Below are 461,373 nucleotides of genomic sequence, written 5' to 3'. Positions count from 1 at the left end.
CACGCGCGCGGTGAGCAGCGCGTCGCCGTCGGGCGGCATGGCATCGGACAAAATGCTGGTGCACGCGCCCGCGCTGCCGCGCCAGGCGACCAACAACGACGTGCTCGAACTGTTCAACCGCCTGCCCGACCTGCATGCGGTCGCGGTGGTCGAACACGACGAGCCGGTCGCGCTGATCAACCGCCGCAGCTTCATGGACCGCTACGCGCTGCCGTATCACCGCGAGCTATTCGGCAAGCGCCCTTGTCTGCTTTTCGCCAATGCATCGCCGGTGGTGATCGAAAAATCGATGACCGTCGAGCAGATGGCCAAGCTCCTCGCCAGCGACGATCAACGCTATCTCGCCGATGGCTTCGTCATCACCGACAACGGCAAATACGTCGGCCTCGGCACCGGCGAGAAGCTCGTGCGCGCGGTGACCGAGGTGCGCATCGAAGCCGCGCGCTACGCAAATCCGCTGACCTTCCTGCCGGGCAACATCCCGATCAGTTCGCACATTGCCCGCCTGCTCGGCAACGACGCCGGCTTCTACGCGTGCTACGTCGACCTGAACCACTTCAAGCCGTTCAACGACCAGTACGGCTACTGGCAAGGCGACGAAGTCCTGAAATTCGCCGCCGTCGTTCTCGCCGATGTGTGCGACCCGACCCGCGACTTCCTCGGCCACGTAGGCGGCGACGACTTCCTGATCCTGTTCCAGAGCGACGACTGGCGCGAGCGCGTGCTGCGCGCGATCCACGTGTTCAACGAAGGCGCGCAACGCTTTTACGCGCCGACCGATCGCCTCGCCGGCGGCATCCACGGTGAGGACCGGCGCGGCAATCCGACCTTCTTCGGTTTCGTGACGATGGCGATCGGCTGCGTGCACGTCGAACCCGCTGACGGCCCGTCGCTTTACAGCAGCGAAGAAATTGCATCCGTCGCGGCGCTGGCCAAGCGGCGCGCGAAGCACGAGACGAGCGGTTTCGTGCTGATCGACGCCGATGAAAGCGTGGCCCTGTTGCGTGGACAGGCCGAAGCCGCTCACGTTTCGCTGGAGTGAAGGAGCGGCGGCCAGATCACGCACCAGACGTTGTTTAGCTATTTTTACTAAACAGCATATTCCGGGCCAACTCCAACGCCTACGGGTATTTCCCGGTGTCGAGCGAGTGTTTTTCGGGCAGTTTTAGCGCGGTTTTACTATACAATCGCCCGAACCCAAACACCGTGTGGCCGCCCTTGCGCGTCCGCCTGATTCGATGGCCACAACCATCCGCGACGTCGCCCGCGCGGCCAGCGTGTCGATCGGCACCGTCTCACGCGCACTGAAAAACCAGCCCGGCCTTTCCGAGGCCACCCGCGAGCGCGTCGTCGAAGCGGCGCGCAAGCTTGGCTATGACGCCGCCCAGTTGCGCCCGCGCATCCGCCGTCTCACGTTTCTGCTACACCGTCAGCACAATAATTTCGCCGTCAGTCCGTTCTTCTCGCACGTGCTGCACGGCGTGGAAGACGCTTGCCGCGAGCGCGGCATCGTGCCGTCCGTGCTGACCGCCGGCCCCACCGAAGACGTGATCCAGCAGATGCGCCTGCATGCGCCGGACGCGGTGGCGATCGCCGGTTTCGTCGAGCCTGAAACGCTGACCACGCTGGTGGCCATGCAGCGCCCGCTCGTGCTGATCGACTTGTGGGCGCCCGGCATGCGCTCGGTAAATCTCGACAACGCCGCCGGCGCCACGCTCGCCATGCGGCATCTGTTCGAGCAGCAGCGCAAGCGCGTCGCGTTCATCGGCGGCTCGCTCGCGCACTTCAGCATCGCGCAGCGCGCGCTCGGCTACCGGCGCGCGTTCTTCGAAGCGGGCTTGCTGTTCGACCCGTCGCTGGAAGTGACGATCGACGCCGGCCTCGACCCCGACAGCGGCGCCGCGCGCGCCATGCATCAATTGCTCGACGCGCCGGGTCCGCGCCCGGACGCCGTGTTTGCCTACAACGACGCCGCCGCGCTAGCCGCGCTGCGGGCGTGCCTCGCACGCGGGCTACGCGTGCCCGAGGACATTGCCATCATCGGTTTTGACGACATTCCCGCCGCCGCCCATGCCACGCCGCCGCTGTCGACCATTTCGGTCGACAAGGAAGCGCTCGGCCGGCGCGGCGTCGAGCTGCTGCTCGAAGACGCACCCGCCGAACTGGAAGTCCGTTTGCCCGTCCATCTCATTGCCCGTGCCAGTACTTTGGTGAAAATGCCATGACGCAATCCGATCCGCTTCACCCCACTAACGGCGCCGCTGCGGCGCCGCCCGTCGAGAGCTTCCGCTCGCGCGACTTTCTGCTCTCACATGTGCAGGACACGCTGCGTTTCTACGCGCCGAACGTGTTCGATCCGAGCGGCGGCTTTTTCCATTTCTTCCGCGACGACGGTTCGGTCTACGACAAAACCACGCGGCATCTGGTGAGCAGTTGCCGCTACGTCTTCAATTACGCGATGGCGTATCGCCAGTTCGGCGACCCGCAGCATCTCGAATACGCTCGCCACGGTTTGCGGTTCCTGCGCGAAGCGCATTGGGACGCCCAGCACGAAGGCTACGACTGGGAGATCGAATGGCACGACGGCAAGAAGCGCACGCTCGACGCGACGCGCCACTGCTACGGCCTCGCGTTCGTCCTGCTCGCCTATTCGCATGCGGCGATGGCCGGCATCGAAGAAGCCAAGCCGATGATCGGCGCGACCTTCGAGCTGATGGAACACCGCTTCTGGGACGCCGCCGCGGGTCTCTACGCCGACGAAGCGTCGCCCGACTGGCGGGTCAGTTCGTACCGTGGCCAGAACGCGAACATGCACACCACCGAGGCGCTGCTCGCCGCGCACGAAGCGACCCGTCATCTCGTTTATCTGGATCGCGCCGAGCGGGTGGCGTCGAATATCACGCTGCGCCAGGCGAAGCTGTCGCAGGGTCTGGTGTGGGAGCACTTTCACGCGGACTGGTCGGTCGACTGGCACTACAACGAGGAAGACAGTTCGAACATCTTTCGCCCGTGGGGCTTCCAGCCGGGCCACCAGACGGAATGGGCGAAGCTGCTGCTGATTCTCGAGCGCTTCCGTCCGTTGCCGTGGCTGCTGCCGCGCGCCATCGAACTGTTCGACGCCGCGATGACGCACGCGTGGGACGAAGACCACGGCGGCCTCTACTACGGCTTCGGCCCCGACGGCACCGTGTGCGATCACGACAAGTATTTCTGGGTCCAGGCGGAAACCTTCGCGACGGCCGCGCTGCTCGGCAAGCGCACCGGCAACGAACGCTTCTGGGACTGGTACGACGAGATCTGGCGCTATAGCTGGGCGCATTTCGTCGATCACAAGTATGGCGCGTGGTATCGCATCCTCACGTGCGACAACCGCAAATACAGCGACGAGAAGAGTCCGGCCGGCAAGACCGACTATCACACCATGGGCGCGTGCTACGAAGTACTGGCCCACGCGCTGCCCGACGGGGCCGCCGCTGCGCCCGAATCCGCGGAGCAAACAAAATGAGCAATCAGAGCGCGAACCACGAATTTCCCCTCTTCGTCTCGGCCGGCGACATCCTCACCGATCTCGTGCGCACCGGCCCGTCACAATGGCTCTCGCGTCCTGGCGGCGCCGGCTGGAACGTGGCGCGCTGCGTCGCGCGGCTCGGTCTGTCGACCGCGTGCGCAGGGTCGTTAGGCGTCGATAACTTCTCCGATGAGTTGTGGAACGCAAGCGTCGCGGCCGGCCTCGACATGCGTTTCATGCAGCGCGTGGAGCGGCCGCCCTTGCTGGCGATCGTCCATCAGACGCATCCGCCCGCGTACTTCTTCATGGGCGAGAACAGCGCCGATCTGGCGTTCGATCCGGCACAACTGCCGGCGGGCTGGATGGGTCAGGTGAAATGGGCGCATTTCGGTTGTATCAGCCTCGTCCGGCAGCCAATCGGCAACACGCTCGCCACGCTCGCGGCCGAGTTGCGTTCGCAAGGCGTGAAGATCAGTTTCGATCCGAACTACCGCAATCTGATGGAGCACGGCTACGAACCCACGTTGCGAAAAATGGCCGCGCTCGCCGATCTGATCAAGGTGTCGGACGAGGACTTGCGCCTGATCTTCAAGACCGACGACGAAGCCGGCGCGCTTGGGCAGTTGCGCGCCATGAATCCGGCCGCCACCGTGCTCGTGACGCGCGGACCGGAGACCGCCGTGCTGATCGATGGCGCGATGGTGACGGAGGCACGGCCGCCACGCGTCGAGGTGGTCGATACGGTCGGCGCGGGCGATGCGTCGATCGGCGGCTTGCTGTTCAGCCTGATGACCGCGCCGCAGCGGGCATGGCCGGAGCATCTGGCGTTCGCGCTGGCCGCCGGCGCGGCCGCTTGCCGGCATGCCGGCGCGCACGCGCCGTCGCTCGATGAGGTGGTCGCGCTGCTGTAATTCTGTTGCCTTGTGCGGCGCGCATTGTCACCGGCATGGAGCGCCGTCGGGGCGGAGAACGGAAGCTCCATCATCGTGCTAGGATGAAAAAACCGAAACCTTTGGAAGACGGAGAGACGCCATGGACGACATCACCTACACCAAAGGCATTTACACGGCCACTGCCTCGACAAGAGAAATAGAAAAAGACACCTGGCAGGGCGTGGTCACCCTCTCGCGCGACGAAGGCGACGCAACCGCCGATCAGGAAACCACGCTCTACGAAGTCGAGGCCACCTCTTCGACGCCGGAAGAAGCGCTCGAGGAAGCCAAAGCGCTTGCTCACCGCATCCTCGGAGAAATCGAACTTTAGGCAGCAACCGGCGCGCGCTTTTCACGCTTTCGTTTGCATTCGCGCTGCGCCACCCCGAACCAACCGGCCGGAGGCGGTCATGGCTGAACAGCTCTTTCTCTACGGCGTGTATTCGATTCACGTCCGCCCGCTCGAACTCAACGGTGCCCGCTGGGATGCGGAATACGAGATCCGCCATCGCGAGAAAGCCGTCAAATCGTGGACGACGGTAGGCGGTGACAACGGCTACGGCGACGAAACCGAAGCGATCGCGGCGGCTCATCAGCAAGCCGTCGACGATATCGAACACGGCGCAGGCATTCCCAAGCCGCGAGCCTTTCCGTAAGTCCGAAGCGCGCGCACGCCGCGGCGCGCGTGCATGACTGCGTGACTGTGTGCTTGCTTCGATGCGCGGTACGAGCGCATTGAAGCCGTGTCGATATGCCTTGCCGAAACACCGTGCATGCACGGGCGAACACACGGCCGCGGCGCACTGTCGCGCCCCGCGCACCACGCCGAGAATCACCTTCCGCGGACAAGGCGGCGTGCTACGCTTTGGCCGTTTTCATCTCCACGAGTTTGCGATGGCGACTGAACCGTCAGACCGTCCTTCCGGCTTCGGCGACGCCGAAGCGCGCGCAGCGAAGCGCCGCGCACAGGGCAGCCGCGAATTCCGTCTGGACGATCGTGTGGTCATCGATCACGGCACGCCGACGCCGCTCTGGCAGGATCTCTATCACCGCGCGCTGATCGTTCGCTGGCCGGTTTTTTTCGTATCGCTCGCGGTCTTGTTCCTGCTGCTCAACACTACGTTTGCCGCGCTCTACATGCTGGGCGACGCACCGATTGCCAATCAGTTTCCCGCTGGTTTTGGCGGCGCGTTTTTCTTCAGCGTCGAGACCCTCGCCACGGTCGGATATGGCGACATGCATCCGCAAACCGTCTACGCGCACTGGATCGCCACGCTGGAAATTTTCGTCGGCATGTCCAGCATCGCGTTGGCGACGGGGCTGATCTTCGCGCGCTTCTCGCGTCCGCACGCCAAGATCATCTTTGCCCGTTACGCGGTGATCCGGCCGCTCGACGGCCGCATGACGCTCATGGTGCGCTCGGCCAACGCGCGCCAGAACGTGATCGCCGAGGCGCGCGCACGGTTGCGCATTCTGCGCACGGAAACCACGGTCGAAGGTTATACGTTGCGCAAACTCTATGACCTGACGCTGGTTCGCGATCAACACCCGGTATTCAAACTGGGCTGGACGGTGATGCATATCGTCGACGAAACCAGTCCGCTATTCGGCGAGACCGCCGAAACGCTCAATAACCGCGGCACGTTGCTGCTGCTCACACTCGAAGGCGTCGACGAATCGACCTCGCAAACCATGCAGGCGCGCCATACGTGGACGTGCGATCAGATCTACTGGCAGCACCGTTTCGTCGACATCATGACCGAGAAAGACGGCGTGAGCCATATCGACTACGCGCATTTCAATGAGGTTGTGCCGCTCGACGATGCGCCCGTCGCAACGCAGATTCGTCTATAAAAACGGCGTAAGTGTTAAGAAGAGAAAAAACAAAAAAGAGATAAGGATTTCAAAATGCTTTTGCTGGATCTCTAACTGCATACGACCTATGCTGCGCCGCTTCGTATGAAGAACTCGCAGCCATGCAGCATCTCAGCAAAACCGCACTCGCCGCCGCATCTTTCGCGCTGTACAGCCTGCCGTCGCTCGCCCAGGGCGACGCGTCGCTGATCAATGTTTTACCGGGCAGCGACACGCTGCGCGCACAACAGCAGCGCCTCGAAGCAAATGCGACCAACGGCACGCTCGGCAACGTGCTGCGCGAGGACGCGTCGCGTGAGGAAACCGCCGATCTCGCGCATTTGCCCGTACAGTCGCCATGCTTCGAGATCAGGAAAGTCCGGATGACGAACAATCCGTTTCGCGCCATCGACCGTCTGGTCGAAGCGGTCGAGGGCCAGTGCGTCGGCGCCGACGGCCTGAAGATCGTCCAGGACAGCGTCGCCAATAAGCTCATCGACTACGGCTATGTCACCACGCGCGTCACAGTGCCCGAGCAGTCGTTGACGTCGGGCACGCTGCAGCTCGATGTCGTGCCTGGCCGCATCGGCGCCATTCGCAGTGATGGCGATACGATCGGCGATGTCGCTCGTGCTTTGCCGTCGGGCCAAGGCGCTTTGTTGAACCAGCGCGCAATCGATCAGGCGCTGGAAAACATCCGGCGATTGCCGTCGCAGGCCGATGCGCGGTTCGACATCGCGCGCGGCGACCTCGACAATACGGGCGGGACGATCGCCGCAGGGCGTGATGCGCAGATAAGCGTCGGCGACAAGTTGACGAACGACAATGGCTCGATCACGTCGCGCACGACGGTGAGCGGCACGGCGGGGTCGATGTCGAATGTCGGCGGCACGATCTCGGCGCCGATCTCCGCGCAAATTCGCGTCGCCGGTGGTAACGGTGGTAACAACGGCGGTGACAACGGCGGATTCATCCCGCCGTCCAATCCGACGCAGATGACGTACGTTCCGCCTACCGGCTAGGTTCGCATGGATCCGAATACGCCTGACCTTGGCATGCACGGTTTCTATGGTCCGGACGACTACTCTATGCGCAACCCGTCATGCCCACCTAAGCGGTTTCTTTAACCAGGCTTCGCTCATACGCTGAATAGCGCATAAGCGACCGACACACGGGCGCCGGCACGCAGCAATGCGTCCCGGCGCCCGTAATGCTTGGGGCCGCTCAAGAACGCACCAACCGCACCAGGGCTTACCCGAATCCGCCCGTGGCGCGGTAGATCCATCTCAAAACTTCATTAAAACGCGCGGGTCTTCGCGCCTATTTGCGACTGCCCGGTCAAAGTAGAAAAAATTCTCTCTCATTGGCGCTAAAAAATAGAGTCTCTTTCGCTGCGTCACCTTCGTGGTCCCCACCACCGCGCGCGGATGCCAAACAATGGAGACTCACCCATGACCGCTCGCCTGCCCATCGACGGCACGCCCGCACTGGCCGATTACAAGCTTTCCGACAACCTCACCGCGACGCGCGGCCGGATCTTCCTGACCGGCACGCAGGCGCTGGTGCGTCTCGTGCTCATGCAGCGCGCCGCCGACAAGGCGCGCGGCATGAATACCGCCGGCTTCATCAGCGGCTATCGCGGCTCGCCGCTCGGCATGGTCGACCAGCAGTTGTGGAAAGCGAAAAAACTGCTCACGGCGAGTGATATTCGCTTTTTGCCCGCCATCAACGAAGAACTCGGCGGCACCGCCGTGCTCGGCACGCAGCGGGTGGAATCGGATCCGGAGCGCACCGTCGAAGGCGTGTTCGCGATGTGGTACGGCAAGGGCCCGGGCGTGGATCGCGCCGGCGACGCTCTGAAGCATGGCAACGCGTACGGCTCGTCGCCGCATGGCGGCGTGCTGGTGGTGGCGGGCGACGACCACGGCTGCGTGTCCTCATCGATGCCGCATCAGAGCGACTTCGCGATGATGGCCTGGCACATGCCGGTGGTGAATCCGTCGAACATCGCCGACATGCTCGAATTCGGTTTGTACGGCTGGGAGTTGTCGCGCTTTTCGGGCGCGTGGGTCGGCTACAAGGCGATCTCCGAGACGGTCGAATCCGGCTCGACGGTCGATCTCGACGCGCTACGCACCGACTGGACCATGCCGCAGGATTTCGAAGCGCCCGCCGGCGGCCTGCACAACCGCTGGCCCGATCTGCCGAGCCTGACGATCGAATCGCGGATGCACGCGAAGCTCGACGCGGTGCGCCACTTCGCGCGCGTGAACAGCATCGACAAATGGATCGCGCCGAGCCCGCATGCGAACGTGGGGATCGTGACTTGCGGCAAGGCGCATCTGGACCTGATGGAAACGCTGCGCCGCCTCGATCTGACGGTCGGCGATCTGGAAGCGGCCGGCGTGCGCATCTACAAGGTCGGCCTGTCGTTTCCGCTGGAGATGACGCGTATCGACGCGTTCGTTTCCGGCCTGTCCGAAGTGCTGGTGATCGAGGAAAAAGGCCCGGTCATCGAACAGCAGATCAAAGATTATCTGTACAACCGTACGCAAGGCACGCGGCCGATCGTGGTCGGCAAAAACGCTGAAGACGGCACGCTGCTGCTGTCCTCGCTCGGTGAATTGCGGCCGTCGCGCATTCTGCCGGTGTTCGCCAACTGGCTCGCGAAGCACAAGCCCGCGCTCGATCGTCGCGAACGCGTGGTCGATCTGGTCGCGCCGCAAATTCTCTCGAATGCCGCGGACAGCGTGAAGCGCACGCCGTACTTCTGCTCGGGCTGCCCGCACAACACGTCGACCAAAGTGCCGGAAGGATCAATCGCGCATGCGGGCATCGGCTGCCACTTCATGGCGTCGTGGATGGAGCGCGACACGACGGGTCTCATCCAGATGGGCGGCGAAGGCGTGGACTGGGCGTCGCATTCGATGTTCACGAAAACGCGTCACGTGTTCCAGAATCTCGGCGACGGCACCTACTTCCATTCGGGCATTCTGGCGATCCGCCAGGCCGTGGCCGCGAAAGCCACCATCACGTACAAGATTCTCTATAACGACGCCGTCGCGATGACGGGCGGCCAGCCCGTGGACGGCAGCATTTCGGTGCCGCAGATCGCGCGTCAGGTTGAAGCCGAAGGCGTGTCGCGCTTTGTCGTGGTCAGCGACGAGCCGGAGAAATACGACGGCCATCACGACCAGTTCCCGAAGGGCACAACGTTTCACCATCGCAGCGAGATGGACACCGTGCAGCGCCAATTGCGCGACACCGACGGCGTGACCGTGCTGATTTACGACCAGACCTGTGCGGCGGAAAAACGCCGGCGCCGGAAAAAAGGCGAATTTCCCGATCCGGACAAGCGCCTCTTCATCAATGAGGAAGTCTGCGAAGGCTGCGGCGATTGCGGCGTGCAATCGAATTGCCTGTCGGTCGAGCCGGTTGAAACGGCGTTGGGTCGCAAGCGCCGCATCGATCAATCGTCGTGCAACAAAGACTATTCGTGCGTGAACGGCTTCTGCCCGAGCTTCGTCACGGTGGAAGGCGGCAAGCTGAAGAAAGCCGCGGGCGCCGCGTTCGATCCGCAAGCGCTGGCCGCTCGCGTCGAAGCACTGCCGATTCCGGCGACGCATCTCGACGCCGCGCCGTACGACATTCTGGTGACGGGCGTCGGTGGCACGGGCGTCGTGACGGTGGGCGCATTGATCAGCATGGCCGCGCATCTGGAAGGCAAGAGCGCGTCGGTGCTCGACTTCATGGGCTTTGCGCAAAAGGGCGGCTCAGTGCTGTCGTTCGTGCGCTTCGCCGCGCGCGACGAGTGGCTCAATCAGGTGCGTATCGACACGCAACAGGCCGACGTGCTGCTTGCCTGCGATATGGTGGTCGGTGCAAGTGCCGATGCGCTGCAAACGGTGCGTCATGGCCGCACGCGCATCGTCGTGAACACGCACGCAATTCCGAACGCCACGTTCGTGACGAATCCGGACGCGACGCTGCATGCCGACGCGCTGCTCGACAAAATGCGTCACGCTGCCGGCCCGGAGCGCATGTCGACGTGCGATGCGCAAGCGCTCGCCACGCGATTCCTCGGCGACACTATCGGCACGAACATTCTGATGCTCGGGTATGCCTGGCAACTCGGACTCGTGCCCGTATCGTTCGCCGCGATGATGCGCGCGATCGAATTGAACAACGTCGCCGTGCCGATGAATCAGCTGGCGTTTTCGATCGGCCGCCTCGCTGCCGAAGATCCGGCCGCGCTCGAAGCGCTGTGGCAAGCGCGGCATCTCGCGAAGCAGAGCGTGCGCGTCGATACGCTCGACGAACTGATCGCGCATCGCGAAGGACGTCTGCAGACATACGGCGGCGCGAGCTACGTGAAGCGTTATCGCACGCTAGTCGATGCGGCACGTCGCGCGGAAACCTCGGTGGATGCGAAGAGCGAGCGCGTGACGCGCGCGGTGGCGACCACGTTCTACCGCTTGCTCGCGGTGAAGGACGAATACGAAGTGGCGCGTCTGCATACGGATGCCGCATTCCGTGACGCACTGGAAGCGCAATTCGAAGGCGTGGCCGGCAAGGACTTCGGCATCAAGTTCAATCTCGCGCCGCCGACGCTCACGCGTCCCGAACCCGGCAAGAATCCGACCAAGAAAACTTTCGGTCAATGGATGTGGCCGGTGCTCGGCACGCTGGCGAAATTCAGCGGCCTGCGCGGCACGATGCTGGATCCGTTCGGCCGCACGCTGGAACGCAAGATGGAACGCGAACTCGCGGGCGATTATGAAACCACGTTGCAGCGTGCGCTCGCCAGGCTCGATGCCGGCAATCTGGAAGACGTGGCGAAACTGGCCGACCTGCATGCTCGCGTGCGCGGTTATGGTCACGTGAAACTGGCGAATCTGGCGGGTGTGAAGCGTGGCGAGCGCGATCTGGCCGCACGTTTGCAGATCGAAGCGGCGACGGGTGAGTCGGTGCGCAAATCTCTGGAAGAGGTAAAGGGCGCGGGACAGTTGCGCGGGATTCCGGTGGTGGTGGCGAAGTAGGTTTTCTTCGCGCCGTAGACGCAGATAAAAGAATGCCGCTTCGAGAGCGATCTCGAAGCGGCATTTTTCTTTGCTTCGTTGTTTTAGCTATGGAGTCATGCGCTCGTCAACAGTGCGCGGACCTCTGCAACTTTGTCTGAATCGACCGGCGCGAGGCCGTTGCTGTTCACGCGCACGCCCGAGCCGAAATGCACGGCTTCAACTTGTGTTCTGCTCACGAAACCGGCAATTGCTTCGACTGTCAAACCGGCTCCGGCCAACACGGTGCAATGCGAACCGGCCGCCTGCTGGACCAACTCGCGGATCGTATCTTCCGCATTCAATACCGAAGCTTGTCCCCCCGAGGTCAACACATTCGTCACGGCGTCAAAACCTAGCAGCACATCCAATGAACGCTGCAAATCCCGCGCTTCATCGAACGCGCGATGGAAGGTAATAGCCAGTCCATCCGCTGCATCGATCGCACGTGCGAGGCCCTCGCGGTCGATCTCCCCCACTGCGTTCAGCATGCCGATCACAATGCCATTCGCGCCCGCCGCTTTCACCGCGCGCACGTCACGCAGCATCACTGCGCAGTCGTCGGCGTCGTAGATGAACGAACGGCTATGCGGGCGCACGATCACGTTCACTGGAATCTCGACCGCCGCCACCACCGCTTCGATCAGTCCGAGGCTCGGCGTCAGGCCGCCCTCGCCCATCGCGGTGACAAGTTCGAGACGGTTAGCGCCGGCTTGCGCGGCAAGGCGCGCATCGGCAACGGTCGTGGCAATGACTTCAAGGAGGACGGACATAAGCGCGGCTGAGAGTCGTTAAAACGACATGATCTCAGAACCGCTACTCATCCACCCAGTCGATATCGCCGCACAACACGCAGGTCTGCTCGCCGACACGCGTCGCCACCGAAAGCGTCACGCACGGCAACGCCTCGTTGATCGACAGATACGGCCGCGTCACATGCACGCGCTCCGGCGCGTTGATCGCATCGCGGAAATACGGACGACGCAGCCAATTCGCGCCTTGCGCATCGGCGAGCGGCAGAAAGCGCGTTTCATGCGCCGCGCGATCGGCCCGCAGCACGACGTTGCGGCCCGCCTGCTTGCCCTTCGCGTCGAGCAGGAAGCAGCGCGCGGCATGATCGAGCGCCAGAAAATTCCAGCACACTTCCTCGAGCGGTTCGCCGGCCGCGAGCCGCTCCGCCGCCCGCTCGAAAGCCCGCAAGTACGGCGCAAGCCGGCTGGCATTACGGCGCTCGCGCACGTCGGCCTGATCGCGATACCGCTCGGTGAGTTCGCTGATGCAGGTGGTCGCGTGCAACGCATCGGCCGCGCCCGGGTTCGGACGGCCGAAGAAAAAGCCCTGCACGAAGTCCGCGTTGCAGGCGAGCGCCATCTGCGCTTCATGCTCCGTTTCCACGCCTTCGACGAGCACCAGCTTGCCCGCTTCGTGCAGCAGCGCCACGAGCCCCGGCAGGATTGTCGCCATGTCGGCGCGATGCGCGGCGTGCGACAGCATGATACGGTCGAGCTTGACGATGTCGGGATTCAGTTGCCAGATCCGTTCCACGTTCGAGTGGCCCGCGCCGAAATCGTCGAGTGCGATCAGGAAGCCGCGCTCGCGGAACTGGCGCACGGCGTCGGCGAGACGCTCCAGGTCTTCGGCGCGATGCTCGAGCACTTCGAGCACGATGCGCCGCGGCGGCAGATCGAGCCGCTTCAACGTAGCCAGCAACGCGGCGGCGAGATACGGATCGGTGAGCGCGCCCGGATGCACGTTCAGAAACAACCACTCGCGCTCCGCGCCGAGCACTTTAAAATTCTCCAGATGCAGCGTCTGAGCCAGCTTGTCGACCTGCAGCACATCGCCGAGGCGCGCGGCCTCGCCGAATACGTCGAGCGGCGACACCGGCCGGTCGAGCGCGTCGTGCGCACGCAGCAGCCCTTCGTAACCGACCGCCCGCATATGCGACAGGCTGAAAATCGGCTGAAATACGCTGCTCAGCGTGAGTTCGCCATGCTGCACCGTAAAACGTTCGAGCCCCGACGTCATCTCGACACCGAAGCCATGTGGCGCGCTGGCCGTCCTTTCCTGTTGCGCAATCGTCATGCAAGTCCTCTCACGCGAGAGCCGGGCCGGTCCGAACGCGGAAGCGAACAACCTCGGCGCCGTTTCTCAAATGTGCGTCATCGATATACCTTAAGCAAGCTCCATGCGCACGCTGACGCACATTCCAATGAAATTTGTCCGAAAGATTGACCCTTGTAAGGGAGCATGCGCCGCGCGTGGGCGTGGGGCGCACCGTTAAGGTGCGCCGCGCCTTGTGGCCACGTCCTGATCTCGCTGGCAGTGCCGCATGTCGCCCTGAGCGGTACGTCACGCGTCGTCGGGCTAAACTTTGGCCTTACGCTTCGTCAGCATCGCGTGGCCGTTTCGTCGAAGATCGCCGAAGTCACACCGTTATATCCCCAGAAATAGACCGATGGACATTGTCTTTACCGTATTGATTCTTTTGCTCGCGGTCGCCGCGTCGGGCGTCCTCACCCGCATCCTGCCGATCAAGTTGCCGCTGCCGCTCGTGCAGATCGCGATCGGCGCATTGCTCGCGTGGCCGAGGCTCGGCTTGCACGTCACCTTCGATCCGGACATTTTCATGATGCTGTTCATTCCGCCGCTGCTGTTCGCGGACGGCTGGCGCATTCCGAAGCGCGAGTTCTTCATGGCGCGCCGCTCGATCCTGATGCTCGCGCTCGGCCTCGTTTTCATGACGGTGCTGGTGGTCGGCTACTTCGTGCACGCGCTGGTGCCGTCGATTTCGCTGCCCGTCGCGTTCGCACTGGCCGCTGTGTTGTCGCCGACCGATGCGGTGGCGCTCTCCGGCATCGTCGGCAAGGGCAAGATTCCGGGGCGGCTGATGCATATCCTCGAAGGCGAGGCGTTGATGAACGACGCGTCGGGACTGGTCGCGCTGAAGTTCGCGATTGCCGCGGCGCTGACGGGCGTATTTTCGTTGCGCGACGCGTCGATCAGCTTTGTGATCATCGCCGTGGGCGGCCTCGCTGTGGGTGCGGCAGTGAGCTGGCTGTTCGGCTACGTGTCGGCCCACTTTCTGAATCTCACAGAAGAAGGCGACCCGGCTCCCGGCGTCGTGATGACGCTGCTGATTCCGTTCGCCGCCTATCTGGTCGCCGAGCGTTTCGAATTGTCGGGCATTCTGGCCGCGGTCGCCGCCGGCATGATGATGAATTACACGACCATTGTCACCGCCGGGCCGGCTTCATCGCGAGTGCGAGCGAGCAGCACGTGGACGATGATCGAGTTCGTCTTTAACGGCATGGTGTTCATTCTGCTGGGGCTGCAGTTTCCGCACATTCTCGGCCGGGCCCTGCTCGACGCGCACGAGACCAGTAACGCGCAGGTCTGGCGGCTGATCGGCTACATCGCCGCGGTAGCGGGCGCCCTGTACGCGATGCGCTTCGTGTGGGTGTGGCTGCTGCGCTATTTCGCGAGCCGCAGCGCCGCGAAACAAGGCGTGGCGAATGCCGTTCCGGGTTTGCGCACCGCCGCTGTGACGACGGTGGCCGGCGTGCGCGGGGCCGTGACGCTCGCGGGCGTGTTGTCGTTGCCGGAGGTGTTGCCGGGTGGCGCCGCGTTGCCGGGCCGCGATCTCGCGATCTTCATCGCTTCCGGCGTGATTCTGGTCTCGCTGATCGTGGCGGTGGTGGGATTGCCGCTGTTGCTGAGCGGCTGGCGCCGCGGCAAGGATCCGCATGCCGCAGAGGAAGCGCTCGCCCGGATCATGGCCGCGCAAGCCGCGATTCGCGCGGTCGACGAAGTGCACGACAAGGAGTGCTCGAATCTCGACGAGTCGGCCTCGGCGTATGCCGCGGACGTCACCGCGCGGGTGATGGACCTCTATCGGCGCCGCCTCGCCACGCTCGATGAAGAACGCGAACCGCGCGAGCTGGCACGCCGTGCCGACGCGTTGGAGTTCAGGATGAAACTCGCGGCCATGAGAGCGGAGCGCAAGACGCTGCTGGAACTGCGCAGCAGTCAGGAGATCAACGACGAGACGTTGAACAAGCTGATGCGGGAAGTGGATCTGTCGGAGACTGCGCTGACGGCGCGGAGGAAGTAGCGGGCGCGCGCGCTGTGTAGTTGCGATGCCGGCGGCGGCAATGGCTTTTTCTTCGATCAAGACAACCTGCGAAGAAAAAACCTGCCCCGCCGACGAACTCACAAAGACGACTGATTCAGCGCGCGAGAAAATTCACGCCACCGGACCTTGCGCCGGCTTCCTTCTCAGGAGCGCGTAGAGAATGATCGCGCCGAACGTCGCGGTGCCGATACCGCCGAGACCGAAGCCGCCGAGCTTCAACGAGAAATCGCCGGCGCCGAGCACGAGCGTGACCGCGGCCACGATCAGATTACGGTTATCGGAGAAGTCCACCTTGTTGACGACCCAGATGCGCGCGCCGGTCACGGCGATCAGCCCGAACACGACGATCGACACGCCGCCCAGCACCGGCCCCGGAATGGTCTGGATCACCGCGCCGAACTTCGGCGAAAAACCCAGCACCAGCGCGATCAACGCGGCAATCACGAAAACCAGCGTCGAATAGATCTTGGTGACGGCCATCACGCCGATATTCTCGGCATACGTCGTGACACCCGTGCCGCCGGCAAAGCCGGAGACGATCGTCGCGAGTCCGTCGCCGAGAAATGCGCGGCCGACGTAACGGTCCAGATTCTGGCCCGTCATCGCGCTCACCGCCTTGATATGCCCAAGGTTCTCCGCCACCAGAATCACGGCGATCGGCGCGAGCAAGGTCATCGCCTGCAGGTTGAACACCGGCGCCGTGAAGTGCGGCATGCCGAACCACGCGGCGTTCGCGACGATGGCGAAATCGATCGGCTTACCCATGCCAAGACCGTTCGTGACGATCGCATAGATCACATACGCCATCAGCAGGCCGACCAGAATCAGCAGACGCTGCAGCATGCCGCGTGCGAACACCGCGACCGCGCCGACGCACAGCACGGTGACGAGCGCCATCCACGAATCGAAGTTGCTGCCGCTCACGCCGTGCACCGCGATCGGCGCCAGATTCAAACCGATCACGCAGACAATCGCGCCCGTCACCACCGGCGGCATCAGTGTCTCGATCCATTTGGTGCCGACCGCCGACACGATCAGCCCGATGATCGCGTACACCACGCCGCACGCGATGATCCCGCCCAGCGCAACCGGGATGTTCAGGTTCGGGCCGTGGCCGCCGTAGCCCGTGACCGCGATTACGAGACCGATGAACGCGAAGCTCGAACCGAGATAGCTCGGCACGCGGCCGCCTACCAGCACGAAGAACAACAGCGTGCCGATGCCCGACATGAAGATGCACAGGTTCGGATCGAAGCCCATCAGCAACGGCGCGAGCACCGTCGAGCCGAACATCGCGACGACGTGTTGCACGCCCATCGCGAACATCTGCGGCCACGCGAGACGCTCGTCGGTACCGACGATGCGGCCCTCGGCGGCCGCGGACTGGGCACGCCAGCGGGGGAAGTAGGAATCGGCCATGGCGGGGGTTCTCCTCTGTTCGGCGCTATGTATGGTGGCGCGGCGCCGGAACAAAGCGCCGCCCAGGAATTAGGCGCGAGTGTACGGAGTGCCATTGGGCCTGGCAAGCTCGGGGAAATGCGCGGCAAAACCGTGCTTGGATGCCGCGGTAGATGGCGTGGCGCCGGCCGGGTTGCTTGCGGCGCTGGAAACCGACGTGTGTTGTCGGTGCCGCCTGGCCGCGTGGCCGCATTGCTTGCAGCACCAGAGTCAAAGCTCTCTAACGATGCTGGACAGCATGTCGCATGCAGCGGCGCGCGTAACGCGCTCGCCGGCAACCCTGGCGCGATCCAGCGCGCCCATGACCATCATCGGCGCCCTTAGCCGCGCCGCGCTTCCAGAGAAAACACCGTCACAGCCGCCTGCAACTGCCTCGCCTGATCCGCCATCGACGCCGCCGCGGCCGCCGCCTGCTCAACCAGCGCCGCGTTCTGCTGGGTCACGTCGTCCATTTGCGCGACGGCGCGATTGACCTCTTCGATGCCGGTGCTTTGCTCCTGCGACGCCGACGAAATCTCGCCCATGATGTCGGTCACCCGTTTCACCGCGTGCGTGACTTCGGCCATGGTCTGTCCGGCCCGCTCGGCGAGTTCGGCACCGCTGCCCACGCGTGCCGTCGAGCTTTCGATCAGCTCCTTGATCTCCTTCGCCGACACCGCGCTGCGCTGCGCGAGCGAGCGCACTTCGCCCGCCACGACGGCGAAGCCGCGTCCTTGTTCGCCGGCACGCGCTGCTTCCACCGCCGCGTTCAGCGCGAGGATGTTGGTCTGGAACGCGATCCCTTCGATCACCGCGATGATGTCCGTCATGCGCTTCGAGCCGGCTGCCAACTCGCGCATCGTTTCGACCACGTCGCCGACGAGGTGGCTGCCGCGCGCCGCGACTTCCGACGCGCCGTGCGCCACGCCGCCCGCTTGCTGCGCGTTCTCGGCGTTCATCTTCACCGTCGATGTCAGCTCCTGCATGCTCGACGCGGTTTCCTGCAGCGCGGCGGCCTGTTCTTCAGTGCGCTGCGACAGATCGGTATTGCCCTGCGCGATTTCGCCCGACGCCATCAAAATCGATTCGCTCGACTCGCTGATGCCCGACACGATGCCGGCCAACCGTTCGCGCATGTTGCGCAACGCAAACAGCAAGCTGTGAGAGTCGCCGGTGCGCGTTTCGACTCGCACGCTCAAATCACCGCCCGCGATGCGGTTAGCGATCTGCATCGCGTAATCCGGTTCGCCGCCGAGCTGCCCGGCCAGACGACGCGCGATCACCATGGCGAGCAGCATGCCCGCGACGATCGCGCCCAGCACCAGCGCGCTCATGACGATGCGCATGTGCAGATAGCCGGTGGACGCTTCCGCTTGCGCGTCGTTGGCTTGCTGACGGCGATAGTCGATCAACGCCGTGATGCGATCGCGCAGCGCCTCGCTCGACGCAATCGCGCGGCGCACGAGTTCGTTGTTGTCGACGCCCGCCGGAATCGGCTCGAGGCCGATCTGCTGATGCACGATGCCTTCCCACACCGCCGACTTGCGCAGCACGTCGTCGAACATTTCCTGGCCCTTGCTCGTCTCGATCGTCGCGCGATACTGGTCGTAACCCGCGTGCATCTCCTTGAGCGAGCCGACAATGCTGTCCTTCAACTTTTGACGGCCGGCGTCGTCGACGGCGTAGCCGAGATTCGCGGCGGCCAGATCGGAATCGATCTTGTGACGGTTCGCCTCTTCCATCCAGTACAGGCCGTCCATGTGTTTATCGCAGATGGCGTCGGTGATGCCGTGCATCGACGACAGCGTACTCAGCGACGTCGCGCCGATCACGACGCAAAAACCAATCACCACGGCAAACGCCAGCAGCAGTTTCCTGAACACAGGCATGCGGTCGAACCACTTCATTTCACCATCCTTCACGAGTCACGACGGGACGCTCAAGCCGCCACGCCGTCGCGAACATATCGCGATCTGTCGGATACGTAGCGACGCTCCCACCTTATTTACGGCGGCCATGACAGAGACTTGATGACGGAAATGTCAGGAATAACCGGGACAGGATGTTGTAAGCAATGCTTAGCGCACGCGACCCGGGCGCGAAACGCCCTGCGGGCAGACTATCGGAGACAAGTTTCGGATTCGTCTGATGTATAGCTATAGGGGCAAGCTCTTAGACTTGTTTTGCTGCGTCGACCTCCATGAGTAGGCGCATGCGATGTTGTTGTAACTCTCCGACTTTCCGCTCACGCTTCCCCGGCGTGAGCGGTTTTTTTTGTCTGTGCGATCCGGTGCTGGCACCGCTTGCAACGGCGCTGCGAGTTGCTTGCCTTTACGCGTGCGTCGCGAAAGCGGTCTTCGCGAGTCGCAAGGTGTAATCGCGCACGTCCTGCGGCCATGCCGCGACGATCTCGTCGAAACGCGGACGGTCGTCGGCGTAAAGCGCGCGGGTCGCATCTTCATAGCGCGGCAGATTGCCGGCCAGCGCGGTCATGAAGCGATACACGGCTTCCTGCGCCGCGCGCTGACGGTCCTTGTTCTCGCCGGCCACGCGCGCCGCGTCGACCAGTTTGCGCAGCGCGACCGATGCGCCGCCCGACTGTCCATTGAGCCAATCCCAATGGCGCGGCAACAACGTGATTTCTCTCGCCACCACACCGAGCTTGGGCCGGCCACGGCCGCGTGGCGTGTCCTCTGCGGCGTCGTCGGAGGCGTTAGCGGTTTGGGCGCCGTCATCCTGGCTCGCTAACCGCGCGACGATCTCGTCGGGCGTGCCGCGCAAATCGAATTCGACCGGCCGGCTGGTGACGTCGTCGAAGACCAGAACCGGCGCCTGTTCGCCGCGCGCCAGCACTTCTCTCACCGCGAGCGCCACGTCGGGCAAAGCGCCGGAGGCGATGCGGCGATGGCCTTCGAACGCGGTGCAGGTGGGCGGATGGACGGTCATGACAAACTCCAAATGAAGAATTTGTCGAATTATATCCGGGTTAAATTCAAATGCAAGATATTACCCGGGTAAATTTACGCGACGTTCTTAGACGGAGTTGCGCGCTTCGGTGCCGGGTGTCACCGTGGCGCCGCCCAGGGGCGAAGTGTGCGTCACGGTGCGATAGCTCAGCACGCGATTGCGGCCCGTATCTTTGGCTTCGTATAGCGCGTCGTCGGCGGCGTTCAGGAGGGCGCGGCTCGTCGCGAATGCCTGGCCTCGCGTGGTGGCGATGCCGATGCTCACGGTCAGCACATGGTGCGAGCTCGCCACGTGGCGAAGCTGAAGCGCCTGAACCGCCGCGCGAATCTTCTCGGCGATGAAAGCTGCACCGGTTTCGTCGGTGTCCGGCAGCAGCACGGCGAACTCTTCGCCGCCGTAGCGCGCCGCCGTGTCACCCGGACGCCGCACGCTCTGCGCGATGCAGCGGGCCACGGCCGTGAGCGCATCGTCGCCCGCGGAATGGCCGTACAGGTCGTTGAAACCCTTGAAACTGTCGACGTCGATCAGCAGCATCGACAGCGGCCACGCGTTGCGCTGCGCGCGACGCCACTCGTCTTCCGCGTGTTCCTCGAAGGTGCGGCGATTGTTCAGGCCGGTCAGCCCGTCGGTGCGCGCCAGCACGCGCAACTCCTCTTCGGCCGCGCGGCGATGCCGCAACTGGTGCGAGAACAGGACCGCCAGCGCGATGATCGTGACGTCGAGCGCGGCGATCAGCGAGCCGATGATCCACGCGCGGTGCCGCCATTCCACGTAGATATCGCGCGTGGACAGCGCAACGTCGAGGATCAGCGGATACATGTCGATATGACGGAACGCGTACCAGCGCTCGACGCCGTCGATCGCCGCCGTCCCGAAGAAGTCCCCGCTCGGCTGCTGGGTGAAGCGCGAGTAGTTGGCGGTGCCGGTCAGATTGATACCGATGATTTTCGGATCGAACGGGCGCCGCATCAGCATCGTGCCGTCGCTCAGCATCAGTGCCATCGAACCGCCGGCGCCGAGATGCATGCCGGCGAACAGGCTGCGGAAATAGGTGAGCCGCATGGTGCCGGCCACCACCCCGCCGAAACTGCCATCCGGCCGCGTGATGCGCCGGCTCAGCGCGATGCTGACTTCCTTGCCGCTGACCTTCGGCACGAATGGATGGCTGATGTACAGACCGACGTTGGGCGAGTCCCGCTGCACCTTGAAGTAATCACGATCGGCGAGATTGACGTGGCGTGGCGGCGTGGCCTGCGAGTCGAACCTGATGTTGCCGGCTTCGTCGGTCACGAGGATCGAGCCCATGTCTTTGGCGCTCGCCGAGCCGTCGAACAACACCATCTGGCGGATGGCCGGATCCAGCTCCAGCACGCCGGGCTGTTTCAGACCGTCGATCACCGCGCGCAGCGACAGATCGTAAATCTCCAGATTGCGCGACACGTCGCGCTCGACCAGCAGCGACACGTTGAAGACCGAATCCTGGGCGCGCCGCAATGCGTCGTCGCGCATCTGTGCCAGCACCCACACGGCGATCGCAAGAATCGCACTGGCCAGCACGATACTGATCGCAATCATGACGTTCGGTCGGCGCGTCACCATGGGCTTTTCGTTCGAACATGCGCTGGCCTACGCGCGTGAAGAAGAGGGCCGCGTCCGGACCGGCGCGTACCGTGAAGCGGTAGCGTACCAGACGACGCGCTGCGGCGGGCGCCGCCGGCATGGCGAGACCGATGGGGAACGGCGACCTGTTTCAAGCGACTGTCCACCCTCGCTCTCGATGCAATGTTCTCATCACGCGCTCAAATATATTCATTTGCCGAGAGATTCCATTTTCCTCGGTCATCGCGTGCAAGCCTTCTAGAGATATACCCGGTTTTTCCTTCAGTACTCGAGTGTGCGAACCGATATCCGGTAAATGGGATACCCATTTTGTGCCCTACGCCGATGCGCTGCGCTCCTGCATCGACGAAAGACACCGAAGGGATAGACCGCGCGGGGCCGCCGCGATGTACGGCGGTCACATAGACGCTCCCATGCCCGGACCTGAGAGTCCATTGCGAACGCATCTACGTTTCGTTATTGGAGAAAAAAATCGTGACATTGAAACACCTCACCATCAAAGCAAAACTCATTGCCGGTTTCGGCATGCTGTCTCTTATCGTCGTCGCGGTTTGCGGGCTTTCCCTGAAGGCGCTCAGCGACTCAACCGATGGTTTTTCCAGCTTCGTGCACGGCATCAATGCACGCGCGGACATGGCGGTGCAGGTGCGAACCGCGGTTGACCGCCGGGCGATCGCCGCGCGCAATCTCGTGCTAGTGACCAAGCCGCAGGACCTCGAAATAGAGAAAGCCGATGTGCTGCGCGCGCACGAAGACGTGCAAACCGATTTGAAGAAACTCAACGACATGATCGCGACCGCTACCGACACGTCGGAGAAAGCGCGCAGTCTCGTCGCCGAGATCAATCGGGTGGAGGCTTCGTATGGACCCGTCGCCACCGACATCGTCAATCTCGCGCTGACCAACAAGCGCGACGAGGCGATCGTCAAGATGGACGATCAATGCCGGCCGTTGCTCGCCGCGCTGATTCGCGCGACCAACGCGTATGCCGACTACACGCATACGCGTCAGGAGCAGATGATCAACGACTACGCGGCGCACTACGAGAACCAGCGCAATCTGCTGATAGCGATCAGCCTGATCGCGGTGGCGCTCGCAATCGGCGCTTGCGTGCTGATCACGCGCGCGGTGACCGGACCGCTGCGCCAGGCGATCGACGTCGCGCGCACCGTGTCGGAAGGCGATCTGCGCACGCGCATCGTGGTCGACGGCAACGATGAAACCAGCAAGCTGCTGGGTGCCCTGCGCGAGATGAACGAACGGCTGACGACGATCGTCGGACGCGTGCGCGACAGCAGCACGAGCATCGCGGGCGCGGCGCGCGAGATCGCCGCGGGCAACATGGATCTGAGCCAGCGGACCGAGCAGCAAGCGGCCTCGCTGCAGGAGACGGCGTCGAGCATGGAGGAACTCACCTCGACGGTGAAGCAGAACGCCGACAACGCGCAGCAAGGCAGCATGCTGGCCACCAACGCATCGTCGGTCGCGCAGAAAGGCAGCGAGGTGGTCGGCCAGGTGGTGAACACGATGCACGACATCAGCGATAGCTCGACCAAGATCGCGGACATCACGGGCATCATCGAAGGTATTGCTTTTCAGACCAACATTCTCGCGCTCAACGCTGCCGTCGAGGCTGCGCGCGCCGGTGAGCAGGGCCGCGGTTTCGCGGTGGTGGCGAGCGAAGTCAGAAGCCTGGCGCAGCGCTCATCGAGCGCGGCCAAGGAGATCAAGGATCTGATTGCCACCTCGGTGGAGAAGATCCGCGACGGTTCGGCGCTTGCCGGCGAAGCGGGCAAGACGATGGCCGAAGTCACCCAGGCGGTGGCGCGGGTGACGGACATCATGTCGGAGATCGCGGCGGCATCGAGTGAGCAAAGCCGCGGCATCGAGCAGGTCAATCTCGCGATCACGCAGATGGACAATGTCACGCAACAGAATGCCGCTTTGGTCGAAGAAGCGGCGGCGGCTTCACGGTCGATGGAAGATCAGGGGCAGCAGTTGAATGAGGCAGTGGCGTTCTTTCAGATTTTGAATGGTGGTGATGTGGGGGCGTTTGTTTCGGCGGCGCCTTTGCGGAAGGAGACGGCGCGGCAGGAGCGGGTTGTTGCGCCTGTGCGGCGGGTTGCGCGGGCTACGGTTGTGCCGGGTGTTGCGTTGGGTGTCGCGCCGGGTGCCGCGTTGGCGACGGCTGCGGGCGCCGTCGGTGCGGATGATGGGTGGGATAGGTTTTGAACGTGTTTTTCTGTTTGAGCGCCGTGCCTGGGTGGGTGGCGCTTAAGCGGGACATGGTTTGGGGAGCAGAGCGGGTTAGTGCGAATAGCTCGGGACAGAAACGCGAAAACCGGCGTTAGCCGGTTTTCGCGTGACAACAAATCTTATTGGTGGAGAGGAGGAGGATCGAACTCCCGACCTTCGCATTGCGAACGCGACGCTCTCCCAGCTGAGCTACCCCCCCAACGTGCAAACAATTCTAGCACAAGCATTTTCCGTTTTGCCAAGCCCGCCAGAGCCAGCAAAACGGCAATAAGCCATCACCTGGAAGGCGCACCCGCAAGCACCCAATCCACCACTGCACGAATATCCGCATCGCTCATCGACTGATGCGCGGGCATCGGAATCATGCCCCACACGCCGGAGCCGCCGTCCTTCACCTTGCGCGACAATTTCGCCGGCGCTTGCGCATCGCCCTTGTACTTCGCGGCGATCTGCTGGAACGACGGGCCGACCAGTTTGCGATCCACTGCATGACATCCCATGCAAGCATTTGCGTTGGCGACCAGCTGACCGCGCGGCGCATCGGCGGCACGCGCAGTTGGCACAACGGCAAGCGCCAGCGCACCGAACATCAGCGCGCTGATCACCGAGGCAACACCGCGCATCATGGCGTCGTCGCCTTCGGGTTACCTGGATGCACGGCGTTCGAATTGGTGACCGGCGCGGGCGCCTGCTGTTCGAGCGGCCGCGAACTCACCGACGAATCAGGAATAGCGCCGACGGTCGGCGCGCTCGCGTCCGGTTGCGAAGCCGCCGCTGCGGGCGCCGTCCCCGCTGCGGCGGCAGCCGCCGCGGCTTCCGCCGGCTGAATGTACTGGAACACCTTCACGACCTGCACCACGCCCGGCACACGGCTCGCGACGTCGGCGCCACGATTGCCTTCGTCCATGGTGACGAGGCCCATCAGATACACCGAGCCACGCTCGGCCACCACTTTGAAGTTGTTCGCCGAAATGTTCTTCTCGGCGATCAGCGCGGTCTTCACACGCGTTTCGAGGTAGGTGTCATTGGTGCGCGACGAGAACGAGCTGGCCGGCATGATGGTCAGTTCGTTGACGATCGTGCTGACGTTGTTCAGGCCACGCACGATGGTCTCCGCGCGTTGCTTCGACACGTCCCCCGCCACTTCACCGGTCAGCAGCACGCGACGATTGAACACCGCCACGTTGACGTGCGCATTGTCGGGCAAGTTCTGGCTGATCTGCGAGAGCGCCTTCACCTGCAACTCGCGGTCCTCGGTCTGCGCGCCGAGCGTGCGCCGGTCGGTCGCGACCAGCGCGCTGCCGCCCGCCGCGCCGGCAACGGCGAGAAAGCAACCTTGCAACGTTGCGGACAGCCCCGCCGCGAACCCAACCACCAGCACGGTTCTCACCAGTGTCTTCTTGACGCGGAATACGCTCATCAACTAGCTCTCCTTCGGAATCAGTCTCAGTCTCAGTCTTCGCCCAGCAACATGGCATCGATGCCGTCGCACAGACAATGGATGGTCAGCAAATGCACTTCCTGAATACGTGCGGTGCGATCCGACGGCACGCACACATGGATATCGGTATCGCTCAATACTTCCTGCATGCGTCCGCCGCCTTTGCCGGTCAGCGCGACTACGATCATTTCGCGCTCATGCGCGGCCTCGATTGCGGCGAGCACGTTGGCGGAATTGCCGGACGTGGTGATTGCCAGCAGCACGTCGCCTGGCTGGCCGAGCGCCCATACCTGCTTCGAGAAAATCTGCTCGAACGAATAGTCGTTGGCGATGGCGGTCAACACCGAGGTGTCTGTGGTCAGCGCGACCGCCGGCAAGCCGGGCCGCTCGCGCTCGAAGCGGCCCATCAGTTCGGCGGCGAAGTGTTGCGCGTCGGCCGCCGAGCCGCCGTTGCCGCACGCGAGAATGCGATTGCCGTTGGCCAGCGCGGCGAACATCGTGTCGATCGCAGCGGCGATCGGCATCGCCAGTGTTTCGAGGGCTTCGAGTTTGACTGCCGCGCTGTCGCGGAAGTGTTGTTGAATGCGTTCGACTGACATCGAGTCTCTATCTTCTACCGCGAATGGGCCGCACTGCGCGGCCGTGTTGTGAAGTCGTATTGCGAAGTCGTGCCGCTTCGATGAACCTGGCCGGCAACACGGTGCAGGCACGCAATCCATCGCTTATTGCACTGCTTGCTGCGTTGTCGGCGTTGCCCCGTGGCGCTGCACGCGAGCGCAAGTTTATCGCACTCACGCGTGTTCTCCGCGCCTGGCGTCAGACTTCGTCGGCACGGAACGCATCGCGCAACCACACGAGCCGGCCGCCTTCGAACGCGATCACGTCGAAACGGCAAGCGGGTTGATCGCGCCACCGCGAGGCATGCGTTACCAGAAAATGCTGCGCGGCGCGTACGATACGCTGCTTCTTCTGCCAGCCGATACTCGCCGCCGCGCCGCCGTAGCGCCGCTGCGCACGCGCGCGGACTTCGACGAACACCAGCGCGCCGTCACGTTCGCGCATTACCAGATCGATCTCGCCGCCGCGGCACGACACATTGCGCGCGACGAACCGCAAACGTTGGCGCTGCAAAAATTCCTGCGCACGCAACTCGAAAGCCGCGCCGACGAGTTTGGACCCGACGAGTCCCGAAAAGTTGTGGGGCGTCGTGAAGGCGCCGCTCGGCGCCGCCGCGCTCACGGCCGGCCCGCCGCGCGGATCGCGTGACACTGCGTGGCACAATGGCGGCCTCGTTCCGTCTGTTTGTGTCTTCTGCCTCATGACTCCCCTCTCCGAACTCGCGCAAGGGCAGCAGTACCCCACTGCCGCGCTGTATGTGGTGGCCACGCCGATCGGCAACATCGCGGACGTCACGCTGCGCGCGTTGCATGTGCTAGGACTGGTGGACCGCATCGCCGCCGAAGACACCCGCAACACGGGCCAACTGCTCGCGCGTTATGGCATCTCGAAGCCGCTCGTCGCCGTGCATCAGCACAACGAACGGGCGGCGGCCCTGCGTCTGATCGAGCATCTGCAAGCGGGCGAACGCGTGGCCTACGTGTCCGATGCGGGCACGCCGGGCATCTCGGACCCCGGCGCGAAACTCGTCGACGCGGTCCGTGAAGCCGGCTTTCCCGTCATCCCGCTGCCCGGCGCGAGCGCGCTCGCGACCGCGCTGAGCGTGGCCGGCGACTGGGTCGCGACGTTCTCGTTCCTCGGCTTCCTGCCGCCGAAGGCAAAAGCCCGCGCCGCGACGCTGCAGCCGCTCGCGACCCATCCTCACGCGATGGTGTTCTACGAAGCGCCGCACCGCATCGTCGAAACGGTGCAGGCGCTGGCCGACGCATTCGGCGGCGAGCGCAAGCTGCTCATCGCACGGGAATTGACGAAGTTACATGAAGCGCTGCACTGTGGCACCCTGGCCGAAGGGCCAACGTGGCTCGCCGCCGATCCGAACCGGCAACGCGGCGAATTCGTGCTGGTGGTGGAAGGCGCGCAGCCGGAAGCCGCAGGCGAACGCGATCACGACGCTCTGCTAGGCATTCTGCTGGAGGAGTTGACGGTGAGCAGCGCGGCCAAAGTGGCGGCGGCCATCACCGGAGCGTCGCGCAACGCGCTGTACACGCGCGCGCTGGCGCTGAAGAAAGAAGACGAAGAGTAAAGCTGACAAACAAACGAAAAGGGCCGCGCAATGCGGCCCTCCGTTCTTCTGCGGACACAACCCGTGAGGCCGCCGACGCGGCGTTACGAGGAGCGCGCCCTAGCCGCGCTCGCCGCCGTCATGTCACTTCTGGGCGGTCGAATCCGAATTCGACGCCAGCATTTCATTACGCGCGTCGCGTGCTTCCTGCTGCGTCAGACCTTCGATCTCCACCCGCGCCGTACCGGCATGGCGCATGTTGAGAACAGCCGCCGCGGCCATGGACAGATCGATCACGCGGCCACGCGCATACGGACCACGGTCGTTGATACGCACGACCACCGAGCGCGACGTGGCCGGATTGGTCACGCGCACATAGGAGCCGAGCGGCAACGTACGATGCGCCGCGGTCAGCGCGTGCATGTCGTAGCGTTCGCCGTTGGCGGTACGGCGGCCATGGAAGCCACGGCCGTACCACGAAGCGCGACCGGTCTGATGAAAGTCCGAAACGCCGGAACCTTCATCGGTAAGAGGCTTTGCATCGGCCAGCGACGAGCCTTGGGCGGTCGCGTCGGAGGCCGGCGCGCTGCCGAAAGCTTGCGGTCCGAAGGAACCCGCCTGCGTCAATTTCGTGCTCTGCGGTACGCCGCTATCCGACGTGTTGCCGGCGCCCGGAGGCGTGGCGCAACCGGCCAGCACAAAAAAGGCAAAAAGAGTCCCCAGACCACGGGATAACCGAGTTTTCATAAGACGTGCAATCACATTGTCGAGCCGCATCACGCGAAAGTTGAGCGTGTTGCCTGCGACTCCGGCGGCAATGGACGACAACGCGCCGCGCAGACAAGCGCAGAACGTCAAAGCCCGGATGCGACTCACTCAGCCGCTACCGCACGGTTAATTTTCACGTCTGGCGCAACCTGTCCCCGGCAGCCTGACCAGACCCCACATGCCGCCATCGAACGTGGCAAACACGTTCTTGCGCGCGAAACTCAGCGCGCAGGAACGGCGGCGTAGGCCCCACCCAGCGTCACGGCAGTTAAGTCCGTAGCAGGCGCGCGGCGCCTGGCTGGGCAAGACGTGTGCATCGAAAGCATCGATACTTGATGGCCGCCCAAAAGTGCGACAGCCCATACTTGAGTGGCGATCCGCGTGCCCATTTTTGATGGGGACGCACCGCCTTGTGGCACGCACAGTTCCCTGTGCATGGGGTGCATTATACCCAAAACAGAATTCCGGGTTGGCAAGCGACTGAAAACCTTGATGAATTTTCACTCCTGCTGCAAGAATAAGCAGCCCGAAGCCCTCTGCGCCGCGGCTCCAGCGCCCTCGGCGAACGTGGACGAGAGGCCGGTACAATCAACGTTTTTCCAGCGGCGCCGTCATCCATGAAAGTCACCTTGATCCCCGTCACGCCGTTCCAGCAGAACAGTTCGCTGCTCGTTTGCGAGGCAACCGGGCGCGCGGCCGTCGTCGATCCGGGCGGCGACCTCGACATCATCCAGGGCGAAATCGCGCGGCAGAACGTGACGGTCGAGAAAGTTTTTCTGACGCACGGCCACATCGATCACTGCGCGGGCGCGAAGACGCTGGCCACGCACTACGGCGTGCCGATTGAAGGCCCGCATCCCGACGAAAGCTTCTGGCTGGACAAGCTGCCGGATCAAAGCACGCGCTTCGGCTTTCCGGCCGCCGAAGCGTTCGAACCGGATCGCTGGTTGCAGAATGGCGAGAGTGTGCAGTTCGGCGACGAAACGCTCGAGGTCTATCACTGCCCGGGCCATACGCCGGGCCATGTGGTGTTCTTCAGCCGCGCGCATCGGCTGGCGCTGGTGGGCGACGTGCTGTTCGCCGGCTCGATTGGGCGCACGGATTTTCCGCGCGGCAATCACGCGGATCTGGTGCGCTCGATCCGCGAAAAACTTTGGCCGCTCGGCGACGACATCACCTTCGTTCCGGGCCACGGTCCCACTTCGACGTTCGGCGCCGAACGCCGCACCAATCCGTACGTCGCCGACGGAGTCGAGGCATGAGCAGCGAAATCTACGTGAGCACCGATGTCGAAGCGGACGGTCCGATTCCCGGCCCACACTCCATGCTCAGTTTCGCCTCCGCCGCTTACACCGAAGACAAGCGGTTGATCGCCACCTTCTCGGCAAACCTCGAGTTGCTCGACGGCGCCACGGCGCATCCCGTGCAGGAAGCGTGGTGGAAGACCCAGCCCGAAGCATGGGAAGCGTGCCGCAAGGATCTGCAGACGCCGGTGGCCGCATTGACGGCGTATGTCGACTGGGTGGAAGCCTTGCCGGGCAAACCCGTGTTCGTGGCGATGCCGGCCGGCTTCGACTTCACTTATATGTTCTGGTACATGATGCGGTTCGTCGGCCGGTGTCCGTTTTCCTGGTCGGCGCTCGATATCAAGACGCTGGCCTTCGCCATGACCGGCCTGCCGTACCGCAAGAACATCAAGCCGCGTTTTCCCAAACACTGGTTCGACGAACATCCGCATACCCATGTCGCGCTGGACGACGCGATCGAACAAGGCGCGCTTTTCTGCAACATGTTGAAGGATCTGCGCGCAAGTCAGGCGATCACGTTGGCAGCGGGTAAAGATGGGGACGGCACAGGACAAAACACCACCGAGGAACCGGCAAATTAGGTAATCTCCCTCGTCGAACCCGTTTTACATTGCGTTTCGTTTTCGCGCCCTCTACCATGCGTTGATACGGCGACGCAAACGGAGGCGCAGTTGACACTCGATACGTTCTCTCAAAAAATCCTGCGCCTATTGCAGCTCGACGCACGCCGCTCGGTGCAAGAAATTTCCGACCAGGTCGGCCTGTCGAGCACGCCATGCTGGCGACGCATCAAGGACATGGAACAGTCGGGGGTCATCCAGCGCTACACGGCGCTACTGGACCGGGAAAAGCTCGGGCTGCACGTGTGCGCCCTCGCGCATATTCATCTCACGCGGCACACCGAAGGCGGCGTGGAACAGTTCGAGCGGGAAATCGCCACCTGTCCGGAAGTCACGGAGTGCTACAGCACGACCGGCGAATCGGACTACATCCTCAAAATCGTCGCGCCGGACATCAAGGCTTACGACAGCTTTCTGCACGAGCGTATCTTCAAGATTCCCGCCGTCGCGCAGGTTCGCACGAGCGTGGTGCTGCGCGAGATCAAATTCGATACGCAGCTGCCGCTTTGAGCCGTTGATGGCTCAACGACGCCACGCGCCAGCGTGCATGCTCGCGCGGCGCTGCAGGAATTAAATCAAGTAGCGCTGTGGGGTTCCGTCGCCTTCGTGCGTTCTTCAATGGCCACGCCGCCCTCTGCACCGAGCGTCTCCGGATCGGCTTGCGCGGCGGACGCCACATCCAACGCCTGTAGCAGTTCCACTCTGCGCGCGCCCAGGCGAGCCTTGAGCGCCGCCAGATCCACCTGCCCGAGCCGTTGCGTCTCGCCGTCCAGCACGCGCGACGACAACGCATCCGGCAGCACAACTTCGACATCCAGCCCCGTGCTCAGGTAGTGAATATTCACCGCCGCCGCCTTCACGCCGTGAGACGCCAACGCGGCATTCACCTCTGCAATCACCCGCTCGCGAGTTGGCAGATCGAAGGGCGGACGCGCAAGCGCATCGTTCTCGGGATCGACATGAATCAGCGCGTCGAGCACGCGGTTGTCCGTCAGAACGCGCAGACGCGCGGACTCGGCGATGTAGTGCCCTTCCGATACCGAGATCAGCGGATCGACGAGAATGTGCGCGTCGACGAGCGCGAAGTCGCCCATCTTGCGCGTGCGCATTTCGTGCACGTCGCGCACGCCGGGCGTTGAGAGCAGCAGCGCGCGCATGTCGGCGGTGGCGGCGTCGTCGAGCGCGCGGTCGGAGAGATCCTGCAACGCGTCCCAGCCGAACATCCAGCCCATGCGCGCGACCATGAAGCCGACGATCGCCGCGGCAATCGGATCGAGCAGCCGCACGCCGGCGAGGCTGCCGACAATACCGATCGCGACCACCAGCGACGACGCCGCGTCGGAGCGCGCGTGCCAGGCATTGGCGATCAACATGGCGGAACGCACGCGTTGCGCCTCCCGCAGCATGTAGCGAAACAGACTCTCTTTGGAAATCAGAACCAGCACCGCGACCGCGAGCGCGCTCATATGCACAGCAGGAATGTTCTGCAAATCGGCGAGACGCGTTCCGGCTCGCCATAGCATGCCGCAGCCCACCGCGATTAGAAGCGTGCCCAAAAATAACGACGCCACGGTTTCATAGCGACTATGCCCGTAATTGTGATCCGCGTCGGGCTTTGCGCCGCTGTGCCGATTGGCAATCAGCACGACAAAATCGGAAATCAGATCGGCGAGGGAATGGACACCGTCGGCGACCAATGCCTGCGAGTGCGCAAACACACCGATGCCGATTTGCAGCGTCATCAACACCGTATTGAGCGCAATACTGACAAAGGTACTTTTGCGCGCAATGCGATGTTTTTCGGCGAATTCGGTGGCGGCAGCGGCAGGCATCTGAGAAGTGGAATGAAAGGTCACTTCTTGCATTCTACCCGGCGCATCTCGAAACGCGCAGGAGCCGCCTAAAAAATTCCTTTTAAATCAGCCGCTTATCTAAACGAAAAGCATTCGCGTTCCAGTTGACTGGTGTTGATGCGACAAAAACCATGACATTGATCGTGGCAATAAAAAAACCGCGTCCTCGACGGCACGCGGTTCTCTTTCGCTACGGCAGACGCTATAACTGCATCTGATTGAAGCTATTCGTATGACTTAATGACCAGAAGCATTAGTTGCTGGCAAAGCAGCCTGCAAAAAGCGGGCGCAAAAGCTGCCGGCCAAATCATTACTTCTCGATCAGAAACTTCTCGCGATCCAGACCGGCGATCCAGCGCGGCGGCTTGCCGCGGCCCGACCACGTGCTGCCGCTATCCGGGTCGCGATACTTCGGTGCGACACCTGCGCGCGGACGCGCGGCTTTAGCACCCTTGGCAGCACGACCGCCACCGAGTTCAGTTAGAGAAATGCCGTAGTCGGTCATTTTCTGCTTGATTTCATTCAACACTTCAGCATATTCGCGCGACTTTGCTTCTTCGATCTGCTTTTCGAGCTTCTCGCGCTGGGCGAGTAGTTCCTTGTAGGAAGACATAGGTTCCCTTTGTGGTTTGGATAAATGACTGCCAGTCTTAAGCCAGCTTGCCCTTTGAAGGTGGATCATGCCTCGGAATTTGATGGCGAGATTAACACAAAATAGAAAGATTACAAAAGCGAGGGCGCAAAATTAATCCGAATTCGTTTCAAAAAATTTCCAGCTGGCACCGGGCTACATCACTTCCTTTCAGATAGCTGATTTCGCTTTTTGCTGAAAAACGCAGTTAGCATGAGTAATCATTGGATTAACTATCAAAAAATGAAATTTAAGATCTCGATTTGACACCAACATTTCATGCCATGAGAGCTTTAACATGAAACGTCGTAACATATTGCGACAGACCGCCTGCGCGGTTATTACGCATGAGTGGTTTCCCCGAAGAACGGCAAAAAATCTAACTCATGTAGCGCTGCATGCAATCTTCTAGCGCTGCACGCAAGGTTTCAGTATTGGTTTTGGCATCGTCGAAGGGAAAACGTCTGCGTTCGCCGTTCAGTTTCAGATCCACGCCATATCGATCGACGCCGAGCAGCTGAAACTCGCCCTTACTGCCGGACTGAGCGGGGAATTGCGCGATAACCGCGTTCTCTTCATCGAAACCGAGTGGCGGCAATGGATCGAGTTCATCGCCGGCAAGCCACCCCATTGCGCCGAAACCGCCGATATAACGCAGCCGCTCGACCCTCATCGCCCAGAAAGTGAAGTCGCCGAGTACGAGATAGCGCTCCGCGTCGGGGTGATAGCGCAAATAACGTTGCACCACCTCGGGCGTCGAGTCGACCGGTTCGAAGCTGCCGAGCAAGGTGACACGCTGGCCGCTCAGCACGTCGCCGTCGGGGGCGTCGACGGCCAGAAAACCGGCGCGCGGGTCGGCGTGCAGGTTATGGGTATGCTCGGCGAGCCGGCTCACGAGGATCGTCGGACGATGCTGCAAGTCCGGCGCGAACGGCAGCACGGACGGATAAGGGAAACCTTCCGGCTGGCGCGCGTGAGTGGCGAGCGTGCCGACAGCGGCTGTATGCAGCAGATGCAGCGGAGCGTGAGCGGGAATATTCAAGTGCGCGTTCCTCGATAGATAAGCGGCGAATCACAAACACCGGTAAGCAGACCGCACAACGCTGGCGCCTCCGAACTGAATAATCGCCAATATGCGGATTCCGCCTTCCAAGCATAAGACAGCATGCTTCGTTAGAATCGGAAATTCGCTTTCAACGCGCTTTCTCGCGCGTCACCCCTCCTCGAGATTTCCGTGTCAGACCGCTCCTCCGAATTCGCCACCCTTCCCGCCGCTCACAGCGACCTCTCCGATACCGCCCGGCAGCGGGCCCGTCTCGCCACGATGGCGGTGTTCTTCATTGCCGGCATGATGTACGCGTCGTGGGGCGTGCACGTGCCGACGGTGCGCGACCGTTTTCACCTGAACGCGGCGCTGCTCTCGTTCGCGTTGCTGGCCGTCGCCGGCGGCTCGATCGGCGCGATGGCGGCCAATGCTTCGTGGATCGCGCGGGTCGGCACGCGCCGCGCCTGTCTCGCCGGCGGCCTGGTGATGGCGGTGTGCGCGGCACTGATTTTGGTCGTGCCCGCTTACTGGATGCTGCTGGTCGTACTGGCCACCTTCGGCGCGGGCATGGCCACGCTGGATGTCGCGATGAACGCCGAAGCGAGCGCCGTCGAGAAAGCGCTCGGCAAGCCGATCATGTCGTCGTTGCACGGCATGTTCAGCGTCGGGGGGATGTTCGGTGCGGCGGTCGGCGGGGCGCTGCTGTCGCGCGGCATGGCGCCGGCGGTGCATCTCGCGCTGGCTGCCTCGGTCAGCGCGCTTGTGCTGCTCGCCGCCTGTCCTTCCGTGCTGCCGCACGTGCCGCATGCCGATCATCCCGACTCCGCCACGCCGCGCGCGAATCGCTGGCGCTCGCCAGCGTTGTGGGCGCTCGGCGCGATGGCGCTGGTCGCGCTGATCGCCGAAGGCGCGATGTACGACTGGGCCACTGTCTATATGCGCGACGTCGTACTGGCCACGCCCGCCCTCGCGAGCGCGGCCTACGCGGCGTTCTCGGGCGGCATGGCGGCCGCGCGGTTCGGCGGCGACGCCGTGCGCGCCCGCTTCGGCGCACCGCAACTGGTGATGGCAAGCGCGACGCTCGCCTGCGTCGGGATGGTCGGCGCGCTGCTGCTGCCGAATGCGGTTGCGGCGCTGATCGGCTTCACGCTGATGGGTCTTGGGCTCGCGAACATGATGCCTGTGCTGTTCGCGGCGGCGGCGAGCGTCAAAGGCATTCATCCGGCGGAAGGACTCGCGCATGTTGCCGGGTTGGCGTACTTCGGGCTGCTGCTCGGGCCGGTGATCATCGGCGCGGTGACCCAGGTGACCAGTTTGCCGATCGGGCTGTCGGTGGTGGCGGTCTGTTCCGCGTTGATCGCGCTGGTCGGTCCGAAGGTTCTGCGGCGTTTGAAGATCTGATGCGAAAGCGCCCCGCTGCTGCGTCCTTGCGTGCGGCGGCATACGAAACACACTAGCCCTGCGTTACGTTACGCATGGGCTGTGCGCTGAGGTGTTCCGCGACACATCGGTTGAATGAAGCGTGGCCGTCCGCAGATCCTATACCGCCAACACATTGATTCATATACGTTTATTTCATGCAACGGCTAGAAAAATAGAAATGGCATAGGCCTTGCAGTTAGTTCCCCCAAGTAATGACCAAACTACGGGGGAGCAGACCATGAATCGCAAATTCAAACTGACGGCGATCGCCATGTGCGTCACGTCGATGATCGTCCTGACGGGATGCGGAAGCACCTTGAACAGGCCGAGCGTAGGGAGCGGAGCGGGCGGCGGCACGCCGACTCCCACACCGACGCCTACGCCCACACCTACGCCGACGCCGACTCCCACACCAACGCCGACACCGACGCCCACGCCGACTCCAACGCCCACCAGCGCCAACCCCGTCGGCGTCGTCGTGCAAAACAGCGGCAACGTCGTCACCGCCGTCGGTCAAACCGTCTCCGCCGTCGGCAGCCAGATCGGCCTCACGCCGATTCCCGGCACGAATCCGGCAACCACCACGGCGCTCGGCAATGTCGTGTCGAATCTCGGCAACGGCGTGACCGCGGTCGGCACGGGCGTGGCGAACGGCCTGGGCCAGTTGGGCAATTCCACCGATCCGCTCGGCACGACGCTCGCCAGCAGCGGCAACCTGGTCTACAACGCAGGCCAGTCCGTCAACAGCGCCGGCCAACTCGTGACGAGTCTCGGCAGCGGACCCACCGCGCCGCTCAGTCCGTTGACCACGCCACTGGGCAGCGCGGTCTCGACGGTCGGCAACGCCGTCAGCGGCCTGGGTACGCAACTCGGCTCGCAGTTGACGAACGGCCCGATCCAGCAAGTCACGCAGACGGTCAGCACCGCGATCACGCCGATCACGAGCACGCTCGCGCAGACGACGCAAACCGTCGGCGACACGACCGGTCTCGGCGCACCGCTAAACGGCCTGCTCTCGACGGTCGGCCATGGCCTCGGCAGCGCCGGCGGCAAACTCAGCGGCGCGACCGGCAATCCGATCGGTGAGAATCTCGGCAATGTCGTCACCAAGCTCGGCGACACGGTCACGTCCGCGGGCGGCCTCCTGACGGCGGGCGGCTCCGGCAGCGGCAATCCGCTCGGCGGCATCACAGGCATTCTGAATCCGGGCGGCGGCGGCACGGGCTCGCCGCTCGCACCGTTGACCAGCATCCTCACCGCGCTGCCCGGCACCTTGAGCGGCGGCCTGACGGGCGGCAGCGGCGCCGGCGGCCCGCTCGCGCCGTTGACCAATGTGGTCAGCACCTTGACCGGCGGTCTCGGTGGAGCGGGTTCGGGCAGTCCGCTTGGGCCGCTCACCGGCGTCGTGAGCTCGGTCACGGGCGCATTGGGCGGCGCGACGGGCAGCAGTGGCAATCCGCTCGCACCGGTGACCTCGGTCGTGTCGACGCTGACCGGCGCGCTGGGCTCGGCCACGGGATCGGGTAGCAGCGGCGGAACCAGCAACCCGCTCGCACCGATCACCGGCCTGTTGACCACCGTCACCGGCACCTTGAGCGGCGCTGCAACGTCCGCCGGCGGCACGACCGGCGGCGGCTTGCTCGGCGGTCTAGGCGGCATCGCTTCAAAGAAGTGACGAACAAGAACAACGACTGCACATAACGACGCGATAAAAACAGGCGTCGAAGGGGGGCGGCGAGCCGGGCAACCGGCTCGCTGTTTTTTTATCGGCGCGTCTGGCTGCGTGAGTCGCACTCTAACGACGCAGCGCCGAAGAGCCGCGCTCGCATCATCGGCGCGTCACAGTTCGTGATACGTATCGTAGTGACGCGAGAACTCGTTACTACGCAGAAAATTGGTGAACGTCATCGTCACCGATGCGTCGAGTCCTTCCACGTAATGCCACCAGCCGATCGGCAGAAACAGCAATTCGCCGGGGGCGAGCGTGCATTCGATCAACTGCGCTTGCCGCATCGACGGGAAGCTGTCGTAGTCGATCGCCGCGCCGTCCACTTGCGAATAGCAATGCAGATGGTTCGCCATAAACGGCGTGTCCGACAGCGGCACGAGTTTGATCTGTTTGCGGCCGATCACCTGCGCCATGAAGTTGTTGGTCAGGTCGTGGTGAAACGGCGTCTTGGTTCCAGCCGGTCCCATCCAGAAGAAACCGGTGTCGAGCGATGCGGCGTCGAGATATTCATCGATTGGCGGCACGTCGGACCATAACGCCGCGAGCGCTGCGCGATTGTGCGAGGTGTTATTGGCGGTCATGTAGAAATCGTTAGTCGGCCCGCTCTGCTCGACGAGGTCGACATAGTCGGCAAAGCGCATCGTGCGCCTGAGCCTGGGCTGATTGATTTCGTAGTTCGCGTCCGATTCGCGGCCGAATTGCACTTCCACTTCGCGATCGCCGCACCGCTCGCGGAGGTAGTCCCAATTCCACAGCGAACGCGCAGGCCAGAAATCGAATGCGCCGGTGATGATCACCGGCCGGTTCTGAAAGTAGTACTGCTCAAAGAACGCGTCGCGCGATAAGCGTTCGCGTCGTTCGATTACACCGCTCGCCGCACGCATACGATTGAGCTCGCCGTACACCGACAAAATCCATTCGCGCTTACGCAAACGATTGCGCAGACGCGTTGCACCGTGAAAATAAGGACTCGCGAGCGCCGCGTCGATTTCTCGCGTGGCATCGGCCGCGTCGAAACCGTGGCCGACCAGCGCACCATGCAACGCGGGTGACGGTGCATCGAGCAGCAGATTTTCAGCGATCCAGCGGCGCCATGCGTCGTCGAACGAACGGGGCACAGAGGTCACGGCAGTCTCTCCGAACAATGGGAATCGGCAAACGGGATCCGCAAACGAAAAAGCACGCGGACCTTGCGGCGCGCGTGCCTTTTAAACCATGCAACCGAAGACAGACAACACGCTGCCTTCGATCACGCGATTTTTACATCTTCACTACGTCGAGCAGCGTCTTCTTGCCCGACTTGTAGTTGTACAGCGAGATCACGCCGTGCTGAAGGTCGCCCTTCGAGTCGAACGTGGTTTCACCGATCACACCCTTGTAATCCGTGCTCGGCATTGCTGCCAGGATCTTCGCCGGATCGGTCGAGTTGGAACGCTTCATAGCGTCGACGATGATGTACACAGCGTCATACGTGAACGGAGCGTAGATCTGGATCGGCTGACCGAAACGCTTCTGATACTTGGCGAGGAACGCCGAGCCGCCAGCCATCTTCTCGAGCGCCATACCGGCTTCCGAGCAGACGATGTTGTCGGTTGCGTCGCCAGCCAGGTCCGACAGCTTGTCGGTACACACGCCGTCGCCTGCCAGCACCTTCGCGCGCAGGCCGAGCTGCTTGGCTTGCTTGGCGAACGGGCCGCCGGTGGCGTCCATGCCGCCGTACATGATCGCGTCCGGGTTTTCGCCCTTGATCTTCGTCAGAATCGCGCGGAAGTCGACAGCCTTGTCGTTCGTCGCGTCATGCGACATCACGTTCAGGCCCAGCGATTTCGCCGTCTTTTCGAATTCGTTTGCCAGACCCTGGCCGTAAGCGGTCGAGTCGTCGACGATCGCGACGCTCTTCACTTTCAGACCCTTGGCTGCGTAGTTAGCCAGTGCCGGACCTTGTTGCGCATCGGTCGCCACGACGCGGTACGTCGTCTTGAAACCTTGTTGCGTGTAGGCCGGGTTCGTTGCCGACGGCGAGATCTGCACGATGCCTGCATCGCTATAGATCTTCGAAGCCGGAATCGACGTGCCCGAATTCAAGTGGCCAACCACTGCAACGACCTTGTCGTCGACCAGTTTCTGGGCGACTTGAGTTGCCGTGCGCGGGTCGGCTGCATCGTCTTGCGGATCGAGTTGCAGCGTGATTTTCTGGCCACCGATCGTCAGGCCCTTGGCGTTGATTTCTTCAACTGCCAGGCGCGCGCCGTTTTCGTTGTCTTTACCCAGGTGAGCGATACCGCCAGTCAGCGGTGCAACGTGACCGATCTTGACGACCGTGTCGGCTGCAGCCGAAGTTGCCAACGTCGCGAACAGCATCGCCGCAGCGCTGATCGGCAACAGCTTTTGAATCTTGATGTTCATGTAAGTCTCCAGTTTCGGTCCCAAAAACAACGTAATCGCCCTGTGCCCCCGCTTCCCCAACACGTGTCGCTCAGTCCCGTGGACGACCACGCCGGTTGCATCGTTCATGCACTTGGCCAGCACGCTCACCGGACTGTTTGTGGCAGGCGGCAAACCGTACTTGCGCGCAAGTGTAGGCCATCAAATTAATTTGTGGGGCTTTTTTGAGGAAGTGGGATGAACACTAATAGCGTTTATCCAACAGGCACCGATCCAGACTGGAGGGAGTGACTGGAAAGCACCAGCCCATGCGGGTTTCCGCTATGTGAGGCTTTCGTCTAACTGCACGGCCTAAAGCTTTTAGCGTGTTAAACCGTTAATCATCCGAATAGGCTTCGTGCTTGAAAAAGAGGCACGTCCGGACGCCGTCCGGAGCGTGTTGAATCACTGATTGAACGCAGCGATGCGCGCGGCCGCCTCGCGCCATTCGTGTTCGAGTTGGCCCATCAGTTCGGCGGCGCCGAGACCTTCGCGGCGGGCGCGGCCCAAAGGCGCGCCTTGCCCCGACCATAGCGAGAGATAGTCGCCGTTTTCCGCGCGGCTCGCGGTTTGCCGCAACTCCTGCGTCAACGCGTTTTGCACCGGATACGGCGCGATCTTCTGCGCCGCTTCGCTCAAACGCTGCATCAACGGATTGCGTATGCCGCGGGCATGGCGGCCGGTGATCGCGCGCGTGACCGACGTTGACGTGTCGGACGTGGAGCGCACGCGGGTTTTCCATATCTCCGGGATCGCGCTTTCGTGACAGGTGAGAAACGCGGTGCCCATCATCGCGGCTTGCGCGCCGAGCGCAAGCGCGGCGACGATGCCGCGTCCATCCATGATGCCGCCGGCGGCGAGCACCGGCAGCCCGGTCGCGTCGACGAGTTGCGGCACGAGCGCGAGCGTGCCGACCAGCGCATCTTCGAATGCGCCGATGAATGTGCCGCGATGCGCGCCCGCCTCCGCGCCTTGCGCGACAATCGCATCGGCGCCCGCGTCGCGCCAGGCCACACCTTCGGCGGCATGCGTCGCGGTGCCTATTACATATAGACCGTTTGCGTGAAGACGAGCGACGTCGTCGGCCGGGAGCGAGCCGAATGTGAAACTCGCCAGCGGCACGCGCAATTCGATCAGCATGTCCAGTTGCGCGCGGAAATCCGGCGCGTAGCGTGCAAGCGGAGCGCCCGGCGGCAAACCGAGATCGTGGCGCACGGGATTGATGGCTTCGAGTGCGGTACGCACGGTCGCGTCGTCGGGCGTGGCCGGTTCGAGCACGAACAGATTCACGCCGAACGGACGATCCGTCAGCGCGCGAATCGCCGCGACTTCGCTCGCGATCTTCTCGGGTGAGAGCGCCGCGCCCGCCAGAAAACCCAGACCGCCGGCATTCGATACCGCGGCCACCATTGCCGGCGTCGTCGCGCCGCCCGCCATCGGCGCCTGCACGACCGGCACACGCAACCCGAAACGCTCAGCAAACGGCGTCACAAAACTGCCTTCACTCATGATGGATTCCTTTCCCGTCAATGCGCTCGCCATGTGAGCGAGCTAACACGCTTTAATGTACCGAGGCGGCCCGCGCGGGAAAAATGAATTATCGAGAACGTTTCAATCGCCTTACGAGATTTCCGCCTCACGGGGCCGCGCTGCACGGCGTTTCTTTTGATGGCAAACTGACCGCCCCGCTTCAGGCATTCAGGCCTCTGGCCTTCACTCGGACCGACCTCGCGCGAGCCGCGCGCGAGTCAATGGAGAGCAACATGAGCACCACTTCCCGATGGATCGACATTCCCGCCGGCAACGACAGTTTCGGCGGCTACCTGGCGTTGCCCAAAGGCGGCAAGGGACCGGCCGTCATCATCATTCAGGAAATCTTCGGCGTGAACAGCCATATCCGCTCGGTCGCGGATCAGTACGCGCAAGACGGCTACGTGGCGCTCGCACCGGACGTGTTCTGGCGCGTGCAACCGCGCGTGGAATTGACGTACGACGGCGCCGATCGCGAGAAGGGCATCGAACTGATGCAGAAACTCAAGGTCGACGAAGCCGTGTCCGATATCGGCGCAGCGGCTGCGGCGCTACGCGCGATGCCGGAAGTGACCGGCAAGGTCGCGGCGATCGGCTTCTGTTTCGGCGGCCGGCTCGCGTATCTGGCCGCGGCGCAAGGCACGCTCGACGGCGCGGTCGCCTACTACGGCGGCGGCATCCAGAACCAGCTCGACGAAGCCGCGAAGATCAAGGTGCCGATGCAGTTCCACTACGGCGAACTCGACGCCCATATCCCGGTGTCGGCTGTCGGTGAGATTCAGGAACGCTTCGCCGGCCGCACGGACGCCGAATTCCACATCTATCCGAACGCCGATCACGGCTTCAACTGTTCGGACCGCGCGTCGTATAACCAGCGCGCCGCCGCATTGGCGCATGGCCGCACGCTGACGTTCCTCGGCGAACGTCTGTAAAGCGTGGCTTTTTAGTTGGCGCGGTTTTAGCGGAGCGAATTTCTGTGTGCCGCTGTTCGCGTCGACGGATCGCGCGCGCCTATTGCGCTTTTTTGTTGGCGCTTTTCATTGGCGCCAGTAACTCGCGCGCGTAACTCAGTTACTCTCTTAGAGACGGCGTGTCAGCGGCACGCCGTCTTTTCCATGTGCGGCAATCAATCCGGGCGACGAAACCTCGCGGCGCGGTTCATCGCGCGCATGGACTGCCGGCCGATTCAATACTCGATAGCGAGGGCTCATTCGTCGTGCATTCAGACTATCTCGCCCATGACGCCACCGGCCTCGCCGAACTGGTACGCAAGCGCGAAGCAAGCGCGCGCGAGTTGCTCGACATCGCGATTTCACGCACGGAAGCGGTCAATCCTGCGATCAATGCGATTGTCCTGAAGGACTACGATGCAGCCCGTCAACGCGCTTCACGCGACGACGCGAGCCGCGCGAACGGCGCAAACAATGCCGATGGCGTCAGCGCGCAAACCGCGCTCGCCGGCGTGCCGTATCTGATCAAGGATCTCGGCGCGCCGGTCGCCGGACTGCGCATGGCCATGGGCAGCCGCCACTACCGCCATTTCACTCCCACCGAAGACGCGCCCGTGGTCGCGCTGGCGAAAGCGGCCGGCCTCAACATCTTCGCCAAGACCAGCACGTCCGAACTCGGGCAGATGCCTTATACGGAGCCCGAACTGTTCGGCGCGTGCCGCAATCCGTGGAATCTCGACCATACGCCTGGCGGCTCGAGCGGCGGCGCCGCGGCGGCGGTTGCCGCGGGTATCGTGCCGCTCGCGCATGCGTCGGATGGCGGCGGCTCGATCCGCATCCCCGCGTCATGCTGCGGACTCTTCGGCCTCAAACCGTCACGCGGGCGTGTACCGCGCGCGACCGCGGCGGTAGCGGCCGGTGAACTCGGCGTCGATCACGCGGTGTCGCGCAGTGTGCGCGACAGTGCGTTGCTGCTCGATCTGCTTGGCGGCAATGTCGACCGGCCGCTCGGCGCGCCGGGCACGTTTCTGAGCGCAAGCCGCGAGCCGTGCAAGCCGCTGAATATCGCGTACGTCACCGAGCCGATGCTGGCGCCGTCGCTTTCCGCCGACGCGCGCGCCGCGCTCGACGACGCCGCGCAACTCGCCAGCTCGCTCGGCCACAACATCGAACCGGTGTCGCTCGGCATCGACTTCGCGGCGGTTCGTCATGCGTTCCTCACGCTCTGGTCCGTGACCGCGGAAGATCTGGTGCTGAACGCCGAGCGCATCAGCGGCCGCAAACCATTGCGCGCCGAGTTCGAAATTTCGACGTGGACGATGGCGCATGTGGGACGCAAACTCGGCGAACGCGGCCTGCCCGCCGCGCTCGAAGAACAGCGCCGCATCACCGAACGGCTCACCGATCTGCTGAATCGCTACGACGTGATTCTGTGCGCCACGCTCGCCGCGCCGCCGATCAAGATCGGCGAGATGCAGCCCACTTCTGCGGAGCGGATGCAGATGCGCGCCGTCACCACCATGCCGCTCGAAGCGCTGCTGAAAAAGGTGCTGGCGGAAGCCTCGAAGAAGGCATTTACGTGGGCGGGTTGCACGGAATTGTTTAACCTGAGCGGCCAGCCTGCGATGTCGGTGCCGCTCTACTGGAATGCGCGTGGGCTGCCGATCGGCGTGCAATTTGCGGCGCGCGTCGGCGGCGAAACGACGCTTCTGCGTCTGGCCGCGCAACTCGAAACGGCACGGCCGTGGTTCGACAAGCGGCCGCCGTTGATACAGGCACGCAACTAGGCGAAGACACTGACGGTGGCGAGCGGACAGTGCCGCAGAGAAGCGAGCTGACCACGCGAGCCCGCAGTCTTGCATCGAAGCCCGACGCAAACCGCGCCGCCGTTCAGGCCGGCTTGCGATGCGCGTCGAGATCCGCGTGGCGCTTGCCCGGAATGCAGGCCACCGCGACGATCGACAACGCCAGTCCGCCCATCACGTAGTAAGTCGGCGCGAGCGGCGAGCCGGTTGTGTTGATCAGCCACGTCACGACAAACGGCCCGAAGCCGCCGAACACCATCACCGCGATGTTGTAGGCGAGCGATAAACCGGTCGAGCGCACGTTCGCCGGAAACAGCTCCGCGATCAGCGCGCCGAACGGTCCGTAATAGCCGGACAGCGTGATCGACAGCAACGCCTGCACGAGAATCAGTTTCGACACGCTCGGCTCCGCCGCGAGCCATGCAAACAACGGATAGATGATCACAAGCGTAATCACCAGCGACCACAGCGACAGCCCCTTGCGCCCGATCCGGTCCGACCATGCACCGGCCAATGGCGAGAGCACCGTCAACAGCAGATTGCCGACGATCACCGCGTAAAAGGATTGCGCGTAGGGCAACTTGAGTTGATTGACCGCGAAGGTCGGCAGATAGCTGATCAGCACGTAAATCGTCACCGTGAGTGCGATCACCGAGCCGAGTCCGCAGAGCACGTCGCGGGTGTGAGTTCTGAAGACTTCGCCGAGCGTCGCGCGCCGCGCGGTTTTTTGCGCGAGCAGAAACGCTTCCGAATCCGCGAGATGCCGGCGGATATAAAAACCGATCGGCCCGATGATCAAACCCAGAATGAACGGCACGCGCCAGCCCCAGGATTTCAACGCCTCGGGCGACAGTCCGCGCGTGATCAATGCGCCCACCAGCGCGCCGAGCAGCAGCGCCGCTGCCTGACTCGCCATCTGCCAACTGCCGTAGAAGCCGCGCTTCGAAAACGGCGCAGCTTCGATCAACAACGCCGTCGAGCTGCCGAACTCCCCGCCGGCGGAAAAGCCTTGCAGCGAGCGTCCGACTACGATCATCAACGGCGCGCCGATGCCGATCGCCGAATACGGCGGTGCGATCGCCAGCAGCAGAATGCCGAGCGTCATCAGAGCGATGACGAGCGACAACGCCGCTTTGCGTCCCGCGCGATCCGCGTAGAGTCCGAGTACGATGCCGCCGATCGGCCGCATGACGAACGCAACGCCGAACGTCGCGGTGGCGAGGAGCAACGACGAATAGTCGTTGCCAGCCGGGAAGAACAACTGGGCGATCACCACCGTCAGAAAACCGAACACGGTGAAGTCGTACCACTCGAGTGCATTGCCGATCACAGCCGCGACGACGGCTCGCGTATGAAGGCTCCTTGACGCTGGTGTCATACGGATCTCCAGCCTGCCAAAAGTATCCTGTAGTGCGTCGTTTTAGTGCAATGCCGTATTAGCGCGAGCGAGAAAAACAGCGCGAGCCGTAGAAGTCGCATTGGAGTGTAAAGAGCGCACAAGCGGTTTTCAAGCAACAAAAAGACGTCTGCCACGCGGGGTGGCAGACGTCTGAATGATGGGACCTCGAATGCGCCCTGCCATGTTGCGGCGCATTTCGCGCAACATTAAGGGCGGGTGCGGCTGACGGGTAATCAGGCCTTCTTGTTATATGCGCTGCACCAACCCTTGCTCGCGACCTGCTTGCCGGCGAACATCGGGCAGCCGGCGTAGGGGTCAGTCGCCTTGCCTTGGTAGAAGCTGCAGTTGCCGCAGTCCTGGCCTGCTGCGTACTTGGCGAATTTCGCCTTGTCCACTTTCGCGGCGTCTTCTTTGTAGCCGAGTGCTTGCGCGGTCGGATCGGTTTCGGAGACTTTCGGTGCGTCGGCGAATGCCTGGCGCGACAGCGCGAAGGTGGATGCCACACCAATGCTGGTGATCAAAAACGTACGACGGGAAGGTTTCATGGGGACTCACTCCATTTATATTGAACTGATCGCCGTTCTGGTGACAGCGGTCCCCAAGGATAGCAATGAAGCCGTCGCGTGTGACGGTCCAAATGATAGAGATAACCGAACTGGTACGGCTGCGCGGCTGAATGTCGCGCGAAATGCGAATCGATCGCAGACGAGTTGAGCGCTCGCGGTGAAACGCGCGATCCGCGAACCGCGCGCGACTTGACTGCTCGCAGTGAGACCGTCGCTGCGAATCACACGCAAATCACACGCGACTCAAGCGCGTCCGCTCAACTCGCACACTCGCTGCGCGATTGCGAGCGACGCCGTCAATCCCGGCGACTCGATGCCGAACAGATTGACGAGTCCACGCACACCATGCGCAGCCGGACCTTGAATCACGAAGTCGGCAGCGGGTTCGCCGGGACCGGATAGCTTCGGACGAATCCCTGCATATGCGGGCTGCAATGCATCGTCCGGAAGCGCGGGCCAGTAGGCGCGAATCGCCGCATAAAAAGATTCCGCGCGACGCGGATCGACATCGTAATTGATCGCATCGACCCATTCGACATCGGGACCGAAACGCGCCTGGCCGCCGAGGTCGATGGTCAGATGCACGCCGAGGCCAGCCTCGTTCGGCATCGGATAAATCAGGCGGCTGAATGGCGCGCGCCCCGAGATGCTGAAGTAGTTGCCGCGCGCGAGATAAAGCGGCGGCACATGCCGCGCGTCGAGTCCGCGGATTCTGCGCGCCAACGCATTCGCCTGCAAACCAGCGCTGTTGATCACGCACGCTGCGCTGATCGTGGTCGGTGCGCCGCCGCCCACGTTGATGATGAAGCGGCCATTGCTCGCTTCGATCGCTTTGACCGGTGCGTGAAACGCACATACCGCGCCGTCGCGTTCAGCGTCGCCCTGCAACGCCAGCATGAATTGATGACTATCGACGATACCCGTCTGCGGCGAGAACACTGCTTCGACACATTCGAGCGCGGGTTCGAGCGCCTGCGCCTGGTCGCCGGTGATTCGCATGAGGTCGAGCACACCGTTGTCGCGGCCTTTGGCCATGATGCTTTCGAGCTGAGGAATCTGGTTGCGCGAAGTCGCGACCAGCAATTTGCCGCAGCGTGAATGCGGCACGTTACGCTCGACGCAGTAGTCGTAGAGCATCTCGCGGCCGCGCACGCAAAGCGCGGCTTTGAGCGAGCCGCGCGGATAGTAGATGCCCGCGTGAATCACTTCGCTGTTGCGCGAGCTGGTGCCCACGCCGATTGCTTCGGCCGCTTCCAGCACGATGACGTCGCGGCCCCGCGCCGCCAGTGCGCGCGCCACCGCGAGACCGATCACGCCGGCGCCGATCACTACACATTCGATTTGGTCCATGTCCCTTGACGCGGCCAACGTCGCCGCGCGCTACCTCGTTCACCCGATCAAGATGAAGACAGGGTGCGGCTTTCGCGCGCCTTACACCGCTCGCTGCCGAACGCACCTGTCCATTCGCCACCGCTACTCAAAATTGTACGACGCCTTACAGACACAAATGCCCGCAGTCGGTAATGACTGCGGGCATGCGGTCTTGAGCGGGTCTCATATGTAGCGGCCGGACTTAATTAGTGTACGCCGTCGGGGGTTGCGGCGCTCGCTTCTTCGTATGTGGGACGAATGCGAGGCACTGTCGGGCTGCGTCTTATTAATAGCAATTATTGCCGCGACATTCATTGTGTTTGGAGCGCAGATTTCTGCCTTTGGCCACAAAAAAGCCGCCCAAAGGCGGCTTTGCTACGAAAAAGTGGCAAAAATGCTCAAAAACCGATGGGTTTTCGCCGGTTTCCGTGGTCCAGGCGAATGTCGCCCGCTTCGACATGATTCCGCCCGTCGATCCGCGCCGCGCCGAAGCCGTTGAGAATCGCGCGGCGCATTTCACGCGGCGACGCCCGCATCAGCGCGTCGAGCGCGTCATCGCCCAGCACCTCGGGAAAGCGCAGCCCCCAGTTGTGCGCGTTGCGGATCTCGTCGTAGATCGCCTGCGCGATGCGGCGCGCGCCGTCGCGATCCGGCGGCGGGATCTCATACACGTTCATCCGGTTCAGGATCGGCTCGGGAATCGAGCGTTCGTCGTTCGCCGTCGCGATCCAGATTACATGCCCTGCGTTGATCGGAATCTCCGCAAATTCGTCGATGAAGGTCTGCGCCGTATCGTGTTCCAGCAGCGCATACAACGCGCCGAGCGGATCGTATTGTGAATCGCCCGTGGCCTTGTCGATTTCGTCGACGGCGATCACGGGGTTTGCGTAACTGCCGTTCACGAGCGCATCGAACACCTTGCCCGGCTTCGCGTTCTTCCATTGCGACGAGGCGCCCGACAGAATCCAGCCCGCCGTCAGCGAACTCATCGCTACGTATTGATACGCGGTGCCGAGCAGGCGCGCCAACTGCTTGGCGAAGTGAGTCTTGCCGATGCCGGGGTCGCCGAGCAGGAGGATCGGCATCAGTTCGAGCCGGTCTTCCGTCTCGAGACATAAGGCGACCTGCTTGCGAATGTCGTCGAGTGGCGCGGAAAAGTTGGGCAGCGCATCGATCAGATCGTCGATCGACGGCATGCGGTTCGGCTTCACGCAAAAGCGCATATTGCCGGTCTTCAGCATCTTTTCGTAGGTTGCGCGCAGTGCCTCGTTCGCGCCTTCACCGAGATCGTTCAGCGCGGTCTCGACCTGATCGAGGTCGTACACCCTGCTGAAAGACGCCACGGCGATTTCTTGTTTGACCATTGCTGTTGTCATCGCTCACCCCGTCTGGCTGGTCTTGCTGCTGCGGCTCCTTGTATGGCGCCGTTTCAAGTCCAGTGTAACGAGGACATATTCGCGTGCAAGCCAGCAGTCTCGCCACTCTGCTGCTAACAGCGGGTTGTTTTTGGTGATTCGTAGCCTTATCTGAAATGGATTGTTGCTGAACCCGGCCCCGTTTGAAGTGTCAGAAAGGCGTTGCGCCCATCAGGGGTAAGATGGCCTTCTGACCAAGCGGCCGGATCTCGTGACCGGAGAATTCTTCTATGTGGAAAACCAGTATCGTGGCTGTGTTGCTCGGCACTTCGTTGCTTGCGAATGCACAACAGAGCGCATCACAGAGCGCACCGCAAAGCACACCACAACGGCCGGCGCAGCAGGTCGTGCAATGGCAGTTGCAGGTCATGCGCGACGGCCAGCAAATCGACGCGTTCGACGGCACCACCACCGTCGGCCAGGCGCGCACGGACACGCATCATAAGATGGTGCAGCATAACGTCGGCTGCAAGGATCGGCCGGCCGGCGGTATCGATCTGGCGCGCACGCTGACCGTCTCGCCGCTGCAGGCGGATGCGAGCGGCGTCACCATGTCGATCGACGCGCAGGAAACGTTCGAGGAAGACGCCGCGCGGCAAACCGACACCGGCTGCAAGCTGCCGCCGCAACCGCGTCAGGTGAGCGCGAGCCATCCGGGTCTGAAGGTGGCGACGGGGCAATGGGCCACCTGGACCATCGTCGACAAAGACCCGAACCTGGTCTACCGCGTGCGTGCAAGTCTCGCGGACAGCGCAACCACGGCAAACTGATCGAACCGATGCAAAGCACACGCGAGCGAACACGCAAACAGCACGCGACTAACCAACGCCCCCAACCAGAACACGTGGACAACGCGGCATGCGAAACCCCGAAGAATTGATCCGCGAGAGCGTAGCGCCCAAAGATTTCGTTGCGGTGAGCTGGAACCTGCATAAAGGCCGCACACCGCTCGGCTTTCAGGCCTGGCAGGCCATGCAACGCTGGGTGCAATCGACCCACGCGGACGCCTATTTTTTACAGGAAGCGATGGCGCGGCGCATGCCGTCGCCGGTATTGGCGAGCAGTTTCGGCTCGCCGCTCGCCGATCCGTTGAGCGATGTCTGGCATTGCCAGGCCACGGAAATCGCGCGCGCGCTCGAACTCGAAATCGCGCTCGGACCGAACGTCTTCAAACCGTCGTGGCGGCATGGCAATGCGATTTTGTCGCCGCATCCGCTCGATCTCGGCGGACGCTGGGATATCTCCGCGCATCGCTTCGAAAAGCGCGGTTTGCTGGTGGCGCGCGCGACTTTCGGTGGTCACTCAGTCACGCTGCTGTGCGCGCATCTTGCGCTTACACGCTCGGCCCGCTTGCGTCAGATGAACTGGATCGCGCACTGGATCGCAAAGGAAGCGCCGGAGGGTCCGCTGGTGCTCGCCGGCGACTTCAACGACTGGCGCAACGATTCCGTGCCGCTCTTCGGCGAACATGGTTTGCAGGAAGTAGCCACGCTGCTCGGCGAGTCGGGCCGTACCTTTCCGGCTTTCTCGCCCGCACTCGCGCTCGACAAGATGTTCGTGCGCGGCATGAAGCCGATCGAGTGGATCCAGCCGACGCAGGAAACCGCGTGGCTCTCGGATCACTTGCCGTATATGGCGCGCTTGCGGGTCGAATAGACTCGAACCCGAGCGAACGCGCCGCACGTTAGTCCTTGTGCGGCGTCCATCTCACCGTCGCGGCGATCTCTTCGCCCGGCTGCAACACGCAGCCGCCCACATGCTCGCGCGGGCCTACCGCGTTGAAGCAATCCGTGGTGTTCGTCACGGGTTCCACGCACAGTTGCGGGTCGTTGGCGGGCGCGAATATCACCATGTGATCGAACGAGGCGTCGGCGGTCATCGTCAATCGACGGTGTTCGTCGGGCCACGCAATGGTCGCCTCGCGCGACCAGTTCGCGAAGTTGTTGTCGAGATCGAACGCTTCCGGCGACATGCCTTCGCGCAACGCATTCACCGCGGGGTGCGGGCCGAGATGCGTCGGCAAGACATCGGCGTCGGCGTGCCACATGGCTTTCACTTCGGCGTACACGCGGGTCTGCGCGGTGCGCGGATAGTACGGGTGATGCCCCATGCCGAACGGCATCGGCTGCGCGGCCAGGTTTTGCGCGGACAACGTGATGCGCAATGCGCCGCCGCTCAACTCGATACGCTGCTGCGCGCGATAGCGAAACGGCCAGTCGCCGGGTATGCGGGCATCCGGTTCGTGTTCGAAGTGCAGTTCAACCGAGCTTTCAGTACGCGCCCCCACTTGCCACGGATGCCGCCACGCGTTGCCATGTAGCGCGTGGGCAAAACGCGTGTCGTTGCCGGCGAGATCGATCGTGCGGCCGTCGAATTCGAAACGCGCGTCGCGAATCCGGTTGCAGTAGGGGAACAGCGGAAAGCTCGCCATGCGCAGCGGATCGCGTTCGATGAACGCCGCGGTCGAGGCCGGCCGCAACCAGTGCAACGGGCCATCGGGCGTCGTTTCATAGAAGGCCGCCAGCGCGCCGCCCACTTCGGGCGCGATCACGGCACGCAGCGCGCCGGCCGAAAGCGTGACGACCGAGGCCACGACCGCGGGATCGTCGAGCCAGAGAAGTCCGGTCGCGGACGGTCGGATCGAATTCAAGGAAACGTCGCGCATGGTCAGAAAAGGCGGTGCCTCTGGCGGATGGCGGCATGAACGCGCATTGGTGTCTCCTGTGACGTGCCGCGCACAGCACGCGGCCGGCGGATTGTCGGAATCCGCGCGACCGAGAATCGCACGACAAAGCACGATCGTCAATATTATTAGTAATAAACCTGTCGGGTGCGTGTCGTGCATCAGGCGATGCAGGCCTCCCAAATGACGGGTTACCGCGCGTTGCCGCGCGCATATTATTAGTGGTACCGTCAGGCACCAGGATGCCCCCGGCACGCCCCAGCTTTAGCGCCGCTGCAGCGGCCCGCACAATGAAAAAATCGACTCAACGCCGTCCGACCATGACCGACATCGCCAAGCTCACGGGCGTGTCGCAATCGACTGTCTCGCTGGTGCTGAACAACGCGACCGGCGCGAAGTTCTCGGAGACTACCCGCAACAAGGTGCTGAAGGCCGCGCACGATCTCGGCTACCGGCTCTCGCTGCGCGAGCCGGTGTCGTCTTCGGCCGATGAACGCAATCTGATCGTCTATCTCGCCGACGAGATTTCCACCAGTCCGCATCCGGTCGTGAACATCGACGGCGCGCGCGATGCCGCCTATGCAAGCGGCAAGATGCTGGCGGTCTATTCGACGCACGGCAACGCCGACATCGAGAAGCAGGTGTTGGACACCACGCTGTCGAATCCGCACGTGTTCGGCGTGATCTACGCGACCGTCTACACGCGCAAGGTGACGCCGCCGGCGGCGCTGTCGCAGGTGCCGACGGTGCTGCTGAACTGCTATACGGGCGAAGGCGGCTTTTCGTCGGTGGTGCCCGCCGAGGTGGCCGGCGGCCATCTGGCGACCGACTATCTGCTGCAGTCCGGACATCGGCGCATTGGCTATATCAACGGCGAACCCTGGCAGGACGCGTCGAAGGATCGCCTGAAAGGCTACCGCACCGCGCTCGCCACCGCCGATTTGCCCTTCGCCCCGGAAATGGTGCGCGACGGCGACTGGAGTTCGGGCCTCGGCTTCGAACTGACGCTGTCGCTCATGCGCGAGCCCAATCCGCCGACGGCGATTTTCTGCGCCAACGACCTCACCGCCATCGGCGCGATCGAAGCATTGAAGCAACTCGGCCTGCGCGTGCCCGAAGACGTTTCGGTGCTCGGCTACGACGACCAGGAAATCGCCCGCCACACGCATCCGCCGCTCTCGACGGTCGTGCTGCCGAACTACGAACTGGGACGCTGGGCCGTCGAGACCTTACTGCAGGAAGAACACAATCGGGCCGCCGGCGCGCCGGTCCGGCATCGCATGGTGAAGCTTGACGGTCCGCTCGTCGAACGCGGCTCGGTCAGGGTAATTACCGAGGCAAAAAAGCCAATAATTAATATTATTAGTGATTGACCGATAATAATTCTGGATGGAATAATCGGCACGTCCGGTGGGGCAGATCAACGCTGGCCGGCAGGAGAAATTAAAAGCAAATACACCTACCTCACCAGGTACTGGAGGAAGACATGGCGTCGCTCAACACGCAGTCGCGCAGACACGTGCGCAAGCAGCAGATTCGTCCGCTGGCGGGTTCGCTGCTGGCTCTGGCAATCGGTTTCGGCATCGCCACCGCGCACGCCGACGACGCGCTGCCGAAGTTGGCCAGCAAGACTCCGCTGAAGGTCGGCTTCGCGCAGACCGAAAGCAACAATCCGTGGCGTCTGGCGGAAACCAAGAGCTTCAAGGACATTGCCGCGAAGTGCGGCTGGCAGTTGGTCATGACCGACGCCAACAGTTCGAACTCCAAGCAGGTATCGGACATCCAGAACATGATCGCGCAGCACGTCGATCTGCTGGTGTTCCCGCCGCGTGAAGAAAAGCCGCTTGCACCGGTCGTGCTGCAAGCTAAAAAGGCCGGCATTCCGGTGATCCTGGTCGACCGCGACGTCGATCAATCGGTCGCCAAGGCGGGCCGCGACTACATCACCTTCATCGGCTCGGACTTCATCGATCAGGGCCATCGCGCCGCTGACTGGCTCGTCAAGGCGACGGGCGGCAAGGCGAAGATCATCGAACTCGAAGGCACCACCGGCGCGTCGGCCGCGAACGATCGCAAGAAGGGCTTCGACGAAATCATCGCGAAGAATCCGGGCATGACGATCATCGCGTCGCAAAGCGGCGACTTCGCGCGCGACAAGGGTCGCCAGGTGATGGAAACGCTGCTGCAGGCGCATCCGGACGTGACCGCCGTCTACGCGCACAACGACGAAATGGCGCTCGGCGCGATCGCCGCGATCAAGGCTGCCGGCAAGCAGCCGGGCAAGGACATCCAGCTCGTCACGATCGACGGCACCAAGGGCGGCATGGACGCGATCGCGGCCGGCGAACTCGGCGCGAGCGTGCAGTCGAGCCCGTTCTTCGGCCCGCTCGCGTGCGACGTCGCACAGCGTTACGCGAAGGGTGAAAAGATCCCGACGTGGGTCAAGGTGTCCGACAAGTTCTACGACAAGAGCAACGTGCAGCAGAACATGCAGTACGGCTATTGATCGCGAATCGCCGCTGTACGCGCAGTTTTGAAGTTTGAGCGCTGTGCCGTAGCGGAGCGTTCACCCGCTCCGGCCGCGCCCCGAAGAAGGAAGTCCCCCGCCTCGAAGCAAGTCCTGCTTGAGACATCGGGATCGGGGATTGCCTTGCAGGACGTCCCCGCCCCGAATCTGTCTCCTCGGGGGGCGGGCGACGGGAAGGGTTCGGAGCGACGCGTTCGTGGCAGCACGAACCGTCGCTTCGCTTTTATGCGGCGTAACATGGTTCGACGACACCGCCTGCATCAGAGCCCGAACGAAGGGCCACACTGGCTCGCACGTGCAGCGCATGGCGCGCACGCAGCAAATCAAGCAGCAGCATCAGGAGGACACCCGTGACGGAATCCGGCAAAGAGACGCCACACTCCCCCCTTAGCCGTTCGCCGCTGCTCGAGATGCAGGACATCGGCATCAGCTTCGGCGGCGTACCCGCGTTGCGCAGCGCCAATCTGAGCGTCGCCGCCGGCGAAGTGCATGCGCTGATCGGCCAGAACGGCGCGGGCAAGTCGACCATGATCAAGATCCTGACCGGCGCGTATCGGCGCGGTTCGGGCAGCGTGCGCTTTGAAGGACGCGAAGTCGATTTCCGCACGCCCAAGCAGGCGCGCGAAGCCGGCATCAGCACGATCTATCAGGAGATCAATCTGGTGCCGTTCCGCTCGGTGGCGGAGAACATTTTCCTTGGCCGTGAGCCGCGCCGCTTCGGCTTGATCGACTGGCGCGCGGTGCAGCAACGCGCCGCCGCGCTGCTCGAATCGTTCGGTTTGCAGATCGATGTGAAGAAGCCCGTTGGCCGCTATTCGACCGCGATCCAGCAGATGGTGGCGCTGGCGCGCGCGGTGTCGTCGGACGCGAAGATGGTCATCATGGACGAGTCCACATCATCGCTCGATGAACGCGAAGTGGAGTTGCTGTTCACTGTAGTGCGCAAGCTGCGCGACGACGGCCGCGCGGTGATTTTCGTATCGCACCGGCTCGATGAACTGTACGCGCTGTGCGACCGCGTCACCGTGATGCGCGACGGCCAGACGGTCGCGCAAAGCACGATGGCGGAAATGGACAAACTGCAACTCGTCACGACGATGCTCGGCCGCCAGCTCGCCGCCGTTGTGCAGGACGACGCCGAGGCGCGCGAAGCGAACCTCGCGCGGCGCGGCAAGCAGATGATCGCCGCCACGCAACTGAGCGCGCACCCGAAGGTGAGCGACGTCTCGCTCGAAGTTCACGCCGGAGAAGCAGTCGGCCTCGCGGGCCTGCTCGGCTCGGGCCGCACGGAAACCATGCGGCTGATGTTCGGCGCCGATCCGCTGGAGCAAGGCTCGCTGTCGATCGGTGGCGAGACAGTGACGTTGAAGTCGCCGCAGGACGCGATCTCGCGCGGTCTCGCTTATCTCACCGAAGACCGCAAGGCCGAAGGCATCGTCCCCGAACTCTCGGTGCGCGACAACCTCACGCTCGTCTGTCTGCGCACGCTGGCGAAGAACGGCGTGGTCGACGTGAAGAAGCAGCAGGCGATCGTCGATCGCTTCATTGCGTCGCTCGGCATCAAGCTGCGTTCCGCCGATCAGCCGATCCGCGAACTGTCGGGCGGCAATCAGCAGAAGGTTCTGCTGGCGCGCTGGCTGGCCGCCGAGCCTTCCCTGCTGCTGCTCGACGAACCGACGCGCGGCATCGACGTCGGCGCCAAAGCGGATGTGGCGAAGATCGTGCGCGAGTTGCGCGACGCGGGCCTCGCCGTGCTGCTGTCCGCCTCCGAACTGGAAGAGCTGACGGCCGTAGCCGATCGCGCGGTGGTGATTCGCGACGGCCGCACGGTTGCCGAACTGAACGGCGCCGACATGAGCGAGACCTCGATCATGGACGCCATCGCCTACGGCAGCGACGGCCATTCGCAACTGGCCGAAGCCGCGCAAACGGCAAACGCCGCACACATCGAAGACGCGTTGGAGGGCGACCGTCATGGCGCTTAAGTTGCACACCGAATCGCTGCATACCGAGCCGCGCGTCGGCGAAACCGCCCAGCAAACTAAGGCTGCGCCGCCTGCCACCGCGGCAACGACGGTGCGTAAATGGCGCCAGCTCGCCATGCAGCGCGAAGTGATCGTGCTGCTCGCGATGGTGCTGTTCAACCTGATCTTCACGCCGCACTTCTGGTCGCTGCAAACATTCAACGTCAACATGACGCAGGTGGTGACGATCGTGATCGTCGGCATCGGCATGACGCTGGTGGTCGCGACCGGTGGCATCGATTTGTCCGTGGGCGCGTCGATGGCGATCTCCGGCGCGCTGGCGCCGATGCTGTTTCTTAACATTGCCGGCCCCGCCGGCATCGCGCTCGCGTTCGTGCTGCCGGTGCTGGCCGCCGCGCTATGCGGCGTGTTCAACGGCTTGCTGGTGACGAGGTTATCCGTCCAGCCGATTGTCGCGACGCTGGTGCTGTTCATCGCCGGACGCGGCATCGCGCAAGTGGTCACCGACGGCAGTCTGCAAGCGTTCAACACGCCCGCCTTCCAGTGGATCGCGCTTGGCAAGGTCGCGGGCGTGCCGTTTCAGGTGCTGCTGATGCTGGCGCTGGTCGTCCTGTTCGCGTGGGTCGTGCGCAAGACGCTGTTCGGCCAGTATCTGCTGATCACCGGCGGCAACGAAAAAGCGGCCTATCTGTGCGGCGTGCCGACGGCCACCGTGAAGCTGATCGCCTACACGCTCTGTGCGGCGCTCGCGGGACTCGCAGGGCTGATCTCGATCTCCGTGAATTCGTCCTCGGATGCGAACGTGGTCGGGCTCGGCGTCGAGCTCGATGCGATCGCCGCGGTCGCCGTTGGCGGCACGGCGCTGACGGGCGGTAAGGCGTATATCGGCGGCACGCTGATCGGCGCGCTGATCATCCAGTTGCTGCGCTACACGCTGCTCGCGCACGGCATTCCCGACGCGGCGGCGCTGGTGGTGAAGGCCGGCATCATCGTCGCGGCGGTTTATGTGCAGCGGCGTTCGCGCTAAGTCTCGCTAACTCACGCGCCTCAGAGAAAACTCCGGACTCGATGCGATGAAAAAGAATCTTCCTATCCTGCTCGCGCTGGCCGCGCTCGTCGTATTCGGCCTCGTGCGCTACGAGCATTTCGGCTCGGCGTACAACATCACGTCGTTCTGGCGCTACAACTCGATGTTCGCGCTCATCTCGGTCGGCATGGCGTTCGTGATCATCACGGGCGGCATCGACCTGTCGGTGGGTACGGTGGCGGCGCTAGCGAGCGTTGTCGCCGCGCTGACCAGCGTGTACGGCGGTTGGGTCGCCGTATTGGCGGGATGCGGCGCGGGGCTCGCGGTCGGCGTGCTCAACGGACTGATCATTACGCGCCTGAAAATCCTGCCGTTTATCGTCACGCTCGCGACCAGCCTCGGCGCGCACGGCGTCGCGCTGCTGCTGGGCAAGAACGATGCGGTGTCGATTGCCGCCGAGTCGAACTTCGGCAACTTCGGCCAGGGCGATCTGTTTGGACTGCCGATTCCGGGCATCGTCGCCGTGGTGGCGGCGGTGGCCGGCTGGCTTGCGCTGCGCAGTACGCGCTTCGGTCGGCACTCGCTGGCGATCGGCGGCAGCGAGGAAGCCGCGCGACTGATGGGCCTGAACGTCGACCGCACTCTCGTGATGGCTTATGCGGTAAGCGGCCTGCTCGCCGGTATGGCGGGCGTGATCCTCGCCGCGCAGTTCGGCGCGGGACAACCTAACGAAGGTGTCGGCTGGGAGTTGTTCGCGATCTCGGCGGTCGTGCTCGGCGGAACGTTGCTCACCGGCGGTGAAGGCTCGATCGCGATGACGATTGCCGGCGTGCTGCTGCTCGGACTGGTGTTCAACCTGCTGAACTTCGAGAACGGGCTGGGGTTCATCAGCTTGTCGGCGTACTGGCAGTCGGTGATTCGCGGCGTGTTCCTGCTGCTGGTGATCGTGTTGCAGGCTCGCGTGTTGAAGCAGCGCGGGAAAAAACGGGTCGCGGCTCCGGCGTGATTGGCGCGAATTGCGCGCGGGTTGGCTGATCCATTTGAAACGGCGGTGTGACGGCTTGGAGTGCAGCGCTGTTTCGTTGCTGCACTTCCCGTGTCTGGGAGTAATTAAACCGGCACACAGCCGAATCCTTACCCCACCTAGTATTGCGGCGTACCGGACAGCCGCAAATCCGCTTTTGTGTACCAACTCGGCACGGTCAAAGCCAACCCGGCAAAAACCTCGTCTCGCACCCGTCGCGCGTCCCGCCACGATCCTTTTCCTCACCGTTTGTCACGCTTTTGCCAGTTTTATCAGCAGGGTCAATGCTGCAGCGCATGGCGGGTTTCGGTATGATCCTGAAAATGTTGCCCGCGCGGCGCGCCTACCCGGCGCATCCCGGACAACCGATGGCAGCCGCCCTGCGCGGCATTCGCCCATCGCCGCACCCCTGCTGAAGCGCGTAGCCGCACCACGCCAACGTATTTCGCGGCGCCGATCGCAAAGACAGCCGGCGCCGACGCTTCCAGGTCCGGTAACCCGCATCACCACGCTCAACCGCCGCGCCGCAGCCCCCAGGCAGCGGGCGCGGTAAAATAGCGGATTGCGCGTGATTCCCTTATGGGTTAGCGCAGCATCGCCCTTGCCGTGCCGGCCGGCTCAAAACGACTGGCCGCCCTTGTTTTCGCACTATCCAAGAAGCCATGAGCAACCTGAATTCACAAACCGTCCTGAGCGTCCATCACTGGACCGATACGCTTTTCAGCTTCACCTGCACGCGCGACCCGGGGTTCCGTTTCGAAAACGGCCAGTTCACGATGGTGGGCCTCGAAGTCGACGGCAAGCCGCTGATCCGCGCCTACAGCCTCGCGAGCGCGAACTACGAAGAGCACCTCGAATTCCTGAGCATCAAGGTGCAGGACGGCCCGCTCACGTCGCGTTTGCAGCATCTGAAAGTCGGCGACGAAGTCCTGATCGGCAAGAAGCCGGTCGGCACCCTGATGGCCGACAACCTGCTGCCGGGCAAGACGCTGTGGCTGTTGTCCACCGGCACGGGCCTCGCGCCGTTCATGTCGATCATCAAGGATCCGGACATTTATGAGCGCTACGAGCGCGTCGTGCTCACGCACACCTGCCGTTTCGTCGACGAGCTGGCGTACAAGGAATACATCACGGATCACTTGCCGGCGCACGAGCATCTGGGCGAGCTGGTTCAGGAAAAGCTGCTGTACTACCCGACTGTCACGCGCGAACCGTTCCAGAACCGCGGCCGTATCACCGAACTGATCGAAACCGAAAAGCTGTTCGCCGACCTCGGCGTGCCCGGGTTCTCGCTTGAAAACGACCGCGTCATGCTCTGCGGCAGCCCGCACATGCTGCGCGACACGCGCAAGCTGCTCGACGACGCAGGCTTCCAGGAAGGCAGCAACAACTCGCCGGGTCACTACGTGGTCGAGAAGGCCTTCGTCGGCTGAGTCACGTTCGGATCTTCGCGGCCCACTCTGCCGCGAAATCAGCAAAAGGAGCCTTCGGGCTCCTTTTTTTTGCCCAGTTACAATTTGGCGTCGCCAGACTGACATTCGGTGTCGGTATTCTTCCTACAAATCGGGCGTTGCAATTCATCAACCATTGCGTGAAATGTAGGCGCTAACCCTTGGTGCGCCTGCATTTTTTCTTTTAATGAGATATCATCGCGGCGCATCATCAGTCGAATCGACTCGCCTGCCTTGGCCCATCCGCCATGTTACTGAATGTAAATTTCGTTACGTCACACTGTAGCGATTCGTCCGTTGCGCCCTAAGTGCGACGGCCTGCACCCGGAGGCTAGAGACCCACATGCGTTCTTTCGTCTTCGCGCCGCTAATGCGCACCCGCTTCGCTGTCCACAGCGCTTCCTGACAGGGAAAGTCATGGATACGTCGACTGTCGTCCCGTTCACCGCCTCTCTTGCTTCGTCACCAGCACGTGACGGATTCGACGTGTGCGCCTCTGCCGAGCCGGTTGCGCTGACTTCGCCCGCCGATCGGGAACTGGCGCGGCTGCGCGCCCGGGTGCGCGAACTCTCGGCCGAGCTGGTTCAGGCGCAGGAAGCCGCTTGCCGGCACGTGGCGCGTGAACTGCACGACGGCGTGGGCGCCGAGCTGACGGCGACGCGTTTCGCGCTCGCCGGCGTCGAAACCTGGTTGCCCGCCGACGCGCCGCCGCAGTGCGCCGCCGCGCTCGCCGTGGCGAACCGGTCGCTCGACGCCGTGTGCGAGGCCAGCCGTCAGGCTGTCGCGGAATTGCATGCGCCGTCGCTCGAGGCCGGCATTGTCGGCGCGCTGGCCCATTGGACCGGCGACTTCGCCGCACGCACGCAATTGCGCACGAGCTTTGTGTGCGCCGCCGACGTGCGTCTCACACGCCTGCCCGCCGACGCCACGCTGGCCGTGTTCCGCGTCGCGCAGGAAGCGCTGAACAATATTGCCAAGCACGCGCGCGCCGAATCTGCCGACGTGCGGATCGAAACCAGCCGCCGTCACCTCACGCTGATCATCAGCGACGACGGCGTCGGCCTCACGCGTAACGCCCGCAGCCGCCTTGGCCATTTCGGCCTGAGCGGCATGCAGGCGCGTTGCGCGGCTTTCGACGGCACGCTGCGCGTGAGCGCCCGGCGCGCCGGTTCGGAGCGCGGCGAGAACAACGAGAACGGCAAGGCGTCGCGCGGCACCCTCGTTCGCGCGCGTTTTGCCTGGGACGCGATGCTGGCGCACGCGCCACGCGCGGCCCGGCACGCGCTGCAATCGTGAGTACGCCATCATGAGTCTGCGCATTCTGCTCGCCGACGACCACGCCGTGGTTCGCCAGGGCGTTCGCCAGTTGCTGCTCGACCGCGGCGTGGCGCGCGAAGTCACCGAAGCGCAAAGCGGCGCCGAAGCGCTCGACGCCGCTGCCCGGCACGCCTACGACGTGGTGCTTCTGGACATTTCGCTGCCCGACATGAACGGCGTCGAAGTGCTCAAACGCATGAAGCGCAAGGCGCCGCGCGCGGCCGTGCTGATGTTCTCCATGTACCGCGAGGACCAATATGCGGTGCGCGCCCTGAAGGCAGGCGCCGCCGGCTACCTGTCGAAAACCGTCGACGCCGCGCAGATGATCAGCGCGATCAAGCAGGTTGCGGCGGGCCGCAAATACGTGAGCCCGGCGATGGCCGAGGCGCTGGCCGACTACGTTTCCTTCGACGGCGAACAGTTGCCGCACGAAAAGCTCTCCGACCGCGAATATCAGACGCTGTGCATGCTCGCGTCGGGCAAGCGGCTGACGGATATCGCCGTGGCGCTCTCGCTGTCGGTGAAAACGGTCAGCGTGTACCGTACGCGGCTGCTCGAGAAAATGAAGCTGCGCAATAACGCCGAGCTGACGTTCTATGTGATGAGCAACCGGCTCATCGATCTGAATCCGGCGATGGCGGGCTGACAGCCGCTCGACGCCGCCGCGGCGCTGTGTCGGTATGTCGCTGTCTCGCCGTGTCGCTGAACGACTCGCCCTGGCCGAGGCTCCTTTTCAAGAAAGCGATTCCCGCCTGGCTGGCCACGCATCGAGCGAAAGCTTTGCGGCCATTGCTTGTCCGGCGGACGAAGGCCCCGCCCGAATCACGTCTGCCGGGGATTTTCGGCCCTGCGTATCAGTGCCAAAAAGCACGTCCCAAAATGGTGCAAGGGCATGCATCCGTTAAAATTGTGGGTTTCCCGACATTCGGCGCGCATCACGCGTGCACTACTGGAGACCCCCGCCAATGTCCCTGTTTCGCAAGAAAAGCGTCGAGCACATGATCGCCGCGAGTGCCCAGAACGCCGGCCTCAAGAAAGCGCTCGGTGCGCTCGATCTGACATTTCTCGGCGTCGGCGCCATTATCGGCACCGGTATTTTTGTGCTGACTGGCACGGGCGCCGTGCAGGCCGGTCCGGCGCTGATGATCTCGTTTCTGATCGCGGCGATTGCCTGCGGTTTTGCCGCGCTCGCCTACGCCGAATTCGCCTCGACGATCCCGGTCGCCGGGTCGATCTACACCTATTCGTATGCGACGCTCGGCGAACTGGCCGCGTGGATCATCGGCTGGGACTTGATGCTCGAGTATGGGCTGGCCACCTCGGCGGTATCGGTGGGCTGGTCGGGTTATCTGCAATCCTTGCTGTCGGGCTTCGGCGTGTCCTTGCCGGTGGCGCTGACAGCGGCGCCCGGCGCGTTGCCCGGTCATGACACGCTCTTCAACCTGCCCGCCTTCCTCGTGATGATGGCGATCACCGCGCTGTTGTCCGTCGGCGTGCGCGAGTCGGCGCGGATCAACAACATCATGGTCGCGATCAAGGTCGTCGTGGTGTTGCTGGTGATCGGCGTGGGCGTGTTTCACGTGACGCCGGCCAACTGGCATCCGTTCATGCCGAACGGCTGGAACGGCGTGTTCGGCGCGGCGGCGGTGATGTTCTTCGCGTTCATCGGATTCGATTCGGTATCGTCCGCGGCGGAAGAGGTGAAGGATCCGAAGCGCGATCTGCCGATCGGGATCATTGCGTCATTGGGCGTTTGCGCCGTGTTGTACGTGGCGGTGGCCGCCGTGGTGACCGGCATCGTGCCGTCGGCGCAGTTCGCGAATATTTCGCATCCGGTTTCGTATGCGTTGCAGGTGGCAGGTGAGAAATGGGTCGCGGGGTTTATCGACCTTGGCGCCGTGCTGGGCATGCTGACGGTGATTCTGGTGATGGCTTACGGGCAGACGCGGGTGATTTTCGCGATGTCGCGGGATGGCTTGTTGCCTGAGCGGCTGTCGCGGGTGCATCCGCGGTTTGCTACGCCGTTTTTTACTACCTGGCTTGTTGGGATTTTCTTTGGGTTGATCGGGGCGCTCGTGCCTTTGAATGTGTTGGCTGAGTTGATCAATATCGGTACGTTGGCCGCGTTTTCGATGGTGTCGATTGCGGTGCTGGTCTTGCGGAGGACGCATCCGGATTTGCCGAGGGCGTTTCGGTGTCCTGGGGTGCCGGTTGTGCCGGTTTTGGCGGTGGCCGCTTGTCTGTTTTTGATGGTTAATCTGCAGGCTGTTACGTGGGTGGCTTTTGTTGTCTGGTTGTTGGTTGGGATGGTGATTTATTTCGGCTATTCTCGGCGGCATTCCAAGTTGAGTAAGTGATTTTTCTTGAGTGTGTGGCGAGGCTTTTTTGTTGTGGGCGCTACTGTGTTGGCCTTTCCTTGAGGTCACGGCGGTGTATTAGCGTTGCCCCTGTGCGGGGCGGCACCTACTTTCTTTGCCGCGGCAAAGAAAGTAGGCAAAGAAACCCGCTTCGCACCGCTAGCTCATAAGCGGGTCCCTCGCACAGCTACGGTAGTGGCGCATCTGGAATCTGTGTCATCGCGCATTTTGCGCCGGGACAATGCGCTCATTCTTCCGGCGACGCTTCGCGCGCCGTCGCGGTATTCATCCAACCAGCGTTGACTCGTACGACAGCAGCGTTTCCCAAATTCTGGGTCCGTCTTTCGTGCCGATGCTCCTCTCAAGTCTCGGCCCGTCTCGCGCGAGTGGCAATACTAGAACCACGATCCTCTCTCGCCGCCGCATTTCCCAAGCCGTCGTTTTCGGTTGCTGCAGAGGGGGTCCCTTCAAACGCGTCCATGTCAGCGCATCGCCGAGGCGAAGCCGACGGCCCCCGCACCGCACAAACGAGTCCACTCAAGCGGACCGTTCCGGCGAGCACACCGTGCGAGGCGGGAAGCATGACGGCTGTGTCACTGACGGGGAATGTGCGAGAACACGGATTCCAGATGCACCACTGCCCCCTCCAAGCCAGGGGACCCACTTCTATGCTTGCGGTGTGAAGCCGCTTTCTTTGCCTACTTTCTTTGCGGCACGGCAGGCAAAGAAAGTAGGTGCCGCCCCGCACAGGGGCAACGCCAATAGATCACGAGCAAATCAAGGAAAGGCCAACATCAGAAACCGACAACCCCAAAAGCGCCCTGCGCAAAAAACCCCTCATAGCGCCCCAGCCCAATTTGTGCTTTACTTTTCTGCAGCCTTATAAAAACCCGAAGCCCCCCAATCGGACCCCGCGAAACAGGCAACAAAAGAAAAAGCAAAAGGTCCGGTCTCACCCCATCAAGGAGACAACTTCATGGCGATCAGCATCAGTCTGACGGTGAACGGCGCGCCAATCAGCGCGTCAATCGACCCTGGCACCCTGCTAGTCCAGTTCCTTCGCGACCAACTCCGCCTGACAGGTACGCACATCGGCTGCGACACCGCCCAATGCGGCGCATGCACAGTCCACCTGAACGGACGCGCGATCAAATCCTGCAACATCCTCGCGGTGCAAGCGGAAGGCGCGGACATCACCACCATCGAAGGGCTCGCCAAAGACGGTGCACTCCACCCCATGCAGGCGGCCTTCAAACACTGCCATGGATTGCAGTGCGGCTTCTGCACGCCCGGCATGGTGATGAGCTCGGTCTCACTGGTCCAGCGTCAACCGGATCTCACCGCCGACGACGTGCGCACCCAACTCGACGGCAATCTTTGCCGCTGTACCGGCTATCACAACATCGTCAAAGCAGTGCTCGAAGGCGCCGAAGGCATGAAGTCCGCCGACACGGCCACCGCCGCCGCGCAAGCCACCGCACCGGCCACCGCCTGAGGAGCCGACGATGAACGCACCCGACACTCACCTGATTGGCGCTTCCGTCGAACGTAAGGAAGACTATCGTTTCCTCACCGGCAACGGCCAGTACACGGACGACATCGTCCTGCCCCAGCAAACCTACGCGATATTCCTGCGCTCGCCCCACGCGCACGCGAAGATCAACAGCATCGACACCGCCGCGGCCAGACAGTCGCCCGGCGTAGTCGCGATCTTTACCGGCGCGGACATGGCGGCGGACAACGTCGGCGGCCTGCCGTGCGGCTGGCTGATCCATAGCACCGACGGCAAGCCGATGAACGAGCCGCCGCATCCAATCATCGCGCACACGAAAGTGCGTCATGTCGGCGACCAGGTCGCGCTCGTGATCGCGGATTCGATCAAGGCCGCCAAAGACGCCGCCGAATTGATCGAAGTCGATTACGACGTGCTGCCGGCCGTGGTGGACACCGCGCACGCAGCCGACGCCGGCCAGCCCGCCGTGCACGACGAAGTGCCGGACAACATCTGCTACAACTGGGGCCACGGCGACAAAGCGGCCACCGACGCCGCCTTCGCCAAAGCCGCGCACGTCACCACGCTCGACATCGTCAACAACCGCCTGATCCCGAACGCGATCGAACCGCGCGCGGTCAACGCGAGCTACTCGGTGCAGGACGACAGCTACACGCTCTACGTCGCGAATCAGAATCCGCACGTGGAGCGCCTGCTGATGGCCGCGTTCGTGCTGTCGCTGCCGGAATCGAAACTGCGCGTGATTGCGCCGGACGTCGGCGGCGGATTCGGTTCGAAGATTTTCCTGTACGCAGAAGACGTCGCGCTGACCTGGGCGTCGAAGAAAATCCGCCGTCCGGTGAAATGGACGGCCGAGCGCTCGGAAGCGTTCGTCTCGGACGCGCACGGCCGCGATCACGTGACCAAAGCCGAACTGGCCATGGACGCGGACGGCAAGTTCCTCGGCATGCGCATCCATACCACCGCCAACATGGGCGCGTATCTGTCGACGTTCGCGTCGAGCGTGCCGACCATTCTGTACGCCACCCTGCTCGCCGGCCAGTACGCCACGCCCGCGATCTACGCGGAAGTGAAAGCGGTCTTCACCAACACCGTTCCCGTCGATGCCTATCGCGGCGCGGGCCGCCCCGAAGCGACCTACGTCGTTGAGCGTCTGGTGGAAACGGCCGCGCGCGAGATGAAACTCGATCCAGCGGAGATTCGCCGCCGCAACTTCATCCGCGAGTTTCCGTACGCGACGCCGGTCGGCCTCACTTACGACACCGGCGACTACGAAACCATCCTCGCCCGTTCGCTCGAACTCGCCGATGTCAAAGGCTTCGCGGCGCGCAAGCAGGAATCCGAAAAGAACGGCAAACTGCGCGGCCTCGGCTACTCGTGCTACATCGAGGCATGCGGTCTCGCGCCGTCGAATATAGCGGGCGCGTTGGGCGCGCGGGCCGGTCTCTTCGAAGTCGGTCAGATTCGCGTGCATCCCACCGGGTCGGTCACCGTGTTCACGGGCTCGCATAGCCACGGGCAGGGACACGAGACGACCTTCGCGCAAGTGGTGGCCGACCGGCTCGGCATCGCGCTGGAGAGCGTCGAGATCGTCCACGGCGACACTGGCCGCATTCCGTTCGGCATGGAACGTACGGCTCGCGTTCAATCGCGGTCGGTGGCTCGGCGATCATGAAGGCGCTCGACAAGATCGAAACCAAGGCGAAGAAGATCGCCGCACATCTGCTCGAAGCCGCGGCGGAAGACATCGAGTTCAAGGACGGCGTGTTCCGCGTCGCGGGCACGGATCGCACCAAGGCGTTCGCCGACATCTCGCTCGCCGCCTACGTGCCGCACAACTACCCGCTCGACGTGCTCGAACCGGGCCTCGAAGAAAGCGCGTTCTACGATCCGACCAACTTCACTTATCCATCCGGCGCGTACATCTGCGAGATCGAAGTCGATCCGGAAACGGGTGTATGCCGGATCCAGCAGTTCACAGCGGTAGACGATTTCGGCAACGTGATCAATCCGATGATCGTCGAAGGACAGGTGCATGGCGGGCTCGCTCAGGGCATCGGCCAGGCGATGCTGGAGCGCTGCGTGTACGACAACGAGAGTGGCCAGTTGCTGTCGGGCTCGTACATGGATTACGCGATGCCGCATGCGTCCGATCTGCCGGACTTCACCGTCGAAACCGCGAAGGGCACGCCGTGCACGCACAATCCGCTCGGCGTAAAAGGCTGCGGCGAAGCGGGCGCGATCGGCTCGCCGCCGGCGGTGATCAACGCGATCCTCGACGCGCTCGCGCCGCTCGGCGTGACCGACCTGCAAATGCCGGCGACGCCGCATCGCGTGTGGTCCGCGATTCACGCGGCCAAGCAACCCCATTGAGATCCTGAGCGGAGCATTCGACATGTATTCATTCGAGTATCAACGCGCGACGGATCCCAAAGCGGCCGCCGCCAGCCTCACCGCCGACAGTGACGCGAAGTTTCTGGCCGGCGGTCAAAGCCTGCTGCCCACCATGCGGCTGCGTCTCGCGCAGCCGTCGCAACTGATCGACGTGACGCGCATTCCCGCGCTGAAGTCGATCACCGTCGACGCGAAAACGGTGACGATCGGCGCCGCCGTCTGTCACGCCGATGTGGCGGATCACGCTGAACTTCGGCGTGTCTTGCCGGGCCTCGCGGATCTCGCCGCGCACATCGGCGATCGCCAGGTGCGCGCGCTCGGCACCATAGGCGGCTCGCTCGCCAACAACGACCCGGCCGCGTGTTATCCGGCGGCGGCCGTGGGATTGGACGCGACCATCGTCACGGATCGACGGCGCATTGCATCGAGCGACTTCTTCGTCGGCATGTATGAAACGGCGCTGGCGCCCGACGAACTGATCGTCGCGGTGGAGTTTCCCGTGCCCGAGCGCGCGGCGTACGAGAAATTCCGCAACCCCGCTTCGCACTTTGCGCTGGTCGGCGTGTTCGTCGCGAAGTTTGCGAGCGGTGTGCGCGTGGCGGTGACGGGCGCGGCGTCGTCGGTGTTACGTGTGCCGGAGCTGGAAAGTGCGTTGTCGGCGAACTTCACGCCCGATGCCGCTCGCTCAGTGACGGTTTCGGCCGCCGATCTGAACACCGACATGCACGCGAGCGCCGACTATCGCGCGCATCTGATTCCGGTGCTGGCTGCGCGCGCGGTGACGAAGGCGAACGCTTAGCTTTTTCTTGCCGTTCGTGGCTGGTGTGCCTTGTGCCGCGGCACAGGACACACCGGCCGCATTTGCTCATGTGCGTTATGACCGCTTTGCTTCATCGGCATCGCTTCATTGCGCAGATTCGGGAACACCATGCAGCCCGCTTCAATCGACGACACCCTCGCTCAACTCGCCGCTCAAAGCTATTTCGCCAGCCGCGAGCTGGCGACCGCGCTGTATCTTGCGCTGCGCATGGAGCGGCCGTTGTTCGTCGAAGGCGAGCCGGGCGTCGGTAAGACGGAGCTCGCCAAGGCCGCGGCGGGCATGCTCGGCACGTCGATGCTGCGTTTGCAATGTTATGAAGGTCTCGATACGGCAAGCGCGCTCTACGAATGGGACTATCCGCGTCAGATCATGGCGCTGCGCCTCGCCGAAGCCGCCGGCGAACGTCCCGATAACGACACCTTGTATCGCGGCGAATTCCTGCTGAAGCGTCCGTTGCTGCAAGCGCTGATGCCGGATGAAAACCATCCCGGTGCGCGGCGCGTGTTGCTGATCGACGAGATCGACCGCGCCGATGAACCGTTCGAAGCCTTTCTGCTGGAATTGCTGTCGGACTTCCAGGTATCGATTCCTGAATACGGCACGGTTCGCGCGGAGCAGCCGCCGCTCGTCGTGATGACTTCGAACCGGACGCGTGAAGTACACGACGCGCTGAAGCGCCGTTGCCTGTATCAATGGATCGGCTATCCCGAGCGCGATCGCGAACTGGAGATCGTCGCCGCTCGCGCGCCGCAAACGTCGGCGGAATTGCAGCGGCGTGCGGTGGATTTCGTGCATCGGCTGCGCAGCATGGATCTGTTCAAGGCGCCTGGTATCGCCGAGACGATCGACTGGTGCCGCGCGTTGGAAGCGTTGTCAGTGACGGAGCTCGATCCGCAATCCGTGCACAACACGCTCGGCGTGCTGCTGAAGTATCAGGACGATCTGGCCCGCGTCGATGCCGGGCAAATCGCGCAGTGTCTTGCGGCGCCTGGATAGCCAGTATGACGAACTCCATCGACGCGAGTAACAGCGACGCCTCGGGACATAGCCCACGGCTAGACACCGGCAATAGCGACGCTTCAAGCGATCGCTCGCGCATTGGCCAGCCCGGCAAACGGGTTGTGGCGCCGCCCTCATCCGGCGAGACTACCGCCTCATCACCCGACGACACGCCCACACTCGCCCGCAACGTCGTCCACTTCGTGCGCGTGCTGCGCGGCGCCGGTTTGCCGATGTCGCCCGCGCAAGCCGTCGATGCGCTCGCCGCGCTGCATTGGATCGACCTGGGCCGCCGCGACGATGTGCGTGCCGCGCTCGCTGCGTCGCTAGTCTCCGCGCCCGACGAGCGCGATCTGTTCAACGCCGCATTCGACCTCTTCTGGCGCGATCCCGATTGGGAAGGCAAGCTGCGCGCGCTGCTTCTGCCGAAAGTCCGCGACGGGCTGCCGCCGCCCAAACGCAACAACCGTCTCGCCGACGCGCTTGCCGTGCGCGCGCCGACGTCACCGAATAGCAAAGCGCAGCAGGAAACCGAGCAACACGAATTGCACGCGCACGTCACCTTCAGCGCGGAAGAGCGCTTACGTCATCGCGATTTCGACACCCTTTCCGCCGATGAATGGCGCACCTTGCGTCATCTGATTCGCGGCCAGCGTCTGCCGCTCGCCACCGAACCGACGCGTCGTCTGAAAGCCGCTTCGCACGGCACGCATGCGGACTTGCGCGCGAGCGCCCGGCACGCGGTGCGCGCGGGCGGCGACTGGACCGTGTGGAAGTATCGCGCGGTGGTCGAACGCAAACCGCCGCTCGTGCTGCTGCTCGACATCTCCGGTTCGATGAGCAGCTATTCGCGCGCGGTGCTCTATTTCTGCCACGCGTTGCTGCAATCGCGCGAACGCTTGCAGGTGTTTCTGTTCGGCACCCGGCTCACCAACGCGACGCGCGCGCTGCGCGAGCGCGATCCCGACGTGGCGATCGCGACGCTCACCGAGCAGGTGGTCGACTGGTCGGGCGGCACGCGGATCGGCGCGGCGCTTGCCGAATTCAACCGCCGCTGGGCGCGGCGCGTGCTGACCGGACGGGCCACGGTTCTGCTCGTCACCGACGGCCTCGATCACGAAGCGATCGACGTACTCGACGCCGAGATGGCCCGCCTGCGCCGCTTCGCACACCGCATCATCTGGCTCAATCCGCTGCTGCGTTTCAGCGGCTTTTCTCCGAAAGCGCGTGGCGTGCAGGCGATCCTGCCCTATGTCGACGCGCATCGTCCGGTTCATAATCTAGACAGCCTGACGGCGTTCGGCCGCGACCTCGCGCAACTCACGCGCGCGCCGCGTCGCAGTGCCGGCGTCACGGGCACCGCAGGAGCGACATCATGGAATTGACCGAAACCCATACGCTGCCCGTTTCGCAGCAGCGCACATGGGAAGCGCTGAACGATACCGAGGTGCTGCGCGCCTGCATTCCGGGTTGCGAAAGCATCGACCCGGACGGCGAAAACGCCTATGTGGTGGCGCTGAGCGCCGCAGTCGGACCGGTCAAGGCGCGCTTCAAGGGGCGCATGCAACTCACCGACATCCAGGCGCCGAACTCGTACAGCATCGTATTCGAAGGCCAGGGCGGCGCCGCGGGCTTTGCCAAGGGTAACGCGCACGTCTCGCTCGAAGCCGACGGCGAGACCGCCACCAGGCTCAGTTACACGGCGAGCGCGCAGGTCGGCGGCAAGCTCGCGCAGATCGGCTCGCGGCTCGTCGACGGCGCGGCGCGTAAAATCGCAGGCGAATTCTTCAAACGCTTCGGCGCCCAGTTAGGCGGCGGCGATGAGGGCGCAGCGGCCCCGGATGCCGGGGAAAATGCAGCCGATGAAACGGTGCCGCACAATACAGCATCGAATGAAGCCGCGGACGGCGAGTCCGGCGGCGACGCAACGAAAAGGAAGAAATCATGGACAGCGTGGATCTCGAAGTCCTGAAGTCCAGCGCTCGCTGGCTGGAAGAAGGACATCGCGCGCTACTGGTGACGGTGGTGAAGACGTGGGGTTCGTCGCCGCGTCCCGAGGGCGCGATGCTCGCGGTGCGTGATGACGGACTCGTGGTGGGCTCGGTATCGGGCGGCTGCATCGAAGACGATCTGATCGACCGCGTGCGGCAGCGCGGTATCGAGCAAACGCGGCCGGAAGCGGTCAAGTACGGCATCACGGCGGAGGAAGCGCATCGCTTCGGCCTGCCGTGCGGCGGCACGATCCAGTTGGTGCTCGAACCGCTGACGCCGCAAAGCGGCATTGCCGAACTGTGCAACGCGGTCGAGAACGGGCGCCTCGTGGCCCGCGAAGTGAATATGACGACGGGCGCCACGCAGCTCGAAAACGCGCAAGCAACCGACGGCGTGGATTTCGACGGCGAGCGTCTGCTCACCATTCACGGTCCGCGTTACCGCATGCTCGTGATCGGCGCGGGACAGTTGTCGCGCTATCTGTGCAATATCGCGGTGGGGCTCGATTACCAGGTCACCGTGTGCGACCCGCGCGAGGAATACACCGAGGAGTGGAACATCCCCGGTACGAAGATCGTGCGCACCATGCCCGACGACACCGTGATCGAGATGAAACTCGACGAACGCTGCGCTGTGATCGCGCTGACGCACGACCCGAAGCTCGACGATCTCGCGCTGATGGAAGCGTTGAAAACGCCGGCGTTTTATGTCGGAGCGCTGGGTTCGCGAAGAAATAATCAGGCGCGGCGCGAACGTCTTAAAGAGTTCGATCTGAACGATACGGAGCTGGCCCGCTTGCACGGACCGGTCGGGATTTATATCGGCAGCCGCACGCCACCCGAAATCGCGGTGTCGATTCTCGCCGAGGTGACGGCGGCCAAGAACGGCGTCTCGCTGCCCACCTTGCTTCAGGTCGAAGGTGCGAAGGCGGCACGCGAAATCGCGGCTTCCGGCGGGGCGGCTTGCAGCGTTTGAAGATTTGTTCAATCGCAACGCGCGACATCCGCTTGACAACTTTGCGGCGCAAACCGACCCTAACTGGCGATCCCGTCAACGTTACGTTCGGATACCAGCCTGCCATGCGCCTCTCTTTCCTGGTCTGTCTTGCATCTCTCGGCTGGCTTGCCGGCATCCACGGCGCGGGCGCCAGCGTTCCCGCCAAACTGGACGATCCGTACACCAACGAAGGCGAGACGCAAACCTTCACCGTCAACGCCGACGGCTCCTTCACCAAGCTCGATTCGATGACGCTGCACGTGAATAACGAAGCCGGCGTCGCGCGGGTCGCGCAGCAATACGTCTGGTTCAACCGCAACATGGCGGACGTGCAGATCCTCGAGGCCTACACGATCACCGCCGACGGCGTGCATCACGACGTGCAGCCCGAGCAGATCCGCAATGTTCAGGAAGCACGCTCGTTCGATGCGCCGATGTTTCAGGACATCCAGGAAAAGGTGATCGTGTTCCCCGCCGTCGAACCGGGCGCGCGCGTGCATCTCACCTATCGCAAGACGCAGAAGCAGCCGATCGTGCCGGGCGAATTCAGCGACTTCACACCGCCCGATCTCGCGCCGACGCACAACTTCCGTCTGATCTACGATCTGCCCGCCGACAAGCCGCTTTATGCCGACGCGCGCGGTTTCACCGCTCTGCAACCCGTGACGCGCGACGGCCGCACGCGTTACGAATATCGCTACGACAAGGCGCATTTCAGCCGGCTGGAACGCGGCTCGGTTGCGTACGTTTCTTATGGCGACCGGCTGATGGTCTCGACCTTCCCCGACTACGCCGCGTTCGCCGCGACCTACCGCGAATCGGCGGTGGACCCGAGCGCGCACGACGCCGCCGTCACGCGTCTCGCGCAACAGCTCACCGCGCACGACCGCACGCCGCGCGACAAGGCCAAGACGCTGTACGACTGGGTGCGTCGCAACGTGCGCTATGTGGCGATCAACGTCGGACGCGGCGCGGTCGTGCCGCATAGCGCGAGCGCGGTGCTTGCGAATCGCTACGGCGATTGCAAGGATCACGTGGCGCTGTATGGCGCGCTGCTCGACGCGGCCGGCGTGCGCAACGAGCCGGCCCTGATCAGCAGCGGCACGATCTACACGCTGCCAAGCGTGCCGGGCTACGGTGTCATCAATCACATCATTACTTGGCTGCCGGATTTGCAGCAATACGTTGACTCGACCGCGTCGAATATCGAATTCGGTTTTCTGCCGTCGTCCGATATGAACCGGCCGACCGTGCTCGTCGGCGAGGGCGTGCTCTCGCGCACACCGGCAACCGCGTTCATGACGCGCAGCACCGATCTGTCGATCAAGGTCGAACCGGACGGCTCGGCGAGCTTTACGTACCGGCTGGAAGCGGCCGGCGCTTCGGCTGAACAGGCGCGCGCGATGTTGCGCACGCAGACGCCCGCGCAACGCGAGGAGTCGATTCAGGCCGAACTGCGCAGCGCCAACCTGCGTGGCACCGCGACGCTCGCCACCAATGACCTCGGCGTCGCCGACGGCCCGCTCGTCATTACGATGAAAGGCACGCTGGAAAGTCTCGTGGTGCCGGGCGCGGCGGCGTCGATTCCAGCGTTGACGAGTCTGGCGGGCGGATTCGAGGCGGATGCGCGGTACTGGCTCGGCGAGCGTCAGCGCACGCAGCCGTTCGTCTGTCACAACCTGGCGTTGCACGAACGCGCGCGCCTTGAGTTGCCCGCCAATTTTCGCGTGCTCGACATGCCGGAGGCGAAACGAACCCAGGATCGCTTCGTCGATTTCCAGTCGCAGTACACGTTCGATCCGCTCAGCAACGTCGTCACGATGACGCGAGACGGCGCCACGCATTTCGATAGCGACGTTTGTACGCCCGAAGACTTTGCGCAGATGCGTCCCGCGATCGAAGCAATTGGACGCGACGTGCGAGCGGAGGTGATCGTCAGATCGACGCTGGTGGAGTCGTCGAGCGTCGCTTCGCAGGCGCCGTGAGCGCCTGCTTCTTCAGAGCGCACGTACTTAGACGGGCCAGAGCGGCCCTTCCTGCATCGCGCCGAGCTGCTCGCGCAACTCGAGGATGCGCTCTTCCCAGTAACGCTGCGTGTTGAACCACGGAAACGCCGCGGGGAAAGCCGGATCGTCCCAGCGACGCGCGAGCCAAGCCTGATAATGAATCAGCCGCAGCGTGCGCAGCGCTTCGACCAGATAGAGTTCGCGCGGCTCGAAGTCGCAGAAGTCTTCATAACCGGCGAGCAGATCCGCTAGCGCGCGCGACGCTTCAACGCGTTCGCCCGGCAGCAACAGCCACAAATCCTGCACCGCCGGTCCCATGCGGCTGTCGTCGAAATCGACGAAGTGCGGCCCCGCGTCGGTCCACAGCACATTGCTCGGATGGCAGTCGCCGTGCATGCGCAACATGCGGATGTCGCCGGCCCGTTCGAACGCGCGCTCCACGCCTTCGAGCGCGAGGTTCACCACGGTTTCCCACGCGGTGCGCACGTCGTCCGGCACGAAACGGTGCGCGAGCAGAAAGTCGCGCGGTTCGTAGCCGAAGGTATGGATGTCGAGCGTGGGACGTTCGGTGTAGTTCTGCGTCTGGCCGACCGCATGGATTCGGCCGATGAATCGCCCGAGCCATTCGAGCGTGTCGCGCCGGTCGAGATCCGGCGCGCGGCCGCCGCGCCGCTCGAAGATGGAAAAACGGAAGCCGTCGAACGTATGCAGCGTGCGGCCGTCGAGGGCACGCGCAGCCACCACCGGAATCTCGCGCGCGGCGAGATCGGCAACGAAAGCGTGTTCTTCGAGGATGGCGGCGTCGCTCCAGCGCTCGGGACGGTAGAACTTCGCGACCACGGGTGGACCGTCTTCCACGCCCACCTGGTACACGCGATTCTCGTAGCTGTTGAGCGGGAGCATACGGCCGTCGGTGCGCACACCGACTGTGCTGAGCGCGCTGTCGAGCGCGTCGAGCACGATTTCCGGCTTGAGCCGGGCGAAAGGCACAGCGCTGTTCGCGCTGTCCTGTGGATCGAGGATGTCGTCGTTCATGCCCGCATTGTGCGCCGCGCCGCCGTCAAAGACGAGGGCGACGGCTCACAAGCGGAACGAACCGCGGGAACCACCCGCTGCTTACAACTTGCACACGGCTCGCACTCAAACTGCCTTCAATGGATCTGCGCGCTCGACGGTCGGACTTGCTCGCCCGTATCGATCAGGTCTTCAAGGAAAAAGGGTTCAGTATTCAGGTGCGGCGAAACGCCGGGCTCGCCGGCATACCACGCCACCATGGCCATGTCGCCGAGAATGCGCATGACGATCCCGCGCGCGCCTTGTGGCACCGCGATATGCACCGATCGGACAATCGAACCGATTTGCATGATGTTTCCCCGTTTCTCCCATAGCCGGCTTTATGATTTCGCGCCGGTCAATGTGATGATAAAAGCGTCGCTCCGCCGATAACGTTGCGTACGCACCCAATCTGCTGCGCGTGATACGCGTGAAAGGTTCGAGTTATTGTTCCCGTTTTGCGGGGCCAAGGAAAGCGCGAACTCAAGGCTCTTTACCCCTTGTTTCGCCCTATTCCCATTACGGCGCGCTGGACCGATGATTCGGAGCGTAACGCGTCGCAACGAGACCATCATAAACCCTGCTGGGGTGAGATATCAAAAACGTGCACCAACTAGACCATTTGCTCGATCGGACCGCCGCGCCAGCCTGCCCGTACTGCTGCGGTGCGCGTCACGTTCACCTCATCGGTCACTTGGATGGCGCCGCCTTGCGCGGGTTTGAGCGGCTCGACTAGTCATGTGGATCGTTCGTCTCGCGCTGCGGCGCCCGTATACGTTTGTCGTCCTGGCCCTGCTATTGCTGATCGTCGGACCTTTGACGATCCTGCGCACGCCTACAGACATCTTCCCCAATATCGACATTCCGGTGCTCTCGGTGATCTGGTCGTATAACGGCCTGCCCGCCGACGAGATGGAAAAGCGCATCGTGCTGAACTACGAGCGCGGGCTGTCGACGGCGGTCAACGACATCGAGCACACCGAGTCGACCTCGTTGAACGGCATCGCGGTGGTCAAGATTTTTTTCCAGCCGCACGCGAATATCGATGAAGCGCTGGCCGAAGTCACAGCGCTGTCGCAAACGCAATTGCGCTCGCTGCCGCCCGGCATCACGCCGCCGAATATCCTGCGCTACAACGCCTCGACGGTGCCGATCCTGCGGCTCGCGCTGTCGTCGGCCTCGCTCACCGAACAGGAGCTATTCGACTTCGGCAACAACTTCCTGAAGACGCAGCTCGCCACCGTGCCGGGCGCTTCGGCGCCGCTGCCATATGGCGGCAAGCAGCGCCAGATCATGGTCGATATCGATTCGCGCAAACTGCAGGAGCGCAATCTGTCGCCGATGGATGTGGTCAACGCGGTCACCGCACAAAATCTGATCCTGCCCTCGGGCACCGCGAAAATCGGCTCGACCGAGTATTCGGTGGAAATGAACGGCAGCCCGGATTCGCTGGCAGGCCTGAACAATATCCCGATCAAATCCACCGCCAACGGCACCGTTTATATCCGCGACGTCGCTCATGTTCGCGACGGTTTCCAGCCGCAGACCAATATCGTGCGCGTGAACGGCCAGCGTGCGGCGCTGCTGACCATCAACAAGAGCGGCAATACGTCCACGCTCGATATCGTCGACCGTATCAAGACCATGATGCCGACGCTGCGCAATCTCGTGCCCGCATCGCTGAATATCGACCCCGTCGCCGATCAGTCGCTGTTCGTGCGCGCTTCGGTGCAAGGCGTGCTGCGCGAGGCGCTGATCGCGGCCTGCCTGACCGGTCTGATGATCCTGCTGTTTCTCGGCAACTGGCGTGCCACGCTGATCATCGCCGTGTCGATTCCGCTGTCGATGATCACATCAATCATCGCGCTCTCCCTGCTCGGCGAAACCATCAACATCATGACGCTCGGCGGGCTTGCGCTCGCGGTCGGCATTCTGGTGGACGATGCGACCGTGGCGATCGAAAACATCAGCCATCAACTCGAACAAGGCAAGACACTCGAGCAGGCGATTCTCGACGGCGCGCATCAGATCGCGATTCCGACGCTGGTGTCGACCTTGTCCATCTGCATCGTCTTCGTACCGATGTTTCTGCTGACGGGCGTCGCGCACTATCTATTCATTCCGCTCGCCGAAGCGGTAGTGTTCGCGATGCTGGCGTCCTACTTCTTCTCGCGAACGCTCGTGCCGACGCTTGCGAAATACCTGCTGCGTCATCACCATAAGCCGGCGGATCCGCATCACGCGCCGGCGCAAACGCGCAATCCGTTCATGCGCGTGCACTACGCATTCGAAGGCGGCTTCGCGCGTTTGCGTGACCGCTATCGCGTGTTTCTCGAAGCGCGCGTCGCGCGGCCGGGGTTGTTCGTGACGCTGTTTCTGGTCTGCTGCGGCGCGTCGATGTTGCTGATGCCGTTTCTCGGTCGCGACTTTTTCCCCGCAGTCGATGCCGGCACGATCGCGCTGCATCTGCGCGCGAAAACCGGTATGCGGGTGGAGGAAACGGCGGTCGTGACGGATCGTGTCGATACGCGAATCCGCCAGTTGATACCGCCTGGCGAGCTGCATTCGATCATCGACAACATCGGCTTGCCGGTCTCGGGCATCAACCTTTCGTATAGCAACACCGGCACGATCGGCACCTCGGATGCGGACGTGCTGATCACGCTCAATCCCGATCATCATCCGAGCGCGGATTACGTGCGCACGCTGCGGCGCACGCTGACCGACGAATTCCCGGGCGTGCAGTTCGCGTTCCTACCCGCGGATATCGTCAGTCAAACGCTCAACTTCGGCATGCCGTCGCCGATCGATATTCAGATCGTCGGGCGTGACGTGGCCGGCAATCGCGTGTTCGCCGCGAAGTTGCTGAATCGGCTGCGCACGGTGCCCGGTCTCGTCGACGCGCGCATCCAGCAGCCCGCCGATTTGCCGCGCATCTTTATCGATGTGGACCGCACGCGCGCGCAGCAAGCCGGCTTCTCGCAACGCGACATCGCGAGCAATCTGCTGATCACGTTGTCCGGCAGCCAGCAAACCACGCCGACGTTCTGGCTCAATCCGCGCAACGGCGTGAGCTACAACGTGATCACCGAAGCGCCGCAATACACGATCGATTCGCTGCAATCACTCGCGAACATTCCGCTCAACGCGAACGGCCGCAGCAACATTCTCGGCTCGCTCGCCACCATGAGGCGCGAAGCGGGTAACGCGACGCTCACGCACTACAACGCGCAGACCACGATCGATATTTTCGGCACCGCCGACGGCCGTGATCTGGGCGGCGTGTCCGACGACATCCGCAAGATCATCGACGACGCCAAGGCCGATCTGCCCAAAACCTCGACCATCGAAGTGCGCGGCCAGGTGCAGACCATGAACGATTCGTTCTCGGGGCTGTTCGCGGGTCTCGTGTTCGCGATCCTGCTGGTGTATCTGCTGATCGTGGTGAATTTCCAGTCGTGGCTCGATCCGTTCATCATCATCACCGCGCTGCCGGGCGCGCTCGCGGGCATCGTGTGGATGCTGTTTCTCACGCACACCACGCTGTCGATTCCCGCGCTCACGGGCGCGATCATGTGTATCGGCATCGCCACCGCCAACTCGATTCTCGTGATCAGCTTCGCGCGCGAGCAGTTGCTCGAACACGGCGACGCGACGCGCGCGGCGATCGAAGCGGGCTTCACGCGTTTTCGTCCGGTGCTGATGACGGCGCTCGCAATGGTGATCGGCATGGTGCCGATGGCGATCGGTCTCGGCGAGGGCGGCGAGCAGAACGCGCCGCTCGGGCGCGCGGTGATCGGCGGTTTGACGATCGGCACGCTGGCGACGTTGATTTTCGTGCCGGTGGTGTTTTCGATGATCTACCGGCGACTCGCGGCACGTCGCTTGCGCGCGGCTGAGCATGTGGTGGGGAAGCCGTGATGCAGGGCATCTTCGTCATCGCGACCGCATTGGCAGGCAGCATAAGAGGCAGCCTGGACTGCCCACGCATCTCTACAGGGGAAGTTTGATGGAAGGACAACGTCCAGAGCGTTCCGGCACCACGCACGATCCGGCCAAAGCGAAACGCGCACGCTGGATCGGCATCGCGATCGCCGTGGCCGTCATCGCGCTGGCGGCGCAAGGTATCTGGTCGCGCCACGACGCGCACGCGGCGCTCGAACGCGATGCCGAGCATACGAGCCAGACGAGCGTCGAAGTCGTGCGGCCGCAGAAGTCGACGGCCGGACTCGATCTCGTGCTGCCCGGCAACGTGCAGGCTTTTCTCGATACGCCGATCTACGCGCGCACCAACGGCTACCTGAAGAAGTGGTACGCCGATATCGGCGCGCATGTGAAAAACGGCCAGTTGCTGGCGGAAATCGATACGCCCGAAGTGGACGATCAACTGCGCGCGGCCCGCGCCGATCTCGCGAACGCCAACGCCAACTACGCGCTCGCGAAAAGCACCGCCGACCGCTGGACCGACATGCTCAAAAGCAAATCGGTCTCGAAGCAGGAAACCGACGAGAAGGTCGGCGACATGCTCGCGAAGAAAGCCACGCTCGACGCCGCGCGCTTCAACGTGGCGCGGCTCGAGAAGACGCAGTCGTTCCAGAAGGTCTATGCGCCGTTCGACGGCATCGTGACGGCGCGCAATGTGGACGTCGGCGCGCTGATCGATGCGGGTAGTTCGGGTGGCCCGGCGAAGGAGTTGTTTCACGTCGCGCAGGCGGATCGGTTGCGCGTTTATGTGAATGTGCCACAGGCTTACGCGCAGCAGGTTCGCGCGCAGCAGAACGCGTTTCTCACGCTGACCGAAACGCCGTCGAAACATTATCCGGGCACGGTCGCGCGCACCGCGGGCGCCGTCGATCCGCAACAACGCACGATGCTGGTAGAGGTCGATGTCGACAACCGAAATGGCGATTTGCTGCCGGGCGCTTATGCGCAAGTGCACTTCGCGTTGGGCACGGGCGCGGCACCCTTTACGCTGCCCGGCAACGCGCTGCTGTTCCGCCCGGATGGCGTGAAAGTCGCGACCGTCGACGCGCAACGCAAGGTGAAGCTATTGCCGGTTTTGTTAGGAACAGACTTCGGCACGCGCGTGGCGATCGTGTCGGGCTTGCAAGGCGATGAGCAGGTGATCCTGAATCCGCAGGACTCGATCGTCGATGGCGCGCCTGTGCGGATCGTTCCGGCGAAAGCAGGTGCGGCGAAGGGTGCGTCGTCATGAACACGCAAGGATCCCGTCGCCGTCCTTTCGCGCCGCCGCTGCGATATGTCTCGCTGCACGCGTCCGCTGTTGCATTAGCGAGCGCATGTGCACTCACCGCATGCACGCTCGGCCCGGACTACGTGAAGCCGACCGCCACCACCGCCGCCACCTACAAAGAACTCGACGGCACCGGCTGGAAACCCGCCCAACCCGCCGACGCGCTCACACGCGGCGCGTGGTGGAGCGTCTACGCAGACCCGTCGCTCGACGCACTCGAACAACAGGTCGCGAGCGCGAACCAGAACGTGCAGGCCGCCGAAGCGCGCTTTCGCGCCGCCCGCGCCACTGTGGCGCAATATCGGTCGAGCTTCTTTCCGGTCGTCAGCGCGAATGGCGCCTATTCGCGCGCGCGGTCGTCGGAGAACGTGCTGCACAAATCGACCGCCGGTCTCACGCTGAACGACTACCTCGTGCAGGCCGACGCCTCGTGGGAACCCGACCTATGGGGCCGCGTGTCGCGCAGCGTCGAAGGCGCTAAAGCCGAAGCGCAGGCGAGCGCTGCCGATGCCCAGGCCGTGCTCCTCTCGATGCAGGCCGAACTCGCGACCGACTACTTCGAGCTGCGCGGACTCGATCAGGAGCGCCACCTGCTCGACGACACGATCGACGCCTACAAGCAAGCCCTCGATCTGACGCAGCACCGCTACACGGGCGGCATCGCCACTGACGCCGATGTCGCACAGGCGCAGACGCAACTGAAGACCACCCAGGCGCAAGCACTCGACCTCGGCGTGCAGCGCGCGCAACTCGAACACGCGATCGCGATTCTGATTGGCCAGTCGCCTTCCACGTTTTCGCTGCCGGTTGCGCCGCTCGCCGCGGTGCCGGTCGTGGCGTCGGCGGGCGTGCCGTCCGCGCTGCTTGAACGCCGGCCAGACATCGCGGCGGCGGAGCGGCAAGTCGCCGATATGAACGCGCAGATCGGCGTGGCGACGGCCGCGTTTTTTCCGAACCTCATTTTGTCAGTGACGGGCGGCCTCGAAGCAACCAACTACAGTCAATGGTTGCTGGCGCCGAGCCGGCTTTGGTCGCTTGGGCCGACGTTGGCGGGCACGCTGCTCGACTTCGGCGGACGCGCTTCCGTAAAGGAACAAGCCCGCGCGCACTACGACGAAAGCGTCGCGCAATACCGGCAGACGGTGCTGAGCGCCTTCGGCCAGGTTGAAGACAATCTCGCTGCGCTGCGCGTGCTCGAACAGGAAGCGGCCACACAGGACGATGCGGTGGCCGCCGCGCAACGAGCGCTGGCGGTCGTATCGAATCGCTACAAGAATGGCGCCATCACCTATCTCGACGTGGTGGTCGCGCAAACCACCGCGCTCACCAACGAACGTAACGCCGTGTCGATCGCGCGTCGGCGGATGGCTGCGAGCGTGGCGTTGATCAAGGCACTGGGCGGCGGCTGGGACGCATCCGCGCTGCCAACGGACGAACAGATCGTGCATCCGTCCGCACCCGCGAGCGATTCAGCCGCGCACGGGTAGCCACAGCTTTCGACGCCGCGAGAGGTCGGCGGACGCGCCGTCTGATCGCGTCGCAGTGGCGGCCCGCTGAACGCCGAGCCGACTCGTGCGGCTTTTTCAGCGTATCCTTAACTCCTTTGTTCTCTGCATCCCTGAGGAGATTTTTTCGTGACCCCGCCGCCGGATGCCCACCGGACTGCTGCTTCGGCTGCTGCTTCTTCGCTCGCTTCCTCGCCTGCCTCTCCCAACGCTTCCACCGTGCCCGACATCCCTTACCTCGAACGCGGCACACGCGCTTACTGGCGCGCCAGCATCGCGCTGCTGTTCGCCGGCTACGCGACGTTCTCGCTTCTCTATTGCGTGCAGCCCTTGCTGCCGTCGTTTTCGACGGCGTTCAACGTGACACCGGCACAAAGCAGCCTGTCGCTCTCGCTGACCACGGCCGCGCTCGCGCTTGCCGTGTTCGTCGCCGGCTTCGTTTCGGAAGGCTGGAGTCGCCACAAGCTGATGACGTTGTCGCTTACCCTTTCAGCGCTGCTCACCATCGGCGTGTCGATCGCGCCGCAATGGCATCAACTGCTCGTGCTGCGCACGCTCGAAGGTCTCGCGCTCGGCGGTGTGCCCGCTGTCGCGATGGCCTATCTCGCGGAAGAAGTGCATCCCGACGGCCTCGGCCTCGCGATGGGACTCTACGTCGGCGGCACGGCGATCGGCGGGATGGCCGGACGCGTGATCACCGGCGTGGTTGCGGATCTGTTTTCGTGGCGCGTCGCGATCGGTACGATCGGCGTGCTCGGCATTCTGTCGATGCTCGCGTTTCGCGCGCTGCTGCCGCCGTCGCGTCATTTCGTGCCGCGGCGCGGGCTCGGCTTCACGCATCACCGCACCGCCCTGCTCAAGCAATTCACACGACCCGGACTGTCTCTGCTGTTTCTGCTCGGCTTCGTGCTGATGGGCAGCTTCGTCACGCTGTACAACTACATCGGCTACCGCTTGCTCGCGCCGCCTTATCAGTTGAATCAGACGGAGATCGGGGCGATCTTCGTCGTGTATCTGACGGGCGTGGTCGCCTCACCGTGGTCGGGACGCATGGCCGATACATTCGGCCGCGCCCGCGTGCTCATCGCCAGCTTGCTGTTGATGCTGCTCGGTCTTGCGCTTACCTTGTTGCAGCCGCTGGCGGCGATCGCGGCCGGCATCGCGTGCGTGACGTTCGGCTTCTTCGCCGGACATTCGGTGGCGAGCAGTTGGGTCGGACGCCTCGCCAAGGATGCCAAAGGTCAGGCCGCCGCCCTCTATCTGCTCGCGTATTACATCGGCTCGAGCGTGGTCGGCTCGTACGGCGGTCACGTGTGGGCCGGGTTCGGATGGAACGGCGTCGCGGGGCTCGTGGGTGTGTTGCTCGTCATCGGCCTGGTTGCAGCGATGCGTTTGCGCGGGCGCGAGCAAGCTCGCGTCTGAGGCTCGTGCTTCGACCCAGTGCGCATTGAATAGCGCTTAAAAGTAAGGCCAACGTAAGCGAACGCTTAAAGTTTTTCATCGTAATTGCTGCGTCGCGACAATCGCGGCGACCCTTGCCGCGCCGGGTTCAGCGGCTTGCGAATAGGCGCTGCAGCGCCGCAAAGCGTCGCTATATCGACCTGACTTGTCTCCTATACTCAAATCGAGCGGGGGCGCTGCATGACTCCATAAATCGAGCCGCCGCCTTCGCAGGGATATATAAGGAGACGAGAATGACGACCTACTTCACGATCGGCGATTTCATCCTGGTCATTCCGATGGCGTTGGCCGGGGCCTTGTTTGTCGGTGCACTTCCTTGCAAGACGGAATTCCGGCACAACGCGTTGCGCGTGCTTGGCGCGCTGATCGGCGTGATGTTCGCCGTCGTGCTGGTCGAAGGTTTGCCGGCGCTCGTCTAGAAGAAAAAAGCCGCCCCTGGGGCGGCTTTTCTATTACTGCGGTGTGAATGGCCAAGGCGCGGGGATCAGATCGCCTGATCCGTCGACGGCTTTTCCCACAGGTTGATTCCACCTTCGGTTGCGTAGCGATCGATCTCGGCCAGTTCGTCCTTCGAGAACGCGAGATTCTTCAGCGCGCCGACGTTCTCACGCACCTGCTCCGCACGGCTTGCGCCGATCAGCACGGACGTCACGCGCGGATCGCGCAGGGCCCACGCGAGCGCCATCTGCGCCAGGCTCTGGCCGCGGCGTTGCGCGATGTCGTTGAGCTTGCGCACGTGCTCGATGTTCTGCGCGCTCAAATGCTCCTGCTTCAACGAACCGCCGCCCGGTTTGTTGACGCGCGCATCGTCCGGCACGCCGTTCAGATATTTACCGGTGAGCAGGCCCTGAGCCAGCGGCGTGAACGCGATGGCGCCCGCGCCGACCTTCTCCAGCGTATCCAGCAGCTCCTGCTCGATCCAGCGATTGAGCATGTTGTACGCGGGCTGATGAATCAGCAGCGGCACCTTGTACTCGGCGAGCAGCTTTGCCATTTCGAGCGTTTTGGTTGCCGAGTACGACGAAATCCCGATGTACAGCGCCTTGCCCTGCTGCACGGCGCTCGCCAGCGCACCCGCGGTTTCTTCGAGCGGCGTATCGGCATCGAAACGATGCGAATAGAAAATATCGACGTAGTCGAGGCCCATGCGCTGCAGGCTCTGATCGAGACTCGCGAGCACGTATTTGCGCGAGCCGCCGCCTTGACCGTACGGACCCGGCCACATGTCCCAACCGGCCTTCGACGAAATCAGCAGTTCGTCGCGATACGGCTTGAAGTCGTCCTTGAAGAGCCGGCCGAAATTGGTTTCGGCGCTGCCGTACGGCGGCCCGTAGTTGTTGGCGAGGTCGAAGTGCGTGATACCCAGGTCGAAGGCGGTGCGCAGGATGTCGCGCTGCGTGGAAATCGGCGTGGTGTCGCCGAAGTTGTGCCACAGACCGAGCGACAGCGCAGGCAGTTTGAGACCCGACTTGCCGCAGACGCGGTACTGCATATCCGAATAGCGTTCTGAAGCTGCTTCGTAAGCCATTGCTAGTGTCCTTGATGGTGAAGGCGCCCGACATGCGCGGGCATGGGCAATTGCATGCTGCGGGAGGCGTGCTGCGTTGTTTTTGTAGTGAGGGATGCAGCCAGACCGCTATGGTAGCGAATCGACGTGATGCATGCAGACACCCAGTATGCGGGATGGACGAGCGCTTGCGGCTCCCCTACACTTTGCCCGACTCAAGCTCAGGGAGAGATAGATGACGAAGGCGATTTCCATCGCGTTGATTGTCGGCGGTATCGTGCTGCTGTATTTCGGCGGGCAGGCGTTCAATTCGGTGAGCAGCGACGTCTCGCGCGTCTTTACCGGTTCGCCGACCAACAAGGCGATCATGCTGATCGTGGGCGGCGTCGTGGCTACGATCGCCGGCCTGACGGGAATGGCTTTGTCGGGACGCAAGCGCTAACGGCGTGCGCGACGCGCGGTGTGGTGCTTCGGGGTCCGCGTATTCGGACCCGAAGCGCCGCCGCGAGAAATCGAAAAACCTAGAACGCCACCTCGGGCTTCGCAGCCGAACGGGTCCCCGGCAACGGCACATTGCTCGCGCCGTGATAGGTGTACACGAGCGAAAACTTCACCTGATCGGTGATGTTCTTGCCGGCCGAATGCAGCGTATTGCAGTGGAAAAACACCACGTCGCCGGGCTTGAGTTCAGGCGACACCGCGGTGCGAATCCACTCCTGATTCTCTTCCAGATCCGAACGGAAAAATTTGGCCTGATCGAACCGGTCGGAAGTGAACGGTGCGTTGTGCGACTTCGGCACGAGCCACAGCGCGCCGTTATCCACCGTCTCGGCGCCGACCGCAAGCCACACCGACACCAGATCGTCCCGCTCGAACGACCAATACCGCACGTCGCGATGCCAGCCGGTCAAGCTGCCATACGCCGGATGCTTGGTCATCATGCAGTTATGGTGCGCGCGCGACAGACGCGGCTCCTCGCCGAAATACAGTTCCATCCAGCCGCGAATTTCCGGCGCGGTCGCCCATTGCGCGAAACTCGGATGGCGCCCATACGCATCCAGCAGCCGCCGCACAGTATGGCCGCCGGGCGCCTGCTTGGAGGTCGGCGCGCCGGGATACTGCAGATCCGCTTCGAACTCGATCGGCGCGGCGGCTTCCTGCAACTGACGCTGCGCAATCTGCTTCAACTCCTCGCAACGCTCGGGCGACACCAATCCGGGCACGACGACAAAACCCTGCTCCCGCAACGTCTGAATCTGCTCTTTCTTGGAATGAAGTGACATGGTATTCCGTTACTGTCGACAAGCTGATGCACGATTGTAAAACGGGCGCGATCGCAGGGTGTGCTGTTTCACCCGCGAGAAACGGCACCTTACGCACTACTCTCATGCGCCAGGCTCGATGTTGCGGCACTTCGAATGGGCAAGCACGCACGAAAAGCGATCGCAAAGGGCGCGACCGCGCTGCCGCAAATCGCGAACTACCCCGTAAAAACCCGTATTCGCAGGGTAAAAACCGACTTTATGACGTCACGAATCGCGTGTAACCTGCGCTGCATGTTGATCGCATCTCACGCACTCTCGCGCCGCGTACAGGCCGCCGAGGCCGACTCCGCCGTACACCGTGCACCTTTCCGTCGAATTCCAGGCTTTCGCGCCGTCCATCGCGACACCGCCATTGGCACATTTGGTGCTCTTCATGGCGCACATTCCGTCGCGCGACACGTTGCCTACTTGTGAAGCCATGCATACTCTCCTGAGCACCCGTCTTACCCGCGCCGCACTGAAAGCCGCGCGTCCCGCGCGCCGCCATGTCGTGCGCGCGTTGCGCCATCACGCTACGCGCACCCGCGCGCTGGGCGAACAATGGCGCGATACCAGAGCCGTCGACGGCATTCGCACCTGGTTCAACACGTTTTTCTCCGCCTTGCGTCTGCAAGGCAGTTCACGCCGCTTTTCGCTGCGCACGCTGCTGCGCAAACCGACGCCGCTGCGCCTCACCGCGCCGCGCGCACCCGTGGCCGCGCCGCAGAATACGAGCCGCCGTCCGCGTCGAATGTCGACGAACGGCAGCACCGGCTGGTTCGCGTTCGCATTCGCGAGCCGTTAAGGCTATTACGGACGCAGCACGCGTCTCGAACGACCGGCGCGGCGTCAACGGTCGCGTCGATGCGAGAACACACGGCGGCCGTTGAAGCCGCCGGTCGACAGTCGACTGCGCTGCAAAACGGCCGCCGCAAATGAAAACCCCCCTGCTAGCTCACGCCAGCAGGGGGGTTTTTGTTAAAGCGGACGGCTCGCGCTTATTCGGCCAGCGCGGCAACCGGTTCCGTGCCGGCGGCTTCGGCGAGCGCCAATGCCTTGTCCGTGGATTCCCACGTGAATTCCGGCTCTTCGCGGCCGAAGTGACCGTAGGCCGCGCTCTTCTCGTAGATCGGGCGCAGCAGGTCGAGCATCTGGATGATGCCCTTCGGACGCAGGTCGAAATGCTCCTGCACGAGTCGCGTGATGGTCGCATCCGACACGCGGCCCGTGCCGAACGTATTCACCATCACCGAAGTCGGCTGGGCGACGCCGATCGCGTACGACACCTGAATCAGGCAGCGCGAAGCGAGGCCCGCGGCCACGATGTTCTTCGCGACATAACGGCCGGCGTAAGCCGCCGAACGGTCGACCTTGGACGGATCCTTGCCCGAGAACGCGCCGCCGCCGTGCGGTGCGGCACCGCCGTACGTATCGACGATGATCTTGCGGCCGGTCAAACCGCAATCGCCTTGCGGACCGCCGATCACGAAACGACCCGTGGGGTTCACGAGGAACTTGATGTCGCCCTTGATGAGCTCGGCCGGCAGCGTCGGCTTGATGACTTCTTCGATCACGGCTTCGCGCAGCGTGCCCAGATCGATATCCGGCGAATGCTGCGTGGACAGCACCACGGTGTCGATCGCATGCGGCTTGCCGTCGACATAACGCACGGTGACTTGCGACTTCGCGTCCGGACGCAGCCAGGGCAGACGGCCGTCACGGCGCAGATTGGCCTGACGCTCCACCAGACGGTGCGACAGGTGGATCGGCAGCGGCATCAGCTCCGGCGTTTCTTCGCACGCGTAGCCGAACATCAGGCCCTGGTCGCCGGCGCCTTGATCGAGGTTGTTGTCGTGCGCGCGGTCCACGCCTTGCGCGATGTCCGGCGATTGCTTGTCGTACGCGACGAGCACCGCGCAGCCGCGGTAGTCGATGCCGTAGTCGGTGTTGTCGTAGCCGATGCGCTTGATCGTGTTGCGCGCGACCTGGATGTAATCGACGTTCGCGGTGGTGGTGATTTCACCTGCCAGCACGACGAGACCCGTGTTGCACAGCGTTTCCGCGGCGACACGCGAGTATTTGTCCTGAGCCAGAATGGCGTCGAGAATGGCGTCCGAAATCTGATCCGCGACTTTGTCGGGATGGCCTTCGGAGACGGATTCGGAAGTGAAGAGATAGTCGTTTGCCACGTTGCAGACTCCTGTTGTGTGGTTACGGTTGAGTTTCACGTAGCCAGCTTCGGGAGCCTTGAAGCGGCGACGCTTTAGCGGATTACCTTACCAGGCGGCGCAAATCACATGGTTTGCAGCCGCCGGCTTCGCCCCGCAAGTTGTCTATTAACTCGGCGAAGCCCTTATTATAGCGACTTCTTATGATTGTCACAGAGTGTCCAAGAGTGCGGTATTACGTCAACTTTTCCGCTTTTCTGAAGCCCGTCTTGTGCCGCGCCTCTTTTCAGGAGGCGGCATGCTGAGTCGCTATGGCGCCAAACTCGCGATCGGGCTGCTGAAACTGTTTGCACTGTTGCCTTATGGTTTCGTGGCCCGCCTCGGCGACGGACTGGGCTGGTTGCTGTATCAGATCCCGAGCCGGCGCAAACGCATCGTCCATATCAATCTGAAGCTGTGCTTCCCCGAATGGAGCGACGAGCGTCGCGAAGACGTCGCGCAGAAGCATTTCCGCCATGCCATCCGCAGCTACCTCGAGCGCAGCGTGCAGTGGTTCGGCTCGGCGAAGAAGCTCGAAAAACTGATCCAGGTCGAGAGCGAAATCGATTTGACCGACCCGAATATGCCCCCCACGCTGCTCCTCGGCCTTCATTTCGTCGGCATTGAAGCCGGTGCGATCTTCATCAACTACGTGCTCGATCGTCAATGCGGCTCGCTGTATCAGCCAATGTCGAACCCGGAACTGGAAGAAGTCGCCAAAGCGGCGCGCGGACGTTTCGGCGCGGACATGGCGAGCCGCGCCGACAGCGCGCGCATCGTGCTGCGCTGGCTGCGCGATGGCAAGCCGGTGATGCTCGGCGCCGACATGGACTACGGCGCGCGCAACTCTACCTTTGTGCCGTTCTTCGGCGTGCCGACCTGCACGCTGACCGCGGTGGGACGTCTCGCCAAGGTCGGCCACGCGCGCGTCGTGCCGTTCATCGGCGAGGTGCTGCCGAACTACAAAGGCTACCGCCTCAAGGTCTTCAAGCCGTGGGAGAACTACCCGACCGGCGACGACGACGCGGACGCCCGTCGCATGAATGCCTTCCTGGAAGAGCAGATTCCGTTGATCCCCGAGCAGTACTACTGGGTCCACAAGCGCTTCAAGACCCGGCCGCCGGGTCAGCCGAGCGTGTATTGAACGGCCACCTTCGCGGTGTGCGAAGAACGCGCCACAACACGGAAATAACGCTGCGTTCGGGTGCACCCGTGAGCGCGTCACTTACAATAGCGTGATGAAACTGAAATTCACCAAAATGCACGGCGCGGGCAACGACTTCGTCGTGCTCGACGGCTACACCCAACCGGTCAACCTGACGCCGGCGCAGGTGCGCGCGCTCGCGGACCGGCATTTCGGCGTCGGCGCCGATCAGTTGCTGCTGGTCGAGAAGCCCACGGTGGCCGGAGTGGATTTCAGGTATCGCATCTTCAATTGCGACGGCGGCGAAGTCGAGCATTGCGGCAACGGCGCGCGGTGCTTCGTCAAGTTCGTGCGCGACAGTGGCCTCACCGACCAACGCAGCGTGCGCGTGCAGGTGCAAAAGGGCACCATCACGCTGACCATGCAGGAAAACGGCGAAGTGCTGGTCGACATGGGCACGCCCGTGTTCGACCCGGAACGCGTGCCGTTCGCCACCAAAGGCCTGGAAGGCCGACGCGAAGGCGCGGACACGCTCTGGCCGCTCGACGTGAACGGCACGACGCGCTGGATTTCGGTGGTGTCGATGGGCAATCCGCACGCCGTGCAAGTAGTCGACGACGTCGAGGCGTTCCTGGTGCTGGTTGAAGGCCCGGTCATCGAACGTCATGCGCGTTTTCCGCAGCGGGTGAACGCGGGCTTCATGCAGATCGTCGGCCGTAGCGAGATCAAGCTGCGCGTGTACGAACGCGGCGCGGGTGAAACGCTGGCGTGCGGCACGGGCGCCTGCGCGGCCGTAGCGGCCGGCATCCGGCGTGGGCTGCTGGACGCACCGGTGCTCGTCCACACGCATGGCGGCAAACTGACCATCACGTGGGACGCCGCGCAAGCAGACCAGCCGCTGCTGATGGCCGGCCCTGCCGCGACGGTCTTCGAAGGCGAAATCGAACTGCCGGACTCATTGGCCGACTTATTGGCCGATTCACAGGCCGCATAAACTCATTGACCGTTGCGCCGCCCCAAGGCGTCGCCCCGTAGTCCTTTAGCCGAAACCATGAACGATCGCGAAGTCGCCGAATATCTGCTTGCCAATCCTGAATTCTTCGCCGAACACGCGGAAATGCTCGCGACGATCCGCCTCGCGAACCCGCACGGCAAAGCCGCGGTGTCGCTGCAGGAACGGCAGATGGAAATGCTGCGCGACAAGAACAAGCACCTCGAACGCCGCCTCGCCGAACTCCTGCGCTACGGCCACGAGAACGACAGCATCGCGTCGAAATTCAATCGCTGGACGATTCGCGTGATGGCCGAGCGCGATCCGTATGCGTTGCCGCGCACGATTGCCACCGGTTTGCGCGACATCTTCGACGTGCCGCAAGCCGCGCTGCGCGTGTGGGATGTCGCCGAGCCGTATGCTCAAGCCGACTTCGCGCGCCATGTCGGCGAAGAAGTGCGCATTTTCGCCAACAGCCTGACCACGCCGTATTGCGGCGCGAACACCGGCTTCGAGGCGGCACAGTGGCTCATGCCCTCCGTGACCGCGGTGAGCGACGAGGGCTCGGCCGGGCACTCGGCGTCCGAGTCGGCGCACGCGACTGAATCGATCGCGCTGCTCGCACTGCGCGATCCGGAAGGCAAGGAAGAAGCGCCGACCTTCGGCCTGCTGGTAATGGGTTCCGCCGACGCGCGCCGCTTCCACGACGGCATGGCCACTGATTTCCTGACGCAGATCGGTGCGCTGGCCAGCGCGGCGCTGAGCCGTCTGCTGCCGCGGTAAGCCGCGTCCAAGCCCGCGCCAGCCGCTCGAAAAACCACCGTGACCGCCGCCGACCCGATCGCCGCCTATCTGTCGAATCTCGAACACGAGCGGCGGCTCTCGGCGCATACGCTGCGCGGCTATGCCCACGAACTGGAAGAACTCAAGCAGTTGGCCAAAGGCCGGCCGCTCGAAAGCCTCACACCCGTGGACATTCGCGGCGCCGTTTCGCGGGCGCACGCGGGCGGCCTGACGGCGCGCTCGATCAGCCACCGGCTGTCGGCGTGGCGCGCGTTTTACCGCTGGCTCGCCGGGCGCGTCGATCTGCCGGCTAATCCGGTCGCGACCGTGCGCGCCCCGAAGCAGGCTAAACCGCTGCCCAAAGCGCTCTCCGTCGACGACGCCACGCGGCTGATGGAAAGTCCGCCCGCCGCATCGCCCGAAGGTTTGCGCGATCACGCCATGCTCGAACTGTTCTACTCGTCGGGCTTGCGGCTCGCGGAACTGGTCGGCCTCGACGCCCGTTTCGCCGATGCCGACGGCTACCGCTCGGCCGGCTGGCTCAAGCTCGATTCCGCCGAAGTCGAAGTGCTCGGCAAGGGCAACCGGCGCCGCGTCGTGCCGGTCGGCAGCAAGGCGCTGGAAGCCTTACGCGCCTGGCTCGCCGTCCGCGATCAGATGGTGAAGCACGATCCGCATCCGCTGTTTCTGTCGGCGCGCGGCAATCGCCTGTCGCCGAACGTCGTGCGTGATCGGGTGAAGCGCGCGGCGCTGGTTGCCGGCATTCCCGCCAATGTGCATCCGCACGTGCTGCGGCATTCGTTCGCCACACACGTGCTGCAGTCGAGCGGCGATCTGCGCGCCGTGCAGGAACTGCTCGGCCACGCCAGCATCACCGCGACGCAGGTCTATACGGCGCTCGATTTCCAGCATCTCGCGCACGTCTATGATCAGGCGCATCCGCGCGCCAAAAAACGCGACTGACTCCGCGGCTCGATTCGCGGCGTACGGTCTCCGCTCTCGCTTCACTCGCCGCGCGCTGTCTGTACGACGCCCGGCCCATTGCTCTCTCTGACACCCTGATGAATACCGTTACGCTCAAACCGTCGAAAGAAAAGTCGCTGCTGCGCCGCCATCCGTGGGTCTATGCCAACGCGATCGACCGGATCGACGGCAATCCCGCGCCCGGCGCCGCCGTGCTGGTGCGCGCGCACGACGGCCGTTTCCTCGCGCGCGCGGCCTACAGCCCGCATTCGCAGATCCGCGCCCGAGTGTGGAGCTTCGACGAAAGCGAGCCGATCGATCACGCGTTCTTCAAGCGCCGCGTGCAGCGCGCGCTCGCGCACCGTCAGACGATGGTCCACGACACCGGCGCGGTACGGCTGATCTTTGGCGAAGCGGACGGCCTGCCGGGCCTGATCGTCGATCACTATGTTGCCGAGGACGAAGGCCAGCGCAGCCAGTTGGTCTGCCAGTTCATGGCGGCGGGCGTGGAGGCGTGGAAGGAGGCGATCGTCGCGGCGCTGATCGGCGCGACCGGCTGCCTGAACGTCTACGAACGCTCGGACGTGTCGATTCGTCAGAAGGAAGGACTCGAGCAGATCACCGGTGTGCTGGCGGGCGAAGCGCCGTCGGAAGCGTTGATCGCGAGCGAAAACGGCGTGCGCTATCACGTCGACGTGCGCAACGGCCACAAGACTGGTTTTTACGTCGATCAGCGCGACAACCGCCTGCTCGTGCAGCAACTCGCACAGGACCGCGAGGTGCTGAACTGCTTCTGCTACACCGGCGGCTTCTCGCTGGCGGCGTTGAAAGGCGGCGCCAAACGCGTGGTGTCGATCGATTCGTCGGGCGACGCGCTGGCGATCGCCCAGCAAAACGTGGCGGCCAACGGCTTCGACGCCGAGCGCGCCACCTGGCTCGACGCCGACGCGTTCAAAACGCTGCGCCGCCTTCACGACGAAGGCGAGCGGTTCGACCTGATCGTGCTCGATCCGCCGAAATTCGCGCCGTCGCGTGAACATGTGGACCGCGCGTCGCGCGCCTACAAGGACATCAACCTGACCGGCCTGAAACTGCTGCGCCCGGGCGGCCTGCTCTTCACCTATTCGTGCTCCGGCGCGATCGACGCCGAACTGTTCCAGAAGATCGTCTCCGGCGCGGCCGCCGACGCGCGCGTGGACGCCCGCATTCTCAAGCGGCTGGGCGCAGGCGTGGATCACCCTCTGCTCACGGCATTCCCGGAAGGCGAATACCTGAAGGGCCTGCTGTTGCAAATCGCCTGATCGCCCATAATTTCAGGGATATTTCCGGCGCCGGGCGCTGGGGCGAGAGTGGCCTCGAAACCGGGTCCGCCAGCGTCGCCTTGACAGATATGTTTCAATAACCGCCTGGACAGGGCAGCGCGCCACCCGGCTGCGCGCCCGGCCCACGCATTCGACTACGCACCGTTACACGACCATACAGGCGACCCACATGATCCCAGTCACCATCCTGACCGGCTTTCTCGGCAGCGGCAAAACCACCCTGCTCAAGCGCATCCTGAATGAAAAGCACGGCATGAAGATCGCCGTGATCGAGAACGAGTTCGGCGAAGAGAACATCGACAACGAAATCCTCGTGCAGGACACCGGCGAGCAGATCATCCAGATGAGCAACGGCTGCATCTGCTGCACGATTCGCGGCGACCTGTCGCGCGTGCTGGGCGATCTGGCGGCGCAGAAACAATCCGGCAAACTGGATTTCGACCGCGTCGTGATCGAAACCACCGGCCTCGCCAATCCGGGCCCGGTTGCGCAAACGTTCTTCATGGACGACCAGATCGCCAATGAATTCCTGCTGGACGCGATCATCACCCTGGTCGACGCGAAGCACGCGAACCACCAGCTGGACGAGCACGAAGTCGTTCAGCGCCAGGTCGGTTTCGCCGACCGCCTGTTCATCACCAAGTCGGATCTGGTCGATGAAAAGCATCTGGCCGATCTGCGTCACCGTCTGCTGCACATGAACCCGCGCGCGGCGATCAAGGTGGTCAATTTCGGCGAAGCGGACATCAAGGAAATCTTCGACCTGCGCGGCTTCAACCTGAATTCGAAGCTCGAGATCGATCCGGACTTTCTCGTCGAAGACGAACATGCGCACAGCCACGCTCACGCGCATGACGAGCACGGCCATACGCACGACGATCACGCCAACTGCGATCACGACCACGGCAAGTGCGATCACGAAGGCCACGATCACGCGCATCATCACCATGCGCACCATGACGACAAGATCAAGTCGTTCGTCTACCGCAACGACCGGCCCTTCGATCCGAACAAGCTGGAAGACTTTCTCGGCGGCATTCTGCAGATTTATGGCGAGCGCCTGCTGCGCTACAAGGGCGTGCTCTATATGAAGGGCGTCGACCGCAAGGTGGTGTTCCAGGGCGTGCATCAGATGATGGGCAGCGATCTGGCCGCAAAATGGCAGCCGATCGAGAAAAAGACCAACAAGATGGTGTTTATCGGCATCGAACTGCCGCAAGACCTGATCACCGACGGTCTGGACGCCTGCCTCGCGTAAGAAGTCCGAAGCCCCGGCTTGCCCGGGGCTTGTCGTTTATTCAGACCGAAAAGCGTGCGACACGGCATGCGCCGTGCTACTGGCTAGAACGGAAATATGCGCAAAGCCCGCGCCGGCCAAATCATCTGCTGAATCCGCCTTAACGGCGGCCGAAAGCTCACTGAAAAGTCGCGCGTGTGAAAAGCGCGTGAAAACCCTGCTGTATTAAAGCGTGCACGACCATCGCTTTTTGGTCGTGCGCGCGTTATATTTTCGGGATATCGGGGTGCCGTACGGGGATTTTCACCACTTGGGGTGCTAGATTGTGATTCAGTTACAATACGTGCCCACTGGAGAATGACAACGAATTGCCCGGTCAGCGCGTATCCCGCGACGGGCCTGAAAGGCGCCGGAAAATCTTATCCGGACGATACGCCGACAATGCCGGCTGGCAGCGCCTGAAAAGGCGCGCTGTCGGCAAGCAATGCCTCAGGAGCATTTGAGAATCGGTTTCCAGAGGAGTTCGGCCCCGCATTAGCGTTGCGACGCCCGGCGTGTGGGCGCCAGGCGCTTCGGCGTCACGACAGTCCACTGTCCGTGCCCGCCTTGGCGCTCAGCGTCCTCGAGGCGCATTTGCGGGCAATACGAAAGTGCGGGCACTATGTAAGAGTTTTGCCTCACATTGAAGAAGTAAGCCAGATGACGACGAAACGACTCTTGACCGAAGCCGAAATCCTGAAGATGAGCGACAAGGATTACATGAATGAGGATCAGCTCGCCTTCTTCAAGAACAAGCTCGAACAACTGCAGGCGGATATTCTCCGCAATGCCGGCCAAACGACCGAGAACCTGCGCGAGACCGTAATCGTGCCGGACCCGGCCGACCGCGCAACGATCGAGGAAGAGCATGCGCTCGAACTGCGCACGCGCGACCGCGAGCGCAAGCTGCTGAAGAAGGTGCAGCAATCAATCGCGCGCATCGACTCGGGCGACTACGGCTGGTGCGAAGAAACCGGTGAGCCGATCGGCATCCCGCGTCTGCTCGCACGGCCCACGGCCACCCTGTCGCTCGAAGCGCAGGAGCGCCGCGAACTGCGCCAGAAGCTGTTCGGCGACTGAATGCTTGCGGCGCGGCTTCGGCTCCGCGCCCTGAAAAGCTGCTTCGTCGAGAGGCGCACGGTGAGCCGTGCGCCTTTTTGTTTTGTGTGACGCCTATCGAGGCATTGCCGTGGTGCAGGCTGTCACCCACCTTGCCTCGACACCTCCTTGTCGGTGTCACCACCGCGGTCGCTCCCGAATCCGTCTGTATTTGTCCTATGCCATTTGCCGGCTCGGGACCGGGATTCGGGCTATCCCAGCCCCGCGCCACCCGATGCCACGCGGTCGCGCACCTCGCACCAATTCACGTGTTTTTTGTCTTATGCCATTTGCCGGCTCTTGATATGACCGCGCACGCCCTAAAATAAATCGGACATGCGCTGCACGAGCGCGCGCCGGCCGGTTCGTTTGTTAGCGTCGCGCGCCGTCCGCTTTCAGGATTCATGCGGTAGCGCAGTGCGCTGCCGCGTCCTACCCGTTTTGCAAAGAGGAACGCATATGGAGCAATTTCACGGCACGACGATCGTCTCCGTGCGCCGCGGCGACAAAGTCGCGCTCGGCGGCGACGGCCAGGTGACGCTAGGCAACATCGTCATGAAAGGCGGTGCGAAGAAAGTCCGGCGCATCTATAACGGCAAGGTGCTGGTCGGCTTCGCCGGCGGCACGGCCGACGCCTTCTCGCTGCTCGACCGCTTCGAAGCGAAGCTGGAAAAACATCAGGGCAACCTCACACGCGCCGCCGTCGAACTCGCCAAAGACTGGCGCACCGACCGCATGCTGCGCCGTCTCGAAGCCATGCTGATCACCGCGGACGCCACGACCACGCTAGTCATCACCGGCAACGGCGACGTGCTCGATCCGGAAGGCGGCATCTGCGCGATCGGTTCCGGCGGCGCTTATGCGCAAGCCGCCGCGACCGCGCTCGCTCACAACACTGAACTGTCGCCCCGTGAAATCGTGGAGAAGTCGCTGGAGATTGCCGGCGACATGTGCATCTACACGAACCATAACCGCGTTATCGAGACGATCGAGTAAGGACCCACGATGAGCACCATGACCCCTGCCGAGATCGTCTCGGAACTCGACAAACACATCATCGGCCAAGGCCGCGCGAAAAAAGCGGTGGCTGTGGCGCTGCGCAACCGCTGGCGCCGTCAGCAGGTTGAAGATCCGCTGCGTCAGGAAATCACGCCGAAGAACATTCTGATGATCGGACCGACCGGCGTCGGCAAGACCGAAATCGCGCGGCGTCTGGCAAAACTGGCTGATGCGCCGTTCATCAAGATCGAAGCGACCAAGTTCACCGAAGTCGGTTACGTGGGCCGCGATGTGGACAGCATCGTGCGCGATCTGATCGAAATTTCGGTCAAGCAGACGCGCGAAACGGAAATGCGCAAAGTGCGGACCAAGGCCGAAGATCAGGCCGAAGACCGCATCCTCGACATTCTGCTGCCGAGCGCGCGGCCCGTCGGTTTCGGCGCGAGTTCGAGCGCCGCTGATACCGTCGACGAAGGTAGCACCACGCGCCAGACATTCCGCAAGCGCCTGCGCGAAGGCCTGCTCGACGACAAGGAAATCGAGCTCGATGTGGAACAGCCGCAAGTCGGCATGGACATCATGGGGCCGCCGGGCATGGAAGACATGACCGAGCAGATCCGTTCGATGTTCGCGAACATCGGCGGCGGCAAGAAAACGCGCCGCAAGCTGAAGGTGAAAGAAGCGCTGAAGGTTCTCACCGACGAAGAAGCCGGCAAGATGCTGAACGACGAAGAGGTGAAGGCCAAGGCCGTGCAGAACGTCGAGCAGAACGGCATTGTGTTTCTCGACGAGATCGACAAGATCGCCTCGCGCAACGAAGCCGGCGGCGGTGAAGTTTCGCGTCAGGGCGTGCAGCGCGATCTGTTGCCGCTGGTCGAAGGCACCACGATCAACACCAAGTACGGCATGGTGAAGACCGATCACATTCTGTTCATTGCGAGCGGCGCATTCCACCTGGCCAAGCCGAGCGATCTGATTCCGGAACTGCAAGGCCGTTTTCCGATTCGCGTCGAACTGGACTCGCTCTCGGTGAACGACTTCGAATCGATCCTGGTGTCCACGGATGCGAGCCTCGTCAAGCAATACCAGGCATTGCTCGCCACCGAGGACGTGCACCTCGAATTCGCCGACGACGGCATTCGCCGCATCGCGGAGATCGCGTACTCGGTGAACGAAAAGACCGAGAACATCGGCGCACGGCGTCTCTACACGGTGATCGAAAAGCTGCTCGAAGAAGTCTCGTTCGCGGCCGGCAATCACTCGGGACGGACGGTGCAGATCGACGTCGCTTATGTCGATCGCGCGCTGAACGAAGTGGCGGAAGACGAGGATCTGTCGCGCTACGTGCTGTGATGTCGAATCCGCGGTCTGCTCAGGCTGTTGCCGTGTTCACAGCTTGAGGCGGATCGGATGTGACGCACATAAAAACGGGCTGCCTTTTGACAAGGCAGCCCGTTTTTTTGCTTACGGCAAGCGGAGCTGAATTGAGGCTCTTACTGCTTGACCGGCCGCTTCGCCAGCTTGCGCTGCAGCGTGCGCCGATGCATGTTCAACGCGCGCGCGGTAGCCGAAATATTGCCGCCGTGCTCGGCGAGCACGCGTTGAATATGCTCCCACTCCAGACGCGCCACCGACAACGGCGTGGGATGCTCGATCGCCTCTTCTGCTTGCAACGCGCTTGCTTCACTTTGCAGCGCCGACAGAATCGTCTCGACGTTGGCAGGTTTGGCCAGGTAGTTATCGGCACCGTCCTTCACCGCCTGCACCGCGGTGGCGATGCTCGCATAGCCCGTTAGCACCAGCATGCGCGCGTCGGGCTGCAAATCGCGCAACGGCGCGACGAGCGTGAGACCGGAGTCGTTGCCGAGATGCAGATCCACCGTGATCTGGCTGAACTTCTGCTGATTCGCCAGCTTGATGGCCTCATCCGCGTTGTGCGCCTCGCTCACCGTGTAGCCGCGCCGGGTGAGCCCACGAGCGAGGATGCCGGAGAACACCTCGTCGTCGTCGATCACCAGAAAATTCATATCGCTCATGCCTGTTTCTCCGTGTTGGATGGCGCAGCGCCTTGACGGCCTTTGCCAGAAAATTTGCGTCCGGCGAGCGGCAGCTTAAGAACCGCGCGCGTGCCACGCGGCTTGATCGCGCTGACATCGGTCAGTTCGATCGATCCATTCAGACGCGCCGCCGCCGAAAAAGCCAGATAGAGGCCCACGCCGTGCCCACCTTGCGTACTCTCGACCGGCATCGCTCCGAGCGAGCCGCGCAACGTGGCCGGAATGCCCGGGCCTGCATCACATACTTCGAAGACAATCTGGTCGCCGCGCGCCGCCAGCGCGCAGGACAGCGTCACGTGATCGCGGCTTGCACGCGCGGCGTTGTCGAGCAAAATCGTGAGAATCTGACTCACGGCCACCGTATCGTCAAGACTGACATCCGCCGGCGGCACGCCAACCCGCTCGAACTTCACATGCGGATGACGCAAGCGCCACTGCTCGGCAAACGATTCGAGCCACTCGCCGACCTGCTGCCGGTTAGTGGTTGTCGACGCCCGGCTGCGCAAGCGCGCAAGCGCCGACGTACACAGTGTCATTTGCTGTTCGAGCAATTCGAGATCGGCGCTATAAGGCGCAAGTCCCTTATCGGAACGCGCTGCATCTCGCAATTCTTCGGACAACATGGCAATTGTAGACAACGGCGTACCGATTTCGTGTGCCACGGTGGCAGCCTGCACACCCAAAGCAACCGCGCGTTCGTCGTGAAGCAAGCGCTGCTGCGCGTCTCCGAGCGCTGCGTCACGTAGCCGCAATGCTCGCGACATGCGTGCAACGAACCATGCAATGAGGCCGACGCTGACCATGAAGTTCACCCACATGCCCGCGCGGTAGTAGTCGAACAGGTTCGCCGGATTGTCGAGATTCAGCGGTACGGAATCGAAACCGAGCACCGCGTAGCAGGCCACGGCGAACGCCGCGAGCCACGCCATCAGATGCCACGGCAGCACGGCCGCGGCGATGGCAAGCGAAGGCAGATAGAGCGAAACGAATGGATTGGTAGTGCCGCCGGAGAGAAACAGCAGCGCGGACAATGCGCCAAGATCGACCCAGATCTGGCCGAACAACTCCATGTTGGATTCTGGGCGCTGCTGCGAGACGCGCCACCATGTGATTGCGTTGAAGATCACTTCGAGCGCGATCACCAGCAGCATAGCGGGCAACGGCAAGTGCACGCCGATGAAGATCTGCACGAATGCGATCGTCATCAACTGGCCGATGATCGCGAGACAACGCAGCCAGAACAGATGCCCGAGATTGACGCGGCCGGTGTTGGTGATTCGGTGCATGACTTTAACTTTGATTTACCTGTTCAGACTAGTCCGACTTACCTCGTGGCTTTGCGTCGGTAACATGGAATTTTTGCGATAGCGCCTAACGGGAACGAACTTTTCTTCGGCTCCTCCATCGCGCAACCCATCCATGCTACCGACTTCCCACAGCGAGGCCGACGCCTCTTCAGCTTTCCTGACTGTTCTGCGACAAGCCGTCGCAGCCCGGCAAACCGGTACGGCGCAGGCCGAAGCCGACTGCCTCGACGCTGCGGCGCGGATCCATCCACTCGATCACGCATCGCTCAATTCGCTCATGGCCAAGCTGCTCGAAGAACACCGTTCCGGCGACGCAATCGAACTCGCCGCCATTATTGCCCAACTCGATCCGCGCAACGCTCTTGCACACTTTCGCCTCGGCTACTCGCTGCAGATGGCGAACCGGCATGCCGAAGCCATCGCACCTTATCGCCATGCACTCGCCATCGATCCGCGTTTGCCGCGCTTGCGCAACAATCTCGCCGCCGCGCTGACGTTCACCGGCGGCGACCTGAACGAACAGATCGCGCTGCTGGAAGATGCCGTCCGCGATGACCCCGATGAAGGCGACGGCTGGACCAATCTCACGCACGCTTACCGTACGAAAATGGATCTGTCGCGCGCGCTCGAAGCCGGCGCAAAGGCCGTGCAATGCGCGCCGCATAGCCCGCTGGCGCACAACAACTATGCGCTGACGCTGCGTGAGGCGCAACGCTGGGACGACGCGGTGCAAGCCGCCCAAACCGCTTGCGCGCTGGCCCCCAACGACGCCTGCATGCGCTCCAATCTCTCCATGCTGCAACTCGTGCGTGCCGATTACGAGCATGGCTGGGCATCGCATGAAGCGCGCTGGGACGGCTCTGCGGAATTGGGCGGCAACCGTCCGGTGATGCCGGCGCCGCTTTGGCGCGGCGAACCGCTCGCCGGGAAGACATTGCTCGTGTGGGGCGAGCAAGGCATGGGCGACCTGTTGCAGTTCTGCCGCTACATTCCGATGCTGGCCGAGCGCGTCCACCGCGAAGGCGGCCGGCTCGTCTGGAATTCGTTCCCGCAGATGGGCGCGCTGCTTAAGCGCAGCCTCGGCGGTCATGCGGACGAGTTTTCAGCCGGTGGCGGCGTCGAATCGCTGCCGTCGTTCGATTACGAGATTCCGTTGCTGAGCCTGCCGCTGATTTTCGACACGCACGAGGCAACGATTCCGGCGGCGCCCTATTTGCGGGCGGACCCGGCGGGCACCAAATCGTGGCAAGAGCGGCTGGCCGGGGAATCGCGGCTGAAAGTCGGGCTGACGTGGACCGGCAGCCACGGTCATCAACGCAATCCGTTCCGGCGTGTCGGCTGGGAGCGCTATGCGGCTCACTTCGCCGGCATGCGGGACGTGGCGTTCTATTCGCTGCAGCCGGGCGCCGGCGCGGACGTGACGGCGGCACGCGCGGCCGGCTTGTCGATGACTGACCACACGGCCGAATTCGCGACCTTCGACGATACAGCCGCGTTTGTCGGCGCGCTCGATCTCGTCATTACGGTTTGCACGTCTGCGGCGCATCTGAGCGGCGCAATCGGCCAGCGCACCTGGGTGCTGCTCGACGTCAACCCGCATTGGGTCTGGTTGCTCGACCGCCACGACAGCCCGTGGTATCCGAGCGCCACGCTCTACCGGCAGCCGCAATTCGGTCAGTGGGAGCCAGCGCTGGAAGCCGTCGCGCGTGACCTGCGTGCGCTTGCGGCGCAGCACCGCCGGGCGGCGTAAGCGAGCGGCGCTTGCGTAGGCAGATCGCGTTGCCGTAAGCCAATGGCGTAGTTGCCCGCCGGTGGCGCATTTTCCCCAAGCTACGCCGCTCGTCGCGGCCTCCCCAAACCAATCACACGCCGCCGGGCCTTATTTGAGCCGCCTGCGCAATCTCCGCCGCAAGACATTCAGGACACAGACAGCGCCCAGCCGGATCGAGCCGGTCCGCCGGCAGCGGCGGCATCTCGCGGCACCAGCAGTCGAATGGCTGCCCATGCATGGCGCAATCGAACGCGTTGCCGCAGCGCGGGCAGCGCGCACTGCCTCCAGAACGGGAAACGGACGGTTTCATGACGGGCCGGATAGTCTCGCTTCAGCCGGAATCAGGAAATGATGCCACGACTGGCGAACCACCGTGAGTCGTCCGTTCGGCTAGTTCACGGATGCCTCAAAAGCGCGGTACGCTTCGTCGTCCGCTGGCGTGTGCGGGCTGTGATTGCGCGGTGCGCAAAGGCCATGGCGCCCGCCACCCGTGCAACTATCGAAAACCCTGTTGTAGCGCGCCAGTCCTGTACAATTCGCCCTGTTTTAACTGTTCCGTGCCTGAGCCTGCCGCCATGTCCGAGCTTCCCGACCTTTCGCAGATCGCGCCCACCCTCAAGGCTGAAATCCTGGCCGAGGCGCTTCCCTACATTCGTCAGTATCACGGTAAGACCGTGGTCATCAAATACGGCGGCAACGCCATGACCGAAGAGCGGCTCAAGCAAGGCTTCGCGCGCGACGTGATCCTGCTCAAGCTGGTCGGCATCAATCCGGTCATCGTGCACGGCGGCGGTCCGCAAATCGACCAGGCGCTGAAGAAGATCGGCAAACAGGGCACGTTCATTCAGGGCATGCGCGTCACCGACGAAGAGACGATGGAAGTCGTCGAATGGGTGCTCGGCGGCGAAGTGCAGCAGGACATCGTCACGCTGATCAACCACTTCGGCGGCCACGCGGTCGGCCTGACGGGCAAGGACGGCGGCCTGATCCACGCACGCAAGATGCTGATGCCGGATCGCGACAATCCCGGTCAGTACGTGGATATCGGCCAGGTGGGCGAAGTCGAGGCGATCAACCCGGCGGTCGTGAAGGCGCTGCAGGACGACGCGTTCATTCCGGTGATCTCGCCGATCGGTTTCGGCGAAGACGGCCTGTCGTACAACATTAACGCGGATCTGGTCGCGGGCAAGCTGGCGGTGGTGCTGAACGCCGAAAAGCTCGTGATGATGACCAACATTCCCGGCGTAATGGACAAGGAAGGCAATCTGCTGACCGATCTGTCGGCGCGCGAAATCGACGGCCTGTTTGCCGACGGCACGATCTCCGGCGGCATGCTGCCGAAAATCTCGTCCGCGCTGGACGCAGCCAAGAGCGGCGTGCGCTCGGTGCACATCATCGACGGCCGTATCGAGCACTCGGTGCTGCTGGAAATTCTCACCGAACAGCCGTTCGGCACGATGATCCGCTCGCATTGATTCCTGCCTCAAACCCGGCACACGCGGCACGTCGGCATGGCGTGATCCGTGTGCCGTGCAGTTGCGCTGGACAGTCGTACAGCGCGCGCAACACCTTCGGCGGCTCGCAGCAACGCGCCGCCACAAAGCACCACCCTGCTACCTCTTCCTTCCTCGCCACCCGCACCGTGAACCGTTCGCGTTCACCGCGTGAGGCAACTGTTCGCGCCTGAACGGCGTCCTCCACCATGCGCACTCCCACCTCCCGAAACCGTCGTCCGCACATCGCAGGTGGCCGTCCGGTCTGGCTGTTCGATCTCGACAACACGCTGCATCACGCATCGCACGCGATCTTTCCGGCAATCAATCAGGGGATGACGCAGTACATCATCGACGCGCTGCAAGTCGACATCGACGAAGCCAACCGTCTGCGCACCGGCTACACGCAACGTTATGGCGCAACGCTGCTGGGCCTCACGCGCCACCATCCGCTCGATCCGAACGACTTCCTGAAGGTCGTGCACACCTTCCCCGATCTCGGCTCGATGATCCGCCATGAACGCGGCGTCGCGCGCCTCGTGGCTGCCCTGCCGGGCCGCAAGATCGTGCTGACCAACGCGCCCGAGGCCTATGCGCGCGCCGTGCTCGCCGAGCTGCGTATCGAGCGTCTGTTCGAACAGGTGATCGCCATCGAGCATATGCGCGATCGCCGCCGCTGGCGCGCCAAACCCGACCACGCGATGCTGCGCAAAGCCATGCGCGATGCGCACGTATCGCTGAAGGACGTGATCCTCGTCGAAGACACTCGCTCGCATCTGAAGAACTACCGGCGGCTCGGCATCCGCACGGTGTGGATCACCGGCCATCTGCCGCGCAAGCCGCACGCGGACGGCGTACCGACACGCCTGCCGGGCACCGGCCGGCCGCACTATGTCGATAGAAGCATTCGTTCGTTAAAATCGCTACGACTGAGCACCCGCTCGGTTCGATTGAAGAGACAGCAGACGGGACGACAGCCATGCAGCCGATCGACAAGCCTGACGAAGTCTTAACCGAACACGAACCGAACCCCACGCTCGCCGCCCCGCGCGCTCAGCGCCTGAAGCCGGGCGAGCGCCGCGTGCACATTCTCCAGACGCTCGCCGCGATGCTGGAGGCGCCCAAGAGCGAAAAGATCACCACCGCGGCGCTGGCCGCCCGCCTCGGCGTGTCGGAAGCCGCGCTGTACCGTCATTTCGCCAGCAAGGCGCAAATGTTCGAAGGGCTGATCGAGTTCATCGAGCAAACCATCTTCGGGCTGATCAACCAGATCGCCGACAAGGAAAGCAACGGCGTGCTGCAGGCGCGCTCGATCGCGTTGATGCTGCTCAACTTCCCCGCGAAGAACCCCGGCATGACGCGCGTGCTGACGTGCGAGGCGCTGGTCGGCGAACATGAACGGCTGACCGAGCGCGTCAATCAGATGCTGGAGCGCGTCGAGGCGTCGTTGAAGCAATGTCTGCGGCTTGCGCAAATGGAGGCGAACAGCACTGCGAGTTCCGGCGAAAACGCAGTCCCATTACCCGCCGGCTACGATCCCGCGATTCGGGCGAGTCTGCTGCTGAGCTATATCATCGGCCGCTGGCACCGCTATGCGCGCAGCGGCTTCGCGCGCCCGCCCGCCGAACACGCCGACGCGCAACTGCTCCTGATTCTTCAGTAGTCCGCGCGGCATGCGCCGCGCCGTGCTCTACGCCCGCGACGTTGCCGCACGAAAATTTCCGCTATACTTTGCGCCTGACTGCGGTACCTCGAACCATTAAGGACCGCCGTACGCAATACCCCGAACACCTGCTGGAAAACCTGAAACGCGCCGATTTGCTGACTCGATTGCGGGCGCGCGAACTGCCGGGAACGTCTCCCTGCGGTTCACTATAAATGCGGCTAAAGAGGTCGTCAGCCGCGCACACAGTCCTTCCTCCGTGCTCTCGCCGACGCCGTTTAGCCGCCCTGTTTCGATAAATGGCGGAATGAATGGAATCGATCGGTATCGTCGCTCCCCACACAATGCATTTCACCGAGCCGCTGCAGTTGCAGAACGGCAGCTCACTGGCCGGTTACGACCTGATGGTCGAGACTTACGGCACGCTCAACGCCGCGCGTAGCAACGCGGTGCTGGTGTGCCACGCGCTCAACGCGTCGCACCACGTGGCGGGCGTGTACGCCGACAATCCCAAGGACATCGGCTGGTGGGACAACATGGTCGGCCCGGGCAAACCGCTCGACACCGACAAGTTCTTCGTGATCGGCGTGAACAACCTGGGATCGTGCTTCGGCTCGACCGGGCCGATGAGTATCGACCCGGCCACCGGCAATCCGTACGGCGCGACGTTTCCCGTCGTGACGGTGGAAGACTGGGTGAACGCCCAGGCGCGCGTCGCCGATCAGTTCGGCATCACGCGCTTCGCGGCGGTGATGGGCGGCAGCCTCGGCGGCATGCAGGCGCTCGCGTGGAGCATGATGTATCCGGAGCGCGTCGGGCATTGCATCGTGGTCGCGTCCACGCCCAAGCTATCGGCGCAGAACATCGCGTTCAACGAGGTCGCGCGCTCGGCGATCCTGTCGGACCCCGACTTCCACGGCGGCAACTACTACGCGCACAACGTGAAGCCTAAGCGCGGCTTGCGCGTCGCGCGCATGATCGGCCACATCACGTATCTGTCGGACGACGACATGGCCGAGAAATTCGGCCGCTCGCTGCGCCGCGCGGAAGGCGCGCTGGACGCCTATAACTTCAACTTCGACGTCGAATTCGAAGTGGAGTCGTATCTGCGTTATCAGGGCGACAAGTTCGCCGACTACTTCGACGCGAACACCTACCTGCTGATCACGCGCGCGTTGGATTACTTCGATCCGGCCAAGGCTTTCGACGGCGATCTGACGGCCGCCGTCGCGCACACCACGGCGAAATATCTGATCGCCAGCTTCTCGACCGACTGGCGTTTCGCGCCGGCGCGCTCGCGCGAACTGGTGAAGGCGCTGCTCGACCACAAGCGCACCGTCACGTACGCGGAAATCGACGCGCCGCACGGCCACGACGCCTTCCTGCTCGACGACGCGCGCTATCACAACCTGATGCGCGCCTACTACGAACGTATTGCAAACGAGGTGAACGCATGAACCAGCGAGCACTCGATTACCTGGCGCTGCGCCCGGACTTCCGCGCGATCGCGCGCTGGGTCGAACCGCGCGCCACGGTGCTGGACCTGGGCTGCGGCGACGGGTCGCTGCTGTCGTTGCTGACCGAAGAACTGGACGTGCAGGGCTACGGTATTGAAATCAACGACGCGGGCGTGCTGGCGTCGACGCAAAACGGCGTCAACGTGATCCAGCAGAATCTGGAAGACGGCCTGCGCCTGTTCGAAGACGGCAGCTTCGATTTCGCGATTCTGTCGCAGACGCTGCAAACCATTCATCAGACGGCGGCGATCCTGCGCGAGACCGTGCGGGTCGGCAAGGAATGCATCGTGTCGTTCCCGAACTTCGGCTACTGGGCGCATCGGCTCTCGGTGCTGCAGGGTCGCATGCCGGTGTCGAAGTCGCTGCCTTATCAGTGGCACAACACGCCGAACGTGCGGGTGCTGACTATCGAGGATTTCGAGGCGCTCGCGCCGGAAGTCGGCATCGAAATTCTCGACCGCGTGGTGCTGCACGACGGTCAGGTGGTGCGCTGGGGCGTGAACTGGCGTGGTAGTCTTGCGGTCTATCGCGTCAAGAAAAGCTAACGCAAGTCATACACATGTCGAACCCGCCGCACGAGGCGCCTGCACTTACCGCTCACGAAGAACATCCCGGCTGGCGCGCGTTTCTGAATACGCGCATGCTGATCTGCGTCTTTCTCGGCTTTACGTCGGGATTGCCGCTGTTCACGCTCGTCTATCTGGTGCAGGCGTGGTTACGCTCAGAAGGCGTCAATCTGAAGGAGATCGGCCTCTTTGCGCTGATCCAGTTCCCGTACACCTGGAAATTCATCTGGGCGCCGCTGATGGACCGCTACGTCCCGCGTTTTCCGGGCTGGCGTCCGGGCAGACGGCGCGGCTGGATGCTGGTCACGCAGATTCTGGTGGCCGGCGCCATCGCCACCCTGGGATTCGTGTCGCCCAAAGATTCGATCTGGACGGTGGCGGCTTTGACCGCGCTGGTCGCGTTCTTCGGCGCGAGTCAGGACATCGTGATCGACGCCTACCGGCGCGAGCTGCTGAGCGATACGCAGCAGGGTCTCGGCAACGCGGTGCACGTGAACGCTTACAAGATCGCGGCCCTGGTGCCCGGTTCGCTTGCGTTGATCCTGTCCGATCATTTGCCCTGGACCACCGTTTTTATCGTGACGGCCGCGTTCATGCTGCCCGGCATGGTGATGACACTGCTAGTGCGCGAACCCGAAGTACACGACACGCCGCCCAAAAATCTGCGCGAAGCGATCGTGCAGCCGTTCAAGGAATTCATTCAGCGCGACGGCTGGCGTGGCGCGCTATTCGTGCTCGGTTTCATCTTTCTGTACAAGCTCGGCGACACGATGGCGACCACGCTGTCCACCTCGTTCTTTCTCGACATCGGTTTTTCGCGCACGCAGATCGGTGTGATCGCGAAGACCACCGCGTTCGGTGCGAGCCTGGCGGGCGGGATCGTCGGCGGGATCTGGCTGATGAAGATCGGCATCGGCCGCGGGCTGTGGATCTTCGGCGTCCTGCAGATGGTGTCGACGCTCGGGTTTGCGTGGCTCGCGCATCTCGGACCGGCTTCGCCCGGTCTCGTGGCGATCTACGACATCGCCGTCTGGCTGAGCGAAGGCACGACGAAGCTGCTCGCGCTGGTGGGCGTCGATTGGGCCGTGCAGCTCGAGCCGCGCTCCGTTGCGCTGGCGCTTGTCTACGGGTTGGAAACCTTTGCCACGGGGCTGACGATGGCGGCCTTCACCGCCTACATCGCCAGCACCACCGATCCGCGCTACACCGCCACCCAGTTCGCGCTCTTCACGAGCCTCGCTTCGGTGCCGCGCACGCTGGCTTCCGCGGCAAGCGGCTACGTGGTTGCGCAGATCGGCTGGTTCGACTACTTCATCGTGTGTACCGCGCTGGGGTTGCCCGGCATGTTGCTTCTGCTGCGCATCGCGCCGTGGAGGAAGCAGTCGTGAAGGCGCTTCTTTCGAAGGGCGCGGCCCGCTTGATTACGACCCGGCGTCCTGCGGTCAAAGGCAGCCGCGTGGCGCTGCACGCAGTCTGGGCGCTTGGCTGTGTGAGCCTGACGTTGGCCGCGCCATTGAACGCCTATGCGGCAGCCGTGCCGGCAGCGGCTACTAGCGCACCCGCAGCGGCACCGGCGCCGGCCGCGACGTCAGCGCCGACGGCGAAGCCCACAGCGGCGGCTGCCGCGAGCCCTGAAAGCGCGACATCGGCGGCACAAGGTGCGAACAATGCCACCAGCGCGTCGGGTGCCGGCAGCGCGCCCGCCGCTGCAACGCCGACCTCGCCGCCTTCATCGCCTTCGTCATCCCAATCGACGCAGCCGCCGCCGTCTCCGGTCACCGCCAAAACGCCCGCGGCCGCCAAAGCGCCTGCCGTCCCGTCGATGCCCGCCCCGGCGTCCACGTCGTACACCCCGAATACGCAGTTGCGTTACGGCGGCTATCTGGTGTTCCGCAATCTGATCCCATCGCCGATGCTCGAGGCGCAAGCCGCCGACGAGTTCAACCAGATCACCTACGGCGCCGAGCACTCGAACCGTCTGTACGGCGACACCGACGCGCACGTGACACGCGTGCGTTCGATCGTCGACAAGATGATTCCGTACTCGCTGAAATGGAATGAGCGGGCCAAGAACTGGAAGTGGGATGTGGCCGTGGTGCGCTCGACCGATATCCGCATGTACTGTCTGCCGGGTGGCAAGATCGTCGTGTACGGCGGACTGCTCGACCGCGCGCGTCTGAACGACAACGAACTCGGCATGCTGATCGGCCACGAGATCGCGCACGCGCTGCGCGAACATGCACGCGAGCGGCTCGGCCAACTGCAGGCGAGCCAGCTCGACTCGTCCGGCACGATTCCGCAGCTATTCGGTCTCGCCGATCTGGGCGCGGCACCGCTCGGCATCGGCTCGCGCCTGCTGGAAATGAAGTACGAAAATACCGACGAGACCGAAGCCGACGTGATCGGCAGCGATATCGCATCGCGCGCCGGCTTCGATCCGCGCGCGGCGGTCACGCTGTGGGACAAACTGGCGCAAGCCACGCGAAGTGACCGCGATCGTGGCTACATCTACGTACATCCTTACTCGGCGACGCGCCGTCAGGACATCATCAAGCGCTTGCCGGACATGCTGCCGCTGTATGCGAAGGCGATCGGCAAAACGGTGGACGCGCTGCCGGACTACGCCGGCATGGGCCGTCCGCGCCGCAAGCTGGCGCGCGATTGAGTTGCGCGGGCCTCAAGCGCCCGCTACTTCTGCGACAATGCGTTTCACAAGGCCGACTTCAGGTCCGCCCGCCCTCGCGCTCGCGACCATTGCCTGAAGGCGAGACTTCAGCCTCGCTTGCCGTGCTTACTTCTTCACCTTGTGGTCGTAATCCACCGTCAGCGGCGCATGGTCGCTGAACTTGATATCGCGGAACACGTCGGTGCGTTTCGCCTTGCTCGCGATACCCGGCGTCGCGATCTGATAATCGATCCGCCACCCGACGTTCTTCGCGTATGCCTGGCCGCGATTGCTCCACCACGTGTACTGTTCCGGCCGCTGGTCGAGCGTGCGGAACACGTCGACGTAACCCACTTCATCGAACAGCTTGGTGAGCCATGCGCGCTCTTCCGGCAGGCAACCCGAATTCTTCTGGTTGCTCTTCCAGTTCTTGATATCGATTTCCTTGTGGACGATGTTGACGTCGCCGCACACGATCACTTCACGCTCCTGTGACAGTTCCGCGAGATGCGGCATGAACTCGTCCATGAAACGGTATTTGGCCTGCTGGCGTTCGTCGCCGCTCGAACCCGAAGGCACATACACCGAAATCACCGACAGCTTGCCGAAACGCAGTTCGACATAACGCCCTTCCGGGTCGAACTCCTCGCTGCCAAACCCGATCACCACTTCGTCCGGTTCGTGACGCGTGTACACGCCCGCGCCGCTATAACCCTTCTTCACGGCGTGCTGGAAATAGCCGGTGAAATTGTGCGGGGCCATGAATTCCGGCGTCATGTCGTCCTGCGAGCATTTGATTTCCTGCACGCACAGCACGTCGGCCTTCTGTTCACCGAACCAGTCGAAAAAGCCTTTCTTCGCCGCTGAGCGGATGCCGTTCAGGTTCGCGGTAATCACACGCAACATGTCGTTCCTTTTATGTTCGATTCGTTGATGAAGCGAAAGGGCACGGTCACTCGACCTTGATGCCCTTCAGCGATTCTTTGGCGGGCGGATATTCGAGCTTCAGCGCTTCGAACGTGCGCAACAACAGCTCCGCGACCATCACGTTGCGATGCGTCTTCGAGTCGGCCGGAATCACGTACCACGGCGCGTATTCCGTCGATGTCGCCGCCAGCGCGTCCTGATACGCGGCCTGATATTGGTCCCACTGCTTGCGCGCTTCGAGATCGGCGACGTCGAATTTCCAGTGCTTGCTCGGATCGTCGATGCGCGCCTGCAGACGCGCACGTTGCTCATCCTTCGAAATGTGCAACATGCACTTGATGATGGTCGTGCCGCTATACGCCAGCAACTCTTCGAACTGGCGGACGTGGCAGCAGCGTTGCGCGAAGGCTTGCTCATCCAGAGTGCCGAGCACGGTGGGGACCAGCAGATCTTCGTAGTGACTGCGGTTGAAGATTGTCAGCTCACCGGCGGCCGGCGCCTGCGAATGCACGCGCCAGAGAAAGTCATGCGCGAGTTCGACGGGCGTCGGCGCCTTGAACGGGACGATGCGCAAACCGAGCGGATCGACTTCGTGAAACACCGCACGGATCGTACCGTCCTTGCCGCTCGTGTCCATGCCCTGCAACACCAGCAACACGCGGCGCGTTCGCTGCGCGTGCAAACACTCCTGCTGCGTGTCGAGCTTCGCGCCGATCTCCGAGAGACGCGCCTTGTCGGACTCTTTCGAACCGGTCGAAAACGGCTTGGCGGCCGGGTCGAAATCGCTCAGCGAGAATTTGCTTTTTTTCTTGCCGTCGTCGAAATACGGCACGCGGAAATCGTCGAGTTCGGGTTGCTTGGCCATCCACACACTCCGTGATCAGTTTTTTGCTTAAACGGACCCGCAAATGAAACGGGCCGTTGCCCCACTTTCGTTGCCGGCAACAGCCCGTGCTGACCTGAGCTTTAACGCTTCAGTCGTTCACGCTCAACTTAACTTCAACTCAGGACAGCTTCTTCTTCAGCAGTTCGTTTACCTGCGCCGGATTGGCCTTGCCCTTCGTCGCTTTCATGGCCTGGCCGATCAGCGCGTTGAACGCCTTTTCCTTGCCGGCGCGGAATTCTTCGACCGACTTCTGGTTCGCGGCGAGCACTTCGTCGATGATCGCTTCCAACGCGCCGGTATCCGAGATCTGCTTCAGCCCCTTCGCCTCGATGATGCGATCGGCTGCGGCTTCGTCAGTAGCGTTCTCTTCCCAGATCGCGAGGAAAATTTCCTTGGCGATCTTGTTGGAGATCGTGCCGTCGGCGATACGCTGCAACAACAACGCGAGTTGCGCGGACGACACCGGGTTCTCAGCAATGTCGAGCCCCTCGCGATTCAATTGCGACGACACTTCGCCCATCAGCCAGTTAGCGGCAACCTTGGCGTTGGCCGGACCGACTTTGCTCACCACCGCTTCGTAGTACGCGGCCATCGCTTTGCTCGACGTCAGTACGTTAGCGTCGTACGGCGTCAAACCGTATTGCGACACGAAGCGCTGTTGAATCGCCACCGGCAGCTCTGTCATCTCCGCCTTCACGCGCTCGATCCACGCCGCGTCGATCACGAGCGGCATCAGATCGGGGTCGGGGAAATACCGGTAATCGTGCGCGTCTTCCTTGCTGCGCATGGAGCGCGTTTCGCGCTTGTCCGGATCGTACAGACGCGTTTCCTGCACCACCGTGCCACCGTCTTCGATCAGTTCGATCTGACGGCGCACTTCGTACTGGATCGCTTCTTCGAGGAAGCGGAACGAGTTCAGATTCTTGATCTCGGCACGCGTGCCGAATTCCGCCTGACCGACCGGACGCACCGACACGTTCGCGTCGCAACGAAACGAGCCTTCCTGCATGTTGCCGTCGCAGATGCCGAGCCACGTGACAAGCGTGTGCAGCGTCTTCGCGTAGGCAACTGCTTCTGCCGCGCTGCGCATTTCCGGCTCGGTGACGATTTCAAGCAGCGGCGTGCCGGCACGATTCAGGTCGATGCCGGTCATGCCCGCGAAGTCTTCGTGCAGCGACTTGCCCGCGTCTTCTTCAAGGTGAGCGCGCGTGAGGTTGACGACCTTCTCGTACGCTGGGCTGCCCGCCTTTTCATTGGCCGGCACCTGAATCGTCACCTGACCGCCCTGCACGACGGGGATTTCGTACTGGCTGATCTGATAGCCCTTCGGCAGATCGGGGTAGAAATAATTCTTGCGCGCGAAGATGCTGCGCGGCGCCACCGTTGCGCCGATCGCGAGGCCGAACTGGATCGCGCGCTCCACAGCGCCGCGGTTCATCACCGGCAACGTGCCCGGCAAGGCCAGATCGACGGGGCTGGCTTGCGTGTTCGGCGCAGCGCCGAATTGCGTCGCGGTGCCCGAAAAAATCTTCGATTGAGTCGACAGTTGCGCGTGGGTCTCCAGACCGATCACGACTTCCCATTGCTTGGCCATGGTGTTCACACTCCTGCCGGTGCTTTGCGGTGCCAGTCGGTCGCGCGCTGGAACGCGTCGGCCACCTGGAGCATCCGGGCTTCATTGAAATAGTTGCCGATGATCTGCAATCCAACCGGACGTTGCGCATTCGCGCCCGCACCGAAGCCGCACGGCACGCTCATGCCCGGCAAACCGGCGAGGCTCACCGACAGCGTGTAGATGTCGGCCAGATACATCTGCACCGGATCGTCGCCCTTCGCGCCGAGGTCCCACGCCACCGACGGCGCGACCGGGCCCATGATCACGTCGCACTGCTTGAACGCTTCCTGGAAATCCTGCGCGATGATGCGGCGGATTTTCTGCGCCTGCAGGTAGTACGCGTCGTAATAGCCGTGCGACAGCACGTAGGCCCCGACCAGAATACGGCGCTTTACTTCCGGACCAAAACCTTCGGCGCGCGACTTCTTGTACATGTCCAGCAGATCGCGATACTCCGCGGCGCGATGACCGAAACGCACACCGTCGAAACGTGACAGGTTCGACGAAGCCTCCGCCGGCGCGATCACGTAGTACACCGGGATCGACAACTCCGTTTTCGGCAGCGAGACTTCGACCAGCGTGGCGCCGAGCGCTTCGTATTGTTTCAGCGCGGCGTCGATTGAAGCGCGCACGTCGTCGGCAAGACCGGCGCCGAAATACTCTTTCGGCAGGCCGATGCGCAGGCCGGCGAGCGGCTTGCCCGCGCCGTCTTCTTTCCACGATTTGCCGAGATAACGCGTGTAGTCTTCGTCGTCACGCACGAGGCTGGTCGAATCGCGCTCGTCGAAACCGGCCATGGCGTTGAGCAGCGTGGCGCAATCCGCGGCGCTTTGCGCCATCGGACCGCCCTGATCCAGCGACGAGGCGAACGCGATCATGCCGTAACGCGACACGCGACCGTACGTCGGCTTGATGCCGGTGATGCCGGAGAACGACGCCGGCTGACGAATCGAGCCGCCGGTATCCGTGCCGGTCGCAGCAGGCGCAAGGCGCGCGGCGACGGCCGCAGCCGACCCGCCCGACGAACCGCCCGGCACAGCCTTAACATCCCACGGATTCTGCACGGGACCAAAGTACGAATTCTCGTTGGATGAGCCCATTGCGAACTCGTCCATATTTGTCTTGCCTACGCACACCATGCCGGCGCTCTGCAGACGCGCGACCACGGTCGCGTCGAACGGGCTCTCGTAGTTCGACAGCATTTTTGAGCCAGCGGTGGAGCGCCAGCCCTTGGTAACGAACACGTCCTTGTGCGCGATCGGCAGGCCGACCAGCGGGCCGGCGTGGCCGGTATGGAGCAGCGCGTCCGCGGCTTTCGCCTGCGCGAGCGTCAGATCGGGATCGACCTGGATGAATGCGTTCAGGCTGTTGGCCGCGTCGATCCGCTTCAGATAGAGCTGCGCCAGTTCGACTGCGGAGCATTCCTTGGCCGTCAATGCGGCGCGCAGTTCGGTCAAACTTTTTTCATGCATTGCGTTTTATCCTGAAGAGCGCGGCAGCGTAATCACGCTGCCGTGGAGGCATTCGGTTGCCCGCCGGCAAACCGGGCCGAGGAAGCCGGAGACGACGGTGATGCGAGCGTTGAGGCGACGAGTCGATTTGCCGCAAGCCGGCACTTCGCCTCATAGCTGGCTCGCAGGCCGCGCCGGGCTCGATACGCGGGTGTTACTCGATCACCTTAGGCACGAGGTACAGGCCGTCCTGCACGGCGGGCGCCGGGCGCTGGAAAGCTTCGCGTTCGACCGTTTCGGTCACCGCGTCGTTACGCAGACGCAGCGCGACGTCTTCGATCTGCTCGATCGGATGGGCAAGCGGCGCGATGCCGTTGGTATCGACCGCCTGCATCTGCTCGACAAGGCCGAAAAAATCATTGAGCTGGACGAGCGTGTGCTCAGCGTCGGCGTCGGCCAGTTCGAGCCGCGCAAGATGCGCGATGCGTTTTACATCGGTCAGGGTCAGAGCCATGCAGTCACCGGAAAATGTGGTGGACCGCCGCAGCAAGGAAAAAACGATGCTGCGACAGCGGGTTACGACGCTGGAGGAAGACCTCGAAAAAGGGGCCAGCGGAGGCAAAAAGTGCCGTCCGTTTCCTTCAAAACATCCAAAATTATAAGGTATCATTACGCGTTCGACCCAAACCCGGACCGTCTTACCAAGGCCTTTCTGAACAATTCCCAAAGATAGTTCGGATTTTTCTGACCTGGCTTTGCATCGGCCTCCGGTAGACTCCCTCGCAGCTTCAAGTTCCTGTGGCGCCGCTTCCGCCCGGTTGAAGCTGTTATTTTTTCCGCTGCCGCCCTGCGCAACCATTGCGAGGCCCGGCCCCCAGCGAGACAGGATTTTGAATGTTCGGTTTTTTGCGCAGCTACTTTTCCAACGATCTGGCCATTGACCTCGGCACGGCCAACACGCTCATCTACATGCGTGGCAAGGGCATCGTTCTTGATGAACCGTCGGTGGTCTCGATCCGCCAGGAAGGCGGTCCCAACGGCAAGAAAACCATCCAGGCAGTCGGCAAGGAAGCCAAGCAGATGCTCGGCAAGGTGCCAGGCAACATCGAGGCAATCCGCCCCATGAAAGACGGCGTGATCGCCGACTTCACCGTCACCGAGCAGATGATCAAGCAGTTCATCAAAACTGCTCACGAATCGCGCATGTTCTCGCCGTCGCCGCGCATCATCATTTGCGTGCCGTGCGGTTCGACCCAGGTCGAGCGCCGCGCTATCAAAGAAGCCGCGCATGGTGCGGGCGCTTCGCAGGTCTACCTCATTGAAGAACCCATGGCCGCTGCTATCGGCGCCGGCTTGCCGGTGTCGGAAGCAACTGGCTCGATGGTCGTCGACATCGGCGGCGGCACGACCGAAGTCGGCGTGATCTCGCTTGGCGGCATCGTGTACAAAGGCTCGGTGCGCGTAGGCGGCGACAAGTTCGACGAAGCTATCGTCAACTACATCCGCCGTAACTACGGCATGCTGATCGGCGAGCAAACCGCCGAAGCCATCAAGAAGGAAATCGGCTCCGCCTTCCCGGGTTCCGAAGTCAAGGAAATGGAAGTGAAGGGCCGCAATCTGTCGGAAGGCATTCCGCGCAGCTTCACCATCTCCAGCAATGAAATTCTCGAAGCCCTCACCGATCCGCTGAACCAGATCGTGTCGTCGGTGAAGATCGCGCTCGAACAAACGCCGCCGGAACTGGGCGCCGACATCGCCGAGCGCGGCATGATGCTCACGGGCGGTGGCGCACTGCTGCGCGATCTTGACCGCCTGCTCGCCGAAGAAACCGGCCTGCCGGTGCTCGTCGCCGAAGACCCGTTGACCTGCGTTGTGCGCGGCTCGGGCATGGCGCTCGAACGCATGGACAAGCTGGGCAGCATCTTCTCGTACGAGTAAGCGAGCCCGTCTCCATGTCAGTAGCGCGGATCAGGCAAACGGCCCCTTGCGGGCCGGTTTGCCGTTGGCTGGGCCTACCAGCCTCCGCGCGCTGAACGCGCGTTCCTCGCGCGCCGCCGTCTCACCCAACCGCTCACGCCCCCGGCGCCGACCATGGAATACAGTCCGCCGCCCCTGTTCAAGCAAGGACCGTCCGCCCTCGCACGACTGGTATTTTTTGTCTTGCTGGCGATCGCCCTGCTGATCTCCGACGCACGCTTCAAAACGCTCGAAATCGTGCGTGGCGTGCTCGGCGCGGGTCTTTATCCGTTGCAACGCGCCGCCCTCGTGCCGCGCGACATGTTCGTGGGCGCCGCCGACCTGGCCGTGACCAGCGCCACGCTACGCAGCGAAAACGACAAACTGCGCACTAAAGATCTGCAGTTGTCGCAGCAAGCCAATACAGCCGCTGAGTTGGCGGCCGAGAACGCGCATTTGCGCGCGCTGCTGCAACTGTCGCAGCGCTCCACCACTGAATCGCTGCCCGCCGAGATCCAGTACGACACGCGCGATCCGTTTACGCAGAAGGTCGTGATCGGCCGCGGTGCGCAGCAAGGCATCCAGAACGGTTCGCCGGTCGTCAATGAAGACGGCGTGATCGGCCAGGTGACGCGCGTGTTCCCGCTGCAAGCCGAAGTGACGCTGCTCACGGACAAGGACCAGGCGGTGCCCGTGCAGATCGTGCGCACCGGCCTGCGCAGCGTGATTTACGGCACACCGAAGGGCGACACGCTGGATCTGCGCTTTGTGCCGATCAGCGCCGACATTCAAACCGGCGACGAACTCGTCACTAGCGGCCTGGACGGCGTCTATCCGCCGGGCTTGCCGGTTGCCAAGGTCGTGCGGGTCGACAAGCAGGCCGATACGGCATTTGCGCGCGTGATCTGCCTGCCGGTCGCGCCGGTGCGCGGCGCACGTCAACTGCTGGTGCTGCATTACGTGAACAATGTGCCGCCGCGTCCCGCTGAAGAACCCGACGCAGCCACGACCGCGAAGGAAGCCAAAGCGAAGAAGGGCGCCAAACCCGCGGACGGCAAAGCCGCAGCGGAGAAAGCTCCGGCAAAAGCAGGCGAAAAGCCCGCTGCCGAGAAACCCGTAGCCGCCAAGCCCACTGAAAAAGCACCGGCCAAACCGGCGGCCGCGGATAAAAAATCCGCCGCCGAAAAGAAACCGGCCGCTGACAAGAACGCGAAGCCGCCAGCCAAGCCAGGGGCCCAGCCATGAACCGTCCGCAATACATTCTGCAGCCGGTCAATCCCTACTTCATCTCGTTCAGCCTCGCCGCGGCGTTCCTGCTGAACCTGATGCCATGGGGGCGACTCGCCGGCGTGCCGGACTTCGTGGCGCTTGTGCTGCTGTTCTGGAACGTGCATCAGCCGCGCAAAGTCGGCATGGGTATCGCGTTTTCGCTCGGTTTGCTGATGGATGTGCATAACGCCAGCCTGCTCGGCGAGCACGCGCTGGCGTATACGTTGCTGTCGTACGGCGCGATTACGATCCATCGCCGCGTGCTGTGGATGTCGCTTGGCGTGCAGACCTTCGCGGTCATGCCGCTGCTGGTCGTCGCGCAACTGGTGCCGTTCGTGATCCGTCTGCTGACGGGCGCGGCGTTTCCGGGTTGGGGTTATCTGATCGACGGCTTCGTCGAAGCCGCGCTGTGGCCGGTCACCAGCATGCTGCTGCTGATGCCGCAGCGCCGCCCGGCCGATCCGGACGATACCCGGCCAATTTGATCACGCTTCGGGCCCGCCGGCCGTTCTTGCCAAACCCACTTTGCCGGCCCGCTCGACGCGCATCGCTGTTCATGCCTTCCGGTTCCGGCCGGAAAAGGCGCACACTCATGATGGCCGTCACCCGGCCTTTTGCAGAATCGCATGACCGAATTCAAGGACACTCAGCAACAGCTCTCGAAGTTCCGCCTGCGCGTCGCGGCGGCGGGCCTGTTCGTGTTCGTCTGCTTCGGGCTGATCGGCTTCCGCTTCCTGTTCCTGCAGGTCTGGCACTACAGCAAATACTCGCTGCAAGCCGATGAAAACCGCATTTCCGTCGCGCCGATCGTGCCGAACCGCGGCATCATCACCGATCGTAACGGCGTCGTGCTGGCCAAGAATTACTCGGCCTACACGCTCGAACTGACGCCATCGAAGCTGAACGACTCGCTGGAAAACGTAATCGACAACCTGGCCACCGTCGTCTCGATCGACGCGCGCGACCGCCGCCGCTTCAAGAAGCTGCAGGAAGACTCGAAGAACTTCGAGAGCCTGCCGATCCGCACCCGCCTGACCGACGACGAAGTCGCGCGTTTCACCGCGCAGCGCTTCCGTTTTCCCGGCGTGGAAGTGCGCGCGCGCCTGTTCCGCCAGTATCCGCTCGGCCCGACCGCGGCGCACGTGATCGGCTACATCGGCCGGATTTCGCAGCGCGATCAGGATCGTATCGACGACGCCAGCGACCAGAACGACAGCGATCCGGACCACTACGATCCGCGTCTGGACGCGAACAACTACAAGGGCACCGACTACATCGGCAAGATCGGCGTCGAGCAGAGTTACGAGACCGAGTTGCACGGCCAGACCGGTTTCGAGGAAGTGGAAGTGACCGCCGGCGGCCGCCCGGTGCGCACGTTGTCGCGCACGCAGGCGACGCCTGGCAACAACCTCGTGCTGTCTCTGGATATCGGGCTGCAGCAGGTCGCCGAGCAGGCCTTCGCGGGCCGTCGCGGCGCGCTGGTCGCGATCGAACCATCGACGGGCGACGTGCTCGCCTTCGTGTCCGCGCCGAGCTTCGATCCGAATTCATTCGTCGACGGCATCGACCAGCAGACCTGGGACGATCTCAACAACTCGCCCGACCACCCGCTGCTGAACCGGCCGTTGCACGGCACCTATCCGCCGGGCTCGACTTACAAGCCGTTCATGGCGCTCGCCGCGCTCACGCTGCATAAACGCACGCCAGGCTGGGGCTTCCAGGATCCGGGCTCGTACACCTTCGGCGGCCACACGTTCCGCAACGACGTGCGCTCGGGTCAAGGCTGGGTCGACATGAACCGCGCGATCGTGGTGTCGAACGACACGTATTTCTACATGCTCGCGCACGATCTCGGCGTCAACAACATCGCCAACTTCATGAAGCCGTGGGGCTTTGGCCAGATCACCGGCATCGACATTTCGGGCGAGGCGAAGGGCATTCTTCCTTCCACCGAGTGGAAGCGCAAGGCGTACCGCAAGCCCGAACAGCAACGCTGGTACGAAGGCGAAACGATCAGTCTCGGCATCGGCCAGGGCTACAACTCGTTCACCATTCTGCAACTCGCTCACGCCACGGCGACGCTCGCGAACAACGGCGTGGTGATGAAGCCGCACCTCGTGCGCGACATCGAAAATCCGATCACGAAAGACACGCGGCCGGTGGTGCGAGATCCGAGCGACAAGATTGCGGTGAAGCAGTCCGACATCGACATCATCAAGCGCGCGATGGAAGGCGTCGTGACCAACGGCACGGCGTCGAAACTGTTCATCGGTGCGCAGTACCTGGCGGCCGGCAAGACCGGGACGGCGCAGGTCTACTCGCTTCAGGGCGCGAACTACAAGGGCCACGCGATCGCCGAACATCTGCGCGACCACGCGCTCTTCATCGCGTTCGCACCGGCCGAGCAGCCGAAAATCGCGCTCGCGCTGATCGTCGAAAACGGCGGTTGGGGTGCGGAATCGGCGGGCCCGATTGCGCGCAAGGTGCTCGACTATTACCTCGTCGGCAAGAACAAGCCGGGCGCGCAGCAAGCGGCCATCGAGGCAGCGGCGTCGGCAACCGAGGATGCGTCCGCGCCGGAAGTCGGCGGCGCACCGCCGCCGCAGCAGGACGGCGCGCAGCCGGTCAAGGTCGCGGCGGGCTTCACCGCGCTGCCGATTCCCGGTGCGGCTTCGGCGGCAGCCGCGGCTTCCGCTGCGGCGGCTGCGAAGGCGGCGTCCGCGGCGGCGGCTGCTTCCGCGCCTGATGCCGCATCGGCACCGGTGCCCGCCTCGGCGTCCGCGGCCACCGCCACGAAGAATCCAGCGTCGCGTAAATCCGGCGTCCCGCACAAACCCCGACCGGCCAGCCAGCCGGCGCCGACGGCCGCCGCTCCTTCGCGCGACGACGGCATTCAGGCCACGTCGCCACGCCAGCCGGTTTCCGGCGGCATCGACGAGTAAGGAGAAAGGCATGCAATTCGACAAGCGCGCCTGGCTCGACCGCATCAAGCGGATGTTCGCGGGCTTCGATCGCCCGCTCGCACTGATCGTGTTTCTGCTGTTGTGCGTTGGCATCGTCACGCTGTATAGCGCGAGTCTGGATGTCCCCGGCCGCGTGGAAGACCAGTTGCGCAACATCATGCTCACCTTCGTGCTGATGTGGGCGCTCGCCAATGTGCCACCCACCACGCTGATGCGCTTCGCGGTTCCGCTCTATACATTCGGGATCGCGTTACTGGTCGCGGTGGCGCTATTCGGCCTCACGCGCAAAGGTGCGAAGCGTTGGATCAATGTCGGCGTGGTGATCCAGCCATCGGAAATCCTGAAGATCGCGACACCGCTGATGCTCGCGTGGTACTACCAGCGACGCGAAGGCGTGATGCGCTGGTACGACTTTCTGGTCGGTCTGGTGATTCTCGCGGTGCCGGTCGGCCTGATCGCCAAGCAGCCAGACCTCGGTACAGCCGTGCTGGTGTTCGCGGCCGGCCTCTTCGTGATTTACTTCGCGGGCCTGAGTTTCAAGCTGATCGTGCCGGTGCTGATTGCAGGCGTGATCGCGGTCGCCTCCATCGCGGCCTTCCAGGACAAAATCTGTCAGCCGGAAGTGCAATGGCCGTTAATGCACGACTACCAGAAGCACCGCATCTGCACGCTGCTCGATCCGACTTCCGATCCGCTCGGCAAGGGCTTCCATACGATCCAGGCGGTCATTGCGATTGGCTCGGGTGGTCCGCTGGGCAAAGGCTGGCTGAAGGGCACGCAGGCGCATCTGGAGTTCATCCCCGAGAAGCACACCGACTTCATTTTCGCGGTGTTCTCCGAGGAGTTCGGGCTGGCGGGCGGCATCGTGCTGCTCACGCTGTACATGCTGTTGATTGCGCGTGGGCTGTATATCGCGGCCAATGGCGCGACGCTATTTGGACGCCTGTTAGCCGGCTCATTGACCATGGCGTTCTTCACCTATGCGTTCGTGAATATCGGCATGGTGAGCGGCATCTTGCCGGTGGTCGGCGTGCCATTGCCGTTCATGAGTTACGGCGGTACTGCACTAACGACGCTGGGCGTCGCGATCGGCCTGATCATGAGCGTCGCGCGGCAGAAGCGGTTGATGCAGAGTTAGTGCGGCGGGCGTCGCCCGCGCGGCTCCGGCAACATCACAACGAAACAGGGGCGCTCTTCATGGAGCGCCCCTTTTCGTATCCAGCGTCGTTATCAAAACGCGACCGCTTTACTGCGGCTTCACTTCCTTCTGATCCCGCAACTGCGCGCTGAGTTGCTGATACTTGAGCCGCGCCGCCGGATCGCCCTGCGCCGCCGCAGCCGCGTAATAAGCGCGCGCCACGTTGAGATTCTTCTCCACGCCGTCGCCGCCGCGTTCGTAGAACGAGCCCGCCACGTATTGCGCGGTCATGTCGCCGCCCTGCGCCGCCTTCTTGTACCAGACGAACGCCTGCTTGTTGTCGCGCTCGGTGCCGCGACCATCGAGGAACTGATTGGCCAGCGCCAGCTCCGCCTGCACGTGACCTTGCTCGGCCGCCTTCAGGAACCAGCGATGCGCCTCTACCGGATCGCGCCCGACGAACTCGCCATCGTCGTACATCTTGCCGTACACGTATTGCGCGTGCGACATGTTGGCGTCGGCGGCCTTGCGCAGCCACTTCTTGCCCTCATCGATATTCGCGGGCGCGCCTTCGCCGTTGAGCAGCATCATCGCGTAGTTGAACTCGGCGAGCCGGCTGCCACGCTCGGCGGCCTTGCGGAACTCGGTCAGCGCCGCAGACAGATTGCCGGCGTTGTAGTCGGCGACCGCGGTTTGCGTCTCCGGATCATTCGACTTCGCGACGCGGCTGTCTTGCGCATAAGCCGCCACATTCGCCATCAATGCCGCTGTGACTGCCAGACGCACCACGACGCACTGCACCATCCCCTTCATGACCTTACCTCCTGCAGCGCCTGGCGAGTCGCGCGCAACATCCACATGACGTCGGCGGCCAGAGCGATGAATCGAAAACCGGCATCGCGATGCTGCTTCGCACTCGCGACGTCCATGGCAAAAATACCGGCGGCAATGCCCGCCTTGTCCGCGGCGCTGACGATGCGCGCCATCGCGGCCTGCACGTCGGCATGCTTCGAATCGCCGAGATGACCGAGGCTCGCGGCGAGATCGGCCGGCCCGACGAACAGGCAATCGACGCCCGGCGTCGCCGCGATCTTTTCCACTTCCTGCAAGCCGCGCGCCGACTCGATCTGCACGATGGTCGCGATCTGCGCGTTGGCTGTCTGCACGTAGTCGCGCCGCATGCCGTAGCCCGCGGCCCGCACCGCGCCGGCGACGCCGCGCTCCCCGTCGAGCGCGTCGGCGGTCGGATATTGCGTGAGACGCACGGCACGCGCCGCCTCGTCCGCGGACTCGATATTCGGGAACATCAGCGTGCGCGCGCCGGCATCCAGCACACGCTTGACGAGCCATGCTTCGCTCGACGGCACACGCACCACTGGCTCGCTCGGCAGATGCGCGGCGGCGATCGCGCGCAATTGCGAGGCGACGTCGCCGCTGTCGTTCGGCGAGTGCTCCATGTCGATCAGCAGCCAGTCGTAACCGGCGTGCGCGAGCGCTTCGGCGGCGGCGTCGCTGCCGAGCGAGAGCCACAGTCCGAACAGCGGATCGGTTTCTTTAAGGCGTGACTTGAGTGGATTGGTGAAGGTGCTCATCGCCGCGCTCCGTGTCGATGAAGCGACGCTTCGCGGGAACTGCGGGAAAGCTTGCTGGCCTCGTGAGCCAGATTAACGCGCGGGCCGTGGCGGCCCGGCTGCCTGCTGCGACGCAATGCGGTGACCGGCATGTCTCGCTCCGTGTGGTTATCGGAGCGATCATACCGTGACAATAACGCGAGGGTTGGCGCTGCCGCGCCGCCAACTTTAGTCGCGGACCACGTCGGCCCAGCAATTCGGCGTCTCGTACAGACGCAGCTTGTGCAGACGCAGATTCACGCCGTAGTGCGCATCGTAGACGTTCGCGAGAATGTCGAACGCGACGGCGGCAAGATTTTCGACGGTGGGAATGCGATCGAGCACGACCGTCTTGTGGCCGGCCATCGTTTCCAGGAAACCTCGCACCTGCGTGTCGCCTTCATAGACGAGAAACGCGTGGTCCCACTTGTCGACGAGATGCTCGACGGCGAGCGATTTCACGTCGGCGAAGTCCATCACCATGCCGCGATCGGGCGCGCCTTCGGTGTCGACCAGATCGCCTTGCAGCGTGATTTCAAGCACATAGCGATGGCCGTGCAGATTACGGCACTGGCTGCGGTGATCGGGAATGCGGTGACCCGCGTCGAATTCGAGTTTTCGTGTAATCGTCAGCACGGCAAATCAGGGAATGTTCAGATACTTGTGGGTCTGCATCGACAGGCGCCATTGCGGATGGCGTTTGCACCAGTCTATCGCGAGCTTGGTGTTAAGATCGCGCGACGGACCGTCCATGGGCTGGACGAGGAAATACTCGAAGTCGAGCTTCGCATACTCGGACAAACGCTGGTTGTCCTGCGGAATCACGACCTTCAGTTCGTTGCCTTTGGTCACGACGAGCGGCGCGTCGGCCTTCGGGCTCACGCAGATCCAGTCGATCGTTTCGAGCACCGGCAGCGAGCCGTTGGTTTCGATGGCGATTTCGAAGCCGGCGGCATGCAGCGCGTCGACCAACGGTTGATCGATCTGCAGCATCGGTTCGCCGCCCGTGCACACCACGAAACGCTCGCCCTCGCCTTGCGGCCATTGCGACGCGATCATCTTCACGAGATCGTCAGCCGTGCGGTACTTGCCGCCGTTCTCGCCGTCGGTGCCGACGAAATCGGTATCGCAGAAGCGGCACACCGCCTCGGCACGATCTTCTTCGCGGCCCGACCACAGATTGCAGCCGGCGAACCGGCAGAACACAGCCGGACGCCCGGCATTCGCGCCCTCGCCCTGCAACGTGTAGAAGATTTCCTTGACCGCGTAAGTCATGCTGCTTTCTGCCCTGTGTCCTGAAATTTAATGCCTGAGTTGCGCTGCTGCGCCGAGCGTCATCAGACCGGCGCCTCGGTGACCTTCTCACCCGACAGATACGCTTCGTAGCCGCGCTTGCGCAAGCGGCACGCCGGGCATTCGCCGCAACCGAAACCCCATGCATGCAATTCGGCGCGTTCGCCGACATAGCAAGTATGCGTCTCGACGCGCACCAGCTCGACCAGTTCATCTCCGCCGAGCTCGTGTGCGAGGCGCCACGTGTCGGCTTTGTCGAGCCACATTAACGGTGTCTCGAGCAGGACACGCGTGTCCATGCCGAGGTTCAGCGCGACCTGCAACGCTTTCATCGTGTCGTCGCGGCAATCGGGATAGCCCGAAAAATCCGTCTCGCACATTCCGCCCACCAGCACCTGCAAACCACGCCGATAGGCAATCGCCGCGGCGATGGTCATGAACATCAGATTGCGGCCCGGCACGAACGTGTTCGGCAAACCGTTGGCCGTGGCTTCGATCTCGATCTCGCGCGTCATGGCGGTATCGCTGATCGCGCCGAGCACCGACAGATCGATCATGTGGTCGTCGCCGAGGCGCTCGGCCCATGCCGGAAATGCGCGCGCGACGGCGTTGCGAAACCCCTCGCGGCATTCCAGTTCGACGCGGTGCCGCTGACCGTAATCGAAGCCTAATGTCTCGACCGTTTCATAACGTTCGAGCGCCCAGGCGAGACATGTGGCGGAATCCTGGCCGCCGGAAAACAGCACCAGAGCGCTACGTTTAGCGTCTTTGCGGATCACCGTGAAACTCCGTGAATGAAGAGTGCCACGTCGCGCTGCGCGAGGTGCGCCATGCAAGCAACGCGGCGCGACGCGTGCCGGCACTGCTGCCGGCCCAAAGCAGTATAGGCCGCGCCTTCCGCATGCAGAGTCGCTGGGCGCTTATAACCGCTAATCGTCGGGCGAAGGGTTTGGTGCTAATGGCGGCGTTGCCGCGCGGCACTCAGGCGACGCACTTATGTGCAAGTCCTTGAACTGGCGCGATTTTATCACGCGATGCCAAACACCGCCGAGCGCGCCCCGCACGCGTGGTGCGCGCAAGCCGAAGCAACGCTGCCCATCACGCCCCATCACATTAGACGCACAAAAAGGAAAAGCCCCAGGAATCTTGCGATTTCCTGGGGCTGAATCCTGGTGGCCTGGGACGGAATCGAACCATCGACACGCGGATTTTCAATCCGCTGCTCTACCAACTGAGCTACCGGGCCAACGAAGAACGAAATGATATCAAAGGGTCAGCGCTCCGACAAGCCCCTTCTCGAAAAATTCTGTGGAAGTGATTCCGCATGCTCAACTCCGGCTTCACTCCCGCGTTTCACTCACCTTTGTTTTTGCCGAGATCCACGCCGAGCTGCTTGAGCTTGCGGTACAAGTGCGTGCGCTCCAGCCCGGTCTTCTCGGCCACGCGCGTCATGCTGCCGTTCTCACGCGCGAGGTGATATTCGAAGTACGCGCGCTCGAACGCGTCGCGTGCATCACGCAGCGGAATATCGAACGAGATCGAGGCCGTTTGCGCAGCCAGTGCGCCGCTGCCCATGCCGTCGGTGGAGAGCATCGGCAGTGCTGCCGCCGAAGCCACCGTCGAAGCTGTCACCGGCAACACCGGCTTGGCCGCCGCGCCGCCCGGCGTTCCCGCTGCCGTGCCACGCGCGAGACCCTGTTCGACGGCCTTCAGCAGCTTCTGCAGCGCTATCGGCTTCTCGAGGAAATTGAGTGCGCCGATCTTGGTTGCTTCAACCGCCGTGTCGATGGTTGCGTGGCCGGACATCATGATCACCGGCATGGTCAGCTGCCCTTGCGCGGCCCATTCCTTGAGCAAGGTCACGCCGTCGGTGTCGGGCATCCAGATGTCGAGCAGCACCAGGTCAGGCGCCTGGCGCAAACGGAACTCGCGCGCTTCCTGCGCGTTTTCCGCGGCCTCCACGACATGCCCTTCGTCGCTCAGGATCTCCGAGAGCAATTCCCGGATGCCCATTTCATCATCTACCACCAGGATGGTTGCCATTTACGCTGCCCTTGTCTGCACTGTTGCTTTTGTCTTTCCCTGCGACGCACCGGCGTGCGCCGGACGCGGCCCTGTTCCGGGCGCCGCGCCATCGTCTGCCAGTTGAAGGAAGAGGATCGAAATCTGCGCGCCCTCAATGACATCGCCCGCTTTCATGCGATTGCGGATGTCGATGCGCGCGCCGTGTTCATCGACGATCTTCTTGACCATCGCAAGACCCAGGCCCGTACCTTTGGCCTTGGTCGTTACGTAAGGTTCGAATGCACGTGTGAGGATACGCGCGGGAAAGCCCGCTCCGTTATCCGACACCGTCAGACGCACCGCGACGCGGACTTTGCCTTCCGCGTCGGGGTCTCCGTATTCTACTGTCCTCGTCTCCAGCAACACACGCGGATGCTCGAGGTCCGCCACCGCATCCTGCGCGTTCTGCAGCAGGTTGTGAATCACCTGACGCAATTGCGTCGCGTCACCGCGAATCGCCGGCAACGCGGCAAGCTCCACCTGAATAGCGCCTTTGCCTTCTTCGATACCGTACAGGGTGAGCACTTCGCTGACCAGATCGTTCAGCTGCAGATGCGCGAGCACCGCTGGCGGCGTACGCGCGTAATCGCGGAAGTTGTCGACCATCTGCTTCATCGCGGCGACCTGATTCACGATCGTGGTCGCGCCGCGCTTCAGGACATCGGCATCGGATGGCGACAGCTTGTCGGCGAGCTTCATCTGCAGACGCTCGGCGGAGAGCTGGATCGGCGTGAGCGGATTCTTGATCTCATGCGCGAGCCGCCGCGCGACTTCACCCCACGCGATCGATCGCTGCGCGGAGATCACGTCCGAGATATCGTCGAATACGACAACGTAGCCGGAAGTCTGCATGTCTTCCGCGTCGCGGTCCGTCGCGGAGACAAGCCGCGCACCGCGCACGAGCAACGTAAGCGGCTCGGTTTCGCCCGGCACCTGCACGGAAAACTGCTGCTGCCAGTGGCCGCGATCGTCGTGACCGTCGCCGCTCGCCGCTTCGCGATCGGCAAAGGCCTTGCGCACCATGCCGCCGAATTCGCTCAGCACGCCGATCTGATCCAAAGCGGAACCCATCACCGCCTGGAACGGCTGCCGGAAAATGCGCTCAGCGCCGCGATTCGCGGTGGTCAGCCTGAACTGCCGGTCGAACACGAACACGCCCGCAGTCAGGTTCGCAAGAATGCTTTCCAGATACGCCTTCGAATGTTCGAGCGCGATGCGATTGTTTTCGACCGCCGCGCGAGCTTCGGACAACTGCCGCGTCATTGCGTTGAACGACTGCGTGAGAAAGCCCAGTTCATCGCGCGATTTGATTTCGCGCTTCGGCGTGTAGTCGCCTTCCGTGATTTCTTTCGTGCCTTGGGCCAGCAGGAACAATGGCCGCGCAAGCTGATTGCCGAGCGCAAGCGCCAGCATCATCGCGATGAAGGTGGCGAGGAACAGCGCAAGCGTCAGCGTGCCGATATACATCTTGCGCAGACCCGTGCGGCCGAGCGCCTTCTCCTGATACTCGCGATAGGCGCGCTGCACCGCGTCGGCATTACGCGCGAGCGTGGGCGAAACCGGCTGCGTGAGTTGCAGGAAGCGTTCGGTGGGCTGCAGCAGCGAGGCGTTCGAATCAGGGATGCGTTGTACCACACGCAGCCGCAACACACCCTTGCTGCCGTGCGCGTGCGGATCGCCGTCCACTTCGCCTTCGATCGCCGCATAGCCGCGGCCGCGCGCCTGTTCGACCATCAGCGGCGTGGGTAAATCGTTCGGCACGAGCGTCGCGTAGTTGCCGGAAGCCTGTGCGACCACGTGCATATCCGGCGTCGCGCCCGACATGCTGCGCGTGGGTTCGACGATCGTCGCATCCTGCACGCCGAACTGATCGCGCAGACGCAGCAGCGTGAGCGTGGTGCCGGCGGCGTCCGCGCTCGCCAACTGTTCGGACATCAAACGGCCCTTGGTCTGCAGATCGGACAGCGACGCGTCGAGCATGCCGCGCCCGAGGTTCAAACCTGACGTGAGCGCTGTTTCGACATTCACATCGAACCAGGACTCGATACTGCGCGACACGAACTGATACGACACGACGTAGATGATGCCGCCCGGCACCACGCCGACCAGCGCCATGAAGAACGCAAGTTTCGCCAGTAGCCGCGTGCCGAACTTACCCTTTCTCAGCCGCGCGATGATGATGATGACGAGCGTCGCCACCACCAGCAAAAAGATCATCGCGACCACGAGGTTGGCGGCGTAGAGCCACTGGTAATAGCGGTCGAAGAATTCGGTGTTCGCGCTGGCTGCGGCGAGCAGCACGAGCAGCAGCACGGCCGTCACGGCGACCGTCGACACCAGCACGCGCACGACGATGCTGCTGACACTGGTAGCGGAGCGCACTTTATTTAGCACGTTCGGTCACCGTGAAGGTAAAGCGCTTCCATTCGGACGCGAGATTCCAGTCGCGGTTGTTCACCGCGTCGATCTGAAACGGCTTGGGCATCAGCGCGATGTCGAGTTGCATGCGCACCGACGCGTTATACGTCTCGCCGACACGCACTTCATTGCGTTCGATCACGTGCCACGACGTGATGTGCTTGATCACCGCGAGCGCATCCTTGAGCGTGGTGAAGCCGAGTTGCAAACCGCCGGACGACACGCTCGACACACGGTACTCGCGCGTGAGCGGCTGGAACGACAGGCGGATGCTTTGCGACACGCTCACCGGCTGCTCGTCGAACCAGTACCAGCGCGGCCGGCTCAATTCGAAGTCGGTCGTGAAATATAGCGGAATGCCTTTATTGACCGCGTCTTCGAGGTTGCTGTTCAGATCGAAGTCGAAACGCGCGTCGAGATTCCAACCCGTGTTGTCGGATTGCAGCGACGCACGCTGGACCGCGATCGAATCAGCGTGCGCCACGCCCGGCGCCGCCAGCCATACGGCCAGCGCGATCCAGAGCACGGCAGCGAGCCGAAGCGGGAAGAAGCGTTTGATGGTCACCGTTTCTGAAAGCGCGCGTAGAAGAATCCGTCGTGGTCTGAGTTCGCGCCGGCGCTGTCTTCAGCGGGTTGTCCGGCAAGAGAACCGGCCGATGTGTCGGCGGGCGCGCGAGCGACTGAAGGCAGCAGTTGCCCCGGCGCGTCCAATCGTACCGCATCCTGATACTTGTTTCCAAACCACCGCGCCTGCAACTCGCCTTCTTCGGGAAAGATCGAACACGTAACGTAGAGCAACTCGCCGCCTGGTTTCACGAGCGGCCAGAGGGCGTCGAGAATGCGGCGCTGCTCGGCGACCAGCGCGGGAATGTCGGACGCGCGGCGCAGCCAGCGGATATCCGGATGACGCCGCACAATGCCCGACGCCGAACACGGCACGTCCGCCAGAATCCGGTCGAACGGCTGGTCGATGTCGTCGTGCCATTTTGCCGGCGCGCCTGCATCGCCGATCCGCACTTCCGCTTCGAGCTTGAGCCGCTGCAGATTTTCGCCGATACGGCGCGCGCGCGACGCATCGCTTTCTAGCGCGACGAGCTGCAGTTTAGCGAGTTCGAGCAGGTGGCCGGTCTTGCCACCGGGCGCCGCGCAGGCGTCGAGCACACGCATGCCGTCGCGCACGTCGAGTAGCGGCGCGGCGAGTTGCGCGCCGGCGTCCTGCACCGAGACGACGCCGTCGCTGAAGCCCGGAATGCGGTCGACCGGCATCGGCGTGGCGAGCTTGACGGCGTAGTCGCCCGCCTTGCTCGCGGCAATGTGATGGTTTTGCAGCACTTGCAGATAGGCGTCGACTGTCGAGCGACGCGCGTTCACGCGCAGCGTCAGCGGGCCTTGTGCGTTGCCGGCGGCTAGCACCGCCTGCCATGCGTCGGGCCACGCGCGCTTCACCGCATCGATCCACCATGCCGGGTAGTTCCAGCGCGCCACTTCGTCGTCTTGCGCGGCCTTCAGCAGCGCTTCGCGCTCGCGCAGGAAGCTGCGCAGCACGGCATTCACGAGGCCCTTGGCGAAGGCGAATTCACGACGCGCGCCGATCGCGCTCACGGCCTGATCGACGACCGTGAACGGTGCGTAGGCGGCGTCCGCTTCGTCGTCGACGAGCAGCGCCAGCGAGCACGCGAGCACATGACCGACGTGCGGCGGCGGCGCCTTTTTCACCAGCTTCGCGATCAGCCACTCGGCGGTCGCGAGACGCCGCATGGTGCGATAGGCGATGTCCTGCACAGCGCCACGCGCAGCGGCAGCGTTGCCCTCGGGCGCCGACACGAAGACGGATTGCAGCGCAGCCGGCAAGGCTGCGCCTAGACGCACGGCACCGACCGCCTGGCCCGCGCAGTCGAGCGCGAAGCCGAGTGACTCGGGCGCGAGATGCAGCATCGACAAACGGGATTCGCGGGGACGCGCCGAAGAGGAAGCAGTACGCGAAGAAGGCTTTGTGGTCATGAAGAAGGCTAAAGCGGGCCGCGCGGGAGCGCGCGACGCAATCAACACGCATTGTAGCGTGGCGCGCGACGCGGGCCGGCGGGCGGTCTGTGAGCGTGGTGATTGCGGATCTGCGGCGAGCGGGAAGACGTGGGATTGAAGCGCGGGTTCAGCGATTCGGTGCGAGCCTGGCGTGGCGTGGCGTGGCGCGACCTGGCGTGGCGTGCTCTGGCCTGGTGCGGTCTGGGCGTGGAGTGGCGCGGCGTGGCGCACGGCCCACGGGCAGTCTGTAAGCGTACCGATTGCACAGCCACGGCGGCCACGATAGCCGGGATCTGAAACGTAGGTTCAACGATCCGGTGCGGGCCTTCACACGCCCGTGAAGAGACTAACGTTCACGTCATCTCGCCGCACCTCCACTCGCTCACGCTCCATTGCGCTGGAATAAAAAAGGCGAGCCCGGGGACTCGCCTTTCCTCACATCGCGCAAGCTGCGCGCGGCATTATTCGAAGCGCCCCGTGCGCGCCATTTCCATCAGACGCGCGATGCGTTCCTCGGTGGCCGGGTGCGTGGAGAACAGATTCGCAATGCCGCCGCCGGACAGCGGATTCATGATCATCATCTGCGCGGTGGCCGGATGCTGCTCGGCCGTGGGGAACGGAATCCCGCTCGCGTAACGATGGATCTTGTCGAGCGCCGAAGCGAGCGCTTGCGGATCGCCGGAAATCTGCGCGCCGCCGCGATCGGCCTCGAATTCACGTGCGCGCGAAATCGCCATCTGGATCAGCGCACCGGCGATCGGCGCCAGCAGCGCGACGGCGATGCCCGCGATCGGGTTCGTGGAACGGCCGTTTTCGTCGCGGCTGCCGAAGAACATCGCGAAGTTCGCCAGCGCGGAAATGGCGCCGGCCATGGTGGCCGAAATGGTCGAGATCAGAATGTCGCGATGCTTCACGTGCGAGAGTTCGTGCGCCATAACTCCGCGCATTTCGCGCTCGGACAGCACGCGCAGAATGCCGGTGGTGGCGGCGACCGCCGCATGCTCCGGATTGCGGCCGGTGGCGAACGCGTTCGGCGCGTCTTCGTTGATCAGGTAGACGCGCGGCATGGGCAGGCCGGCGCGTGTGGAGAGTTCGCGCACCATGCGATAGAACTGCGGCGCACTGGTTTCGTCGACTTCCTGCGCGTTGTACATGCGCAGGACCATCTTGTCCGAGAACCAGTACGAAAAGAAATTCATCCCAAGGGCGATCACGAGCGCGATCGTCATGCCGCGCGACCCGCCGATCATCCCGCCGATCACGATGAAGAGGGCCGTGATCGCGGCCATCAACATCGCGGTTTTGACCCAATTGAACATGTCTGCAACTCCTTGCCCTAACGCGGGTTCATATCTGCGCCGCGTGATCGCGGCGCCCGATTGTAAGCGAAATGTTAGATATGGGCGCGTCGGGAAAATTCAATCATCTTGATGCGGTGGCGAGCTTGATACCCAAGCCGACAAAAGCACTGCCGACGCCGCGATCCAGCCACTTCTTCACCGACGGCTGGCCAGAGAAACGTCGGGTCACACTGCCCGCGATCCACGCGACAAAACTGTTCCAGACCATGCTCATCATGACGAACACCGCGCCCAGCGTGAGGAAGGCGAGCGCTTTGTGATCGCTGCCGGTCGTCACGAATTGCGGGAAGAACGACACGAAAAACAGCACCACCTTGGGGTTCAGCACGTTAGTCCAGAAGCCTTGCAGGAAAAGCTGGCGTAACGACTTGGGCGCGCCGGCCGCGCGCGCTTCGCCCGCGGCGTCATCGGGGGCAGCCGGCTTCGTGAAGAGCAAGCGCACGCCGAGATACATCAGATAAATAGCGCCGACGAACTTGATAACCGTAAATGCGGTGGCCGACGCGGCCAGCAACGCAGTCAAGCCGAACGCGCAGGCCAGCGAGTGAACGCAGCAGCCGGCGGAAATGCCGAGCGCCGACATGAGCCCCGCGCCGCGGCCCTGAGCGACGCTGCGCCCGACGATATAAGCCGTATCGGGACCGGGCGTCACGTTCAGAAGAAAGACCGCGACGACGAAAAATTCGAAATGGGTGATGCCGAACATGTGAATCCTCGAAATCCAGGCTATTGCATGGAGGATTCTAACGCGCGGCTGGCTTGTCCAGCGGGGTCTCGAACATCGGCCGAATGGGCGATGTTCAAGCCACAAGCAACGGCGTTACTTTGCTTCGGGAAGTTGAAAGCGCTGTCCCACAGCCAGCGTCGAGCCGGCCAGGAATTCGCGCACCGGCAGGCGTTTGCCGCCGGGTTTCTGCAATTGCGTGAGACGCAGCGCGCCTTCGCCGCAGGCTACGACTACGCCTTCGGGAGAGACGTCAGTGATCGTGCCGGGTGCGCCGTTGGCTTGCTCGTCAATCGGAACCGCGGCCCAAAGCTTGATCGAGGTGCCGTCTTCAAGCGTGCCGACGCCGCCGGGGAACGGATCGAACGCGCGCACCTGGCGCGCCAGCACTGCCGCCGGGCGACGCCAGTCGAGGGCGGCTTCGTGTTTGCCGATCTTTTCCGCGTAGGTGACGCCTTCCGCGGGCTGCGGCGTTGCCGACAGTTTGCCGGTGCGCTCGAGTTCGATCAGCGCCTCGACGATCAGCTCCGCGCCGTCCTGCGCGAGACGGTCGTGCAAGGTGGCCGTGGTGTCGTCGGCGGAAATCGCGGTGCGCGCTTCGGAGATCATCGCGCCGGTGTCGAGGCCGACGTCCATTTGCATCAGCGTGATGCCGGTTTCAGCGTCGCCCGCTTCGATCGCGCGATGAATCGGTGCAGCGCCGCGCCAGCGCGGCAACAACGACGCATGAATGTTGATGCAGCCGAGCGGCGGAATATCGAGCACTTCCTGCGGCAGGATCAGCCCGTAAGCGGCCACGACCATGACGTCATGCGGCGTGGCGCGCAGCTGATCGATCGCGGCAGCGGCTTCGGCCGGATATTTGCCGGCACGTCGCAGCGAAGGCGGCTGGGCGACGGCCAGTCCGTGCTCCTGCGCATAGCGCTTGACCGGGCTCGCCTGCAATTTCATTCCGCGCCCGGCGGGCCGGTCCGGCTGGGTCAACACGAGCGGCACCTGGAAACCGGCGCGGTGAATCGCGGCCAGCGCGGCCGCGGCGAACTCCGGCGTACCGGCAAAGATGACGCGCAACGAATGACTCATGAACGGGGACGGTAGGCGAGGTGAACGCGCATTACATCGCGTGGGCGAGCTTCTTCATCTTGCTCTTGATGCGCGTCTGCTTCAGCGACGACAGATACTCGACGAACACGCGGCCCATCAGGTGATCCATTTCGTGCTGGATGCACACCGCGAGCAGGCCTTCGCAGTCCATCTCGAAGGTTTCGCCCTTCTCGTTGAGCGCCCGCACGCGCACTTTCTCGGCGCGCTCGACGTTGTCGTAAATGCCCGGCACCGAGAGGCAGCCCTCTTCCGACAGCTTCTTCTCGTCGCTCGACCAGATGATTTCGGGGTTGATGAAGGCGAGCAATTCGTTGTGGTCGTCCGACACGTCGATCGTAATCACGCGTTCGTGCACGTCCACCTGGGTCGCGGCAAGGCCGACGCCCGGCGCGGCGTACATGGTTTCGGCCATGTCCTTGACGAGACGGCGAATGCGGTCGTTGACCGCTTCGACCGGCTTGGCGATCTTGTGCAGCCGTTTGTCCGGGTAATTGAGGATGTTGAGTAAAGCCATGATCTCGAGTGTGATTTTCGGGCGCCGCTGACCGGTTGAAAGCTCGCGTTGGCCTTTCGGCCAGGTTGTGAGCGCGTCGCGTTGCGCAGAGGATAGATGGTGTCGAACCGGTTCGATTCAACGCGCTCCGTGCGCTAGACGACGAGCCCGCGCGGGTGGGCGCGGCGCTGCGGTTATTTCGGATGATGAAAATTTTAGCATGGCGCCCGCCTGCCCGCTGGCCCTGTAGGAGGATCGACCGTAATGCACGTCTTGCCTGCAACCAATATTGAACTTGCCGCCTGGCTGCGGCTTGCGCTCGCACCGGGGCTGAAACCCGGAGCGCTGCGCTTATTGCTCGGCGCTTTCGGGTTGCCTGAAGCGATATTCGAGCAAGCGCCGGAGGCGCTCGCCGAGATTGCGGGCGAGGCCGCGGCACGCGCAGCGCTGGCGCCGACAGGCCCCGATTTCGACGCCCAGCTGGACGCGGTCATCGCGTGGCGCGAGCAACCCGGCAATCAGGTCGTGACGCTCGACGACCCCGCCTATCCCCCGGCGCTGCTGACCATGCCCGATCCGCCGCCGCTGCTATATATAAAGGGCCGGTTGAACCTGCTGCACACGCGAGCAGTCGCGCTCGTGGGGAGCCGCAGCGCGACGCCGCAAGGCGTCGAAGATGCGGAGCGATTCGCGCGCGAGCTGTCGGTGGCCGGTGTCACCATCGTCTCCGGCCTCGCGCTCGGTATCGACGGCGCCGCGCATCGGGGCGGACTGCAAGGCATCGGTGGAACTGTCGCCGTAATCGGTACCGGCGCGGACCTCGTGTATCCGGCCGCGCATCACGCACTCGCGCGGCAGATCGCGGTGCAGGGAGCGATTCTCTCCGAATGGCCGCTCGGCACGCCCGCGCGCGCCGCCCATTTTCCGCAGCGTAACCGTCTGATCGCCGGCCTCGTCAGCGGCGTGGTGATCGTCGAAGCGGCGATGCGCTCCGGTTCGCTGATCACAGCGCGGCTCGCTAACGAGATGGGACGCGATATCTTCGCGTTGCCGGGTTCGATTCACGCGCCGCTGTCGCGCGGGTGTCATCGAATCATCAAGCAGGGCGCGAAACTCGTGGAAACGCCGGATGAAGTGCTGGAGGAGCTGGGTTTCGCGCGGCAGGCGGCACCGCGGGCGGGTTCGGGTTCGGCGCATGCCCTCTTCTCGAAGCGTGCCGAATCGCGCAATGCGCCGACGGGAAGCGGCGCGGCAGCAGATCGGCCGAACCTCGCAGCGCTTCAGCCGAAAGAAGCAGCTCCGGCCGGTCCAGCAGGAGCACAATTGGCCGCCACACCGCCCTCCCCGCCGGCCAATCCCGAAGCACAGCGCCTCCTCGCCGCGCTCGGCTATTCGCCCACCACGCTTGAAATTCTCGCGACCCGTACCGAGATGGAGGATGCGGATCTGCAAAGCGCCTTGCTGCAACTCGAACTCGCCGGCCAGGTGACCATGCTGCCCGGCGGCCGCTTCATGCGGGCTAGCCACGGCCAACCCCGCATTGATCAGAGTTGACCACCATTCGCGATCGGCCATGCTACATTCGCGCCAAAGCACCTGACAAAAGTACGCAAGGAACCACGATGCCCGCGCTAAACCTCGACACCGACCAAGACCGGATCGCCGAGCGCGTCAACGAACCCGAAACGCTGTTCGTTGCCTGCCTGTGCGCGGAATGGTGTGGAACCTGCCGTGAGTATCGGGACGCTTTTGACAAGCTGGCCGACCGGCACCCGGAAATCTGTTTCGCATGGATCGATATCGAGACCCATGCGGACCGGTTCGAGGATCTGGATGTGGAGAATTTTCCGACCATCCTGATCGAAGACTCGGTTACGACGCGATTCTTCGGCACGGTTTTGCCGCAGGCGGCGATTGTGGAACGGATGTTGTCTGATCTGACGGCCGTGCCCGGCGTCAGCGGTGCGCCGAAACTGCGGCCCGCGCTGGCGGTCGCCTGATTCAGGCCCGGCGGCTCGCTAGCCCGGCGGCCCGGGCGTTGCGAGCGGCGTACAAGGCGTTTGCCGCGGCTTGCCCGATGCCTGAGCACGCAATTATGATTTCGCGCTTTTATGGCACTTGACACGCCGGTCTCGCGCCGTGTGCTATAAAGCGGTCGTTAATGGGTCGCAAAGGTCGCAAACGAGGGTCGCGCTAACAGAAGCGCACTCACGGCCATCAACCCTGATCTACCAACCTCACATCGAGTCATGTCCAAAGCACTGATCATCGCCGAAAAGCCTTCCGTCGCGAACGACATCGCGCGCGCTTTGGGCGGCTTTACCAAGCATGACGAATACTACGAGAGCGACGAGTACGTCCTTTCCTCGGCAGTCGGCCATCTGCTGGAAATTGCCGCGCCCGAAGACTACGAAGTCAAACGCGGCAAGTGGAGTTTCGCCAATCTGCCCGTCATTCCGCCGCACTTCGATCTCAACCCGATCGCCAAGAGCGAGTCGCGCCTGAAAGTGCTGACCAAGCTGCTCAAGCGCAAAGACGTCGACCGCCTGATCAACGCATGTGACGCGGGGCGCGAGGGCGAGCTGATTTTCCGCCTGATCGCGCAGCACGCGAAAGCCAAGCAGCCGGTGCAGCGCCTGTGGCTGCAATCCATGACGGCGGGCTCGATCCGCGACGGCTTCGCCCGTTTGCGCAGCGACGAAGAGATGCAGCCGCTCGCCGATGCGGCGCGTTGCCGCTCGGAAGCAGACTGGCTGGTCGGCATCAACGGCACGCGGGCCATGACCGCGTTCAACAGCAAGGGCGGCGGCTTCTTCCTGACCACGGTCGGGCGGGTGCAGACGCCGACGCTGTCGATCGTCGTCGAGCGCGAAGAAAAGATTCGCCGCTTCGTGCCGCGCGACTATTGGGAAGTGAAAGCGGAATTCGTCTGCTCGGCGGGCTTCTACGAAGGCCGCTGGTTCGATCCGAAATTCAAGCGCGACGAGTTCGATCCGGAAAAACGCGATTCGCGTCTGTGGGCGCTGCCCGCGGCCGAAACGATCGTCGCCGCCTGTCGCGGCCAGATCGGCACGGTGACCGAAGAATCGAAGCCGTCCACGCAACTGTCGCCGGCGCTGTTCGACCTGACCAGCTTGCAGCGCGAAGCCAACGGCCGCTTCGGCTTCTCGGCGAAGAACACCTTGGGCCTTGCCCAGGCGCTGTACGAAAAGCACAAGGTGCTGACCTATCCCCGTACCGACGCGCGCGCGCTGCCGGAAGACTATCTGGATACGGTTAAGGAAACGCTCGGCATGCTCAAGGAGAGCAACAACTATCTCCCGCATGCCAAACAGGTGCTCGACAAGGGCTGGGTGAAGCCGAACAAGCGCATCTTCGACAACTCGAAGATCAGCGATCACTTCGCAATCATCCCGACGCTGCAGGCGCCGAAGAATCTGTCGGAGCCGGAACAGAAGCTCTACGACCTCGTCGTGAAGCGCTTCCTCGCGGTGTTCTTCCCCGCCGCCGAATACAAGGTGACGACGCGGATCACGGAAGTGGTCGGCCATCACTTCAAGACCGAAGGCAAGGTGCTGGTTGAACCGGGCTGGTTGCAGGTCTATGGCCGCGAGATCAGCGGCGAAGACGCGAACCTCGTGCCGGTGCAGAAGGACGAGAAGGTCAAGACCGACAAGATCGCCGCCCAGCAACTGGTGACGAAACCGCCGGCACGCTACAACGAAGCCACCTTGCTGTCGGCCATGGAAGGCGCGGGCAAGCTCGTCGAAGACGACGAGTTGCGCGAAGCCATGGCGGCCAAGGGGCTCGGCACGCCAGCCACGCGCGCGGCGATCATCGAAGGTCTGCTGGGTGAAAAGTATCTGATCCGCGAAGGCCGCGATCTGATTCCGACCGCGAAGGCTTTCCAGCTCATGACGCTATTGCGCGGTCTGGGCGTGAAGGAACTGACGGCGCCCGAATTGACCGGCGAGTGGGAGTACAAGCTCTCGCAAATGGAACGCGGCAACCTGCCGCGCGACGCGTTCATGCAGGAAATCGCCCGCATGACGCAGACCATCGTCAAACGCGCGAAAGAGTACGATTCCGACACGATCCCGGGCGATTACGCGACGTTGCAGACGCCGTGTCCGAATTGCGGCGGTCAGGTGAAGGAAAACTACCGGCGCTTCGCGTGCTCGAAATGCGAGTTCTCGATTTCCAAGATTCCGGGCGGACGTCAGTTCGAAATTCCGGAAGTCGAAGAACTGCTGCAGAACAAGACGATTGGTCCGCTGTCGGGTTTCCGCAGCAAGATGGGCCGGCCATTCTCGGCGATCCTGAAGCTGTCGTTTGACGACGAGATCAAGAACTACAAGCTCGAATTCGACTTCGGCCAGGATGCGGGCGGCGAAGACGGCGAACCGCCTGACTTCTCCGATCAGCAGCCGGTCGGCGCCTGCCCGAAGTGCAAGGGCCGCGTGTTCGAGCACGGCATGAGCTACGTCTGCGAAAACTCGGTCGCCAATCCGAAGACTTGCGATTTCCGCTCTGGCAAGGTGATCCTGCAGCAGGAAATTGCTCGCGAACAGATGGCCAAGCTGCTCGAAGAAGGCCGCACGGATCTGCTGACGAACTTCAAGTCGTCGCGTACCGGCCGTAACTTCAAGGCGTTCCTCGTCAAGCAGAACGACGGCAAGATCGGTTTCGAGTTCGAAAAGAAGGAGCCGTCGGCGAAAACTGCCGCGAAGACCGCAGCAGCGAAGTCCGCTGCCAAGGCCGCCCCGGACGCGGAATCGGACGATGATGAAGTTTCGGTGGCCGTGAAGGCTGCGCCGGCAGCCAAAAAGGCGGCGGCGAAGAAAGCGCCGGCCACCAAGACTGCTGCGGCCAAGAAAGCACCCGCCAAGAAGGCGGTGGCGCGCAAAACCGGCTCGTAAGTCGAACTGGTGGCGGAAGGCCGGAAGAGGATTCGCTTCCGGCGTGCTTCATTTGAACTTGCCATGAAAAAAGGCGCGATCACATAAAGTGACCGCGCCTTTTTGTTTGTCCGCCGGAAAGCGCCTATCGGCGGGTTTGCCGGCTTGACCGATTCGCCACTTACAACGGCGACAAAGCCGTAGGCCGGGTGCGAGGCGTCGTCTTGGCCAACGTCTTCGGCAGCGGCGATAACTCGCTGTCCAGCAGCCGCGAGAGCGGCTCAGCGCCGTCGAACGCTTCCGGCGGCATGGGATCCGCGGAATCGAGCGCCGTCGTCGTGGCGGCCCGGCCAAGGCCGTCCTCCTTGATCCACTGCTCACCCAGCAGACTGTTCGGCGTCTGGCTGAAATGCTCGACCAGATGGTCGATGAACGTGCGAACCTTTGCCGGCAGGTGACGGCGGCTCGGATACGCAATGTTGATCTCGACTTGCGGCAGCCGGTAGTCGCCGAGCAAACGCACGAGCCTGCCGCGCGTCATGTCGCGGCCGATCAGATAGCTCGGCAGGATCGCGATGCCCATGCCGAGCAACGCAAACTGACGGAGCATCTCAGTATTGTTCGCGACGATCACGTTCGACGGACGCACGCGCACTTCGCCTTCCGGGCCGGTGAACACGCGCTCGTCGCCCCAATATTCCGAGGGCAGGCTCAGGCACGGATGCTCGAGCAGATGCTCCGGACGCGTGGGCATGCCGTGCTTCTCCAGATAAGCCGGCGTGGCGCACACCGTCATGCAACCGGTGGTGAGGCGCCGCGTGACGATACTTGCGCTGCGCATTTGCCGCGCGATCACCACGCCCACGTCGAAGCCTTCTTCGACCAGATCCACCTGACGGTCGACCAGCGTGACATCGGGAATGACTTTCGGATAGCGCTCCGCATACGTCTGAAGCACGGGCGCCAGATTATGCAACCCGAACACGACCGGTGCGACGATTCGCAACGTGCCGACGGGTTCGTGATTACGCGCGACCACCATCTGCTCGACGTCTTCCAGTTCGTCGAGAATCTGGCGCGCGCGCTCGAGATACACCTGACCTGATTCGGTCAAAGACAAGCTGCGGGTGGTGCGATTGAGCAGCCGCGTACCTAGACGGCCTTCGAGGTCCGCAACGTGACGGGTGGCAACTGCGTTGGAAATATCCATCGCGCTCGCAGCGCGGGCAAAACTGCCGAGATCCGCCACTCTGACGAAAACTCGCATCGACTGCAAATGATCCATGGGACAACTCCTGCCGTGTTACAGCTTCCTGACACAATTGGTGAAAACCAGTGAAGCGAACTTGGAATTCTCCTACGACTCGCGAAATCATGCAGAAGTTGCCCGCGAAAGCGGAAATATTGTCAATATTTGTGCGACTGTGCTCCCCAATGTGGGGCGTGACCACCAATTGTTCCTCGAAAGGAAACAATCTGCTGCAGTGCAGCTTGAACTGTCTTTTTTGTTCGAACAGACGCAATGGTCGCCCGGCGTTGCAAAAAACCAGAAACTCTCGTCGTACAGGATCGGGCGGCAATAAAAAACCGCCCGAAGGCGGTTTCCGTGCGAAGTGAAGACTCACCTGGTCAGGCGGCAAGCTTCTCTTCGAGTGAGCGTTTGGCCTCAGTCAGCGCCGGTGGTAGGCCTTGCTGCAATGTGTCAAACAGCTCGGCGTGCAGCGCCAGTTCTGCGCGCCAGGCTGCGTCGTCGACGGATATGACCTGCTCGAACTGCTCGCGACTGAAGTTCAGTCCGCTCCAGTCGATGTCCTCGTAGTGCGGCGAGACGCCGAACGCATGTTCCTCACCCTGAGCCGAGCCTTCGATGCGGCCGACCATCCAGCTCAACACCCGCATGTTCTCGCCGAAGCCCGGCCATACGAACTTGCCGTCCGCGCCCTTGCGGAACCAGTTGACGCAAAAGATTTTCGGCAGCTTCGCGTTCAATTGCTCCAGACGCTCGCCCGTTTTCAGCCAGTGACCGAAGTAGTCGCTCATGTTGTAGCCGCAGAACGGCAGCATCGCGAACGGGTCGCGGCGCACCACGCCCTGCTGGCCGGCCGCGGCGGCGGTCGTTTCGGAGCCCATGGTCGCGGCCATGTAGACGCCTTCCACCCAGTTGCGCGCTTCGGTGACGAGCGGCACGGTGGTAGAGCGGCGCCCGCCGAAGATGAACGCGTCAATCGCGACGCCCGCCGGATTTTCCCAGTCGGGATCGATGGACGGGCATTGCGAGGCCGGCGCCGTAAAGCGCGCGTTCGGGTGCGCCGCCTTGCGGCCGCTTTCCTTTGCGCTGGCCGGCGTCCAGTCCTTGCCCTGCCAGTCGATCAGGTGCGCCGGCGCATCGTCCGTCATGCCTTCCCACCAGACGTCGCCGTCGTCGGTGAGCGCGACGTTCGTGAAGATCACGTTTTCCTTCAACGTGGCCATGGCGTTGAAGTTGGTCTTCTCGCTCGTGCCCGGCGCCACGCCGAAGTAGCCGGCTTCCGGATTGATCGCGTATAGGCGGCCGTCCTTGCCCGGTTTGATCCAGGCGATATCGTCGCCGATCGTGGAGATTTTCCAGCCGTTCAGGCCTTCCGGCGGAATCAGCATCGCAAAGTTGGTCTTGCCGCACGCCGACGGAAACGCCGCCGCGACGTGATGCTTGCGTCCTTCCGGCGAGGTCACGCCGAGAATCAGCATGTGTTCAGCAAGCCAGCCTTCGTCGCGGCCCATGGTCGAGGCGATGCGCAACGCGAAACACTTTTTGCCTAGCAGCGCATTGCCGCCGTAGCCCGAGCCATAGCTCCAGATTTCGCGCGACTCAGGGAAATGGACGATGTATTTGGTTTCGTTGCACGGCCACGAGACGTCTTTCGCGCCGGCCGCGAGCGGCGCGCCGACCGAATGGACACACGGCACGAACTCGCCGTCTTCGCCGAGCACGTCGTAAACCTTGCGACCCATGCGCGTCATGATGCGCATGTTGGTGACCACGTACGGGCTGTCGCTCAGTTCGACGCCGATGTGCGCGATCGGCGAACCGAGTGGGCCCATCGAAAACGGCACCACGTACATGGTGCGGCCGCGCATGGCGCCTTCGAACAAGCCGTCGAGCGTCGAGCGCATTTCGGCCGGTGCGATCCAGTTATTGGTGGGACCCGCGTCTTCGCGGCGCTGCGAGCAGATGAAAGTGCGATCTTCGACGCGCGCCACATCGGACGGGTCGGACCATGCGAGATAAGAATTGGGGCGTTTCGCGGGATTGAGCTTCTTGAGTGTGCCTGCTTCGACCATCTGTGCACAAAGCCGGTCGTATTCCTCCTGCGAACCGTCGCACCAGACGATCCTGTCGGGCTTGGTCTTCGCGGCAACGCGCTGGACCCAGTCGAGCAGCTTTCGGTGTTTGACCCACGCGGGCGCCTCGATTGTGGGCTGTCCTTCGAATGAGGGATGGTTCATCGACTTGTCTCCGTTTTGAAAAGCAATAGAAAAACGGTACAAGCCCAGAGACGCTGCATGCGAGAGGCATTCAATTCTTCGCGCCGGGCTGCTGCCACCCGACGCACAATTGTGCAGATCGTTCCGGGCTACAAAGCCTGTTGAGCGGAGGTCCCAGCCGACGGGCTTCTGCAACCGTCTGTAAAGCGGCTTGCCTCAACACGCAACAAACTGTTAAAAACGATGTCAATCGGCCTTGCCGTGGCGCTGCCATTCTGTGCGGTAGCTACTACGGTAAGGCATTCAGCCAGACCGGCATGTGACCTAGGTCACATGGTGGGACAGTCAGCATAACACTCCGTTCCGCACCACCAAGGTGCGTCGCAAGACACATACCATGAAGATTGCCATCCTCGACGATTATCAGGACGCCGTTCGCAAGCTCGACTGCTTTCAATTGCTGGCCGACCATGAGGTCAAGGTATTCAACAACACCGTCCGCGGTCTCGGCCAGTTGGCAAGCCGTCTTTCCGAAGTCGACGCCCTCGTCCTGATTCGCGAACGCACCCGCATCAGCTCGCAACTCCTCGATAAATTGCCGCGTCTGCGCATGATCAGCCAGACCGGCAAGGTCTCGAGCCACATCGATCTGCACGCATGTACCGAGCGCGGCATTGCGGTGCTGGAAGGCACCGGTTCACCGTTCGCGCCTGCCGAGTTGACGTGGGCTCTCATCATGGCGGCCCAACGGCGGATTCCGCAATACGTAGCAAACCTTAAGCAAGGAGCCTGGCAGCAGTCGGGCCTGAAGACATCGGCACTGCCGCCGAACTTCGGTTTAGGCCAGGTATTGCGTGGCCAGACGCTGGGGATCTGGGGTTACGGCAAGATCGGCAGGCTGGTGGCCGGTTACGGCAAGGCGTTCGGCATGAACGTGCTGATCTGGGGCCGCGAGCATTCGCGCGAAGCCGCGCGAGCCGACGGTTATGGCGTGGCGGAGAGCCGCGAGGCACTGTTCGAGCAGAGCGACGTACTGTCGCTGCACTTGCGCATGCACGACGACACACGCGGCATCGTCAAACAGGAAGACCTGATGCGGATGAAGCCGACCGCGCTGCTCGTGAACACGAGCCGCGCCGAGTTGCTCGACGAAAACGCGCTGGTGAATGCGCTGTCGCACAACCGTCCAGGCATGGTCGCAATCGACGTCTACGAAAGCGAGCCGATTCTGCAGGGCTACAGCTTGCTGCGCATGGAAAACGTGATCTGCACGCCGCACATCGGCTATGTGGAACGCGAAAGCTACGAGCAGTATTTCACCGCAGCATTCAAGAACATTCTGGCTTTCGACGCAGGCGATACGAGCAGCGTGGCGAATCCGGAAGCTTTGCAGGGCGGGCGGCGGCGTTAAAAACCGCTGGGGGGTTTTTGCGGCGATAAGAGCGCCGTTTGGCTTTCGCGCTGACGACGCCGCCGCCGTCGCTCAATTCACCGCGCCGCTTCGTGCGCGCCGGCTTCCAGCAGATCGGGTATGCGTTCGAGGAAAACCTCGCCGTCGGCACGGCCGAGATTGTACGCATGGATCATCTGTGACGGACTCGTGTAATCCCAGCTCGAAATCGGCACCTTGCGCGAAGGCTGCACGTAGAGCCGTTGCTGCGCGCCGTGCGGCACGACGAACATCTGCGGCCGCGGATAGAGGCGGGTGACCATCACCAGCACGTTGCCCGGCGCCTCGGCGTCGAGCGCGCCGACCGGCACGTTATCGACCATCCCGCCGTCCAGCACCGGCCGGCCGTTGCGTCGCAAAACCGGCGTGAACGGCGGCGTACTCGACGACTGCAAAATCAGATCCGCCAAGTCCTCGACGCTCGCGCAATCCTGTGCGCGCACGAATTCCGGATGAAAGCCGAGTGTCTGACCGAGCGTCGGATGCAGCGTCTTGCGCACGTATTTTTCGATGTTGTACGCGATCAGGCCCGCCGCGACCGCGCTGCGCGCGCCGAGCCAGCGCGGCAGATGCGATACGCCGATGCGGATTTCCGGCGCATCGGCGAGCGTCGAAAACTTCTCACCGTAGATGTCGAGCAGCGCCTGACGGTAGATCCGGTAATGCGGAAACACGGACTCGCCGCGCAGCAGATTGCCCCAGTAGGCGTTTCGGGTGTTGTGGCGCAGCGCGTCTTCGTAATAGCGCATGACCCAGTCGGAATCGCGCGTGTAGAGCATGCACGCAGTGGCGGCGCCGGCCGAAATACCGGTGATGACGCGCGGCCGGATCCGCAGCTCCGGCTGGATCACATCCCAGAAACCCGCCTGCCACCAGCAGCGATTGCCGCCGCCGGCGAATACGACCTGATCGAACATCCTGGCTTTTCCTCTAATGCGGCTCTCTGGCCCGTTTTAGTCGAGCAGTGCGTAAGTGGTGGTGGCGTGAACGGCCATGTTGCCGGACTCGTCGAATAACTCGACTTCGCCGAACACCAGATTTCGGCCCATGCGCAGCACTCGGGCGGTGATCAGCACGTCGCCCTTGCGTACCGCGCGCATGAAATTGATGTTGAGCGAGACCGTGGTCATCGGCTTGAAACCGCCGAGCGCGGCCGAAATGGCGACGATCATCGCCGTGTCCGCCGCGGCCATGAACACCTGCCCGCAGATCACGCCGCCCGCATGACGCAGGCCGCCGGAAAACGGTAGGCGCAGCGTGGCGGCTTCCTCATCGACCTTGACCGGCGTCAGCGTGAGCGCACGCACCCACGGCGCGAGGATGCGGTCGAGCAACTCGATAATCTCTTTTTCATCCATGGCAATCCCCGCTCGAAAGCCGCGCGAGGCTTCGTGCGGCAAGGTGTTCCGCGACATGATACCGGGACGATGCAGGCAGCGCCTTTTTCACGACAGCGCGCCCATCGAGGAATGCCTCGGGGCCGTGGATGCAAATTTTTTTAAGAAATCTGCTAAAGGGACTTGGCAAGCCCAGAAAATTTCTGCATAATTTTGCTTCTGTTGGGGGCGTTAGCTCAGTTGGTAGAGCAGCGGACTCTTAATCCGTAGGTCGAGTGTTCGAGTCACTCACGCCCCACCAAAGATTCAAAGCAAAAAGCCCGGTCCTTGCGACCGGGCTTTTTGCGTTTCGGGCCGCGCTCACACACAGACTGCGTACAGCCAGCCACAGCAATTTCCTTCAATACACCCCACCCTTTCGCCCGATACCGTTGACCGTCGCAAATCCTGCGCACATCCGTATCGAGGCATCTGATGACCGCTTTACTCTCCATGGCCGCCTTCGCGCTGGCTAGCTCAATTTCGCCGGGCCCGGTGAATATCGTCGCACTCAGCGCCGGCGCGCAGCACGGGCTTGCCGCGAGCATGCGGCATGTCACCGGCGCGACCATCGGTTTCACCGTGCTGCTTCTGCTGATCGGCCTGAGACTGCATGAACTGCTCGCGCATTTCCCCAACCTGATCACCGTCGTCAAATGGGCGGGCGTGGCTTTCCTGTTCTATATGGCCTACAAACTCGCCACCGACGACGGTCAACTCGGCGCGGACAAACCGGCTCGCGGACCATCCTTCGCATATGGCGCAGCGATGCAATGGCTCAACCCGAAAGCCTGGCTCGCGTCGCTGGCCGGCATGGGCGCCTACGCGGCGGACGGCGACGGCAGGCTCGTCTGGCAATTCAGCGTCGTGTATTTCGTGATCTGTTATGTGTCGATCGCCAGTTGGGCCTGCGCAGGCACGTTCCTGCGCAAACACTTGCAGCGACCGCAGCGTGTGAGATTCTTCAATCGCGTGATGGCGGCTTTGCTCGCGGCGAGTGCGCTCTATCTGCTTGTGGCGTGAAGACGCCGCGCGGCCCACGCATTCAACTGCGATACTGCCCAGGCGTCGCCGCGACCAGCCGCTTGAAGATTCTCTGCAAATGCGCCTGGTCCGCAAAACCGGCGTCGAGTGCGACATCGACAATTACACGTCCGCGCCTGAGTTGCGCGCGGCTGTATTGAATACGCCGGTTGATCAGATAAGCGTGCGGCGTCATGCCATAGCGTTGCTTGAACGCACGAATCAGATGCGACGCGGACAAACCGGCCGCCTCGCAAATGTCCTCCAGCTTCAGCGACCGCGTGCAGTTTTCCGCAATGAATTCCGCCGCGCGCGTGAGTTGGCGGCTCGCGCCGTGATCCGGCAAGACCGCGGGGTTCAGTGTGTTTTGTACTTCGGAGAAAAAGGCGATGGTCGCGCTTTGCTTGTGCAGCATGTCGGCGTCACCGTCAAAAAGAATCGCATGCAGCCGGTTCAAGCCGTTGAACAATCCGGCGTCCGTCGTCATGGTCTGCGAGAACGCGCGAAACGCGTGGTTTTCGCTGAAACCCAACTCATGCTGCAGGCCCGTGAGCCATGCCACATCGACATGCATCATGCGATACGACCAGCGTTGGTCTGCCACCGGATTGCACGCATGCACGTCGTCCGGATTCATCATGACGACTGCGCCCGCGCCGATCCATTCACGCGCGTGGCGATTCAGATATTCGCTGCGGCCGCCGGTGACGGCGCCAATCGAGAAGGTTTCGTGCGAGTGTTTCGCGTAGCAGACGTCGCGACCGTCTTCAATGGAACGCACCTCGATGAACGGCAACGCATCATCGCGCCAGAAGCGCGGCGCAGAAGCGCGTTTCGCTTGAAGTGCCGCCTCCATGATCTCGCCCATTCGCGCGCTCTCCGATATTTGCGTAGGCCTCGCCGAAGCGAAGCCTACGTATCGTAGCCGTCAAACGCACCATCAACAAGCGGACTCACGAACAACCCAAACAGCGCGGCGCACGCAGACGCGCGAAAGACTACTTCGCCGACACGTCGATATTGCCGAGATATTTCGTGGCCAGCGTCTTCACCGTGCCGTCGGCCTGCACCTTCGCGATCGCCGCATTCAAGCGGTCACGCAGTGCCGTATCGCCCTTGCGAATTCCGTATGCAATGCCGCTGCCGAGAATCTTGTCGTCGCGCACCGGTTCGCCGACGAAGGCGTACCCTTCACCGCTCCGCTTCGACAGAAAGCCGGTCTGTCCGGCCGGCGCCAGCACGAGCGTCGCGTCCAGACGCCCCGCCACGAGATCGGTATAAACCTGGTTCTGGTCCTGATACGGCACGACAGTCACGCCCGCCGATTCCCAATGCGCCTTCGCGAAGGTTTCCTGAATCGACGCCTGCAACACGCCCACGCGCTTGCCCTTGAGCGAAGCCGGCGTCGGCAGCAGACCGCTGTCGCGCTTGGCGATCAACTGCGTCGGCACGCGATACACAACGGTGGTGAAATCGATCGCCTGACGGCGCGCGTCGGTCGCGTTCATCGCCGAATTGATCGCGTCGAACTTGCGGCCCTGCAGCGCGGGAATCAGCCCGTCGAACGAGGTCTCGACCCATTTGCACGTCATATGCGCGGCCACGCAAACCGCATTGCCGACGTCGATATCCAAGCCTTGCAACTCGCCGTTCGGGCCTTTCGATTCGAACGGCGGATACTGCGCTTCGAGGCCGAAACGCAGCGTGTCGGCAGCGCTTGCACTTGACGACGCCGCGAGCGACGCGAATGCACAGGCCAACGCCAGAAGAGGCTTGAGCAATTTCATAGCAGGTCCCTTTTCCTTCGATTTTGTTGTCACGCCGCCTTGCGGCGCGCTGATGCGTGCCCGCGCGACGATCATACTGCGTTCAAAAATGCAGCCGCCGCGTGGCGCCGTGTCGTCTTTCCGATCAGATTTCGCAAAGACGCCGCGCGCCTTCGATCAAGGTCGCGTCGTCTTTCGAGAAGCTCAGGCGGATCAAGCCGGAGTCCGTACCATCGGTATAAAACGCCGACAGCGGAATAGCCGCGACACGCGCATCGCGAATCAGGCGCAACACGAAATCGCTATCGCTTTCATCGGAGAAGCCGCGAAAACGCGCGAGCATGAAGAAGCTGCCTTCGCTCGGCAACAACTCGAAGCGCGAATCGCGCAATGCTTCCGTGAGCAGATCGCGCTTCTTCTGATAGAACGCGGACAAGCCGAGGTAGCTTTCGCGATTGGCCAATGCGTCGACGAACGCGTACTGCATCGGCGTATCGGCGGAAAACACCATGAACTGATGGACTTTGCGAATCTCGTCCATCAACGCAGCGGGCGCGAGGCAATAGCCGACGCGCCAGCCGGTCACGTGATACGACTTGCCGAACGACGAGACGATCACGCTGCGTTCCGCGAGTTCGGAATGGCACGCCATGCTCTGATGTTTCGCGCCGTCGAACACCACGTGTTCGTAGACCTCGTCGGCGAGAATCACGATATCGGTGTTGCGCGTAACGGCCTTCAGGCGTTCTATATCGGCCTCGCTGAACACGGTCGCGGTCGGATTGTGCGGCGTGTTGGTGATGATCATGCGAGTCTTCGGCGTGATCGCGGCGGCGACTTCGTCCCAGTTCACGCGGAAGTCGTCCAGCGACAGCTTAATCGGCACGGGCGTGGCGCCTTGCAGCCGCACGATCGGACCATAGCTGTCGAACGAGGGCTCGAAGTAGATCACTTCGTCGCCGGGATGCACCAATGCGCTGATCGTCGAATACAGTCCTTCGCTCGCGCTGGCGATCACGGTGACTTCGCTCGCCGGGTCGTAGCGCACGCCGTACAGCGCGGCAACCTTGTCGGCGAGCGCTTCGCGCAAGGCGGCGATGCCGGCCATCGGCGCGTACTGGTTATGACCGGCGCGCATGGCTTGCGCCACGCCGTCGATCAGTTTGGCGTCCGGCGCGAAATTCGGCGCGCCTTGCGACAGATTCAGCGCGTCGTGCTGAGCGGCCAGTTGGCCGATCACGGTAAAAATCGTCGTGCCTACGTCAGGCAACTTCGAGCGGGCTTGCGTGGCGCTCTGCATAAGGCTTTCTCCCTTTCTCCATCCGGCAGCGGATTCACGGAACAGCCTGCTGCGCGGCGGTCCCTTCCGGTTTGGTGATTAGGCATCAGCCAAAGAACCGTCACAATCGAAACTTTGTCATGCGCGGCATGCATTTACGTCATGGCTCACGCGAAGGCGCGCCGCCACGCGCAAAGCCGGTCTGATCGGTACTTGCGGGGAAGAAACGAGACTGCGTGGAGAACGCGGAAAACTGCTGAGGTATGAAGTAATGTGATGCGGCCGGCCACAAGCGAAGCGTTGTGACCGGCCTCGCCATCTATCAGGCGTCGTCCATCATGCGGACTTTGACTTTCTTGCCCTTCACCTTGCCGGCGCTGAGCTTGCGCAGCGCTTCACGCGCGATGCTGCGTTCCACCGCCACATAGGTCGACATTTCCGTCACGTTGATCTTGCCGATCTGCGAGCCGGCGAAACCCGCCTCGCCGGTCAGCGCGCCGAGCACATCGCCCGGACGGATCTTTTCCTTGCGGCCGCCGAGAATCTGCAGCGTTTCCATGGGCGGCAGCAGTCGCTCGTTGCTCGCCGCGGTGAGTTCGGACAGCTTGTGCCATTCGACCTCGCGCTTTTGCGCCTGTTCGAGACTGCCGACGCGGCCCATCTCGTTCATGCTGGCGAGACTCAGCGCCCAGCCTTCCTGGTCGGCGCGGCCCGTACGGCCAATGCGGTGCACGTGCACTTCCGGATCCGGCGTCACGTCGACGTTGATCACCGCTTCGAGCTGAGCGATGTCGAGACCGCGCGCGGCGACGTCGGTGGCCACCAGCACCGAGCAACTGCGATTGGCGAACTGGATCAGCACCTGATCGCGTTCGCGCTGGTCGAGTTCGCCGTGCAGCGCGAGCGCATGAAAACCCTGCGCGCGCAGCACGTCGAGCAGATCGCGGCATTGCTGCTTGGTGTTGCAGAACGCCAGCGTGCTCACCGGACGATAGTGATTCAGCAGCAGACCGACGGCGTGCAGCCGTCCGTCTTCGGTCACTTCATAGAAACGCTGACGAATCTTGGTGTTGTCATGCCGCTCGGCGAGCTTCACTTCCTTCGGATTGCGCAGGAACTGCTGGCTCAGTTTGACGATGCCTTCGGGATACGTCGCCGAAAACAGCAGCGTTTGGCGCTCTTTCGGGCATTGCTTCACGACGGTGGCGATATCGTCGAAGAAACCCATGTCGAGCATGCGGTCCGCTTCGTCGAGCACCAGCGTGTTGAGCGACTGCAGCGGCAGGCTGCCGCGCTCGAGGTGATCCATGATGCGGCCCGGCGTGCCGACCACGATGTGCGCGCCGTGTTCGAGACTCGCCGTTTGCGGACGCATCGGCGTGCCGCCGCACAGCGTCAGCACCTTGATGTTTTCTTCGGCGCGCGCGAGACGGCGGATTTCCTGCGTGACCTGATCGGCGAGTTCGCGCGTGGGGCACAGCACCATCGCCTGCACGGCGAAGTTGCGCACGTCGAGGCGCGCCAGCAGCGCCAGCGAAAACGCCGCGGTCTTGCCGCTGCCGGTTTTCGCCTGGGCGATCAGATCGTGGCCGGCGAGCGCGATCGGCAAGCTCGCGGCCTGAATCGGCGTCATCTCGACGTAGCCGAGCTGCGTCAGGTTGGCGAGCGTCGCGGGCGGCAGCGGCAGCTGGCTAAACGGCGCGCCGGCGGTGGTGGGACTGTTCATAGGGTGATGACTCGCAAAGCGGATAAGGCGGCTAGGGACAACAATTATTCGGCCATCGGGCCAGTGTCGGGACGGCCTTCCATTTGCTCGTACAGCACCGAGCCGTCGTCTCCGTCGAAGCGCTCGACGTAATTGCGCGCGCCGCACATCGGGCAACGGAACAGGAGGCCCTGCCCTTCGTTCTTGATGACGACGTCCGATTGCTCCCACCGCGCCTGGCAGGACTGGTTTCTACAGGTAAACACGTTTGATTCTCCAACTGGATTCGATTGCTTGTCCGGCGAGCCGTACGGACGGCCCGCCGTGATTAAGACGGGTGCTGCCAAAGTAGCGACGGCTAATGCTCGTCAACCCAGATGCGTATGCCGCGCACGCGGCGCGCTGACATCCATCTCGGTGAGGCCTTGCACGATGCCGCAGTCTTCCACGGCCTGTTCGCCGTGGCACTGCTCGCGCAACGTGGTCAATTGCAACTTCAGCTGCATCAGTTCGTCGATGCGCATGTCGACGTGCGCAATGTGCTCGTCGATCAAGGCATTGATGCCGCCGCAGCCGTCCGCCGGCGCGTCGGTCAGACGCAGCAGCGCACGGATTTCGTCGTGGGTCATGTCGAGCGCGCGGCAATTACGGATGAAACGCAGCCGTTCGACGTGCTTCGCCGTGTAACTGCGGTAATTGGCCTCGGTGCGCTCCGCTTCGGGCAACAAGCCCTCTTTCTCGTAGAAACGGATGGTTTCGGTCGTGCAATGGGCGATTTTCGCCAATTCGCCGATTTTCATGGACCCTCCGGATGGCGGCCTTGACCTTGTAGTGGCTTCAGGGTGTTTACTAGACCACAAATCGAACCAGGAAGCCACCATGCCTCAAGCCGACCACGCCGACGCCGACCGCCTCGAACAGGCGAAAGCCTGTGCGCACGGGCACGAAGGGGACGCGCATGCCCACGACGGCGCGACCTGCGGTCATCGCCACGACGCGCACGATCACGACCATGCCCAAGAAGGCCACAGCCACGCGCCCGCCCACAGTCATGCCGATGCGCCGTGTTGCGGAGCAGGGACAGCAACAGCGGCAACCGTAGCCGCGCCGGCCCCGCTGCCGCCATCCGAAGCCATCGGCAGCAACATGCGCACCGCCATCCGCATCATGCAGATGGATTGCCCGACCGAAGAAGCGCTGATCCGCAAGAAATTCAGCCGCATGCCACACGTGCGCAGCATGGAATTCAACCTGATGCAGCGCGTCCTGACGGTCGTCCACGCGCCCGAGGCGCTCGACTCGATCCTCGCCGCGCTGCGTTCGCTCGACTTCACACCCGAACTCGCGGACGCCGGTCCGGACGCCGCGCCCACGGCCGCACCGCACGCGCCGAGCAAGCCGTGGTGGCCGCTGGCGCTCGCCGGCGTGGCCGCGGCGGCCTCAGAGGCCGCTGGCTGGCTCGGCGCGCCGGCCTGGCTGCCTGCGGGTCTGGCGATCCTCGCCATCCTCTCCTGCGGCCTCACGACGTACAAGAAGGGCTGGCTCGCCATCCGCAACGGCAACCTGAACATCAACGCGCTGATGAGCATCGCCGTGACCGGCGCGCTGATTCTGCGCCAATGGCCGGAGGCCGCGATGGTGATGGTGCTCTTCACCATCGCGGAACTGATCGAGGCGAAGTCGCTCGACCGCGCCCGCAATGCGATCCAGGGTTTAATGCAACTCACGCCTGAACAGGCAAGCGTGCAGCAACTCGACGGCAGTTGGCGGTTAGTGGATCTCAAGGCCATTGCGATCGGCGCGGTGGTTCGCGTGAAGCCGGGCGAGCGGATCGCACTCGACGGCGAAATCGTCGCGGGCCGCTCGAGCGTGGATCAGGCGCCGATCACCGGCGAAAGTCTGCCGGTCGATAAGGCCGTGGGCGACGCGGTGTTCGCCGGCACGATCAATCAGACCGGCTCGTTCGACTATCGCGTCACCGCCGCAGCCAGCAACACGACACTCGCGCGCATCATCCACGCAGTCGAGCAAGCGCAAGGCACCAAGGCGCCGACGCAGCGTTTCGTCGACCAGTTCGCCCGCGTCTATACGCCGATCGTGTTCGCCGTCGCGCTTGCCGTGGCCGTCGTGCCGCCGCTGCTGTTCGGCGGATCGTGGCAGGCGTGGGTCTACAAGGCGCTGGTGATGCTGGTGATCGCGTGTCCGTGCGCGCTCGTGATCTCGACGCCGGTGACCATCGTCAGCGGTCTCGCCGCGGCGGCCCGCAAAGGCATTCTGATCAAAGGCGGCGCCTATCTCGAGCAAGGCCGTAAGCTGACGCGGCTCGCGCTCGATAAAACCGGCACGCTCACTCACGGCAAGCCCGTGCAGACCGAGTTCGAAATACTCGTTGAGATCGACGCCCTGCGTTGCCGCACGCTTGCGGCGAGTCTCGCGGGGCGCTCCGACCATCCTGTCTCGACGGCGATTGCGACGGCAGCCAAGGCCGATGGCCTGGCGCACATCACAGTCGGCGCCTTCGAGGCAATCGCGGGACGCGGCGTGCGTGGCGAGATAGATGGCGTGCCGTACTGGCTCGGCAATCATCGGCTGATCGAAGAACTGGGGCGCTGTTCCGCGTCGCTCGAATCGCGGCTGGATGCGCTCGAAAGTCAGGGCAAGACCGTCGTGATGCTGGTGGACGCCGAACGCGTGCTCGCGCTGTTCGCGGTCGCCGATACGGTGAAGGAGACGAGCCGCGCGGCCATCGCCGAATTGCAGCGGCTCGGCGTGAGCACCGCCATGCTCACCGGCGACAATCCGCACACGGCCGCCGCGATCGCGCAGCAGGTCGGTATCGACGAAGCGCGCGGCGATCAGTTGCCGGAAGACAAGCTGAACGCAGTCGCACGGTGGTCGGACGACGGCGCGACGGTCGGCATGGTCGGCGACGGCATCAACGACGCGCCTGCCCTGGCGCGCGCCGACATCGGCTTTGCGATGGGCGCGATGGGCACCGACACCGCGATTGAAACCGCCGACGTCGCGCTGATGGACGACGACCTGCGCAAGATCCCGTCGTTCATTCGCCTGTCGAAGGCAACGCATTCTGTGCTGGTGCAGAACATCACGCTCGCGCTGGGCATCAAGAGCGTCTTCCTCGTGCTGACCGTGATCGGTCTGGGCACGATGTGGATGGCCGTGTTCGCCGATGTGGGTGCGAGTCTGCTGGTGGTGGCGAACGGGTTGCGGCTGTTGCGCAAGTGAACGCGCGCCCGCAGGTAGCGACTGCGCGACGCGCGCCTTGAAGTCAATGCGCGAAAGTACGGTGATGCGAACCGATCGCGGCCCTCAACGTATCCGAGGGCCGCATGCCGAAGAGCTTCCGGTAATCGGTTGCGAACTGGCTCAAGTGCCAGAAGCCCCACGCCGCCGCCACATCCTGCACCGAGCGTGATTCACGCGACGCATTCGACAGATCGCGCCGCGCGCCATTCAGACGGATTGCGCGTAGATACGTGGCGGGCGCCATGCCGAGCACGTCCTGAAAGCAGTACTGCAGCGTGCGCCGGCTCACATGCAGTTGCTCGCACAACTCCGGAACGCTCACTGCCCGCTCGCGATTGACCAGCACATAGTCGCGCGCTTCGGACACAATCGATTGACGGCGTGGACGCGCCGGCATCGCGACCGACTCCGACGCTGACAACGCGCCGACGTCGAAGAGCGAAGCCAGCACCGACGCCTGCAGATTGTTGCGCGCGACCGAAGAGAGCGGTGTGCCGCGCGCCGCACCATCGTCGAGCAATTGACGCAGCGTGGCGCACAACTGCTGTTTGCGAGCCATGCCGATGGGCACGACTTGCGTGTTCGGCACATGCTCGGCCAGACCGACGCGCTCCACTTCCGCGGCGTAACGGCGCAGCACTTCGCCTTTGACCACCACGCCAAAAATCTCGTAACCCGCCGAGGTCAGCAGTTCGAATTCGATGCCGCCTGGACGAAACGCGAGCGCGTCGCCGGCAATCACCTGAGCGTCGATGCGCCCCGAACCCGCGGGGCAAGTCGGGATACCGAACCAGTACGCGTCCTTTTGCACCTCGCAGGTTTGCCGCAGCGTGTGGCTGGTCGTTTCGACGAACACCTGCATGTGATCGAGACACAGCTCCGTCAGGCCGCCGACAAAAAATCCGGCCGTCAACTGGTCGTAGGTCTGGCTCCAGCCATGAAGATTGCGCGCCTGTTCGTCGGCGTCGTGCGCGACGCAAGTCTGCACACGGAAGCTCGGCTGCGGCGTGAGCGTTGGACCGGACGGGGTGTCGCTGAGAGTGTCGATCGTCATACCGGATCTGCCCAAATGGAATATCGAGGAGGATCGAAGGCAAAAGGAAGGCAATTCCCATGCCGAACGAGTCCTATGCCGGCTCACGCCTTTGTATCGACAGAGATCAAAGCCAGTGTTCAATGGATGAACAGCGCTGCCGACTCTGCTCAGAAACGACACGCTCACCTTGCGCCGATTGAACAGCGTGACACCACGTACCGTGCGCGAGTGCCTGCTACGTGTGCACGGATCACCTGCGCGGTGCATTGGCACACTTCTGGCTCTAGCATCTCGCGGCTAAGCGATATATCGAGCCGAATATAGCCCATTCAAACATGTGAGGAGCACACAGATGAATCACGCAGAGATGCAATTTCTGACCACTGAATTTCCGTACAAGAAGCAGTATGCGAATTTTATCGGCGGCGAATGGGTGAAGCCTGTAGGCGGCGAGTACTTCGACAACGTGTCGCCGATCACCGGTGAAGCTTTCACGTCGATCCCACGTTCGCGCGAAGCCGACGTCGAACTCGCGCTCGATGCGGCACATCGCGCGAAAGCCGCCTGGGGAAAAACCTCCGCCGGCGACCGGTCGAACATTCTGATGCGCATTGCCGACCGAATGGAAGCGAACCTGCAACGTCTCGCCGTGGCCGAGACGATCGACAACGGCAAGCCGCTGCGCGAAACCATGGCCGCCGATATTCCGCTCGCCATCGACCACTTCCGCTACTTCGCCGGCGCCGTGCGCGCGCAGGAAGGTTCGATCTCCGAGATCGATCACGACACCGTCGCGTATCACTTTCATGAACCGCTCGGCGTGGTCGGCCAGATCATTCCGTGGAATTTCCCGATCCTGATGGCCGTATGGAAGCTCGCGCCCGCACTCGCTGCCGGCAACTGCGTGGTGCTCAAGCCGGCCGAGCAAACGCCCGCTTCGATTCTCGTCCTCGTTGAACTGATTCATGACCTGTTGCCCGCAGGCGTGCTGAACGTGGTGAACGGCTTCGGTCTCGAAGCCGGCAAGCCGCTCGCTTCCAGCAAGCGCATCGCCAAGATCGCGTTTACCGGCGAGACCACGACCGGCCGTCTGATCATGCAGTACGCGAGCCAGAACATCATTCCGGTGACGCTCGAACTCGGTGGCAAAAGCCCGAATATTTTCTTCGACGACGTGATGAACGCCGACGACAGCTATTTCGACAAGGCGCTCGAAGGCTTCACGATGTTCGCGCTGAATCAGGGCGAAGTGTGCACGTGTCCGTCGCGCGTATTGATCGATGAAAAGATCTACGACCGCTTCATGGAACGTGCGCTCAAGCGCGTCGCGGCGATCACGCAAGGGCATCCGCTCGACATCAGGACGATGATCGGCGCGCAGGCCTCGCAGGAACAGCTGGAAAAGATCCTCTCGTATGTCGACCTCGGCAAACAGGAAGGCGCCGAATGCCTGATCGGCGGCGAACGCAATGCGCTCGACGGTGAATTGAGCAAAGGCTATTACGTGAAGCCGACTGTGTTCCGCGGCCACAACAAGATGCGCATCTTCCAGGAAGAAATTTTCGGACCGGTCGTCTCCGTCACGACGTTCAGGACCGAAGAAGAAGCACTCGAAATCGCCAACGACACGCTCTACGGTCTCGGCGCCGGCGTATGGACGCGCGACGGCACGCGCGCGTATCGCTTCGGCCGGCAGATTCAGGCAGGCCGCGTGTGGACCAACTGCTATCACGCCTATCCGGCGCATGCGGCATTCGGTGGCTACAAGCAATCGGGCATCGGACGTGAAAACCACAAGATGATGCTCGACCACTATCAGCAGACCAAGAACCTGCTGGTCAGCTATAGCGACAAGCCGCTCGGTTTCTTCTAAGCGTCGCGTTCCTGTTCGAGCGGGCCGCATTGCGCGGCTCGCTCTTTTTTCTGCGAGGGCATGTGATGGCTGATGAGAAAGAAGTTGCCCGCGTAATCGCAACGCCGGCCGCTGTCGAGTTGATCGACAAGTTGCGCGCGGAGCATGGCGAGGTGCTGTTCCATCAATCCGGCGGATGCTGCGACGGCAGCGCGCCGATGATGTTTCCTCAAGGTGAGTTCATGGTCGGCTCGTCCGATGTCAAACTCGGCACGATTGCGGGCGTGCCGTTCTACATGAGCGAATCGCAGTTCGAATACTGGCAGCACACGCAGTTGATCATCGACGCGGTGCCGGGAAATGGCGGAATGTTTTCTCTGGAGCGGCCCAGTGGTTTACGGTTCTTGACGCGCTCCCGTCTTTTCGAGGACGAAGAGAATGCGTGGCTGGAGACGCATCCGGTGGAACGCGTCGACGCTTGATCGTTTTATGGCGTGCTTGATTTTGAATCATCGCTGACGGCGGGTGCCGCTGGTGTCTCCGCCAGCAGCGCATCGCTGTCGTCTTTCAGGCCGACGCCGGTCAGACCCAAACGCCTTGCATGCGTCAGCAGATAGTGCAGCTTGTGCGCGGCCAACGGATAGTCGAGTCCCTCTGGACGCACATTCGAAATGCAGTTGCGTTGCGCGTCGCTACAGCCTACTTTCGGCGCGTACGTCAGATAGATACCGAGGCTATCGGGCGAACTCAAACCTGGCCGCTCACCGATCAGCATCACCACCAACTTTGCATTGAGCAACTCGCCGATCTCGTCACCCAACGCGACGCGCGCCTGACGCGCGACCACGATCGGGCCGATCTTCCAGTCCGCGAGGCGCGGAACGACGGCTTGCAGCAACGGGATCGATTGCTTCGATGCGGCGAACGCCGAAAGACCATCGCCGATCACGAAGACCACTTCGGGCGAATCGTTCTGCACCGCCACCAGCGCCACGCGACTCTCTTCCGATAAACGCCGCCCAAGATCCGGACGCCGCAAATAATGCTCGCGATCCGGCGCGGCGCTATGCACGTCGAACGTCTTGAAGTTTTGCGCGCGCAATTGCTCGTGCAGCACCTCGGTATCCAGCGGATGATGCACAGCGTCGCGCGCCTGCGCGTGCGACAGGTTGAACGCGAGCAGCGGCGCGGTCGGCAAACTATTGCCCGCGCGGCCCAACGCGATGCGCGCGTTGGTGAACTGCCGCAGCGCGTTCCAGGGATTCTTTTCGAGGAAGTCGCTCATGCAATGCCCATCCAGTCGCGCGCGCCTTCCAGCAACGGTTGTTGCGTCGATGCGCTCAGCAACGCGCCGCGCGCGTCCGTGATCTGCATCGACTCGAGCCATTCTTCGAATTCCGGCGCGCGGCGCAAGCCGAGTACGTCGCGCACGTACAGCGCGTCGTGGAACGACGTGCTTTGATAATTGAGCATGACGTCGTCAGCGCCCGGAACGCCCATGATGAAGTTGATGCCCGCAACGCCCAGCAGCGTGAGCAGGTTGTCCATGTCGTCCTGATCGGCTTCCGCATGGTTCGTATAGCAGATGTCGCAACCCATCGGTACGCCGAGCAGTTTGCCGCAGAAGTGATCTTCGAGGCCGGCGCGCGTGATCTGTTTACCGTCGTACAGATATTCCGGTCCAATAAACCCGACTACCGTGTTCACCAGGAACGGATTGAACTTGCGCGCGACCGCATAAGCGCGCACTTCGCATGTCTGTTGATCCACGCCGAAATGCGCATCCGCCGACAACGCGCTGCCTTGACCGGTTTCGAAGTACATCAGATTATTGCCGACCGTACCGCGCTTTAACGAAAGCCCCGCTTCATACGCTTCCTGCAGCAGCGCGAGCGAAATGCCGAAGCCCGCGTTCGCTTTCTCCGTGCCCGCAATCGACTGAAACACCAGATCGACCGGCGCGCCTTTTTCGATTGCGGCAATCGTGTTGGTGACGTGGGTCAGCACGCACGATTGCGTCGGCACCTGGTAGCGTTGGCGGAAGTCGTCGATCATCAGCAACAGCTTGGTGATCGCGGCAAGATTGTCGCTCGCCGGGTTGATGCCGATCATCGCGTCGCCGCAGCCGTACATCAGGCCGTCGAGCATCGAGGCAGCGATGCCTTTGACGTCGTCGGTCGGGTGATTAGGTTGCAAACGCACCGACATGTGCCCCGGTAAGCCGACCGTGTTGCGAAAGCGCGTAATCACCGGACGTTTACGCGCCGCCGTGATCAGGTCCTGATTGCGCATCAGCTTGGATACCGCCGCGACCATCTCCGGCGTCAGGCCCGCGGTGATACGCGTGAGCGCGTCGGCATCCGTCGTGCTGCTCAGCAGCCAGTTGCGAAAATCGCCGACCGTGAGGTGAGAGATCTCAGCGAACGCCTGAGGCGAATGATCGTCGATCACGAGACGCGTGACTTCGTCGCTTTCGTAGGGAATCAGCGCTTCGTTAAGGAAAGTGCGTAGCGGCACCTGCGCGAGCGCCATCTTGGCCGCGACGCGTTCTTCCTCGCTCGCCGCCGCCACGCCCGCGAGCTGGTCGCCGGAACGCTGCGGGCTGGCCTTCGCCAGCAGGGTTTTCAGATCCGCAAAGCGATACGTGCGGCTGCCGATCGTCTCGGTGTAGCTCATCTTTACGACTCCATCGCCGCTGCTCGCGCAGCGGCTCGATCCGTCATTCCTCGAGCAAGGCGTCCGCCGGCGCGGCTTCGCGTTGATGGCGCGTCATCAGGAAGTAGACGTAGCCCAGCGCGAGAAAGATTGCGAACACGATCGCCACCAGAAAATTGAAGTAGATCATCGTCGCCAGACAGATGACCGCCGCCACCAGTGCGAACGCCGGAAAGACCGGAAACAGCGGCGCGCGGAACGGGCGCTCCATATTCGGTTCGGTGCGGCGCAGCTTGAACAGCGACAACATGCTGATGATATACATCACGATAGCGCCAAATACCGACATCGTCACGATGTTCGCTGTCAGCGTCTGGCCGCCGAACTGAATCAGCTCGTCGCTGTAGATCGCGGCGATGCCGACCACGCCGCCCGCAATGATCGCGCGATGCGGCGTCTTGAAGCGCGGATGCACTTTCGAGAGCCATTCCGGCAGATAGCCCGCGCGAGCCAGCGCGAAGATTTGCCGCGAATAGCCGAGGATGATGCCGTGAAACGACGCGACCAGTCCAAACAGTCCGAGCCACACCAGCATATGCATCCAGCCGCTATGTTCGCCGACGATGTATTTCATCGCCTGCGGCAGCGGATCGTTGATGTTGGACAGCTTGGTCCAGTCGCCTGCCGCGCCGGCAAACACCATCACGCCGATGGCAAGCACCACCAGCGTCAGAATGCCGGCGACATAGGCAATCGGAATCGAACGCTTCGGGTTTTTGGCTTCTTCGGCAGCCATCGCCACGCCTTCGATCGCGAGGAAAAACCAGATGGCGAATGGAATCGCCGCGAACATGCCGTGAAACGAACCCATGCTGAAGGTGTCGGCGCCGGACCAGCCGCCCTTGGTGAAGTTCGACCACTGAAAGCCGGGCGACACGACGCCCATGAACACCAGCAGTTCGAAGATCGCAAGCAGCGTCACGCACAGCTCGAACGCCGCGGCGATCTGCACGCCGACGATATTCAGCGCCATGAAGACGAGGTATGCGCCCATCGCGGCGTGTTTCGGCTCGAGACCGGGAAACTGCACGTGCAGGTACGCGCCGATCGCAAGCGCGATGGCCGGCGGCGCAAACACGAATTCCACCAGCGTCGCCGCGCCGGCCAAATAACCGCCGGTCGGTCCGAAGGCGTGACGGGCGTAGGCGAACGGACCGCCCGCATGCGGAATGGATGTGGTGAGCTCGGTGAAACTGAAAATGAACGTCGTATACATCGCGGCAATGAAAATCGCCGTGATGACGAAGCCGAGCGTGCCGGCGCTTGCCCAGCCATAGCTCCAGCCGAAATATTCGCCGGAAATGACGAGGCCGACCGCGATGCCCCACAGTTGCCACGTGCCGAGCGTCTGCTTCAACTCGTGATGCGTGACTTTGCCGACGTGCTGATTTGTGGACTCTGATTTCATCGGACGCTCCCTGATGGTGCCAGCAGCCCGACGCCGCAAGGCTTTGCGGTGCACGGACGGACAGGCTTCAGCCGATAGTAGTGAGCCATTATTCGAGGTGTTATCGAAATTCGGCAAAGTTCTGGGCGGCTCAGTGTCAGTGCGCACTTAATTGCGCATTGCGTTAACCGGGCATTCGAGTGAAGTTCGCAGGATTTGGTAAATGGGGACGTGGTAATTTTCTCCGCATCCATTCGACAATATTTGTGCTCATTTTCTATTCACCCAGCCATGAATGAATCAGGTAATCGGGCTCGCTACGAAACCCGGCTCGGCCGAGTGCTCGACCATATTTACGATCATCTCGATGAGCCGCTGGACATTCATCGTCTGGCGGAAATCGCCTGTCTGTCGCCGTATCACTGGCATCGGATTTATCAGGCGATGTATGGCGAGACGGTGGCCACCACAGTGCGACGTTTACGGCTGCATCGCGCGGCGGGTTATCTGGCGAACGGTTCCATGCCGATTGCGGAAATCGCCGAGCGCTCCGGCTACAGCAGTCTGCAATCTTTTTCCCGCACCTTTCGTGCGGCGTTCGGCGTGCCGCCGGCGCAGTATCGCAAGCAAGGCACCCATAGCCGGTTTCGTCCGGCGCTATCAGGAGACGATCAAATGACAATGCGTGAAGTGGTGATTCGTCACGTGGAGCCGATGGAGGTTTTGTCGGTCGATCACGTTGGACCGTATATGCAGATCGGCAAGGCGTTCGATGCGTTGTTCGGTTGGCTCGCGAAACATAATTTACTTGCCGGTCAGATGCGTATGGTCGGCGTTTACTACGACGATCCCGGCGTTGTTGCGGAGAGTGAGTTGCGGTCGAAGGCTGGGGTGTTGTTGCCGCATCCGGTTCAGGCATCTGTGACGGTGAGTCCGCCGGTTTCGGTGGCGCATGTGAAGGGGGGCGAGTACGCGGTGTTGCGGCACCAAGGACCCTATAGCGATATGCGTGCCGCGTATGAGTGGCTATATGGGACGTGGCTCGTGCAGTCCGGGCGGGAAGCGGCGGATGCGCCGGTGTTCGAGGAGTATTTGAATAGCCCGAAGGATACGGCGCCCGCGGATCTCATTACGGAGATCTGTTTACCGCTGGCTTGAGCGTATGCCTGCCCGGCTCTGCTCGCTTGTGCAGCGTACCGCGCGGGTGCCTCTCTGGTTTTTATAGTCTTTGTATATGTATACGTAGTAATAGTTAACAAGCCTCGCATCCTGCTGTGGATAACCTGAAACTTCGTATACGGATCAAGGCACTGCGGAATCGATAACCCTGCGGAGCGTGCGCGGACAGGAACACGGAGCCAGGGACAACTTTTGTGCGGCCTGGCGACGTCGCGTTTTTATCAAGGTTTCACCCACAACGTGTCAGGTGGCTTGTACAGGAGTTGTCCAGAGGGGGGTGTGGATAACTAGGAGGGCTTGAGGTCGCGCAATCGCATCTCGTTGGTTCTGCACGAACATGCGCTGTGTCAGTTCTGTTTGACGACGCAACCGTCAGATTGTCGCCGTCCATCTATGGCGAAAAATCGCTTCGTACGTCAACGCGTTGACAAGCTCCGCGCGACTCGCTTATCGTCGCCACGCGGGACGGCTGGTCAAGCACGCCTGGAGGCAGGCCACATCGGTTCCGGGCACTACGGGGCTACCCCGTGGATCAACACTACTCCGCAGTTCGTCGCATGAGCCTCAGTTGCGCGTCGCGCAAGTCCGCTCACGCAGCACAAGACGCGTTGACTGGCTGTCCTGCCTTCCTTTGCTATGTCCTTATCTTCGCTGCAGCACGCCACCTACGCGATTGCCGATGCCATGCTGGCCGGCCCGGCTGAGCCTGTCGGAATGGTCGAGCGGATGACGCTTGTGCTGGGCGAGAGCGCCGGATGGATGGAAGGATTGGCGCGCCATGTGGCGAAGAGATTTGCTGCGCGGTGGGATAGCGTTGGGCGCAAGGAGTTATCGACGGTCGTGGCCGGGATGCCCGGCTTCGTGTCAGCGTGGCGCAGCGAGCAGCCGCCGAGAGTGGTTCGCGTGCTGACGCGGCCGCCGTTTCAGCGTCCGCCTCCGCCGTGGTTGCACGACGTGGCGTTGCCTCAATTGCCGACGCTCGGCGATCTGGCCGCGTGGCTGGAAATCGAGCCGGACGAATTGCACTGGTTTGCCGATCGCTGGCGCGTGCCGGCACACAGCGCGGCGACGCCGCTTCATCACTATTCGTACAAGGCGATCGAAAAGCGCGATGGTCGATGTCGGATCATCGAGGTTCCCAAGCCGCGGTTGCGGGTTTTGCAACGCAAAGTGTTGTCGGGTTTGCTCGACCGTATTCCAGTTCATGATTCTGTGCACGGGTTTCGACGTGGCCGGAATATCGTGACTTTTGCCGCGCCGCATGTGGGTAAAGCGGTGGTGATGCGTTTTGATCTGACCGATTTCTTTGCGTCAGTTCATGCGGGGCGTGTTTACTCCGTTTTTTACGCTTTGGGTTACCCGCCGGCCGTTGCAAAGGCACTGACTGCTCTGTGTACCAATCGCATCCCGAGCAGCCGCTTGCTCGCGCCGGATGTGCGCGACCGGATCGATTGGCGGGAGCGGCAGCGCTATCGGAACCGGCATTTGCCGCAGGGCGCGCCGACGTCACCGGCGTTGGCAAACCTGTGCGCGTTTCGGCTCGATCTTCGGCTTGCGGGTCTGGCGCGTTCGGTCGGGGCGACTTACACGCGGTATGCGGATGACCTGGCGTTTTCCGGTGACGACAATCTTGCGCGTATAGCGGAGCGCTTAACCGTTCGCGTTGCGGCGATTGCCATTGAAGAAGGGTTTTCTGTCAATCTGAGGAAGACGCGCGTGATGCGAAGTGGTGCGCGGCAACATCTGGCCGGGGTTGTGGTCAATAGCCATGCGAATGTGGCGCGGCCGGATTTTGATGCGTTGAAGGCTGTGTTGACCAATTGCGTGCGGCATGGGCCACGCTCGCAGAATCGGGATGGTCATCAGGACTTTCGCGCGCATCTTGCGGGGCGTGTCGCGCATGTTGCGATGGTGAATGCGGTGAGAGGGGCGAAGCTGAGAGCTTTGCTCGAGCGGATCGAATGGGATGAAGAGAGCTAAGTTCGGACGAACTGATTAGAAAAATACCACTGCGCATCTATCGTTTCATGAAATGCGTGTTGTCGTTACCTGGTATAAGCAATGGTGAGTGTGACTATCATCGACCTCGGGTCGATGCGAACCGATAGGCTCCACCCGCAATGGATGTGTCCATGATTCTCAAGAAGCTTTCGCCGCTGGATGGCATATGCCCCCGAGACCCGCCGAACTCCAAGGGGATCGTCAGTTCTCGGTGGAGTTTGCTCGCGCAATTCGAAAAATGAACCGACACGGCAGGTCGAATGCGTCGAGCTCGTGATAGCGGCGAACAACGTGACCGTTTTTTACGCCGAGGCGCTGCTCGTCGCGACACCTGCCACGCGTCTAGTTGACGGAAAGAAGCCGCCGAAGCTGACCGGCGTCACCCCTGAACAGATGGCGAAGACGGAGCGGGAGATGAGCAACCTGCAGGGGCAATACAAACTTGTCGAGCAGACCTACGGACAGGATTTGCTGAACCCGGTGCTCGCAAAGGGATATCTCGCCAGACTCGTGGAGAATGACCTCGTAGCTCAATACCTGCGGCAACGTCAGCCAGACCTGCTGGCTGAGTTCGAAACGATCGTCGAGACGGCTTCGCTTGAACAGCAGCAATTCAGCGCCTAGCACAGTAAAACTCGCCGTCATCGACATCAAAAGCGGGCGAAAAAACCATGCTTGGTGTCCGTTCGCTCGATCTTCGTCCCCGCGTCGATATACACGTCGACCCGGCTATAGGGTGGCTTGATGTCTACACCGTCGCGACTCGCAAAAGGCAAACTCACTTCAATCCACGCATCCCGCGATGCAAACATGGGCGTATAGAATTTTTCAGTCTGCCCGGGTACCAGTTCACCGCGAGTAATCTGATCATTTTCGTTCAGGAAATAGACCACCCGCTTCTGCGCGGCGGCCGAGTAGTGCAGCACGATCACCGGCCGGCAGAAAAACCAGGCAGCCAGCGCGAATGCGCACAGCAAGACAATCCATTTAATTCGTCGAGAAAGCATTTGCTAGTCGGTCACTGGGAGCATTGATGCGGCCTCTTGGCCGCAGCGTCACCCGCGCCCCAAGGCATGGGCACGGCAGATATCTTGCGAAGCAGAAGGTCAGTTGCTAACTCGTTCGGCTTCGCGGAGGCATAGAGATCAATGCCGAGTTGGATCGAAATATGATCAGGCACATCGTCAGCGCTGCTCGGCCATGTGCCGTTTTGCGGATGATTCTGCATGTTCGGCCAGCGTCCGTGAGAAAAATCGCGACTAGCATCACTGGCAGCCTGCGCGAGACCGGCACCGCCAATCAGCTCACTCGTGCTGAAGCCGACCGCCACGCCGACATAGCCATAATGAATGTTCGACCAGATATCGTAAAAGTAGTCGTCCTGTCCATATTTCTGCCAGCCGCGCTTGAAATTTCCTTTTGCTTGCAGTGCATGGCGGATGATAGGTTTGTGGTCCCAGGGACAATTCGGCGCGACCCGATCCGCCCACATCTGGTATGCGGCAAGCTTTTGCCCTGCAGCCATGCCGTAAAAGTCGGGCATCCCGCCAAGCTTTGCGTACCATGGCAGGGCGCTCCACTTCGCCGTTTCCGCGGCCGGATTAAAACGATTTGCCTCCGCAATCTTCCTTCCTTCGGCCGTGAACGGATTTTTCTTCATCTCGTTCACGATGAATTCCGCTACGGCAACGGCATCGTTCGGATCGGAACAAAGCCAGACTTCCTTTGGGTCGACGTCGGCGATCGGCGTCGTCTGAAACGCAGCGACAAAACGCATTGGTTTGCCGTCGTGCCCGACAATCGTCACTCCGGATCCTCCACATAAACACGCACATATTCCCTTTCGAGAGTTTGCGCTAGCAGGTGCGTCGTGCCGTGCGCGTCGGTGACGCCATGTTCGACGGCGCCGGACTCCCGCACAATGGCGTACGCCACGTTCGCAAGGGGATTGCCACTGCCAGTTCCGCGCAGCACGTAGTGGTCGTCGTACTTGCCCGGCTGCCAGTTGCCGTCCGAGTCTTGAAAGAAGGCCGTGGGAATCGCGCCGCCCCCCGCCTCTATCCCGTGTGAGTCGTTAAGCGTTGAAAGCAGGGGACACCCCGCCGAAGTCGCATCACAGTGGACGGCCTTACGCCTTCCGCCCGGCAGCGTTGCGTTGCTGGCCCCTGCGACCACGTGGCAGCGCCTGGTGCACGACATAGCCGCGCCATCGAACGCGAGTTGCTGGCCGTGGCTGCTGAAAGTCGGATCTCCTTCCGTGACCGTCGCACCACATGCTGCGCGGTCGCCCTGGCGAATCCAGCCGCGGACTTTCATAACCCATTCACTCCTGAACAGAAGCTTTTTGGATGCGCCGCGCCCGAACTGTGTTCGGGGCCAACGGCGAGATTACCACCGAGGACGACGCTTGCATGGGCAACAAACTTATTTGGCTGTGCATGCGTTGAAGAACATTTCGACGCTACTCAGCGATAAGGGACGCTCGTCTTTCACAAAGGTGATCGAAAGCCTGGTCAGTTGCTGCGACATCACGCACGCGCCAGCGGGCACGTCATAGTTGACTTCCTGAACGCATTCGTCTTTCGGAAAGCGCTTGGATGTGCGCAGATTGTTGACTGACGGCTTGCCACCTCTGAGCTGCCCCCTCATATAGGTGAAGTCCGGCTTCTCAAATGCAAAGCCGGAAAACAGATCCTTGTTGTCGTTAAACGTGCGGATCAGCCAGTCGATCTTGTCTCCCGTCGGCCTCCCCCCTTGTTCCAGTCGGCGTCCCTCTGGCGCATTGGTGAGCAATTCGAATTTCGACTTGTCCACATATCTGGCGAACGCATTGGCGTCTGGAAAATGCGCGAAAAAATCCCGCTGCAAGGTCTGCAGATCAGCGGTTGTAATGCAACTTTCCTGAGGATGGGCGAACGCTGCGTTGCATGCGCAGAGGGCCGATAGCAGAAGTGCTGCGGCAAGCGATCTTTGTATTGCCTTAACGTGTTCCATGACCTTTGGGATCTTTGATGTGATGAAGTTTATTGAGTTCTTCGGCACTTGCTTCGGGCAACTGCACGCCTTTCCTGATTTCTTCCTGCGCGAAAGGAAGGTAGGTCAGCGGAACATAGAACCCGTGCATAGCCGATGTTGCGAAATCGGTGAAGTCAATAGTGCCGCCGAACGTGCCATGACCTCCCTGATTGCCGCCAAGCACCACCAGTTTCTTTTTCCTGGAATCGTGACCGTACACAAACATCACGTGTCCCATGTTAGCGAGCACCGCGATGCAACCGTAAACTGGCTCCTTGACCTGTGGAAAGTTGGGGTCACCGACGAATTTTCGCGCACGGTGCCGATCGTCCCGCTTCGTCACCATGCTCCGTCCGTCCTGTTTCATAACCCAGTTGACGAAAGCGGCGCACCAGGCATTGTCGCTGCCATTCAGACTCTTGATCCAGTTCTTCGGATCGACCAGGTCGTGATAGTTCATGGTCTTCGTAATCACGCTTTCGTCTGCGCCGCCCCAACGCTCCGCTTCCTTGATGGCGATGCTCATCCACGGCGCGCGCGGCTGGTCTGGCGGGACGAGAGCGGCAGGGCGACCTAGACCTTCCTGAGTGCGCGTTTGAATGGTCGGTGTACCCTCGCGCGCGGCGGGTGCTGTGACAGACGCTGCGCCGGATCCGGGTGCCGATGAAGAAGCCGCGCTAGGCGCGGCTTCCGTGGCCGGGTTCGAAGAAGCCGCTGGCGAACTGGCAAGCACTGCAGGCGCCGCGGCCGCTGAAGTTGACTGCGCTGCCGCTGCGGGCTTGGCTTCAAGTGCAGACACAGACACTTCCGTGTGCACGTCTGCGCTTTTCGAATCCGCCGCCGGTACGGGCGCCGGACCGGTTGCACCAGTAGCCTTGGAAGATACCCCACGCGCACCTCCACTGCCTGACGGACTGGCGGCATGGGGCGCGGCTGCACCAGCCGCACCACCGTAAATCATCAGCGTCTTTCCGACGATGATCAGATCGCTGTGCAGTTTGTTGTCTTCTTTCAGTTTTCCCACGCTGGTTTTGAAGCGTGTTGCGATCTTTGACAGCGTGTCGTGCGGCTCGATCCGATACTCGAACGGCGCGCGTTTGGCCGCCGTTACCTCGCCTCGCGGGACGTGCGGCGCAGTCGCCCCGTGCGCGACGAACAGGTCGCGCACTAGCAGGAACGACTTCGAGCCGTCTGGCAGGCCAATACTCGTTACTTTTTGCCACTCATCGCGCGTGTTCGCCATCAACACATCGATACTGCTACCGGTGTAGGGAATCGCCGGTAAGGCGCCCGCCGCATTAGTGGTGAGCTTGGATTCTTTGCCGTTTTGCCGAACGATGACCGACTGGTTGGGTATGGGTCGCGCACCGTCGGACAAGGAAACTCTGGCCGCTTTCACCCACTTTTCGGAGCGGGTGGCCACATTGCCATGGTAGCCCTCGAAAGTCTCGATGCTGTCCATGACCTTTTCGAGTTGTGCATCGGTCAGGGTACCGAGTCGGGTGTCGGCGGCAACACCAGTGCGCTCGGAGACCGAGCGAATGTATCGGTCTGGGTCGTTGTGGTCGCTTTGTGGCGCGAACTTTGGAATTGCTTGAGCCAGCGTTCTTTGGGCATATGAGTCGGGGTCGCGCAGCAGGCGTTTTAGTTCTGCGCGGCCCGTCGCATAGTCGGGAAATATCAGGAACTGCTTGCCGTCGCGCATGGTGGCGCGACCGATGTGTGTTGTGATGACCCGCCTGCTGGGCGGCCGCATGTTGCCCGGATTGTTGAAGCGCCACGCAGGATTACCGCCGGTGCGCAGCAAGTGTTCGCCATTGTCCGCGACGAATTCGGCCGTCTTGATATCAAGATGATACGTCGCGCTCACGAACTTTGGTGCCATGTCCTTCCCCTATTGCAGGCCGCTTGCGTTTTCGCTGAGCGCCTTTTCTACCGTGTAGCGCTTCGCCTTTGCGTAGTGAACGGCTTTCGCGAACTGAAACGAATAAGCCCAATCTCCGTCGTAGCCTGTAACCAGCTTATAGACCCGCACAGTGACGGGTGCTGGGGCAGAGGCATCTTCTGTGGTGTTTTTTTCGCCGATCAGCAGCCAGGTATTTTTTTGTTTCGTGACAAGAGTGGCGTCCTGAATGGCCTCGTCGCCCGTGCTCGATTCCGTGATGGTTAGTCTGAATTTCGAAGAGTCCTTACTATCGACTACGGGTACCTGGTACAGAGTCTTGTCACGCATACTTTCTAGATAGAACGTGTAGTTCAGGTAGGTCTGAACCGCGTTATCCGTCATTACGCCGGACATTAGCGTGAGCTTGCCTTCCGTGATGTCCCATTGGTGAACGCCGGATGTGTAGGGTCCGGCGGTGCAGATCGCCGAATACGCGCACAGCGCTAAGAGCAGCCAATTTTTCATGCGATTGATCATCTTGTTATTCCTCGAGCGACGCGATTTTCTTTAGTGCCTCTGCCGACACCAGTTCCTTGACGTCATCGGTATGAAAAAAGGCGTCTGAATCGCGGTCAAAAACGTCGAAATACTCGCGGGCAAGTTGGGTTCCTTCCAGCCGGTCGTTCTCGTGCTCGGCCTCGTCGGCGGCCGGCGCAGCCGGCGTCTCGACCTCATGGGTTTTCCAGTCGTCGCTGCCGATTTCGAGTCGTAGCGCCTTGGGCGCGTCAGTCATCACGCGAGGAAGACGGCCGTTTTCCGGCATAGTGCCTTGCGCAAGCACCTTGTGATCTTCGTCGACAATCTTGTATGTTCGTCCGGCCCATCTCGGGCTGGCGAAGAGTTCGTCAGAACCGACGGATGCGAAGCGCGTGCTGTACTGAGTGACGAGATCTCCTACCGGCAGCTGAGGCAGCGGATAGCTCCCGCTCACCGGCCCGGCAAATGACTGCTCGGCCCCTTTAATATCGATCTTGCCCGGCGCGTGAATCTCTATGTTGCCATTTTCAATCTTGATGTAGGCACCGCCTGACGAGAGCAGTATGCCTTTCGCCGATGCCGTTTCTACCTTGTCAGCGGCCGACACAAGCTTGAGCGTCTTCTGCGCAGTAATCTCGATATTCTCCTCGTGGGCGCGAATCTCCACCTTCCCTTTGCCGGCAAAGAGCTTCATGCCGGCGTTCTGTACGAACAGGCTGAGCTTTTCCGTCACGCTCATGATCAGCGATTTCCCCGTCGCGACGTGTGTACTCTGTCCACTAATCACGTTGACGTGCCGATCAGCCGAGATTTGCGCGGATGCCTGGGTGGATAGTGCGATTCCGGCAGGACTGGCGAGCACCATCACCGGCTCTTTGAACGCGTTTGCGTTGCCGGTACCACCGCCGCCGGTGCGGCCACCGGAGGCCCCGCTGGTGATACTGTCCTGCGTTGCGTCGGTTAGGCGCTTGAGGGACTCATGGCCGTCTTTCAGGCTCTCGGCCTGATGCCTCTCGCTGACTTGCGAGAGCGATTCCATTACCGTCTCCGAATTGACTAACTGGCTCTGCGCGTCGCACGCATCGAGCGGCTGGCTTGCAGCAGAGGTATTCGGATATGTCGACACATATAGTCCTCGTGCCGCACGGACAGCGCCATAGGTGTCGGCTTTCAGGTCGAAACCGCTGCCAAGATAGGCACCGCGTGTGTTGCCGCTCTGCGCGACAAGGTGACCCAGGTGCAGGTGCGAATTTGCGCTGCTGCTGTACAGATGCACGCGGTTCTGGCCAGTCGCGTCGTCCATCACCAACTGGTTATAACCGCTCCCGCCATATTCTTTTGACCGGTAGCCCGACAGCAGGCCGTTCGAATGCCATTGCGGCCTCGCCGCACCGTTGTACAGTCGGGAGACGACCACCGGCCGATCACAATCCCCGCCAATGTGATCTATCAATACTTCCTCGCCCACCCGCGGGATATGCACGCCCCCATAGCCGTTGCCCGTGTCTGCCTGGGCCGCGCGTACCCAGCAGGACGCGCGCTCGTCTCCCCCGTTCAACCTGTCCCAGATGAATTGGACCTTGATCCGGTTCAGTTCGTCGGTATAGACCTCTTCGCCCTTCGGCCCAACGACGATGGCGGACTCAAGGTGCGTCTGTGGCTTCTTGTGCTCGAGCGGGCTGCGGTACGGAACTGTTGTGCGCTGCGCCTCGATCTCCACCAGATAGAAGCCCTCACTGCCGTCCGTATGACGAACCCGCAACTCCGTACCTGCGTAACGCACCCTTGCATGCGCGAGCGTATCTTGCAGACTGTGCGGAAAAACCGGGCCTTCACTCTGGAGCGGCAGGTTGTTCTCAATCGTCCACACACAATCAATTGCGGCGAATTCCCGTTGCGCGGCGTCGTCGCGATCATGATCTGGATGTCCGCTCAGCCTGAAGCGCTTGCCCGCGTCCGCCGCGCGAACACCACCCAAACCATGAAAGCGCTTGGCGCGGGACTCCCATTCCTCCATGCGGATTCTGGAAAGATGGTCGCCGCGATCCTGGTCGCCGTAGGTATAGGCGCCGGTGTATTCGTACACCTCCGTCTGGTCCGGCAGTGAACCTTGGCCCGGCATCGTGGGTACGCTAGTACCCTTCGGATTGAACTGCGTGGAGGGATTTTTATAGTCGAACGTTCGCGTGCTCAAGACCGAGCTTTGTAACGTGCGAGTACCAGACCACTGGGTCAGCGAGTCGATCTCGCTGCCGGTACCTGCCCGATAAAAGTCAACCGTTTCACCCGGCAGGAAGGCGAATGACTGCAGCTGGTCTGTAATCACGAGTGTGTGCGACTTACCATCCGCTGCCTGTTGCCAGAAGCCATAAAGTCCTTCGGATTCCATCAGTCGGTGCACAAAATTCCAGTCGTCTTCATCTTGCCGGCAGTACGAACGGGAAGGCAAGGGCGTCGACAAACTGAACTGAAACAGCCCTTGAGCCTGCGAATGGGCGTTGAACACTTCGCTGATTATCTGGTCGGCACTCGTATCCTGCCAGATACGCTGGTCCCGACGGAACCGCAGGAAGTGCATCCACGAAGAGAAGCTGAATTGGTAAGTGGTCAGACCGCCATCAGATCCAAGCCTCCGTGCAGTGTGCACGTAACCGTTATGCGGAAGATAGGACTTGTCCGTCTGCTGAAGCCAAAGCGTGATTGGCTGCGCAATCAGACCTTTGAGTTCGAGCGAGGCCGAAGGCGAGACAGCGTCGACTGTAAATTCGAAATGGCGGCCAACGCGTGAGCGCCCGGTGACACGCTGGGGCACGAGGACATTCGAGCCTAAGGGCGTATCAAGTTTCAACAAACGGTCCTGCTGTATTAATCCGCCCGTGACAAGTTTTATCAGTTCTTGTGCGCTCATGCTGACGCCTTTGTTTTAGCTACAACTGTTTATGCTATTTTCATCGCGATTCTACATAACTGTGCGGCAAGCATGATAGCGGAATACATCAATACGCAAACGTTAACTTTCATGAGGCACCGTCAGTATTGTGGTGGCACCTTAAGGAGGTTAAATCACCGATTCGGAAATAATTGCCGAGTTATAAGGTTGATGTATATTTTTTACAACGGCGCGCACTACCGCTCGGAAAACGGGCAAAACAAAAAATGTGGGGCTCGCGCTAGCGCTGAGCACCTAGCCTGACAGACCGTGTCGCATGCTAGCCTTTCGCAAGGCAGCGCGTCATACGATAAGCACCTAAAAATAGTATTTGAAGAATGAGGGCGAGACGCTGGAAGCGTCTCGCTGGATGTTTTCTCTGTCCTCCGGATGTTCCTATTGAAATCGGCGAGGCGAGTAAAATTGTGGCTATGCACTGCCTTAGTGGACGCAAATGGATAGTTTCTGCGATGGATGTGGGGCCGCCCCAACAAGAACTATTTGAAACCCTGTCTGGGCATGCATGCATGCATGCATATCGGAGGGTATGCAAAAGACGCGAATGACAACTTGAATTAACTGCGGAATTTTACGGCGATGTTCTATAAAGTACTCGCGAGCACCGGAACATTGTTTGTTATAGAGAAGGCGGCTGATAACTTTCCTTGCGATTTCGAGAAGGATTAGGTCATAACGGTTCGGAGGTTGCTAAATGTGAGGATGTTCAAAGAGCTCTCGCATTGTTGGCCGCTATGTATTGCCGACCATGTTACCCACCCATTTTCATTGATTCTCGTCCGTGTATTCGCTCCAACTCGCCTGACACTTGATGACTGCAACGATACGGGCATGGGTGGGCCGCCACGGCAATGGCAGGCGACCGCTGCAGAGCGGTCGTTGATAGACGAATCTCATCTTGCTAATTGGGAGTCGATTACAATAAAGCGCATCCGGCCAAGGAAATATTTCCGATTTCAATAATTTAACATTTAATCGGAACGTATTTCCGGTCGCTGCCGCCTTTAACCGGCACGGATAACTACATTCGAAAGGAATGTTTACCATCCGCTATCATCAGACTTAGAATCTGCGGGCTAGAACCAATGCGTGACAAGACGGGGTGTAAAAATGGGCGCAGCTGACCTAATCGACCAAATTCGTTCGGGAATTTTCCAGAATGAGCGTTTGCTCAAACTGGATACGCCTATCGGCGCGAATGCATTGCTCGTCCAGCGAGTGGTGGGAAAGAGCCGCATAGGCCGCGATTACGCATTCACCGTCGACGTCGCGTCTACAGACGAAAACATCGAACTCAAACGGCTTATCGCGCAGCCCGTTACGCTATGGATCCAGCAAACCGACAAATCGTATCGCCCAGTGCACGGCTTCGTTCACACCGCTCGCCGGCTCGGCTCGGATGGCGGGTTGACCAGCTATCAAATCGCATTTGCATGCTGGTTGCATTTTCTGCGCTTCAGAAGTGATGCGCGCATCTGGCAGGACGTCACAGTTGATGAAATCATTACTGACGTATTCAATCAGCATCCTCAAGCCCAAGGCGCTTTTCGCTTTGCGCTGAATAAGCCGCTTCAGCCGCGGTCATTCTGCGTTCAGTACGAAGACGACTGGAATTTCGTCAATCGTTTGATGGAAGCCGAAGGCTGGTACAGCTATTTTGAACAGGCCAAAGACGGACAGTCGCACAAGTTGGTGGTGACGGACAATCTGGATTCGTTCAAACCTGCTTCACCTCAAAACGTGGCGTTCTATCGGGCGGGCACAAACAGCGAAACCGACGCGCTCGTTCAATGGTCCGGTACCCGAACGCTCCAAAGCACCTCGCTTGTCACGAGTACATTCGACTATAAATCGCCGCAATATGCGAAAGGCACCAATATCCCCACGGTCGGCAATCAAGGTTCATTGCCTTCGCAAGCGGAAGTCTATGAATATTCCGGTGCGTACACTTATCGCGAGCAGGACCGTGGCGACGCGCTTTCGAAGATCCGCATGGAGGAGTGGGAGTCGCGCGCAAAGCGTTTCTATGGCGTAGGCGCAGTGCGGCGGCTCGATGCAGGGCAGTGGTTTGAACTCGTCGATCATCCGGATCATTCAGGCGGCAACGAGCAAGAGCGGCAATTCGCCGTGCTCGCAGTGGAGTGGGTGATCGAGAACAATCTGCCGGTATCACGTGGCGGTTCCGATTTTCCGCATAGCCTTCAGAGTAAGGTCAACGCGACGCGCGCAACTTTCGGCCCAGTGCAGCCGTCCGCGCTGATTCCGAGCGGCGACGGCAGCACCGGCTTTTTCATGGCGACCATTGAGGCTCAGCGGCGCAGCATTCCGTTTCGCAGTCCGTTGGACCATCACAAACCCGTCATGCCGACGCAGACCGCAACGGTCGTCGGTCCGTCGGGTGAAGAAGTCTTTACGGACTCGTTGAATCGCGTGAAGGTCCGCATGCACTGGGACCGGGTCAATAGCGGCGACGAAAAGGCATCCTGCTGGGTGCGCGTGTCATACCCGAATGCCGGCAGCAACTGGGGCGGCGTCTTCGTGCCGCGCATCGGTCAGGAAGTCATCATCACGTACATTGACGGCGATCCTGACCGGCCGCTCATTACAGGCCGCGTCTATAACTCCGCAAGCTCGCCGCAGTGGCACACGCAGGGCCAGCTGTCCGGCTATAAGTCAAAGGAACATAAAGGCTCGGGGTATAACCAGCTAGTGCTCGACGATTCCACCGGTCAGAATCGCGCGCAGCTTTACAGCACGCAGACCGCAGCACAGTTGAATCTCGGCTACCTGGTCTCGCAAACCGACAACACGCGTGGCGCATTCCGCGGCACGGGCTTCGAACTTGCTACCGACGCCTACGGCGCGATCCGCTCCCAGAAAGGGCTCTACATCAGCACGTTTGGCCGTCCGGCTGCGAGCGGTGAGCAACTCGACGCCACCGAGGCGCGCGGTCAGTTGACTGCAGGTCAGCAGTTGTTGAGCGCAACGGCGGACACTGCGCAACAACACGGTGCAGCCGATATGCAAGCGATCGACTCGCTGAAGACGTTCACAAATGCCACCCAATCCAGCTACGGCGGAAGCGCTTCGCCTGCCTCGTCGACTTCCTCCGCGCAGGGACAGGAGACGTCGGGCGGCACTGGCCAAGCCAACGGCTTCAGCGATCCCGTGCTGTTGCTCGCTTCCCCCAAAGGCGTAGGGATCACCACGCCGGAAAGCGTCCATATTCACGCGGGCGAGAACGCGACGATATCCGCGAACACCGATATCAACGTTGCGATCGGCAAGAGCCTCGTCGCAAATGCGGTCGATAAGATCAGCCTGTTCGCATACAAGCTCGGCATGAAACTGATCGCCGCGCGCGGCAAGCTCGAGATTCAGGCGCAGACAGACGGCATCGACGTGCTTGCGAGCAAAGGCATCAAGATTTCATCCTCCACCGATGCCATCCAGTTGAGCGCGGAAAAAGAAATTCTGCTCACGTCGGGCGGCGCCTATATCCGCATCAGCGGCGGCAACATTCAGGTTCACGCGCCGAGCCAGGTGGATATCAAAGGCTCCGAACATTCGTTCACCGGCCCGACGCGCTACGACGGGCAACCGGCAGCATTGCCCAAGAGTGTGGTCAACGACCAGCAATTCATCCTGAAGGACGAGACCACCGGCAACGTGATGCCGCTCGCGCCTTACCGCATCGAAAGCGGTGATGGTCAGGTGCTGGCTCGCGGCATTACCGACGCCGAGGGCAAAACCGTGCGGGTCTTCACCGGTACTCAGGAACAGGAGTTGAAGATGTTCCATGAGGACGATCAGGCCTAGGATCGACAACAACATGACGGGTGAGTCGAGATCAAATCATGAATAATCAGAACGCAGCTGGGACGACCCATTCGAACGCGCAGGAAGGCAGTACCGCCGACGCCAAGGGTACGCAGCGGCCGCTCCTCTTTTTTTATCCGGATACAGCCGAGCTTTTCGAATGCCCGGTCGAATCCGTCGATGCCGTGGCGAAAGAGATTGCGCTGATGAGTCGGCTATCCGAGAACCTGATCGAGGCACGGCAGGCACTGGGCGTCGCGCACGCTGCTTGGCTGGAGCAACAGGCAAATGTGGCGTTGCGTCCGCAACTCGAAGCGAACCTGAAAGAAGCGATCAAGAAAGAAGAAGCCGCCACCGCGGAAGTTCACGAGCAACTCGAGGAGACGCCCGCCTTCAACAAGGACGGCGTGTGGGAGCTTTTGCCCTTGCGCAAGACAGCGGCCGGCAAAGATAAGTACAGCGGTCAGCGCTTTACGTACGTGCGGTCGTCGAAAGTGAAGAACCATTTTCGACGCTACAAGCTGGACTCCGACAAGCCCCAACTCAAATCCTTTCTCGTCAAGGACGCGACGACGGGCAACTATAAGCTGGATCACGAGAAGATCCAGGAGAAGCTCGACGAAGCGTTCAAGAAAGCGAAGCTCCACGAATGGAAGACACCGCCTTGGGGTCGCGAGTGGGCACCTGAGTTTGCAGAGGCGTTCAACAAGGCCGCCAAATTCAAATCACCGGACGATCCCAACGCAATGTGCGAGTTCTCCGGTGGCACTCAGATCCTGCGGCTGTTCGCCGGCGCTGGCGCGAGCGCCAAAGCGGAAAGCACCATCAAGTCGTTCGACGACCTGTTGCACCTGCGCGGCGAAGTCGCCGCATCGGCGAAAGCGAAGGGTGAAGTCGGCGGAGTGCTGGCTGACGGAAACATCAAAGCCACGCTTTATCTGCCGTGGAAATCCGGGCTCGAACTATGGATTCCGGCACCGACCGAGAGCCAGAGCGGCGCGATCTCGTGGAAGAGCACACCCGACACCACGCTGGGCTTCTTCAGGATCTCGCTCGCGGCAAAGGCGGAAGCTTCTTGTGGTGCGAGCCTCCTCGCGGAAGGCGGGGTCGAATTCAAACTCGGCCGCGACGGTAAGACGCAGAAGGTCAAAGGTACGCGTGCTACTCGCAATGCGGCGCAAATGCAGCAGCCCAAACTCGATGTCACAAAGGTCGAAGTCAAGGCCGACGCGGGCGGTGATCTGAAGGCCTTTGCCGGCGTCGAGGCGGAGGCCTCCGTGGAGGGAGCATTCGAATGGCGGCGCCCGCAGGAAAAGGTCAAATGGACCTCGTTCGCGTCCGTCAAGCCGGGCGTGAGCGGCCAAGCCGGCGCCGGCGCGCAGGCCGCGTTCCACATTACCTATGACGAGAAATTTCGCATTCTGATGAGGGCGGGCTTATGCGTCGGTGTTGGCTTGAAGGGCGAAGTGGAAGCCGCGGTCGACGTCGTCAACATGGCCGAGTTCGCCTGGTGGGCCAAAACCCAGATCGCCTATGCTGGCGACAAAAACCTTCAGTACTTCGCCAAGGATGCCTTCAAGACGTTCGTGGCGATGTACACGTTGGCGATTGCCAAGGGTAAGGAGATCGGCGCCTACGTCGGCAAACAGTTCGACGAAATGAGAACCGAGCTGACCGACTTTATCCGTACCCAGCCTCGGGCATTTCTCAACGCAATCAGGAACGCACACGACTCACTGCTGAATAGTCTTGCAGAGGTGAAGGGCTATATCGTTTATGCGTTAAAGTCCATCGCCGACCGATTCGACGAATGGCGGCTGGAAGCGACCGATGCGATCAGCCGTATTCTTGCCTCCGCCCAGATACGGAACGAACTGGAGAACGTCTACCAGTTCACTTCGTCGGAAATTGCGGTTAAGGGCAATGCGCAAGTTGCGCGCAATGAGATCGGACAGTTAGTCGGCACGAGCCACCTGGCGATGGTGGAAAGCCGTCTACGTGTCGACCCGGCGCCGGGTTTCGACTTCGTCTTCAACGATTCGGCCGCGTACCAGATGCAGCAAGGAACCGCGCTCGCCTGGATGGATCCAAAAACGACTGCGGGCGACGGCTCCCAGATGGCTTGAGCGGCGACATCGGTTCAATAAAGAATAGAGGAGTGGTGCTGCATGGGTTATCGGTCTCGTCTGGCTCAAGAGAAATCACGGGCGCTATTGGTTGCTGGAATATCGTTGCTGTTGTCGGGCAGCGTTTTTGCACAGAAAGTCGACGTGAACGCACCCGCTGACAAAGATCGATTGATCCGCGAGATCACGACACCGTCACCGAAGAAGGACACGTGGGAACATCTCAGCGCTGTGTTGAACTGGGGAACCGGTAAGCCGTACGACGACACCATCCGCATCTTGCAGGATTACTTCAAGTCGTTGCCGCCGCCTTCTGATGACGAACTCGCCAGATTCAAGGACAAGGTGCATCGCGAACTGGTCTTCGTCAAAGGCGGCCAGTTCCTGATGGGCGATTTCGGTCCGGAAAAGTCGCAGGAAAGACTGCCCTACTCTGCCAACGACGGCACCGCGCCCGCACACAACGTGACGCTCGACAGTTACTCGATTTTCAAGCATCGCGTGACTTACGCCGACTATGACCTTTACACACGCGCCAATGGCTTGCCGCCGATCGCGATCAGCAAACACGAAGACCTGGAGTTCCGTTTTCCCGACTACCCCGTGGCGCATATCACGTGGCAACAGTCGCGCGATTTCTGCGCATGGGTCGGTAAGCTCGTGAGTCTGCCGGTCGATTTGCCGACTGAGGCGCAATGGGAATATGCAGCACGTTCGCGCGGCGAGTTGTGGGTGATTCCCAGCGCCGCGGTGCCGGTTGTCGACGGCAAATACAACCTCGAACAGCTCGACAACATCATCGACAAAATGGAAGAGAACGGCACCAGCCCGGAGCCGCTGGTTAGCCGGCCGGTAGGCACGTATGGCGACAATCGGCTGGGCGTGTCGGACGTGTTCGGCCGCGGCAAGGAATGGACTTATGACTGGTTCGACAAGAACTACTATAGCCACGCGGCGTCGCACGACCCGCGAGGTCCAGAACGAGGCAGCCTGCGCAGCGTCCGGTATGCAACCGATAGCCGCACGCGACTCGTCATCGACCGCACAGGCTTCGCGCCCGATACCGCGAAGGCCGATCTCGGGTTTCGATGCGTGCTCAACCAGTCTTCGCCAGCAGGTCAGTGAGATGCCCTCGCACGCTCCAACCGGCCACTCATGATGAATTCAGCCGCCCCGTCGCCGCACAGCCGAAGCACGCTCGTCATTCTGACGCTCAGTCTCGGCGCGCTGCTCTTTTCGCTGTGCTGGCTCGTGTCTTCGCTGATCGCCACGCATCGCATGACGGTCGCCGAAGGAACCGTGGTGAGTTACGACCAGGGCGGTCGGAGCTGGCGTTCGTATCAACCCGTGATCGTCTTCACGACCGCACTCGGCGAGCGCGAACAAATCATGGGCCAGACGTCGTCGACACAGCCGGCCTACGATATCGGCCAAACGTTGCGCGTGTTCTACGACCCCGCGAACCCCGCACGCTCGGCGATCATCGACGACTTTGGGCAGCGCTGGTTTCCTGTCGGTGTGGTGATGTTGCTCAGCGTGGTGTTTTCAGCGATTGGCGCGGTGATGTTCGTAATCGAGCGCGGCAAGGTTAAACATGTCGCGCCTTCGTCGTACTCGCAGGGGAGGCGCAAACGCGGCCGACAGAATCTACTGATCTGCCTGATTCCGATTGTCATCGGCGCGGGATTTCTGCTGGGCGCTGCCGCTTCGGCAATGCACGAACGGCAAATCATTGGAAGCTATACGCGCACGACTGGCAAAGTCGTCGAAGTCCAGGAAGCCGAGCGGCCTTATCAGCCGCGCTCGCACATGTACTCGGCGATTGTCGCGTTCAAAACCACGACGGGGAAAGAAGTCACCTTTGCGCAGGGGTCGTCGTCATCGCATAACGATCTCGGCAGCGGTGATGAGGTCAGTGTTCTCTACGATGCGAATACGCCCGATCGCGCGATGATCGACAGCTTCTGGGAGCACTGGGGACTGCCTGCCATCCTCTTTGCCATCGGCTTGCCGTTCTTCGCCGTTGGTGTGTTCTTTGTCAGCACCGTCGACTTCAGCGATGGGCGCCACAGCAAACGGACCTAGCTTTGAACGTGATTCGACATTCGAGATTGATGGCAGGTGACTTATGACTTCGATCGCATGTGAAGGCGATAGCACGTCGCACGGCGGCAAGATCGTTTCCGCCTCGGCGACCATCGGCGTTGGCGACAGCGGACGGCGCGCCGCCCGGCTCGGTGACCTCGTCCATTGTCCGAAATGCGACGGCACGTTTCCGATTGTGACATCGCAGAATCCGGCGATGACCGTGGAAGGTGTGCCGCTCGCTTTTCATGGCGACAAGACCTCGTGCGGTGCGGTGTTGATCGCCGCGCAATCCGAAACCACCGGCAATGTACCTGCGTCGATGCAGGGCACGACAGCCGCGGCGGCGGAGTCCACAGTCGCGCCGACCTTGTGTCGCGAGTGCCTCGCTCATGCCGCAGAAACGGGCGCTTCCACTGTCGTGCGCTCATGATCCCAACGACTCTCGCTGAACGGCTGGAGCGTTTGCGTGCGGATGCGCCGGGGCTGCGTGCGTATGCGCTGGTCGATGGCCTGCAGTACGAACAGCATTTCGGCCGCAGCTTGCGGCGCCGCTGGGGCACTGTGCACACGCTTTTCGCCGGGACAGAAGATGAGCCATTGGCATCCGCTGGACCATGGCTTGTCGACATCGCGCAACCCGATGCCGACTTGGTGGCTTCACTCGATGAACTGGAAACAGCGCGGCCTGGTGTGATGTGGTTGTTCAGCACGCAGGATATCGAGTCGCTCGTGCGGACACTGCAACGCAAGCTCAACAGCAAACTGCCGAATGGCAAGATTGCGTTGCTCCGGTTCTGGGATCCGCGTGTTTTCGTGCCGCTCTTCAATGCGCTCGATACCGAAAGACGTCGCGCTTATTTCGGCGATGTGGACGAGTGGCACGGCCTCGCGGATGGCAAACGCTTTCACGTCTCTCACCATGCTTGAACTGACCGCAGAACAATGGGCCACTTTGTGCGCGAGCGACGAACGCAATTTTGTCGCGACGATTCGTGACGATATCGTGCGCGACGCCCCGCGTTACGCCGACGATCCGACCTTACTCGACCGCCTGGTACGGGCGTATGGGGACGCTAAGCGCATGGGGTTTCAGCAGGACAAGGAGCTGGTGGAGTTTCTTTATATCGAAGCGGATGTGCCAGAGTTTTATCGCAAGCCGGGGATCGCGGCCTGGCTCGCGAAGCCGGGACGACCGGTCGAGGAGCGGTTCGAGGATCTGCTGGCGGTGACGCGGCGGAAGTTGATTGATCGGGAAAGGGAGAAGCGGTGATGGCTGTATTGGCAATTCCGCTCGTCGAGGGAGCGGGCGCATTGCTTGCCGAAGCATTCCCCGCTTTGCTAGGCGGGACCGCTGCGGCGGGAATCCTGTCGCTATCCGGCGACCAGGCGCAAGACAAGAGCAAGACCCAACCGGTCGCGCGAACCATGCCGAAGACAGACGAAGCGTGCAAGAAGTGTCCACCGGATGCGGGTAACCTCGTGACGCGTAACTGGAATATGTCAGACACCTCGCGCACGTATCAGGCGCAGGTGACGGGCTTCGCGCCGAATACCGAGTGGAGTTTCAGCGGGCTCGACTTCGATGGGTTTCGTGCGTCGCTTTGTCAGCTGGAAGAGGCAAAGGCGAATTATGATCAGTTTTTTGATCCGGAGACGGGCAATCCAAAGCGATTCTTCCTGATTTCTGGTGTTGAAAAAATGCGCAACCAGGCGAGAGAACAAAACCTCGTTGCGGCGGCCAATACACCGGCGCTGTTGCATTGGTATTTTATGCAGCCGCTCAGCTATCGGTACTTCACGCGCAGTTTTCGCACCACCGCGCCGCTGGTCAACACAGAATTAAAGCCACTTTAATGAGCACGAGCACTGAACGTTGACGAACATGGCCTTTCATTTGAACATTGATGTCACCTATCGCGTAGCCGCCCCGCAATTGCCGACCATCGAGTCGGAGTACGACCGACTTTGGCAGTTTGCGAACGTCCTGACGCGAGCCGGCTTACCCGTGGACAAATGGTATCCAGCGGCGGATACGGAAAAAGCGTCGCTGCTAAACGCTGCCTTCGATGCCAATGGACCGACCAGCGCGGCGATTGCCATGGCGAAGAATTCCGCTTTATCCAATGGCACTAGCGTCAGGTCGCTCGGGGTTTGGAATGGCTTGGAGGGAGACGGTGGAGCTGCTTTTTCCGACTCGCAGGGCATTGATAGTGTGTGCTCGGTGACCTTCCAGATGAAAGGCATTGTCGGATTTCAGCAGACAACGCTCGTGGCGGACGTTGTTTCGGAAGCGGCGCGCATCTGGTCCGCGTCGAGCGTTCAGGTCGGGCCATTCAAGTATTTCTCGCAGCAGCAGGTCTTCGAAAAACGACCCGGCGCCGGTTGGATGCTTTATTTGCCGAGAGTTTTCACTGCGCAGCAAGTGCCCGAGGCTCGCGACCTGATTCCGGTCATGGATGGTAAGAAGCGGATAGGCACCCTCATCGTCAGTGTTGTCGATGAGCCTTTCTCTGCTTCAAATCCGGAACATGTGAAGATCGCCAACGCAATTGAAGAGCGATTGGTCGATCAGGACTTGCTGCCCTTGTTCACCGAACTTTAGCTCGGAGGAAATTGGCCGATACCATGAAGTTCAGTCTGAACCTTGAATTGGCATTTCGTCTGTCGGAGCCGGTGTTGCCCGCGGTCGAAACCGAATGCGCCTGGTTGTGGGAGTTCGCAAGCGTGTTGCAACGCGCGAATTTGCCGATCGACGGTTGGTATCCGCCGGCGACAAGCGTAAAAGCTTCACTCCGTAATCGTGCCTTCAATGCGTCAGGGCCGACCACGGCCGTAATTGCGATGGCCAAGGCCGAGAAGCAGGGCTGCCCGGGGGTGCGCTCGTTCGGTGCCTGGAATGGAATCGAAGGTAACGGAGGCGCGGTTTTTACGGACCATTTATCGGTGAGTGGTCTGTGCACCTTGAGCTTGCAAACCAAAGGCGTTACGGAGATGACAAGGCTTGAAGTCGTGGCGGATATCGTCAGCGAAGCGACGCGTATCTGGCCAGCACTGAGCATTGAAGTGGGCTCCTTTATATACGCCTCGGAACACAAGGTCTTTGAAAAACGACCGGGTGCCGGTTGGATGCTTTATTTGCCGCGTGTTCTCACGTCACAGCAAGTGCCGGAAGCCGCTTCCCTCATTCCTGTGATGGATGGCGAGTTGCAAAAAGGGACGATTGTGGTCAGTGTCGTCGATGAACCGTTTTCAGCGGCGAAGGAGGAGCATGTGGCAGTCGCGAATGCGATTGAACTGCGGTTGGTCGATCAGGATTTATTGCCGTTGTATGCCGAACTGTAGGTCGGACGGAGATTGAGCGGACGAGGCGAACCCTTGAGGATACCGCTGCTCACAAGCGCCTTGCGGATAACGGCTTCAGCATTGCCGCGGAAGAGGACGCCGTGCGGCAGGATGCAGGCCGCCTTCCCGCTGGCCTTCATGCTGCGGACGATGTGCAGCAGGTAGGCGTAATCGCCCTGTTTAGTGGGCGGCGCCCCCCAAGTAAAACGCTTGTAGGGATCGTCAGTGGGAGTGAGGCCCGTGCTCCAGGCCTTATCGGAAAACGGTGGGTTGGCCACTACATAGTCGTAAGTGCGCAGTTGTTCGCCATCCTTAAACTTGGGGTTGGCCAAGGTGTTGCCGCTGAGGATGTTGGCCGTGGGGAAGTCATGCAAGATCATGTTCATCCGCGCGAGGCCGGCGGTGGTCACGTCTTTCTCCTGACCTTCCAGCGTGATGTGCTTGCCGGCCTCTGCGGCCACCTTTAGCAGCAGGGAGCCGGAGCCGCAGGTGGGGTCGTAGGCAGTGGTGCTGGCCTTCGTGTTGGCGGGAGAAATACCGATGACCTTAGCGATGATGCGGCTCACTTCGGACGGCGTATAGAATTGGCCCTTGCTTTTGCCACTCTCGGTGGCGAAGTGGCGCATCAGATACTCGTACGCATCGCCCAAGATGTCATCGTGCTCGGCGCGATTCTGCGAGAAGTCCAACTCGGGCTTCTGAAAGATGCTGACCAGATTCGTGAGGCGCTCAACCATCTCGGCGCCTGTGCCTAGCTTCTCGGGATCGTTGAAATTGGGAAAGTCGCTGCGCGCGAGGCGGCTGTTGGCATCGATCAACGGCTGGATGATCTGCGTGTTGATCTTTTCGCCGATGTCGCTCTTGCCCTTAAGGGCGATCATGTCCTTAAAGCTGGCCCCCTTGGGGATGACAACCGGCGGTGCGAAGTCTTCGCTGTCGGCGTACTTGTCGCTGATGTACTTGATGAACAACATGAACAGGACATAGTCCTTGTACTGGCTGGCATCCATACCGCCGCGCAGTTCATCACAAGAGGCCCAGAGGGAGGAATAGAGATCTGACTTCTTAATTGCCATAATTTTCGAAAGTGATGTACAAGCCGCTTTTCCGTTCAGCGTCGCAATTTACAAGGTTCCTGCAAAGGTCTTCTGCGCAAACCGAAGTAACGAGACTGGCTCTGTCAAGGTTTGGCGTCGATGGGATGGCTCGCTGCTTGGCCGCATTTGTGGGTTGAGTTTGGGAGTCACGCTTACACTACCCGAGTTCATCGACGATAGGCGCTAAATTGACGAAAGGACCGGTCGTGGGTATTGATGCGCAACGCACTGCTGGCATGACGATCCGATCCTCGCGGATCACAACTATCGGACCCGGCAAGTTGGCGTTCGGCTGGAATCGCAGTACAAATGCCACAATCGACACACAGGGCTGGATGCACGCATCGACCGCCTGTGCCTTGAACTCCGCCCCATGTAGACGATGGCGTAGGGTCCGAATCTCGACATTTTCTCCCATGGCGTGCATATGCCCACTTAAGTTTGACGTGGACGCGATCGTCACTGGGTCCATGAGGTTGCTTAAGACAAGTTAGCTGCGCACCTGAAGTGCCGTGGTTACCAACCACGACGTGAATCATGAAACTCACTCGGAGCCGACTGACGTTATTAGTCATCCGTTTCATCTAGGGACCGAGAAATTGCTTCAATCAAAGTAAATTTGAGGGTTTCGGAATAGTCATCCTCGTACAAGATCGACGCAATCAGTCCACGCAACAACTCTTTGCTTACGACGTTATCCGCCACATATACCGCGGTATTTTCCATTTCACGAACAAAGCGAGTAACAACATAGTCGTATCCGTTTAGCTCCAGGAAATAAGCACCGAGACCGATAGACGAACGCTTGTTGCCGTCGTTAAATGGGTGATTTTTGTTAATGGAATACATCAAGTGCGTGAGCTTGTCCGCCATTTCCGGGTAGTACACGTCATTTTGGATATGACCCAGTACGCTTTCAAGATGCTCAACATGTTTGACGCCAGCCAAACCGCCGGATTTGACGATAATCCAACGCTGAGTATCGACCGCATGCGCAACATCAAAGTAGAGAAAGCGGATGCCTTGATGCTCGTCCATGCTCACCGGTCCTTCAGACGCTTGAACACCGCAAGGGTCGCCGGGTCGCTCAAGCGCTCCTCAAGGGACTTACTAGTTTCGCCCAAGAAGCGGTCAAAGTCCGCCTCCGGCACTGACTGGACGTAGGCCTCCAGTTTTTGGTGAAGCGCATCCCGGAAGCCCAAGTCACGGCTGGCCATCTTGGTGCGCGCATCCAAAATCAGCGGTTTAAAGAGAGGATGCCGCTCGAACTGGCTGAACAACGTCTCAGCTTCTTGCATCGTTAGCTTGCGGCCTTGATGAAGAGCAGCGGCGGCAAATTCGTGGGCGACACCGGTTTCGTAACTGGCAATCAGGTTAAGCACCTCCGCATACATCGTCTCGCGGATGTTGTCCTTGCCAGCCAAATTCAGTATCTTGCGGTACTCAGCGGCGTTTTCTTTAAAAATACTCTGATAGATGAGATTGGTAAAACGGACGTATTTCCACTTATTCTCTACAACATGTTGGTCTAACGCATCTGTGAACTGTTTGCGGTAACTCTGTTCCTGAAACGCAGCGGTTAGATACTGGTCATCACGCTGATTGATGTACTTGGTGTGGCCGCCTGTCCGCTCGGCTAACACGTCCATCACAATATCAAGCAATCTGGAGCGGATGGCCTTGGCCCGCTCGCTCTCCGTAAGGAGCATGGCCAAGTTAAGTACCGCCCGGAAGCTGAAAATTCCTAAGATTGGCGCCTTGTTACCCTCATCGGTGAGGGTAACATTGCTTAAGCCTTTGAATTCTTTGAGTTTTTTGCCCTTGATGAGTTCATAGCCATTTGCCTTAAGTTCTTCGCCATGGCTAGCGATATAACGCTCCACCGTGGCATCGCTCACCTCGAAGAGCGCCGTTACCTGCTGTTTCGTAAATACCATTTCGCCTTGGTAAGCAACACCGCCCAAATCCAAGTGCTGTTCAGCCGCTTGCAGCGCATAGCGGTTGTTTAGGATATTTTGCCGCTGGTACTGAGCGGGGGTCTGATCGCTCATTCAAGTTCTCTACGAGACTAGCAGTGTAGGGGAATCCCCGGCAGGAATGATCGCTGAGGAGTGGGATTGCGCCAATTTTAACAAGTGCCACGACGGAGGGGGCGGCATATCAAGCGTCTACTATCAAAAAACAAATCCGTCCCCCGGGCGACTCAACGCGCTTTCCGGGAGGCCATTCGCCAATAAACTGGCTAGCTCTGGAATTCGTCAAAAAATTGTGCGTCGACGACAAAGGTTCGTACGGGCTTCAATCCCAGTTCCAAATGTTCGAGCATGTCGACGAGCTTTTCCCCATCAATGAGCTCGATCGGAGGGACACCATCGCGGCCCGCCTCGCGACGCGATTCCGCCGTAAATGTGCCGGTCGTGATAATGATGCCTTTGTCGGTTCGCCCCGACATTGCACCTCGAAAATCACGAACTTGTGACGGCGACACCGACTTCGCATACCGCTTGCATTGGAACAGGACTTTAAACGAGACAAGGGGGTTAACTTGCAGTGTGCCATACCCGTCTATGCCTCCGTCGCCACTGCTTCCGGTTACGACCACTTGCACAAAGCCCGCCTCGCGAAGAAGTCGTTGAGACAACCGTTCAAATCCCGATGCGGGCAGATTCTTCAGTATCTGGAGGAGTTCGTAGCGATAGTCACCGGTGACCGCACCGGCGGGTTCTGAACCTTCGGCTGACATAGGCTCTGCGCCGCCTGCTCTCGCTCGCCGCTCTTCTCCAAAAATGCGGTTCCACTTTGTAGCTACGCCGCGTGCCTGTTCAATCGAAAGATTCGTATGACGTCCGGCGTCGGTGAGCGCCCAGACTCCGCGTTGGGATGAGTCAACGAGCCCTTCTCGCATAAGGTAAAGCCTTGCCCATCGCACTCGGTTCCGGAAACGCCCTTCCCCTGATGGCAAGACTTCATTCTGCGCATCATCTGAAAGACCGAGGTCTTGCGCAATACGCTCAACGACTTCGTCTGGGGTGCCGGACCCACCAAGTGTCCTAAGTGCGTCTAACGCAGGTCCCATGTAGCGAAATATTGCAACAATATCTTTCTTTTCTTTTGCCATCTGTGTGCGTATCCCAAAGCTCGCAGCCCCGGTTCATGGAACGATCCAAGGTCACACCGATTCGCCTCTTCGCGAATATTACTGCGTCGGCAGAACTGGGAGATCGAGCCATGAAAAAAGACCCATAAGTTTTTCAACTTAAGGGTCTTATATTTTCAGCCTATGCGTTGGTCGCAGCAGCAGCCTTCAAACATCAATATTCCCCGCCCTCAACGCATTCGACTCAATGAACGCCCTACGCGGCTCCACATCATCCCCCATGAGCGTAGTGAAGATCCCATCAGCCGCAATAGCATCCTCAATCTGCACCCTCAGCAGTCGACGCACAGTCGGATCCATCGTAGTCTCCCAAAGCTGCCCAGGGTTCATCTCACCGAGCCCCTTATAGCGCTGCTTCGAAATATTGCGCTCAGCATCAGCCAACAACCACTTCATAGCCGACTTAAAGTCAGTAACAGCCATACTCCGCTCGCCACGTTTAATGACAGCGCCAGTCCCAATCAACCCCTTAAACGTATTAGCGGTATTGATCAGCTGTTGATAGTCAGCCGTGAGCTGAAAATCCTGATCCAACACAGAAATCTTCTGATTCCCGTGATGCGTCCGCGCAACCCGCAACGAGCGCAATTCACGCACAGGGTCATACATCGTCGTAACCTTAACCTCAGGCTTCAACGGATCATCCCTTAGCTTCGCTTCCAGAGCCTTAGCCGACGCATCAGCCGCTTCCTCGCTAGACAGGTCGATAACAATCCCATCCATCACAGCCTCGAGCGCCCCAGCGTCATACAACCGGCTCAACCGGTTAACAACAGCCTGCGCCAGCAAATAAGCCCGAGCCAACTCCCCCAACGCATCGCCGGTAATAGGCGTAGCCCCTTCAGAAGCCAACAACTCCGACCCCTGCAGCGCCAGCTTCAGAATGTGAGCATTAACCTCAGCCTCATCCTTCAAATACCGCTCATCCTTCCCCGCCTTGATCTTGAACAGCGGCGGCTGCGCGATATAGATATACCCACGCTCGATCATCTCCGGCATCTGCCGATAGAAGAACGTCAACAACAGCGTCCGAATGTGCGCACCGTCCACGTCAGCATCGGTCATGATGATGATGCGGTGATAACGCAGCTTATCGAGGTTGTAGTCTTCCTTACCAATCCCGCAACCGAGAGCAGTAATCAAAGTAACAATCTGCTCCGAAGAAAGCAGCTTGTCATACCGCGCCTTCTCCACATTCAGCACCTTGCCGCGCAGCGGCAAAATCGCCTGAAACTTCCGATCCCGACCCTGCTTAGCCGACCCGCCTGCCGAGTCACCCTCGACGATATAAATCTCGGACTTCGCCGGATCCTTCTCCTGGCAATCCGCCAGCTTCCCAGGCAGACCCACGCCGTCGAGCACACCCTTGCGACGCGTCATCTCACGCGCCTTCCGAGCCGCATCCCGCGCGCGCGCCGCATCGACAATCTTGCTGCAAATAATCTTCGCGTCATTCGGCGTCTCGAGCAGAAACTCTTCGAGCGCCTTCGCGACCACATCCTCCACCGGCGCGCGCACTTCCGACGACACCAGCTTGTCCTTCGTCTGCGCGCTGAACTTCGGCTCCGGCACCTTCACCGACAACACGCACGACAACCCTTCACGCATATCGTCGCCGGAAGTCTCAACCTTCGCCTTCTTCGCGACTTCGTGATCGTTGATGTACTTGTTCAACACGCGCGTCATCGCCGCGCGCAAACCGGTCAAGTGCGTCCCGCCGTCACGCTGCGGAATGTTGTTCGTGAAGCACAGCACGTTTTCGTTGTAGCTGTCGTTCCACTGCATCGCCACTTCCACGCCCACGCCGTCTTTCTCGCCGCTGATGTGGAAAATGTTCGGGTGCAGCACGGACTTGTTCTTGTTGATGTACTCGACAAAGCCCTTCACACCGCCCACGAACGCGAAATCTTCTTCCTTGCCGGTGCGCTGGTCGGTCAGCTTGATTCGCACGCCGTTATTCAGGAACGACAGTTCGCGAATCCGCTTGGCCAGAATGTCGTAGTGATATTCGATGTTGCCGAAAATCGTCTCGTCGGCGAGGAAGTGCACTTCGGTGCCGCGGTTCTCGGTGTCGCCGGTGACCTGAATCGGCGAAACAGCCACGCCGTCGATCTCTTCGATAATGCGGTTCTGCGGCACGCCACGGTGGAATTCCATGAAGTGCTTCTTGCCGTCGCGGCGAATGGTCAAACGCAGCCACGCGGACAACGCGTTCACGCACGACACGCCCACGCCGTGCAGGCCGCCGGACACCTTGTAGCTGTTCTGGTCGAACTTGCCGCCGGCGTGCAACTCGGTCATCACGATTTCAGCGGCGCTGCGCTTCGGATCGTGCTTGTCGTCCATCTTCAGACCGGTCGGCACGCCGCGGCCGTTGTCGGTGATGGAAATGGAGTTGTCCGCGTGAATGATCACCTGGATGTCGTTGCAATGCCCCGCCAACGCTTCGTCGATGGAGTTGTCCAGCACTTCGAATACGAGGTGATGCAGACCGGTCCCGTCCGATGTATCCCCGATGTACATCCCGGGCCGCTTGCGCACCGCCTCCAGACCTTCGAGGATCTGAATCGAGGATGCGCCGTAGCTGTTGTCGGGTTGCGAATTGTTCGTTTCAGTCATGGATTTTTTCCGGTTCTGCGTTGCTGCAAGGTTGCTGCTCGGGACTTTTCAAATCACCATAAAAACGCCAAAGGGGCGCTGCGCCCCTTGGTGTGTTCTTTGGTATTGGACGCGTTAGATGCGCATCGGCATCACGACGTACTTGAATTCGTCGTTCTCAGGAATCGTGATCAACGCGCTGGAGCTGGCGTCGCCCAGGCTCACTTGCAACGTGTCGACTTTCAGGTTCGCGAGCACGTCGAGCAGATACGTGACGTTGAACCCGATATCGACGCTGTCGCCGTCGTATGCGATTTCCAGTTCTTCCTGCGCCTCTTCCTGATCGGCGTTGGTCGACATAATCTTCAACTGGCCCGGCTCGATGATGCAGCGCACGCCCTTGAATTTGTCCGAGGTCAGAATCGCGGCGCGTTGCAGCGAGCGCTGCAGTTCTTCACGGCCGATCACGAACTGATTCTTGTGCGACTTCGGAATCACGCGCTGGAAGTCGGGGAATTTGCCTTCCACCAGCTTCGACACCAGTTCGACCTGGCCGAACGTGAACTTGACCTGCGTCTGCGCGATGTCGATCTTCAGCGTGTCGTCGATGTCTTCCAGGAGACGCTGGAGTTCCAGAATCGTCTTGCGCGGGATGATCACTTCCTGACGCTGGAACGAGCCTTCGATCTTCATGGACGAGAACGCCAGACGGTGGCCGTCGGTCGCGACCGCCATCAGCTGGTCGCCGTCCACCACCAGCAGCATGCCGTTCAGGTAGTAGCGGATGTCCTGCTGGGCCATCGAAAAATGGACCATGCCCAGCAACTGGCGGAAAGTCTTCTGGGGAACCACGAGGTTCGCGCCGTAGTCTTTAGCTTGCGCGACCGTCGGGAATTCGTCCGCGGCGAGCGTTTGCAGCGCAAAGCGGCTCTTGCCGGATTGCACGGTCAGACGCTTGTCGTTCAGCGTGAGCGTGACCTGCCCGTCGGGCATGGCGCGCAGAATGTCGAGGAGCTTTCTCGCTGCCACCGTGGTCGCCACCGAATCGCCGCCCACGCCGAAATCGGCACGCGTGGTGATCTGCAACTCGAGGTCGGTCGACAGGAACGACACGTCAGGGCCGTTCTTGGTAATCAGCAAATTGGCGAGGATCGGCAACGTATGGCGGCGTTCGACGATGCCGCTCACAGTTTGCAGCGGCCTGAGGAGGTTATCGCGTTCGGTCTTGACCAGTTGCATAGAGTTCCTTCGTTGATATAACGGCCTGCGCGCCTTGCCAGGACAGCGTTCCCGCGCGCAGCCGTGGCTCCCCGCCGGCGCCACGCAGCGCCTGTCACGGCGTGAAATCCGCCCGCGGCCGCCGGGCGGTTAAACCTGTATTGTGCCTGAAAACGGAAGCGCCTCACTAAAATGGGGGCGAGTTTGGAAATAAACAGGTCGTTTTTTCCAGACAGACCGCTCAGCCCTTCAGCGTCTGCTCCAGCACGTGCAGTTCGTGGTTCAGTTGCGCGTCCTTGCTGCGCTCATCGGCAATTTTGCGCACCGCGTGCAGCACCGTGGTGTGGTCGCGTCCGCCGAACAGCTCGCCGATTTCCGGCAAGCTCTTCTGGGTCAGCTCTTTCGCCAGATACATGGCGATCTGTCGCGGCCGCGCGATGTTCGCGGGACGCTTCTTCGAATACATGTCCGCGACCTTGATGCTGTAGAAGTCAGCCGTGGTCTTCTGGATGTTTTCCACCGAAATCTGCCGGTTCTGTACTGTCAGCAGGTCTTTCAGCGCTTCTTTCGTCACTTCGATCGTGATTTCGCGCCCGTGGAACTTCGAGTACGCGAGGATCTTGCGTAGCGCGCCTTCGAGCTCACGCACGTTCGAACGCAAGTGTTTCGCGACGAAGAACGCGACGTCTTCATTCAGGCTCACGAACTCGGATTGCGCCTTGCGCATCAGAATCGCGACGCGCATTTCCAGCTCGGGCGGCTCGATCGCCACGGTCAGGCCGGAGTCGAAGCGCGAGATCAGGCGGTCGTCGATACCCGAAATTTCCTTCGGATACGTGTCGCTGGTGATGATCACCTGCGCCTTGTTCGCGACCAGCGCCTCGAACGCGTAGAAGAATTCCTCTTGCGTGCGCGACTTGCCGGAGAAGAATTGAATATCGTCGATCAGCAGCAGGTCGAGCGAGTGGTAGTAGCGCTTGAAATCGTCGAACGCCTTGCGCTGGTAGGCCTTCACCACGTCGGACACGTACTGCTCCGCGTGGATGTAGCGGATTCGCGCGCCGGCCTTGTCCATCAGAAGCTGGTTGCCGATCGCGTGAATCAGGTGAGTCTTGCCGAGGCCGACGCCGCCATACAGAAACAGCGGGTTGTATGAGATGCCGGGGTTGTCCGCAACCTGAATCGCCGCGGCGCGCGCGAGCTGGTTGGCCTTACCGGTCACGAAGTTGTCGAAGGTCAGCACCGGGTTCAGCTTGGAACGCTCGTACATCGAGTCGTTTTCGCCGCTGCCGTTCGAACTCGCGCTTTGACCCGGACGCCACGTGCGGCGGGCGGCCGCGGCTTCGTTCGCGTCGAGGCTGGGTAGGTCAAGGTCGGCGGAGTCTTCAGCGGCCGCGGCGCGTGCGTTCGCGTTTTGTTCAGCTGCGGCACGGGCATTGGCGTTGAGGTTGGCCATCGCGTTGTTCGCGCCGTTCGCACCGCCGGCGCGCGCGGCCTGCGCCGCTTGCACGGCGCCGACGGCCGCGTCCACCGCAGCGCCATTACCGGCGCTACCGCCCATCGAACTGGGCGCGGAAGCCGGACGCGCAGAAGCCGGTGCCGGCGCGGCTGCTGCGGGGGCGCGCATGCCGGCTTTCGGGTCGAGCACGAATTGGACGTCGACGGGAGCCTGCCAGAAATCGCGAGCCATATCCGCGATGCGGCCGGAGAACTGGCTCTTGACCCAGTCGAGCTTGAAACGGTTCGGCGCAGCGATGCTAAGCGTGTTCGCAGCGGCGTCGAAGGCGACCGGGGCCAACGGTTTGATCCACGTCACGTACTGCTGGGGCGTAAGCTCACGCTCCAGCAATGCGGAACAGTGTTGCCAGAAATCGTTCATCGAGTTGCTGTCGTTATGGTGTGCACGGCGGTCGCCGCTGCCCCTGTCGCGCGCACGCAACAAGGCCCTGAGCAGCCAGGCGTAACGGCCCCAGGCGCTTGTGCCACAAGGGTTTGCGGGACGAGCGAGCCGGAGCGGCGTGCAGGATTTTTGGGAAGTAAGGCGAGATTCTAACGCCAAAACGGACCCGCAAGGGAGTTATCCACAGGGACGGATCACGAGGCTTGCGCCTCATAGGGCCGGGTCGAACCAGGCTAAACTATTGACGGTCAACGAAAAACCGGTTTAAATAGCGGGTTCCGCGAAAACCAATTCTGTAAACGCCCGGCCATTGCCGCTTCAGCGATGATCGTGCGGTTAATTTTCGATCAGTCGATCAAGTGAGAGCAACATGAAACGTACTTACCAACCTTCCGTTACCCGTCGCAAGCGCACCCACGGCTTCCGCGTTCGCATGAAGACCGCAGGTGGCCGCAAGGTCATCAACGCACGTCGCGCGAAGGGCCGCAAGCGCCTCGCCATCTAAGGCAGGCGTTGCACGCGACGCTTATGCCAGGTAGTGAAGCCCGCGGTGAAGCGGGAACGGCTGAGGCGCAGCAACTGGGCTCGGTTCCGTTGCGAGCGCAAGCCGCCTTCCCCAAAGCCGCAAGGCTGCTGAAAACGGATGAATTTTCATCCGTTTTTCGTTTGCGCCCGTGGCGCCGCACCGCGCACTTCGTGGTGTACGGCCGGCCCACCGGCAACGAAGCTCGCTTGGGCCTCGTGATCGGCAAGAAGTATGCGCCGCGCGCGGCCACGCGTAATCTGGTACGTCGAATCGCGCGTGAAGCCTTCCGGCTGCGTCGCGCGGAATTCGGCGGTTGGGATGTGCTGCTGCGTTTGCACACGCGCTTCGACAAGAAGGCTTTGCCGAGCGCCTCGTCGCCGCCGTTGAGGGCGCTGTGCCGCAGCGAAATCGAGGCGCTGCTCGACAAGGCAGCGCGCGAAGTGACCCGTCGCCAGGCGCCGCCCGCGGAAGCGCCCAAGACGGAATGACGCTCAAGTGACCGCCCGCTTTGCAGTTCAGGCCGCTCCGGCAGCCGGGCTGCGCGGGCGTCGCCCGGTACTCCACGTTGCGCGGCGCCGTCCGGCCGCACCAGCCATGCAAACGGTACTCATCGCTATACTGCGTTTCTACAAGGTTGCCGTCAGCCCAATGCTCGGCAACCGGTGCCGTTTTTACCCTTCCTGCTCTGATTACGCGCGCGAAGCAATCCAGTATCATGGCGCCGCGCGCGGGACTTATCTCGCCGCCAGGCGTATTTGCCGCTGCCACCCGTTTTCCGCGGGCGGCATCGATCTCGTCCCGCCTCCCACTTCTGAAAAGCGCTGACGCGCCGTTCCATCGACACTGAGACAACGCATGGATATCAAACGCACCGTCCTATGGGTCATCTTTTTCATGTCAGCGGTCATGCTGTTCGACAACTGGCAACGCGACCACGGACGCCCGTCGATGTTCTTCCCGAGCGCCACGCCGACCAAGACCGTCGGTAGCGCCGCACCGGGAACCACGACGCCGGGAACCCAGCCCGCCGATCTGCCGGCCACGAACGCAGCCGCACCGGGCAACGCGCCGGCGGCCACGCAAGCGCAACTGATCAAGTTCAACACCGACGTCTATAGCGGCGAAATCGACACTCGCGGCGGCACGCTGTCGAAGCTGTCGCTCGTCAAGCAAGGCGACGGCAAGCAGCCCGATCTCGTCATCACGCTGTTCGACCGCACCGCGAGCCACACGTATCTGGCGCGCACAGGCCTGCTCGGCGGCGATTTTCCGAATCACAACGACATCTACACCCCGCTGCCGAACCAGCAACACGATCTGACGGGCAACGAAAAGTCGTTCCAGCTCAGCTTCGAATCGCCGGTGAAGGGTGGCGTGAAGGTCATCAAGACCTACACGTTCACGCGCGGCAGCTATGTGATCGGCGTCGACACGAAGATCCAGAACGTCGGCACCACGCCGGTGAGCCCGTCGGTCTATATGGAACTGGTGCGTGACGACCAGCCGGTGGAAACGCCGCGCTTCTCGCACACGTTTATCGGGCCGGCTGTCTACACCGACCAGCATCACTTCCAGAAGATGACGTTCGGCGACATCGACAAGAATAAGCAGGATTACGCGACTTCGGCCGACAACGGCTGGATCGCGATGGTTCAGCATTACTTCGCGTCGGCCTGGATTCCGCAGCAAGGTGCGAAGCGCGACATCTACGTCGAAAAGATCGATCCGGCGCTGTATCGCGTCGGCGTGAAGGAGCCGGTGCCGACCATCGCCCCGGGCCAAACGGTCGACGTGTCCGCGCGTCTGTTCGCGGGTCCGGAAGAAGAGCGCATGCTGGAAGGTATCGCGCCGGGTCTGGAACTGGTGAAGGACTACGGCTGGGTGACGATCATCGCCAAGCCGCTGTTCTGGCTGCTCGAAAAGATCCACAGCTATGTCGGCAACTGGGGCTGGTCGATCGTGCTGCTCACGCTGCTGATCAAGGCGGTGTTCTTCCCGCTGTCGGCTGCGAGCTACAAGTCGATGGCGCGCATGAAGGCGATCACGCCGCGCATGCAAGCACTGCGTGAACGCTTCAAGGGCGATCCGCAGAAGATGAACTCGGCGCTGATGGAGTTGTACAAGACCGAGAAGGTCAATCCGTTCGGTGGCTGTCTGCCGGTCGTGATTCAGATTCCGGTGTTCATCTCGCTGTACTGGGTGCTGCTGTCGTCGGTGGAAATGCGCGGCGCGCCGTGGATTCTGTGGATTCACGATCTGTCGCAGCAGGATCCGTTCTTCATCCTGCCGGTGCTCATGGCCGTCTCGATGTTCCTGCAGACCAAGCTGAACCCGACGCCGCCGGACCCGGTTCAAGCCAAGATGATGATGTTCATGCCGATCGCGTTCTCGGTCATGTTCTTCTTCTTCCCGGCCGGTCTGGTGCTGTACTACGTCGTGAACAACGTGCTGTCGATCGCCCAGCAGTACTACATCACGCGGATGATGGGGCAGACTAAGGCCAAAGCGGCTTGATGATATTTGCTTGAGGTGGGCGGAAGCGCCCACCGTCGTCTGAAGCTCAGATAGCAGCAGTAGAAAAGAAAAGCCGCCCGGCGCAAAATCGGGCGGCTTTTTTCATGCTCGCGGCAACACTCGCCACGCGAAACCGCGCTTATTCCTCTTCCGGTTCCGCGTCTTCACCATAAAAGCGCACGATCATCTCTTCGACCAGAAAACGGTCCTTCGGTGTGAGCGACTCGATCTTGGAAGCGAGCTCGATCGTTTCCGCCGACGGTGGGTATTTCTCGCCACGTGCCAGCGGCCTCGCGTTCACACCCGGCGACGGTCCGTAGTGCAGCCAGTGCTCCTTCACGTTCAGCCATTCGGCCAGCGTACGCAACTTATCTGGCTTGGGAATCGTCGTACCGGATAACCACTTATGAGCGGTTTGCGGCGTAACCTCCCGCTCACCTCTATAGCGCAGATTGAATTGCTCGGCGAGCTTGGTCCCGCCGCGAATCTTCAGCGGCTCCAGCAGGTCCTTCAGCCGTTTGGCGAAGGCGGCTTTTTCTTTATTGGTCGGCATGGGCCGGATTGTGCAATTCAACCTTCAAACAGTTGACAACCGGACGAGTTTAGTTTTAGCGTATTTGAGATACTTTTAGCTTGCGAGGCGCTTTAGGCAATGGGTCTGCCGAATTTGTAGAATTTTGGTGTTTTTCCTTGTCTGGCGCGCCTGTCTGCGACTTCGCCGTCCTACAACTTCTTATTTATTCTCAAGGAACGCAGTAGTAATCCTAGCTCGTTTGAGATAAATCCCAGTCGCCCGACTAAGGTAGCTTCCGCCATCAACAAGAGCGTCGCGACACAAGCGCCGAAAGCGCCCGCGTTACAATGCCTCGCGCCGCGCTGACCGGCGGCGCCCTCCCCTCCTCTCCGTTTTTGCCACGCTTTTATGCTCACCACCGATTCCGATCCGATCGTCGCCATTGCCACCGCGCCCGGCCGTGGAGGGATCGGTGTCGTGCGAATTTCGTTCGGCCGCTCGGGAGAGGCGGCAGCCCAGCCGCTGATGCAGGCGCTTACCGGCCAGACATTGGCGCCGCGCCACGCCAGCTACGTCCCATTCCTCGACGTCAGAGGCAACGCGCTCGACCGCGGCATCGCGCTGTACTTCCCGGCGCCGCATTCCTACACCGGCGAGCATGTGCTCGAACTGCAAGGCCACGGCGGTCCGGTCGTGCTGCAACTCGTGCTGCAGCGTTGCATCGACGCCGGCCGCGCGTTCGGTCTGCGTCTGGCCGAACCGGGCGAATTCACGCGTCGCGCCTTCCTCAACGACAAGCTGGATCTGGCGCAAGCCGAAGCGGTCGCCGATCTGATCGAGGCCAGCACCGAGGCCGCCGCGCGCTCGGCGGGCCGCTCGCTCGACGGCGCGTTCTCGCGCGACATTCACGCGCTGGTCGAAGACGTGATCACGCTGCGCATGCTGGTCGAAGCGACGCTGGACTTCCCCGAAGAAGAAATCGATTTCCTCGAAGCCGCCGACGCCCGCGGCAAGCTCGCGCGCATTCGCGAGCGTCTCGCGCACGTGCTGAGCGAAGCGCGGCAAGGCGCGTTGTTGCGCGAAGGGCTCTCGGTGGTGCTGGCCGGGCAGCCGAACGTCGGTAAATCGTCGCTGCTGAACGCGCTGGCCGGCGCGGAGCTGGCGATCGTCACGCCGATCGCCGGCACGACGCGCGACAAGGTCGCGCAGACCATTCAGATCGAAGGCATTCCGCTGCACGTGATCGACACAGCCGGCCTGCGCGATACCGAGGACGAAGTCGAAAAGATCGGCATTGCGCGCACATGGAGTGAAATCGAGCGCGCGGATGTCGTGCTGCATCTGCTCGATGCGCGCACCGGCATGACGGCTGAAGACGATGCGATTGCCGGACGCTTCCCGGGTGGCGTGCCGGTGGTCCGCGTGCTGAACAAGACGGACCTGACCGGCCTCGCGCCCGCGACGCAAGCGCTCGACGCGGACCTCGAACTGAGCGAAGTGCGGCTGTCGGCGAAACAGGGTGACGGCGTTGCGCTGTTGCGCGACGAACTGCTGCGGATCGCCGGTTGGCAGGCGGGCGCGGAAAGCGTGTACCTGGCGCGCGAGCGGCATCTGATTGCATTGCGCGCGGCTGAGGAACATTTGGCGACTGCCGCCGCGCACGCCGATCAGAACTCGCAAGCGCTTGATTTGTTCGCTGAGGAACTTAGGCTCGCGCAGGATCAGTTGAATTCAATCACCGGTGAGTTCAGTTCGGATGACCTTCTCGGAGTGATTTTTAGCAGGTTCTGTATTGGGAAGTGAGCGAGGGGTCGACAATAAGCTAGCGAGCCCTGTCGCAAAGGCTTTTTGCATAATCCGAAACGCCGGATCACGGACCAAACACGCACCCCGTTGACCCAAAAATCGGCAAATCTTTGGTACACAGCTGCTATAAGGTTTAGAATCGCCGCTGTCCGAGCACCCGCGATCCGAACATGCCCCGCCTAGCCGTCCCTCTCACCGAAGCCCAAGTCCGCGCGCTCGAACCGCGCGACACCCGCTATTGCGTCGCTGACGGCAATGGTCTCGTCATCGAAGTCATGACGACCGGCACCAAGATCTGGCGCTTCCGCTACACGCTGAACGGCAAACGCCAACCGCTCGCCACCATCGGCGACTACCGGATGATCTCGCTGCGTGTCGCGCGCGCCAAGGCGCAGAAGTATGCGGAGATGGTCGCGCAAGGCATCTCGCCGGTCGCCACGGCGCGGCGCGACCGCGGCGCGGAAAGCAAAGCCGATGTCCTGCGCGAAGCCGCCGAGCTTTATCTCGCAACTGAGATGGCCGGCAAGTCGGAAGAATACCGTCGCACCACGCGGCGGGCGCTCGACAAAGACGTCTTGCCCGCCATCGGCCACATGCAGATCAAAGCGGTGACCGCCGACGACATCGTCGCGATATGCGACAGAATCAAGAACCGCGGTTCGCCGAAAATGGCGCTGCATACGCGCAACGTGGTGAAGCGTCTCTACGAATATCTGATCGCCCGGCAACTCGCATCCAGCAATCCGGCCGAGGTCGTGCCGGCGCGCTCCATCGCTACTTTCGACAGCCGCACCCGCGTGCTCTCCGGCGACGAGATCGGCGCCATGTTCCGCTCGATCGACGCGTCGAGCATTCGCCGACCTTTGAAGCTGGCGCTGCACCTGCTGGTGCTGACGATGGTGCGCAAGTCTGACCTGGTCGAATCGACGTGGGCGGAATTCAACCTGGACAAGGCGATGTGGACGATCCCCGCTGCGCGCCTGAAAAAAGACCGCGATCAGCGCGTGCCGCTTTCCCAGCAGGCCGTCTCGATGCTGCGCGAGCTCGACCACGCCAAGGCCAGCCGAAAGTTCGTATTCCCGAGCGTCAGAGGCGACGATCGGCCGATCGCCAAAAGTACGCTGAATCAGGCGGTCAAGGCGCTCGGTCTGGAGGTGGAGCATTTCGTCCTGCACGACTTCCGGCGCACCGCAACGGCGCACCTGCGCGAGCTGACGCAGCCGTCCGACGCGCTCGACCAGAACACGGCGACGACGCCCGAGCGTAGCGAGCAAGGTGCCAGCGCAGAAAATGCCGCGAAGCAGCGATGGGTCATGCAGCGGTGGGCGGATTTCGTGGATGCGCAGATCGAAGGCACGCGTAGAGCCTCGACCAGTACGTCTTGAAACCGGCCTCGTCGGGCGCCTAACCTTTGAAATAAGCGGTTTCAATGGTACACAAGACCAGCCGTGTCCAACCCAAATCACTGTTAAAAATAAGAAATTATATTTCCCACTAGGTTTCAAAGGTGAGGAATAAGACGCCGCCGACTCCCCGCCACAATCGCCTCACACAGACCTTTTCTCCCGCGTTTCATCGCCTAAACTGAAGGGTGGACGCAACTCGATACGGAGGCTCCCATGTCTGAATCATTGATCGCTTATTTGCTGGGGCCTGCTGTCATGCTGCTGGTCGGCGTTGCTATCTGGGCCGCGTCCCACTACCACGAGAAGACGAAGCCGCAAAGACTCGAGCGCTGGCTCGACACGCACTATGCGGAGTGGCTGCATCACAGGCACTGAGTCGCGCTTGAAATGAAAAGGCCGTCGCGTAACACGACGGCCTTTTTGTCTGTGGACGCGCGCAACGATGCGCGCGGTTCGCGACTGATTACCAACCCGGCTGCGGCTGCGGATATCCGTATTGAGCCTGCGGCGGTGGCGCACCACACGCCACATAGGCACGTTGGTACTGGTCATAGCAGTATCCCGGCGGCGCTTGCGCATAGACAGGCGCGGGCTGATACGCCGGCTGCGCATAAACGGGCTGCTGGTAAGCCACCACTGGCGCCGGATTCAGCACGGAGGTCACCACCGCCCCGAGCACGGCCCCGCCGATCAGCGCGCCGACGACATCGCCGCCATTACCGTGGGCCGATGCTTGCCCGGCCACGCTCAGACTTCCCACCATCACCAACGCCACTGCGATCTTTTTCATGTTTGACTCCCGCCGTTCAGGCATGGAACAGATTGTGGCGGGCGCGCGCAGAAATAGATGCTGCAAGTGGTAACGGGACATTACCCGTGTAACGCGGTGGGGACGCACGGCCGGCTATACGTCGAAGTGATTACTCCGCTTCCCCATTCCACCGATCAATGTAAAATCCGCCGCATAACCTGTCGGATAGTTCTGACAACCCGCAAAGCTTTTCCAGCCCGTCGATTGAAGGACCGGACCACGTCGACAACACGGGTCGAGACAAGCGAAAAAAGTAAGGGGCGTGCGCGTGAAACAATGGACCATCCGGCAACGGATTCTGTGCAGCTTCGGAATCGTGCTGATCGTGATGCTGACGATGGCAATCGTCACGTTCGAGCAGCTCGGCGGCATCGACCGCGACGCGAAGAGTCAGCAGGAAGACTCGATGCCCGGCCTCTACTACGCGACCGCGATGCGCGCGGCCTGGTTCGAAAACTACACCGTCACACAGCGCCTCATTTACGTGGACGCGGACCCCGAGTCCGTCAAGCGCGACACCGAACGTTTGCAAGACACCGAGCAAACACTTCAGAAGCTTCTCGGCGACTACGGCGCGACCATCTTCCGCGACAACGATCGAGAACTCTTCAACGACTTCCGCCAGCAGCACACCCAGTACCTGCCGATTCAGGCATCGCTGTTGAACGCCCTGCCGAGCTCGAAAGAGAACGCCGTGCGTATCTTCAACGCGCAACTGACGCCGACCTGGGAAGCGGGCCGCCTCTCGGTGCGCAAACTCGTCGACAACAACAAGGCCGACGCCGACAAAGCCGCCGAAAGCATCCGCAGTTCGGTCGAGGCGACCCGCGTCGTGCTGCTCGTCATGCTGTTGATCGCCGCCATCGTCGCCGTGCTGGCCGGGTACTGGCTGCTGCGCGCGGTCACCACGCCGATGGCCAAAGTGCTGAAGGTCGTCGACGTGATGCGCACCGGCGACCTCACCCAGCGCCTGCAACTGAATCGCGCGGACGAAATCGGCGCGCTCGAAGCGGGCTTCAACCGCATGACCGACGAACTCACCGCACTGGTCGGGCAGGCGCAGAAATCGGCGGTGCAGGTCACCACATCGGTAACGGAAATCGCCGCGACTTCGCGCGAACAGCAAGCCACCGCGAACGAGACCGCCGCCACCACCACCGAGATCGGCGCCACGTCGCGTGAAATCTTTGCGACCTCGCGCGACCTGCTGCGCACCATGAACGAAGTGTCCGAAGTTGCCGGCCAGTCGGCGGCGCTCGCGGGCACCGGTCACGCCGGTCTCGCGCGCATGGAAGAAACCATGCGTCTCGTGATGGAAGCGGCCGGCTCGGTCAACGCGAAGCTCGCGATCCTCAACGAGAAGGCCAGCAACATCAATCAGGTTGTCGCCACCATCACCAAGGTCGCGGACCAGACCAACCTGCTCTCGCTGAACGCGGCGATCGAAGCGGAAAAAGCCGGCGAATACGGCCGCGGTTTCGCGGTCGTGGCAACCGAGATTCGACGCCTCGCCGATCAGACTGCCGTGGCGACCTACGACATCGAACAGATGGTCAAGGAAATCCAGTCCGCGGTGGCGGCAGGCGTGATGGGCATGGACAAGTTCTCCGAAGAAGTGCGGCGCGGCATGCTCGACGTGCAGAACGTCGGCGGCCATCTCACGCAGATCATCCAGCAGGTGCAGCAACTCGCGCCGCGCTTCTCGATGGTCAACGAAGGCATGCAGACGCAGGCCACCGGCGCCGAGCAGATCACCCAGGCGCTGACGCAACTCTCGGAGGCCGCGCAGCAGACGGCGGAATCGCTGCGCCAGTCGACCCAGGCGATCGACGATCTGACGCACGTCGCCAACAGTCTGCGCACCGGCGTGTCGCGTTTCAAAGTGACGGCCTGACGCGCCACGGCGCGCCGCTCGACGCCGACACCCGTACGCCCATCCACCGCCCACGCACACGCCGATGCTCTTCATCCTCTTCACGCTCGAAAGCGAACGGTACGTGATCGACGCGACGCAGGTGGAGCGTCTGATGCCGCTCACGCCGCAGTCGCCGCCGAAGACAATCCCCGGCGCGCCGTCGTGGGTCGCGGGCGTGCTCGATCACGAAGGCGCGCCGTTGCCGCTGATCGACCTGCCGGCGCTCGCGCTCGGCCGTCCCGCCGCGCAATTGATGTCGACGCGCATCGTGCTGGTGCGCTATCCGCATGCGGGCACGACGCGCTTGCTCGCGCTGCTGCTCGAAGGCGCGACACGCACGATTCGACTGGACGTGGCGGCATTTCACAATGCCGGACTCGACATGCCGCACGCGCGCTATCTCGGCCCGGTCGCGAGCGAAGCGGGCGGCCTCGTGCAGTGGATCCGCGTCGAGCATCTGCTGCCCGACGACGTCAAAGCGCTCCTCTTTCCCGAGGCGCACGCATGAACGCGCATCACGACAATGCACCGCTCTATCGGCGCTTCGCCGAGCTGTTGCATCGGACCATCGGGCTCGATGCGGCATCGCTCGGCCATAGCGCGATCGAGCGCGCGGTCGATCAGCGCGCCGCAGCGTGGTGCGCCGATGGCCACGCCGAAGCCACGCTCAACGACTATTGGGAAGCCGCGCAACGTTCACCTTCGATGGTGCAGGCCCTGATCGAAACAGTCGTCGTGCCCGAAACCTGGTTCTATCGCGACGCCGACGCGTTTAAGGCACTCGCGCGTCTCGCGCATGAACGTCTCGCCGAGCGTGGTAACGCATTGCCGCTGCGCGTCCTGAGCCTGCCCTGTTCGACCGGCGAAGAACCGTACACGATCGCGATGACGCTGCTCGACGCAGGCTTCGACGCCACGCAGTTGCGCATCGACGCAATGGATATCAGCGACCGCTCGCTCGCCGTCGCGCAACGCGCTGTCTACGGACGCAACTCGTTTCGCGGCAATGCGTTCCCGTTTCGCGACGCGCACTTCACGCGCACCGAAGACGGCTGGCGTCTCGCACCGCGCATCGTCGAAGCGGTGCGTTTTTCGCGCGCCAATCTGATGCAACTCGATGCGTCGTCGCTCGGTGTCTATGACTTCGTGTTCTGCCGCAACGTGCTGATTTACTTCGACCGCGACGCGCAGCAAAAAGCCCTGCAGGCGCTCACAAGTGTGCTGGCCGAAAACGGCACGCTGTTCGTCGGCCCTGCGGAAACCGGGCTGCTGATGCGCTACGGCATGCAGTCCGCAAAGATACCGCTGGCCTTCGCCTTTCATCACAGCGCGCCCGGGGAAACGCAGTCGAATAACTGGCACACCGCACCGCTTGCTACAGCCGCTGCGCTCGCCATGACGCATTCGCAGGTTCCCGCGCTCTCGCCGCCGCACGTGTTTTCCGCGGAGCCTTTCGCGTGGCCCGATCCGGTTGCGCGCACGCCGTTCAGCGGTGCGACGCAGTTCGCCGCGCGTGACAACATCGCGACGCACGCGCGCAAAACGCCGACGCACGCCGCCACGCTGCCGGCACACAACCCGTTGTCGCCGCCAGTCACCGCGCCGACCAACGCCGCACGCGACACGTTGCAAACCGCGCACGCGCTGGCCGATGCCGGCCGCCTCGCGGAAGCCGCTTCAGCGATCAACGCGTATCTGGAACACCACGCCCCGCACGCCGACGCGTTTTATCTCCTCGGCGTGCTGGCCGATGCCAACGGCGATGCGAACCTTGCGCGCAGCCAGTATCGCAAGGCGCTGTACCTCGACCCTCAGCACGCTGAAGCGCTCGCGCATCTCGCGACCTTGCTCGAACTCGAGGGCGAGCGCGACGCCGCACGGCTGTTGATGCAACGCGCGTCGCGCGCGCAGGGAGCGCAACGTGGCTGATGCGCAAACGGTGAGCTTCGACGATTGCTGGAATCGCATCGGCGTGCGCGGCGATTCGTCGTGCGAGCGTCTTGTCGAGTACGTGCGTTGCCTGAATTGCCCGGTGTTCGAAACGGCCGCGGCCAAACTGCTGGAACGGCCGATTCCCCTGGTGGATCTCTCGCAGCACGACGCGCGCGCGCGGGCACAGCCGCAACGAGATGCGCAAGGCGCGAGCGAATCGTTTCTCGTCTTTCGCATCGGCGACGAATGGCTCGCGCTGCCCACGCCGATCTTTAAACGCATCGTGCAAACGCGGCCGATTCATACGTTGCCGCATCGGCAGCATCGCGCGGTACTGGGCGTGGTGAATGTACAAGGTGAATTGCTGGTGTGCCTGTCACTCGCGCACCTGCTCGGTTTCGAAACCGGTGCCGCCGCACGCGACGATCGCGCGCACCACGATCTGCCGCGTTTCCTCGTTGTCTCGCGCGCTGAGGAACACGCGGTGTTCCCGGTAGATCAGGTCGACGGCGTGCACCGGATCGCGACGGCCAGCTTTTGCGCGCCGCCCGCCACACTTTCGCATGCCGCCGCTGCCCATACGCGCGCGGTCGCGCCGTGGCGCGGCATGAGCGTCGGCCTGCTCGACGCCGACGCGCTCTTCGATACGTTGAACCGGAGTCTCGGATGACGGACGACCCACGCCGGCCGTCGCTGATCGATCTGTTCCGCGAAGAAGCGCGGACCCAGGCGCGCGTGCTCAACGACGGCCTGCTCGCACTCGACCGCGCGCCGCGCGATGCCGCCGCGCTCGAGGCCTGCATGCGCGCCGCGCATTCGTTGAAGGGCGCCGCGCGCATTGTCGGCGTGCAGGTTGGTGTCGAGCTTGCGCATGCCATGGAGGATTGCTTCGTCGCCGCGCAGGAAGGACGTGCGTTGCTCGACGCGGCCTGGATCGACGAGTTGCTGCGCGGGGTGGATATCGTCGCGCGCATCGGCAACGATGAAGACGAGTCGGCTCGCGACGCAGTCGGCACATGTGTGGCGGCATTGCAGGCGCGGATGGCGGGTGTGCCACCGCATGGCGCGCCGATGCGGCGGGACGCTACGCCGCCAGCGGCCGCGGCGGTCGCCGAACCGCCTGCCGCCGCTCCCGGTGCGAATGCGGACCCGGACCCTGACGCCGCGTTCAACGATTTAGCCCGTGCACTGCGCGCTGAAGGCACGCCGGTCATCCCGACCGCGCAGCCGGACCCCCACGCCGCATTCGACTCGCTAGCCGATGCACTGCGCGCTGAAGCCACACCGGCTAACGCTACGCCCGCGCCTACACAAGACAACCACATTGCCCTCGCAAACGCGCAGAAGCAGCACGACCCGGTCGCCGCCCCGTCCGCGTCGAACGGCACAAGCATCTCACCAACCACCGAACCCGGCCGCATGCTACGCGTACGCGCCGACAACCTCGACCGTCTGCTATCGCTATCCGGCGAATCGCTGGTCGAATCGCGCTGGCTGAAACCCTTCGCGCAATCGATGCTGCGCATCAAACGCGTGCAACGCGACAGCACTCGCGCGCTGGATCAACTGCACGAAACCCTCGCCGACCTCAAGCTCGATCCGCGCGCCCAGGCCGCGCTCGAAGAAGTGCGCCGCCTGACCGCCGAATCGCAGCATTTGCTGGCCGAGCGTCTCGCCGATCTGGAGAGCTTCGACCGCCGCTCGACTCACCTGTCGCAACAACTCTACGACGCCGCCCTGCAATGCCGTATGCGCCCATTCGGCGACGGCACCAGCGGCCTCGCACGGATGGTGCGCGACGTCGCGCGTTCGCTCGGCAAGAAAGTGCGCTGGCAACTGGTCGGCGAATCGACGCAAGTGGACCGCGACATTCTCGATCTGCTCGAAGCGCCGCTCGGCCACATGCTGCGCAATGCGCTCGACCACGGCATCGAAGCACCCGCCGTGCGCCTCGCGCGCGGCAAGCCGGAGGAAGGCACGCTCACGCTCGACGCGCGGCACACCGCCGGCGCACTGCTCATCACCGTTTCCGACGACGGCGCGGGCATCGATCTCGACGCCCTGCGCGCGTCGATCGTGCGCAAGAAACTCGCGAGCGAGGAAACGGTTGCGCGCCTATCCGAAGCCGAGCTGCTCGAATTCCTGCTTCTGCCCGGCTTCTCGCTACGCGATCAGGTGACCGAAGTCTCGGGCCGCGGCGTCGGACTCGACGCGGTGCACGACGTCGTCAAACGCGTTCGCGGCTCGGTGCGAATCACCCATGAACCCGGCCTCGGCACGCGCGTGCAATTGCAGTTGCCGCTGACGCTCTCGGTGATCCGCAGCCTGCTGATCGAAGTCGCGGGCGAGCCGTACGCGGTGCCGCTCGCGCATGTAAACCGCACGCTTCACGTGGATCGCGCGGAGATCGAATTGCTCGAAGGGCATCAGCACATCGCCTTTTCCGGGCGGCGTATCGGCGTCGTCACCGCGCATCAGATTCTCGACGCCGCGCCGCCCGCGGATGAAAGCAGCACCGTCAGCATGATCGTGATCGGCGAGGGCTCGCAAACCTACGGCGTGGTGGTCGACCGCTTTCTCGGCGAGCGCATGCTCGTGGTGCAGCCGCTCGATCCGCGCCTCGGCAAGATCCGCAACATCACTGCCGGTGCGCTGATGGAGAACGGCGATCCGGTGCTGATCGCCGACGTCGACGACTGGCTGCGCTCTGTCGAACGGCTCGTGGCGGGTGGCGATCTGAAGCACACGCAACACGGCGCCGCGCGCGCGGCTCAGCGTGCCACGCGCCGCGTGCTGGTGGTCGACGATTCGCTCACCGTGCGCGAGCTCGAACGCAAGCTGCTGGCCACGCGCGGTTACGACGTGACGATCGCCGTCGACGGCATGGACGGCTGGAACGCCGTGCGCGGCGAGCGCTTCGACCTCGTCATCACCGACATCGACATGCCGCGCATGGACGGCATCGAACTCGTCACGCTCATCAAGCGCGATCCGCAGTTGCAGTCGCTGCCGGTGATGATCGTCTCGTACAAGGATCGTGAGGAGGACCGCCGCGCCGGGCTGAACGCGGGCGCGGACTACTATCTGGCGAAAGGCAGTTTTCATGACGAAGCACTGCTCGATGCGGTGCGCGATCTGATCGGCGAAGCATACGGTTAGTCCCGGGGAGAAACGGATGAAAATCGGAATCGTCAACGACATGCCGCTCGCCGTCGAGGCGCTGCGTCGCGCGCTCGCGGCGCGCCACGACTACGAAGTGCTGTGGATCGCGCAGGACGGCCAGCAGGCGATCGATTTCTGCACCGCGCAGCGCCCGGACATCGTGCTGATGGATCTGGTGATGCCGAACGTCGACGGCATCGAGGCCACGCGCCGCATCATGGCGCGCGCGCCGTGCGCGATCCTGATCGTCACCGTCGATGTGGGCGCGAACGCGTGGCGCGTGTATGAAGCGATGGGCGCGGGCGCGCTTGATGCCGTCGATACGCCTTCGCTTAGCGGTCCCGATGCGCACAAGAGCATCGACACGCTGATCGCGAAGATCGACCGCATCGCGGCGCTCGTGAAGGAACGTAATGCGCCCGGCGCGGCGGCCGCGGCAACGCCCGCCTGCGTGACGAATCGCGACACGCCGCTGGTGGCGATCGGCGCATCGGCGGGCGGACCGGCGGCGCTTGCGACGCTGCTGGCCGGCCTGCCGAAGGATTTCGCGGCGGCTATCGTCATCGTGCAGCACGTCGATGCGGCGTTTGCCGCCGGCATGGCGGACTGGCTGAACCAGCAATCGGCGGTGCCGGTGCGAATCGCCTGTGAAGGCGACCGCCCGCAAGCGGGCATCGCGCTGCTCGCCTCCACCGACGATCATCTGCATCTGAAACTGCCCAATGTGCTCGGCTACACGCGCGTGCCGGAAGAGACGCCCTACCGGCCTTCCGTCGACGTGTTCTTTCATAGCGTGGTGGCGCGCTGGCCGGCGCGCGCGGTCGGCGTGCTGCTGACCGGCATGGGCCGCGACGGCGCGATCGGACTCAAGGCGATGCGCACCAAGGGCTATCACACGATCGCGCAGGACGAGGCAACCAGCGCCGTGTACGGTATGCCGAAAGCGGCCGCGGCACTCGACGCCGCCGCCGCGATCCTGCCGTTGCCGCGCATCGCCGCCGCGCTCGCGACAGCGGTCAACGCGCGCTAGACACGCACTCGCCGCTTATGAGCCGTTTCGATTCACTCACATTCATTCTGGCTGAACATCATGGACACTCCTAAGCCGCATCAGAACGCCGCCGCGCAGGATTTCGCGTCGGACGCGGTGGACGCCCCCAATCTCGCCATCGATGACGCTCTGGCGCGCATCCTCGGCAATCCGCCCGCGGCCGAGTGCCCGATCATGGTGTTGCTGGTCGACGATCAGGCGATCATCGCCGAGGCGATCCGCCAGGCGCTGGCCGACGAACCGAGCGTCGACTTTCACTACTGCGCGTCGCCTGAAGAAGCGCTGCGCTGCGCCGCCGAAACGCGCGCGACGGTGATCCTTCAGGACCTCGTGATGCCGGGCACCGACGGTCTCACTCTCGTGCGCCAATACCGGCAGAATCCGGCGACGCGCGATATTCCGATCATCGTGTTGTCCACCAAGGAAGAGCCGCTCGTGAAAAGCGCGGCCTTCGCCGCCGGTGCCAACGATTATCTGGTGAAGCTGCCGGACCGCATCGAGTTGATCGCGCGCATCCGCTATCACTCGCGTTCGTACCTGAACCTGATTCAACGCGACGAGGCCTACAAGGCGCTGCGTCAATCGCAACAGCAATTGCTCGCGACGAATCTGGAATTGCAGCGGCTCACGCATTCGGACGGCCTGACGGGCCTGTCGAATCGCCGCTACCTCGATCAATATCTGGCCGCCGAATGGCGTCGCGGTACACGCGACAAGACCGGCCTCGGTTTTCTGATGATCGATGTGGATAACTTCAAGGCGTACAACGATACCTACGGGCACGTTGCCGGCGACGAAGTGCTCAAGACGGTCGCGCATACCGTCGAAGCGTGCCTCGGGCGCCCGGCGGATCTCGCGGCGCGCTTCGGCGGCGAAGAGTTCGCGGTGGTGGTGCCGGGCACGTCGTCGGGCGGCTTGCGTCTGCTTGCGGAAAAGATCCGCATTGCAATCGAAGGGCTGGCGATTCCGCATTCGGGCTCCGCGGCCGGCGTCGTGACGATTAGCATCGGCGCGGCGACGCTCGTGCCCACGGCCGCCGAGCCGGTGACGAAGCTGATCGAAGCGGCTGATGTCGGCTTATATCGCGCGAAACGGGATGGGAAGAATCAGGTTGCGGTGAGTGTTTGATTGTTCGGCTTGCAGTTTTACTCACGCGGAATGAAAACGCGCCCGTTTGCAGGGCGCGTTTTTTTTGCGGCAATCGCAATAGCAGTAGCAGCAGCACTAGCGCTGGCAGCGCGTTAGGCGGTTTCTAGCGCGTGCGCTTCTTTAGCATTGCCAGGACGCGACACCGACCGGTGCATCGCCGCGATACTTGTTGCGTGCTTCGACAAACACGCTTGCATCGATTGCGCCCTCGTCCACCAGCGCCTTCAGCGCGGCGATCACAATCGACTTGCGGTCCACTTCAAAGAACTCACGCAACGCCTGACGTGTATCGCTGCGCCCGAATCCATCCGTGCCGAGCGTCACGTATCGGCGCGGCACGTACGCGCGAATCAGTTCCGGCACGGCACGTACATAGTCGGTCGCGGCAACGATCGGACCTTGCGATGCATCGAGCGCTCGCGTGACATACGGCGCCGCGCTCGCTTCGCCAAGACGCGCGAGCCGTTCCGCCGCCATGCCATCGCGCTGCAACTCGGTGAAGCTCGTCACGCTCCACACGGCGGCGTCGATCTGCCAGTCGTCTTTCAACATCTGCTGCGCCGCGATCACTTCACCGAGAATCGCGCCCGCGCCGAGCAATTGCACCTGAGCCTGCTTGCTCTGCTGATCCTGCGCTGGCACTTGCGCCGTCAGCGGATAGATGCCCTTGAGGATCCCTTCGCGCAGCGCCTGCAAGTCGCCGCCTGGCACCGAAGGCTGCGCATAGTTTTCGTTCATCACCGTGACGTAATAGAACACGTCGCGCTGCTGCTCGACCATTTCACGCATGCCCTCATCGACGATCGCGGCAACTTCGTACGCGAACGCCGGATCGTACGCGCGGCAATTCGGAATCGTCGATGCCGCCAGATGGCTCGAGCCGTCCTGGTGCTGCAGGCCCTCGCCGCCGAGCGTCGTCTTGCCCGAGGTCGCACCGATCAGGAAGCCGCGCGCACGCTGATCCGCCGCGGCCCAGATCAGGTCGCCGATGCGCTGGAAGCCGAACATCGAGTAGTAGATGTAGAACGGCAGCATCGGCAGATCGTGCACGCTGTACGACGTCGCCGCCGCGATCCATGACGACACCGCGCCCGCTTCCGAAATGCCCTCCTCCAGAATCTGGCCTTTCGTGTCTTCGCGGTAATACAACATCGAGCCGAGATCTTCAGGCTCGTACAACTGCCCGAGCGGCGAATAGATCCCGACCTGGCGGAACATGTTCGCCATGCCGAAAGTGCGCGCTTCGTCAGCGACGATCGGAACCACGCGCGGCCCGACTTCCTGATCCTTGAGCAGCGCGGTCAGCATGCGGACCAGCGCCATGGTCGTGGACATCTCGCGGCCGTTCGAGTCCAGCGAAAATTGCCCCCAGGAGGACACCGGCGGGACGGTCAGCCCCTTCGATGCAACTCTCCGCCTTCTGGGCAGATAGCCTCCGAGAGCCGCCCGGCGTGCATGCAGGTATTGCATTTCCGGGCTGTCTTCCGCGGGTTTGTAAAACTTCACCTGTTCGACGTCCTCGTCCGTGAGCGGCAGGCGGAAGCGATCGCGAAACGCCTTGAGGTCGTCGAAGCCCAGCTTCTTTTGCTGATGCGTGGTCATGCGGCCCTGGCCCGAGGTGCCCATGCCGAAGCCCTTCATCGTCTTCGCGAGAATGACCGTCGGCTGGCCGCGATGTTCGAGCGCCTTCGCGTAGGCCGCGTGCAGTTTGCGCACGTCGTGGCCGCCGCGGCGCAGGCGGTCGATGTCGTCGTCGCTCAGTTGCGCGGCGAGCGCGGCAAGCTCCGGATTCTGGCCGAAGAAGCGTTCGCGGTTGTACGCGCCGTCGTTCGCCGAAAAAGTCTGGAACTGGCCGTCGACGGTATGCGCGAACGCGCGCAGCAAGGCGCCGGTGCGGTCGCGCGAGAACAGCGCGTCCCAGTCCGAACCCCACACCACCTTGATCACGTTCCAGCCGGCGCCGATGAAGTGCGCTTCCAGTTCATCGATGATGCGGCCGTTGCTGCGCACCGGCCCGTCGAGCCGCTGCAGATTGCAGTTGATCACGAACACGAGGTTGTCGAGCCCCTCGCGCGCGGCCAGCGAGAGCGCGCCGGTCGATTCCGGCTCGTCCATTTCGCCGTCGCCGAAAAAGCCCCACACCTTGCGGCCTTCCGTTTGCACGAGGCCGCGATTGGTCAGATAGCGCATGAAGCGCGCTTGATAAATCGCGTTGATCGGGCCGATGCCCATCGATCCGGTCGGGAACTGCCAGAAGTCCGGCATCAGCCACGGATGCGGATACGAACACAAACCGGGACCGCCGATCTCGCGGCGATAGTGCCGCAAATGCTGCTCGCTTAAGAACCCTTCGAGGTAAGCCCGCGCATACACACCCGGCGACGAATGCGGCTGGAAATACACGAGGTCGCCCGTGCCCTCTTCTCCGCCCGGCGCGGCCGCGCGAAAGAAATGATTGAAGCCGACCTCGAACAGATCCGCCGCCGACGCGTAGCTCGCGATATGGCCGCCGAGTTCGCCGTAGGCCTGGTTCGCGCGCACGACCATCGCCAAAGCATTCCAGCGCAGCGCGGCGGCGAGCCGTTCCTCGAGTTCGAGATTGCCCGGATAGCGCGGCTGCTGCTCGAACGGGATCGTGTTCTGGTACGGCGTGACGTTGGTGCGCGCCGATTCGACACCAAGCGTCAACGCATGACTCGCGAGCCGGTCGAACAGAAACTGTGCGCGGTCACGACCGACATGCGCGACGACCGCATCGAGCGCTTCCAGCCATTCGGCGGTTTCCTGCGGATCCGCATCAGGCTGTTCCGCGCTTTCAACCCCTTGTGGATTGGATAACCGCCATTGCTCGCTACCGCTGGACAAATCCGTCATGGCACCACTCCCGCATCGACGCGTTCGGTTCAAGATCGAGTGAGTCAATGGTAACCATGTGCTCACAAAATGAGCGTCTCATTTGCTTGTGATCCCGTGCTGCGATAGGCTATTTATTCCTGATTTCGCTACCACAGCAGAATATTTCATCTATGACAACGCCACCCAGACGGCTGGACCGAATCGACATCGGCATCCTGAGCCAGTTACAGCAGAACGCGCGCATCACTAATGCAGACCTGGCGCGCTCGGTGAACCTGTCGCCCACGCCGTGCTTCAACCGCGTGCGGGCGCTCGAAAAGCTTGGTCTCTTCAAGCAGCAGGTCACGTTGCTGAACCCGGAGCCGCTAGGGCTGCGCATCAACGTGTTCATTCAGGTGAGTCTGGAAAAGCAGGTGGAAGACGCGCTGCAGCGTTTCGAGCAGGCGATTTCGGAGCGCCCCGAGGTGATGGAGTGCTATCTGATGACGGGCGACGCCGACTATCTGCTGCGCGTGGTGATGCCGGATATGCAGACGCTGGAGCGCTTCATCGTCGATCATCTGACGAAGATTCCGGGCATCTCCAACATCCGCTCGAGCTTCGCGCTCAAGCAGGTGCGGTACAAGACGGCGCTGCCGTTGCCGTCGTCGGGATTGACGTTGGTCGATCCCGACGACGTGTCGACTGACTGGCGCTGAAGGCGCTTTTCAGTCCGTTCAGGCGTTATGCCGCCGCGGCGCCGCGCGTGTAGCGTGCGGCCGGCAGCTTATGCGACAGGTTCGGCTGCAATTGCTGGCGTGCGTTGTTGAAGCGGTCCCAGTCGGCCGCGTCCGGCAACGACGGAATCGTCACCAGTTCGCCCTGGTCGAGGCCGACGAGCGCGGCGTCCACCATGTCTTCGGCGGTCATCACGATCTGCTGCGGCAGATGTTCGACCGCGAGACCCGCGCGGTCCCAGAACGCCGTGCTGGTGGCGCCCGGCAACACTGCCTGCAACTGGACGCCCTTGTCACCCACCTCGTGATGCAGCGACTGCGTCAGGTTGAGCACATAGGCCTTGGTGCCGCTGTAAGTGCCGTTCAACGTTTCCGGCGATAGCGCGACGATCGACGCAATATTGATCACGATGCCCTTGCCCCGCTCCACCAGGCCCGGCACGACCGCCGCCGTCAGGCGCGTGAGCGCGGTCACGTTCAGGTCGATCATTTTTTCGAGCGCATCGACGTCCGAATCGATCAGCGAGGCGGTCGCGCCTACTCCGGCGTTGTTGACCAGCATCGTGATGCCACGGTCCGCGCGCAGCCGTTCTTCGATGCGGCGTACGTCGGCTTTGACGGTCAGGTCCGCGCCGATCGTTTCGACGTGGCGGCCGGTTTCCGTCGTCAGACGATCGGCCAGACCGTTCAGCCGCTGCACGTCGCGCGCCACCAGAATCAGGTCGTAGCCGCGCCGCGCGAGGCGGTCCGCATACACCGCGCCGATACCCGACGATGCGCCCGTCACCAATGCCGTGCCCTTGCCTGTTTGCGTTGCCATTTGAATCTCTCCTTGCGGGCGTGGCGCTTCGCGCCCGTGCCCTGTCCGATAAGTGAATGGGAAAAACCGGGAAACTCCGCCGCCGCCCGGCTGTTGCGCGGCATTGCGGTGTTGACGAGGCAAGTCTAGGCGCGTAGCCTGTTGTCTCAAATGTCGTATTTACCTCGTTTTAGGACATCGCAATGAGACACGTCGGCGTGGTGGTTTTTCCCGGCTTCCAGATCCTCGATATGGTGGCGGTCTCGATCTTCGAATTGGCGAACCTGGAGGCCAGCGAGCCGGAGTACGAGGTGGAGATCATTTCCGAGCACGGCGGCATGGTGCGCAGCTCGGCGGGCGTCGAGATCGCCACCCGGCCGTTCGGCGATCCGGCGTACGACACGGTGGTGGTCACCGGCGCGATGCAGATCACGCCGTCGTCGCCGGGGTTGCTGGCGTTTCTGAACGAGGTGCGCGGCGCGGCGCGGCGCACCACGAGCATTTGCACGGGTGCGTTCGTGCTGGCCGAGGCCGGGATTCTGGACGGCCGCCACGCGACCACCCACTGGTTTCACGCCCGCGATCTGCAACAACGCTTTCCGCAGACGCATGTGGATGAAGACCGCATTTTTATCGTCGACGGTTCGGTGTGGACGTCGGCGGGCATGACCGCGTGCATCGACCTATGTCTGGCGCTGGTTGAAAACGATCTCGGCGTGGAAGTGTCGCGCGCGATCGCCAAAAAGCTCGTTGTGTACCATCGTCGCACCGGCGGCCAGTCGCAGTTCTCGGCCATGCTGGACCTGGAGCCGAAATCCGACCGCATTCAGAACGCGCTCTCGTACGCCAAAAGCCATCTGCGCGAACCGTTGACAGTCGAGCAACTCGCCGACGTCGCGCATCTCAGCCCGCGCCAGTTCAGCCGCGCGTTTCGCGACGAAACCCGCCAATCGCCGGCCAAAGCCATCGAGGCATTGCGCGTCGAGGCCGCGCGCGCCATGCTGGAAGCGGGCCGCCATTCCATGGAGGCGGTGGCCGCTGAAACGGGTTTCGTCGATACCGAACGGATGCGGCGCGCCTTTCTGCGCGCGTTCGGTCAGCCGCCGCAGGCGATCAAACGCGCAGCGCGCGTGGGCGTGCTGTAACACAGGTGATGGACAATGTCGGCAACAGCGCCTTACCCGATATGACCTTCCACGATAAGAGGAACGCGATGAACTACGACGACAGCAATCCCTTCGCAAGGATTCTGCGTGGCGAACTGCCCTGCATCAAGGTGGCCGAAACCGATGCCGCCCTCGCCTTCATGGATCTGATGCCGCAAGCCGACGGGCATTTGCTGGTGGTACCGAAGGAAGCCGCCGCGGAGATTTTCGAGTTGTCGGATGCCTCGACGGTGGCTTGCATGCGCATGACCCAGAAGCTCGCGATTGCGGTGCGCGCGGCGTTGCGGCCGGACGGCGTGTTCATCGGACAATTCAACGGCGCCGCGGCGGGACAAACGGTGCCGCATGTGCATTTCCACGTGATCCCCCGCTGGGAAGGCCAGCCGCTGAGAATGCATGCGCGCGATGTCGCCGACGCGGACACGCTCGAAGCGCTCGCCAAACGCATTCGCTCGCATTGGCGCGCCGACTGAGGCGATGCATCGCTCGGTTGCACGCGCGGTCATGCGCCGTAACATGTGTAAAGGCCGCTGAAACCAGCGGTGTGCGCCGTACGACTAGACTGGTGCTTGCCTTGGTTCTCGCAAGGCATTGAGTGTGGATCTCTTTTTAGCCTGCCCGAAATGGGCAGGCTTTTTTATTTGCACGCCTTTGGGTTGCCTCGCCGCCGCGCTCGCGGCTCGCGTTAAAAAACCCGCACACGGCGGGTTTCATTTCACTACCGATGGTACGGCGCCGGCCCGTGATGCGGTGGCGGACGACGATGATGACGGTAGTGATGCGGCGCCGGCACGCGGTGGCAACGATTCACCAGACGGCCATGCACCCACACGCGCTTACACACCATACGCGAATGCGCCTCTGCGGCGGTCGGCACGAAGACGATGGCGGTTGCAGCCAGCAGCATCAATGACATCAATTTGCGCACGAATCCTCCTGTTCAACGGGCCGCTATTTTAGGGCGGCGGGTTGATTCGTGCAGGGCGGCACGCAAGAGGGTCAGTCGACTCGCAAAGGCAGCGCGCGTCAGAGACGTTCCCGCGAGCGGCGCAGCGGATGTCGCCAGTCGATGCGGCGCGGTCTCACGTGCATCGGTCGCATCTCGTGCAGATGCCGGTGTTCTTGCCACAATTCGTCGGAGAAAAGAAAGGCGACGATGAGCAGCGGAATCACCAGAAACGCGCCTAATATCAAGTTCTCGATCACGGCAGCCTCCGATTGCAGGAGCATGATTTCATTGTAGAGCACCGCGCGTACCCATACCGTGCTGCGCACCTCGCAATCGCCGCGTTCGCGCCAGCCGCGGGCCTTGCGGATGTGCATGTTCCAGTCCGAGTTCTTCGAGGCGAATCGACGCGTCGATTGATTCCGCCGAGGCGCGTGCGGGCTGCCCTTTTTGCCGACCCTGCACGCATCGCACATCAACCTGGCACCTTTTATCTTCTGCAAGCACACCGTTATTTAGTGATTTTGCTTTAGTCGGTTGAATGACTTTGTGTGCAACGCACCAAATGCGCGGATTAATTGTAGTAAATCACTTAATTGGCGCCTCTCGTTTACGCGAATACGCGCCGCAAAGCTTTACTGGTTAAAGCGGTGTGCCCTGTTCATCTCTTAGCTATCCATGGCAGTCGCAACTATTTAAGCCGCTGCCCAACGATTAAGCACCTGCAAATAACGGTGCGACATTTCGCCGCTGTTGCGACCGCACACAAGATGTGCTTGTCGTTCTCTCGCATTCTCCTAAAGTGCAAGATGCGGGCTCAAAGTTAAAGTTAAATACATAGCTAACCTGAGTATCCACCCGCACCGGAGGAAAATATGAAAATGCGAATCGCCGTTGTTTTCGCCATTGCGGGATTGGCTGCCGCTACTGTTCAGGCGCAAGACGTCATGATCAAGCCGCAGCAAACCATCCAGTTCAAGGCCAACGCATATGGCTGCCTGTCGAAGGATAAACTCGACGCCGCCGACCAGCATGCACAAGCTGGTGAACAGCAAAAGATGCAGGAATTCTTCTCCGGATATCAATGCGTTTCTACCCCGGAAAACTCGAGCTTCCGTGTCGTCCGCGTGGTCGGTCACGACATCGAATTCGTGAATTCCGGTAATAGCGATACGCAAGGCCTTTGGGCAAACGATCGTTTCATCAAGCAATAAGCTGAACGCTATCCATTCCGGCAAAACGCCGGAATGTGATTTTGCGCGCACATATGTCTGTCCTCTGACTTGATAGGCCGGAGGTGGTGAAGCTGTGAGTTAAAAATCGGCTGGGCATGACAATGCTCGGCCGATTTTATTTGCGTGCGCTTGTTCTGCTTTTAAACGGACAGAAAAAAGCCGATGCGGATTGTCTTGATCCGCATCGGCAGTACGCCTTCTCGCAAAGCGCAGGGAACAACCGTTTAACGCACGACCAGCCGCTCAGTGTGAATCGCGCGGCACCGGAGCGCCGCTCGATCCCACCAGGAAGTCGAGATCCGCGCCCTGGTCCGCTTGCAGCACGTGCTCGACGTAGAGCTTGTAATAGCCGCGTTTTGGCGCCTCAGGCGCCTGCCATGCGGCGCGCCGGCGCGCGAGTTCCTCGTCGGTGACGTCGAGGTGCAGGCGGCGCGCTTCGACGTCCAGCTCGATCATGTCGCCGGTCTGCACGAACGCGAGCGGGCCACCCGCGGCCGCTTCCGGCGACACATGCAGCACCACCGCGCCGTACGCCGTGCCGCTCATGCGACCATCGGAAATCCGCACCATGTCCGTGATGCCTTTTTGCAGCACTTTTTTCGGCAGCGGCATATTGCCGACTTCCGCGAAGCCCGGATAACCCTTCGGCCCCGCGCCCTTGAGCACCATGATGCAATGCTCGTCGATATCGAGCGACTCGTCGTCGATCTTTGCGTGCAGTTCCTCGATGTTCTCGAACACCACCGCGCGACCGCGATGCTTGAGCAACGACGCCGTTGCCGCCGACGGCTTGATCACCGCGCCATTCGGCGCCAGATTGCCCTTGAGCACCGCGATGCCGGCCTTCGGCTTGAACGGCTCGGCGAATGTCGTGATGACCTTCTCGTCGTGATTCGGCGCGTTACGCACGTTGTCCCAGAGGGTCTTGCCGTTCACGGTCAGCGCATCGCGATGCAGCAGCCCTTGTTCGCCGAGTTGCTTCAACACCGCCGGCAAACCGCCCGCGTAGTAAAAGTCCTCCATCAGATATTCACCGGACGGCTGCAGATTCACGAGACACGGCACGTTCGACCCCAACTCCCAATCCTCCAGCGACAACTCCACGCCAATGCGCTTGGCCAGCGCAATCAGATGGACGACCGCATTGGTCGAGCCGCCGATCGCCGCATTCGTGCGAATCGCGTTTTCAAAGGCCTGGCGCGTAAGGATCTTGTCCATCGTCAGATCCTCGCGAACCATGTCGACGATGCGCCGGCCCGCGAGATGCGCGAGCACCTGGCGGCGCGCATCGACGGCGGGAATCGCCGCGTTGTGCGGCAAGCCCATGCCGAGCGATTCGACCATCGAGGCCATCGTCGACGCCGTGCCCATCGTCATGCAGTGGCCGCGCGAGCGGTTCATGCACGACTCGGCTTCGGTGAATTCTTCCTGCGTCATCGTGCCGGCGCGCACTTCCTCGGACATCTGCCAGACGCCCGTGCCGGAGCCGATGTTCTTGCCGCGAAACCGGCCATTGAGCATCGGGCCGCCGGAAACGGCCAGCGCGGGCAGATTGCAGGACGCCGCGCCCATCAGCAGCGCAGGCGTGGTCTTGTCGCAGCCGACCAGCAGAATCACGCCGTCCATCGGATTGCCGCGAATCGACTCCTCGACATCCATGGAGGCGAGGTTGCGAAACAGCATCGCGGTAGGCCGCAAATTGGTCTCGCCGAGCGACATCACCGGAAATTCGAGCGGCAAGCCGCCCGCTTCATGCACGCCTTTTTTCACGTACTCCGCCAGTTCGCGGAAGTGCGCGTTACACGGCGTCAGTTCCGACCACGTGTTGCAAATGCCGATCACCGGACGTCCGTCGAATTCGTCGTGCGGGATGCCCTGGTTTTTCATCCACGAGCGATGTAGAAAACCGTCGCGGTCCTTGAGGCCGAACCACGCCTGGCTGCGTAGCGGCTTTTTAGTCTGGTTCGAATCAGCCATGAAATCTCCTGTTGGCAAACGTGGGGGCGGGGCACGCGTCAGTGCACGCGCTTGCTGCGGCGGAACTGGTCGAACAGCACCGCGAGCAGCAGGATCCCGCCGCGAATAAGGTATTGGTAAAAGGTCGGTACGTTGAGCAGGCTCATGGCGTCCTGCACCGAGCCCATGATCAGCACGCCGACCAGCACGCCGGAAATCGTCGCGACGCCACCCGTGAGCGAGACGCCGCCGAGCACGCACGCGGAAATCACGCCGAGTTCGAGACCGACCGAGGTCTTCGGGTCGCCCAGACTCATACGCGACGCAAGCATCACGCCTGCAAAACCGGTGACGAGGCCCTGCAATACGAACACTGTGATCTTGATCCGCGTCACCGGCAAGCCCGCCAGCAACGCTGCTTCGCTATTGCCGCCGACGGCCAGCACGTTCTTGCCGAACACGGTTTTCTTCAGCAAAAAGCCGAACAGCACGAAGCCGACGATGTTGCTCCAGATCGGATACGAAATGCCGAGGAACGCGCCGCCGCCGAGGTCGAAGAAACGTTCTTCGGAGATCATCACGGCGTCGCCGTTCGAGGTGATGTAGGCGAGGCCGCGCACGACCTCCATCATGGCCAGCGTGACGATCAGCGAATTGATCTTGTAGCGAGCGACCAGCACGCCGTTGACGAGTCCAACCGCGCCACCCGCAAGCACGCCGGCGGCGACGCCGAGCATCACGCTATGCGTCGCGGTGATCAGCGTGGACGCCACCACGCCCGCGAACGCGACGATCGACGCCACCGACAAATCCACTTCGCCGAGCGCGAGAACGAACATCATCGTTACGGAGATCGAGCCGATCAGCGTGACGGAGAGCAGCAGGCCCTGGATGTTTCGCGAGCTCAAAAAATCCGGCACGGTGAACGACAAGGCCGCGAACAGAATCACGAACACCATCACGATGCCGGACTTGTTGATCAGGTCCCAGGTGCGCGCGGCGCGCGCGCTCAAGCCCGCTGAGGCGACGGCTGGGGTCGAGGAATCGGTTGAGGGTGTCTGCATGGTGTTTATTCCGTTTCTATGGCTATGCCGCGATTCGATTCGGTTGCTTCGCTGTGTTGAGGATTCAAGGCGGTGTCAGCGGGGCAGGGCGAGCTTGATGAGCGCGTCCGGCGTGGCCTGCGCCTTGGGCAGATCGCCGACGATGCGGCCTTCCTTCATCACGATCACGCGATCCGTCACGCCGATTACTTCGGCGAGATCGCTCGACACGACGATCACCGTACGGCCCGCTTCAGCGAGCCCATACAGCAGCCCATAAATCTCGCTGCGCGCGCCGACGTCGATGCCGCGCGTGGGTTCGTCCATCAGGAACACGTCGATGTCTTCGGCGAGCCATCGCGACAGAATCACCTTCTGCTGATTGCCGCCGGAGAGCGTGCCGATCGGCGTGTCGCCATTGCGCGTTTTTATCGCGAGCTTGCCGATGAACTCTTTGGCGGTCTGCGCTTCCTTGCGGCCGTTGAGCACGTTGAAGCGGCTGAAATGGCGTCGGCAGCTGATGTTGAGGTTGTCCGATACCGAGGCGATCGAAACGATGCCTTCCTGCTTGCGATCTTCCGGACATAGCGCCACGCCCGCACGCACGGCGTCACGCGGCGTGGCAAAACGCACGCGCTTGCCTTTGAGCGTGAGCTCTCCGGCATCCGGTTTAACCGCCCCATAGATGAGCTTCATCAGCTCGGAGCGTCCTGCGCCGACCAGCCCGAAGAAGCCGACGATTTCGCCTTTGCGTGCCGTGAAAGAAGCCGGCTCGCGCAGGCCGCGTCCCATCAATTCCTTGACGTCGAGTTGCACGTCGCCGAGATCGCGCGAGCGATAGCCATACACGTCGGCGATTGAACGGCCCACCATGCAACTGATCAGGCGATCGCGGTCGAGTCCTTCACCCGCTTCAAATGTATCGATGCGGCGGCCGTCGCGAAACACGGTCACGCGATCGCACAGTTCGTAGACTTCATCCATTCGATGCGTGACGTAGATGATCGCGCGGCCTTCGGCCTTCAATGCGCGAATGATCCGGAACAGTTGCGTCGTCTCACGCGAGGACAGCGAACTGGTCGGTTCGTCGAACGCGATCACGCGCGCGTCGCGCATCAGCGCCTTGCCGATTTCGATCATTTGCCGCTGGCCGATCGAGAGATTCTTCACTTGCTGCGACGGATCGATCTTTTCGCCAAGCCGTTCCAATTCGCGCACGGCACGCGCCACCAACGCTTTTTCGTCCAGTATGCCGAAGCGATTCGGCAGGGCGCCGAGCATCAGGTTTTCCGCCACCGTCAGTTCCGGCACGAGGTGCAGTTCCTGATAGATGATCGCCACGCCCGCGGCAATCGCGGCCTTCGTCGTGATGAACTGCTGTTCGACGCCATCAAGCGACAAGGTGCCCGCCGCCGGTTGATTGACGCCGGACAACACCTTGAGCAGCGTCGACTTGCCGGCGCCGTTTTCGCCCATCAAGCCGTGCACTTCACCGCGCCGCACTTCGAGCGACACCTGGTCGAGCGCGAGCACGCCGGGAAAACGCACGGTGATACCGTCGAGCCGCAGATAGGGCTCGGTGGAGGCGAGCGCGGGCGAGGGCGCCGCTTCCTCGGTATGGGGCTCGGTGTGTGAGAACGTCATCGAAAAACCTCAAGCTGGTGAGCAACCTGTGCGGACCGCTCTCGCATGAGCGAGAGACGGCCCGCAGCGTGCAAACTCGAATGCCGCTTAAATACCGAGTTCCTTGCGCACGTCCTGCCAGTTGCTACGCACCATCAGCTTGCCGGTGGTCTGCGTATCGGCGGGCGGCTGCTTGCCGTCCTTGATCCACTCGACGAGGTTCTCCGTGCTTTCTTTGCCGTGCATCGTCGAGCTCACGGCGATCGTGCCGTAGAAGCCCGTCGGTTCCTTCTTCTGGAATTCGGCGAACGCTTCGCCCGCGCCGTTGATGCCGACACCGATCACGTCCGCAGCGGGAATATGCAACTGCTCGGTCGCGCGCACGCCGCCCAGCACGCTTTCCTCGTTGAGCGCGAAGATCACCCACTTCTTGATGTTCGGATGCTGCGCGAGCACCGGCGAGGAGGCATTGAAACCGCCTTCGTCATCCGTCGTTTTTTGCGGGGCGTCGAAGATGTTTTCCTTCTTGAAGCCGCCGGCGATGAGCGATTGCGTCGCGCCGTCGGTGCGCAGTTTCGCGGTCGGCAATTCGTAGTTCGTGATGCGCAGCGCGCCGACTTCTTCCGGCTTCCAGCCCCGGCGTTTCATCTCTTCGGCGATCGCGGTGCCGACCTGATTGCCGATCTTGAACGCGGACATGCCCAGATGCGGCACGTTCGCCAGCGGCTTGCCGGTGGAGTCGACCAGTTGATCGTCGACGGTGACGAACTTCATGTTGTAGCGCTTCGCCCGTGCCTGGATCGCTGGTCCGAGACGCACGTCGGGCGCGCAGATCACGAAGCCTTTGGCGCCTTGTGCGCCGAGGTTGTCGATCGCGGCCAGCACTTTTTCACCGTCCGGCGTGCCGATGTTCACCACCGAGAAACCGTCCTTCTGGCCGAGCGCGCTCGCGGCTTTCTGTTCGTTGATGAACCATGCCTGTTCCGGCATCTTCACGAGGAAGCCGACTTTGAGCGGCGCATCCGCGTGCGCGGAAAGTTGCATGGCAAAAGGCGCGGCGAGGGCGGCGGCCGCCATCGCGGATAGCGTCAAACGGCGAAGCTTGCTGGTCATATCTGTCTCCTGAAGTTGAAAAAGCTGCGTTGATTTGTTTGATTGCAGCGGGTGATGCACGGCGGCGTCAGCGGGGACGCGGATGAACGTTGGGGTGCGTGGTGAGGTGAAGCGATCGCATGACCATCAGCCCGCCACGTACGCCGTTTTCACAGCGCTCCAGAAGGCCGCGCCCGTTGCGCCATAAGCGGACGCTTTGCGGCCGCCGCCGGGCGCGTGATGCTCGACGGCAGTGGTCGGCAGATTGATCGTGACGAGGCCGCTATGCACATGACGGCGGAAATGCCGCGCGCGATTGAGCGAGCGCGTGCAAATGCCGGCGCACAGACCGTAAGCGGTGTCGTTCGCGAGATGCAGCGCGTGGTCGTAGTCGTCCGCGCGCAGCACGACGGCGATGGGGCCGAAGATTTCCTCCCGCGCGACACGGTGTTCCGATTCGCCGATGAAGAGCGCCGGTTCGAAAAAATAGCCACGTGTCGCGCGTTCCAGCTGCCGGCCGCCGTGCAGCAATTGCGCGCCTTCCTGCTGACCGATGCGCACATAGTCGAGGTTGCGCTCCAACTGCGCGGCGTTGGCCACGGGACCTACATCCGTGCCGTGCTTCAAGGCATGATCGATCGAGAGTCTGGCCAGCTTCGCCTGCAATGCGCCCACGAACGGTTCGAACACCGCGCCTTCGACGATCAGTCGCGCCGCCGCGGTGCTGCGTTGGCCCGTCGAACCATAGGCGCCGCTCAAGGCGGCATCGACGGCGCCTTCAAGATCGGCGTCGGCCAATACGACGAAGGGATTCTTGCCGCCCATCTCAAGTTGCACGCGTGCCTGCCGCGCGACGGCGGCTTGCAGCACGCGCGTGCCGGTTTCCGCCGAACCGGTGAAGCTGATTGCGGCAGTCAGCGGATGCGCGGCAATCCGTGCGCCGACCTGACGGCCGCTGCCCATCACGAGGTTGAACACGCCCGCTGGCAAACCGGCGCGGCTGATGATCGAGGCCAGCGCCGCCGCGCAAGCCGGTGTCGATTCGGCCGGCTTGAAGACGACGCAATTGCCATGGGCGAGCGCGGCGCCGATCTTGGCCGCGGCAATCGCCAGCGGCGCGCTCCATGGCGCGATGATGCCGACCACGCCGACCGGCTCGCGCGTCACGTCGATCTCGACGCCGGCACGCGCCGACGCGACCGGCTCGGTGAATACGCGCAAGGCTTCGGCCGCGCACAGTTTGAAGATCTGCCCGGCACGCGTCGCCTCACTTAAAGCGTCGGGCAGCGTCTTGCCGACTTCACGCGCCAGCAGCCGGCCGAGTTCGTCGCGGCGCGCGAGCATCTCGCTGCCCACGGCGTCGAGCGCGTCCGCGCGACGCTGCGCCGAACCCAACGACCATTCGCGGAAGGCCGCGTGCGCCGCTTCGACGGCCATATCGGTTTGCCGCACGTCGGCTCGTACATATTCGCCGACCAAATCGTCGAGGTCCGACGGATTGAGCGAGACGCCCGTGGTCGCGCCCGTCTCCCATCCGCCATTGATGTAGTGGCGGAACGGACTTGCAACGAGTGGGACGAGCGGATCGCGGTTCATCGACGGAAAGGCGCCACGTAAGGAAGCTCAGAAAGTCCACGAATGGTATGAGTCGCCCCAATAACTTTCCAATCCCTTTTTAGGCTATCCCGATATCAATTCCGGTATGGCATGATGGAGCCTTGCCTTGGCAGAGTTCGCGGCTCGTGACTTTGGGCCGCCTCATAGAAACCGGTCGGAGACAGGCCATGACGCGTAGCTACTCAAACTGGTTCGTGCGGGCGCGGCTCAAGACGCGGCAGTTGCTATTGCTCGCCGCAATGGAAGAGGAAGGCAACGTCCGGCGTGCCGCCGACGTGCTCGGCATGACCCAACCCGCCGCGTCGCGCTTGCTCAAAGAACTCGAGGACATGCTGGAAGTGAGCCTGTTCGACCGCACGCCGCACGGCATGCATGCCACGTTGTACGGCGAGGTCATGATCCGTCATGCGCGCATGGTGCTGTCGAATCTGAGTCATGCGCACGACGAAATTTCGGCGTTGCGTGCGGGGCTGGCGGGGCAAGTGCGGATCGGCGTGATCGCGGCGGCCGCGGCAACCATGGTGCCGCGAGCGATCGCCAGCGTGAAGGAGCGCTATCCGCAACTGCAAATCTGGGCAGAGGTCGAAACTTCGGATGTGATGCTGCCGCGGCTGGCGGAAGGCGAACTGGACATCATGATCGGCCGCGTATTGGAGCGGCAGAATCAATTCAAGACCGAAGTCCGCTACGAACCGCTCGCCGACGAACCGCTTTGTGTGGTGGCGCGTCCCGGCCATCATCTCGAAAATGAAACAGGTTTGACACTGCGTGGAATCGTCAACGCCAGCTGGGTTTTACATCCTCCGGGCAGCGTTTTGCGTCATCGCTTCGATCTGATGTTTTCGCAAATCGGCTTGAATCCGCCGCAAAACGTGGTCAATACCAACAATTTTCTGGCGATTTCGAGCCTGCTGCTCCAAAGCGACATGTTGGCGGTTTTACCGGACGAAGTGGCGCGTCAGTACCAACAGTATGGCGTTCTGAAGCGGATACCGATCGATTTACCGTGCAGGATGGATACATTCGGTATCATCACGCGCCAGTCGCACCTGCTTTCTCCGGCGGCCTCCGTGGTGCTCGAAGCCTTGCGGGAAGCCGCTGGCGAGGTCTACGGCACGGCTTTCGAACCGACAGTGGCGCGATAAATGCTTCTCCCGTGGTATGACAGCCGGCTGGCGGCGCGGGAGGGACAAAAGATGTACAACAAACACGGAAAACGGCAACGCGCCGTCGACGATTCTTTTTCAGTTCGCTCCGGTGGAGCGAGCGCCTGGTTTAGCAACGGCATGGCTCTCAAATCGACGATTTACAAGGCGGAACTGCAGATCGCCAACATGGACCGGCACTACTACGCCGACCATTCGCTGACGATCGCCCGCCATCCCTCGGAAACCGACGAACGGATGATGGTCCGCGTCGCCGCGTTCGCGCTGTTCGCGCAGGAACGGCTTGAATTCTGCAAAGGTTTGTCGGATGTGGACGAGCCGGACCTTTGGCAAAAGGATCTGACCGGCGCGATCGAAACCTGGATCGAAGTCGGCCAGCCGGATGAACGGCGCATCGCCAAGGCAAGCGGCCGCTCGAACGAAGTGATCGTGATCGCCTACGGCGGCCGCGCGTCGGACATCTGGTGGCAGGGCGTGCGCAACAAGGTGGAACGCATGCGCAACGTGACGGTATGGACGCTCGGTGAAGATGTCGCCACGGCCCTCGGCTCGCTGGCCGAACGAACCATGCGGCTGCAATGCACCGTGCAGGACGGCGAAGCATGGCTTGGCAGCGCCGAAGCCGACGCGGTGAAAATCGAATGGACGGTGTTGAAGGCGCCCGCCAACGCCTGACGCTTTCTTCAATGGCTTAAGGCTTAGAACGGGCTTAGAGCGACGTGACGCGCGCCGCTTCCGGCGGCCCCTTGAGTTCGACCATGTTGCCTTCCGGGTCGAACAGATACAGCGACTGTCCATAACCGTCCGCGCCATAGCGCTGCCCCAGTTCGCCCAGCCGCGCGCCGTGTTCGACCAGATGCGTCTTGAGCGCTTCGGCGTCGAACGGATCGATGCGCAAACACACGTGATCCATATTCCGCCCGGTGCCCGGCACCCCGTTTTCAGCGTGGTCAAGTTTGGCGCCCACCTGCAACAGATCGATCAGCGAGCGCCCCGCGCGCAACTGTGTCAGACCCAGATCGCGCTGTTCCTTCTCGACACTGCAACCGAGCACGTCGCAATAGAAACGCGCCATGACCTCGACGTTGGTCGCCCGAATGACAACGTGATCGATCTCGCGAATGTGGATTTTCATGTGGACCGCCCCTTGGCTGGCTCGCAGAACGCGTGAATTGCCAGTGTAGAAGAAGAAGCGGCGCTGCTGCGAATGCAGGCCGTGAGACCCGCCCTGAGGGCCGGATCCAGACCGTATGGACGAAAAAAAGCCCGCTCTATGTGGAGCGGGCTGAATCCATATCAGGAGGAGACATGGAGGAGACAAGTACTAATATACACATCGGCCTGGTGCGACGCAATAACTTTTTAAGGGAAAACCCGATATCGTGCCAAATTGTCGCAGTTTTCGCTAAACGGACGCCTGGCGGGGCTTCGGGTCTACGAAGAAGCGCAATGACAGAGCAAGAACCGGAGCGTAGTGTGTCGGCATGCGGCCTACATTGGTGAGCATCGACACCGTCTCTTCGGGACCATCATGAACCGCAAATCTACCGATACCGCCTCCAGCGCCACTCACTGGACTTCCGACGACGCGCGCTGGGAAGCCGTCGCGCACCGCGAATCGCAAGCCGACGGCGCGTTCTTCTACGCCGTCAAAACGACCGGCGTGTTTTGCCGTCCGTCGTGCGCCTCGCGCCTGCCGCGCCGTGAGAACGTCGCTTTCTTCACCGATGCCGCCGCCGCACGTGCCGCGGGCTTTCGCGATTGCAAGCGCTGCCAGCCCGGCGGCCTGCCGCGCGAGCTGGAAATCGTGAATCGGGCGTGCGCCGCGCTGGACGCCGACCCGCAAGAGCGCCTCACGCTCGCGCAATTGAGCGACGCCGTGCACGTCAGCCCGTTCCATCTGCAGCGTCTTTTCAAGCGGGTGGTGGGCGTGTCGCCGCGTCAATATCAGGCGGCGCAGCGGGGCGCCGCCTTGCGCGACGCGCTCCAGAGCGGCTCAGACGTCACGCGCGCCACGCTCGACGCGGGCTTCGGCTCGCCGTCGCGGATGTACGACAGCGCGTCGGCCGAACTGGGCATGGCGCCGTCCGCATATCGCCGCAAGGGCGCCGGACTCACCGTTCGCTATGCCAGCGCGCCGACCTCGCTCGGTCATGTACTGGTCGCGGCGACGGATAAGGGCATCTGCAAAATCGGTTTCGGCGACGACAAAGCCACGCTCGCCGACGAGCTGCGCGGCGAGTTCGCCAACGCCAGCGTGTTGGAAGATACCGAACACCTGGCGCCGTTCATCGCGCAGATCGACGCCTATTTGCGCGGCACCCGTCAGGACTTCGATCTGCCGCTGGATATCGCCTCGACGGCGTTCCGGCAGCGTGTGTGGGACGCGTTGCGGCGCATCCCTTACGGTGAGACGCGCAGCTATTCGCAGATCGCCGAAACGGTCGGCGCGCCTCGCGCCGTACGCGCGGTGGCCAGCGCGTGCGCGACGAACCCGGTTGCGCTGGCGATTCCTTGTCATCGCGTGGTGGCCAAGGGCGGGGCGTTGGCGGGGTATCGCTGGGGTTTGCCACGCAAGGCCGTGCTGCTGGACAACGAGGCGCGGCACGCCGGCGACTTTTCGCACGGCCAGACCGAGCGCAACCAGCGCGTCCATGCAGACTCTGAGATCGACATCGAAACCACCACCAAACTGGACCACGCCGCGTGAGCACGCTTGACGAAGTCGCTATCCTTGAATTGCCGTTCAAACCACCCTTCGACTGGCCGCGCCTGCTGCGTTTCTTCGGCGGACGCGCGACGCCCGGCGTCGAAGCGGTGGAAGACGGCGCGTACCGTCGCGCGATCGCCTGGGCCGGCGACAGCGGCACGCTGAGCGTGCGTCTGCATCCGCGCAAGCGTTGCCTTGTCGCGAGCATGGAAGGGCCGGTGAGCCGTCACGCCGACGCGCTCGCCGCGCCGATTGCAAAGATGTTCGACCTGCACGCCGATCCGAAAAAGATCGGCGCCGAGCTCGCCGCTGACCCGTGGCTAGCGCCGCTGGTCGAAGCCGTGCCCGGCTTGCGCGTACCGGGCGCGTGGTCGGGCTTCGAGCTGGTGGTGCGCGCGATCGTCGGGCAGCAGGTCAGCGTGAAGGCGGCGACCACCATCGTCGGCAGACTGGTGCAGCGCGCCGGCGAGCGCATCGAGGGGCATCCGCATGAGAACACCGCCTGGCGCTTTCCGACGCCCGCCGCGCTGGCCGCCGTGGATCTTGCGCAAATCGGCATGCCGGGTAAACGTGTAGCGGCGTTGCAGGGTTTCGCGCACGCGGTCGCCACCGGTGATGTGCCGCTCGACAGCAACACGGCCGACGCCGACAGTCTGCGCGCCGCGCTGCTCGCGCTGCCAGGCATCGGCCCATGGACCGTCGAGTACGTGGCCATGCGCGCATGGCGCGATGCCGACGCGTGGCCCGCATGGGACCTCGTGCTGATGCAGTCGATCTGCGCGCGCGATCCGTCGCTCGTGCGGCCCACGCAGCAGCGCGCCCGCACCGACACATGGCGGCCGTGGCGTGCGTACGCGGCGATGCATCTGTGGAATGAAGTAGCGGACCGCGCGGGCGCCGCGCGTGGCGGATAGAGTGACGTGGCACAGACCCGACGGACTGGCGTGCAAAGCAGCGAAATTGGCCCGAAAAAGTAGTGGCCCAGCATGCTCCGACGACCCGCCGAAGCGGCCTCAAGCAGCCGTTCTGGCGAGATGTTAAAGTGCCCGCTACCGAAAATTCCGCCGAACGTTGTCAACCGCAGTGCTGCGGCACATGGCGGCCGACAACGCCCGACTCGCATCAATGCCAAACACGACACCTTCCCGCACGACCGACGCGTTCTCGCACCGCCTGTCCGTGCTGACCTCAGGCCCGCAGCGCGACGCGCTGATCAGCGGCCTGCGCGGCATCGAAAAGGAAAGCCTGCGCGTGACGCACGAGGGCAAGCTCGCCTTGACGCCGCATCCGCGCGCGCTCGGTTCGGCGCTTACGCATCCGTCGCTCACTACAGATTATTCCGAGGCGCTGCTCGAACTGATCACGCCGGCTGAGCACGACGTGGCGCTCACGCTCGAGAAGCTCGACACGCTGCACCGTTTTGTCTACGCGCAACTCGGCGACGAGATCCTGTGGAACAACTCCATGCCGGGTCTGCTGCCTGAAACGGACGACGGCATCCCGATCGCAAACTATGGCAGCTCGAACATCGGCAAGCTGAAGTACGTGTACCGCATCGGCCTCGCGCTCCGTTACGGCCGCACGATGCAGTGCATTGCGGGCATCCACTACAACTATTCGCTGAACGAAGAAGTGTGGCGGCGGCTGCATGCGGACCAGCAATCCACCGCGAACGCAGTCGATTTCCAGTCCGACCGCTATCTCGCGCTGATCCGCAACTTCCGCCGCACCAACTGGCTGTTGATGTATCTGTTCGGCGCATCGCCGGCGCTGGATCGGCGTTTTCTCCGCGATCGCAAACACACGCTCGACTCGTTCGACGCCGACACGCTCTATCGTCCGTACGCAACCAGTTTGCGCATGAGCGACCTCGGCTATTCGAACACCACGGCGCAAGCCGAGTTGCACGCCGATTACGACACGCTGCCGGGCTACCTCGACGCGCTCGCGAAAGCCGTGAGCCAGCCGTATCCCGCGTACGAGGCAATCGGCACGCAACGCGACGGCGAGTGGGTGCAGATCAACACCAACGTGCTGCAGATCGAAAACGAGTTCTACTCGACGATCCGTCCGAAGCGCATTACGCATCCGGGCGAGCGTCCGCTGCACGCACTGGCCGCGCGCGGCGTGCAATACGTGGAAGTGCGTTGCATGGACATCGACCCGTTCGAGCCGACCGGCATTTCGCTCGAGACGTCGCGCTTTCTCGACGCTTACCTACTGGTCTGCGCGCTCGACGAGAGCGCGCTGTTGCCGCCTGATGCTTATGCCGAAGCCAACCAGAATTTCGGCCGCGTGACGATGGAAGGGCGCAAGCCGGGCCTCGAACTGACCCGCGACGGCCAACCGGTTGCGATGACGGACTGGGCGAACGAACTGCTCATCAAGATCGACGCGGCCGCGGTTGCGCTCGACACTCTGCACGGCGGCGATGCGCATGCACGCGCCGTCGCGGTTCAGCGCGCGAAGCTGGCGGATGCATCGCTGACGCCGTCGGCGCGCGTGCTGCAGACCATGCGCGAGAAGCAGCAGAGCTTCCTCGCATTCGGTCTTGAACAAAGCGAAGCGCACGCCGCGTATTTCCGCGCTCGTCCGCTGGATGCACAGCAGACCCAGGCTTTCACCGATCTCGCCGCGCAATCGCTTGCCGAGCAAGCCAAACTCGAACAGGAAGAAGTCGGTTCGTTCGACGCGTTCGTCGCTGCATATCGGGCGTACACGCTGAACCGGTTCAGTGTCTGAATCACGCTTCAGTTGACGTGACGAAAGAGCGGCCGACGTGGCCGCTTTTTTATTCCACGCCACGCCGGTAACGTCTACGCAATGCGCGGTGCGTTTCAAACGCCATCGGCAAATACTCCGCGCCTTCTAACGATTCGCTGATCCAGATGAAACACCGTACCCGCGTCGTAGTCCAAACTGACATGACGCGCACCACAGAGGGAGGATTCAACGTGATGAAGAAAAGTCTGTTGGCCATGCTGTGCGTAGCGGCGGCGGGATGTTCTACGCAAGGGCAGGTCGATCCGGACGTCATGCAGATCGCGACCACACCGTTGACGTGTTCGAACAAAACGGAATGCGATGTCTGGTGGCAACGCGCGCAAGCGTGGGTGGCGAGCCATTCGACGTACAAGATCGATGCCTCGACCGACACGTTGATCCAGACCGCCGGCCCCGATGGCGGCAAGCGCGCGTTGGCGTATCAGATTACGCGCGCCGCGAATCCGGACGGCACGGCAACGATCGGCTTCGCCGCGCATTGCGACGGCTCGATGGGCTGCAAGCCGAACCCATGGGAAGCCGGCGCCGACTTCAAACAATACGTGCGAGGCTCTGCGGCCGGCGCGCCGCAGAGCGGCGCTAAACCTCCGCAAGCCGCGCCGACGATGCCGCATCCGGATGCCATGCAAGGTCAATCGATCCCGGCGGCGAATGGCGAAGCCGTCACGCAATAAAGGCTGAAGACGCGCGCGAAGATTCGAAGGAAAAATATTGTTTCGGCGCGCGTCTGCTCAAGGCATCGTTAAACTTCAATGCCCCATTGAAGGGCCCACGCCCTTGCGTGGCTTGGTAATCCACACCAGCGCCGCGAGTACAAGAAACGCCGCGCATGAAATGCGGAAGAAATCGTTGGTGGCCATCATATAAGCCTGTGCCGTCACCACCTGATTCAACTGCGCGGTGATGCCGTCGCCGGAGAGCCCGATACCGGCCAGCGCATTGGTATAAGCATTGGTGTTCGCGGCGTAGACGTTGACCGAGTCGGTCAGCATCGCGTGATGGCGGATCGTGTCGTTCTCCCAGTACGTCGTACTGATTGCCGTGCCGATTGCGCCCGACAGCGTCCGGAAGAAATTCGACAGACCAGATGCACTTGCCAATCGCTCATCCGGCACGCTGGAGAGCGTAATCGTGGTCATCGGCACGAAGAAGCAGGCGACGCCGATGCCTTGCACGAGCCGTGGCCAGATCACGTGATTGAACGGCACGTCGAGCGTGAACGTGGAGTTCCAGAACGAGACGAACGCGAACACGATGAACGCAAAACTCGCCACCACGCGCAGATTCAGCCGGTGCATGTTCTTGCCGATCATCGGCGACAAAAACAGCGCGAGCAGACCGACCGGCGCGGTCGCCAGACCAGCCAGCCCGGCCGTGTAACCCATCACCGTTTGCAGCCAGAGCGGGAAAATCACCACCGAGCCGAAGAAGGCCATAAAGCCGAACGACACGATCACCACGCCGAGCGCGAAGTTGCGATCCTTGAATAGCGAAAGATCGACTACCGGCTCTTTCTCCGTCATCTCCCACACCAGCATGAAGGCGATCGAGATCACCGCGATCACCGCCAGCGTCACGATAAACGTCGAGTTGAACCAGTCGCGGTCCTTGCCGAGGTCGAGCACCATCTGCAGGCAAGACACGCCGATCACGAGCAGCGTGAGGCCGACCGCGTCGATGCGCTGTTTCGTAGTCTTCGTCTCACGGCCGCGCAGCAGCAGGAACGCGCATACCGCCGAAAACAGACCGATCGGCACGTTGATGTAGAAGATCCACGGCCACGTGTAGTTGTCGGTGATGTAGCCGCCCATCACGGGCCCGAAGATGGGCGCGCAAATCACCGTCATCGCCCATAGACCCAACGCGAGTCCGCGCTTTTCCGGCGGATACGAGCGCATCAGAATGGTCTGCGAAAGCGGCACCATCGGCCCGGAAACGAGCCCCTGCAACAGCCGGAACGCAATCAGCGACTCGAAGTTCTGCGCGAAGCCGCACAGCGCCGAAGCGATCGTGAAGAGCAAGACGGACAGCGTAAACAGCTTCACTTCGCCGACCCGCCGTGCGAGCCAGCCTGTCAGCGGCACGGCGATCGCCGAGGCGACCGAATACGACGAGATCACCCAGGTGCCCTGGCTGGTCGCTACACCGAGGCTGCCGGAAATGGTCGGCACCGCGACATTCGCAATCGACGTGTCGAGCACTTCCATGAACGTGCCGAGTGCGAGCCCGACCGTGAGCAAAGCCAAGGCGCCGCCCTTGAGCGGGGCGGGTTCGGCGGCGGGTAGGGCGGCGGCGGAAGCCGTGGCGTTCATCATTCTTCTCCTCAGCTGGAAAGCTTGTCGCGGCAGCTTTATCTGCAACTCTCGGTGGTGCGCTTACATGCCGCATCACTCTCTGCCCAGACAGACATCTTTGGACGACGACGCTCTCGGAAAAACGCGTCTAAGTTAGTGTTCGCCGTGTTCCCGCGGCGATGCTTCGGGTGATTCGTCCAGCGCTTCCTGCTGCGGCCCCAAGCCGCATCCCGCGCTTGCTCCCGCGTCGATGCCGTTCGCAATGAAACGGCCGAGCAGGTCGATCAACGTGGCGTGGTCGGCGGCTGAAAACCCACGCAGCTGTTCGTTCAGCACCGTGGCGCCCAGACCAGGCAATTGCCGTGCGGCTTCGTGGCCCTGCGGCGTCAACTCCAGCTTCACCATCCGCCGATCGGTCTCGCTGCGCGAACGCACGATAAAACCTTTCTTTTCGAGGCGATCGAGCAGACGCGTCATCGATCCGCTGTCATACGACATGGCGCGCGACAGCTCGAACGGCGTGCTCGCGCGCCCCGACGACAACATCAGGATCACGCCGATCTGTTGCGTGGTCAGTCCCAATGGCTTGACCGCACGATCCGTCCGCTCGACCAGCACGTTTCGAGCTTTCGTCAGGTAGTAGCCGAGACTCGATTCGAGGTGAATCTCGTCCGCCTTGTAGGGGCCGTCAGTCATCGTGTATCCGGGAACGTCTCAAGCAGAACGGATTTTAGCTGCCTAAGCAGACAAGTCAAATCTGGTTTCGCGTAGTGCGAACGACAGGAAAACAACACGGCTGACGTTCGCGGGTGGAAGTATCTTGAAATTTAATTGCATAGTCAATATTATTATAGGCAACGAGTTACGCGCGACCCGCGCCACCCGAGACCATGTTCTGACCGATTGTCTGCACGCCGCGGCCGCGACGCGCGAAAAAGGATTTCCCCGATGCTGTACCTCAAAAACACGCTTGGCGGCCTGAGCCGCTCCCTGACCGATTCCGCACTCAGCACCTTTCAAGGGCCGCACCGCTGGTGGAAACTCGCGTTGTTCGCCGTGCTGTTCGTGTTGCCTGGCGGATCGGTCGGCGTGGCGGTGCTGGCGTGGTTCGAGCATCGGCGGGGACAGAAGGGCGCCAGGACGGCGAAAATCCAGTTGGTAGCGGCGGCCATGCCTGCGGTGAACGCCGCTGTCGTTCCTGCCAGCGCGGACAAGCAAGTAGGTCCCGTCGGCGCCTGTCAGGCGCGCGGCGATGCGCCGTGCCGGGCCGCCGCCGGTAAGCTGGCCCGCCAGGCCAAGTCGACGGAATCGCGGGTTTAACGCGTCGCCGGTAACAGCGCGTAACCTTCGCGACACCCTCCGTAACACACCTGCCTCCTTCCTCGCATTACCCTTTCAGTTTCCCGCGCCCAGCGGGCTCATACGCTAACATTCCGGCAGACCAAGATCTCGCCAGGCCGGCGGTGCCGCCATTGGCCGCGCCGCGGCGTCCAGAAGGAATTCATTGCATGCAGTCTGATCGAATCTCGCGCGCGCGGATGCTTGCGCCTCGCGCCCTGACTATTGCCGTGGCTGCAGCCCTCGCCGGCCTGCTGGCGGCTTGCGCGGTCGGCCCCGACTACAAGCGGCCTGCCGCCGAGATCCCGGCGTCGTACAAGGAAGCCGCGCCCGGCTGGAAAGTCGCTCAACCGGCCGATCAGCAGGATCGCGGCGACTGGTGGAGCATCTACGAAGACCCTCAGCTCAACGCGCTCGAGGAGCGCCTGAACACCGCCAACCAGACGGTCGCCCAATTCGCGGCCGCGTACCGGCAGGCGCGCGCGCTGGTCGGCGAAGCGCGGGCGGCGTATTTCCCGACTATCGGCGCGTCGGCGGGTGCAACGCGGTCCGGCAACGGCACGTCCTCCGGCGGCAACTCGACCACGGCGACGAGCCGTTCCGGCATCAGCAACAGTTTCAACGTGCAGCTCGACGCAAGCTGGGAGCCGGACTTGTGGGGCTCGGTCACCCGCTCGGTGAACGCGCAGAAAGCCGGCCAGCAAAGCGCCGCGGCGGACCTCGCCAACGCGCGGCTGTCGGCTCAGGCCACGCTCGCCCAGACCTACTTCTCGCTGCGTGCGCTCGATTCGACCCAAAAGCTGCTCGACGACACCGTCGCGGCCTACCAGCGCTCGCTGCAACTCACGCAGAACCAGTATGCGGCCGGCGTTGCCGCGCGCTCCGACGTGATCCAGGCGCAGACGCAATTGCAATCGGCGCAGGCGTCCGCGATCGACAACGGCGTTCAGCGCGCCCAGGACGAGCACGCGATCGCCGTCCTGGTCGGCGAACCGGCCTCGACCTTCTCGATTCCGCCGATGCCGCTCACCGCCACGCCGCCCACCGTGCCGGCGCAGATGCCGTCCGCGCTGCTCGAGCGGCGTCCGGATATCGCCTCGGCGGAGCGCAAAGCCGCGGCGGCGAACGAACAGATCGGCGTCGCCATCGCCGCGTTCTTCCCGTCGCTGACGCTGTCGGCTTCCGGCGGCTTCGAAAATTCGGTGTTCTCACAGTTGCTGACCGCGCCGTCGCGCTTCTGGACGCTTGGACCGCAACTCGCTGCGACGCTGTTCGACGCCGGCCTGCGCCAGGCTCAGACCGACGCCGCGCGCGCGGCCTACGACGGCGACGTCGCGACCTACCGTCAAACGGTGCTGGCTGCGTTCCAGGATGTCGAGGACAACCTCGCGTCGCAGCGCATCCTCGCGCAGGAAATCGTCGTGCAGCAGCAGGCGGTGGATTCGGCGCGCCAGGCGCTCGCCATCGTCACGAACGAGTACAAGGCCGGCACGGTCGGCTTCGTCAACGTGCTGACGGCGCAGACCACGGCTTTCACGGCCGAGCAGAAGCTGGAGAACATCGCCGGGCAGCGGATGGTGTCGTCGGTGGGACTGGTGAAGGCGCTGGGCGGCGGCTGGGACGCCTCGCAGATGAATCGCGAAACCGGCGATGTGGCAGCGCCGGCGCCGGCGTCATCGGCTGCGCCTGTCGCGCAAAGCATGGCGACGCCGCCGTCACGGACGCAAGCCGAGTAGAAGGCGCTGGCCGTCCAGGCAAAACAAAGAGGCATGGCCGCATTCCACGGTCATGCCTCTTTTTTATTCCGTGGACGCTCGGCACCACGACAGATTCAGCAGCGCCGCGAGGTTGTGGCGCTCTTACACGGTAGCGCTGGCCGCCTCATGCAACGAGGCAATGCCCCGTCTGAACCAACCTGCCCCGTACCGCCAGACCGCGCGCCTCAGTGCACGAACGTCAACGCCACCGTGTCCGGCCCGCTTGGCCGCCCTAACAGGTTCAGCAATCCTGCGAGGTTATCGCGGGCCTCCGGCGCGGCGCTGGCCGTCCCATGAAACGATGTCGACGCCGCCGACACCGTGCCATTGCCGGTCAGCATCAACGGGCCCTTGGTGGTGGTCAGGTCGAGCGTGGACGACTCGCCCTGCGCCTGAAACACCACCCGGTACGAGCCAAGCGGCTTGACCAGCGAGACGCGCGAACTGACGTCGGTCAGCGTGATGGTCAGTTGCCCGAACGCCTCCCGATTGAAGCTGCGCCAGTCCGACCAGGACAGTTGCACATTGCCCTGCAGATCGAGCGTGTTAAAGGGCGCGCCAAGACCGCTCAGCAGCGAAGCCGGCACGGCGATCGCGCCAGACGTGACGGTCGCGGCCCGCGGCGTGGCGTCGACGGTGATCGGCTCCGGCATCGCTTCGCTGTGCCGCATGATCATGCGCACGCGACCAGTAAACAGCGGCCAGAACGCCGTGTGCCATTCGATCCGGCCAGGCAGCAGCGTCGCCGCGCTCATGTCGGAGCCGGCGGCCAGCATCAGCGTGGCCGAGCCGTGCCACAGCGAACCGGCCGGATTGACGAGATTGACGTGGCCACCCGTCTGTTTGGCGAACTGCGGGGTGATCCAGGCGGCCGGCAGCATCGTCAGCATCACGGCCGCGGCGGACAGCACCGCCACCACCAGCCAGGGCAGCGCGACGCGCAAGCGCCGCATCCAGTAATTCATGCGAGTTCCTGTGACGGCGAGGTCGCGGTAATTGTCATTTCGCGGTGGACGGCTGCAACGACGCCGTCAGGTCCACCTGGCCGTCTTCCTTGAGCGCCGTGGCGTGCGCCTCCGAGACTTGCACCTTGAACTGCTTGCGCGCGTCGTCGACCCACGCGGTCCACGCCGGGAACGACGCGTTCTTCAACTGGATCTGGACCGCGTTGCCGATCACCTGGACCTGCGCCGCCGCGAGGCCGTGATCGCTGAGCGAAGCGGTAAGAGCGTCCTTCAGCGCGGCGCCGGTCGGCGCGACGCCTTGAGCCGCCGCCGATAGTTGGCGCGCTTCGTTCGCCTGCGCGGTCATCTGCGCCAGTTGCCGCTGCATGGCGGGCAGCGATTCACGCAGATGCGAGCGGCCTTCCTGCGCCGGCGCCCACAGCACCGACCACGCGATCACGACGGCGAGCACTCCGCCGCCCCACGTCAGCAGGGCTTTTTCGCGCTCGGTGCGCTGCTCCCAGAATCCGGCCCAGGTTTGAGCGAGTTCAGCTTTCATTGTCCGTTCCTGATGGTCCATTTGCCGGTATTGCTGTCGATCGCGCCGCTCAGGCCGTTACGCGCCAGGCGCTTGGCGAAATTGGGATCGAGCTTGACCTCCGGCTTGAAGTTCACGTCGAGCCGCCGGTCGTGATAGTCGAGCGCGGCAATGCCGTTGACCGGCACCGGCGGCAGCGAGCGCGCGAGGCCGTCGGCGAGCGGCAGAAAGTCATCCGGCGACAGCTCACCCGCCGCGACACGCAACTGCTGCAACTGGCGCGACATCTGGTCAGGCGCGTCGAGCACGACGGTCGTTTTGGGGAAGGTGTTGAGCAGCAGTTCGGTCATCTGCTGGTTGATCGCGTCGCGTTGGCGCGCGAGCATCAGCCACTGCACGTTTGCGCCGATGATCGCCACCAGCAGCGCGCCGACCGCGAGCAGCACCGGCAGCCGCAGACGCCGCAGCGTCGCGCGGTCGAGCCGCCACGGTTGCGAGGCGAACTCGAACTGGCACAGGTCGAAGCGGCACTCCAGCGCGCGCCGCGCGAGCTGTTCGAACGGCAGCGGACTGGCGCCGTGGATGTATGCAGCCAGCCGCGCCGGGCTATTCGGCGCGAGACTCGGCTCGTTGCCGGGCACTTCAGTGAGCATGTGCAGAGAGACCGGCGCCGCCCCGGCGAGCGCGCCGAGCGTCGCGTTCACGGCGCTGGCCGGCACTGCCAGCCCTTCGCCTTGCACTCCGCGTGCGATTGCCAGTTCGACGCGCGGCACGCCACGGTCGCCTGCGCTGTTGGCCACGCCTTCGAGCAGCAGCGCGGGCGCGGTCTGCACCACAGCGCCGAGCACCGCGGCCACCATCGGCACCGCAGCCGCGACGCCGGGCGCCAGCACCGGCGTGACGCCCGGCAGCGACGTCGCCACGCCGGCCGCGCCCGCCATAGCCGGCTCACCGGCATTCACCGTTTCCGCGACTTCGGCAGGCACGTCGGCATCGAGCGCGGCCGCCTGCGGCAGGCAGCGCGTGACCGGCACCGCGCGCAAGCTGCGATGGCCGGCGTTGGTGAACGATTCGCAGATATAGCGGAACCAGCCGCGGTCGATGATCGCCAGCAACTGCCGGCCGCCCGCGAGCGGTTTCGGGTCGACGGCGATGTGGCAAGTCTGCGGGTCCTGGATCAGTTGATCCTCGACGATATTGGGCAGCGCCTGACGCAGCCGCGGGCCGCGCAGCGGCGGCAGTGTGGCGGGCATCATCAGCAGGTCGCGCGCGGCGACCATCAGCACCGTGGTGGAGGCGCGCGGCAGCAGCGCGAGCGCCGACCGGCCGGTGCGCTGGGCGCGGCCCGACTTGTCGAGCAGCACGAACGGCAGCTCCGGCAGTTGCCATTCCTGCGATGGCACCGCCGGATCACGCGGCGGCAATAGAACGATCAGCGTGCTCAAAGGCCACTCTCTCTGGGAAAGGCGTTATTCATAGTTGGTCTTCTACTCGCACGATACGCGTAGTGTGAGTCAATGCGTCGCGATAGACGAGGGTCGTGCGGTCCACCTCGGCGCGTTCGTGCTGGACGCGGCCGTGGATGAGGAAGTAATTCGAGTTGACGTCGAGTTCGTTCGGGTCGACCGAGGTGGATTGCACGCCGGCGGCTTGTAGCGCGAGTTGTATATCGCCGGCGTTGCGGAAAAACACTGTTTGCCGGCGCGCGACTAAGGCTTGTGCCGTCGACACACTCATTCCGGGTATGACTGCCGCGATGACTTCGGCCGAAGCCGTGTTCACGTTGACTGCCGATACCGTCGGCAGCACGGTGACGAAGGGGCGCAAGCGCGCGACCATTTCGGGCGTATAGCCTGGGATATCGAGCAGCGAGTCGACGCTGGTCATCTGGATCGGGGCGTTCGCGGAGCTGTCTTCGCTGTCTTCGATACCCGGTTTGTTGGTGAAGCTGCCGCCGGTGGCGCCGCCCTGGATCGGCGGCGGGGTCGCGGTTGTGCCGTTCGTGGACGTGATGGTCTGAAAACGGGTTGCCGATTGGGCCAGGCTCGCGCGGACCTGGATTGCTGTGGTTTTTGCAAGCTGGCTGTTTGCGCCGAGTGATGCCAGCAGGCGCTGGTAGGCGCCGATCTGGTCCATGTCCAGTTGCATTACGCCTGGGGCTGGGCTTTCGACCAGGTTTCTCAGGTTGAATTTTGCCTGGGCGTCTTCGATTGAACCCGATAGGTAGGTTTCTGCGCCTTGTTGTGCTCTTACTTCGCCTATTTGGCCTAAGAAATCGGATAGGCGGGTTTTGGCTATTGGGACGCCCCATAGGCCGCCAAGGTATGTGATGCCGGCTGATGTGTCGCCTTCTGAGCGGAGGATCAGGCGTGTCCAGTCTAGCGCGCCGCGGGATACCCATTGGGCTTGCGAGAGGAGGCGCTGGTTTTCTATCCTTCGGATCTGGACTTGCTGGCGCCAGAGCATGCCCGATACCAGGATCGCTGATAGTGCGACTACTAGTAATGCGCTGATTATGGCTACGCCGGTTTGGGTTTTCTGGCTTTGCTTTTTGTTGGCCTTTCCTTGAATTCTTTGTGGTCTATTAGCGTTGCCCCTGTGCGGGGCGGCACCTACTTTCTTTGCCGCGGCAAAGAAAGTAGGCAAAGAAAGCCGCTTCACACCGCCAATGCTAAGCGGATCCCCCGCACAGCCCCAGTAGTGGACCATCTGGAATCCGTCACCTCGCACATTCGACACCCGTGACAAAGCCGTCATACCTCCCGCCTCGCACGATGTGCTCGCCGGAAGGGTAGAGCCCAGTGCCTGCGTTTCGGCGAAGCGGGGGCCATCGGCTTCGCCTCGGCGAGGCGCCGAAGGGGGCGCGGATGCATGCGCAGACGCCGAAGCAGAGCGAACATACTGTGAGGCAAACGCAGGCATTGCTACGGGCCGATGGGTTCGTTGCTTGCCGCTCGGCGCGCGCAGCGCCGCCGGAACGGATGACTGCCTGGTCACTGCCGTTTGCTGTGCGAGGGAATGTGCGTTGATCGCGCCACGAAAGTGACTGTGCGGGGGACCCGCTTGTACGTTAGCGGTTTGAAGCCGCTTTCTTTGCTTACTTTCTTTGCGGCGGCAAAGAAAGTAAGTGCCGCCCCGCACAGGGGCAACGCTAATACACCACAAAGAATTCAAGGAAAGGCCAAAACCAAACGCCCCAAGACACCCCCGTCGAAAAGCCAAAAAAGCGAACTTCATATCACTCTCCGACGAGAAAAACCCGAGTAACAGGCCGCGCCAACGACTTAGCCCCAACACTAACCTGCAACCCAGTCACAGACCGCGGCAGCGGCGCACTCCCCAACTGGGGCACCTTAAGATTATTGTCCGCCTCCGTAATGGCGCTCTGCACCTCACCCATCTGCGTAGTCCACCCCACCTTAGGCACATAAACCTGAGCAGAAATAGACCCAACACCGCCCATCAACGGCAGACCGCTCCATCCATCACCTTCACTGCCGCGCAGCGCCCCCCGCAACTCCCCCATATTCGCCAACGGCGGCGACGCATACCGAATCACGCGTCCATCGGACACCCGATACCTCACCACCTGCAACCGCGGCGCCGCACCCGGCAACCGGAATTCCCGCACGATCTGCAACACGCTGCCGGACACCGACACCGCCGGCTGCCCAGCCTCATCATCCGACGCGGCCTGCCGCGCATCGATCCGCATCTGGTCGAACAACTGCGCAAAAACGCGCTCGTCCTCCATCGCGCTCGTGATGGTCTGCCGGCCGCGAATGATCTGGTCGAGCCCGCGCCACGACAGCACGGCAATCACCGCCAGAATCGCAATCGCCACCAGCAATTCGATCAGCGTGAAACCACGCACGCCCCGCGCGCCCAATCGGCGCCGGCGCTCAGAGCGAACGGTTGTTTTCATTCGCGACCACCGTCACCATCTGAGCCAGATTGCCGGACCCGCCCGGCATCGTCACCATCACTTCCACTCGACGAAACACCGGATTCGGCGTGGCCGTCACCTGCTCCGTACAGATCAACTGCAAGTTGCCCTGCGAACAGTCGAAACTCGTCGAGCCGACGTTTGGCCAGGCATGCGTCAGATGCAATTGCGCCAACGTGTTGTCCGCGCTCCAGCCAGCCAGCAGGCGGCGGTGCAGATCGGCCTCGCCGCTCGCGAGACTGCCCACCGCGCGTAACGACGCGGCCAACGCCACGGCGATGATCGCCAGCGCCACCAGCACTTCGATCATCGTGAAACCGCGCTCTGCGCCGTGAACCTTCTCGCGAGCCGTCATGCTCCTGCAACGACGCATCTCAGTGCACCTCGTAGCGGCCATTGCCGGTGCCGACGATCGTCGCGCTCCCGGCTGCCGAAAACAGCGTGATCTGCACGGGCACGTCGATGGCCTCAGTGCCGAAAACGATACGGCTAGGCTGCGAATCGGAACCCGGATAGCTGATGCTCACGCCGGTCACGCCGCCTTCCCAGCGACGCGGCCCAAGCAGATCGTCGCGCAGCGGTCGCCAGCCGTCTTCGGTGCGCAGGTCGAAACGAAAGCCGCCATCGAGCGGTTGCCAGGCAATCGGCCGCGCGCGCACCTGCGCTTCGTCGCCGGCCGATTCGAACAGCAGCGCGAGACGCTGCGCTTCCTCGTTCAGATCGGTGCGCGGATTGCGTGTCATCGTCAACGCGGTCAAGGACACCAGCAAGCCCGCGATCACCAGCACCACCAGCATTTCCAGCAGCGTGAAACCCGCCGCGCGTTTGCCGACGCCGCGCCGGCCCGCGTCACCCGGGCGGCGCACACCTTGCGCGCGCGCGTCGGCCCACGCCGCGCACGGCAATGAAGCCGTACAGGGCGTGTCCACACGGGACTTGCAAGAGGACAATCGCATAGTGCCGGCCACGAACGATCAACTCAAAATCAAACGACGATGCATCGACAGAAACGTGCGGGGTTCAATCCCACCGCACGCACGAAAACACCGACCCCATAAGCGCTTACTGCCACGAGCCGACGTCGGCGTCATTGCCTTCGCCGCCCGCCTTGCCGTCCGCGCCATAGCTGAACACATCGATCTCGCCGTGCACGCCCGGATTCAGAAACTGGTAGGCGTTACCCCACGGATCATTCGGCAGACGCTCGAGGTAGCCGCCGTCTTTCCAGTTGTTCGGCACCGGATCCGTACTCGGCTTTTCGATCAGCGCGCGCAAACCCTGCTCCTGCGTCGGATAACGGCCGTTGTCCAGACGATAGAGTTTCAGCGCCTGCATCATCGTGCCGATGTCCTGCTTGGCGGCGACCCGGCGCGCTTCGTCGGGACGGCTCATGATCTTCGGCACGATCAACGCGGCCAGAATGCCCAGAATCGCGATCACGACCATGATTTCGATCAGCGTGAAACCGCGTTGACGACGGCTTCGCGGACCCGCGATGTCATGACGGCGAGTGGTCGACAGTTGCATAGCTTGCTACCTCTTTTCAGGTGAAATTTTTGACTGGGCGGGATTCGCGTTTTGGCAATCAGGGTGCCATTGAACACGCCCGGCCGGTCATTTTAATGTCATGCAGTTGAAGGGTCGTGAGAAGGCGCTTTCAGCCCAACGCAATTTTCACAATAGTCCGTACAATGATGCGCATGAACGCCATCCAAATCCGCCTTCTGTCGCTCGCGCTGTTCGCCGTGTTCTGCGCGACGCTGACCTACTGGGTCATCACGCTCAGCACGTTGTCCGGTGCGCCGTTGCCCGCCGCCGCCGCGCACGCGCAGCTCTCGACCGAGCAGGCTGCCACGCTGTTCGGCGGCCAGCTCACGCGCAACGCCAACCAGGACGTGCGGCTGTTCGGCATCCTCGCTTTGCGGGAAGGCGCCGCGGCCATCGTCAGCGTGGGCGGCGAACCGCCGCATGCGGTGTCGCTCGGCAGCGCGCTGATGCAAGGCAGCAAGCTCTCAGAAGTCCGCGCCCGCTCGATCATCATCGACCGCAATGGCGCGCATTCCGAAGTGTTCCTGCCAGCCAACCCCGCAGGTCCGACGATCTACGTGCGCTGAAGCCCACGCACTGAACAACAGCGTCGCTTCAATCGATTGCGCTGTCGTCACTAACGGTGACAGCGCAATCCACTCCTACTGCACCAGGTTGTTCAACTCGATGATCGGCAGCATCACCGCCAGCACGATCACCAGCACCACGCCCCCCATCGCCAGAATCAGCAACGGCTCCAGCAGACTCGTCAGGAACATCGTGCGGCGTTCGAGTTCGCGCGCTTCACCATCGGCTGCGCGGTCGAGCATCGTGGTCACGTCGCCGGTCGCTTCGCCGGAACGGATCAGGTGCACCAGCACCGGCGGAAACGTCTTCGTGTTGCCGAGCGCGCGTGACAGCGACGTGCCTTCGCGCACACGCACGATCGCATCGTCGATGTTCTCGCGCATCGCGTTGTTGCTGAGCGTTTCGGCGGCGGCTTGCAGCGCGCGCAGAATCGGCACGCCCGCCGCGGTGAGAATGCCGAGCGTGCTCGCAAAGCGCACGGTGTTGTAGCCGCGCACGAGTTTGCCGAGCAGCGGGGCAGTGAGCAGCCACCGGTCGAACGCGAGGCGCGGGCCGGGTTGCCGCAGAATCGAGCGCACCAGATACACCAGCACGATCACGCCGATCAGCACCGCCCACCACCAGTTCCGCACGAACCCGGAGAGCGCCATCATCATGATGGTGAGGAAGGGCAGTTGCTGCTTGGTGCTGGCGAACACGTTGACCACCTGCGGCACCACATAGCTCAACAGAAACGTGACAATGCCGAACGCGATGATCGTGACGATGGTGGGGTACGTGAACGCGAGCACAATCTTCTGCTTGAGCGCGTTGCGTTGCTCGATGTAGTCGGCGAGCCGCGACAGCACGAGACCGAGCTTGCCGGTATGTTCACCGGCCGCGACCAGCGCGCGATAAATCTCGGGGAAGTCTTTCGGATGCTGCGTCAGCGCATTGGCCAGAGAATGGCCGCCGAGCACTTCCGCGCGAATCGACGCCATCAGCTCGCGAATGTAGTCGCGCTCCGATTGCTCGGTGAGCACGGCGAGCGCTTCGTCGAGCGGCAGGCCCGCGATCAGCAGGCTGGCGAGCTGGCGCGTCAGGATCGCCTGCTCGCGTTGCGACAGACGCCGCCCCAGCGACAGCCGTTGATTGCGCTCGCCGCGCGTGCGCGTGGCCGCCGGTTCCACGACGAGCGGCGTCAGTCCTTGCGAGCGCAGATTGGTCCGCGCGCCGCGCGCGCTGTCGGCGTCGAGCACGCCTTTTTGCGCCTTGCCCGTCGCGTCGATCGCTTCGAAACGAAATGCCGGCATGCGCTTATGCTCCGCCCGTGACGCGGATCACTTCTTCGAGCGATGTCAGCCCGGAGGCGAGCCAGCGATCCGCATCCTCGCGCAGCGTGCGCATGCCTTGCGCACGGCCGGCCGCGAGAATTTCGGCATCGGCCGCGTTGCGGTGAACCAGCGTGCGAATGTCGTCGTCGATCAGCAGCAATTCGTAGACGCCACGGCGTCCCGCATAACCGGAATGGCCGCACCGGTCGCAACCGACCGGATGGTAGCGCACGCTGCCGTCTTCTTCGACACGCTCTTCGCGGCAAATCGGGCACAGGCGCCGCACCAGCCGCTGCGCCAGCACGCCGAGCAGCGACGACGCCAGCAGATACGGCTCGACGCCCATGTCGGTCAGACGCGTCACGGCGGATGCCGCGTCGTTCGTGTGCAGCGTGGCCAGCACGAGGTGGCCTGTCAACGACGCCTGCACCGCGATCTGCGCAGTCTCCAGGTCGCGGATTTCACCGATCATGATGACGTCCGGATCCTGCCGCAGAATCGAGCGCAGCGCCCGCGCGAAAGTCATGCCGATCCGTTCGTTGACCTGCGTCTGGCCGATGCCCGACAGGTCGTATTCGATCGGATCCTCGACCGTCATGATGTTCGTGGTCGCGGTTTCGAGCCGCGACATGGCTGCATACAGCGTGGTCGTTTTACCGGAGCCGGTCGGCCCGGTCACGAGCACGATACCGTGCGGCCTGCCGATCAGCTTGTCGAACTTGCCGAGCGTATCCGACGCCATGCCAAGCGCTTCGAGGTTCAGGCGTGACGCGTCTTTTTCCAGCAGACGCAGCACCGCGCGTTCGCCGTGGCCGGTCGGCAATGTCGACACGCGCACGTCGACCGGGCGGCCGCCCACGCGCAGCGTGATACGGCCGTCTTGCGGCAAACGCTTCTCGGCGATATCGAGCTGCGCCATGATCTTGATCCGCGAAATCAGCGCACCGTGCAGCGCTTTCTTCGGCCGCACGACATCGCGCAACGTGCCATCGACGCGAAAGCGCACTACAGAAGACGTCTCGAACGGCTCGATATGAATATCCGACGCCTGCTCGCGCGCCGCTTGCGTGAGCAGCGCGTTGATCATGCGGATGATCGGGGCGTCGTCTTCCGACTCCAGCAGATCCTCCACCTCGGGAATGTCCTGCATCAAGCGCGAGAGATCGACTTCGCCTTCCACTTCGCCGACCACCTGCGCAGCGCTGCCGTCCTGGCGCGCATACGCCTGGTTGATTGCCTGCGTGAGCTCATCGGCGGGCAGACGTACGATCGACACTGCGCCGAAGTTGCGTGCTACTTCGGAAAGCGCGGCGTCGCTCGTGCGTTCGCTGATCCAGACCTCGAGGCTGTCCGCATGCTGATGCGCGACCAGAATCTGGCCGGCACGCGCAAAGCCGTACGGCACGAGCCGCGCGGCGATGGCTGAAGGCGCCTCGCGCCCGGCGTGCTCCGTCGCGCCGGCGGGCGGCAGTGTCGCGGCACCGGCTCGCGTTGCGGCTGGCGTAGCAGACGCTGACGGCGGCGTGGACGGCGTGCTCACGGCCGCACTCCAGGCGACGCCGTGGAAGGCGTCACCGTGACGGGGCTGCTCTGTATGGCGGGCCCAACGGTGGCCGGACTACTCTGCAGGGCGGTGCCGTTGGTTGCCGCGGCGCCGTTCGTGGGCGCTCCGCCATTGGCCGGCGGCGGCGCCAACTGTTGACGGCGCATCTTGTCGAGATCGAACAGATTCATCGCGGGCGAACCGCCCTGGCTCGGACCGAGCGGCATCGGCGGCACCACCGGATCGTCGTTGTCCTTCATCAGGTTGTTGTCCTGCTTGTACGCGCCCTGCACGCCCTGGATGTAATCGTAGCGATTCGACGTCACGGCCTGGGCCGTACCGCGATCGCTGATGATCACAGGGCGCAGGAACACCATCAGGTTGGTCTTGTTGCGGGTCTTCTGTTCCGAGCGGAACAGCTGGCCGATCCACGGAATATCGCCGAGCAGCGGCACCTTGCTGTTGCTGACCTGGTAGTTGTCCTGCATCAAGCCGCCCAGCACGATGATCTCGCCGTTATCGGCGAGCACCGTCGACTGGATCGAGCGCTTGGTGAATTCCGGGCCGGCCGGGTTGGTCGCCGCGTTGTTCGTGCCGGTGACGATCGCCGAGTCTTCAGTGTAGAGCTGCAACTTGAGAATGCCGCCGTCCGTAATCTGCGGCTTCACGTGCAGCGTCAGACCGACGTCGACGCGGTCGTAGGTATTGAACGCAGACGTTGCCGTCGCGCTCGTCAGATTCGAATACGAACCCGTCTGAATCGGCACGTTCGTACCGACGACGATCTTCGCTTCCTCGTTGTCGAGCGTGATGAGATTAGGCGTGGACAGCACGTTCGCATCGGCGGTTTGCGACAGCGCCTGGAGCAACGCGCCGAGTCCTTGCACACCGAAAATGTTGTGAATCCAGCCGATATTCAGGCCTTGCTGGAGCTGTCCGCTTCCAAGGGCGGTGGCAAGACCGCCGGTAGCCCCAGCCGTCACGGCCGCCGCCGTCAGATTGACGATGCTGTTGCTGCTGCCGGTCTGCAGATTGGTGCCGGCAAAGATCGAGTTGTTCGCTACTTGCCACTGAATGCCGAGATTGCCGCTCGTGTTCGAGTTCAACTCGACGATCAGCGCCTCGAGATAGACCTGCGCGCGGCGTGCGTCGAGCTGGTCGATCACCGCACGCAGATTGCGGTACACCGGCTCGGCCGCCGTGATGATCAGCGAGTTGGTCGCGGAATCCGCCTGGATCATCCCACCTTGCTGATTGTCGTCGCTCTTTTCCTTGTCGTTGCCGAAGCCGCCGTTATTGGAACCGCCGGCGCCGTATCCGCCGCCGCTGCCGCTGCCGCCCATCGGCGAAGCCAAAGAACTGCTGCCGAGTCCGCCCGACGGCAGCGGCGGCGTACCCGACGAGCCCGTCGAATTGTTGCCGCCTATGCCGCCGCTGTTGTTCTGGTTGAACGAATTCGCGTCGTTCGAGTTACTCGACGAGCCGGTGTCGCCGCCTTTGCCGAACATGCCGCGCAAAGTCTTGGCAAGCTTCGTCGCGTCCGCGTTGCGCAGCGGCACGACGTGAATGTTGCCGGGCATGGTGGTCGGCGTATCGAGTTCTTTCGCCAGAGTCCTCGCCGCCGCGAGACGCGCGCCGTTCGACGCGCGGATCAGCAGCGAGTTGGTGCGCGGGTCGGCGGTGACCGACACCTTCAGCGTCGCGTCGGTGCTGCCGATCGAACCCGGGTCGAGCATCTTGTTGAGTTGCGTGGCGATGTCGATCGCATTGGCGTTCTTCAACTGCACCACCGAGACCGACTGGCCCGCCGCGGAATCCACGCCTTGAATGATCTGGGCAATACGCCGCACGTTGTCGGCGTAGTCGGTCACTACAATCGTGTTGTTGGCGGGGTAGGCCGCCACGGTATTGTTCGGCGAAATGAGCGGACGCAGCACCGGCAACAGGTTGTTGGCCGATTCATTCTTCAGAACGAATACCTGCGTGACCACCTGGTCGCCACGTGCTACAGGCGCATTGCCGACATAGGTCGGCACGCCTTGCAGCTTCGCGTCGGCCTCGGGCACGACTTTCAGTACGCCGTGATCCTGCACGAGCGCAAAGCCCTGCATGCGCAACGCAGACTGCAAGGTTTTCAGCGCCTGATCTTCGGGCACCGCATTTTCCGACACGAGATTCAACTGACCTTTCACACGCGGGTCGACGATGATCGTTTTGCCGGTTGCCGCGCCAATCGCCTTGGCCACCTGGTCGATGTCCGCGTTGACGAAGTTCAGTGTCACCTGTGCCTGTGCTGTCTGCGCGGTGATCAAGCCAGCCACCAGCAGCGCCGTTGCGACGCGACGCAAAGCCATACGATTTCTTCTCATGGAATAGGGTATCGATGCCGGCGGCCCGAGCCGCCGACGGTCATGCAGTGTGGACATGGGAGCAGGCCGCCGCCCTGTCGATCTGCCGGCCGGTCTCGCGGACGATTTTCGTCCTCGTTGCCCGCCGCCCGATGTCCGAAAAAAATGAACAGTAACAGTTTTTCATGTCGGATTTGTCACAAAACGAACTGTCGCGTGCGATTTCTCTAGAGACCGCCGTCTGTTGTCAAGCAATTGAAAGCTGAAGAAAAGCCGGGCGATGGGCGCGAAAGCGCTTCGTTTTCTGCTCTCTTATGTCGGTTAGCCAACTTGACGGGGGGCCGTCTGCCGGTATGATACGAGCCGTTCGAGTCACTGGTTGCGGATTGCCGACGCGGGTTTTCCCCATGTCCGACAATCGTCCGGCCAGCGTTGCCCGGCGGCTGTCAGTGGCTGAAGTATGGCCGATACGATGCCTTACCGAACCTTACTCTTGCGCTTTGCTTAGTGGTCTTGACTGATGAAACGAAACTTCGTCACCGTCGCAGTAGGATTTGCCGTGCTGATAGCAGCAGGGTCCGCGCGCGCCGATTGCTTTGACGAAGCAGCGAAGTATCAGAAGGTCAACCCCTTGATTCTGCGCGCAATTGCGTGGCAGGAGTCACACAATCGTCCCGACGCAACGCATAAAAACTCAAATGGCTCGACCGACTACGGCGTGATGCAGATCAACTCGATCCATCTGCCCGTACTCGCCCAGTATGGCATCTCGCAAGGCACGCTGATGGAGCCGTGCAAGAACGTCTACATAGCGGCATGGCATCTGCGCCGCCAGATGAACAAGTACGGCAACACCTGGCAGGCAATCGGCGCCTATCACTCCGAGACGCCAACGCTGCGGGACAAGTACGCGCAGCAGATCGCCGCGATCCTGCGCAAGTGGAATCTGATGCCGGCTGCGCGCTGATCCGGCCACATCACGCGAGCTCCGCCCGTTTTGATGCACAATGCGGCTTCGTGCAGCCGTCGAGGCTCGACCTCGTTGCGCTCCGCAGTCATGCGGCGCCGAGTCCCGCGCGCCTTCCAATCCTCTAGCTTCTCCGTACTGCGATGAACCAGCCGCTACTGCCCGTCACCGTGCTCTCCGGTTTTCTGGGCGCCGGCAAGACCACGCTCCTGAATTCCATCCTCGCGAATCGCGCGGGTTTGCGCGTGGCCGTGATCGTCAACGATCTGGCCGCCGTCAATATCGACGCAACCCTTGTGCGTGACGCCGCCGCGCTTTCTCACGTCGAGGAGCAACTCGTCGAGCTGTCGAACGGCTGCATCTGCTGCACGCTGCGCGACGACCTGCGGGTCGAGATCAAACGCCTGGCCGACGAACAGCGCTTCGACGCGATCCTGATCGAGTCGACCGGCGTGGCCGAGCCGATGCCGATCGCCGAGACCTTCACCTTCGTCGACGACGAAGGCGCGTCGCTCTCGGACGTCGCGCGCCTCGACACGATGGTAACGGTGGTCGATGCGTTCAACTTCCTGCGCGATTACGGCTCCGCCGACGCGCTCGCCGAGCGTGGCATCGCCGCGACCGAGGAAGACGACCGCACACTGGTCGAGCTGCTGATCGAGCAGATCGAATTCTGCGACGTGCTGGTGGTGAACAAGGCCGATCTGGTGAGCGCGGACGAACTCACGCGCCTGCAGCGCATCCTCGGCCGGATCAACCCGCGCGCGGTGCAGGTAGTCGCCCGTTTCGGCGACGTGCCGCTCGCGCAGGTACTGAACACCGGCCGCTTCGATTTCGACGAGGCGGCGAGCGCGCCGGGCTGGCTGGCATCGCTCAATCATGAGCATGATCACGAGCACGGCCACGCTCACCATGGCGAAGCGGACGAATTCGGCATCGGAAATTTCATTTACCGCGCGCGCCGGCCGTTTCATCCGGAACGCCTGTGGGCGTTGCTGCATCAGGAGTGGAAGGGCGTGCTGCGCAGCAAGGGCTTCTTCTGGCTGGCTACGCGTAACGATATCGCCGGTTCGCTTTCCCAAGCGGGCGGTGCTTGCCGGCACGGTCCGGCGGGCATGTGGTGGGCCGCTCAGGATCGCAGCGAGTGGCCCGACGGCGACGACGAGCTGGCCGCCGAAATCGCCGCGGACTGGTACGGCGATCCTGACGATCTGAGCATCGGCGACCGTCGCCAGGAGCTGGTGATGATCGGCGTCGGCATCGACGCGACGGTCTGGAAGGCGAAGTTCGACGCGTGCCTGCTGACCGACGAGGAATACGCGCAGGGACCGCAAGCGTGGGAGCAATTCGCAGATCCGTTCCCGGCCTGGGACTTCGACGAAGACGACCACGATCATCATGATCATGACCATGACCACGACGGTCATGGCCACGGTGAAATCGTGCACCGTCACGACTGAACTGAACGGCTTTCGCCGCTCGGCGCAATCACGCCGCGACGCCCGTCGCGGCTTCTCCATGCACAACGTGCAGGCGAAAAAAAACCCGCCGTTGGCGGGTGTCAACTGCCTGGCAGTAATCTGCTTAGCGCTTGTTGACTGCGTCCTTGAACGCCTTACCAGCCGTGAACTTGACGGTCTTGGCGGCCGGGATCTTGATAGTTTCGCCGGTCTTGGGATTGCGACCCGTACGCGCTGCGCGCTTGCCCGAACCGAAGCTGCCGAAGCCGATCAACTGTACCGCATCACCCTTCGACACAGACTTCTTGATCACTTCAAGCAACGTGTCCAGCGTTTCACCGGTTTGAGCCTTGCTGGCGCCCGTCTGTCCTGCGACGGCGTCGATCAGTTCCTGTTTGTTCATTAAGGTTCCTTTCTGAGTTTAGGTTGACACGAACAGCGCGAACGCGCCGATTATACGTGCGCGGGCCGCGCCGTCGAGCAGCGCCGGCTCCGGATCCCCTCCGGACCAATGGCGCCGGACAGATGACTGCCCGTCGGCCGTGCTGCCGCTCCCTTCGCGGCGCTTGCTATGATAGCGCAGCGCAAACCCAATCAGGACAAGGGTTTCGAAGATTTACGCGGTTCCGGGGTCGATATCGCAAGGAAATCGCAAATTTTGCACTCGGCGACCCCCAACTGAGGCCTGAAACCCAGTGTGGACGGGGCTCGGCGTTGGTTTTTGCCAACGTTCGGCGGGTCATTTTCGCCGTCCGGCGAGCTATGCGCGCGCAGCAACGTTCGACCCACGCGTGAATAACCACCGGCCGCCTCGATTTTCTCAGTTCCCCTCGCGGGGCCTGGCGCGATGCGACAGGTCCGGGGGGCATTTTCCAAGCGTCATTTTCCGTCGCGCATGACCGAACCGCTGATCCCCGCCGTCCTCGCTTTTCGCGACAACGGCACGCCTTTTTCGCCGCTTTACGACGACATCTATCACAGCGCCGTTGGCGGTCTCGAACAGGCTCGATACGTATTCCTGCGCGGCAATTCGCTGCCCGACCGCTGGCAGGGCCGCCGCATTTTCACGGTGCTGGAGACCGGCTTCGGCATGGGCGTCAATTTTCTGATGACCTGGGCCGCGTGGCGCGCCGACTCGTCGCGCTGCGAGCGGTTGCATTTCGTGTCGACCGAGAAGCATCCCTTTACCGTCGGCGATTTACGCAAGGTGGTTGCAGCGACGATTTCCGATCCGGAGATTGCGGCCCTCGCGCAAGCGCTCGCAGGCGCCTGGCCGATGCTCGTTCCCGGCACGCATCGGCTTGAATTCGATGAAGGGCGGGTAGTGCTCACGCTGGTTTTCGGCGACGCGCAGGCGCGCTTGCCGGCCTTGAGGCTGCGCGCCGATGCGTTTTATCTCGACGGCTTCGCGCCGGCCAAGAATCCCGAGCTTTGGACTCCAACGATCTTCAAGTCGCTCGCCCGGCTGGCAGGCGAGGGCGCCACCTTCGCCACTTACAGCAGCGCCGGCGACATCAAGCGCGCGTTGACGCAATGCGGCTTCGAATACCGCAAGGTGGACGGCTTCGGCTGGAAACGGGCGATGCTGGTCGGCCATTTCGCGCCGCGCTGGCGCGTGCGCCGTCATGAGCCGCCGGCGCCGCTCGCGGTCGACGAAAGGCATGTGGTGGTGATCGGCGCGGGGCTGGCCGGCTGCGCGGTGATCGAACGGCTCGCCGCGCGCGGCTGGCGCGTCACGTCGCTGGAGCGGCACGCTTCGGTGGCGCAGGAGGCGTCGGGCAATCCGGCCGGCGTGTTCCATCCGATGATTTCGCGCGACGACAGCGTCGCCTCGCGCGTCACGCGTGCCGGCTTTCTGTATGCGCTCAGACGCTGGGCCGCGCTCGAACGGCTAGGTCACGCGCCGTTGCGCGGCGGCCAAGGCCTATTGCAGATCGCCGCCGACGACGACGAGGCCCGCTCGATCAGCGAAGCAATCGCCGCGTTCGGCTATCCGTCCGACTACGTCACGCCAGTCTCTCCAGATGAAGCGCGGCGGCTCGCCGGCATGCCGCTCGCGCGCGGCGGATGGTTCTTTCCACACGGTGGCTGGATCGACCCGGCGTCGCTGTGCGCTGCGCAGTGCGCCGCAGCGGGTCCACTGCTCGAGCGCCGCTTCGGTATGGACGTCGCGCGGATCGAGCGGTCCGGCGGTCAATGGACTGTATTCGACACCTCGGGCGAGGCCATCGCCCATGCGCCGGTGGTGATCGTCGCCAGCGCGCACGATGCCGCGCGAATCGCCGGATTACAGCATGCGCCGACTCGCAGCATTCGCGGTCAACTCACTTTGCTGCCGGCCGGCACCGTGCTGCCGCCGCTTCAGATCCCCGTGATCGGCGAAGGCTACGCGGTGCCGCTGGCGGACGGCGTCACGCTCACCGGCGCCACCTATGAACTCGACGACCCCGACACATCGCTGCGCGCGGACGGCCACCTGGAAAACCTGGAACGCGTCGCGCAGATGCTGCCTGCCTTTGCAAACGTCGCCAATCCGGCTCGATCGACTGTGTTAACCGGACGCGTCGCGTTCCGCTGCGTCACCAGCGACCGCATGCCGATGATCGGCCAGCTCGCCGACGAAGCGCAGGCAGCGCTCGACGCCCAGCGTCTGCGCGGCGCATGGCCGCTCGATCTGCCTCGCACCGACGGCCTCTACGGTGCTTTTGCGTACGGTTCGCGAGGTCTCGTATGGGCGGCGCTCGGTGCGGAACTGATCGCCTCGCAACTGGAAGGTGAACCTTGGCCGCTCGAACGGGATCTGGCCGAAGACATCGACCCGGCGCGCTTCCTGTTGCGCGCATTGCGTCAGGGAACGGCGAGTTAACCGCGTGCCCCGCCCAGCATGCTCGCCAGATGAGTTATCCACTGAAAGTTGTGGATAACCGCGCGGTTTACCGGCGCAACAGGTGTGGAACCGTTGTGGACGTAAACGGGGTAACTCTGCCGTCGCCGAAAATCGCCAAAAGTTACCCTTGTATACGCGCCGCTCCCGCACATGCTGTGCATCCGGTTATGCCGTCGGCAAGGCGATGATTCATTTCGGTAAACAGGAGTTATCCACAGAAACCGAGGCAGCTTGTTAACTGTTACTACGTATACATACGGTAAACCTGTAAACAGAAAGACCGTGGCTGGAGGAGAGCTTATCGGCGTAGCTCGGCCCGCTCCAGAACCCGTAGAGAACTTCCTCGGCGATGTCCCGAAAAGCACATCTGCCGCGTTCAAACTAGCCCTCTGACCGGCCGGATTCGTGCTCAAAACGGTCGGTTTTTCCTCATGTCGGCGAGATAACGTACGTTTTTACCGTTTTGCCAGCATGTTCGCGCCTTTTCGGTCAAGGCTGAAAAAGCTATGGCACAATCGCCGTTCTTTTCCGCGTCGTGCCCTGTCTCTACAGCGGCACACGCAGCAAACGGAACGGTGCCGCTCAATCAGAATCTGATTCAAAGTCGAGGGCGCTCTTTCACCGTGCCGGTTGCTACGGCCGCACCCCGAATGCGCCAGGTTCCTTGCTGCTGCCGCGCATTCAGATCATCCGATCGTTGAAAAACTCGCAACGCTGGCCACGCGAAGCGATCGCGACAGTGAGCGCTTCATGTGCCCACCCGCTCGCCGGTGTTTGCGCCGGTTCGTGTCGCCTGCCGTTGCTGCTAAGGAGAACCCATCACGATGAATTCGGCGTTTTCATTTTTTCCAGCCTGGCCGCTTTCACCCGACGCCATTTTTTGGGCTGGTCTCGCATTGCTCGCCGCTGGTCTGTGCGGTGAGCTGTGCTATCGCGCGTGGCGTTTACCGCGCATTTCCGGGTACGCAGTCATTGGTCTGATCGCCGGTGCGGCCGGTTCGGGCGTGATCGACGCGGATTCCGCGAGCGCCGCGCGGCCGCTGCTCGATGTCGCGCTCGGTTTGCTGCTGTTCGAACTCGGCAGCCGGCTCGATTTGCGCTGGATTCGTCGCAATCCGTGGTTGATTTTGTCGAGCGTCGCCGAAGCCACGCTGACTTTCGCGCTCGTGTTGCCGGTGTTGCTGTTTCTGAACGTGCCGCTGATGGTGGCAACGGTGCTCGCCGCGATCGCCATGGCGACGTCGCCGGCCATGGTGATTCAGCTGAAAACGGAATTGCGCGCGGAAGGCCAGGTCACCCAGCGTCTGTTGACCTTGACCGCGCTGAACAGCATGTACGCCGTGGTGATCGAAAAGCTCGTGTCGAGCTGGCTGCATCAGGAGATGTACGGCAACGTATTCGCGACCATCCTGCAACCGCTTTATCTGCTGGCCGGCTCGCTCGTGCTCGCGTATCTGCTCGCGCGCACCTGCACATTCTTTTATCGACGTTTGAACATGCAGGACGAGCACTCGTTCGTCGCGCTGTTCGGCCTCGTGCTGCTGGCCATCGCGATTGCGCATCTGTTCAAGCTGTCGACCATTCTTGCTTTACTGGCCGCGGGCATCATCGTGAAGAATCATGAAGCGCGTCCGCAGTTGTGGCCGGAGCACTTCGGCACGGCCGGCTGGTTGTTGACCGTGATTTTGTTCGTGCTGACGCTGACTTCGTTCGAATGGAAAGACATCGCGCTCGGCGGCGTCGCGGCGCTGGGTCTGATTGTTGCGCGCCTTGTGGCGAAACTGGTTGGCGTGCTGGCGTTCGCCAAGCCGAGCGGCTTGAACTGGAAGCAGGGGATGGCGCTCGGTCTGTCCTTATCGCCGATGTCGGCGCTCGCGTATCTGCTGGTCGACGACACCTACAACCTGTATCCGAACTTCGACCCGCAACTGCGCGCGATCGTGATGTGTTCCATTTTCGTGCTGCAGATTCTCGGGCCGTGGCTCGTCTATCGCAGCCTGGCGCTGGTGGCTGAACGGCGCGAATAGCAAGCGCGAGCTAAAGAGCGCGTTGCGCTGCTCGAAATTCGAAGCTCGATGTTCGACACGCTTTTTTTCAATTCATATTCGATTCAAAAACGGCCGGGCATGTGACCCACACCCGGCCGACCTGACTCAGGGGACGCCATGTCACTCGAACCCTTCATCGATTCGAAACCGTTCACATTCGGTGTCGAACTCGAGATGCAGATCGTCAATACGCACGACTATGATCTGACCAAAGCCGGCTCGGATCTGCTGCGCCTCATCAAGGACGAAAAGATCCCCGGCAACATCACGCCGGAAATCACCGAAAGCATGATCGAGTTGTCGACCGGCATTTGCACGACGCACGAGCAGGCCGTCACCGACTTGCGCAAGATTCGCGACACGCTGGTTTCCGCGGCGGATCATTTGAACGTCGGCTTGTGCGGCGGCGGCACGCATGCGTTCCAGCAATGGAGCGAGCGGCAGATCGTCGATACGCCGCGTTTTCAGTACCTCTCCGAGTTGTACGGCTATCTTGCCAAGCAATTCACGGTGTTCGGCCAGCACGTGCATATCGGCTGCCCGGATCCGAACAGCGCGCTCTATCTGCTGCATTCGATGTCGCGCTTCATTCCGCATTTCATTGCGTTGTCCGCGTCTTCGCCGTTCGTGCAGGGTGTCGACACCGGTTTTCATTCGGCACGACTGAATTCCGTGTTCGCGTTCCCGTTGTCGGGCCGCGCGCCGTTCGTGCTGACGTGGGATAGCTTCGAAGAATATTTCTCGAAGATGGTCCACACCGGCGTCGTCAACAGCATGAAAGATTTCTACTGGGACATCCGGCCGAAGCCGGGTTTCGGCACGATCGAAGTTCGTGTGATGGACACGCCGCTGTCCGTGGATCGCGCGGCGGCGATTGCCTGCTACATCCAGACGCTCGCCCGGCATCTGCTGCTCGACAAACCGATCGCGCCGCAAGAAGACGATTACCTCGTCTACACGTTCAATCGTTTCGAAGCATGCCGCTTCGGTCTGGCCGGCACTTGCATCAATCCGCAAACGGGCGAGCGCAAGACGATTTCCGAAGACATTCTCGAAACATTGGATCTGATTGCTCCGCACGCCGAAGCGTTGGGGTCGGGTAACGCGCTTGCCGAGATCGGCGCGATCGCTCGCGGTCAGGTGAATGATGCAACCTGGCTACGCGGTGTCGTCGAACGGGAAAAGTCTCTGCATGAAGCCGTCAGGCAGCAGTGTTTGCAGTGGCGGGCTTAATCCAAGGCAAGATGGCCTGCGTGAAATCGTAAGGAAACCCGCCTCGAGCGGGTTTTTTTTCAATAAATTATTTTCCAGCTCGGCGTGCCTTAGGTTTTTATACCGTTAACGTATACAAACGTAGTAGTAGTTAACAAGCATTGCATCTGCCTGTGGACAACTGAATAATTCCCTGCAAAGTCAACGCGCTGCGTAAACCATAACTGAGCTGATCGAGGGTGCGTCGGCGCCGGTATACGAGGACAACTTTATGACAGGTGAACCAGGCTCGGCTGCTTATCAAGAATCGGCGCACAAGCCATCCCTGAGTTTTCCCGTGGTTATCCACAGCTTGTGTTGGATAACTTAGCTGTACGATTCGCCGCTCTCGCATAGAATGTCGTTTTCGCTGCTTTGCCTTGCAAGGCGGTAAATTTTTGAGATAGTAGAAAACCGTCTTGTCCGCAGTTGGGCGAGGCTACCCCACACAGGCTACGGGCGCGGTCGGCAAGCAGTTCGCCGGCATCGTACGAAAGCTGTAAATAAACCAATCGAAGATTATGAGCGAAGGCGTATACGGAGAACAGGCGACCGGGCGGGTGACCCACAGCCTATTGCGATTGAGCACGGCAATGCGGAGCCAGGCTTGGGAATGGGCGGAAGGCGCTGGCCTGACACCTACCCAGGGCGAAATTCTCGTCTTGCTGATGCAGCGCAAAGGCCCGATGCGTCTCGGCGAAATTGCCCGTGAAACGGCGCTCACCGCCGCGACAACCAGCGATGCGGTCAGCACGCTCGAAACCAAAGGGCTGGTCGAAAAGCGCCGTGCCCTCGACGACGGCCGTGCCCTCGCGGTCCGCCTGACGGCTCGTGGCCGTACGGCTGCGAAGCGCGCCGCGCAATGGCCGGACTTCCTGGCCAAGGCGGTCGGCACGCTGCGTGACGACGAGCAGGCTGTGTTCTATCGCACGCTGCTCAAGACCGTTCATCAGCTGGAAGCGCAAGGCACGATTCCGCCGCACCGCATGTGTCTGAGCTGCACGCATTTCGAGCCGAGCAAGAACCCGAAGAAGACGCCGCATCATTGCGCGCTGCTCGATCTGAACATGGCGGATACGGATCTGCGCCTCGACTGCTCGGTGTATGAAATGGCCGACGTCGCCACCCAGAAGAAGACCTGGAAGATCTTCGCCCAATAAGGCGGCTTCTTCCGGGACAATCCGCTACACTGCCAAGCCGGCTTCAGCGGGCGGCGTTTGCCGCCCGCTGGCCGACTGGTGCCGCGTGGCGGCAAGTCTTTAGTCAACCTGAAGGTGGGACAGGCCGATGAATCGCGAAGTTCTGGCCATTCGCCACGTGCACTTCGAGGATCTGGGCAGTCTCGAGCTGGTGCTCGGCGGGCGCGGGCGCCCGGTCCGCTATCTCGATGTCGGCTTTGCCCGCATCGAAGCGCCGAATCCGGTTTCCGCATCGCTGATGGTGGTGCTCGGCGGCCCGATCAGCGCAACCGACGACGCGCTTTATCCGACGCTCGTGCCGTTGCTGTCCATGATCGAAAAACGCATCGCGGCGGGTTTGCCGACTCTCGGCATCTGCCTCGGCGCTCAATTGATCGCGCGTGCCCTTGGCGCTCGCGTCTATCCCGCAGGCCAAACCGAACTCGGCTGGTCCCCGCTGACGCTGACCGACGCCGGCCGCGCTTCGCCGGTCCGTCATCTGGACGGCGCGCAGACCTCCATGCTGCATTGGCACGGCGATACCTTCGATCTGCCTGACAACGCAACGCGTCTTGCGTCGACGCCGGCTTGCGAAAACCAGGCGTTCGCCTGGGGCAATCATGTGCTGGGTCTGCAGTGTCATCCGGAGATCCGTACCGATCGCTTCGAACCCTGGCTGATCGGCAACGCCGGAGAACTGATTGGCCACGGCATCGATGCGCGCCAGTTGCGGGCCGAGACCGCGAAGTTCGGTCCCGCGCTCGAAGCCGCCGCGTGCCGGATGTTCGGCGAGTGGCTCGATCAGGTCGAGGCGAAACCCTGAAGGGTATGGGCCAGCACTAAATCACATGCGGTGCTATGCTCGATCGCTCTCGGGTTTCTACTGGGCGTAATCCATGAGCGCGCTTTTTTCTCCGCTCACGCTGCGTAGCGTGACGCTTCCCAATCGTATCGTCGTGTCCCCGATGTGCCAGTATTCCGCCGACCGTGGCGAGGCAACCGCGTGGCACATGATCCATCTCGGCAGCATGGCGTTATCCGGCGCCGGCATGCTGTGCATCGAGGCGACCTCGGTCGAACCGGACGGCCGTATCACACCCGGCGATCTCGGCTTGTGGGACGACGTGACCGAAGCCGCGCTCGTGCCTGTGCTGGCCGCGATCCGCAAGCATTCGCACATCAAGGTCACGATGCAGTTGTCGCACGCCGGGCGCAAGGCGTCGAGCCACGCGCCGTGGGAAGGCGGCCAGCTGATTCCGGTGTCGCAAGGTGGATGGCTGCCGCACGCGCCATCCGCGTTGCCGCACAAGGCCGGCGAAGAGCCGCCGCTGGCACTCGACACGTCCGGACTGAACCGTATTCGCGAAGCGTTTGCGGCGTCGGCTCGCCGTGCCGCGCGCCTCGGCATCGACGGACTGGAAGTGCATGCTGCGCACGGCTATCTGCTGCACCAGTTTCTCTCGCCGATCGCCAACCAGCGCGACGACGACTACGGCGGTTCGCTTGAAAACCGCATGCGCTTTCCGCTTGAAATCTTCGATATCGTGCGCGCTGCCTTTCCCGCCGACAAGCCGGTCGGCGTGCGTGTCTCCGCGACCGACTGGGTCGAAGGGGGCTGGACGCTCGAAGACACGATCGCGTTCGCGCAGGAGCTGAAAAAGCGCGGCTGCGACTGGATCGACGTGTCGTCCGGCGGCGTCTCGCCGTTGCAGAAGATTCCGCTTGAACCGGGTTATCAGATCCCGTTTGCCAAGGCGGTCAAGGGAGCCACCGGCCTCACCACGATTGGCGTGGGCCTCATCACCGACCCGTTGCATGCCGAGCAACTGATCGAAGCCGGCGACGCCGATCTGATCGCGCTGGCCCGCGCGCTGCTGTACAACCCGCGTTGGCCGTGGCACGCCGCGGCGCAGCTCGGCGCGACAGTCGAAGCGCCGCCGCAGTACTGGCGTTCGCAACCACGCGAGCAAAAGGCATTGTTCGGCGACATTTCGTTCGGACAACGGTGAAGTTGGCAAGCCGTCGTCAGCGCGCGTCGTTTTGACGGTTGAACGAAGCCGTCTTCAGCGTGTAGGATGCCGGTTGTGGCGCACGTGCGTCGCAGGTCGACGCGGCGCTCGCAAGGCGCCGCGTTTGCTATCCGCGTCAGAAAAAAGCAGCGCGTCAGACGCGGGCATTTTCGACGGCTGCCAAACTTCACCCCCAGTTCTTCACAAGGATTCATTCAATGAGTTCACGCAGGATCGCCGTGCGCCGTTCGGGTGTGCACGGCAAAGGCGTGTTTGCCCTCGAACCGATTGCGGCCGGCGAGCGCCTGATCGAATACAAAGGCGAGCGGATCTCTTGGAAAGAAGCGTTGCGCCGTCATCCGCATAATCCGGCCGAACCGAATCACACGTTCTATTTCGCGCTCGACAGCGGCAAGGTCATCGACGGCAAAGTGGATGGCAATAGCGCGCGCTGGATCAACCATTCCTGCGCGCCGAACTGCGAAGCCGAAGAAATCGACGGTCACGTCTATGTGCACGCGCTGCGCGATATCGCGGAAGGCGAGGAGGTCTTTTACGACTATGGCCTCGTGATCGACGCGCGTCAGACCAAGAAGCTCAAGAAGGAATATGAATGCCGTTGCGGCGCGCGTAAGTGCCGCGGCACGATGCTGGCGCCGCCGGAGAAGGAAAAGGGCGCGGGCAAGTCCGGGAAGGCGGCCGGCAAGGGCAAAACGTCAGCAAAGAAAGCGAAGAAGAAATGATCTGAGGGCTATCTGAATCGATCACGTTGGCGATCGATTCAGGCGCCCGTCAAGCTTCCAGACAGTCAGATATCCATCGGCGCCGAGTGCGCCGATTTTTTTGCCGGACGCTTTGGTTCAACGGCTTCCACATCGCTCTGCACGGTGATCGGCACGAGCGGAATGCGCACGATGAAACGTGCGCCGCCTTCCGGGGCGTCTTCGTAATGCACGCTGCCGTGATGCAGCACCATGATGTCGTGGACGATCGCAAGGCCGAGACCTGCGCCGCCGTCCACGCCCGCGTCGCTCTGACCGTCGCCGCGGAAGAACCGTTTGAAGAGGTCCGCTTGCTGGTTATGCGGCACGCCCGGCCCGTTGTCTTCGACGATGATCTCCGCCATGCGCAATTCGTCGATCACCGTTTGCGACACCGTCACCGTGATGCGGCCGCCATCGAAGCGCGACGGCGGCACGTATTTGAGCGCGTTATCCAGCAGATTGGCGATCACTTCGTGCAGCAGCACGGGATTGCCGCGCGCCATCAGCGGATGGCCGTTGCTGGGGTCGTCCAGACGCTGGAAGCCGAGGTCGACGTGGAACGTCAACGCACGCGGCACCCACTCCGCGCCCGTGTCGAATGCGAGCGCGGCCATGTCCACGTTGACGAAGCGAGCCGCCTGTTCGCCCGGCTCGGCGCGCGCGAGCGAGAGCAGTTGATTCGACAGCCGCACCGCGCGATCCGCCGCGGCGCGCAGTTCACGCACGGCGGCCAGGGTTTGCTGCGGATCGCGCGCGATGGCCGCCTGCTCCGCATGCAGCTTGACGGCGGTGAGCGGCGTACGCAGTTGATGCGCGGCGTCGGCGATGAATTTGCGCTGACCGTCGAGCGCCGTTTTCAGGCGACCGAGCAGCGCGTTCAGCGCGCCGGTGAGCGGACGAATTTCGACCGGCACATAGGTCTCATCGACCGGTTCGAGCGATGTGTGAGTTTGCCGGTTCAGCGAATCGGCGAGATCCGTGAGCGGATTGAGCTGCTGGTTGACCACGCGCCACACGATCACCCAGCCCGCCAGCAGCAGCAACAGCAGCGGCATCATGATCGCAACCAGAAACTCGGCTGCAATGCGAAACCGGTGATGCACCGGCTGACCGACTTCGACGACGATCGGATTACCCGTCGGCTGATCGACCCGGACCTGCGCCACTCGCACCGTCACGCCTTGATGCTGCGTTTCGAATACGTACGCGTAATGCATGCGCCGCACGCTCGTGCCTTGCAGCGGAAGATTGTGATCGCCGGCAATCTCCGTTTCGCCCGTGCTGATCCGATAGACGAGGTGTTCGACCGGGTCCGAGAACATGGCTTGCGCGAGCGGCGGCACTGTGATGCGCGCATTCGGGCCGGCAATCTGGATCTGCTTGGAGATGGCAGTGGCGAGATCGGCGAGCGAACGGTCGACCACGTGCTGCGTGTACTGCCAGGCCAGCCAGTAAGCGATCAGGCCGCTCATGAGCGCGAGCAGCGAAAGGGGAGCAGCGAGGCGCCGCAGCAGCGTGCGGCGCAGACTATTGGCGGCCGGCTGAGGCATGATCGAACGCGCGGGAAAGGAGCAACGGCGCAAGCACCGCGAAATTTCGCCGGATGCCGGCGAAGTGCGCACCGAGTGCGCGGCGCCGGCCCGGCGCCGTCAGGCCGCAGCAGAGCGTGCGGCCTTCATGACGATTATGCGGCCTGACGGATTTCCTGCAACAGATAACCGAAGCCGCGTACCGTGACGATCTCGACACGGCAGCTTTCGAGCTTCTTGCGCACCCGGTGCACGTAGACCTCGATTGCGGTGTCGCCGAGATCGCCGCCGAAATGCGTCAGATGGTCTTGCAACTGCGCCTTGCTCACCACGCGGCCATGACGCAGCAGCAGCATTTCGAGCACCGCGAATTCACGCGGCGAGAGTTCGAGCGGCTTGTCGTCGTTGAAAATGCGGCGATCGACGCCCGACAGGCGCACACCGCCCAGCGACACTTCCGGACGCGGCATATCGCCGTGCGGACCGCTGCGGCGCATCACCGCGCGGATGCGCGCTTCGAGCTCGGTGGGCTCGAACGGCTTCAGCATGTAGTCGTCGGCGCCGGAATTCAGGCCTTGCACGCGGTCGTTCAGTTCGTCGCGCGCGGTGAGGATGATCACCGGCGTGTGACGATTGCTCTGACGGAAGCGCGAGAGCAGCGTCATGCCGTCGATGCCGGGCAGACCCAGATCGAGGATCACCAGCTCGTGGCGATTTTGCGTGAGGGCCTGTTCGGCGAATATGCCGTCGTGGACCATGTCGACGGTGAAGCCGGCTTGTTCGAGACTGCTTTGGATGCCGCGTGCGATGGGGCGGTCATCTTCGATCAGAAGGAGTCGCATGGGTTTCGCTCAAGTACAATGGGTTAGGCGTTTGGGCAAGCGGTTCGCCGGGGCGCCTGCTGCACAGGCAGCGTGCGGCGTGGCCGTACCGAACTGGCATGAAGCGGCCACGAAGCAGGCATCGAGCGGCCTCGAAACGCCGACCGGGCGCTTCTCAACCTTGTCACAACGCACCAGTCTCCCGAGGGGCCAGGATAACTTTGGACGACCCGGCGTTTTCCTGAAAGCGATCACGAAGTCATGTCCGAGATAAGCATTCACGAACTGGAAGCCGCAATCAACTTCTGGCGCGCCCGCTCACCTTCGAGCGGCGACGAACTCGTTCTGTGCAAGGAGGCAAGCGCGCTCTCCAAGCCGTATGCGCTGATGATTGTACAGCGTCAGCACACGCTATCACCGGATCGTTTAGACGCGTTTGCCAGGCAAGCGTGGGATTCTTACGTGCACCTTAAGAATAGCCTGTAGAACTGAAGGTTTGGACAAGGGATTACCTGCAATGCCCTTTCAGTGCTGCCGAATTACTCGATATTCGGCGCATAAACACACCTGAGACGCAGTAGTTGGTCTGTATTACGCCGTAATACTGTCGATGAAGGTCGCCAGTTTGATGTCGCGTTCGGTCAAGCCGCTGGCGTCATGCGTGGACAGCGTGATCTCCACCTTGTTGTAGACGTTGAACCATTCCGGGTGGTGATCCATTTCCTGCGCCTTGATCGCCACGCGCGTCATGAAGCCGAATGCTTCGTTGAAGTCGGCGAATTTGAACTGGCGCTGGATCGCGTCGCGGTCTGCCACGGCTTGCCAGCCGTGCAAGCCGGCGAGTTGCGTAGCGCGTTCTTCGGAAGTCAGTTTCTGAATCATGGTGCTACCTCATTAAATCTGGACAGGCACGCCGGTGGGCGTGCGCATCCCTATTTTTTCACGGATGACGTCTGCCCGCAGTCGGCCTGGCTTTTCAGATATCGCCGTCGGCCAGCCAGCCCTCCTGCGAGCCGCGCGTGACGACGCGATCGTGCTCGAGCACGTCGCCCGCCGCAAACGCCGGTTCGGCGGCGAGCGTTGCCAGCAGCGGCGCGAAATCGGTTTGCGCCACCTTGAACAACTGCGCGAAGTCGTCGATCACGAAGTAGGTTTTCTGGAACGTGTCGATGCGGTAGCGCGTGCGCATCACGCGTTCGAGATCGAAGCCGAGACGGTTCGGCGCGGGGCTTTGCTGGCTGTAGAGCGTTTCGCCCTTGCTCGACACGATGCCCGCGCCGTAGATCTTCACGCCGTTCGGACTCGCCGCGTCGCGGATCAGCCCGAACTCCACTGTGTACCAATAGAGACGCGCGAGCAGCGGCAGCGCACCGGCGTCATGGGCGGCGAGTGCGGCGCGGCCGTATGCGTGCATGTAGTCCGCGAAGACGGGGTTGATTAGCAGCGGCACGTGGCCGAACAGATCGTGAAAACAGTCTGGTTCCTGCAGATAGTCGAGCTGATCCGGACGGCGCATCCACCACGTCACGGGAAAGCGGCGATTCGCCAGATGCTCGAAGAACACCTGGTCCGGTACGAGGCCTGGCACGGCGACGATCTGCCAGCCCGTGGCGGGCGTGAGCTTCGCGTTGATGTCGTCGAATGAGGGCACACGGTCGGCCGGCATGCCGATGGTGTCGACGCCCGCCAGAAACTCGTCGCAGACGCGCCCTTTGAGCAGCGACGTCTGGCGCGCGTAAAGCTGTTGCCATACCGCGTGATCGACCGCGCCGTAGCGCTCGGTCGGTTGATCGATGGTGAAATCGGCGCGGGTTTCGAGGCCGGCGTCGAATTGCTCTTTCAGTTTGGCGGTATTGGCGGTGGACATGATGCTGCGCTCTGCGGTGACGGCTGACGTATATCGGTGATGCAAGTGTAGAGCGGCAGAAGTGCGGAATGGGCGCAATGATGACGAATTTCAGGTGTTATATGCAATAATCATGCATCAATAGGCCATTCAATGCGGATATTCGACATGTTAGAACTGGATCACTTCGATCTCGCGCTGCTGGACGTGCTTCAACGCTTCGGCCGTGCAACGCATCAGCAATTAGCCGAACAGGTCCCGCTGTCACCGTCGCAGATTGGACGGCGTTTGCAGCGGCTGGAACAGGTGGGCGTGGTGGACGGCTATCGCGTTGTTCTGCGCCCGGAAAAACTCGGACTCGGCGTCACCGCGTTTACCAGTCTGAAGTTGAAGCACCACGGCGATTCGATCATCGAGCAATTCCAGCAGCAAATCGACGTGCTGCCTGAAGTGCTGGAATGTCATGCCGTGGTGGGCGACGCCGACTATCTGTTGCGGATCGTCGCGCCCGATCTGAATTATCTGTCGACGTTCGTGATGAAGAAGCTGATGCGTGTGCCAGGCGTCGACAGCGTGCGCTCGAATATCGTGCTCACCACTTTCAAGCGCAACGGCCCGTTGCCGCTGGGCCATCTGGCGCCGGGGACAGCCGCACCTTGATGCGGCACCGGTCGCGCTGAGGCCGCCCGCGGCCCGTATTGCGTCAGGCTTATGCCGCTTGCTTCGGCTCGCTGTCCGGGCTCAGCAAATCGACGTAGGCCACGGCCACCAGATCTGATTCCGGTACGCCGAGTGTGGCGAACATCGCATGCGCTTCGGCGTGGCCGCCTTCTTCGTCATCGTCCTGGGCGAGCAGCACTTCGAGTTCCACGAAGTCGCCCAGACCGTCGACCCGATCCAGATGAATCCGCGTGCGTCCGGTCAGATACACATGCCGTTCCTTGGTGACGATGCCGCGCGTGGTCAGCGCGGTGGCGAGCAGCGCGTGCATGGCCTCAGGATTGGTCACCGGGCTGCGCGTGTAATACGACGCCTTCGGACCGTCGCGGTCGTCGCGCTGATAGAAGATCAGCTCGGCCGGCGTGCCGTCGTCGAACTGGCGCAGCTTAAGGCGGCCGCGCGGCACGTCGTAGAAAAAGTCCTGCTGGCGGAAGATCAGCGGTGCGTCCGGCGCGAGCTGCGCCGCGCGTTCGCGGAGTTGCTCGAAATGCTGGGCGCGGGCTTTGATTTCAATGTTGCGTGCCATGTCAGGTTCCTGTTGAAGGATGGATGGGTCGGCGGCTTCCGGTGTTGCCGGGCGAAGCTGCCGGGAAGGACAAATCAGGCGGAACGGAAACGGATGCAGGGCCGGCGCGTAAGCGCGAACCCTCAATCTAACAAAAACTGCGTGACGGTGTGGTTTCAGCCGCGGGGCAAGTGGTCGCGGCGGGCGAGCGGGTTGCCGAACCCGCGCGGACGCGGTTGCTGTGTAAGCAGATCGTGCCCGTTATTTATTGCGATAGGGCCACACGGCCTGCGGCTGTCATGAGAGCGGCTCATATCGCGCACTCGCCTACGCTGTCGTACTTACCACGCAAGCAGCATTCGCGCGATCCTCAAGTCGCCCATTGCTGCTCGATCAGCTTCAACGCCGCGGCAATCGCCGGTTCCTCCTTGCGCTGCGCGAGCGTGATAAAGCTGAGCTGAGTCGGCACGGTAACACCTTCGACGATGGTCAACGCATGTGCGTGCGCTTCGGCGATCGCGGTGGCGTCGCGTGCAAGCGTGAGACCGACGCCCGATTTGACCAGATCGAGCATCGACGGCTCCTGGTCCACTTCCGCCACCTTGACCGGCCTCACACCGGCTTCGTCGAAGCAGCGCGTCAACAGCCGGTTATGCGCCGACGCGGGCGGCGTCCAGATCCACGGCAGCGCCGCGAGCGAACGCCAGTCGCGCGCGCCCTTGACGCGGTCTTTCCAGCCGGCCGGCGCAAGCACGCGGTACTGGAAGTGAGTCAGCGTGAGCGCGTAAAAAGCGGGGCCGTCGCGCGGTTCGTCTTCGGACGGCAAGCCGATGTAGTAGCCGACATCCAGCTCGCCCGCGCGAACCTGGTCCAGCACCCAGCCCGACATGCCGTGGCGCAAGGCCGTCTCGATGTGCGGCCAGCTCTCCACGAGCTGTTTGAGAAAGCCGCCCAGGCGCAGAAACGCCGGGTCGAGGATCGTGCCGATCCGCAGTCGTCCGCGTACTTCGTGACGCAGCGATTGCGCCGCCCGCTGCACGTCGTTGGCCGCGCCGAGCGCGCGTTCGGCGTGAGGCAGCAGCGCTTGGCCGTCGCGCGTGAGCGAGAGCCCGTGCGAGGTCCGCGTGAACAGCGTCACGCCGAGCGTCTCCTGTAAATGTTTGATTTGCAGGCTGACGGCAGGTTGGGTCAGATGCAGTTGCACGGCGGCACGCGTGAGGTTGCCCTCGCGTGCCACGGTGACGAACGCCCGGAGCAGAGTCAGATCCATATCCTGATATTAGCGCGCCTTATAGCGCAGTTGAGCATTACTCATTGGATTTCCCGGCCCGAAGCGCCGTACGCTTCATCTTCAGCACGGCTTTATCACGCCCGGGGCACGCCGGGGCGGAAGACTTCACAGGAAAGAGGACACCATGAGCGAGACATATCAGGACGAAACCCAGCGCAGCGCGACCAGCGCCCGCGCGCTGACCCATTTCATCAACGGCAAGACGTTCGAGGGCACGAGCGGCCGTTTCGGCGACGTCTTCAATCCCGCGCAAGGCAGCGTGAGCGCGCGTGTGCCGTTGGCGAGCGTCGCCGAGGTGGATGCGGCCGTCGCCGCCGCCAAGGCCGCGTTTCCCGCGTGGAGCGAAACCGCGCCGATCAAACGAGCGCGCGTCCTGTTCAAGTTCAAGGAACTGCTCGACCGCCACCACGACGAACTCGCGGAACTGATCACGCGCGAGCACGGCAAGGTGTTTTCGGATGCGAAGGGCGAGGTAATGCGCGGCATCGAGATCGTCGAGTTCGCGTGCGGCATTCCGAACCTGTTGAAGACCGACTTCACCGATCAGATCGGCGGCGGCATCGACAACTGGAATCTGCGTCAGCCGCTCGGCGTGGTCGCCGGCATTACGCCGTTCAACTTCCCGATGATGGTGCCGTGCTGGATGTTCCCCGTCGCGATTGCATGCGGCAACACGTTCGTGTTGAAGCCGTCGGAGCGCGATCCGTCCTGTTCGAATCGTCTCGCGGAATTGCTGAAGGAAGCCGGCTTGCCTGACGGCGTGTTCAACGTCGTGCACGGTGACAAGGTCGCTGTCGATGCATTGCTCGTGCATCCGGAAGTCAGCGCATTGTCTTTTGTCGGTTCGACGCCGATTGCCGAATACATCTATACGGAAGGCACGAAACACGGCAAGCGCGTGCAGGCATTGGGCGGAGCGAAGAATCATCTGGTGGTGATGCCCGATGCGGATCTCGACCAGGCTGTGGATGCCTTGATCGGCGCGGCGTACGGTTCGGCGGGCGAGCGTTGCATGGCGATTTCGGTCGCGGTGGCCGTGGGTCATATCGCCGACGAACTGATCGAGCGACTCACGCCGCGTGTGAAGAGTTTGAAGATTCTCAACGGCATGGAATCGGATGCCGAGATGGGACCGCTGGTGACCGCGGTGCATCGCGAGAAAGTGGTCGGCTATATCGACTCTGGCGTCGAAGCCGGCGCGAAACTGGTGGTCGATGGGCGCGGCCATCAGGTCAGTGGTCATGAGAAGGGTTTCTTTCTCGGCGGCACGTTGTTCGACAATGTCTCGACCGACATGAAGATTTATCGCGAAGAGATTTTCGGACCCGTGCTCTGCGTGGTGCGCGTGCCGGATTTTGCGTCGGCGGTGGAACTGATCAACGCCAACGAGTTCGCTAACGGGGTGTCGTTGTTTACTTCGGATGGCGGCGTCGCTCGCGCTTTCTCGCGGCAGATCCAGATCGGCATGGTGGGTATCAATGTGCCGATTCCGGTGCCGATGGCGTGGCATTCGTTTGGTGGCTGGAAGAAGTCGCTGTTCGGCGATCATCACGCGTATGGTGAAGAAGGCGTACGGTTCTACACGCGCTACAAGAGCATCATGCAGCGCTGGCCCGACAGTATCGCCAAAGGTGCTGAATTCACGATGCCGGTGGCGAAGTAATGTGAGGTGATGGCCTTCGGCACGCAGCGCTTCTGGTGGCATGTCGAAGGCAGAAAAACACAAATAGAGCCCGACGCCGCAGTCGCATGACAAGCATGCAATTAGTCGGCAAAAAAAGCTTAGGAGACTGAATAATGAGCAATACCGACACGACGTCCATGGCCCGGCGTCTCGAAGGCGAATTCGACTACATCATCGTGGGCGCGGGGACAGCGGGTTGTGTGCTGGCCAATCGCCTGACCCAGGATCCCGACGTCCAGGTATTGCTGCTCGAAGCCGGCGGCAAAGACGATTATCACTGGATTCACGTGCCGGTTGGCTACCTCTATTGCATCGGCAATCCGCGCACGGACTGGCTTTATAAAACCCAGGCGGAAGCGGGCCTCAATGGCCGCTCGCTGTCGTATCCGCGCGGACGCGTTTTGGGCGGCAGTTCTTCCATCAACGGCATGATCTACATGCGCGGTCAGCGCGAAGATTACGACGAATGGGCGCGCGTCACGAACGACGCATCCTGGTCATGGAACTCGGTGTTGCCGGTCTTCAAACGCAGCGAAGATCACCATGCCGGCGCCAGCGAATCGCACGGCGCGGGCGGACCGTGGCGGGTCGAAAAACAGCGGTTGAAATGGAAAATTCTCGAAGAGTTTTCCCGCGCCGCGCAAGAGACCGGCATTCCCGCCACCGATGATTTCAACCGCGGCGACAACACCGGTGTCGGCTATTTCGACGTGAATCAAAAACGCGGCATTCGCTGGAACGCATCGAAGGCGTTTTTGCGTCCCGCACTCAAGCGGCCGAATCTTACCGTGATCACCGGCGCGCAGACACAACGCGTCGTATTCGAAGGACGCCGTTGCACGGGAGTCGAATATCGCGGCGACAACACGGACTATCTGGCCAAGGCTCGTTGCGAGGTGATCCTCAGCTCAGGCGCGGTGAATTCGCCGCAATTGCTTGAGCTGTCCGGTGTCGGCATTGGCGCGCGTCTGCAGAATCTCGGTATCGAGGTCGTCAACGATCTGCGTGGCGTCGGCGAAAATCTGCAGGATCATTTGCAATTGCGCATGGCCTATAAAGTCGACGGCGTGCGTACGCTCAACACGGCATCCGCGCACTGGTGGGGCAAGTTGCTGATCGGCATGCAGTACGCGTTTTTTCAAAGCGGCCCGATGTCGATGTCGCCGTCGCAACTCGGCGCGTTCGCCAGATCCGATCCGGGCGATCGCTCGCTCACGCGGCCCGACCTCGAATATCACGTCCAGCCGCTTTCGCTCGATCGCTTCGGCGAACCGCTGCATCGGTTCAATGCATTCACGGCGTCGGTGTGCCAGTTGCGGCCCACTTCGCGCGGCAGCATTCACATCGAATCCGCCGACGCTTCGGCGCCGCCCCTGATCGCACCGAACTATCTCTCCACCGACTACGACCGGCACGTTGCCACCAACGCGCTGCGTCTCACCCGCCGCATTGCTGGCGCGCCCGCGCTGGCTCGCTATCGACCGCAGGAGATTTTGCCAGGCATTCAGTACCAGACCGAAGAGGAACTGCAGCAGGCTGCCGGCGCGGTCGGCACGACCATCTTCCATCCAGTCGGCACCTGCCGCATGGGCACGACCGACGACCCCGGCGCCGTCGTCGACAACCGTCTACGGGTTATCGGTGTTGACGGACTGCGCGTGGTCGATGCATCTGTCATGCCGACCATCACCTCGGGCAACACCAATTCGCCCACGCTGATGATCGCCGAGCGCGCGAGCGACATGATCCGCGAGGATCGCCGTGCGCGTGTGGGCGGCAGTTTCGCGGCACAAGCTAGCTCGACGCGGTCTATGTCCGCGGTGTGACAGACTGGCGCACGAGCCGCATGCGATGCCCGTCCGACCTGCGCGGCGGGCATCTCGCACGTATGCGCCCCGTTCGGACGCGGGTGTCATCTATTTCCACTAAGTGCAAATCCCAATGAATGCGCTGCATCATTGGCGCGACAATGGCAGCCATGCTGCGTGCGGCCCCATGGATTACCGTCCGGATTGGTGCAGCACGCCAACGAGCGGCACGGGGTGCCGCCGTCATAAAAAGTCGCGCAGCGGTTCGCGCGGAAGATCGTAGTGCTTCGCCTTACTCCGTATGGAAGGGAACATGATTCTCGGCGATACGATTCTCGAAACGCGCGGCCTCACTCGTGAGTTCAAAGGCTTCATCGCCGTGAACGGCGTGAACCTGCGCGTGCGCCGTGGCTCGATCCATGCGCTGATCGGCCCGAATGGGGCAGGCAAGACCACCTGCTTCAATCTGCTCACCAAATTTCTGGAACCCACTGCGGGCCAGATCGTTTTCAACGGCATCGACATCACGGGCGAACGCCCGGCGCAAATCGCGCGGCGCGGCATCATCCGCTCATTCCAGATTTCCGCGGTATTTCCGCATCTGACAGCATTGCAGAATGTGCGCATCGGTTTGCAGCGCCAGCTCGGCACGGCATTTCATTTCTGGAAGAGCGAGCGCACGCTGCGCCAACTCGATGACCGCGCAATGGATCTGCTCACCCAGGTCGGACTGACCGATTTCGCCGATGTGTTGACGGTCGAACTTTCCTATGGCCGCAAGCGCGCGTTGGAGATTGCCACCACGCTCGCCATGGAACCCGAGCTCATGTTGCTCGACGAGCCGACGCAAGGCATGGGCCATGAAGACGTCGATCGCGTGACGGCGTTGATCAAAAAAGTATCGAGCGGCCGCACCATTCTGATGGTCGAGCACAACATGAATGTGATCGCCGGCATCTCCGACACGATTACGGTGCTGCAACGAGGCGAAGTGCTCGCCGAAGGCAGCTACGCCGAAGTGTCGAAGAATCCGCTCGTGATGCAAGCCTATATGGGCAGCGCCGACGCGGCGCTCGCCGGAGCCCACGCATGAATACGATTGCCGAGCGTGAAAGCCTCGACGTAAGCGGGACGGAGAACGCCGTTCCCGCGCTGGACATCAAGGGTTTGCAGGCGTGGTACGGGGAGTCGCATATTCTCCATGGGTTCGATCTGACGGTGAACCGCGGCGAAGTCGTCACGCTGCTGGGCCGCAACGGCGCGGGCCGGACCACTACGCTGCGCGCCATCATGGGCCTGACCGGACGGCGCACCGGTTCGATCCGCATTGGCGGACGCGAAACCATCAATCTGCCCACGCATCGCATCGCGCATTGCGGCGTGGGTTACTGCCCGGAAGAACGGGGTATCTTTTCGAGTCTCTCGTGCGAGGAAAACCTGCTGTTGCCGCCGCCCATCGGCGACAAGGCGCACATGATGTCGCTCGAAGAAATCTATTCGATGTTCCCGAATCTGCAGGAACGCCGCGCGAGCCAGGGCACGCGGCTGTCCGGCGGCGAACAGCAGATGCTGGCGGTGGCGCGCATTCTGCGTACCGGCGCGAGCCTGCTGCTGCTCGACGAAATCTCGGAAGGGCTCGCGCCTGTCATCGTGCAGGCGCTGGCGCGCATGATCATGACGCTCAAGGCGCGGGGCTACACCGTCGTGATGGTCGAACAGAACTTTCGTTTTGCCGCGCCGTTGGCGGACCGCTTCTATGTGATGGAGCACGGCGCGATTGTCGAGCACTTCGGGGCAAGTGAGCTCGAAAGCAAGATGCCGGTCCTGCACGATCTACTGGGCGTATAAAAGCGCCCGATTGCCTCTGATAACCACAAGCGAAGAAACCAGGAGACAGGAATGAAAAAGAACCCACTCGCGCGGCTTGCCACACTTTGTTTCGCGGTCGCCGCCGGCGCCGCATTGACGATGGGCAGCGCGCAAGCGGCTGACGACGCGGTGAAGATCGGTTTCATCACCGACATGTCCGGTTTGTATGCGGACATCGACGGGCAGGGTGGACTCGAAGCGATCCGCATGGCGGTGGCGGATTTCGGCGGCAAGGTCAACGGCAAGCCGATCACCGTGGTGTATGCGGACCACCAGAACAAGGCCGACATCGCGGCGTCGCGCGCGCGTGAATGGTTCGACCGCGACGGCGTCGATCTGCTGATCGGCGGCACGAATTCGGCAACCGGTCTGTCGATGAACACCGTGGCCGGCGAAAAGAAGAAGGTGTACATCAGCATCGGCGCGGGCGCGGACACGCTGACCAATGAGCAATGCACGCCGTACACGATCCACTATGCGTACGACACCACGGCGCTCGCCAAGGGCACGGGCTCGGCGGTGACGAAGCAGGGCGGCAAGACTTGGTACTTCCTGACCGCCGACTATGCCTTCGGCAAGGCGCTCGAGAAGAACACGTCGGACGTGGTGAAAGCGAACGGCGGCCAGGTGCTGGGCGCGGTGCGCCATCCGCTGTCGGCGTCGGACTTCTCGTCGTTCCTGTTGCAGGCGCAAGCATCGAAGGCGCAGATCCTCGGCCTCGCCAACGCGGGCGGCGACACGATCAACTCGATCAAGGCGGCCAAGGAGTTCGGCATTACCAAGACGATGAAACTCGCCGCGCTGCTGATGTTCATCGACGACGTGCACAGCCTGGGTCTGGAAACCACGCAAGGCCTCGTACTGACGGACAGCTGGTACTGGAACAAGGACGCCACCACGCGCAAGTGGGCGCAGCGCTATTTCGACAAGATGAGGAAGATGCCGTCGAGCCTGCAGGCCGCCGACTACTCGGCGACCATGACCTATCTGAACGCGGTGAAGGCGGTGGGGTCGACCGACTCCGACAAGGTGATGGCGCAGCTGAAAAAGACCAAGATCGACGACTTCTATGCGAAGGGCTACATCCGTCAGGACGGCAGCATGATTCACGACATGTACCTGATGCAGGTCAAAACGCCGTCTGAGTCCAAAGAGCCGTGGGACTACTACAAGATTACGGCGACGATCCCCGGCGAGCAGGCGTTCACGACCAAGGCCGAAACGCGCTGCGCGTTGTGGAAATAAACGCTGGTTCATAACCAGATGGCCGTCTGCCTGCTTGTCCTGACGGGTAATGCATGGTGCCGTGATGGTACACAGGCTGACAGCGAAGCGTTTCACATGCCGCGCGCGATCGGCGCTTTGTCGCTTATCGCGCGCCGGCCGGATCGTGCGTGACCGATCTCACCTTGGCGATGGGTTAAGGCTTCAATGGAAATCTTTGGCGTTCCGCTACCGGCGATGCTGAGCCAGCTGTTGCTGGGGCTCGTGAACGGCTCGTTCTACGCAATTCTGAGCCTCGGGCTGGCGGTGATCTTCGGCTTGCTCAACGTGATCAATTTCGCGCACGGCGCGTTGTTCATGCTGGGCGCCATGCTCGCGTGGATGGGCTTTTCGTATTTCGGCCTGCCGTACTGGGTGATGCTGGTGCTGGCACCGCTGGTCGTCGGGTTGTTCGGCATGGCGATCGAACGCTCGATGCTGCGCTGGCTCTACAAGCTGGATCATCTGTATGGGCTGTTGCTGACCTTTGGGCTCACGCTCGTGGTGGAGGGCGTGTTCCGCTCCATCTACGGTTCGTCCGGCCAGCCGTACGACGTGCCGTCGGCGCTTTCCGGCGCAACCAATCTCGGCTTCATGTTCCTGCCGAACTATCGCGCGTGGGTCGTGGTGGCCTCGCTGGCGGTGTGCTTCGCGACGTGGTTCGTGATCGAGAAGACGCGTCTCGGCGCCTATCTGCGCGCCGGTACGGAAAACCCCAAACTGGTCGAAGCGTTCGGCATCAACGTGCCGCTGATGATCACGCTGACCTACGGCTTCGGCGTCGCGCTGGCGGCGTTTGCAGGCGTGCTTGCCGCACCGGTGATTCAGGTGTCGCCGCTGATGGGCCAGCCGATGATCATCACCGTGTTCGCGGTGGTGGTGATCGGCGGCATGGGTTCGATCATGGGCTCGATTCTCACCGGTTTGCTGCTCGGCGTGATCGAAGGGCTGACGCGCGTGTTTTACCCGGAAGCGTCGGCGACCGTCGTCTTCGTGATCATGGCGCTGGTGTTGCTGGTGCGCCCGGCGGGTCTCTTCGGCAAGGAAAAATGATGCAGAGAAAAGTGCTCTACGGTCTGCTGCTGATCGTGCTTCTCGCGGTGCCCGTGCTCGGCATCTATCCGCTCTTCGTGATGAAGGTGCTGTGTTTCGCGCTGTTCGCTGCGGCGTTCAATCTGCTGATCGGCTACACCGGTTTGCTGTCGTTCGGCCACGCGATGTTTCTTGCTTCGGCTGGCTATGTGACGGGCTATGCGATCCAGTCGCTCGGCTTCTCGCCGGAGCTCGGTGTGCTCGCCGGCACCGCGGCGGCAACCTTGCTCGGCCTGATCGTAGGTCTCTTCGCGATTCGCCGCCAGGGCATCTACTTCGCGATGGTCACGCTGGCGCTCGCGCAGATGGTGTACTTCGTGTTCCTGCAGGCGCCGTTCACACATGGCGAGGACGGTCTGCAAGGGGTGCCGCGCGGCAAGCTGTTCGGCGTGCTGGATCTTTCGTCCGACGTCGCGCTGTATTTCGTCGTGCTCGCCGTGATGGTGCTGGCCTTCCTGCTGATCGTGCGGATCGTGCATTCGCCGTTCGGCCAGGTGCTGGTGGCCATCAAGGAGAACGAGCCGCGCGCGGTGTCGCTCGGCTACGATACGGATCGCTTCAAGCTGCTCGCGTTCATTCTGTCGGCGGGGATTGCGGGTCTGGCGGGTTCGCTCAAAGTGTTGGTGCAAGGCTTCGAGACGTTAAGCGACGCGTATTGGACCATGTCCGGCCTCGTGATCCTGATGACGCTCGTCGGCGGTATGGGTACGTTGTTTGGACCGCTGCTCGGCGCGGCGCTGATCGTCGCGCTCGAGGACCGGCTCGGTGATATCGGCGGGGCGTTGGCGGCGACCACGGGCGTCGAGTGGTTCCGCTCGCTGGGCGAATCGGTCACCATCGTCACCGGCGTGATTTTCATTGCCTGCGTGCTGGCGTTCCGGCGTGGCATTGTCGGCGAAATTATCGCGCGAGTGCGGCCGCTACGAGCCTGACGTTCAGTGAAATGGGTAATTGCTTCGGCATCCGATATAATCCGGCCGTCTCGATGCGGCAGCTTGAAGAGGGCGGTAATCGAGTCGAAGTGCATGCACGGTAAGGCTCGCACAACCGTGCCCCAATTCAGTGCCGCAGTGCACCACTAGGGTAATTGCTAGTTGTAGTACGCGGAGTGCTCGTTTAATCTTCATGCAGTTCTGATGCACCACGAATTTTGCAGGTGGAGAACGAGGAGACAATGAGGCACTCAGTGCCCAGACGAAAGCGCTGTTGGATTGATATCCAACAGCGCTTTTTATTTGTATTTCCGGTTATTCGCCATTCAAATTCCCCGCTAATTCGGTGACCCTTTTTCATTCACCGAACATGTCTCTATTTCACACGTCTGAACCCTGCAAAACGCTTGCCGCGCGTGGCTTTCGTCCGCTAAACTCGCTATTCACCGACCGCCTGGTCGGGATTTGAATCTACGGATTTAAATTCGAATGAATGACGGGGTTGATAGAGGAGCGGGATGAAGTCGGCATTGCGTTGGATCAGCGCGGCATTGGTCGCCACCGGAGTGAGCGCAGCATGGAGCGGCCATGCATTCGCGGACGTGAAAATCGGCGTGACCGTGTCGGCAACGGGCCCGGCCGCGTCGCTCGGCATTCCGGAAAAGAACACGATTGCGCTGCTGCCTAAAGAGGTGGCGGGCCAGAAGATCGAGTACATCGTGCTCGACGACGCCACGGATTCCACCCAGGCGGTCAAGAACACGCGCAAGCTCACGAGCGAAGATCACGTGGATGCGCTGATCGGCTCGACCGTCGTGCCGAATTCGCTGGCCATGATCGACGTCGCCGCTGAAACCACCACGCCCATGATCTCTATGGCAGCTGCTGCAAGCATCGTCGAACCGATGGATGCGAAGCGCGCGTGGGTCTTCAAGACGCCGCAGAACGACATTCTCATGGCCACCGCGATCGCGCAGCACATGTCGAATCATGGCGTGAAGACGGTCGCGTTCATTGGCTTCTCGGACGCTTACGGCGAGAGCTGGTTCAAGGAATTCGGCAAGGCTGCGGATCTCGCGAAGATCAAGATCGTTGCGAACGAACGCTTCGCGCGCAACGACGCATCGGTGACCGGCCAGGTGCTGAAGATCATGTCGCAGAATCCGGACGCGGTCCTGATCGCAGGCGCAGGCACACCGGCCGCGCTGCCGCAGAAAACGCTCAAGGAGCGCGGCTACAAGGGCAAGTACTATCAGACGCATGGCGTCGCCAACAACGACTTCCTGCGCGTGTGCGGCAAGGATTGCGAAGGCACCTATCTGCCGGCGGGTCCGTTGCTCGTCGCCGAACAACTGCCCGATTCGAATCCGGTGAAGAAGAGTGCGCTCGCCTATAAGCGCGCGTACGAAACCGCATACGGCGCCGGCTCGGTGTCCACGTTCGGCGGCCACGCATGGGACGCGGGCCTCCTGTTGCAACGCGCGATTCCGCAGGCGTTGAAGAAGGGTCAACCGGGCACGCCTGCCTTCCGCGAAGCATTGCGTGCCGCGCTGGAAAGCACCAAAGACATGCCCGCGTCGCACGGCATCTTCAACATGAGCGCGAACGACCATGCTGGTCTGGACCAGCGGGCGCGCGTGATGGTGGAGATTGTCGGCGGCAAGTGGAAGTTGTCCGGCGATTAAGCGAAGGCTGAACGATATGGACCTTCAATAAACAAAAGACGCGTGCAGTTGACGCGTCTTTTTTATTGTCCGCATCGCGTGAAAAAGTGTGGCTCCGCGGCTTCAGGACAAACCCGCATTTGGGTAGCGTTCTATTGACCGTCAATCATGCAGAACGCAATACTACTAACATGTTAGTGTTTTGCTCACAGGATATCGCAGCAGTTTGCAGTCGTGGTATGCAGCAGTGAAGTAGCACCAAAGCGGCGACGGTATTCGCGCCGAGCAGGGAAAACCATGCTTGGCACGCCAGAACCCTATAACTAGATTCAGACACCCGGCCCATGAGTCGGATTTCAGATACGCGCTTCAAAGCGTTTGGAGACTTGCAATGAAAAAGACAAAGCAATGGGTACGCACCGGCATTGCCATGGCGTTGATGTGCAGTGCGGGCGCGGCGTTCGCTCAGGTGAAGATCGGCGTGACGCTTTCTACCACGGGGCCGGCCGCATCGCTCGGGATTCCTGAAAAGAATACGATCGCGCTGCTGCCGAAAGAGATCGGCGGCAAGACCGTGCAATACATCATTCTCGACGACGGGTCCGATACCGGCAAAGCCGTGCAGAACACGCGCAAGCTGATCGACGAAGACCACGTCGACGCGATCATCGGTTCGACCGTCACGCCGAATTCGCTCGCCATGCTCGACGCCGCTGCCGAAGGCAAGACGCCGGTGATCTCGCTGGCGGCATCGGCGGCAATCATTTCGCCGATGGACGCGAAGCGCGCATGGGCCTTCAAACCGCCGCAAAACGACAGCCTGATGGCTGACGCCATCGCCGATTACATGGAGCATCACGGCGTAAAGACGGTGGGCTTCATCGGCTTCGCGGATGCCTACGGCGACGGCTGGAACAACGTCTTCACCGCGGCGGCCGCGGCACACAATCTGAAGATCGTCTCGAATGAGCGCTTCAACCGCACCGACGCATCGGTGACGGGCCAGGTGCTGAAGACGATGGGCGCGAACCCCGACGCGGTGCTGATCGCGGGCGCGGGCACGCCGTCGGCGCTGCCGGCCAAGACGCTGAAGGAGCGCGGCTACAAGGGCAAGGTCTATCAGACGCACGGCGTCGCCAACAACGACTTCCTGCGCGTGTGCGGCAAGGACTGCGAAGGCGAGTTCCTGCCGGCTGGCCCGATCCTCGTCGCGGATCAATTGCCTGACGCGAACCCGGTGAAGAAGTCGTCGCTGGCCTACAAGTCGGCGTATGAGAAGGCGTATGGCGCGGGCTCGGTCGCGACCTTCGGCGGTCACGCATGGGACGCCGGCCAGATGCTGCAAGCGGCGATTCCGGTCGCGCTGAAGACCGCTCAGCCGGGCACGGAACAGTTTCGCGTGGCACTGCGCGGCGCGCTTGAGAACATCAAGGAACTGCCGGTCTCGCACGGCATCATGAACACGACGACGACCGACCACAACGGCCTCGACAAGCGCGCACGCGTGATCGTGCAGATCGTCGACGGCAAGTGGAAGCTGCAGAACGACTAACAACAAAAAACAAAAGCGGTACGCGCCTCTCGCGCAACGTGCGGCATGTGACGCCGCATTGCCATTCTGTTCGATGACAATGGCATCGACCGCCGCGCCGTGTTTCGGCGCGGCGGTCGCCTTTTCAGGCATAGCCGGTCGGTGGACGGCCGCGAGTTCTGCCGCCACGACGGTTTCCCAGTTTCGATTTTGACGCTTCAGGACGAGGAAGTATGGATCTATCAATTGCGGCGATCCTCGCGCAGGACGGCATCACCACCGGCGCGATCTACGCGCTGCTCGCGCTCGCGCTGGTGCTGGTGTTCTCCGTGACGCGGGTGATCTTCATCCCGCAGGGGGAGTTTGTTTCGTACGGCGCGTTGACGCTCGCCGCACTGCAGACACAGAAATTTCCGGCCACCTGCTGGTTGCTGATGGCGATGGGCGCGGCCTGCTTCGTCGTCGAGATAGCGGGGCTGGTGCGGCATCCCGAACGGCGCCGGCATGCGGCGCGCACGCTGGTCATGCTGGTCGGCAAATATCTGCTGTTTCCGATCGCGGTCTACGCGCTCACGCAAGGCGTTTTCATGCATACGCTGCCGATGATCGCGCAGATCGCGTTGACGCTGCTGATCGTGATTCCGATGGGACCGTACGTGTACCGGCTCGCGTATGAGCCGATCGCGGAGGCGACCACGCTGCTGCTGTTGATCGTGGCGGTGGCAGTGCACTTCGCGATGGTCGGCCTCGGTCTCGTCATGTTCGGTGCGGAAGGTTCGCGCACCACCGCGTTTTCCGATGCGACCTTCAACATCGGCACGCTGACGATTTCCGGGCAAAGCCTGTGGGTGGTCGGCACGGCGGTGGTGTTGATCGGCGCGCTGTATCTTTACTTCGATCGCTCGATCTCGGGTAAGGCGTTGCGTGCGACGTCGGTGAACCGGCTCGGCGCGCGGCTCGTCGGCATCGGCACGACGCAAGCGGGGCGCCTCGCGTTCACGCTGGCGGCGGGCCTCGGCGCGCTGTGCGGCATCCTTGTCGCACCCTTGACCACCATCTACTACGACTCGGGCTTCCTGATCGGTTTGAAGGGCTTCGTGGGGGCGATTATCGGCGGACTCGTCAGCTATCCGCTGGCGGCCGCGGGCTCGATCCTGGTCGGCCTGCTGGAGTCGTATTCGTCGTTCTGGGCAAGCGCTTATAAGGAAGTGATCGTGTTCACGCTGATCATCCCCGTGTTGCTCTGGCGGAGTCTTGCCAGCCCGCACGCCGAAGAGGAAGAGGAGTGACGCGATGAAACGGATCATGCAAAACAAGTTCTTCTGGTTGTTCCTCGTGGTGCTGTTCGCGCTGCCCGTGTTGCCGCAACCGATTCACGTGCCTGAGTACTGGGTGACGCTGCTGAACTACATCGGTCTGTATTCGATCGTCGCGATCGGTCTTGTACTGTTGACCGGCATCGGCGGGATGACGAGCTTCGGCCAGGCCGCGCTCGTTGGTATCGGCGCCTATGCGACCGCGTATCTGACGACGCGCTACGGTGTTTCGCCGTGGCTCGCGCTGATCGCCGGCGTGGTGGTGACGGCGTTGATCGCGCTGATGCTCGGACTGGTGACAATGCGTCTGTCAGGACACTTTTTGCCGCTCGGCACGATCGCATGGGGACTCGCGCTGTTCTACCTGTTCGGCAATCTTGAAATGCTCGGCAAGTACGACGGCATCAACGGGATTCCGGTGCTGAACGTGTTCGGCATCAATCTCGAATCCGGCCGCCATATCTATTACCTGATCTGGATGGTCGTGCTCGGCGCGGTGATTTCAGTTCAGAACCTGCTTAATAGTCGTCCGGGGCGGGCGATCCGCGCGTTACGCGGCGGCGGCATGATGGCCGAGGCGATGGGCGTGAACACCGGGTGGATGCGCGTGGTGATCTTCGTGTACGCGGCGGTGCTGGCCTCGGTCTCGGGTTTCCTCTACGCCCACTTGCAGCGTGCGGTAAACCCGACGCCTTTTGGTCTGAATCACGGCATCGAGTTTTTATTCATGGCCGTCGTGGGCGGCGTTTCGCACGTCTGGGGCGCGGTGCTCGGCGCGGCGATCCTGACGGTGCTGCAGGACTATCTGCAAACCTTGCTGCCCAAGCTGCTCGGTGAGAATGGCAACTTCGAAGTGATCGTGTTCGGCATCTTGATGGTGCTGTTGCTGCAGTACGCGCGCCAAGGCGTCTGGCCGTTCGTCGCGCGTTTCTTCCCGAAAGGGCCGCGCGCACATCTGGCGGATCATGCCGAGCCGTTGCCGCAGCGCAGCAAGCCAGCGACCGGCGAAGACCTGTTGACGGTGAACAAGGCGCGCAAGCAGTTCGGCGGTCTGGTTGCGGTGAACGATGTCAGCTTCGAAGTGAAAGCAGGGCAGATCATCGGTCTGATCGGGCCGAATGGCGCCGGCAAGTCGACCACCTTCAATCTGGTGACCGGCGTGTTGCAGGCGACCAGCGGTGAGATCACGTTCCGCGGCGAGCGCATCGATTCGCTGAGTTCACGTGAAATCGTCAAACGCGGGATCGGCCGCACCTTCCAGCACGTCAAGCTGCTGCCGGGGATGACAGTGCTCGAGAACGTCGCGATCGGCGCGCATTTGCGTGGGCAGGCGGGCGTGTGGCGAAGCGTCGTGCGCCTGAACAGCGCGGAAGAAGCGCGCTTGATGGCCGAGGCTGCTCGCCAGATTCGCCGCGTCGGCCTCGAGCAACACATGTACGACGAAGCCGGCAGCCTGGCGTTGGGACAGCAGCGGATTCTCGAAATCGCTCGCGCGTTGTGCTGTGACCCGACGCTGCTGCTGCTGGATGAACCGGCTGCCGGTCTGCGCTACCAGGAAAAGCTGCAACTGGCCGACTTGCTGCGTCGCCTGAAGGCGGAAGGCATGAGCGTGCTGCTGGTCGAACACGATATGGATTTCGTGATGAATCTCACCGATCGGCTGGTGGTCATGGAATTCGGGACTCGTATCGCCGAGGGTTTGCCGCAAGAGGTGCAACAGGACCCGGCAGTTTTGGAAGCGTATCTCGGCGGGGTGGAGTGATGGAGAACACGATGAATGCTGCTAGCCCGATTCTCGACGTGGACGGTTTGTCGGTCCGCTATGGCAAGGTGGAGGCGCTGCACGGCGCGGCGATCAAGGTGCGGCCCGGCCAGATCGTCTCGGTAATCGGCCCGAACGGTGCGGGCAAGTCCACGCTGCTGAACGCGATCATGGGCGCGTTGCCGACCACGGGCCACGCGAAGGGCGCCGTCCTGTATCAAGGTGAAGACGTCAGCGCCGTGCCGGTCGAAAAGCGTGTCGCGCGCGGTATGTGTCTGGTGCCGGAGAAGCGCGAACTGTTCGCGTCGATGACGGTTGAAGATAACCTGGTTCTTGGTGCCTATCGGCGCAAGCGGGCAGGGGAGCGCAACTTCCTCGACCAGCTCGAACCGGTCTTTACGCTGTTTCCGCGGCTGAAAGAACGACGCAAGCAGGCTGCTGGAACCTTGTCCGGTGGCGAACGGCAGATGCTCGCAGTAGGCCGGGCGCTGATGGGCAAGCCGGATCTGCTGATGCTGGACGAGCCGAGTCTCGGTCTGGCGCCGTTGATCGTGAAAGAAATTTTCCACATCATTAGCGCTCTTCGGCAGACCGGGGTTGCCACGTTGCTGATCGAGCAGAATGCGCGCGCCGCACTGCAGATCTCAGACTACGGCTACGTGCTCGAAACAGGTGAACTTGCGCTGGAAGGGCCGGCGGCCGACCTGGCGCAAAATCCACGCGTGATCGAAACCTATCTAGGACTGGCGAAAAAGGTGGCCTAGCGCTTGGGTTTGTCGCTGGTTCCCGTTCTTCAAAGCGGTGTGTTTCACGTGAAACACACCGCTTTTTTATGGGTTGGCCAATCGGCCGAAATTCGGGCCTAAACCGAACCCGTTATAATTCGCCCATACTTTTCCTTTGAAGGCTCACGCGACGATCTGGCGTGAGATCCGCGATGCTCTTTCCCACAGAATTTGACGTAATCGTCGTCGGCGGCGGTCATGCCGGCACCGAAGCCGCTTTGGCTTCGGCGCGCATGGGTAACACGACGCTCCTGCTGACGCACAACATCGAAACCCTCGGCCAGATGAGCTGCAATCCGTCTATTGGCGGCATTGGCAAAGGCCATCTGGTGAAGGAAGTCGACGCGCTCGGCGGTGCAATGGCGGCCGCAACGGACGAGGGCGGCATCCAGTTCCGTATCCTGAATTCGTCGAAGGGGCCGGCCGTTCGCGCGACGCGTGCTCAGGCTGACCGGCTGCTGTATAAGCAGGCGATCCGGCATCGGCTGGAAAATCAGCCGAATCTGTGGCTGTTCCAGCAAGCGGTCGACGATCTGATGGTGGAAGGCGACCGCGTCGTCGGCGCTGTGACGCAGGTGGGAATCCGGTTTCGCGCGCGCGCGGTGGTTCTGACGGCCGGGACTTTCCTTGACGGCAAGATTCACGTGGGTTTGAACAACTACACCGGCGGCCGCGCGGGCGATCCAGCTGCAGTGTCGCTGTCCTCGCGGCTGAAGGAATTGAAACTGCCACAAGGTCGCCTCAAGACGGGGACGCCGCCGCGGATCGACGGTCGCACGATCGATTTTTCGCAACTCGAGGAGCAGCCGGGCGATCTGGATCCGGTGCCGGTCTTCTCGTTTCTTGGGCGCGTTGAGCAGCATCCGCGGCAAGTGCCGTGCTGGGTGACGCATACGAACGAGCGCACGCACGACATCATCCGCGGCGGTCTCGACCGTTCGCCGATGTACACAGGCGTGATCGAAGGGGTGGGGCCGCGTTATTGTCCGTCGATCGAGGACAAGATTCACCGATTCGCGTCGAAGGAATCGCATCAGATCTTCCTCGAACCTGAGGGGCTGACGACCAATGAGTTCTATCCCAACGGGATTTCCACCAGCTTGCCGTTCGATGTGCAGCTGGAACTGGTGCGTTCGATGCGCGGCTTGGAGCACGCCCACATCCTGCGGCCCGGCTATGCGATCGAGTATGACTACTTCGACCCGCGCGGGCTGAAGGCGTCGCTGGAAACCAAGGTGATCAACGGACTGTTCTTCGCCGGGCAAATCAACGGTACAACTGGCTATGAAGAGGCTGCGGCGCAGGGTCTGCTGGCGGGCATCAATGCGGGTCTGTTTGTGCAAGGCAAGGAAGCGTGGTGCCCGCGGCGCGATCAGGCTTATCTCGGTGTGCTCGTCGACGATTTGGTCACGCGCGGCGTGTCGGAGCCGTATCGCATGTTCACAAGCCGCGCGGAATATCGCTTGAGCTTGCGTGAAGACAACGCGGATATGCGCCTCACGGAGATTGGCCGTGAGTTGGGCGTCGTTGACGACATACGCTGGGACGCTTTCAGCCGCAAGCGCGACGCTGTTTCACGTGAAACAGAGCGTCTTCGCACGACTTGGGTCAATCCTAAGACGTTACCGGCTGACGAAGCGACGGCGTTGCTCGGCAAGCCGATCGACCACGAGTACAGCCTGGCGGACTTGCTGCGTCGCCCGGGTGTGTCCTACGACGGGGTTTGCGGATTGCGCGCCGGCGCCTGCGCCGCACCCGAGACCTTGGCCGAAGACGACGTGCTGCTGGCCCAGATCAAGGAACAGATCGAAATCGGCATCAAATATCAGGGCTATATCGATCGCCAGGCCGGGGAAATCGAGCGAAATGAGGCGCACGAAAGCACGCGTTTGCCTGAAGGGTTGGACTATGCAGAAGTGCGGGGGCTCTCATTCGAAGCCCGTCAGAAACTGACGCAATTCCGCCCAGAAACCATCGGCCAGGCGTCGCGGATCTCTGGCATTACGCCTGCGGCGATCTCGTTGCTGATGGTCCATCTGAAGCGCGGTTTGGGCCGTCGTCCGACGAAACCCGCCGAGCCCGGCACTGACAGCACACCGGTGACGCAATGACGGTGAGTCAGAAAGGAGGCGGCAGGGACGCATTGGCGCCGCTACTGGCCGATGGTGTACGCGAACTCGGCCTTGATTTGAGCAACGCGCAGCTGGACAAACTGCTCGACTATGTCGCGCTGCTGTCGAAGTGGAATGCCGTCTACAACCTCACGGCGATCCGCGACCCGCGCCAGATGCTGATTCAGCACATCCTGGATTCGCTTTCGATCGTGCCGCACCTCGCGCCGCTGGGCCCGTCTTCAGTGCTCGATGTTGGCTCGGGCGGCGGCCTGCCGGGCATCGTGCTGGCGATCGTTCTGCCGGAATGGATCGTCACCGTGAACGACATCGTTCATAAAAAGACGGCTTTTCAGGCGCAGGCCAAGGCCGAACTCGGCCTCGCGAATCTCTCCGTGGTAACCGGCCGGGTCGAGACTTTGCGGCCAGGCGCCGAAGTACCGGCAAAGTTCGACGTAATTGTCTCGCGCGCATTCGCAGAGCTCGCGGATTTCGTTACACTGGCCCGTCATCTGGTTGCGGAGCAGGGTGCGATCTGGGCCATGAAGGGCGTGCGCCCGGACGGCGAGATCGAGCGCTTGCCGGTGGGCGCCCACGTGGAACAGATTATTCGGCTGAACGTGCCGTCGCTCGATGCCGAGCGACATCTGATCAAAGTTTTGGTCGATGCCGGCAGCTAGCGGCCTAGGGGCTGACACGTGCTAGCCCCATAGCCCCACAGCCGCATCCGGCATCACCCGCGATTTTTACTTCATCCAAGCTGCAAAAGGGACACACCAACGATGGCAAAAATCTTCTGCGTTGCGAACCAGAAGGGCGGCGTCGGCAAAACGACGACCACAGTCAATCTGGCCGCGAGCTTGGCAGCGCAGGGACAGCGAGTCCTTCTCATCGATCTGGACCCGCAGGGCAACGCCACGATGGGCAGCGGCATCGATAAGGCTGCATGCGCGAACACCGTCTACGAAGTGCTGGTAGACGGCGTCGCGGTGGCCGATGCGCGGGTGCGGCCGGAGGCTGTCGATTACGACGTGCTGCCCGCGAACCGCGAACTCGCCGGCGCCGAGGTCGAATTAGTCAGCGTGCAGAACCGTGAGCGTCAATTGAAGATTGCGCTCGCGGCAGTCGAAAACGAATACGAATTCGTGCTGATCGACTGCCCGCCGGCTTTGTCGCTGCTGACGCTCAATGGTCTGTGCGCAGCGCACGGCGTCGTGATCCCGATGCAGTGCGAGTACTTCGCACTTGAAGGCTTGTCCGATCTGGTCAACACCATCAAACAGGTGCACGCGAACCTTAACCGCGACCTGAAGGTGATCGGTCTGTTGCGCGTGATGTTCGATCCGCGCATCACGTTGCAACAGCAAGTCTCGGATCAGCTGAAAGAACATTTCGGCGACAAGGTGTTCGACGTGGTGATCCCGCGTAACGTGCGTCTCGCCGAAGCGCCCAGCTATGGTTTGCCGGGCGTGGTGTTCGACAGGGCATCGCGCGGTGCGCAGGCGTATGTGCAGTTCGGCGCGGAAATGATTGAGCGGGTGCGCGCATTGAATGACGCGCCCCAGGCATCCTAAGCGGATCGAGGAAGCACGATGAACGCAGTAGCGAGAAAGAAAGGGTTGGGCCGCGGCCTGGAAGCATTGCTGGGCGGTACAGCAGACATTACCGAGGCAGTAACGATCGAAGGTGCGCCGAACGTGCTGCCGCTTAGCAAGATGCAAGCGGGCAAATATCAGCCACGTACGCGCATGGACGAGGGCGCATTGCAAGAACTGGCGGCCAGCATCCGCGCGCAAGGCGTGATGCAGCCGATTCTCGTGCGTCCCATCGCGGCGGACAGGTACGAAATCATCGCCGGCGAGCGGCGGTTTCGCGCGGCGCGTCTCGCGGGCCTCGACGAAGTGCCGGTGCTGGTAAAAAACGTGCCGGACCAGGCTGCTGCCGCGATGGCGCTGATCGAGAACATTCAGCGTGAGGATTTGAATCCGCTGGAAGAAGCGCAGGGCATCCAGCGCTTGCTCGACGAGTTCAATTTCACCCATGAGCAGGCGGCGGAGTCGGTCGGCCGCTCGCGTAGCGCGGTATCGAATCTGTTGCGTCTGCTCAACCTGGCGTCGCCCGTACAGACAATGTTGCTGGCCGGCGATCTCGACATGGGGCACGCTCGCGCACTGCTGGCCGTCGATGCCGCGACGCAAATCACGTTGGCCAATCAGGTGGTCAACAAGCGCATGTCGGTGCGCGAAACCGAAAAGCTCGTGACGGCGACTACAAAAGCCGCGCCGGCGGTGAAGGCGCGTGCGAATGGCGACGGTGGCCGCGATACTCGGCGGCTCGAAGAAGAGCTGTCGGACTTGCTGGCGGCGACGGTCAAGATCAAGCTCGGCCGACGCGGCCGCGGCCAGGTGCTGGTGGACTTCGGTGATCTGGATGCGTTGGAAGGCATTCTGGTCCGGTTGCGTGGTAACGCCACCGCCTGATTGACGAGCTGACTGGAAACGGCATCTGACAGCTTGCGATAAGGCCGACTGCCGATCGCAAGCTGTTGGATTCGCCGTGGACATCTTGACGCGGCGGATTTGCGAAAGCGCATAACAGTGATCGGACTTTGCGGCTGACCAGTGGTCCATCTCAGCGTTCGACGGATTCCTAATTAAAAGCGGCGCAGGATAATCAGGATTACTCATATATCGAGTCGTCTCATGGGGTTTTGCCGGCTGTCGGGATTGCGGCCGTCGGCACGAGTAACTGCCATGCCGCCGTCGCAGTACGGGCGCATTTGAGCCTGACTGATGCCAGGAGCCGCGAAGCGGTTACGCCGCAATCTCGACAGCGATAACTTTCACGGAGGAGGGCGCGTCCGACACCAAGGCTGAGAGTTGGCCGCCACGTCGCCAGCACATTCATGTAGCGCAAGCGAGGGGATACTTCTCGAAGGCTTTCCTTGTGGATCGTCACACGCCGCGCCGGTCCACGAATCAGAGCACACCACTTCGCGCTTACCCGGCAGCGCCCGTCATGTCCACCTGCTTAGGCAAAAATCGGCGTTTGTTGCATTTTCGAGACGTCTGCTACGGCGTTTAAACGACCCATCAACGGGGGCAAATTCTCCCGTTTCACACCGCATGTTTTGGCACCGCCCGACAGCCTTACATTTGACGTGTTTCGCCCGGCGAACCTGCCGTTCCCGCATGGTGAGGAGCCTTTTCACGCTGGTTATTGAACGGCCTAAAGTCTTGAATTGCCTGCAACTATCGCTTACAATCGCCCGGATTTAATTGCACGGGAACCCCGTAAGCACAGCGTAAGCTCGCGGGCTGGAACAAGACTTTCGGAACACTGCGATGGCGGTCAAAACGTCGAATCAAGCGCCGAAGAATGGGCACGACGAACACCGCGCTGAACGCAAAGCTTCCGTTGCGTCCACCGGTCAGCAAGCGACACCTGACGAAGCGTGGGATGTCGAGCAGCAAGATAACAATATCGTTCCGCTCACGCGGGCCGAAGCTGAAAAGCTATTTGGTCCCACTGTGAGCCGTCCATCGCGCGTCACGCCTTTCAAGGTCGTGGCAGCGCAAATGGTTTTGTCCCTGGGTGCTACGCTGGTGTGGTGGCTGTTCTACAAGCCGCCGGGCGCTGCTGCGCTGTCCGCGTTCCTGGGAGGAGCGATCTGCTGGGTGCCGAGCGCGTTGTTCGCGGCACGACTGAGAACGCTGAGCGGCGCCGAAACAGCAATGAGCTGGATGATCGGCGAAGCGCTCAAGATGGGGACAACGATCGCGATGTTTGTAGCCATCGCCTTCTGGTATCACGACGTACGCTGGGTTCCGCTGCTCGTGACTTACCTCATCGCGCTCAAGACTTACTGGATCGCCTTAGCCTGGCGCTGAGGTAGCAGCAACGAAAGTAGCAGCAAAAATTCAGGCTGGCGCGCAGCGCCGGCAACAGGAGTGCGGATATGACATGGTCCGCACCCGGCGCGTTCCCGCAATACAGAATTGCTGCGGGAGCGGCCTAAGACGATTTTCGACAATTTGGGTGGCATTAACGATATGGCAGCTAGCGAAGGCACGCGCGCTCTGGATCCGTCCGAGTACATCGCGCACCACTTGCAGAACTTTTCCACCGCGCACCAGACGTCGATTTTCGACATTCACGTCTGGAATCTGGACACCCTTTTCTGGTCGATCGTTTGTGGTCTGGCCACGATTCTCATTCTGCATCTCGCTGCCCGCAAGGCAACGTCCGGCGTGCCGGGCCGTTTCCAATGCGCGATCGAAATGCTGGTTGAAATGGTCGAGGATCAATCGAAGTCGATGATCCACGGCACGCGCACCTTCATCGCACCGCTGGCCCTGACCGTGTTCGTCTGGGTCGCGCTCATGAACTCGCTCGACTTCATCCCCGTCGATCTGCCGGGCCGTGTGATCGGCTGGCTGGGTCTGTCGGAAGTCATTCCCCATCACCGTATCGTGCCGACCGCCGACCTGAACGGCACGCTCGGCATCGCACTCGGCGTGTTCGCGCTGATGATTTACTACAACTTCAAGATCAAGGGCGCCGGCGGCTTCGTGCACGAACTGCTGTCCGCTCCGTTCGGCGCGCATCCGCTCCTGTGGATCCCGAACCTTGCATTGAACATCATCGAGTTCGTCGCAAAGACGGTCTCGCTCGGCATGCGGCTGTTCGGCAACATGTACGCGGGCGAGCTGTTGTTCCTGCTGATTGCCCTGCTCGGCAGCATGTGGGGTTTCGGCGCGGACGCGTCAGTGCTCGGCTTCATCGGCCACGTCATCGCTGGCACGGTTTGGGCGATCTTCCACATCCTGATCGTTCTGCTGCAAGCATTCATTTTCATGATGCTGACGCTGGTGTACATCGGTCAGGCACACGACAGCCACTAATCGCGGCTTGTCGAACGACGTTTTAGTTTTGTTTCATTTAAATCCCAGTTCCAACCAGTTCTAAAAGACTTTTCACAAAGGAGTGATCATGCAAGCTTTCATCGCCAACATCCAGGGTCTGACCGCCATCGGTATCGGCATCATCATCGGCCTGGGTGCAATCGGCGCCTGTATCGGTATCGGCCTGATGGGCGGCAAGTACATCGAAGCATGTGCACGTCAGCCTGAACTGATGAACCCGCTGCAAACCAAGATGTTCCTGCTGGCTGGTCTGATCGATGCGGCGTTCCTGATTGGCGTTGGTGTGGCAATGCTGTTTGCGTTCGCGAACCCGCTGCTGTCGAAGCTGGCAGGCTGAGGTTCCTCGGAAGTTTGCGCCTGAGCTATAACTGGTAAAGGCGCAGGGCGGAACGGGCACTTGGGCGCTGATCGAATACAGAATCGATGAGCGCCTTGCCGTTTCACTTTCCGAACTAGCAACGTTTAAGGAAACACCGTGAATCTCAACGCAACCCTGTTTGCGCAAATGGTCGTGTTCCTGATCCTCGCGTGGTTCACGATGAAGTTCGTGTGGCCGCCGTTGATCAACGCCCTCGACGAGCGCTCGAAGAAGATTGCTGACGGTTTGTCGGCTGCTGAAAAGGGCAAGGCAGAACTCGAAGCCGCTCACAAGCGCGTCGACCAGGAACTCGCTCAGGCACGCAACGACGGTCAGCAACGTATTGCTGACGCAGAAAAGCGCGCTGTGGCAGTCGCTGACGAAATCAAGGCTCAAGCACAGGCTGAAGCCGCTCGCATCATCGCGCAAGCGAAGGCCGACGCGGAGCAGCAAGTCGTGAAAGCGCGCGAAACGCTGCGCGGCGAAGTCGCCGCACTCGCTGTGAAGGGCGCTGAACAGATCCTGAAGCGCGAAGTCGACCAGGCAGCTCACGCTGACCTGCTGAATCAACTGAAAGCCGAGCTCTGATCATGGCCGAACTTGCAACCATCGCCCGTCCGTACGCAGAAGCGCTGTTTGGCGTGGCCGAAGCTGGTGACATCGCCGCCTGGTCCACGCTCGTGCAGGAGCTGGCACAGGTTGCGCGTCTGCCCGAAGTGCTGTCGATCGCCTCGAGCCCGAAAGTAAGCCGCGCCCAGGTTAGCGAACTGCTGCTGGCCGCGGTCAAGTCGCCGCTCAAGGACAACGCGCAAGCGAAGAATCTGGTGCAAATGCTGGTGGACAACCATCGTCTGCAATTGCTGCCGGAAATTGCTGTGCAGTTCGAAGAGTTGAAGAACGCCCGCGAAGGGGCGGCCGATGTGCTGATCGTCAGCGCATTCCCGCTCGAAGGCGCGCAGTTGAACGACCTCGTCGCAAGTCTCGAACGCAAGTTCAAACGCAAGCTGAAGCCGACGGTCGAGATCGACTCGTCGTTGATCGGCGGCGTGCGCGTCACGGTTGGCGACGAAGTGCTCGATACCTCGGTCCGCGCGCGGCTTGCCAGCATGCAAACGGCTCTGACGGCCTGAAGCGCCTCAAGCGCTGAAGCGGCTGGCACGCAACAGAATTGACTATCAGGAGCGAATAATGCAACTCAATCCCTCTGAGATCAGCGAGCTGATCAAGAGCCGGATCCAGGGCCTTGAAGCGAGCGCAGACGTTCGCAATCAGGGCACCGTGATCTCCGTGACCGACGGTATCGTGCGTATCCACGGCCTGTCGGAAGTGATGCAGGGCGAAATGCTCGAATTCCCGGGCAACACCTTCGGTCTCGCACTGAACCTCGAGCGCGACTCGGTCGGCGCCGTGATTCTGGGTGAGTACGAACACATTTCGGAAGGCGACGTGGTCAAGACGACCGGCCGCATTCTGGAAGTGCCGGTGGGTCCGGAACTGCTCGGCCGCGTGGTCGATGCACTCGGCAACCCGATCGACGGCAAGGGCCCGATCAACGCGAAGAAGACCGACGCAATCGAAAAGATTGCTCCGGGCGTGATCTGGCGTAAGTCGGTTTCGGAGCCGGTCCAAACCGGCCTGAAGTCGATCGACGCGATGGTGCCGGTTGGCCGTGGCCAGCGCGAGCTGATCATTGGCGACCGCCAGTGCGGCAAGACCGCAGTTGCAGTCGACGCGATCATCAACCAGAAGGGCAAGAACCTTTTCTGTATCTACGTCGCGATCGGCCAGAAAGCTTCGTCGATCATGAACGTGGTGCGCAAGCTGGAAGAAACCGGCGCGCTGGAATACACGATCGTCGTGGCCGCTTCGGCTTCGGAATCGGCTGCCATGCAGTATCTGGCACCGTACGCCGGCTGCACGATGGGCGAATACTTCCGCGACCGCGGTCAAGACGCGCTGATCGTTTATGACGATTTGACCAAGCAAGCTTGGGCATACCGTCAGATCTCGCTGCTGCTGCGCCGTCCGCCGGGCCGTGAAGCTTACCCGGGCGACGTGTTCTATCTGCACTCGCGTCTGCTGGAACGTGCGGCTCGCGTGTCGGAAGACTACGTCGAGAAGTTCACCAACGGTGAAGTGAAGGGCAAGAGCGGTTCGCTGACGGCACTGCCGGTCATTGAAACGCAAGCCGGCGACGTGACCGCATTCGTTCCGACGAACGTGATCTCGATTACCGACGGCCAGATCTTCCTGGAAACCGACCTCTTCAACGCAGGTATCCGCCCGGCAATTAACGCCGGCGTGTCGGTGTCGCGCGTTGGTGGTGCGGCTCAGACGAAGGTCGTGAAGAAGCTGTCGGGCGGTATCCGTACCGACCTCGCGCAGTACCGTGAACTGGCTGCGTTCGCGCAGTTCGCCTCGGACCTCGACGAAGCCACCCGCAAGCAACTGGAGCGCGGCCGCCGCGTGACGGAACTGCTGAAGCAGCCGCAATATCAGCCGCTGCAAGTGTGGGAACTGGCTGTCGCGCTGTTCGCAGCGAACAACGGCTACCTCGACGATCTGGAAGTTGCACAAGTGCTGCCGTTCGAAAAGGGCCTGCGCGACTACCTGAAGACGAAGCACGCAGACCTGATCAAGCGCGTCGAAGACACCAAGGAACTCTCGAAGGACGACGAAGCCCTGCTGCACACGGCTCTCAAAGACTTCAAGAAGTCCGGCGCTTATTGATCCGCGAGTGACCTACAAGGCATAAACGGACCTTGAAGCAGCGCGGCCCACAGGCAACTGAACCCGCGCTGCTTCGATCAAGGAGCAAGCAATGGCTGGAATGAAGGAAATTCGCGGCAAGATCAAGAGCGTGCAAAACACGCGCAAGATCACGAAAGCGATGGAGATGGTGGCCGCATCGAAGATGCGCCGCGCTCAGGAGCGCATGCGCGCTGCTCGCCCGTATGCCGACAAGGTCCGCGATATCGCTGCACACATGAGCCGTGCGAACCCGGAGTATCGTCACCCGTTCATGGTGTCGAACGAAGGCGCGAAGACGGCCGGCATCATCCTCGTCACGACCGATAAAGGTCTGTGCGGCGGTATGAACACCAACGTGCTGCGTGCGTCGCTGCAGAAGTTCAAGGAACTGGAAGGCCAGGGCAAGACGATCGAAGCAACCGCGATCGGCACCAAGGGTCTGGGTTTCCTGAATCGTCTGCGCGCCAAGGTGGTGTCGAATGTCGTGCATCTGGGCGATACGCCGCATCTGGAAAAGCTGATCGGCGCGGTGAAGGTGCAGCTCGACCTGTACTCGGAAGGCAAGGTTTCGGCGGTGTACCTGGCGTACACGCGCTTCGTCAATACGATGAAGCAGGAGCCGGTGATCGAGCAACTGCTGCCGCTGTCGGCAGACCAGTTCGAGCGCAAGGAAGAAGACGGCGCGACGCCGAGCACGCAGTGGGACTACATCTACGAGCCGGATGCGCAGGCGGTGGTGGACGAACTGCTGGTGCGTTATGTCGAAGCGCTGGTTTATCAGGCCGTCGCGGAAAACATGGCATCGGAACAGTCGGCACGAATGGTCGCAATGAAGGCCGCTTCGGACAACGCGAAGACGGTCATCAACGAACTGCAGCTCGTCTACAACAAGAGCCGTCAGGCCGCGATCACGAAAGAACTGTCGGAAATCGTCGGTGGCGCGGCGGCAGTCTGACCTTGACGGTCAGACACGCCGCTTCGTGTGCGCCCTCGCGGCGCACCCCATCGAAACTGCGCCTTTGCGCGAGTGAAGAATTGAGTATCTAAAGGAAAAGCGATGAGTACTACTGCTTTGGTAGAAGGCAAGATCGTACAGTGCATCGGCGCGGTGATCGACGTGGAATTCCCGCGTGACCACATGCCGAAGATTTACGACGCGCTCATTCTCGAAGGTTCGGAACTGACCCTCGAAGTTCAGCAACAGCTGGGCGACGGCGTCGTCCGTACCATCTGTCTGGGTGCATCGGACGGCCTGCGCCGCGGTACGACGGTGAAGAACACCGGCAAGCCGATCAGCGTGCCGGTCGGCAAGCCGACCCTCGGCCGGATCATGGACGTGCTCGGTCGCCCGATCGACGAAGCCGGCCCGATCAACTCGGACGTAGTTCGCGGTATTCACCAGAAGGCTCCGGCGTTCGACGAACTGTCGCCGTCGACGGAACTGCTCGAAACCGGCATCAAGGTTATCGACCTGATCTGCCCGTTCGCTAAGGGCGGTAAAGTTGGCCTGTTCGGTGGCGCCGGCGTGGGCAAGACCGTGAACATGATGGAACTGATCAACAACATCGCTAAGGAACACGGTGGTTACTCCGTGTTCGCCGGTGTTGGCGAGCGTACCCGTGAAGGGAACGACTTCTATCACGAAATGAAGGACTCGAACGTTCTCGACAAGGTCGCGCTGGTGTACGGCCAGATGAACGAGCCGCCGGGCAACCGTCTGCGCGTCGCGCTGACCGGTCTGACGATGGCAGAGCACTTCCGTGACGAAGGTCTCGATGTGCTGTTCTTCGTCGACAACATCTACCGTTTCACGCTGGCAGGCACGGAAGTGTCGGCACTGCTCGGCCGTATGCCGTCGGCAGTGGGTTATCAGCCTACTTTGGCTGAAGAAATGGGTAAGCTGCAAGAACGTATTACGTCGACCAAGACCGGCTCGATCACGTCGGTTCAGGCCGTGTACGTCCCTGCGGATGACTTGACCGACCCGTCGCCGGCTACGACTTTCGGCCACCTGGACGCAACGGTCGTGTTGTCGCGTGACATCGCTTCGCTGGGTATCTACCCCGCAGTCGACCCGCTCGATTCGACCTCGCGTCAGATCGACCCGAACGTGATCGGCGAAGAGCACTACTCGATCACGCGCGGCGTGCAGCAAACGCTGCAGCGCTACAAGGAACTGCGCGACATTATCGCAATTCTGGGCATGGACGAACTGGCGCCGGAAGACAAGCTCGCCGTGGCGCGCGCTCGTAAGATCCAGCGTTTCCTGTCGCAGCCGTTCCACGTCGCTGAAGTGTTCACGGGCTCGCCGGGCAAGTACGTGCCGCTGAAGGAAACGATCCGTGGCTTCAAGATGATCGTCGACGGCGAGTGCGACCACCTGCCGGAACAAGCGTTCTACATGGTCGGCACGATCGACGAAGCCTTCGAAAAGGCCAAGAAGATCCAGTAAAGGTCGGGTGTAGAGAAGCGGGCACCGGCCAATGTCGGTGCCCTCGAATTACGCTCACCAGGAGTCGATATGGCAACCATTAAAGTAGACGTCGTCAGCGCGGAAGAGCAGATCTTCTCGGGCCAGGCGAAGTTCGTCGCGCTGCCGGGCGAAGCAGGTGAACTCGGCATTCTGCCGGGCCACACGCCGCTCATCACGCGGATTCGTCCGGGTGCGGTGCGCATCGAAGCTGAAAACGGTGAAGAAGAGTTTGTCTTCGTCGCGGGCGGCATCCTCGAAATCCAGCCGGGCGCTGTGACAGTTCTCGCCGACACGGCTATTCGCGGCAAGGATCTCGACGAAGCCAAGGCTGAAGATGCACGCAAGCGTGCGGAAGAAGCGCTGCAGAACACGGGTTCGAACCTCGAATACGCGACCGCGCAAGCGGAGCTGGCGTACGCGACGGCTCAGCTCGCTGCGATTCAGCGCCTGCGCAAGCTGCGCGGTCAGAACTAGGCAAAACGTATCAGAGAGAAAGCAGCCTTCACGGCTGCTTTTTTTTGACCTCGACTTGACGTTTACGGAAAGGTCAGCAAAATCGTGTTTTGATTCAGTGCGGCGCCTCGCCTCGCGCAGCCCGGCAATGCGCTGCGGGTAAGACTTGATGCCGGACCGACACACGCCGGTGGCACAATCGTTTTCAAATTCATTTCAATAGACGAGCTTCCGCTGAGCTCACGGAGACAACATCATGGCAACGCATGTGTCAGGCGAAGGTGCACTCATCGAGCCCAAAGACGGGCTGTCCTATGTCCGCGGGTCGACCGACATTCCACTGAGCGAAGCGACGGTCGCTCAGTTTCTGCGCGATACGGCAGCAAGCTTTCCGGACCGTCCGGCCGTGGTGTTTCGCGAGCAAGGCATTCGGTGGACATGGAAAGAGTTCGCTGAAGAAGTCGACATTTTGGCAGCGGGGCTACTCACACTCGGTATCGCGAAGGGTGACCGCGTGGGCATCTGGTCGCCAAATCGCGTGGAATGGTTGCTGACCCAGTTTGCGACCGCGCGCATCGGCGCTGTGCTGGTCAATATCAATCCGGCATACAGGCTCGCGGAGCTCGAGTACGCGCTTAACAAAGTCGGCTGCAAGGCAATCATCGCCGCCGAGCGTTTCAAGACCTCCATGTACCTGGAGATGCTGCAGGAGCTCGCGCCCGAACTGGCCACGCAGGCGCCCGGTGAACTGCACGCCGCAAGGTTGCCCGAATTGCGCTACGTGATTCGCATGTGCGACACGGAAACGCCCGGCATGCTCACCTTTTCGGACGTAATCGAGCAGGGGCGCCAGTCACTCGACGTGGCCAAGCTCGACGCCATCGGCGCCACGCTCTCGTGTCACGAGCCGATCAATATCCAGTTCACCAGCGGCACGACAGGCAATCCGAAGGGCGCGACGCTGACCCACAGCAACGTGGTGAATAACGCGCGTTACATCGCGATGGCGATGCGGCTGAGCGAGCAGGACGGTTTATGCATCCCCGTCCCGCTGTACCACTGTTTCGGCATGGTGCTGGCGGTGCTGGCATGCGTGTCGGTCGGCGCCAATATGGTGTTTCCGGGCGAGGGCTTCGACCCGGCCGCAACGCTGGCCGCGGTCGCGGAAGAGCAGTGCACCGCGTTGCATGGTGTGCCGACCATGTTCATCGCCGAACTCGATCATCCGAACTTCGCCACCTACGACTTCTCGCGCTTGCGCACCGGCATCATGGCGGGCTCGCCTTGCCCTATCGAGACCATGAAGAAAGTCGTTTCCAGAATGCATCTGAGCGAAATCACCATCGCCTACGGCATGACGGAAACCAGCCCGGTCTCGTTCCAGAGCTCGACGACCGATCCGCTCGACAAGCGCACGACAACGGTCGGGCGCATCCAGCCGCATCTGGAAGTGAAAATCGTCGATCCCTTGGGCGCGATCGTGCCGGTGGGCGAAACCGGCGAGCTATGCACGCGCGGCTATTCGGTGATGCAGGGCTATTGGGGCGACGAGGCGAAGACGCGCGAAAGCATTGTCGACGGCTGGATGCACACCGGCGATCTGGCGACGCTCGATTCGGAAGGCTACTGCAACATCGTCGGCCGGCTGAAGGACATGCTGATTCGCGGCGGCGAGAACATCTATCCGCGCGAGATCGAGGAGTTCCTGTTTCGCCACCCGAAGATCCAGAGCGTGCAGGTGTTCGGCGTACCGGACACGAAGTACGGCGAAGAGGTCTGCGCGTGGGTCGTATTGCGTTCGGGCGAGCAGGCGACAGCTGAAGAGATCCAGCAGTTCTGCCAAGGGCAGATTGCGCACTACAAGGTGCCGAAGTACATCCGCTTTGTCGACGAACTGCCTATGACGGTGACCGGCAAGGTGCAGAAGTTCATCATGCGCGAGCAGATGATCAGCGAATTGAAGCTGCGGGAAGACAAGACGGCGTGACCGTCAATGGCAGGTCCGCGCGGGCAAAACATCCCGCGCCACGGATCGGCCAATGAGGCACAAAGATAAAGCAGAAGGGGCAAAACGTTTGCCCCGTAAATTCGCTCAAGTACCGCGAAAATGCACGAAACAGCACGCTACCGCACCGCGCAAACGTTTGGCCAGACGAAAAAAAAGCGGGCCTGGAGCCCGCTAAAAACCACACGCTACGGGGTTAGCGCGAGGAGACCAAAGATGGAACCGACTGAGACGACGACCCTGCGTCGACTACGGCCCCAGCAGGGATGCCCCTTCACAGGGCTTCGGCATGCGCCGACCGGCAAGTGCATCGTATCCGCTCACACCACGCACCCAGCCACATCCGTGTTGAAACCGTTGAGGGCATTGTGGGCGAATTAATCTACGAGCGCGGTAACAAAGTGTTTCAGGTTGTAACGCCCGCCAGATAAGGCGCTGCAGGATTTTTTGCCAAAATGAAACGATTAAAACGTATTTTTTACCGATGACTCACCTGCAATTTCATACGCCTGATTGATGCTATTCGGGACGCATAGTGCGGCGTAATCCGTTAAGTCGATTCTGCATCAAATGGTTGCACGTTCATCTTTTGAACGAAGAATCCCCGTGTTACAGGTCCTCACCCGCCGTCACGAGCTTCCGCAATCCTAATCACGCGGCCGCATTGCGTCGCAACATCCGCTCGCATGCGTAATTGGGGTGCAAAGGCCAAGTTCGCTGACTTTTGCGCCGACATTATTGTTCGGGGTTTACATAACAGCGCCTTGAACCGTTACATGATTGGCGCGCGAACGTGGTCATTTGGCGGTTCCCGACCGCCGCCGTCTTACCGTGAAAAACCGGGAAAAGGCGGCGGCGAAAGGAACGCACTACGCTACTTCAGCCACTTGTCTGAAATGGCTTGGTATTCGCCTGTTGCCCGCGCGAGGTGCAACCACTGGTCGACGTATTGCTGGAACGCCACGTCGCCGCGCGGTAGCAGCCAGGCCTTTTCACCATACTGGAACGGCTTGTCCGGATGAACGGAGCAAAGGCCGGGATTCAGCTTTTGCTGCAACAGGGTTTCCGACGCATCCGTCACCATTACATCAGCCTTGCCGGCGAGGATCTGCTTGAAGATCGTCACGTTATCCGGATAGACGGTCAGGTTCGCGTGCGGGAAGTACTGTTTCGCGAAGCGCTCATTGGTGCCGCCCGGATTGACGATCACGCGTGTCGCCGGCTGGTCGATTTGCGCGACGGTCTGATATTTGTTGACGTCGTCGCACCGAACGATCGGCGTCTTGCCGTCGACCATGTAGGCCTCCGTGAAAAACGCGCGCTTTTGCCGCTCGAGGGTCGGCGACACACCGCCCACGCCCACGTCGCACTTGGCGACAAAGTCGTTCATCAGATTCGACCACGATGTCTTGACGTACTCCGTCTTCACGCCGAGCGACTTGGCGAGCGACTCCGTCATGTCGATGTCGATGCCTTCGAACTGGCCGTCCGTCTTGTAAAACGAGTACGGTTTGTAGTCGCCCGTCGTGCATGCGCGCAGCGTGCCGCGCGCGAGAATTTCGTCGAGCCGGGAGGGCGTTGCCGTGGTGGCGCTGGTCTGTGCCCCGGCCACGCCTGCGTGCATCAAAGCGCCAGCCAGCGCGCCGAGCAGTGCGAGTGCTGCCTTGTTCATCGAGTCTCCTTGGTTGTATGTAATTGTTTGGTAAGTCCGCTGGATGATAGCCCGGCAATTCGCGCTTGAACATTGGCCGTTCAGCCAGGTCATGACGCCGCGGCCAGCCCATGCAAAACCGGCCGCGAGCGACGCGTCCAACAGTTATTGGCCGGATCAAGCACGATGCGGCGGGCCGGCTCCGGTAAAATGCCCCTTTGCCCTCAGTCGTACGCAACGTGGCCCATAAACTCCTGAACGACACTTTCCTGCGCGCACTGCTGCGCCAGCCGACCGACTACACGCCGATCTGGCTGATGCGGCAAGCTGGCCGCTACCTGCCGGAATACAACGCCACGCGCGGTCGCGCGGGCAGTTTCCTCGGTTTGGCGAAGAGCCCGGCGTACGCGACAGAAGTCACGTTGCAGCCGCTCGATCGTTATCCGCTCGACGCCGCGATCCTGTTCTCCGACATCCTCACCGTGCCCGACGCCATGGGTCTCGGCCTCGAGTTCGTGACCGGCGAGGGTCCCAAGTTCGCGCGCCCGGTTCGAACGGAAGACGACGTTGCGCGCCTCGCGGTGCCGGACATCGACGCCACGCTGCGCTACGTGACCGACGCCGTGCGCGAAATTCGCACCGCGCTGACCGACGCGCAAGGCCGTCAACGCGTACCGCTGATCGGCTTCTCTGGCAGTCCGTGGACGCTCGCGTGCTACATGGTCGAAGGCGGCGGATCGGCGGATTTCCGTACGGTCAAGTCGATGCTCTACGCGCGTCCGGATTTGATGCACCGCATTCTCGACGTCAACGCGCGCTCGGTCGCGGCGTATTTGAACGCCCAGATCGAAGCCGGCGCACAAGCCGTGATGATTTTCGACACGTGGGGCGGGGCGCTGGCTGACGGCGTGTATCAACGTTTCTCGCTGCAGTACATCCAGCAGGTGGTGAGTCAGTTGAAGCGCGACCACGACGGCGAAAAAGTCCCGGTGATTACCTTCACGAAGGGTGGCGGCCTGTGGCTCGACGAAATCGCCGGAACCGGTGTGGATGCGGTCGGTCTCGACTGGACGGTGAACCTGAGTAAAGCGCGCGAGCGCGTGGGTGGGAAGGTGGCGCTACAGGGCAATATCGATCCCTCGGTGCTGTTCGCGCCGCCGGCTTCAATCCGCATGGAAGCGCGCGCGGTGCTCGACAGCTTCGGGAATCATCCGGGCCACGTGTTCAATCTCGGCCACGGCATTTCGCAGTTCACACCGCCGGAGAACGTCGCCGAGCTGGTTGACGAGGTGCATCGTCATAGCCGGGCGATTCGCAGCGGCGCTCATGCACCGGCATGAAGCCGTAATCGTTACCATTTTTTGCTGCACCGCAGCGAACTGGGCTCTCGGTCTAAGGGAAAATCTGCAGCTAGCAGGCCGTCAGACGGCGGTCTTGCGAAAGTCAAGACTTGACTTATGCACATTCCTCTCGTTGCGGCGCGGTAGAAGCTTTAGTCGTGTCCTGGCCCTTGCACATTGCAGGCGCATTTGATCTAAGCCTTGTCTGGCAAGGGTTTCACGGGTTCGGGGCAGACTGTGCGGAACCCCACAGAAGGCCGCTGCGGCGCGGTTCCCGGGCCGTCCGGGCAAAGTTCTCAACAAAGTTATCCACAGGCACTCGGACCGATTGCAATTGTTCAGCGGAATCCAAAACTTAGCGCCGAAATTGAAGTTTTACTTTAACTTCTACGGATTCGCCGTCTGCTCAATGGGCACCACGATGTGGCATCGTGTCGCGCTCATTCCCCTGATGTCTGCTGACGCGTGAGCGAAGTGTTCGTCCGCGTCGCGCTGGACCATCCGCTGGCGACCTTGTTCGACTACCGTTTCGACACGCCTGTGCCGGTCGCGCCGGGCATGCTGGTCAGCGTTCCGTTCGGGAAACGCCATGTCGTGGGGCTCGTCTGCGAAGTGACCGCTCACAGCGACGTGCCGGCAGATCGTCTTCGCTCGGTGAATGGCGTGTGCACGGCTTGCCCGCCAGTGTCGTCGGAATGGCTGAGGCTGGCCGCGTTCGCCGCCGATTACTACCAGCGTGGTCTCGGAGAGGTCGCGTTGCCCGCGTTGCCGCAGGCGCTGCGCGATGCGTCGCGCTGGCCGCGCCTGTTTGCGCCGGAAGAGCGCTACAGTCTCACGCCCGCCGGACGCGCCGCCTTGCCCGACGCCCTGTCGGCGCGGGCAAGCGCCTTGCGGAAACTGGCGCAGGCGTTGGCCGAGACGGAGTTCCTGCTTGCCGCCGACGCCCGCGCGCTACACCCCAAAGCGATTGCAACGCTTGAGGCCTGGCAGGCGGAAGGCTGGGTCGCGTTGGACATCATCGAAGCCGCAGCGGCGCTGGCCACGGCCGCGTCGTCTGACGCGCCGGCGCCCGCGCTGCCCACGCTCACGGACGAGCAGGCGGCCGCCGTCGAGGCCATCCGCGATGCCGACGGCTTTGCGCCGTTCCTGCTGCACGGCGTGACGGGCAGTGGCAAGACGGAGGTCTATTTGCGCGCGCTAGCCGAGATTCTGGCCGCGAAGCCCGACGCCCAGGCGCTCGTCCTCGTCCCCGAAATCAATCTGACGCCGCAATTCGAAGCGGCCTTCCGCGCGCGCTTCGCCGCGCTCGAAGGCACGTCGATCGTCACGCTGCACAGCGGCCTCGCGGAAGGCGAGCGCGCCCGCAACTGGTTCGCCGCGCATACCGGTCGCGCGCGCATCGTGCTCGGCACGCGGCTGGCGGTGCTGGCGTCGCTGCCCAAGCTCGCAATCATCGTCGTCGATGAGGAGCACGATCCGGCCTACAAGCAGCAGGAAGGTTTGCGCTATTCGGCGCGCGATCTGGCGATCTATCGTGCAAAGCAACTCGGCTTGCCGGTCGTGCTCGGTTCGGCCACGCCGTCGCTGGAGAGCTGGTGGCAGGCCGACCAGGGCCGCTACAAGCGGCTCACGCTGTCGCGCCGTGCCGTCGCCGAGGCCGTATTGCCCACCGTCAAACTGATCGATCTGGAAGAGGAGCGGCGGCGCGGACGGGCCTCGGTGGAAGGTTTGTCGGGGCCGCTGATCGCGGCGCTGAAGGCGCGGCTCGAACGCGGCGAGCAAAGCCTCGTATTCCTGAACCGCCGCGGTTACGCGCCGCAGCTTGCCTGCGATGCCTGCGGCTGGGTCGCCGGTTGTCCACGGTGCAGCGCGTATGTCGTGCTGCATAAGCCCGAGCGCGCGCTGCGCTGCCACCACTGCGGCTGGGAAGCGCGCATCCCGCGCTCGTGCCCGGAGTGCGGCAACGTCGATATCGCGCCGATGGGCCGCGGCACGCAGCGGGTCGAAGAAACGCTGGCGAGCGCGGTGCCCGGCGCCCGCATCTTGCGCATCGACGCCGATAGCACGCGTCGCAAAGGCAGCGCGCAGGCGCTGTTCTCCGACGTCCACGCGGGCGAAGTCGACATCCTCGTCGGCACGCAGATGATCGCCAAGGGTCACGACTTCCAGCGCGTGTCGCTGGTCGGCGTGCTGAATGCCGACACCGCGTTGTTTTCTCACGACTTCCGCGCGAGCGAACGGCTTTTCGCGCAACTGATGCAAGTGAGCGGACGGGCGGGCCGCGCGGGTTTGCCGGGCGAAGTGCTCGTGCAGACACGCTATCCGCGCCACGCGCTCTATCACGCGCTGGGGCGCCACGACTACGTCGGCTTCGCCAATTCCACGCTGGCCGAACGGCGCGACGCGCACTTGCCGCCATTCGTCTATCAGGCTTTGCTGCGCGCCGAAGGCCGCACGCTCGAAGCCGCGCTCGCCTTCCTGCAACAGGCAGCCGCCGAGTTGACCGGCATTGCGGCCGCCGAACGCGTGACCGTCTACGACGCCGTGCCGCTCACCATCGTCAAAGTGATGCACGTGCACCGCGCGCAATTGCTGATCGAGAGCGCATCGCGGGCCGCCTTGCAGGCGACCTTGCGCGCCTGGCAGCCGCTGCTGCGCAGCCTGAAAGGCGTGCTGCGCTGGAATCTGGAAGTCGATCCGCTCGACATCTAAGGCGCGGTGCCGGGCCGACGCCGTCGTTACTCCTTTCGGTCATATTCTTAGAGCGAATGGTCGTTTCGTTTTGCGACGCCGCTCGCCTATATTTCGCCGAATCGGCGCACTTTCAGGCAAAACTCCAACACTTCGGCGCCGATGCACCTCAACTTCCTCGGGGCATGGCGATGAGCGATACCAATCCGACGCTGCAACCCGGCGCGGCGCCGACGAATCGGCACAGCACGCACGGTGGCGGACTTTTTTCGACTGAAGACTGGTGGGCGGTGTGGGTCGGCCTGCTGGTGATCGTAGTCGCCTGCGCGCTGTTCGCGTCGGGCGGCAGCATCAAGTGGCTGGCGGTGGCGCCTGCCAAATGGTCGAGCGTGGCGCAGGCCGCGCAGGACTTCGGCAAGCACCTGCCGAACTATGCCGCGCTGTTTATCGCGTTCGCGCTGCTTTTCGGCGTGAGCCTGGCGGCGCTCAGGCAGCGGGTCGGCGCTTTCCTGGCCTCGTTCCTGATTCTATTCATCGCGTCGGCGCTGATTTTCACGCTGGGCGCGTGGGTCAACGCGTCGAAGTACAACCTCGAACCGCCGCTCGTCGCGCTGGCGCTGGGCCTGTTGATCTCGAACGTGTTCAAGCTGCCGGAATGGTTTTCGGCCGGCTTGCGCGTCGAGTTTTACATCAAGGTCGGGATCGTGCTGCTCGGCGCGACGTTGCCGTTCACGTTGCTGGTGTGGGCGGGACCGGTGGCGGTCGGGCAGGCGACCATCGTCTCGCTCATCACCTTCTTCGTGATCTTCTTTGCCGCGAAAGCGTTCGGCCTCGACCGGCGTTTTGCCGCCGTGCTCGGCGTCGGCGGCGCGGTATGCGGCGTCTCGGCGGCCATCGCAATTGCCGGCGCAGTCCGGGCCAAACGCGAACAGGCTTCGGTGGCGATTACGCTGGTGGTGCTGTGGGCGATCGTGATGATCTTCGTATTGCCGTTCGCATCCCGCTCGCTCGGACTTTCGATTGCGGTCGCCGGCGCCTGGATCGGCACGTCCGAATTCGCCGACGCCGCCGGCATCGCAGCTGCCCAAGCGTATGGCGACTTCGCGAAACATGCGGGCGGCGCGATTGCCGGTGCGCCGGAGGCGACGTTGCAGGCGTTCACGCTGATGAAGGTAGTCGGCCGCGATATCTGGATCGGCATCTGGGCGTTCGTACTGGCGATCGTCGCGACGACGCGCTGGGAATCGCAGGACAGCGGCGTCAAAGCCAGGGCCAACGCCGGCGAGATCTGGGCGCGCTTTCCGAAGTTCGTGATCGGGTTCGTGATCGCGTCGGCGCTGGTGACGTGGATCGCCAGCCACTATTCGCTGGCCGATTACCGCAAAGTCGTGACACCGGAGTTCGTCGCGCCGATCACGGCGTTGCGCACGTGGGCGTTCACTTTCTGCTTCCTGAGCATCGGGCTGACCACGCGCTTGCGCTCGCTCACCGCCACCGGCCTGAAGCCGTTCCTGGCGTTCACGGTGGGGGTGGTGGTCAATATCGCCATCGGTTACGCGCTGTCCGCGCACGTGTTCGCACCGTACTGGAATAGCTTGGGGCAGGGCTCGTGATGAGGCGCACGGGCCGCTTCGACAGCACGGCGCAGGCGCGCGAAGAAACGCACGCGCCTTGCTGCGCGGGCTGCCGGCATCGCGCTGAGAATCGGGATTCGTTGGAGCAGGGCATTCCGGGTCTCGCCGTGTTCGGTTCCGGTTTCGGCGCGAGCGTAGCGGACAGCCGGCTTTGCCGGTTGCACGACCAACTCGTTTCGCCTCGCGACGCCTGTGCGCAGTTCGAGCCGATTCAGCGGTACTGACGCAACGCCTGCACGCAGCTCAAGTCGATGCGACAGCGCTGACACGGAGCCGTGAACAGTTCGAGCCGATCCCCCGGCGCCGGCACGATACCTGTGCGCAGTTCAAACCGCCCCCCGACATCGACGCGTGCGGACACCTCGCCGCGGCATGAAGCCGGACGTGGCTTTCGCCCGTTCACTGGAGTCAGCGCAAGAGCAGCACCGCTGCGTCCGGCACGGAACGCCGGACGCACCCGCTCAGTCGTTCAATCGTTCAACGCGGCCCGCGCGTCGCCCGCCGAAGCGCGCGATGCCGCTGGCGCACGTTCGTCATCGGGCTCGCGCCTGCCCGGCCCGCTCGTCGCGCCGCGTATGAAGAGGACGCCGCAAGTCGCGCACATCGCCCAGATGCCCAATACCACCAGCCACTTTTCCATTTCGCCTGTCCTCTAAAACCCCGTACCGTTTTTATGTGCGTGCCCGGAGGCCGCGTGCCGCTATGTTCCGTATAACGGCGCGCCGAGCTGTTCTGATAAGGGTAAAAGCAAAAAGAATCACGCCAGGGAAAGTACTAAGCGCAACCGCTATGCCCGCGCTCAGCGCCATCTGGCGCAAACCCCCGCCGCGCAAGGCTCTCAACAGGGTGCAACCATGCGCCGAACATGGTTGCACCTTTTTATTGGGAGGCGTACGATTCGCCCAACTTTTAGTCTTTCCCAGCGCATTCGTTTGGTATCCGAAGAAGGAAACATGGCTAGCACCACCCTTGGCGTCAAGGTCGACGACCTCTTGCGTTCCCGGCTGAAAGATGCCGCTACCCGTCTCGAACGCACTCCGCACTGGCTCATCAAGCAGGCCATCTTCGCGTACCTCGAAAAGATCGAGCACGGTCAGTTGCCGCCCGAACTGTCGGGCGTGACAGGCTCGGCGGATCTTGCCGATGGCGCCTCGGTCGAGCAGGAAGAAGACGGTGCGTCGCACCCGTTCCTCGAGTTCGCGCAAAACGTGCAACCGCAATCGGTGCTGCGCGCGGCGATCACGGCCGCTTATCGTCGTCCTGAGCCGGAATGCTTGCCGTTCCTGGTCGGTCAGGCTCGTTTGCCGGCAAACCTCGCGGGCGATGTACAGACGATGGCCGGCAAGCTCGTCGAAACGTTGCGCACGAAGAGCAAGGGCGGTGGCGTCGAAGGGTTGATCCACGAGTTCTCGCTGTCGAGCCAGGAAGGCGTGGCGCTGATGTGCCTCGCCGAAGCGCTGCTGCGCATTCCCGATCGCGCCACGCGCGACGCGCTGATTCGCGACAAGATCAGCAAGGGCGACTGGAAATCGCACATGGGCCAGGCACCGTCGATGTTCGTCAATGCCGCGACCTGGGGCTTGATGATCACTGGCAAACTGGTGACGACCAATAGCGAAACCAGCCTCTCGTCGGCGCTGACGCGTTTGATCGGCAAGGGCGGTGAACCGCTGATCCGCAAGGGCGTCGACATGGCGATGCGCCTGATGGGCGAGCAGTTCGTCACCGGTGAGAACATCTCCGAGGCGCTGGCCAACAGCCGCAAATACGAAGCACGCGGATTCCGCTACTCGTACGACATGCTCGGCGAAGCGGCCACCACCGAAGCCGACGCGCAGCGCTACTACGCGTCGTACGAACAGGCGATCCACGCGATCGGCAAGGCGGCTGGCGGACGTGGCATCTACGAAGGCCCGGGCATCTCGATCAAGCTCTCCGCGCTGCACGCGCGCTACTCGCGTTCGCAGCAGGAACGCACGATGAGCGAACTGCTGCCGCGCGTGCGCTCGCTGGCGATCCTCGCGCGCCGCTACGACATCGGCCTGAACATCGACGCCGAAGAAGCCGACCGCCTCGAAATCTCGCTCGATCTGCTCGAAGCGCTGTGCTTCGATCCGGAGCTGGCCGGCTGGAACGGCATCGGCTTCGTGGTGCAGGCGTATCAGAAGCGTTGCCCGTTCGTGATCGACTACATCATCGATCTGGCGCGCCGCAGCCGTCACCGCATCATGGTGCGCCTCGTGAAGGGCGCGTACTGGGATACCGAAATCAAGCGCGCGCAAGTGGACGGCCTCGAAGGCTATCCGGTCTACACCCGCAAGATCTACACGGACGTGTCGTACGTTGCCTGCGCCAAGAAGTTGTTGAGCGCACCGGACGCGGTCTATCCGCAGTTCGCCACGCACAACGCCCACACGCTCTCGGCGATCTATCACCTCGCGGGCAACAATTACTACCCCGGCCAGTACGAGTTCCAATGCCTGCACGGCATGGGCGAGCCGCTGTACGAGGAAGTCACCGGCCGCGACAAGCTGAACCGTCCGTGCCGCGTGTACGCGCCGGTCGGCACGCATGAAACGCTGCTCGCGTACCTCGTGCGCCGTCTGCTGGAAAACGGCGCGAACACGTCGTTTGTGAACCGCATTGCCGATGAAAACGTCGCGATCAAGGACCTGATCGCCGACCCCGTCGACGAAGCCTCGAAGATCGTGCCGCTCGGCGCGCCGCACGCGAAGATTCCGCTGCCGCGCAATCTGTTTGGCGCCGAGCGTCTCAATTCGATGGGCCTCGATCTGTCGAACGAGCATCGGCTGGCGTCGCTGTCGTCGGCGTTGCTGGCGAGCGCGCATCATCCGTGGCGCGCCGCGCCGATGCTCGAGGACAACGAAATCGCCGTGGGCGTTGCGCGCGATGTGCGCAACCCGGCGGATCATCGCGACCTCGTCGGTACCGTCGTCGAAGCGACCCCGGAGCATGTGAGCGCCGCGCTGGCGCATGCTGTCGCCGCCGCGCCGATCTGGCAAGCCACGCCGGTCGATGCGCGCGCTGATTGCCTCGCGCGTGCCGCCGATCTGCTCGAAGCGCAGATGCATACGCTGATGGGTCTGGTGGTGCGTGAAGCCGGCAAGTCGCTGGCCAATGCGGTCGCGGAAATCCGCGAAGCGATCGACTTCCTGCGTTACTACTCCACGCAGATTCGCGACGAGTTCTCCAACGACACGCATCGCCCGCTCGGTCCAGTGGTCTGTATCAGCCCGTGGAATTTCCCGCTGGCGATTTTCATGGGCCAGGTGGCCGCGGCGCTGGCTGCCGGCAACACCGTGCTCGCGAAGCCGGCTGAACAAACGCCGCTGATCGCCGCGCAAGCCGTGCGCATTCTGCGCGAAGCCGGCGTGCCGGCGGGCGCAGTGCAACTGCTGCCGGGCAATGGTGAAACGGTCGGCGCTGCGTTGGTCGCCGATCCGCGCACTCGCGCGGTGATGTTCACCGGTTCGACCGAAGTCGCACGCCTCATCAACAAGACGCTGTCGAGCCGCCTCGATCCGGACGGCAAGCCGATTCCGCTGATCGCCGAAACGGGCGGCCAGAACGCGATGATCGTGGACTCGTCGGCGCTCGCTGAACAGGTGGTTGCCGACGTGCTGCAATCGTCTTTCGACTCCGCCGGTCAACGGTGTTCCGCGCTGCGCGTTCTTTGTCTGCAGGACGATGTCGCTGACCGCACGCTGGAGATGCTGACGGGCGCGATGCGTGAACTGGCTGTGGGCAATCCGGACCGTCTGTCGATCGACGTCGGCCCGGTGATCGACCTCGACGCGAAACGCGGTATCGACGCGCACGTCGCGACGATGCGCGAAAAAGGCCGCAAGGTCGAGCAATTGCCGATGCCCGACGGCTGCGCGCAAGGCACCTTCGTTCCGCCGACGCTGATCGAACTCGACAGCATCGACGAATTGAAGCGCGAAGTGTTCGGCCCGGTGCTGCACGTGGTGCGTTACCGCCGCAGCCAGCTCGACAAGCTGCTCGAACAGATTCGCACGACGGGCTACGGCCTGACGCTCGGCATCCATACGCGGATCGATGAAACCATCGCTCACGTAATTAGCCGCGCGCATGTCGGCAATATTTATGTGAACCGCAATGTGATCGGCGCGGTGGTGGGTGTTCAGCCCTTTGGTGGCGAAGGTTTGTCGGGCACGGGTCCGAAAGCGGGTGGCGCGCTGTATTTGCAGCGTCTGCTGGCGACGCGTCCGGCCGGTTTGCCGAAGTCGCTCGCGCAGGCATTGGTTGCGGATGTACCGAACGCAGCCGAAAACAGCGACAATCCGTCCGCTGCATTGACGGCTTATCGCGATTGGCTGATCGCAGAACAACAGCCGGTGCTGGCCGCGCGCTGCGACGGTTATCTGTCGCATGTGCCGGCGGGCGCCACCGCGGTACTGTCGGGACCGACTGGCGAGCGCAACACGTACACGTTGGGCGCGCGCGGCACGGTGCTGTGCATTGCGTCGACGGCGAGCGGCGCGCGCGTGCAATTTGCCGCGGCGCTGGCTACGGGAAATCGCGCGTTGTTCGAAGGCGCGGCTGGTGAACAATTGGTGGCGCAGTTGCCCGCGTCGCTGAAGTCACGTGCGAGCGTGAAGAAGAGCGCCGATGCAACGTTCGACGCCGTGCTGTTCGAAGGCGATAGCGACGAACTGCTGGCGCTGGTGAAGGAAGTCGCGAAGCGTCCGGGCCCGATCGTGTCGGTGCAGGGCGTTGCGGCAGGCGCGCTGGAAAGCGGCGATGAAGATTACGCGCTCGAGCGTCTGTTGACGGAACGCTCGGTCAGCGTGAATACGGCAGCAGCAGGCGGTAATGCGAATTTGATGACGATCGGTTGAGCGAACCTTAACGATCTTTTCAAAAAAGAAGGAAGCGGTACGGCGACCCCGAAACCGCTCCATCCACACCTGGTACCAAGGAGAAGCTATGCAACACAAGATGAAACAGCTGGCAGGCGCTGCACTGGTTGCAGCGATGTCGCTGGCGGGGACGGCCAATGCTCAATCGACGGAAGATGTGAAGGTCGGCTTTGCCGGCCCGATGACGGGCGCGCAGGCGCACTACGGCAAGGACTTCCAGAACGGCATTACGCTGGCGGTGGAAGACATGAACGCGACCAAGCCGGTGATCGGCGGCAAGCAAGTCCGCTTCGTGCTGGACTCGGCCGACGACCAGGCCGACCCGCGCACCGGTACGACGGTTGCACAAAAGCTGGTGGATGACGGCATCAAGGGCATGCTCGGCCACTTCAACTCGGGCACCACGATTCCGGCTTCGCGCATTTACGCGAACGCGGGCATCCCCGAAATCGCGATGGCGACGGCGCCGGAATACACGCAGCAAGGTTTCAAGACCACGTTCCGCATGATGACGTCCGACACGCAGCAAGGTTCGGTCGCCGGCACGTTCGCGGTGAAGACCTTGGGCATGAAGAAGATCGTGATCGTCGACGACCGTACGGCTTATGGCCAGGGTCTGGCGGATCAGTTCGAAAAGGCAGCGAAGGCTGCGGGCGGCCAGATCATCGATCGTGAATACACGAACGACAAGGCCGTCGACTTCAAGTCGATCCTGACCAAGCTGAAGTCGGTCCAGCCGGATCTGATCTATTACGGCGGCGCGGATTCGCAAGCGGCACCGATGGTCAAGCAGATGAAGGCACTGGGCATCAAGGCGCCGCTGATGGGCGGCGAAATGGTCCACACGCCGACGTTCATCCAGATCGCGGGTGACGCGGCAAACGGCACGGTGGCCTCGCTGGCTGGCTTGCCGCTGGAAGAAATGCCGGGCGGCAAGGACTACGTCGCGAAGTACAAGAAGCGTTTCAACGAAGACGTGCAAACGTACTCGCCGTACGCTTACGATGGCGCAATGGCCATGTTCGACGCAATGAAGAAGGCGAACTCGACCGATCCGGCCAAGTACCTGCCGGTGCTCGCGAAGACCTCGATGCCGGCAGTGACGTCGGCGAATCTTGCGTACGACAGCAAGGGCGATCTGAAGAACGGCGGTATTACGCTGTATAAGGTTGTCGACGGTAAGTGGACGACGCTGCAGAGCGTGGGTGGGAAGTAACTAGCTTTTCCTGCTAAAGCACTTTGCTGCCGTGTGATGGTTTGACACGGCAACTGGCGCAAAAAAGCCCTGCGGTTTTCGGCACGCAGGGCTTTCCGTTTGGTACTTCGCGACGTCGCGTGCCAATTGAACGGCGGCGCGATTACTCCCCGCGCATCTTCCTCCCCTGCTCCCTGATCTGCTCCAACGTCGCGCCCGGCGTGCTCGCTTCCTGCGGCATGCGAATCTCGATCACTGCCGCGCGCTTCGCCTCAATCGAACGCTTTAACGCAGGCAGAAAATCCTCAGTCCGCTCCACCGTCTCACCATGCGCGCCGAACGAGCGCGCGAACGCCGCGAAATCCGGATTCGTGAGCCCGGTGCCATGTACCCGCCCAGGATAATGCCGCTCCTGATGCATCCGGATCGTGCCGAAGTGACCGTTATTCACCACGATGAAAAGCACGTGCAGGTCGTACTGCATCGCCGTCGCGAGTTCTTGTGCGGCCATCATGAAGCAACCGTCGCCGGCCAGCGCCACAACCGCGCGTTGCGGATACATCGACTTCGCCGCGATCGCCGCCGGCACACCGTAGCCCATCGCGCCACTCGTCGGCGCGAGTTGCGAACGGTAATGACGATACGAAAAATGCCGATGCAGCCACGTTGCGTAATTGCCCGCGCCGTTGGTGAGAATCGCGTCGTCCGGCAGATGCGCGCGCAACTGCTGAATCACTTCGCCCATCTGCACATCGCCGGGAATCTGACGCGGCTTGCGCCAGTCGAGATACGCCTGATGCGCCTCGCTCGCTGTGCCCGACCAGGCGAGTTGCTCGGACAAAGGCTCCAGCTCCGCAAGCATTGCTGCCAGCTCCGGCATGCCGGACACGATCGGCAGATCCGCCGCATACACGCGACCCAATTCCTCCGCACCTTGATGCACGTGGATGAGCGTCTGCTTCGTCTTCGGAATGTCGAGCAACGTGTAGCCGTTGGTCGTCGCCTCGCCCAAGCGCGGCCCGATCGCGAGCAGCACGTCGGCGTCACGGATGCGTTGCGCGAGCGCCGGATTGATACCGAGGCCGACGTCGCCGGCATAGTTCGGATGCTCGTTGTCGAGCGTGTCCTGAAAGCGGAATGCGAGGCCGACCGGCAATTGCCAGTTTTCCACGAAGCGCTGAAAGTCCGCGCACGCAGCCGGCGTCCAGCCGCTGCCGCCCGCGATCACCATCGGCCGCTGCGCGCCTTCGAGCAATACGCGCAACTTGTCGATCTGCGCCGCCGACGGTGACGCCGCCACGCGTTGATAAGCCGGCGCGCCGGCCACCGCTGCGCAGGCATCGCTCAACACGTCTTCTGGCAGCGACAACACCACGGGGCCAGGCCGTCCCGACGTGGCCGTGTGAAACGCATGGCTCAGATACTCGGGAATACGCTTCGGATCGTCGATTTGCGCGACCCATTTCGCCATCTGACCGAACATGCGCCGATAGTCGATTTCCTGGAACGCCTCGCGATCGAGATGCTCACGCGCGCATTGGCCGATCAGCAGAATCATCGGCGTGGAATCCTGATACGCGGTGTGCACGCCGATCGACGCATGCGTGGCGCCCGGTCCGCGCGTGACGAGCGCGACGCCCGGTCGCCCCGTCAATTTGCCGACGGCCTCCGCCATGTTCGCCGCGGCCGCTTCGTGACGGCAAACAATGGTCTGGATGCGTTCGGTTTCGTCGTGCAGCGAATCCAGCACAGCGAGAAAGCTCTCGCCGGGCACACAGAAAACACGTTCGACACCGTGCGTGAGCAAAGCATCGACGACGAGACGCGCGCCGGTGGTTTGAGCGGTGGCGGATCCGGAAACGGGAGCATTCGGCTGCGACATTGCGATGAAGCCTCCAGGCAGTGCATGAGTGCGATGTGAGATGCAAGCATCGGCGGGACACTGGCCGATGCGGCGCTTCGACAGCTTACGCCGAGCGCGCCTGCGCTGTCACGGCGCAGCGCAACCGTCCTGCTCGCGCGTGACGTGACACGCAAATAAAAAACGCGGGCCTGATAGCCCGCGTCGTCATTCATCGTAAAGCCAGCAAACCGCGCAACTCAACACTCGACGATATTCACCGCCAACCCGCCGCGCGACGTTTCCTTGTACTTGGTCTTCATATCCGCGCCGGTCTCGCGCATGGTCTTGATCACCGAATCGAGCGACACGTAGTGGCTGCCGTCGCCGCGCAGCGCCATGCGCGCGGCATTGACCGCTTTCACCGATGCCATCGCATTGCGTTCGATACACGGAATCTGCACCATGCCGCCGACCGGATCGCACGTCAGCCCGAGGTTGTGCTCCATGCCGATTTCCGCGGCGTTTTCGACCTGCCGCGGCGTGCCGCCCATGACGGCGGCGAGCGCGCCCGCCGCCATCGAACAGGCGACGCCCACTTCGCCCTGACAGCCCACTTCGGCGCCCGAAATCGACGCGTTCAGCTTGTACAGAATGCCGATCGCCGCCGCGGTCATCAGGAAGTCGATCACGCCTTGCTGATTAGAGCCCGGCATGAAGCGCGTGTAGTAATGCAGCACGGCCGGGATGATGCCGGCCGCGCCGTTCGTGGGCGCCGTCACCACGCGTCCGCCGGCGGCATTTTCTTCGTTGACGGCGATCGCGTAGAGATTGATCCAGTCGATCATCGACAGCGGATCGCGCAACGCCAGCTCAGGATTGCCCGACAGCGCGCGATACAACTGCGGCGCGCGGCGCTTCACCTGGAACGGACCGGGCAAGTTACCGTCGGCATCCGGATTGTTGATGCCGCAACCCCGCGATACGCACGATTGCATCACGTCCCAGATCTTCAGCAGGCCCGCACGCGTTTCTTCTTCCGTATGCCAGACGCGCTCGTTTTCCCACATCAACTGGGCGACGCTCTTACCGGTCGATTCGCACAGCGCAAGCAGCTCGTTGCCGCTGCGAAACGAGTACGGTAGTTGATCGACGGCGGCCAGCACTTTCGTGTTCGGCGCGCCGGCCGTCACCACGAAACCGCCGCCCACCGACAGATAGGTCGACTCGCGCAACGTCTCGCCCTGCGCATCGAGCGCACGCAACTTCAGACCGTTCGGATGCTCGGGCAGCGCCTGACGATAAAACGAAATGTGGTCCTTCTGCACGAACGGCACCTCGTGCGTGCCGAGCAGCGGCAGCTTGCGGGACACGCGCACCGCCTCAAGCCGCTGCGCGATCGTGTCCGGGTCCACGGTGTCGGGCGCATCGCCCATCAGACCGAGCATGACGCCGCGATCGGTGCCGTGCCCTTTGCCCGTCGCGCCGAGCGAGCCGTACAACTCCACTTTCACCGACGCGGTCGCAGCAAGCAGCCCATCGCGTTCGAGCCCTTGAGCGAACATCAGCGCCGCGCGCATCGGCCCGACCGTATGCGAACTGGACGGACCAATGCCGATTTTGAAGAGGTCGAAAACGCTGACTGCCATTTACTGCTCCCTGCTATTGATAAAGTTGGTTTACCGCGCCGGCAGCGGCAAACACACGGCGAGCCACGCGGGCGGCGTCGGTGCGAGCTGAAGCGCGATCGGCGTATAGCGCCCGTCGAGGCGCGCCGCCAGATGAAACAGTTCCGTCGCGTTCTTCGGATCCCACTGACCCGAATAGCCGGGCAAGCCGGCCTCGCGACGTCTTGCATCGAACGGAACGCTCGAATGCACGAATTCTTCATGCGTCTTGCTGCCGGCCGCATACGGCGCCAGCCAGTTGAGCGCGGCTTGCAGCGAGGCGCCATCCGCGCCCTTCTCAGGCAACCAGTTGCGGTTATGGCGGCGCGCGGCGAGCGCGGCTGTCACGAGCGGCTGCAAGTCGTAGGTGACGTAATGCAGCGCGTCGCGTTCGCTGAAATCGATCGTCGAACCGTCCGGCTCGATGTTGTCGCCGATATGCTCGACGAACAGACGCTGGGCCGCATTGATCATCTTGCGGTTGTCGAGCGTGAACGCGGCCATGGCGATCAGCTTGATCCGATGGCTTTGCCAGTTGTTCCTGAACGTTCCCTTGAGCGGGCGCGGCTGCGCGTCGATTTGCCCGATGTAGCCGTTCGCGAGCTTCGTCAGGAACGCCATCGACGCATTGCGCGTTTTCACCGGCAACGCGCTCGCCGTCATGTCGTACGCGAGAATCAGTCCTTCGAAACGGGTTTCGTCGATCGGATTGAAGCTCGGTTGATAGGTCGTGACCCATGCGTATAGCAAGCGGTCGACGAGCTTGAGATAGCGGTCGTCGCTAGTGGCGCGCCAGGCAAGTGCGGCGTCGCGCAACAGATCGAGATCTTTCTCCGCTTCGACGCTCTGGTCGTAAATGCCTTCGTGCGGCAGCGTGCCTTCGGTATGCAGTTTCGCCAGCGCATGCGGCTGGTCGTTCAGATGAGCCTGCACATTGCTCACCAGCGCTTTCACCCCGGGATCGGCGTTCGTTCGTTCGCTGGTTTGCAGCGCGGGCGCCGCACAAAAATTCATCGCGGCCTGCGCTTGCCTCAGCGGCAGCAGCACGGCTGCGCCAGCCAACAGCAGCGCGCAGGCTTGCCGCCAGTTCGGCGCTCGCGTTGCTTCGGTCCGGCTTTGCATCAATCGCACCTTTCGCGCCATGCGAAACTCCTCGTTAGGCTTATTCGGTGTGTGATGTTAGCCGTTTGCGGGCACGAACGACAGAGAGCTCAGGACAGAGCCCCGCACCGCCCTGCCGCCTCTCTTCAAGACAGTGGGCGATGCGCGGCAGAGAGCCTGCTTACTCGTAGTCGGCGATCGGCACGCAGGAGCAGAACAGATTGCGGTCGCCGTACACGTTGTCTGCGCGGCCGACGGGTGGCCAGTACTTCTTCGCGATCAGCGTGGGCAGCGGATACGCCGCGGTTTCGCGCGCATACGCGTGCTTCCAGTCATTCGCGATCACCACCGCTGCCGTGTGCGGCGCATGCTTCAGCGGATTGTCCTCGCGATCCGCGCGGCCTTCTTCCACCGCGCGGATTTCCTCGCGGATCGCGATCATCGCTTCGATGAAACGGTCGAGTTCTTCCTTCGATTCCGATTCGGTCGGCTCGACCATCAGCGTACCCGGCACCGGGAAGCTCATGGTCGGCGCGTGGAAGCCGTAGTCGGCGAGACGCTTGGCGACGTCGTCGACGGTGATGCCGCTGGTTTCCTTGATCGGACGCAGATCGAGAATGCACTCGTGCGCGACCAGTCCGCCGGGGCCCGAATACAGCACCGGATAATGCGGCGCGAGTTTCTTCGCGACGTAGTTCGCGTTGAGGATCGCGGTTTCGGTCGCGGCGGTGAGGTTCTTCGCGCCCATCATCGCGATGTACATCCACGAGATCGGCAGGATCGACGCCGAGCCGTACGGTGCGCCTGACACCGCGCCGATGCCGTTCGGCGCGCGTTCATAACCCGACGAGATCTGGTTCGGCAGGAACTGCGCGAGATGCGCGCCGACCGCAACCGGACCGACGCCCGGTCCGCCGCCGCCGTGCGGAATGCAGAAAGTCTTGTGCAGATTCAGGTGCGACACGTCGCCGCCGAACTGGCCCGGCGCTGTCAAACCGACCATCGCGTTCATGTTCGCGCCGTCCACATACACCTGGCCGCCGTGCGCGTGCACGATCTCGCAGATCTCGCGGACGTTCTGCTCGAACACGCCGTGCGTGGACGGATAGGTGATCATGATCGCCGCGAGTTTGTCGGCGTGCTGCTCGGCTTTCTTCTTCAGGTCTTCGATATCGACGTTGCCTTGCGCGTCGCAGGCCACCACAACCACCTGCATGCCGGCCATTTGCGCCGAAGCCGGGTTCGTGCCGTGCGCCGAAGCGGGAATCAGGCAGACGTTACGATGCCCTTCGCCGCGCGATGCGTGATACGCGTGGATGATCAACAGGCCGGCGTATTCGCCTTGCGAGCCGGCGTTCGGTTGCAGCGACACAGCCGCGTAACCGGTGGCCGCGACCAGCATCTCTTCGAGCTGATCGATCATCTCGCGGTAGCCGACGGTTTGCTCAGCCGGCGCGAACGGATGGATCTGGCCGAATTCAGGCCACGTGACCGGCAGCATTTCCGAGGTCGCGTTCAGCTTCATCGTGCACGAGCCGAGCGGGATCATCGAACGGTCGAGCGCGAGGTCCTTGTCCGACAGGCTGCGCAGATAGCGCAGCATTTCCGTTTCCGAATGATGACGGTTGAACACGTGATGCGTGAGGTATGCGCTGGTGCGTTCGAGCGCGGCCGGCACCGATGCGGTGTTCGACGCGGCGAGCTTTGCCTCGAGTGCATCGACTTGCGGTACATCGCTGGTGAAAGCCGCTTGCGCAAAAACGGCGAGCAGATCGGCGAGATCGTGGCGTGTCGTGGTTTCGTCGATCGACAGGCCCACTTGCGTGGCGCTTACGCGACGCAGATTGATACGCTTCGCGGTGGCCGCGTCGAGCAGCGCTTGCGTGCGCGCGCCGGTGTCGAACGTGAGCGTGTCGAAGAAAGTTTCATTCGCGAGCGTGTAGCCGAGTTGCTTCGCGCCTTCCGCCAGCAACGCGGCGATGCGGTTCACGCGCAGCGCGATGGTCTTCAGGCCGTGCGGACCGTGATAGACGGCATACATGCTGGCCATGATCGCGAGCAGCGCTTGGGCGGTACACACGTTCGAAGTGGCTTTCTCGCGGCGGATATGTTGTTCGCGCGTTTGCAGCGCTAGGCGCAATGCGGGGTTGCCTTGCGCGTCGACGGTCACGCCGACGAGGCGGCCCGGCATCTGACGCTTGAATTCGTCGCGCACGGCGAGGTAAGCCGCGTGCGGGCCGCCGAAGCCGACCGGCACGCCGAAACGCTGCGTATTACCGACGGCCACGTCCGCGCCCCATTCGCCCGGCGGCGTGAGCACGGTCAGCGCGAGCAGGTCGGCGGCGACCACCACGTGGCCGCCCGCTGCATGGATTGCTTCGGTGAGCGCACGGTAGTCGCGCACGTCGCCGTTCACGCCCGGGTATTGCAGCAGCACGCCGAACGCATTCGCGTTCGCGGCTTCCGCAGCCGGGCCCACTTTCACTTCGATGCCGATCGGCGTGGCGCGCGTCTTCACCACTTCGATGGTTTGCGGCAGCACGTCGTCGGCCACGTAGAACACGTTCGACTTCGGCTTGCCGACGCGTTGCAGCAGCGTCATCGCCTCAGCGGCGGCGGTGGCTTCGTCGAGCAGCGAAGCGTTCGAGATCGCGAGACCCGTCAGGTCGACGATCATCTGCTGGAAGTTCAGCAGCGCTTCCAGACGGCCTTGCGAGATTTCCGGCTGATACGGCGTGTACGCGGTGTACCACGCCGGATTTTCCAGCACGTTACGCAGGATCACCGTCGGCGTGTGCGCGTTGTAATAGCCCTGTCCGATGTACGAGCGGAACACCTGGTTCTTGTCCGCGAGTTCGCGCAGCGCGGCGAGCGCTTCCGCCTCGCTCTTCGGTTGCGCGAAGGGGCCGAGCGGCAGCGTTTCGGTGCGGCGGATCGTCTTCGGAATGACGGCGTCGATCAGCGCTGCGCGCGACGCGAAGCCGAGAGCTTCGAGCATCGCGTGCTGGTCGGCCGCGTCCGGGCCGATGTGCCGTTCGGCGAAGGCGTCATGCACTTCGAGCGCGGCGAGCGAGAGAGGAGTGCGGTTCATCAGACGATCCGGGTGTTCGAGCTTCATGGGTGTTCCTGGCGGTGCGGCGTCCTTTTGGCATTCGAAAAAAGGACGCGCCGCACCTGTCGGGTTAAACGTAAAGGTGAATCAGGCGCCGATCGACTTGGTGTACGCGTCGGCGTCGATCAGACGGTCTTGCGTGGCGTCCGCAGCCGGCTTGATCTTGAAGAGCCAGCTTTCGTACGGCGTGCTGTTGACCGAATCAGGCGTGTCGGCCACGGCGGTGTTCGCCTCGATGATCTCGCCCGAGACCGGCGCGTAGATATCGGAAGCGGCCTTCACCGATTCGATGACAGCGACGGTGTCGCCCGCGGCAACGGTCTTGCCCAGTTCCTGGACTTCGAAGAAGACGATATCGCCGAGCGCTTCCTGCGCGTGGTCGGTGATGCCGACCGTCAGCGTGCCGTCCGCTTCGGTGCGGACCCACTCGTGCGATTCGGTGTATTTCAGATCGGCCGGGATGCTCATCGGATGCTCCTATGCGGTGTGATTCGGTAGTGACTTAAGAGAGTTGCGCACGCGCCGGTTTGCTTAAACCGCGAGCACTTTGCCATTGCGCACGAACGGCAGTTTTACCACGCTTGCAGGTACGTTTTTGTCACGAATCTGAACGTGAACGGTATCGCCCGGCTGCACGCCTTTCGGCACGCGCGCGAAGGCGATCGATTCCTGCATGGTCGGCGAAAAAGTGCCGCTGGTGATTTCGCCTTCGCCGTGCGGCGTGACGACTTTTTGATGAGCACGCAGCACGCCTGCTGCCTTGCCGTTTTCTTTCAGCAGAATCAGGCCGACGAACGCAGCCTGCGAACCGTCCGCTTCCAGCTTGCCTTTGCCGACGAAGTCGCGCGGCGAGGTGAGGTCGACCGTCCAGGCGAGGCCGGCGTCGAGCGGCGAGACGTCGTCGTCCATGTCCTGGCCGTACAGGTTCATGCCGGCTTCGAGACGCAGCGTGTCGCGCGCGCCGAGACCGGCCGGGCGCACGCCTTGGGCTTGCAATGCATTCCACAGCGCTTCGACGTGATCTGCGGGAACGATGATTTCGAAGCCGTCTTCGCCGGTGTAGCCGGTGCGGGCGACGGTCAATTCGCCGAACGGCGTGTCTTCGATGCGGGCGGCGTTGAAGGGCTTCAGCGCTTCGGTGGCGGCGCGCGCGGCCGGCACGGTCTGCCAGACTTTTTCGCGCGCATTCGGACCTTGCACAGCGACGATCGCATAGTCGCGGCGCGGCGTGATGGTCAGGCCGAAGCCGCCTTCGGCGTTGAGCTGGCCGAACCAGGCGATATCTTTATCAGCGGTGCCGGCGTTGACGACCACGCGGAAGTGGTCTTCGCCGAAGTAATAGACGATCAGATCGTCGATCACGCCGCCATTCGGGTTCAGCAGACAGGAGTACAGCGCGCGGCCGGGCGTTTGCAGCTTGGCGACGTTATTCGCCAGCGCATATTCGAAGAAAGCGCGTACGCGCTCGCCGGTGAAATCGACGACGCACATGTGCGAGACGTCGAACATGCCGGCGTCGGTGCGCACGGCGCGGTGTTCGTCGATCTGCGAGCCGTAATTGACGGGCATGTCCCAGCCGCCGAAATCGACCATGCGGGCATTGAGCGCACGATGGGTGGCGTTGAGCGGGGTGTGTTTGAGTTCGGTCATGGGGCCTCGGGCGTCTCGCGAAACAAAAAAGGCCATGCGGCGCTACGCCTCGCGGCCTTTTGGCTGCGAGCGATGCGTTGCATGGCCCCTCTGTCCTCGATACCTGAGAGATTGCGTTGCCGTGGTCACGCTGACGTGCCGCGGTGAAACGCGCGCCCCTTCGGTGGGCAGCTTGCCAGATCCGCTCGCGCTCATACGAAATGCGCGATGCAGACGGCTACTGCCGCTCTCCAGAGTGCGAAAAACCGGTGCCTCGATGTTGCTTTGGAGGCGGGTTTTTCGACGCGGTCGGTCCTTTTGCCTGAGAGTTTGCGGGTGTGCCCCTTCGGCGGCGCGGCCTGCGGTTTTCTGCGGCCAGCACGCTCTCCCGACGCGTGCGGCGAATGTACGCGAGGGCCGGGGGCTTGTCAAATAAAGGCCCGCGAGCGGCGCGGCGGTTGACGGAGCGTCTTCGCACTTGTCAAAAAAAAGCGCGGGACTTGATGCCCGCGCTCGTGCTGCTTCGGTGTGGAAGCTGGAATTGATTCTGGCGCGATTATTCGCCGATGGCGTGTGCCGCGTTGTCCAGTTCCTGATTAAGCACGCGCTGTTCGTCGCCGGACAGGCCGCCGCCGTGTTGCGCGGCCATGTCGTGCGCTTCCTGGCGGATCACGTCGAGGCGATGGTGCAGCGCGCCGCCTTGGGGCGGCGGGTAATAGCCCTGATTCACGCGGTTGTCGATCCGGCGGCTGAGATTGTCGATGCGGCCGTCGACCTGACGCAGCCGCTGATCCGCGATCTGTTGCGGGTTGGGACGAGGCGCGGGCTGGGGTTGAGGCGCCATCACACAGGCGGCGAGGGAACTGAGCAAGGCGCACGCGGCGAGCGCGCGAATAGTACGGGGCATGGACACTCCGGAAGTCATTGTCGTTTTGTGGTGCTACCCGGGTAGCAACGGATGACTACCGGGCCGCGCTGACCAGCAGCACGGCCTGATTTGTAACGTTATGTTCCTTTCGGGCTTGTCAGCGTTTTTTGGCCCGCACCGCGTGCACGGCAAGTGCAGTTTTAGGTACACAAGCCGTTCAACGCACAGGCCAAACCATCAGCGAATCCGCTCGAACGGCAGTCGGACGCCTTCTTCCGAGCTTCGGCTGGCAAGCTCGATAACCGTCATTACGTCGACGGCGTCCTGCGCGCTCACCGGGAATTTGACGCCGTTCTGGATCGCGTCGGCCACCGCGATATAAAACCCGGTGTAGTCGCCATCGCGCGTCGGCAGCTCGCGCTCGACTTCCTGATCGCCTTCCAGCACGCGCAGCGCACCTGCGGCATTGCCCGCGCCGAAGCCGTCGTCGCCCGGACGCAGGCCCGCCTTCAACTGATCTTCCTGCGTGTCGAGCCCGAATTTCATATAACTGCCGCGTGTGCCGTGGATGGTGAAGCGCGGCGCGACCAGCGCCGTCAACGCGCTGGCGTGCAGCACCACTTCGAATTCACCGTAGCCGAGCTGGATGTGCACGTAGTCGGGCGCGCCGGCGTCGTCGCGATGCGTGCGCACCGTTGCCGACACGGTTTGCGGCGTGCCGAACAGCGCCAGCGCCTGATCGATCAGATGCGGTCCGAGGTCCAGCAGCAAGCCGCCGCCTCGCGACGCCTCCTCGCGCCAGCGCTGCCGCACCTCCGGCCGGAAACGGTCGAAGTGCGATTCGTATTGCGTGATTCGTCCCAACTCGTTGCTCGCCAGCAGATCGCGCACGGTCAGAAAATCGCCGTCCCATCGACGGTTGTGAAACGGTATGAAAAGCTTGCTTCGGGCGAGCGCGATGTTGGCCAGCGTATGGGCGTCGGCGGCGGTCAGCGTGACCGGTTTGTCGACCACCACGTGCTTGCCCGCTTCCAGCGTGCGGCGCGCCAGGTCGAAGTGCGTGTCGTTCGGCGTGGCGATCACGATGCAGTCGAGTTCATCCAGCGCCAGCAGCGCGTCGAGGTCGGCCACCACCTTCGTGTGCGGATAGTCGGCGAGCGCGCGCTCGGGCTGGCTCGTGGCAATGGCCGCGACGCTCGCGCGGCCGCAGTGCTCGATCACCGGCGCATGAAAGGTCGCGCCGGCGAAACCGTAACCCATCAATCCAATCTTCAGCGATGCGGACATGCGTGTCTTCCTGCAAAAACGGCGCGCCGCTTTGCCACCGCGGCGACGGCGCGCAACACCGCAATTGTGGCATGTCCTGGAGGTGGACCGTCAGCGTCGTCGTGGGCATTGGTCGCCGTTATCCGTCAGCACAATCGTGTTAACATCGCTCCTCTCGCGCGAACCGCAGCGGGCCGGAACACCCTCGCACCGCGCGGGCCCCCGTTCCAGCCGCCGGGGCCGCGCAGCATGCCCCCGGGCCTTTGGCCGGCGATTACGCCGCCACGCCTCAACCGCTGCTTCAACCGCATTACCCATCCACAGACGATGTCCGCAGGCCTGAACCCCGCTCAAAATGAAGCGGTCCGTTATCTTGACGGTCCGTGTCTCGTGCTCGCCGGCGCAGGCAGTGGCAAGACGCGCGTGATCACTCAGAAGATCGCGCACCTGATCGAGGCCAAAGGCTTCGAGCCGCGCCACATCGCCGCCGTCACGTTCACGAACAAGGCCGCGCTGGAAATGCGCGAGCGCGTGGGCAAGCTGCTCGAAGGCAAGACGCTGACCACGCCCGGCAAGGAAGGCCGCAAAGTGCCCGTCAACCAGTTGACGGTCTGCACCTTCCACTCGCTCGGTGTGCAGATCCTGCGGCAGGAAGCGGAACATGTCGGCCTGAAGCCGCAGTTCTCGATCATGGATTCCGACGACTGCTTCGGCATGATCCAGGAGCAGGTCGGCTCGACGGACAAGGGCTTCATCCGCAAGATCCAGTCGATCATCTCGCTGTGGAAGAACGGCATGATCATGCCGGAGCAGGCCATCGCGATTGCCGCGAACGAGGATGAACATCAGGCCGCGATCGTCTACCGCAATTACGTGGCGACGCTGCATGCGTATCAGGCGGTCGATTTCGACGACCTGATCCGTCTGCCCGCCGAACTGTTCGAAAAGAACGAGCAGGTGCGCGACCGCTGGCAGAACAAGCTGCGCTATCTGCTGATCGACGAGTATCAGGACACCAACGCCTGCCAGTACGAACTGGTGAAACTGCTGGCCGGTAAGCGCGCGGCGTTCACCGCGGTCGGCGACGACGATCAGGCGATCTACGGCTGGCGCGGCGCGACGCTCGAAAATCTCGGTCAGCTCAGCAAGGATTTTCCGAAGCTGCATCTGATCAAGCTGGAGCAGAACTACCGCTCGACGGTGCGCATTCTGACCGCCGCGAACAACGTGATCGCGAACAATCCGAAGCTGTTCGAAAAGAAGCTGTGGTCCGAGCACGGCATGGGCGATACGATCACCGTCACGCCGTGCAACGACGAAGAGCACGAGGCCGAGTCCGTGGTGTTTCGCCTGTCGGCGCACAAGTTCGAGCGGCGCGCGAATTTTCGCGACTACGCGATCCTGTATCGCGGCAATTTTCAGGCGCGCATTTTCGAGCAGGTGTTGCGGCGCGAGCGGATTCCGTACGTGCTGTCCGGCGGCCAATCGTTCTTCGACAAAGCCGAGATCAAGGACATCTGCGCGTATCTGCGCCTGATCGCCAACGCGAACGACGACCCCGCGTTCATCCGCGCAATCACCACGCCGCGCCGCGGCGTCGGCAATACGACGCTCGAGGCGCTCGGCTCGTTCGCGGGCCAGGCCAAGGTGTCGCTGTTCGAGGCGGTGTACATGGGCGGCATCGAGGCGCGTCTCTCGCCGCGGCAGATCGAACCCATGCGCGTGTTCTGCGACTTCATGCAGCGCCTCACCGATCGCGCCGAAAAGGACGCCGCCGGCACGCTGCTCGACGAACTGATGGACGCGATCCACTACGAGGCCTATCTCTACGACGCGTTCGACGAACGTCAGGCGCAGTCCAAGTGGCAGAACGTGCTGGAGTTCATGGAGTGGCTCAAGCGCAAAGGCACCAAGGCTGAACCTGCGGGCGCGGCGAACGACGAAGCCACCGGCTACGACACCGCCGACGGTCTCGGCGACACCGGCAAGAGTCTGCTCGGCCTGATTCAGACCGTGGCGCTGATGTCGATGCTCGAAGGCCGCGAAGAAGACCCCGATGCGGTGCGGCTTTCGACGGTGCATGCGTCGAAGGGTCTGGAATATCCGCACGTGTTTCTGGTGGGCGTCGAGGAAGGCATCATGCCGCATCGCGGCGGCGCCGACGACGAGCCGATCGACGACGCGCGCATCGAAGAAGAACGCCGGCTGATGTACGTGGCGATCACGCGTGCGCAGCGCAGTCTGCATCTGAACTGGTGCAAGAAGCGCAAGCGCGCGCGAGAGACGGTGGTGTGCGAGCCGTCGCGCTTCATCCCCGAAATGCTGCTCGACGACGCCCCGCCGCCGACGCCCGAAGAAGCGCCGATGTCGCCGAAAGACCGGCTCGCAAGTTTGAAGGCGCTGTTGCAGAAGCCTTGAGCTGGCGCTGGAAACGTTGTGATCGCGTAGGCCTGTTTGCCGGCCGAGATATAAAAAATCCCTGCAGCGCGGTGACGCGGTGCAGGGATTTTTTACTACTGCGGCAAACGCCGCGAGTATTTTACTTCACCGCGCTGACCATGTAATCGACGGCGGCCTTCACGTCCGCGTCGGAGGCTGTCGAGCCGCCCTTAGGAGGCATCGCGCCCTTGCCGTGCAGCGCGTAGTTATAGACCGTGTCCATCGGCTCTTTCAGGCGCGGCGCCCAGGCGTCCTTGTCGCCGAACTTCGGTGCGTTCAACACGCCGGCCGCATGACAGGCCTGGCAAACCTGCTGATACAACGCCTTGCCGGCTTGCGACGCGTCCGCGCTTTGCGTGCCGCCCGCTGCCGGCGCGGCTGCTTGCGGGACGCTCGCCATGGCGGCCATCGCTGCGGCGGCCTGAGCCGCACCCGCGTCTGAAGCGCCGGCCGGCGCCGCGGCGGCAGCACCGGATGCTGCCGCCGCTGCTGCGCCCGCTGCCGGTTGAGCCGGTTCAGGGAAACTTCCGCCGGAATTGTTGGCCATGTAGGCGACCGCGCGGGCGATTTCGAAATCGCTGTAGTCGTCCGGGCTGGTGCCGCCGCGCGGCGGCATCGCGCCTTTGCCGGAGAGCGCCGTGTGCAGCAGCGTGTCGAAGCCCTGCGCGATGCGCGGCGCCCAGTCGGCGGTATTGGTGAATTTCGGCGCGCCTGCCGCACCCGACGCGTGGCACGCGGAGCAGACCGCCTTGTAGACTTCCTCTCCGCTCTTGTAGACGCGCGGCGCGTTGGCGTCGCGAATGTCGACCTGGGCGAACGGCTTGATGCGGGCGGTGACCTCGGCTTCGGAGAGAGAGTCGGTGCCGGCGCCAGTGCGCGTCGAATTGTCGACGTAGATCACTAGCAGAACGATGATGACGATCGGTACCGCAAAACTGGCGATGATCGCGGCGACGAGCTGGCCGGGGGTTTTGATCGGGGCTCCGTGTGGTGCTTCGCTCATGCTTGTCTCGTCTCCGTGGGTATGTGAGCGGTACAGCGTGACGGCAACTTCTTGTTCTTTAATCAGCCACGGACGATTATAGACGGAACATTTCGACGGCGGCGAGGGGCACGGCGCGGTGTTCAGCAGGCGTTTACCCGCATCGCGCAGGTTGTCGGAAAGGCCTCGAAGACCGCCATGCAGGCCGTCCGGTGGACGGTATGGTGGAAACCGGGTATCCTTTCGGTCTCGCTTTGGCGTCGCATCCGTTCTGGTGCCGCGCTTTCGTGTGAAGCGCCCGTAGCTCAATGGATAGAGTACTGCCCTCCGAAGGCAGGGGTTGCTGGTTCGATCCCAGCCGGGCGCACCATAAAGAATCGATCTCGCTCAAGGGCTTACGCAATGTGGCGTTTCGCCACTGATGTCGTAAACGACATCAGTGGGTAGCACGAAGAGCTACAAAAAATCCCTTCTTAGACTTTCTCCTCAGTTTGTCCGCAACTCGGACGACGCGGCAAGAAGAGGCGCTCCGGCTCCCGACCTCGCGCAATTATCACACCCGTCTCGGCGTGTGCCTTTCGCTGGGCTCTCTCTGCGTTTTTGCGCCGCCCCAAGGATTTGACTTTTCCACGCATGCGCTCGATTACCCTCCTGCGCGCGGGATAAACGCCTGCATCACAGAGCGCTTTGTGCTCACTCAGGTAGATTTGGTCAAACACGTCCATTGCCTCCTTTCGACCCGATTTAACGAGTTCGCGGCCGCTCTGAACCAAAAGCGCCTGTTCGCGAGGGAAGTTTTCCCGAAGAAACTTTGACGAAACCGCAAGACACTTCGCCGCTTCGGTCGCGTTCCTGATACGGCCGTCACGCATCAATTCATAAAGCTCCTTGCGGAGTTCGTCTCTCGGCCGCTTGGCGCCCTCCCCACCACTGGCAATTAGGCGACGGTCCTGACATTGCGGTGCCGGTCGAAGCGAAAGCATGACCTTGTTGCCGAGCAAGATGTCCGCGATGGCGCAGCCGCAGCAGTAGGCGACGAGCGCCAGCCGCGGGAGGCACATCTGGATTTTTCCTTTGACCCACCCGTGCACTTGCGATTTGTTGACACGGAGGTGAGCCGCGAAGCGTGCGGACTTTCCGTTGAAGAGAGTGTCGACGGCGTGCGTAAGGAAGGCAGACTGAGCGGACGCCGAATACCCAGCGTCGGGAAAGACGACCGAGTCGTCAAGGAGTTCCGCAATAAGACGAGCGCTTGCGACCTCGTAGTCTGACGCTGGTAACAGCTCGGCCGATTCCGTCAATTTGATGGTTGACGTGACCTCGTCGGCTGGGCCGAAGACCATGGGTCGCCGTTTCAGTTTAGGGAGGTTGACCAGTTTCAGCCGGTGCAATGGGCACGCTGCAACCGCATCAATGCTCCAAAGCAATCGGTCATAACAGTCGCGCTCTTTTTGCACATCGTCCCTGTAGCAACTCGGGCAAAAGCGTCGCCTATCAGACAGCAGCAGAAATGGCGAGACGAGTTCTTTGAGCGGCAGCAGCGTACAAAGCTGAAGGTTGGTGCGCAAGGTGAGGCGGTTCAGGGTGTGAGCCCATTGATACGCCTGCTCCGTGGCGCTCGTGACTTTGACGCTGTAATCAGCACGTCCAATATCGCGGGCCATCCGGTCGCTGCTGACGCCAAAAAGCTCCTCGGCAGCGGGTCCGATGATTCGATTTGTCAGCGTCCAGCGCGCCATGTCATGCGCGTTGCTTAAACGTGCGATATAGCTCCCTAGGTGCTCGCGGTCATCACCTGAGCATCCGTACGGTGGAAGGCTATAAAGAATTGACCGCGGCGGCGCGTCTTCGGGCCAACCGCCGGGCAACTTCGTACGGAATGGACTTTTCATCGGCGGAGCCCTCCCAAGTTATTGTCGCGATTCTGGTGGCTCCTCGCCGCGAGCATCGTGAGCAATTCGGCCTCACTCGGATATTCAATCGGGTGCTCCGATGAGAGGTAGGGTTTGACGTTCTGCTCACCGGACAGCGTTTCGAGCGCAATGGTTTCGTATTCGGCCGTGGTGGGTAACGCGTCCCAAATGTATCTGTCCTCCCACGATTTGCTGCCCTCAGCGGCGCACTGGGTGACCGCTTCAATCAGGGCCTTGGCGGCATAGCCGGGCATGCCGAGGTGCGCGTAGAAAAGCTTCTCAATGTACTTCTTGAGGTCGACTTTGAAAGGCAAGGGGATGTGTGGCTCGAATTCCTTGATGAACTGCGTGAAAGCGTCGAAGTCTTTCTGATTGTCGTAGTACCGGTCGAAGCGGACCACACTGATGCGGCGAGCGAGTTGACCGCTGGCGCGAACGAGTTTCTCGGACCCATAGGCGCCCACGAGCAGCAGGTTCAGACCGCTGCGGTTAGCGAGGGACTTGAGAAGGTTTCCGTATTGCAGGGGTTCCGTTCTCGAATCGGTGAAGTGAACTGCTTCATCCAGTATGAGATGACGGACTCTCCGATAGCGGAGAGCGCGTTCGAAGGTGAGCCGATAGCTCCGTACACTGTTGACTTTTCCACTAATGCCGGTCTGGCCGGGCATATCCGGAGACAGTGCATGAAGGTCTTCAGAGAGGTGATGGTAAAACAGCCGCCAGTTGAATTCCTTCCCGTCTGCGGCGTCGATTTCACTTAAGACGACGGGAATCACGCCGGGGTTCTCGCGAATTTCGACGTCGTAGAGCTTGAGCAGCGTCTCCGCCTCGAGGGCGGCGAAAGTTGATTTGCCGACACCCGAGGGACCCGTGACCAAGGTAACGGAGAGACCGGCACCGGGAATCATGTGCCGTGCGACTTCGCTTACGACGTTCGTCAGATTCCGGTGCATAAAGCGAAGCGACTTCAGATACTCCCCTTTTTCACTGGGACTTCCGTGCAAGGCTTGGTCATAGCTGATAGAGCTCATAGAACCTCCTGATTTAGACGGGACGGGACGTGGGAAGGCTGTCGTAATTCAACTTGAGACGACCTTTCGTCGGCTTCGGCAAAGGGATGCGCAGAACACTTTCGTCATCCGGCGGGTCGATAGCTGCGGGCACGGTGATGGGCATGTCGAGGCTTGCCTCCTGCTGGGTTTTGTGGTCTTCAATGAGAAGCGCATCGCCATAGACCTGGCGCGTGGCTGCTGTCAGGGACGCTGCTTCGGGCAGAATGTGGTCACTGATGACCGCATAAAGCACTTCCTCCAGCTTTTCATCGGGTTCTCCGTGCATCCGCATCCGGACCTCGTACACGACATAGCCCCATTCGACGTAGGTCAGCTTGCGGTACTTCATGAGGAGCTTTGACCGGCAGCGAACCCATTTGCCGTTGAGCAGCGCGTAGGCAACGCTCACGTCCCACATGTCGATGAGAACTTCAAGGTTCTGCGGACGTACCGACCTGTCGGCAAACTCATCGGCCCAATACCAGACGTGGCTAACCTTTATGCCCATCTGTTTGTCGAGCTTTCGGGTGTTGCCCTTGGAAGGCGGGACGCATGTCAGGATGTAAAAGTACGAATCGTACGGAGTCAGGCGCGCAAGGCGGCGGCCGGTCGCGACAAATCGACGATGCATGTACTCGATAGGCGCGTGGTCGTGAGCTGGATGAATCCGTTGGTTGTAATCACGGAAGAAGTACTCATCAAGAAGGCCATGCAACTGCGGGAAGCTCAAAAGGTCGGCGCGAATCGGGTCGACGGACCGCGTAACCGTGCGGACGTTGCGCAGCGCCTTGGTGTTGCCAACGAGGTTGTGAATGAGTTCAGTATTGGTCGTGCCGAACAGCCTTTCCATCACTGCCCCGAATCGCGATTCGTGGGCGGGGCGGAACTGCAGTGTGATATGGAGCAGGTCGCATAGGCGGTCGAACGCCGCAGAATGGAACTCCTTTCCGTTGTCGACCACAATCACCGATGGTGTGCGTTTGAACACGCGCACCATCGCTCGAATTGCCATCATGCAACTGATAGTGCTAGGCGCATGGATTGACAGGTAAAACGCGAGCACCGCCCGCGTCTCTGCGTCCATCACAATCGTCAGCCACGGCCGCTTTCGGAAAATCCTTCCGCCTTTTCCCCGGATGCGGATGAAGACGTCGAGCTTCGTGTGGTCGATATGGACCCGGTGGAATGGGCGACCCCCGTGTATCTTGTCTTCGAGATAGAGATACCAGGTGGCTGGCTCTTCGTTATAGACGACCCTGCTGCCACGGCGCGCTTTTACGTCCATGAACATCCTGCGGTGTACGTAAAAGGTCTTTCGAGAGACAAGCGGCATCTTGGCTGAGGTGCTCAATTCCCTGTATTTCCGGTATGAGGCCCGACCGCCCGGATTGGAAGGGTTGTTGCCCCATTCCGTCGCCTCGCGAATCAGTTCACGCTGTCTTTTTGAAATCTGGCAACGCCCTCCGCTTGGGACCCTCGGCGTTGCAGCCCTTCGCCGGGCAGACGCTGAGTCGCCAGCGTCACGAACAGCCTTTCGTATCCGTTGGAGCTGCCTCTTCGAAAGGTTGCAACGAACCGGCTTGCCGAGCTCGATGTCCCGAATCATGAGCAGCCGATTTCTCCCCTCGATAATCTGATACTCGGTCAGGGCATCGATTTGGGCGAGGCGCTCGTCAGTCGATGGTTGGGATGAAAGCAGAACCACGTCCCGCTGGAAGATTGCCCGTTCGAAATCGGCCACCGGCATCAGAGAGCCGTTGCGGGACTGCTGGTCAAAGAAATGCACCGAGTCCGAAGTTACGACGGAGATTTCGAAGACCTCCGTGCGGCCCTTGAACATGAATTCGGTGCCCATGTCGACGGAGAATGAGACTTCGTCGCTGACACCTTTTGGAGCAGGCCTGTTGAGCTGAAGAGCATCGAGTTGCGCTCGGGAATTGCAGACGATGACATCCTGCGCTTCGCTCAGGTCGTCATACTCTAGGTCGACGAATAGATGTTGGTCAGCGATTGCCTTGTAGACGTCGTCGACGAGGAATGCATCTGGTGGAGTCTCGACGAGGAGCGGCTCGCCCCATGGCGTTTGCTCGGGATAGGCGCGCGTCAAGAGGAGGCCCAATGTCATCGGGCATGCTTCGGTTGTAATCTTTTGAATCGCGCGCCAGGCACTGTCGGTCAGCGGGGCGCACTTGTCGCACAGGTAGTCCTCGAGGAACTCCAGGTTCGACACGAACGTACTACCGTTTTCATTCCCCGAACGCAGACAGAAGGTTATGCCCATACTGGCAAAGTGCCTCTCCCGCTCCGGGCATCGCCACGTTCCGTCATCATCCTTGAAGAAGCGCCTCGGATATTTTTCAGCAAGACTCTCAAGGTCCTTTTCGGTCTTCCATTCGTCGATGTAAATCCCGTAAGGAGTCAGCCGAAGGATGTCGGGCGTGTACGGTGTCGGCGCCTGATAGTACGAAACGGTGCCATCAGAGTGCTTGCGTTCCGTTTCGACGGTCAACCTGACTTGGGGCGGCTGACAATAGTACTCGCGTGTTGTGCCGTCGAATTCGTACCTCACGACGGCGCCAAACTCGGGTTTGCGGCTTTCTGTTGCCACCCGCCGTCGCATCTTGCGCGACGTGTAGTAAGAAATGACGTTGCCGCGCCGCGACTGGACCTTTCGCGACGGACCCTGGTTGCGGGTCTCCCAGACATAGACCTGCCCCTCAAGAGGCGTTCCCCACCGTTCGAATTCCTGTCGCAATTCGACGTCAGTGTAAGGCGGCGGCGCGGTTCCGAGTGGGCTCTCGTTGCACCAGGAGCTTTCCATTTGCTGCCATCTGGATTTCAGCGGGGTGACGGCAGGAAGGTTGATTGACATGGCCTTCTCCTATCATGCGTTACGGTCGATGCGGAAGCGCGATGCCGGACCCGCCGTTTTGGACGGTTCCTGCCCTACCAATCCATAGCGGTAGCGCCGAAGAAGCCGGGCAAAAGCATGCGTAGCGGGCTGGTCCATGGTCGAAGTCACCGGGCGCAGACGCACAAAGACATCAGTCCATTGGTATCGGAGCTCGATAAGCGACCTGACCGCATTGGCGCGCGCTTCGTCCCACGGTTTGATTTTTTTCGCCAGTTCTGCGGCCAGCCATCCGTCGATTGAGCTCCTGATTTCGTCGGGACTTCGGGCGCGCAGGGAGAACGCCCAGTTCTTAAAAGTCCGGTTTGTGGACACCAGGCAAAACGGACTATTGGGCCGGAAGATGCTCGACCAGCTGAGGACCGCATCCCCCGGTTGCGACCAGTCGGGCGCGAGAAGAGAGTCCGTTGTGATAATGCTCACCTCATAGACTTGTTCCTTGTCCCAGCGCCTGACCAGCAGCGGCTTCTCGGGTACGTACGTCTGACGGGGCACGCGCTGCGGCGGCGAAGTGAATAGCGTTGATGTGCGGAGGCTAATGTCGGACTTTGCTGCCGCGGCGCTTTTGCAGAGGCGCCTGATGCTTCGTGGACATTCCCCCGGCTGTCCTTTGACAGTCACAAGAACCTGCGACTGAGAGTGGGATGCCGACTGCGAGTTCGAAGGCATTCCGCTCTTGCGTGCAGACCGAGCCGGAGGAAGGTGCAAGGTACGACGGACGACCGTCGCCTCATCTCTAAAATGCTCAAGGCCGGCGAGGAGCCGGTCGCAGTCGTCGGAAAAATCTTTAACCTGTTGCGTATGCATGTGAGCTCCTTGGCAATTCCTAAAAAAAGTCGTCAGCGCTCCTCGCATCTGTCAAGTTGACAAACGGCGAAAAAATGGTTTGCGCTGACCCATCCCGGGCAAGGGTGTGCCAGGTGGAATACGCTTAGTACAACTATCCATAGAGGCCGTTCAGGTCAAATCAAATGATTACCCGTCAGGTCCAAAACCGAAGGTTGGGGGCGGCTTTGCCGGGGGCGTTCAGGGGAATGAGGGGACTGCGGAAGGGGCCAAACGGGGGGGTGGCGGGGATGCGTAAGCAGCTCGATGGCGGCTGAGAAAAGTGGGGGCGGATATTCTTTCGCTGCCGCCGCCGGCGTCGGAAGCGTTCCGGTCCGGCGGGAGGGGGTAAATACGGCGAGATTGGATGAATTTGCAAGAAGTTAATGGTCATTTCGCGTGAATTCCACGTTCGTTGCAGACGTGCGAACTCCTTTGACCATCTCTGTGACCCGTGAGAGAATTACGGTGCTAGTCGTGGTTCTCTTATCGGGGCCACAGGGGGTCGCTGGTTCAAGTTCGCTTGGGCTTCGCGACCCCCTTCTTATTTGTGCTGACAAATAAGAAGCCGGTCGCTTAGCCAAGTTGGGGTTTCCTGGTTGGCTGATGTATTCGCTAGTCGCGGCTCCTTAAGGGGGTGTCTGGTACAAATCATACGACGTTGGCTTCACCATGAAAAGCCATTTTTGGGAAAATTTGTGGCGCCTAAAACGGGTTTGGCGGCACAATAATCTAAAATTCAAAGCAATACGCTGTGTATATTCCGTGATAGCAGGTGTATCGTTTTAGGGTTACCTAAAATTTGCGTGAATGGCAGGAAACGCCCAATAGTGAACGACGAGCGGACCAGCTGTAGCCACCTATAGGTAAGCATTGCTACGTAAATTGACGGGGCCGTTCAACGTAATTCTCATGAGCCGTCTAGCGACACTTCGTCTTGCGGCCAAAGCTCCCAAGCCATCATTTGGGTCAAGAAGCAAGAGGTGCGGTAGCAACTCCGGGCGATAGCGCGCGTTGTTGTGGTCAAGAATAATGAAGCAACCCTGCCTGTGTCTGGCGATGTGCCGTTCCATTTCAATCGCGCGGCAGGGTGGGCTGTTATAGCTGGAGGCGTACCCGATAGTTGCGTCGTCTACGCGATTGGCCAATGGCGGCGGAAGCATTTCAACGCACGCATCTAAGCCGAGATAAAACGTCCACCAGGTGTTCAGGACAATTTGTATTTCGGAGTACGGCTCCAGGAGCTCTGCGAGCAGACCTACATGCTCCAGCGCCGCGTGACCGGTGGTGACCACCGACGGTGTACAGCCCTCGCCGTACATCACATGGTCGGGATGTAAAACACCGTCGAAGTTCAAATAGATGACCATTTTGGGGTCCCATTTAATGGATTCAGGCCACCTTGTTTGCAATACCGTCCGCCGACAGCAACCTGAAAATCTCGCTGCTGAAGTGTCCTATGAGGTCGGGCCGCAAGTAATCTACGAGTACTGCTCTCAAGGTGTACTCGAAGGGGATTGCACTCCTGGATGCGTCTACGATGGTCAAACTGTCCGGACAACGACGATGTATGTCCGCACGTAGAAAATCGCGGCGCGTTTGTTGACCCGGCTTTCTCCTGTGCATACGGTTCCCTGGGGTTGTGGCACCGATGGTCCTGGCGGCAATTTCATTTGGCAGCATCTGAACTAGACGGCGGTAGCCGAAATCCGCGACCCACCAGCTATTGAGAACAACTGCCAGTTCGGGTCTGGTCACGACGATTTGAGCAATGTTCCTCGAAAGACCGAACTCGGATGCTGCTGCCGAGTTCTCAAGTTGGTAACGTGTAATGGGCTGCGAACGTCGAGGAAATAAAACGCCTTCGACGCCTAGATATAGGATGGAGGTCATGACCGGCTTCGCTGAAATTTTGCTGCGTTGGCAGCACGCGCCCGAAGGTAAGTCGGCTTGCCGCTTTAGAATGAGCGGAGGCGCGAGTGAGGCTCTCAACGTTGAGATTTGACTTGTAGAGAGCTTGTGTGCGTTTACACACACCAAAATAGTTCATGCAAACGCAAATGCAAGGAAAAGTTGTGGAAGGCGTGGATGCCACGTGGGCGAAGCTCGTGTCTCGCGCGGTTCGCGTCGCGCTAACTCGACAGGACGTGAGCTATGCGCAACTTGCAGCCGAGCTTACGCGGCTAGGTGTGCCCGAGTCCGCACGTTCGGTTGAAGGAAAGGTTCAAAGAGGTACCTTCCGCTTCAGTTTTTTCCTGCAGGCACTATCGGCGTCCGGCGCGGACTGCCCGGTTGCCTGGGCACGCGTCATGGCTAGGCGAGGCACGTGGGAAGAGCGCGCGACAGCAGTCTTTCAGGACGCATTGGCCCTTCAACCATGGCTAAGCTGGCGCCAGCTCGCGCAACGACTGGCGGAGATTGGTGTTGAGGTGCAGCCGGATGTGCTCGGTGTTCAGGTCGCCGAAGGTACGTTTTCCGCCGCTTTTTTCTTTCAGTGCGCGGCGGTCTGCCGGTTTGAAGGTATCCATCTCTTCCTCGACACCTCTTCGTTGAACAGCGCGGCGCTCGCGGGCAAGCCTCCTGGCTGAATAGAGCTAGCCAAACCTCTTGCAAATGTGCATCCGGCGGCTATAGTGGATTTTGCGTGTAGAAACACACGCGAGATTGCAGGCCAAAAAGCAAAATAACAACAGCCTCGCGCTGATTGTCCAGGTGACGTCGCAGTCCTCTAGCCCCATCTACCAATGCGGCTTCGAACCGGACGGTCGTCGTCGCCCCAGCCGCCCAGGTGATGTTATGCCTGTCTGGAAAGCCGCGCCGGTATCCGTCGAGCCAAGAATTGACCTCTTGCAATGGCGGGTGATGGTAATAGTGCCCGACGGCACTTTCCATTTTGTTGGACTAAACGCGGCCACGTACCGCGGCCGCGTCAGCTCGGAAATCGAGGAGTTCGACACCGATACTAGTGAAGGGCGCACGCGGTCCGGCCGTGTCTATCAACTGCTCGGCAGCAGCGGCTTTGCGGGTGTCGCCGAGTATGTTTGGGCAGAGTGGTGCGCCGTCAATCAGGTCGATAGCTACATTGACATGGTCCAATGCGGCTCGACCGAAGGCCAACTGGTCGACGGTCGCAGACCATTCGGACGGGTTTCCTTCAACATGGCCAACGGATGTCGTCATCATCGCGAACACCCGCGCGCGCTTGGCGTTCGCGATTTCGACGCGTCCTACCGAATCGATTGTCACGGAGCCCCAGAGCTTCGGCGGACTTTCACCGTCCGGGGGGTAAATCTTGACTGACTCAAGGCGATGAGGGAGCAATACATGCTCACCTGAATTCAAGGCGGCCGGCAAATCGCCATACAGCGCAATGCCGGCCATTTCCGTTCCATGGCCATCCTCATCATGCTTCGGCCAATCCGGATGGTACGTATGCACGTCGTGCGCATGAAGCGCCTGCTCAAGTAGCGGGTGGCCGTTGTTCACACCCGTATCCAGAATGCATACGTGCGGCGCGTCGGCTGGTGCGGCAGTCGTTCGGTCCACCAGGTCGACAATCCAGTCGGCCTGTTCGGCAGGCGTGAGCTCGCTGACGAAGAACTCGGCATTCGGCTCAACAAAGCGGAGTTCCGCAATTAGGTCGAGCAGGTCGATAGCTTGCTGAAACCCGACCCGACTCCCATACGCCGCAACCACCAGCCTGCCTGGAAACTGGACGTATCCGGGGGCGACGTCAATGCCCACCTTAATTGCCTCCGATTTGAAGTCAGAGACAACCGTGTCGGCCTTACCTGCCGTGTGTCGCAGCCAGACCTGAAACCAATGCTTTTCATGGTCTTCGGGAAGTTGGGCTGCATCAGTCCAGAGTTCGGAAAACGCCGCGCGCCGGATGTTTTCAATCGCATTCACCAGCGACGCATTCTTCGGCTTGCCGCTCTTCTTGCTGTTTTGCTCAATGTATTCGGTGATGCGCTTTACAAATGCGGACAGCCTCCCGTCTGGCACCTGCAACACGACAACATCGTGGTCATCGTGGGGAATGACTGCCAGGAGTTGAATACCGTCTTTTGCCCACTCCACGCCGGCGTAGTCATAAGCGTTTCGTGGTTTGAATTCGACAGCGACGCGAATGCCCCGACGTAGCGGCAGTCCTAGCTCGTCGCGCAGCTCTTCCAGTTCTTCGATGTCGCCGCCAAGCTCTTCAATCTGCTTAAGCAGGCGTTCCCCACGGGCGCCGCGGTCCGCGCGCTGCGGAGCTGGTTCTCGGATAACGTTTAGCGGAGAGCGAAATTTAACCCCCGTCACGTATCCTTCGACGGACAGGTGACTTTTAAGTTCGTCTGCCATTCTCTCAAGCTCTAATTTGTCTTATTAACTTAAGAGTCTACAGTACTTTTTGCCGCCTTTTACGCTCGGAAGTCGTGTCCCTGTGTACGTTCTTCTAGGTGCCGGGCAACACTGTCGTGACTGACGATTCTCGTCCCTTCCATGACAGCGTCCTTTAGGGCATCGAGGCAAGCTTTGACGATGTCAGCGTGAGATTCACCGCGGCCAATTTCAGCAAGACGCCGAAAATCTATCTGCGGCGTGACGAATGTGCCGAGACTGTTCTTGAGTAGAGCTTCAATCTGATGCTCGTCCGGAGCTTCATACTTGATTACGTCATCAAACCGACGGAACAGCGCCGTGTCTAGGTCTTTTCCGTGATTTGTAGCCGCAATTAGAAGGCTGTCGGACGTATCTTGCTCGATAAGCTGCAGGAACATGTTGAGCGTGCGCCGCATTTCGGCCACGTCATGCTGGCTACCGCGTTGCAGCCCGAGTGAATCGAACTCGTCAAAAAAATAGACACCGCGCGTCGACTTCAGCGCTTCGAACACCAGACGTAGCTTCGACGCGCTCTCACCCATGAACTTGGTAATGAGACTGTCAAACCGTGCGGTGAAGAGGGGGAGGCGCAACTCGCCGGCCAATGCGGCGGCCGTCATGGTCTTGCCTGTGCCCGGCGGCCCGACGAGAAGCAACTTTCTGCGTGGGCTCAGGCCGTGACTGTGCAACTGTTCGTGATGGCGTTGCTCGCGGAGCACCCGATTTAACTTTGTGCGAACAGAGTCCGACAACACCATCTGCTGCAAATGCTCGTGCGGATACTGTGCCGTCAGAAGCTCAGCGAGCTCGCCCTTCGGCTGGGCGAGCGGAATCGGACGCTGACCAACCTTGCCGCTCACCGAAGAAAGACCCGGCTTCTTTCCAGCCTTCGCAGCGTCGACAAGGTCGCGCAGCTCTGCCGCCAGCTTCGTGTGGCCACGATGCGCTTCGTCCGCGGCCATCTGCATGGCGACCGCGAAGAAATGCTCGTGGTTGTCACCAGCATATGCGCGCAGTAATGCCTTCACTTGGTCGGAACGTGCCATCAGGAACCTCTATATGTCTTGGTGCGGAGTATAGACTTCATGCCGAATTGTTGGTGCTATTATAGCAACTTGATGCCATTACAGCACTGACGTAGAAATGTTTCCTCCACGAACGCAGGGCGAGCTGATTAAGTGGGCGCGCGGCAACAGCACTCAAGCTGAGTTCGCAATCGCTCACAGAGTCGACAAGTCGGCCCTTTCCCGGTACGAATCCGAAAAGCTCGGGGCTCCAACGCGGCTGATTAACGACTGCCTGTCGCAGCTTGCCGACTTCTTGATGGCCAACCCAGCCGCGACCAATGGAATCAAAGGCGCCTTGGACAACGCAAGGAAGACGGTAACGTTGCTCGAAAGCCTCGCCGGAGTTGACGCCTAGGTGAAGGCACGATACTGTATGTATATACAGTAAATACTGGGTTGGCTAGCCCGGTAGACACGATTGGCCGAGAACAACTACATATAAAGAGCAGCGCTATATATAGACGGGCGACCGAAGTACGTTACGGGTTGGTGATGGCTGCAGTTTTGGCGCTTTGACAGAATAAAATCGGCTGACTAATGCGGTTCAGCCTTGCCAGGCGGGACCTTGGGAGAAATGCCCAATGCGACACCTGTGGAGTGCACTGAGGTAGATGTGCGACATGGGTAGGGTGCGCACGTCTTTAAAGCTGCCTTCCCAAGCGACCGTTTCCCGCTGAAATCCGGGCGAAAACCTCCGAAAACGACGCGGGTAGGGTGTACTTGGCGACATCAGTAGCGTAACGACACACGCAATATGCGCTAAGCCCTTTTGTTTTTTACGGTCCGATCGTGTTCAGACGAGTGCCGCCTAAGCCCCCACATTCCTGCAAATAGTCGTTCGGCGACGCCTTACGCACGCTCGCATGCGCTCTGCAGATTCGTCCGAAAACGTCCGCTCTATTTGTGCCGCAAATTAAGAATCGGACGTTTGAAGGTCTCCATGCGGACATTTCGCATAGCCCCATCCTATCCCCTTAATTAGCATATTTTGCTCATGCAATTTGCATCGCGCGTGAATATTCCCGGAGCGGCATTTCGACATCGCTTCACTGATTAATAAGGTGACGCGATCTATCCGCGCGCCAATTGTTTTATTGCAGGTCATGTATAAAATAACCCGGCTAATTTTAACTGCATCGATCATGATGCTATCCAATCTCGTCCACGCGCAATTGGCGGCTCCTCAAACGGGCGCAAGCGAGTTTGCCGGCCCCTATGTGGGTTTCAAGTTGGGTGTGAATATCTCCGATGCCTCAGGCGTCGTCAATAAAGCATCGCATACCACGGTTTTTCCGGGTTTCACGGCGGGATATAACTTCGACGTCGACCGCTTCGTCGCAGGCGCTGAAGTGTTTGCCGATCTGCATCACGGCTCGACAACCTATAAAGACGGCGGAATCGATGCGAAATTCGGCATGCCATTCAATCAACTGATGCCATATGTCCGTATTGGACTGACAACGGATTGGCCGGACGTACGCCCTCACTGGGGTTTAGGCGTCGAATATAAATTTGCCAAACACATGAGCGCGGTGGGCGAATGGACAACCGATACCAGCAATCACGACGGCACCCGAAGGACGAATAACAGTTTCACAATCGGCGTGCAATATCACTTCAACTAACGCGCTGAATTCGCGGCTACTTGGCTAACCGATTAGTTTGAACAACCGCCGTCACCGCAACAAGGTTGTTGAAAGCGCCCCCTGCCGTTAGAATCCCCCGGTCATTGGGGAGTAGCCTTCCTTCATCCTTTGAAGGAGAGCGCGTCAACATACTTGGCCTGCGGGTCATGGCGCGTTCGACCGGGTCGGTTTGGCGAGACCATTGACGCACTGCCTCGTTCTGGTCGGACGGGCGGCGGTGCGTCATTGGTTTGTCATTTACGTCCGACCGCGGAGCAGCCCTGTGAAACATCGTCGTAACTTGCCAGTCTCCCCTACTACCCGTCCGCCGCGCGGCTGCCTTTGCGTGATTGCGGAGCGCCGCGCATGACCGGTCTCCTGTTCGAACTTGCCATCATGCTCGTCGTCATTCTGGTGGCGGCCGAGCTCTTCACCAATGCACTCGAGCATCTGGGTGAACGCCTCAAGATTTCCGAAGGCGTGACGGGTTCACTATTCGCCGCCGTCGGCACCGCGTTGCCCGAGACGCTCGTTCCGCTGCTCGCGATCGCCAGCGGCACGACGGATAGCGCGGTCAATCAGGAGATCGGCGTCGGCGCGATTCTCGGTGCGCCGCTGATGCTCTCCACCCTCTCCACGTTCCTCATGACGCTCGCGATTCTCGGCTCGCGCGGCGCGCGCGGCTGGGTCGCGCCGGAGCGCACGGGCTTCACGCGCGACCTCAACTATTTCCTATGCGCGTTCGTGCTGGCAGCGGCCGCGATGTACGTGCCGCATGAGCAGATGATCGTGCGCGCGCTCTTCAGCGTGGCGCTGGTCGGCGTGTACGTCACCTATGTGGTGATGACCTTCCGCGCATCGAATGACCTGGTCGATGCCGGCCACGGCACTGAAGCGCCGGGCAAGATGCTGATCTCGCGCCTCGGCGTGCCGACGAACCTCGCGACCATCGTGGTGCAATTGGCGCTGGCCGTCGCGTTGCTGGTGTGGGGCGCGGAAGGCTTCATCCATGGTGTGCGCGGCGTGTCGCAGGCGCTCGGCGTGTCGCCGCTGCTGCTCTCGCTGCTGATCATTCCGATCGCCACCGAACTGCCCGAGAAGGTCAACAGCATTCTGTGGATTCGCCGCGGCAAGGACACGCTGGCGTTCGGCAACATCACCGGTGCGATGGTGTTTCAGGGCACCCTGCTGCCCGCGATCGGTATTTTGCTGACGCCGTGGGTGCCGCGCATCGAAGTGGTGACCGGCATCGTGATCACGCTCGCCGCCGCGGCGTGGCTGCGGGTCAATGTGCGTGAGCGCGGCGTGCCGGTGTGGGCATTGCTGGTTTGCGGCGTGCTCTATGCCGCGTATCTGGCGATTACGCTGAGCCGCTAGACGAGCCGCCGGCGACAGGTGAAAACAGTCGCGAAAGGCCGCTTGTCCAACGGCCTTCCGCGTTGCAGGCTCAGTTCGCCCGGGTCGTTGTCGCCGCCGCGGCCGTTGTCGCGCCGTCCGGCTTGAACACGGTTCTCCAGTCATCTTTCATATCGACGACAAGCCAGCCTTTTGCGCCGGCCTCGTCCAGACCTTTGTCGAGCTTGCCGCTCTTCGCCGCGCGGTCGTAAGCGTATTCGCGCTCCGCGTCCGTGTGATGCACGAGCGCGGCGAGCCGCGGGCCGTCGCCTGCCGAGGCCCACTCGAGCATCGGCGCGTCGCCATCCGCGTTACCGAACGCGATCACCGGACGTCTGCCGATCACGCGATCGATGGCAAGCGGTTTGGCCGAGCCGTCGAGCAACGTGTCGACCTGCGCGAGCCGCGTCAGCGAAACCGCACCGTTGCTCTGGCCGTACCGGTATTTGACGGTGCTGCCGATCACCTGCTCGGGCGGAATGCCATACATGCGCTGGGCCACGTCGCGGACGAACTCGGCGTCATCGCCCGTCACCAGATAGGTCTTGAAGCCATTCGCGCGCAGATAGGCGAGCAACTCGAGCATGGGCTGATACGCAAGGTCGGCATAAGGCCGGTTGAAGCGCGGGTCGCTCGCGGAATCGAACCATTCGTGCACGAGTGCGGCGAACTGATCGCCCGTCATGCCGGCGTGGGCCGCCGCCAACACCCGCATAGAGCCGCTGTCACCGCTTGCCGCCACACTCCTGAGATTGCCTTTGAGGATCGAGCGGAACGGTTCCTGGCGCTTCCATTCCGGATGCCGTCCGGCCACCGTCTTCACACGTTGCAGCGCGAACACCAGTTGCACCGAGGCGGGCTGCTCAGGCCACAGTGTGCCGTCGTTATCGAATACGGCGATCCGGTCGGCACGCGGGATGAAATCCTTGGACTCGGGCGTCGTCACCAGCGTCACGAAGTCGACGATCGAGCGTTTGGTCTTCGTATCGTTCCATGATGCCAACGCGGCGGCCGTCGATGCGCCGGTCTGCGACACGCCGTCCTGGCGCGGCGTCACGGAACAGGCGGAAAGAAGGACAACGGTGAAGGCAATGCAGTACCGGTGCAGCGTGCGAATCATGAAAGCCTCATCGAAAGCGGTGGGTCGAATTCAAGCGAGCGCCAGTCTAATGGGCCAAAGCGGTAATTGCAGCCGTTGTGGGATTTTTTCGACATTGAAGGTCGAGCCTGTTCCGGCCAAACACAATGCCAATTGAATAAGCGGGCAAGTCGGTCGCGACTGACCTGGCTTTCGGCCGTGTTACAAATTTATCTCTGTAATTTCTGAAATCGTTGCTAGTATTCCTAACGATGCCAGCCTGATGAATCTTCTCTTTTCCGCATGCTTCGTTTGATGCGGCGCCTCTCGTTTCAAGGAGCGCTCATGCAAGCCTCGTATCCAGTTGCGCCACCTTTCCAGATTGTTCGAGTGACATAGCGCGCGAACACGCGCGCGAAATGAATTCGATTTGAATCGGTTACCCGAACGCCATTCCTTTGAAATGATTTTGCGTCAGGCAAAGGCAGGTGCTCGCCAATAAGAAATATCGATAAAACGAGGCTCGATAATGGGTTACAGCCGCGCGTTTGGCGCGGGGGCGTTATGCGCCGCCGCGTTGGTGTCGTCACCGGTCTTTGCTCAGGCATCCGCCGACGACGCCAATAAAAGCAATAACCCGCTCAATCTCGCCGCCTCATTCAACATCCAGAATTACTACACGCCGAGCGTATTCGGCGCGAGCGCGCACACCAACGACCTGCTGCTTCGCCCTACCGTGCCCGTTGGCCCAAACAGTCTGATCGGCGTGCCGCAAATCTTCCGCGGCACGGTGCCGCTCAGCACGCGGCCCGACCCGAGCGGCGGCTACAACACCGGTCTCGGCGACCTCAATCTGTTCGACATCTTTCTGCTGTCGGAAGGCAGCATGCAGCTCGGCGTGGGCCCGCTCGTCACCATGCCGACGGCGACCGACCCGAGTCTCGGCACCGGCAAGTGGCAGGCGGGTCTTGCCGCCGTCGCCGTGAGCGCCACCCGGGCGCGACTGATCGGCGGCCTCGTGCAGTGGCAACATTCGTTCGCCGGACAAAGCAGCCGGCCCACGACGCAATCGCTGACCGCGCAGCCGTTCGGCATCTTCAATCTGCCCGGCGGCTGGTACATCCGCTCGACCGGCACGTGGACGTTCGACCTGCAGCACGGCAGCTATTACATCCCCGTCGGCCTCGGCGCGGGCAAGGCGTGGAAGGGCGGCTCGACGATCTACAACGCGTTCATCGAACCGCAATACTCGGTCGCGCATTCCGGTGCGGGCGTGCCGCAATTCACGATTTTCGCCGGCCTGAACATGACCTTCGGCAAATAGACGAGAATTCGAGGGAGCCTCGCAATGACGTTTTCGAAACGCCTGGGACTCAAGGCATGCGTCGCCGGATTGACGTTGGCCGTGCTGCCGCACCTGCCGGCGACGGCGCAGACGAACGCGCCGGCCGTCGCGGTGACCGCCTCGCCAGACGAAGCGCGCGGCATCGCACGCGACGCCTACCTGTACGCCTATCCCATGCTGTTCAACTACAAGACGCTCTATCAGCAGGCGGTCGATCCCACTTCGAAGTCGTACGTGGGCGGCTTCGGCAAATTTCGCAACTATTCGCAGCCGTACGGTCCCGAGAACAAGGAAATCGTCACGCCGAACAACGACACGCCGTATTCGTGGGCATGGCTCGATCTGCGCCGTGAACCGTGGGTGCTGACGGTGCCGGCGGTGCCGAAAGAGCGCTACTACGTGTTCCAGTGGATCGACCTGTTCACCTATAACTTCGCGTACGTCGGTTCGCGCACGACGGGCAACGACGCGGGCCATTATCTGTTCGCCGGGCCCAACTGGCACGGCGACACGCCCAAAGGCATCGACAAGGTGTTCCGCTCGGAGACCGATCTGATTCTGACGCTCGGCCGCACGGCGCTTAACGGCGCGAGCGACGTCAGGAACGTGCAGGCGATTCAGAAGCAGTACAAGCTCACGCCGTTGTCCGCGTTCGAACACACGGCCGCACCGCCGCCTGCTCCGAAACTGACCTTCCCGAAATGGGACGAAGCCAAAGCGACCTCGGTCGACTTCATTGGCTATCTGAACTTCCTTCTGCAGTTCACGCAGCCGCCCGCGCCGTCTGAGCGTGAATTGATGGCGCGTTTTGCGAAGATCGGCATTGCGCCGGGCGCGCCGTTCGACCCGGCCGCTTTACCCGCCGAGACGCGCGCCGCGCTCGAAGCGGGCGTCGCCGAAGGCAAAACCGCATTGGCCGACGCGGAAAAGCGCACCACCAGTTCCTTCAACCTGTTCGGCAGCCGCGCCGACCTGAAAGACGACTACACGACGCGCGCCGTCGCCGCGGCGATGGGCATCTACGGCAACACGAAGGAGGAAGCCGTATATGTCGGCACACGCGTGAATGCCGAGCATCAGCAGTTGGTCGGCTCGCAGCCCTACGTCCTGCACTTCAACAAACAGAACTTGCCGCCGGCGAAGTTCTTCTGGTCGATGACGCTTTATGACTTGCCGGCGCGTCATCTGGTGGCGAATCCGATTCACCGTTACTCGATCGGCGATCGCACCCAAGGTCTGAAATATGGTGCGGACGGTTCGCTCGATATCTACGCGCAGAACACGCCGCCGGGCGCCTCGGAGATGTCGAACTGGCTGCCTGCCCCAACCGGCGCGTACGACCTGATTACGCGAATCTACGGACCGGACCAGACCGTGCTCGACGGCAGCTGGACGTTTCCGACACTGCGCAAGCGCTGAGGCGCGCATGGACGACCCGGACATCGACATGCACAGGAAGGCGGCGACATGGGTGACGGCGGCCGTGCTGGCGTCGGTCGCCGCGCCGATCCTTGCGAAGACGCAGCAGCGTCCGTGGTCCGCGGCGACAGGCGGCGCAGCGTCCGTACCCGGTCCGATAGCCGGCGACGCGATCTCCGAGGAATACGCGCGCCTGGTCGCGCGCCAAACCTACTTCTGGGCGTGGCCGCTGGTGAACGTCTACCGCCGTTTGCTGGCAATGCAGCAGGTGCCGCGGCCGGGATTGAACGGCGGCGCCGTGCCGGTCGCGCCGCCCAACCGCCTCGCGATGCTGCGCGATTACGCTCGACCGCTCGCGCGGCACGTCGGCTGCCCGAATCGCGACGTGATCGACGGTTGCGCGATGCTCGATCTGCGCACTACCCCGGTGATCGTCCAGGTACCGGATTTCGGCCGACGCTTCTGGGTCTATCAGGCCGTCGATCTGCGCACCGACAGCTTCGCGAGCCTCGGCAAAATGTACGGCTCGCGGCCGGGCTTTTATCTGTTGGCCGGGCCGGACTGGCACGGGCCGGCGCCGAAGGGCATTCGCCAGATGTTCCGCTCGCCTACCGCGATAGGCATGTTGATTCCGCGCGTGTGCATGGAGGACACGCCGGAAGACCGTGCCGCGGTACAGTCGCTGATCGGCAAAATCGGCGTGTATCCGCTCGCGGAATACGACGGCGAGTCCAAGGAAACGGTCTGGTCAACATTGCCCGGTTTCAGCGCGGCCCACAGCGCAACGCACGCAAGCGCGGAGGAAATCAAACGGGTCGACCCGAACCGCTTCTGGGACATACTGCCAGCCGTGCTCGACGCAGCGCCGCCGCAGCATGGCGAAGAGGCGCTCTATGCGCAGGCGCGCGCGTTGATCGCCGCCGCGCGCCGCAATGGCGCACTCAGGAGCGTAGTCATCGACGAAGCGGCGAGAGCCGAAGCCGATCTGATCGCACCGTTCTCCAACTTCAACCTGTTCGGCAGGCGTCTTCCGGGAAACTGGAACACCTTCAGCAACGGTTCGGCTTTTGGTACGGATTACTACTCGCGAACGGCAATAGCGGCGTCGCATATGCTTGTGAGCAAGGCCAACGAGATAAAGTGCTTCTATTCGGATACGGATGCCTCGGGCCAATGCCTTGATGGCAGCGGACGCTACGCGGTGACCTTCCGTAAAGACCGCTTGCCGCCTGTCAAAGGTTTCTGGTCGCTGACGCTATATGACTCGCATCACTTTCTTTCGCCGAACCCACACAACCGCTACACGCTAGGCACGAAGAACCGACACCTGAAGTTCGACGCAGACGGCTCGCTCACGCTCCACGTGCAAAACGCGAGACCGAGCGACGACAAGTTCGCCAATTGGCTGCCGGCGCCGGCCAACGAGGCGTTCTTCCTGTACTTGCGCGCCTACTGGCCGCAGCAAGCGCTGCTGGATGGCAACTGGACGCCGCCGCCAATCGTGCGCGAAGCCTGATGCCTGCGCGCACGCGCGCAGTGTGGCTTGCGGACGCAAGGCTGCCCAGATGTGGTGCCGCAGGAGTGAGAATGCCGAACTTCCATTCGATGAGGACGATTATGAGTCAACCTAACTGTTTGTTCGCAGCCGGGCGGCTCGCCGCCGGATTGTGCAAAGGCGCGCTTCTGACCACCGTCGGCGTGAGCCTCGCGCAGACGGCGTGGGCGACGGAAGGCGGCATCGGCCGTCCGATCACCGGCCAGCAGGTGACGCCGTACGGCGGCATCGTGCCGGCCACCAGTGACTGGATCGTCTCGGCCGCCACGATCTATTACGAGGGTTCGCTGGGCGCGAGCAAGTCGATTCCCATTGCCGGACAGGTGACGGCCGGCGTCAAGGCGACGGCCGAATACACCATTCTCGCCGCGGTCAAGACGTGGGGGATTACCGTGGGCGGCTGGAACTTTGCGTCGTCGTTCGGGGTGCCGGTTCAGTACACCAACATCTCGTCGTTTCATGGCCGCTTGCCGGACGACCACGGCACGCAGTTCGCCGATTTCTTCTTCACGCCAGTCATTGCCGGCTATCACCTGACCAAGACCGACCACGTCGCATTGAGCGTGCAGATCTACGCGCCGACCGGTGCTTACAACTCGAACCGGCTAGCCAATGCCGGACAGAACACGTGGACCTTCACGCCGACGATCGCCTATACGAAATTGCTGCCGAAAGAGAACGTTGAGTTGTCGTTGAATTACGGCCTCGAGTTCTATACGCCGAATAAGGACACCCATTATCACAACGCGCCGATCAGCGTGCTCGATCTGCTCGCGCTCAAGCGCTTCAGCAACGGCTGGGGCGTCGGCGTGGTGGGCGGCTATATCCAGCAGATCGGCAGCGACAGCGGCGGCATAGCGGAAATTGTCGGCGGCGCTCAGGGCCATTCCGTAGGCCTCGGGCCGATGATCACCTGGTCGGGCAAGATCCAGAAAACGCCCATTTCGGCTGCGCTGCGCTGGGTCAACGAAATCAACACCAGCAACCGGCCGAAGGGCAACGTCGTGCAACTGTCGGTCAATGCGACGTTTCAGTAACGCCACGGCAAAAGGCGCAAGCACGGTGCGCTGCGCAGCGCGCAGCAAGCCCGCGATTACACCGCAGCGGCGGCGCGCTCTTTCTCATACTTGATCAGTTTCAACACACGCGAATTGACGAAGTAGCGAATGTAGTTAGTCGGCGAATAGAAAATATCCGTTTGCCATTCGCCGCACAGCAGATCCTTGCCGGTCGGATCGTCCGCGGGCTGCACGATGGTGTCGGCCATGATGCGGTCGATACCCGACACATTCGGGCCGGACTCGTGCCATAGCGCGCTGTTCATGATCACGAAGTCGCCCGGATTCAGTTCGGGCGTGACCTTCGGCCACTTGAACTCGAAGCTGTCGGGATTGATCTCACCGGCGTCGCCCAGCACGCCCAGTTTGTGCGAGCCCGCGTAAAACGACATGCCGCCGTTGTCCGCGTTGACGATGCTGAGCGGCACGAACATGCTGCACTTGTTCAGGTTGCCGAGGTGATAGCAACTGTCCTGATGCAGGAACACTTTGTTCGAACTGAATCTGTCCTTGATCACGAAGCGATGGTTGTACAGCGCGACGTGATCTCCGAAGATCTGCTTGAACGTCTCGGCAAAGACCGGCTCCTTGTACATGTAGGCCAGCTTCGGCGGCAGTTGCTCGGTGAGCGAAACCGGATTCGCCTTGTTGACGTCGCGGCCTTTTGCCAGCTGCGCGTCGTAAAACGCCTGCCACTCGGCTTGCCATTCCTGCACGACAGACTGCGGAATCGCGTTGCGCATCACGAATACGCCGGTCTCTTTGAACACGTCCGGATTGAACGTCTCCGAAGCGATCTGATCGATGACCGCCTCAACGGATGCCAGGGTATTTTTCATGTCGAAGGCTAGATGAATCGGAACGTCAGTTCGTTGTCTTGCGTGTTCTTGAATTTGTTGCACTTCGCGAGCACGTTGTACTTCAACGGAAACAGTTCGCGCTCCGGCGATTCCAGAATGTCGATCTCGACGATATCGAAGTCGCGCAGCAGCACGTTCCAGCCGTGCTCGGTGATGCGCCAGCAATCCGGCGAGGGTCCGTGAATGCGCCAGTTCAGCGGCGCGGAAATCATCAGGTGGCCTTCGTGCTTCAGAATGCGGCGGATTTCCTTGACCGTGTCGAACGGGTTCAGCGTGTGTTCGATCACGTCCATGCACACCACCACGTCGTATGCGCTTTCCGGAATCGCCGCGTTGACCTTGGTGATGTCGCCGACGATCGTCGGCTTGTAGGTGTCGACCACGTCGAATGTGTCGACGCTGAAGTTCGTGAAGCACTGGCGCACCAGAGACCGATCTTGCGGTCCGACTTCGAGCAGCTTGCCGGTGTGTTCCGCGAGTCGGTCGGCGGTGCGCCGCACGAACGCGTCCATGTGTTCCCGCGTGAGCGGGAAGGTGTCGTTATCGAATTTAGATGGCGTCGCCATGGTGAAATTCTCGCTGGGGTGTTGGCTTCAATCGACGGCGCCGGCTGCGTAGAGCGAAGCGGCTTCGTCGATCGACGTCTGGATCTGGTGCAGCACGGCCAGGCTCGTCTCGCCGACGGCGCGGCACGATTGCCTGAAATGGTCGATCTTCACTTCCGCATCCGACGGAAAACGGAGCGCATCCGTCGACCAGCTTTCTTTCGGAAGCAGCTTGCAGATGTCGTGGTCTTCGTCGAACACCTGCCGGTTCATTCGCACGGTGGATTCGAAAAACGAATCGAGCACGCGCGTGGCGTTCTCATTCAGCGTGTTCGACGCGTACAGACGGCTGGTGAACCGCGTACGGCTTTCGCCTTGCCGCGCCGGGAAAAAGTTTTGCAGCGAATACGAGTAGCCGTACGTCGACGAAATCATCGTGAACGGGAAGATATAGAGACTCATATATCCCTCGTACTGGTAGTCGATGTTAAACAGCTTGCGCAGGCGAGCCAGCTGGTTGGCAAGACGTGCATTGCCGAGTGGCGCGTACCAGATCGAATTGGCGCCGTCGAACACGTTCTGACCGTCGCCGAGCTGCAAGGTGGCGAGCGTTTCCGTGTGGACCGCGGCGATGTGATACGGCTCGAGTGCGTTCTCGACTGCGAGCGGCCAATAGCACTCGTAGTCGTAGCGGTTCAGATCGAGGCGCCGGTCCACATTGAACGAAATGTTCTCGAGGATATCCGCGCTCTTGCCCAACTGTTCGTACAAGCCCGTGCGCGGCTTGATCGCGAAAAACACGAAATCGCCGCACCAGTCGACCTGGAATGTGTTGAAGCGCGCGCGGTCGATATCGCACGACTTGAAGCGTGCCTTCTCCGGCACGATGATCGTACCGTTCTTATAAGTCCAGCCGTGATAACCGCAGGTCGCCGGCCGGTTGCCGTGCTCACCGGTATAAATGCGCGCGCCGCGGTGCGGACAGGTGTTGTCGAATGCAACGATCTCGCCGTTGTCGTTGAACAGGACAATCTCGCCCGACACGCCATCGAATTTGATGAAGTCGCCGTCGTTGGCGAGCTCACGGCGATGGCAGGCGAGATGCCAGTACTGTTCGAACAGAATCCGGTCGAGCGTCATCTCAGAGCTTCCTGGCGGGCGCGGTATAGATCACGGCGTCTTCGGCCACCGAGCGCATCACGATGGCGCCGGCGCCGATTTTCGCGCGTGCGCCGATCTTCAGTTTCGGCAGGATTTTCGCGCCGCTGCCGAAAAATACGCACTCGCCGGTTTGCACGTAGCCGGTCAGATCGACGTGCGAGCTGAGCGTCGAGTAGGCGCCGAGTTTGACGTCGTGGCCGACGCTCGACAGCACGTTGACCGCGACGAAGTCGCCGACATGGGCGTCGGCCGATACCACCGCTTGAGGGCACACCACGACGCCTTCGCCGAGCACGGCGGAGCGCGCGATGACGGCGCTCGGATGCACGAGGCTCGCGAACACCGCGCCGCGTTCACGCAGGCGCGCCACCACCGCGCGCTTGGCGGCGGGGTCGCCAATGGCGACGAGCACGGCTTCGCCATCCTGAGCACGGTAGTCGTCGATGTCGCCACGCCATTCGAGCTGGTACGGATAGCCTTCCAGCGCGGCCGGATTGGCGTCGAGAAAGGCGCTGATGCTTGCGCCCCGACCCGCTTCGGCCGCGTCTTGCGCCCAGTTGATCAGCTCGCGCGCGAAAGCGCCGCAGCCGGCCACGATCAGTCGCTTCACCATCATCGAACCTTATATCCGCCGTCGACGACGAGCGTGGTGCCGGTGATCCAGCGGCTCGCCTCGCTCAGCAGGAACAGCGCGGATTGCGCGACGTCGTCGGCCTCGCCGAAGCCGAGCAGGTGGCTCTTCTCGTAGGCCGCAAGCGCTTCGTCGGGGCTGCCGCCCGTCAGCCGCTCATGCATGGCGGTGTGAACCGCGCCGGCCGCGATCGAGTTGACGCGAATCTTGCGCGGCGCCATTTCGCAGGCAAGCGAGCGGACCAGTCCGTCGATGGCCGCCTTGGCGGCGGAGTAAGCCGTCATGCCTGCCTGACCCGTCGAACCGGCCACCGACGACATGAAGACGAGCGAACCGCCATCCGCGATCACGTTTTTCTTGCTGCCGGCGCGGGCAATGCCGAACGCCGCATACAGACTGCTGCCGAACACCTGGTCCAGTTGTTCCTGTTTCGTCAGCTTCGCGGGACGAATCAGCTCGACACCGGCCGCATGAAACACGCCGGCAAACGTGCCGTGCGTTTCAGCAAGGTGACTCACCCATTCGGCGGTTTGATCGGCGTCGGCGAGCGATGCGGCGGCGCTAGCATGGCCGCCGCCGTGAAGCCCGGCGAGCGTCGCCTGAAGGCGAGCCTCGTCGCGCCCGGCGGCAATCACGCGGCCGCCCAGGCGGGCGATCAGTTCCGCGCTCGCCCGGCCGATGCCCGACGACGCGCCGGTCACGAGATAGAGGCCGCCGCCGAGGCAGTTGTCAGCAAAGAGTGTCATGTCTCGATCGTGTCCACGATGGTGAGCGGCCCGACCGCGAGCGCCGCCGAAGCCCACGAATACCCGACGCCGAAGCCGAACATGCCCAGTTGCAGCGTTTCTTCCTTCAGGCGGTGTTTCAGTTCGGTGGTCATCAGCAACGGAATCGATGCACAACTCGTATTGCCGTAGTCGCCGATATTGGTCGGCACGCGTTCAGCCGGCAGGCCGGCCTTCTTGGCCAGATGCTTGAGCATGAACAGGTTGGCCTGATGGAACAGGAACGCGTCGTACGTGTCCTTGTCGCGGCCGGCGATATCGAGCGTGCGCGAGACCAGCTTCGGCACCGCGTTCAGCGTGAAATTGAAAATCTCGCCGCCGTCCATGAAGAGGCATTCCGGCGATTTACCGGCCATGCGTTCGTCGCCCGCGGCGTCATACGATTTGAAGCCGCCCGACGGCACGATCAGATTGCGCACGCCCTTGCCGTCCGCACCGATGATGAAGTGCGCGGCCGCCTCGCTTTCCGACGCTTCGAGCGCCGTCATCGTGCCCGCGTCGCCGAACAGCAGCGTGGTGGAGCGGTCGGTCGGGTCGATCATCTTGCTGATCGTGTCGCCCACCGCCAGCAGCACCCGCTTTGCCGCGCCGGTCTGAATCAGGTTCATGCCGAGCCACAGCGCTTGCGGATAGCCGGAGCAGCCGAGGTTGATGTCGAACGCGAGACACGCGCTCGGCAAACCCAGTTCCGCCTGCAGCACGAACGCCGTGCCGGGCAAGCGGTAGTCCGGCGTTTGCGAGACGAAGATCAGCGCGTCGATCGAGTCCGCCTGCCAGCCGAGTCCGGCGAGCAGCTTCTCGCCGGCCTTGCGGCACAGATCGCCGGTGCTCGTCTGCGCGTCGGCCCAGCGGCGCCGGTTGACCCCGATCATCTTGACCACGTCGCGGACAGCGGATGCGTCGAACCTCTCGAGGAAGTAGTCGTTATCCACCTGTCTCGACGGCACGCACGACACCACGCCTGCGATGCGGGCGCCTTGCGTGCGTAACTCGCGCCCTGCGCTGAAGTCCGGCGAACTCATGCTCAACTCCTTAGGCTGCTTTTTTCGCCGTGCTGATCAGCGCTTCGATGTCGGCGATGGTGTTGCAGTTGTTCAACGTCTGGCCGCTCAGCATTACGTTGAAGCAGTCGTCGACGAGAGCGATCGTCGACACGACGGCGAGCGAATCCCAGTTATGCTCGTGCAAATCGAGTTCCGGCGTAATCAGGCTCGCGTCGATCTCGAAGATTTCGGCCATTCCTTCGTAAAAGTTTTCCATGTCCACTCCTGCTAGTAAGTCACCATGCAGCCGGCCCATGAGTAGCCGACGCCAAAGCCCAACAACATCAATCGACTGCCGTGCGTGAGCAGGCCGTCGTCTTTCATCTGCTTCAATGCGAGCGGAACCGTCGAGGAAACGGTGTTGCCGCATTGCTCCATCAGGATCGGAAACTTCGCTTCCGGGACCTTCATCTTCTTGCGCAGCGCTTCGAGCATGAAACGGTTTGCCTGATGCAGCACGAAGAAGTCGATTTCCTCGCGGTCCATGCCGGCCTTTTCGAGCAGCGATGTCGCCGCTTTAGGCACTTCGGCAAGCGAGAACGCCATCACTTCAGCGCCGTTCATGTACAGATGTTCGTCGGTGCGCACGTTGCTGGACGCATCGGTCGTTTCGAGTGCGCTTTGCGCGCTCTTCGGCTCGCGAAAAAGTCCCGCCTTGACGATCAGGTTTTGCGCGCCGCGGCCGTCCGTGCCGAACACAAAAGGGCCGATCGACGCGTCGCCGTCCGTGGAAAAGGTGATCGCGGTCGCGCTGGCGCCGTCGCCGAATAAGGTGCGAACGCTCTTGTCGAGCGGGTGCACGTATTTCGAATAAGTGTCGGCGGTCAGCAACAGCACGCAGCGTGCGGCGCCGGTTTCCACCAGACCCTTGGCGAGCGAGAGTCCGTACACGTAGCCCGAGCAGCCGAGATTCACGTCGAGCGCGCCGGCGTGAGTCGCAATGCCGAGCCGGTCCTGCAACAGGCAGGCCGAGGTGGGCAGCACGTAGTCGGGTGCCTGCGTGCACAGAATGACGAAGTCGACGTCCTGCGCGGTCACCGCGCCCTGGGCGAAAAGATTGCGCGCCGCTTCGTAAGCCAGATCCGCCGCGGTCTGTTCGGCCGATGCGATATGCCGTTGCTGAATGCCGGTCTTGGCCAGGATCTTGTCCGCCGGCCATTCCGGATAGAGCGCCGCGAGCTGCTCGTTCGTCAGGATCTGCTCGGGCAGAAATCCGGCGATATCGAGAATGCGCGCCTGCACCCGGTCGGATCGAACAGAGGACGTCATGATCAGCAGTCCGCGATGAGTCCGACGATGCGCTCGAGCATGCCGTCGGTCAGCGCCGGGAAAATCGGCAGACACAGCACCTGTTGCGCGGCGGCGTGCGCGATCGGCAGATTTTCACGGCGTGCGGACGGCAGACCGCGATAGATCGGGAAGTCGGAAATCAGCGGATAGAAGTAGCGGCGCGCGTAGATGTCGTGATCGCGGAACTTCTGATACAGCGCGTCACGGCTGATCGGGAATTCCGGACCGACGAGGATCGGAAAGTACGAGTGATTCGCCACTTTCTCGCCGGCTTTCTGCATGCAGCGGATGCCGGGAATGTCGCGCAGCCGTTCGCGATACATCGCATCGATCTGCGCGCGCCGGGCCAATGCTTCGTCGATGTGCTGCAGTTGCAGCAGACCGAACGCGGCGTTGATCTCGCTCATCTTGCCGTTGATGCCGGAGGCCACCACCGTCGTTTCATCGACGAAACCGAAGTTCTTCAGATGGTCGATGCGCTGCTTGGTCTTCGCATCCTGGCAGATGATCGCGCCGCCTTCGAAGGTGTTGAACACCTTGGTGGCGTGAAAGCTCAGCACCGCCAGATCGCCGTGTTCGAGCACGCTGCCGGTGTCGGTCTGAACGCCGAACGCATGCGCGGCGTCGTAGATCACCTTCAGGTTGTAGTTGTCGGCGATCTTCTGGATGGCGTCGACATCGCACGGCTTGCCGTAGCAGTGCACCGGCATGATCGCGGTGGTCTGCGGCGTGATGGCCGCTTCGATCTTCGCGGGATCGAGATTGAGCGTGTCCGGATCGACGTCGACGAACACCGGTTTGATGCCGTTCCACACCAGCGAGTGCGCGGTCGCGACGAACGAGTAGGGCGTGGTGATCACTTCGCCCGTCACGCGCAGCGCCTGCAACGCGGTGAGCAATGCCAGCGTGCCGTTCGTGAACAACGCAAGGTGCTTGACGCCGAGATACTTGCACAGCGCCGCTTCGAACTGCTGGTGAAACGGACCGCCGTTGGTCAGCACCTTGCTGTCCCAGATCTGCTGGAGATAGGGGATGAACTCTTCAAGCGGCGCGAGATGCGGCTGGGTAACGTAGATACGCTCGTCGATCGGTGACTCGATAGCGCGAAGCGGCAAAGCTGCGTTCACTTGGATTCCCCTTTATCGGACAGCACGGGCGCTTCGCTGGCGGCGCCGGCTATGTCTTCCATCGAAACTTCGAAGGCGGCGGCCGGTTCGCCGGCGCACCAGCGTTGCCACATGATCCGCAGTGCGCGTGAGACGCCTGCCGCGACCACGTCGGGACGGAATGCCGCCGAGGCCGCGCAGCGTTCGCGCAGGCTTGTGCGAATCTCGGCGAGCGCGGGAATGTCGGAGGCCAGCGCTACGCCGCGCGCAACGAATTCTTCCTTGTTCGCGACCACGAAATCTTCGAGCCCGACATGCGACATCCAAGTCGTGCCGGCGCGGCTCGCCAGCGTGTCGCCGGCGATGGTCAGCGTGGGCACGCCCATCCACAACGAGTTCAGCACCGTGGTCGAACCCGTGTACGGGAACGTGTCCAGGCAGATATCGACGTGGAAATGCTGCTGCAGGTAGACCGGAATGCTCGAACGGCGGCGGAACATCAAGCGCTCGCGCTCGATGCCTTCTCCGGCGAACCAGTCGATCAGCAGTTGTTCGTCTTCGTCGGTGGCGATTGCGCCGAGCAACATCTTTGCGGTCGGCTGTGCGTGCAGCAATTCGGCCCACAGGGCGATCACGTCGCGGCGCAGTTTGTTCAGGCGGTTGAAGCTGCCGAACGTGATGTAGCCGTTATGCATGGCCGGCAGAATATTGACCGGCGGCGCGCTTTGCTCCGGCAGGAAAGTCGCGCTCGACGGCAAATGGACGATCTTTTCGGAGAACAGGTTTTCCGCCGGCCCGAACGGCACGCCGTACTTGTCCACCAGGTAATAGTCCATCGCGCTCAGGCCGGTGGTGCCCGGATAACCCATCCAGGTCACCTGAATCGGCGCGGGTTTGCGCGCGAACGTCAGCAGACGGTTGCGGCCCGTGTGGCCCGACAGATCGAACAGAATGTCGATGCGTTCGTCGCGGATCTTGTTGGCGAGTTGCGCGTCCGGCATGCCGGTGATCTGCTGCCATTCATCGGCGCAATTGCGCAGCAACTGCGTGTAGTCGTCTTCGGCGATGTGGTTGTTGTACACATGCAAGGACAGATTCGGGTCCTTGGCCAGATGCTCCATGATCGGCAGCAAATACGACGCGACGGCGTGGCGGAACAGGTCGCCCGAAACGAGGCCGATCTTCAGCTTGCGATCCGGCGAGCGTTTGTTCACGTGACGCGGCCACTGCGCGCGCACCGGATCCTCATGCTGACGCGCGAAGTTGGTGTGCTCGGCGAACAGCGTGCCGTGATCGATTTCGGGGTTGTGCGACAGTGTGAACAGGAAGTTGTTGGCCGCGATGTGGTCTTTCGGATCCTTCTCCAGCGCGGCGCGGAATTCTTTTTCCGCCTCGCCCACGAAGCCGAGATCGAGCAGCAACACTCCAAGCGTGCTGTACACGGAGGAATTGTTCGGCGCGAGTTCGATCGCACGCCGTGCGGCGGCCAGGCCCTCGGCCACGCGCCCCTGATGAACCAGCGACATGCCGAAGATCCGCTGCGCTTCGGCGTAGTGCGGATTGATCGCGAGGATCTTGCGGCACTCCTGCTCGGTTTCCGCCTGCAAGCCTTTCAGGCGCAGCGTATCGGCCAGCACAGTGCGGCTTTCGAGTTCCTCGGGAATCAGTTCAGCGGCTTTGCGCAGCGGGGCAAGCGCTTCGTCATAGCGGCCCAGACGGTGCAGCGCGATGCCGAGCCAGCGCCACGAATTGCCGTCGGCGGGAAAGCGTTGCGTCAGGGAGCGGGCGAGTTTCACCGCCTCGACGACATTGCCTTTGTTGTAGAGCGCCGTGTATCGGTTGGTTTCCTGCTGGCTGACCCGGCGGCCCGAAGCGATGGTGGTGCGCGTGCTTTCCGCAGCCGGCGGCGTGTCTGTTGCAGCTGCCGGCTGAGCTTGCGGCTTCTGCGCCGCGACCGGGATGGTATGGATGACTTTGCCGGGGTTGGCCATGCGCACGATCAAGCCGTCCACCGCCGGTCCCTTCAAGCCCTGCTTCTGACCCATCTCGAGCGCCAGCCATGCCGCGGCGGTTTCGCCTGCGTCGATCAGCGCGCTGATATAGGCGGCCCAGTACTGGCCGTTGTGAGGATGCAGTCCCAGGCACTGCTCGAAAAGCGGCAGGGCTTCCGCCGTACGGGCGGTCTGGCCGAGCAGCACGCCGAGGTTGTACAGCACGTCGGCATGTTTCGGATTCGCGTCGAGAATGGCCCGATACAGCGCTTGCGCGTCGTCGAATTCGCCCTTGTGGTGATGGTCGAGCGCCGTTTGCAACACGAGCGCAATGTCCTGCTCGAGTTGTTGTTCGGGCGTCAGGGGTTCAGCAGGCGGCTGCTCGTACAGGAGAGTCATGGTCTCGGCGCAAAATGTTCTATGGAGGAAATTGTGCGACGAGGCCGGTCTTTCCGATGCGCGGAGATGACGGTAAAAAAGCCGCCTGTTTAGCGTATGGAGGAAGGGGCCGGGAAGCCGAAGGGCAAGAAAAAAGCCCGCACGAGGCGGGCTGAGGGAACGAGCGCGCCTCACTTCGGCACGTAGTTCTTATTATTGGGTCGGCCGGCTGAACCGGCTTTCTGGGAACGGATGCCGCCTTGCGCGGCTCCGCTCCGGGTTTTTTACAGGCGGGCCATCCGCTGATATTCGCCGGCGGCTTTCGTGCGTCCGATCGCCGCTTCGAACTCGAAATGCAGTTCGTTCTGGGTGACTGCCGCGTCCGCGAGGAGCGCCGCGTCGATCGCCTGGATCTGGCGGATCATGTCCAGCGCCGCCGGTTCCTGATCCGCGGTGAGCGACATCAGCAGCGGCGAACGCGTTTCAGTCAGGCGGGCGGCTTCCGGCCAGTCCGCGAGCGACGCCGCCTGCTCGATTTCCCGCGTGATGGAGAGCACGCGCTCGACCAATTCCATCTGGTTCATGTTGTGCGCGTTCATGGCTTAGCTCTTGTTCGTGGCCAGCGCGCCCGCGCTGTTGGTGCCGCCGAACAGCGCGGTCAGGTATTGCGAATTGTTGTTCATGGTCGCCATCAACGTGTTCAGGGCGGTGAACTGCGCCTGATACTGGTTCGTCAATTGAGTCGTGTAGTCGGCGAGCGCGGTTTGTTGCGTGGCGATGCTCTTCAGGTCGGCGTTCAGCGCGGTGTTGCGCGTGTCGATGATGCCGCCGGTCTGCGTGAATGTGGTGATGCTGGCGTTCAACTGCTCGGCAATGCCGTTGGTCGAGTTGAAGAGCGACGCGACCGTGGCCGGGCTGCTCGTCAGCGCGGTGTTGAGCGCGTTGTTGTCGACCACCATGGTGCCGTCGGCCGGATCGTCCTTCAGCGTGATGCCGATCGCCGCCAGTGTGGTGCCGGTGCTGCCCGAGCCGACCGCGCCGCCGACGATGTTGGCCAGCGTGTTCTTGATGGTCTGCAGCGTGGAGTCGCCCAGCAGCGGGCCTTGCGACGTCGAGCCGGAGCTGAACGACGTGAGCGTCGACATCGTCGTGACGACGGTGTTGTACAGGCTCACGAAATTGTTGATCGCGGTGTTCTGCGCGGTGGTGTCCTGCGCGATGGTCAGCGTCTGCGGGGTGCCCGCGGGCGTGCCCACGGCCGCCGCCGTCAGGTTGATCGTCACGCCTGAAATGGCGCCGGTCACCGCGTTGCTCGCGCTGCTGCCCGCGATTCCGCCGATCGTGTACTCCGCGTCCTGCGCGAAGCCGCTTTGAGTCCAGGCGCTGCTCGAATTGGCCGACGTAATGGTCGACTGGCCGCCCGTGGTGCTGGCCGTCGACGACACGCCGAGGCTCGACAGGCCGGTGTCGCTGGTGATGTTGCTGGTCGAAACATTGATGACGTTGGCCGCCCCCGTATTCGCCGCGCGCAGCACGAGGTGGGCGCCGTCCGTGCCGGTCACGATGGTTGCCGTGACGCCGGGGTTGCTGCTGCTCGCGTTGATCGCCGACGCGATGCCCGAGAGCGTGTTGTTGCTGCTGTCGACGTTGATATCCATCGACTTGCCGTTCATCGAGATCGACAGCGTGCCGGTGCCCAGTTGCGTCGTGGCGCCGAAGGCTGCCGACGACAAGGCTTGCGAACTGGCGATCTGCGTCACGGCGATCGAATAACTGCCGGCCACGGCGCCGACGCCCGCTGTCGCCGTCAGCCCGGTGCCGCTCGCGGTCGCCGCGAACGTTGCCAGCGTGTTGCCGTTGGCGAGATTCGTGATGCCCGACTGCAGGGCGCTCAACGCCGAGCTTAGCGCGCCGTATGCGGACAGCGTGGTGTTGTCGGAGGTTTGCTGTGCCGCCAGAGCCGAGGTTTGTCCCGCGACCTTCGCGTTCACGAGCGCCGTGACGAGCGTCGACACGTCCATCGACGAATTGCCCGTCGAGCCGCTGATGATCGATTGAGCAGCCGACTGCAGCGCGGAATTGGCGCTTGCCGTAGAAGACGAGGTTGAGATCGAGGACATGCAGAGGCTCCGGGCGTCTGGAAATCTGTATTGGTTGGTGCGCGATGCTACATCACTACGTGATGGAAATGCACAGCGGGAGGCATGCCTCCCGTCGCTTGAAACCCGGCGATGCGCCCCGCTTGCGCGCAGCGCATCGCCGTTACCGCGTCAGCTCTTACTGCAGGAGCTTCAGAACTTGCTGCGGGTTCGAGTTAGCTTGCGCCAACACCGAGATACCAGCTTGTTGCAGCACTTGCGCCTTGCTCAGGTTCGCCGTTTCTTGCGCGAAGTTGGCGTCCGTGATTTGCGATTGTGCCGACGACAGGTCGGTCGATTCAGCTTGCTGCGACGTCGAGATTGCCGTAAAGCGGTTTTGCGCAGCGCCCAGTGCAGCTTGCAGCGTATTGACCGTTTGCAGCGCGTTGTCGATCGAGACCATCGCTTCGTTCGCGCCCGTCACCGTGCTGATGTCGAGGCCCGAAACCGTCGGCGGGTTGTTGATCGCGTTGATCTGTGCCACTGCTGCGACGGCTGCCGCGGAACCTGCGCCTGCCGTCGTCACTGCCGATGCGCTCAGCGTCAGGTTGGTCACGGCGGTGCCCGTGCCAGCGGCCGTGCCTGCGGTAAAAATCGCGCCGGAGACGCCCGACGTGATCGCCGTGTTGTTCTGGTCGGTGAAGGTGTAGCCGCCCTTGCCGTCCGACAGCACGTTGATCGACGTGATCGTCGCGCCGGTGCTCGTGTATGCGCCCGATGCGTCCAGGCTGACGGCGATCGTGCCGACCGTTTGACCCGTTTGCACCAGGCCGCCACCGATCTTCGCTGCCGACATCGATTGGCTCAGGTCCAGGCTGATCGTCTGACCGACGTTCGCGCCGACCTGGAACGTCACGCTGCCTGCCGAGCCGTCCAGAATGTTCGTGCCGTTGTACGTCGTTTGCGACGCGATACGGTTCACTTCAGCGATCTGCGCCGAAACTTCCTTCTGCAGCGCTGCCTGGTCGCTCGACGACAGCGAACCGGTCGATGCTTGCACAGCCAGCTGACGGATACGTTGCAGGCTGGAGGTCAGCGAGGACAGTGCGCTCGATGCGGTTTGAATCATCGACACGCCGTCATTCGCATTCGACACGCCCTGGTTCAGGCCGTTGATCTGCGTTTGCATACGCGTCGAGATTGCCAGACCTGCTGCATCGTCAGCCGCGCTGTTGATGCGCTTGCCCGACGACAGGCGGGTGATGGCTTGCGAAAGGGCGCTTTGCGAGCCATTAAGGTTTTGCTGTGCAACCAGCGAGTTGATGTTGCTATTGATTCCGAGCATGGAAAATCTCCTAAATAAGCCTTGAGCCCAATACGCCACGTTGGCATCGGCGGAAGCACTCGTTCATTGCTGGCCGCCTCAGTGAAGGTTGACGGCCCCACTAAAAAAAACTTGAGGGACTTTATGCAATGACGGACCTATTGCTTTCGATGCCGGGCATATTGCAACGTGGCTGAAAGCCCCTTGCAGCCTTGTTCGGCAGTTGCACTGCAGGTATTGAAAAGACGGCGTATTCTCGTTTTCTCTTGAGACAAACCGTGGAGAAATCATGCAAAAGCGCAGGATTGGGCGTTCGGAATTACAGGTCGCGCCGCTTATGTTCGGCGGCAATGTTTTCGGCTGGACCGCCGATGAAGCCACCTCGTTTTCGATTCTGGATGCGTTTGTCGACGCCGGTCTCGACTTTATCGATACCGCCGATGTCTATTCCGCATGGGTGCCCGGCAACCAGGGCGGCGAATCGGAAACGATCATCGGCAAGTGGTTCCGTCAGAGCGGCAAGCGCGACAAGATCGTGCTCGCCACCAAGGTCTCGAAGCATCCGCAGCGCAAAGGGTTGTCGGCGGCCAACATTCAGGCGGCCGTCGAGGATTCGCTGCGGCGCTTGCAGACCGACTACATCGACGTCTACTTTTCTCACGACGACGACACCGAAACGCCGCTCGCCGAAACACTGGGCGCTTATCAGAAGCTGATCGAGGCGGGCAAGGTGCGGGTGATCGGCGCGTCGAATTACAGCGGCGCGCGGGTCGAAGAAGCAATTGCCGTCTCCCGCCAGCACGGCTTGCCCGAATACCAGCTGTTGCAGCCGGAATACAACCTGTATGACCGCGCGCAATATGAGCGCGACATCGAACCGGTGGCGCTCGCCAATCAGCTCGGCGTGGTGGTGTACTACAGTCTCGCGAGCGGCTTTCTATCCGGCAAGTACCGATTGCAGGCGGATCTGGCCAATAAGGCGCGCGGCAGCCGGGTCGAAAAGTATCTGAATGATCGCGGTTTGCGAATTCTCTCCGCGCTAGACCGGGTTGCCGACGCGCATGGCAGCACGCCGGCCACTGTCGCTCTGGCATGGCTGATCGCGCGCCCAAGTGTTACGGCCCCTATTGCCAGCGCGACTTCGGTCGAGCAGCTTAAAAGCCTCGCGGCGGCCGTTCATCTGATGCTGACGGGCGCCGATATTCGTGAATTGGACGAAGCGAGCGCCTGAGCATGCAATAGGTGACCTGGCGCAATCCCTAAACCCCTGGTAGGATGGAGAGTTTCCTGATATCATCGGGAGTGAATTGAGATCTTTGCCTGTTTCGTCAATGCTTTTCTGTTGATGGAAGGTTGGCGAAACAGCAGCAGACGCGGCTTTTGCATTATGTCTGTCCGCGTTCCGCGGTGAACTCCCCACCTCTCTTTTCCGGCCTCCGTGGCCGCTTTGCCTCTCGTTTCATTCGTGGTTTGGCCGGGTTCTGCCCGCGTTTGCCTGTTACTGGCCATGAACTGAAACGACCGGAGGGCCGGCGCGTGAGCGGTATGCCGCCACGCAATTTACCCCTATCAAGTGATTGAGTTAGGAATTAAATGACGACGATTCTTCTGAAAGAAAACGAGCCGTTCGAAGTGGCGATTCGCCGCTTTCGTCGCGCAATCGAAAAGAATGGCCTGATCGCTGAACTGCGTGAGCGCCAATCGTACGAAAAGCCGACCACGGCACGTAAGCGCAAGAAGGCTGCTGCTGTGAAGCGCCTGCACAAGCGCCTGCGCAGCCAGATGCTGCCGAAAAAGCTGCACTAAGCACGCTTTTTCGCACGGCCGAACGGCGGTGTGAGCTTCGAAAGAAGCCACATCGCCGTTTTGTTTTTTTGAGCGTCAGGTGGAACGCTCAGCCCAGACTGGAATGGGCGAATGAGGGCTACGCGCCTTGGCGAGCGGGGGTTTGTGAGTCCACTAGCCGTGCGCACCGCGACTCCGGAGTGTGGCGCGCAGCTGCGGTATTGCGGCGGGTTTTATCCTGTCTACGCCGCGCTTTTCAGCCGGTCGGCGGACAAGCCAAACTGGCGGGCGATCGAGCCCAGACGCTCGAGCCATTCCCAAGTGCCGAATACGTCGTGGACGTTTTGCAGACAACTGAGCAGGTCAACGGTGGCCGGGTCGTACACATTGATGCGCGAGCGCAGCAGCGCCTTCTTCAGCGCGGACACGCCGACGTCCATATACGCGGGCATCTCCGCACGCGTTTTGCCGATGAAGCGCACCGGAATGCCTTCCATTGCGGTCATGTAGTCGCGCGGTTTGATAAAGCTGCCGACCGGGCAGCCGCCACAGTAGCCGCGATAAGCGCCACCGCCTCGCGGCAGAAGCGCGGCGCGCTTCTGGCCCAATAAATGACCCACGGCTTGGTCGAAAATCTCCTGATACGTCAGGAAGTTAAGAGTTTTCATGGTTGGTCTCCCACGCGTTACGCAGCGGTTATTCGTTGTTCGAGCGCATGACCAGCAGTATCGGGCGTGCTCCGTTCGGTGATCCCGAACTAGCGTGGCGAAAAGCCGCCAATCCCGGATTTGGCTCGTTTCCCGCGATGCACTCCACGTCGCAAGGTTCGCCGACTGCCGCAGCTGCAACTCATAACCGTATAACGACCAACATGCCCTGGAAGCGCAGCAGGGATTTACCGGATGGGCGCATCGCGTCGAGTCCGGCGTTGTGATGCGTCGCGTGTCGTCCTCCAGGCCTTGCGCCGCGAGGTGAAGGCTGGCACGCGCCGCGGTGCCTGGGAGTTTCCCTGAGCCGCCGTCCTTTGTTAGAACAGCGGCACTAAGCGTGGGCGCATACCGGGCCGCCTCAGCCCGCTTTACGATTACGTCCTTTCTTGCCAAGCGCCGCGCATCGCGCGCGGCACATGCAACTCGCCTCGTGGTCGTTCACCATGCCGACTGCCTGCATGAACGCGTAACAGATCGTCGAGCCAACGAACTTGCAGCCGTAGCGCTTTAATCCCTTGCTTAGCGCGTCCGAAATGTCGGTCGACGCGGGCGCCTGCTTATAAGAAGCCCAATCGTTCTGGATCGGTGTCTGATCGACGAACGACCACACGAAGTTGGCGAGCGAGCCGTGCTCGGCCTGAATATGCTGGACGGCTTGCGCGTTGGTAATGGCCGCTTCGATCTTGCCGCGGTGACGCACGATGCTTTCGTCCTTCACCAGCGCCTCGACGTGTTTCGGCGTAAAGCGCGCAACCTTGGCGATGTCGAAGTCCGCAAACGCGCGGCGATAGCCGGCCCGTTTGTTGAGAATTGTCGACCATGACAAGCCGGCCTGAGCGCCTTCCAGCACGAGCATTTCGAACAGATGCTGGTCATCGCGCGAGGGCACGCCCCATTCGGTGTCGTGATACTGTGCGAGCGCTTCGCTCGATACCCAGTTGCATCGCTGTGTCACTGTCGCGCTCCTGCGTTGTGATGTCGCCCGCCAGCATAGCCGAAGCCGTGCGCACTGCAAGCTAGCCATTCGGCCGATTGCCGGATTGAAACTGACCTGCCACGCTATGCGTAATTCATCCACGGAACCCATTCGATTCCATGAACAATGACTTCTTTCTGATCGGCATTGACGGCGGCGGCAGCGGCACGCGGGTCGTGCTCGGCGACGCGCAAGGCCGCGAGCTGGCGCAGGCGGCAAGCGGGCCGTCGGGGTTGGGGCTCGGCGTCGAACGTGCATGGCAGGCTATCGCGGCCGGCTGCGGCGAAGCATTTGCCAGCGCCGGCAAGGCGCTGGACTGGTCGCGCTGCGTGCTCGGCTGCGGATTGGCAGGTGTCAACAATCGCGACTGGCTGGCTGCGTTCCGCGCACAAGCGCCCGCGCTAGCGGGACTCGCCGTGGAAAGCGACGCCTACACCACCTTGCTGGGCGCACACGGCGGCGCGCATGGGGTGATCGTCGCGCTCGGCACTGGCAGCGTGGCGGCCGTACTGGACGGCGAGGGCGAATGCCGCCAGGTTAGCGGCTACGGCTTTCCATCGGGCGACGAAGCGAGCGGCGCGTGGCTCGGACTGCGAGCCATCGTGCATGCCCAGCATGCGCTGGACGGCCGCGGTCCCATCGACGATCTGGCGCGGGCGCTGGTCGCGCACACCGGCGCGCATGACCGCGACAGCCTGGTCGTCTGGCTCTGCGAAGCCAACCAGACGGCTTATGCGAGGCTCGCGCCGATTATCATCGCTCACCGCACGCATCCGTTCGCGGCGCGCTTGCTCGGCGAAGCCGGCGCCGAAGTGGGCAAGATGATTGCCGCGCTCGACCCGTCGGCGAGCCTGCCGGTCGCGTTGTGCGGCGGCCTCGGCGCGCCGTTGCGCGAGTACGTGCCGCGGATCTATCAGGCGCGTTTGCGCGAACCGCTGGCCGACTCGGCGCACGGTGGATTGCAGTTGGCGCAACGTGAAGCGGTCCGTATCGGCGGCTGAAAACGGCGAACCGCGGCGTGCGCGCGTCGTGCGCCTTCGGCTGAGAATAGTCGTGCATGGCCAACGCGTTCCGGCGAATGCGGCTGGCAACGGTAAAATACGCAGCTTCGACGCTGCCCGCCTGCTCAAACTATGTACAAAGTCATCGCCACGGATCTCGACGGCACGCTGCTCAACGCGGATCACCAGGTGGATCCGTTCACGGTCGCCACTGTGCGCAAACTTGAAAGCGACGGGCTGCGGTTCGTGATTGCAACGGGCCGCCATTATTGCGATGTCGCCGGTATCCGCGACGTGCTGGGCATCAATCCGTATCTGATTACATCGAATGGGGCGCGCATCCACGCGCCGGACAACACGGTGATCCACGCCGACGACCTGCCGCCGGCTATCGTGCAACGACTCGTACAGCCGGAAACCGCCGGCGCGCATGGCCGCGTGATCGTCAACCTGTTCGCCGATCATGCGTGGCTGATCGACCGCGACGCGCCGGATCTGCTGAAGTTTCACCAGGATTCGGGCTTCACCTACGAGGTGACCGACCTGCCGAAACACGACGGCGTCGACATCGCGAAGGCTCTCTACATTGGGGATCCCTCCGATCTCGCGCAGGTCGCGGCCAATCTCGCGCGCGAATTCGGCGACGCCCTATACGTGACCTATTCGCTGCCGGACTGTCTGGAAGTGATGACGGCAAACGTATCGAAAGGCCGCGCGCTGCAGATCGTGCTCGAGCGCCTTGGCGTGGATGCCTCGCAATGCGTCGCTTTCGGCGACAACATGAACGATATCGATCTGCTGGAAACGGCCGGCCATCCGTTCATGATGAACAACGCCAATCCCGACCTGATCACGCGTTTGCCGAACGTGCCGCGCATCGGCAACAACTTCGAAGCGGGCGTCGCGCACCATCTGCGCAAGCTCTTCTCGCTCGACGACGAACTGATGTCCTGAGTGCAAATGGAAACGGCCCGCATCCAGTTTCATGGATGCAGGCCGTTTCCTTTAAGTGAGCGCGTCGGTTGGTTCAGGCTACCAGTGACGGCGTTGCACGACCAAAGTCCATCAAGGTCAGCAAGCCGCCTCATTCGCCGACGTTGGACGCAGCAGGAAGATTACCCGTGCCATCCGCCACGGCGGTTGTCGTGGTCGCCCCGGTTATCGTGGCCCCGGCCTCGGTCATTGTGGTTCCAGTTGCGATCATATCGATGGTCGCCACGGTAGTAGTCGCCGCGATCGTAGCGATGGTCCCAGCTGCCGTTGCCGTAGTAGACCGGCTGCGGCGCCGCATAGACCGGAGCCGGGCGGGTATAAACCGGTGCGCCGAGCGACAGGCCGATGTTCAGATCCGTATGCGCTTGCGCGACACCGCATGCGCCCGCCGCGAGTCCTGCAGCAACCAGCAAGTGAGTGACGATGCGTTTCATGTTTTGTTCTCCTGTGAGGCGACGTATGTTTGTCGCACAGGATCAATCTACGCATTCCGGTCGATGGGTACTGCGACGAGATGTTACGGACTGCAAGCATCGTCGCAGGATTTGAAAGGCGGGAGCAGCCTTACATAGGTATGCCGTGCGCTGAGTGCCATTCGGTCAAAGCCCTGTCAGATAAGGATTCGCGGTTCCTTGAACCGCGCCGAATCGCGCCCGCCGCTTCGCTCAACCCAAATCACATGGCCGCTTGCGTAATTGCGGCTTACATCTGTATTACCCGATTAATCTGCCGCACTCGACGAAGCCGCCGATGCAGCCGCCGACGAAGCCCCTTGCAACTGCGCGCAAGGGCAATCGGTCGCGCGCCCATCCAGCCCTTGGCGATCGTGTTTGAAGGTGGCGCGCGCGGTGCCGTCTTGCCAGTCGAGGCGAACAATATAAATACTGTCGAAGTCGTCGCTCTTCCAGTTCGGGACGTCGGCGGCATTGCCGCCATGCGCGCTCATCATCTGGCGCAATAGCTTCACGATCAGCTTGTGTTCCCACGCCACGACAATGAGCTTGTTGCGATTGGCGGGATCGACGAGCGCGGTGCCGAGCTGGTCGATCTGAGCGAAACCATACGGTGTTTGCACCGGCATCTGGAACTGGATGGCGGTCGGCTCGATCGTCGCAAGCGGCCGGATGTAGTAGTAGGGCTTGCCGCTGTCGTCTTTCTGCTGGCCGGGATCGGGTGCGTAGATCGCATCCGGTTTGCCGAACTTGGCCGCGATCACGGCCGGCAACGCCAGCGCGCGGTTGAGCCCCTGGCAGTTCAGTTGCCCATAGCCTTGGGCAGGTTTCTCGCCGTGCCGCACGAACACGAGCGTTTCCGTCTGGCCGTCAGCCGCATGCGCCGTGGGTAGCGCCAGCACACCCGCGCACAAGCCGCCGATGGAGAGTGCGACGCCATGCAGGAATCCGCGGAAACGCTTCATAGGGAACACCTGTGCGAGCTGGGGAAGTCGCACGATTCTAGCAGCGGGCGCGAGTGCGTCATCGCGGCGGATATCGAGATCCTGGCGCCGTCCACCGCAAAACAAAGCGGGCGCCTGAGCGCCCGCTTTGTTGCCCAAACGACTGCGCGCGAATTAATCGAGCGCCAGCTTCTGCGAATTGCCGCTGCGGCTTTCGGCGATAACCGGGTACAACACGCCGGCGATCACTGCGCCGAGGATCGGCGCAACCCAGAACAGCCACAACTGATCCATCGCCGCACCGCCGACGAAGAGCGCCGGGCCAGTGGAACGCGCCGGGTTGACCGACGTGTTGGTGACCGGGATCGAGATCAGGTGAATCAGCGTCAGGCACAGGCCGATGGCGATCGGCGCGAAGCCGGCGGGCGCGCGTTTATCGGTCGAGCCGAGAATGACGAAGAGGAAGAAGCCGGTCATCACCACTTCGCAAATGAATGCCGCGGCGAGCGAGTAGTGGCCCGGCGAGCGCTCACCATAGCCGTTGCTTGCGAAGCCGCTGGCAACGAGATCGAAGCCGGGTTTGCCCGACGCGATGAGCGACAGCACCAGCGCACCCAGCACGGCGCCAATCAACTGGGCAACGATGTACGGCAGCAGGTCGCGCGCCGGAAAGCGCCCCGCGACGGTCAGGCCGACGCTGACCGCCGGATTCAGATGGCAACCGGAGATATGGCCGATCGCAAAAGCCATGGTCAGCACGGTCAGGCCGAACGCGAGCGACACGCCCACGAAGCCGATGCCCAGACCGTGAACCGGGCCGGCGAAGTTGGCGGCAAGGACAGCGCTGCCGCAGCCCCCGAGCACGAGCCAGAAAGTGCCGAACAACTCGGCAGCGAGGCGCTTTGACAGCTGCATGATTGGTAATCCTAAAAAGATGAGGCTTCCGCTAGCACGCGCGGCTAAGTCCGTCTGCATACCGGGAACGCGCAATTCTAGGGAAAGGCTGCCAAATCAGGTGTCAAGAATTGTCAATGTGGTGTCGCCTTTACCTTTTTATTGCGAGATAAAGATGCCGTTTTACAATTCGCCGATCTTAATAATTATCAGAGGATATCTTGCTTAATCGGTATTCTTGTCCATTGCGAATTTTTATAATTGCAGTTAGTCTGCGAGCCAATGAGTTCTAGAAAAGGGGAGAACCGGAATGTCTCAATATGCAGACCTCAAGGCGCAGATCGCCAAATTGCAGGCACAGGCAGAAGAAGCGCGGCGTACTGAAATCGACAATGTGGTCGCCGACATCCGCCAAAAGATCGCTGAATACGGTCTGACGGCTCAAGACCTCGGCTTTGCGGTCGCCGCCAAGCGTGGCCGCCCGCCCAAGAAGGCGCCGCTGCCGGCAAAATACCAGGATCCGAAGTCGGGCAATACGTGGAGCGGGCGCGGCAAACCGCCCAAGTGGATCGTCGGTAAGAATCGCGAGCGCTTTTTGATTGGTGCGGCTTGAGCTGATTGCCGGTCGAGGCGAAAGCCAACTGAAGGTTTATTGCACTCGGTCTTTATTTGCTGAGTGGTAATCCGCGATGGAAGCGCATCCATACCCGTATTAAAAAAGCCGCCCTTGAGGGGCGGCTTTTCTGGACAAAGAAGCGGGATAACTTGGATTTGCCGCTCGCGCAAACGATTCACACGACAAATTGACTCACTATTGATCTGCAAATCGGAAACGCCGTAAGCGGCGAATTTCGATAGTCAAGCGGCAGAGCGAGAACTGCCCGGCCGCTTGACCGCCGCGTTTAGCCCACCGCGACCTGACGCAACACCGGGCGGCGCGTGGCTTCGATCAGTGCGGAATAGCCATCGACGTAATTCTGGGCCATCGTCTTCGAGCTGAAGCGGCGTTCGAACTGGGCGCGGATTTCGGTGCGCGACAATTCGTCCAGGCGTTGCAGCGCCGCGACCGCGCCTTGCACGTCCTCCACGATATAACCCGTCACGCCGTGATCGATCACTTCCGGCACCGAGCCGCGGTTGAACGCGATCACCGGCGTGCCGCACGCCATCGACTCGATCATCACGAGACCGAACGGCTCCGACCAGTCGATCGGGAACAGCAGCGCCTTGGCGCCGGACAGGAATTCGGGCTTCTGCGCTTCATTGATCTCGCCGACGAATTCCACATGCGCGAGCGACAGCAGCGGCTCGATTTCGCGCTTGAAGTATTCCTGGTCGGCCTTGTCCACCTTGGCGGCGATCTTCAGCGGCAAACCGCTTTGTGCAGCGATCTTGATAGCTGTATCGACGCGCTTCTCCGGACAAATGCGGCCGAGGAACGCCAAATACTCCGGCTTCTTGTGGGTTTGCGGCGTGAGCAGTTGCTCCGGCAGACCGTGATAAATCGTGTTGAGCCAGTTCGCCTGCGGCAGCGGTGCGCGCTGCGAATCCGAAATCGAGACCACCGGCACGTTGGAGAACGCATCGAACACCGGTTGCAGTTCCGGCAAGTCGAGGCGGCCGTGCAGCGTCGTCACGAACGGCGTGTCCATCGTCGTGAAGAGCGGGAACGGCATGTAGTCGAGGTGGAAGTGCAGCACGTCGAACTCGTGCGCAACCTTGCGGACCTTTTCCATCATCAGGACGTGCGGAGCCAGCGCGTCGCGAATCGTCGGATCAAGGCGCAGCGCACGAGGCCAGCAGGCGTCGAGGTTCGCGGAGGTGACCGAGTCGCCGCTAGCAAACAGCGTGACGTCGTGGCCGAGGTCGACCAGTGCTTCGGTCAGGTACGACACGACGCGTTCGGTGCCACCGTAAAGTTTCGGCGGAACAGCTTCATACAACGGCGCAATTTGTGCGATTCGCATGCGTTTTCTCCTAATCAGAACGGCATCGCACAGCGGCGCTCGAGTAGAGCGAGGAGCGAATGCCTGACGGACGGTTGGGCGCGGTAAGCCGCCGCCCGGGGGTGTTCCGAACCTGCATCGGGTAATCCCTTAGCTTCATTATCGGGATCAGCCGCGCTAATTCGAGTTATTTTTCAAACGCTTAATGTTGTTACAGCGCGAAACATGGCGCGTTACAGGTCGTCTGGACGCCTATCTCCCTAATTGGGAAACGCCGCCGGATGATTATTCGAACGCTAAGAAGCCACCAGCAAGGCGCGGGCCCGACACGTGGAGCGCGACGCCTACACGGTACGCATTGCAGAGAAGTGAAAACGTCTTATAATTCCCGCTCACCGCTGTAACGGTGCGGGCCATGAGTTGACGAGACTCACCATCTGGTTCACATCGGTGAAAGCAGCGTGTTAAAGGCGCATGGAAAATTCCAGATCGCGCGTCTTCGCTCCCTCCAAACCCGCTCCCCGACTCGCCTTTGTAGGAAAAATTCCTACACGAATGACGGATTAATCCGTCAATAAGGCTGGGTGTCTGTCCGATTTTCGTCCGCTCCCCCTTTCGACACAATGCTCGCAAGACCAGAAACGAGCCGATTCGTGCGGTTTAAGTGCGCGCGTCCGAGCAAACGTTTCCGTAACGGCCTGACCAGCCAGATACACCCCGGGGGAATCATGAGCGCGACAAGCGATATGCTCAATGAGATCAGAGAAGTCAACCTGTCTTATCTCCTGCTCGCCCAGCGACTGCTGCGCGAAGACAAGCCGATGGGCATGTTTCGCATGGGGATTTCGGACCAGTTAGCCGATGTGCTCGCCAATCTGTCGTTGGCGCAGACCGTCAAGCTGGCGGCGTCCAATCAGGTGTTGTGCCGTTTCCGTTTCGACGACCATGCCGTACTGTCCGCTCTGGCGGACAAAGGCAAATCCAGCGCCGTGGCCCAGGCGCATTCCGCGATCCTGATGGCAAGCCAGCCAGTCGAGCACCTCGGCTGATGGCACGTTGTAATTCAAACAAAGCGATCAGGACGGGGGAAACGCAAACGGATGGCCTATAAGAGTGTTGTGCTCGAAGTCAGGGAAATCACCCTGGCGATCGAACTGATCGAGCTTGGCGCGCGTTTGCAATTGCTGGAAGCGGAAACCAGTCTGTCGCGCGACCGGCTCATCAAGCTATATAAAGAACTGAAAGGGGTTTCGCCGCCCAAGGGCATGTTGCCGTTTTCGACCGACTGGTTCATGACCTGGCAGCCGAACTTTCACTCCTCGCTGTTCTACAACATCTACCGTTTCATGGCCGGCCACGGCGGCTGCCCGACGATCCAGTCGATCGTGAAGAGCTACCGGCTCTACCTCGAACACGTCCAGCTGCACGACGACGAGCCCGTGCTCAGTCTCACGCGCGCCTGGACGCTGGTGCGCTTTTTCGACTCGGGAATGCTGCAAATGACCGCCTGCTGTCGCTGCGGGGGACATTTTGTCGCGCATGCGCACGATCCGCAGCACGCGTTCGTCTGCGGCCTGTGCCAGCCGCCTTCGCGCGCCGGTAAGACAAAGAAATTCGCCGACGCCCGGGCCCGCGAGAGCCTCGCCGCTCTCGAAGCCTGACCCACAGGGCGGCCGCCGCCGCGCGAGCCGCCTTCCATCTCCCGTGTGGCGGGCCTTGCAGCCCGTTCACGCGACACGCGGTCCCGCCAACCGGCCGCATCCGCCTCTGGTTTACACCGGAGCGACGAGCCGCTTTTCCGCCAAAGTTTTCCGCTTCGTTGCCGTAAACCAGATTAACGACGGTCACCGTCGCTTCTTTGTGAGGGCTCGGCAGTGCTGATTTTCGTGGGAACACTCGTGACGCTTTTGTCCGTTTTCGGCGGTTACGCGCTGGAAGGCGGCCATCTCGGCGCGCTGCTGCAGCCCGTTGAAGTGCTGATGATCGTCGGCGCCGGGGTCGGCGCATTCATTCTGGGTAACGGAATGAAGACGATCAAAGCCACGCTGCGCGTCATTCCAACCCTGTTCAAGGGCGCGAAGTACAACAAGGACGTTTATATGGAGCTGATGGCGCTCCTCTACGTCCTGCTGGCCAAGGCGCGCAAGGAAGGCACGCTGACGCTGGAAGCGGACATCGACGATCCGTCGAAGAGTCCGATCTTCACCCAGTATCCGAAGATTCTCGCGGACCATCACATCATCGAATTCCTGACCGACTACCTGCGTCTGATGGTGGGCGGCAACATGAATGCGTTCGAAATCGAAAGCCTGATGGACGAGGAGATCGAGACGCATCACCAGGAAGGCGAGGCGCCCGCTCACGCGCTGAACAAGGTCGGCGACGCAATGCCTGCGTTCGGTATCGTGGCCGCGGTGATGGGCGTGGTGCACACCATGGCCTCCGCCGACAAGCCGCCCGCGGTGCTCGGCGAGATGATCGCGCAGGCGCTGGTCGGCACCTTCCTCGGGATTCTGCTTTCGTACGGGCTGATCGGGCCGCTCGCGAGCGTCGCCGAACAGCGCGTGACCGAGTCCACCAAGATGTTCCAGTGCATCAAGGTGACGATTCTGGCCAGCCTGAACGGTTACGCGCCGGCGATTGCCGTCGAGTTCGGCCGCAAGGTGCTCTTCTCGACTGAACGCCCGTCGTTCGCCGAGCTGGAAGAGCACGTGCGCCGCGTCAAGGCCAAATAAAGGGCGCCGGGAACCGAACCGATGAGCAAGGACAAAGACCGCGCCATTGTCGTCAAGCGCTCCGCGCCGAAGAAAGCCGGCCATCACGGCGGCGCGTGGAAGCTCGCCTATGCGGACTTCATGACCGCGATGATGGCGTTCTTCCTGCTGATGTGGCTGCTGAGTTCGGCGTCCACGGTGCAGTTGAGGGGCATTGCCGACTACTTCAACCAGCCGTTGAAGATCACGCTGTGGGGCGGCGACCGCAGCGCCGAGGATTCGAGCATTCTGAAGGGCGGCGGCCGCGATATCTCGACCGACGCACAAGGCGTGACGCGCTCCAGCGACGGTTCGAACAACCGCGCCGAGCACAGCGCCGCGCACGGCAGCGAAGACTCGATAAAACAGTTGCAGGGCGAGCTGGAGCGTCGCGAGCAGGTTCGCCTGCACGATCTGCAGGTCAAGCTGATGGCCGCGATCGAAGCGAATCCGGTGCTGCGCCAGTTCAAGCAGCAGATCCGCATCGACTCGACGCTGACCGGCTTGCGCATCGAGATCGTCGACTCGCAGAAGCGGCCCATGTTCGCGACCGCGAAAGACCAGGTCGAACCGTATATGCGCGACATCCTGCGCGAAATCGGCCACACGCTGAACGACGTGCCGAACCGCATCATCGTGCAGGGCCACACCGACGCCGCGCAGTACGCGGGCGGCGAGAAGGGCTACAGCAACTGGGAACTGTCCGCGGACCGCGCCAATGCGTCGCGCCGCGAGCTGATCGCCGGCGGCATGGACGAAGCGAAGGTGATGCGCGTGCTCGGTCTCGCGTCGACGCAGAACCTGAACAAGGCGGACCCGATGGATCCGGAGAACCGCCGCATCAGCATCATCGTGCTGAACAGGAAGTCGGAGGAGGCGCTGAATCATGACGACTCCACCACGACCACCTTGTCGGACGATGCAGCCGGCTCCAAGCCGTTGCTGCAAAAGCTTGCGCAGCCAGTGACGGTTGCACCGAAGTTGCCGGCGGCGGTGCCGTCGGCCCAGTAACAGACAGCGATTGTCCCGCTGACTCACGCGCCGTGCCGGCGCGGACGGCGGGACGATCCATAGCGTACGTGCAGCGAGGTTTTCATGATCAGGCACATCCTGGCAATCGACGATTCGGCATCGATGCGGCAGATTCTCGCCGCCACGCTGACGACGGCAGGCTACGAGGTGACGCTCGCGGCGGACGGCAACGAAGGGCTCGAAAACGCGCTCGCCATGTCGTTCGACCTCGTGCTGACCGACCAGTACATGCCGGGCAAGACCGGCCTCGATCTGATCGCCGCGCTGCGCAACAACCCGGCTTACCAGGCCACGCCCATCCTCGTCCTCACGACGGAATCGGGCGAGCCGTTCAAGGAAGCGGCACGGGCCGCGGGCGCGACCGGCTGGATCGAAAAGCCGCTCGACCCGGACATGCTGACCGAACTGGTGGCGGCGCTAGCCGAACCAGACCACGCGTAAGCGCCACCATAGACCCAGTTATAGAAGCTCTCGACGCGGCGGCACGGCAGCCCAAGCCAAGACAGGAACTCTCGCGGTGACCCAGGCATGACACTCGACATCACTCAGTTCTATCAGACGTTCTTCGACGAAGCGGACGAACTGCTCGCGCAGATGGAGCAGTTGCTGCTCAATCTGGATATCGCTCACCCGGACCCCGAAGACCTCGCGGCAATCTTCCGCGCGGCGCATTCGATCAAGGGCGGCGCGGCGACGTTCGGTTTTACCGCGTTGACGGAAACGACGCACATTCTCGAATCGCTGCTCGACCGCGCGCGCAATAACGAACTCGTGCTGCGCAAGGACATGATCGACACGTTCCTCGAAACCAAGGACGTGTTGTCCGGCCAGCTCGCCGATTACCGCGCGAGCGCCGAGCCGGACGCGGCCACCGCGAAGGCGATCTGCGCGAAGCTCGAACGCCTGAACGCGGAAAGCCGCGACGGTGTGGCACCGGCCGCTGCGGCGAGCGCGGCACCAGTTGCAACACAGGCAGTACAGGCAGCACAGGGCGGCACCCCGCCGGAGCACGTCGTCGAACAGGCGGTGCAGGCGGCGGGTGAATGGACTGACGGCGAACCGGCACAGACCGGGCAAGCCACGGGAGCCGGCGAAGAAACCGGCCCCCATCTGAAAATTACGCTACGGGGCGTTGGTGAGAAGGACCAGGAACTGCTGGCCGAAGAGCTCGGCAACCTGGGCAACATCGTCGGGCAGGTCAAGAGCGGCGGCGATCTGACGCTGTGGCTCGCGACCGATGTGACCTCCGATGACATCATCGCCGTGTGCTGTTTCGTGATCGACGAAAGTCAGATCGTGATCGGCCGCGGCACCGCACCGGCGGACGACACGCAGCAAGGCGAACCTGGAACGCCCGACGCTGCCGGTTCGTCCCCGGCGCAAGCAGTACAGACAGATCATGCGGACCACGCAGCATCGCCGGCACCGGCGGCCGGCACCGCTGCACCCGCACCAACGGCCACGCACGGCCTGTTCGAAGCCCCGGCCGCAGCAGCGCCGGCCGCGGCTCAACCCGCGGCAACCACGAGCGCACCGGCGCCAGCTTCAGCAAGCGCAGCCGCACCCGCCGAGCAGGATCGCAAGGCGGCACGTCCGGCTGCGGCAGCGGGCGGCGCGGAAGGCAGCTCGATTCGCGTCGGCGTCGAAAAGGTCGATCAGCTGATCAACCTGGTCGGCGAACTGGTGATCACGCAAGCCATGCTCGCGGAAACCACCAGCACGTTCGACCCGGCACTGCACGACCGCCTGTTCAACGGCATGGCGCAACTCGAGCGCAACGCGCGCGATCTGCAGGAAGCGGTGATGTCGATCCGCATGATGCCGATGGATTACGTGTTCAGCCGCTTCCCGCGACTGGTGCGCGATCTGGCGGCGAAACTCGGCAAGGAAGTGGAACTCGTCACCTTCGGGCAAGCGACCGAACTCGACAAGAGCCTCATCGAACGGATCATCGATCCGTTGACTCACCTCGTGCGCAACAGTCTCGACCACGGCATCGAAACCGTGGAAGCGCGGCGCGCGGCGGGCAAGGATTCGACGGGTCAGCTGGTGCTGTCGGCCGCGCATCACGGCGGCAACATCGTCATCGAAGTGAGCGACGACGGCGCAGGCTTGCGCCGCGACAAGATTCTCGCGAAGGCGGCCAAGCAGGGCATGCAGGTCAGCGAAACCATGTCCGACGAAGAAGTCTGGAACCTGATCTTCCTGCCGGGCTTTTCGACGGCGGAACAGGTCACCGACGTATCCGGCCGCGGCGTCGGCATGGACGTGGTCAAGCGGAACATCCAGTCGATGGGTGGTCACGTGGAAATCACTTCGCACGCCGGCAAGGGCAGCACCACGCGCATCGTGTTGCCGCTCACGCTGGCGATTCTCGACGGCATGTCGGTCAAGGTCGGCAACGAGATTTTCATTCTGCCGCTGAACTTCGTGATGGAGTCGCTGCAGCCGCAAGCCGAAGACATTTACACGGTCGCCAACGGCGAGCGCGTCGTGCGGGTGCGCGGTGAATACCTGCCGCTCGTGGCGTTGCACGAAGTGTTCAACGTCGAAGGGGCGAAGCAGGAACCGACGCAAGGCATCGTCACCATCATGCAAACCGAGGGGCGCCGCTTTGCGATGCTGATCGACGAGCTGGTGGGCCAGCAGCAGGTGGTCGTGAAGAATCTGGAAACGAATTACCGCAAGGTGCACGGCATTTCCGCCGCGACCATTCTGGGCGATGGCAGCGTCGCGCTGATTGTCGACGTGGCGGCGTTGAACCGTGAAACGCGCCATGCACACGGCGCGCTGAGCCTCGCATGATGTCGGTCACATTCGCCGCAACAGTAACACTTACTCAACTCATTTCATCCCAACCGTTTGGGGGCTAACGTGGCAGAAGTCCAATCCATCAATTCGAGCGTCGCGAACGCGAGCGGCGCGAGCCGCCGCGACGCGCAGCAGGCAGACGCCGGCGGTCAGGAATTCCTCGTCTTCACGCTCGGCGCCGAAGAGTACGGCATCGACATTCTCAAGGTGCAGGAAATTCGCGGCTACGACAACGTGACGCGGATCGCCAATGCGCCCGAGTTCATCAAAGGCGTGATCAATCTGCGCGGCATCATCGTGCCGATCGTCGACATGCGCATCAAGTTCCATCTGGGTCGTGTCGAGTACGACCACCAGACGGTGGTGATCATCCTGAACGTCGCGCATCGCGTGGTCGGGATGGTGGTGGACGGCGTGTCGGATGTGCTGACGCTCGCTACCGACCAGATCATGCCGGCGCCGGAATTCGGCGCCACGCTGACGACCGAGTACCTCACGGGTCTGGGCACCGTCGACGGCCGCATGCTGATCCTGATGGACATCGAGAAGCTCATGACCAGCCGCGAAATGGCGCTGATCGAAACGCTCGGCGCTTAACGGCCGCAGCCTTCACGAAACGATTGGGATAGGGAGCATCGAAATGCTGAGCAGGTGGTCGATTCGCACGTCGTTGACGATGGTGGGGATCATTCTGGTCGCGCTGACCGTGGTGGTCGGCGTACTTGGGCTGAGCGCGCTGAATCGCGCGAGCCAGTCGCTCGACCGCATTGCGCGCGGCGATCTGATCGCCATTCACGCGCTGGACGATGCCTCGGCGTACCTGCTGCGCTCGCGCGTGTCGCTGGACCGCTTCAATGCGTTGAGCGCGGCGGGCGACACGGAGCAGGCGAAGAAGGTGCTCGATCGTGCGGAGGAGTTGTACGGCAAGGGCAATCAGAGCTGGCAGACGTATCTCGACGCGCCCAAGAACGGCGTGGAGCAGGCGCAACTCGACGAACTGCTGGCGCGCCGTACGGCGGTGATGCGTGAAGGCCTGGAACCCGAGTTCGCCGCGCTGCGTGCGAACGATCTGGCTGCCTATCACGCGATTGCGGATACGAAGATCAGCCCGATGTTCGTGTCTTACGACAACGCGGCCTCGGCGGTCATCAAGAGCTTGCAGCAGCAGGCCGTGGATCAGCAGGCGAGCGCGCAATCGAACATCTCGCTGATGACGACGCTGATCATCGCCGTCACCGCGCTCGCACTGCTTCTCGTGGTGGGTATCCGCTTCGCGCTGCGCGGCCTGATCGTGCAGCCGCTCGCCGACGCGACCGCGTGCTTCGAGCGCATCGCCGCGGGCGACCTGTCGGAGACGATCAACGTCTTCAGCCGCAATGAAATCGGGCGCCTGTTCGCGGGCATCAAGCGCATGCAGGACAGCATGTCGACGATGGTGAAGGCGGTTCACAGCAGCACGGAATCGATCGACACCGGCGCGCGCGAAATCGCCATGGGCAACACCGACCTGTCGCAGCGCACCGAACAGCAGGCCGCGTCGCTGCAGGAAACCGCGTCGAGCATGGAGCAGTTGACCGGCACCGTGCGGCAGAACGCCGAGAACGCGCGTCAGGCGAGCCAACTGGCCGTCAACGCATCCGACATCGCCACGCGCGGCGGCGACGTGGTGAGCCAGGTCGTCACGACCATGCAGGACATCGCGAGCAGTTCGAACAAGGTCGTCGACATCATCGGCGTGATTGAAGGCATTGCTTTCCAGACCAATATTCTCGCGTTGAACGCGGCAGTCGAAGCCGCGCGCGCCGGCGAACAGGGCCGTGGCTTCGCGGTGGTGGCGGGCGAAGTGCGCAGCCTCGCGCAACGCAGCGCGAGCGCCGCGAAGGAAATCAAGGAACTGATCGGCGACTCGGTCGACAAGGTGCAAAGCGGCTCGGCGCTGGTGGGCCGCGCCGGTACCACGATGGACGAGATCGTGCAGGCCGTGCGCCGCGTGACCGACATCATGGGCGAAATCAGCGCGGCGTCCGAGGAGCAGTCGGGCGGCATCGAACAGGTGAATCGCGCGGTCGTGCAGATGGACGAAGTCACGCAGCAGAACGCGGCGCTGGTCGAACAGGCGGCGGCCGCGGCGGCATCGCTCGAAGATCAGACGCGTCAGTTGCAGGCTGTGGTGAGCGGCTGGAAAGTGGCCGGCGGCGCGGCGCATAACAACGCGGCGGCAACGCGTTCGCAATCGACGGCGTCCCGTGTGACCAGCGGCAAGAGCAAGCCGGCGGCCAAAGCCGCGCCGCATGCATCCGTGAACGGCGGCGCAGCGCATCCGGCGGCAGGCACGGCAGCGACGAACACCGCACCGGCGTCAGGCAATCACGAAGCAGGCGCCGCACGTGTCGAACCGGCACTCAGGCCGAAGATGGCCCGCGCGGCATCCGAATCTGTTGCACGTCCGGCCGCGGCAAGCGCGGCCACGGCGGGCTCGGATGCGGACTGGGAAACATTCTAGGAAGTGGCACAAAGACATGCAGTCATTCGGCATCTCGCTCCATGAGGGGCGAATCATCGAAGCACGCTTTATCAGCGTGTCGCGGGCCGACTGCATGGTGGCGGAACTCGCGGGCGGGCGCGACCCCGCGAACACAATCCCTTCTTCCCAAGGCGAGTTCCTGGGCGGAAAGCGGGATGGCTCGTATCGCAGGCAGGAACTCTCATGATGGCAACGCGCGCACAGCAACGTCCCGAACGGGCAGACCCGGTTAGATCCGGCGAACAGGCACGGGATTTCGAATTCACGTCGGCGGACTTCGCTCGCATTCGCGAACTGATTCACCGCAGCGCAGGCATTTCGCTGTCGGATCACAAGCGCGACATGGCGTACAGCCGTCTGGCGCGCCGTCTGCGCACCCGCGGCCTCGACACCTTCAAGCAGTATCTCGACCTGCTCGAAGCGGAAAACGATCCGGCCGAGTGGGAAGCGTTCACCAATGCGCTGACCACCAACCTGACGGCGTTTTTTCGCGAGGCGCATCACTTTCCGATCCTCGCCGAATTCGTGCCGCGCCGCGCGCAGCCGGTTTCGGTGTGGTGCTCGGCGGCGTCGACCGGTGAAGAGCCGTACTCGATTGCGATGACGCTGATCGAAGCGCTCGGCGACAGCGGCGCGCGTCAGGCCTCGGTGCTCGCCACCGATATCGACACGCAAGTGCTCGCCAAGGCCGAAGCCGGCATGTACCAGTTCGATCAGGTGAAGCATCTCTCGCCCGAGCGGCTCAAGCGCTTTTTCCTGAAGGGCACCGGCGCACACGCGGGCATGGTCAAGGTGCGCCCGGAAGTGCGCGCGCTGGTGCGCTTCGAGCAACTCAATCTCACCGACCGCGATTACCAGTTGCGTTCGCAGTTCGACGCGATCTTCTGCCGCAACGTGATGATCTATTTCGACAAGCCGACGCAAGCGCAAGTACTCGCGCGCTTCGAGCCGCTGATGAAGTCGGGTGGCCTGCTGTTCGCCGGCCACTCGGAAAACTTCACGTACGTCACGCAGGCATTCAAGCTGCGCGGCCAGACCGTCTATGAACTGACGCGTGACGCGACCGGCGCGCGTACGCCGACGGCCACCCGCGGCTCGACGACGGCATCGCATCACACGGCAAGCGGGGTGACGGTATGAGCAGCGCCCTGCCGATCGCCACCAATCTGTACTTCGACAACCACTTCCAGCGCCCCGGCGTGAAGCTGTTGCCGAACGAGTTCTACACCACGCACGAAGACATGGTGCTGGTCACCGTGCTCGGGTCGTGCGTCGCGGCCTGCATTCAGGATCGCACGGCCGGTATCGGCGGCATGAATCACTTCATGTTGCCCGACGACGGCGCGGATGTCGGCCAGGCCGCGTCGGATTCGATGCGCTACGGCGCCTACGCAATGGAAGTGCTGATCAACGAACTGATCAAGGCCGGCGGCCGGCGCGAACGTTTCGAAGCCAAGGTATTCGGCGGCGGCGCGGTGCTCGCCGGCATGACGACGATGAACATCGGCGACCGCAATTCGGAGTTCGTGCGCCGCTATCTCGCGGTGGAGAAGATCCGCATCGTCGCTGAAGATTTGCAGGGCTCGCATCCGCGCAAGGTGGCGTTCATGCCGCGCACGGGCCAGGTCATGGTGAAGAAGTTGCGCCTGCAGCAGGAAGCGGGCGTGGCCGAGCGCGAGCAGGCGCTTGTGCGGCAAAGCGCCGAAGCGCGCGCCGAGCGGCTCGCGGCGGCGCGCAAGCGGGTGGAACTGTTCTCGTCGCCGGCCGCTTCGAGAGCCAGGGTCGAACTGTTTTCGAGTTCCGCAGGCGCCCGTCCGAAGGTCGAGCTGTTCGGCTCGCCCACAGGCGGAGCAACGGGAACAGCGGCGGGCAGTGCGGGCGCAGGCGCAGCAAAGCCGCGCATCGAACTGTTCGGCACGCGCCCGATCAATTCAAACAACGCCAGAACTACAGAGGAGGCGTGAGCGCTGTGCAAAAGATCAAAGTACTGTGCGTCGACGATTCGGCGCTGATCCGCAGCCTGATGACGGAAATCATCAACGGCCAGCCGGATATGACGGTGGTCGCGACCGCACCCGACCCGCTGGTCGCGCGCGATCTCATCAAGCAGCACAATCCGGACGTGTTGACGCTCGACGTCGAAATGCCGCGCATGGATGGCCTCGATTTCCTCGAGAAGCTGATGCGCCTGCGGCCGATGCCGGTGGTGATGGTGTCGTCGTTGACCGAGCGCGGCAATGAAATCACGCTGCGCGCGCTCGAACTCGGCGCGGTCGATTTCGTCACCAAGCCGAAGGTCGGTATTCGCGACGGCATGCTCGACTACTCGGAAAAGCTCGCCGACAAGATTCGCGCCGCCGCGCGCGCACGCGTGCGCCAGGCCGCGCCGGTGCAGCACGCGGCTGCTCATGCGACGCAGGCGCCGGTCGGCGCCGCGCCGCTCTTCAACAATCCGCTGCTCAGTACCGAGAAGCTGATCATCGTCGGTGCATCGACGGGCGGCACGGAAGCGATCCGTGAAGTGCTGGTGCCGCTGCCGCCCGATGCGCCCGCGGTGCTGATCGCGCAGCATATGCCGCCGGGCTTCACAAAATCTTTTGCACAACGCCTCAATGGTTTGTGCCGGATTACCGTTAAAGAGGCAGAGCACGGCGAACGCGTGCTGCCGGGACATGCTTACATTGCGCCCGGCCATGCTCATCTGTTGCTTGCCCGCAGCGGTGCGAACTATATTGCTCACCTGTCGGACGAGCCGCCGGTGAACCGGCATCGTCCGTCGGTGGATGTGCTGTTCCGTTCGGCCGCGCAGCATGCGGGCAAGAACGCGGTCGGCGTGATTCTGACCGGTATGGGGCGCGACGGCGCAGCTGGACTGCTGGACATGAAAAAGGCAGGGGCGTACACCCTTGCGCAAGACGAAGCGAGCTGTATTGTGTTCGGCATGCCGCGTGAAGCGATTGCGCTTGGCGCGGCGGACGAGATCGCAGCGTTGCCGGAAATGAGCCGACGTGTGATGGCGCGTCTCTCGGCAATGGGCGACCGCGTTCAGCGGGTATGATGCGGGCCGGTAGGATTTGAGGCGCTGGGTTGAGGCGCGAGTTGAGCGGTCAGGCGCCGCACCATGGATCAAGCAAAGGGAATGAAATGGATAAGGGAATGAAGATTCTGGTTGTTGACGACTTTCCGACGATGCGCCGGATCGTCCGCAACCTCCTCAAGGAACTCGGCTATTCGAACGTCGACGAGGCGGAAGACGGCCAGGCCGGTCTCGCGCGTTTGCGTGGCGGTACGTACGACTTCGTGATCTCCGACTGGAATATGCCGAACCTCGACGGTCTGGCCATGCTCAAGGAGATCCGCGCCGACGCCAACCTCACGCACCTGCCGGTGCTGATGGTGACGGCCGAATCGAAGAAGGAAAACATCATCGCGGCGGCGCAAGCCGGCGCGAGCGGTTATGTCGTCAAGCCATTCACGGCCGCGACGCTCGACGAGAAGCTCAATAAGATTCTCGAGAAGATGGCCAAAGCCGGGAGCTGATGTGAATCTGCCGACCAACGCGCAAGGCGCCGACGCGGCCCACGAGAGCGGCGACTTCGCGTCCGACCGTATCCTCGCCCGCATTGGACAACTGACGCGCACGCTGCGCGACTCGATGCGCGAGCTCGGGCTCGACAAGCATGTCGAGCGTGCGGCCGAAGCCGTGCCCGATGCCCGCGACCGCCTGAAGTACATCGCGGATATGACGGAGCAGGCCGCGGAGCGCGTCCTGTCTGCTATCGACGTCGCCAAGCCGATCCAGGAGCAGCTGCAGAAAGACGCGGGCGAACTCGACGCGCGTTGGGAGCAGTGGTACGCGGCGCCGATCGAGCGCGAGGAAGTGCGCGCGTTGATGAACGACACGCGCACTTTCCTGCGCGGCGTGCCCGAGGCGACCAGCGCGACCAACTCGCAGCTCATGGAGATCATGCTGGCGCAGGACTTCCAGGATCTGACCGGCCAGGTCATCAAGAAGATCACGGATGTCGTGTACCTGATCGAGCAGCAGTTGCTCGGCGTGCTGGTCGAGAACATCGCGCTCGAACGGCGCGAGCAGTTCGCGGCGAACGCGGCGGCGCTGGCGGCCGAAGTCTCGCCGACCGGCAGCCCCGAACATCTGCTGAACGGTCCGCAAATCAATCCGGAAGGCAAAACGGACGTGGTGCAGGACCAGTCGCAAGTCGACGATCTTCTGGCCAGCCTGGGCTTCTGAGCTGTAGGCGCGGCGCCACGCCGCGCCGCGCCCGCCCACCAAGGGCGCCGGGTCGAAGCAGGACGCATAGCAAGCCACGCGCCCGCGTGCGCTTGCTGTCTGCCGACACAAACCACAGGCATACTACGAACTCAAGCAGCGGCACGGCGCTCCGGCGAAGACACACGCCGGTCGGTGGCGCGATGGGGAAAAACCCTCCGCAGTGCGACCGCAGCGGTGCCGTATGATCTGCACACATGCAGCCGGTTTGCACCACGTGCGAACCGAGCGGCAGCTCGGGAGGAGCTTTGTCATGTGGAGTCGTGTACGCCGCGCCGGGATCGTTACGGCGCTTGCTTTGCCCTGTTCGCTCATCGCCGTGCAGTCCGCTCATGCGGGACTGGGCGGCGCCCCCATGACACCGCCCACGGGCGCGTCAGTCTCGTCCCGTATCGTTCAGCCCGGCGGCAGCGCCGTCAACGCGGCGCAGAGCGTGATGCGCTCCGCGTCTAACGCGGCGTCTTCCGCTACAGCTTCCACGTCTTACACCGTGCGTGAGACGGCGCTCGGCAACGGCACCGTGGTCCGCGAATATCTCGCCTCGGACGGCTCCGTGTTCGGCATTGCCTGGCGCGGCCCGCAAATGCCGGATCTGAACGATCTGCTCGGCAGCTATTTCCCGCAGTACGTGGCCGGCGTCAAGGCGGTGCGCGCGGCGCGCGGCGGCAGCCGCGGCCCGGTCGCGGTCGACCAGAGCGGCCTCGTGGTGCGCTCCGGCGGCCACATGGGCTCGTTCAATGGCCAGGCGTGGTTGCCTCCGGCGCTGCCCGCCGGCGTCAGCGGTTCAGACATCCAGTAATAGCGAGGACGAGACATGCGAACCCAGCATATTGCTGTGAAGCTCAAGGGCTGGATGCAGGCCGTCGCGGCCGTGGCGCTGGTGTCCGCGCTCGTCGCGTGCGGCGGCGGTGGCGGCTCCAATAACGATTCGTCGACCTCGCTGAACGGCGGCACGCTGCCGGCCAGTCCGACCCAGCAGCCGATCGCCGCGACCGCGGCGAATACCGTGCCCATTACCGTCGGCCGCGGCGTGAACGGAGTGATCAATATCCCGGCGGTCAGCGTGAAAATATGCGCGCCCGGCTCGACTACGAATTGTCAGACTATTGACAATATCCAGGTCGATACCGGGTCCTACGGCCTGCGCGTGGTCAACTCGGTCCTGAACGCTTCGCTGCTCAATGCGTTGCCGGTCAGCACCATCAGCGGCAGCGGCGCCCAGCTCGCCGAGTGCGCGACCTTCGCGGACGGCTTTACGTGGGGCACGGTGCGCACCGCGACCATCGCGATCGGCGGTGAGACGACCACGACGGCGATTCCGATGCAGATCATCGGCGACAAGGATTCGAGCACGGTGCCCACGCCCGGCTGCGGCAGCGGCCAGGCCGAGAACAAGGTTGACGATCTCGGCGCCAACGGTATTCTCGGCATCGGCACGTCGCCCACCGATTGCGGTACGACCTGCTCGGACCCGGCACAGGCGGCCAAATTCAGCAATTACTTCGCCTGTCCGGGCGGCGTGTCGTGCGCCCGCACGGCGGTACCGCTCGCGCAGCAAGTGGCCAATCCAGTCCCGTTTTTCCCGGTCGACAATAACGGCGTGATCGTGCAGATGCCGCCGGTGTCGAATACCGGCGCAGCGTCGGCCACCGGCACACTGGTGTTCGGCGTCGGCACGCAGGCGAACAATGCGCTCACCGGCGTCCAGCGCTTTACCACCGACGCTTTCGGCGACATGGACAACAGCGTGTTCAATGGCACGACGGTGCAAGCCTTCCTCGATTCCGGCTCGAACGCGTACTTCTTCGGCGATAGCTCCCTCGCGCAATGCGGCAGCAACCTGGCGGGCTTTTACTGCCCGTCGTCGGCGCAAACGCGGACGCTGACGCTGGTCGGGCTGAACAATACGCAGGCGAGCGCCAGCATCGGCATCCTGAGTGCGGCGACGCTGTTCAGCAACGGCGGCAACTACGCGTTCAACGACCTGGCAGGACAGATCGGCGGCAACAGCAGCTTCGATCTCGGGTTGCCGTTCTTCTACGGCCGCCACGTGTATTACGGTATCGATCAGACCGCGAATGGTGGTCAAACGCCTTACGTGGCGTTTTGATTGACGCGTCGTACTGAAGCCTGAAGCCGGACCGGCACTCGCGCTAAGCCGCGCGAGTGCCCGGCCGGGCCGCGAGCGGCCGTATCGCGTCAGCAAGGCCGAGCGGCCGGCTTTTCCGGCCGTCTCCATCCCTCGAATTACCCCCCTTTCTCCGCCCTTATCCGCCGATCGGTGCTTGCGTCGAGCGGGAATAATCGCTCTCACTGGAAAGAGGCGCCGTGCCTCAGCCGACTGGAGAGCTTTTGTGGCAGAGGATAGCGACCTCGAAAAAACCGAATCAGCCACTCCCCGACGCCTGCAGAAGGCGCGCGAGGAAGGGCAGATCGTGCGTTCGCGGGAGCTGTCCACGTTTGCCCTGCTGGCCGCGGGGTTCTTCGGCGTGTGGGGGATGTCCGGCAGTATCGGCGAACATTTGCAGGGCATGCTGCGCGCGGCCTTCACGTTCGATCACGCCGGCGCGTTCGAAACGCGCCGCATGATGATCGGCGCGGGCGTGGCAAGCCGCGAAGGGTTGTACGCGCTGCTGCCGATTCTCGCCTTCACCGGCGTCGCCGCCTTGTTCGCACCGATGGCGCTGGGTGGATGGCAACTGTCGGCGAAAGGCCTCGAGCCGAAGTTCGACCGCCTCAATCCTATTGCCGGCCTCGGCAAAATGTTCTCGATCAACGGTCCGATCCAGCTCGGCATGTCGCTCGCGAAGACGCTGGTGGTCGGCGTGATCGGCGGCACGGCGATCTGGAATCGCCGTGAAGAGATTCTCGCGCTGGCGACCCAGCCGCTGCATCTCGCGCTTGCCAACACCGTGCATCTGATCGCCGTGTGCTGCGGCATGACGGTGGCGGGCATGTTCGTCGTCGCCGCGATGGATGTGCCGTATCAACTGTGGCAATTCCACAAGAAGCTGCGCATGACGAAGGAAGAAGTGAAGCGCGAACACCGCGAAAGCGAAGGCGATCCGCACGTCAAAGGCCGGATTCGCCAGCAGCAGCGCGCGATCGCCCGCCGCCGCATGATGACCAACGTGCCGAAGGCCGACGTGGTGGTGACCAACCCGACGCACTTCGCCGTGGCGCTGCAATACACCGACGGCGAGATGCGCGCGCCGAAGGTCGTCGCCAAAGGCGTCAACCTGGTGGCGGCGCGGATCCGCGAAATTGCCGCCGAAAACAACGTGCCGTTGCTGGAAGCGCCGCCGCTCGCGCGGGCGCTGTATCACAACGTCGAACTCAACCGCGAGATTCCGGGCCCGCTGTACGGCGCGGTCGCCGAAGTGCTCGCGTGGGTGTATCAGCTGCGGCGCTTCAAGACCGAAGGCGGCGACGTGCCGCTCGCACCGACCGAACTCGACGTGCCCGCGGAACTCGACAAGGGCGGTGTATCGGACGACGAAGCCGATCAGGAAGCCGCCGACACGCTCAACCCCGCTACCAACCCAAATAACGACGACGCTTCAGGAGCCTCCGCATGAACGCTCGCGCCGGTTTCCTCGCCCGACGGCCGGATGCCTTGAGCAGCACCAATTTGCGCGCCCTCGCCGGGCCGGTGCTGATCTGCATGATCCTCGGCATGATGATTTTGCCGTTGCCGCCGTTCCTGCTGGATCTGCTGTTCACCTTCAATATCGCGCTTTCGGTGATGGTGCTGCTCGTCAGCATGTACACGATGAAGCCGCTCGATTTCGCCGCATTCCCGAGCGTGCTGCTGTTCTCGACCTTGCTGCGCCTCTCGCTGAACGTGGCGTCCACGCGGGTCGTGCTGCTCGAAGGTCACACCGGTCCGGACGCGGCCGGCCAGGTGATCGAGTCGTTCGGCCACTTTCTCGTGGGTGGCAACTTCGCGGTCGGTATCGTCGTCTTTATCATCTTGATGGTGATCAACTTCATGGTGATCACCAAGGGCGCGGGGCGGATCGCGGAAGTGTCCGCGCGCTTCACGCTCGATGCGATGCCCGGCAAACAGATGGCGATCGACGCCGACCTGAACGCCGGCCTCATCAACGAAGAACAGGCCCGTAAGCGCCGCTCGGAAGTTTCGCAGGAAGCCGAGTTCTACGGCTCGATGGACGGCGCGAGCAAGTTCGTGCGCGGCGATGCGATCGCCGGTTTGCTGATCATGGTGATCAACATCGTCGGCGGCCTGATCGTCGGGATGGTCCAGCACGGCATGGACTTCGCGTCGGCGGGCAAGAACTACACGCTGTTGACCATTGGTGACGGCCTCGTCGCGCAGATCCCGTCGCTGGTGATTTCGACGGCGGCCGGCGTGATCGTGTCGCGCGTCGCGACCAACGAGGACATCGGCACGCAGCTCACCGGCCAGTTGTTCACCAATCCGCGCGTGCTGGTGATCACCGGTTGCATTCTCGTGCTGATGGGCCTGATTCCGGGCATGCCGCACTTCGCGTTTCTGATTCTCGGCGGCGGTCTGATCCAGCTCGGCCGCACGATGAAAAAGCGCGCCGAGGAGCGCAAGAACACCACGGCGCTCGTCGATGTCGCGCCGGCCGCGATGGCGCCGGTCGAAAACACCGAAGCGAGCTGGGACGACGTGACGATGATCGACACGCTCGGCCTCGAAGTCGGCTACCGGCTGATTCCGCTCGTCGACAAGAATTCGGACGGCGAACTGCTCAAGCGGATCAAGAGCATCCGCAAGAAGTTCGCGCAGGAAATCGGCTTTTTGCCGCCGGTCATTCATATCCGCGACAACCTGGAATTGCGGCCGAACGGTTATCGCATCGCGCTCAAGGGCGTCGAAGTGGGCGTCGGCGAAGCGTATCCGGGCCAGTGGCTGGCGATCAATCCGGGCCAGGTGTCCGCCGCGCTGCCGGGTACGCCGACGCAAGATCCCGCCTTCGGTTTGCCGGCTATCTGGATCGATACGAACCTGCGCGAACAGGCGCAGGTGTATGGCTACACGGTGGTCGATTCGAGCACGGTGGTGGCGACGCACCTGAATCACCTCGTGGTCACGCATGCGTCGGAATTGCTCGGCCGCCGGGAAGTACAGGCGCTGCTCGAGCGGATGCAGAAGGACACGCCGTCGCTGGTCGACGATCTGGTGCCGAAGTCGCTCCCGCTCACCACGCTGCAAAAGGTGCTGCAAAACCTGCTGGAAGAAGGCGTGCCGATTCGCGATATGCGCACGATTCTCGAAGCACTCTCCGAACACACGCCGAAGATCACCGACGCCCACGATCTCACCGCCGCCGTGCGCCTCGCGCTGGGTCGCGCGATCACGCAGCAGTGGTTCCCGGGCATCGGCGATATGCAGGTGATGGGCCTCGATTCGAATCTCGAACGCGTGCTCTCGCAGGCGCTCTCGACCGGCTCCAATCCGGGCCTCGAGCCGGGACTTGCGCACACGCTGCTGAACGAAACGCAGAAGGCGATGACGCGTCAGCAGAACCTCGGGCTTGCGCCTGTGCTGCTGGTGCAGCACGCGTTGCGGCCGATGCTCGCGCGTTTCCTGCGCCGCAGCTTGCCGCAGCTGAAGGTGCTGTCGTACGCGGAGGTGCCCGACACGCGCAATATCAAGGTGGTGAATCTGATCGGCGCGCACGGGTAAGGCGGATCGGTCACCGAGGCCAGTTCGTGGCCGATGTCTTTTGCCGGCGCTCATCGAGCGCCGGTTTTCGTTTCGGCGCCTGACTTTTCATGTCGCAAGCCGACGGCGACGTACACGCCGCGTCCGCGAAAGCGCCGTCCGACGCGGCCGCCGGGCGTGTTTCAAACCGGCGTGCGTGTGAATCGAAGCACATTTCCATCGCCCGAATTGCCCACGTTTAACGGTCTTTATCCATCGATCGTGCCTCGACGGGTTTCGCAATAATGATCTCAATGGGAAGCGGTATGTTGCCGGTCCGTTAGTCCGTTTACCTCATCGGGGGTCCAGCTTGAACATTCGTAAATTTGTCGGTGCTACCAGTCGTGATGCGCTGCGTCTCGTGCGCGAAGCGTTGGGCGCGGACGCCGTCGTACTGTCCAATCGCACGATGGACGACGGCAGCGTCGAGATCGTCGCACTGGCCGACAGCGACCTCGCCGCCCTCTCGCCGAAAGTCCCGCGCGCAGGCGCCGGCGCACCGCAGGCTGGATCGATGAATGCGACGGCTGGACGGCCCGCACTGGCCGCACCGCGCGCCATGCCGGCGGCAGCGCCGATGCAGGCGAATCCGTATGCGAGCGGCATGCCCGATGTGTTCTCGTCGGTGTTCGGCGCAAGCCCGGAAGCCGGCGCGGAGAATCTGGGCAACGGCTCTTCCCACTCTGACCTCACGGACGACGACGCGAGCGACGCACCGGCCGCCGCCCTGAAGCCGGCCGCGCCGGTCAAGGCAGCGGCGCCGATCAAGGCAGCCGCCGCAGTGCCGTCGAAACCGATCAGCCCCGAGCAACCGAGTGCCCGCGCCGCGGCCTCGCGCCTCAGCGAAGACATTCGCGCCGATCTGCTCAAAGCGGCCGGTGTGCCGGCGGCGCCCGCCGCGCCGGGCGCCGACGCGCAAACGCCGCGCACGATGGCCGAATCGAATCCCTGGTTGATCGACCACGCGCGCCGCATCGCCGCCGAACAGCAGCAGGAAGGCGCATATAGCGCGCGCCCCGCCGCGATGACGCCGGCCGCCGCGATGGCCAAGGGCCTTGGCGCCGCCGTCGAACCGGGCAAAGCTGCCGCGCCGCAAGCCGTGGACACGCCCGACTGGGCGCGCGAAGGCGCGCAAGCCGCCGCGCGCCGCGCCGCGCAGAAAAACGCACCGGCGCTGTCATCGAACGACGACGCCCGCACGCCCGCTTCGGTCGCCGAAGCGATCAAGGCACGCATGGAGCAAGTGGTCAACGACACCGTGATGAGCGAACTGTCGTCGATGCGCGGGATGATGGAAGAACACTTCGCCGGCCTGCTATGGGGCGAGCGCCAGCGCCGCAACCCGGTGCGCGCCTCGCTCACCAAGCACCTGTTCGCCGCCGGTTTCTCCGCGCAGCTCGTGCAGATGATGGTCGACAACCTGCCGGACGACGTCGAGAGCATGGACGGCGGCATGGACTGGGTCCGCTCGGTGCTCGATTCGAACCTGCCGGTGATGGAAGACGAAGACGCACTGATGGAGCGCGGCGGCGTGTTCGCGCTGATGGGCCCGACGGGCGTCGGCAAGACGACGACTACCGCCAAGCTCGCCGCGCGTTGCGTGATGCGCTTCGGCGCGAGCAAGGTTGCCTTGCTCACCACCGACAGCTACCGGATCGGCGGTCACGAACAACTGCGCATCTTCGGCAAGATTCTCGGCGTGTCGGTGCATGCGGTGAAAGACGGCGCCGACCTGCAACTCGCGCTCTCCGAACTGCGCAACAAGCACATCGTGCTGATCGACACGATCGGCATGAGCCAGCGCGACCGTCTCGTCTCCGACCAGATCGCGATGCTGTGCCACGCCGGTCAGCCGGTGCAGCGCCTGTTGCTGCTCAACGCAACGAGCCATGGCGACACGCTCAACGAAGTCGTGCAGGCCTACCAGCGCGCGCCGGATCAACAGCCGCTCGCCGGCTGCATTCTGACTAAGCTCGACGAAGCCACCAATCTCGGCGGCGTGCTCGATACCGTGATCCGCTACAAGCTGCCGGTGCACTACGTGTCGACCGGTCAGAAGGTGCCGGAAAACCTGTACGTCGCGACGAAGAAATTCCTGATCAAGAGCACCTTCTGCATACCGCGCGATAACTCGCCATTCGTGCCACACGACGACGACATTCCGGCGTTGCTGTCCGCATTGTCCGCACGTTCCACGGCCGAATTGCACGAGGTCCGCTTTGGATAAGCTCATCTCCGATCAGGCAGAAGGACTGCGGCGGATGTTGGCTCGCAGCGGCTCGCGTGTGATTGCGGTGACGAGCGGCTCGGCCGGCGTCGGCTCGACCACGACGGTGGTGAACCTCGCCGCCGCGCTGGCGCAGCAGGGCAAGGACGTGCTGGTGATCGACGAATGCCTCGGCGAGAAGTCGGTGAGCACGATGCTCGGCGGCGTGCGCGGCGCGGGCAATTTCGCCGCCGTGATGCGCGGCGAGATGACGCTCGACGACGCCGCCGCAAGGCACTCGCTTGGCTTCTCGGTGCTGGCCGCCTCGCGTCCGAACCGGGAAGGTCATACGGCCGCGGAGTTCGGCGTGGTGTTGCGCGGTTCCGCCGACGTCGTGCTGATCGACGCGGAACTCGATGCGCAAGGTCATCTCTCGGCGCTCGCGAGGCAAGCGCACGACGTGATGATCGTCACGCGCATGGCCGCGCACGCGATCACCGACGCGTACGCATGCATGAAGCGCCTGCACTACGCGCACGCCATCGCGCAGTTCCGCGTGCTGGTGAACCACGTGCAGAGCGTGAACGACGCGCATACCGCGTTTGCAAACCTGGCCGGCGTGGCCGGACGCTACCTGACGGTGGCGCTGGAAGACGCCGGTTGTATTGCCGCCGATGCGCGGATGGCGCGAGCCCTGGAGTTGTCGCGTTGTGTCGTCGATGCGTTTCCGTCGACACCGGCTGCGCGCGACTTCCGGCACCTCGCCGCCGAGTTGCAGTACTGGCCGATGCGGCCAACGATGTCGTCGCAAACGCCCTGGTTGGCGCCTGCGACAGTTACAGCGGCGCAACACGCCGATCAACCGTCTGCGCAGCACGCCTAGAAGCGGCACAAGGACAAGGGGAGCACGATGTATAACGCTCAGGGAAAGATTTCCCAAGCCGAAGTTCTGACGAAGTACGCACCGCTGGTGCGTCGACTCGGCTTGCAGCTCGTCGCCAAGATGCCGGCGAGCGTCGATCTCGACGATCTGATCCAGGCCGGCATGATCGGGCTGCTGGACGCGGCAGGCCGCTACAAGGAAGACCAGGGCGCGCAGTTCGAAACCTACGCCAGCCAGCGGATTCGTGGCGCGATGCTCGACGAATTGCGCAGCAACGACTGGTTGCCGCGCAGCTTGCGGCGCACCTCGCGTGAAGTGGAAACGGCGGTGCACAAGGTGGAGCAGAATCTGGGCCGCTCGGCGAGCGAAACGGAGATTGCCGAGCACCTGCAAATGCCGCTCGACGAGTATCAGTCGATGCTGCAGGATCTGCACGGCAGCCAGCTGATCTACTACGAAGACTTCGACCGTTCGGCGGACGACGAGCCGTTCCTCGACCGTTACTGCGTCGATCACTCGGACCCGCTCTCGGCGCTGCTCGATGACAGCTTGCGCTCGGCGCTGGTGGAGGCGATCGACCGCCTGCCGGACCGCGAGAAGCTGCTGATGTCGCTGTACTACGAACGCGGCATGAACCTGCGCGAAATCGGCGCGGTGATGGAAGTCAGCGAATCGCGAGTCTGCCAGTTGCACAGCCAGGCCGTGGCCCGTTTGCGTACGCGCTTGCGCGAGATGGCCTGGGCGAACGCCGAGGCGACCTGAAGTTCGAGTATTCGATGGCGTGAATGAGCGGTGAGCGGCGTGTCGCGTATCCGCTTTTTCTCATGCCTCGGCCATTTCGTGTTCCGCGGCCAGCGCCAGGAAGGCCGAGCGTGACATGCCACGCGCCTGGGCATAAGCGTCGATCTCCTGGACCAGCGCTTCGGGCAGCGAAATGTTGATACGTACCGCCTTCTTCAAGGCGGGAATATTCCGGGTGGCGACCAGTCCCCACGTGAAATCCGCGTAGTCGGGATTGCGCCGGTGCTCTTGCAGCGAGCGCCGCGCGGGAATCGGCAAGCCCTCGTCGAGCAGCACTTCCAGATGAGCCTCGATAGCCTCCTTTGCGTTCGCGTAGGCTTCTTCGAGCGTGTCGCCCGCCGCATAGCAGCCCGGGATGTCCGGCACGATGACGCCGAACGCGTGATCCGCGCTCCCCGGCTCGATCGCGATAGGGAAAGTGAGGTTTTTCATTTCAGGCCCGCCTGTTTCAGGATGCTGTTCAATGTGCCGGGCGGAAGATCTTTCTTCGGATGCGGGATGGTCACGAGACCGGTTCTTGCCGCGTGACGAAAATGATGGTGGCTGCCCGATGTGCGGACCAGCTGCCAACCCGCCGCTTGAATGAGTTTCACGACCTCGGCACTTTTCATACTGCACTCCTCGAATCATACACACCATTACACAACCTCGCTAGTGGTTAGCACTCCGTTGATGCACGTCCGGATAGCCTTGAAAAAGCCCGGAGCGGCGGAGCAACTCAGTAAGGGGGAAGCCGTGATTTCAACGCGGCTGGCGATTTCGCGCCACCTGGCCGGATGGCTAACGTGTGCGGGAAGGGATGGGGCGCGCTCGAAGCGGGGTGGCTGAAAAGCAAAAGGGCTCGTCAAAAGACGAGCCCTTTTCAATCCATCTGTTTCAGCCCGACCCACGCGTCAGGCCATGCGGGTCCAGCGACAATCTTTACACGGCGGGACGCGCGGGAATCCGGCCATCCGGACCATAGAAGCCGACCTTCTGGGGCACGGCCACCTGCAGCGCCGTCAGCGCCCGCTGGTTGTAATCCATCCGCACGCGGATCAGTTCACCGTTGCTGGTATTGCAGCGTCGAGCGCGTTCGGCGGCTTTCTGCAGCAGCGACCACTGCTCGGCGACGCGCGCGTCCGTGCTAGCCGCGAGCTCCATGCCGGGCCAGCCGGCGGGAAAGCCCATCTCGGCGAGCAGCCCGTCACGGGTGGCTTCGAGTTTGGCGAGCGCGCCGATCAGTTCGGTTTTCTTCTCGACGATCGGCGGCAGCAATTCCAGCGGCGACAAGGCAGTCAGCGCCTTGGTCTCGAGCGTCAGAATCGAGGCAAATGCCTCGACGGCCGAATATTCTTCGACGAGGGTGGCAAGCAGGGCGTCTTTCATCTCAACAACTCGCTGAACACGACGGCTCGCGCATGATCCGCGAGCCGGGTTTGTCGAACGCCGCCCGGCACTTCACCGTACTTCGATGCGTCGATCAGTTGCCGGTCGACGAGGTTTTGCTTTGCAACAGTTCGCGTGCGGTGTTCAGCACGCCGTCGGCGATCTTGCCGGAATCGATCTTCAGCGAGCCGTCCTTGATGGCCTGCTTGATCGACTCGACGTGCGCCGTGTCGATATCGGCCGAGCCGGACGCCGCGAGGCTGCGCAGATGCTGCGACAGACCCGACAGGCTGACGCTGGCGTCGCCCGAACCGCTGGTGGTGGTCTGCGAGGCCGTGCCCGCATTCTGCGCGTTGCTGTTCGCGGTCGTCGCGTCGCTTTGTTGCGAACGGGACAGGGCGTCTTTCAACGTCGGCAGATTCGAATTGGTTGTGGAATCGACTTTCACGATTGGCTTCCTGAACGATTTGATCTTTATAACGGCTACCGCTGATCAAAACTTTAGCGCAATCGATCAAGGCGTTACCTTTCCTTACATCTCGACTTGGGCCCTTGGCTGGCCTCATTGCGATGCCGGCCGCCGCGCCGCGCGTGCCCACCAGAACGGGCGTGGCGCGGAAGTTCGTCATGGCGTGCGCGCCGCAGCGGTTCACAGTTGAATCTCCACAGTCGAGCCATCTTTCACGATGCCGGAAATGATCTGGCCGTTGGCCGTCTTGACCCGCACCTGCTGGCCCGGCGACGCATTATTCATCGCGCTGCCCTCCGCCGAAATCGCGAAACCGTCGCCGGCTGCCACGACCCGCACCGTCTGTCCGATCGATACCGCCGACGCGCTTTTCAGCATGTCGCGGCGCAGCGGCATGCCGCCGGCAACTCGCGTGAGCGTGACCGAGCCGACCGCCTGCGACGGGTCCGTGACGATCGCCTGCGGCAAGCCGGTCAGATCGCCGTCACGCGCGACGAGGTCGGCGGCGGTGAGCACTTCCCCCGGCGACATCGCACGGGCGGCCAGATAATAGGTGGCGTGCAGCGAGATGCGCGCCTGCAGATAAATGGTCCACGGACGCTCGCCCGCACAGCGCACGCCGACAGTCATGCGGCCCCACAGGCGCGCGCCGCTCGGCATGAACGGTTCGAGCATCGTGCAGTCTGCGAGACCGCGCGGAAACGCCGGCGCCACGGTGATGTCGACCTTGCCGGGCAAGCCGGCGGACTGCTGCTGCAGGAATGCAAGCGCGGCGCTGCGGATCGCCTCCGGATCCTGCTGGCCGGGCAGCGCCGCGGCTGGCGCGAGTGTCGCGGGACGCAGATTCTGTTGCGCGACGGCCGGTGCGACTCGTCGCACGGCCGGCGTGCGGCCAATGGTAGCCGGCGAGGGCGTGGGCGCAGCCGTTGCAACTGGCGCGACAGTTGCGCGGGTCACGACCGGCTTGCCGTTCGCGCCCAACTGCGGCGGCTCGCCGCGCGACGCCAAACTGTCGAAACCCGCCGCCGCGGATGCCCCAGCGGCTGCGTTGAGCGGCGCATTGGCGGCCACCGGCTGAACGCCCGCGGCTTGCCGGGCGCCATTGGCCTGCGGCGCGGGCGTCACCACGACCGGAACCACCTGGCGCGAACCCGGCACGACATTGACCCGCGCGACGCCGTCCATGGCGTTCGCATTGGCGCTGCCCGGCGCGGGGATCGTGACGACGCCGTTGGCGTCGGGCCTGAAGTTGGTGCGGATCATTTGCGGCGCGGCCGGCGGTTCGCCCGCGCCCGGAATGACGATCGAGCCGCTTGCATTGGCGGCGCGCGTGAATGAATCGGCGTCGCGAGCCGCGGAATTCGGCGTCAGCGACTGCGCGGTGGCCGCGGCCAACGTAGCGGCGGAACCGGCGCGCTTAGCCGGCGCGGTTTGCATATGCTCGGCCAGATCGGCGAGCGCGGCCGGATTCTTTTCTCCCGGACCGGGAATCACGATCGGGCCGCCGGCTTCCTGGGCCCGCGTAGTAGCCGGCAGCAACACGATGCCGCCGGCAACCCACACCGCCAGATTCACGACGAGGCGCGTCAGCAGACGTGAGGCCGTGCGCGCAACACGCCGTGCGACGCCGGCGCCCGCACCCACGCGATGCGCCGCCGCGCAATTCGCGCGGTGCGTCGGATCGAAGGCGGGCTGGTCCATCGTGTTTCTCCATCGAATGCATCGGTACGCCTTGCATTCTAGTGAGCGCCCCCTTTGCGCAAACGTTGAATAGAAGCCCCCTTTCCCGGTTATTCGTCCGATTGCCGCTTGCGTTCGGCCCATAAGATGCACCTCATGCAAAAAGGTCTTCCCGCCTGGTGCAGTCCTCACGCGAGGCATGCATGGGAAGCCTCGGGAACGTTCTCCGGAGATTCTTATGCTGGACAAACTCGATGCCGAATTCGCCTTTGGCCGTCAAGCGCTCGATGTGCGCGCTTACCGGCAGGAGCTGTTGTCGTCGAATATCGCCAACGCCGATACCCCTGGGTACAAGGCGCGCGACGTCGACTTCGCCTCGTCGCTGGCCGGCGCGTTGAAGAAGAGCGGCGGCGCCATTGGCACCGCCGCGTCGAACAACGCGACGCTCGCCATGACGCAGCCCGCGGGTGTGACGAGCGGCATGTCGATGGTGTCGACGGCACCGGGCCACATGGCAGGCAAGTCGACGCTGACGCCGACCGGCGGCCCGTCCGACGACTACGGCAATCTGCAATACCGCGTGCCGACCCAACCCGCGCTCGACGGCAACACGGTCGACATCGACACGGAGCGGGTGCAATTCGCGGACAACACGCTGCACTTCGAATCGGGCATGACGGTGTTGTCCGGCCAGATCAAAACGATGCTGTCGGCGATCCAGTCGGGCTCGTAAGAAGCCACGCCGACAGACTCAGCAGTACGCAAGAACAATCGCTACGGGAATTAACACTTGAGCCGGATCAACCCGGTTAGGAGAGGTCAGGAAACATGCCATCCCTGATGAACATTTTTGGTGTCGCAGGCTCCGCGATGTCGGCGCAGTCGCAGCGGCTCAACGTGACGGCGTCGAATCTCGCCAACGCGGACAGCACGACCGGCCCGGACGGCCAGCCGTACAAGGCCAAGCAGGTCGTGTTCGCGGTCAGCCCGCTCGGCGGCGCGCGCACGGCTTCGGGCCAGCAGGTCGGCGGTGTGCAGGTCACCGGCGTGGTCGACGACCCGACGCCGATGAAGACCGCCTACGACCCCGGCAATCCGGCCGCGAATTCGGACGGCTACGTCACGTTGCCGAACGTCGATCCGGTGCAGGAGATGGTCAACATGATCTCGGCCTCGCGCTCGTACCAGGCCAACGTCGAGACCCTGAACACCGCCAAGACACTGATGCTGAAAACGCTCACGATCGGAACCTGAGGAGAGCTCCTTGACCACCAACACCACCATCGGCGGCAGCGGCACGACTGTGTCGCAAACGCTGCTCGATACGATGAACGGCACGAACAGTGCCTCGAGTTCCACGAGTTCGACGAGCAGCACGTCCGGCACCTCGGCGACCGATCTGCAGAACACCTTCCTGTCACTGCTCGTCGCGCAGTTGAAGAATCAGGATCCGACCAACCCGATGGACAGCTCGCAGATGACCTCGCAGCTGGCGCAGATCAACACGGTCTCGGGCATCAGCCAGTTGAACACGACGCTCAGCTCGCTCGCCACGCAGATGTCGGCGGGCCAGCAGTCGCAGGCCGCGCTGCTGATCGGCTCGACCGTGCTCGCCCCGGGCAGCTCGGTGGCGGTCGCGAGCGGCAAGGCCGGTGCGTTCGGCGTGCAGCTCGCCAACTCGGTCAGCGATCTGCAGGTCGTCGTGAAGAACTCGGCGGGTCAGATCGTCAACACGATCGACCTCGGCAAGCAGTCGGCCGGCACGATTCCGGTGGGCTGGACGCCGACCGATACGGCCGGCAATGCGCTGCCGGACGGCAACTACACGATCAGCGCGGTCGGCACGATCAACGGTCAGCAGGCCACCGCCACCACGCTCACGGGCGCCACGGTGCAAAGCGTCGTCATGCAGACCAACGGTACGCCGGGCCTCGTGCTCTCGAACGGCTCGACGGTCGGATTGACCAGCGTCGCCGCCATCCTCTGATTCAGATTCTGTCAGTTACGACTTTCCAGATACGGAGACCGTCATGGGTTACCAACAAGGTTTGAGTGGTTTGTCGGCATCGTCGAGCGACCTCGACGTGATCGGCAACAACATTGCCAACGCGAATACGGTTGGCTTCAAGAGCGGCGCCGCGCAATTCGCCGACATGTACGCCAATTCCGTGGCGACGGCCGTGGGCAACCAGGTCGGCATCGGCACCAAGCTCGCCGAAGTGCAGCAGCAGTTCTCGCAAGGCACGATCACCAGCACCAACCAGGCGCTCGACGTCGCGATCAACGGCAACGGCTTCTTCCAGCTGTCGAACAACGGCTCGCTGGTGTACTCGCGCAATGGCGTGTTCCAGCTCGACAAGAACGGCAACATCACCAATGCGCAAGGCCTGCAACTGATGGGCTACGCCGCGAACAGCTCGGGCATCATCAATACCGCGCAGACCGTGCCGCTCACCGTGCCGACCGCGAACATCGCGCCGCAAGCCACCACCAAGATCACCGCGGGTCTGAACCTGAACGCGCAGGATCCGCTGATGCTCGGCACGCCGACCGTGACGCCGACGCTCGTCGCGGGCAGCACGCTGACGACGCCCGGCGCAACCATCACGAATACCGCTTCGGGCACGAACAACGACAGCTACACGGTCAACTTCACGAGCCCGACTACCTACACCGTCACCGACACCACGCTCGGCACGACGACTGCCGCCGCGACGTACACGGCGGGCACGGCGATCTCGCTCGGCAACGGTCAGACCATCACGTTGAACGGCACACCGGCGACCGGCGACAGCGTCGCGATCGCGCCGACCCCGGTGGCGTTCAATCAGAACAGCTCGTCGACGTACAACTACTCGACCAGCACGACGGTGTACGACTCGCTCGGCGGCTCGCAGACGGTCAACATGTACTTCGCCAAGACGTCGGCCGGTACGTGGAACGTCTACGCCGGCACCTCGACGGGCACCGCGCAACTGATCGGCCACGCGAACTTCAACTCGTCGGGCACGCTGCTCGGCACGACGGACGCATCCGGCACCGCGACCACCACGCCGTTCGCCTACAACTTCTCGATTCCGACCACCGATGGTTCGTCGACGCCGCAGAAGCTGACGCTGAACATCGCCGGCACGACGCAGTACGGCGGCAAGGACGGCGTGAACTCGCTGCAGCCCGACGGCTACGCGGCCGGCACGCTGACGAGCTTCACGATCGGCGCGGACGGCACGCTGACCGGCAACTATTCGAACCAGCAGACCGCGGCTCTTGGCCAGATCGTGCTGGCGAACTTCTCGAACCAGAACGGTCTCGTGAACCTGGGCAACAACGAGTTCCAGCAGACCTCGGCTTCGGGCGTCGCGCAGATTTCCGCGCCGGGCTCGACCAACCACGGCGTGCTGCAAGGCGGCGCGGTGGAAAACTCGAACGTCGATCTGACGAGCGAACTGGTGAACCTGATCACCGCGCAACGCAACTATCAAGCGAACGCGCAGACGATCAAGACCCAGCAGACCGTCGACCAGACCCTGATCAACCTGTAAGCGACCGGGACTAACCCACCATGGATCGGCTGATCTACACCGCGATGTCGGGCAGTACGCAGGCGCTCGAACAGCAGGCAATCGTCGCGAACAACCTGGCCAACGCATCGACCACCGGTTTTCGCGCGCAACTGGCGACTTTCCGCGCCGTGCCGATGTCGTTCGGCGACGGCAGTTCGATCAACGACAACACCACGCGCACCTTCGTGCTGTCGTCGACGCCGGGCGCGGACTACACGCCTGGGCCGATCCAGCAGACGGGCAATCCGCTCGACGTGGCGATTCAGGGGCCGGGCTGGCTGGCGGTGCAAACCGCCGACGGCGGCGAAGCCTACACGCGCGCCGGCAATCTGCATGTCGATGAAAACGGCCAATTGGTGAACGCCACCAATCAGGTGGTGCTTGGCAACGGCGGCCCGGTCTCGGTGCCGCCGGGCGCGGAAATCACCATCGGCAAGGACGGCACGGTGTCCGCGCTGACGCCGGGCGATCCACCCACCGCGGTGGTGACGGTCGATCAGCTGAAGCTGGTGAATCCGGATCCGCAAACCATGACGCGTGGCGACGACGGTCTGTTTCGCACCGGCGACGGCAATGCCGCCGACGCCGATCCGGCCGTCACGTTGGCGCCGGCCTCGCTCGAAGGCAGCAACGTGAATCCGGTCAGCGCGATGGTCTCGATGATCACCAACGCGCGCCAGTTCCAGATGCAGACGAAGCTGCTGGAAAGCGCCGACAAGAACGACCAGTCGGCCAACCAGTTGCTCAGCTTTAGCTAACGGGTCGCTTAGGCACCTAGGAGAAGAACCATGAATCGCTCACTCTACATCGCCGCCACCGGCATGAATGCGCAACAGGCGCAGATGGACGTGATCTCGAACAACCTCGCGAACGTCAGCACCAACGGCTTCAAGGGCTCGCGCGCGGTGTTCGAGGATCTGCTGTATCAGACCGTCCGCCAGCCGGGCGCGAACTCGACGCAGAACACCGAACTGCCGTCCGGCATCCAGCTCGGCACGGGCGTGCAGCAGGTCGCCACCGAACGTCTGTACACGCAGGGCAATCTGCAACAGACCGGCAACTCGAAAGACGTCGCCATCAACGGCCAGGGCTTTTTCCAGGTGCAGATGCCCGACGGCACGACCGCCTACACCCGTGACGGTTCGTTCCAGACCAACGCCCAAGGTCAGCTCGTGACCTCGAGCGGCTATCAGGTAATTCCGGCAATCACGATCCCGAACAACGCGACCTCGCTCACCATCGGCAGCGACGGCGTGGTGTCGATCACGGTGGCCGGTTCGACCAACAGCCAGCAGCTCGGCTCGATGCAGATCGCGACTTTCATCAACCCGGCCGGTCTCGATGCGAAGGGTGAAAACCTGTTCGCGGAAACCGCTTCGTCGGGCGCGCCGAACGTCGCGCAGCCGGGCCTGAACGGCGCCGGCACGCTGAATCAGGGTTACGTGGAAGCATCGAACGTGAACGTGGTGCAGGAACTGGTGAACATGATCCAGACGCAACGCGCTTACGAAATCAACAGCAAGGCCGTGACCACCTCCGACCAGATGCTGCAGACCCTGAGCCAGATGCAGGTTTAAGGCTCAAGGGACTGGGAACAAACAGGCAGCAAAACAGGCGGTAATGATGATGTCGCACTTCTCTCGTAATCCGGTTCATTCGCGCACCGCTCAGGCGCTCGTGCAGCTCACGCTGCTCGCGGCCCTGGGTGGCTGCGGCCTCGTGCCGAAGCAGCCGATCACGCAGCAGCCGATGACTGCGCTGCCGCCGATGCCGCCGTCGGCGCAGTCGCCGGGCTCGATCTATAACCCGGGTTACGCGGGCCGTCCGTTGTTCGAAGACCAGCGGCCGCGCAATGTCGGCGACATTCTGACGATCGTCATTCAGGAAAACGTCAACGCGACCAAGTCCTCGGGCGCGGGCGTCAACCGCAGCGGCAACACCAACTTCGACGTGCCGACCGCCGGCTTTCTCGGCGGCCTGTTCGGCAAGGTCAACCTGAGCGCGAACGGCGCCAACAAGTTCGCCGCGACCGGTGGCGCGAATGCGTCGAACACGTTCAGCGGCGTGATCACCGTCACGGTGACCGGCGTGCTGCCGAACGGCAACCTGATGGTCAGCGGCGAGAAGCAAATGCTGATCAATCAGGGCAATGAATTCGTACGCTTTTCCGGGGTGGTGAATCCGAACACGATCTCCAACCTGAACGCCGTGTACTCGACCCAGGTGGCCGACGCGAAGATCGAATATTCCGCGAAGGGCTATATCGACGAATCCGAGAACATGGGCTTCCTGCAGCGCTTCTTCCTCAACGTGTCGCCGTGGTGATCATGCGTAACGTTTTTTCCCGCATCCGCATCGCCGGTGTCGCCGGTTTCGGCCGCGCGCTCGCCTTCGTCGCGCTCGCCTGCGCGGCGCTGCCGGCGGCCACGCCTGCCCATGCCGAACGTCTGAAGGACCTCGTGCAGATCCAGGGCGTGCGCGACAATCCGCTGATCGGCTACGGCCTCGTCGTCGGCCTCGACGGCACGGGCGACCAGACCACGCAAACGCCGTTCACCACGCAGACGCTCGCCAACATGCTGGCGAACCTCGGCATCTCGATCAACAACCAGGCGGCGGGCTCGAGCAATTCGCAGTCGTCGCTGTCGAACATCCAGTTGAAGAACGTCGCCGCGGTGATGGTGACGGCGGTGCTGCCGCCGTTCGCGCGTCCCGGCGAAGCGATCGACGTGACCGTGTCGTCGCTCGGCAACGCCAAGAGCCTGCGCGGCGGCACGCTGCTGCTCACGCCGCTGAAGGGCGCCGACGGCCAGGTGTATGCGCTCGGCCAGGGCAATCTCGCGGTCGGCGGCGCGGGCGCGAGCGCCAACGGCAGCAAGGTGCAGGTGAACACGCTGGCCGCGGGCCGCATTGCCGGCGGCGCGATCGTCGAACGCGCGGTGCCGACTTCGGTGTCGCAAGCGGGCACCATGCAGCTCGACCTGAACGAAATGGATTACGACACCACGCAGCGTGTGGTGGCTGCGGTGAACAACGCGTTCGGCGGCGGCACGGCAACCGCGCTCGACGGCCGCACGATTCAACTGCGCGCGCCGAGCGATCCGGAGCAGCAGGTCGCCTTCATGGCGCAATTGCAGAACCTCGACGTCAAGCCGGCTCAAGCCGCCGCGAAGGTGATCCTGAACGCGCGCACCGGCTCGATCGTGATGAATCAGATGGTCACGCTGCAGAACTGCGCGGTGGCGCACGGCAACCTCTCGGTCGTGATCAATACGCAGCCGGTGGTGAGCCAACCCGGCGCGTTCTCGAACGGCCAGACGGTAGTGGCCAAGCAGTCGCAGATTCAGATGAAGCAGGACAACGGCGCACTGAAGCTGGTGACCGCCGGCGCCAATCTCGCCGAAGTGGTGAAGGCACTCAACGCATTGGGTGCGACGCCCGCGGATCTGATGTCGATCCTGCAGGCGATGAAGGCGGCGGGCGCTCTGCGCGCCGACCTGGAAATCATCTAAGGAAGACACAGGATGAATTCGGATACGACCAATTCCGCCAGCGCGGCGAACGACCTGAGCAACCGCTTTGCCCTCGACGTTCAGGGTTTCGCGAAGCTGAGCGCGCAGGCAAAGGCCTCGCCGCAAGCCGGCATGAAGATGGCCGCGCAGCAGTTCGACGCGGTGTTCACGCAGATGATGCTGAAAAGCATGCGCGATGCGACGCCGCAAGACAGCCCGTTCGATTCGCACGACAGCGCCACCTTCACGTCGATGATGGATCAGCAGTTGTCGCAGCAAATGTCGCAAAAGGGCATTGGCGTGGCGGACGCCATGCTCAAGCAGCTGATGCGCAATCAGGGCATGCAGGTCGGTGGCGGTGCGGGCGGCGCAGGCGCCGCGGGTGGCTTGGCCGGCATGGCCAACGCGTTGGGCGGCGGCAGCGGCGGCGATGAAGGCCAGACCGCGGCGCTGAATGCGCTCGCCAAAGCGTACGGCAATGCGCAAGCCAACGGCCAGCTGGCGATGGGCAAGGGCTACTCGGCCAACAGCGCTTTGACTCCGCCGTTGAAAGGCGACGGGACTTCACCGAAGGTCGACGCTTTCGTCGACAAGCTCGCCCAACCGGCGCAAGCGGCCAGCGCGGCGACCGGCATTCCGGCGCGCTTCATCATCGGCCAGGCGGCGCTCGAATCCGGCTGGGGCAAGAGCGAGATCAAGAAGACGGACGGCTCGACCAGCCACAACGTGTTCGGCATCAAGGCGACCAAGGACTGGACCGGCAAGACCGTGTCGACCGTCACGACTGAATACATAAACGGCAAGCCGCAGCGCGTGGTCGAAAAATTCCGCGCGTACGACTCGTATCAGGAAGCCATGACCGACTACGCGAGCCTGCTCAAGGGCAATCCGCGTTACGCGCAGGTGATCAATTCGGCGCATGACGTGAACGGCTTTGCCAACGGCATGCAGCGCGCCGGTTACGCGACCGACCCGCACTACGCGAAAAAACTGATGTCCATCATGCAGAAGATGGGCTGACCTGCCGCGACTGCGGCGCGAATCACCGGATCATTCACTCGAATCAAAAGCATGCACGCGACGGGGCCAGGTGCATAACAAGACGGACGAGGCCGGCCGCCCATGGGCGGCCGGTCCACCCGCGACAGGCATGACGCGTTTTAACGTTTGCGGCAAATAATTCCTGACAGGCCCCTAAATTTCGGCCGGATGCTGCCGCTAATCAGTTAGACCCAATACCGGAAAGCGTTGTAATGTCTGGTTGGGATGCGCGTGCTGCGGCTTCGATGAAGACCGCGCGAAAGCCCCGGCAGGAGCTCTGGCACGCGCCCGCAAGAACAAGCATACCGGCAAGCCCATGGATACTACCCAGTCGAACGGCCAGACCGACACACACGGCCAGTTGCACGCTCAGACAGCTGAAGGCGGCAACGATTTTGGCCGTCGCAATCCGCTGGAGATTGGCGTTCAGTTGCGCAATCTCGTCAATCGCGGCGATTTCCTCACCGTTCAATATGCCGGCGGACAGCTCGTCACGCGTCTGCTCGAAGTCGACGTGCGCGGGCGCACCTTCACGTTCGATTGGGGCGCTTTGTCCGATCAGAACAAAGGCTTGCTGAGCGCGCCGCGCTGCCAGTTTCACGCGCAGCCGGATGGCGTGCGCGTGGAATTCGCCACCGCCACGCCGCGCGAGACGCGCTTCGAAGGACTGCCCGCGTTCGAGGCCGACTTCCCCGAGGTGCTGTTCTACGTGCAGCGCCGCGAGTACTTCCGCGTCGATGCGCCGATTCTCGATCCGTATATGTGTTCCGGCCGTTTGCCCGAAGGCGACACGTTCCGCTTCGAGGTGCACGACCTGTCGCTCGGCGGCGTCGGCATGCGCACCGCCGACGCACGCGTGGCCGAATTGCCGATGGGCACGCGCCTGCTCGATTGCGAGCTGGCCCTCGGCGCGCTCGGCCGGCTCTCGCTCGATCTGCAACTCGTGTCGCATCGCTCTACCGCGTTGCCGAACGGCACGCAGCGTTTCCAGCTCGGCTTCCGTTTTCTGACGCTGCCGGGCAGCGCGGAAAACACGCTGCAACGTCTGATCACGCAGCTCGAGATGAAGCGCCGTTCGCTGGTGCGCTGATTGAAATGTCGGATTCGCGGTGCATGAGCGGGGTTGCTCACGCACGGTGTTCGCTTGCCGGTTCATCGTCACTTCCTTGTCACCTGTTTCCGCACCGGCGCGCCTCCTTGCGCGATGAGTGACAAGCCCGGCAGGCAAGCCTCGCAAACGTTGAAACAAACGTCGAACACGCATCGGAATGACCTCAATTTTTCCTTGTTGAGGCCGTTAAACAAGATGTTCAAGTAACGCGGCGGCATGTGTACGGTGTCGCCCTTCAGGATGACGCATGTCCAATCTCATCAATCTCGGCCTCAGTGGACTGAACGCAGCCCAGTGGGGACTTACGACGACCGGCCAGAACATCAGCAACGCGTCGACGCCTGGCTACACCATCGAAACGCCGGTGTATGCGGAAAGCGGCGGACAGTACACGGGCTCGGGCTATCTGCCGTCCGGCGTCTCGACCACGACCGTGACGCGCCAGTACAGCCAGTATCTGACCACTGAGCTGAACAACGCGCAGAGCTCGGGCAGCTCGCTGTCGACGTACAACACGCTGATTTCGCAACTGAACAATCTGATCGGCAGCCCGACTGCCGGGATTGCGAGCGCGATCACCAGCTACTTCACCGGCTTGCAGAACGTCTCGAACAACGCGTCGAGCCTGGCCACGCGCCAGACCGCGATGAGCGGCGCGCAGACGCTGGTGAACCAGATCAACGCCGCGGGTCAGCAATACGACGCGCTGCGTCAGAGCGTCAACACGCAGCTCACCAACACCGTTTCGCAGATCAACAGCTACACCCAGCAGATCGCGCAGCTGAACGGCCAGATCGCTCAGGCCAGCACGCAAGGCCAGCCGCCGAATCAGTTGATGGATCAGCGCGATCTCGCCGTGTCGAATCTGTCGCAACTGATCGGCGTGAATGTGGTGAACAGCAACGGCAGCTACAGCGTCTTCATGAGCAACGGCCAGCCGCTGGTGTCCTCCAGCAACAGCTATAACCTGGGCACGGCGCCTTCGACCGGCGACACCAGCGAACTGTCCGTTCAGTACCTCGGCCAGGCGGGTGCGAACCCGGCGGCCGCGCCGCAGAACCTGCCCGACAGCAAGATCGACGGCGGCACGCTCGGCGGTCTGCTCGCGTTCCGCAGCCAGACGCTCGATCCGGGTGAGGCGCAACTCGGCGCGATCGCCGTGAGCTTCTCCGCGCAGGTCAACGCGCAAAACGGGCTGGGCATCACGCTGGCCGGCGCCAAGGGTGGCGCGCTGTTCTCGGTGGGCGGCCCGACTGTTTATGCGAACACGCAGAACACCGGCAATGCGTCGCTGAACGTGTCGTTCGCGAATCCCGCACAGCCGACCACCGGCGACTACACGCTGGCCTACAACGGCACCACCTACACGCTGACCGACAATTCGACGGGTAGCGTGGTGGGTTCGGCGACCAACCTGAGCCAGCCGATCAACGGCCTGAATTTCTCGACCACCGGCACGATGAACGCCGGCGACTCGTTCACGGTCGAGCCGACCCGCGGCGCGCTCAACAGCTTCGCGACCGCCACCACCGACGCCTCGGCGATCGCGGCCGCCGCGCCCGTGCTGGGCGCCGCCGCGTCGAGCAACACCGGCACCGGCACGATCACGCAGGGCACGGTAACGGCCGGCTACACCATGCCGAATTCGACCACCACGCTGTCGTACGACGGCACGGGGCTGTCCGGCTTCCCGGTCGGTTCGACGGTGACGGTGGCGGGTTCCCCGGCCACCACGTATTCGATCACCAGCGCGACGACGGTGGTGCCGTATTCGTCGGCCACCGGCGCCTCGCTGACGATCAACAACACGACCGCCGGCCAGATGAACAACGTCTCCGTCACGATCAGCGGCGCACCGGCCGCGGGCGACAAGTTCACCATCGGGCCGAACACCGGCGCGACCAACGACGGCCGCAACGCACTCGCGCTGTCGAACCTGTCCACCGCGAAAGCGCTGGCGGGCGGCACGGTCACGCTGACGGGCGCGTACGCGAACTACGTCAACAATATCGGCAACCAGACCAACCAGATTCAGACGTCGAGCACCGCGCAAAGCTCGCTGGTGACGCAGATCACCACCGCGCAGCAGTCGGTCTCGGGCGTGAACATCAACGAAGAAGCAGCCAACCTGCTTCAGTATCAGCAGCTGTATCAGGCCAACAGCAAGGTCATCCAGACCGCGCAGACCCTGTTCCAGACGATACTCGGCATCTTCCAGTGAGGCGTTGACAATGCGCATCTCCAGCACGCAGTACTTCAACATGAACGTCGCGACGATGAGCGATCAGCAAGCTCAGTTGTCGCAGTTGTATGCCGAGATTTCGAGCGGCGTGAGCCTTTCCACGCCGTCGGACAATCCGCTCGGCGCGGCGCAGGCCGTGCAATTGAGCTCCACGGCTACGACCCTGTCGCAATACACGACCAATCAGGGCACCGCGCTCGCTTCGCTGCAACAGGAAGACACCACGCTCGGCAGCGTCAATACCGTGCTGCAAACCATTCATACGCTGGTGCTGCGCGCCGGCGACGGTTCGCTGAACGACGGCGACCGCGGTTCGATTGCGACGCAACTGCAAAGCCTGCGCAGCCAGCTGATGACGCTCGCCAATTCGACCGACCCGCAGGGCAACTACCTGTTCGCCGGTTATCAAAGCAGCGCGCAGCCGTACACCACGAATTCGGCCGGCGTCGTGACCTATTCGGGCGACACCGGCACCCCCGGCGTGCAGATTACGGATTCGCACGTGGTGCAGACCGGCGACAACGGCATTTCGATCTTCGGCAGCGTTGCGCCGATCGGCACCAGCGCCGTGCCGGCCGCGACGACCGGCAACAGCGGCACGGGCGTGATCAGCCAGGTGAGCCTGAACAATCCGACCGATCCGACCAACGCCGATAAGTTCTCGATCAACTTCTCGTCGGCGACCACCTATACCGTGAGCCAGACCGATCCGGCTACCGGCGCGGTGACCACGAGCGCGCCGCAGCCGTTCACGGCAGGTTCGGCGATCACGATCGGCGGCCAGTCGGTGTCGATCACCGGCGCGCCGAACGCGGGCGACAGCTTCACGGTGACGCCGGCCACGCAAGGCAGCATGGACGTGTTCGCCAATCTGAGCCAGTTGATCACCACGCTGCAAACGCCGGTGTCGGGCGGCGCGTCGACGGCGAGCTTCCAGAGCGCGCTGACCACCAGCATGACGCAGCTCGAAAACACGATGAACAACGTCGTGACGGCGCAAGCGGCCGTGGGCGGTCGCGAGCAGGAAGTGCAGGCATTGCAGACGGTCACGCAGACCAACACGCTGCAGACATCGAGCAATCTTGCAGATCTGACGCAGACCGACATGGTCAAGACGATCGGCAAGTACACGATGACGCAGGCGGCATTGCAAGCGGCGCAGCAGGCGTTCGCTAAGATTCAGAACATCTCGCTGTTTCAGTACCTGAGCTGATAGCACACGTAGTCTGAAACAGAGAAGGGCGGATACCGGTGTGAGCCGGTTCCGCCCTTCTTCTTTTTCATCGTGCCGCGCGATGAGAAAAGCGTGCTATTTGAACCCCGCTGCCACGCGCCCCATCTGATCGAGGCCGACATCGAAGAGCCGCGTGAAGAACGGAATCATGTTCGGGACCATCAGTTGCAGAAGCAGCATGCCGATCAGCATGGTCAGCGGAAAGCCGATCTGGAACACGCCGATCTGCGGCGCGGCGCGATTCAGAATGCCGAGTGAGAGATTGGTGATGAGGAGCGCGGCGACCACTGGCAGCGACAACAGCAACCCAGCCGAAAACACCGTACTGCCGAAGTTCGCCAACGTGCGCCAGCCGGGCGCGCCGAGAATGTTCGCCGACACCGGCACCGACTGGAACGTGGCGAGCAGCGCGCTGATCATCTGCAAATGGCCGTCGATCACCAGAAACACCAGCATGGCGATGGTGTTCATGTAGCTCGACAGCACCTGACTCGAACTGGCCGCCTGCGCATCGAAGAAGGTCGCAAAACCGAGACCCATGCCGAGGCCGACGAAGTCGCCGGTCGCGCTGATCGCCTGAAACACGATCTGCATGGTCATGCCGAGCGCGATGCCGATCAGGAACTGGTTGACGATGATCCACACGCCTTCGGCCGAAAACACCGTGACTTGCGGCAGCGCACCGAGCGTGGGCGCGACGATGATCGTGATGAAGGCCGCGAGGCCGATCTTCACGCGGATCGGCAGCGCTCGATTGCCGAGCACCGGCGCGGTGGCGACCAGCGCGAGGATGCGCACGAACGGCCACAGGAACGCGGTGAGCCAGGCGTTCAGTTGCGCGTAGGTGACGGAGAACATCGTGGCTCGGAAGGGAAGGTGAGAACGAGCGCGCCGCTCAGTTGACGAGCGTCGGAATGTTGGTGAGCGTCTGGCGCAGATAGTCGAGCATGGTCGTGAGCATCCACGGACCGGCGATCACCATCGTGACGGCGATCGCGAGCAGTTTCGGAATGAACGACAGCGTGCTTTCGTTGATCTGCGTGGCGGCCTGGAACAGGCTCACCACCAGGCCGACCACCAGCGCGACCAGCAGCAGCGGCGCGGCGAGCAGCAGGCCGACATACATGGCCTGGTGCGCGAGCGTCATGACGGATTCTTGATTCATGGCGATGGGACCGGAAGCGTGAAGGGCGTGGGGCGCGGTAAAAAAGCGCGTTAAACGAAGCTCTGTGCGAGCGACCCGAGCAGCAACTGCCAGCCGTCAACCAGCACGAACAGCATCAACTTGAACGGCAGCGAAATAGTCGCGGGCGACACCATCATCATACCCATCGACATCAGCACGCTCGCCACCACCATGTCGATGATGAGGAACGGAATGAAAATCGTGAAGCCGATCTGGAAGCCGGTTTTCAACTCGCTCGTCACGAACGAGGGCACCAGCAGCGACAGCGGCACGTCTTCCGGACCTTGCATCGGCGCGGCGTGCGAGATGCGGGCGAACAAAGCGAGATCGCTTTCGCGCGTCTGGCGCAGCATGAACGTCTTGAACGGCGCGAGGCCGCGGTTGACGGCGGTCTCCATCGGCATCGTGCCGTCGGAGAACGGTTTGTAGCCGTCGGTATAGGCCTTGTCGAGCACCGGCGACATCACGAACAGCGTGAGGAACAGCGCGAGTCCGACGAGCACCTGGTTAGGCGGCGTCGTACTCGTGCCGAGCGCCTGGCGCAGCAGCGAGAGCACGATGATGATGCGCGTGAAACTGGTCATCATCAGCACCATCGCCGGCAGGAACGACAGCATCGTGAGCAGCAGCATCGTCTGCACGCTCAGCGAGTAGGTCGTGCCGCCGTTCGGGCCGGGGCTCGTGTTGAAGGCCGGCAGGCCGGCGGTCTGCGCGAACGACAGGGTCGGCAATGCGAGCATCAACGCCGCTAGTGCGATCGGGGCGACAGGCGCCATGCGGCGCACGGCGGAAATCACTTTCGAACTGGTGCTGGACATGCGAGCGGATTGCGCGTGACGCGCTAAAGAGAGACTGAACTGCATTACCGAACCCCGCCGCCTTGCCCGTTGAAACGTTTGCCCACTTCGCCTTTTAAAGCGTCGCGAAAGCGTTGGCCGAAGGTGCCCGGCAGTGCGGTGCCAGTAGCAGGCGCGCTTGCGGGACCGGCTTGCGCGGCGCCGAGCGGATCGACGGCGGCCGAACCTGCCGGCATCGTGTGAAGCAGACGGACATTGCCGGGCGCCGTGCCGAGCACGAGCCACGTATCGCCGATCTCGACCACCGCGACCCGCTCCTTGCCGCCGAGCGAGGCGCCGCCGATGGTCTTCACGAGACCGCCGCGGTTCGCCGGCTGCAAGCCGAAGCGGCGAGCGAGCCACGCGCAACCGAACACCAGACCGATCACGACCAGCAGCCCGACGATGGTTTGCAATACCGCGCCGACGCCGAGCGCCGGAACAGCAGAACCCGCGCCGACGCCCGAGGCGATCTTCGCCGCGTTGTTGACCGCGTTCATGTCTGCTGCCTGGGCAACGGACGTTGCGAGCAGCGTGACCAGCGAAGCCGACGTCCATAAGGCCGCAGCCACGACGTCCGCCGCCCGTGCAGCGCGAATCAGAACAGTGCGCGACACGGCGCGACCGGCAACGCGATTCATCGATTCAATTTCCGGATACGTTCGGACGGCGTGATGATGTCGGTCAGACGGATACCGAACTTGTCGTTCACCACCACCACTTCGCCCTGCGCGATCAGACAGCCGTTCACCAGCACGTCCATCGGTTCGCCGGCCATGCCGTCCAGTTCCACCACCGAACCCTGCGCGAGTTGCAGCAGGTTGCGGATCGCGATCTTGGTGCGGCCGAGCTCGACGGTCATCTGAACAGGAATGTCCAGGATCATGTCGATGTCGTTGCGCGTCGTGGTCGGCTCGACTTTCGACAGCGGCTGGAACACGCCGGCCGTCGTCGCGCTGACTTCGGAATTGTCGTTCTGCTCGGCGAGCGCGCTGGCCCAGTCGGCCATCGCCGCTTCGTCTTCGGCAGCGGCTGCGTCGGCGGCAAATTGCGGCGCGGCAGCGGCCAGCTCGGCCTCAGTCTTTGCGTTCAGGTCACTCATATCCACCTTCCTTCATCGTTTCGGCTGCGCTGATCATCTTCTGGACCCGCAACGCATACTGACCATTGAAAATTCCGTAGCCGCACTCCATCACCGGCACACCGTCGACTTTCGCCGTGATGTGTTCGGGGATGTTGATCGGCAGAACATCGCCTTTGCGCATGTTCAGAATCTGTTCGAACGTGACCGGCACCTGCGCGAGGTCGGCGGTCAGTTCCACTTCTGCTGCCTGCACCTGCTGCGACAGCACGCGGACCCAGCGGCGGTCGACTTCGAGCGCCTCGCCCTGGATCGGCGACGAGAGAATGTCGCGGATCGGTTCGATCATCGAGTACGGCATGCAGATATGCAGCGTGCCGCCCGTCGTGCCGAACTCGATCGAGAACTGCGTGACGATGACGATTTCGTTCGGCGTCGCCACATTGGCGAACTGCGTGTGCATTTCCGAGCGCACGTATTCGAACTGCAGCGGACGCACGCTTTTCCACGACGCCGTGTAGTTGTCGAACACCAGGTTCAGCAGCTTGTTGATGATGCGCTGCTCGGTCTGCGTGAAGTCGCGCCCTTCGACGCGGGTATGGAAACGCCCGTCGCCGCCGAACAGGTTATCGACCACGAAGAACACCAGGTTCGGATCGAACACGAACAGCGAGGTGCCGCGCAACGGCTTCACGTGGACCAGGTTCAGGTTGGTCGGGATCGGCAGGTTGCGGGTGAATTCGCTGTACTTCTGCACCTTCACCGGGCCGACGGAGATTTCCGCCGAGCGCCGCATGAAGTTGAAAATGCCGACGCGCAACAGGCGCGCGAAACGGTCGTTGATGATTTCGAGGCCGGGCATCCGGCCGCGGACGATGCGTTCCTGCGTCGCGATGTTGTAGGGCCGTACGCCTACACGGTCGCTTTGCTCGGCTTCCGAGTCGGTTTCGCCGGTTACGCCCTTGAGGAGGGCATCGACCTCCTCCTGGGACATGAACTCTTCGTGGCCCATTCCTTATTCCTCGTGCGTCCCGTGGCGGTTGATGATGGCAGCGCTGATTAACGTCACGTTCGACGTCACTGCACGACGAATTCGGTGAACAGCACGTCCTGGACGTGGATCGGTGCGGCGCCCTTGTCGGTCGGCTGCTCGATCAGCGTGCGCAGTTCCGTGGCGAGGGCGCGCTTGCCTTCGAGCGGCGCGAGTTCGTCAGGGTGCTTGTTCGATAGGGCGAGCAGGATGCGGCTGCGCACTTCGGGCATGTGGTCGGTCAGCTCTTGCTGGGTTTTTGCGTCGGTGAGTTTTAGCGTCAGGCCGATGCGCAGGAAGTGCTGTTGGCCGTCGTCCGATTGCAGATTCACGGTCATTGATTCCAGCGGGAAGAATAGCGGTGCTGGGGCTGGCGGCGGGGCTGCTTCAGCCGAGGTAGCGGCCGGGGCCCGCTTCGACATGAAGAACCAGACGCCCGCGCCTGCTGCGCCCGCGGCAATGATCGCAATCAGCACGATCAGGATGATGCGCTTCATCGGGCCGGGGGACGCCGGCGCGGCTTGTTGAGGTGCGGTCGTGGTTGCCATTTGGTTCGCTTTGCTTGCCTTTAGTGCTGGTGATGGTGATTGTTGTTGATTTGGTCGCTGCGCGATGGGCCGAAAAGAAGGGGGATTGTTGGTTATCTCTTGTTTTTGCTTCTTTGGCCTTTGCTTGATTTGCTCGTGGTCTATTAGCGCTGCCCCTGTGCGGGGCGGCACCTACTTTCTTTGCCGCGGCAAAGAAAGTAGGCAAAGAAAGCCGCTTCACACCGCTAGCTCATAAGCGGGTCCCTCGCACAGTCCCGCTTGTGGTACATCTGGAATCCGTGCCCTCGCACACTCCGCGTATGTGACAAAGCAGTCATTCTTCCGGCGGCGCTTCGCGCGCCGTCGCGGTTGCTCTCCCCATCGCTAGACGCAAATCGGCGCCCTTTGGTGGGCGCCGATCTCAAATCAAGGTGCGGCTTGTGCTCGCCTAGGCGCGGCGAACGCAAGCCTAGGTGTGAACATCACGCGAACGTGTCGACCAGGCCTACCGTGCGGCGTACCGGGACGTTGACCGTCGTGTCGATCGCGTCCGTACTGCCGCCGCCAAACGATCCGCTCCCACCGCTCGAGCGGCCGCCGGAACGGCCGGAGTCGGCGCTCTGCTGCTGGCCGCTCTGGCGCGCAAAGCCGTCGCTGACGCTCGCGCTTCCTAACCCAATGCCGTTGGATTCCATCGCCTCGCGTAACTTCGGCAGCGCGGCTTCGACGGCTTCCCGCACGGACTGGTGCTGCGAGACGAACAACGCATGTGCATGGTTATCGGCAACCTGCAAGACAACCTGTAGCGGTCCCAGATCCTTCGGATTCAAGGTGAGCTCGGCGCTCTGTGAATGTGCGTTCGACAGGAACACCACCTTCTGGCTCAACGCGTCTTCCCAGTCAGTCGTGCCTACCTGCGGTGATAACGTATTCGCTGCTTCCGCCGCGCCGGCATTGCCCGTGGTCTGGACGGCCGCCGTCGTGCTCGCTGCGCTCGCGGCGGCTTGCGAGGCGGCTAGCGCCGCTGTCGCCGCATCCGCAGCGCTCTTGAAGGACGCCAGATCGTCGGCTTGCGCGCTGCCGGCTGCCGTTGCCGTCAATGCGTCAGCCGCTGCTTTTGCGGCCGCTGATGGGTCGGCCACGGTCGTCGCCGCCGTCGTCATCGCGGCTTTCGATGCAGTCGATCCCTTGCCGTCGCCAAACAGGCCGGCCGCCAACGTCTTGCCGTCGGCAGTGCCATTCAGTCCAGCGTTCGTACCGTTCAAGCCGTTTGCCGAGGTCGCGGCGTTCGCGGCCGCGCCACTCGCCAACGCCTGCGCGGGAACGCTTTGGCCGTTCGCCAACGCGGCCAGCGCTGCCTGCAACGCGTCTTGCAATGACTTCGGATCGGTGGCGGCGGTTTTCTTGCCCGGCGTGCCGCCAGTCGTGGCGTCCGTGGTCGTGCCGGGCAGCGCGGTCGCGGCGTCGGTCAAAGCCGTGGTCGGGTCAGTGGCTGTCGGCGTGTTGGCATTGTTCGCGTCGGCTTGAGCTTGTGCTTGAGCCTGCGCTTGAGCGGCAGCGGCTGCCGCCGCCGTGCCGGCGTCGGTCTGGCTCGCCGTGTTGCCGGTTTTCGCCGGCGCGGCGTTCGTCTTGTCGGTCGAAGCCTGTTGCGTATCGCCCGACGAAGCCGTGGACGAAGCCGAGTTCGTCGGCTTGCTCGTGTCCTTGCTGCTGGCGTCGTCCGCGCTTTTCGGCGCGGGGTCGGCCGGCGGCGGCGCGTCGTGCACGCTCGACGAAGACTGCGATCCAGAAGACGCCGCAGCTGCAGCCGCAGCCTGCTGCTGGCTCGCGCTCAGCGCAGCCGCGCTGTTCTGCTGGTCGATGCTCTGCTGCAAGGTTTGCGAGAACGGTTTGGCGTTCGCCGCAGCGGCCATGGCCGCGCTGCTGGACGTGCTGCTGGCGGAGCCGAGCAGCGAGCCGATCTGTGAAAGAAGCGACATAGGGAATCCTGTCAATCGGTCAAACGAGGTGTTCAGTCAATCGAGTCGGCGCTCATGCGCCCGACGCACGTCACGCGCCTTCGGCGCGCATCCGCAGAATCCGGGCGGCGTGTTCGTCGGCGTCGCGCTGATCGCGCCGCGCCGTGGTCCTGGCTTCGGCGGCTTCGCCGCGCGCCTGCAGCACTTCGTACGAGCCCAGCTTCTGCTTCTGACGCTGCCAGTCGGGCTTGGCGGCCTCGACGCGCGCGTTGGCCGTCACCAGCAGGTTGCGCTGCTGCTCGATGGCGGCGTCGAGCGTGTCGATGAATGCCTGGAAATTGCGCATGTTGCCCGCGGGCATGCCGGTCTGGGCAGTCGCGGTGAAGCGCGCGTGATATTCGTCGCGGTACTGGACGAGGGCGTCGAGCTGCGACTGCACGTCGTTGCGCTCGCGCTGCGCGCGGCCCAGACGTTGCGCGGCGGCGTCCACATCGTCCTGAGCCAGGCCGATAAGTGTCTTGATCGGAAAGTGTTTCGCCATCGTCAGCCTCCTTGGGCAAACAGCGCGTCCAGCATCTCGAGACTCGGTTCAAAGTTCGCGCACTCGCGAAAACCTTGCTGCAAAAATGCTTCCATCCGCGGATACAGCGCAATCGCGCGGTCGAGCAGCGCGTCGCGCCCGCTCGAATACGCGCCGACGTTGATCAGATCGCGGTTGCGCTGATAGCGCGACAGCATCTGCTTGAACATACGCGTCTTGTCCAGATGGTTATCGTCGATCAACGCGGTCATTGCCCGGCTAATCGACGCTTCGATGTCGATGGCCGGATAGTGGCCGGCTTCAGCCAGCGAGCGCGACAGCACGATGTGGCCGTCCAGAATCGCCCGCGCGGAGTCGGCGATCGGATCCTGCTGGTCGTCGCCTTCGGTCAGCACCGTGTAGAACGCGGTGATCGAGCCGCCGCCCGCCGGGCCGTTGCCGGTCCGCTCGACGAGCGCCGGCAGCTTGGCGAACACGGAAGGTGGATAGCCCTTGGTGGCGGGCGGCTCGCCCACGGCCAGCGCGATCTCGCGCTGCGCCATCGCGTAACGAGTCAGCGAGTCCATCAGCAGCAGCACGTGCTTGCCCTGGTCGCGGAAATATTCAGCAAGCGACGTCGAATACGAGGCGGCCTGCATGCGCAGCAGCGGCGATACGTCGGCCGGCGCGGCGATCACCACGGAACGGGCCAGGCCTTCCTCGCCGAGAATCTGTTCGATGAATTCCTTCACTTCGCGACCGCGTTCGCCGATCAGGCCGATCACGATCACTTCGGCGCTGGTGTAGCGCGCCATCGTGCCGAGCAGCACCGATTTACCGACGCCCGAGCCGGCGAAAAGTCCCATGCGCTGGCCACGGCCGACGGTCAACAACGCGTTGATCGCGCGCACGCCGACGTCGAGCACCTTGTGAATCGGCTCACGGTTCAGCGGATTGATGACCGGCGCGGACAGCGGGGCGTCGGCATGCGCGCCGAGCGGGCCGAGTCCGTCCAGCGGACGGCCGGACGCGTCCAGCACGCGGCCGAGCAATTCCCAGCCGACCGGCAGACGTTTGGCGCCCGCCATCGGATCGGCGATCGGCGCGCTTTCGAGCGGAAAAACGCGCGCGCCGGGGAGGAGGCCGATCACTTCGGTGGTCGGCATCAGAAACAGCTTGTCGCCGGAGAAGCCGACCACTTCGGCTTCGGCCATCGGCAGCGAACTGCCTTGCGGCAGTTCGATCATCACTTCGGCGCCCACGGACAAACGCAGGCCCACGGCTTCGAGCACCAGACCGGCCGCGCGCGTCAGACGTCCGCAGGCGCGCATCGGCTTGGCGATCGCGTTGCGCGCGCGTAGCGCGTCGAGGCGGCCGCGCCAGGCTTGCATGTGTGGATTGCTGTCGAGCGCGGGATCGTAGGGCGGGTGAGCAGTAGCGGCAGAAGCAGGGCTCGCGGCGGCGGCATCGCGGCTCGCGGCGGCGCCCGTCGCCGGATGGGCATGCGCCGGATCGCGCAACGCGGCTTCGATTGCCGCGACCGCGGCCGCGGCGGGTGTCACCGCAGCCGGCTCTTCCGCGAGCGCTTCAGCGCCGAACGACGCGAGCGCCAGTTCGCGTTCGAGCGGCGTCAGGTCGCTGGCGCGGATCTCTTCGAGCGTCGGCTTCACCATGTGCTCACCTTGCCGAGCGCGGCGGCCACGCGCTCCCAGCGCGTGTCGATGCCCGCGTCCACTTCACCGGTGTTGGCTTGCGCGCGGCAGCCGCCGCGCTCCACCGCCGGATCGGTGCGCACGGTCCAGCCGCGCGTTTGCAGTTCTTCCATCAGATAGGCTTCGACAACCGGCAGATCGGCGGGACTCACGATCAAGGCCGGCGCGCCGACCAGCGTCGGCTCGGCGGCCAGCACCTCACGCGCGGCGGCGATCAGTGCGGTCGGGTCGTGCTGCACGTGCTGGCGCACCACCTGTTGCGCGATGTCGAGCGCGAGCGCAACCAGCGTTTCGGAGATCGCGCCTTGAGCGCCATCGAGCGCGGCCTTGAAGGTTTCGGCCAGCGCAGCGAGCCGCGCGGCTTCTTCGCGCGCTTCGGCCTGGCCTTGTTCGAAACCCTGCGCGTGGCCCTGGTCGTACCCGGCCTGATAGCCGAGCGCCTGACCGGCCACGTGGCCGGACGCGATGCCCTGTGCATGAGCGGCGTCGCGCAGGCGTTCGAGTTCGGCTTCGAAAGCGCCGTCGTCGACTTCGGGTTCGGGCGGCGCCGGCGGCACCGGATCGAACGAGGCCATCTCCCAGCGCTGGTAGGCCGAGAGGCGTTCCTTCGCTGCGGAGTTCTGATCAGACATATGCATCTTCGGCCTTGCCGCCTAGAACGATCTGGCCGCCTTCGGCCAGGTTGCGCACGATCTGCAGGATGCGGCGTTGCTGCGTCTCGACTTCGGAGACGCGCACCGGACCGCGCGCGTCGAGGTCTTCGGCGAGCAGTTCGGCGGCACGCTGCGACATGTTCGACAGGAACTTCTGGCGCAGCGCGGGCGGCGCGCCCTTCAGCGAGATGATCAACGCCTCGGACTCGACTTCCTTCAGCAACAGCTGGATCGCGCGGTCTTCCAGATCGAGCAGGTTTTCGAACACAAACATCTGATCAATGATCTTCTGCGCAAGTTCCGCGTCGTACTGGCGAACGTTCTCGATGACGCCTTCTTCATGATTGCTCGACATGAAGTTGAGAATTTCCGCCGCCGTGCGGATGCCGCCCATCGGGCTGCGCTTGAGGTTGTCGCTGCCGGACAGCAGGCCGGTCAGCACGTCGTCGAGTTCGCGCAGCGCGGCCGGCTGGATGCCGTCGAGCGTCGCGATCCGCAGCAGCACGTCGTTGCGCAGCCGTTCCGTGAAGCAGGCGACGATTTCCGACGCCTGATCGCGGTCTAGGTGCACGAGAATCGTCGCGATGATCTGCGGATGCTCGTTCTTGATGAGTTCGGCGACGGCCGCGGAATCCATCCACTTGAGGCCTTCGATACCGCTGGTATCGCTGCCTTGCAGAATGCGGTCGATGATCGCGCCGGCCTTGTCGTCGCCGAGCGCCTTGGTCAGCACCGAACGGATGTACTCGTTCGAATCCAGCGACATGCCGGTGTGCTGCTCGGCCTCGCGCACGAACTCCTGCAGGACTTCGTCGACCTGCTCGCGGGTCACGCTCTTCAATGCGGCCATCGCGACGCCGATCTTCTGGACTTCGCGCGGCCCGAGGAACTTGAACACCTGCGCGGCTTCTTCCTCGCCGATCGACATCAGCAGGAGCGCGCTCTTCATTACGCCTTCAGCGCTCATCGGACACCCAATTTTTCACGACGGTTGCAACGATCTTCGGATCCTGGCGCGCGATGTTGCGCGCGAATTCCAGGTTCCGCTCATATTTGTGCTTGGAGCTTTCGAGCGCGAGCAGTTCGCTGTCGGTTTCCAGTTCGGCGACCGAGCTTCCGCCCACACCCGCGCGCTCGGCGGCGGGAATGCCATCCAGCAGGATCGGCTCGTCCGGCGACGCCAGCGCCGCGACGGCGGCCGGCTCCGGCGGCGGGAAAGCGCGGCGCAGCGCCGGCTTCACCATCACGAAGTAGAGGAACAGGGCGACCGCGCCGATGCCGAGATAGGTGGCGATCTGCTTGGCGAGCGCGATCATGTCCGGCGTGCGCCACCACGGCAGGTCGGCGTTCGGATCGACTTCGGTGCTGAACGGGCTGTTGACCACGTTCACCGAGTCGCCGCGCGCCTGGTCGAAGCCCATCGCGTCCTTCACCAGCTGGTTGACCTGCGCGAGCTTGTCGGCGGTGACCGGCTGCATCGTGGCGTGGCCCTTGCCGTCGACCACGCGCAGATAATTCACCACCACCGCCACCGACAGACGCTTGATGCCGCCCATCGGTTGTTCGAGATGGCGCACCGTCTTGTCGAGTTCGTAGTTGGTGGTCGAGTCCTTGCGGTCGCTGACCGGCGTGCTCGTCGCGCTGCTCGCGCCGTTGGGCGCATTGATCGGCGCCGACGCGGGCTGCGGCGGCTGGTTCGACAGCGCGCCCGGCACGCCCGAGGCCGCGCCTTGCGACATTTCCGTGGCGGTGCTCGATTGCTGGCTGCGGATCGCCGCCTGTTGCGGGTTGCCGTTGGGGCCGTAGTTTTCCGAAGTCTGCTCGCTGTGCGAGAAGTCGATGTCGGCGCTGACCTGCGAATGCGCGTTGCCCGAGCCGAACAGGGGCGCGAGGATCGCGTCGATGCGCTGCTGGGTGCTGCGCTCGATCTGCTGGCGGTACTTCAGTTGCGAGGCGTCGAGGCCGCTGCCGGTGGAAGGCTGCGTCAACAGGTTGCCGTCCTGATCGAGGATGGTCACGCCCTTCACCGGCATATCCGGCACCGCCGATGACACCATATGCGTGATCGCCAGCACCTGGCCTTCGTCGAGCGCGCGGCCGGGGTAGAGGTTCACCAGCACGGAGGCGGACGGCGCTTCCTTGTCGCGCACGAACACGGACGGCTTTGGAATCGCCAGATGCACGCGCGCCGACTTCACCGACGAAATCGACTCGACCGTGCGCTCCAGTTCGCCTTCCAGCGCGCGCTGATAGTTGATCTGCTCGGCGAACTGGCTGATGCCGAACTTCTGGTTGTCCATCAGTTCGAAGCCGACGGAGCCGCTTTTGGGCAAGCCTTGCGAGGCCAGACGCAGACGCATCTCATGCACCTGTTCGGCCGGTACGAGGATCGCGCCGCCGGCGTCGGAGAACTTATAGGGGATGTTGGCGGCCTGCAGCGCCGTGATGATGGCGCCGCCGTCGCGGTCCGACAGGTTGCTGTAGAGCACCTTGTAGTCCGGCGCGCGCGACCACAGGAACAGCCCCGCCACCACGGCGACCAGCAGCGCCACCGCGAAGATCAGCGGAGCGCGCGGGTTGCCGCGCATCTGCGCGAGGCCGGACAGGCGCTGACCGAAGTTGCCGCCGAGGTTGCTCCCCAGGCCGCCGAGGTCTGCTGCCCCGCCGGCCTGGCCGGCACCGGCCGCACCGGCGCCTGGCTGCGCGCCGGCGAGGCCCATGCGGGCGTCGGGGTTGATCAAAGAGTTGGCTGACGAATCCATGCGTCGGGTTTCTCCGGGATGCCTTTTGCGTTCTGCCCGCTACCGCACCGAGGGTCGGCGGGCGTACGGACAGAGACTTTCACCCTTGAAATTATCCGCAGCGCGGCTCAACCCGATTGCTTGAATAGAGCCGGGTTTCCCCCCTAGTTTCGGGGCTTTCCCGTATGGCCCGCTGCTATGCTTTCGTCCAGATCGGTACGGTTTGGCATGCCGGTCGTCCTTCCCTGGAGAAAACATGACTTTCCCCGTGAACGCGCTTTCGTCGGCGCTGCAACAGATGCAGTCGATGGCGGCGCAAGCGGCCGGCGGCAGCAATACGGTCGCTGACACGTCCGGCGCGGCGACGCCCACCGGTTTTGCGTCGGCGCTGAAAGCCTCGCTGGACAAGATCAGCGGCGATCAGACCAAGGCGGTCGGCGAATCGCAGGCGTTCGAACTCGGCTCGTCGAACGTGTCGCTGAACGACGTGATGGTCGACATGCAGAAGGCCAACGTGGGCTTCCAGTTCGGCCTGCAGGTGCGCAACAAGCTGGTGTCCGCCTATAACGACATCATGCAGATGTCGGTGTGAACGCGGCTCGGGCGGCAAGGCTGTTCCGCCCGCCCGAACGCGTGCACGCCGTGCGGCTCTCGAAGGCTGCGCCATTTGGCCCCTTAATCCTCCTTACGCTGGCCTAAAGCTTTCCCGCTGCCTTTCCGATAACCAGGTACAGGCAGACATCGGGGTGCGGCAACGTGCCCGGATGGGGTGCCACGACCAACCGCAGTGCAAGAGAGGAGGAGCGCCGATGTTTTCCCCAGGACACTCTGGAGCCAATGCGTACGCACGCGTCGGCGTCGAGACAGGGGTGATGGGCGCGAGTCCGCATCGTCTGATCGTGATGTTGTATCAGGGCGCAAGGCAAGCGATCGCGCAGGCGCGCATGCATTTGCAGCAGGGCAATGTGCCGGCTCGCGGAGAGGCGATCGGCAAGGCGATTCAGATCGTCGAAAGCGGGCTGCAGCAATCGCTCAACCTCGAGGCGGGCGGTGAGATTGCGGAGCGGTTGAACGCGCTGTATAGCTATATGTCGCGCCGGCTGCTCGAAGCCAACATAAAACAAAGCGAGGCGATGCTGGTCGAGGTGGATGGTCTTCTGGCCACACTCGAAGAGGCATGGATCGGGATTGCCCCGGAGATCGCGCGGATGGCAGCCCAGCCCGCCGCGGAAAGCATGAGATGACATCGAACGCAGAATACTTCGCCCGTTACGAGGCGATTGCAGCGATTTCCTGCCGCATGCTGATAGCTGCCCGGCGCGCGCTGTGGAACGATCTGGTCCACCTGCAAGAGGAATACCGCCATCTGGTGGACGCGTTGAAAGACGCCGAAACGGGCGTGAAGCTCGACGAGGCGGAGCGTCTGCGCAAGTACGCGTTGATCCGCCAGATTCTCGCCGACGACGCCGCGATCCGCGATCTGGCGAATCCGCGCATGGCCAATCTGTCCGCGCTGTTCGCCGGACGGCCGACGCGCGTGCTCAAGGAGCTGTACGGAGCGCGCTGAGTTGCGCCGCGCGCGTTCAGAGGCGCCTCTATCCATCCGGCTGACTGACTTTATTTGAGCGCGACGCCGCCAATGTGACCAAGGAATCGGCATGAACGGGATCGACACGACTGTCGCTTCGGTGCTCGCGAGCCGGATCGATAGTCTGCTCAATATCGCGCCAGGCAGTGCGGCTGCTTCGCAGGCCGGCACGGCGGGCGTCGAAACCGCGCCGACCATGCCGGCGCTCACCGAGACGCCCGCGCCGCAGCCTTCCGCCCAGACCGCGCTGTCCGCCGTCGCGCTGACGCTCAATGCGATCGTGCGCTCGGGCGGCGAGGCGACGCCCGCCGTGATCGGCCAGACGCCGATCTGGCCGGCCGCGCCCGCGCTCGATATCGACGTCGGCGGGTTGCCGCTGTTCGACACGTCCGCAGCCGCAACGGCTTCCACTGCATCCACCGCCAATCCGAATGCCGCTGCCACCGCGGCCACCGCCAATGTCGCGGCGGCCCAGGTGCCGGTCGCGGCGCTCGCCGCCGCGCTCGAACAGACCGTCGGCGATAGCGGCCTCTTTTATGAGGCGCATCTCGCGCAATGGCTGGCGGGTCAGCGTTCGCCCGCTTCGCTCGCCGGCGAGGCGCAAAACAAACTCGTCGCCGCTGCCGCGCAATTGCCGCTCGACTGGGCGAACGACGGCGGCGACGCGTCGCCCGCCAATCCACCCGTCCGGCAGGGCATGGGCGCGGCGCCGAATGGCCCGTCGAACGGTGGCGCGCAAGACGCCGGCGCCGCCGCTCGCGGGATGCCTTCGATCCCCAACGCGCAAGCCGCGCGTTTCGTGGCCGGCGAAGTGCTGGCCAGTTCCCTGTCCGACCTGAACGGCCAGCCCGCGCATGCGAGCTTGCACAGCGCGACGGCGCAAACCGTCGACGGCGGCGCCTCGCAGAATTCGCAGTCGATGGCGGCGGCGGTTCATCCCGCGACCGTGCCGTTGGTGCGTCAGCAGCTCGATCTGCTCGCGACCGGGCAGTTCCGCTGGACCGGCGAAGCATGGCCGGGCGCCAAGCTCGACTGGACCATCGAGCAGGAAGGCGACGAATGGGACCGCAGCGGCGGCGGCACGGCAAGCGAGGACGACCAGCCGTGGCGCACGCGCCTGACGCTGTCGCTGCCGACGCTCGGCACCGTCGACGCGGAACTGACGCTGACCGGCACGCGGCTCGTCGCGCGCGTGCAGGCGAGTCCCGGCGGCGCCGCGCGTCTTGCGATGCAGGGTGAGAGCTTCCGCCAGCGGCTCGCGGCGGCGGGCATCCAGTTGAATGGCTTGACGATTCGCGAGATCGGCGGCGGCGCGCCCGCCACTGCCGCGAATGCCGCGGGCGCGGCGGCCGCTCAGGCGGCGGCGTCGGCGTATGCGCGGTCGGCTTCGGCGGCCGGTTCGGCAGATGCGGGCGGTGCAAACAGCGCGGCCGGCTCGGCAACGAACCGGACCGCGGGCGTGCGCCGTCGCACCGCGGCCACGCCGCTCGACGATTTCGATTGGGATATGTGATGAGCCGCAAACATCGCCGCAGCGCGGCCGCGCTCGTCTACGACGCCCAAGGCAAGGATCCCGCGCCGCGCGTGATCGCCAAAGGCTACGGCATGCTGGCCGAGATGATCGTGCAGCGGGCCAAGGAAGCCGGCCTGTACGTGCACGAAGCGCCCGAAATGGTCTCGCTGTTGATGCAGGTGGATCTCGACGCGCGCATTCCGCCGCAGCTTTATCAGGCGGTGGCGGAGATGCTCGCGTGGCTGCATCGGCTGGAAAGCGGCGCCGAGAACGAGCCGCCGCCGGCCGCGAACGCCGACGCGCAGGATGTCATCGACGTGGTGGCCACCGAAATCGAAGGCGGGCCGGCGACGCGCTGAGCGTCAGAACCGCATCATCAGTTTCAGCAGCGCGTTCACCCGTTTGCCGTACGGCGGCGAAATCCAGCCGCGCGCGTTCAGACGCGCCTGCGTCAACACCGGCTTCATCTTCGAGAACGTCACGAAGCCTTCGTAGCCGTGATACGCGCCCATTCCGCTCGCCCCGACTCCGCCGAACGGCAGGCTTTCGCACGCCAGATGCATCAGCGTTTCGTTGATCGCCATCCCGCCGGCGATGGTTTCGTGCGTCACGCGTTCGATGGTGGCGGTGTCGTCGGCGTAGAGATACAGCGCGAGAGGGCGCGGCCGGGCGTTGATCCACGCGATCGCGTCGTCGAGCGTGTCGTAGGACACGATAGGCAGCAGCGGTCCGAAGATTTCCTCCTGCATCAGCGCGCATTCGTCCGGCGCGTTGGTGACGGCGATCAGCGGGAAGCGGCGGCTCGTTGCATCGGGCGAACTGTCGGTGAGCGCATGCAGTTGCGCGCCGGCGGCCTGGGCTTCGTCGGCGAGACGCTCCAGCCGCGCGAAGTGGCGCGCCGAAATGATCGAGGTGTAGTCCGGGTTGCCGGCGAAGTTCGGGTACATCTTCGCCATTCGCGCACGCGCCCGTTCGACGAACGCCTGCTCCTTGCCGCGCGGCACCAGCACGTAGTCCGGCGCTATACAGGTTTGCCCCGCGTTGAGCGTCTTGCCGGCGACGAGGTTGTCCACCGCGTTGTCGAAACGCGCATGCGCGCCGATGATGGCCGGCGACTTGCCGCCCAGTTCGAGCGTGACCGGCGTTAGATGTTCGGCGGCGGCGCGCATCACTTCGTGACCGACCTTGGTCGAGCCGGTGAACAGCAGGTGGTCGAAGGGCTGCGCGCTGAAGGCGGCGGCGAGCGCGGCGTCGCCGTTCACCACCGCAACGTGATCGCGCGCGAAAGTCTGGCCGATCAACTGCTCGAATAGCGCCGAAGTGCGCGGCGTCAGTTCGGACATTTTGATGATCGCGCGATTGCCGGCGGTCAATGCGCTGATGAGCGGGCCAACGGCGAGCAGCACCGGATAATTCCACGGCACGATGATGCCGACCACGCCGAGCGGCTGCGGTACGACTTTCGCGCGCGCCGGCAGCAGCCATTTGTTGGTGCTGCGGCGCTGCGATTTCATCCAGCGCTTGCCATGCCGCAGCGCGCCGTCGATTTCCTCCTTCACCAGCAGGAATTCCGCGAGCAGCACTTCCTGTTTCGCGCGATTGCCGAAGTCGGCGTTCATTGCATCGGCGAGTGCGTCGCGATTGTCGAGCATGACTTTGCGCAGCGCTTTCAGATGCGCGGCGCGTGTCTCCCACGACGGATACGGCGCGCGTAAATAGGCGTGGCGCTGCTCGCGCAGCAGCGCTTCGAGCGCGGCGACTTCCGGCAGATCGTTCTTCATGTATGTCCACTCCCTGATGGATTGCGTTGCGCGTCGAGTCGCGCTTTTTTTGGATTTGCTTATGCTGCTTTTCCGCTGCTTGGCGTGAAGCGTGCGTGCTGGAAGCATGCTTGCTGAACGTTAAGCGGGAAACGCTCTTTCGATGATCGCCGCGTGATCGAACGTGGCCGGCAGCGTGCCATATACACGGCCGCTTGCGCCGCAGCCATCGCCAAGGCGCGTGGCGATGAACGCCTCGGCCACTTCGGCGGGCGCGTGTTTGAGCAGCAAGGTGGCCTGCGCGATCAGCACGACTTGCTGCGCGATCCGCCGCGCCGATGCTTCGCGATGCTCGGCCGGTCCGTTGAGCGTGGCGGCAAGCTTGCCGAGCGCGGCGCTCAATGCCGGATGCGCTTGCGCGTCCGCTTGCCACGCGGCGAACAGCGCCTGCGCCGCTTCCGGCTCGCGCTCCATCGCGCGTAGCACGTCGAGGCACATTACGTTGCCGGAACCTTCCCAGATCGAATTCACTGGCGCTTCCCGATAGAAGCGCGCCATCGGACCGGTTTCGACGTAGCCGTTTCCGCCCCAGACCTCCATCGCCTCGCCGGTGAATTCCAGCGCGCGTTTGCAGACCCAGTACTTCGCCGCGGGCGTGACGATGCGGCGCCACGCGCGCTCGGCCAGCGACGTGGAGGCGGCGTCGGTGGATTCTTCGAAAGCGCGCGCGAGGCGCATGAACAGCACCGTTGCCGCTTCCGATTCCAGAGCGAGATCAGCGAGCACGTTGCGCATCAGCGGCTGATCGGAGAGATGCCGGCCAAACGCACTGCGATGACGCGCATGGTGAATCGCCTGCACGAGCGCAGCGCGCATCAGCGCCGCGCTGCCGATCACGCAATCGAGCCGCGTGTAATTCGCCATTTCGATGATGGTCGGCACGCCGCGTCCTTCGTCACCGATCATGATGCCGAACGCGTCGAGGAATTCGACTTCGCTGCTCGCATTCGAGCGATTGCCGAGCTTGTCTTTCAGGCGCTGGATCTGCACGTTGTTTTTGCGGCCGTCCGGCGCGAAGCGCGGCACGTAGAAGCACGAGAGGCCTTCGTGTTCGTCGGTGCGGCCGAGTACCAGATGCGCGTCGCACTGCGGCGCGGAGAAAAACCATTTGTGGCCGACGAGCCGGTAGGCGCCGCCGCGACCGCTGCCCGCGGTGGCGTAGGCGCGGGTCTGATTGCTGCGCACGTCCGAGCCGCCTTGTTTTTCGGTCATGCCCATGCCGATCATCGCGGAAGTTTTCTGCTTGAGCGGCAGGTCGCGCGAATCGTGCTCGCGCGCGTAGAGCTTGTCGCGCAATGTGGCGAATAGCGCGGGTTCGCGTTGCAATACGGGGATGCTCGCGAACGTCATCGTCAGCGGGCAGAGCGAGCCGGATTCGATTTGCGCATGCAGGAAGTAACCGGCGCAGCGCGCCACCATCGCGCCGCGTTGCGGATCGGAAAACGGCAGCGCGTGCAGACCTTCGCGGCGTAGCAGCGAGAGCAGCGTGTGCCACGAAGGATGAAACTCCAGCGCGTCGATGCGCTCGCCGCGTGGACTATGCGTGAAAAGCTCAGGCTCGTGACGGTTCGCCAGTTCGGCTAGCGCCAGCGTCTCGGGCGTGGTGAGCGCTGCGCCGTGCTGCAGCAACGCACCGCGACGCCACCCGGCGCCGTCACGTTCGAGGGCGGCGGACAACGCGGCGTCGCTGGAAAACAGGTTGTAGTCCGCAAGTGGTGGAACCTGATTGGTCACCTCGTGAGTCTGGCCGAAGCTGTGCCGTTCCATCTGCTGTCTCCGTTCAACGCATGCTCGCCGACGATGGTCGGCGGTGCGCTGTTTGATCGTCGCGTGTCATGCCGCACGCTAAGAGGACGGCGCCTGCAACGTCGTGTTTGAATGCCGGGCGCAGCCGCCCGGCGGGCGTTTGCGCGTCTTTCATCATAGGGGCGCGGCGGCCGTTCCGTTTAGAGGAATCGCTCTGGCACGAAGCCGCCGCGTTATCCGAACGCTCCCTACAATGCCGGTGAAACACACGTAGACAAGTGTGCACGAGACAAGGGTCCGCGAGCAACGCGGCCCATCAGGAGGAGCGGATGCAATACGACTACATCATCGTCGGTGCAGGCTCGGGAGGTTGCGCGCTGGCGAGCCGTCTCGCGGATAGCTGCCCGGACGCGACGATCGCGCTGATCGAAGCCGGCCCGCACACGGACCGCAATCTGTTCGTCAACATGCCGGTCGGCGTGGCGGCCGTGGTGCCGCACAAACTCAAGACCAACTACGGTTATCTGACCACGCCGCAGCCGGGGCTCGGCGGACGGCAAGGGTATCAGCCGCGCGGGCGTGGCTTCGGCGGATCGAGTGCGATCAACGCGATGATCTACACACGCGGCCATCCGCTCGATTACGACGAATGGGCGGAACTGGGCTGCGAAGGCTGGTCGTGGGCGGACGTGCTGCCGTATTTCCGCCGCGCCGAAGGCAACCAGCGCGGCGCGGACGCATGGCATGGCGACAGCGGTCCGCTAACCGTCTCCGATCTGCGCTATCAGAATCCGTTTTCACGGCGCTTCGTGCAGGCGGCGATGGAAGCCGGCTACAAGCCGAATAGCGACTTCAACGGCGCGGATCAGGAAGGAATCGGCTTCTATCAGGTGACGCAGCGCGACGGCCGCCGCTGCAGCGTGGCGCGCGCTTATATCTACGACCGCGCGCGTCCCAACCTGCATACGATCGCCGACGCGACGGTGCTGCGCGTCGCCTTCAACGGTAAGCGCGCGAGTGGCGTGGAGATCGCGCGCGGCGGCCGCACGGAAACGCTCGAAGCTCGCGCGGAGGTGGTGCTGGCGGCAGGCGCCTTCAATTCGCCGCAACTGCTGATGTGCTCGGGCATCGGACCGGCGGCGCATCTGCAGTCGCTCGGTATTGCGGTGCTGCACGACGCGCCGGAGGTCGGCCAGAACCTGATCGACCACATCGATTTCACGATCAACAAGCGGGTTTCATCGATCGAGCCGACCGGCTTTTCGATTCGCGGCATTGCGCGGATGCTGCCGCAGTTCGTCACGTTCATGCGCCACGGGCGCGGCATGCTGTCGAGCAATGTCGCCGAGGCGGGCGGTTTTCTGAAGAGCCGGCCGACGCTCGACCGACCGGATCTGCAACTGCATTTTTGCGCGGCGATCGTCGACGATCACAACCGTCACATGCATTGGGGCCACGGTTATTCGTTGCACGTGTGCGTGTTGCGGCCGCACAGCCGCGGCACCGTGACTCTCGCGAGCGCGGACGCGCGAACCGCGCCGGTGATCGATCCACGTTTCTTCAGCGACCCGCGCGATCTCGACTTACTGGTGGACGGCGCGCGGATGGCGCGGCGCATTCTCGATGCGCCCTCGCTCGCGCTGCATGGCGGCAGCGAGTTGTACACACATCCTGGCCAGTCGGACGCGGAATTGCGCCGCACGATCGCGGAGCATGCCGACACGATCTATCACCCGGTGGCCACGTGCCGGATGGGCGGCGACGCGCGCTCTGTGGTCGATCCGCAACTGCGGGTGCGAGGCGTCACGGGGCTGCGGATCGTCGACGCTTCGGTGATGCCCACATTGATCGGCGGCAACACCAATTCGCCGACAGTGATGATCGGCGAGCGTGCGGCCGATCTGATCGCGGCGGCCCGTCACGAGTCGCAAGCGGCGCTGAACATGCGTCGATCGGCAGAGCCGGCATGACGGCGAATACCGCTTAAGCTTTCAGTGATGTGTCAGATTTCGCCGCCAGATATGAGACAACTTGAGCGAACGTCTGCCAATTCGTCATAAATTGTGCTGCTTCGTTTATGAGATTTCCCGAAACCTATAATCGCGCCGCAAAAAGGAGCGCGCTAGGTGGCGCGTTCGGGAACTCGAGGAAGCGAAGCGATGAGCATCAACGCAATTCAACTGATTCAGTCCGCCATGACGGACGGTGTGGTGCGGCAGCTAGCGGGGCGCTTCGGGCTGCCGGCGGACGCGACTCAAAAGGTGCTGGCCGCCGCGGCGCCGGCGCTCGTCGCCGGTCTGATGCAAAAGGGCGCGACGCTCGACGGTGCGCGTTCGCTTTTCGCGACAATTCTGTCGCCCGAAGTGAACGGCCATATTGCCGAACAACTGCCGCGCCTGATCGGCAGCACGAATTGCTTGAGTCAACTGGAAATGGCCGGGCGGCAGTTGCTCGAACGAACACTGGACCGCCGCGTCGACGCGCTGAGCGACGAAGTCGCCTTGCAAACCGGCGCGCCGGCGCACGCCACGCATGCCATGATGGGCATCGTCGGAGCAACGCTGCTCGGTTTGCTGAAACGGCATTGTCTCGAAGGTCAAGGCAACGCAGGACAACTGCCCACGCTGCTGGGCCATCAACTGCCGGTCATTGCGCCTTATCTGAACGATCGCCTGATGGCCACGCTCGGTCTGGGTGGCGTCGGCGCGTTTGCCGGCAACATTCTGGCGCAACTGAAGGCTGTTTCATCGCACATCGATCATCCGACGCCCGCGGCCAAGCCGGTGGCCGACGCGTTGTCGAACATCCACGTGCCCGCGGGCGCCGTGGTGCGCGAAGAGCGCCGTTCGCACACGTGGCTGTGGTGGTTGCTTGCGGCAATCGCGGCGGTGCTGGCGTTTCTGTTTTTGCGTGGCTGCCAGGGTGAGCAGAGCGCCGGCCGAGTCGGCGCACACAAGAGTGCCGACGCGGCGGTTACCGCGCAACCGGCTTTGGCGCCGGTTCAGGCTTCAGCCGCTGTGGTAGCTGCCAGCGATGCGGCGGCGTCGGCAACTGCCGCCAGCGCCGCGACGCCCGCCAGTTCAGCAAGCGACGCGCAGCAACCGGCCGCCGCAATCGTACCCACTCAAGACAGCCAACTCAGCTTCACCGTCGACGCCGCCGGCAAACCGACGTTGACGGCCACCGTCGGCAGCGAAGCCGAAAAGACGCAACTGTTGGACGAGCTAACCAAGCGCCTCGGTCAATACAACTTCGTGCCGAACATCACCGTGGATCCGGCCACGAAACCGGCCGACTGGCTGGCCCATTTCGACAGCCTGTTGCCGCTGCTGTCGCTGCCCGGCGCGGAAGTGAAAGTGGCCGGCACGCACATCGAACTGAGCGGCACCGCCGCGGACAAGAAGCTCGGCTGGCTCGACAAGCTGAAATCGCTGCTCGGCACGTCGTATCAGATCGGTTCGTTCGACGTCGCGCACGCCGTCGCCGATGCCAACGAGAATTTCCGCAGCGCGATCAAGAACCTGCTCACGCCGGAAAGCTCGTGCGCGGCAGCGGACGTGGTCAAAGTGCTGAACCTGCAGGTGATCAACTTCGCGAGCGCGAGCGCGCATGTGCCGGCTTCGGCGGTGGATGATCTGAAACAGTCGGCGCGCGTGCTGAACGCCTGCGCGGGCAACGGCAAGACCGCGCGGCTGGAAGTGGCGGGCTATTCGAACAACGTCGGCGGCGAACAGGCGAATCTGCAATTGTCGAAGCAACGTGCCAATGCGGTGCGCGCCTACCTCATCAAGACGGGCGTACCGGCTGATTCGCTGTTGGCGCAAGGCTATGGCCAGGCGCGTCCGGTGGCGAGCAACGACACGGCGAGCGGCCGCTTTGCCAACCGCCGCATCGAGTTCGTCGCGCAGCAGTAACTGCGGGTGGGAATCATCGCGTAAGACATGCCGCACGGTTTGCGCCGGGCGGTATTGCTTCACTCGGCGGGTCGTGCTGGGAAGGGTGTCGTGATACCGGTCACACCGATGCCGGGCCCGAGCATGAAATCGTCGGCGGCCTGGCCGGGCAGCGCCTCGCGCGCGACTTCGAGCCACGCGCGCGCGGCGTGCGACAGATAACCATTGCGGCGCCAGCCGATCGCCATTTCCCACGGAATCTCCGGTTCCACCACCGGCCGGCAGGTGAACTGCGCCGGGTCGAGACGCCGGCAATACGGCGCGGGCAACAGCGCAATGCCGACACCGGCCAGCACCAGCGCCGCCATGAAATCCCAATGCCCGCTGCGTCCGACGATGGTCGGCGCAAAGCCGGCGGTACGGCACGCGTTCAAGACGACATCGTTGAGAGCGAGACTTTCGCCATAGAACACGAAAGGCTCGTTGGCGAGTTGCGCGAGCGGCACCTCGTGCAGATCGTCCCAGTTCGAGCCCGTGCGTGCGACGAGCCACAGCAACTGACGCGTCATGGGCAGCACGTCGATATTTTCCGGATCGACGGGCTGCAGCACGCCGCCTAAATCCAATTCGCCGTTGATCAGCGCCGTCTCGATCGCGCGTGAACCCTGCTCGAACAGCTTGAGTTCGATTTTCGGATAGCGCTTGCGAAACAGGGCGATGGCCGGCGTGAAGAGCGAGCCGCCCATGGGCGGAATGCCGATGGTAAGTTGACCGCGGCCGAGCGTGTCGAGATCGTTCAGTTCCGCCTGCAATTGCGCGTGCGCCGCCAGCACGTCCTGGCCGCGCTGGTAGACGATCCGGCCGGCATCGGTCAGCACCATCTGGCGCCCGTCGCGCAGCAACAGCGGCGAGCCGATTTCATCTTCCAGCGACTTGACCATTTTGCTGATGGTCGGCTGCGTGACGAACATCTGCTCGGCCGCGACGGTGAAACTCTGCTGACGCACCACTTCGACGAAATACCGCAGCGCACGTAGTTCCACGATCTCAGGCTCCAGAATTCCAAATTGGAATGATTCGGCTGATTGTAAGTCAATATATTTATGTTGCAGAGTGCCGGTCTAGAGATGTCTCAGCCTTTTCAAGATGCGCCCGGCAGCAAGCGGAATAACATCAGAGGATTTTCACCGCCGAGCCGCCCATCACGCCCGTTCATCATGACGCCCATTTCGATCATCATTCCCTGCTACAACGGCGCGGCGACGCTCGCGCGTGCTTTGCAAAGTTGCCGGATCCAGCCTGAAGCCACGCAGATCATCGTGGTGGACGACGGCTCGACCGACGCCTCCGCGGACATCGTGGCTCAATGCGGCCGCCTCGACGCGCGCGTGGGTCTGCTGCGGATGCCTTACAACGGCGGCGCGGCGCGAGCACGCAACTGGGGCGCGATGCACGCGTCGCACGACGTGATCGCATTCCTCGACGCCGACGATGAATATCTGCCCGGCGCCCTCGCCGCCGCGAGCGCATTTCTCGCGCAAAACCCGAAGGAAATGTCCGTGCGGCTCGACGTCGAGTACGCGGATTTTCCACGTGACCTCATGGCTCACCCTGACTTCGCCGCGCATGCTGCGACGCTCAGCAATACGGTGCCGAGCGGCCTGTTCATTCGCCGGGCGGCTTATCTCGCGCTCGGCGGCTTTCCGATGGACGACGCGTTTCGCCGTATCGGCGGCGAAGACGGCGCGTTTTCGTGGGCACTGCGCGATATATTCGGCAACCCACGCCTGAGTGATGTGAAGCGCGTGCGCATGCATTACCACGCCGGCATTCACGCCGAAAGCTACTTCCGCGTTGCACTCGGACTGCAGATTCCGGATCCCGCCGATGTCGCCGAAGCGTTCCGCGTCTCCAGACAGTTTCTCGACACCGCGCGCACCGGCATCGCGCAATTGCGCGCGGCGAACGTAACGGCCGAGGCCGCCGCGTCGTAGGCCGTGCGACGCCTGCAAGGCGTCCATCACGTCGGGCTGCGCGCACGCACGAAGCACAAGAAATCCGCGCAGCCTGAAAATCCGATCCGCGCCCCGAAGCCATCTCGTTTTGCTACAATCGCCGTTCGTCTTCGAGGAGCGTTGCGACGGGTACCGCGAATCAGCTATTCGCCGGCCGCCCGCCAGGCTCGGAGACTTCAATCGGAGGGCTGGATGCGCATAGCGCTTTCCTGGCCACCGCATCGAACCGCGCTCACGTCAAATTTCTAGTCACTACTTAGAAAGGAGGGCGTGATGAACGCCGCAGTTATCGATTCCAAAAATTCCCAGGACTTCGTTGTTGCCGACATGTCGCTTGCCGACTGGGGCCGCAAGGAACTCAACATCGCCGAGACGGAAATGCCCGGTCTCGTGCAAACGCGCGAAGAGTACAAGGCGCAGCAGCCGCTGAAGGGCGCGCGCATTGCAGGTTCGCTGCACATGACGATCCAGACCGGCGTGCTGATCGAGACGCTGACCGCGCTCGGCGCGGACGTGCGCTGGGCTTCGTGCAACATCTTCTCGACGCAGGATCACGCCGCTGCGGCAATCGCCAAGGCCGGCACGCCGGTGTTCGCATTCAAGGGCGAATCGCTCGACGAGTACTGGGAATTCTCGCACCGCATTTTCGAATGGCCGAACGGCGAATTCGCCAACATGATCCTCGACGACGGCGGCGACGCCACGTTGCTGCTGATCCTCGGCTCGAAGGCTGAGAAAGACCGCTCGGTGATCTCGAAGCCGACGAATGAAGAAGAAGTCGCGCTGTACAAGTCGATCGCTTCGCACCTCGACGCGGACCCGACGTGGTATTCCACGCGTCTCGCGCACATTCAGGGCGTGACGGAAGAAACCACGACCGGCGTGCACCGTCTGTATCAGATGGAAAAAGAAGGCCGCCTGCCGTTCCCGGCGATCAACGTCAACGACTCGGTCACCAAGTCGAAGTTCGATAACCTGTACGGCTGCCGTGAGTCGCTGGTCGACGGCATCAAGCGTGCGACCGACGTGATGATCGCGGGCAAGATCGCCGTGGTCGCCGGTTATGGCGACGTGGGCAAGGGCTGCGCGCAATCGCTGCGCGGTCTCGGCGCAACTGTGTGGGTCACCGAAATCGATCCGATCTGCGCACTGCAAGCGGCGATGGAAGGCTACCGTGTCGTGACGATGGAATACGCGGCGGACAAGGCCGACATCTTCGTGACGGCAACCGGCAACTACCACGTGATCGGCCACGACCACATGAAGGCGATGCGTCACAACGCGATCGTCTGCAACATCGGTCACTTCGACTCGGAAATCGACGTTGCGTCGACCCGCCAGTACGAGTGGGACAACATCAAGCCGCAAGTCGACCACATCATTTTCCCGGACGGCAAGCGCGTGATCCTGCTGGCTGAAGGCCGCCTCGTGAACCTGGGTTGCGCGACGGGCCACCCGTCGTTCGTGATGTCGAACTCGTTCACGAACCAGACGCTCGCGCAGATCGAACTGTTCACGCAAGGCGACAAGTACGAGAACAAGGTGTACGTGCTGCCGAAGCATCTGGACGAGAAGGTCGCACGCCTGCATCTGGCGCGCATCGGCGCGAACCTGACCGTGCTGTCGGACGATCAGGCCGGCTACATCGGCGTCGACAAGAACGGTCCGTTCAAGCCGAACCACTACCGCTATTAAGCGCGTCGCGGCGTTTTGACCGCATGACAGTTTGACGACAGAGCGGCGCATCATGCGCCGCTTTGTCCGCCATGCCTGCCGCTTTGCGCGCTTTTCCCGTTATCGGACATCCTGCCAAAGGAGCTCTACATGACTTTGCTGCTGACCTGGCTGATCAACGCGCTTGCGCTCCTGATCATCACCTACCTCGTTCCGTCGATTCATATCCGCAGTTTCGGCACCGCCTTGATCGTCGCGGTGGTGCTCGGATTGATCAACACGGTCCTGCGGCCGGTGCTGATTTTGCTGACGCTGCCCGTCACGATTCTCACGCTCGGACTGTTCATTCTGGTGGTCAATGCGCTGTGCTTCTGGCTGTGCGCGTCGCTCCTGAAGGGCTTCGAAGTGTCGGGTTTCTGGTCGGCGTTCATCGGCTCGATTCTGTACAGCATCGTTTCCTGGCTGCTGTCCGCGCTTATTTTCGGCAACCGCAGTCTCGGTTGACCCACTGAATCATGAACCCGATCGAACTATCATTCGAATTCTTCCCGCCGAAAACGCAGGAAGGCGTCGACAAGCTGCGCGCCACGCGCGCCCAGCTCGCTACGCTCAAGCCCAAGTTCGTGTCCGTCACGTTCGGCGCCGGCGGCTCGACGCAACAGGGCACGCTCGATACCGTCGTCGAAATGGCGAAGGAAGGGCTCGAAGCGGCGCCGCACGTGTCGTGCATCGGCTCCTCGAAAGAGAGCTTGCGCGCGATCCTCAACGAATACCGCGCACATGGCATCCGCCATATCGTCGCGCTGCGCGGCGATCTGCCGTCCGGCATGGGCGAGGTCGGCGAGTTGCGCTACGCGTCGGAACTGGTGAGCTTTATCCGCGCCGAGTTCGGCGACTGGTTCTGGATCGAGGTGGCCGGCTATCCGGAATACCATCCGCAGTCGCGCTCGCCGCGTCACGATCTGGACAACTTCGCCCGCAAGGTGAAGGCCGGCGCCAATTCGGCCATCACGCAATACTTCTTCAACGCGGACGCGTACTTCCGTTTCGTCGACGACGCTCGGAAGCTTGGCGTGGATGTGCCGATCGTGCCGGGCATCATGCCGATCACGAACTTCTCGCAACTGATGCGTTTCTCAGAAATGTGCGGCGCCGAAGTGCCGCGCTGGATCGCTCGGCGGCTGGAAAGTTTCGGCGACGACCGTGAGTCGATTCGCGCGTTCGGGCTGGATGTGGTGACGGACTTGTGCGGGCGCCTGACCGACGCCAAAGTGCCGGGCCTGCACTTCTACACGCTGAACGGCGCCGCGGCGACCAAGGCGATCTGCGAACGGCTGGGCGTTTAAGCATCCGCCACGTCGTTGAGACGAAACCGCGCGGTTCATTAGGCTGCGCGGTTTTTTTTCGTGCGGCGAACGGGCGCCACGAAGGGCTCAGAGTGGGCGCTGGGGCCTGCGCGCGAATACTGTGCGAGCGCCGCACGGCTTCGGGCGATTGAAGGGCGACCGCGATTCCATGCGCGATAAAGCAGGAACAACGGTTCCAACGAGCGAAATCGGCCGCCACGACTGCTGCGCCGCAACAAGCGCGCCAGCCCAAGCCAACCTTGCGGCGCGTAAGCCCGGATTGAACCCGATTTTTGTGCTGTCTATGATCAAAGCGCAGCTGACGTGGCTGCTGTGCGGAGAACGTGATGACGGTACCCAAGTTGCTGTTTGCAGTTCGCCAAACCTGCCTTCCGGCGCTCGCCGCCTGTGCGGTCCTGAGCGCCGGCCTGGCACCCGCCGCCGCCGACGCGGCCAAGCTGCCCGACAAGACGCTCGTTTTCTGCTCCGAAGGCAGTCCGGCGGGCTTCGACAGTGCGCAGTACACCACCAGCGTCGAGTTCAGCGCCGGGTCGTACACGGTCTATAACCGGCTGATCGAGTTCGCGCACGGCAGCACGGACATCGAACCGGGCCTCGCCGAAAAATGGGACGTATCGCCGGACGGGCTGACCTATACGTTTCATTTGCGCCACGGCGTGAAATTCCAGACCACGGCGTTCTTCAAGCCGACGCGCGAATTTAATGCGGACGACGTCGTCTTCACCTATCAGCGCATGCTCGATCCGGAGCAGCCGTTCCGCAAGGCGTACTCGGTGCCGTTCCCGTATTTCACCGATCTGGGCCTCTCCAAGAACATCGCGAAGGTCGAAGCGGTCGACCCGTACACGGTCAAATTCACGCTGAAGGAAGTCGACGCGCCGTTTTTACAACAGATCGCGATGCCGTTCGCGTCGATACTTTCTGCCGAATACGGCGATCAACTATTGAAAGCGGGTAAAGCGTCGGATATCAATCAATATCCGGTCGGCACCGGCCCGTTCATTTTCCGCAGCTATACGAAAGACGACACGATTCGCTTCGACGGTAATCCCGATTACTGGAAGCCGGGCGTCGTCAAAGTCGGCAAGCTGATATTCGCGATTACCGTCGATCCGGCCGTGCGTCTGCAGAAACTGAAACGCGGCGAATGCCAGGTGATGGCGTATCCGCGTCCCGCCGATATTCCGACGGTGAAAACCGATGCATCGCTCGTCATGCCGAACGAGGTGGGTTTCAATCTCGGATATATCGCGTACAACACCACCAAGAAGCCCTTGGACAACGTGCTGGTGCGCCGCGCGCTCGATATGTCGATCAATAAGAAAGCGATTATCGAATCGGTGTATCAGGGTGCGGGCCAGACGGCGACCAACCCCATGCCGCCGACCCAGTGGGGCTACGACAAGAATCTGAAGGACGCCCCGTACGACACGGAAAAAGCCAAAGCGCTGCTGAAGCAGGCGGGTTATCCGGACGGTTTCGATTTGACGTTGTGGGCCATGCCGGTTCAACGGCCTTATAACCCGAACGCGCGCCTGATGGCGGAAATGCTGCAATCCGATTGGGCGAAGATCGGCGTCAAGGTGAAGATCGCGACTTACGAATGGGGTGAATATATTCGCCGCGCCCATGCCGGCGAGCATGAAGCGATGCTGATTGGCTGGACGGGCGATTATGGCGATCCGGATAACTGGCTTGGGGTATTACTGGGTTGCGACGCGGTGAGCGGCAGTAACTTTTCCAAATGGTGCTACAAACCTTATGACGATCTGATCAAAAAGGGCCGTAGTACGACTGATCTGTCGCAGCGCACCAGTGCCTATACTCAAGCCCAGGAGATCTTCAAGGATCAGGTCCCGTTCACGCCGATCGCCCACTCCACGGTGTATCAGCCGATCAGCAAAAACGTCACCGGCTTCAAGATCGACCCGTTCGGCCCGACGCAATTCATGAACGTGGGCCTGAAATAACGCCGGCAGGCCGTTTTTTGCTGAAGCGACCTTCTAAAGCCGCACGTTCCGGCCAGCGCCGGCGTGCGGCTGCTCTTATGCCGGAATGGTTTCCGATCGTGCGCGCTGCGTGGGATCGGAGTAACGGCTACAGCGCTAACTCCGATCGACATTGGGAATTTCCTCCGCTTGGTGCTGTGAGCCAAGCTCAAGTAATATCGCGCTACGCCGGCGGGAGCCGGCCACGAACCTGGAGGAAACATGAAGCAAAACAATCTGTTGCGCGCCGCGCGTGTTACGACGCTCGTCGCAGCTGCAGCGGCATCGATGGTGGGCGCAAGTGTCGCGCGCGCCGAGATTCCGAATAAAACCCTGGTCTACTGCTCAGAAGGCAGCCCTGCGGGTTTCGATCCTGCCCAATACACCACGGGCACCGATTTCACGGCAAATACGTTCACCGTCTACAACCGCCTCGTCGAATTCGAACGCGGCGGCACCAAAGTCGAACCGGGCCTCGCCGAAAAGTGGGATGTCTCCGCGGACGGCAAGACCTACACGTTCCATCTGCGTCATGGCGTGAAGTTCCAGACCACGTCGTTCTTCAAGCCGACGCGCGAATTCAATGCGGACGACGTCGTGTTCACGTTCCAGCGCATGCTGGACCCGAACTCGGCCTTTCATAAGGCTTACCCGGTCCAGTTCCCGTACTTCACGGACATGGGCCTCGACAAGCTGATCACCAGCGTCGAAAAGGTCGACCCGTACACGGTCAAGTTCACGCTGAAGGAAGTCAACGCGCCGTTCATCCAGAATCTGGCAATGGAATACGCGTCGATTCTGTCGAACGAATACGGCGACCAGTTGATGAAAGCCGGCAAGGCCGCCGACATCAACCAGTTCCCGGTCGGCACGGGCCCGTTCATCTTCCGCAGCTACACGAAGGACGCGACGATCCGCTTCGACGGCAATCCGGATTACTGGAAGCCGAACACGGTGAAGATCTCCAAGCTGATTTTCTCGATCACGCCGGACGCCGGCGTGCGCGTGCAGAAGATCAAGCGCGACGAATGCCAGGTGATGAGCTATCCGCGTCCGGCCGACATCGCGCCGCTGAAGGCTGAAGCGAACATCGCAATGCCGTCGCAACCGGGCTTCAACCTCGGCTACCTCGCGTACAACGTCACGCACAAGCCGGTCGACAAGGTCGAAGTGCGTCAGGCGCTCGACATGGCGATCAACAAGAAGGCGATCATCGACTCCGTGTACCAGGGCGCTGGCCAGGCCGCCACGAATCCGATGCCGCCGACCCAATGGTCGTACGACAAGAACCTGAAGGGCGCGTCCTACGATGCGGACAAGGCCAAGGCCCTGTTGGCCAAGGCCGGCTATCCGAACGGCTTCGACATCACGCTGTGGGCGATGCCGGTGCAACGCGCATACAACCCGAACGCCCGCCTGATGGCGGAAATGATCCAGGCCGACTGGGCCAAGATCGGCGTGAAGGCGAAGATCGTCACGTATGAGTGGGGCGAGTACATCAAGCGCGCTCACGCAGGTGAGGACGACACGATGCTGATCGGCTGGACCGGCGACAACGGCGATCCGGACAACTGGCTCGGCACGCTGCTCGGCTGCGAAGCGGTGAACGGCAACAACTTCTCGAAGTGGTGCTACAAGCCGTTCGACGACCTGATCCAGAAGGGCCGTGTCACGTCCGATCAGGGCGCGCGCACGACGGCTTACATGCAGGCGCAGCAGATTTTCGCGCAGCAACTGCCGTTCTCGCCGATCGCTCACTCCACGGTGTACCAGCCTGTCAGCAAGAAGGTAGTGGATATGCGTATCGAACCGCTCGGCTATGCGCGTTTCGACGGCGTCAGCATCAAGTAACACGGTTAATGAGTCGTCAAGCAATTCGTAAAATTCGCGCAGTACGCTTTTCGCACGGTTAGAAAACTGGTCGAAATGGTCCGGCGACCGGGGTCACGAGCCCTCGTCGCCGGTTGCGTTTTTTCTTCACCAAGACCATAGGGACAAAACCATGTTCCGCTTTGTTTTGCGCCGCATCGGCATGGTGATTCCGACTTTCATCGGCATCACGATCCTCGCGTTCGCGCTGATTCACCTGATACCGGGCGACCCCATCGAAGTGATGATGGGCGAGCGCGGCGTCGATCCCGCCATGCACGCCGCGGCAATGCACCGGCTCGGGCTCGACGAATCCCTGCCCATGCAGTACGTCCACTACATTGGACGCGCGCTGCACGGCGACCTCGGCACCTCGATCATCACCAACACCAGCGTGATGGGCGAATTCCTCGCACGCTTTCCCGCTACCGTCGAACTGTCCATCTGCGCGATGCTGTTCGCGCTGATCGTCGGCTTGCCGGCGGGCGTGTTCGCAGCCTTGCGGCGCGGCACGGTGGTCGATCACGGCGTGATGGGCACCGCACTGACCGGCTACTCGATGCCGATCTTCTGGTGGGGCTTGATCCTCATCATGGTGTTCTCCGTGAAGCTCGGCTGGACGCCGGTGTCCGGCCGTATCGCGGTCGAATACGACATACCGCACGTGACCGGCTTCATGCTGATCGACGCGATGATGTCCACCGACGAAGGCGCGTTCAAGTCCGCGCTGAGCCATCTGATCTTGCCGGCCATCGTGCTCGGCACGATTCCGCTGGCGGTCGTCGCTCGCATGACGCGTTCGTCGATGCTCGAAGTGCTGCGCGAGGATTACATCCGCACCGCGCGCGCGAAGGGTCTGTCGCCGGGTCGCGTGATCGTCGTGCATGCGTTGCGCAATGCGCTGATTCCGGTGGTGACAGTGATTGGCCTGCAGGTCGGCACGCTGCTCGCGGGCGCTGTGCTAACCGAGACGCTGTTTTCGTGGCCGGGTATCGGCAAGTGGCTGATCGACGCGATCGGCCGGCGCGACTATCCGGTGGTGCAGGGCGGTATCCTGATGATCGCCACGCTGGTGATTGTCGTGAACCTCGTCGTCGATTTGTTGTACGGCGTGCTGAATCCGCGCATCCGCCATACGAGGTGAACTGAAAATGGCAGACATACAAAACACAGTCCCCCAGTCGGTCACGCCTCCAAGTGGCCGCGCTATCGCCGCCCGTGAATTCTGGGCGAATTTCTCGCGTAACCGTGGCGCGGTCAGCGCCGGCGTCATCGTTCTCGTGCTGATCGTCATCGCGATCTTCGCGCCGCTGATCGCGCCGCACAGTCCGATCGAACAGTACCGCGACTTCGTGAAGATTCCGCCCGCCTGGCTCGAGGGCGGCAGCTGGAAGTTCATTCTCGGCACCGACGAAGCGGGCCGCGACATCCTCTCGCGTCTGATGTACGGCGCGCGGTTGTCGTTCTGGATCGGCTTCGTCTCGGTGGTGCTCGCGCTGATTCCGGGCGTCGTGCTCGGTCTGATCGCGGCGTTCTTCGAGAAGTGGGCCGACACGCCGATCATGCGCATCATGGACGTGCTGCTCGCATTGCCGTCGCTGCTGCTCGCCGTCGCGGTGGTGGCGATCATCGGTCCGGGTCTCGTCAACACGATGCTCGCGATCGCGATCGTCGCGCTGCCGGGCTATGTGCGTTTGACGCGTGCATCGGCACAAGGCGAGTTGCAGAAGGAGTACGTGACGGCTTCGCGCGTGGCGGGCGCCGGCACGATGCGTTTGATGTTCTCGCAAGTGTTGCCGAATTGCACCGCGCCGCTGATCGTGCAGGCTACGTTGGGTTTTTCGTCGGCGATTCTCGATGCCGCGGCACTCGGTTTTCTCGGCCTCGGCGTGCAACCGCCGTCGGCGGAGTGGGGCGCGATGCTGGCCTCGGCGCGCGATTACATCGACAGCGCCTGGTGGATCGTCACCATGCCGGGTCTGTCCATCCTGATCTCGGTGCTCGCGATCAATCTGCTCGGCGACGGGCTGCGCGACGCACTCGATCCCAAACTGAAAAGGATGGCGTAAATGAGCAGCCTATTGACCATCCGCAATCTCGCGGTGAACTTCAACGGCCTGCCCGCTGTCGACCGGATCAACCTCGATGTCGCGCCGGGCGAAGTGGTCGGCGTGGTCGGCGAATCGGGCTCGGGCAAGAGCGTGACGATGATGGCGCTGATGGGCCTGATCGACGCGCCGGGCATCGTGACCGCCGACGAAATCACCTTCAACGGCAAGAACCTGCTGAAGGCATCGGCCAAAGAGCGCCGCAAGATCATCGGCAAAGACATCGCGATGGTGTTCCAGGACGCGCTCACCAGTCTGAATCCGAGCTACACCGTCGGCTATCAGATCAAGGAAGTGCTGAAGCTCCACGAAGGCTTGCGCGGCAGCGCGTTGGACAAACGCGCGCTGGAACTGCTCGATCAGGTCGGCATTCCCGATCCGAAAGGCCGCATCGGCTCGTTTCCGCATCAGATGTCGGGCGGCATGAACCAGCGCGTGATGATCGCCATGGCGATCGCCTGCAACCCCAAACTGCTGATCGCCGACGAACCGACCACCGCGCTCGACGTGACGATCCAGGCGCAGATCATGGAGTTGCTGATCAAGCTGCAGAAGGAACGCGGCATGGCGCTCGTGCTGATCTCGCACGATCTGGCGGTGGTGTCCGAAGTCGCGCAACGCGTCGCGGTCATGTACGCTGGCGAAGTGATCGAAACCAACAAAGTGCCGGACATCTTCGCCGCGCCGCATCATCCGTACACGGAAGCGTTGCTGGCGGCGATTCCCGAGCACAATGTCGGCGCCGTGCGGCTCGCTGCATTGCCGGGCATGGTGCCGGGCCGCGACGACCGTCCCAAAGGGTGTCTGTTTGCGCCGCGCTGCAAGTATGTAGTCGACGACTGCCTGAAAGCGCGACCGGCACTCGCACCGATGCAAGGTCACGCTGAAGTGGCGCGCGTGCGCTGCATCAAACCTTTGAACCTGAGCGGCGACGCCAACGTTCACACCCATGGAGGCGCACGATGAACGCAGTACTCGAAACGCGGCGCCAGTCGGACCATGCGGGCGACCACGTGCTGGTCGCGGAGCAACTGGCGCGCTATTACACGGTCAAGCGCGGCATGTTCGCGTCCGGAACCGTGAAGGCGCTCAATGGTGTCTCGTTCGCGCTCGAGCGCGGCAAGACTTTGGCGGTGGTCGGCGAATCCGGCTGCGGCAAATCGACGCTCGCGCGTCAACTCACCATGATCGAAGCGCCCACCGCGGGGCGTCTCTTGATCGACGGTGAAGACGTGGCCGGCGCCGATCACGCGAAGATCGCAGCACTGCGGCGGCGCGTGCAGATGGTGTTCCAGAACCCGTTTGCCTCGCTGAATCCGCGCAAGACTGTCGAGCAGACGCTCGGCGAGCCGCTCGCGATCAACACGCAACTGAGCGCAACCGAGCGCGCCGAACGGATCGCACAGATGATGCGCACCGTCGGCCTGCGTCCGGAACATGCGAAGCGCTATCCGCATATGTTCTCCGGCGGTCAGCGGCAACGTGTGGCGATTGCGCGCGCGATGATTCTCGACCCGCAGATCGTGGTCGCCGACGAACCCGTGTCGGCGCTCGACGTGTCGATCCAGGCGCAGATTCTTAATCTGTTCATGGATCTGCAGGAACAGTTCAAGACCAGCTACGTGTTCATCTCGCACAACCTCTCGGTGGTGGAGCATATCGCCGACGACGTGATGGTGATGTACTTCGGCGGCGTGGCGGAGCTCGGCGACAAGAAGCGGATTTTTTCGAACCCGCGTCATCCGTACACCCGCGCGTTGATGTCGGCCACGCCTTCGATCTTCGAGGCGGATCGCACGATCAAGATCAAGCTGCAAGGCGAAATGCCTTCGCCGCTGAATCCGCCGTCGGGTTGCACGTTTCATCAGCGCTGCCCGTACGTGATCGACCGCTGCCGCAGCGAGGAACCGAAGCTGCGTGAAGTGGATGGCCGCCAGGTGTCGTGTCACCGCGCCGAGGAGGTGGGGGACATGGATGCCTGATGGCTTGGCGGCGCGTCGTCTTGCGCGCCGCTTGCGTGATGGCGGCCTGAACGCCGCTTCAACGCGGCGCTGGAGGGCGCGTGCACTGGCTGGTGCCGCGCTCTTCGGCGTTTGTTCTGTATTTCATCTGGGTGTAGGTCCGTTCGGCGTCGCGCATGCTGCCGGGGCCGCCGCCAATGCACCCGCGCAGGCGGGGCGTCCGGCGCTGCCGGTGCCTAACATGCCGGCTCCGCCACGCACCGGCTTGCCGGGCTCCAATCCGCCTCCCGCTTCACCGCCTGCCTTGCCGGGCACCACGGCGAGCGGCCCGGTGCGGGCGCAGCCGGCGCGCATGCCGTTCTATGTCGCGACACGCGGCACGACCACCATCTACGTGCTCGGCACACTGCATGTCGGCGATCCCGCCGACTACCCCGCCGATCAACCTTTCCGAGCCCCGATCCTCGGCGCGCTCGCCGCCTCGCCGACGCTGGCGCTCGAACTCTCGCCCGACGAACTGCTGGTTTCGCAAGACGACGTCTCGAAGTACGGCGTCTGCCGACGCGACTGTCTGCCGGGACTGCTGCCTGATCCTTTGTGGCGCAAGCTCGCCCTCCGGCTGCACGGCAACCCGGCGGCACTCGATGCCATCAAGAAGATGCGGCCGTGGCTCGCTTCGTTGCTGGTCGAAACCTACGATTCTCTGAGTGCCGGCCTGCAGACCGAGTACGGGTCGGAAGCGCAACTGCAGAACGTCTATCTGCGCACGCGCGGCAAGATCGTCGGTCTCGAAACCTTGTCGCAGCAGATGCGCGCTTTCACGGGTCTGTCGCTCGCGCAGCAGCGCGAGATGCTGGCGCAGGATCTGGTGCAGACGCCGGCGGAAAATGTCGCGGACGTGCGGACCTTGCATCGGCTGTGGCGTGTGGGCGACGCGGATGCGATCGCCGCCTGGCAGGCCGCGAAATCCGAAAAGCTGGCCCGTGACAAACGCATCTCCGATTCGATCGACAACAAGATCGTCTATGACCGCAACCGGCGCTTCGTTTCGCGAATGCTGCTGATCGCCGCGCCGAACAAGCCGGTTTTCGTGGCGATCGGCGCGCTGCATCTGGGCGGCCGCAAGGGCGTGCTGCAGCTTTTGCGGCAGCACGGATTTATGGTCGAGGCGGGGTGAGGTTCATCGGAACCGAACACGAAAAACAGACGTAACGACTCAAACGTCCTAAACCGGATCGGCCGTTCGGCCATCATAGGAACCGGTCTCTGAAGCACCCAGTCCGACGTACACGTATGCCGCAAAATGCTCGTGGCACACGCAGCCATAGCGGCCCTTTGCATGCTATGATGTATGTACAAACGTCAATACAGGTGGCGCGTGCTGTTTGAATGGGACGAAATCAAAAATCAGATCAACATTCGCAAACACGGCATCGATTTTCAGGATGCTATCGACATGTTCAATCACCCGTTACTCACGGCGTTGGACCAGCGGGAAGACTACGGTGAAGACCGCTGGTTCGCGATGGGCTGGATCGCAAACATTGTGGGCGTCGTGGTGTATGTCGAACGAGTTGAAGACGTGGTCCGGATCATTTCGGCACGCAAGGCAACGCGGCACGAGGTCAAGTACTACAAGCAGCGTGTCTGGCATTGACGGGCACCGTGGCATTCAAGCATGAGCGGAGGTGAGATGATGGTCAAGGCATCGGGAACAGACTGGAAGCGGCTCGCCAAGACCGGCGACGCGCAAATCGATACGAGCGACGTGCCCGAACTGGGCGACGATTTTTTTCAACGCGCCGAGTTGCACGTTCCACCGAAACAGGCCGTGACAATGCGTCTGGATGCGGACGTGCTGAACTGGTTCAAGGAGCAGGGGCAGGGTTATCAGACGCGCATCAACAAACTGTTGCGCGCCTATATGCTGGCGCAGCAGCGGCGGCGTCCGTAAGCCGCACTTCGTTTATGCCCGGTGTCAGCGATGCCGCGCGCAGACGTCGGGCCTCAGCGCAGTGTGGTCATTAGAAACCGCCTTCGCGCAGTGCGCCGGTCACGTCCTCGACCACCGGTGTCCAATCTCCCAGCATCGGCTGCCGGAACAACCTCATCGCCGGATACCACGGTGAGTCGCTGCGTGCTTCGAGCCAGCGCCAGTCCGAATTGGCGGGCAACATCAACCACACCGGCTTGCCCAACGCGCCCGCCAGGTGCGCGACGCCGGTGTCCACGGCGATCACCAGATCGAGGTTCATGATCAACGCGGCCGTGTCTTCAAAGCTGTCAAGCTCGGCGGTGAAATCGTGGGCACGGAAAGCCGGCGGCGCGTCGGCCAGTTGCCCATGCGCAGGGCCTTTCTGCAGCGCGTACCAGGCAACGCTTTCTATGTCGCTGAGCGCACCTAGTTCGGCTAGCTGCATCGACCGGTAGCGGTCGTTGCCGAATGCGGGACTGCCCGCCCAGACCAGCCCCACCTTGCGCTTCGACTTGTCGGTCGTGCCGAGCCGTTTGCGCCATGCCTTGATCTTTGCGTTGTCGGCGAACAGGTAGGGCACCTCTGCGGGAATGTCAGCGAGACGATCCAAACCGATACACGACGGCACGCTCATCATCGGCACCCAGAAATCGTATTGGCCGTCGGGTTTGCCGCCGAATGCGCAATGCACGCCCGCGATGCGTTCGACCAAAGGCAGCAGCGGCTCGCGCACGCACAGGTCGACCGTCGCACCGCGCTGGGCGAGCACGCTCGCAAAGCGCAGGAACTGGAAATGGTCGCCGAAACCCTGCTCGCCGACCAGCAGCAGACGGCGCCCCTCAAGCGCCTCGCCACGCCATTCAGCGACGCCAGGCACCGCGATCGCATCATAGTCGCCCTTGCGCCAGCGCAGTGCGAATTCAGCCCAGCCCTGTCGATAGTCGCCGCGTTTGAGCAACAGCCACGCGAGATTCTGATGCGCGTCCGCGTAGTGCGGATCGAGTGCGAGCGCCCGGCGATAGAAGCCTTCCTCTTCGTCCAGCCGGCCTTGCGCACCGAGCGATCCACCCAGACACACGAGGTGCGTCGGAATCGGCTTGAGTGCGACTGCACGCCGGTAATGCGCTTCGGCGCCCGCGTAGTCGCCGAGCTTGCCGATCAGGCTGCCCAGATTGATGTGCGCCTCCGCGTAATTCGCGCGCAACGAAAGGGCTCGCTCGTAGCTGGCGATTGCCGCGCCGTGATCGCCTCGCGCTTTGTGCGCATTGCCCACGTTGAAGTGCGCTTCCGCCGACGTCGGATCGAGCGACAAGACCTCGCGATAGCACGCCAAGGCTTCGTCGAAACGCCCGAGTTTGCTGAGCGCCGTGCCGAGATTCAGGCGCGCGTCGAGCAGCGTGGGGTTCGACGCCAACGCCAATCGATACTGTTCGATCGCTTCATTGAAGTCACCTTGTGCTTGCAGTGCGACGCCGAAGTTGTTGTGCGCATCGGCGAAATCAGGCTGGAGTTGCAGCGCCTGGTCATAGCAGATCATCGCTTCGTCGAGGTGGCCGAGCGCTGCGGCCACGAGTCCGCGGTTGCTCCAGCAGGCGGCATCGTGACGGTCGAGTTTGAGTGCGCGGCTCATCAGGCTCGCGGCCGTGTCGTGATCGCCGCGCTGGAATTGCAGCACGCCGAAGTAGTGCAGCGCTCCCGTATGGGCGGGATCGAGCACGAGGGCTTCGCGGTAGAGGGATTCGGCGGCGTCGAGCCGGCCGGCTTGATGCGCTTCGAGCGCGGCGTCGATCAGTGAGGCAAGGTAGGCGGCGTGCGACGGTTCGGTGCGCGCGCGATCAGGCTGGGATCGATGTTCCATGGAAACCTGCGGGAGAGCGTCGGCGGCGCGCGCTGCGCGCACCGGCGCGTGTGGATGGGAGAGCGTCCAGCATCGTATGGTCGCCGCCCAATTCCCGACGATCGGACGCATCCTAATTCGGTCGCATCCGTGCGTTGCAGTGAATCCATTTCACCGACGTATCGCAGAGCGGTCCTGCGATACGTCGGCGTTTCTCGACATCAGCGATAAGAGTCCTACAAGAACATCAGGAAATTCAGCAGCAAGATATTCACGACCAGCAAGGTCAGCGCGGTGGGAATCTGCACCTTGATCACCGCGTTCTTATCCGGCAGCTCCAGCAGCGCGGCCGGCACCATGTTGAAGTTCGCGGCCATCGGCGTCATCAGCGTGCCGCAGTAGCCGGAGAACATGCCGATCGCGACCATCACCGCCGGGTTGCCGTGAAACACGCCCACCAGAATCGGCACGCCGACACCGCCCGTCATCACCGGGAACGCGGCGAAGCCGTTGCCCATCACCATGGTGAACAGCGCCATGCCGATGCAGTACACGGCCACCGCGATGAAGCGATAGTCGAGGCTGATGTACGCGGTGGTCACGTGCGCGACGGCCTTCCCGACGCCCGCGTCCGAGAACACGAGGCCGAGCATGCCGAGCATCTGCGGCAGCACGGCGGCCCACGACAGCGCGTCGACCAACCGGCGCGTTTCCTTCATCGACTGGCCGACGGTGTCGCGCGTCATCACGCAGGCAATCGCCAGCGCGATCACGCAGCCGAGGCCGAAGCCGATCAGCGTGACGTTGGCCTTCTCGATCAGCGGCATGCCGCCGAACACCAGATGGCTCGCCGACAGCGTGATGATCACGGTGACGACCGGAATCGTCAGCGCGGGCACGAACAGCTTGTTACGCAGACGCGCGGCGCTCGCCTTGCGTGCTTCGAGCGACAGCACCCGGGGCTTGCCCGCGGTGACGCCGCCGAAGCCCGCGATCAGCGCCATGACGATCACGAGCACGCCGACCACGGCGGGCGGCAGCTTGTCGCCGATCAGGAAGATCAGCGCGTAGAGAATCCAGAAACCGCCGGCGGTGAAGCGGCGCGGGTGATCCTTGTCCGTGACGATCATGCCGCCGACAACCAGCAGCACCACGCCCAGCAGCCAGAAAAGATAGGTGATCGTGAGCGTCATGCTTTGTCTCCTGCGGCCGATTGCGTCGACGTACCGGCTGCGTTGCTCGCCGTGGCATTGCCGCGCAGTTCACGCTCGAGCTTGCGGTCGAGCAGATAGAGGCGGAAGCCGTGAATGAGAAACGCGCAAATGGCGGTCGGAATGCCCCACACGGCCACGTGAATCGGTTCGACTATGATCCCTGCTTCCTTCAGGAAGGTGGTCATCAGCACGATCGCGCCGAACGCGACGAAGATGTCCTCGCCGAAGAAGAGGCCGACGTTGTCGGTTGCCGCGGAGAACGCGCGCAGTTTGAAACGCACCGCGTCGCTGATCTTGCCGAAGCGGGTTTCGGTGGCGCCTTCGGCCATCGGCGCGATCAGCGGACGTACCATTTGCGGATGGCCGCCGAGTCCGGTTAGGCCGACCGCGGCGGTCAGCTCGCGCACCAGCAGATAGACGATCAGAAGACGCCCGGCGGTCGCGGCCTTGATGCCGCCGATCCACGTTTGCGCGCGTTCACGCAGGCCGTGCCGTTCGAGCAAACCGATCACGGCAAGCGGCAGAAGAATGATCAGCGGGATATTGCGGGTCTTGATGAAGCCGGTGCCGATCTCGGCAAGAATCTTTTCAGGCGGGAAGTGCGCGGCCAGGCCGGTGATAATCGCGGCGACCGCCACGATCAGCATCGGATTGAACCGTAATAAAAAGCCGACGATGATGACGGCCACGCCAATGAGCGGCCATAGACTGACTGTTGTCTGCATCTGGATCTCCAAACAGGGTTTCAACCTCGCCGCTTGTGACGGCTAACGTGGGCCGGCGGCTGGTGGTCCAGACGCCGTCTTGTTGCCGCGGCTCTTGATGGCCGCGTTTGCTTCGAACTACACCTGCATCTACACCTGCGCCTGCTGATCGACTGCGGGTACTGCGATGCGCCCTGTACCTGGCAAACGCCCCGCATGAAGCGGGGCGTTGCAAGGCGCACGAGGTTTGAATCGCGCTGTCCGGCTCGCGCTTCTTACGCTTCGGCCGGCGCTTCAGGCGCGCGCGGCGCCGGCCGCGTGGACCTCGATGCCCGCGTCCTGCAGCGCGCCGCGGATGCGCCGTGCGAACGCCAGCGCATGCGGACCGTCGCCGTGCAGGCAGATGGTCTGTGCGTTCAGCGACACCCATTGACCGTCCACGGCCTGCACGCGTTGCTCGCGAATCATTGCGAGCGTGCGCGTCAGCACTTCGTCTTCGTCGTCGAGCAGCGCGCCCGGTTCTTTGCGCGGCACCAGCGAGCCGTCCGCGCGATAGCCGCGATCGGCAAAGACTTCTTCGACGGCGACGAGACCCGCGTTGCGCGCGGCCGTCACGAGTCCGCTATTGGCAAGCGCGAACACCGCCACCGATGGATCGAAATCGTGCACGGCCGAGACGATCGCGTCCGCGATCTTGTTGTCGCGCGCGGCCTGGTTGTAGAGCGCGCCGTGCGGCTTGACGTGCGCGATGCGCCCGCCCTCGGCCTGGGCAATCGCCGACAGCGCGCCGAGTTGGTAGAGCACGCCCGCGTAGATGTCGTTGGCCGGCAGATCCATTTCCTTGCGGCCGAAATTTTCCGGGTCGTTGAAACTCGGATGCGCGCCGATCGACACGCCTTTCTCCACCGCCCAACGCACGCAGTCGCGCATCGCGTTGGCGCCGCCCGCGTGCCAGCCGCAGGCGATGTTCGCCGAGCTGACCAGGTCGAGCAGTGCTTCGTCGGACCCGCAGCCTTCGCCAAGATCGGCGTTCAAATCGATTTCCATGGTGTTCCTCTACTTTTCAACAAAACGCCGGCCTGTCCCAGGTTTCCTGGGCCCCTCGGCGGCTGGCGCGAAGCGCCAGGTTGGAGACGCTCATCGTTCGTCGTTACAGTGCCGCGACGGCCGACTGCCGCGCGCAGCGTTCTTCATGCATTGCGATCGCGGCGTCGATCTGCCGCAAATACGTACGTTCTTCCAGCAAAGCCTGGCGCGCCTCGTAAGGCGTCGTCGGGATGAAGCGGACCGCGGCGTTCAGGCGCACTTGCGCGAGCTTCCACAGATCGGCCTGGATCACCACGCCGATCTTCGGATAGCCGCCGGTGGTTTGCGCGTCGCTCATCAACACGATCGGCTGGCCGTTCGGCGGCACCTGGATCGTGCCGGGCAGCACCGCGTGCGAAAGCAGATCGGCTTTGCGGGTGCGCTTGAGTTCGGTGCCCGCGAGGCGATAGCCCATGCGGTTGCTGTTCGGCGTGACGAGCCATTCATCGGACCAGAACGACTCGTGGGCTTCGTCGGTGAAGCTCTCGTATTCCGGGCCGCGCAGTACGCGAATCGGCACCGCCCACGGCACGCCTGACGGATGACGGCCACGCCGCAGCGGCTCATGGACCAGCACGAACTTGCACCAGGCGGGCGCCTTTACGCCGAATTCCGGCGCCTCGGGGGTAAAGCCGAGATGGCCGCGCTGCGGCGGCGCGCCGACCGGCAGGCGGTCGCCGTCGCGCAGCGCGCGGCCGCCGAGTCCGCCGAAATGGCCGGCCAGATCGGTGCTGCGCGAGCCGAGCATCGGCAGGACGTCGACGCCGCCCGCCACGCACACATAGCCGCGCATGCCGCGCCTCGCCGCGTTCAGCACCAGCTCCTGGCCGGCCTGCACCGGCAGGCTCCACCACGAATAGACCGGCTTGCCGTCGAGCGTCGCGCCGAATTCTGTGCCGGTGATAGCGACCCGCGTGGCGCGCAGAAAGCGCAGCACGGTCGGGCCGAAGGTGATTTCCAGACCGGCCGCATCGGGCCGGTTGCCGACCAGCCGGTTGCCCACTTCGAGCGACAGACGATCGAGCGCGCCCCCCATCGCGACACCGAGATGCCGGTAACCGTGACGGCCGAGATCCTGAATCGTGGTCAACAGACCCGCGCGAATCACATCGATCATGCGTGTATCCCCGCGATGGTGAAGCGCACCCGGTCGCCCGGCTGCAGCAGCGTGGGCGGCCGGCGCGCCGGATCGAACAGCGGCAGCTCGGTGCGGCCGATCAACTGCCAGCCGCCGGGCGACGTGGCCGGATATATCCCGGTCTGTTCGCCGCCGATGCCGACCGAGCCGGCCGGCACTTCGAGCCGTGGCGAAGCGCGGCGCGGCGTGTGCAGCGCGGCTTCGAGCCCGCCCATATAGGCAAAGCCCGGCTGGAAGCCGAGGAAGAACACGACGTACTCCCCCTGCGAATGACGTTCGACGACCTCGCGCACGCTCAAGCCCGTGTGATTGGCGACCGTTTGCAGATCGGGGCCGAACTCGCCGCCGTACTGCACCGGAATCTCGACTTCGCGGCCCGGCGCGGGCGCTTCGCTCACCGCATCCCAGGCCGCTTGAAGACGGCTCACCAGTGCGTCGCGGTCGGCCTCGAGCGGATCGAACACGAGCGTCAGGTTGTTCATGCCCGGCACCACTTCCAGCACATGCGGCCAGTCGCGCGCGGCCTCGGCGGCCGCCCACACGCGCCGCTGGCATTCCAGCGTGGCCGGCGGCGGCGCTTCGCAGACTAGCGCGGCATCGCCGAGCGGAAAGATTCTAGGTTGGCTCATGGCTTAAGGGCCCCGGTCGAGTCGGATGAATCGGGCACAGCACGCCCTTGATCGGTTATCGGCATCGGGCAGGCGACGGTTGAAGCGTACATTATCAATAAAATATCAACAATTTATCAATAAGCGTTTGTGCCAGGCTCCCTGGGATCGGACGCGCGTCGTACACTCCCGACACCTTCCCAATCTGTTGCCGAGAATCGTCACCATGTCGCGCCATCCCACCAAGATCGTCTCCTCGGAACATCTCGTATCCGAGACCAGCGCGGAACTGTCCGAACTCGAGTACGCGCTCATCATGGCGGGCAATGCATTCAACCGATGGATGGTGCGCTGCATGTCGGCGGCAGGCGACAAGGACATGACCGCCATCGAGGTCTCGCTGCTGCACCACGTCAGCCATCGCGAGCGCCGCAAGAAGCTGGCGGACATCTGCTTCGTGCTGAACATCGAGGACACGCACGTCGCCACCTACGCTTTGAAGAAGCTCGTAGCTAGAGGGTATGTAAAAAGCGAAAAGACCGGCAAGGAAGTGTTCTTCTCGGCGACCGATGCGGGCCGCGCGCTCTGTCTGAAATATCGCGAGGTGCGCGAGAGCTGTCTGATTTCGACGCTGAAGGAAAGCGGCCTGACCAACGAGCAGATCGGCGAAGCGGCGCAACTGATGCGCAACGCCTCGGGTCTTTACGACACGGCCGCGCGGGCGGCGGCGTCCTTATAACGCAGGGGTGTCTGTTTGCCGCAGCGCGGCGCTTGCCAGATGCTCAGTCCGCTGGGCGCGGATAGAGCGCGGCCTCGGTGACGATAAGGTCAAGCGGAATGTCGTGGACTTCGTGTAGAAACGCCTGCGTGCGGCATGCTTCATACGCGATGCCGACCGTGATCGGTTTGGTCTCACCGGGCCACGCTGCCAGCGTGCGATCGTAATAGCCGCCGCCGTAGCCGAGCCGGTAGCCGTGCGAATCGAAGCCCACGCACGGCACGAACAGCAGTTGCGGAATCACGATGCGCCCGGACGTGGGCTCGCCGATGTTGTGGTGGCCGATCCTCATCGGCGTGGTGGGGGTCCATGCGTGAAATTCGAGCGGGGCGCTACGTTCATTGACGACCGGCAGACTCGCCTCGCGTTGCTCACTGGCCGCGAGCCAGACCGAGATCGCGGCGCGCGCGTCGAACTCGCCGGCGAGCGGCCAGTAGAATCCCACGCTATGCACGCCGTACTGCTTCAAGGCATCGAGCAGGTGCCGGGCGAGCGCGGTATTGTGCGCCGGCTCGGAAGCGGCTTGCAGCCTTGCTTCCAATAGCATTTTCCGCAGCGCCTTTTTCGATTCCGCGGCAGGGTTGCATGCTATGCTTGGGTTCAATTCGCGCTCCAGAAACAACGATGTCAAAACGCCTTTACCGAGTATATCGCGCGGCCGGTCTGGCGCTTGCCGCTGCGGCACTCGTCGCGTGCAGCACGGCTTCCGCCGTCAAGCCCCTTCCCCTTTCGCAACTCACGAACGACGACCAGATCTTCGTGCAACTGCGCGAAGCCGCCCGCAGTAATGACGCAGGGCGCGCCGCGCAACTGGCCGCCATGATCCCGAGCTACCCGGCGCCTGCGTATCTGGAGTACTTCCAGATCAAACCGCAGTTGTTCGATTCGAGCGGCCACGCGCGGATCGACGCGCCGGACGCGCCGGTGCTGTCGTTCCTGCAGAAGTACGACGGCCAGGCGATCGCCGACCGCATGCGCAACGACTACCTCACGGTGCTCGGCGCGCGGCACGACTGGCGCAACTTCGATCAGCAATACGCCCGCTTCGTGCTGAACGACGACACGCAGGTGAAGTGCTACGCGCTCGAATCGCGGGCCTCGCGCGGCGAAAACGTCGCCGACGCGGCGCGCGCGCTGCTGGTCGATCCGAAGTGGTACGGCGACGGCTGCGTCGATCTGATCACCTCGCTGTCCATCAACCAGCAGTTCAGTTCCGCCGACGTGTGGCAGCAGATCCGCCTCGCCTACGAACAGAACTACACCAACACGGGCGCGAAACTCGTCGACGCGCTCAGCAACCAGCCGCCCGATCCGGTGCTGTTCAATCAGGCCACCAACACGCCGCCGTTGCTGCTGGCGCGCGGCGTCGGCCCGGATACGCAGTCGCATCAACTCGCGCTGCTGGCCATTACGCGCATGGCGCGCAACGATCCGGCCATGGCCGCTGCCACGTTTGCGTCGGTGGCGCCGTCGCTCAGTTCGCCGGAGCGCGCCATCGGCTGGGGCACGATTGCCTATCAGGCGGCCGCCAAGCAGATGCCGAGCGCGGTGGACTGGTATCGCCTGTCGGTGAATGCGCCGCTGTCGAACCCGGCCTATGAATGGCGCACCCGCACCGCCTTGCTCGCGGGCGACTGGACGATGGTGCGCTGGTCGATTGAACAGATGCCCGCTGCGCTGCGCAATCAGCCGTCGTGGGTCTACTGGCATGCCCGTGCGCTCAAGCAGGCTGGCGACACGACCACGGCCAACCAGGAATTCGAGTCGATCTCGCAGGGCTACAACTTCTACGGTCAACTGGCGGCGGAAGAGTTGGGCCAAAAAATCACGGTTCCGCCGAAAACCACGGTGAGCGACGCCGAAGTGCAGCAGGCCGGCAATACGCCCGGTTTCGATCTGGCGCAGCGTTTCTACGCGCTGAATCTGCGGCTCGAAGGTAATCGCGAATGGAACTGGCCGCTGCGCACCATGAGCGACCGGCAACTGATCGCAGCCGCCGAATACGCGCGTCGTATCGAACTGTATGACCGCACCGTCAACACGGCAGACCGCACGAAGAGCGAGCACGATTTCTCGCTGCGCTATCTGTCGCCGTTCAAGGATATCGTCGAGCGTGATTCGCAGTCGAATGGGCTGGACGTGGAATGGGCCTATGGCCTGATCCGCCAGGAGTCGCGCTTCATCATGAACGCGCGCTCGGAAGTCGGCGCGAGCGGTTTGATGCAGTTGATGCCGGGCACCGCGCAACTGGTCGCGAAGAAGATCGGCCTCGGTCCGATCTCGCGCGAACAGATGAACGACATCAACACCAACATCCTGCTGGGCACGAACTATCTGTCGATGATCTACAATCAGTTTGATGGATCGGCCGTGCTGGCCACCGCGGGCTATAACGCCGGCCCCGGCCGTCCGCGCAACTGGCGGCAGTCCTTGCAGCATCCGGTGGAAGGCGCGATCTTCGCCGAGGCGATTCCGTTCCAGGAAACGCGCGACTACGTTAAGAATGTGTTGTCCAACACGGTCTACTACGCGGCATTGTTCGAAGGCCGTCCGCAATCGCTGAAGGCGCGTCTGGGTTATATCGCTCCGTAAAGCGCCGTGCCGCCGCCGCTTCATTCAGAGGCGGCGGCGCGCCACGCCAGCCGTTGCCGCGGCTTCCACCAGGGAGTCGAAAATGCGACATAAAGCCATTGCGATCATCGGCGGCTCGGGTTTTATCGGCAGCCATCTCGTCAACGCCCTCGTCGAAATGGGCAAAGACGTGCGCATCGCCACCCGGCGGCGTTACAACGCGCGCCATCTCACCCTCTTGCCAATCGACGTGATCGAAGCGGACGTGTTCGATCCGGTTCAGCTTGCGCGCTTCGTCGAAGGCGCCG

404 protein-coding genes, 4 tRNA genes, 2 pseudogenes and 4 riboswitches (2 of these 414 only partly in view) are annotated in these 461,373 nt (G+C 62.5%); of the genes and pseudogenes, 233 read left to right on the top strand and 177 right to left on the bottom strand.

What is annotated here, in order from left to right; genetic code table 11:
- The 9 genes from PQR54_RS02315 to PQR54_RS02275 form a co-directional block, all read left to right on the top strand.
- Positions 1-1,042 carry the 3' portion of an EAL domain-containing protein gene (locus PQR54_RS02315; protein WP_408243899.1) on the top strand. 809 nt of this gene lie to the left of the window's left edge, so only the last 1,042 of its 1,851 coding nucleotides appear in the window; its start codon lies off the left edge, out of view; the stop codon is at positions 1,040-1,042.
- A gap of 196 nt (positions 1,043-1,238) precedes the next feature.
- The gene (locus tag PQR54_RS02310; protein ID WP_012431493.1) at positions 1,239-2,225 is read left to right on the top strand and encodes a LacI family DNA-binding transcriptional regulator; all 987 of its coding nucleotides are present in this window, start codon (positions 1,239-1,241) and stop codon (positions 2,223-2,225) included.
- Entirely contained in the window at positions 2,222-3,505 is a 1,284-nt protein-coding gene (locus tag PQR54_RS02305; protein ID WP_408243898.1) for an AGE family epimerase/isomerase, read from the top strand. Before PQR54_RS02310 ends, PQR54_RS02305 begins: the two co-directional genes overlap by 4 nt.
- Positions 3,502-4,419: a carbohydrate kinase family protein gene (locus PQR54_RS02300; RefSeq protein WP_408243897.1), complete on the top strand. Its 918-nt coding sequence runs from the start codon at positions 3,502-3,504 to the stop codon at positions 4,417-4,419. The genes PQR54_RS02305 and PQR54_RS02300 overlap by 4 nt, the downstream gene beginning before the upstream one ends.
- Before the next feature lie 121 nt (positions 4,420-4,540).
- On the top strand, positions 4,541-4,771 hold the full coding sequence (locus PQR54_RS02295) for a hypothetical protein (protein WP_408243896.1): 231 nt from the start codon (positions 4,541-4,543) through the stop codon (positions 4,769-4,771).
- A gap of 79 nt (positions 4,772-4,850) precedes the next feature.
- Positions 4,851-5,096 (top strand): hypothetical protein, encoded by a 246-nt coding sequence (locus PQR54_RS02290; protein ID WP_120297421.1) that lies wholly within the window; start codon positions 4,851-4,853, stop codon positions 5,094-5,096.
- Positions 5,097-5,334: 238 nt separating this feature from the next.
- Positions 5,335-6,294, top strand: coding sequence for an ion channel (locus PQR54_RS02285; protein ID WP_408243895.1), 960 nt, complete (start codon positions 5,335-5,337; stop codon positions 6,292-6,294).
- 122 nt (positions 6,295-6,416) lie between these two features.
- On the top strand, positions 6,417-7,316 hold the full coding sequence (locus PQR54_RS02280) for a POTRA domain-containing protein (protein WP_408243894.1): 900 nt from the start codon (positions 6,417-6,419) through the stop codon (positions 7,314-7,316).
- Between the two features lie 429 nt (positions 7,317-7,745).
- Positions 7,746-11,333, top strand: coding sequence for an indolepyruvate ferredoxin oxidoreductase family protein (locus PQR54_RS02275; protein ID WP_408243893.1), 3,588 nt, complete (start codon positions 7,746-7,748; stop codon positions 11,331-11,333).
- Positions 11,334-11,428: 95 nt separating this feature from the next.
- On the opposite strand, the gene PQR54_RS02270 is transcribed toward PQR54_RS02275, so the two are convergent.
- Together PQR54_RS02270 and PQR54_RS02265 are read right to left on the bottom strand one after the other, a co-directional pair.
- A complete protein-coding gene (locus PQR54_RS02270) occupies positions 11,429-12,124 on the bottom strand; it encodes a copper homeostasis protein CutC (protein ID WP_408243892.1) in 696 nt (231 codons plus the stop codon).
- A gap of 43 nt (positions 12,125-12,167) precedes the next feature.
- A complete protein-coding gene (locus PQR54_RS02265; protein WP_408243891.1) occupies positions 12,168-13,436 on the bottom strand; it encodes a sensor domain-containing phosphodiesterase in 1,269 nt (422 codons plus the stop codon).
- A gap of 373 nt (positions 13,437-13,809) precedes the next feature.
- Between PQR54_RS02265 and PQR54_RS02260 the strand changes: the two genes are divergently transcribed.
- Positions 13,810-15,465 carry a Na+/H+ antiporter gene (locus PQR54_RS02260; RefSeq protein ID WP_408243890.1) on the top strand — a complete coding sequence of 552 codons (1,656 nt, stop codon included), beginning with the start codon at positions 13,810-13,812 and terminating at the stop codon, positions 15,463-15,465.
- Positions 15,466-15,597: 132 nt separating this feature from the next.
- Here the strand turns inward: PQR54_RS02260 and PQR54_RS02255 are convergent, their stop codons facing one another.
- From PQR54_RS02255 to PQR54_RS02240, 4 genes are all read right to left on the bottom strand, one after another.
- On the bottom strand, positions 15,598-16,905 hold the full coding sequence (locus tag PQR54_RS02255; protein ID WP_408243889.1) for a solute carrier family 23 protein: 1,308 nt from the start codon (positions 16,903-16,905) through the stop codon (positions 15,598-15,600).
- Positions 16,906-17,264: 359 nt separating this feature from the next.
- Positions 17,265-18,830, bottom strand: coding sequence for a methyl-accepting chemotaxis protein (locus tag PQR54_RS02250; RefSeq protein ID WP_408243888.1), 1,566 nt, complete (start codon positions 18,828-18,830; stop codon positions 17,265-17,267).
- A gap of 424 nt (positions 18,831-19,254) precedes the next feature.
- Positions 19,255-19,869 (bottom strand): DUF2239 family protein, encoded by a 615-nt coding sequence (locus tag PQR54_RS02245; protein ID WP_408243887.1) that lies wholly within the window; start codon positions 19,867-19,869, stop codon positions 19,255-19,257.
- A gap of 87 nt (positions 19,870-19,956) precedes the next feature.
- Complete coding sequence (locus PQR54_RS02240) at positions 19,957-21,489, bottom strand: sensor domain-containing diguanylate cyclase (RefSeq protein ID WP_408243886.1); 1,533 nt, start codon at positions 21,487-21,489, stop codon at positions 19,957-19,959.
- Positions 21,490-22,035: 546 nt separating this feature from the next.
- Between PQR54_RS02240 and PQR54_RS02235 the strand changes: the two genes are divergently transcribed.
- Positions 22,036-23,742 carry a methyl-accepting chemotaxis protein gene (locus PQR54_RS02235; protein WP_408244243.1) on the top strand — a complete coding sequence of 569 codons (1,707 nt, stop codon included), beginning with the start codon at positions 22,036-22,038 and terminating at the stop codon, positions 23,740-23,742.
- A gap of 147 nt (positions 23,743-23,889) precedes the next feature.
- Here the strand turns inward: PQR54_RS02235 and PQR54_RS02230 are convergent.
- The 5 genes from PQR54_RS02230 to PQR54_RS02210 form a co-directional block, all read right to left on the bottom strand.
- Positions 23,890-23,965, bottom strand: a tRNA-Ala gene (locus PQR54_RS02230).
- Positions 23,966-24,041: 76 nt separating this feature from the next.
- Positions 24,042-24,392 carry a c-type cytochrome gene (locus tag PQR54_RS02225; protein ID WP_408243885.1) on the bottom strand — a complete coding sequence of 117 codons (351 nt, stop codon included), beginning with the start codon at positions 24,390-24,392 and terminating at the stop codon, positions 24,042-24,044.
- Positions 24,389-25,186 (bottom strand): BON domain-containing protein, encoded by a 798-nt coding sequence (locus PQR54_RS02220; protein ID WP_408243884.1) that lies wholly within the window; start codon positions 25,184-25,186, stop codon positions 24,389-24,391. The genes PQR54_RS02225 and PQR54_RS02220 overlap by 4 nt, the downstream gene beginning before the upstream one ends.
- Before the next feature lie 32 nt (positions 25,187-25,218).
- Positions 25,219-25,806: a phosphoheptose isomerase gene (locus tag PQR54_RS02215; RefSeq protein WP_408243883.1), complete on the bottom strand. Its 588-nt coding sequence runs from the start codon at positions 25,804-25,806 to the stop codon at positions 25,219-25,221.
- A gap of 217 nt (positions 25,807-26,023) precedes the next feature.
- The gene (locus tag PQR54_RS02210; protein WP_408243882.1) at positions 26,024-26,527 is read right to left on the bottom strand and encodes a YraN family protein; all 504 of its coding nucleotides are present in this window, start codon (positions 26,525-26,527) and stop codon (positions 26,024-26,026) included.
- Here PQR54_RS02210 and rsmI point away from each other — a divergent pair.
- The gene (rsmI, locus tag PQR54_RS02205; RefSeq protein ID WP_408243881.1) at positions 26,526-27,407 is read left to right on the top strand and encodes a 16S rRNA (cytidine(1402)-2'-O)-methyltransferase; all 882 of its coding nucleotides are present in this window, start codon (positions 26,526-26,528) and stop codon (positions 27,405-27,407) included. The two genes, PQR54_RS02210 and rsmI, sit on opposite strands and share 2 nt — an antisense overlap.
- A 123-nt stretch (positions 27,408-27,530) precedes the next feature.
- On the opposite strand, the gene PQR54_RS02200 is transcribed toward rsmI, so the two are convergent.
- Complete coding sequence (locus PQR54_RS02200) at positions 27,531-28,133, bottom strand: septal ring lytic transglycosylase RlpA family protein (protein ID WP_408243880.1); 603 nt, start codon at positions 28,131-28,133, stop codon at positions 27,531-27,533.
- Positions 28,134-28,771: 638 nt separating this feature from the next.
- On the opposite strand from PQR54_RS02200, the gene PQR54_RS02195 reads away from it, so the two are divergent.
- The 3 genes from PQR54_RS02195 (at position 28,772) to PQR54_RS02185 (ending at position 30,591) form a co-directional block, all read left to right on the top strand.
- Positions 28,772-29,416: an MBL fold metallo-hydrolase gene (locus PQR54_RS02195; protein ID WP_408243879.1), complete on the top strand. Its 645-nt coding sequence runs from the start codon at positions 28,772-28,774 to the stop codon at positions 29,414-29,416.
- Positions 29,413-30,042 (top strand): 3'-5' exonuclease family protein, encoded by a 630-nt coding sequence (locus PQR54_RS02190; RefSeq protein WP_408243878.1) that lies wholly within the window; start codon positions 29,413-29,415, stop codon positions 30,040-30,042. Before PQR54_RS02195 ends, PQR54_RS02190 begins: the two co-directional genes overlap by 4 nt.
- 90 nt (positions 30,043-30,132) lie before the next feature.
- Positions 30,133-30,591, top strand: a complete 459-nt coding sequence (locus tag PQR54_RS02185; protein WP_012431468.1) for an Lrp/AsnC family transcriptional regulator — start codon at positions 30,133-30,135, stop codon at positions 30,589-30,591.
- 65 nt (positions 30,592-30,656) lie between these two features.
- Here the strand turns inward: PQR54_RS02185 and PQR54_RS02180 are convergent, their stop codons facing one another.
- The 3 genes from PQR54_RS02180 to PQR54_RS02170 all read right to left on the bottom strand — a co-directional run bounded on the left by PQR54_RS02180 (position 30,657) and on the right by PQR54_RS02170 (position 33,607).
- Positions 30,657-31,913: a cation diffusion facilitator family transporter gene (locus PQR54_RS02180; protein ID WP_408244242.1), complete on the bottom strand. Its 1,257-nt coding sequence runs from the start codon at positions 31,911-31,913 to the stop codon at positions 30,657-30,659.
- A gap of 331 nt (positions 31,914-32,244) precedes the next feature.
- Positions 32,245-32,547: an H-NS histone family protein gene (locus PQR54_RS02175; protein ID WP_106283886.1), complete on the bottom strand. Its 303-nt coding sequence runs from the start codon at positions 32,545-32,547 to the stop codon at positions 32,245-32,247.
- Between the two features lie 397 nt (positions 32,548-32,944).
- Positions 32,945-33,607 (bottom strand): HugZ family pyridoxamine 5'-phosphate oxidase, encoded by a 663-nt coding sequence (locus PQR54_RS02170; protein WP_408243877.1) that lies wholly within the window; start codon positions 33,605-33,607, stop codon positions 32,945-32,947.
- Positions 33,608-33,799: 192 nt separating this feature from the next.
- Here PQR54_RS02170 and PQR54_RS02165 point away from each other — a divergent pair, with 192 nt between their 5' ends.
- Both PQR54_RS02165 and PQR54_RS02160 read left to right on the top strand, forming a co-directional pair.
- Positions 33,800-35,011 carry an MFS transporter gene (locus PQR54_RS02165; protein WP_408243876.1) on the top strand — a complete coding sequence of 404 codons (1,212 nt, stop codon included), beginning with the start codon at positions 33,800-33,802 and terminating at the stop codon, positions 35,009-35,011.
- A 259-nt stretch (positions 35,012-35,270) separates the two neighbouring features.
- Positions 35,271-36,707, top strand: a complete 1,437-nt coding sequence (locus PQR54_RS02160) for a collagen-like triple helix repeat-containing protein (RefSeq protein ID WP_408243875.1) — start codon at positions 35,271-35,273, stop codon at positions 36,705-36,707.
- 164 nt (positions 36,708-36,871) lie between these two features.
- Here the strand turns inward: PQR54_RS02160 and PQR54_RS02155 are convergent, their stop codons facing one another.
- From PQR54_RS02155 to PQR54_RS02145, 3 genes are all read right to left on the bottom strand, one after another.
- The gene (locus PQR54_RS02155; protein ID WP_408243874.1) at positions 36,872-37,888 is read right to left on the bottom strand and encodes a cupin-like domain-containing protein; all 1,017 of its coding nucleotides are present in this window, start codon (positions 37,886-37,888) and stop codon (positions 36,872-36,874) included.
- Positions 37,889-38,021: 133 nt separating this feature from the next.
- The gene (locus PQR54_RS02150) at positions 38,022-39,167 is read right to left on the bottom strand and encodes a branched-chain amino acid ABC transporter substrate-binding protein (protein WP_106302606.1); all 1,146 of its coding nucleotides are present in this window, start codon (positions 39,165-39,167) and stop codon (positions 38,022-38,024) included.
- A gap of 423 nt (positions 39,168-39,590) precedes the next feature.
- A complete protein-coding gene (locus PQR54_RS02145) occupies positions 39,591-40,694 on the bottom strand; it encodes an NAD(P)H-dependent flavin oxidoreductase (RefSeq protein WP_408243873.1) in 1,104 nt (367 codons plus the stop codon).
- Between the two features lie 254 nt (positions 40,695-40,948).
- Here PQR54_RS02145 and PQR54_RS02140 point away from each other — a divergent pair, with 254 nt between their 5' ends.
- A complete protein-coding gene (locus tag PQR54_RS02140) occupies positions 40,949-41,647 on the top strand; it encodes a dienelactone hydrolase family protein (protein WP_408243872.1) in 699 nt (232 codons plus the stop codon).
- Positions 41,648-41,931: 284 nt separating this feature from the next.
- On the top strand, positions 41,932-43,452 hold the full coding sequence (locus PQR54_RS02135; protein ID WP_408243871.1) for an amidase: 1,521 nt from the start codon (positions 41,932-41,934) through the stop codon (positions 43,450-43,452).
- A gap of 103 nt (positions 43,453-43,555) precedes the next feature.
- Here the strand turns inward: PQR54_RS02135 and PQR54_RS02130 are convergent, their stop codons facing one another.
- The 4 genes from PQR54_RS02130 to PQR54_RS02115 form a co-directional block, all read right to left on the bottom strand.
- On the bottom strand, positions 43,556-44,848 hold the full coding sequence (locus tag PQR54_RS02130) for an MFS transporter (protein ID WP_408243870.1): 1,293 nt from the start codon (positions 44,846-44,848) through the stop codon (positions 43,556-43,558).
- A gap of 254 nt (positions 44,849-45,102) precedes the next feature.
- Positions 45,103-45,414 (bottom strand): high-potential iron-sulfur protein, encoded by a 312-nt coding sequence (locus PQR54_RS02125; RefSeq protein WP_408243869.1) that lies wholly within the window; start codon positions 45,412-45,414, stop codon positions 45,103-45,105.
- 264 nt (positions 45,415-45,678) lie between these two features.
- Positions 45,679-46,785, bottom strand: coding sequence for an NAD(P)/FAD-dependent oxidoreductase (locus PQR54_RS02120; RefSeq protein ID WP_106283896.1), 1,107 nt, complete (start codon positions 46,783-46,785; stop codon positions 45,679-45,681).
- Positions 46,786-47,204: 419 nt separating this feature from the next.
- Positions 47,205-48,182 (bottom strand): AAA family ATPase, encoded by a 978-nt coding sequence (locus PQR54_RS02115; RefSeq protein ID WP_408243868.1) that lies wholly within the window; start codon positions 48,180-48,182, stop codon positions 47,205-47,207.
- A gap of 269 nt (positions 48,183-48,451) precedes the next feature.
- Here PQR54_RS02115 and PQR54_RS02110 point away from each other — a divergent pair, with 269 nt between their 5' ends.
- Positions 48,452-48,991 carry a hypothetical protein gene (locus PQR54_RS02110; RefSeq protein WP_408243867.1) on the top strand — a complete coding sequence of 180 codons (540 nt, stop codon included), beginning with the start codon at positions 48,452-48,454 and terminating at the stop codon, positions 48,989-48,991.
- 88 nt (positions 48,992-49,079) lie between these two features.
- A complete protein-coding gene (locus PQR54_RS02105) occupies positions 49,080-49,877 on the top strand; it encodes an endonuclease/exonuclease/phosphatase family protein (RefSeq protein WP_012431452.1) in 798 nt (265 codons plus the stop codon).
- Positions 49,878-49,905: 28 nt separating this feature from the next.
- Here PQR54_RS02105 and PQR54_RS02100 read toward each other — a convergent pair whose 3' ends face one another.
- Positions 49,906-50,886, bottom strand: a complete 981-nt coding sequence (locus PQR54_RS02100; protein ID WP_408244241.1) for an aldose 1-epimerase — start codon at positions 50,884-50,886, stop codon at positions 49,906-49,908.
- Positions 50,887-51,224: 338 nt separating this feature from the next.
- Between PQR54_RS02100 and PQR54_RS02095 the strand changes: the two genes are divergently transcribed.
- From PQR54_RS02095 to PQR54_RS02015, 17 genes and pseudogenes are all read left to right on the top strand, one after another.
- Complete coding sequence (locus PQR54_RS02095) at positions 51,225-52,277, top strand: LacI family DNA-binding transcriptional regulator (protein WP_408244240.1); 1,053 nt, start codon at positions 51,225-51,227, stop codon at positions 52,275-52,277.
- Positions 52,278-52,390: 113 nt separating this feature from the next.
- Positions 52,391-53,410: an ABC transporter substrate-binding protein gene (locus PQR54_RS02090; protein ID WP_408243866.1), complete on the top strand. Its 1,020-nt coding sequence runs from the start codon at positions 52,391-52,393 to the stop codon at positions 53,408-53,410.
- Between the two features lie 431 nt (positions 53,411-53,841).
- Positions 53,842-55,416, top strand: coding sequence for a sugar ABC transporter ATP-binding protein (locus PQR54_RS02085; RefSeq protein ID WP_408244239.1), 1,575 nt, complete (start codon positions 53,842-53,844; stop codon positions 55,414-55,416).
- A complete protein-coding gene (locus PQR54_RS02080; protein WP_408243865.1) occupies positions 55,406-56,443 on the top strand; it encodes an ABC transporter permease in 1,038 nt (345 codons plus the stop codon). Before PQR54_RS02085 ends, PQR54_RS02080 begins: the two co-directional genes overlap by 11 nt.
- Positions 56,444-56,489: 46 nt before the next feature.
- On the top strand, positions 56,490-57,449 hold the full coding sequence (locus PQR54_RS02075) for an ABC transporter permease (protein WP_408243864.1): 960 nt from the start codon (positions 56,490-56,492) through the stop codon (positions 57,447-57,449).
- Between the two features lie 680 nt (positions 57,450-58,129).
- A complete protein-coding gene (locus PQR54_RS02070) occupies positions 58,130-58,900 on the top strand; it encodes a ferredoxin--NADP reductase (RefSeq protein ID WP_012431444.1) in 771 nt (256 codons plus the stop codon).
- Between the two features lie 435 nt (positions 58,901-59,335).
- Complete coding sequence (locus PQR54_RS02065; protein WP_408243863.1) at positions 59,336-60,214, top strand: sensor histidine kinase; 879 nt, start codon at positions 59,336-59,338, stop codon at positions 60,212-60,214.
- A gap of 10 nt (positions 60,215-60,224) precedes the next feature.
- Entirely contained in the window at positions 60,225-60,881 is a 657-nt protein-coding gene (gene rqpR, locus PQR54_RS02060; RefSeq protein WP_012431442.1) for a response regulator transcription factor RqpR, read from the top strand.
- A 319-nt stretch (positions 60,882-61,200) separates the two neighbouring features.
- Positions 61,201-62,592 carry a branched-chain amino acid transporter BcaP gene (gene bcaP, locus PQR54_RS02055; RefSeq protein WP_408243862.1) on the top strand — a complete coding sequence of 464 codons (1,392 nt, stop codon included), beginning with the start codon at positions 61,201-61,203 and terminating at the stop codon, positions 62,590-62,592.
- A 976-nt stretch (positions 62,593-63,568) separates the two neighbouring features.
- Positions 63,569-64,087, top strand: coding sequence for a (2Fe-2S)-binding protein (locus tag PQR54_RS02050; protein WP_408243861.1), 519 nt, complete (start codon positions 63,569-63,571; stop codon positions 64,085-64,087).
- Between the two features lie 10 nt (positions 64,088-64,097).
- Positions 64,098-66,478 (top strand): annotated as a pseudogene (locus tag PQR54_RS02045) (xanthine dehydrogenase family protein molybdopterin-binding subunit).
- Between the two features lie 22 nt (positions 66,479-66,500).
- Entirely contained in the window at positions 66,501-67,298 is a 798-nt protein-coding gene (locus tag PQR54_RS02040; RefSeq protein WP_408243860.1) for an FAD binding domain-containing protein, read from the top strand.
- 129 nt (positions 67,299-67,427) lie between these two features.
- Complete coding sequence (locus tag PQR54_RS02035; protein WP_408243859.1) at positions 67,428-68,315, top strand: AAA family ATPase; 888 nt, start codon at positions 67,428-67,430, stop codon at positions 68,313-68,315.
- A gap of 5 nt (positions 68,316-68,320) precedes the next feature.
- A complete protein-coding gene (locus tag PQR54_RS02030) occupies positions 68,321-69,703 on the top strand; it encodes a vWA domain-containing protein (protein ID WP_408243858.1) in 1,383 nt (460 codons plus the stop codon).
- Positions 69,694-70,290 (top strand): SRPBCC family protein, encoded by a 597-nt coding sequence (locus tag PQR54_RS02025; RefSeq protein WP_408243857.1) that lies wholly within the window; start codon positions 69,694-69,696, stop codon positions 70,288-70,290. Before PQR54_RS02030 ends, PQR54_RS02025 begins: the two co-directional genes overlap by 10 nt.
- Positions 70,263-71,285 carry an XdhC family protein gene (locus PQR54_RS02020; protein WP_408243856.1) on the top strand — a complete coding sequence of 341 codons (1,023 nt, stop codon included), beginning with the start codon at positions 70,263-70,265 and terminating at the stop codon, positions 71,283-71,285. The genes PQR54_RS02025 and PQR54_RS02020 overlap by 28 nt, the downstream gene beginning before the upstream one ends.
- 104 nt (positions 71,286-71,389) lie before the next feature.
- Positions 71,390-73,291: a DUF3857 domain-containing transglutaminase family protein gene (locus PQR54_RS02015; protein WP_408243855.1), complete on the top strand. Its 1,902-nt coding sequence runs from the start codon at positions 71,390-71,392 to the stop codon at positions 73,289-73,291.
- A 27-nt stretch (positions 73,292-73,318) separates the two neighbouring features.
- On the opposite strand, the gene PQR54_RS02010 is transcribed toward PQR54_RS02015, so the two are convergent.
- Entirely contained in the window at positions 73,319-74,347 is a 1,029-nt protein-coding gene (locus PQR54_RS02010; RefSeq protein WP_408243854.1) for a serine/threonine protein kinase, read from the bottom strand.
- 116 nt (positions 74,348-74,463) lie between these two features.
- Positions 74,464-74,676, bottom strand: a complete 213-nt coding sequence (locus tag PQR54_RS02005) for a hypothetical protein (RefSeq protein WP_149668694.1) — start codon at positions 74,674-74,676, stop codon at positions 74,464-74,466.
- 427 nt (positions 74,677-75,103) lie between these two features.
- Here PQR54_RS02005 and PQR54_RS02000 point away from each other — a divergent pair, with 427 nt between their 5' ends.
- The 5 genes from PQR54_RS02000 to PQR54_RS01980 all read left to right on the top strand — a co-directional run bounded on the left by PQR54_RS02000 (position 75,104) and on the right by PQR54_RS01980 (position 83,004).
- Positions 75,104-78,286, top strand: a complete 3,183-nt coding sequence (locus PQR54_RS02000) for an efflux RND transporter permease subunit (protein ID WP_408243853.1) — start codon at positions 75,104-75,106, stop codon at positions 78,284-78,286.
- Between the two features lie 88 nt (positions 78,287-78,374).
- On the top strand, positions 78,375-79,580 hold the full coding sequence (locus PQR54_RS01995) for an efflux RND transporter periplasmic adaptor subunit (protein WP_408243852.1): 1,206 nt from the start codon (positions 78,375-78,377) through the stop codon (positions 79,578-79,580).
- Positions 79,577-81,106 (top strand): efflux transporter outer membrane subunit, encoded by a 1,530-nt coding sequence (locus PQR54_RS01990; RefSeq protein WP_408243851.1) that lies wholly within the window; start codon positions 79,577-79,579, stop codon positions 81,104-81,106. Before PQR54_RS01995 ends, PQR54_RS01990 begins: the two co-directional genes overlap by 4 nt.
- A gap of 147 nt (positions 81,107-81,253) precedes the next feature.
- On the top strand, positions 81,254-82,546 hold the full coding sequence (locus PQR54_RS01985; RefSeq protein ID WP_408243850.1) for an MFS transporter: 1,293 nt from the start codon (positions 81,254-81,256) through the stop codon (positions 82,544-82,546).
- 272 nt (positions 82,547-82,818) lie between these two features.
- Positions 82,819-83,004 (top strand): hypothetical protein, encoded by a 186-nt coding sequence (locus tag PQR54_RS01980; RefSeq protein ID WP_012431424.1) that lies wholly within the window; start codon positions 82,819-82,821, stop codon positions 83,002-83,004.
- 65 nt (positions 83,005-83,069) lie between these two features.
- Here the strand turns inward: PQR54_RS01980 and mgrA are convergent, their stop codons facing one another.
- Positions 83,070-84,113: an L-glyceraldehyde 3-phosphate reductase gene (gene mgrA, locus PQR54_RS01975; RefSeq protein ID WP_408223264.1), complete on the bottom strand. Its 1,044-nt coding sequence runs from the start codon at positions 84,111-84,113 to the stop codon at positions 83,070-83,072.
- Positions 84,114-84,327: 214 nt separating this feature from the next.
- Between mgrA and PQR54_RS01970 the strand changes: the two genes are divergently transcribed.
- On the top strand, positions 84,328-84,534 hold the full coding sequence (locus PQR54_RS01970) for a DUF3185 family protein (RefSeq protein ID WP_408223266.1): 207 nt from the start codon (positions 84,328-84,330) through the stop codon (positions 84,532-84,534).
- Between the two features lie 79 nt (positions 84,535-84,613).
- Here the strand turns inward: PQR54_RS01970 and PQR54_RS01965 are convergent, their stop codons facing one another.
- Positions 84,614-85,375: a phytanoyl-CoA dioxygenase family protein gene (locus tag PQR54_RS01965; protein WP_408243849.1), complete on the bottom strand. Its 762-nt coding sequence runs from the start codon at positions 85,373-85,375 to the stop codon at positions 84,614-84,616.
- A 135-nt stretch (positions 85,376-85,510) separates the two neighbouring features.
- On the opposite strand from PQR54_RS01965, the gene PQR54_RS01960 reads away from it, so the two are divergent.
- Both PQR54_RS01960 and PQR54_RS01955 read left to right on the top strand, forming a co-directional pair.
- Entirely contained in the window at positions 85,511-85,831 is a 321-nt protein-coding gene (locus PQR54_RS01960; RefSeq protein WP_408243848.1) for a hypothetical protein, read from the top strand.
- Positions 85,832-85,835: 4 nt separating this feature from the next.
- Complete coding sequence (locus tag PQR54_RS01955; RefSeq protein ID WP_408243847.1) at positions 85,836-86,201, top strand: hypothetical protein; 366 nt, start codon at positions 85,836-85,838, stop codon at positions 86,199-86,201.
- A gap of 193 nt (positions 86,202-86,394) precedes the next feature.
- Here the strand turns inward: PQR54_RS01955 and metK are convergent, their stop codons facing one another.
- Positions 86,395-87,585 carry a methionine adenosyltransferase gene (gene metK / locus PQR54_RS01950; protein ID WP_012431419.1) on the bottom strand — a complete coding sequence of 397 codons (1,191 nt, stop codon included), beginning with the start codon at positions 87,583-87,585 and terminating at the stop codon, positions 86,395-86,397.
- A gap of 277 nt (positions 87,586-87,862) precedes the next feature.
- Between metK and PQR54_RS01945 the strand changes: the two genes are divergently transcribed.
- The 9 genes from PQR54_RS01945 to hslU all read left to right on the top strand — a co-directional run bounded on the left by PQR54_RS01945 (position 87,863) and on the right by hslU (position 97,532).
- Positions 87,863-88,747: a lipid A biosynthesis lauroyl acyltransferase gene (locus PQR54_RS01945; protein WP_408243846.1), complete on the top strand. Its 885-nt coding sequence runs from the start codon at positions 87,863-87,865 to the stop codon at positions 88,745-88,747.
- Positions 88,748-88,841: 94 nt separating this feature from the next.
- Complete coding sequence (dapF, locus tag PQR54_RS01940; RefSeq protein ID WP_408243845.1) at positions 88,842-89,741, top strand: diaminopimelate epimerase; 900 nt, start codon at positions 88,842-88,844, stop codon at positions 89,739-89,741.
- A 57-nt stretch (positions 89,742-89,798) separates the two neighbouring features.
- Positions 89,799-90,521 (top strand): DUF484 family protein, encoded by a 723-nt coding sequence (locus tag PQR54_RS01935; RefSeq protein ID WP_408243844.1) that lies wholly within the window; start codon positions 89,799-89,801, stop codon positions 90,519-90,521.
- Positions 90,522-90,560: 39 nt separating this feature from the next.
- Entirely contained in the window at positions 90,561-91,484 is a 924-nt protein-coding gene (gene xerC / locus PQR54_RS01930; RefSeq protein WP_408243843.1) for a tyrosine recombinase XerC, read from the top strand.
- Positions 91,485-91,582: 98 nt separating this feature from the next.
- The gene (locus tag PQR54_RS01925; protein WP_408243842.1) at positions 91,583-92,785 is read left to right on the top strand and encodes a class I SAM-dependent rRNA methyltransferase; all 1,203 of its coding nucleotides are present in this window, start codon (positions 91,583-91,585) and stop codon (positions 92,783-92,785) included.
- A 190-nt stretch (positions 92,786-92,975) separates the two neighbouring features.
- A complete protein-coding gene (locus tag PQR54_RS01920) occupies positions 92,976-94,064 on the top strand; it encodes a CobW family GTP-binding protein (protein ID WP_408243841.1) in 1,089 nt (362 codons plus the stop codon).
- Between the two features lie 678 nt (positions 94,065-94,742).
- Positions 94,743-95,162 (top strand): RNA polymerase-binding protein DksA, encoded by a 420-nt coding sequence (gene dksA, locus PQR54_RS01915; protein WP_012431412.1) that lies wholly within the window; start codon positions 94,743-94,745, stop codon positions 95,160-95,162.
- Between the two features lie 477 nt (positions 95,163-95,639).
- A complete protein-coding gene (gene hslV, locus PQR54_RS01910) occupies positions 95,640-96,176 on the top strand; it encodes an ATP-dependent protease subunit HslV (RefSeq protein ID WP_012431411.1) in 537 nt (178 codons plus the stop codon).
- A 9-nt stretch (positions 96,177-96,185) separates the two neighbouring features.
- The gene (gene hslU / locus PQR54_RS01905) at positions 96,186-97,532 is read left to right on the top strand and encodes an ATP-dependent protease ATPase subunit HslU (protein ID WP_408243840.1); all 1,347 of its coding nucleotides are present in this window, start codon (positions 96,186-96,188) and stop codon (positions 97,530-97,532) included.
- 140 nt (positions 97,533-97,672) lie between these two features.
- Here the strand turns inward: hslU and PQR54_RS01900 are convergent, their stop codons facing one another.
- Positions 97,673-98,215 carry a response regulator transcription factor gene (locus tag PQR54_RS01900; protein WP_012431409.1) on the bottom strand — a complete coding sequence of 181 codons (543 nt, stop codon included), beginning with the start codon at positions 98,213-98,215 and terminating at the stop codon, positions 97,673-97,675.
- On the bottom strand, positions 98,212-99,522 hold the full coding sequence (locus PQR54_RS01895) for an ATP-binding protein (protein WP_408243839.1): 1,311 nt from the start codon (positions 99,520-99,522) through the stop codon (positions 98,212-98,214). The genes PQR54_RS01900 and PQR54_RS01895 overlap by 4 nt, the downstream gene beginning before the upstream one ends.
- 133 nt (positions 99,523-99,655) lie before the next feature.
- Between PQR54_RS01895 and PQR54_RS01890 the strand changes: the two genes are divergently transcribed.
- Complete coding sequence (locus tag PQR54_RS01890; RefSeq protein ID WP_408243838.1) at positions 99,656-101,293, top strand: tetratricopeptide repeat protein; 1,638 nt, start codon at positions 99,656-99,658, stop codon at positions 101,291-101,293.
- Between the two features lie 112 nt (positions 101,294-101,405).
- Here PQR54_RS01890 and PQR54_RS01885 read toward each other — a convergent pair whose 3' ends face one another.
- Entirely contained in the window at positions 101,406-101,624 is a 219-nt protein-coding gene (locus PQR54_RS01885) for a cysteine-rich CWC family protein (RefSeq protein ID WP_408243837.1), read from the bottom strand.
- A gap of 265 nt (positions 101,625-101,889) precedes the next feature.
- On the opposite strand from PQR54_RS01885, the gene argB reads away from it, so the two are divergent.
- The 7 genes from argB (at position 101,890) to PQR54_RS01850 (ending at position 109,218) form a co-directional block, all read left to right on the top strand.
- On the top strand, positions 101,890-102,789 hold the full coding sequence (argB, locus tag PQR54_RS01880; RefSeq protein WP_007179687.1) for an acetylglutamate kinase: 900 nt from the start codon (positions 101,890-101,892) through the stop codon (positions 102,787-102,789).
- 227 nt (positions 102,790-103,016) lie between these two features.
- Entirely contained in the window at positions 103,017-103,820 is an 804-nt protein-coding gene (locus PQR54_RS01875; RefSeq protein WP_408243836.1) for a pyrimidine 5'-nucleotidase, read from the top strand.
- Entirely contained in the window at positions 103,787-104,470 is a 684-nt protein-coding gene (gene slmA, locus PQR54_RS01870) for a nucleoid occlusion factor SlmA (protein ID WP_408243835.1), read from the top strand. Before PQR54_RS01875 ends, slmA begins: the two co-directional genes overlap by 34 nt.
- Before the next feature lie 311 nt (positions 104,471-104,781).
- Positions 104,782-105,927: a homoserine O-succinyltransferase MetX gene (metX, locus tag PQR54_RS01865; protein ID WP_408243834.1), complete on the top strand. Its 1,146-nt coding sequence runs from the start codon at positions 104,782-104,784 to the stop codon at positions 105,925-105,927.
- Entirely contained in the window at positions 105,924-106,532 is a 609-nt protein-coding gene (gene metW / locus PQR54_RS01860; RefSeq protein WP_012431403.1) for a methionine biosynthesis protein MetW, read from the top strand. The genes metX and metW overlap by 4 nt, the downstream gene beginning before the upstream one ends.
- A 14-nt stretch (positions 106,533-106,546) precedes the next feature.
- Positions 106,547-107,941 (top strand): AmpG family muropeptide MFS transporter, encoded by a 1,395-nt coding sequence (locus PQR54_RS01855; RefSeq protein WP_408243833.1) that lies wholly within the window; start codon positions 106,547-106,549, stop codon positions 107,939-107,941.
- Entirely contained in the window at positions 107,938-109,218 is a 1,281-nt protein-coding gene (locus PQR54_RS01850; RefSeq protein ID WP_408243832.1) for a M48 family metallopeptidase, read from the top strand. The genes PQR54_RS01855 and PQR54_RS01850 overlap by 4 nt, the downstream gene beginning before the upstream one ends.
- Before the next feature lie 126 nt (positions 109,219-109,344).
- On the opposite strand, the gene PQR54_RS01845 is transcribed toward PQR54_RS01850, so the two are convergent.
- The 5 genes from PQR54_RS01845 to gatC form a co-directional block, all read right to left on the bottom strand.
- The gene (locus PQR54_RS01845) at positions 109,345-110,124 is read right to left on the bottom strand and encodes an exodeoxyribonuclease III (protein ID WP_012431400.1); all 780 of its coding nucleotides are present in this window, start codon (positions 110,122-110,124) and stop codon (positions 109,345-109,347) included.
- A 46-nt stretch (positions 110,125-110,170) separates the two neighbouring features.
- On the bottom strand, positions 110,171-111,010 hold the full coding sequence (locus PQR54_RS01840; protein ID WP_408243831.1) for a PPK2 family polyphosphate kinase: 840 nt from the start codon (positions 111,008-111,010) through the stop codon (positions 110,171-110,173).
- 139 nt (positions 111,011-111,149) lie between these two features.
- The gene (gene gatB, locus PQR54_RS01835; protein ID WP_408243830.1) at positions 111,150-112,625 is read right to left on the bottom strand and encodes an Asp-tRNA(Asn)/Glu-tRNA(Gln) amidotransferase subunit GatB; all 1,476 of its coding nucleotides are present in this window, start codon (positions 112,623-112,625) and stop codon (positions 111,150-111,152) included.
- A 5-nt stretch (positions 112,626-112,630) separates the two neighbouring features.
- Positions 112,631-114,118: an Asp-tRNA(Asn)/Glu-tRNA(Gln) amidotransferase subunit GatA gene (gene gatA / locus PQR54_RS01830; protein ID WP_408243829.1), complete on the bottom strand. Its 1,488-nt coding sequence runs from the start codon at positions 114,116-114,118 to the stop codon at positions 112,631-112,633.
- 193 nt (positions 114,119-114,311) lie between these two features.
- Positions 114,312-114,611, bottom strand: coding sequence for an Asp-tRNA(Asn)/Glu-tRNA(Gln) amidotransferase subunit GatC (gene gatC, locus PQR54_RS01825; RefSeq protein WP_408243828.1), 300 nt, complete (start codon positions 114,609-114,611; stop codon positions 114,312-114,314).
- Here gatC and PQR54_RS01820 point away from each other — a divergent pair.
- The 6 genes from PQR54_RS01820 to rodA all read left to right on the top strand — a co-directional run bounded on the left by PQR54_RS01820 (position 114,610) and on the right by rodA (position 121,423).
- Positions 114,610-114,759, top strand: a complete 150-nt coding sequence (locus PQR54_RS01820; RefSeq protein ID WP_408243827.1) for a hypothetical protein — start codon at positions 114,610-114,612, stop codon at positions 114,757-114,759. The genes gatC and PQR54_RS01820 overlap by 2 nt on opposite strands.
- Before the next feature lie 232 nt (positions 114,760-114,991).
- Complete coding sequence (locus tag PQR54_RS01815; RefSeq protein WP_004189550.1) at positions 114,992-116,035, top strand: rod shape-determining protein; 1,044 nt, start codon at positions 114,992-114,994, stop codon at positions 116,033-116,035.
- Between the two features lie 153 nt (positions 116,036-116,188).
- Positions 116,189-117,298 carry a rod shape-determining protein MreC gene (gene mreC, locus PQR54_RS01810; protein WP_408243826.1) on the top strand — a complete coding sequence of 370 codons (1,110 nt, stop codon included), beginning with the start codon at positions 116,189-116,191 and terminating at the stop codon, positions 117,296-117,298.
- Positions 117,295-117,807 (top strand): rod shape-determining protein MreD, encoded by a 513-nt coding sequence (gene mreD / locus PQR54_RS01805; RefSeq protein WP_106302750.1) that lies wholly within the window; start codon positions 117,295-117,297, stop codon positions 117,805-117,807. The genes mreC and mreD overlap by 4 nt, the downstream gene beginning before the upstream one ends.
- Positions 117,808-117,948: 141 nt before the next feature.
- Complete coding sequence (gene mrdA / locus PQR54_RS01800; protein ID WP_408243825.1) at positions 117,949-120,264, top strand: penicillin-binding protein 2; 2,316 nt, start codon at positions 117,949-117,951, stop codon at positions 120,262-120,264.
- A 10-nt stretch (positions 120,265-120,274) separates the two neighbouring features.
- Positions 120,275-121,423 (top strand): rod shape-determining protein RodA, encoded by a 1,149-nt coding sequence (rodA, locus tag PQR54_RS01795; protein ID WP_012431392.1) that lies wholly within the window; start codon positions 120,275-120,277, stop codon positions 121,421-121,423.
- A 108-nt stretch (positions 121,424-121,531) separates the two neighbouring features.
- Here rodA and PQR54_RS01790 read toward each other — a convergent pair whose 3' ends face one another.
- The 14 genes from PQR54_RS01790 to def form a co-directional block, all read right to left on the bottom strand.
- On the bottom strand, positions 121,532-122,236 hold the full coding sequence (locus tag PQR54_RS01790; protein WP_408243824.1) for a tetratricopeptide repeat protein: 705 nt from the start codon (positions 122,234-122,236) through the stop codon (positions 121,532-121,534).
- Positions 122,233-123,015 (bottom strand): HpcH/HpaI aldolase family protein, encoded by a 783-nt coding sequence (locus PQR54_RS01785; protein ID WP_408243823.1) that lies wholly within the window; start codon positions 123,013-123,015, stop codon positions 122,233-122,235. The genes PQR54_RS01790 and PQR54_RS01785 overlap by 4 nt, the downstream gene beginning before the upstream one ends.
- A 207-nt stretch (positions 123,016-123,222) precedes the next feature.
- Positions 123,223-123,666, bottom strand: coding sequence for a 6-carboxytetrahydropterin synthase QueD (gene queD / locus PQR54_RS01780; protein ID WP_090518804.1), 444 nt, complete (start codon positions 123,664-123,666; stop codon positions 123,223-123,225).
- 9 nt (positions 123,667-123,675) lie between these two features.
- Positions 123,676-124,308 carry a 7-carboxy-7-deazaguanine synthase gene (gene queE / locus PQR54_RS01775; protein ID WP_408243822.1) on the bottom strand — a complete coding sequence of 211 codons (633 nt, stop codon included), beginning with the start codon at positions 124,306-124,308 and terminating at the stop codon, positions 123,676-123,678.
- Positions 124,309-124,370: 62 nt separating this feature from the next.
- Entirely contained in the window at positions 124,371-125,105 is a 735-nt protein-coding gene (gene queC, locus PQR54_RS01770) for a 7-cyano-7-deazaguanine synthase QueC (protein WP_408243821.1), read from the bottom strand.
- Between the two features lie 391 nt (positions 125,106-125,496).
- A tRNA-Phe gene (locus tag PQR54_RS01765) sits at positions 125,497-125,572 on the bottom strand.
- 107 nt (positions 125,573-125,679) lie between these two features.
- On the bottom strand, positions 125,680-126,369 hold the full coding sequence (esaR, locus tag PQR54_RS01760; protein WP_408243820.1) for a response regulator transcription factor EsaR: 690 nt from the start codon (positions 126,367-126,369) through the stop codon (positions 125,680-125,682).
- Complete coding sequence (locus tag PQR54_RS01755) at positions 126,370-128,784, bottom strand: sensor histidine kinase (protein WP_408243819.1); 2,415 nt, start codon at positions 128,782-128,784, stop codon at positions 126,370-126,372.
- Complete coding sequence (locus PQR54_RS01750) at positions 128,774-129,373, bottom strand: DUF4390 domain-containing protein (protein WP_408243818.1); 600 nt, start codon at positions 129,371-129,373, stop codon at positions 128,774-128,776. The genes PQR54_RS01755 and PQR54_RS01750 overlap by 11 nt, the downstream gene beginning before the upstream one ends.
- On the bottom strand, positions 129,370-130,809 hold the full coding sequence (gene rsmB, locus PQR54_RS01745) for a 16S rRNA (cytosine(967)-C(5))-methyltransferase RsmB (RefSeq protein WP_408243817.1): 1,440 nt from the start codon (positions 130,807-130,809) through the stop codon (positions 129,370-129,372). Before rsmB ends, PQR54_RS01750 begins: the two co-directional genes overlap by 4 nt.
- A gap of 482 nt (positions 130,810-131,291) precedes the next feature.
- The gene (htpX, locus tag PQR54_RS01740) at positions 131,292-132,149 is read right to left on the bottom strand and encodes a zinc metalloprotease HtpX (protein ID WP_012431382.1); all 858 of its coding nucleotides are present in this window, start codon (positions 132,147-132,149) and stop codon (positions 131,292-131,294) included.
- Between the two features lie 103 nt (positions 132,150-132,252).
- Positions 132,253-132,897, bottom strand: coding sequence for a LysE family translocator (locus PQR54_RS01735; protein WP_408243816.1), 645 nt, complete (start codon positions 132,895-132,897; stop codon positions 132,253-132,255).
- Positions 132,898-133,011: 114 nt separating this feature from the next.
- On the bottom strand, positions 133,012-133,998 hold the full coding sequence (gene fmt / locus PQR54_RS01730) for a methionyl-tRNA formyltransferase (protein ID WP_408243815.1): 987 nt from the start codon (positions 133,996-133,998) through the stop codon (positions 133,012-133,014).
- A 31-nt stretch (positions 133,999-134,029) separates the two neighbouring features.
- Positions 134,030-134,533: a peptide deformylase gene (def, locus tag PQR54_RS01725; protein ID WP_408243814.1), complete on the bottom strand. Its 504-nt coding sequence runs from the start codon at positions 134,531-134,533 to the stop codon at positions 134,030-134,032.
- Between the two features lie 243 nt (positions 134,534-134,776).
- On the opposite strand from def, the gene dprA reads away from it, so the two are divergent.
- The 3 genes from dprA to PQR54_RS01710 all read left to right on the top strand — a co-directional run bounded on the left by dprA (position 134,777) and on the right by PQR54_RS01710 (position 139,431).
- On the top strand, positions 134,777-136,066 hold the full coding sequence (dprA, locus tag PQR54_RS01720; protein WP_408243813.1) for a DNA-processing protein DprA: 1,290 nt from the start codon (positions 134,777-134,779) through the stop codon (positions 136,064-136,066).
- Between the two features lie 68 nt (positions 136,067-136,134).
- A complete protein-coding gene (locus PQR54_RS01715; RefSeq protein ID WP_408212324.1) occupies positions 136,135-136,512 on the top strand; it encodes a thioredoxin family protein in 378 nt (125 codons plus the stop codon).
- Positions 136,513-136,761: 249 nt separating this feature from the next.
- A complete protein-coding gene (locus PQR54_RS01710; RefSeq protein ID WP_408243812.1) occupies positions 136,762-139,431 on the top strand; it encodes a DNA topoisomerase III in 2,670 nt (889 codons plus the stop codon).
- A gap of 160 nt (positions 139,432-139,591) precedes the next feature.
- Here PQR54_RS01710 and gvmR read toward each other — a convergent pair whose 3' ends face one another.
- Positions 139,592-140,695: a transcriptional regulator GvmR gene (gene gvmR, locus PQR54_RS01705; RefSeq protein WP_106302791.1), complete on the bottom strand. Its 1,104-nt coding sequence runs from the start codon at positions 140,693-140,695 to the stop codon at positions 139,592-139,594.
- On the opposite strand from gvmR, the gene PQR54_RS01700 reads away from it, so the two are divergent.
- Entirely contained in the window at positions 140,694-140,993 is a 300-nt protein-coding gene (locus tag PQR54_RS01700) for a hypothetical protein (RefSeq protein ID WP_408243811.1), read from the top strand. The two genes, gvmR and PQR54_RS01700, sit on opposite strands and share 2 nt — an antisense overlap.
- Before the next feature lie 46 nt (positions 140,994-141,039).
- Here PQR54_RS01700 and PQR54_RS01695 read toward each other — a convergent pair whose 3' ends face one another.
- Complete coding sequence (locus PQR54_RS01695) at positions 141,040-142,896, bottom strand: phosphoenolpyruvate carboxykinase (GTP) (RefSeq protein ID WP_408243810.1); 1,857 nt, start codon at positions 142,894-142,896, stop codon at positions 141,040-141,042.
- A gap of 376 nt (positions 142,897-143,272) precedes the next feature.
- Between PQR54_RS01695 and PQR54_RS01690 the strand changes: the two genes are divergently transcribed.
- Positions 143,273-144,286, top strand: a complete 1,014-nt coding sequence (locus tag PQR54_RS01690) for a D-2-hydroxyacid dehydrogenase family protein (protein WP_408243809.1) — start codon at positions 143,273-143,275, stop codon at positions 144,284-144,286.
- Positions 144,287-144,363: 77 nt separating this feature from the next.
- On the opposite strand, the gene PQR54_RS01685 is transcribed toward PQR54_RS01690, so the two are convergent.
- The gene (locus tag PQR54_RS01685) at positions 144,364-145,242 is read right to left on the bottom strand and encodes a patatin-like phospholipase family protein (protein ID WP_408243808.1); all 879 of its coding nucleotides are present in this window, start codon (positions 145,240-145,242) and stop codon (positions 144,364-144,366) included.
- A 36-nt stretch (positions 145,243-145,278) separates the two neighbouring features.
- Positions 145,279-145,683, bottom strand: coding sequence for a PaaI family thioesterase (locus PQR54_RS01680; RefSeq protein ID WP_408243807.1), 405 nt, complete (start codon positions 145,681-145,683; stop codon positions 145,279-145,281).
- A gap of 204 nt (positions 145,684-145,887) precedes the next feature.
- On the opposite strand from PQR54_RS01680, the gene PQR54_RS01675 reads away from it, so the two are divergent.
- Together PQR54_RS01675 and PQR54_RS01670 are read left to right on the top strand one after the other, a co-directional pair.
- Positions 145,888-145,963 (top strand) — tRNA-Lys (locus PQR54_RS01675).
- A gap of 173 nt (positions 145,964-146,136) precedes the next feature.
- Positions 146,137-146,724, top strand: a complete 588-nt coding sequence (locus tag PQR54_RS01670; protein WP_408243806.1) for a LysE family translocator — start codon at positions 146,137-146,139, stop codon at positions 146,722-146,724.
- A gap of 22 nt (positions 146,725-146,746) precedes the next feature.
- Here the strand turns inward: PQR54_RS01670 and PQR54_RS01665 are convergent, their stop codons facing one another.
- From PQR54_RS01665 to cadR, 6 genes are all read right to left on the bottom strand, one after another.
- On the bottom strand, positions 146,747-147,592 hold the full coding sequence (locus PQR54_RS01665; protein ID WP_408243805.1) for a helix-turn-helix transcriptional regulator: 846 nt from the start codon (positions 147,590-147,592) through the stop codon (positions 146,747-146,749).
- 130 nt (positions 147,593-147,722) lie between these two features.
- Positions 147,723-148,511 carry an ABC transporter substrate-binding protein gene (locus PQR54_RS01660; protein ID WP_408243804.1) on the bottom strand — a complete coding sequence of 263 codons (789 nt, stop codon included), beginning with the start codon at positions 148,509-148,511 and terminating at the stop codon, positions 147,723-147,725.
- 124 nt (positions 148,512-148,635) lie between these two features.
- Positions 148,636-149,790, bottom strand: a complete 1,155-nt coding sequence (locus tag PQR54_RS01655; RefSeq protein WP_408243803.1) for a pyridoxal phosphate-dependent aminotransferase — start codon at positions 149,788-149,790, stop codon at positions 148,636-148,638.
- A 301-nt stretch (positions 149,791-150,091) separates the two neighbouring features.
- Complete coding sequence (dbpA, locus tag PQR54_RS01650; protein ID WP_408243802.1) at positions 150,092-151,495, bottom strand: ATP-dependent RNA helicase DbpA; 1,404 nt, start codon at positions 151,493-151,495, stop codon at positions 150,092-150,094.
- A gap of 44 nt (positions 151,496-151,539) precedes the next feature.
- On the bottom strand, positions 151,540-151,740 hold the full coding sequence (locus PQR54_RS01645; protein ID WP_408243801.1) for a hypothetical protein: 201 nt from the start codon (positions 151,738-151,740) through the stop codon (positions 151,540-151,542).
- Positions 151,741-151,842: 102 nt separating this feature from the next.
- Entirely contained in the window at positions 151,843-152,274 is a 432-nt protein-coding gene (gene cadR / locus PQR54_RS01640; protein WP_408243800.1) for a Cd(II)/Pb(II)-responsive transcriptional regulator, read from the bottom strand.
- A gap of 79 nt (positions 152,275-152,353) precedes the next feature.
- Here cadR and PQR54_RS01635 point away from each other — a divergent pair, with 79 nt between their 5' ends.
- The gene (locus PQR54_RS01635) at positions 152,354-154,720 is read left to right on the top strand and encodes a heavy metal translocating P-type ATPase (RefSeq protein ID WP_408243799.1); all 2,367 of its coding nucleotides are present in this window, start codon (positions 152,354-152,356) and stop codon (positions 154,718-154,720) included.
- Between the two features lie 43 nt (positions 154,721-154,763).
- On the opposite strand, the gene PQR54_RS01630 is transcribed toward PQR54_RS01635, so the two are convergent.
- Positions 154,764-155,795, bottom strand: coding sequence for a helix-turn-helix domain-containing protein (locus PQR54_RS01630; RefSeq protein ID WP_408243798.1), 1,032 nt, complete (start codon positions 155,793-155,795; stop codon positions 154,764-154,766).
- 334 nt (positions 155,796-156,129) lie between these two features.
- Between PQR54_RS01630 and adh the strand changes: the two genes are divergently transcribed.
- Together adh and PQR54_RS01620 are read left to right on the top strand one after the other, a co-directional pair.
- On the top strand, positions 156,130-157,650 hold the full coding sequence (gene adh, locus PQR54_RS01625; RefSeq protein WP_408243797.1) for an aldehyde dehydrogenase: 1,521 nt from the start codon (positions 156,130-156,132) through the stop codon (positions 157,648-157,650).
- Between the two features lie 65 nt (positions 157,651-157,715).
- The gene (locus PQR54_RS01620) at positions 157,716-158,111 is read left to right on the top strand and encodes a DUF779 domain-containing protein (RefSeq protein WP_132376440.1); all 396 of its coding nucleotides are present in this window, start codon (positions 157,716-157,718) and stop codon (positions 158,109-158,111) included.
- Between the two features lie 5 nt (positions 158,112-158,116).
- Here the strand turns inward: PQR54_RS01620 and eutC are convergent, their stop codons facing one another.
- Genes eutC through eat form a run of 3 tightly spaced genes read right to left on the bottom strand, consistent with a single transcriptional unit; the run spans position 158,117 to position 161,752 of the window.
- Positions 158,117-158,914 carry an ethanolamine ammonia-lyase subunit EutC gene (gene eutC, locus PQR54_RS01615; protein WP_408243796.1) on the bottom strand — a complete coding sequence of 266 codons (798 nt, stop codon included), beginning with the start codon at positions 158,912-158,914 and terminating at the stop codon, positions 158,117-158,119.
- Entirely contained in the window at positions 158,911-160,305 is a 1,395-nt protein-coding gene (locus PQR54_RS01610) for an ethanolamine ammonia-lyase subunit EutB (protein WP_408243795.1), read from the bottom strand. The genes eutC and PQR54_RS01610 overlap by 4 nt, the downstream gene beginning before the upstream one ends.
- A gap of 43 nt (positions 160,306-160,348) precedes the next feature.
- On the bottom strand, positions 160,349-161,752 hold the full coding sequence (eat, locus tag PQR54_RS01605) for an ethanolamine permease (RefSeq protein ID WP_408243794.1): 1,404 nt from the start codon (positions 161,750-161,752) through the stop codon (positions 160,349-160,351).
- Positions 161,753-162,022: 270 nt separating this feature from the next.
- Between eat and PQR54_RS01600 the strand changes: the two genes are divergently transcribed.
- From PQR54_RS01600 to PQR54_RS01590, 3 genes and pseudogenes are all read left to right on the top strand, one after another.
- Positions 162,023-162,889, top strand: a complete 867-nt coding sequence (locus tag PQR54_RS01600; protein WP_408244238.1) for an AraC family transcriptional regulator — start codon at positions 162,023-162,025, stop codon at positions 162,887-162,889.
- A 990-nt stretch (positions 162,890-163,879) separates the two neighbouring features.
- A complete protein-coding gene (locus PQR54_RS01595) occupies positions 163,880-164,890 on the top strand; it encodes a reverse transcriptase family protein (protein WP_408243793.1) in 1,011 nt (336 codons plus the stop codon).
- Positions 164,891-165,027: 137 nt separating this feature from the next.
- Positions 165,028-165,535 (top strand): annotated as a pseudogene (locus tag PQR54_RS01590) (plasmid partitioning protein RepB C-terminal domain-containing protein); the annotation flags it as partial.
- Between the two features lie 26 nt (positions 165,536-165,561).
- Here PQR54_RS01590 and PQR54_RS01585 read toward each other — a convergent pair.
- The 7 genes from PQR54_RS01585 to PQR54_RS01555 form a co-directional block, all read right to left on the bottom strand.
- Positions 165,562-165,918 carry a hypothetical protein gene (locus tag PQR54_RS01585; RefSeq protein ID WP_408243792.1) on the bottom strand — a complete coding sequence of 119 codons (357 nt, stop codon included), beginning with the start codon at positions 165,916-165,918 and terminating at the stop codon, positions 165,562-165,564.
- An 11-nt stretch (positions 165,919-165,929) separates the two neighbouring features.
- The gene (locus tag PQR54_RS01580; protein WP_408243791.1) at positions 165,930-166,718 is read right to left on the bottom strand and encodes a polymorphic toxin type 44 domain-containing protein; all 789 of its coding nucleotides are present in this window, start codon (positions 166,716-166,718) and stop codon (positions 165,930-165,932) included.
- Positions 166,715-167,227, bottom strand: coding sequence for a PAAR domain-containing protein (locus PQR54_RS01575; RefSeq protein WP_408243790.1), 513 nt, complete (start codon positions 167,225-167,227; stop codon positions 166,715-166,717). The genes PQR54_RS01580 and PQR54_RS01575 overlap by 4 nt, the downstream gene beginning before the upstream one ends.
- Positions 167,228-167,335: 108 nt before the next feature.
- Positions 167,336-167,905, bottom strand: a complete 570-nt coding sequence (locus PQR54_RS01570) for a hypothetical protein (protein WP_408243789.1) — start codon at positions 167,903-167,905, stop codon at positions 167,336-167,338.
- Positions 167,892-169,811 (bottom strand): TIGR02594 family protein, encoded by a 1,920-nt coding sequence (locus PQR54_RS01565; RefSeq protein WP_408243788.1) that lies wholly within the window; start codon positions 169,809-169,811, stop codon positions 167,892-167,894. The genes PQR54_RS01570 and PQR54_RS01565 overlap by 14 nt, the downstream gene beginning before the upstream one ends.
- 9 nt (positions 169,812-169,820) lie before the next feature.
- Positions 169,821-170,348, bottom strand: coding sequence for a hypothetical protein (locus PQR54_RS01560; RefSeq protein ID WP_408243787.1), 528 nt, complete (start codon positions 170,346-170,348; stop codon positions 169,821-169,823).
- Positions 170,349-170,352: 4 nt separating this feature from the next.
- Positions 170,353-173,256 carry a type VI secretion system Vgr family protein gene (locus PQR54_RS01555; protein ID WP_408243786.1) on the bottom strand — a complete coding sequence of 968 codons (2,904 nt, stop codon included), beginning with the start codon at positions 173,254-173,256 and terminating at the stop codon, positions 170,353-170,355.
- A 1,206-nt stretch (positions 173,257-174,462) separates the two neighbouring features.
- On the opposite strand from PQR54_RS01555, the gene PQR54_RS01550 reads away from it, so the two are divergent.
- From PQR54_RS01550 to PQR54_RS01505, 10 genes are all read left to right on the top strand, one after another.
- The gene (locus tag PQR54_RS01550; protein WP_408243785.1) at positions 174,463-177,114 is read left to right on the top strand and encodes a type VI secretion system Vgr family protein; all 2,652 of its coding nucleotides are present in this window, start codon (positions 174,463-174,465) and stop codon (positions 177,112-177,114) included.
- Between the two features lie 38 nt (positions 177,115-177,152).
- On the top strand, positions 177,153-179,240 hold the full coding sequence (locus tag PQR54_RS01545; protein WP_408243784.1) for a hypothetical protein: 2,088 nt from the start codon (positions 177,153-177,155) through the stop codon (positions 179,238-179,240).
- Between the two features lie 144 nt (positions 179,241-179,384).
- Positions 179,385-180,365 carry a formylglycine-generating enzyme family protein gene (locus PQR54_RS01540; RefSeq protein ID WP_408243783.1) on the top strand — a complete coding sequence of 327 codons (981 nt, stop codon included), beginning with the start codon at positions 179,385-179,387 and terminating at the stop codon, positions 180,363-180,365.
- 30 nt (positions 180,366-180,395) lie between these two features.
- Positions 180,396-181,325 (top strand): DUF3592 domain-containing protein, encoded by a 930-nt coding sequence (locus tag PQR54_RS01535; RefSeq protein WP_408243782.1) that lies wholly within the window; start codon positions 180,396-180,398, stop codon positions 181,323-181,325.
- Between the two features lie 43 nt (positions 181,326-181,368).
- Positions 181,369-181,758 carry a PAAR domain-containing protein gene (locus tag PQR54_RS01530; protein WP_027799124.1) on the top strand — a complete coding sequence of 130 codons (390 nt, stop codon included), beginning with the start codon at positions 181,369-181,371 and terminating at the stop codon, positions 181,756-181,758.
- Positions 181,755-182,255, top strand: a complete 501-nt coding sequence (locus PQR54_RS01525; RefSeq protein WP_408243781.1) for a DUF4123 domain-containing protein — start codon at positions 181,755-181,757, stop codon at positions 182,253-182,255. Before PQR54_RS01530 ends, PQR54_RS01525 begins: the two co-directional genes overlap by 4 nt.
- Positions 182,248-182,598, top strand: coding sequence for a hypothetical protein (locus PQR54_RS01520; RefSeq protein WP_408243780.1), 351 nt, complete (start codon positions 182,248-182,250; stop codon positions 182,596-182,598). The genes PQR54_RS01525 and PQR54_RS01520 overlap by 8 nt, the downstream gene beginning before the upstream one ends.
- On the top strand, positions 182,598-183,182 hold the full coding sequence (locus tag PQR54_RS01515; protein WP_266240749.1) for a restriction endonuclease fold toxin 5 domain-containing protein: 585 nt from the start codon (positions 182,598-182,600) through the stop codon (positions 183,180-183,182). The genes PQR54_RS01520 and PQR54_RS01515 overlap by 1 nt, the downstream gene beginning before the upstream one ends.
- A gap of 28 nt (positions 183,183-183,210) precedes the next feature.
- Positions 183,211-183,930 (top strand): immunity 52 family protein, encoded by a 720-nt coding sequence (locus PQR54_RS01510; RefSeq protein WP_408244237.1) that lies wholly within the window; start codon positions 183,211-183,213, stop codon positions 183,928-183,930.
- 23 nt (positions 183,931-183,953) lie between these two features.
- The gene (locus PQR54_RS01505) at positions 183,954-184,670 is read left to right on the top strand and encodes a hypothetical protein (protein ID WP_408243779.1); all 717 of its coding nucleotides are present in this window, start codon (positions 183,954-183,956) and stop codon (positions 184,668-184,670) included.
- On the opposite strand, the gene PQR54_RS01500 is transcribed toward PQR54_RS01505, so the two are convergent.
- The 7 genes from PQR54_RS01500 to dnaA all read right to left on the bottom strand — a co-directional run bounded on the left by PQR54_RS01500 (position 184,637) and on the right by dnaA (position 194,619).
- The gene (locus PQR54_RS01500) at positions 184,637-185,746 is read right to left on the bottom strand and encodes a type I restriction-modification system subunit M (RefSeq protein ID WP_408243778.1); all 1,110 of its coding nucleotides are present in this window, start codon (positions 185,744-185,746) and stop codon (positions 184,637-184,639) included. The genes PQR54_RS01505 and PQR54_RS01500 overlap by 34 nt on opposite strands.
- Positions 185,747-186,334: 588 nt before the next feature.
- Entirely contained in the window at positions 186,335-186,805 is a 471-nt protein-coding gene (locus PQR54_RS01495; RefSeq protein ID WP_408243777.1) for a type II toxin-antitoxin system death-on-curing family toxin, read from the bottom strand.
- Positions 186,806-186,807: 2 nt separating this feature from the next.
- The gene (locus PQR54_RS01490) at positions 186,808-187,818 is read right to left on the bottom strand and encodes a DNA-binding protein (protein ID WP_408243776.1); all 1,011 of its coding nucleotides are present in this window, start codon (positions 187,816-187,818) and stop codon (positions 186,808-186,810) included.
- A 191-nt stretch (positions 187,819-188,009) separates the two neighbouring features.
- Positions 188,010-188,885 carry a restriction endonuclease gene (locus PQR54_RS01485; RefSeq protein WP_408243775.1) on the bottom strand — a complete coding sequence of 292 codons (876 nt, stop codon included), beginning with the start codon at positions 188,883-188,885 and terminating at the stop codon, positions 188,010-188,012.
- Positions 188,886-189,071: 186 nt separating this feature from the next.
- The gene (gene gyrB / locus PQR54_RS01480) at positions 189,072-191,543 is read right to left on the bottom strand and encodes a DNA topoisomerase (ATP-hydrolyzing) subunit B (protein WP_408243774.1); all 2,472 of its coding nucleotides are present in this window, start codon (positions 191,541-191,543) and stop codon (positions 189,072-189,074) included.
- 114 nt (positions 191,544-191,657) lie between these two features.
- Entirely contained in the window at positions 191,658-192,761 is a 1,104-nt protein-coding gene (dnaN, locus tag PQR54_RS01475) for a DNA polymerase III subunit beta (RefSeq protein WP_007180118.1), read from the bottom strand.
- Positions 192,762-192,981: 220 nt separating this feature from the next.
- Positions 192,982-194,619: a chromosomal replication initiator protein DnaA gene (gene dnaA / locus PQR54_RS01470; RefSeq protein ID WP_408243773.1), complete on the bottom strand. Its 1,638-nt coding sequence runs from the start codon at positions 194,617-194,619 to the stop codon at positions 192,982-192,984.
- 391 nt (positions 194,620-195,010) lie between these two features.
- Between dnaA and rpmH the strand changes: the two genes are divergently transcribed.
- The 4 genes from rpmH to yidC all read left to right on the top strand — a co-directional run bounded on the left by rpmH (position 195,011) and on the right by yidC (position 197,680).
- Positions 195,011-195,145, top strand: a complete 135-nt coding sequence (rpmH, locus tag PQR54_RS01465; protein ID WP_004198824.1) for a 50S ribosomal protein L34 — start codon at positions 195,011-195,013, stop codon at positions 195,143-195,145.
- Positions 195,146-195,168: 23 nt separating this feature from the next.
- On the top strand, positions 195,169-195,654 hold the full coding sequence (locus PQR54_RS01460) for a ribonuclease P protein component (protein WP_012434888.1): 486 nt from the start codon (positions 195,169-195,171) through the stop codon (positions 195,652-195,654).
- A 106-nt stretch (positions 195,655-195,760) separates the two neighbouring features.
- Positions 195,761-195,991 carry a membrane protein insertion efficiency factor YidD gene (yidD, locus tag PQR54_RS01455; protein WP_408243772.1) on the top strand — a complete coding sequence of 77 codons (231 nt, stop codon included), beginning with the start codon at positions 195,761-195,763 and terminating at the stop codon, positions 195,989-195,991.
- A gap of 30 nt (positions 195,992-196,021) precedes the next feature.
- On the top strand, positions 196,022-197,680 hold the full coding sequence (gene yidC / locus PQR54_RS01450; RefSeq protein WP_408243771.1) for a membrane protein insertase YidC: 1,659 nt from the start codon (positions 196,022-196,024) through the stop codon (positions 197,678-197,680).
- A gap of 139 nt (positions 197,681-197,819) precedes the next feature.
- Here the strand turns inward: yidC and PQR54_RS01445 are convergent, their stop codons facing one another.
- A complete protein-coding gene (locus tag PQR54_RS01445; protein ID WP_408243770.1) occupies positions 197,820-198,233 on the bottom strand; it encodes an XRE family transcriptional regulator in 414 nt (137 codons plus the stop codon).
- Between the two features lie 369 nt (positions 198,234-198,602).
- Here PQR54_RS01445 and mnmE point away from each other — a divergent pair, with 369 nt between their 5' ends.
- From mnmE to PQR54_RS01430, 3 genes are all read left to right on the top strand, one after another.
- On the top strand, positions 198,603-199,997 hold the full coding sequence (mnmE, locus tag PQR54_RS01440; RefSeq protein WP_408243769.1) for a tRNA uridine-5-carboxymethylaminomethyl(34) synthesis GTPase MnmE: 1,395 nt from the start codon (positions 198,603-198,605) through the stop codon (positions 199,995-199,997).
- 173 nt (positions 199,998-200,170) lie between these two features.
- Entirely contained in the window at positions 200,171-201,385 is a 1,215-nt protein-coding gene (locus tag PQR54_RS01435) for a tyrosine-type recombinase/integrase (RefSeq protein ID WP_408243768.1), read from the top strand.
- Between the two features lie 234 nt (positions 201,386-201,619).
- Positions 201,620-201,781, top strand: a complete 162-nt coding sequence (locus PQR54_RS01430; RefSeq protein WP_408243767.1) for a hypothetical protein — start codon at positions 201,620-201,622, stop codon at positions 201,779-201,781.
- 88 nt (positions 201,782-201,869) lie between these two features.
- Here the strand turns inward: PQR54_RS01430 and PQR54_RS01425 are convergent, their stop codons facing one another.
- The gene (locus tag PQR54_RS01425) at positions 201,870-202,196 is read right to left on the bottom strand and encodes an ecotin precursor (protein ID WP_408243766.1); all 327 of its coding nucleotides are present in this window, start codon (positions 202,194-202,196) and stop codon (positions 201,870-201,872) included.
- A 289-nt stretch (positions 202,197-202,485) separates the two neighbouring features.
- Here PQR54_RS01425 and PQR54_RS01420 point away from each other — a divergent pair, with 289 nt between their 5' ends.
- The 7 genes from PQR54_RS01420 (at position 202,486) to PQR54_RS01390 (ending at position 211,405) form a co-directional block, all read left to right on the top strand.
- A complete protein-coding gene (locus tag PQR54_RS01420; RefSeq protein ID WP_408243765.1) occupies positions 202,486-204,111 on the top strand; it encodes a methyl-accepting chemotaxis protein in 1,626 nt (541 codons plus the stop codon).
- A 64-nt stretch (positions 204,112-204,175) separates the two neighbouring features.
- A complete protein-coding gene (locus PQR54_RS01415; RefSeq protein ID WP_408243764.1) occupies positions 204,176-204,640 on the top strand; it encodes a chemotaxis protein CheW in 465 nt (154 codons plus the stop codon).
- Positions 204,637-206,061, top strand: a complete 1,425-nt coding sequence (locus PQR54_RS01410; protein ID WP_408243763.1) for a CheR family methyltransferase — start codon at positions 204,637-204,639, stop codon at positions 206,059-206,061. Before PQR54_RS01415 ends, PQR54_RS01410 begins: the two co-directional genes overlap by 4 nt.
- Complete coding sequence (locus tag PQR54_RS01405; protein ID WP_408243762.1) at positions 206,054-206,734, top strand: chemotaxis protein CheW; 681 nt, start codon at positions 206,054-206,056, stop codon at positions 206,732-206,734. Before PQR54_RS01410 ends, PQR54_RS01405 begins: the two co-directional genes overlap by 8 nt.
- Entirely contained in the window at positions 206,731-209,223 is a 2,493-nt protein-coding gene (locus tag PQR54_RS01400; RefSeq protein ID WP_408243761.1) for a hybrid sensor histidine kinase/response regulator, read from the top strand. The genes PQR54_RS01405 and PQR54_RS01400 overlap by 4 nt, the downstream gene beginning before the upstream one ends.
- A 16-nt stretch (positions 209,224-209,239) precedes the next feature.
- Positions 209,240-210,256 carry a chemotaxis response regulator protein-glutamate methylesterase gene (locus tag PQR54_RS01395; protein WP_408243760.1) on the top strand — a complete coding sequence of 339 codons (1,017 nt, stop codon included), beginning with the start codon at positions 209,240-209,242 and terminating at the stop codon, positions 210,254-210,256.
- A gap of 60 nt (positions 210,257-210,316) precedes the next feature.
- A complete protein-coding gene (locus PQR54_RS01390; protein ID WP_408243759.1) occupies positions 210,317-211,405 on the top strand; it encodes a diguanylate cyclase in 1,089 nt (362 codons plus the stop codon).
- A gap of 141 nt (positions 211,406-211,546) precedes the next feature.
- Here PQR54_RS01390 and mdeB read toward each other — a convergent pair whose 3' ends face one another.
- Entirely contained in the window at positions 211,547-214,300 is a 2,754-nt protein-coding gene (mdeB, locus tag PQR54_RS01385; RefSeq protein ID WP_408243758.1) for an alpha-ketoglutarate dehydrogenase, read from the bottom strand.
- Between the two features lie 152 nt (positions 214,301-214,452).
- Here mdeB and PQR54_RS01380 point away from each other — a divergent pair, with 152 nt between their 5' ends.
- Complete coding sequence (locus PQR54_RS01380; protein WP_115781476.1) at positions 214,453-214,980, top strand: Lrp/AsnC family transcriptional regulator; 528 nt, start codon at positions 214,453-214,455, stop codon at positions 214,978-214,980.
- Positions 214,981-215,005: 25 nt separating this feature from the next.
- On the opposite strand, the gene PQR54_RS01375 is transcribed toward PQR54_RS01380, so the two are convergent.
- Positions 215,006-215,818: an SDR family NAD(P)-dependent oxidoreductase gene (locus PQR54_RS01375; protein WP_408243757.1), complete on the bottom strand. Its 813-nt coding sequence runs from the start codon at positions 215,816-215,818 to the stop codon at positions 215,006-215,008.
- A 182-nt stretch (positions 215,819-216,000) separates the two neighbouring features.
- On the opposite strand from PQR54_RS01375, the gene PQR54_RS01370 reads away from it, so the two are divergent.
- Positions 216,001-216,942 carry a GlxA family transcriptional regulator gene (locus PQR54_RS01370; RefSeq protein ID WP_408243756.1) on the top strand — a complete coding sequence of 314 codons (942 nt, stop codon included), beginning with the start codon at positions 216,001-216,003 and terminating at the stop codon, positions 216,940-216,942.
- 68 nt (positions 216,943-217,010) lie between these two features.
- Positions 217,011-217,436 (top strand): HIT family protein, encoded by a 426-nt coding sequence (locus PQR54_RS01365; RefSeq protein ID WP_106284957.1) that lies wholly within the window; start codon positions 217,011-217,013, stop codon positions 217,434-217,436.
- Between the two features lie 245 nt (positions 217,437-217,681).
- Here PQR54_RS01365 and PQR54_RS01360 read toward each other — a convergent pair whose 3' ends face one another.
- Together PQR54_RS01360 and PQR54_RS01355 are read right to left on the bottom strand one after the other, a co-directional pair.
- Positions 217,682-217,891: a hypothetical protein gene (locus tag PQR54_RS01360; RefSeq protein WP_408243755.1), complete on the bottom strand. Its 210-nt coding sequence runs from the start codon at positions 217,889-217,891 to the stop codon at positions 217,682-217,684.
- A gap of 98 nt (positions 217,892-217,989) precedes the next feature.
- Complete coding sequence (locus PQR54_RS01355; protein ID WP_408243754.1) at positions 217,990-218,286, bottom strand: hypothetical protein; 297 nt, start codon at positions 218,284-218,286, stop codon at positions 217,990-217,992.
- 498 nt (positions 218,287-218,784) lie between these two features.
- On the opposite strand from PQR54_RS01355, the gene sap1 reads away from it, so the two are divergent.
- Positions 218,785-219,123: a surface attachment protein Sap1 gene (gene sap1 / locus PQR54_RS01350; RefSeq protein WP_012434866.1), complete on the top strand. Its 339-nt coding sequence runs from the start codon at positions 218,785-218,787 to the stop codon at positions 219,121-219,123.
- 264 nt (positions 219,124-219,387) lie between these two features.
- Here sap1 and PQR54_RS01345 read toward each other — a convergent pair whose 3' ends face one another.
- From PQR54_RS01345 to PQR54_RS01325, 5 genes are all read right to left on the bottom strand, one after another.
- The gene (locus PQR54_RS01345; RefSeq protein ID WP_408243753.1) at positions 219,388-221,121 is read right to left on the bottom strand and encodes an IlvD/Edd family dehydratase; all 1,734 of its coding nucleotides are present in this window, start codon (positions 221,119-221,121) and stop codon (positions 219,388-219,390) included.
- Between the two features lie 38 nt (positions 221,122-221,159).
- The gene (gene araH / locus PQR54_RS01340; protein ID WP_106284922.1) at positions 221,160-222,164 is read right to left on the bottom strand and encodes an L-arabinose ABC transporter permease AraH; all 1,005 of its coding nucleotides are present in this window, start codon (positions 222,162-222,164) and stop codon (positions 221,160-221,162) included.
- A 75-nt stretch (positions 222,165-222,239) separates the two neighbouring features.
- Positions 222,240-223,787, bottom strand: coding sequence for an L-arabinose ABC transporter ATP-binding protein AraG (araG, locus tag PQR54_RS01335; RefSeq protein ID WP_408243752.1), 1,548 nt, complete (start codon positions 223,785-223,787; stop codon positions 222,240-222,242).
- A gap of 87 nt (positions 223,788-223,874) precedes the next feature.
- Entirely contained in the window at positions 223,875-224,879 is a 1,005-nt protein-coding gene (locus PQR54_RS01330; RefSeq protein WP_408243751.1) for an arabinose ABC transporter substrate-binding protein, read from the bottom strand.
- A gap of 126 nt (positions 224,880-225,005) precedes the next feature.
- Positions 225,006-226,454 carry an aldehyde dehydrogenase family protein gene (locus PQR54_RS01325; RefSeq protein ID WP_408243750.1) on the bottom strand — a complete coding sequence of 483 codons (1,449 nt, stop codon included), beginning with the start codon at positions 226,452-226,454 and terminating at the stop codon, positions 225,006-225,008.
- Positions 226,455-226,642: 188 nt separating this feature from the next.
- Between PQR54_RS01325 and PQR54_RS01320 the strand changes: the two genes are divergently transcribed.
- Both PQR54_RS01320 and PQR54_RS01315 read left to right on the top strand, forming a co-directional pair.
- Positions 226,643-227,620 carry a LysR family transcriptional regulator gene (locus PQR54_RS01320; protein WP_116118601.1) on the top strand — a complete coding sequence of 326 codons (978 nt, stop codon included), beginning with the start codon at positions 226,643-226,645 and terminating at the stop codon, positions 227,618-227,620.
- 141 nt (positions 227,621-227,761) lie between these two features.
- Positions 227,762-228,316 (top strand): YaeQ family protein, encoded by a 555-nt coding sequence (locus PQR54_RS01315; RefSeq protein ID WP_408238963.1) that lies wholly within the window; start codon positions 227,762-227,764, stop codon positions 228,314-228,316.
- 34 nt (positions 228,317-228,350) lie between these two features.
- Here the strand turns inward: PQR54_RS01315 and PQR54_RS01310 are convergent, their stop codons facing one another.
- On the bottom strand, positions 228,351-228,776 hold the full coding sequence (locus tag PQR54_RS01310; RefSeq protein WP_408243749.1) for a VOC family protein: 426 nt from the start codon (positions 228,774-228,776) through the stop codon (positions 228,351-228,353).
- Positions 228,777-229,172: 396 nt separating this feature from the next.
- On the opposite strand from PQR54_RS01310, the gene ada reads away from it, so the two are divergent.
- From ada to PQR54_RS01290, 4 genes are all read left to right on the top strand, one after another.
- Positions 229,173-230,351: a bifunctional DNA-binding transcriptional regulator/O6-methylguanine-DNA methyltransferase Ada gene (gene ada / locus PQR54_RS01305; protein WP_408243748.1), complete on the top strand. Its 1,179-nt coding sequence runs from the start codon at positions 229,173-229,175 to the stop codon at positions 230,349-230,351.
- A complete protein-coding gene (locus PQR54_RS01300) occupies positions 230,348-231,265 on the top strand; it encodes a DNA-3-methyladenine glycosylase family protein (RefSeq protein WP_408243747.1) in 918 nt (305 codons plus the stop codon). Before ada ends, PQR54_RS01300 begins: the two co-directional genes overlap by 4 nt.
- Positions 231,266-231,476: 211 nt before the next feature.
- Positions 231,477-233,093: a glutamate--cysteine ligase gene (gshA, locus tag PQR54_RS01295; RefSeq protein ID WP_408243746.1), complete on the top strand. Its 1,617-nt coding sequence runs from the start codon at positions 231,477-231,479 to the stop codon at positions 233,091-233,093.
- Between the two features lie 215 nt (positions 233,094-233,308).
- Positions 233,309-233,809: a hypothetical protein gene (locus tag PQR54_RS01290; RefSeq protein ID WP_408244236.1), complete on the top strand. Its 501-nt coding sequence runs from the start codon at positions 233,309-233,311 to the stop codon at positions 233,807-233,809.
- Positions 233,810-233,884: 75 nt separating this feature from the next.
- On the opposite strand, the gene PQR54_RS01285 is transcribed toward PQR54_RS01290, so the two are convergent.
- Both PQR54_RS01285 and PQR54_RS01280 read right to left on the bottom strand, forming a co-directional pair.
- On the bottom strand, positions 233,885-235,447 hold the full coding sequence (locus PQR54_RS01285; RefSeq protein WP_408244235.1) for a DHA2 family efflux MFS transporter permease subunit: 1,563 nt from the start codon (positions 235,445-235,447) through the stop codon (positions 233,885-233,887).
- Positions 235,448-235,582: 135 nt separating this feature from the next.
- Complete coding sequence (locus tag PQR54_RS01280; RefSeq protein WP_408243745.1) at positions 235,583-236,125, bottom strand: MarR family winged helix-turn-helix transcriptional regulator; 543 nt, start codon at positions 236,123-236,125, stop codon at positions 235,583-235,585.
- A 252-nt stretch (positions 236,126-236,377) separates the two neighbouring features.
- On the opposite strand from PQR54_RS01280, the gene PQR54_RS01275 reads away from it, so the two are divergent.
- Positions 236,378-236,749 (top strand): hypothetical protein, encoded by a 372-nt coding sequence (locus PQR54_RS01275; RefSeq protein WP_408243744.1) that lies wholly within the window; start codon positions 236,378-236,380, stop codon positions 236,747-236,749.
- A gap of 188 nt (positions 236,750-236,937) precedes the next feature.
- Positions 236,938-238,503 carry an efflux transporter outer membrane subunit gene (locus PQR54_RS01270; protein ID WP_408243743.1) on the top strand — a complete coding sequence of 522 codons (1,566 nt, stop codon included), beginning with the start codon at positions 236,938-236,940 and terminating at the stop codon, positions 238,501-238,503.
- Between the two features lie 206 nt (positions 238,504-238,709).
- Here PQR54_RS01270 and PQR54_RS01265 read toward each other — a convergent pair whose 3' ends face one another.
- The 8 genes from PQR54_RS01265 to gspG all read right to left on the bottom strand — a co-directional run bounded on the left by PQR54_RS01265 (position 238,710) and on the right by gspG (position 245,479).
- Positions 238,710-239,489: a type II secretion system protein N gene (locus tag PQR54_RS01265; RefSeq protein ID WP_408243742.1), complete on the bottom strand. Its 780-nt coding sequence runs from the start codon at positions 239,487-239,489 to the stop codon at positions 238,710-238,712.
- Positions 239,490-239,523: 34 nt separating this feature from the next.
- Positions 239,524-240,027 carry a type II secretion system protein M gene (locus PQR54_RS01260; RefSeq protein WP_408243741.1) on the bottom strand — a complete coding sequence of 168 codons (504 nt, stop codon included), beginning with the start codon at positions 240,025-240,027 and terminating at the stop codon, positions 239,524-239,526.
- Complete coding sequence (gspL, locus tag PQR54_RS01255; protein ID WP_408243740.1) at positions 240,024-241,451, bottom strand: type II secretion system protein GspL; 1,428 nt, start codon at positions 241,449-241,451, stop codon at positions 240,024-240,026. Before gspL ends, PQR54_RS01260 begins: the two co-directional genes overlap by 4 nt.
- Positions 241,452-241,479: 28 nt before the next feature.
- Positions 241,480-242,763, bottom strand: a complete 1,284-nt coding sequence (gene gspK, locus PQR54_RS01250) for a type II secretion system minor pseudopilin GspK (RefSeq protein WP_408243739.1) — start codon at positions 242,761-242,763, stop codon at positions 241,480-241,482.
- A gap of 481 nt (positions 242,764-243,244) precedes the next feature.
- Positions 243,245-243,931, bottom strand: a complete 687-nt coding sequence (locus PQR54_RS01245) for a PulJ/GspJ family protein (protein ID WP_408243738.1) — start codon at positions 243,929-243,931, stop codon at positions 243,245-243,247.
- The gene (gene gspI / locus PQR54_RS01240; protein ID WP_408243737.1) at positions 243,909-244,325 is read right to left on the bottom strand and encodes a type II secretion system minor pseudopilin GspI; all 417 of its coding nucleotides are present in this window, start codon (positions 244,323-244,325) and stop codon (positions 243,909-243,911) included. The genes PQR54_RS01245 and gspI overlap by 23 nt, the downstream gene beginning before the upstream one ends.
- Position 244,326: 1 nt before the next feature.
- Positions 244,327-244,908, bottom strand: coding sequence for a GspH/FimT family pseudopilin (locus PQR54_RS01235; RefSeq protein ID WP_408243736.1), 582 nt, complete (start codon positions 244,906-244,908; stop codon positions 244,327-244,329).
- Positions 244,909-245,014: 106 nt separating this feature from the next.
- On the bottom strand, positions 245,015-245,479 hold the full coding sequence (gene gspG, locus PQR54_RS01230; protein ID WP_408243735.1) for a type II secretion system major pseudopilin GspG: 465 nt from the start codon (positions 245,477-245,479) through the stop codon (positions 245,015-245,017).
- Positions 245,480-245,652: 173 nt separating this feature from the next.
- Here gspG and PQR54_RS01225 point away from each other — a divergent pair, with 173 nt between their 5' ends.
- A complete protein-coding gene (locus PQR54_RS01225; RefSeq protein ID WP_408243734.1) occupies positions 245,653-246,066 on the top strand; it encodes a hypothetical protein in 414 nt (137 codons plus the stop codon).
- Positions 246,067-246,141: 75 nt separating this feature from the next.
- Here PQR54_RS01225 and gspF read toward each other — a convergent pair whose 3' ends face one another.
- The 3 genes from gspF to gspD are packed head-to-tail and all read right to left on the bottom strand — an operon-like array spanning position 246,142 to position 251,277.
- Complete coding sequence (gspF, locus tag PQR54_RS01220; RefSeq protein WP_408243733.1) at positions 246,142-247,359, bottom strand: type II secretion system inner membrane protein GspF; 1,218 nt, start codon at positions 247,357-247,359, stop codon at positions 246,142-246,144.
- A gap of 4 nt (positions 247,360-247,363) precedes the next feature.
- A complete protein-coding gene (gene gspE / locus PQR54_RS01215) occupies positions 247,364-248,920 on the bottom strand; it encodes a type II secretion system ATPase GspE (protein ID WP_134138826.1) in 1,557 nt (518 codons plus the stop codon).
- Entirely contained in the window at positions 248,917-251,277 is a 2,361-nt protein-coding gene (gene gspD / locus PQR54_RS01210; RefSeq protein ID WP_408243732.1) for a type II secretion system secretin GspD, read from the bottom strand. Before gspD ends, gspE begins: the two co-directional genes overlap by 4 nt.
- Before the next feature lie 514 nt (positions 251,278-251,791).
- On the opposite strand from gspD, the gene PQR54_RS01205 reads away from it, so the two are divergent.
- Positions 251,792-252,238: a lytic transglycosylase domain-containing protein gene (locus tag PQR54_RS01205; protein WP_408243731.1), complete on the top strand. Its 447-nt coding sequence runs from the start codon at positions 251,792-251,794 to the stop codon at positions 252,236-252,238.
- A gap of 143 nt (positions 252,239-252,381) precedes the next feature.
- Positions 252,382-253,698: a GTP-binding protein gene (locus PQR54_RS01200; RefSeq protein ID WP_408243730.1), complete on the top strand. Its 1,317-nt coding sequence runs from the start codon at positions 252,382-252,384 to the stop codon at positions 253,696-253,698.
- A gap of 124 nt (positions 253,699-253,822) precedes the next feature.
- Here the strand turns inward: PQR54_RS01200 and PQR54_RS01195 are convergent, their stop codons facing one another.
- Positions 253,823-254,101 (bottom strand): HU family DNA-binding protein, encoded by a 279-nt coding sequence (locus PQR54_RS01195; protein WP_006050811.1) that lies wholly within the window; start codon positions 254,099-254,101, stop codon positions 253,823-253,825.
- Positions 254,102-254,593: 492 nt separating this feature from the next.
- Between PQR54_RS01195 and mnmC the strand changes: the two genes are divergently transcribed.
- The 7 genes from mnmC (at position 254,594) to PQR54_RS01160 (ending at position 263,814) form a co-directional block, all read left to right on the top strand.
- Positions 254,594-256,564 carry a bifunctional tRNA (5-methylaminomethyl-2-thiouridine)(34)-methyltransferase MnmC2/FAD-dependent 5-carboxymethylaminomethyl-2-thiouridine(34) oxidoreductase MnmC1 gene (gene mnmC, locus PQR54_RS01190; RefSeq protein WP_408243729.1) on the top strand — a complete coding sequence of 657 codons (1,971 nt, stop codon included), beginning with the start codon at positions 254,594-254,596 and terminating at the stop codon, positions 256,562-256,564.
- An 845-nt stretch (positions 256,565-257,409) separates the two neighbouring features.
- Positions 257,410-258,612, top strand: coding sequence for a cation:proton antiporter (locus PQR54_RS01185; protein WP_408243728.1), 1,203 nt, complete (start codon positions 257,410-257,412; stop codon positions 258,610-258,612).
- Positions 258,613-258,750: 138 nt separating this feature from the next.
- Positions 258,751-259,866: a YbdK family carboxylate-amine ligase gene (locus PQR54_RS01180; protein WP_012434833.1), complete on the top strand. Its 1,116-nt coding sequence runs from the start codon at positions 258,751-258,753 to the stop codon at positions 259,864-259,866.
- Positions 259,867-260,405: 539 nt separating this feature from the next.
- Positions 260,406-261,044 carry a MarR family winged helix-turn-helix transcriptional regulator gene (locus PQR54_RS01175; protein ID WP_408243727.1) on the top strand — a complete coding sequence of 213 codons (639 nt, stop codon included), beginning with the start codon at positions 260,406-260,408 and terminating at the stop codon, positions 261,042-261,044.
- Positions 261,045-261,171: 127 nt separating this feature from the next.
- Positions 261,172-261,885, top strand: a complete 714-nt coding sequence (locus PQR54_RS01170; RefSeq protein ID WP_408243726.1) for a glutamine amidotransferase — start codon at positions 261,172-261,174, stop codon at positions 261,883-261,885.
- Between the two features lie 73 nt (positions 261,886-261,958).
- Positions 261,959-263,071 carry an NADH:flavin oxidoreductase/NADH oxidase gene (locus tag PQR54_RS01165; protein ID WP_408243725.1) on the top strand — a complete coding sequence of 371 codons (1,113 nt, stop codon included), beginning with the start codon at positions 261,959-261,961 and terminating at the stop codon, positions 263,069-263,071.
- 218 nt (positions 263,072-263,289) lie between these two features.
- Positions 263,290-263,814, top strand: coding sequence for an SET domain-containing protein (locus PQR54_RS01160; RefSeq protein WP_408243724.1), 525 nt, complete (start codon positions 263,290-263,292; stop codon positions 263,812-263,814).
- Between the two features lie 65 nt (positions 263,815-263,879).
- Here the strand turns inward: PQR54_RS01160 and PQR54_RS01155 are convergent, their stop codons facing one another.
- Entirely contained in the window at positions 263,880-265,385 is a 1,506-nt protein-coding gene (locus tag PQR54_RS01155) for an ATP-binding protein (RefSeq protein ID WP_408243723.1), read from the bottom strand.
- Between the two features lie 134 nt (positions 265,386-265,519).
- The gene (locus PQR54_RS01150; RefSeq protein ID WP_007180058.1) at positions 265,520-266,206 is read right to left on the bottom strand and encodes a response regulator; all 687 of its coding nucleotides are present in this window, start codon (positions 266,204-266,206) and stop codon (positions 265,520-265,522) included.
- A 240-nt stretch (positions 266,207-266,446) separates the two neighbouring features.
- Between PQR54_RS01150 and PQR54_RS01145 the strand changes: the two genes are divergently transcribed.
- A complete protein-coding gene (locus tag PQR54_RS01145) occupies positions 266,447-266,671 on the top strand; it encodes a DUF3717 domain-containing protein (protein ID WP_408243722.1) in 225 nt (74 codons plus the stop codon).
- A gap of 105 nt (positions 266,672-266,776) precedes the next feature.
- Here the strand turns inward: PQR54_RS01145 and PQR54_RS01140 are convergent, their stop codons facing one another.
- Together PQR54_RS01140 and phhA are read right to left on the bottom strand one after the other, a co-directional pair.
- A complete protein-coding gene (locus PQR54_RS01140; protein ID WP_408243721.1) occupies positions 266,777-267,067 on the bottom strand; it encodes a 4a-hydroxytetrahydrobiopterin dehydratase in 291 nt (96 codons plus the stop codon).
- Between the two features lie 94 nt (positions 267,068-267,161).
- Positions 267,162-268,052, bottom strand: a complete 891-nt coding sequence (gene phhA / locus PQR54_RS01135) for a phenylalanine 4-monooxygenase (protein WP_408243720.1) — start codon at positions 268,050-268,052, stop codon at positions 267,162-267,164.
- A gap of 147 nt (positions 268,053-268,199) precedes the next feature.
- On the opposite strand from phhA, the gene PQR54_RS01130 reads away from it, so the two are divergent.
- The gene (locus PQR54_RS01130) at positions 268,200-268,691 is read left to right on the top strand and encodes an Lrp/AsnC family transcriptional regulator (protein ID WP_408243719.1); all 492 of its coding nucleotides are present in this window, start codon (positions 268,200-268,202) and stop codon (positions 268,689-268,691) included.
- Positions 268,692-268,740: 49 nt separating this feature from the next.
- Here PQR54_RS01130 and PQR54_RS01125 read toward each other — a convergent pair whose 3' ends face one another.
- Together PQR54_RS01125 and PQR54_RS01120 are read right to left on the bottom strand one after the other, a co-directional pair.
- Positions 268,741-269,277: a class IV adenylate cyclase gene (locus PQR54_RS01125; RefSeq protein ID WP_095417868.1), complete on the bottom strand. Its 537-nt coding sequence runs from the start codon at positions 269,275-269,277 to the stop codon at positions 268,741-268,743.
- A gap of 349 nt (positions 269,278-269,626) precedes the next feature.
- Positions 269,627-270,526 carry a LysR family transcriptional regulator gene (locus PQR54_RS01120; RefSeq protein ID WP_408243718.1) on the bottom strand — a complete coding sequence of 300 codons (900 nt, stop codon included), beginning with the start codon at positions 270,524-270,526 and terminating at the stop codon, positions 269,627-269,629.
- A 145-nt stretch (positions 270,527-270,671) separates the two neighbouring features.
- Between PQR54_RS01120 and PQR54_RS01115 the strand changes: the two genes are divergently transcribed.
- The 26 genes from PQR54_RS01115 to PQR54_RS00990 all read left to right on the top strand — a co-directional run bounded on the left by PQR54_RS01115 (position 270,672) and on the right by PQR54_RS00990 (position 301,311).
- Positions 270,672-272,210 (top strand): CoA-acylating methylmalonate-semialdehyde dehydrogenase, encoded by a 1,539-nt coding sequence (locus tag PQR54_RS01115; protein WP_012434821.1) that lies wholly within the window; start codon positions 270,672-270,674, stop codon positions 272,208-272,210.
- Positions 272,211-272,344: 134 nt separating this feature from the next.
- The gene (locus tag PQR54_RS01110) at positions 272,345-274,057 is read left to right on the top strand and encodes a GMC family oxidoreductase (protein WP_408243717.1); all 1,713 of its coding nucleotides are present in this window, start codon (positions 272,345-272,347) and stop codon (positions 274,055-274,057) included.
- A gap of 295 nt (positions 274,058-274,352) precedes the next feature.
- Complete coding sequence (locus PQR54_RS01105; protein WP_007180049.1) at positions 274,353-275,132, top strand: ABC transporter ATP-binding protein; 780 nt, start codon at positions 274,353-274,355, stop codon at positions 275,130-275,132.
- Positions 275,129-275,887: an ABC transporter ATP-binding protein gene (locus tag PQR54_RS01100; RefSeq protein WP_012434819.1), complete on the top strand. Its 759-nt coding sequence runs from the start codon at positions 275,129-275,131 to the stop codon at positions 275,885-275,887. The genes PQR54_RS01105 and PQR54_RS01100 overlap by 4 nt, the downstream gene beginning before the upstream one ends.
- 51 nt (positions 275,888-275,938) lie before the next feature.
- Positions 275,939-277,153, top strand: coding sequence for an ABC transporter substrate-binding protein (locus PQR54_RS01095; RefSeq protein ID WP_408243716.1), 1,215 nt, complete (start codon positions 275,939-275,941; stop codon positions 277,151-277,153).
- A 186-nt stretch (positions 277,154-277,339) separates the two neighbouring features.
- Positions 277,340-278,224: a branched-chain amino acid ABC transporter permease gene (locus PQR54_RS01090; RefSeq protein WP_408243715.1), complete on the top strand. Its 885-nt coding sequence runs from the start codon at positions 277,340-277,342 to the stop codon at positions 278,222-278,224.
- Positions 278,224-279,195, top strand: a complete 972-nt coding sequence (locus PQR54_RS01085) for a branched-chain amino acid ABC transporter permease (protein WP_408244234.1) — start codon at positions 278,224-278,226, stop codon at positions 279,193-279,195. Before PQR54_RS01090 ends, PQR54_RS01085 begins: the two co-directional genes overlap by 1 nt.
- A 518-nt stretch (positions 279,196-279,713) precedes the next feature.
- Positions 279,714-280,880, top strand: coding sequence for an ABC transporter substrate-binding protein (locus PQR54_RS01080; RefSeq protein ID WP_408243714.1), 1,167 nt, complete (start codon positions 279,714-279,716; stop codon positions 280,878-280,880).
- 370 nt (positions 280,881-281,250) lie between these two features.
- A complete protein-coding gene (locus PQR54_RS01075) occupies positions 281,251-282,411 on the top strand; it encodes an ABC transporter substrate-binding protein (RefSeq protein WP_408243713.1) in 1,161 nt (386 codons plus the stop codon).
- A 212-nt stretch (positions 282,412-282,623) separates the two neighbouring features.
- Positions 282,624-283,679 (top strand): branched-chain amino acid ABC transporter permease, encoded by a 1,056-nt coding sequence (locus tag PQR54_RS01070; RefSeq protein ID WP_012434813.1) that lies wholly within the window; start codon positions 282,624-282,626, stop codon positions 283,677-283,679.
- Positions 283,680-283,683: 4 nt separating this feature from the next.
- The gene (locus PQR54_RS01065) at positions 283,684-285,468 is read left to right on the top strand and encodes a branched-chain amino acid ABC transporter ATP-binding protein/permease (protein ID WP_408243712.1); all 1,785 of its coding nucleotides are present in this window, start codon (positions 283,684-283,686) and stop codon (positions 285,466-285,468) included.
- A gap of 11 nt (positions 285,469-285,479) precedes the next feature.
- A complete protein-coding gene (locus tag PQR54_RS01060; protein ID WP_408243711.1) occupies positions 285,480-286,232 on the top strand; it encodes an ABC transporter ATP-binding protein in 753 nt (250 codons plus the stop codon).
- A 173-nt stretch (positions 286,233-286,405) separates the two neighbouring features.
- The gene (mnmG, locus tag PQR54_RS01055; RefSeq protein ID WP_408243710.1) at positions 286,406-288,364 is read left to right on the top strand and encodes a tRNA uridine-5-carboxymethylaminomethyl(34) synthesis enzyme MnmG; all 1,959 of its coding nucleotides are present in this window, start codon (positions 286,406-286,408) and stop codon (positions 288,362-288,364) included.
- Complete coding sequence (rsmG, locus tag PQR54_RS01050; protein ID WP_408243709.1) at positions 288,361-289,044, top strand: 16S rRNA (guanine(527)-N(7))-methyltransferase RsmG; 684 nt, start codon at positions 288,361-288,363, stop codon at positions 289,042-289,044. The genes mnmG and rsmG overlap by 4 nt, the downstream gene beginning before the upstream one ends.
- Positions 289,045-289,146: 102 nt before the next feature.
- Positions 289,147-289,938 carry a ParA family protein gene (locus tag PQR54_RS01045; RefSeq protein WP_012434808.1) on the top strand — a complete coding sequence of 264 codons (792 nt, stop codon included), beginning with the start codon at positions 289,147-289,149 and terminating at the stop codon, positions 289,936-289,938.
- An 18-nt stretch (positions 289,939-289,956) separates the two neighbouring features.
- Positions 289,957-290,844, top strand: coding sequence for a ParB/RepB/Spo0J family partition protein (locus PQR54_RS01040; protein WP_408243708.1), 888 nt, complete (start codon positions 289,957-289,959; stop codon positions 290,842-290,844).
- 864 nt (positions 290,845-291,708) lie between these two features.
- Complete coding sequence (locus PQR54_RS01035) at positions 291,709-292,254, top strand: ATP synthase subunit I (protein WP_134138738.1); 546 nt, start codon at positions 291,709-291,711, stop codon at positions 292,252-292,254.
- Positions 292,255-292,416: 162 nt separating this feature from the next.
- Entirely contained in the window at positions 292,417-293,268 is an 852-nt protein-coding gene (gene atpB, locus PQR54_RS01030) for a F0F1 ATP synthase subunit A (protein ID WP_106284871.1), read from the top strand.
- A gap of 88 nt (positions 293,269-293,356) precedes the next feature.
- The gene (gene atpE, locus PQR54_RS01025; protein WP_007180033.1) at positions 293,357-293,626 is read left to right on the top strand and encodes a F0F1 ATP synthase subunit C; all 270 of its coding nucleotides are present in this window, start codon (positions 293,357-293,359) and stop codon (positions 293,624-293,626) included.
- Positions 293,627-293,764: 138 nt separating this feature from the next.
- Positions 293,765-294,235, top strand: coding sequence for a F0F1 ATP synthase subunit B (locus PQR54_RS01020; protein WP_006050845.1), 471 nt, complete (start codon positions 293,765-293,767; stop codon positions 294,233-294,235).
- A 2-nt stretch (positions 294,236-294,237) separates the two neighbouring features.
- Positions 294,238-294,777 (top strand): F0F1 ATP synthase subunit delta, encoded by a 540-nt coding sequence (locus PQR54_RS01015; RefSeq protein WP_006050846.1) that lies wholly within the window; start codon positions 294,238-294,240, stop codon positions 294,775-294,777.
- Between the two features lie 58 nt (positions 294,778-294,835).
- Positions 294,836-296,377, top strand: a complete 1,542-nt coding sequence (atpA, locus tag PQR54_RS01010) for a F0F1 ATP synthase subunit alpha (RefSeq protein ID WP_012434803.1) — start codon at positions 294,836-294,838, stop codon at positions 296,375-296,377.
- A 91-nt stretch (positions 296,378-296,468) separates the two neighbouring features.
- Positions 296,469-297,353: a F0F1 ATP synthase subunit gamma gene (gene atpG, locus PQR54_RS01005; protein ID WP_073427838.1), complete on the top strand. Its 885-nt coding sequence runs from the start codon at positions 296,469-296,471 to the stop codon at positions 297,351-297,353.
- A 102-nt stretch (positions 297,354-297,455) separates the two neighbouring features.
- Positions 297,456-298,850 carry a F0F1 ATP synthase subunit beta gene (gene atpD / locus PQR54_RS01000; protein ID WP_408243707.1) on the top strand — a complete coding sequence of 465 codons (1,395 nt, stop codon included), beginning with the start codon at positions 297,456-297,458 and terminating at the stop codon, positions 298,848-298,850.
- A gap of 69 nt (positions 298,851-298,919) precedes the next feature.
- Positions 298,920-299,345 (top strand): F0F1 ATP synthase subunit epsilon, encoded by a 426-nt coding sequence (locus PQR54_RS00995; protein WP_012434800.1) that lies wholly within the window; start codon positions 298,920-298,922, stop codon positions 299,343-299,345.
- 235 nt (positions 299,346-299,580) lie between these two features.
- Entirely contained in the window at positions 299,581-301,311 is a 1,731-nt protein-coding gene (locus PQR54_RS00990; RefSeq protein ID WP_408243706.1) for an AMP-binding protein, read from the top strand.
- An 892-nt stretch (positions 301,312-302,203) separates the two neighbouring features.
- On the opposite strand, the gene PQR54_RS00985 is transcribed toward PQR54_RS00990, so the two are convergent.
- Entirely contained in the window at positions 302,204-303,001 is a 798-nt protein-coding gene (locus PQR54_RS00985; protein WP_408243705.1) for a transporter substrate-binding domain-containing protein, read from the bottom strand.
- A gap of 218 nt (positions 303,002-303,219) precedes the next feature.
- Between PQR54_RS00985 and hemE the strand changes: the two genes are divergently transcribed.
- The 4 genes from hemE (at position 303,220) to PQR54_RS00965 (ending at position 308,869) form a co-directional block, all read left to right on the top strand.
- Positions 303,220-304,320 (top strand): uroporphyrinogen decarboxylase, encoded by a 1,101-nt coding sequence (gene hemE, locus PQR54_RS00980; protein WP_408243704.1) that lies wholly within the window; start codon positions 303,220-303,222, stop codon positions 304,318-304,320.
- Positions 304,321-304,785: 465 nt separating this feature from the next.
- Positions 304,786-307,032: a primosomal protein N' gene (locus PQR54_RS00975; protein WP_408243703.1), complete on the top strand. Its 2,247-nt coding sequence runs from the start codon at positions 304,786-304,788 to the stop codon at positions 307,030-307,032.
- 170 nt (positions 307,033-307,202) lie between these two features.
- A complete protein-coding gene (locus tag PQR54_RS00970; RefSeq protein ID WP_408243702.1) occupies positions 307,203-308,624 on the top strand; it encodes a YeiH family protein in 1,422 nt (473 codons plus the stop codon).
- Positions 308,624-308,869, top strand: a complete 246-nt coding sequence (locus PQR54_RS00965; protein WP_408244233.1) for a hypothetical protein — start codon at positions 308,624-308,626, stop codon at positions 308,867-308,869. Before PQR54_RS00970 ends, PQR54_RS00965 begins: the two co-directional genes overlap by 1 nt.
- Positions 308,870-309,114: 245 nt before the next feature.
- On the opposite strand, the gene PQR54_RS00960 is transcribed toward PQR54_RS00965, so the two are convergent.
- A complete protein-coding gene (locus PQR54_RS00960) occupies positions 309,115-309,285 on the bottom strand; it encodes a hypothetical protein (RefSeq protein WP_408243701.1) in 171 nt (56 codons plus the stop codon).
- A gap of 313 nt (positions 309,286-309,598) precedes the next feature.
- Here PQR54_RS00960 and putA point away from each other — a divergent pair, with 313 nt between their 5' ends.
- Positions 309,599-313,528, top strand: a complete 3,930-nt coding sequence (gene putA, locus PQR54_RS00955) for a trifunctional transcriptional regulator/proline dehydrogenase/L-glutamate gamma-semialdehyde dehydrogenase (protein ID WP_408243700.1) — start codon at positions 309,599-309,601, stop codon at positions 313,526-313,528.
- A gap of 88 nt (positions 313,529-313,616) precedes the next feature.
- Positions 313,617-314,765 carry a branched-chain amino acid ABC transporter substrate-binding protein gene (locus tag PQR54_RS00950; protein ID WP_408207079.1) on the top strand — a complete coding sequence of 383 codons (1,149 nt, stop codon included), beginning with the start codon at positions 313,617-313,619 and terminating at the stop codon, positions 314,763-314,765.
- Positions 314,766-314,907: 142 nt separating this feature from the next.
- Here the strand turns inward: PQR54_RS00950 and PQR54_RS00945 are convergent, their stop codons facing one another.
- The 8 genes from PQR54_RS00945 to PQR54_RS00910 all read right to left on the bottom strand — a co-directional run bounded on the left by PQR54_RS00945 (position 314,908) and on the right by PQR54_RS00910 (position 326,248).
- On the bottom strand, positions 314,908-316,626 hold the full coding sequence (locus PQR54_RS00945) for a thiamine pyrophosphate-binding protein (protein ID WP_408243699.1): 1,719 nt from the start codon (positions 316,624-316,626) through the stop codon (positions 314,908-314,910).
- Positions 316,627-316,844: 218 nt separating this feature from the next.
- The gene (locus tag PQR54_RS00940; protein WP_408243698.1) at positions 316,845-318,233 is read right to left on the bottom strand and encodes an L-serine ammonia-lyase; all 1,389 of its coding nucleotides are present in this window, start codon (positions 318,231-318,233) and stop codon (positions 316,845-316,847) included.
- A 30-nt stretch (positions 318,234-318,263) separates the two neighbouring features.
- Entirely contained in the window at positions 318,264-319,394 is a 1,131-nt protein-coding gene (locus PQR54_RS00935) for an alginate lyase family protein (protein ID WP_012434790.1), read from the bottom strand.
- A gap of 139 nt (positions 319,395-319,533) precedes the next feature.
- Positions 319,534-322,470, bottom strand: a complete 2,937-nt coding sequence (gene gcvP / locus PQR54_RS00930) for an aminomethyl-transferring glycine dehydrogenase (protein WP_408243697.1) — start codon at positions 322,468-322,470, stop codon at positions 319,534-319,536.
- Between the two features lie 81 nt (positions 322,471-322,551).
- Positions 322,552-322,932: a glycine cleavage system protein GcvH gene (gene gcvH, locus PQR54_RS00925; RefSeq protein ID WP_408243696.1), complete on the bottom strand. Its 381-nt coding sequence runs from the start codon at positions 322,930-322,932 to the stop codon at positions 322,552-322,554.
- Positions 322,933-322,995: 63 nt separating this feature from the next.
- Entirely contained in the window at positions 322,996-324,114 is a 1,119-nt protein-coding gene (gcvT, locus tag PQR54_RS00920; RefSeq protein WP_408243695.1) for a glycine cleavage system aminomethyltransferase GcvT, read from the bottom strand.
- Between the two features lie 80 nt (positions 324,115-324,194).
- Positions 324,195-324,358, bottom strand: a riboswitch (glycine riboswitch).
- A 35-nt stretch (positions 324,359-324,393) separates the two neighbouring features.
- A riboswitch (glycine riboswitch) is annotated at positions 324,394-324,494 on the bottom strand.
- Positions 324,495-324,649: 155 nt separating this feature from the next.
- Positions 324,650-325,000: a hypothetical protein gene (locus PQR54_RS00915; protein ID WP_408243694.1), complete on the bottom strand. Its 351-nt coding sequence runs from the start codon at positions 324,998-325,000 to the stop codon at positions 324,650-324,652.
- Positions 325,001-325,198: 198 nt separating this feature from the next.
- Positions 325,199-326,248, bottom strand: a complete 1,050-nt coding sequence (locus PQR54_RS00910; protein WP_408243693.1) for an oxidoreductase — start codon at positions 326,246-326,248, stop codon at positions 325,199-325,201.
- Between the two features lie 306 nt (positions 326,249-326,554).
- Here PQR54_RS00910 and PQR54_RS00905 point away from each other — a divergent pair, with 306 nt between their 5' ends.
- Positions 326,555-328,645, top strand: a complete 2,091-nt coding sequence (locus PQR54_RS00905; protein WP_408244232.1) for a UvrD-helicase domain-containing protein — start codon at positions 326,555-326,557, stop codon at positions 328,643-328,645.
- Between the two features lie 121 nt (positions 328,646-328,766).
- Here the strand turns inward: PQR54_RS00905 and PQR54_RS00900 are convergent, their stop codons facing one another.
- Positions 328,767-329,669, bottom strand: a complete 903-nt coding sequence (locus PQR54_RS00900; RefSeq protein WP_408243692.1) for a c-type cytochrome — start codon at positions 329,667-329,669, stop codon at positions 328,767-328,769.
- Positions 329,670-329,942: 273 nt separating this feature from the next.
- Between PQR54_RS00900 and PQR54_RS00895 the strand changes: the two genes are divergently transcribed.
- Positions 329,943-330,018 (top strand) — tRNA-Arg (locus PQR54_RS00895).
- 103 nt (positions 330,019-330,121) lie between these two features.
- On the opposite strand, the gene PQR54_RS00890 is transcribed toward PQR54_RS00895, so the two are convergent.
- From PQR54_RS00890 to PQR54_RS00865, 6 genes are all read right to left on the bottom strand, one after another.
- Positions 330,122-331,540, bottom strand: a complete 1,419-nt coding sequence (locus PQR54_RS00890; RefSeq protein WP_408243691.1) for a TniQ family protein — start codon at positions 331,538-331,540, stop codon at positions 330,122-330,124.
- Positions 331,537-332,592 carry an ATP-binding protein gene (locus tag PQR54_RS00885; protein WP_408243690.1) on the bottom strand — a complete coding sequence of 352 codons (1,056 nt, stop codon included), beginning with the start codon at positions 332,590-332,592 and terminating at the stop codon, positions 331,537-331,539. Before PQR54_RS00885 ends, PQR54_RS00890 begins: the two co-directional genes overlap by 4 nt.
- Positions 332,593-332,605: 13 nt before the next feature.
- Complete coding sequence (locus tag PQR54_RS00880) at positions 332,606-335,485, bottom strand: TnsB C-terminal domain-containing protein (protein WP_408243689.1); 2,880 nt, start codon at positions 335,483-335,485, stop codon at positions 332,606-332,608.
- Between the two features lie 12 nt (positions 335,486-335,497).
- A complete protein-coding gene (locus PQR54_RS00875; protein ID WP_408243688.1) occupies positions 335,498-336,331 on the bottom strand; it encodes a hypothetical protein in 834 nt (277 codons plus the stop codon).
- 878 nt (positions 336,332-337,209) lie between these two features.
- Positions 337,210-337,719, bottom strand: a complete 510-nt coding sequence (locus PQR54_RS00870; RefSeq protein WP_408243687.1) for an HAD domain-containing protein — start codon at positions 337,717-337,719, stop codon at positions 337,210-337,212.
- A gap of 22 nt (positions 337,720-337,741) precedes the next feature.
- Entirely contained in the window at positions 337,742-338,242 is a 501-nt protein-coding gene (locus PQR54_RS00865; RefSeq protein ID WP_408243686.1) for an HAD domain-containing protein, read from the bottom strand.
- Positions 338,243-338,397: 155 nt separating this feature from the next.
- Here PQR54_RS00865 and PQR54_RS00860 point away from each other — a divergent pair, with 155 nt between their 5' ends.
- Positions 338,398-338,937: a DUF6471 domain-containing protein gene (locus PQR54_RS00860; RefSeq protein ID WP_408243685.1), complete on the top strand. Its 540-nt coding sequence runs from the start codon at positions 338,398-338,400 to the stop codon at positions 338,935-338,937.
- Positions 338,938-339,250: 313 nt separating this feature from the next.
- Here the strand turns inward: PQR54_RS00860 and PQR54_RS00855 are convergent, their stop codons facing one another.
- Positions 339,251-340,696, bottom strand: a complete 1,446-nt coding sequence (locus PQR54_RS00855) for a S8 family peptidase (RefSeq protein ID WP_408243684.1) — start codon at positions 340,694-340,696, stop codon at positions 339,251-339,253.
- A 59-nt stretch (positions 340,697-340,755) separates the two neighbouring features.
- The gene (locus tag PQR54_RS00850; protein WP_134961403.1) at positions 340,756-341,763 is read right to left on the bottom strand and encodes an AAA family ATPase; all 1,008 of its coding nucleotides are present in this window, start codon (positions 341,761-341,763) and stop codon (positions 340,756-340,758) included.
- Between the two features lie 97 nt (positions 341,764-341,860).
- Between PQR54_RS00850 and PQR54_RS00845 the strand changes: the two genes are divergently transcribed.
- From PQR54_RS00845 to PQR54_RS00835, 3 genes are all read left to right on the top strand, one after another.
- Positions 341,861-342,139, top strand: coding sequence for a helix-turn-helix domain-containing protein (locus PQR54_RS00845; RefSeq protein ID WP_134961405.1), 279 nt, complete (start codon positions 341,861-341,863; stop codon positions 342,137-342,139).
- Positions 342,140-342,887: 748 nt separating this feature from the next.
- Positions 342,888-343,409 (top strand): outer membrane protein, encoded by a 522-nt coding sequence (locus PQR54_RS00840; RefSeq protein ID WP_408244231.1) that lies wholly within the window; start codon positions 342,888-342,890, stop codon positions 343,407-343,409.
- Between the two features lie 94 nt (positions 343,410-343,503).
- Positions 343,504-343,679, top strand: a riboswitch (yybP-ykoY riboswitch).
- Between the two features lie 96 nt (positions 343,680-343,775).
- Positions 343,776-344,786, top strand: a complete 1,011-nt coding sequence (locus PQR54_RS00835) for a sodium:calcium antiporter (protein ID WP_408243683.1) — start codon at positions 343,776-343,778, stop codon at positions 344,784-344,786.
- A 70-nt stretch (positions 344,787-344,856) separates the two neighbouring features.
- On the opposite strand, the gene PQR54_RS00830 is transcribed toward PQR54_RS00835, so the two are convergent.
- Positions 344,857-345,924 (bottom strand): HAD family hydrolase, encoded by a 1,068-nt coding sequence (locus PQR54_RS00830; RefSeq protein ID WP_408243682.1) that lies wholly within the window; start codon positions 345,922-345,924, stop codon positions 344,857-344,859.
- Between the two features lie 487 nt (positions 345,925-346,411).
- Between PQR54_RS00830 and PQR54_RS00825 the strand changes: the two genes are divergently transcribed.
- From PQR54_RS00825 to PQR54_RS00810, 4 genes are all read left to right on the top strand, one after another.
- The gene (locus PQR54_RS00825; protein ID WP_408243681.1) at positions 346,412-347,206 is read left to right on the top strand and encodes a hypothetical protein; all 795 of its coding nucleotides are present in this window, start codon (positions 346,412-346,414) and stop codon (positions 347,204-347,206) included.
- A 24-nt stretch (positions 347,207-347,230) separates the two neighbouring features.
- Entirely contained in the window at positions 347,231-348,646 is a 1,416-nt protein-coding gene (locus tag PQR54_RS00820; protein ID WP_408243680.1) for a DUF1254 domain-containing protein, read from the top strand.
- Positions 348,647-348,653: 7 nt separating this feature from the next.
- The gene (locus PQR54_RS00815) at positions 348,654-350,162 is read left to right on the top strand and encodes a DUF1254 domain-containing protein (protein ID WP_408243679.1); all 1,509 of its coding nucleotides are present in this window, start codon (positions 348,654-348,656) and stop codon (positions 350,160-350,162) included.
- A 101-nt stretch (positions 350,163-350,263) separates the two neighbouring features.
- Positions 350,264-351,238 (top strand): SphA family protein, encoded by a 975-nt coding sequence (locus PQR54_RS00810; protein ID WP_408243678.1) that lies wholly within the window; start codon positions 350,264-350,266, stop codon positions 351,236-351,238.
- A 56-nt stretch (positions 351,239-351,294) separates the two neighbouring features.
- Here the strand turns inward: PQR54_RS00810 and PQR54_RS00805 are convergent, their stop codons facing one another.
- The 13 genes from PQR54_RS00805 to PQR54_RS00745 form a co-directional block, all read right to left on the bottom strand.
- Entirely contained in the window at positions 351,295-352,098 is an 804-nt protein-coding gene (locus PQR54_RS00805; protein ID WP_408243677.1) for a phytanoyl-CoA dioxygenase family protein, read from the bottom strand.
- Positions 352,099-352,106: 8 nt separating this feature from the next.
- On the bottom strand, positions 352,107-352,685 hold the full coding sequence (locus PQR54_RS00800; RefSeq protein ID WP_106303222.1) for a class I SAM-dependent methyltransferase: 579 nt from the start codon (positions 352,683-352,685) through the stop codon (positions 352,107-352,109).
- 27 nt (positions 352,686-352,712) lie between these two features.
- Entirely contained in the window at positions 352,713-353,804 is a 1,092-nt protein-coding gene (locus PQR54_RS00795; protein WP_408243676.1) for an aromatic ring-hydroxylating oxygenase subunit alpha, read from the bottom strand.
- A gap of 1 nt (position 353,805) precedes the next feature.
- Complete coding sequence (locus PQR54_RS00790; RefSeq protein ID WP_408244230.1) at positions 353,806-354,438, bottom strand: acetyltransferase; 633 nt, start codon at positions 354,436-354,438, stop codon at positions 353,806-353,808.
- Positions 354,438-355,202, bottom strand: coding sequence for an SDR family NAD(P)-dependent oxidoreductase (locus PQR54_RS00785; RefSeq protein ID WP_408243675.1), 765 nt, complete (start codon positions 355,200-355,202; stop codon positions 354,438-354,440). Before PQR54_RS00785 ends, PQR54_RS00790 begins: the two co-directional genes overlap by 1 nt.
- The gene (locus PQR54_RS00780; RefSeq protein WP_408243674.1) at positions 355,199-356,263 is read right to left on the bottom strand and encodes a ketoacyl-ACP synthase III; all 1,065 of its coding nucleotides are present in this window, start codon (positions 356,261-356,263) and stop codon (positions 355,199-355,201) included. Before PQR54_RS00780 ends, PQR54_RS00785 begins: the two co-directional genes overlap by 4 nt.
- 10 nt (positions 356,264-356,273) lie before the next feature.
- Complete coding sequence (locus PQR54_RS00775) at positions 356,274-356,501, bottom strand: acyl carrier protein (RefSeq protein WP_106303234.1); 228 nt, start codon at positions 356,499-356,501, stop codon at positions 356,274-356,276.
- Between the two features lie 11 nt (positions 356,502-356,512).
- Complete coding sequence (locus PQR54_RS00770; protein ID WP_408243673.1) at positions 356,513-357,553, bottom strand: ketoacyl-ACP synthase III; 1,041 nt, start codon at positions 357,551-357,553, stop codon at positions 356,513-356,515.
- Between the two features lie 2 nt (positions 357,554-357,555).
- Positions 357,556-358,701 carry a dTDP-4-amino-4,6-dideoxy-D-glucose aminotransferase VioA gene (vioA, locus tag PQR54_RS00765; RefSeq protein WP_408243672.1) on the bottom strand — a complete coding sequence of 382 codons (1,146 nt, stop codon included), beginning with the start codon at positions 358,699-358,701 and terminating at the stop codon, positions 357,556-357,558.
- Positions 358,698-361,070 (bottom strand): tetratricopeptide repeat protein, encoded by a 2,373-nt coding sequence (locus PQR54_RS00760; RefSeq protein ID WP_408243671.1) that lies wholly within the window; start codon positions 361,068-361,070, stop codon positions 358,698-358,700. Before PQR54_RS00760 ends, vioA begins: the two co-directional genes overlap by 4 nt.
- Positions 361,071-361,333: 263 nt before the next feature.
- The gene (gene fliT, locus PQR54_RS00755; protein ID WP_408243670.1) at positions 361,334-361,648 is read right to left on the bottom strand and encodes a flagellar protein FliT; all 315 of its coding nucleotides are present in this window, start codon (positions 361,646-361,648) and stop codon (positions 361,334-361,336) included.
- A gap of 3 nt (positions 361,649-361,651) precedes the next feature.
- Positions 361,652-363,169 carry a flagellar filament capping protein FliD gene (gene fliD / locus PQR54_RS00750; protein ID WP_408243669.1) on the bottom strand — a complete coding sequence of 506 codons (1,518 nt, stop codon included), beginning with the start codon at positions 363,167-363,169 and terminating at the stop codon, positions 361,652-361,654.
- Positions 363,170-363,326: 157 nt separating this feature from the next.
- Positions 363,327-364,472 carry a flagellin gene (locus PQR54_RS00745; protein ID WP_408243668.1) on the bottom strand — a complete coding sequence of 382 codons (1,146 nt, stop codon included), beginning with the start codon at positions 364,470-364,472 and terminating at the stop codon, positions 363,327-363,329.
- A 268-nt stretch (positions 364,473-364,740) separates the two neighbouring features.
- Between PQR54_RS00745 and PQR54_RS00740 the strand changes: the two genes are divergently transcribed.
- Both PQR54_RS00740 and rpsU read left to right on the top strand, forming a co-directional pair.
- Positions 364,741-365,682: an aldo/keto reductase gene (locus PQR54_RS00740; protein WP_408243667.1), complete on the top strand. Its 942-nt coding sequence runs from the start codon at positions 364,741-364,743 to the stop codon at positions 365,680-365,682.
- Positions 365,683-366,044: 362 nt separating this feature from the next.
- Complete coding sequence (rpsU, locus tag PQR54_RS00735) at positions 366,045-366,257, top strand: 30S ribosomal protein S21 (protein ID WP_006050883.1); 213 nt, start codon at positions 366,045-366,047, stop codon at positions 366,255-366,257.
- A gap of 221 nt (positions 366,258-366,478) precedes the next feature.
- On the opposite strand, the gene PQR54_RS00730 is transcribed toward rpsU, so the two are convergent.
- Both PQR54_RS00730 and PQR54_RS00725 read right to left on the bottom strand, forming a co-directional pair.
- Positions 366,479-366,904 (bottom strand): hypothetical protein, encoded by a 426-nt coding sequence (locus tag PQR54_RS00730; protein WP_408243666.1) that lies wholly within the window; start codon positions 366,902-366,904, stop codon positions 366,479-366,481.
- Positions 366,905-367,304: 400 nt separating this feature from the next.
- Entirely contained in the window at positions 367,305-367,901 is a 597-nt protein-coding gene (locus tag PQR54_RS00725; protein ID WP_408243665.1) for a DNA-3-methyladenine glycosylase I, read from the bottom strand.
- Between the two features lie 140 nt (positions 367,902-368,041).
- Here PQR54_RS00725 and PQR54_RS00720 point away from each other — a divergent pair, with 140 nt between their 5' ends.
- Together PQR54_RS00720 and PQR54_RS00715 are read left to right on the top strand one after the other, a co-directional pair.
- The gene (locus PQR54_RS00720; protein WP_408243664.1) at positions 368,042-368,923 is read left to right on the top strand and encodes a glucosamine kinase nucleotide-binding domain-containing protein; all 882 of its coding nucleotides are present in this window, start codon (positions 368,042-368,044) and stop codon (positions 368,921-368,923) included.
- 132 nt (positions 368,924-369,055) lie between these two features.
- On the top strand, positions 369,056-369,877 hold the full coding sequence (locus PQR54_RS00715) for a Cof-type HAD-IIB family hydrolase (RefSeq protein ID WP_408243663.1): 822 nt from the start codon (positions 369,056-369,058) through the stop codon (positions 369,875-369,877).
- A 161-nt stretch (positions 369,878-370,038) separates the two neighbouring features.
- On the opposite strand, the gene PQR54_RS00710 is transcribed toward PQR54_RS00715, so the two are convergent.
- The 3 genes from PQR54_RS00710 to aqpZ all read right to left on the bottom strand — a co-directional run bounded on the left by PQR54_RS00710 (position 370,039) and on the right by aqpZ (position 372,227).
- Positions 370,039-370,350: a PXPV repeat protein gene (locus PQR54_RS00710; RefSeq protein WP_408243662.1), complete on the bottom strand. Its 312-nt coding sequence runs from the start codon at positions 370,348-370,350 to the stop codon at positions 370,039-370,041.
- A 287-nt stretch (positions 370,351-370,637) separates the two neighbouring features.
- On the bottom strand, positions 370,638-371,333 hold the full coding sequence (locus PQR54_RS00705; RefSeq protein WP_408243661.1) for a histidine phosphatase family protein: 696 nt from the start codon (positions 371,331-371,333) through the stop codon (positions 370,638-370,640).
- 153 nt (positions 371,334-371,486) lie between these two features.
- Positions 371,487-372,227, bottom strand: a complete 741-nt coding sequence (gene aqpZ, locus PQR54_RS00700) for an aquaporin Z (protein ID WP_106303275.1) — start codon at positions 372,225-372,227, stop codon at positions 371,487-371,489.
- Between the two features lie 289 nt (positions 372,228-372,516).
- Between aqpZ and PQR54_RS00695 the strand changes: the two genes are divergently transcribed.
- Positions 372,517-372,819 (top strand): H-NS histone family protein, encoded by a 303-nt coding sequence (locus PQR54_RS00695; protein ID WP_007179981.1) that lies wholly within the window; start codon positions 372,517-372,519, stop codon positions 372,817-372,819.
- A gap of 289 nt (positions 372,820-373,108) precedes the next feature.
- Here PQR54_RS00695 and PQR54_RS00690 read toward each other — a convergent pair whose 3' ends face one another.
- Positions 373,109-374,173: a glycosyltransferase family 4 protein gene (locus tag PQR54_RS00690; RefSeq protein WP_134457545.1), complete on the bottom strand. Its 1,065-nt coding sequence runs from the start codon at positions 374,171-374,173 to the stop codon at positions 373,109-373,111.
- A 707-nt stretch (positions 374,174-374,880) separates the two neighbouring features.
- Between PQR54_RS00690 and flhD the strand changes: the two genes are divergently transcribed.
- The 21 genes from flhD to PQR54_RS00585 all read left to right on the top strand — a co-directional run bounded on the left by flhD (position 374,881) and on the right by PQR54_RS00585 (position 397,109).
- The gene (gene flhD, locus PQR54_RS00685) at positions 374,881-375,201 is read left to right on the top strand and encodes a flagellar transcriptional regulator FlhD (protein WP_012434732.1); all 321 of its coding nucleotides are present in this window, start codon (positions 374,881-374,883) and stop codon (positions 375,199-375,201) included.
- A 51-nt stretch (positions 375,202-375,252) separates the two neighbouring features.
- Positions 375,253-375,813 (top strand): flagellar transcriptional regulator FlhC, encoded by a 561-nt coding sequence (gene flhC / locus PQR54_RS00680; RefSeq protein WP_408243660.1) that lies wholly within the window; start codon positions 375,253-375,255, stop codon positions 375,811-375,813.
- Between the two features lie 213 nt (positions 375,814-376,026).
- Positions 376,027-376,887, top strand: coding sequence for a flagellar motor stator protein MotA (gene motA / locus PQR54_RS00675; protein ID WP_006050895.1), 861 nt, complete (start codon positions 376,027-376,029; stop codon positions 376,885-376,887).
- Positions 376,888-376,908: 21 nt separating this feature from the next.
- A complete protein-coding gene (motB, locus tag PQR54_RS00670) occupies positions 376,909-377,916 on the top strand; it encodes a flagellar motor protein MotB (RefSeq protein ID WP_408243659.1) in 1,008 nt (335 codons plus the stop codon).
- Positions 377,917-378,000: 84 nt separating this feature from the next.
- The gene (locus tag PQR54_RS00665; RefSeq protein WP_007179975.1) at positions 378,001-378,378 is read left to right on the top strand and encodes a response regulator; all 378 of its coding nucleotides are present in this window, start codon (positions 378,001-378,003) and stop codon (positions 378,376-378,378) included.
- Between the two features lie 87 nt (positions 378,379-378,465).
- On the top strand, positions 378,466-380,742 hold the full coding sequence (gene cheA, locus PQR54_RS00660) for a chemotaxis protein CheA (protein ID WP_408243658.1): 2,277 nt from the start codon (positions 378,466-378,468) through the stop codon (positions 380,740-380,742).
- Between the two features lie 69 nt (positions 380,743-380,811).
- Positions 380,812-381,345 (top strand): chemotaxis protein CheW, encoded by a 534-nt coding sequence (cheW, locus tag PQR54_RS00655; protein WP_408243657.1) that lies wholly within the window; start codon positions 380,812-380,814, stop codon positions 381,343-381,345.
- 43 nt (positions 381,346-381,388) lie between these two features.
- Positions 381,389-383,251, top strand: a complete 1,863-nt coding sequence (locus PQR54_RS00650) for a methyl-accepting chemotaxis protein (protein ID WP_408243656.1) — start codon at positions 381,389-381,391, stop codon at positions 383,249-383,251.
- Between the two features lie 16 nt (positions 383,252-383,267).
- Positions 383,268-383,459: a hypothetical protein gene (locus PQR54_RS00645; protein ID WP_408243655.1), complete on the top strand. Its 192-nt coding sequence runs from the start codon at positions 383,268-383,270 to the stop codon at positions 383,457-383,459.
- The gene (locus PQR54_RS00640) at positions 383,456-384,412 is read left to right on the top strand and encodes a CheR family methyltransferase (RefSeq protein WP_408243654.1); all 957 of its coding nucleotides are present in this window, start codon (positions 383,456-383,458) and stop codon (positions 384,410-384,412) included. The genes PQR54_RS00645 and PQR54_RS00640 overlap by 4 nt, the downstream gene beginning before the upstream one ends.
- Positions 384,409-385,236: a chemoreceptor glutamine deamidase CheD gene (gene cheD, locus PQR54_RS00635; protein WP_408243653.1), complete on the top strand. Its 828-nt coding sequence runs from the start codon at positions 384,409-384,411 to the stop codon at positions 385,234-385,236. The genes PQR54_RS00640 and cheD overlap by 4 nt, the downstream gene beginning before the upstream one ends.
- A gap of 5 nt (positions 385,237-385,241) precedes the next feature.
- The gene (locus PQR54_RS00630) at positions 385,242-386,330 is read left to right on the top strand and encodes a protein-glutamate methylesterase/protein-glutamine glutaminase (protein ID WP_166799271.1); all 1,089 of its coding nucleotides are present in this window, start codon (positions 385,242-385,244) and stop codon (positions 386,328-386,330) included.
- An 86-nt stretch (positions 386,331-386,416) separates the two neighbouring features.
- On the top strand, positions 386,417-386,812 hold the full coding sequence (cheY, locus tag PQR54_RS00625) for a chemotaxis response regulator CheY (RefSeq protein ID WP_007179968.1): 396 nt from the start codon (positions 386,417-386,419) through the stop codon (positions 386,810-386,812).
- A gap of 1 nt (position 386,813) precedes the next feature.
- Positions 386,814-387,524: a protein phosphatase CheZ gene (gene cheZ / locus PQR54_RS00620; protein WP_408243652.1), complete on the top strand. Its 711-nt coding sequence runs from the start codon at positions 386,814-386,816 to the stop codon at positions 387,522-387,524.
- A gap of 292 nt (positions 387,525-387,816) precedes the next feature.
- Positions 387,817-388,362 (top strand): DUF2844 domain-containing protein, encoded by a 546-nt coding sequence (locus tag PQR54_RS00615; RefSeq protein ID WP_408243651.1) that lies wholly within the window; start codon positions 387,817-387,819, stop codon positions 388,360-388,362.
- A 15-nt stretch (positions 388,363-388,377) separates the two neighbouring features.
- On the top strand, positions 388,378-389,673 hold the full coding sequence (locus tag PQR54_RS00610; protein WP_408243650.1) for a DUF3443 domain-containing protein: 1,296 nt from the start codon (positions 388,378-388,380) through the stop codon (positions 389,671-389,673).
- 244 nt (positions 389,674-389,917) lie between these two features.
- Positions 389,918-391,141 (top strand): flagellar biosynthesis protein FlhB, encoded by a 1,224-nt coding sequence (gene flhB, locus PQR54_RS00605; RefSeq protein ID WP_408243649.1) that lies wholly within the window; start codon positions 389,918-389,920, stop codon positions 391,139-391,141.
- Entirely contained in the window at positions 391,138-393,240 is a 2,103-nt protein-coding gene (gene flhA, locus PQR54_RS00600; protein ID WP_408243648.1) for a flagellar biosynthesis protein FlhA, read from the top strand. The genes flhB and flhA overlap by 4 nt, the downstream gene beginning before the upstream one ends.
- Positions 393,241-393,568: 328 nt before the next feature.
- A complete protein-coding gene (gene flhF, locus PQR54_RS00595; RefSeq protein ID WP_408243647.1) occupies positions 393,569-395,485 on the top strand; it encodes a flagellar biosynthesis GTPase FlhF in 1,917 nt (638 codons plus the stop codon).
- Positions 395,478-396,347 carry a MinD/ParA family ATP-binding protein gene (locus PQR54_RS00590; protein ID WP_408243646.1) on the top strand — a complete coding sequence of 290 codons (870 nt, stop codon included), beginning with the start codon at positions 395,478-395,480 and terminating at the stop codon, positions 396,345-396,347. The genes flhF and PQR54_RS00590 overlap by 8 nt, the downstream gene beginning before the upstream one ends.
- A gap of 27 nt (positions 396,348-396,374) precedes the next feature.
- Positions 396,375-397,109, top strand: a complete 735-nt coding sequence (locus PQR54_RS00585) for an RNA polymerase sigma factor FliA (RefSeq protein WP_012434714.1) — start codon at positions 396,375-396,377, stop codon at positions 397,107-397,109.
- A gap of 60 nt (positions 397,110-397,169) precedes the next feature.
- Here PQR54_RS00585 and PQR54_RS00580 read toward each other — a convergent pair whose 3' ends face one another.
- From PQR54_RS00580 to flgA, 5 genes are all read right to left on the bottom strand, one after another.
- The gene (locus tag PQR54_RS00580) at positions 397,170-397,580 is read right to left on the bottom strand and encodes a type II toxin-antitoxin system HicB family antitoxin (RefSeq protein WP_408243645.1); all 411 of its coding nucleotides are present in this window, start codon (positions 397,578-397,580) and stop codon (positions 397,170-397,172) included.
- A complete protein-coding gene (locus PQR54_RS00575) occupies positions 397,577-397,759 on the bottom strand; it encodes a type II toxin-antitoxin system HicA family toxin (protein WP_408243644.1) in 183 nt (60 codons plus the stop codon). Before PQR54_RS00575 ends, PQR54_RS00580 begins: the two co-directional genes overlap by 4 nt.
- A 310-nt stretch (positions 397,760-398,069) precedes the next feature.
- Positions 398,070-398,516, bottom strand: a complete 447-nt coding sequence (locus PQR54_RS00570) for a flagella synthesis protein FlgN (protein WP_408243643.1) — start codon at positions 398,514-398,516, stop codon at positions 398,070-398,072.
- A gap of 94 nt (positions 398,517-398,610) precedes the next feature.
- Positions 398,611-398,964 (bottom strand): flagellar biosynthesis anti-sigma factor FlgM, encoded by a 354-nt coding sequence (gene flgM, locus PQR54_RS00565; protein WP_408243642.1) that lies wholly within the window; start codon positions 398,962-398,964, stop codon positions 398,611-398,613.
- Positions 398,965-399,165: 201 nt separating this feature from the next.
- A complete protein-coding gene (flgA, locus tag PQR54_RS00560; RefSeq protein WP_408243641.1) occupies positions 399,166-400,686 on the bottom strand; it encodes a flagellar basal body P-ring formation chaperone FlgA in 1,521 nt (506 codons plus the stop codon).
- Positions 400,687-400,903: 217 nt separating this feature from the next.
- Between flgA and flgB the strand changes: the two genes are divergently transcribed.
- From flgB to flgL, 12 genes are all read left to right on the top strand, one after another.
- Positions 400,904-401,398, top strand: a complete 495-nt coding sequence (flgB, locus tag PQR54_RS00555; RefSeq protein ID WP_408243640.1) for a flagellar basal body rod protein FlgB — start codon at positions 400,904-400,906, stop codon at positions 401,396-401,398.
- Positions 401,399-401,493: 95 nt separating this feature from the next.
- The gene (gene flgC, locus PQR54_RS00550) at positions 401,494-401,919 is read left to right on the top strand and encodes a flagellar basal body rod protein FlgC (protein ID WP_012434707.1); all 426 of its coding nucleotides are present in this window, start codon (positions 401,494-401,496) and stop codon (positions 401,917-401,919) included.
- A gap of 10 nt (positions 401,920-401,929) precedes the next feature.
- Positions 401,930-402,652 (top strand): flagellar hook assembly protein FlgD, encoded by a 723-nt coding sequence (gene flgD / locus PQR54_RS00545; RefSeq protein ID WP_408243639.1) that lies wholly within the window; start codon positions 401,930-401,932, stop codon positions 402,650-402,652.
- A 43-nt stretch (positions 402,653-402,695) separates the two neighbouring features.
- Positions 402,696-404,207, top strand: a complete 1,512-nt coding sequence (locus PQR54_RS00540; protein ID WP_408243638.1) for a flagellar hook-basal body complex protein — start codon at positions 402,696-402,698, stop codon at positions 404,205-404,207.
- A 20-nt stretch (positions 404,208-404,227) separates the two neighbouring features.
- The gene (flgF, locus tag PQR54_RS00535; RefSeq protein WP_408243637.1) at positions 404,228-404,986 is read left to right on the top strand and encodes a flagellar basal-body rod protein FlgF; all 759 of its coding nucleotides are present in this window, start codon (positions 404,228-404,230) and stop codon (positions 404,984-404,986) included.
- A gap of 30 nt (positions 404,987-405,016) precedes the next feature.
- Entirely contained in the window at positions 405,017-405,805 is a 789-nt protein-coding gene (gene flgG, locus PQR54_RS00530) for a flagellar basal-body rod protein FlgG (RefSeq protein ID WP_012434703.1), read from the top strand.
- A gap of 49 nt (positions 405,806-405,854) precedes the next feature.
- Positions 405,855-406,553, top strand: coding sequence for a flagellar basal body L-ring protein FlgH (gene flgH / locus PQR54_RS00525; RefSeq protein WP_041759058.1), 699 nt, complete (start codon positions 405,855-405,857; stop codon positions 406,551-406,553).
- A 2-nt stretch (positions 406,554-406,555) separates the two neighbouring features.
- Entirely contained in the window at positions 406,556-407,740 is a 1,185-nt protein-coding gene (locus PQR54_RS00520) for a flagellar basal body P-ring protein FlgI (protein WP_408243636.1), read from the top strand.
- Between the two features lie 12 nt (positions 407,741-407,752).
- Positions 407,753-408,760, top strand: coding sequence for a flagellar assembly peptidoglycan hydrolase FlgJ (gene flgJ, locus PQR54_RS00515; RefSeq protein WP_408243635.1), 1,008 nt, complete (start codon positions 407,753-407,755; stop codon positions 408,758-408,760).
- Positions 408,761-409,097: 337 nt separating this feature from the next.
- A complete protein-coding gene (locus PQR54_RS00510; protein ID WP_408243634.1) occupies positions 409,098-409,871 on the top strand; it encodes a flagellar brake protein in 774 nt (257 codons plus the stop codon).
- Positions 409,872-410,139: 268 nt separating this feature from the next.
- Entirely contained in the window at positions 410,140-412,113 is a 1,974-nt protein-coding gene (gene flgK, locus PQR54_RS00505) for a flagellar hook-associated protein FlgK (protein WP_408243633.1), read from the top strand.
- 10 nt (positions 412,114-412,123) lie between these two features.
- Complete coding sequence (gene flgL / locus PQR54_RS00500; protein ID WP_408243632.1) at positions 412,124-413,347, top strand: flagellar hook-associated protein FlgL; 1,224 nt, start codon at positions 412,124-412,126, stop codon at positions 413,345-413,347.
- Between the two features lie 96 nt (positions 413,348-413,443).
- Here the strand turns inward: flgL and fliR are convergent, their stop codons facing one another.
- From fliR to fliF, 13 genes are all read right to left on the bottom strand, one after another.
- Positions 413,444-414,226 carry a flagellar biosynthetic protein FliR gene (fliR, locus tag PQR54_RS00495; RefSeq protein ID WP_408243631.1) on the bottom strand — a complete coding sequence of 261 codons (783 nt, stop codon included), beginning with the start codon at positions 414,224-414,226 and terminating at the stop codon, positions 413,444-413,446.
- 37 nt (positions 414,227-414,263) lie between these two features.
- Complete coding sequence (gene fliQ / locus PQR54_RS00490) at positions 414,264-414,533, bottom strand: flagellar biosynthesis protein FliQ (RefSeq protein WP_011490196.1); 270 nt, start codon at positions 414,531-414,533, stop codon at positions 414,264-414,266.
- Positions 414,534-414,583: 50 nt separating this feature from the next.
- Positions 414,584-415,372 (bottom strand): flagellar type III secretion system pore protein FliP, encoded by a 789-nt coding sequence (gene fliP / locus PQR54_RS00485; protein ID WP_408243630.1) that lies wholly within the window; start codon positions 415,370-415,372, stop codon positions 414,584-414,586.
- 44 nt (positions 415,373-415,416) lie between these two features.
- Positions 415,417-416,031 carry a flagellar biosynthetic protein FliO gene (gene fliO, locus PQR54_RS00480; RefSeq protein ID WP_408243629.1) on the bottom strand — a complete coding sequence of 205 codons (615 nt, stop codon included), beginning with the start codon at positions 416,029-416,031 and terminating at the stop codon, positions 415,417-415,419.
- Positions 416,028-416,492 carry a flagellar motor switch protein FliN gene (gene fliN, locus PQR54_RS00475; protein WP_116143716.1) on the bottom strand — a complete coding sequence of 155 codons (465 nt, stop codon included), beginning with the start codon at positions 416,490-416,492 and terminating at the stop codon, positions 416,028-416,030. The genes fliO and fliN overlap by 4 nt, the downstream gene beginning before the upstream one ends.
- Positions 416,485-417,483, bottom strand: coding sequence for a flagellar motor switch protein FliM (gene fliM, locus PQR54_RS00470; protein ID WP_012434692.1), 999 nt, complete (start codon positions 417,481-417,483; stop codon positions 416,485-416,487). Before fliM ends, fliN begins: the two co-directional genes overlap by 8 nt.
- A 65-nt stretch (positions 417,484-417,548) precedes the next feature.
- The gene (gene fliL, locus PQR54_RS00465; RefSeq protein WP_134459078.1) at positions 417,549-418,049 is read right to left on the bottom strand and encodes a flagellar basal body-associated protein FliL; all 501 of its coding nucleotides are present in this window, start codon (positions 418,047-418,049) and stop codon (positions 417,549-417,551) included.
- Between the two features lie 461 nt (positions 418,050-418,510).
- On the bottom strand, positions 418,511-420,007 hold the full coding sequence (locus tag PQR54_RS00460) for a flagellar hook-length control protein FliK (protein ID WP_408243628.1): 1,497 nt from the start codon (positions 420,005-420,007) through the stop codon (positions 418,511-418,513).
- Positions 420,008-420,077: 70 nt separating this feature from the next.
- Positions 420,078-420,527, bottom strand: coding sequence for a flagellar export protein FliJ (gene fliJ, locus PQR54_RS00455; protein ID WP_408243627.1), 450 nt, complete (start codon positions 420,525-420,527; stop codon positions 420,078-420,080).
- A 2-nt stretch (positions 420,528-420,529) separates the two neighbouring features.
- The gene (gene fliI, locus PQR54_RS00450; RefSeq protein ID WP_408243626.1) at positions 420,530-422,179 is read right to left on the bottom strand and encodes a flagellar protein export ATPase FliI; all 1,650 of its coding nucleotides are present in this window, start codon (positions 422,177-422,179) and stop codon (positions 420,530-420,532) included.
- Positions 422,173-422,856: a flagellar assembly protein FliH gene (fliH, locus tag PQR54_RS00445; RefSeq protein WP_408243625.1), complete on the bottom strand. Its 684-nt coding sequence runs from the start codon at positions 422,854-422,856 to the stop codon at positions 422,173-422,175. Before fliH ends, fliI begins: the two co-directional genes overlap by 7 nt.
- Positions 422,843-423,838, bottom strand: a complete 996-nt coding sequence (fliG, locus tag PQR54_RS00440; protein ID WP_007179928.1) for a flagellar motor switch protein FliG — start codon at positions 423,836-423,838, stop codon at positions 422,843-422,845. The genes fliH and fliG overlap by 14 nt, the downstream gene beginning before the upstream one ends.
- Positions 423,828-425,633: a flagellar basal-body MS-ring/collar protein FliF gene (gene fliF, locus PQR54_RS00435; RefSeq protein WP_408243624.1), complete on the bottom strand. Its 1,806-nt coding sequence runs from the start codon at positions 425,631-425,633 to the stop codon at positions 423,828-423,830. The genes fliG and fliF overlap by 11 nt, the downstream gene beginning before the upstream one ends.
- 235 nt (positions 425,634-425,868) lie before the next feature.
- Between fliF and fliE the strand changes: the two genes are divergently transcribed.
- The 5 genes from fliE to PQR54_RS00410 all read left to right on the top strand — a co-directional run bounded on the left by fliE (position 425,869) and on the right by PQR54_RS00410 (position 429,072).
- Positions 425,869-426,204: a flagellar hook-basal body complex protein FliE gene (fliE, locus tag PQR54_RS00430; protein ID WP_012434685.1), complete on the top strand. Its 336-nt coding sequence runs from the start codon at positions 425,869-425,871 to the stop codon at positions 426,202-426,204.
- Between the two features lie 217 nt (positions 426,205-426,421).
- A complete protein-coding gene (gene fliS / locus PQR54_RS00425) occupies positions 426,422-426,856 on the top strand; it encodes a flagellar export chaperone FliS (protein ID WP_007179925.1) in 435 nt (144 codons plus the stop codon).
- Positions 426,853-427,179 carry a flagellar protein FliT gene (locus PQR54_RS00420; RefSeq protein ID WP_408243623.1) on the top strand — a complete coding sequence of 109 codons (327 nt, stop codon included), beginning with the start codon at positions 426,853-426,855 and terminating at the stop codon, positions 427,177-427,179. The genes fliS and PQR54_RS00420 overlap by 4 nt, the downstream gene beginning before the upstream one ends.
- 91 nt (positions 427,180-427,270) lie before the next feature.
- Positions 427,271-428,713, top strand: a complete 1,443-nt coding sequence (gene fliK / locus PQR54_RS00415) for a flagellar hook-length control protein FliK (protein WP_408243622.1) — start codon at positions 427,271-427,273, stop codon at positions 428,711-428,713.
- Positions 428,713-429,072 (top strand): EscU/YscU/HrcU family type III secretion system export apparatus switch protein, encoded by a 360-nt coding sequence (locus PQR54_RS00410; RefSeq protein WP_408243621.1) that lies wholly within the window; start codon positions 428,713-428,715, stop codon positions 429,070-429,072. Before fliK ends, PQR54_RS00410 begins: the two co-directional genes overlap by 1 nt.
- 3 nt (positions 429,073-429,075) lie before the next feature.
- On the opposite strand, the gene PQR54_RS00405 is transcribed toward PQR54_RS00410, so the two are convergent.
- Entirely contained in the window at positions 429,076-430,494 is a 1,419-nt protein-coding gene (locus tag PQR54_RS00405) for a coniferyl aldehyde dehydrogenase (protein WP_408243620.1), read from the bottom strand.
- A 120-nt stretch (positions 430,495-430,614) separates the two neighbouring features.
- The gene (locus PQR54_RS00400; RefSeq protein ID WP_408243619.1) at positions 430,615-432,300 is read right to left on the bottom strand and encodes an isovaleryl-CoA dehydrogenase; all 1,686 of its coding nucleotides are present in this window, start codon (positions 432,298-432,300) and stop codon (positions 430,615-430,617) included.
- A 308-nt stretch (positions 432,301-432,608) separates the two neighbouring features.
- Here PQR54_RS00400 and PQR54_RS00395 point away from each other — a divergent pair, with 308 nt between their 5' ends.
- Both PQR54_RS00395 and PQR54_RS00390 read left to right on the top strand, forming a co-directional pair.
- Positions 432,609-434,249, top strand: coding sequence for a GMC family oxidoreductase (locus PQR54_RS00395; protein ID WP_408243618.1), 1,641 nt, complete (start codon positions 432,609-432,611; stop codon positions 434,247-434,249).
- 189 nt (positions 434,250-434,438) lie between these two features.
- Positions 434,439-436,193: an OmpA family protein gene (locus PQR54_RS00390; RefSeq protein ID WP_408243617.1), complete on the top strand. Its 1,755-nt coding sequence runs from the start codon at positions 434,439-434,441 to the stop codon at positions 436,191-436,193.
- A gap of 59 nt (positions 436,194-436,252) precedes the next feature.
- Here the strand turns inward: PQR54_RS00390 and PQR54_RS00385 are convergent, their stop codons facing one another.
- On the bottom strand, positions 436,253-437,215 hold the full coding sequence (locus PQR54_RS00385) for a LysR family transcriptional regulator (RefSeq protein ID WP_408243616.1): 963 nt from the start codon (positions 437,213-437,215) through the stop codon (positions 436,253-436,255).
- 174 nt (positions 437,216-437,389) lie between these two features.
- On the opposite strand from PQR54_RS00385, the gene PQR54_RS00380 reads away from it, so the two are divergent.
- The 13 genes from PQR54_RS00380 to PQR54_RS00320 all read left to right on the top strand — a co-directional run bounded on the left by PQR54_RS00380 (position 437,390) and on the right by PQR54_RS00320 (position 451,108).
- Positions 437,390-438,166, top strand: a complete 777-nt coding sequence (locus PQR54_RS00380) for a glycosyltransferase family 2 protein (protein ID WP_408243615.1) — start codon at positions 437,390-437,392, stop codon at positions 438,164-438,166.
- A gap of 127 nt (positions 438,167-438,293) precedes the next feature.
- A riboswitch (S-adenosyl-L-homocysteine riboswitch) is annotated at positions 438,294-438,428 on the top strand.
- A gap of 32 nt (positions 438,429-438,460) precedes the next feature.
- Positions 438,461-439,882 carry an adenosylhomocysteinase gene (gene ahcY / locus PQR54_RS00375; protein ID WP_408243614.1) on the top strand — a complete coding sequence of 474 codons (1,422 nt, stop codon included), beginning with the start codon at positions 438,461-438,463 and terminating at the stop codon, positions 439,880-439,882.
- 129 nt (positions 439,883-440,011) lie between these two features.
- On the top strand, positions 440,012-440,365 hold the full coding sequence (locus tag PQR54_RS00370) for a phage holin family protein (protein ID WP_012434673.1): 354 nt from the start codon (positions 440,012-440,014) through the stop codon (positions 440,363-440,365).
- Between the two features lie 11 nt (positions 440,366-440,376).
- Positions 440,377-441,207, top strand: coding sequence for a methylenetetrahydrofolate reductase [NAD(P)H] (gene metF / locus PQR54_RS00365; RefSeq protein ID WP_408243613.1), 831 nt, complete (start codon positions 440,377-440,379; stop codon positions 441,205-441,207).
- Between the two features lie 347 nt (positions 441,208-441,554).
- Positions 441,555-443,198, top strand: coding sequence for an ABC transporter substrate-binding protein (locus tag PQR54_RS00360; RefSeq protein WP_408243612.1), 1,644 nt, complete (start codon positions 441,555-441,557; stop codon positions 443,196-443,198).
- A 240-nt stretch (positions 443,199-443,438) separates the two neighbouring features.
- Positions 443,439-445,067: an ABC transporter substrate-binding protein gene (locus tag PQR54_RS00355; protein WP_408243611.1), complete on the top strand. Its 1,629-nt coding sequence runs from the start codon at positions 443,439-443,441 to the stop codon at positions 445,065-445,067.
- A gap of 151 nt (positions 445,068-445,218) precedes the next feature.
- Complete coding sequence (locus PQR54_RS00350) at positions 445,219-446,229, top strand: ABC transporter permease subunit (RefSeq protein ID WP_091798153.1); 1,011 nt, start codon at positions 445,219-445,221, stop codon at positions 446,227-446,229.
- A gap of 7 nt (positions 446,230-446,236) precedes the next feature.
- Positions 446,237-447,154: an ABC transporter permease subunit gene (locus tag PQR54_RS00345; protein ID WP_408243610.1), complete on the top strand. Its 918-nt coding sequence runs from the start codon at positions 446,237-446,239 to the stop codon at positions 447,152-447,154.
- Positions 447,155-448,159 (top strand): ABC transporter ATP-binding protein, encoded by a 1,005-nt coding sequence (locus PQR54_RS00340; protein ID WP_106303434.1) that lies wholly within the window; start codon positions 447,155-447,157, stop codon positions 448,157-448,159. It begins immediately after the preceding gene.
- On the top strand, positions 448,156-449,175 hold the full coding sequence (locus PQR54_RS00335) for a peptide ABC transporter ATP-binding protein (RefSeq protein WP_408243609.1): 1,020 nt from the start codon (positions 448,156-448,158) through the stop codon (positions 449,173-449,175). Before PQR54_RS00340 ends, PQR54_RS00335 begins: the two co-directional genes overlap by 4 nt.
- Positions 449,168-450,331, top strand: coding sequence for a TraB/GumN family protein (locus tag PQR54_RS00330; RefSeq protein WP_408243608.1), 1,164 nt, complete (start codon positions 449,168-449,170; stop codon positions 450,329-450,331). The genes PQR54_RS00335 and PQR54_RS00330 overlap by 8 nt, the downstream gene beginning before the upstream one ends.
- A gap of 174 nt (positions 450,332-450,505) precedes the next feature.
- Positions 450,506-450,811 carry a BrnT family toxin gene (locus PQR54_RS00325; RefSeq protein ID WP_408243607.1) on the top strand — a complete coding sequence of 102 codons (306 nt, stop codon included), beginning with the start codon at positions 450,506-450,508 and terminating at the stop codon, positions 450,809-450,811.
- Between the two features lie 36 nt (positions 450,812-450,847).
- Positions 450,848-451,108 carry a BrnA antitoxin family protein gene (locus PQR54_RS00320; protein ID WP_374956879.1) on the top strand — a complete coding sequence of 87 codons (261 nt, stop codon included), beginning with the start codon at positions 450,848-450,850 and terminating at the stop codon, positions 451,106-451,108.
- 70 nt (positions 451,109-451,178) lie between these two features.
- Here PQR54_RS00320 and PQR54_RS00315 read toward each other — a convergent pair whose 3' ends face one another.
- From PQR54_RS00315 to pxpB, 6 genes are all read right to left on the bottom strand, one after another.
- Positions 451,179-452,987 carry a tetratricopeptide repeat protein gene (locus tag PQR54_RS00315; RefSeq protein WP_408243606.1) on the bottom strand — a complete coding sequence of 603 codons (1,809 nt, stop codon included), beginning with the start codon at positions 452,985-452,987 and terminating at the stop codon, positions 451,179-451,181.
- Positions 452,988-453,202: 215 nt separating this feature from the next.
- Positions 453,203-454,159, bottom strand: coding sequence for a DUF979 domain-containing protein (locus PQR54_RS00310; protein WP_408243605.1), 957 nt, complete (start codon positions 454,157-454,159; stop codon positions 453,203-453,205).
- Complete coding sequence (locus tag PQR54_RS00305; RefSeq protein WP_106303451.1) at positions 454,156-454,905, bottom strand: DUF969 domain-containing protein; 750 nt, start codon at positions 454,903-454,905, stop codon at positions 454,156-454,158. The genes PQR54_RS00310 and PQR54_RS00305 overlap by 4 nt, the downstream gene beginning before the upstream one ends.
- A 273-nt stretch (positions 454,906-455,178) precedes the next feature.
- Positions 455,179-455,931, bottom strand: coding sequence for a 5-oxoprolinase subunit PxpA (gene pxpA / locus PQR54_RS00300; RefSeq protein WP_106284846.1), 753 nt, complete (start codon positions 455,929-455,931; stop codon positions 455,179-455,181).
- 103 nt (positions 455,932-456,034) lie between these two features.
- The gene (locus PQR54_RS00295) at positions 456,035-457,087 is read right to left on the bottom strand and encodes a 5-oxoprolinase subunit C family protein (RefSeq protein WP_408243604.1); all 1,053 of its coding nucleotides are present in this window, start codon (positions 457,085-457,087) and stop codon (positions 456,035-456,037) included.
- Positions 457,084-457,737: a 5-oxoprolinase subunit PxpB gene (pxpB, locus tag PQR54_RS00290; RefSeq protein ID WP_408243603.1), complete on the bottom strand. Its 654-nt coding sequence runs from the start codon at positions 457,735-457,737 to the stop codon at positions 457,084-457,086. The genes PQR54_RS00295 and pxpB overlap by 4 nt, the downstream gene beginning before the upstream one ends.
- A 205-nt stretch (positions 457,738-457,942) precedes the next feature.
- On the opposite strand from pxpB, the gene PQR54_RS00285 reads away from it, so the two are divergent.
- On the top strand, positions 457,943-458,455 hold the full coding sequence (locus PQR54_RS00285; RefSeq protein WP_408243602.1) for a winged helix DNA-binding protein: 513 nt from the start codon (positions 457,943-457,945) through the stop codon (positions 458,453-458,455).
- 43 nt (positions 458,456-458,498) lie between these two features.
- On the opposite strand, the gene PQR54_RS00280 is transcribed toward PQR54_RS00285, so the two are convergent.
- Complete coding sequence (locus PQR54_RS00280) at positions 458,499-459,041, bottom strand: 5-formyltetrahydrofolate cyclo-ligase (RefSeq protein WP_408243601.1); 543 nt, start codon at positions 459,039-459,041, stop codon at positions 458,499-458,501.
- 77 nt (positions 459,042-459,118) lie between these two features.
- Between PQR54_RS00280 and PQR54_RS00275 the strand changes: the two genes are divergently transcribed.
- Positions 459,119-461,086 carry a lytic transglycosylase domain-containing protein gene (locus PQR54_RS00275; RefSeq protein WP_408243600.1) on the top strand — a complete coding sequence of 656 codons (1,968 nt, stop codon included), beginning with the start codon at positions 459,119-459,121 and terminating at the stop codon, positions 461,084-461,086.
- 82 nt (positions 461,087-461,168) lie between these two features.
- Positions 461,169-461,373: the beginning of a complex I NDUFA9 subunit family protein gene (locus PQR54_RS00270; RefSeq protein WP_408243599.1), read on the top strand. It continues 749 nt past the right edge of the window; only the first 205 of its 954 coding nucleotides appear in the window; the start codon lies at positions 461,169-461,171; the stop codon falls past the right edge of the window.

Source organism: Paraburkholderia phytofirmans (assembly GCF_046028095.1).
In the GTDB taxonomy this organism is placed as follows: domain Bacteria; phylum Pseudomonadota; class Gammaproteobacteria; order Burkholderiales; family Burkholderiaceae; genus Paraburkholderia; species Paraburkholderia phytofirmans_A.
Note: the sequence above shows the minus strand (reverse complement) of the source record. Positions and strands in the feature narration are given on the sequence as shown.

What these genes read in the sequence shown, in the direction of transcription:
- PQR54_RS00400 (WP_408243619.1), bottom strand. Translation starts at nt 432,300, where the DNA reads ATGGAACGGCACAGCTTCGGCCAGACTCACGAGGTGACCAATCAGGTT.
- fliJ (WP_408243627.1), bottom strand. Translation starts at nt 420,527, where the DNA reads ATGGCGAAACACTTTCCGATCAAGACACTTATCGGCCTGGCTCAGGAC.
- PQR54_RS02085 (WP_408244239.1), top strand. Translation starts at nt 53,842, where the DNA reads ATGCAGGACATCGGCATCAGCTTCGGCGGCGTACCCGCGTTGCGCAGC.
- gspF (WP_408243733.1), bottom strand. Translation starts at nt 247,359, where the DNA reads ATGCCGGCATTTCGTTTCGAAGCGATCGACGCGACGGGCAAGGCGCAA.
- PQR54_RS02275 (WP_408243893.1), top strand. Translation starts at nt 7,746, where the DNA reads ATGACCGCTCGCCTGCCCATCGACGGCACGCCCGCACTGGCCGATTAC.
- eat (WP_408243794.1), bottom strand. Translation starts at nt 161,752, where the DNA reads ATGAAATCAGAGTCCACAAATCAGCACGTCGGCAAAGTCACGCATCAC.
- PQR54_RS01115 (WP_012434821.1), top strand. Translation starts at nt 270,672, where the DNA reads ATGAGCGAGACATATCAGGACGAAACCCAGCGCAGCGCGACCAGCGCC.
- PQR54_RS02295 (WP_408243896.1), top strand. Translation starts at nt 4,541, where the DNA reads ATGGACGACATCACCTACACCAAAGGCATTTACACGGCCACTGCCTCG.
- gatA (WP_408243829.1), bottom strand. Translation starts at nt 114,118, where the DNA reads ATGCATGAAAAAAGTTTGACCGAACTGCGCGCCGCATTGACGGCCAAG.
- cadR (WP_408243800.1), bottom strand. Translation starts at nt 152,274, where the DNA reads ATGAAAATCGGCGAATTGGCGAAAATCGCCCATTGCACGACCGAAACC.
- PQR54_RS00345 (WP_408243610.1), top strand. Translation starts at nt 446,237, where the DNA reads ATGGCAGACATACAAAACACAGTCCCCCAGTCGGTCACGCCTCCAAGT.
- PQR54_RS01380 (WP_115781476.1), top strand. Translation starts at nt 214,453, where the DNA reads ATGACAACGCCACCCAGACGGCTGGACCGAATCGACATCGGCATCCTG.
- PQR54_RS01100 (WP_012434819.1), top strand. Translation starts at nt 275,129, where the DNA reads ATGAATACGATTGCCGAGCGTGAAAGCCTCGACGTAAGCGGGACGGAG.
- motB (WP_408243659.1), top strand. Translation starts at nt 376,909, where the DNA reads ATGAGCAAGGACAAAGACCGCGCCATTGTCGTCAAGCGCTCCGCGCCG.
- PQR54_RS00305 (WP_106303451.1), bottom strand. Translation starts at nt 454,905, where the DNA reads ATGCAGACAACAGTCAGTCTATGGCCGCTCATTGGCGTGGCCGTCATC.
- PQR54_RS02150 (WP_106302606.1), bottom strand. Translation starts at nt 39,167, where the DNA reads ATGAACATCAAGATTCAAAAGCTGTTGCCGATCAGCGCTGCGGCGATG.
- atpB (WP_106284871.1), top strand. Translation starts at nt 292,417, where the DNA reads ATGGCAGCTAGCGAAGGCACGCGCGCTCTGGATCCGTCCGAGTACATC.
- PQR54_RS01270 (WP_408243743.1), top strand. Translation starts at nt 236,938, where the DNA reads ATGCAGTCTGATCGAATCTCGCGCGCGCGGATGCTTGCGCCTCGCGCC.
- PQR54_RS00825 (WP_408243681.1), top strand. Translation starts at nt 346,412, where the DNA reads ATGGGTTACAGCCGCGCGTTTGGCGCGGGGGCGTTATGCGCCGCCGCG.
- flgA (WP_408243641.1), bottom strand. Translation starts at nt 400,686, where the DNA reads ATGGACCAGCCCGCCTTCGATCCGACGCACCGCGCGAATTGCGCGGCG.
- fliK (WP_408243622.1), top strand. Translation starts at nt 427,271, where the DNA reads ATGAACGGGATCGACACGACTGTCGCTTCGGTGCTCGCGAGCCGGATC.
- PQR54_RS01445 (WP_408243770.1), bottom strand. Translation starts at nt 198,233, where the DNA reads ATGCCGACCAATAAAGAAAAAGCCGCCTTCGCCAAACGGCTGAAGGAC.
- PQR54_RS00960 (WP_408243701.1), bottom strand. Translation starts at nt 309,285, where the DNA reads ATGGAAAAGTGGCTGGTGGTATTGGGCATCTGGGCGATGTGCGCGACT.
- PQR54_RS02220 (WP_408243884.1), bottom strand. Translation starts at nt 25,186, where the DNA reads ATGAGCGTATTCCGCGTCAAGAAGACACTGGTGAGAACCGTGCTGGTG.
- PQR54_RS01410 (WP_408243763.1), top strand. Translation starts at nt 204,637, where the DNA reads ATGAACGCGCATCACGACAATGCACCGCTCTATCGGCGCTTCGCCGAG.
- PQR54_RS00380 (WP_408243615.1), top strand. Translation starts at nt 437,390, where the DNA reads ATGACGCCCATTTCGATCATCATTCCCTGCTACAACGGCGCGGCGACG.
- PQR54_RS02035 (WP_408243859.1), top strand. Translation starts at nt 67,428, where the DNA reads ATGCAGCCCGCTTCAATCGACGACACCCTCGCTCAACTCGCCGCTCAA.
- PQR54_RS00285 (WP_408243602.1), top strand. Translation starts at nt 457,943, where the DNA reads ATGTCGCGCCATCCCACCAAGATCGTCTCCTCGGAACATCTCGTATCC.
- fliF (WP_408243624.1), bottom strand. Translation starts at nt 425,633, where the DNA reads ATGGATTCGTCAGCCAACTCTTTGATCAACCCCGACGCCCGCATGGGC.
- PQR54_RS00890 (WP_408243691.1), bottom strand. Translation starts at nt 331,540, where the DNA reads ATGAAAAGTCCATTCCGTACGAAGTTGCCCGGCGGTTGGCCCGAAGAC.
- PQR54_RS01130 (WP_408243719.1), top strand. Translation starts at nt 268,200, where the DNA reads ATGTTAGAACTGGATCACTTCGATCTCGCGCTGCTGGACGTGCTTCAA.
- PQR54_RS01145 (WP_408243722.1), top strand. Translation starts at nt 266,447, where the DNA reads ATGTCCGAGATAAGCATTCACGAACTGGAAGCCGCAATCAACTTCTGG.
- PQR54_RS00665 (WP_007179975.1), top strand. Translation starts at nt 378,001, where the DNA reads ATGATCAGGCACATCCTGGCAATCGACGATTCGGCATCGATGCGGCAG.
- PQR54_RS01225 (WP_408243734.1), top strand. Translation starts at nt 245,653, where the DNA reads ATGAACGCCATCCAAATCCGCCTTCTGTCGCTCGCGCTGTTCGCCGTG.
- gatB (WP_408243830.1), bottom strand. Translation starts at nt 112,625, where the DNA reads ATGGCCAAGCAATGGGAAGTCGTGATCGGTCTGGAGACCCACGCGCAA.
- gspD (WP_408243732.1), bottom strand. Translation starts at nt 251,277, where the DNA reads ATGGCTTTGCGTCGCGTCGCAACGGCGCTGCTGGTGGCTGGCTTGATC.
- PQR54_RS01075 (WP_408243713.1), top strand. Translation starts at nt 281,251, where the DNA reads ATGAAAAAGACAAAGCAATGGGTACGCACCGGCATTGCCATGGCGTTG.
- PQR54_RS01715 (WP_408212324.1), top strand. Translation starts at nt 136,135, where the DNA reads ATGCCCGCGCTAAACCTCGACACCGACCAAGACCGGATCGCCGAGCGC.
- def (WP_408243814.1), bottom strand. Translation starts at nt 134,533, where the DNA reads ATGGCTTTACTCAACATCCTCAATTACCCGGACAAACGGCTGCACAAG.
- gcvP (WP_408243697.1), bottom strand. Translation starts at nt 322,470, where the DNA reads ATGAAGCTCGAACACCCGGATCGTCTGATGAACCGCACTCCTCTCTCG.
- PQR54_RS00360 (WP_408243612.1), top strand. Translation starts at nt 441,555, where the DNA reads ATGACGGTACCCAAGTTGCTGTTTGCAGTTCGCCAAACCTGCCTTCCG.
- rpmH (WP_004198824.1), top strand. Translation starts at nt 195,011, where the DNA reads ATGAAACGTACTTACCAACCTTCCGTTACCCGTCGCAAGCGCACCCAC.
- PQR54_RS01275 (WP_408243744.1), top strand. Translation starts at nt 236,378, where the DNA reads ATGCTGTACCTCAAAAACACGCTTGGCGGCCTGAGCCGCTCCCTGACC.
- PQR54_RS01035 (WP_134138738.1), top strand. Translation starts at nt 291,709, where the DNA reads ATGGCGGTCAAAACGTCGAATCAAGCGCCGAAGAATGGGCACGACGAA.
- mnmC (WP_408243729.1), top strand. Translation starts at nt 254,594, where the DNA reads ATGACCGAACCGCTGATCCCCGCCGTCCTCGCTTTTCGCGACAACGGC.
- cheD (WP_408243653.1), top strand. Translation starts at nt 384,409, where the DNA reads ATGAGCAGCGCCCTGCCGATCGCCACCAATCTGTACTTCGACAACCAC.
- PQR54_RS01060 (WP_408243711.1), top strand. Translation starts at nt 285,480, where the DNA reads ATGAATGCTGCTAGCCCGATTCTCGACGTGGACGGTTTGTCGGTCCGC.
- PQR54_RS01690 (WP_408243809.1), top strand. Translation starts at nt 143,273, where the DNA reads ATGAAGATTGCCATCCTCGACGATTATCAGGACGCCGTTCGCAAGCTC.
- PQR54_RS00840 (WP_408244231.1), top strand. Translation starts at nt 342,888, where the DNA reads ATGTATAAAATAACCCGGCTAATTTTAACTGCATCGATCATGATGCTA.
- fliS (WP_007179925.1), top strand. Translation starts at nt 426,422, where the DNA reads ATGTTTTCCCCAGGACACTCTGGAGCCAATGCGTACGCACGCGTCGGC.
- PQR54_RS01330 (WP_408243751.1), bottom strand. Translation starts at nt 224,879, where the DNA reads ATGACCAGCAAGCTTCGCCGTTTGACGCTATCCGCGATGGCGGCCGCC.
- PQR54_RS01510 (WP_408244237.1), top strand. Translation starts at nt 183,211, where the DNA reads ATGGCCTTTCATTTGAACATTGATGTCACCTATCGCGTAGCCGCCCCG.
- PQR54_RS01840 (WP_408243831.1), bottom strand. Translation starts at nt 111,010, where the DNA reads ATGGCCAAGCAACCCGAACTCGACGATTTCCGCGTGCCGTATTTCGAC.
- aqpZ (WP_106303275.1), bottom strand. Translation starts at nt 372,227, where the DNA reads ATGCAGCTGTCAAAGCGCCTCGCTGCCGAGTTGTTCGGCACTTTCTGG.
- rsmB (WP_408243817.1), bottom strand. Translation starts at nt 130,809, where the DNA reads ATGACCACAAAGCCTTCTTCGCGTACTGCTTCCTCTTCGGCGCGTCCC.
- PQR54_RS02075 (WP_408243864.1), top strand. Translation starts at nt 56,490, where the DNA reads ATGAAAAAGAATCTTCCTATCCTGCTCGCGCTGGCCGCGCTCGTCGTA.
- flgG (WP_012434703.1), top strand. Translation starts at nt 405,017, where the DNA reads ATGAATCGCTCACTCTACATCGCCGCCACCGGCATGAATGCGCAACAG.
- PQR54_RS00935 (WP_012434790.1), bottom strand. Translation starts at nt 319,394, where the DNA reads ATGGCGCGAAAGGTGCGATTGATGCAAAGCCGGACCGAAGCAACGCGA.
- PQR54_RS00915 (WP_408243694.1), bottom strand. Translation starts at nt 325,000, where the DNA reads ATGCCCCGTACTATTCGCGCGCTCGCCGCGTGCGCCTTGCTCAGTTCC.
- PQR54_RS00585 (WP_012434714.1), top strand. Translation starts at nt 396,375, where the DNA reads ATGTATAACGCTCAGGGAAAGATTTCCCAAGCCGAAGTTCTGACGAAG.
- PQR54_RS01655 (WP_408243803.1), bottom strand. Translation starts at nt 149,790, where the DNA reads ATGCAGAGCGCCACGCAAGCCCGCTCGAAGTTGCCTGACGTAGGCACG.
- PQR54_RS02305 (WP_408243898.1), top strand. Translation starts at nt 2,222, where the DNA reads ATGACGCAATCCGATCCGCTTCACCCCACTAACGGCGCCGCTGCGGCG.
- flgJ (WP_408243635.1), top strand. Translation starts at nt 407,753, where the DNA reads ATGAATTCGGATACGACCAATTCCGCCAGCGCGGCGAACGACCTGAGC.
- PQR54_RS02240 (WP_408243886.1), bottom strand. Translation starts at nt 21,489, where the DNA reads ATGGTGACGCGCCGACCGAACGTCATGATTGCGATCAGTATCGTGCTG.
- metX (WP_408243834.1), top strand. Translation starts at nt 104,782, where the DNA reads ATGGAATCGATCGGTATCGTCGCTCCCCACACAATGCATTTCACCGAG.
- PQR54_RS02065 (WP_408243863.1), top strand. Translation starts at nt 59,336, where the DNA reads ATGGATACGTCGACTGTCGTCCCGTTCACCGCCTCTCTTGCTTCGTCA.
- PQR54_RS00965 (WP_408244233.1), top strand. Translation starts at nt 308,624, where the DNA reads ATGAGGCGCACGGGCCGCTTCGACAGCACGGCGCAGGCGCGCGAAGAA.
- PQR54_RS01110 (WP_408243717.1), top strand. Translation starts at nt 272,345, where the DNA reads ATGAGCAATACCGACACGACGTCCATGGCCCGGCGTCTCGAAGGCGAA.
- PQR54_RS01260 (WP_408243741.1), bottom strand. Translation starts at nt 240,027, where the DNA reads ATGAAAGCTGAACTCGCTCAAACCTGGGCCGGATTCTGGGAGCAGCGC.
- PQR54_RS01120 (WP_408243718.1), bottom strand. Translation starts at nt 270,526, where the DNA reads ATGGATCTGACTCTGCTCCGGGCGTTCGTCACCGTGGCACGCGAGGGC.
- PQR54_RS00795 (WP_408243676.1), bottom strand. Translation starts at nt 353,804, where the DNA reads ATGACGCTCGACCGGATTCTGTTCGAACAGTACTGGCATCTCGCCTGC.
- gatC (WP_408243828.1), bottom strand. Translation starts at nt 114,611, where the DNA reads ATGGCTCTGACCCTGACCGATGTAAAACGCATCGCGCATCTTGCGCGG.
- PQR54_RS00395 (WP_408243618.1), top strand. Translation starts at nt 432,609, where the DNA reads ATGCAATACGACTACATCATCGTCGGTGCAGGCTCGGGAGGTTGCGCG.
- PQR54_RS01875 (WP_408243836.1), top strand. Translation starts at nt 103,017, where the DNA reads ATGCGCACTCCCACCTCCCGAAACCGTCGTCCGCACATCGCAGGTGGC.
- PQR54_RS00910 (WP_408243693.1), bottom strand. Translation starts at nt 326,248, where the DNA reads ATGTCCGCATCGCTGAAGATTGGATTGATGGGTTACGGTTTCGCCGGC.
- PQR54_RS02310 (WP_012431493.1), top strand. Translation starts at nt 1,239, where the DNA reads ATGGCCACAACCATCCGCGACGTCGCCCGCGCGGCCAGCGTGTCGATC.
- PQR54_RS01535 (WP_408243782.1), top strand. Translation starts at nt 180,396, where the DNA reads ATGATGAATTCAGCCGCCCCGTCGCCGCACAGCCGAAGCACGCTCGTC.
- fliN (WP_116143716.1), bottom strand. Translation starts at nt 416,492, where the DNA reads ATGAGTGACCTGAACGCAAAGACTGAGGCCGAGCTGGCCGCTGCCGCG.
- gcvT (WP_408243695.1), bottom strand. Translation starts at nt 324,114, where the DNA reads ATGACCGAACTCAAACACACCCCGCTCAACGCCACCCATCGTGCGCTC.
- PQR54_RS00310 (WP_408243605.1), bottom strand. Translation starts at nt 454,159, where the DNA reads ATGACGCTCACGATCACCTATCTTTTCTGGCTGCTGGGCGTGGTGCTG.
- PQR54_RS00730 (WP_408243666.1), bottom strand. Translation starts at nt 366,904, where the DNA reads ATGAAAACTCTTAACTTCCTGACGTATCAGGAGATTTTCGACCAAGCC.
- PQR54_RS02125 (WP_408243869.1), bottom strand. Translation starts at nt 45,414, where the DNA reads ATGAAACCTTCCCGTCGTACGTTTTTGATCACCAGCATTGGTGTGGCA.
- esaR (WP_408243820.1), bottom strand. Translation starts at nt 126,369, where the DNA reads ATGGCAACCATCCTGGTGGTAGATGATGAAATGGGCATCCGGGAATTG.
- PQR54_RS00615 (WP_408243651.1), top strand. Translation starts at nt 387,817, where the DNA reads ATGTGGAGTCGTGTACGCCGCGCCGGGATCGTTACGGCGCTTGCTTTG.
- PQR54_RS01395 (WP_408243760.1), top strand. Translation starts at nt 209,240, where the DNA reads ATGAAAATCGGAATCGTCAACGACATGCCGCTCGCCGTCGAGGCGCTG.
- argB (WP_007179687.1), top strand. Translation starts at nt 101,890, where the DNA reads ATGTCCGAGCTTCCCGACCTTTCGCAGATCGCGCCCACCCTCAAGGCT.
- PQR54_RS02130 (WP_408243870.1), bottom strand. Translation starts at nt 44,848, where the DNA reads ATGACACCAGCGTCAAGGAGCCTTCATACGCGAGCCGTCGTCGCGGCT.
- rqpR (WP_012431442.1), top strand. Translation starts at nt 60,225, where the DNA reads ATGAGTCTGCGCATTCTGCTCGCCGACGACCACGCCGTGGTTCGCCAG.
- PQR54_RS01520 (WP_408243780.1), top strand. Translation starts at nt 182,248, where the DNA reads ATGCTTGAACTGACCGCAGAACAATGGGCCACTTTGTGCGCGAGCGAC.
- PQR54_RS01160 (WP_408243724.1), top strand. Translation starts at nt 263,290, where the DNA reads ATGAGTTCACGCAGGATCGCCGTGCGCCGTTCGGGTGTGCACGGCAAA.
- dnaN (WP_007180118.1), bottom strand. Translation starts at nt 192,761, where the DNA reads ATGCAACTGGTCAAGACCGAACGCGATAACCTCCTCAGGCCGCTGCAA.
- flgL (WP_408243632.1), top strand. Translation starts at nt 412,124, where the DNA reads ATGCGCATCTCCAGCACGCAGTACTTCAACATGAACGTCGCGACGATG.
- PQR54_RS00350 (WP_091798153.1), top strand. Translation starts at nt 445,219, where the DNA reads ATGTTCCGCTTTGTTTTGCGCCGCATCGGCATGGTGATTCCGACTTTC.
- PQR54_RS02090 (WP_408243866.1), top strand. Translation starts at nt 52,391, where the DNA reads ATGGCGTCGCTCAACACGCAGTCGCGCAGACACGTGCGCAAGCAGCAG.
- PQR54_RS01365 (WP_106284957.1), top strand. Translation starts at nt 217,011, where the DNA reads ATGAACTACGACGACAGCAATCCCTTCGCAAGGATTCTGCGTGGCGAA.
- PQR54_RS00785 (WP_408243675.1), bottom strand. Translation starts at nt 355,202, where the DNA reads ATGACACTCTTTGCTGACAACTGCCTCGGCGGCGGCCTCTATCTCGTG.
- mrdA (WP_408243825.1), top strand. Translation starts at nt 117,949, where the DNA reads ATGACCGAATTCAAGGACACTCAGCAACAGCTCTCGAAGTTCCGCCTG.
- PQR54_RS01980 (WP_012431424.1), top strand. Translation starts at nt 82,819, where the DNA reads ATGACGACCTACTTCACGATCGGCGATTTCATCCTGGTCATTCCGATG.
- PQR54_RS01490 (WP_408243776.1), bottom strand. Translation starts at nt 187,818, where the DNA reads ATGAGCGATCAGACCCCCGCTCAGTACCAGCGGCAAAATATCCTAAAC.
- PQR54_RS00575 (WP_408243644.1), bottom strand. Translation starts at nt 397,759, where the DNA reads ATGAAAAGTGCCGAGGTCGTGAAACTCATTCAAGCGGCGGGTTGGCAG.
- flgH (WP_041759058.1), top strand. Translation starts at nt 405,855, where the DNA reads ATGTCGCACTTCTCTCGTAATCCGGTTCATTCGCGCACCGCTCAGGCG.
- PQR54_RS01325 (WP_408243750.1), bottom strand. Translation starts at nt 226,454, where the DNA reads ATGAACCGCGATCCGCTCGTCCCACTCGTTGCAAGTCCGTTCCGCCAC.
- PQR54_RS02020 (WP_408243856.1), top strand. Translation starts at nt 70,263, where the DNA reads ATGGACAGCGTGGATCTCGAAGTCCTGAAGTCCAGCGCTCGCTGGCTG.
- PQR54_RS01015 (WP_006050846.1), top strand. Translation starts at nt 294,238, where the DNA reads ATGGCCGAACTTGCAACCATCGCCCGTCCGTACGCAGAAGCGCTGTTT.
- PQR54_RS00940 (WP_408243698.1), bottom strand. Translation starts at nt 318,233, where the DNA reads ATGGCAGTCAGCGTTTTCGACCTCTTCAAAATCGGCATTGGTCCGTCC.
- PQR54_RS01265 (WP_408243742.1), bottom strand. Translation starts at nt 239,489, where the DNA reads ATGAATTACTGGATGCGGCGCTTGCGCGTCGCGCTGCCCTGGCTGGTG.
- fliI (WP_408243626.1), bottom strand. Translation starts at nt 422,179, where the DNA reads ATGGTGAAGCCGACGCTCGAAGAGATCCGCGCCAGCGACCTGACGCCG.
- adh (WP_408243797.1), top strand. Translation starts at nt 156,130, where the DNA reads ATGAATCACGCAGAGATGCAATTTCTGACCACTGAATTTCCGTACAAG.
- ada (WP_408243748.1), top strand. Translation starts at nt 229,173, where the DNA reads ATGAACCGCAAATCTACCGATACCGCCTCCAGCGCCACTCACTGGACT.
- PQR54_RS02100 (WP_408244241.1), bottom strand. Translation starts at nt 50,886, where the DNA reads ATGCGCGACGTTTCCTTGAATTCGATCCGACCGTCCGCGACCGGACTT.
- ahcY (WP_408243614.1), top strand. Translation starts at nt 438,461, where the DNA reads ATGAACGCCGCAGTTATCGATTCCAAAAATTCCCAGGACTTCGTTGTT.
- rpsU (WP_006050883.1), top strand. Translation starts at nt 366,045, where the DNA reads ATGACGACGATTCTTCTGAAAGAAAACGAGCCGTTCGAAGTGGCGATT.
- PQR54_RS01965 (WP_408243849.1), bottom strand. Translation starts at nt 85,375, where the DNA reads ATGTCACTTCATTCCAAGAAAGAGCAGATTCAGACGTTGCGGGAGCAG.
- PQR54_RS01920 (WP_408243841.1), top strand. Translation starts at nt 92,976, where the DNA reads ATGATCCCAGTCACCATCCTGACCGGCTTTCTCGGCAGCGGCAAAACC.
- PQR54_RS01500 (WP_408243778.1), bottom strand. Translation starts at nt 185,746, where the DNA reads ATGGCAATTAAGAAGTCAGATCTCTATTCCTCCCTCTGGGCCTCTTGT.
- flhC (WP_408243660.1), top strand. Translation starts at nt 375,253, where the DNA reads ATGGCCTATAAGAGTGTTGTGCTCGAAGTCAGGGAAATCACCCTGGCG.
- PQR54_RS01845 (WP_012431400.1), bottom strand. Translation starts at nt 110,124, where the DNA reads ATGTTGCGTGTGATTACCGCGAACCTGAACGGCATCCGCTCAGCGGCG.
- PQR54_RS02005 (WP_149668694.1), bottom strand. Translation starts at nt 74,676, where the DNA reads ATGCAAATCGGTTCGATTGTCCGATCGGTGCATATCGCGGTGCCACAA.
- PQR54_RS01235 (WP_408243736.1), bottom strand. Translation starts at nt 244,908, where the DNA reads ATGCGATTGTCCTCTTGCAAGTCCCGTGTGGACACGCCCTGTACGGCT.
- PQR54_RS01345 (WP_408243753.1), bottom strand. Translation starts at nt 221,121, where the DNA reads ATGGCTGATTCGAACCAGACTAAAAAGCCGCTACGCAGCCAGGCGTGG.
- metW (WP_012431403.1), top strand. Translation starts at nt 105,924, where the DNA reads ATGAACCAGCGAGCACTCGATTACCTGGCGCTGCGCCCGGACTTCCGC.
- PQR54_RS00850 (WP_134961403.1), bottom strand. Translation starts at nt 341,763, where the DNA reads ATGGCACGTTCCGACCAAGTGAAGGCATTACTGCGCGCATATGCTGGT.
- PQR54_RS01085 (WP_408244234.1), top strand. Translation starts at nt 278,224, where the DNA reads ATGCAGAGAAAAGTGCTCTACGGTCTGCTGCTGATCGTGCTTCTCGCG.
- PQR54_RS00760 (WP_408243671.1), bottom strand. Translation starts at nt 361,070, where the DNA reads ATGACTCTCCTGTACGAGCAGCCGCCTGCTGAACCCCTGACGCCCGAA.
- PQR54_RS02030 (WP_408243858.1), top strand. Translation starts at nt 68,321, where the DNA reads ATGACGAACTCCATCGACGCGAGTAACAGCGACGCCTCGGGACATAGC.
- PQR54_RS01555 (WP_408243786.1), bottom strand. Translation starts at nt 173,256, where the DNA reads ATGAGCGCACAAGAACTGATAAAACTTGTCACGGGCGGATTAATACAG.
- cheY (WP_007179968.1), top strand. Translation starts at nt 386,417, where the DNA reads ATGGATAAGGGAATGAAGATTCTGGTTGTTGACGACTTTCCGACGATG.
- PQR54_RS00775 (WP_106303234.1), bottom strand. Translation starts at nt 356,501, where the DNA reads ATGGAAAACTTTTACGAAGGAATGGCCGAAATCTTCGAGATCGACGCG.
- PQR54_RS00275 (WP_408243600.1), top strand. Translation starts at nt 459,119, where the DNA reads ATGTCAAAACGCCTTTACCGAGTATATCGCGCGGCCGGTCTGGCGCTT.
- PQR54_RS02290 (WP_120297421.1), top strand. Translation starts at nt 4,851, where the DNA reads ATGGCTGAACAGCTCTTTCTCTACGGCGTGTATTCGATTCACGTCCGC.
- gspK (WP_408243739.1), bottom strand. Translation starts at nt 242,763, where the DNA reads ATGACGGCTTTGTCACGGGTGTCGAATGTGCGAGGTGACGGATTCCAG.
- PQR54_RS01695 (WP_408243810.1), bottom strand. Translation starts at nt 142,896, where the DNA reads ATGAACCATCCCTCATTCGAAGGACAGCCCACAATCGAGGCGCCCGCG.
- putA (WP_408243700.1), top strand. Translation starts at nt 309,599, where the DNA reads ATGGCTAGCACCACCCTTGGCGTCAAGGTCGACGACCTCTTGCGTTCC.
- gshA (WP_408243746.1), top strand. Translation starts at nt 231,477, where the DNA reads ATGCCAAACACGACACCTTCCCGCACGACCGACGCGTTCTCGCACCGC.
- PQR54_RS01855 (WP_408243833.1), top strand. Translation starts at nt 106,547, where the DNA reads ATGTCGAACCCGCCGCACGAGGCGCCTGCACTTACCGCTCACGAAGAA.
- PQR54_RS01680 (WP_408243807.1), bottom strand. Translation starts at nt 145,683, where the DNA reads ATGGATGAAAAAGAGATTATCGAGTTGCTCGACCGCATCCTCGCGCCG.
- dnaA (WP_408243773.1), bottom strand. Translation starts at nt 194,619, where the DNA reads ATGAACGATTTCTGGCAACACTGTTCCGCATTGCTGGAGCGTGAGCTT.
- fliE (WP_012434685.1), top strand. Translation starts at nt 425,869, where the DNA reads ATGACTTTCCCCGTGAACGCGCTTTCGTCGGCGCTGCAACAGATGCAG.
- PQR54_RS01515 (WP_266240749.1), top strand. Translation starts at nt 182,598, where the DNA reads ATGGCTGTATTGGCAATTCCGCTCGTCGAGGGAGCGGGCGCATTGCTT.
- PQR54_RS00330 (WP_408243608.1), top strand. Translation starts at nt 449,168, where the DNA reads ATGCCTGATGGCTTGGCGGCGCGTCGTCTTGCGCGCCGCTTGCGTGAT.
- hslV (WP_012431411.1), top strand. Translation starts at nt 95,640, where the DNA reads ATGGAGCAATTTCACGGCACGACGATCGTCTCCGTGCGCCGCGGCGAC.
- mnmG (WP_408243710.1), top strand. Translation starts at nt 286,406, where the DNA reads ATGCTCTTTCCCACAGAATTTGACGTAATCGTCGTCGGCGGCGGTCAT.
- PQR54_RS01320 (WP_116118601.1), top strand. Translation starts at nt 226,643, where the DNA reads ATGACGCGTAGCTACTCAAACTGGTTCGTGCGGGCGCGGCTCAAGACG.
- PQR54_RS00355 (WP_408243611.1), top strand. Translation starts at nt 443,439, where the DNA reads ATGAAGCAAAACAATCTGTTGCGCGCCGCGCGTGTTACGACGCTCGTC.
- PQR54_RS01460 (WP_012434888.1), top strand. Translation starts at nt 195,169, where the DNA reads ATGCCAGGTAGTGAAGCCCGCGGTGAAGCGGGAACGGCTGAGGCGCAG.
- PQR54_RS00745 (WP_408243668.1), bottom strand. Translation starts at nt 364,472, where the DNA reads ATGCTCGGAATCAATAGCAACATCAACTCGCTGGTTGCACAGCAAAAC.
- PQR54_RS00325 (WP_408243607.1), top strand. Translation starts at nt 450,506, where the DNA reads ATGTACAAACGTCAATACAGGTGGCGCGTGCTGTTTGAATGGGACGAA.
- PQR54_RS02120 (WP_106283896.1), bottom strand. Translation starts at nt 46,785, where the DNA reads ATGGACCAAATCGAATGTGTAGTGATCGGCGCCGGCGTGATCGGTCTC.
- PQR54_RS01990 (WP_408243851.1), top strand. Translation starts at nt 79,577, where the DNA reads ATGAACACGCAAGGATCCCGTCGCCGTCCTTTCGCGCCGCCGCTGCGA.
- PQR54_RS02000 (WP_408243853.1), top strand. Translation starts at nt 75,104, where the DNA reads ATGTGGATCGTTCGTCTCGCGCTGCGGCGCCCGTATACGTTTGTCGTC.
- PQR54_RS00340 (WP_106303434.1), top strand. Translation starts at nt 447,155, where the DNA reads ATGAGCAGCCTATTGACCATCCGCAATCTCGCGGTGAACTTCAACGGC.
- queE (WP_408243822.1), bottom strand. Translation starts at nt 124,308, where the DNA reads ATGACTTACGCGGTCAAGGAAATCTTCTACACGTTGCAGGGCGAGGGC.
- PQR54_RS00695 (WP_007179981.1), top strand. Translation starts at nt 372,517, where the DNA reads ATGTCTCAATATGCAGACCTCAAGGCGCAGATCGCCAAATTGCAGGCA.
- PQR54_RS01600 (WP_408244238.1), top strand. Translation starts at nt 162,023, where the DNA reads ATGAATGAATCAGGTAATCGGGCTCGCTACGAAACCCGGCTCGGCCGA.
- dksA (WP_012431412.1), top strand. Translation starts at nt 94,743, where the DNA reads ATGACGACGAAACGACTCTTGACCGAAGCCGAAATCCTGAAGATGAGC.
- PQR54_RS00335 (WP_408243609.1), top strand. Translation starts at nt 448,156, where the DNA reads ATGAACGCAGTACTCGAAACGCGGCGCCAGTCGGACCATGCGGGCGAC.
- PQR54_RS01925 (WP_408243842.1), top strand. Translation starts at nt 91,583, where the DNA reads ATGAATACCGTTACGCTCAAACCGTCGAAAGAAAAGTCGCTGCTGCGC.
- PQR54_RS02235 (WP_408244243.1), top strand. Translation starts at nt 22,036, where the DNA reads ATGCTGTCTCTTATCGTCGTCGCGGTTTGCGGGCTTTCCCTGAAGGCG.
- PQR54_RS02195 (WP_408243879.1), top strand. Translation starts at nt 28,772, where the DNA reads ATGAAAGTCACCTTGATCCCCGTCACGCCGTTCCAGCAGAACAGTTCG.
- bcaP (WP_408243862.1), top strand. Translation starts at nt 61,201, where the DNA reads ATGTCCCTGTTTCGCAAGAAAAGCGTCGAGCACATGATCGCCGCGAGT.
- PQR54_RS01170 (WP_408243726.1), top strand. Translation starts at nt 261,172, where the DNA reads ATGAATCGCGAAGTTCTGGCCATTCGCCACGTGCACTTCGAGGATCTG.
- PQR54_RS00805 (WP_408243677.1), bottom strand. Translation starts at nt 352,098, where the DNA reads ATGAAAAATACCCTGGCATCCGTTGAGGCGGTCATCGATCAGATCGCT.
- PQR54_RS00510 (WP_408243634.1), top strand. Translation starts at nt 409,098, where the DNA reads ATGGATACTACCCAGTCGAACGGCCAGACCGACACACACGGCCAGTTG.
- gyrB (WP_408243774.1), bottom strand. Translation starts at nt 191,543, where the DNA reads ATGACTGAAACGAACAATTCGCAACCCGACAACAGCTACGGCGCATCC.
- PQR54_RS01165 (WP_408243725.1), top strand. Translation starts at nt 261,959, where the DNA reads ATGAGCGCGCTTTTTTCTCCGCTCACGCTGCGTAGCGTGACGCTTCCC.
- PQR54_RS00580 (WP_408243645.1), bottom strand. Translation starts at nt 397,580, where the DNA reads ATGAAAAACCTCACTTTCCCTATCGCGATCGAGCCGGGGAGCGCGGAT.
- mdeB (WP_408243758.1), bottom strand. Translation starts at nt 214,300, where the DNA reads ATGACGGATTTGTCCAGCGGTAGCGAGCAATGGCGGTTATCCAATCCA.
- PQR54_RS01735 (WP_408243816.1), bottom strand. Translation starts at nt 132,897, where the DNA reads ATGTTCGGCATCACCCATTTCGAATTTTTCGTCGTCGCGGTCTTTCTT.
- PQR54_RS02300 (WP_408243897.1), top strand. Translation starts at nt 3,502, where the DNA reads ATGAGCAATCAGAGCGCGAACCACGAATTTCCCCTCTTCGTCTCGGCC.
- PQR54_RS00845 (WP_134961405.1), top strand. Translation starts at nt 341,861, where the DNA reads ATGTTTCCTCCACGAACGCAGGGCGAGCTGATTAAGTGGGCGCGCGGC.
- PQR54_RS01070 (WP_012434813.1), top strand. Translation starts at nt 282,624, where the DNA reads ATGGATCTATCAATTGCGGCGATCCTCGCGCAGGACGGCATCACCACC.
- PQR54_RS01185 (WP_408243728.1), top strand. Translation starts at nt 257,410, where the DNA reads ATGAATTCGGCGTTTTCATTTTTTCCAGCCTGGCCGCTTTCACCCGAC.
- mnmE (WP_408243769.1), top strand. Translation starts at nt 198,603, where the DNA reads ATGCTCACCACCGATTCCGATCCGATCGTCGCCATTGCCACCGCGCCC.
- PQR54_RS00995 (WP_012434800.1), top strand. Translation starts at nt 298,920, where the DNA reads ATGGCAACCATTAAAGTAGACGTCGTCAGCGCGGAAGAGCAGATCTTC.
- dprA (WP_408243813.1), top strand. Translation starts at nt 134,777, where the DNA reads ATGCACGTCTTGCCTGCAACCAATATTGAACTTGCCGCCTGGCTGCGG.
- PQR54_RS02175 (WP_106283886.1), bottom strand. Translation starts at nt 32,547, where the DNA reads ATGTCTTCCTACAAGGAACTACTCGCCCAGCGCGAGAAGCTCGAAAAG.
- atpG (WP_073427838.1), top strand. Translation starts at nt 296,469, where the DNA reads ATGGCTGGAATGAAGGAAATTCGCGGCAAGATCAAGAGCGTGCAAAAC.
- PQR54_RS00460 (WP_408243628.1), bottom strand. Translation starts at nt 420,007, where the DNA reads ATGTCGCTTCTTTCACAGATCGGCTCGCTGCTCGGCTCCGCCAGCAGC.
- PQR54_RS00420 (WP_408243623.1), top strand. Translation starts at nt 426,853, where the DNA reads ATGACATCGAACGCAGAATACTTCGCCCGTTACGAGGCGATTGCAGCG.
- gspG (WP_408243735.1), bottom strand. Translation starts at nt 245,479, where the DNA reads ATGCAACTGTCGACCACTCGCCGTCATGACATCGCGGGTCCGCGAAGC.
- PQR54_RS01435 (WP_408243768.1), top strand. Translation starts at nt 200,171, where the DNA reads ATGCCCCGCCTAGCCGTCCCTCTCACCGAAGCCCAAGTCCGCGCGCTC.
- PQR54_RS02255 (WP_408243889.1), bottom strand. Translation starts at nt 16,905, where the DNA reads ATGGCCGATTCCTACTTCCCCCGCTGGCGTGCCCAGTCCGCGGCCGCC.
- PQR54_RS01525 (WP_408243781.1), top strand. Translation starts at nt 181,755, where the DNA reads ATGATCCCAACGACTCTCGCTGAACGGCTGGAGCGTTTGCGTGCGGAT.
- PQR54_RS02050 (WP_408243861.1), top strand. Translation starts at nt 63,569, where the DNA reads ATGGCGATCAGCATCAGTCTGACGGTGAACGGCGCGCCAATCAGCGCG.
- PQR54_RS00720 (WP_408243664.1), top strand. Translation starts at nt 368,042, where the DNA reads ATGAACAATGACTTCTTTCTGATCGGCATTGACGGCGGCGGCAGCGGC.
- PQR54_RS00405 (WP_408243620.1), bottom strand. Translation starts at nt 430,494, where the DNA reads ATGAAGAACGATCTGCCGGAAGTCGCCGCGCTCGAAGCGCTGCTGCGC.
- PQR54_RS02180 (WP_408244242.1), bottom strand. Translation starts at nt 31,913, where the DNA reads ATGCCTGCCGCTGCCGCCACCGAATTCGCCGAAAAACATCGCATTGCG.
- PQR54_RS00905 (WP_408244232.1), top strand. Translation starts at nt 326,555, where the DNA reads ATGTCCGCAGGCCTGAACCCCGCTCAAAATGAAGCGGTCCGTTATCTT.
- PQR54_RS02070 (WP_012431444.1), top strand. Translation starts at nt 58,130, where the DNA reads ATGAGCAACCTGAATTCACAAACCGTCCTGAGCGTCCATCACTGGACC.
- PQR54_RS02145 (WP_408243873.1), bottom strand. Translation starts at nt 40,694, where the DNA reads ATGAGTGAAGGCAGTTTTGTGACGCCGTTTGCTGAGCGTTTCGGGTTG.
- atpE (WP_007180033.1), top strand. Translation starts at nt 293,357, where the DNA reads ATGCAAGCTTTCATCGCCAACATCCAGGGTCTGACCGCCATCGGTATC.
- PQR54_RS01890 (WP_408243838.1), top strand. Translation starts at nt 99,656, where the DNA reads ATGCTACCGACTTCCCACAGCGAGGCCGACGCCTCTTCAGCTTTCCTG.
- PQR54_RS01885 (WP_408243837.1), bottom strand. Translation starts at nt 101,624, where the DNA reads ATGAAACCGTCCGTTTCCCGTTCTGGAGGCAGTGCGCGCTGCCCGCGC.
- PQR54_RS01040 (WP_408243708.1), top strand. Translation starts at nt 289,957, where the DNA reads ATGAACGCAGTAGCGAGAAAGAAAGGGTTGGGCCGCGGCCTGGAAGCA.
- PQR54_RS01565 (WP_408243788.1), bottom strand. Translation starts at nt 169,811, where the DNA reads ATGGCACCAAAGTTCGTGAGCGCGACGTATCATCTTGATATCAAGACG.
- PQR54_RS02190 (WP_408243878.1), top strand. Translation starts at nt 29,413, where the DNA reads ATGAGCAGCGAAATCTACGTGAGCACCGATGTCGAAGCGGACGGTCCG.
- PQR54_RS01140 (WP_408243721.1), bottom strand. Translation starts at nt 267,067, where the DNA reads ATGATTCAGAAACTGACTTCCGAAGAACGCGCTACGCAACTCGCCGGC.
- PQR54_RS02080 (WP_408243865.1), top strand. Translation starts at nt 55,406, where the DNA reads ATGGCGCTTAAGTTGCACACCGAATCGCTGCATACCGAGCCGCGCGTC.
- PQR54_RS00645 (WP_408243655.1), top strand. Translation starts at nt 383,268, where the DNA reads ATGCAGTCATTCGGCATCTCGCTCCATGAGGGGCGAATCATCGAAGCA.
- PQR54_RS00690 (WP_134457545.1), bottom strand. Translation starts at nt 374,173, where the DNA reads ATGCGAATCGCACAAATTGCGCCGTTGTATGAAGCTGTTCCGCCGAAA.
- mreD (WP_106302750.1), top strand. Translation starts at nt 117,295, where the DNA reads ATGAACCGTCCGCAATACATTCTGCAGCCGGTCAATCCCTACTTCATC.
- PQR54_RS02105 (WP_012431452.1), top strand. Translation starts at nt 49,080, where the DNA reads ATGCGAAACCCCGAAGAATTGATCCGCGAGAGCGTAGCGCCCAAAGAT.
- PQR54_RS02025 (WP_408243857.1), top strand. Translation starts at nt 69,694, where the DNA reads ATGGAATTGACCGAAACCCATACGCTGCCCGTTTCGCAGCAGCGCACA.
- PQR54_RS01700 (WP_408243811.1), top strand. Translation starts at nt 140,694, where the DNA reads ATGGGACAACTCCTGCCGTGTTACAGCTTCCTGACACAATTGGTGAAA.
- PQR54_RS01370 (WP_408243756.1), top strand. Translation starts at nt 216,001, where the DNA reads ATGAGACACGTCGGCGTGGTGGTTTTTCCCGGCTTCCAGATCCTCGAT.
- PQR54_RS01375 (WP_408243757.1), bottom strand. Translation starts at nt 215,818, where the DNA reads ATGGCAACGCAAACAGGCAAGGGCACGGCATTGGTGACGGGCGCATCG.
- yidD (WP_408243772.1), top strand. Translation starts at nt 195,761, where the DNA reads ATGCAAACGGTACTCATCGCTATACTGCGTTTCTACAAGGTTGCCGTC.
- PQR54_RS00855 (WP_408243684.1), bottom strand. Translation starts at nt 340,696, where the DNA reads ATGGCAGACGAACTTAAAAGTCACCTGTCCGTCGAAGGATACGTGACG.
- PQR54_RS00280 (WP_408243601.1), bottom strand. Translation starts at nt 459,041, where the DNA reads ATGCTATTGGAAGCAAGGCTGCAAGCCGCTTCCGAGCCGGCGCACAAT.
- araG (WP_408243752.1), bottom strand. Translation starts at nt 223,787, where the DNA reads ATGACGTTCTCACACACCGAGCCCCATACCGAGGAAGCGGCGCCCTCG.
- PQR54_RS01205 (WP_408243731.1), top strand. Translation starts at nt 251,792, where the DNA reads ATGAAACGAAACTTCGTCACCGTCGCAGTAGGATTTGCCGTGCTGATA.
- fliH (WP_408243625.1), bottom strand. Translation starts at nt 422,856, where the DNA reads ATGCATATGTCTGATCAGAACTCCGCAGCGAAGGAACGCCTCTCGGCC.
- rsmG (WP_408243709.1), top strand. Translation starts at nt 288,361, where the DNA reads ATGACGGTGAGTCAGAAAGGAGGCGGCAGGGACGCATTGGCGCCGCTA.
- PQR54_RS00610 (WP_408243650.1), top strand. Translation starts at nt 388,378, where the DNA reads ATGCGAACCCAGCATATTGCTGTGAAGCTCAAGGGCTGGATGCAGGCC.
- PQR54_RS01280 (WP_408243745.1), bottom strand. Translation starts at nt 236,125, where the DNA reads ATGACTGACGGCCCCTACAAGGCGGACGAGATTCACCTCGAATCGAGT.
- PQR54_RS00570 (WP_408243643.1), bottom strand. Translation starts at nt 398,516, where the DNA reads ATGAAAGACGCCCTGCTTGCCACCCTCGTCGAAGAATATTCGGCCGTC.
- PQR54_RS01150 (WP_007180058.1), bottom strand. Translation starts at nt 266,206, where the DNA reads ATGCGACTCCTTCTGATCGAAGATGACCGCCCCATCGCACGCGGCATC.
- fliM (WP_012434692.1), bottom strand. Translation starts at nt 417,483, where the DNA reads ATGGGCCACGAAGAGTTCATGTCCCAGGAGGAGGTCGATGCCCTCCTC.
- PQR54_RS01935 (WP_408243844.1), top strand. Translation starts at nt 89,799, where the DNA reads ATGAACGATCGCGAAGTCGCCGAATATCTGCTTGCCAATCCTGAATTC.
- PQR54_RS01315 (WP_408238963.1), top strand. Translation starts at nt 227,762, where the DNA reads ATGGCTCTCAAATCGACGATTTACAAGGCGGAACTGCAGATCGCCAAC.
- sap1 (WP_012434866.1), top strand. Translation starts at nt 218,785, where the DNA reads ATGAAAATGCGAATCGCCGTTGTTTTCGCCATTGCGGGATTGGCTGCC.
- gspI (WP_408243737.1), bottom strand. Translation starts at nt 244,325, where the DNA reads ATGCGTCGTTGCAGGAGCATGACGGCTCGCGAGAAGGTTCACGGCGCA.
- PQR54_RS00985 (WP_408243705.1), bottom strand. Translation starts at nt 303,001, where the DNA reads ATGAACAAGGCAGCACTCGCACTGCTCGGCGCGCTGGCTGGCGCTTTG.
- PQR54_RS01125 (WP_095417868.1), bottom strand. Translation starts at nt 269,277, where the DNA reads ATGGCACGCAACATTGAAATCAAAGCCCGCGCCCAGCATTTCGAGCAA.
- PQR54_RS01155 (WP_408243723.1), bottom strand. Translation starts at nt 265,385, where the DNA reads ATGCCTCAGCCGGCCGCCAATAGTCTGCGCCGCACGCTGCTGCGGCGC.
- PQR54_RS02215 (WP_408243883.1), bottom strand. Translation starts at nt 25,806, where the DNA reads ATGTCAGTCGAACGCATTCAACAACACTTCCGCGACAGCGCGGCAGTC.
- PQR54_RS02095 (WP_408244240.1), top strand. Translation starts at nt 51,225, where the DNA reads ATGACCGACATCGCCAAGCTCACGGGCGTGTCGCAATCGACTGTCTCG.
- PQR54_RS01390 (WP_408243759.1), top strand. Translation starts at nt 210,317, where the DNA reads ATGGACACTCCTAAGCCGCATCAGAACGCCGCCGCGCAGGATTTCGCG.
- PQR54_RS01285 (WP_408244235.1), bottom strand. Translation starts at nt 235,447, where the DNA reads ATGAACGCCACGGCTTCCGCCGCCGCCCTACCCGCCGCCGAACCCGCC.
- PQR54_RS01665 (WP_408243805.1), bottom strand. Translation starts at nt 147,592, where the DNA reads ATGGGCGAGATCATGGAGGCGGCACTTCAAGCGAAACGCGCTTCTGCG.
- PQR54_RS02210 (WP_408243882.1), bottom strand. Translation starts at nt 26,527, where the DNA reads ATGAGGCAGAAGACACAAACAGACGGAACGAGGCCGCCATTGTGCCAC.
- fliD (WP_408243669.1), bottom strand. Translation starts at nt 363,169, where the DNA reads ATGTCCTCGATCTCAACCTCGTCTTCTACGGCAAGCGCCAATTCCGCG.
- slmA (WP_408243835.1), top strand. Translation starts at nt 103,787, where the DNA reads ATGCAGCCGATCGACAAGCCTGACGAAGTCTTAACCGAACACGAACCG.
- atpA (WP_012434803.1), top strand. Translation starts at nt 294,836, where the DNA reads ATGCAACTCAATCCCTCTGAGATCAGCGAGCTGATCAAGAGCCGGATC.
- PQR54_RS01945 (WP_408243846.1), top strand. Translation starts at nt 87,863, where the DNA reads ATGCTGAGTCGCTATGGCGCCAAACTCGCGATCGGGCTGCTGAAACTG.
- flgF (WP_408243637.1), top strand. Translation starts at nt 404,228, where the DNA reads ATGGATCGGCTGATCTACACCGCGATGTCGGGCAGTACGCAGGCGCTC.
- PQR54_RS01200 (WP_408243730.1), top strand. Translation starts at nt 252,382, where the DNA reads ATGAACCAGCCGCTACTGCCCGTCACCGTGCTCTCCGGTTTTCTGGGC.
- PQR54_RS01545 (WP_408243784.1), top strand. Translation starts at nt 177,153, where the DNA reads ATGAATAATCAGAACGCAGCTGGGACGACCCATTCGAACGCGCAGGAA.
- PQR54_RS02280 (WP_408243894.1), top strand. Translation starts at nt 6,417, where the DNA reads ATGCAGCATCTCAGCAAAACCGCACTCGCCGCCGCATCTTTCGCGCTG.
- PQR54_RS01095 (WP_408243716.1), top strand. Translation starts at nt 275,939, where the DNA reads ATGAAAAAGAACCCACTCGCGCGGCTTGCCACACTTTGTTTCGCGGTC.
- fliO (WP_408243629.1), bottom strand. Translation starts at nt 416,031, where the DNA reads ATGAATCGCGTTGCCGGTCGCGCCGTGTCGCGCACTGTTCTGATTCGC.
- PQR54_RS00860 (WP_408243685.1), top strand. Translation starts at nt 338,398, where the DNA reads ATGCAAACGCAAATGCAAGGAAAAGTTGTGGAAGGCGTGGATGCCACG.
- PQR54_RS00865 (WP_408243686.1), bottom strand. Translation starts at nt 338,242, where the DNA reads ATGACCTCCATCCTATATCTAGGCGTCGAAGGCGTTTTATTTCCTCGA.
- PQR54_RS01505 (WP_408243779.1), top strand. Translation starts at nt 183,954, where the DNA reads ATGAAGTTCAGTCTGAACCTTGAATTGGCATTTCGTCTGTCGGAGCCG.
- PQR54_RS01400 (WP_408243761.1), top strand. Translation starts at nt 206,731, where the DNA reads ATGACGGACGACCCACGCCGGCCGTCGCTGATCGATCTGTTCCGCGAA.
- flgK (WP_408243633.1), top strand. Translation starts at nt 410,140, where the DNA reads ATGTCCAATCTCATCAATCTCGGCCTCAGTGGACTGAACGCAGCCCAG.
- PQR54_RS00705 (WP_408243661.1), bottom strand. Translation starts at nt 371,333, where the DNA reads ATGAAGCGTTTCCGCGGATTCCTGCATGGCGTCGCACTCTCCATCGGC.
- PQR54_RS00880 (WP_408243689.1), bottom strand. Translation starts at nt 335,485, where the DNA reads ATGTCAATCAACCTTCCTGCCGTCACCCCGCTGAAATCCAGATGGCAG.
- PQR54_RS00770 (WP_408243673.1), bottom strand. Translation starts at nt 357,553, where the DNA reads ATGACGTCCTCTGTTCGATCCGACCGGGTGCAGGCGCGCATTCTCGAT.
- araH (WP_106284922.1), bottom strand. Translation starts at nt 222,164, where the DNA reads ATGCAGACACCCTCAACCGATTCCTCGACCCCAGCCGTCGCCTCAGCG.
- gcvH (WP_408243696.1), bottom strand. Translation starts at nt 322,932, where the DNA reads ATGAGCATCCCGGCCGATCTGAAATACACCGAATCGCACGAGTGGGTC.
- flgB (WP_408243640.1), top strand. Translation starts at nt 400,904, where the DNA reads ATGCTGGACAAACTCGATGCCGAATTCGCCTTTGGCCGTCAAGCGCTC.
- PQR54_RS01820 (WP_408243827.1), top strand. Translation starts at nt 114,610, where the DNA reads ATGCAGTCACCGGAAAATGTGGTGGACCGCCGCAGCAAGGAAAAAACG.
- PQR54_RS02250 (WP_408243888.1), bottom strand. Translation starts at nt 18,830, where the DNA reads ATGAAGTGGTTCGACCGCATGCCTGTGTTCAGGAAACTGCTGCTGGCG.
- rsmI (WP_408243881.1), top strand. Translation starts at nt 26,526, where the DNA reads ATGACTCCCCTCTCCGAACTCGCGCAAGGGCAGCAGTACCCCACTGCC.
- PQR54_RS00520 (WP_408243636.1), top strand. Translation starts at nt 406,556, where the DNA reads ATGCGTAACGTTTTTTCCCGCATCCGCATCGCCGGTGTCGCCGGTTTC.
- PQR54_RS01610 (WP_408243795.1), bottom strand. Translation starts at nt 160,305, where the DNA reads ATGAGCTACACCGAGACGATCGGCAGCCGCACGTATCGCTTTGCGGAT.
- yidC (WP_408243771.1), top strand. Translation starts at nt 196,022, where the DNA reads ATGGATATCAAACGCACCGTCCTATGGGTCATCTTTTTCATGTCAGCG.
- PQR54_RS01585 (WP_408243792.1), bottom strand. Translation starts at nt 165,918, where the DNA reads ATGCTTTCTCGACGAATTAAATGGATTGTCTTGCTGTGCGCATTCGCG.
- PQR54_RS00815 (WP_408243679.1), top strand. Translation starts at nt 348,654, where the DNA reads ATGGACGACCCGGACATCGACATGCACAGGAAGGCGGCGACATGGGTG.
- flgC (WP_012434707.1), top strand. Translation starts at nt 401,494, where the DNA reads ATGCCATCCCTGATGAACATTTTTGGTGTCGCAGGCTCCGCGATGTCG.
- PQR54_RS00885 (WP_408243690.1), bottom strand. Translation starts at nt 332,592, where the DNA reads ATGAGCTCTATCAGCTATGACCAAGCCTTGCACGGAAGTCCCAGTGAA.
- fliT (WP_408243670.1), bottom strand. Translation starts at nt 361,648, where the DNA reads ATGAACGCGCACAACATGAACCAGATGGAATTGGTCGAGCGCGTGCTC.
- gvmR (WP_106302791.1), bottom strand. Translation starts at nt 140,695, where the DNA reads ATGGATCATTTGCAGTCGATGCGAGTTTTCGTCAGAGTGGCGGATCTC.
- PQR54_RS01970 (WP_408223266.1), top strand. Translation starts at nt 84,328, where the DNA reads ATGACGAAGGCGATTTCCATCGCGTTGATTGTCGGCGGTATCGTGCTG.
- PQR54_RS01065 (WP_408243712.1), top strand. Translation starts at nt 283,684, where the DNA reads ATGAAACGGATCATGCAAAACAAGTTCTTCTGGTTGTTCCTCGTGGTG.
- PQR54_RS00740 (WP_408243667.1), top strand. Translation starts at nt 364,741, where the DNA reads ATGCAAAAGCGCAGGATTGGGCGTTCGGAATTACAGGTCGCGCCGCTT.
- rodA (WP_012431392.1), top strand. Translation starts at nt 120,275, where the DNA reads ATGCAATTCGACAAGCGCGCCTGGCTCGACCGCATCAAGCGGATGTTC.
- PQR54_RS02200 (WP_408243880.1), bottom strand. Translation starts at nt 28,133, where the DNA reads ATGAAAACTCGGTTATCCCGTGGTCTGGGGACTCTTTTTGCCTTTTTT.
- PQR54_RS00810 (WP_408243678.1), top strand. Translation starts at nt 350,264, where the DNA reads ATGAGTCAACCTAACTGTTTGTTCGCAGCCGGGCGGCTCGCCGCCGGA.
- phhA (WP_408243720.1), bottom strand. Translation starts at nt 268,052, where the DNA reads ATGTCCACCGCCAATACCGCCAAACTGAAAGAGCAATTCGACGCCGGC.
- PQR54_RS01895 (WP_408243839.1), bottom strand. Translation starts at nt 99,522, where the DNA reads ATGCACCGAATCACCAACACCGGCCGCGTCAATCTCGGGCATCTGTTC.
- PQR54_RS01090 (WP_408243715.1), top strand. Translation starts at nt 277,340, where the DNA reads ATGGAAATCTTTGGCGTTCCGCTACCGGCGATGCTGAGCCAGCTGTTG.
- PQR54_RS00370 (WP_012434673.1), top strand. Translation starts at nt 440,012, where the DNA reads ATGACTTTGCTGCTGACCTGGCTGATCAACGCGCTTGCGCTCCTGATC.
- PQR54_RS02115 (WP_408243868.1), bottom strand. Translation starts at nt 48,182, where the DNA reads ATGACAACAGCAATGGTCAAACAAGAAATCGCCGTGGCGTCTTTCAGC.
- PQR54_RS00835 (WP_408243683.1), top strand. Translation starts at nt 343,776, where the DNA reads ATGACCGGTCTCCTGTTCGAACTTGCCATCATGCTCGTCGTCATTCTG.
- PQR54_RS02040 (WP_408243860.1), top strand. Translation starts at nt 66,501, where the DNA reads ATGTATTCATTCGAGTATCAACGCGCGACGGATCCCAAAGCGGCCGCC.
- PQR54_RS01355 (WP_408243754.1), bottom strand. Translation starts at nt 218,286, where the DNA reads ATGCACATCCGCAAGGCCCGCGGCTGGCGCGAACGCGGCGATTGCGAG.
- PQR54_RS01080 (WP_408243714.1), top strand. Translation starts at nt 279,714, where the DNA reads ATGAAGTCGGCATTGCGTTGGATCAGCGCGGCATTGGTCGCCACCGGA.
- PQR54_RS02010 (WP_408243854.1), bottom strand. Translation starts at nt 74,347, where the DNA reads ATGAACGACGACATCCTCGATCCACAGGACAGCGCGAACAGCGCTGTG.
- PQR54_RS00970 (WP_408243702.1), top strand. Translation starts at nt 307,203, where the DNA reads ATGAGCGATACCAATCCGACGCTGCAACCCGGCGCGGCGCCGACGAAT.
- PQR54_RS01105 (WP_007180049.1), top strand. Translation starts at nt 274,353, where the DNA reads ATGATTCTCGGCGATACGATTCTCGAAACGCGCGGCCTCACTCGTGAG.
- fliL (WP_134459078.1), bottom strand. Translation starts at nt 418,049, where the DNA reads ATGGCAACCACGACCGCACCTCAACAAGCCGCGCCGGCGTCCCCCGGC.
- PQR54_RS01485 (WP_408243775.1), bottom strand. Translation starts at nt 188,885, where the DNA reads ATGGCAAAAGAAAAGAAAGATATTGTTGCAATATTTCGCTACATGGGA.
- PQR54_RS00790 (WP_408244230.1), bottom strand. Translation starts at nt 354,438, where the DNA reads ATGGTGAAGCGACTGATCGTGGCCGGCTGCGGCGCTTTCGCGCGCGAG.
- PQR54_RS00870 (WP_408243687.1), bottom strand. Translation starts at nt 337,719, where the DNA reads ATGGTCATCTATTTGAACTTCGACGGTGTTTTACATCCCGACCATGTG.
- pxpA (WP_106284846.1), bottom strand. Translation starts at nt 455,931, where the DNA reads ATGGAAATCGATTTGAACGCCGATCTTGGCGAAGGCTGCGGGTCCGAC.
- PQR54_RS01560 (WP_408243787.1), bottom strand. Translation starts at nt 170,348, where the DNA reads ATGATCAATCGCATGAAAAATTGGCTGCTCTTAGCGCTGTGCGCGTAT.
- PQR54_RS00780 (WP_408243674.1), bottom strand. Translation starts at nt 356,263, where the DNA reads ATGAGTTCGCCGGACTTCAGCGCAGGGCGCGAGTTACGCACGCAAGGC.
- PQR54_RS01290 (WP_408244236.1), top strand. Translation starts at nt 233,309, where the DNA reads ATGAAGAAAAGTCTGTTGGCCATGCTGTGCGTAGCGGCGGCGGGATGT.
- hslU (WP_408243840.1), top strand. Translation starts at nt 96,186, where the DNA reads ATGAGCACCATGACCCCTGCCGAGATCGTCTCGGAACTCGACAAACAC.
- PQR54_RS00650 (WP_408243656.1), top strand. Translation starts at nt 381,389, where the DNA reads ATGCTGAGCAGGTGGTCGATTCGCACGTCGTTGACGATGGTGGGGATC.
- flhA (WP_408243648.1), top strand. Translation starts at nt 391,138, where the DNA reads ATGAACGCTCGCGCCGGTTTCCTCGCCCGACGGCCGGATGCCTTGAGC.
- PQR54_RS00320 (WP_374956879.1), top strand. Translation starts at nt 450,848, where the DNA reads ATGATGGTCAAGGCATCGGGAACAGACTGGAAGCGGCTCGCCAAGACC.
- PQR54_RS02140 (WP_408243872.1), top strand. Translation starts at nt 40,949, where the DNA reads ATGAGCACCACTTCCCGATGGATCGACATTCCCGCCGGCAACGACAGT.
- atpD (WP_408243707.1), top strand. Translation starts at nt 297,456, where the DNA reads ATGAGTACTACTGCTTTGGTAGAAGGCAAGATCGTACAGTGCATCGGC.
- PQR54_RS02110 (WP_408243867.1), top strand. Translation starts at nt 48,452, where the DNA reads ATGTGGAAAACCAGTATCGTGGCTGTGTTGCTCGGCACTTCGTTGCTT.
- PQR54_RS01425 (WP_408243766.1), bottom strand. Translation starts at nt 202,196, where the DNA reads ATGAAAAAGATCGCAGTGGCGTTGGTGATGGTGGGAAGTCTGAGCGTG.
- PQR54_RS01670 (WP_408243806.1), top strand. Translation starts at nt 146,137, where the DNA reads ATGACCGCTTTACTCTCCATGGCCGCCTTCGCGCTGGCTAGCTCAATT.
- flhD (WP_012434732.1), top strand. Translation starts at nt 374,881, where the DNA reads ATGAGCGCGACAAGCGATATGCTCAATGAGATCAGAGAAGTCAACCTG.
- PQR54_RS00295 (WP_408243604.1), bottom strand. Translation starts at nt 457,087, where the DNA reads ATGATCGATGTGATTCGCGCGGGTCTGTTGACCACGATTCAGGATCTC.
- PQR54_RS02245 (WP_408243887.1), bottom strand. Translation starts at nt 19,869, where the DNA reads ATGACCGTCCATCCGCCCACCTGCACCGCGTTCGAAGGCCATCGCCGC.
- fliP (WP_408243630.1), bottom strand. Translation starts at nt 415,372, where the DNA reads ATGTCCAGCACCAGTTCGAAAGTGATTTCCGCCGTGCGCCGCATGGCG.
- PQR54_RS00800 (WP_106303222.1), bottom strand. Translation starts at nt 352,685, where the DNA reads ATGGCGACGCCATCTAAATTCGATAACGACACCTTCCCGCTCACGCGG.
- dbpA (WP_408243802.1), bottom strand. Translation starts at nt 151,495, where the DNA reads ATGAACAGTCCCACCACCGCCGGCGCGCCGTTTAGCCAGCTGCCGCTG.
- metF (WP_408243613.1), top strand. Translation starts at nt 440,377, where the DNA reads ATGAACCCGATCGAACTATCATTCGAATTCTTCCCGCCGAAAACGCAG.
- PQR54_RS00945 (WP_408243699.1), bottom strand. Translation starts at nt 316,626, where the DNA reads ATGTCGCAGCCGAATGCTCCCGTTTCCGGATCCGCCACCGCTCAAACC.
- PQR54_RS01815 (WP_004189550.1), top strand. Translation starts at nt 114,992, where the DNA reads ATGTTCGGTTTTTTGCGCAGCTACTTTTCCAACGATCTGGCCATTGAC.
- dapF (WP_408243845.1), top strand. Translation starts at nt 88,842, where the DNA reads ATGAAACTGAAATTCACCAAAATGCACGGCGCGGGCAACGACTTCGTC.
- PQR54_RS02265 (WP_408243891.1), bottom strand. Translation starts at nt 13,436, where the DNA reads ATGACGATTGCGCAACAGGAAAGGACGGCCAGCGCGCCACATGGCTTC.
- htpX (WP_012431382.1), bottom strand. Translation starts at nt 132,149, where the DNA reads ATGTTCAATTGGGTCAAAACCGCGATGTTGATGGCCGCGATCACGGCC.
- PQR54_RS00390 (WP_408243617.1), top strand. Translation starts at nt 434,439, where the DNA reads ATGAGCATCAACGCAATTCAACTGATTCAGTCCGCCATGACGGACGGT.
- PQR54_RS00640 (WP_408243654.1), top strand. Translation starts at nt 383,456, where the DNA reads ATGATGGCAACGCGCGCACAGCAACGTCCCGAACGGGCAGACCCGGTT.
- PQR54_RS01175 (WP_408243727.1), top strand. Translation starts at nt 260,406, where the DNA reads ATGAGCGAAGGCGTATACGGAGAACAGGCGACCGGGCGGGTGACCCAC.
- PQR54_RS01570 (WP_408243789.1), bottom strand. Translation starts at nt 167,905, where the DNA reads ATGGAACACGTTAAGGCAATACAAAGATCGCTTGCCGCAGCACTTCTG.
- cheA (WP_408243658.1), top strand. Translation starts at nt 378,466, where the DNA reads ATGACACTCGACATCACTCAGTTCTATCAGACGTTCTTCGACGAAGCG.
- PQR54_RS00990 (WP_408243706.1), top strand. Translation starts at nt 299,581, where the DNA reads ATGGCAACGCATGTGTCAGGCGAAGGTGCACTCATCGAGCCCAAAGAC.
- PQR54_RS00540 (WP_408243638.1), top strand. Translation starts at nt 402,696, where the DNA reads ATGGGTTACCAACAAGGTTTGAGTGGTTTGTCGGCATCGTCGAGCGAC.
- PQR54_RS02270 (WP_408243892.1), bottom strand. Translation starts at nt 12,124, where the DNA reads ATGTCCGTCCTCCTTGAAGTCATTGCCACGACCGTTGCCGATGCGCGC.
- PQR54_RS01045 (WP_012434808.1), top strand. Translation starts at nt 289,147, where the DNA reads ATGGCAAAAATCTTCTGCGTTGCGAACCAGAAGGGCGGCGTCGGCAAA.
- PQR54_RS02160 (WP_408243875.1), top strand. Translation starts at nt 35,271, where the DNA reads ATGAATCGCAAATTCAAACTGACGGCGATCGCCATGTGCGTCACGTCG.
- PQR54_RS01685 (WP_408243808.1), bottom strand. Translation starts at nt 145,242, where the DNA reads ATGTTCGATCAGGTCGTATTCGCCGGCGGCGGCAATCGCTGCTGGTGG.
- PQR54_RS01710 (WP_408243812.1), top strand. Translation starts at nt 136,762, where the DNA reads ATGTCCAAAGCACTGATCATCGCCGAAAAGCCTTCCGTCGCGAACGAC.
- PQR54_RS00875 (WP_408243688.1), bottom strand. Translation starts at nt 336,331, where the DNA reads ATGCATACGCAACAGGTTAAAGATTTTTCCGACGACTGCGACCGGCTC.
- mreC (WP_408243826.1), top strand. Translation starts at nt 116,189, where the DNA reads ATGGAATACAGTCCGCCGCCCCTGTTCAAGCAAGGACCGTCCGCCCTC.
- PQR54_RS00820 (WP_408243680.1), top strand. Translation starts at nt 347,231, where the DNA reads ATGACGTTTTCGAAACGCCTGGGACTCAAGGCATGCGTCGCCGGATTG.
- PQR54_RS02260 (WP_408243890.1), top strand. Translation starts at nt 13,810, where the DNA reads ATGGACATTGTCTTTACCGTATTGATTCTTTTGCTCGCGGTCGCCGCG.
- PQR54_RS01635 (WP_408243799.1), top strand. Translation starts at nt 152,354, where the DNA reads ATGCCTCAAGCCGACCACGCCGACGCCGACCGCCTCGAACAGGCGAAA.
- PQR54_RS01195 (WP_006050811.1), bottom strand. Translation starts at nt 254,101, where the DNA reads ATGAACAAACAGGAACTGATCGACGCCGTCGCAGGACAGACGGGCGCC.
- PQR54_RS01245 (WP_408243738.1), bottom strand. Translation starts at nt 243,931, where the DNA reads ATGAAAACAACCGTTCGCTCTGAGCGCCGGCGCCGATTGGGCGCGCGG.
- PQR54_RS01310 (WP_408243749.1), bottom strand. Translation starts at nt 228,776, where the DNA reads ATGAAAATCCACATTCGCGAGATCGATCACGTTGTCATTCGGGCGACC.
- PQR54_RS01955 (WP_408243847.1), top strand. Translation starts at nt 85,836, where the DNA reads ATGCATACTCTCCTGAGCACCCGTCTTACCCGCGCCGCACTGAAAGCC.
- PQR54_RS00710 (WP_408243662.1), bottom strand. Translation starts at nt 370,350, where the DNA reads ATGAAACGCATCGTCACTCACTTGCTGGTTGCTGCAGGACTCGCGGCG.
- PQR54_RS00715 (WP_408243663.1), top strand. Translation starts at nt 369,056, where the DNA reads ATGTACAAAGTCATCGCCACGGATCTCGACGGCACGCTGCTCAACGCG.
- pxpB (WP_408243603.1), bottom strand. Translation starts at nt 457,737, where the DNA reads ATGAGCCAACCTAGAATCTTTCCGCTCGGCGATGCCGCGCTAGTCTGC.
- PQR54_RS01575 (WP_408243790.1), bottom strand. Translation starts at nt 167,227, where the DNA reads ATGAAAGTCCGCGGCTGGATTCGCCAGGGCGACCGCGCAGCATGTGGT.
- PQR54_RS00950 (WP_408207079.1), top strand. Translation starts at nt 313,617, where the DNA reads ATGCAACACAAGATGAAACAGCTGGCAGGCGCTGCACTGGTTGCAGCG.
- fliG (WP_007179928.1), bottom strand. Translation starts at nt 423,838, where the DNA reads ATGAGCGCTGAAGGCGTAATGAAGAGCGCGCTCCTGCTGATGTCGATC.
- fliQ (WP_011490196.1), bottom strand. Translation starts at nt 414,533, where the DNA reads ATGAATCAAGAATCCGTCATGACGCTCGCGCACCAGGCCATGTATGTC.
- fmt (WP_408243815.1), bottom strand. Translation starts at nt 133,998, where the DNA reads ATGAGTCATTCGTTGCGCGTCATCTTTGCCGGTACGCCGGAGTTCGCC.
- PQR54_RS02015 (WP_408243855.1), top strand. Translation starts at nt 71,390, where the DNA reads ATGCGCCTCTCTTTCCTGGTCTGTCTTGCATCTCTCGGCTGGCTTGCC.
- PQR54_RS01430 (WP_408243767.1), top strand. Translation starts at nt 201,620, where the DNA reads ATGTCTGAATCATTGATCGCTTATTTGCTGGGGCCTGCTGTCATGCTG.
- PQR54_RS01415 (WP_408243764.1), top strand. Translation starts at nt 204,176, where the DNA reads ATGCTCTTCATCCTCTTCACGCTCGAAAGCGAACGGTACGTGATCGAC.
- PQR54_RS01960 (WP_408243848.1), top strand. Translation starts at nt 85,511, where the DNA reads ATGGGCAAGCACGCACGAAAAGCGATCGCAAAGGGCGCGACCGCGCTG.
- PQR54_RS02285 (WP_408243895.1), top strand. Translation starts at nt 5,335, where the DNA reads ATGGCGACTGAACCGTCAGACCGTCCTTCCGGCTTCGGCGACGCCGAA.
- PQR54_RS01180 (WP_012434833.1), top strand. Translation starts at nt 258,751, where the DNA reads ATGTCACTCGAACCCTTCATCGATTCGAAACCGTTCACATTCGGTGTC.
- PQR54_RS00410 (WP_408243621.1), top strand. Translation starts at nt 428,713, where the DNA reads ATGAGCCGCAAACATCGCCGCAGCGCGGCCGCGCTCGTCTACGACGCC.
- PQR54_RS00830 (WP_408243682.1), bottom strand. Translation starts at nt 345,924, where the DNA reads ATGATTCGCACGCTGCACCGGTACTGCATTGCCTTCACCGTTGTCCTT.
- eutC (WP_408243796.1), bottom strand. Translation starts at nt 158,914, where the DNA reads ATGAGCGACTTCCTCGAAAAGAATCCCTGGAACGCGCTGCGGCAGTTC.
- PQR54_RS01995 (WP_408243852.1), top strand. Translation starts at nt 78,375, where the DNA reads ATGGAAGGACAACGTCCAGAGCGTTCCGGCACCACGCACGATCCGGCC.
- PQR54_RS01495 (WP_408243777.1), bottom strand. Translation starts at nt 186,805, where the DNA reads ATGGACGAGCATCAAGGCATCCGCTTTCTCTACTTTGATGTTGCGCAT.
- PQR54_RS01900 (WP_012431409.1), bottom strand. Translation starts at nt 98,215, where the DNA reads ATGAGCGATATGAATTTTCTGGTGATCGACGACGACGAGGTGTTCTCC.
- PQR54_RS01660 (WP_408243804.1), bottom strand. Translation starts at nt 148,511, where the DNA reads ATGAAATTGCTCAAGCCTCTTCTGGCGTTGGCCTGTGCATTCGCGTCG.
- PQR54_RS00315 (WP_408243606.1), bottom strand. Translation starts at nt 452,987, where the DNA reads ATGGAACATCGATCCCAGCCTGATCGCGCGCGCACCGAACCGTCGCAC.
- PQR54_RS01630 (WP_408243798.1), bottom strand. Translation starts at nt 155,795, where the DNA reads ATGACGATCGACACTCTCAGCGACACCCCGTCCGGTCCAACGCTCACG.
- PQR54_RS01530 (WP_027799124.1), top strand. Translation starts at nt 181,369, where the DNA reads ATGACTTCGATCGCATGTGAAGGCGATAGCACGTCGCACGGCGGCAAG.
- PQR54_RS00900 (WP_408243692.1), bottom strand. Translation starts at nt 329,669, where the DNA reads ATGAGCGAAGCACCACACGGAGCCCCGATCAAAACCCCCGGCCAGCTC.
- mgrA (WP_408223264.1), bottom strand. Translation starts at nt 84,113, where the DNA reads ATGGCTTACGAAGCAGCTTCAGAACGCTATTCGGATATGCAGTACCGC.
- PQR54_RS01785 (WP_408243823.1), bottom strand. Translation starts at nt 123,015, where the DNA reads ATGAGCACCTTCACCAATCCACTCAAGTCACGCCTTAAAGAAACCGAT.
- PQR54_RS02225 (WP_408243885.1), bottom strand. Translation starts at nt 24,392, where the DNA reads ATGATGCGCGGTGTTGCCTCGGTGATCAGCGCGCTGATGTTCGGTGCG.
- PQR54_RS01790 (WP_408243824.1), bottom strand. Translation starts at nt 122,236, where the DNA reads ATGAAGGGGATGGTGCAGTGCGTCGTGGTGCGTCTGGCAGTCACAGCG.
- PQR54_RS01620 (WP_132376440.1), top strand. Translation starts at nt 157,716, where the DNA reads ATGGCTGATGAGAAAGAAGTTGCCCGCGTAATCGCAACGCCGGCCGCT.
- fliR (WP_408243631.1), bottom strand. Translation starts at nt 414,226, where the DNA reads ATGTTCTCCGTCACCTACGCGCAACTGAACGCCTGGCTCACCGCGTTC.